The organism is Acinetobacter sp. DL27 (assembly GCF_055810995.1).
Map to the genome: position 1 here is coordinate 3,056,590 of NZ_CM147947.1, position 444,058 is coordinate 3,500,647.

Consider the following 444,058-nt stretch of genomic DNA (forward strand, 5'->3'; position numbering starts at 1 on the left):
TAAAATCAAACGAGCTTGATTCGGCATGGCAGCAAAGAGCATCTGTGCCAAATTTAAATCCAGCATGGATGCTTCATCAACGACAATCACATCATAAGGTAAAGGTTGTCTGCTATGAAAACGCGGCTGCTGCGTATTCCCTAAACCCAAAAGTCGATGTAGCGTCACAGGGTTTAAGTTTTTCAAATCTGGGCTAACTAAGTCTTGTAACTTTTCATCCTGAAAAGAGTTCTGAAGCGCTTCTTTCATCCGCTGCGCTGCCTTACCCGTCGGTGCAGCCATCGCAATACGAATATCAGGTAAACTTTGCTTGAGCACCGCAATAATCCGTGCCAAGGTATAGGTTTTCCCTGTGCCCGGACCACCTGTAATGATCGCGAGCGACTGCTCAGCCACCATCGTCAAGGCTTGCTTTTGATAGGGGTCTTCAAGCAAATGTGCATAAACTGAAATATCCACTTGCGTTAAATTTTGCAGTTTTAACCGCGCCACTTGCTCAGCCAAAGACTGCTCTAAAGCCCAATAACGATACAAATATAAATGGCCCTGATCATAGACAAACGGCGCTTTTTGCTGCTGTACCTGCTGTTCATCCATCACCAAATCATTTAAGACAGTAACAGCTTCAGTTGAAACTGAAATACAACTCTCACCGCGCTGCATGGCTTCAAGGACCTGTTGAATCACTTCACTACGTGCTTCGGTGAGCCCTGTTTGACTCAGCGGTGACTGCTGAATAAACTGACTCCAACGCGTTAACCATGTATCTATCTCGACAGCCTGATCAATAGTGGCTTTACACATATTTTCCACACGGTTATCCTCAAAGTTATCCACAGCTTAATTGTTTGTTTATGGGTGACTAATTTCACTTAATTTAGAAGTTTTGCCTACATGATTTTCAGTAGAAGTATCCTCAGCAAAATAACCCAAAATCGCATCTAGTCTTAAAATAAACTCTGGGCTAGCACGCCAACTTAATACGCCTTGATTGGGCTGCCCATTCATCCCTCTCAAATAAAGATAACTCGCCTGTCCAAGATGTTTTTCAATGTCATAGTCCAACAAATTCACTGTTAAATAACGATGCAAAGCCACCAAATACAAGCCCGCCTGCAACCAATAACTGGCATGTGACATATTCAATTGGATTGCGTCATGATTGTAGCTCTGCTGATCCGCCCCTAAGAAGTTACTTTTATAATCGGCAATGTGATAACGCTGACCATCAAAATAAACCAAGTCAATCGAACCGGTCAGATAACGAGCAGAATTAGCTTCATTTAAGTCGAGCAGATCAATGCCGTATTCTTGAAATAATGCCTGTATGCGTTTAATCGCCAGCACATGATCGGACAATGACAAATAAAAAGGAAACTCAGCCAAGTGTTCATCGGCTTTAAGTTTCTTCAATTGAAAGCTGTCATGTAAAGGTGTTTCTAGTACATCTGCTAACCACGCTTGCATCCACTGCACCAATTGAGTTTCATCATCCTGTCCAAACTCGTTTTGATATTTGCCCAATAACTCTTGCCACAGTAAGGGACTATCATTTTTAAAACGACGATGAATTTCCAGTCCCCAGTCACCCGAGTCCTGAAAGTCAATATGCTCGAAAATTTCGTGCAGAAAGGTTCCCGCAGTCGTCCCCATTGGGAACTGCCGTTTAATCCAAGCCAAAGGCTGACTCAGCTCCACATCCTCAAGCACAGGATGATTCATCTCGTCATCCGCACTGCCCACTGTCTCACTCAAAACTGCTAAGGCATCCATTGCCTCTTTACGACTCAAATGCTGTGCCAATGCACTAAAACTGGTTTTAGAACGTGGATAAAAACGCTGTTCAGGAAAAGCCAAAGCTTGCAGTTGAATGATCTCTTGCTGCTTGGCTGGTTGTAAACGGATCGGCTTTTCAGTCAGCAGCTCCTCATTACCACTGGCAGGATGTTCAAACAGATTACCTGCTTGGCCACGCCAAAATGCCAATGCCGTATTTGATTTATATTCCTGATCTTGCAGTAAGGCATACACGCGGTGGCTGGCGCGGGTCAGTGCGACGTACCATAAGCGATGCTGTTCTGCTTCGGCTCGCTCATTGTGTTGATCAATCGCGGCTGGGTCTAACAGGTTGGCATCATTTACCGCTACGATGCGCTGTAACTCGCTCTGCCCTGTCGTCGGATTGATCTGCTCCAGCGTTGAAAAGTTTAAGGTTTTATTCATTTCCTTAAAGTCTTTGTCGGCACCCAGCAAGAACACAATTTTAAACTCTAGACCTTTGGACTGATGAATGGTCATCAGCTGTACGCCTGTGGCATTGGAGAGTTTACGTTCCAACTCCCACTCACGTTCCGCAGGCAAATGTAACTGTTTGAGATACCAATGATACAGTTTCTGCGCACCTTGGAACTGCTCACTATGTTGGCTCAACAACTCAGTCAAATGCCGTAGATTGACCACAGTCCGTTCGTTGTCTCGGCTTTGGTAAGCCACCAAGTTTTTCCACACTTTAAAGAGGTTTAAAGCGTACTGCCATGCACTTAAAAAGCCTTTATTGATCCACATGTCGCGGATGTCATCAAAATCTGCCATAAACTGGCTTAAACCGTTGGCTTGCTTTTCCAGTTCTAGTAACTGTTTTAAATCAATCGCCAACAGCCGGCTCAAAAGCGCACGGCGAACTTTGGCTTCATCAAAAGGATGCATCATTGCGGTCAATAACGCACCGACATCTTTCGCGACCTGACTTTCAAACACACTGCGTTTAGACGGACGGTTGACCAAAATTCCCAAACGCTCTAGTTCAAACTGAACTTTGTCCAAGCCATCATGGTTTTTCGACAACACCGCGATATCATCTGCCCCTATAAACTGTAGCGGATCATCTGCCACATAGAGTTGCTGTTGAATGCCTTGGTTGATTAAATCACGAATTTTCCATGCCACTTGTTGAGCTTCATTTTTTTTATCTTCAAGTAGCAGCCAGCGCAGCGGTACATGGTTTTCACCCTGTGCATCGACCAAAGCAGGATGTGGTCGAGTCCCTGCTTCTACAGGTTGGTAATAGACCTGCTCACCAAAGTCCTGTTGGCGTTGAAATAAAGCATCCACCACCTGTACCAACTTTTGCACAGAACGATGATTATATTTCAAACTATACTGCCGACCTTGCTTTGCCAAAACATCTAAACGTGCCTTGTTATACGTTAGCATGTCCCCCCCACGAAAGCCATAAATGGCTTGTTTCGGGTCACCGACCATAATCATACAGCCTTGATGATAACGCTGTGCATCACGCCAAATCCGCGCCAACATATCATCTTGGTCTTGGTTGGTGTCTTGAAACTCATCCACTAGAATGAGTGGATAGCGTGCTTGTACAAACTGGGCAAAGCGCCGGCCTTGTTCGCCCTGTAAGGCTTCTGACAAGGTACGGATTTGCTGGGCAAAAGTCGTTTCACTCTTTTGCTGCAAGACTTGTGGTAATCGCTTTTTCACCTCAGAACTTAAGTGATATTTTAAATACGCATCTAGCACATCCAAATTGAGCTCTAGCTCTGCCAACGCATCTAAGAAACTGCGGACCTGCCGCCACACAGGATGCTGCTCAAACTGTTCCAATACATCTACAGCACATTTGTTTAAGACTTTTTTCGTTGCGAGGTCAGTCAGGTATTTTAAGGTTTTTTCAAAATGTGGCGCGAATAAAGCATAAGCCCGTTGCTCTTTCAGTGCCATCAAAAAAGCAGGTAAGTCCTGACATAGAATGCGTTGCATCAAGGCATCAGTGCGCCATTTTTTCCCCAGCACTGCATGGTACTGCCCCTCAGGGGCATAATAGTCTTTCAAGCTTTCAATCTGCGCCACATCCAGCGCGGTAAATTGATCAATGGCCTGCTCAAATTGCGTCAAATCAAGTACAGGTTTTTCTACCTGTTGAAACTGTGCCGATGCAAAGTTCAAACTATTTTCGACAATCGGCACATAAGCCTGTTCGGTTTTTAATTTTTGTTTTAACAGTAAATAATTCACCACAGGCTGTGGCTGCGCCTGAATCCACTCACGTAATACATCATGAATGAGCTGCTGAGTATAACTCTGCGCATCATCGGTAATATCTGCACGCTCAATTTTGCCACTTTCAAAAGAAAACTCACGCAGTAACTTTTGACTAAAACTGTCAAGTGTGCCGACGAACAGCTCATCTAACTGATCAATCACCAACTTCAAACGCTCTTGGGCAAAACCGACTCGCTGGGCATAGTCTGTGAGCACCTTGATAAAAAGCGGATCTTGTTCGACAGCTATTTTGGCCTGTATTTCTCGCTCAGTCAGACTTTGACAACCTTCAAAATAACGTAAAGTTTCAATCAAACGTGCCCGAACGCGACTTTTCAGTTCAGCAGCAGCAGCACGGGTGAAGGTGGTTGCAATAACCTGATTCGGCAAATAGGCTCCAAGAAAAATGCGTACCATCAAACTGGATAAAGTAAAAGTCTTACCTGTGCCTGCTGAAGCTTCAATCCAATGCAAGCCCTGAAAGCTCATATCGGCAATGGGTTGATAAGACATGTTCGATGTAGAGACCTGAGACTGGGCTGTCATGACTTAGTCCTCAAGGCTTTGCTGATGCAAAAAAATCGGATGATATAGTTCATAGGAAAACTGCTCACAGGCATGGGCAAGTAATGCTTTGGCATCCTGCTCTTGTAGAATAAACTGCCAGTCGCGGTGTGCTTTATTGGCTTCATTTTCAGTCATTGAAAAACCACTAAAGCGACCATCTTCTTCCCACACTTTATAAATAGCGTCCATGTCCGCAATCACCATCTGTTCCTGATCATTCAGTTGCCATTCATGGGTTTTATCTTTCTCTGCAATTTTTAGTAACAAGGCCGCAGGTAAAACTAAGGGCTGAGTTTGTGCATACTCCCATGCTTTCAACCAAGGTTTAAGCCATTCACGCGCCTGATTTGAACTCACGCCAGTACATAAAATGGTTCGGTCACTAAATACCACGATACGTTGATATTGCTGTCCGCCCTCACCCAAATTGACATAAGCCAGCCACAGTAAATACTCCAACCAAACTTTGGCACGACGCTTTGCTCTGGCACTGGATGCTTCTACACTAACCCATTTTTCAGCACTGAATTTGGCTAAAGTAACATTGATCTGTAAATGCTCACTCACCTTCCAGACTTGTTGGGTCGTGGCTGTGGCCTCAGGTGCATAACGTTGTAAACGTGCCAGCAAGCGCTGCTGTTCAAGCACGCTCATTTGCCAGACCCCATCCTGGACTTTACCAATCGGCAGTTGATCCATCAAAAGATTGGCATCTGCTTCCGCTTCATGCTGTTGTAAAAAATGACGAATGGCATAACGTCCTAAACCATCGAGCAGTAACGGTTCTTGCGTTGCAGGAATCTCTTCTGGTTTTAAGTTTTCCACGCCTAAAGTCTTGAGGTACAGCCTTGCAGGGAAAGTGATGTCCTGAATCCACTGCTGACTGTCAAGAACTTGAATGTCTTGCTCTAATTTTGGATAAGGCGTGTTAACCCAACTGCTCCGTTGCCCCGATGCATGTTGCAATTGTTTCGCGACTTGAAACCATTGGTCTTGAAAACGAATACTGTGCTCAGACTCAAAACCGCGCGGATCAAAAGGCAATAAAGGATGGACATGATACAACGATGCCAACTGTGCAGGGACAGCCACACCATGCTGATCAACCGTTGCATTGGCACTCTTGGTCTGTGTGTCAGGTTGAACAATAAAGTCCATATGCTGAATCAATTCTTGCAACACTGTAGACGGATCACGGACTTCACCATCGCTGATATCAAAGCCATTATAAAATAACCATAAGTTCTCTTGTGCCAACAACAATGCATCTAGAAAAGCCCCTTGATCATCTTCCAAACGGGAACGATCCCCCAGTTGTGGCTTCAGTAAATCCATCAGGTCAAAAGGCAAATGCGCACTGCGGTTGGGAAACTTGCCACTGTCCAAGCCCAACATCACGATCAACTTATACGGCACAGGTCGAATCTGACCAATTTGACTAAATGTGATCTGCCCTGTCGGTTCTGCATAATCCAGTTGCGCTTCTAAGGTCTTTTGGATTTCTTCTAATATATAAGGCAAAGGTAAACTTAAACTGCGCAGTGCATGATGATCGTGTTCATCATAGAAACTCGCCAAGGTCAGCATACGTTCTTGTTTTTTGACCATCTTATACACTGCAATCAAAGACTCAACACCCGCAGCTTCAAACTCGCGAATATCCTCCATCAAACGATTCAGCCAAGTTTCCGCAGTCGTCCGTTGTCCAATTTCATGCGCGATCATCCACTCGGAGCGGTGTTTGAAATCCTGATAAATTTCAATCAAAACACCAATCAGCTCAAAATCACTCGACTGGACTTGGGCATAGCTCAAGGTCTCATGAAACAGCACATGTTCTGGTACAGCGACGCCTAAAGCCAAACGATCTAAGGCAAACTTCAGACTATAACGATAGTCATCATCCCCTTCGGCCAAACTGCGTTTTAAATGTTCAGCATCCAATCCTCGCTTAAAGCCCGCGTTGATCAAAAGCTCCGTCATGCGCTCGATCATATTCATGTCTAAGCCATAACGTTGCTGCGTTGCATTTAAACTGAGCCAATCGGCAAAGTCCTCAATACTGAAACGCCCCCGCACCAAGACCATCCGTCCCAACACAGCACGCCATGCATTTAAGGCATCGAGTTGATTCACGCCAGCTAGCTTAATCGGCAGATAAATACTGTCTTTACTCAGTTGGTGGCCCTTTTGCAAGGCCTCACGCTCATGCGGAGGAGGTGCAAAAACACTGCGAATAAAAGGTTCTAACTCAGTCAAACTGGGCGTCAACACCAAAATATCACTTGGACGTCGTGGTGCTTCAGCCGTGCCCTGAGCCAACCAATGCGTCAGTTGATCTTTGAGGACTTCAAGCTGTCTGAGGCTGGAATGACAAACATGAATCTGTATTGAATCATCCTGTTCAGCCAAGGCATACTGATGCTGCGTAGGTTCTACCAAATACAGGACATCAGACTGAATTTTACCAAGTAAAGTTTCTGGATATTCATCAACAAAGACATCGGCCCATACGCCATCCTCACCTGAAGAAAGGCTGGAAAGTAAAGAGAAATGATCGCGTGCCTGTTTACCAAATCGGGTCAGTAAAGGATGGCGAGACTCTCGGGTTTCTGCATTAAAATTGAGGGTAAACTCATCAAAAAACTGCTGAATCTCTGCATCATTGGCATTGGGATTTTTTTCAATAAAACGCTGCTTTACCCGTGCGTCATAACGCGCTTTCCAGTTGGGATCGACACTGTCTGCCCAGTATTCTTGTGAAGGGTTATAGTGAAAAATAAAGATATCGAGGTATTGCCCCAATCGATGTAAAAACTCCAATTGCTTTGGCGGTAAATCTAAAACCGTAAATACCACCAACTGCGCAGGCAACTTTTTAAGTGCAGCATCTCGGGTCTCAGCTTGATCGAGTAAGTTCCAAAATGCAGTATCAATACGCTGAATTTGTTCAAAGTCAGCATGGAATACCACTTGCCAGAGCCAACGCTGCCATGCTTCCAATTCATGCGCTTGATTAAGCTGAAAAGTACTGATTTCTTGATGGGTTTTAAAGAACATCTGCTCCAAATCGAGCGACTGGTTTTTACCCCACGCTTGTAACCAATTCGTCTGGCAACGGCAATTTTGCGCTGGACAGCCTTTGGTGCAATGCCCACGATAGTCCATATAAAAACTAAACAACCGTGAAACCTGCTCCGCGACCCAGTACAGCATGCTTTGTTTTTTGAGCTGTTTATCGATGCCTTGTTGCAAACGGTCGGCACTGGCATAGATCCGCTGAATAATCGAAAAAAGCGGATGAGCAACCTCTAAAGGATTCAGCTCGGCTTGTATAAATTCTTTTAAGGCTTGAAAGACACGCCATTTAATAATCAATCGCGGAATATTGGCTTTACGAACCTCATCTTTTTGATCGACCAAAACCCACTGATAAGCCGACCATTGAAAACCACGAATACGATGATGAAACTGCGTGTTGGCACTGATGCCCTGCTGTTCCGCCAACTTTTGTGTTAGCCACGCCTCAACCGCAGGTGAAGGTACAATAAAGTGCTGTGCTCGCAGCACTTGAAAGGCATTTTTGGCCGGTTTAAAGACGGTTTTTTGCATGGCTTGCAATAGAACATCAATACGCTGACTTTGTATTACGTGTATTGCCATGTTTCCCCTCAAATGACCGTCTTATGAAAAATCTACAAAAGCACACAGATTATTGACTATACTTCTGGTTCTGTCTATGTCACTTTGATGACATATTTCTATTTAAAATTTGCTTTAAAATACGCACTTTAAGCAAAACTAGAATCAATGTGAATCAGGATATTTTAGGGTTTAGAAGATGAAATTAGAGCATATTCCAGAAAAAATTGATCCCTCTTTAAATTTAGAACAAATCCGCGAAGAATGTTTGGACTTAGTCAAAAAGCGCGCCTATTTTTCCGCAGGTGCTGCGGTTATTCCAGTCCCCTTCCTCGATGTGGTGATTGATGTGGGCATATTGTCGCAGTTGATTCCCGAAATTAACGCCCGCTTTGGTTTAACCCCTGAGCAAGTCAGTGTCTACGACCCAGAAACCAAGCAAATCCATTGGTCAGAACTGCGTAAACGTGGCGTGGAGTTCTCTGGACTGGTGGTGGCACGTACAGCCGTGAAGAAATCCCTCAATAACATGGCAGCCAAATACATCACCAAACAAGTCACCAAATTCATTCCTCTTGGTGGACAGATGATTGCGGCTAGCTTGGGGTATGTCGTGATGAAAAAAATTGCGGAAACCCATGTGGAAGAGTCGTATAAGCTCGCCAAAGGCATTCAACTAAAACAAGCCGCTGAACAAGGTGTTCCTGTTGCAGCGCCAGTGACCCAAATTCCCTTAAGTTAAAGAACTAAATCTGTCTCTATAAAAAACGGTCAAATGACCGTTTTTTTTAAGTTTTTTAATCTGTGTCGCGATCCGCTTTGAGCTGTTTTAAAATTGCCCTTAAGACTTCAATTCGGGCCTGTTGTTTATCATTGGTGGAAATAATATACCAAGGCGCATAGCCTGTATCGGTATGTGCAAACATATCCGCGGCTGCCTTTAAATAGTCATCCCATTTGTCGCGATTGCGCCAATCTTCTTCGGTAATTTTAAAGCGTTTATGCGGAGTACTTTCGCGGGCTTTAAAACGCGCTGCTTGTTCATCTTTATCAATCGCCAGCCAAAACTTAATCAATACGGTTTGACTGTTGCTGAGATTTTTTTCAAAACGATTGATTTCCGCATAAGCGCGTTGCCACTCCACCTCGGTTGCGAAGCCTTCTACCCGTTCTACCAAAACGCGTCCATACCACGTCCGATCAAAAATAGTGATGTCATCCGACTGCAACTTACTCCAAAAACGCCACTGGTAAGGACGGCGTAACTCATACTTTTCAGGTGCGGCAATGGTATGAATTTCATATTCTCGCGGGTCGAGCTTTTTCACAATGCGCTTAATCGCCCCCCCTTTACCCGCAGCATCCATACCTTCAAAAGCGATCACCACTTTACGGTCATCACAGCGGATGGCATCGGCCACTTGTTTGGTGAGTTTTTTTAACTCTGCTTTATAGTTTGCATCCTCAGCTTGAGGGGCTTCAAACTGAATCAGAATATCTGGTATCGGCGCTTGCTGCCACTTTAATGCGGCCTTTTTTTCATGCTCTGGACAGTGTCGTAGTGCCGTTAAAATCGCTTGTGCAAAATTATGATTACGTAAATCTTCATCTTCACCATCAATGATTTGCCAATCGTCGGTAAAACGCGTACGTAGTTTTTGCAAAGTGTCATATTGTTTTTTATTGCGCCAGTCTAGCCCATGCAACTTATGCCAATGCACTTCGCTCGGGTCCATATCATCCAGACGCTTTTGCAAAGACTTCCACGACAAATCGAACCAAACTTTTAAGACATCTACGTTGTTATTTTTTAAGTCCTGCTCAAAGGCCCGCATATTGCTGATGTATTCATCAAACAAAGTGTCATCTAAAGGTTTAGAAGCATGCATAGCCGTTGCCAACAAGTCCCCATACCAATTACCAAACCACACCATAATTTGCCCTTCGGCAGGAACAAATCGGGTATAGGGCTGCCAAAACGGTTCTTTTAGATTAAACAGGTGCGGTGGATCGGCTTTGACATATAAAAAACGCGGATCGACCCATTCGCGCAGCTGCTTCACCGCTTCGCCTTTACCCGCAAGTTCAATTCCACTGACCAAAATCACCAAACTTTTTGCATTGCTCTGATCACGGGTATTCATCAACGCATATTGCGCTTCAATTAAGTCCAGTGAAAGCTGTTCTTCGTTCAGCACTGCACTGGCGATCGTTTCTGTATCCATTGCCCCCTCCTTTTTTCTATTTAATCAGATCACTAGATCCTAAAAAATGATGATCTAGATGATTTTCACATGCATCTTTTGACTACTTCTACATCAAACTGACCACAAATAAATAGTTTTTTTGTCACTTTGTCATAGCGAGTTCCGTCATCACGCACTAAGATTTAGCTATCTTTAAATAGAACTGAGACAGCAAATGTCCAAACTCGCCGCCCTCGATGAGCTTTTAGAACAGTATTACCAATTGCATTATCATCAAGATTCGGTGCTCTTCCAACGTTTACAAGATGTGCAAGTCTGGCAAAAACAACGGATGCAGCGCACACATAACCGTGCTTTCGCAGAAAAACAAAACCTCTTGATGGCCGAGTATTTTATCAACCGTTTATATGGTGGCCCAGATTTTGACGCTTTGGCAGGACAAATTGCGCGCTTGAGCAAATATGCGCATAAAGCGGAGAAATTAATTCCTGAAAATGCTATTAAAACGGGTACCTCTGGGGTTGAATTGGCGATTTTGGCGGTGCGACTGGATGAACAAGTGGCAATGCAATTACTGAAAGATCACCATCCTTATGAAACCTTAACCGATGATTTGATGCGCCAAGCCTACTTAAAACTAGAACAAGGCGAAGAACGCTTGAAACAACTGTATTTACTCGATCAATTGGGTAAAAACCTCGATAAATACATGCGCTCTTTTATGGTCTATACCGCTTTTAAGATGTGTAAAGGAACGGCTAACAAATATAACTTCAATGTCATGTATGAATTTATGCAGGATGGCTTTTTAGCCATGAAACCGCTAAAGTCAGCAGAGAAATTTGTGAAAGACTTTACTGCGGTGGAACGTCAAATTATTGATAAAGTCCATGCGGGACATTTGTATCCTTTTCAGTAAATTTCAACGAATGACTTGATAAAAATAAGCCAACAGCAGCTTTGCTCTGCTGTTTTTCTGTATATTATTCAGCACAATTGCATGATGGTTACTGTACAACGTCCTAGAATCTGTCATCATGCATGCACTGCAACATTTACCCTATTGCTATGTTAGGAGTGACTCCCATGTCGAATGAAAATCAAACGCCTACCGCTACTCAAGAGTCGGCACAAAACACAGACAAAGTGAGTCCATTTTTAACTGAACCATTACCCCAAGGCACAGCGCAAGGTCAGCAAAAATCATTACAACAACAGTTGACTGATACCCCAGTGACGGGTTCTGTACCCAAATACAATCTCCCTCGCGGTGCTAACACAGGCAACGTCGGCAATACCACACACTTTGGTTACCAGACGGTGAGCAGTGAAGATAAAGCTCAAAAAGTGGCGGAAGTTTTCCACTCGGTTGCCAGCAAATACGACATTATGAATGACTTGATGTCTTTTGGTATTCACCGTCTATGGAAACGCTTTGCGATCAATATGTCAGGGGTACGTCGTGGTCAACGCGTGCTAGATATTGCTGGCGGGACAGGCGACTTGGCTAAAGTGTTTAGTCGTGAAGTCGGCCCTACTGGTCATGTGGTACTTTCAGACATTAATGAATCGATGTTGAATGTGGGGCGTGATCGTTTAATTGATGCAGGCTGTACCAATGTTGACTTCGTATTAGCCAATGCTGAAACCCTAGAGCCATTTGAAGACAACAGCTTCGACCTACTCACGATCTCGTTTGGTCTACGTAATGTGACCGATAAAGATGCTGCACTCGCAGCGATGTACCGCGTGCTTAAGCCAGGTGGTCGCCTACTGGTATTAGAGTTCTCTAAACCTGTGTTTGAACCATTTTCAAAACTATACGACCTATACTCGTTCACTGCACTGCCGATCATGGGCAAAATCATTGCCAATGACTCAGAAAGCTACAAATATTTAGCCGAGTCCATTCGTATGCACCCAGACCAACGCACGCTAAAAGGCATGATGGAAAATGCAGGCTTCCAAAACTGTGACTATCACAACCTGACAGGTGGTATCGTTGCTGTACATCGTGGTTTTAAACTTTAAAATTAAACGTTTAAGGGCAAATTATGTGGTCGATTCTGGCACTCGGTGCAGTTGAACGATTAATTCATCATGTGATTAATTTGGATGCGATCACTCGCATCCAACTCAATGAACTACAAGGCAAGATGTTACGTGTCGTGATCGCATCCCCGCAACTGTCTGTAGATGTGTTCTTTGACCAAGCTAAAGTGCGCTTAGAACCTACCGTTACAGGGCATAGTGAAACAGCGTCCATTTTTGAACAACGCCCGTTTGATCAAGCTCAGTCTCACACTCCAGCAACCGCAACTTTAACGGTGGCCAATGTGGTTGAGCTGCTCAAGCTATTACTGGCGGATGATGTTGGCAATATCCCGCTCCAAGGCGATTATCACCTTCTGCAAGATATTCAACGGATTATGCAACAAGCTGAGCCTGACTTGGCTGCGCATTTAAGCCCATGGATTGGCCCAAGTTTGGCGCATGAATTGGCTAAAATTCAAATGACACCAAAGCACATCAAACAGGCCTTACAAAGTCATTTGTTCTTTGCTGAAGATGCCTTGAAAGAAGACAGTGGTCTATTTGCCCCGCGTTGGCAAATGGATGATCTGCATCAAGATACCCGTATTTTTAATCAAAACTTAGATCGTGCCGAAGCCAAAATTCAACAGCTTCAAGCACAGATTGACACTCAAGACTCAACTCAGAACTAGGTATTTACATATATGATTCCGCACGTTTCACGTTTACTCGAACTTTGGCGCATTGCCGCGCACTATAGACTCGACACGTTGTTTCCTGCGGAAGAATTGCCTGAAAAAGCACGCCATGCATTGGGTGTAATTCGTATGCACCCTGCGGCATGGTCCAGTCGTGAACGAAAAAATCCACTGAAGCTCAAACAAGCTTTAGAGGAAATGGGACCACTAGCGATTAAAATGGGACAACTACTGTCTACTCGTCGTGACCTAATTCCACCTGAAGTGCTACAGCAACTGGTTTTACTCCAAGACCGTGTCAAACCGTTTGGTTCTGATGTGGCGAAAATGCGCATTCAAGACTCACTGAAAGCCGATGTAAACACGCTGTTTGCTCGCTTCGACGAACAACCCTTGGCAGCAGCCTCGATTGCTCAAGTACATACGGCCGCTTTACATGATGGTCGCGAAGTGGTGGTGAAAGTCACCCGTCCCGCTATTCGTAGTCAAATTTTACAAGACTTTGAAATTTTAGAATGGCTAGGTGATTTTCTAGAAAAACGCCTAGAAGCCGCGCGTGCACTGCACTTATCTGAAATTATTCAGGACTATCGTCAAGTCATTTTAAATGAACTGGATTTGACTTTAGAGGCCGACAATACCCGTCGTATGCGCCATTACTTTACAGGCTCAAGCATGATGTATGTGCCTGAAGTCTATATGGACAGCAAAGACGTGATGGTGGCCGAACGCATTACCGGCGTTCCCATTTCAGACATTGAAACCTTTGAAAAACTAGGCATGGATCGTAAAGATCTGGCGGAAAAAGGCTTAACTATTTTCTTTACCCAAGTCTTCCGTGACAACTTTTTCCATGCCGACATGCATCCGGGCAATGTCTTCGTTGAAACCCTAAACCCAAGCCAACCACGCTATATTGCGCTGGACTGTGCCATTATGGGTGAGTTGTCGAAGCACGACCAAATGACCGTGGCGCGTATGCTGCTTGCGGTCATGAACAGCGACTTTATGCAACTGATTCAAATCGTGCATCAAGCTGGTTGGATTCCACCGGGTACAGACCAAGATGCACTAGCACGTGAAATGCGTCGCACGGTCGGGCCAATGGTGTCCAAACCCATGCATGAATTGGACTTCGCGGGCATTTTGATTCAGGTAATGGATATTGCACGACGCTTCCATTTAGAAATTCCGCCACAGCTGATGCTGCTGCTTAAGACCCTCGTGCATGTTGAGGGTTTAGGGACAGACCTTTACCCAGAGCTGGACATCTGGAGTTTGGCAAAGCCAATCCTGACCGATTGGATCAAAGCGCAAATGAATCCACAAAAGAACCTAAAAGAGCTGGGACAAAAAATTCCAGATTTACTTTTAGGGGCACAAGACTTCCCAACGCTGTTGGTCGATAGCTTAAATGGTCTCAAAAACCAATCAGCTTGGCATGCTAAACAGCTCAATGAACTGCAAAGTATGCGCCTACAAATGGAGCATCAGCAAAAACGCAGTTGGATTTTTGGTAGTCTCATGGCCATTTTGCTGTCGATTGCGATTATCTCGCCTTGGTTTATTTCAGTGATTTTAATTGTCCTCACCAGCTTACTGGCGGTGTGGCGCGTGTTTAAATAGATACTTTCTGCTGTATTAAAAGCCTGAGTCTCTCAGGCTTTTTTATGTTTCTGTTTTATGTAGGAAGTGACTCCCAAGTCATTCTTGGATCACTTTTGCCAATGCACTCGTTCTCTCGCCAGTTAAAATGACAATACATATTGTCTCTTTTGAATGATAACGATGACTCAAATCCTGCATAAACACCTTCCAGCTTTAAGCATTCGTGCAGGTAAATTAGCACGTCAACTCATTCAAAGCGAAGGCTTACAAGCTGAACAGGTCGATATTGTGCCTGGCGCCGCAGGTGGGCCCAAAGGGATCGGGATTCAAGGTTTAGACCAAGCCATTTTTGGTGAATTCTTTGCCCGTGCACCACAAAGACGGACTTTGATTGGTTCTTCCATTGGCAGTTGGCGCTTTGCCAGCATCTTAGCGCACGGTGCAAAAGCAGGTACCGAACGCTTAGGCGAACTCTATACCAACCTGTATTTTGACAAAAAAATGCAGCGCCAAGAAGTCAGTGATATTTGCCGTGGTATGCTGCTCGACTTGGTGCAAGGCCAAGAAGCGGAATTGGTCAATCATCCCAATTATCACCTCACAGTCCTGTCGATTAAGGCTCAACACATTTTCCAAAGTGACCAAGTTCTCCCGCTCTTGGCCTCTGTCGCAGGTATCATCGGCACAACCGCTGTTGCGCGAAAGCATAGCCGCCACTTTATGCAACGGGTGATTAGTCAGCCCAGCAATGGTAAACAATTTAAAGTGGAAGATGATTTTCTCACTCATTATCACAGTCTCACCGCTGCAAACGTTCTGCCTTGGCTGATTGCTTCAGCCTCTATTCCAGGCGTGATGGCCGCGATTCGCGATATTCCAGATGCGCCACAAGGCAGTTATCGCGATGGGGGTCTGATTGACTATCACATCGATCTGCCTTTTGAGAGTCAAGGCATTGTGCTTTATCCGCACTTTACGGACAGCATTACGCCCGGTTGGTTTGATAAACTGTTTAAACGTCGCGCCAATCCTGAAAATCAAGCCCGTACGCTACTATTGTCTCCGTCCCAAGACTATTTACAGAGCTTACCTTTAGGACGCCTGCCCGATCGTAAAGATTTCACCCTCAAAGGACTCGACCAAAAACAGCGCATTCAAATGTGGAACCAATGTATTTCTGAAAGTCAGCGCTTAGGCGATGAGTTCTTGGAAATGGTGGAAAAACAGCATTTTGCACAGGTCATACAAGATTTATAAACAAAATTTGCGCATGAATGTAATCTTGTTTAATCTGACCAAATAAAGAAAAATCGAGATTACATTTTTTCTATGCTAACAATAATTTTAAGTGAACAAGAAAAGTATGGTCAAACCATTGAATTACAAAATGAATCTTGGGAACGAAATGTGATTTCAAGCTCTTTAGAGGATTTCATTCAAATCAACATCGACCAATTAAAAAAACCTGATGATATTCGTTATGCATTCATTTTAGACAATGGTTAAATCATTCGATCTATGATTTCTAATCACCCACCCCACTTCGCCATTATTGGTGCAGGAACCGCAGGATTAGCCACTGCGATTTTACTGGCTCGACAAAATATTCAAGTCAGTATTTTAGAGAAAGCCTCAGAACTTGAACCTGTCGGAGCAGGACTGTTACTACAGCCCTCTGGTTTAGCTGTTTTTGAGCATTTAGGCCTTTTAGATGAGGTTTTAAGACTCGGTGCAAAAGTCACTGGGCTCAAAGGCCAGTTGCCGAGTGGAAATTTACTGGTCAATAGCCATTATCAACAAGCGCATCCTGATTTTTATGGTGTAGGGATTCATCGAGCAACGTTATGTCATGTTTTAGAAAATAAATGCCGTGAATATCCAGAACTCATTACGTGGTATATGAATACCGACATTCAGAAATTAGAAGAAACATCCAATCAAGTTCGGGTTTTGGGTAGTAAAGATGGTGAATCATTTGATCAAGCTTTTGATGCTGTGATCATTGCCAATAGCGCACGCAGCCTTTTAAGACCGAAAGAATGGGTAAAGGTTGATCAAGCTTATCCTTGGGGAGCCAAATGGACAATTGTTCCCGAATGTCTTGAATTAGATAAAGAAATTTTACATCAGTTTCATGATCGCTCTAAAATGATGATGGGAATCTTACCAACCGGTACAGTACCACATGAACCCAAGCAAAGACTGTCGAGTGTGTTTTGGAGTCTTCCAAGCCATCAGCTAAATAACTTTTTACACAATTCACAAGCACATTCAGACTGGTTAAACCAAGTGTCTAAACGTTGGAAACCTGCTGCGGATTGGTTAGAACAAGTCATTGCCCAGCCTGAACAAAAATCACAATGGTTGACTGCAAATTATCGTGATGTGGTGCTGTCTAAGTTTGGTGAGGGTCGTATTGGTGTGATTGGTGATGCAGCACATGCCATGAGCCCGCAACTGGGGCAAGGTGCAAATATGGCCCTTTTAGATGCATGGGCTTTGGGGCAAGCGGTTCAAAGCGCAAGAAAAAATGAGAACATTGATTATGTTCAACTCTGGCAAACTTACCATCAACACCGTCAAAGTTCGACGGCGTTCTATCAATTTTTAAGTCGTTTACTCACACCACTTTACCAATCTGACCTATGGTGGGCAGGTGGGTTGCGTGATTTAAGTTTTGCTTGGATGTATCGAATTCCCTATTTCCGTAAAGAAATGGCGGTGACGATTTCAGGTTTAAAATTAGGCATGTTCAGTCAAATGCACTATCAGGATATTGCAAAACAAAACAATCATTCTGTGTAGAATGCGACGACAATCATCTTCATCCGCTTTGGATGGGTGACTGATAGTTGAATTTCTAAAATACATCAATTAAGCCACTGTGAGATAACAGTAGAAAGTTTCTCCTCTATTCTGTTTAAATCACGTAGACTATAGCGCGCTACGTTAACATCGTAACACTCTCAATATTTATTCGCTTGGTGAAATCTTATGAACAATTTGCAATGGCTCGATGAAGTAAAATTTAACGAACAAGGTTTAGTCCCTGCCATTGCACAGCATCATCAAACGGGGCGTGTCTTGATGGTTGCATGGATGAACCGTGAAGCTTTGGCTTTGACGGCTGAGAAAAACCAAGCCGTGTATTTCTCTCGTTCACGCAACAAGTTATGGCACAAAGGCGAAGAATCTGGGCATTTTCAAACCGTACATGAAATTCGTCTCGACTGCGATGCCGATGTAATTGTGCTGCAAATTGAACAACACGGCGGGATTGCCTGTCACACAGGTCGCGAATCATGCTTCTACCGTAAACTCACGCCAAATGGCTGGGAAATTGTGGATGCACAGCTCAAAGACCCGAACGCGATTTATGGTGGAAAATCAATCAACTCACATACATTGGCAATGAATGCCTCAACGGCGCAGTCTGAGCAAGTTGAAGTTTTGTCCTACCTCGGTCAAATGATGGCTGAGCGTAAAGCAGCGGATCCAGACTCGTCTTATGTTGCAAAGCTGTACCACAAAGGTCTCAACAAAGTTTTAGAAAAAGTCGGTGAAGAAGCGGTTGAAACCATTATTGCGGCTAAGGATTTTAAATCTGAAGCCAACGAAGACCATAAAAATGACTTGATCTATGAAGTGGCAGATCTTTGGTTCCATACGATTGTGGTTTTAGGCTATTTCGACTTAGACCCTCAAGTGGTTCTTAATGAATTGGCACGTCGTCAAGGGCTTTCTGGTTTGCTTGAAAAAGCCAACCGCAGCCACTAAGTTTATTGCCTGTGTCGAATATCATCAAACCGAGCGCGACTTATGAGCAAGCCATTGCCATTGATAACGCGCGTCTGGGCAAATCGTTTAAAGTGATTGCTTATGCAGGCACGGGTAAAACCACTACCCTGCAAATGATTAGCGATGCCATGCCGCAAAGACGAGGCATGTATTTAGCGTTCAACAAAGCCATTGCCAGCGAAGCGCAAACGAAGTTTCATGGCAATGTCGACTGCCGAACCTTCCACTCGCTTGCTTTTCGCAGTGTTCCACGTGGAGTGACGGACAAACTTCGTCTGCCTCGTTTAAGTCCGAGTTTTATCGCCAAAGAATACCGCCTTGAACCCATCACCTTAAGACGGATGATGGGCGGACGTTATGAAAAATATGTGTTGATGCCCTCACGCTTGGCCAGCCTTGTGGCGAATGCCGTGAGTCACTTCTGTTCAACCAGTTCTCAGTACCCAGCACCGCGACATTTACAAGCACCGAGCTGGTTACATCCCGATGATATCGATTCACTACAAAAGCACCTCTACCCTGCCATTGAACGACGTTGGCTAGAGTCCATCGATCCCAACCATCAGGCTGGGATTGGTCACGATATTTATTTAAAACTATGGGCGCTGTCTGAACCCAATATCCCAAGTGACTATGTGTTGTTTGATGAGGCACAAGACGCTGATCCGCTGATGTTGGGCATCTTACTGAAGCAGCGTAATACACAAGTGATCTATGTCGGAGATGCACACCAACAAATTTATGCATGGCGCGGCGCAGTCAATGCTATGCAACAACTGCCTTTGCCTGAGTCCCGTCTCACCACCTCGTTCCGTTTTGGTGAAGAGATTGCATTGCATGCCAATGCCATTTTAGGCGCCTTGAATGAAACCGTACCACTCATGGGTAACCCTCTGCTCAACTCCAAAGTGGTCAACAAACCCCATACCAAAATGCGCGATGCGATCTTATGTCGCACCAATGCCCGCGCTATGGAACTGTTGCTCTCAGGATTGGTCCATGGCGACAAAGTCAGCCTACAAGCCGACCATGTCAAACTGAACCGCTTTGTCGATGCCGCCGCGATGCTTAAACAAGGCAAACGCGTCACCGATGTGCCTGAACTGGCCTGGTTTAATTCTTGGCATGATGTACATGAATACTGCGAAACCAATGACGGCAGTGACATCAAGCCTTTAGTAAAATTGGTGGATGATCATGGCACCGATCCACTCAAAAAAGCCCTCGCGAAGATTACGCCGATTGAACAAGCGGATTATATTATTTCCACCGCACACAAAGCCAAAGGCTTAGAGTGGAACCGCGTTCACATCGAAGATGATTATCAGTTTAAGGTCAACGACAAAGACCATAAAATTAGTGATGAAGAGTTAAGACTGCTTTACGTGGCCTGTACACGTGCTAAAGTAAGTTTAAATATCCATCACATTTACGACCTGATGCAACAGCTGAAAAAACAAATGCCAAGCTCATTACGTAAAGTTGTTGGATAGTCGAATGTAAAAATAGTCACAACCGCTGCGGGTGTTCTATGAAAATTCAATCGATTCACCTGAAACACATCCTGCATTTTGCTGACCTTAAAGTCGATTTTTCTTATCACGATAAACCCGTCACTTTAATTTTAGGCGATCAAGCCTCAGGCAAGACCTCGATCTTACGTTTTAGCTATCAGGCTCTGACTTGGTTTGCGGCCCGTTATAAAGATTTACGCTCTGCAGGTGTGGTGATGTTAGATCACGACATTATGCTGAACCGCCTACAGTCCAAAATTGATATTCAAGTTGCTGTGCCCGCTGAGCTGTATGCTCTCAAACCTACGGCAGCCGATACTGGGCCCGAACCCTATACATGGCAACTCTACAAAACCTTAAACCAACAAGGCATTGGCATCAGTCGAGTTGAAACATTAGAACTCGAACAACTGGTGAATTTATATCAGCAGGCAACGCTACAAGATCCGCTGCAAGGTTTGCCGTTGATTGCGTATTATCCTGCGGAACGTTTTGTCAATGAGATGAATATTCTCAGCAAGAACAATCCTCTGATTTTCCAACATGCACATGCCTATGAAATTTCAGCTATTCCCTATACCACCTTTGCACGCTTCTTTGAGTGGTTCCGTGAAATCAGCGATATTGAAAATGCGCAAACTGCACAGTTTTTACAAACGATATTGCATCAGCCCAAAAGCATGCCACCCGATATTCCCTTAAGCTATAAATTGGCTCAGGCTCAAGCACACATCCAGTCGCCTAGCCTACAAGCGCTTAAGCAAGCGTTAGCAACCGTTCTGCCCGAAATAGAAGATCTTTATCTGCAATATCATCCCAAGTTACAACTGATGGTGCGCTACCATGGCAACAGCATGCTCTATCAACAGCTGTCTAATAGTATCCGCAACTGGGTGGCGCTCGTTGGCGATATTGTGCGACGTTTATGCCTACTCAATCCTGAAAGCCTGTTCCCCTGTTTAGAAGGTGACGGCGTACTGTTGATTGACGCGATTGATCATCAATTGGATCAAAATATGGCGCAAGTCATGTTAAAACGTTTAAATCAGGCTTTTCCTCGACTACAAATTATCGCCTCAGGCAACCGAAGTGAATTGCTGGAACAAGCCAGTGAGTTTCAATGCCTCAAACTGGAAAATAAGCAATTAAGTCCGATCCAACTCGAACCACTGCAACATCAGTTCGATGTGATTTACCAAAACCTTGCCAATCACGAAGCGACGAGTGGAAGCACCGAACCGATTGCGGCTGAACCCCAAGATTTAAGTGTGGCTGAATTATTCACACAGATTCAACAGCAACTCTCTCCCGAACAGCAACAGCATTTGGTCACTTTACTCAGTGCTGAGGATGATGCCTCATCGGCAAATCCATTAACTTAGCCAGCTTCATCAGCATCACTATTTCAACCCTCAAAAACAGGCGACCAATGGTCGCTTTTTTACATTTCTTGCACTGAGAAAGCACCTGCCATCCACCAAGAAACGACCATCACGCGTATAATGTTTTGCGTCAGCGCAAAAAAGATTGATGTTGTTTTAGTCATGTTATATGATCGGTTTTACTTGCAAATTTCTAACTGAAATCGGATTTTGCTATAACGCTTCATGAGTTGCGCAACACAACTTCATTATTTTTAAATTTCACATTGGCTTTCAAGATTGAGACTCTTGGGCTGCTCTTTGCAGTCCTGTAATCCTTGAAAGATGAGATTCACCAATAGGTTTTGACCTATTCACGACAATGGAAACGAGTGTGCTACCGATTATTATATTGTTACCGTTAATACTTGGCACAACCCTTGTCTCATTACTGAAGCAGAGCTCACGCAGGCTAACCGCCTTCGCAGCTGTTGGGGTCAGTATGACAAGTTTAGGCTTATTACTGACCCAAGCACGAGAGGTGTTTAATGGCGCTGTCATTATGCAGTCGTGGTCATGGTTGCCGCAGCTTGGAATTGACTTCAGCTTCCGTCTAGACGCATTAGGCCTTCTCTTTGCCTTACTCATTAGTGGCATCGGGACGCTCATTTATATTTATGCCTATTTTTATTTAGGCCCAAAAAATTCTCTCAACAAACTCTATCTACTGCTCATGTTGTTCATGGCAGCCATGCTCGGAATTTCACTCTCCAATAATTTAATATTACTCCTCGTTTTTTGGGAGTTGACCAGTATCTCCTCATTTCTGTTGGTCGGTTATTGGAGCAATTACGACGCGGCGCAACGTGGCTCACGCATGGCATTGACCATTACGGGTATGGGCGGATTAGCCATGCTAGGTGGTTTCATCTTGCTCGGCCAAATCACAGGCACCTACGAGATTGATCAAATCTTGACGATGACAGCACAAATTCAAAGTCATGCTTTATTTGTTCCTACGTTGCTGCTGATTTTACTCGGTGCTTTTACTAAAAGTGCGCAATTTCCATTCCATTTTTGGTTGCCCAACGCGATGGCAGCCCCGACCCCCGTGTCTGCTTATTTACACTCAGCAACCATGGTAAAAGCGGGTATTTTCTTGGTAGCACGACTGTTACCCATTTTTGCGGGTGCTGCACTGTTCCATAATTTGGTCACCTTTATTGGCCTATTTACCCTGTGTATGGCTGCGTTTTTTGCCATCTTTAAAGAAGACCTGAAAGGCTTATTGGCCTATTCAACCATCAGTCATCTCGGCTTGATTATGTGTCTCTTGGGGATCGGATCACCATTGGCTGTGGCTGCGGCTATTTTCCATATTATTAACCATGCCACCTTTAAAGCAGCACTGTTCATGATCGCAGGTATTATCGATCATGAGTCAGGCACACGTGATTTACGTAAGCTTAGTGGGTTATGGCAACTGTTGCCTTATACAGCCACTTTGACGATGGTCACTGCAGCATCGATGGCCGGCGTACCCTTGACCAACGGTTTCTTATCTAAAGAAATGTTCTTTACTGAACTGCTCAGTAATCTGTCTGGTCCTGTGCTCATCTGCTCGGCAATTGTCGCGACACTGGCGGGGATTTTTGCAGTGGCTTACTCCGTGCGTTTGGTGCATGGGGTTTTCTTCGATGGCCCAGTGGGCAAACAAGTTCCGAATAAGGATGCACATGAGCCACCGTTTGGCATGCGTGCACCAGCTACTTTACTGGCGATTCTGTGTATTTTAGTCGGTTTATTCCCTGCCCTATTGGTTGAAAACATCGTCAACAGTACAGCACGCGCCAGCACCCAAATGATGGATTTTGAAGGCGCACATCTTGCCCTATGGCATGGTTTTAACATGCCATTATTGATGAGCGTGATTGCATCGATTGGCGGTCTGATTTTCTATTTCAGTCTGGCGAAGGGTGGCAAAATTCGAGAAATTGATCTCGATCCATACCTAGGTCGTCTACAAGGTCGAGTTGCCTTTGACTTATTCCTGAAGTCACTCCTGCTCAACTCGCGCAAATTTAAACGCTGGACTGAAAACGGCAAATTACAAAGCTATATTCTTTGGATTGTGATCTTCAGTATTGCCGTAGTCTCACTTCCATTTTTAGGACAAGGGCTGACCACAGGTAGCCGTGAACTCACCCATGCCCCTGCTTTAGCGATTGTATTGTGGCTACTGTTATTCTCTTCGTGCTGGATGATGTTGTGGTTCCACCACGAACGGATTAAAGCGGTATTGATCAGTGGAGCGATTGGTTTAGTCGTAACTATGGTCTTTATCTGCTTCTCTGCACCTGATTTGGCCTTGACACAAATCACCGTCGATGTAGTCACCACCGTACTGTTATTAATGAGTTTATCGCTCTTACCGCAACTCACTCCCTATGAGTCAAGTGTCTCACGTCGTTGGCGAGATGCCCTCATTGCGATTGGCGGCGGGCTCGGTATCGCATGGATCACATGGCTCATCTTGACCCGTGATCACAACTCCATTTCATGGTTCTTCATGCAGCAGTCGATTCCATTAGGCGGCGGAACCAACGTAGTCAACGTGATTTTGGTCGACTTCCGTGGTTTCGATACCTTCGGTGAAATTACCGTCCTTGGTATCGCAGGCATTGGTGCACTGTGCTTAATGGATGGTATGCGTACTCACGGCACGACTATGACCCAAGGTCTCAGTTACCGTTTCAACCCCTCTCCGTTGATGCTTCGCATTACTGCGTCTTGGATTTTACCGATTGCCTTGGTGGTCAGTCTGTACATCTTCCTGCGTGGACACAATCTTCCTGGAGGCGGGTTTATCGCGGGTTTGATTACCGCTTTGGCCTTGATTATTCAATACATGGCACTCGGTCAAGATCATGCAGAACAGCTGCTCAAAGCCAAGTCAGGTCGTTTGTATGAAATCTGGATTGGAACCGGTCTGGTCATTGCAGGATTAACAGGCTTAGGCGCATGGTTCTGGGGACGTCCCTTCCTCACCAGTGCACACTTTTATGTGTCGCCACCGATCTTAGGCGAAATGCACCTAGCGACAGCTGCACTGTTCGATGTCGGGGTCTATATCACGGTCGTGGGTGCGACCATGTTGCTTATTTCCGTACTCGGGGACTCGCGTCACTCTAGTATGTCTGGTCCAGTACCAAAGGGGGATTAATATGATTAGTTTAGAACTGTTACTTGCCTCCGCTATTGGTCTGTTGACTGCCACAGGCATCTATCTGATTTTACGTGCCCGTACCTTCCCTGTGGTACTTGGCTTGGCCATGATTGGTTATGCCGTCAATTTATTTTTATTTGCCATGGGGCGACTTCAACTTAATGCACCCGCGGTACTCACGGAAGCCAGCAAAGCCACTGACCCTTTACCACAAGCTTTGGTGTTAACCGCGATTGTGATTGGCTTTGCTACCACAGCGTTTATTGTACAACTGGCTTTACGCAGTCGTTATGAAACAGGAACCGACCACGTTGACTCTAAAGAAGAAATACCACAAATTGACCCACGTGAGGATGAGCCATAATGAATGACTTCATCCAATTTTGGACCGAACACACCCCAATTTTTAGTATTTTAATTCCTGCCATTACTGCCTTTATTTTGGTGTTATTGGGTAATCCAGGATCAGGTTCTTTAGCTCAAGACTGGCGACAACCGTGGCGTCGAGGCATCAGTTATACCTCTGGCCTGTTGGGCTTATTTACAGCGGTCAACTATCTGATCTTTGCCAGCTCTGGGCAAATCAGTGTTTATAACCTGAGTGAATGGGCTGCACCATTTGGTATTGTTTTGGTCCTCGACCAACTGTCTGCCCTGATGCTGGTTTTAACCTACGGCTTAGCTGTTCCAGTGATGTGGTTCGCCAGTAAAGAATGGGATGAACGTGGCCGTTATTTCCATGCCATGTGCCATTTCCTACTGATGGGGCTAACCGGTGCCTTCCTGACAGGCGACTTATTTAACCTGTTCGTATTCTTTGAAATTTTGTTGATGGCCTCTTATGTTTTGTTACTGCATGGCCAAGGCAAAGCGCGTTTTCAACTCGGCATTCACTATGTCACCATTAACTTGTTGGCATCAGCCCTATTTCTGATTGGCCTTGGCATGATTTACGGCAGCGTCGGCAGCCTCAATATGGCGGATGTTGCACGTCTGATGCCTCTATTAGAAGGCGATCAACATCGTATCGCGGTTGCTGGCGGGCTGTTGTTGTTTACAGTCTTTGGCATTAAAGCAGCCATGCTACCTGTCGGTTTTTGGCTACCGAAAACCTATGCGGTTGCAACCACTCCTGTAGCAGCCCTGTTCACCATCATGACAAAAGTCGGTATTTATGCCATTTTACGTGTTAATGGCACCGTATTTGACGATGCAATTAGCCGTGAAATCCTGCAATACATTTTATTGCCGATTGGCTTAATTACCTCAGTCTATGGTGTGATTGGTGCAATGGGTGCGGAACGCTTACGTCGTTTCATTGGCTTTATGATTTTGTCTTCTGTGGGCACGATTTTAATCGCCATTTCCCTGTTCAATACCTTGGCATGGGCAGCGGCACTGTATTATTTGGTGCACAGTACCATTATTGCGGCAGCTTTCTATATTTTAAGTGGTTGGATTACCTCTCAACGTGGTGAGTTTAAAGACCACTTTAAAATTGCACCGCAAATGAAACAGCATAAGGTGGTGGCGTTAACCTATTTCACCATTGCCTTGATGATGGCAGGTTTACCACCCTTTAGTGGCTTCTTAGGCAAAGTGTTTATTCTTCAAGCCACCGCACACTCACCGTATCAATTGCTGATTATTGTGACCGTTTTAGTGGTGAGCTTATTGAGTATTATTGCGTTTACACGTGTGGGTTTCGTGATTTTTTGGCGCGCAACTAAACCAGAAGACAACCCGGATGAAGCTGCTTATGCCGCTTACCAAGCTTTGCCTGAACAAGCACCTAAGCGCAATGACAAAACCATTTATCTATTGTTGGTCGGTTTAATGGCTTATATGGTGTTTGCAGGTCCGATTCAAAAGTACACTTACCAAACGGCTGAGCAAATCCAAAATAATGTGCTCTATGAACAGACTTTGCTCAAAACTGATGAGCATGGGCAAACCATTAGCGTACAACCTTTCGACAGTGAAAATTTACCCGAGACCAAATATGGTGGCGAACGCGTAGATCCGAATGCACATTTGATTCCATATTTAATTTCAGAGGAAACACTGGAAGGCGAACATATTTCCGAATACAAAAAACGCCAAATGCAACAGCAACAACAGGCTGAAGTGAATCCCGATGCTGAAAGCCTACAACCAATGGTGGAGCCTTAAACATGAAAAAAACGTCGTTTTTGGAGCGTTGGTTACCCCACCCTTTTGTCTCGGTGATTGTTGCGCTGAGCTGGGTGATGTTGGCACATAGTGTCGACGCAGCCAGCTTAGTGATGGCATTTTTACTGGCCGTTTTTATTCCTCGTCTGATCAGACCATTCATTACTTACACCCCAAATATTGAATGGAAAGTGGCGGTGAAACTATTTTTTGTGGTGTTATACGACATTGTGGTGTCGAATATTCAAGTGGCTAAATTGGTCCTCGGCCCAATTGATCATCTACAACCCAAGTGGTTTCGCGTTCCGCTGGAAACACAACATGAGGAAGTAAACACCTTACTGGCGATGATTATTACCACCACACCAGGCACTGTTTCAGCAGGCATCGATCAAGATCGTGGGGACATTTTAGTTCACGCCCTCAGCACCGATGATGAAAATGCCGAGATTAAAAATATCAAAGCGCGTTATGAAAAACCGTTGATGCAAATTTTTGGTGTCGAAGCAGGAGACAAAGCATGACCATTTTGCCTTATGCCCTCGGGATTTGTTTAATCGCTGTCACCATTTCAATGTTGCTGTGCTTAATTCGCTTAATCATCGGCCCATCGATTGTAGACCGACTCTTAGCACTCGATACACTCTTTTTAAATGCAATCTGCCTCATTATTATATTAGGCATTTACTGGGCCAGCACTTCATTATTTGAAGGTGCTCTTTTGGTTGCGATGCTCGGCTTTGTCTCTACAGCCGCTTTAGCACGCTACTTCACCTCAGGTCATGTGATTGACTAGGAGCGAGATCGATGCAACTTACGATGGAAATTTTAGTCTCCATTTTTCTCATGATCGGCACTTTCTTCATGCTGGTTGGAGGGATTGGAATGGTGCGCCTGCCCGATTTATTCATGCGCCTGCATGCCCCAACCAAATCAAGCACCTTAGGCTTAGGGAGCTTCTTGATCGCGGCAATGATCTATTCTGCATTCCAAGGACGCTTTGGTTTTGCTGAGCTGTTATTAACATTGTTTGCCTTCTTAACCGCACCCGTATCGGCGAATTTGATGGCTCAAGCGGCGCTACATTTGCGCTTACGCTCGCTCAGTGGTGACGTTCCAGAAGCACTCAACCGTCCACTGCCTTGGCAACGTACCCGCCGCAGAGCTTTTAGCAATAAGCATGAAGACACTGAACATCGTCTTTAAATGCTTGTGGTGTAAAGGCAATAAAATAAATACATTCTAGCGCTTCAGCATTGATATGGTGCTGTTGCGCTAATTTGAACATTGTACTGATGATAAGGCTCAAACTTATTAGATCGTGTCGCATCCATTACACTGACCAACACAGGTAGACTGATCAAGCTAATTGATACTCAATCCACTCAAAAATTAAAATGATCAAAGTGTCCCGCTAGTAAATCATTGCCCATATCAATCCAGTCCACAGCAACTTGATAGTCAAAATAATCCCTAAAAGCTCAACCTCTATTCTCCCCTATCATAATCCTATGCAATATCTCTCAAGTCTTAATCTAGCTCCAGCCATTACTCCGCATAAAAAAAGCCACCCGAAGGTGGCTTTTTGATTCAGTTAGACTGAATTATTCATCATCTTTGTTTGCTTCGTCAGCGGGTAAATCCTTTACTGCTTCAGCAATCAGGCCAAACATATAGTTACCATATGCATTGGTTTTATCGTAATGGAAACGCAAACGCGGTGTAATACGTGTCTTAATACGACGGCCGAGTTCGTGACGCAAGAAACCAGATGCTTTGTTCAGCACATCTAGCGTTTCTTTATTGGCTGCTTCACTTTGCTCATCGCCAAGCTCACGGCCCATCACAGTCACATATACTTCAGCATAACCTAAGTCTGGACTAACCTTCACCGCAGAGATGGTCACGAGACCACCTAAGCGTGGATCTTTCAACTCTTGACGAATCAGTTCAGACAACTCACGTTGTACTGTATCCGCCATGCGCTTAAGACGTTGACTACCCGCCATTAAAGACTCCGTTTGATCAATTGAACATCATAGACTTCGATCTTGTCTTTTTCTTTGATGTCTTTATAACCTTTAACCGCAAGACCACATTCCATACCTGCACGAACTTCTTCAACCACTTCTTTATAGCGACGAAGTGACTCAAGCTCACCTTGGAACACCACCACGTCATCACGAAGGACACGAATTGGTTTATTACGGTGTAACATACCTTCAAGTACCATACAGCCTGCTGCTGCACCAAACTTACTTGAGTGGAACACTTCACGTACTTCAGCCACACCCAGAATTGTTTCACGGTGTTCAGGTGCAAGCTTACCGCTCATCGCTGCTTTCACATCATCAATCAATTGATAGATGATTGAGTAGTAACGAATATCGATACCGTCAGCATCCGCTTTTTGACGCGCTGCGTTATCCGCACGTACGTTAAAGCCAAGAAGTACCGCTTCAGAAGATTCAGCTAGTGTCACGTCAGATTCAGTGATCGCACCAACACCTGAGCCAATAACACGAACTTTAACTTCGTCTGTTGCAAGGTCAGCAAGAGCAACGTGTAATGCTTCCAATGTACCACGTACATCAGTTTTCAATACCACATTGACGATAGGCACATCTTTCTTGCCCATAGACGCCATGATATTTTCAAGACGCATTGCGCTTTGACGCTCAAGACGTTTTTGACGTTCACGATCCATACGCGCATCGGCAACTTCACGTGCTTTTTTCTCGTCATTCACAACAAGAACTTCATCACCCGCCATTGGCGCTTCAGGTAGACCTAAAATTTCAACTGGAATTGAAGGACCTGCAGATTGAATACGTTTACCGTTTTCATCTGTCATGGCACGTACGCGACCGTAAGATGCGCCGGCAAGAACAAGGTCACCTACTTTCAATGTACCGTTTTGAACAAGGATAGACGTTACCGCACCACGGCTGTTGTCTACACGTGCTTCAATCACGACACCTTGAGCAGCACCTTCTTCAGATGCTTTCAACTCAAGTAATTCAGCTTGAATTGAAATAATATCTAGAAGCTCATCAATACCTTGACCTGTATGTGCTGAAACCATTGCAACAGGAACATCACCGCCCCATTGTTCAGGCACGATTTCTTTCACAGTCAATTCATTCAATACGCGATCTGGATCAGCAGATTCTTTATCCATCTTGTTGATTGCAACAATAATTGGCGTACCTGCAGCACGTGCGTGATCAATCGCTTCAGCTGTTTGTGGCATTACACCATCATCCGCTGCAACAACCAATACCACGATGTCTGTCGATTTCGCACCACGTGAACGCATTGCAGTAAATGCTGCGTGTCCCGGAGTATCTAAGAATGTGATAATGCCTTTATCCGTCGTAACATGGTACGCACCGATGTGCTGAGTGATACCACCCGCTTCACCAGCTGCCACTTTTGAACGACGAATGCGGTCAAGTAACGATGTCTTACCATGGTCAACGTGACCCATGATGGTCACAACAGGAGGACGAGTCGTTTGAGCGCCACGTGCTTCTTCTGCTGCTTCAAGTAAGTTATCTTCAGCTTGCGTATCCGATACAAGAACTGGGTTATGGCCCATTTCTTCTACGATTAATGCTGCAATTTCTTGGTCAATCGCTTGGTTCTGAGTCACAAGCTCACCCATTTTCATGAGTGACTTAATTACTTCACGTACCTTAACTGCCATTTTCGCAGCCAAGTCAGCAACCACAATGGTTGAACCAATTTCAACATCATAAACTTGCTTTTTAACCGGTTTTTCAAAACCATGCTTGTTTGCAGAGCTTGTTTTTAAACCACGTTTATGCGAGTTATCACGGAAAGATTGCTCTTCACCACGACGACCACCTTTCTTCGGTGCGCGTGTAGCTGGTGTATTGGTACCACGTTTGATATCGCGGTCTTCTTTCGCAAATGAGTCTTCATATGCTTGACCAACCAGACCCGCAGCAAGCGGAGAATCATCCACTACACGAATGGTCGCAGTTGCATCTTCGTTTGAATACTTAGATGCCATTTGACGCATTTGTTCAAGTGTACGTTGCTGCGCTTCTTCAGCTGCCTTACGACGTGCTGCTTCTTCAGTCGCTTTTAATTGAGCGGCTTGAGCTTCACGTGCTTTTTTCTGTTCAGGTGTTTCAACAACTTTAACTTGTGCTTTAACCACAGGCTTATTGTTTGATTTACGCTTCACAACTACCGCAGCTTTTGCTACTTCTTGCTTCGTCGTTTCTTGCTTTGCAGCAGCACGCATCGCTTCAAAGTTTGCAGCCGCTTTATTTACTACTGGAGTTTCAGCTTTTGGTTCAACCATAGCTTGAACGTTCGCACGAGCTTGTTGCTCAGCTTGCGCTTTTGCCAAAGCTTCCGCTTTAATTTGTTCTGGATCTGGCTTGGTAAATGTATGTTTCTTGCGAACTTCTACATTAATCGTTTTTGCCTTACCTGAGGTACTCGCTACTTTAGCGGTACTGGTCGTTTTACGTTTCAACGTGATTTTTCCTGCCTGACCATCGTCTTGACCATGAATTTTCTTCAAATGGTGCACGAGGGCATCTTGTTGTTCAGTAGAGATTATATCGTCCGATTTACGCTGTGGTAAACCAGCATCACGAACCTGCTCTAGGAGCTTCTCAACAGGGCGGTTCACACTGAGAGCTAACTCTTGTATCGTCTTATCCGTCATGTAGATCTCCTAGTTAAACCATGATTCGCGCGCTTTCATAATAAGTTGACCCGCTTTCTCTGTACCCAGACCTTCAATATCAGCAATATCGTCAGTCGCTTGGTCAGCCAAGTCATCAATTGTGATGACACCACGTGCTGCAAGTGCATAAGCAATCTCTTGCGTCATCCCTTCCATTGCAACGAGTTCCGCGCTTGGATCTTGGATGTTTTCTTGCTGCTGTAATGCATCAGCCAATGCAACTTCTTTGGCACGACTTTGAAGTAATTCAACCACTTCAGCATCTAGCTCGATTTCGTCAAATGTTTCAGCTGGAACATAAGCAATCTCTTCTAAAGAAGTAAAGCCCATTTCAACCAATGCCATTGCCAAATCTTCTTCAATATCTAGACGCGATACAAATAGGTCTAAGTATTGTTGTGCTTCATTTTGCTGACGAGCATGATACTCATCTTCAAGCATCATGTTGAGTTTGTAGCCTGTCAGTTCAGAAGCTAAACGTACGTTTTGACCTTGTGAACCAATCGCACGCGCTAATTGATCGCTAGTTGCGAAAATAATGTCCGCTGTACGTTCTTCTTCATCAATCACAATACCCGATACATCTGCTGGCTCTAAAGCACTTGCAATGTACTGTGCAGGATCATCAGACCATACAACAACATCAATACGCTCACCGTTCAATTCTTGCTGAACTGCTTGGATACGTGTACCACGCATACCAATACATGCACCCACTGGATCAATACGATGATCATTGGTTTTCACAGCAATTTTAGCACGAACACCAGGTTGACGCGCTGCCGCTTTAATCTCAATGATTTCTTCAGAAATTTCAGGAATTTCTTTCTTCATCAAAGCGATGAGCATTTCAGGCTTGGCACGTGACAATTGTAATTGTGCACCACGACCTTCACGGTTCACATTAAACAAAATCGCATTTACACGTTGCTTCGGACGCAAAATTTCTTTTGCAATCATTTCTTCACGTGCAAGATACGCTTCTGCGTTATCGCCAAGGTCAATGATAAAGCCATCTTTGGTTTGCTTTTTCACTTCACCGTAGATCAACTCACCCACTTTAGACTCGTAGGCATCTGCAATCAGCGCACGTTCAGCTTCGCGAATCTTTTGAACAATGACTTGTTTTGCAATTTGCGCCGCAATACGACCAAAGTCAATTGAAGGCACTTCAAGCTCACGAATATCACCAATCGACCATTGTGCAGGATCAACATCTGAAATCGCATCTTGACATGCTGGCATTTCATGATCTTCATCCGCAACCACTTCCCATTGGCGGAAAGTGCTGTATTCGCCCGTTTTACGATCAATCTCTACACGAAGCTGAGCTTCTTCGGAGTTTGTTCCTTCGTAAAATTTCTTTTTAGTCGCAGCAACAAGCGCTTGTTCTAAGGCTTCGAAAATCGCTTCACGAGGTACACCTTTTTCATTACTAACCGTTTCAACTACGGTAAGAATTTCACGTGCCATAAGCCACCTATTCGTTCAGATTCTTATTTATTAAATGAATTAATCTTGATAGACCAAATTGGCTTTATCAATATTATTACTATCGATTTCAAGCACCTGTTGCTTTTCCACTTCGACTTGAATCATTTCAGCTTCAAGATCTACAGCAACCAATTTAGCTTGGAATTTACGACGGTTATCGACCGCACTGATCAAACGGAAAGCGATCTGTTGACCAATATATGCAGGCAATTGTTCAAGTTGGAAAAATGGACGATCCCAACCCGGAGATGACACTTCAAGTGCATATTCACCTGAAATTGGATCATGGACATCCATCATTGCGCCGACTTGCTGGGTCACGCGTACACAGTCTTGTACGCCGATGCCACGGCCCTGCTCTTCTTCACCATCTTCATTGATGATGGGTTCTGCATTCTCGTCGACAGCTTTGTCGATATAAATGCGCAATAAAGAACGTTTTCCTTGAGGAAGGAATTCAATCCCCCAAAGATCAACACCACAGGCTTGCACTGCAGGAGCAATTAAGTCTTGGAGTGCTTGAGTTTTATTTGATAGCTTCATTTACTCTCGTCATTTTTGTGCGATTCAATGGCCGAAACAGACCACTACAAGCCAATATAAACTATAGTAGTAGTGGAACATGACACTTTGACTTTCACCGTATCCGGCTCACATCGACACTACACGATAGCCAATAAAAAAGGGCGTAATCGCCCCAATTATTGCACAGAAAATTAATATCCACTGTGCAAAAAGGCCCACCTTGTTGTGAGCCTCTTTTTAGAAACTTGGTAGCGGGAGCTGGATTTGAACCAACGACCTTCGGGTTATGAGCCCGACGAGCTACCAGACTGCTCCATCCCGCATCAACGTGCAAAAATTATATACAAATATGAACTATTTTTCAATCTAAATACTTCGTACTTGCTCTGATTTAGTTGCACCTAAATCAAATTGGTAGCGGGAGCTGGATTTGAACCAACGACCTTCGGGTTATGAGCCCGACGAGCTACCAGACTGCTCCATCCCGCAACAAAACGCAAAAATTATTCAATTTAATCACTTAAACTGCTTATTTTAGTTTGCATCTAAAATAAGATTGGTAGCGGGAGCTGGATTTGAACCAACGACCTTCGGGTTATGAGCCCGACGAGCTACCAGACTGCTCCATCCCGCATCAAAACGCAAAAAATATTCTTAACTTAATGACTTAAGCTACTCACTTTAGTTTGCTTCTAAAATAAGATTGATTGGTAGCGGGAGCTGGATTTGAACCAACGACCTTCGGGTTATGAGCCCGACGAGCTACCAGACTGCTCCATCCCGCATCAACAGAATTTGCTGCATACACCAACTTAATCTTCTGGATTCATAAGTTGGTGCGGAAGGGGGGACTTGAACCCCCACGCCCGAAAGCACTACCACCTCAAGGTAGCGTGTCTACCAATTCCACCACCACCGCAGCTGTGACGCATTCTAGTAGCATCGTCACAAAAAAGAAAGGACTAATTCCAATTATTCGCTTGTTTTAGGTGCAGCTGGCGAAGTTTCAGTCGATTGTGCAGGTACAGAACTTGTCGTTTGTACTGACTTTAAGCTATAGGCATCTGTGGTTTGCTTTTTGGCAAACACAGCAAGTGACAAACTGGTGATAAAAAATAAGGCCGTCAAAACCGCAGTCAATCGGGTCAAGAAATTACCTGAACCTGATGCACCAAATACAGTTGCAGCACCGCCACCACCAAACGAAGCACCAGCATCTGCACCTTTACCATGCTGGACCAAAATCAGCACGATCATCAACACAGCTAAGATAATATGTACTACCAGCACAAAAGTTTGCATGCTGAACTCCTAATTATTTTGTATTTGCAAATGCTTCGACAATTTTATAAAACGACGTTGCATTTAAAGATGCCCCACCGACGAGTGCACCATTGATATCTGGACAGGCCGCTAACTCTACTGCATTTTCAGCTTTTACACTACCACCATATAAAATGGCCATGTTCGCGCCATGACTGGTAATTTGCGTGAGGCCTTCACGGATTTTCGCATGCATGGCTTGTGCATCTTCTGGTGAAGCAGTTTTTCCTGTACCAATGGCCCAAATTGGCTCGTAGGCAATCACAATATGAGGCCACTGCTCTGCCGTTACCACACTAGCCAAGTCGCAAATTTGTTGTAAAACGACTACTTCTGCCTGACCAGATTCGCGCTGTTCTAAGCTTTCACCGACACAGTAAATGACTTTTAAACCCGCATTTAAGGCATTTTGGGCTTTCGCATTTAAAATTGCTGCGCTTTCAGCAAAATATTCTCGACGTTCTGAGTGACCAATCAAAACATATTCAATTTGACTATCTTTAAGCAGCTCTGCGCTCACCTCACCCGTATATGCACCCATGTTGCCAAAACGCGAAACATCTTGCGCCACAGTAAAAACTGAACGTGCAGCATTCGCCAATTCAGCCTGCATTGAAGTCAAAGCCAGCGTCACAGGCGCAAGCCCAATATTACATTTTTCTTCTGCTATTTCATTCTCTTGCAAGAGCTGTTTAAATTCTTGAAGCAATTGCTTGGCATCTGCCTGCATTGGGTTCATCTTCCAATTGCCGACAACCCATGGCTTAATCGTCGAACCCGACATACAGCACCCTATTCAAAACAGTTCATTAAAACGGCCTCATTCTACACGGTATTTATTTTTCAAAGATAGTTTTCTTCTAGAATTTCTTCGGCAATCAAAATAATACGAGTGAAAATAAAGACATCTTTTTGTAAAAAAACCGTCTGCTATCACGACCAGTTCATGCTTTTAATCGATATTAAGGTGGTGACAACACTTTCAGATATGGTATTTTTGTGCAACAAAAGTATAATTTTACGATACCAATTATAAACAATTGAGAAGTTAAGGATCTGGGGAATGTCAGTATCAAATGGTTTGCCTAAGTTCACAGGCTTCATTCGACGCTTAGTCGAAGACGGACGCATGACTGCTGAAAATATGCAGCAGGCAATGCTCTCTGCAAAAAAAGCTCAGCAAGACATCGTTCCTTATCTAATTGAAAATCATAAACTCTCCCCACAAATGATCGCTGAAACGATTTCTTTAGAGTTTGGAGAGCCTGTTTTTGACTTAAGTGTCTATGATTCTGTACAAATTCTACGGGATCTGGTCGAAGACAAACTTATCACCAAGCATCGTGTGTTGCCGATTTACCGTCGTGGCAATATCCTCTATATCGCCACCAGCAATCCAACCAACATGGATGCGATGGACGCGATTCGTTTCAATTCTAAAATGAATATTGAAGCGATTATTGTTGAACATCCTCAGCTTGAAAAACTGATCGAACAAAATTTCGCGCAAGCTGATAGCTTTGAATTTTCTGATGAAGATATTGATTTAGACTTAGAGCAAGACCCTCAGAACTCCAATGACGAACAAGATGACTCACCTCAAGGCGATGAAGCGCCGATCGTCAAATACATCAATAAATTACTGATCGATGCGATTCGTATGGGCGCATCAGACTTGCACTTTGAACCGTATGAAAAATCTTACCGTGTCCGTTATCGTGTGGATGGGGTTCTGCGCCATATTGCCAGTCCACCACTACAACTGGCGACTCGTCTTGCCTCACGTTTAAAAGTTATGTCACAAATGGACATCTCTGAAAAGCGCGTGCCACAAGATGGCCGGATTAAATTAAAGCTGTCGAAAAGTAAAGCCATTGATTTCCGTGTCAACTCACTTCCAACCTTGTTTGGCGAAAAGCTGGTTTTACGTATTCTCGATCCATCCAGTGCTATGCTGGGGATCGATGCTTTAGGTTATGAACCAGATCAAAAAGACCTATTTATGCAGGCTTTAGACAAACCCCAAGGCATGTTGTTAATTACTGGCCCGACAGGTTCGGGTAAAACGGTATCGCTGTATACAGGTCTGAATATTCTAAATAAAGAAGACACCAATATCTCAACCGCAGAAGACCCCGTTGAGATTAACTTAGAAGGCATTAATCAGGTTAACGTAAACAATAAAGTCGGCCTGACCTTTTCTGCAGCACTAAAGTCATTCTTACGTCAAGATCCAGATATTGTGATGGTGGGTGAGATCCGTGACCTAGAAACGGCTGAAATTGCAATTAAAGCCGCACAGACAGGTCACATGGTCATGTCGACTCTCCACACCAATAGCGCACCTGAAACCCTGACACGCCTCCGTAATATGGGGGTTCAGTCTTTTAACATTGCAACATCGGTCAATTTGGTGATTGCGCAACGTTTGGCACGCCGTTTATGTAGCCAATGCAAAGTCGCTGCCGACATTCCCGAGCAAAGTTTGCTCGAAATGGGTTTTACTTCAACAGATATCAAAGACCCAAACTTCAAAATTTATCAACCAGTGGGATGTGCTGAGTGCCGTGAAGGCTATAAAGGACGTGTTGGTATTTATGAAGTCATGAAAGTCACGCCAGAAATTTCAAAAATTATTATGGAAGATGGCAATGCCTTGCAGATTGCGGAAGCATCTGCAAAATTAGGATTTAACAATTTACGTCGCTCAGGTTTACTCAAGGTTATGCAGGGGGTCACTTCCTTACAAGAAATGAATCGTGTAACCAGTGAATAGTTGAAATATTGAAAGAATAAGGATAAATGCATGGCTGTCAAAAAAGCACAGATGATGCCAACCTTCAATTATGAAGGGATTGATCGCAAAGGGGCAAAAATTAAAGGGGAATTGCCTGCACGTAATCTTGCCCTAGCCAAAGTTACTTTGCGCAAACAAGGGATTACCATCAAAAGTATTCGAGAAAAGAAAAAGAATATTCTTGAAGGTATCATGAAGAAAAAAGTGACGACACTGGACATCACGATTTTCACCCGACAGCTCGCAACCATGATGAAAGCGGGGGTACCGCTGGTTCAAGGCTTTGAAATTGTGGCTGAAGGCTTGGAAAACCCATCTATGCGTGAAGTCGTACTGGGTATTAAAAGCGAAGTTGAAGGTGGTAATACCTTTGCAGGAGCACTCAGAAAATATCCGCAATATTTCGATAACTTATTCTGTTCATTGGTTGAATCAGGCGAACAGTCGGGTGCACTTGAGACCATGCTAGATCGTGTCGCGGTCTATAAAGAAAAAAGTGAACTGCTCAAACAAAAAATTAAAAAGGCCATGAAGTACCCAGCAACCGTGGTTGTGGTTGCGGTGATCGTAACCATTATTTTGATGGTCAAAGTTGTCCCTGTTTTCCAAGATTTATTCAGCTCTTTTGGCGCAGACTTGCCCGCATTCACCAAAATGGTGGTGAATATGTCTGAATGGATGCAGAAATACTGGTTCATTTTAATTATTGTGATTGGTATTGGCATTACAGCATTACTCGAAACTAAAAAACGCAGTAAAAAGTTTCGTGACATGCTGGATAAAGCCGCGCTGAAAGCCCCTATTTTTGGTGATTTAGTCTATAAAGCGATTATCGCACGCTATAGCCGTACCCTATCTACCACCTTTGCGGCGGGTGTACCCTTAATTGATGCACTCGAGTCTACTGCAGGTGCAACCAACAATGTGGTCTATGAAGAAGCCGTGATGAAAATCCGTGAAGATGTCGCAACAGGACAACAACTTCAATTCGCGATGCGTGCTACCAATAAATTTCCATCGATGGCAGTACAAATGGTGGCGATTGGTGAGGAATCTGGTGCGCTCGATGCCATGCTGGATAAAGTTGCCACTCACTATGAAAATGAAGTCGATAATGCGGTGGATGGCTTAACTGCAATGATGGAACCTCTGATCATGGCAGTCTTGGGTGTACTTGTGGGTGGCCTAGTAATTGCCATGTATCTACCAATCTTCCAAATGGGTTCTGTGGTTTAATGCAAGAAATAATTTCCTATCTGATCAATACTCCAATGGCGCTGTATTTCGCCGTTGGAGTTTTTAGTTTGTGCATCGGTAGTTTTCTGAATGTGGTGATCTATCGCACTCCAAAAATGATGGAACAAGAATGGCGTACCGACTGCCAACTTCTGCTTCATCCTGAGCAGCCAATTATTGATGAAACGAAGCTCACATTGAGTAAGCCTGCCTCAACCTGTCCAAAATGCAAAAGTGCCATACACTGGTATCAAAATGTTCCTGTGATTAGTTGGTTCCTGCTACGAGGAAAGTGTGGTAGCTGCCATAACCTGATCAGCATTCGCTACCCTGCGATTGAACTCCTGACCGCCATTTGTGCATTGATCGTGGTTGCAGTCTTTGGTCCAACAGTCCAAATGCTGTTCGGTCTCGTACTCACGTACATTTTAATCGCCTTAACCTTTATTGATTTTGACACTCAACTTTTACCTGATCGCTATACCCTCACCCTTGCAGGTCTAGGTTTAGGGGTCAATAGTTATGCGATTTACACCACATCAACGATGGCTATTTGGGGCTATATCATTGGCTTCTTATGCTTATGGATCGTCTACTATCTGTTTAAGCTCATCACAGGCAAGGAAGGTATGGGATATGGCGACTTTAAGTTACTTGCTGCTTTAGGCGCATGGATGGGCCCTTTGCTGCTGCCGCTGATTGTGCTACTTTCCTCTTTCGTAGGTGCCATTATCGGCATCATCCTGCTCAAAGTGCGTAAAGAAAATCAGCCTTTTGCTTTTGGCCCATATATTGCCATCGCAGGATGGATTGCCTTTTTGTGGGGCGAACAAATTATGAAAATTTACTTAGGCAATTAAAATAATATGTCATTTATTTTAGGTCTGACGGGCGGGATTGGCAGTGGAAAATCTGCGGCAAGTCACTGGTTTGAACAACAAGGCATTCAAGTGGTCGATGCCGATGTCGTTGCTCGAGAGATTGTTGCTGTAGGTCAGCCTGCACTTCAGCAAATTCGAAGCAGCTTCGGCGAGTGGGCCTTACTGGACAACGGCGAACTGAATCGACGCGCTTTACGTGAACACATTTTTCAAGACCCGTCTGCCCGTAAACAATTGGAAAAGATCACCCACCCTGCAATTCGTCAGTCCATCATGCAACAATTACAAGCTGCGACCAGCCCTTATGCGATTTTAGTTTCACCGCTACTTTTTGAAACCAATCAGCATGAGCTAACGCAGCATACGCTTCTGATCGATGCTTCAATTGATATCCAGATTCTTCGTGCTTCGCAGCGCGACCATCAAACCATTGAGCAAATTCAAACCATCATTAAAGCGCAAATGTCCCGTGAACAAAAACAAGCGTTAGCTGATGATATTGTGGTAAATGATGGACACTTGGAACACTTATACGCACAGCTCAGACCGTTGCATTTAAAATATTTAGCCCATTCAGAAATCTAAAAAAATGCAGTCGACTATGACTGCTTTTTTTGTTGTTCAAGTTGGGCTTTCAAACTGTCCTGCCGTATCCAACGCCACGGTTGTAAGGCCCCGATCCCCATTCCCACAAGACCACATAAAATCGCAACACTCAAAGGTTCATTGAGCAAAGGAACCGCAATAATCGCAGCAATAAAAGGCGCCAAAGTCACAATACTGCCTGTTTTAAATGCCCCCAAACGCTTAATGGCTTCCACATAAGTGAGGGTCGCCACGATGACCACAAACACGCCATGAAATACCACCTGAGCAATCAATTGCACAGGTTGCACATGCGCTATGGTTTTGGGTAGGAATAAAACATAAATCGGCACAAAAATAATCGCAGACCAAATCGCAACACCTGCCATGGAGTGCCATGCCGACAGTTTCCACTGTCTCAATAAAACGGTAAATGTTCCCCACAGCACAGCACTGAGGAAAAACAAGCCATCACCTAAACCAAAAGCAACACCTGTTTCTTGATACATCAGCCCACTCATGGCCGTCAGTGCGAGCAACATAATACTGAGGCTAAGCCAAGTATGCCGGTCAAATGGTTGTCGAAATAGCAGATAAGCTGCAACAGCTGTACAAAGTGGAATGCAGCCATTGAGAAAGATCGCAGCATGTGCCGCAGGCACATAATGAAAAGCGCTATAAGCGGTGATGCAGTAACACACCCCTCCAATCATCGCCAAAATAAAAGGCTCTTTCTTCCACAAAAAGGCGGTATCTTTTTTATAGATCAAGATCGGCATTAAGATGCAAAACGCCAACAGAAAACGTAAGGCGGTAATATCCCACGCACCAATGCCCCAATTGGCACTGAGCCGCGCCGTTAAGGTAAATCCCCCCCAAATACACATGGTGATGGCAATAAAGATATAGCCTTGTTTTTGAGGGGTCATCATTGGGCTTACATTGAATCAGAAATTAAAAATCTTAGACATTACGTTGACGGCATGCTTCATACAAAGCCATACCTGTTGCCACACTGACATTCAGACTTTGTAGATTGCCCGCCATCGGAATATAAACGGTTTGATCGCATTGAGACTGGGTAATTGGACGAAGACCAGTATCTTCAGCACCCATCACCACACATACAGCCGTTCCAGTAAAATCGAACTCTTGTAGCGGCAAGGCTTTTTCATCCAACATAGTACCGACCACACGCACATTAAACTCATCTTTAATTTGCGCTAAAGTCCGAGCCAAATTGGTCACTTGGATAAATTTGACTTTTTCAGCACCACCTGCCGCAACTTTGCGCGCGGTCGGGGTCAAACTTGCAGAACGATCACGAGGTACAATCACAGCTTCAACGCCCATTGCAGCCGCGGTACGGATACATGCGCCGAGGTTATGCGGATCGGTGACTTGATCTAAACCCAGTAATAAACAATTTGGCGATTGTTTAAGTAAAGCTTCTAGATCTTTTTCATTGAAAACTGGATTAGGTCGAACTGCAGCCACGACCCCTTGATGGAACGGTAAGCCAGCCATTTTTTCTAATCGATCACGACCGGTTTGTTGTACGCTAATACCAAACGGTTCAGCCAACTCAAGTACGCGCTTTAAACGCTGGTCATCACGCCCTTTTAAGGTAAAAAGCGTCAGTACACGTTCAGGTTCAAGTTCCAACAATGACTCCACCGAATGAACGCCATAGAAATATTCAGGTTTAGCCATGTAGGACCTCTAAAAGATAAATGACCATCGACACGATGTGCCAAAAATAAAAATCCTGTAAAGCTGACTTTACAGGATTGCTGTGCAACGGATAGTTTAACCGATTTCGCTTGAAATTACTTGGCGAGTATCAGTTGAAAGCTTAGCCTTCTAAATGGCACACGTAGTCCAACACTTCGTCGGTTTCAATTTTAAAACGACTATTGCCAGGCACATAAAAAGACTGACCTGCGCGGAACAATTCGCTCTCTTCGCTGTCTGCAATTTGTACACGACATTCGCCTGAAATAATTTCCATACGCTCTGCCACATGTGTTTCAAACGTCAAAGCTTGCTCTGTCGGAAGAATGACCCCTAACGTTTTTTTGGTGCCATCTTCAAATTGCACAGTATGACTGATGCATAAACCGCCAAAATAAACATTGGATTTTTTAATGACAGAGACATGATCGAACTGAGTTGACATGCGTACACTCCAGATAATGCGCATTTATATTCGTATTGATTCGCTAGTTTAAAGATGTGCGATTAACTAATCAATCGATGTTTTATTCCCCTCAATCAATATTTTGTTAAAGTCCGACCATCGTACAATTGCCTCACTTTCTAGCCTATTTTGGCGTGTTTTTTGCCGATGCGATCCGTTCGCTGAGTCGTACTCTTTCTGTATACACCGCATACCCACTTGTTTGTGCTGTGTTTGCTATAACAGTCGGATTTAAAAAATCTGCTAGGTCGACTTTCAGATTCACGCTAAAATAAGCCGACTTTGCACAAAACGAATAGCGTTGCCGTCTTGTCGGCTGAATAAAACTTCACTATCTTAAACTAAAACTTTTCGCAGCTCGGATGCGTTTATGCTGACACATTTAACTTTAATTAATTTTGCTTTAGCCGATCACTTAGCACTTGATATCGATCAAGGTTTTAATGTCCTGACTGGGGAAACAGGTGCAGGCAAATCATTATTGCTAGATGCACTGTCCGCCTGTCTGGGAGAACGTACCGATACCAACTATGTCCGTTTCGGTTCAGATAAAGCCGATGTCACGGCTATTTTCAGCTATCAAGAGCACAGCCCTGAAGCCGCCTGGTTAAAGGCACATGAGTTAGATGATGAGTCAGGAGAGATTCATCTAAGACGGGTTATTTTTGCCACTGGCCGTAGCAAGGCATGGATTAATGGTCGTCCAAGCAGCTTAGCTGAATTGAAAGAAATCGGGCGCTTGCTGGTACAGCTGTATAGCCAACACAGTCAGCAACAGCTATTAGAACCGCCTTATCCAAGACGCTGGTTAGATCTCTATCATAACTTCTACCCAGAAGCACAAGCTGTGCGTGAAGCCTATAGCACATGGCAAAAAGACATTCGTCAGCACCAAGCAGCCTTGGATGCTCAAGCCACGCGTAAACAGCGTATGGATACCTTAAGTTTACAATTAGAAGAACTCGAAGATGTGGTGCAAATCGACTATAAAGAGATTGAACAAGAGTTCGACCGCTTGTCGCATCATGAAAATATCATGCAGGACTGTAGTTATGCCGTTACGGCCTTAGATGATGCTGAACAAAATATTAATCAAGAAATTTCCAGTATTATTCGTCGCTTAGAATCACATGCAGGACGCAGTGAACAATTGGCCGAGATTCATACGTCTTTGCTGAATGCACAAAGTGAGCTTGACGATGCCACGGCCAATCTACGTCAGTTTATTGACCGTCAAAGTTATGACCCAGAACGCATGGAAGAGTTGAACACCCAGCTTGAGATGTTCCACCGTTTTGCCCGTAAGTACCGCACGCAGCCAGAACACTTAAAACAAGAGCATGAACAATGGCAATCTGAACTGGCACAACTCCATTTATTAGAAGATCCAGAAACACTTGCTGAGCAAGTTGAAGTCTCGCATCAGGACCTGTTAAATAAAGCCCAGCACCTCGACCAAATTCGTCGCGATGCAGCCGCACCATTGGCAAAACATTTAACCGAACAGGTCAAACAATTGGCTCTGCCTGAAGCGCACTTTGAGTTTAAGTTTGAGCCGATGGAGCAGGTCTCTAGTGAAGGCCTGAGTTTTATCCAATTACTGTTCACCGCCAACAAAGGCATCCCACCGCAACCTTTGGCCAAAGTTGCCTCAGGGGGTGAGTTATCACGTATCGCGTTGGTGATGCAAGTCATGAATGCTGAAAAAACTGAAGCTGAAGTTTTAGTCTTCGATGAAATTGACGTCGGGATCAGTGGTGGCACAGCCGAAATTGTCGGTCGTCTCTTGGCCGACTTGGGTTCGCATGTGCAAATTCTGTGTATTACCCACCAAGCTCAAGTTGCTGCACAGTCTGACCAGCACTTGTTGGTGAAAAAACGTCAGACCGACCCTGCCAGTAGCACCATTCTAGACTTAGAAGAAGATGAGCGTATCGATGAGCTCGCACGCATGACAGGTGGCGTTGAAATCAATGACACTACGCTACAACATGCCAAGCAATTACGTCAATTGAAGTTTCAATCTGCCTAATTTATGTAGACTGGATCACAAAAAAAGATTTGGAGAAAGAGCATTAGTCTAGTAACGTGGTAGATAACAACATTTGACTAGAAGCATTTTAATTTCAAGGAGAAGCCTTTAGGTGAGCAAACAATATCTGACGCATCGCTGTCTCATTGCCCCACCCGATATGGCAGATGAAGTCTTTGCCCATACCGTGATTTATTTGGCCCGACACGATGAGGAAGGTGCTCAAGGCATCATCATCAACCGCCCTTCAGGACTTTCAGTCAAAGAACTGCTCAATGATCTTGAAATTGAAGCCGATCACGTACGACCACACGATGTTCTCCAAGGTGGGCCTTTGCGTCCAGAAGCTGGCTTTGTCTTACATACGGGCCAGCCGACATGGCACTCTTCCATTGCAGTCGGCGAAAATATCTGTATCACCACGTCTAAAGATATTTTAGATGCGATTGCGCATAACGAAGGCGTGGGTCGCTATCAAATTGCTTTGGGCTATACCAGTTGGACCAAAAACCAATTAGAAGATGAGCTGTCTCGTGGTGATTGGCTAGTCTGCGATGCTGATATGGATTTGATTTTTAATATTCCTTATGACGACCGTTGGGATGCTGCCTATAAAAAGCTCGGGCTGGATCGAACATGGTTGTCTTCTGAGATTGGACATGCCTGATTTAAACACGCCCCAAATGATTATGGCATTTGACTTCGGTACACAAAAAATGGGCATGGCAGTCGGTCAAGCATTGATTGAAAGTGCAACACCTTTGGCTTTGTTTCCGATGAAAGATGGCATCCCCAACTGGGATGAACTGCATAAAATTATTGAGCAATATCAACCCAATGTATTTTTAGTCGGTTTACCACTCAATATGGATGATAGCGAGTCGGAATTATCTGCTCGAGCACGTAAGTTCGCACGTCGTTTACGTCATCAAACCAATATTGAAACATGGATGGTGGATGAACGCTTAAGTACACGTGCAGCCCGTGATGAGCTGAGCCATTACCATGCGCAAGGCCGAGGTAAAAAACTTTCTGCTGATAGCCTTGCCGCAACCTTGTTTATTGAAAGCTGGTATCGCGATCCTGAAGGTCTTACACCTTAAGTAAGACTTTCTTAAAACAGATGACATGGGTTTTATGACTGGAGTCGGATCTCAACACATCAAATAGCGTTCAAAAAAAAGCATCCTCATCGGATGCTTTTTTTTGAAATGAACAGAGGTCAATTTAGTGCTGTGACTCAGTAATATGTACCGTCACGGTTCGCCCCGCGACAAAGGCCAATTCATTTTTCGGAATATCATCCAGTGCAATTTTCACAGGAACGCGCTGCGCTAAACGTACCCAACTAAAGGTTGGATTTACATTGGCCAATAAACCTGTACTTGTAGTTCGTTCACGATCTTCAATGCCTGAAGCAATCCCCTGCACATGCCCTTTTAAGATGTTTGAGTCCCCCATCAACTGTACAGTCGCGGGCGCACCCAAATAAATTTTATTTAACTTGGTTTCTTCAAAATAACCGACCACATAAAGCTGTGAGCGATCTAATAAAGCCGCTACCGCCTGCCCCACTTTGACATAACTCCCTGCTTTCATCTCAAAATTAGACAGTGTGCCATCGGCTGGTGCTAGGACTTCGGAACGGTTCAAGTTTAATTCAGCCAAATGTAAATTACTGGTGGCTACATCGATTAACGCCTGTTGCTGCGCAATATTGGCTTTGGCATGCTGAATCGCCGCTTGCATTTGTTCATGTTCGGCATGCGATTGATCTCGTACAGCAAACATCTGATCTTGTTCTTGCTTTGAAATAGCACCATCCATCAAATTGGCATAGCGTTCCGCATTTTTATCGGCCAAGTGGCTATTGGCTTGTGATTTGGTCAAATTGGCTTTGCTTTGAAACAGCTCCGCTTCGGCGGCGGCCAAACTGGCTTTGGCTTTAGCCAAGTCTGATTTGGCTTGTTCCACATCAAGCGCCTGACGTGCCACATCAATTTTAAACAGCACCTGCCCTTGTTTGACGCTTTGATTATCATGCACTAAAACTTCTGTGACTAAGCCTGAAACATCGGAAGACACTTGAATCACATCGCCACGAACCCGCCCATCACGTGTCCACGGTTCAGCATTATAATAATGCCAAAGATGCACGAGCACCGCGATCGCGATACCCGCAATCAGCACTAAAGTGATGGGACGGCTCAGTTTACGCCAATCAAAGGATGCCATTTCTTTTACCTCATTCATTTCAATCAGATGTGCGCTTAGGCAAAGCTCACGATAAAACCCCAATGGACTACGCCAAGCACAGTAATGTAGAGGCATAAATAAAAAATACTGGGTAAAAAAATCCAGCCTTTGTCGACCCAAGGATCGGTCACCCGCATGAGTAACCGTAATACGATGTAGGCCAATACCGCCTGAATGACCAAAACTGGCACATACACACCATAGATATTAAGTTCGCCCATCGTTATGCTCCCAACAAACGGACTTGAAACATTTCATCCCATGTCGCATGACAAAGACTGCTTTGAATATTATTCAGTGAAACTTGCAAACGCCGAGCAATGCTTAGGTCTTGCAGCTGTATAAGCTCGGCCTGAATGATCTGAATTTTGTCCAAAATGTGTTGTCTGACCTGTAGGTCGCTATGGTCTAATTCTTTAGCGTGAAAATAAGCATCCATTTGGCTTTGTAGTTCTTGTAGATGCAGCGTGATAGAGGCCTGCATAGGCATTTTTTCAATCAGTTCTTGCACCCGAGTTAAATCAATCACAGCACTGGATTCAATCAGGGCCAAATTGATTTTTTGCTTCAAGCGATCGGACTGTACCAATTTGGTATTCAGTACGCCTATCCGATCCAACATACTGCGCAAATGCACTCTAAATTCCACCCCATAAGGTAAATAAAGCGCTTGTCGTATCGCTTTATAATGTAAAGACAGGATTCGCTTGGCGGTAATGTCCGGCGACATCGCACGCACCAAGTGAATCACATAGACAGAAATGATGGGGCCAAGCACCGTCCCAATCGATGCATCAAAAAACATCACTTGGTCAAGGTGATAACGGTTTTTCAGGTTTAAGCCCATGACCACACCCATTATCAAAGGCAGCGCCAAACCTGTGAGTGGAGGATGTAAAAACAGCATCAGACAGTACATACAAAAAGGGGCTAACACCACAGCCAACATCCAAAAAGCGCTGATGTGTGGAAAGATGCCATAAGCATAAATAAAGACAATAATCGCCGCATACACACTGGCACGGATAAAGATTTTTAAGGCAGGAACGGGGTTGTCCATACTGGTCAAAATACAGGCACAAATAGCGGCCATCTCTGCCATCATAAAACCGGCTTTCCAACCACTGACAATCCAAAAGCCAGTCGCCACAAGCACCACAATAAAAGCTGAAATGCCGCCACGCACGGCTACGCCATGATCTCGATGTAAGTTGGGATAGTTTGTACTAATCGGAGTCACGATTGCGGGTAAGCTATCATCCCCCTGTTGGATACGCTGCCAAATCAACTTAATGGCGCGTATATTTTGGGTGAAATGACGCACATCCATTTTTAAACTGACCAACATGACTTGCTGCTGTGGCAAGGCACTGTCAAACACGGCTTGAAAACTCGACTCAAACTGCTCAGGTAGCTGGTTTAAGTCCTGCTCTAAAATGACCTGATCACTTTGTAAAAATTTTACAATCTGTACATGCGCCTTTTCTAAAGCTGGTCGGTAGCGTGAGTCAATGTGATCTAACTGCTGAATTCGCTCGGCCATGGCCACCAAGTTTGTCACCAACATACTGAGTTGATGCAGCATTTCTTGGAGCGGTTTGGTCATGCCCTGCAAGGTCGATTTTTCATAGCTCAAGTGCACGGCCATCACATGAATATCGGCAATATCCCGCGTGATATGACTAAGCGTAGTGCTGTAATTAATGGCCTTAACATCATCTGTCAGGATCTGATCAAAAACCGCTCGAGTGTCTTGAAAAGTCTGTGAAACACGGGTTTTGACTACGGGACCAATATGCATGGGAAACAGTACCGCATTCACCACTGCACTACACAGTACTCCCACCGTGATTTCAATGGAGCGACCAATCGCCATATCAAACATGGAAGTGGTTTCAATGTTATACACAATGTTGTAGCAAATAATGACCGTGGTATAGCCCGCCAACATAAAAATATAGCTACGCGGCGTCCGATCCAACAATGAAAAATATAGACAAAACCCGACCCATGTGGCTAAAAATAACGTGAACAATTCTGGAGTGTTGATCAGGTTTGGCGTGACTGCAATCGAAACAATCGCTCCCAACAACGTTCCCAATACCCGATAAAGACTTTTTGAGGAGGTCATACCCGCATAGGGGTTTGCGATGACGAAGACCGTTCCAATCGCCCAAATGGGATAAGCCAAATCTAATGAAAATGCGACATAAAGTGAAAGCATGCCTGCCAAAAAGGTTTTCGTCGCAAAAATCCAGTCCAATTTATTTGGACGGAATGCGAGTAACTGTTTGGTGAGGAACATAAATTCATCTCTAAATGCGCTGAATGACAACATTTAAACAATTCTTCCACACAGCATTGCTCAGACAAACAGCATCACTTCGTCCTCACCTCATGCGAAGACGGATGAAAAAATGATTCAAATAAATGAAGTCTTTTACTGACATGGTCAAAGACAGCGCCATGTTGAAAGGAAAGAAAATAGCTCAATAAATAACAAAAGCATTATTCATTAAAAGACATTTGTAATGATAATTTTTCCAAAAATATGGATTTTTGTCAATTAAAATATCTTAATATGATAATTTACATATTTTTAAGATCATATTTCACCCTTTTTATTGCATTACAAATGCTGATAAAAGTCCACGAAAGCCATGCGCCCAGAACGAAAGCCATGTCGAGTCTAGGGTTTTTGTTATATAGTAACTGTCGTTCAAATGGCATTTATTTTGACTAAGTAGGTTCTTATGGCACTTTCAAGTTTCGGTAAAATTCTCACTGTCTTAGACCTCTTTTCTGTGTCACGCCCGATTATCAATGTCGATATCATCAGTGCCGAACTGGGACTATCACAGCCCACCAGTTACCGTTACTTAAAGGAATTGGTATCCGCAGGACTTTTACAGCGCTTAAGTGGTACCAGTGGTGACTATACTTTAGGCTCTCAGATTGCTGTTTTGGACTATATCTCTCGAACCACAGACCCACTCTTACAAATCAGCATTCCTTTTATGCAAGACATCGTTGAGCGAACGGAGTTTTGCTGTATTCTCACCCAGCTTAACGCAGAGCACTGTATTGACCTATATGGTGAAGTCTTTAAAGACCTTGAGTTATTTTCTTATGGGCGCGGTTGCCCACGTCCCGTGTATTTGGGTTCATCGCCTAAAGTGGTGATTTCACAGCTCAGCAAAGCTAAAATTATTGAATATTATCAAAAATTTTCGGCTCAGCTGGCCGAGGTCAATTTTGCCGCGAGCCAAGATGAATTCTTACAGAAAATGAAAGCCATTAAGAAACAGGGCTATTATTTTTCCAATGGCGAGTTTGACCCCAACCTTGCCAGTCTGTCTGTACCTGTCAAATTTTCACCCAAAGATACACCGTTGGCACTGACCTTATTGGCTTCGAAAAACCGGTTTGAATTTGTCGATCTGAAAAAAATGGTCGAAATATTAAGACATAGCGCCTTACAGATCGAACAGAAATGCCATCTATTGCATAATATTGAGGCTTAATTATACTTAGCGTTGAAGCCTTGGATAGAAATAGCGAAAGGTTAAATTCAGACGCGGCTCACTGATTTTACTGGATTTCATCAAAGCATGTTTCCAGTAGCGCTGGGTCTGTCCACGCATCACGATCAATTGCCCACTATGCAACATCAGCTCGATTTTTTCCTGTTTAAACTTGTGCTTAAAGCAAAACTTACGGGTTGCACCAAAACTGAGTGAGGCAATCACCACATTTTCTTGCTTCGGTGAACGTAGTGAAGGCTCATCATCACTATGCCAGCCCACGGCTTGGCTGCCATTTTCATATAAATTGGCTAGGCACGAGTTAAATGGATGTCCCACCAGTTGCTCAATATGGTGTTTTAAACGAAACAAAGCGGGATGCCATAACAGTGCTTGCTTGGCACTCCCCGAATAGTGATATTGATAGTCGGCATCACCATACCACACCACTTTTCGTTCCGTGACATAATGTTTGCCATACAGTACGACTTCGTCAGGTTGCCATGCCAAATGTGCTAAAAAATAATCCAAATATTTCGCACTTTGCTCCGCAGTTAAAATCAAGCCCAAGTCCTGCACCTGCCCATCGAATGGCAGCAAGTTTTCTTGCGGTTCAGGACTAAACAGATCTAAGGTCATGACTTTTCCTCCTCTGCAAACAGTTTAACTGAATTCAGAACGACACAAATCAAAACAAAGTCACAGCTTGTCGCCTAGCCTCCTTATGCATACACTCATGTGAACTTTCACAATAAAAAGAAGCATGTATGAACCTTTGGCAGTTGTTTCAAAAGCTTCGCCCCTTTGTCCGTCCCTATCGGATATTGGTGATTGCGACCTTGATCCTGACGCTGATTGGCTCCTTCACCGCGCAGGTCAATGCTCTAACTTTGCAATACGCCGTCGACAGTATCAACCGTCTGGTCGAACAAGGCCAAGGACTGACCGAAGGCCTCCATATTTTGATCACCATTTCTATGATTTTACTCAGTAAAGAAATCATCAGTGCCTTGGTGCAGTTTGGTCAAAAGTTTTATGGGGAAAAGCTCCGCATTCTGGTATCGCAAGACTTGGCGCAAAGCATTATCGAAAAATTCCTTAGCTACCGTTTGGCTTTTTTTAATGCCGATCAAAACCAAGCGGGTAAGCTACAAACGCGAATTGACCGTGGCATTGGTTCACTGACCCGTCTGGTACAAATCTTTTTTATCGATATTTTGCCACTTTTTAGCAGCGCCATTGTGGCACTGGGGCTGATGTACTATGCCAACGTTTATGTCGGTTTGGTGGCGACCAGTATTGTGCCCATTTATTTTTGGTTGACCTTTCAACAGGCTAAAAAACTTGGCGGATGGCGACGCAACTTGCGGGATGACCGCGAGAAAAAGAGCCAAGGCATTCTCAGTATTATCCAATCGATTAGCGTGATTAAGTCCTTTAACCGCGAGTCGATTGAATCGACCAAACAACTTAAACTGCAAAAAGCACTGACCGATAATCAGATGCAAACGCGTCAACTCAGCTTTTTATTTGATGGCTTAAAGACCTTTATTGAACAAATCGGGATTGTGCTGATCATCATCCTCACGGCGTACTTTGTGCTCGATGGACAAATGAGCATTGGCATGATCATGTTTCATATTTTGCTGTTTAATAATGTCTCTGCGCCAATTCGTTCATTACACCGCATTTATGATGAAGTGAATGATGCAATGATTTACGCGGAAAGCTTTTTTAAAATTTTAGAAGCCGATGACGAAATCGAGCAAAGTGGTGCGCTCAAACCCACAATTCAGGGAAAATTCAGCCTAAAGAATGTCGATTTTTTCTACCCCAATGGTCATCACGCATTAAAAAAAATCAACATGGAAATTCGACCCAACAAAATCACGGCTTTGGTGGGCTTATCTGGTGCAGGAAAATCCACTTTAATTAGCCTATTAGATAAATTTTATCAGCCCGAAGCAGGAAAAATTGAACTCGATGGAATTGATTTACAAGACATCGACACCGCCTATTTACGCGATCACATTGGTCTCGTCTTACAGAAAAATCACATTTTCCAAGGCAGTATTTTAGACAATATTCGCTATGGAAAAATCAATGCCAGTGATGAAGAGGTCTATGCTGCTGCAGAAAAAGCCTCTATTCATGAACAAATTTTGCAGTTACCCGCAGCTTACCAATCCGACGCACTGATGCTTTCAGGTGGGCAACAACAGCGCATTGCACTGGCACGCATGTTCCTCAAGAACCCACCGATTATTTTTCTCGATGAACCAACCGCCAGCCTCGATGCCATTGCCAGCGAGCAGATTAAACAGAGCCTCGATGAGATCAAACAAGGGCGAACGGTGATTATTATTTCGCATAGCTTGTCACAAATTATCGATGCCGATTATACCTATGTTATGAAGGAAGGCTGTATTGCTGAACATGGGGAACATGAAGTGCTGTACCGTCAGGATGGAGTCTATAAAGAAATTTTTGATGCGATGGCCAAGAGCCTCAATATTGAAAAAATTGCCAAGACTTTTGAAGATGATACTGAGGAAGAAACGCATAGTTAATCTTTTCAGACACAAAAAAAGCTCCCTCAGGAGCTTCTTAAAAATCTAACAATCAAGGCTGTTTTAAATACGGCCAAGCTGCTTTGAGGTAAATAAACATCGACCACAAAGTCAAAATTACTGCGGTATACAACAATGCATAAGCCAACATTTCAAGCGGCTGCCAATTCAGTAAGAACACGGTAATCGCAATCATTTGAAAAGCGGTTTTATATTTCCCGACCGTAGACACGGCTACATTGGTACGTGCACCTAATTCTGCCATCCATTCACGCAGTGCTGATACGGTAATTTCACGGGAAATAATTACAATCGCCGCAAATGCCATCGAAATTTCAGGTTTCCACTGTACCAACACGATCAGCGCCGCTGCCACCATCAATTTATCCGCAACAGGGTCTAAGAAACGCCCAAATGCAGAGGTCTGATTTAAAGTACGCGCCAAATAACCATCGAACCAATCTGTCACCGCTGCAACGACAAAAATAGACGTCAACAAAATATGACGAGACATACTTACCGCTTGTTCAGCGATACCCATTACAGGAGGCCAATAGGCCACCAACAAAAAGACCGGAATTAAGGCAATACGCGCCAAGGTCAAGATATTAGGAATATTCAGGATGCGACCTGTAGTCATAAACACCGCCAGTTGTTTCCCTCATGTACGATGAAAATGCACACTTTTTTGAGGTTTAATCCATCGTTAATAGCGCCCACTTTATACGAATTGACCTAAGGTGTCACTAGGCAAACACGGTAACTGTTTGACGCGAAATTGCAATTAAACGATTCTGATCATCCCACAAATAGGCGGCTTCGGTGGAATATCCATCCGCAGCATATTGCGTTTCAACGCGGTATTTCATCCAATCGTGTAACTGATTTTTCAGCGGATGCACATAGGTCAAATGCCATGTCAGCGAACTGGCGGGTGCCATGCTTTTAAACATCGGTAGCACCCCTGGTGGCCAAATATCCATCGACACCATGAGGTCGGCTACGGTCATGTCTCTATTTTCATGTAAGTCTGGATTAAAGCGATACCAGCCAGAAAAGTCAGGCTTTGGGCTGGCTGTACACGGATACTGCCCTGTCACCCAAACCATATCTAGCTGCTTAAAGCACTCAGGCGCAAGCGGATGATGCGGTACTGCTGTGAGACCATCAACCGATGGAAACGCTGGCGCTACAGGTTCTTGATGCACATGGATACTTGATTCACGCTGTGTCCCGAAGCTTGCCACTAAAATGCTTTGAACTGCATCATCTTGCCATAAACGTACTTCCAAGGTCGTAACCGACTTACCTTGACGTAGAATCTCGCTGGTTAAACGAACTTTAGCCTGTTTTACTGGGCCAACAAAAGTCACGCTACAACTGAGTAAATGCTTCGTATCATCGGCAAGAGCCAACAATGCTTTTTGCATCATTAAACCTGCGACCAGTCCCCCATAAATCGTGCGTCCTTGTAACCAACCTGTAGGAATATCAATCGATTCTTGTTCTACTAAGGCTTGATAACTGTGTTGAAGTGACATGTGGCATCCTTGTTTTAAATTCCGTCCATATCTTTACAACACAATTCAACCAATGTGAATGATCAATGACCCATGCGTCAATGAGCACTTTTGCCATCGCAGTAGATGCGGTTCTATTCATGCAAGACTTTATAAATAGTACGCGCCATCACTTCGCCCAAACCGGGGACTAGGGTTAAGTCTTTCTCGGAGGCCTTCAACACCCCTTGAATCCCGCCAAAGTGCGTCAACAAATCGCGGCGGCGTTTCGGCCCCAAACCCGGAATCACTTCCAAAATCGATGAACCACGTTTTTTATCGCGTTTGGCTCGGTGCTTGGTTATCGCAAAGCGATGCGCCTCATCACGCACCTGTTGAATCAAATGCAACGCTTTATGATCTTCAGGCAACTGAATTTTAGTTCCATCGGTAAAGTGTAGGGTTTCAAGGCCCGGTTTACGCCCCTCGCCTTTTGACACCCCGACCATAAAGGCCTCTAAACCCAGCTCTTGCATGACTTCCATCGCCATATGCAATTGCCCTTTACCACCATCAATCAGTAGTAAATCAGGCAGCATGGCTTTTTTATAACGACGAGTCAGCGCTTGGCGCATTGCGGCATAGTCATCACCCGCGGTAATGTCTTGAATTGAAAACTGACGATAATCGCGCTTACGAATGCCGCCACTGTCGAATACCACACACGAAGCCACGGTTTCTTCACCCATGGTATGTGAGATGTCAAAACATTCGATCCGATCAATCGGACGCCCCACCACTTGTTCAAGTTGATGGAAACGCTCATTCAGTTCAAAGTGATTGGCCAATTGCCCTTTGATCGCATGCTGCACATTCATCTGTGCCAGCTCTAACCATTCTGCACGTGTCTCACGCACGCTATGTTTAATCTGTACTTTCTTATCAAACTGTTGTTGTAACGCCTGTTCCAGCTCTTTTCGATCGGGCAATTCGACATTTACAATCAACTCACTGGGTACTTCATCCGCCACTTGGAAATAAAAGTTTGCTATGAAGTCGGCCAGCATTTGCCCCAAATCATCTCCGAGCATATCTGGGAAGTAGCTTTTACCTCCGAGCATTTTCCCGTTGCGCACATGCATGATCTGCACACAGGTTACCCCCGCCTGATAAGCGATCGCTAAAATATCGGCCTCACCTTTGAGCTTATAAATAGCTTGTTGTGACTGGACATCCCGCAGTAATGCCATACGATCACGGTAAAACACCGCTTTTTCAAATTCTAGGGCTTCGGCCGCTTGCTCCATTTTCGCAATCAGTTCTTGATTCAGCTCTTTGGTGTCCCCTTGTAAAAAACGAATCGAGTTATCGACATCATTTTTATATTCTTCAGGGCTAATGAGCCCCACACACGGCGCTGAACAACGTTTGATTTGATACTGCAAACAAGGACGCTTACGCTGTGAAAAATAGCTATTTTCACACTGGCGAACATTAAACAGTTTTTGTAAAACCAACAAAGTATCCCGTGCATTATAAGCACTCGGATACGGCCCAAAGAACTTCCCAACTTGGTGTTTGCCTTTGCCCCGACCCGATGCAATCCGTGGATACGGTTTGTCGGCAGAGACAAAGATATACACATAGGACTTATCGTCCCTGAGCATAATGTTATAGGGTGGACGGTGCAGCTTAATCAGGTTTTGTTCAAGCAGCAGTGCTTCAGTTTCGGAACGAACGACTAAGGTTTCGATATCATAAATACGCGCCACCAAAGCTTGGGTCTTCGGGTGCTCAATGGTTTTGACAAAATAACTCGAAACACGATTTTTTAAATTTTTCGCTTTGCCCACATACAGCAGTTCACCGTCTTTGCCGAGCATGCGATAAACGCCCGGCAGTGTGGTCATATTGGCTAAAATTTTTTCGATATGTTCTCGTGCGTTTTCGTTCACAGGGTTCCCTAATTTTCTCGGCTCGCCGTCAACTGTTCTGCTTAGGCTTAGCCTTTGATCTGTCTTTTAGATTGGGCAGGTCTGACGCATTTCAAGCACATGAAAGTACATTTCAAAACCAGTCTGCTGGTAAAAGACATTGATGCTGAGGTTGAAGGCTTACTCCAGATCCATCGCTTCAAAATCGATCCGTTCAAACACACCTTGTTCATTGCGGGCAAAGTGACTTCCCGCAGGCGCATTTAAGTGAGCAATGATGTCCGCATCATAATTGGCAATCACATTGACCTCATAAAGACCTAAGTTTTCAGGGTCTTCAATATAGTCATCTCCTTCTTCACCCGATAAAAACACCCAACCACTTTCATCGCTAGATTGTGCTTCTTCACGGTACATATAAGCCACTTTTAGGCCTTGCACCGTAATCATATCTGATGCGATACAACTCCCCATATGCGGCACTAAAGTTTGAATTTGTGTCGGACTCAATTGATACGACTTCATAAGAATATCCTTCAACGGCAAGTAGACGTTTTGCATGTGGAGGTTTGTGGGATGAACAGAACTCAAGTTTATTTTACTTTAGTCTTCACGGCATATTTGAGCAAGGCTTTCACTCGCTTAGGCCCGTAAAGCATACAACTTACCTAAGATTATATTTATGACACTTTCAGCGCAGCTTTAAACGCTACTTTGTCTTTCGGTGACACCAAAATGGTTTTGGTTTGGCCCTGTTTCAGATATTCAATCTTTAGACGATCTAAGGACAAGGCTGGTGAACTGATGGAATTATCTGTTTCAGAAACCGACTGTATCGCGCTTAAGGGAATGATCCATTTAAAACAGAGACTGCGAATTGTCAGTTGCTCCTGATCGACCATATAGCGTGTACTCCACAGCGGCCACCACAGCAAAACAATAGTCAAAGCATAGACCACAACGAACAAAAGATTTTGCATCAAAATACCTTTGCCATAGGTGGTCAAAATCAATTGGGCCAACAGGCCTGACATGGCAATAATAAACCCCAAAAACCACCAGTCCATCTTCGAACGAAACTTTTGCACCTTGAAACCTCATGCTTTATCTAAGTTATAAGTTGCGATCTTAAAAATGACACAGATACGCGCTCATGTTGTTTTTAGTTTTAACTGAATAAAGCATAAAGCCATGCGTGGTTCGAATCCACTGTAAGCCTTGAAATAAATAGAAAATCAAAAGGGCAGATAGGCTTCCTCTTTTCTGCCCAAATAAAAAACGCCCCTCAGGGCGTTTAATGTGCTTTAAAAAACATAAGGTCGAACAAAGATCAGGAAGAAAATTCCGAGCATCAGGAACCACTTTAAGAAGTAGTACAATTGACGGTTGGTTTTCTTCAAGGCTTTGGCTTTGATCCGCACTTGATAGACATAACCAAAGACTTTATTCAGCCCACCCGTTTGATCCCCTGCTTCATTTGGAGAGCTGGCAGCGGTCATAACTTTTTTACCGAACCAATGGTTAAACTTTTGCATAAAGCGTGTTTTTAAAGGACGCTCGACATCGGCAAAGAAAATAATGCGGTTTTGGTCGGTCTTATTTTCTGCATAGTGAATATAAGTTTCATCAAAGACCACACTTTCACCATCACGCCATGAATAGCGCTGACCATCCACATCAATAAAGCAGCGGTCATCATTCGGTGTGATCAGCCCCAAGTGATAACGCAATGAACCCGCATAAGGGTCACGATGACGAACCAAACGGCTGTCTGGTGCCAGTTCAGTAAACATCGCGGCTTTAATGGTCGGCAAGGTTTTCAGCAACGCCGTCGTTTTTGGACAAAGTTCAGCAGCTGACGGATGCGCAGAGTCATACCATTTCAGATAAAAACGCTTCCAACCCGTTTTGAAAAAGGAATTAAACCCTAAGTCATCATAACTGCTCGATGCTTTAATTCCGCCTTTTTCATATAAAGCTTTGGCTTCATCACGAATCATTTCCCAGTTTTCATCCAACACTTTTAAGTCTTGAAAATGCTGGGTATCGATATAGGGCTGATTCGGCACCTTTGAAAACATGTACATGAGGTAGTTAATCGGTGCAAGAATCGTTGAATGATCGAAAAATTGACGATAAAACGAGTGACGAACCTTCCCACGTTGCTGAATATAAAGTGCAGAAAGAATAAAAATCGCCAGAATGATCCACTTAATCATATGAAAACCTGGAAACCAAAGAAAACGAAATAAAAGAAAAAGACCGGTATTCGGTCTAGACTGCGAATTGTAACATAGGCTGCAAAGTACGTCCTATTTCCAGCTTTTCATCACAAGTTTTCATTCTGTTTGAGTTTACCTGCAAGTGCAGCATTGACTAAATTGCCAAAATCGGCACAAAGATTGACTTGAAATATAAGGACGCCGTCTAATCATTTTTTGAACACTCATCCATAAAAAATCTTAAATGAAACAAAAACTTCACTCTATTTAAGCCGCATCATTCAAAAATACATCATGCAAGCACACGAAATAATTGAATAAAAATAGATGACCCTTGCGTCACGGCTTGATACAACTTGTTATGTTCTTTTTCGATATAGTTATCGTAAGATTGGCGGAGCATAGATGTACGTAGGAATGACGTACTCGCTTCACAACATCAACTTAGAAGTCCTCCAAAATAAAGGAGATCAGGCATGATCCACGCTGGCAATGCCATTACCGTCCAAATGCTTTCGGACGGAATTGCAGAATTCCGCTTTGACTTACAAGGTGAGTCGGTCAACAAATTTAACCGTGCAACGATTGAAGATTTTAAAGCTGCAATTGACGCTGTTAAAGCAAACGGTGACATCAAAGGCTTAATCGTTACTTCGGCTAAATCTACATTTATCGTTGGCGCAGATATTACTGAATTTGGTGCAAACTTCGCTCAAGGCGAACAAGCGATTGTGGATTGGGCATTGCCTGTTCACGACATCTTCAACGCGTTTGAAGATTTAGAAATTCCTAAAGTTGCAGCGATCAATGGCATGGCATTGGGCGGTGGCTTTGAAATGTGTCTCGTGTGTGACTATCGTGTGATGTCAGACGCGGCTCAAGTCGGTCTTCCTGAAATCAAACTGGGCATCTTCCCTGGTTTCGGTGGTACGGTTCGTTTAAGCCGTCTAATTGGTATCGACAATGCAGTTGAATGGATGGCCATGGCTAATCCTAAAAAACCTGCTGCGGCACTGAAAGATGGTGCAGTTGATGCAGTGGTTGCTGCTGACAAACTACAAGACGCTGCAATTGACTTGGTTAAACAAGCCCTTGCTGGCCGTGTAGACTGGAAAGCAAAACGCCAAGAAAAACTTGACCCAGTTAAATTGAACCCAATCGAACAAATGATGGCGTTCAACTCGGCAAAAGGTGCGGTACTTGCAAAAGCAAATCCTGCTCAATACCCTGCGCCTAAACTTCTTCTTGACTCATTACAAGCAGGTGCAAGCCTTCCACGTAATGAAGCACTTCAAGCTGAAGCGGCTGGTTTTGCAAAAGCAGCGATTACACCACAAGCAAATGCGTTAATTGGTCTATTCATCAATGACCAAGTGGTGAAGAAAACTTCGAAGAAATATGAAAAAGGTGCGCACCCTGTAAACCAAGCGGCTGTATTGGGCGCGGGTATCATGGGTGGCGGTATTGCTTACCAAGCGGCAAGCAAAGGCACACCAATCATCATGAAAGACATTGGTAATCCGCAACTTGCTTTGGGTATGAAAGAAGCCAATGGCTTACTGACCAAACAAGTTGAACGTAAGAAGATGAAACCTGCTCAAATGGGTGAAACTCTTGCGCGCATCCGCCCTACTTTAAGCTATGACGAGTTTAAAGAAGTGGACATCGTCATCGAAGCGGTGACTGAAAATCCAAAAGTAAAAGGCATTGTACTGGCTGAAACTGAGAAAAATGTTCGTGACAACACGATCATTGCTTCAAATACTTCAACAATTTCAATCACACGTTTGGCTGAAAACCTACAACGTCCTGAAAACTTTGTCGGTATGCACTTCTTTAACCCAGTACACATGATGCCATTGGTAGAAGTGATCCGTGGTGAGAAGACTTCGGCTGAGGCGATTGCGACCACTGTAGTTCTTGCTCAGAAAATGGGTAAAACACCAATCGTTGTGAACGACTGCCCGGGCTTCCTTGTAAACCGCGTATTGTTCCCTTACTTCGGTGCATTTGACCTTCTATTGAAAGACGGTGCTGACTTCCAACAAGTCGACAAAGTCATGGAAAAATTCGGCTGGCCTATGGGTCCTGCTTACTTGATCGACGTTGTTGGTATCGACACTGGCGTTCATGGTGCAGAAGTCATGGCTGAAGGTTTCCCTGACCGTATGAAGCCAGACTTCAAAGGTTCAATCGAAATCATGTACGAAAACAAACGTTTGGGTCAAAAGAACGACGTTGGTTTCTACAAATACGAACTTGACCGTAAAGGCAAAAAAGCCAAAGTGGTTGATCCAACTGCGTATGAGCTTGTTGCTACTGTGGCAACTGCAGAAAAACGCGAGTTTGATGCTCAAGAAATCATTGACCGTATGATGCTTGCTTTCTGTAACGAAACTGTTCGTTGCTTAGAAGACAACATCGTAGCGACTGCTTCTGAAGCAGACATGGCGATGATTATGGGTGTCGGTTTCCCTCCATTCCGTGGTGGTCCATGCCGTTACATCGACCAAACAGGTGTTGCTGAATACGTTGCACTTTGCGACAAATACGCACACTTAGGTAAGGCTTATGAAGCGCCACAGATGTTGCGTGACATGGCTGCTAACAACAAAAAATTCTACGGTTAAGGAGCAACGTGAATGGCTACTTTAAATCCACGTGACGTTGTCATCGTTGATGGCGTACGTTCAGCAATGGGTAAAACCAAAAACGGTATGTTCCGCAATGTACGTGCTGACAGCTTATCGGCTGAATTGGTTCGTGCTTTAGTTGCTCGTAACCAGTTTGACACCAATGAAGTTGAAGACCTGATCTGGGGCTGTGTAAACCAGACTTTAGAGCAAGGGATGAACATTGGCCGTAACATTGGTTTATTGGCTGACCTTCCAAAAACTGTGGCAGGTCAAACGGTTAACCGTCTTTGTGGTTCTTCTATGCAAGCGCTTCACACCGCTGCTGCACAGATCGCTACCAACCAAGGTGATGTATTCATCATCGGTGGTGTAGAGCACATGGGTCACGTCGGCATGATGCACGGCATCGACCTGAACCCAGAAGCGTCTAAGCACTATGCAAAAGCGTCTAACATGATGGGCTTAACGGCTGAAATGTTAGGTCGTATGAACGGCATTACGCGTGAAGAACAAGATGCGTTCGGTGTTGAATCTCACCGCCGCGCTTGGGCTGCAACGCAAGAAGGTCGTTTCAAAAACGAAATCGTGGGTGTTGAAGGTCATGATGCAAATGGCTTCAAAATCCTTTGCGACATCGACGAAGTGATTCGTCCAGATGCAAACCTTGAAGCATTCAAAGGTTTACGTCCTGTATTTGACCCGAAAGGCGGTACAGTAACAGCTGCGACTTCTTCGGCTTTGTCTGATGGTGCATCTGCAATGCTACTCATGTCTGCTGAACGCGCTCAAGCTTTAGGTCTTAAGCCTCGTGCTGTGATTCGCTCTATGGCGGTTGCAGGCTGTGACGCTGCGATCATGGGTTATGGTCCTGTACCTGCAACTCAAAAAGCGCTTAAACGTGCTGGCTTAACGATGGCAGATATCCAAACCATCGAGTTAAACGAAGCGTTTGCTGCTCAAGGCTTATCAGTGATGAAAGGCTTAGGCGTGTATGAGAAGCAAGACATCATTAACTTAAATGGTGGCGCGATTGCACTGGGTCATCCATTGGGTTGTTCTGGTTCACGTATTACAACGACGTTGTTAAATGTGATGGAACAACAAGATACGCAAATTGGTCTTGCGACTATGTGTATCGGTCTTGGCCAAGGTATCGCGACGATTATCGAACGTGTTTAATATTTAGTTAAATACTGAGATAAAAAGAAACCCCGCTTATTGCGGGGTTTCTTTTATTTAGATCAAATTAAAATCAGGATATTCTCTTTGGTAAATTTTAGCAAAATCAGTCAGCTCCATCGTTTCTTTATCCCAATCAAAGTCATATGCCAAAAAATATTTACAAAAATTGATATTTAAATATGCAACGATTTTTTTGTAGTTGAAAGCACTACTTTCATCTGAAATATTTTTATTTGAAACTAATATCCATTTTTCATCAATTTCTTCTTTATATAATGAATCCCAATATGTTGGAGGATAATTACCCTTACCAACATAATCTTTAACTTCATTTTTCCTCATAATTAAAGTTATTTTTTTTGATTTAGTAGAAATTCTACTAAAACTCATATCATAATAAGACCTATCATCATTGAGAAATACACTTCTTAAAAATGCCACATTAGCTGACTTAGTTGAATCAATATAATAACTTGTGTACAAAAAATCACTATCACATATATTTTTAAGCGTTAGATCAAATTTTTCAAAAACATTCTTATGTGAAATAAAATAAATAAGTTTTTGCATTCCCACAGATTTTAAAATAGAGGGGTCAAATATATACTTTTTATTTTCACCATACAAATAAACATTATCATTTACACATTGAATTTTTTCTATTATTTCAGAATTTTCAAGTTTTAAATTATTCACAATGTTTCTGTAAATTTTATTTCTTAAATCATCACTAAAATCTGGATTACCCAGGAGATTGTCTCTTTGCAAATCCAATGGAAATACCCCTTCTTTATCATCAACCAAAATAGAAGGTTTATTCAATAATAAAAAATCTGAGTCTTTATTTATTTCAAGATTCCTTTCATAAGAACTATAGTTTTCGATCCTTATACCATTACATAACAAAATTGGTTCTTTATGATCTGAATAAAAATTATAATTTGGAAATCTTAAAAAAGCGAACTTAACATTAATTGAGCTATTGGATTTTAATAATTCAAATTTAGATTCATCTATATGTATTGTTTTTTTTAAAAATTTTTTTTCACCATTGATCACATGATTTTTTTCAACAATGATATCTTGCAATAAATACCAGTCCCATTTTTTATAGTTTTTTAGGGCTTTGTTGCACAAACCTACCGATAAAGTCTTATTCGGCAATATAATTCGCAAATGAATAAGCCCACACCTAAAATCTATCGTACAACCAATTGGTCTTCTTATAACAGTGCATTAATAAATCGAGGAAATCTCTCAATTTGGTTCGATCCCAAGACTCAATGGTACGCTCAACCCAAAGGTAAACATGGTCGAAATCAAACTTATTCAGATACAGCCATCCAATGCTGTCTGATGATCAAATCCCTATTTCGATTGTCTTTACGCATGGTCACTGGCTTTGTGCAAAGTCTCATTCATCTTTGTAGATTAGATTGGACAGCACCAGACTATTCCACCATCTGCAGAAGACAAAAGCATATTGATATTGCAATTAACTATCAAAAAAGCAGTAATGGTCTCCAGCTACTCGTCGATTCTACTGGCTTAAAGTTTCTAGGCGAAGGTGAATGGAAGCGTAAGAAACACCAACCTGAATATCGTCGCCAATGGCGTAAACTTCATATTGGTATAGATGCTGAAACCCTTCAAATACGCGCTATTCAACTCACTACAAATAATGTGAGTGATTCACAAGTGCTTGGTGATTTACTCGATCAGATTCCACAAGATGATCAGATTGACTCTGTTTATACCGATGGAGCTTATGACACCAAGCAATGCCGTCAGGTCATTGCAGATCGGCAAGCGCATGCGGTGATTCCGCCAAGAAAAAATGCGAAACCTTGGAAAGATACAAAGATCAGCTCGCTAGAGCGAAATGAATTACTTCGAACAGTTAAACGTTTAGGCAGGACACTATGGAAAAAATGGTCAGGCTATCATCGGCGAAGTTTGGTCGAAACTAAGATGCATTGCATCAAATTATTGGGGGATAAACTCAGTTCGAGAAACTTTCAAAGCCAAGTCAATGAGATGCATGCACGTGTAGCAGTATTAAATAAATTCACAGAGTTAGGCCGACCTCACACCCAAGTTGCCACTTAAATTTGAGTAGATATGGGAAATCTTAATTTTTAAATCTTTGTGCAACAAAGCCGTTTTTTAGTAAGTAATTGTATACACTTTGATCAATTTCAACCTTTACAACTGTACCAACATCCATATTAATTTTATGTATTTGTATCGGCGCATGCACATTTTCACATTTAAAACTTAAACCTTGATCTTCAAAAATACTTCTCGTTTTAACAGTAATCTTATTACCTAAAAGATATGCAGCTAGAACCCCCACACCAAAGCGACCTATTCGAGAAACTCTTGTTTTGCCACTTTGCATGTATTGGTCTTTCCAAATATCACTATGCCTAAATGATGCTCCAACATTTAAGAAATAATCCCTGATTATTTCTTTTGACATTCCTATGCCATCATCTCTAACAATAAAAAAATATTGATCATTATCTTTTTCTAAAGTTAGAGTAACTTTTATCTGTTCATTTTCCTTAGGTATAATTCCTTTATCAACTAAACACATTCTTTCTTTAACGGCATCAACAGAATTTTGCAGTAATTCTCGAACACCAATTTCTGGACGATTACCATATAGGGGTTTAATCAACAATTCCATTAATTGAGTATGTGCCGTCCTAAATCTAAAGACCTCTGGTATATAGTTTATTTTCTTTTCTTTAATAAAATCATTTTTATTATCCAAACTCGAACGTATTCTTCTTATATTCAATCCGAAGTTTAAGTTTCTATATCGCCCATATATTTCTCCTAAAATTGACCAACTAACATCCAATTCCTTTTGAATATCTGTAAATAAATTTATTAGACTTTCATAAGTAACCGCATCTAAAGGCTCAGCATCTATAAAAATTGCTTCTGGATCATCATGATTATTATGAATCTGATCTATAGAATGATGCTTATTCCATTCACCACGTGATATTGGACTAATTAATTTTTTAACTTTTAATAGATCTGATGGAGCTCGATCACTATGTATCTGGATATAATCTGCTATCCTTAAAACAGCCATTACAAATGGTACATGGATACCCTGATCCGATTGCTTACTATTTTTACTCAGCCGATCAACAGCATTTCTTAAAGATAAATTATGACTTTTTGCAATGAAACCAACAAGATCATAAAACCTATAGTTTAAAGTTGAAGCTAATTTTATCTTTTCACCATGGCTTATGCCATTTGGGATTCCATTAAAAGCAATCTCATGTGCTAATCGGGCATGATGCCTTCTAAGAAATTCACCTATCAATAAGCGATGATTTAAAGTCAATTCACCTTTATCATTTGGCACTTCATTAACAATTACTTTTTTTCCAAATAATGAAATTAAACGGTCATCATCAAAGCGTTTTGCTTCTTCTAAAAATTTATTCCAAATAATCCTCCATGACTCCTGATCATCTACATAACGAGATGATATTTTAGGATATTCATCATTTATTAGTTCATAGAATCCATCTTCAGATAAATGTAAGGCACAGTCATGTAAAAGAATTGATAATACAATTGCTGCAATGTCTTCAGCGGAAATAGCATCCCAACTAGATTCTGAAATTAATCCCTGTGCAGAATCCAATACTTCTTGTAAGTGGTTCATTCCATGATCTGTATATTCAGGGAAAAAAACTAACTTATTATCATTAATCCAAGACTGAAAATTTGAAATACTCATTTCAACAGCTGATTTTAACTTAGAATTTTGAGCTAATTTTTCCGAAAATCTATCTGGTATAACTAAATTCACTACTTAACATCCCATTTTTCATTTCCCTTAAGACATCATTATTAAAAAATCCTAAAGGTTTTCTTTATACTACTTTCAATTATCATTTTATTGATATCTTTGATTATTTTATCTTACATCAACCCGCTGCGCCAACAACGTCGCAAAATGCTGTTTAATCCGTTTCCCATCTGCATCTACCCGATGCAATTCACCGATATCTTCATTGTATTTCACAATGTTCCAGCCATCGTATAGCGCACTTAACTCTCCTGCTTTAAACGCAAAAGGAAAGTCAGCCTGCGCAGGAATATCATCGGTATCCATCGCACAGACAATCAAATTCAACCCATTTACATTTGTGGCTTGCTGCATCTGCGCAATCAATGGTTTCACCGTTGGCGCTTGCAAGAACATCATCACCACCGTACAGCAGATAAAGTCGTATGTACCTGTAATGCTTGGGTCAGTATTTAAATCCCGCTGTTGCAGATGAATCTTTTGAATACCTTCGACATCTATTACCTGCTGTAATTTTTGCAAACTTTGTGGATTCACATCCCAAGCATCCACCTCAAAGCCTTGCTGGCTTAAATACAGCGAATTTCGCCCCTGCCCACAGCCGACATCCAAAGCCCGACCACCGTGTAAATATGGCGTAGCCGCCAAAATTTCTGAGTGGGTAGGTGAAAGCTGATATTTCTTATAAAAATAATCTTGCGGAGTGCAGTAAAACTGTAGTTGACACTCTATATCGTCACTCGCCGAAACAATCTTGTGCCATGCTTGAGGCTGAATAAATGGTGGCTGTTGCTCAGCTGTAAACAGATGTTCAGATTGCACTTGACCTGCCTCATCTAGAAAAGCAAAACTCAGCTCACCTTGATAAATCTTTAGCTTTGCCCACGTGCCCGCTTTGGTATTGTGTTGATTTTTAAACCCTTGCGGAATGGTCTTCGCAGTCCACACAGGCAGTTCTTTATAACAAATCAAGTTTTGCATCAGCCTATTTCCCACCTTGTTATGACGTATTCGCCAGTCCATAATTTTTTATCAAGCGCCTGCATGATCATAGCCAGTTCCTACTCAAATGAACATTCATTCGTTATCTAGAAACAGCAGATGGATAAAAAATAAAATCTGTTGCCACGGCATTGAGCGACTCCTAGAACGTTCATGACTTTAAAATTTTGAGCTTTGGCGACTTTTTGAACATTTTAATGATAGGCTTAAAGACAATAAAAATTCAGCTTAACTATATTTCAAATGAGTCGGAGTCTATCGATGTTTGCATCACCTTTAAAAACCATCATTTGCTTAGGCGTCATGGGAACATTATTCACAGGCTGTGCCACCAAAACCCTGATGACCAAAGACAATAAAACCTATACCCGTACCAACAAAGTGACCTTGATTGAAGACCAAGTGGTGGCTTTTGGCAAGCCTGCTCAGCCTCTGCCGAATTTACCTGCGCATAGTTTAGTGATTGCGGGGCAACAAAAAAGTTATATCCTTACCCAAGGTGGGCCTCAATTTGTCAGCTTGATTGGGAAACTAGACCCGAAAAATATTCAAGTGACCCGAGAACTAAGTTTCTATTCAGAAAAGAATGATGGTCATTTTACGGGAACACTGCCACTGTCTTATGTGAAGCTCAAAGAAGACATCAGCAAGAAAGATCTGGAATTTTTTATTGAAAATGGCGCGAAGGAATGTTCAAGTTCCAGCGATGAACGCATGTTTGCGCAGCGTTTCTGTTTCGAGATAAAACTGGCAGGTGTGGTTTACCCTGCGGCGAACAATTTAGCGTCTTTAAAAGCTTTGAGTAAGCCTTATCAGGTGAGCATTTATACCCACCAAGAGGAAAGTTATAAATCGAAGTCAGGCATGAATCCTTTTGAAAAATTAGTGCTGCTGCCTTTTGCCGTCGCAATTGATGTGGTCAGCCTACCCTTCCAAGCAGCCGATAAAATTTTTGATTAATTCAATACAAGCACAGCGCCTAGAACGGATCAGGCGCTGTGCTGTTTTGTGAAAGATTTAAATTAAGAGTTCGCCCATCAACCAAGCCATATACTTTTCTTTGTCCATAAAGTCAGGCGCGCTGCCCGTATCTAGACTGAAGTACTGTTGGTTAAACTGAATCACGATTTGTTCGGTGTGGTGCCAGTCTTCGATCATTTTGAAATATTGGTTGAAGAAAAAACGATTCTTCCCCCAGTTGCTTAAACGTTCTAATTTTGGATAGTTTTTATTTTCTACAAACTCACTATACACATGCTGAATATCATCAAAAACGTGTATGGTTCTCATGACTCACCTGCCTGCACTGAAAAGTCGTCATCGTTGTGATGCTTTTACTCTAGCAGCCAATTTTGAACAACAGATGACAGTCCGCTTACACAACTGTCATCTTTGCACGGTGTTATAACTTCTGTTCTACCTCTTTTTGGGTCTGTTTTTCGACCTGCTTCATCTGGCTATTCAGTGCCAAAATCTCTTTATACAGCGCATTAAACTGCTGTAGTGGGGCATCTTCATAAAACATAAAGGTATTATTTTTCTTTTCCCATTGGTTATTTTTCAGCACCAAGAAAATTTGATCCGCCTTGGCTAAATTCTGTTGTTCAAGACTAAACAGGCGGGTGGCTTCATGGCTTTTTTCACTGGCTTTCATGCTGTCGGTCAGTTGATGGCGGAACCGCGAAGATATTGCTAAATCTTTGGCCTGAGCAATGGCCTCTTTTTGACGTTGTTCAACCTGCTGTGCATAGCTCTCAACAACAGCATGTACGTCTTTCAGCATTTGCTCCGTTTCAGCATAATTGTTCTTTTTGTCTTTGCTTAATCGGTCAATATTTAGAAACTGATCCCAATTTAAGGCTTTTAAATCTCGCAGATATTGATTACGCGCTTCGGCATTTTGCAGCATATGACTGAGCACAAACTCCGCCATAATTTGATAGTCACCTGTCAGACGTGGGTCTTTTACATCGACTTGAATTGGTGTGGTCCAATCTTGAGCTTGTTTGTAAATTTGTTCGGTCTTTTCATACAGCACCGTTTCATAGCTTTGTAGCTGCTGCTGCTCTTTTTGTTGTTGAGAATACTGATAAAACATCCAACCAAAAACGGCACTGGTCGCAAGAACTAAAATCAACACGATACGTCGCATGTTCAGCTTCCTCTTCATTTCTTTTCATCATAGCAAATAAAGGCACATGATCAATATTTCAACATGTTATCGATCTTTTAAGACCCTAAGACCATACCCTCCCCAAGTGGATGAGGAATGCACTGGCGATAAACCAATAAGGAAGTGTTACTTCGTTGGAGCTGTTCTCGGCTGCTGACTATTCTGTTGAATCCCTTGCATAAAATTCCGATCAATCTGGCCAATCGAAATTTGTTCACGGGCAATTTGTACATTGGTCGCATTACGGTCAATGCCAAACGGCTGCAACATGATATACAAACCTTCAGTTGGATTAGACGACTGCAAACCAGCGGCGATGTTTAAGACATGTTCACGTAACAAAGGTGGCACAGAATTTAGATCTGCAGTGACTGCAGGTGGCAAAATATCGATGTTTTGGGTGATGGTCGGATCGACCACAAAAGACTGTGCATCATCCTGTAACTGAACGATACGGTGCTGCAAGGCTTTACGAATATTTTCATCCTGTTGATAAGGAATCACACCCGTTTCAGCACGTAGCTCTGATTCCGCCATGGTTTTAAAAGTCGGTAGACTCACAACCTCACCATTGGCTTGCAGCAAAGTCGGCATAAAAAGAAGAGCGTAACAAAAAACGGGAAGAGAATTTAAAAATTTCATAAAACAATCCCAAACGATAAGAGATATAAAAAGGCATGCTCACACTGAGTGCCTTAACCCTATTGTATATTTTTCGATCTTTGTGCTGCGTAGTTGTCAGATAAACGGTCAAGCCCAGAGGGTTCAACTGATTGAATCCATAGCGAAACCGCTTTTTTTAATGGCCCTGCTTTAAATTTTATAACTCATCCCCATCATTTCCTTAATTGCTCTTTTTACTATTTTTGAGAAATCCCATGCGTGTAGATATTTGGTCAGATGTTGTTTGTCCTTTTTGTTATATTGGCAAAAAACGTTTAGAAGCGGCGGCTGAACAAGCTGGTGTTGAATTGGAAGTGCACTGGCACAGTTTTGAACTGGATCCAGATGCACCAGTACGCCAAGAAATTTCGAACTCAGAACGTCTCGCACTAAAATATGGTCGCACAGTGGCTGAAGTTGAAGAAATGCAACGTAATATTGCCAAAATGGCTGCGGAAGAAGGCATTGAGTTTAACTGGGAAAATGCCAACTCAGGCAACAGTTTCAATGCACACCGTATTATTCACCTTGCTCAAAGCCATGGTTTAGGCAATGAAGCTGAAGAAGCCTTTTTCTTTAGCTATATGACACAAGGCTTACCGATTGGTGAACGTGAAACCATTGAAGACGTGGCCTCTCGTATTGGTTTAAACCCAGTTGAAGTAGATGATGTGCTGGATTCTGACGAATATGCAGATTTCGTGAAGTTTGACCAAGAAGTAGCGCGTGAACAACTGAAAGTAACGGGTGTACCTTTCTTTGTTTTCGATCAGCGTGTGGCTTTAGCAGGTGCGCAGCCGCGTGAAGTATTCTTACAAGTCCTTGAAAAAGCACAAATGCCAACAGAAGAAAATAATGCGGCACAGTGTTCCGATGAGTCTTGTGAAACACCCAAATAATCATAAGGATACTGGTTTCAGACCTTAACTGAGCCCTATCTATAGATGAGAAAATCCCCGGCCTGCGGGGATTTTTTTATAGGTTAAAAAAAATGGATTTATGTTTAATCGACCAAGAAACTAATTTTAAGATTGACCCGATATTCTACAATTTGGTTGTCCTTAATCACCACTTTTTGTTCATTGATCCAAGCACCTTGAACATTCTTCACCGTCTCAGTGACTTTTGCGATCCCTGTCTGAATCGCATCTTCAAAACTTTTCGCACTGCTTGAATTGACTTCTACCACTTTTGCAATGGCCATCTGTTTGTCCTCAGCTATTGTTGTTTTTGCCTGTTCATCTTAGGTGAATTTTTAATCAAAAATAGATAACTTAAACATTCCACAGCAAAAACTTACACAGTATGCACAATCAAAAGACTTCAAAATGATGAATATTTAAACAATTAATCATGTAACTCCAAGTCCTTTTTCAGGTCTCATTTCAGACAAAAAAGTCCTACTTTCAAGCTTCATTTCAAACTTGAAAATCTAAATTTTCACTTTAAATTTAAACAGCTTAGCACTGGAGTAAAAACTCTATACCAGACTAGAGTGTTTATTCTAATTAATTGTTTTTTAACAATAAATGAACTCGCCATTCATCTTTTAATGGCCTAAACCAGCGCTTAAATCTATCATTTTTTGATATTATTCATGCGAAATTTATCTTTTTAAAACTCCCAGTCTCCTTAGTGAGACCTCCTTTTTAGAGGAAATATCATGAACGCTGTTAAATATGCTTTGGCTGTCGCTGTAATGGCTCTTTCTGCAACTGTTTCTGCACAAGTTGTTTTTGTTCCAGATTTTCCTGTAAAAAAACCAACAGACACTCAAACGGCAACGGCTGATGCTCCTGCGGCTGCACCACATCAAGAAGCGTAATTTGTGCTGACTTGGTCAAAAATAGGCAATGTTGATTGCCTATTTTTTTGCCCAAAATTGCAAAGAACTGACAAAAAATTTCAGCTATGAACCCTCTAGGGCAAAATATTTAATTCAATCTGTGCTGAAATCGAAATTATCTACATTTTTCACTACCCTTTTCTCGTATCGAGAGCAGAATAATTTTTGCCTATTTATTCTTTTCTAATTATGATCAAACAAGAAGACCCAATTCCAAAACCAATAAATTAAATGCACTCAATAGCACATGCCTATGCAAAATTTACAAGCCCTTATCCAAGGTCATATTACGCCCCAAGCCATTGACCTTGATCAATTGATTGCGTTTGCACAGCAGTATACGCAGCCAACTTCAGCCGAATATAAATTACTTGAACTGGCCATCAATATGGTTTTGGCAAGCTACTTGGAACAAGCACAAAAACAACTTTAGAGTTCAGCGCATGAAAGCAATCGAAAAAGCACTGCTGATCAAAGAACTGCATCAATTGATTGATGGTTTGGAACATCAACCTCTGTCTTTTTTTGAAATTGCGCGCTCGAAAAAACGCATCCGCGAAATCTTTGCACTCTGTGATGAACCTATTTTCCAAAAACAACTCGAAGCCTATAAGGCGCTGACTCAGCCTCAAGTGGCGGCTGAACGCTGGATACAACAAAGCCCCTACCAGCATGCCTATATTGGACTATTTCAATACGAGTCTGCTTTAACCGATGCCTTAAAACAGCAGGCGGCTTTCGCATGGGGTGTTTTGTATAAATCAGGTTTAGGTTGGCAAATTGTTTTTCAAAACACCCCAACTACACTGTATAGCAGCCCATGGCACATAAAGTTTGAACACGCTTACCAATGGTTTTTGAGCCATGCACAAAGTGCTCAACAACCCGAGAACGTACCTTTTCTCACAACACCTGAAACATCCATAGAAGTTGCAGAAGTTGCAGAAGTTGCAGAAGTTGCAGAAGTTGCAGAAGTTGCAGAAGTTGCAGAAGTTGCAGAAGTTGCAGAAGTTGCAGAAGTTGCAGAAGTTGCAGAAGTTGCAGAAGTTGCAGAAGTTGCAGAAGTTGCACGAGACCAGTTTTTTCTGCCCGTTACAACCACATTCGATGAAGAAACTAGCCTAGGGCATGCACAGGACAATGTGATTACTGACGCTTTTGTTTTCACGGGTATTGAGCTTTTAAGCATTGCTACAGATGATACATCGGCCGAACATCCCCAAGATTCTAAATCATTGCTCCCCAAAGTCAGTCCTGAGTCTAGTCTGCTTTTATCTAAGGCTGAAGCAGCGCTTCATTTCAATACGGAAATACAACCTACATTCGACAGCAACCTAAATGCAACTCAAATTGAAGAATCCAAACTCAGGTCTTTTAAACAAGACGCTGTAGAAGATGTCGTCTCAATCAATCCTATTAAACTAAGTATCAAACAAGATAAGGAACCTGAAAATCAGGTCGATATCGTACAAAAAGATTTAGATCTTCAACCTGAAGTATTAGCAGAAAATCATTTGATTCTCAGCAATCAGCCTCTTTTAAGTGATGGGCTATGTCCGCCTCAGGAAGAATTTATCATTGAGGCCGCTGCAGCCATTCGATTTGACCTTAAGCCAAGTGCATCTATTTCAACGCTCGCCATTCAGGACTTTATCCAAAGGCGATCAATCTTGACTGAACAACCAGATACAGACATTTCATCTGAATCTCAACAGCAAGATCGACTTGAAAGCGAAGTGACAGCACGATACCCTGCTGTGCAGGATAGCCATACGGACAACTCGGAAACATCGGCCACTGCTGCGCAACCCATACTGCCCACACAGATTAATCTGGGGCAATATGAAGCGCAATTACGCACACTGCATCAACCAAATTTAGATCCTAAGCTGTATGGCCTCGACATTTCAGGGCACACCGAGATCGGCCAAAATATCGATTTTCTGATCCACAGCGACCGACTCGATCACTGGTTGGACTCTCCCATCTATGTGGCAGAACAGACCCATCAACACGGAGGGTTTATTAAGTATTTGGCTCTATTCGGTGCTGATAGTCCCACGGAAGCCATTCGCCTAAGTCAACAATTTGCCCAGAGTTGTCAGCATCAAGTCGCAGCCATTCGCGAAATTGAATGGGACCAGCTACAGGGTCACATGCATGATGTATTTTCAATTTTTCAGCTGTATACCCAACAGGCCAAACTGGTATGGCATATTGAAGACTACCATCCATTTATTCTGGCCGATCTACTCAATAGCCGTAAATTCATCCAGTTTGAAGAAAGCTCCGCAGACGTAAATACCCCCATTTTAGTGTTAAAAGAGCGACAAAAAATTCGAGTGATTCATGGCCAAAAGCGGGTTGAACTCTCACGTACTGAGATCGCCTATCCATGCTTGGTCTTAGACCGACAGCACGGCGTCAGCTGGCAGCTGATTCAAAATACCATTTCTACTTTGCCTGAACCTATTACTGTGTTTCAATTATTTGATTCTATTCAAAAACAACTGAGTAGCGAGTTGTAGAGTTTTGTATTTTCTACTTGTGTTCTTATGTGAAATTTACAACACTAAAACATCGAAGAACAATAAAGTACGAAAGCATGCTAAGAACTCAACATGTGGGATCTATCTCTTTATTTTTCTGCCTAAGTTTAGGTGCATACGTCAACGTGGCTTGGGCGGAAAGCAATACCAACAGCACACAACATTTTGTGCCACCTCACGACGTGGCTGAAATTGACAAAATCGCATCGCCCCCCAAAGGTAATGGACTTTTATACCAAATTCCGCAGTGGATCGACTCACTTCCAACCGTTCTACCTGAAGAATCGAACGAGCTGATTGTGCCCACGACAGACCTCACTGAAGAACGCACGTGGGTCGACCGCCAGCAAAAAGAAGTTCGAAACTGGGCAGACCGAACAGCCGCCAAAATGGATAATTGGTTTGGTGAAACCGATCCTAAAAAACCGGCCACAGCCACCTTACGGGTCTTGGTCGATAACCGTTGGAATAAACATGATGAATACGATGTAAAACCGCGGATTCGGGGTCGGGTTAAGCTTCCAACCCTAGAACATAAACTCAGCGTGGTGTTTGGGGATGACTCTTTAGATAACGAGCTGCAAAACAATGTTGCGATTACCAATGAAAACCCACCTAGCCCAGACAACGACAAATCCTTCGACCGTCGCCAAACCCGTGATGCGAATAGTTCAATAGCATTAAGGTGGTCACAACTGTCAGATCGTCTGCCTTTTGAAACTGATTTCGACCTAGGGGTCCGTTCAGGGGATGATATTTACGCGCGTATCAAATTATCGAGAGAGTGGAAACTCGACAATGATTTTCGCGCTTATGCTGAACAGATTTACCGTTATGGTATCGACAGTGAAAATTATTTACGTACCAACCTAGAGCTGACCCATGCACGCCCCAATCAAGCCTTTTTATCCAATCAGTTCAGCCTGACCTATGCAGACGATCAAGATGATGATCTGCTCTGGGATAACTATAGCTTTAGACAACACCAATTCTTTCATGGCAATCGTTTTAACTACGGCATTTACACTGGTGGTTTCTACAACGACGACGACCTGCGTTTGAACCGTTGGGGGCCTTTTGTCTCGTGGCGTCAACCGTTCTTAAGAGAGTGGTTTTATATCCAAGGTGATTTAAATTATTTTAACGATCACCGTGAAGACCGCAGCCATTACGTCAGTGCCTTGGTGCGTTTTGAAGCTTTATTTTAATGGCATGGCGGATATTTAGCCTGAACTGTGGATAAGTTCTCACTTATCCACGGATATCCCCATCAGGTTCTTTTTCGCCTATTTAATCGATGCGTTCAACAGATATTAAGGCGCTTGATCCAACTCATTGACATAAAAAAAGCCTATCTTAGCGATAGGCTTTTTTTAAACATTTAATAGCTTATTGAAGCAATAAGCTGTTAATGCGTTTGATATATTCGGCAGGATCATCAGGTAAGCCGCCTTCAGCAATCACCGCTTGGTCAAAAATTACATTGGCCAAGTCATCAAACTGTGCCGAATTTTCTAATTTTCTCACCAATGGATGCTCTGGGTTAATTTCCAAAATTGGCTTGCTTTCAGGTACAGCCTGACCCGCTTGTTGGAGCATACGAATCAATTGTGGTGAAAGCTCTCCCTCACCTGTCACCAAGCATGCAGGTGAATCGACCAAACGTGTGGTCACCCGTACTTCTTTGGTCTTGGCTTTCAATGAGTCAGACAGTTTTTCAACCACAGGTTTAAACTGCTCTGCAGCTGCCTCAAGTGCCTTCTTCTCTTCGGCATCTTGTAAATCACCTAAATCGACTGCACCTTTCGCCACGTTTTGCATTGGTGTGCCATCAAACTCATGGACAAATTCCATTGCCCATTCATCGACACGGTCTGCCATGAGTAAGACTTCAATGCCTTTTTTCTTAAATAACTCAAGTTGTGGCGAGTTCTTCGCAGCATTGAGACTGTCTGCAGTCACATAGTAAATCGCTTTTTGCCCCTCAGGCATACGCGCTTTATAGTCCTGCAAAGAAGTGCTCACCGCATCATTGTTTGAAGTTGAGAAGCGTAAAAGTTTTAAAATACGCTCACGGTTACCCAAGTCTTCGCCCAAACCTTCTTTCAATACTGAACCAAATTCACGGTAGAAGGTTGTGAACTTCTCTTGATCTTTTTCATCTTCCGATTTGGCTAAAGCATCCAGCATGGTCAATACACGGCGTGCATTCCCTTCACGAATGGTTTTCACATCACGGCTTTCTTGTAACAACTCACGACTAACGTTCAGTGGTAAATCGGCACTGTCGACCACCCCTTGAACAAAGCGTAAATAGTTTGGAATCAAGTTATCCGCATCATCCATAATGAAGACACGTTTTACATAGAGCTTAATCCCCGCTTTGGCTTCACGGGTAAAGATATTCGCTGCAGCTTTGCTCGGTACATACAACAGCTGTGTATATTCGGTACTGCCTTCGACGCGGTTATGCGCCCATGCCAGTGGCGCTTCAAAATCATGGCTGAGATTCTTATAAAACTCGACGTACTGCTCTTCAGTCACTTCATTTTTATTACGTGTCCACAGGGCGCTGGCTGAGTTAATCGCTTCCCACTCACCCGTTTTCACATACTGACCCGGTTTTGGTTCTTCACCTTCGACCGCTTCTTCTTGCTGCCAAACCTCTTTTTGCATCTCAATCGGCAGGCTAATGTGATCCGAGTATTTATTGATAATTTGCTTCACTTTATGCGACTGTAAATAGTCCAACGCATCTTCACGCAAATGTAAAATAATATCAGTACCGCGACTGTCTTTGTGGATCTGCTCGACTTCGAACTCACCCGTGCCCGCACTGACCCAACGTACCGCCTGATCAGCACCCATACCTGCACGGCGTGATTCTACAGTAATTTTGTCAGCTACAATAAAGCCCGAGTAGAAACCGACACCAAACTGACCAATCAGTTGTGCATCTGATTTTTGGTCACCTGTGAGCTTAGACATAAAGTCCTTGGTTCCAGACTTAGCAATCGTACCTAAGTGGTCAATCGCTTCTTGTTCAGTTAAACCAATCCCATTGTCTGAAATGGTCAGTGTTTGATTGGCTTCATCAAAGCTGACGCGCACATGTAGGTCTGGGTCATTTTCATAATATTCAGGATGATTAATGCCTTCAAAACGCAATTTATCGCAGGCATCGGACGCATTTGAGATCAATTCACGTAGGAAAATGTCAGGATTTGAATACAGTGAGTGCGTCACTAAATGTAATAGCTGAGCCACTTCAGCTTGGAAACTATGTTTATGTGCGTTTTGCTCGCTCATCAATCGCTCCTTAATGTATTAAGTCTTATAGAGAATGCTTAATGAATTGGAGTGAGCGGTACGTTTTTCAATAGCAATCGCAAGTTTTTTTGTCCTTTTTTTAAAATGGGCCCTGACGGTAAATACGATCTAGATGTAGTTCTAACTGCTGCTGGCGCATTTTATACACATCCATGAGGCAACTTTGTGAAGCACCACAGCGGTCACGGAGACTCAACCATTTCACTTGGTCATCCTGAATCATGCCACGTGTCCCCATCGGAACAAGACGTTTTAAAATGGTATAAGTGGTGGCCATTTTCACATCGGCGTCATTGATTTGGCGATGTTCACAGATCGCGTGCTCCGTCGTCGTTTTTGCTTTATCACAATTAAAACTGGCTGCTTGAGCATGTATGCTCCAAGCCAAAGCACAAACTAAACCGATTCCGAACATAGATTTCATTTTTATAACTCTCTTATTCTGTTTCTATCCATTTTATAGATGATTTTCTTTTAATACTGAATCATCGTGATTTATTTCAGCATTGATCACTATTCAACTTTAGTCTTTGCATAAAAAAACCCCATCATCGATGAGGTTCTTAAAAAGCTACTTTTAATTATTAAAATTTGTAGCTATAACCGAGTGTATAAATTACTGGATCGATATCTAATTTAAACTTCGTTGTGCCATCTACATTTACTTCTGGGTTCAGATCTGCATAACGGACATCGGCAAACACACCCCAGTTTTTTGCATCAGCAGGTTGGAAGTGAAAACCAATTTGCGCAGCATAACCGAAATCTTCTTTTACGCTTTTCACACCTTCTTCATCCCATGCAATAAATGCGGTTGCACCGACACCGATATAAGGCGTGAAACCTGTTGAGTTTTTAAAGTTATACTTTGCCGTTAAGGTAGGTGGTAAATGTTTAATTTTTACTGCTTCTGCACCATTAATGAGTACATCGTGGCTAATTGGCGTTGCTAGCAGTAACTCGGCAGAAATATTGTCATTAAAGAAATATTCAACCGATGGCGTAAACGCAAGTTCGCTATCAGCTTCAACTTTTGCATTCCCCAATGCAGCAACTGTTGTATCTTGCGTTGGTGCAACTGCAGATCCACCGACTTTGATTTGCCATTGACCTGCCATTGCAGCAGATGCAGAAAGACCCATTAATGTAATTAGAGCAATTTGCTTCAACATTTCAAACAACCTCTGTTTGTAAAATAATTAATATAAAAATTAACATTAATTCATCATAAACAAGAGTGTAATTAATATGCAATTATAATAATAATGTATTTTAAATACCATTTTTAAGTTATTGTTTTAAATTAATTTAAATATTAAATATACCATTTTAGTTGGTTTTAAATTAATAACATTAAATCAAAATAAATATATTTTAATTCCAACCTTTTTAATCCGAATTAACATTATAAACCCGATTATTTTAATCTGAATAAATAATAAAAAAGGCGATTTAAAATCGCCTTTTTATAATAATTGGAGGGTAAATTACAAAACCATGGCCGCAATCCAACCAAAAATCATGAGTGGAATATTAAAGTGAATAAAGGTCGGGATCACACTGTCTTTCATGTGATCATGCTGACCATCCATATTCAAACCCGAAGTCGGTCCCAAAGTGGAGTCAGAAGCAGGAGAACCCGCATCACCGAGTGCCGCAGCCGTACCAATAATCGCAATGGTTGCCGCTGGACTGAAACCAAACTGGATACACAAAGGCACATAAATAATTGCTAAAATTGGAATGGTAGAGAACGAAGAACCGATTCCTAAAGTAATCAGTAAGCCAATCAATAGCATCCAAAATGCAGCGAGTCCTTGGCTAGAACCAATCCATTGCACTGATGCTTCTACCAATGCTGGCACTTGATTGGTCGCAGAAATAACAGATGCAAAACCCTGTGCTGCAATCATAATGAAACCAACTAATGCCATCATTCGCATACCGCTAATAATCACATCATCTGCTTCTTTCCATTTAAAAATGCCCGCACAGCTCAAAATCGCAACACCAACCAGACCAGCTAAAATCATGGAATCTGATGCAATTTGTACCCAAAGCGTAGCAACTACCGCAATGAGAGCCATAGATAACGTAAACTTTGAAATTTCGGGCTTAGACTTCTCACCCGTGATATCAAGTTCAGAAGAAATACTTTGCTGCACTGGTTCCACATGTACTTCTTCGTATACACGTTTCTTACGGTAACTAAAGAATACAGCAACCAATAAACCAACAAACATGCCAAAAACAGGAATGGCCATTGCTGAAGGGATATCGGCATAATTGATTTTAAAGCCGTAGGGTTGCCCGAAAGTATTAATATTTTGACCTAAGATGTCATTCAGGAAAATCGCACCAAATCCAAATGGTACCAACATATAAGTGGCAACCAAACCAAAGGTTAGAACACAAGCAATTAGTCGACGATCTAACTGAAGATGGTTAAACACACTTAATAAAGGAGGAATCAGGACTGGAATAAACGCAATATGTACAGGAATGACGTTTTGTGAACAAATTGCTGCTAACGCGACGGTTATAAAAATCAGATATTTAACCCGATTTTGTGCCTTTTCATTGCTCGAACCTTTCAATGTTTTAATAAGCTTATAGGCCAACAAGTCAGGTAAACCTGAGCGTGCCAAAGCCAAAGCAAATGCACCTAAGACCCCGTAAGCCAACGCAATTTTTGCGCCGCCCCCAAGCCCATTATTAAATGCTTCGAGGGTACCGTGTAGCCCTAAACCAGCCAATAAACCGCCTGTGACAGCACCAATAATTAATGCAAATACTACAGGCACACGAGCTAATGAAAGTCCAAACATGACCCCAATAGCGGCAAGAATTGCGAACATAGTGAAAAGAGTGACTTGGAAGAAAGGCGCATTTTATCAGAAAATAACCAAAAAATTCTGCCCTTACAGGTCGCTAGCGCCTTTCTCTTTCACAGATCATTTCAGCTGGCTTCAACACAACGCTAGTTTTGAACAAACCTTTTGATTTCTTTAGCAATTACCTCTGGCTGGCTCAAGATTGCCCAATGGTTGGCATTCACATTCACCCGTTGAAAATCCTCGACCCACTTCGGCATTTCATCGATTAACGCTGGACTCACAAACTGATCTTGCTCCAACACAATCGCTAGTACGGGACAAATTGCAAAGCGTTCCCGAGGTTTCGTCAGGCGTGGGATAAAGTTCGCGCGGTAGAGCGCAACCCCGTGCTTACCATCGGCAGCAATGTGATGATTCAGCGGTAAGTCTGAGCGTCCTTCTAAACGCGATAAAACTTTGCCCCAATGCTCAGGACTAAAAAACTGCCATACGGTTGGTGCTAAAAAAGGCAACTGAAAGGCCGCAATGTACCAAGACTTCGTTAACTGCTTAAAAAATTGAGGCTTATGTTGTGCGAACTGTTCACGCATCCAAAATGCGGCATGGTCTAAGCATGGGCCTGAAATGGTGGTAAATGACAGCATACGCTCTCTAAATTTTGGCTCAGTCGCGGACTCCCATGACTGAATCGACCCCCAGTCATGCGCAACCAGATGAAAGCTACGCTGTGGGATCACACTATTCACCACACTTTCCAAATCTAGCGATAGCTGAGGCAAGGCATAGGCTCTTATATGACGCGGTATACTCGACATACCTGCGCCACGTACGTCATAAGTCACAATATAATAATCTTGTACCAGATGCCCAATCACAGGCTCCCAGACCTCTTGATTATCTGGATAGCCATGCACCAAGACCAGTACAGGATTGTTCGCATTGCCCCATGTTTTCACATAGAGTCTTTGCTGATCTGTGGTTTGTACCCAGTAACTTTGCTGCTCCATATTCAGCTCCTTATTGTTATTGACTGTTTTTTATACTTTAGTGGCAAAACGATCAATGCCAATTGATTTGATCTTCTCTAGTATGGATAGAAGTTCATCAGATACCATTGACCGAAATGAGCATTTTAAAAAAACTTGTGACACAGCCGATTGTCGCGAAATACTTTCTCAACCATTTTGCCCCCTTTAAAGGTGCAGGGATTCAAATTGAAAAATTTGACCTTAAACACTACCACATTCGCGTTAAAATGCCCCTCACTCGACAAAACCGAAATATTGTTGGCGTACATTTTGGCGGGAGTTTATATGCAATGGTCGACCCTTTTTATATGACCCTACTGATGCACCACTTAGGCAATAAGTATATTGTCTGGGACAAAGCAGCCTCTATCCAATTTCTCAGCCCAGGTCGCAGTACAGTCTATGCAGACTTTCACCTTGATGCCCAAGAAATCGCGACCGTGAAACAGCTGGCCGACAACTATGCCCCCGTACATCGTATTTATACCTTAAATATTTATGATGAAGCTGGCATTCGAATTGCCGAAGTGGAAAAGACTTTATATATCCGTCGTAAAAAACCTAAACCGGCACAGCTATAAAAAAAGCACTTCCATGAAGTGCTTTTTTTGAAATTTGAACTTAAAACATTATTTACGTTCTTCAATTGCAGCGCCTGCACCACCGCCGATGGCACCACCAATGGCAGCACCGGTATTACCACCAAACACGCTTTTACCCACTGCTGAACCAATCGCACCGCCAACACCACTGTAGGTTGCATTACGGTTTGAGCCACCTTGAGCTTTACTGCCCACAGCCGCACCAGCACCACCACCAACGGCTGCACCTACACCGCCACCGAGGCTATTCCCCGCAGCACCACCTACTGCACCGCCTAAAGCCGCTGTCCCAATACGTTGCTCAGAAGCGCTCATATTTTCACAACCTGCCAATAGCATCGTCGAAAAAGATGCCACTGCAATAATGCTCATATACTTTTTCATGAGATTTGTCCTTATTGGCTATTTCTTACAGCATAAAAGATCAGTATGAACTTAAAACCCGTGAAATGTTACGGTTACAGGTGCTATTGCTGAAAATTTGTAAATAAGAAGCCCTCCTGAGAGGGCTTCTTACCGTATTCAACTCAAGCTTATTCAGGCTCTTTCACCACAACCACATCTTTGGTGGTGGTGCCATTTTCTTGGAGCACCGCACGCGTCACACTTTCTTGACTATTCGGATCTTTCACTTGATCCAGTTTCAGCTCCTTACGTACAGGTTGCTGCCCTTTCTTAAACTCAACCCCTTGTGCATCAACTTGCTTACCTTCTGCAAGGACAACACCACCTTGACTCAAGGTCGATTTCACTTCAACTTTGGATGTCGGAACAATCACGCTACCCTTTTGCACAATCGGTGCCGACATTTTTTTATCTGAAAATTGGCTGGCATTTTCTTCGAGAACCACTTCACGCGCCACAATATCTTTACCGCCATTTTTCACTTCAAAAATAGTCGCTTCGGTCGTCCGCACAGGGTCTTGACCCGCGACACTGCGAATAATCTGTGTTTTGACAATCGGTACAACCGCCTTATCCTCCACGGTGATGGTATTCGGCATCGGCGCTGCCATCGTTTGGCTCACAAATGCGAAGATGCTTAAGCCCAATAGTTTTGATGGGCTTTGTTGCACAAAGATTTCATAACTATATGATTTTAAAAGTTTTGATTATTTTTTGATCCAAAATTAAATCTATTTAAATCAGATGCTTACATATTTATGCAACAAAGCCCTTTCGATCTCTAAATCTTCTAGTTCTTTTTCTAAATTCACTATATCCCCCAAAAAAATTAAATATTATTTTTCAAGTATATAAAAAAAGCCACCCGAAGGTGGCTTTTTCATGCATTTAAAGGGCTAATTATAGACCGTTAAACTCATCGCTAAATGCTTGGCTTAATGCTTGATCAACATCAGAGAAGTCATTTACAAGCTCATGCTCTGCAGCTTCAGCTTCTTGACGACGACGCTCTAAATGATACGCAAGACCAGTACCTGCAGGAATCAAACGACCTACAACTACGTTCTCTTTCAAGCCACGTAAATCATCTTCTTTACCTGTTACAGCCGCTTCAGTCAACACACGAGTGGTTTCCTGGAACGATGCAGCAGAGATGAACGAGTCAGTAGAAAGCGACGCTTTGGTAATACCCATCAATTGACGTTCAAACTTCGCTGGGAACTTGTTTTGCGCAAGAACAGCTTGGTTCTCTTGCATCACACGGATGTAATCCACTTGCTCGCCTTTAATGAAGCTTGTATCACCACCATCAGTGATATCAACTTTACGCAACATTTGACGTACGATCACTTCAATGTGCTTGTCGTTGATTTTTACACCTTGCAGACGGTATACGTCTTGAACTTCGTTCACGATGTAGTTGGTCAGCGCAACTTCGCCTTTCAAGCGTAGGATGTCATGTGGATTCTGTGGACCATCAGAAACAGTCTCACCACGGTTCACATGTTCGCCTTCGAACACGTTCATGGTACGCCATTTTGGAATCAGTTCTTCGTAAATCTCAGAACCATCATCTGGAGTAATCACTAAACGGTTCTTACCTTTGGTCTCTTTACCAAAGCTCACAACACCTGAAATTTCAGCAAGAATTGCATGCTCTTTCGGTTTACGCGCTTCGAACAAGTCAGCTACACGCGGTAGACCACCGGTAATGTCACGCGTACGTGAAGTTTCTTGAGGTACACGACCAATAACGTCACCCACACCAATTGTTTCGCCATCACGGACAGAAAGAATCGTGTTTTGTGGTAGGAAGTAGAACTGCTCACCACCATCCGTCGTATCAAGAACAACCGCAGGACGTAAATCTTTACCAGACGCAGGACGTGCAGTCACAGGTAAGATTTCAATCGTCGTCATACCTGTTGCATCATCAGTTTTAGAGGTAACAGTTACGCCATCAGCAATTTGGCTGAAACGTACTTTACCTGCAACTTCTGTTACAAGTGGGTGTGTGTGCGGATCCCAAGTCGCCACAATACCGCCTGCTTCTACAGCTTCGCCATCTTTCAACAAGATAGACGCACCGTATGGCAGTTTATAACGCTCACGCTCACGACCTAAATCATCCGCAATACCGATTTCGCCTGAACGAGAAGTCGATACCAAGTGACCTTTAGCATGTTGTACTGTTTTCACATTGTGGAAACGTACGGTACCTTTGTTACGTACTTGTACGCTGTTTGCAGCAGACGTTCGGCTTGCAGCACCACCTACGTGGAAGGTACGCATTGTTAACTGTGTACCCGGCTCACCAATCGATTGTGCAGCCATAACACCCACAGACTCACCAGGGTTCACCTGATGACCACGCGCAAGGTCACGACCATAACATTTCGCACATACGCCGAATGTAGATTCACACGCAACCACTGAACGTACTTTAACTTCATCGACACCTTGCTCTTCTAGGAAGTTTGCAAGTTTCTCATCAATCAAAGTGTTACGAGGCAGGATAACGTCGTCAGAACCTGCTTTCTTCACATCTTCAGCAACAACACGGCCCAGTACTCGAGTACCTAAGTTCTCGATCACGTCACCGCCTTGAATGAACGGAGTCATTACAAGACCGCCCAAAGTACCACAGTCAGGCTCAGTAATGACCAAGTCTTGCGCTACGTCTACAAGACGACGTGTCAAGTAACCAGAGTTTGCTGTTTTCAGTGCTGTATCGGCCAAACCTTTACGCGCACCGTGTGTTGAAATGAAGTACTGAAGTACGGTCAAACCTTCACGGAAGTTCGCTTTAATTGGAGTTTCAATGATCGAACCATCTGGTTTCGCCATCAAACCACGCATACCCGCTAACTGACGAATCTGAGCTGCCGAACCACGGGCACCTGAGTCAGACATCATATAGATCGAATTGAATGATTTTTGCTTCTCATCTTCACCCTGTTTGTTTTTAACAGTGGTAAAAGACAAGTTGTCCATCATCGCTTTCGCTACTTGGTCGTTCGTACGTGCCCAAATATCGACAACTTTGTTGTAACGTTCGCCCGCAGTTACGAAACCTTGTTCGAACTGTTGCTCAATTTCACGAACTTCAACTTCCGCTTTTTCAATAATTGAGTACTTCGCAGGTGGAATCACCATGTCTTCCATACCGACCGATACGCCTGAACGTGTCGCTTGACGGAAACCTAAGTACATCAATTGGTCAGCAAAGATCACGGTATCTTTAAGACCTAATTTACGGTAGCAAGAGTTAATCAACTTAGAGATGTTTTTCTTGGTCATCTCAACGTTGATTTGTTGGAAATCCATACCTTCTGGCACAACTTCCCAAAGTAAGCAGCGACCTGGTGTGGTATCCACAACAATGGTTTGCTGTTCACGGTTACCATTTTCATCAATCACAGTCTGGTGTACACGTGCTTTTACGCGAGCGTGTAAATTTACCTGACCTGTTGCAAGTGCACGGTTAACTTCGTGAGTATCTGCAAACACCATGCCTTCACCTTTGGCATTGATCGCATCACGAGTGATGTAATACAAGCCTAAGACAACGTCCTGAGACGGTACGATGATTGGCTCACCGTTCGCTGGAGACAAAATGTTGTTGGTCGACATCATTAACGCACGCGCTTCTAACTGCGCTTCAAGTGTTAATGGTACGTGTACCGCCATTTGGTCACCGTCGAAGTCGGCGTTAAACGCAGCACAAACGAGTGGGTGAAGACGGATCGCTTTACCTTCAATCAGGATCGGTTCAAATGCTTGAAGACCCAAACGGTGAAGTGTAGGCGCACGGTTCAACATCACTGGGTGTTGACGAATCACGTGAGCAAGAACGTCCCAAACTTCTGGAGTTTCGCGCTCAACCATTTTCTTCGCAGCTTTAATGGTTGTTGCTTGGCCAGATGCTTGTAGTTTCGCGAAAATGAATGGCTTGAATAATTCAAGTGCCATTTTCTTCGGAAGACCACATTGGTGCAGACGTAAAGTAGGACCTACAGTAATTACCGAACGACCCGAATAGTCAACACGCTTACCAAGTAAGTTTTGACGGAAACGACCTTGCTTACCTTTGATCATGTCAGCCAAAGATTTCAATGGACGCTTGTTCGAACCCGTGATTGCACGACCACGACGACCGTTGTCTAACAATGCATCTACAGACTCTTGTAACATACGTTTTTCGTTACGTACGATAATGTCTGGCGCTGCAAGGTCAAGAAGACGCTTTAAACGGTTGTTACGGTTGATCACACGACGGTAAAGGTCGTTCAAATCAGAAGTCGCGAAACGACCACCTTCAAGTGGTACTAACGGACGAAGATCTGGTGGAAGTACTGGAAGTACATTCATCACCATCCATTCTGGCTTGTTGTTCGACTCTTTAAACGCTTCCATCAACTTCAAACGCTTAGACGCTTTTTTAAGCTTAGTCTCAGACGTTGTATTTGGAATTTCTTCACGTAAACGTGAAATTTCGTTTTCAAGATCGATGTCTTTTAACAAGTCTTGAACAGCTTCTGCACCCATTTTCGCAGTGAATTCATCACCGTGTTCTTCTAAAGCGTTGAAGTATTCTTCATCATTAAGAAGTTGGTATTTCTCAAATGGAGTCATACCTGGGTCAGTTACTACGTAAGATTCGAAATACAATACACGTTCGATATCACGTAAAGTCATGTCTAATAATAGACCGATACGGCTCGGAAGTGATTTTAAGAACCAAATATGTGCAACTGGAGACGCCAGCTCGATGTGACCCATACGCTCACGACGAACTTTCGCAGTTGTTACTTCAACGCCACATTTTTCACAAATGACGCCTTTGTATTTCATACGCTTGTATTTACCACACAAGCATTCGTAATCTTTGACTGGACCAAAAATTTTGGCACAGAATAAACCATCACGTTCTGGTTTGAACGTACGATAGTTAATGGTTTCAGGCTTTTTAACTTCACCATGAGACCATGACTTAATCATTTCTGGTGACGCAAGACCAATACGGATGCGATCAAACTCAACTGGAGCATGACCGTCTGAATCCGTCTTTTTGCGCATGATATCGAGCAAGTCTTTCAATTTTTTTCTCCGTGTGTTGTGGAGACTTTCACTACACAACTGGGTCACAAATATTGTTTTTTAACTGAGAAATCTCCCCGCTTCCCTTTCGAGGAAGCCTCTCTTTGAACAAGAGAGGCTGGGGAGATTCAATGGAGAAACTTAGTCACCATTTTTCAGTTCAATGTTGATACCTAAAGAACGGATCTCTTTGGTCAATACGTTGAACGATTCAGGCATACCTGGGTCCATATAATGGTTACCATCTACAATGTTCTTATAGATACGGGTACGACCTTCAACGTCATCCGACTTAACAGTAAGCATTTCTTGAAGCGTGTAAGCTGCGCCATATGCTTCAAGCGCCCAGACTTCCATCTCACCGAAACGCTGACCACCGAATTGTGCTTTACCACCAAGCGGCTGTTGAGTTACTAATGAGTAAGAACCAGTAGAACGCGCGTGCATCTTGTCGTCTACCAAGTGGTTCAGTTTCAACATGTACATGTAACCTACAGTTACAGGACGGTCAAACTGCTCACCTGTACGACCATCATACAATACTGTTTGACCAGTACGTGAAATGTTCGCAAGCTCTAACAAGTCTTTAATTTGTGATTCTTCAGCACCATCGAATACTGGCGTTGCAAGTGGAACACCCGCACGTAAGTTACCCGAAAGCACCAAAATTTCATCATCAGTTAAGCTATCAAGATCTTCTTGCTCGCCACCAACTTTGTTATAAATCTTGTCTAAGAAGCCACGAAGCTCAAGTACAGTACGTTGCGCTTTTAACATCTTGTCGATTTCTTCGCCAAGACCTTTCGCTGCCATACCTAAGTGAGTCTCTAGAATCTGGCCCACGTTCATACGTGACGGTACACCCAGTGGGTTCAATACGATGTCGACTGGAACACCATTGGCATCGTGTGGCATGTCTTCAACAGGTAAGATGTTAGAAACAACACCCTTGTTACCGTGACGACCCGCCATCTTATCACCCGGTTGGATGCGACGTTTAACAGCCAAGTAAACCTTAACAACTTTCAATACACCTGTTGTTAATTCATCACCTGTAGAAAGTTTGCGTTTTTTCTCTGCAAATTTCTCATCAATTTCAAAGCTCTTCTCTTTCAAGAACACTTGAATTTGAGTTAAACGCTCTGCAATAGCTTCATCAGTCGGTTGGATTTCAAGTAAATCAACCAACTCTAAACCAGACAATACGTCTGCAGAAAGCTTATCGCCACGCTTAGTTGTACCACCACCGTTAGACTCTTGACCTGTCAACAAACGAACAATACGTTCACGTGCTGCTTCTTCGAAGATTTTGTATTCTTCTTTCAAGTCTTTACGGTATGAATCAAGCTGAGCTTTTTCAATTGCTTGCGCACGTTCGTCTTTTTCAAGACCATCGCGTGTAAACACTTGAACGTCAATCACTGTACCTTTGGTACCTGATGGAACACGTAAAGATGAGTCTTTTACGTCAGCTGCTTTTTCACCAAAGATTGCACGAAGCAATTTTTCTTCTGGTGTTAACTGCGTTTCACCTTTAGGCGTTACTTTACCTACAAGGATATCGCCCGCAGTCACTTCAGCACCGATATATACGATACCTGATTCATCAAGCTTAGACAGTGCAGCTTCACCTACGTTAGGAATATCCGCAGTAATTTCTTCTGCGCCTAACTTCGTATCACGAGCAACACACGACAATTCTTGAATGTGAATTGACGTTAAACGGTCTTCTTGAAGTACGCGCTCTGAAAGTAAGATCGAGTCTTCATAGTTGTAACCATTCCACGTCATGAACGCAACGCGCATGTTTTGACCGAGTGCAAGCTCACCGCCATCTGTTGATGGACCGTCAGCCAATACATCACCACGACCGACTTTATCACCAAGTTTCACAAGAACTTTTTGGTTAATACAAGTGTTTTGGTTCGAACGTGTATATTTGATTAGGTTATAGATATCTACACCTGCCTCGCCTGCAACCATTTCGTCTTCGTTGACACGAATCACGACACGTGAAGCATCGACAAACTCGATACGACCACCACGACCCGCAATCACACACACACCAGAGTCATGCGCTACATTTGCTTCCATGCCTGTACCTACAAGCGGTTTGTCAGCAATCAATGTAGGCACAGCTTGACGCTGCATGTTTGAACCCATCAATGCACGGTTGGCGTCATCGTGTTCAAGGAATGGAATGAGTGATGCAGCAACAGAAACAACCTGCTGTGCAGAAACGTCCATATGCGTCACTTTTTCAGGCGGCATACGTACGAAATCACCTTGGTGACGTACAGAAACAAATTCTTCTGTTAAGTTACCGTCTTTATCTACGCCAGAATCGGCCTGTGCAATCACAGTACCTACTTCTTCAATGGCAGATAAATACTCCACTTCATCCGTTACACGACCATCAACCACTTTACGGTATGGAGTTTCTAAGAAACCGAAATTGTTACATTTCGCATAAACAGAAAGCGAGTTGATCAAACCAATGTTTGGACCTTCAGGCGTTTCAATTGGACATACACGGCCATAGTGAGTTTGGTGTACGTCACGTACCTCAAAGCCCGCACGCTCACGTGTCAAACCACCAGGACCAAGCGCCGATACACGACGTTTGTGCGTAATCTCAGACAATGGGTTGTTTTGGTCCATGAACTGAGATAATTGGCTTGAACCAAAGAACTCTTTGATTGCAGCAGCCACTGGTTTCGCATTGATCAAATCTTGCGGAGACAAGTTATCTGTTTCAGCTTGGCTTAAACGTTCTTTAACAGCACGTTCTACACGAACTAGACCAACACGGAATTGGTTTTCAGTCATTTCACCTACTGAACGCACGCGACGGTTACCCAAGTGGTCGATATCATCGACTTCACCTTTACCGTTACGGATTTCAACCAATGTTTTGAGTACATCAGTGATATCTTCGTTCGACAAAATGCCTTCAACTTCACGAGACTTCTGATCGGTACCCACTTCGTAAGGACGACCCAAACGACGGTTGAACTTCATACGACCCACTGGAGAGAGGTCATAACGCTCTGAAGAGAAGAATAAGTTATTGAATAAGTTTTCAGCCGCTTCTTTCGTTGGTGGCTCGCCTGGACGCATTACTTTGTAGATTTCTACCAATGCTTCTTCACGACCTGTCGTGGTGTCGGCACGTAAAGTATCTGCAACGAATGAACCACGGTCGATGTCATTGGTGAATAGAATGTTAAACTGTTTAACACCACCTTCAGCCAATTTCACCATAATTTCATGACTTAACAAGGTATTAGCTGCAATCACATCACCATCTTTAAGTGGAATGTCTTCTGCAGTAATACGCTCGTATAAGTACTCATCAGGCACAGAAAGCTTTTCTAGGCCAGCAGCCTCCATTTGACGCACATGACGCGCGTTGATACGCTTGCCTTGCTCAACAATGGTTTTGCCATCATTGTCTACGATGTCAAATTGTGCCATTTCGCCACGCAAGCGTTCTGGAACAAGGTCAATCTGGTAGCTACCCATGTCTAGGTATACAGGCACTTTTTCATAGAACAAGTCTAAGATTTGCGCATTGTTATAACCCAAAGCACGAAGAACCACAGTCGCAAGTAATTTACGACGACGGTCAATACGCACAAATACAAGGTCTTTTGCGTCAAATTCGAAGTCTAACCATGAACCACGGTAAGGAATAATACGCGCAGAATAAAGCACTTTACCACTAGAGTGGGTTTTGCCTTTATCGTGGTCAAAGAACACGCCTGGTGAACGGTGTAATTGAGATACGATTACACGCTCAGTACCATTAATAACGAATGTACCGTTATCGGTCATGAGTGGCATTTCACCCATGTACACTTCTTGCTCGCGCACGTCTTTAATTGATTTAGTTTCGCGATCTTTTAAGATCAAACGAATTTTTACGCGCATTGGTGCTGCATAAGTTGAGCCACGAAGAATACATTCGCGTACATCAAACTCAGGCTTACCAAGACTATACTCAACAAATTCTAAAGCAGCATTGCCAGAATAACTTTCTATAGGAAAAACTGAACGAAACGCGGCTTGCAGACCGATATCTTCGCGGTTTTTTGGTGATTTGCCATCTTGTAAAAATGTTCTGTACGAGTCGACTTGAATCGCGAGCAAGTACGGAGCATCCATAACACTAGGCAATTTACCAAAATTCTTACGGATCCGTTTCTTTTCGGTATATGAGTATGCCATCTGGAGTCCTCGGAAAGTAAACCGAGCCCGCCTGCAGAACGGGCTCAGAAGGAATTACGCAGGCCGATATGGCCACCACTTTTTACAAATGCTGCAATTTTCAGTGGTATTGAAACGCTTACCAATATTTTTAAATTTGAAAAATATTGGTAAGCGTTTGATTCTTTTCTTTATTTTAATTTGATGGATTTTCCACCAAGCAAACAAAAATCGAGCCGATTATTGTAACGCAAAAAGGCTGATGACCCAAGAGCCATCAGCCAATTTTTGGGGTGAAATTAATATTCCCCCCCTGGTAACATTACTTAATAGTAATAGTAGCACCAGTTTCTTCAAGTTTTTTCTTAAGTTCTTCAGCTTCTTCTTTAGAAACTGCTTCTTTAAGAACTGAAGGAGCGCCTTCAACCATGTCTTTAGCTTCTTTCAAGCCAAGACCAGTGATTTCACGAACTGCTTTAATCACAGCTACTTTGTTCGCGCCGAAAGAAGTCAACTCAACGTTGAATTCTGATTGCTCTTCAGCAGCAGCAGCAGCAGGACCTGCAGCTACAGCTACAGCAGCAGCAGATACGTTGAATTTTTCTTCGAAAGCAGAAATAAGTTCAACAAGTTCAAGAACAGTTTTTTCAGCAACTGCGTTTAAGATTTCTTCGTTTGTTAAAGCCATGAGAGTAACTCCAAATGGGTATTGAATGATGTGTGTTTAAGTTTGAGCTTATGCAGCTTCTGACTCGTTTTTCTCTTGAAGCGCTGTAAGTAAGCGACCCAATTTCGAAATAGGAGCTTGAAGAACGTTTGCAAGCATAGTAAGCGCTTTCTCTTGGTTTGGAAGATTCGCGATAACACTAACTTCTGCGCCTTGATAAAGTTTGCCTTCAAATGCAGCAGCTTTAAGTTCAAATGCTTTGTTAGTTTTCGCAAATTCTTCGAATAAGCGTGCCGCAGCACCCATATCATCTGCAGAAGTTGAGAAAGCTAAAATTGTTGGGCCAACAAGGTTGTCGTTCAAGATAGCAAATTGCGTATCTTGAAGAGCGCGTTTAGCCAAAGTATTACGTACAACACGTGTAGCAACACCTAACTTACGAGCTTCAACACGAAGAGCAGTTAATTGCTCAACAGTCAAACCTTGGTAGTCAGCAACAACAGCAGCAAACGCAGTAGAAGCAACTTCAGTTACTTCAGCAACGATCTGTTTTTTGCCTTCGATAAGAAGAGCCATTGTAAAACCTCCTAACGGTGATTTATGTACTTACGCGAAGTACACTCCCAATTCGCAAGTTCATCACTGAACTTACACGCGGAGGATGAACAAATCACACCACCGCGTCTACTCAGGCTGGGAAATTAAGAAAGTAATCGAAATTACTCTCGCCTGAGGTCTTTGACGCTGATAAATCTACATTTACCAATTCAAAGTTTGCCTAAGTTTGCAAGTAGTCCGAAACCGGTTTCTCTTGCGTAATATTTGAGGCAGTGCTTCAAATATTACTCAGGGCTTTAAAATTCTGTCTAAGTAAAACTTAGTTAGAAACGTTGTTTACATCAACAACAAGACCAGGACCCATAGTTGAGCTCAAAGTGATCTTTTTGATGTATACACCTTTAGATGTCGCAGGCTTTAACTTTTTCAAGTCTGCAATCAAAGTTTCAACGTTTTGACGAACAGCTTCAGCAGAGAAATCTACTTGACCGATCGCAGCGTGGATAATACCCGCTTTGTCTACACGGTAACGTGCTTGACCAGCTTTTGCATTTTTAACTGCACCAGCTACGTCAGGAGTTACAGTACCCACTTTAGGGTTTGGCATTAAGCCACGTGGACCAAGAATCGTACCCAACTTACCAACAACGCGCATTGCATCAGGAGCAGCAATTACTACGTCAAAGTCAAGGTTACCCGCTTGAATGCTTTCAGCAAGGTCATCAAAACCAACGATGTCCGCGCCTTCAGCTTTAGCAGCTTCAGCAGCAGCGCCTTGAGCAAACACAGCTACACGTACAGTTTTACCAGTACCTGCAGGAAGTGTAGTCGCGCCACGAACAACTTGGTCAGATTTACGAGGGTCAACACCTAGGTTTACCGCAACATCCAAAGATTCTTTGAATTTCGCAGCAGGAAGACCAGCAAGAACAGCTACTGCTTCTTCTAAAGTGTAAACTTTGTTTGCTTCAATAGCAGCAGCAATGGCTTTTTGACGTTTAGTTAATTTAGCCATGTCTTATAGCTCCACTTCCAAGCCCATAGAACGTGCAGAACCAGCGATGGTACGAACACGTGCGTCTAAATCAGCACCAGTTAAATCTGGTTCTTTAGTAGTCGCGATTTCTTCCAATTGAGCACGAGTCAACTTACCAACTTTAGTTTTGTTAGGTACAGCAGAACCCTTTTGGATACCAGCAGCTTTCTTAAGAAGAATAGATGCAGGAGGAGTTTTCATGATGAATGTGAACGACTTGTCGTTGTACACAGTGATCACGACTGGAATTGGTAAACCAACTTCAAGTTTTTGTGTCGCAGCATTGAATTCTTTACAGAATGCCATGATGTTAACACCACGTTGACCCAATGCAGGACCAATCGGTGGAGATGGATTCGCTTTACCAGCTGGAACTTGCAGCTTGATATAGCCGTCAATCTTCTTAGCCATTTCAAATTACCTCTGGGTACAAACGCCGATGAAGGCTCCCCAATTTCTAAGTAACGATACCGTTACAACAACAATGCCTGACTTATAAATAAGCCAGGCGTTTTTCAACCACTTCGAATTAAACTGATTTTTCGACTTGGCGAAATTCCAGCTCAACCTGAGTTGGTCGATTAAATACATTAATGGTCAACGTTAAACGTGACTTTTCGTATAGAACTTCTTCCACCACACCTTTAAAGTCTGTGAATGGACCGTCAATTACGAGTAATTCTTCGCCTGGTTCAAACATCGTCTTCGGACGTGGTGCTTCACCAGTATTGCGTACACGAGCAAGAATCGCATCTGCTTCACGTTGGGTAATTGGCGCAGGTTTCTCAGCCGTACCACCAATAAAACCTAAAACTTTTGGACATTCTTTAACAATGTGCCAAGTTTCATCATTCATTTCCATTTCGACCAATACATAGCCTGGAAAGAACTTACGTTCAGATTTACGTTTCTTACCATCCTTCATTTCTACCACTTCTTCGGTAGGAACAAGGACTTCACCAAAGCTATCGGCTACAGCGCTACGCTGGATTCGATCATTAAGTGAACGCATCACTTGTTTTTCATAACCTGAATAGGCATGAATAATGTACCAACGTTTCATAGCTCTCTTACCCGATAATAAACTTCATTAACCAGCCCAAAATGTAGTCAAAACACCATAATAAAATGGATGCAACAACCACAACCGCAAGCACCTGCCAAGATGTGGTCATGGTCTCTTGCTTCGTTGGCCAAGTCACTCGACGCAGCTCAATTCGTGAGTCTTTCAACAAACGAGCAAAGCCTTTGCCTTGATGGGTGGCGTATAATAAACCGAATGCCACGATGATACAAGCCAAAATTACCCCAACGCGCACCCAGATATCGTTGGCTGGTGCCCAATACGCTGGTAGGTGTTGATTCACCATGGTCGCACCAATTAATAAAATCAATGCGATAATCCATAAGACGACGTCTAGGGGAGAACCAGATTTAACTACTTCAGCAGAATTATTTCTTTGAGGGATTGCCGCGTCGCTTTGTGCGTCGCGTAATTTTTCATTCGACATTTTTGTACTCGTCGTAGGTTTCGCGACTTATTATATGACCAGTTTTGCCGACATCAAGCGTCTTTTATAAAAAAGTTGGCAGGCCAGGAGGGACTCGAACCCCCAACATTCGGTTTTGGAGACCGACGCTCTACCAATTGAACTACTGACCTGCAAAACAAATTGGAGCCGAAACCCCAATTTGTAATTTTATTTTATAATTATGCAGTTACTTTAGCAACTACACCAGCACCAACTGTACGACCACCTTCACGGATCGCAAAACGTAGACCTGGGTCCATTGCGATTGGGTGGATTAATTCTACTGACATTTCTACGTTGTCACCAGGCATAACCATTTCAACGCCATCTTGTAATTTGATCGCGCCAGTTACGTCAGTTGTACGGAAGTAGAACTGTGGACGGTAACCGTTAAGGAATGGAGTGTGACGACCACCTTCTTCTTTAGAAAGTACGTATACTTCTGCATCGAATTTAGTGTGCGGCTTGATTGCACCTGGTTTAGCAAGTACTTGACCACGTTGTACGTCTTCACGCTTAGTACCACGTAGAAGAACACCACAGTTCTCGCCCGCACGGCCTTCGTCTAGAAGTTTACGGAACATTTCTACGCCAGTTACAGTTGTTTTAACTGTATCTTTGATACCAACGATTTCAACTTCTTCGCCTACTTTCACGATACCAGTTTCTACACGGCCAGTTACTACTGTACCACGACCAGAAATAGAGAATACGTCTTCGATTGGCATTAAGAATGCTTGGTCGATTGCACGTACTGGCTCTGGAATGTAAGTGTCAAGCGCATCAACAAGCGCAACAACTGCTTCTTCGCCATACTGACCAGCGTCACCGTTAAGTGCAAGAAGAGCTGAACCACGGATAACTGGAGTGTCATCACCTGGGAAGTCATAAGTAGAAAGAAGTTCACGAACTTCCATTTCTACTAATTCAAGAAGTTCTTCATCATCAACAAGGTCACACTTGTTAAGGAATACAAGAATGTAAGGTACACCAACCTGACGAGAAAGAAGGATGTGTTCACGAGTCTGTGGCATTGGACCATCAGTCGCAGCACATACAAGGATCGCGCCGTCCATCTGAGCAGCACCAGTAATCATGTTTTTAACATAATCGGCGTGGCCCGGGCAGTCTACGTGTGCGTAGTGACGAGTTGGAGAATCGTATTCTACGTGTGAAGTATTAATTGTAATACCACGTGCTTTTTCTTCTGGTGCAGAGTCAATTGCAGCGTAGTCTTTCGCTTCGCCACCGAATTTCTTCGCACATACAGTTGCAATTGCAGCTGTTAAAGTTGTTTTACCATGGTCAACGTGACCGATTGTGCCCACGTTAACGTGTGGCTTATTACGTTCAAACTTAGCCTTAGCCATGTTCATCTTCCTCGTTTACGTCGAACACAGGTATAAACAACTCAGTATCGACACATCGCCTAAAAAATCAAACACCAAATACTTGAAAAGCAGACTAATAAGCCTGCTTCTTTAAAAAATTTGTAGAAATTCTACTAAACTGTAATCTGGAGCTCTTATCGAGATTTGAACTCGAGACCTCTCCCTTACCAAGGGAGTGCTCTACCACTGAGCTATAAGAGCAAATATAAAACTTCAAATGGAGCGGGAGACGAGGGTCGAACTCGCGACATGTAGCTTGGAAGGCTACCGCTCTACCAACTGAGCTACTCCCGCACGATGTTGGTACAAAGACCACTTTCTTGAAGTCTTAAAATTGGTGGTGAGGGAAGGATTCGAACCTTCGAAACTTTCGTAGCGGAGTTACAGTCCGCCCCCTTTGACCGCTCGGGAACCTCACCATTTTACACTTACTTCAGTGTCGCTCTTTACTCAACCTACTCAACCCCCTAAGATGGTGCCGGCACACGGATTCGAACTGTGGACCTACTGATTACAAGTCAGTTGCTCTACCAACTGAGCTATGCCGGCGTTTCTTAGTGTTTCGTACGTTTCGTATCGGAACGGTGTGCAGTTTAGCAAAACTCAAAATCCTTGCAAGTGTTTTTTTCAAAAAAAACGTCAAAAACTCACAAAATCAATCCGTTTGATGATAATTCAACCGCTTTGATCACTGCGCGAGCTTTTATTTGGGTTTCATTCCACTCAGATTCAGGATTTGAGTCATAAACAAGCCCCGCTCCTGCCTGAACATAGACCTTATTTTCACGAATAACGCAGGTACGAATCGCAATCGACATGTCCATTTCGCCATGCCAGCCTAAATAACCAACAGCACCACCAAAAATTCCACGTTTTACGGGCTCAACTTGGTCAATAATTTCCATCGCACGAATTTTTGGTGCGCCCGAAAGCGTTCCCGCAGGGAATGTTGCTTTAAAAACATCCAAAGCATCGACATCATCACGAACTTCGCCTTGCACATTGGAAACAATATGCATGACATGCGAATAACGTTCGATCACCATTTGATCAGTCACTTGCACTTTGCCAATTTTCGAGACGCGACCGACATCATTTCGACCTAAGTCAATCAGCATTAAATGTTCAGCAATCTCTTTTTCATCCGACAGTAAGTCTTGTTCAAGCGCTAAATCTTCTTCTTTGGTTTTACCACGCGGTCGCGTACCTGCCAGCGGACGCACGGTTGCAATCCCATTTTCAAGGCGAGATAAAATTTCAGGGGAAGAACCGACAATATGAAAAGGTTGATTATTTTCTAAAGTTTGCCCTTGCACCAAGAACAAATAAGGCGATGGGTTCAAATGACGTAGCGCGCGATAGACTTGTAAAGGTTCACCATCAAAGTCAGAGACCATACGATGCCCTGGCACCACCTGCATCACATCGCCCGCACGAATATACTCTTTCACCGTTTCAATCGATTCTAAGAATTTTGCTTTGCCCGTGAGTGACTCAAAATGCGGTGCAGTATGCGGCGTGGCTTTTAGACTAATGGGCGTTGCGAGTAAATCTTCCAATGCATCCAGTTGCTGCTGAGCTTGGTTATACGCATCCGCATCTACTACATCGGCATGCACGATCAGGAATAGCGTATCTTTTAAGTTATCAAACACAATCACTGTTTTAGACAACATCATCCAAATATCAGGCAAACCCACTGGATCTGCTTCTGGAGCGTTATTTAAACGCGGTTCAATATAACGTACCGCATCATAACCAAAGTAGCCCACCAAACCACCGGTAAAGCTTGGCAGAGCAGGTAAATCAGCTTGAGTAGGTACTTTATACTGCGACTGAAAATCTCGGATGAATTGAAACGGATCTGTACAGGGTTGCTTTTCTATGGTGCCGTTGGCTTGTTGAATGGTTAGCTCACCCGCGTTGCATGAGAAAACGGTAGATTCACCTAAACCAATAATCGAGTAGCGTGCCCAGTTCTCCCCACCTTCCACAGATTCAAACAAATAGGCCTGTTTATGCTCTTTCAGGCGTGCAAAGACCGACAATGGTGTCTCGGTATCGGCTAAGCGCTGACGATAGACTGGAATCAGGTTATAACCCGCTGTTTTGAGTTGATCGAATTGAGTTTGCGTTGTCATGAGTGTTCTCTATTTTTTCAATATGGCGTGATCAGTTTTTAAAATTAGTGGTTTGAGTTTCGCCATCGAAAAGTCATATGTTTACTCATGTTCATTCCTTCGTTTACAAAGTTACCCGATCAGTTCACACAGATTATCCACCACTTGCTGTGGCTGACAGTCTAAAATATTTTCACCATGATTATAGCCATAGCTGACCACAACACAATCAATACCCGCACGGCGTGCAGCCTCAACATCATTGGATGAGTCCCCAAACATTAAGACCTGATCTTTGCTTTGCGCATATTGCTCAAAACAGTGTAACAATTGGCGCGGATGAGGTTTGCGCTCTTCGAAACGATCGCCGCCGATGACATCAGCAAAATAATGATTCATGCCTAAATGATCGACAATAGCACGTGCAGGTAATTCAGGTTTATTGGTCACGCAAATCATGGTTTTCTTTTGTGCCAAGCCCCATTCTAAAAACTCAAGAATGCCATCGAAAGGCTGAGTTTCCACACATGGGTCGGCATTATAAATTTTTAAAAACGTCTCCAACAATTGTTGTTGCTGGGCAGGATCGACTTTACCTGTTAAATGCTGCAAGGTGCTTTGACAAAACAGCGCCGTTCCCTTACCAACCCAGACCCGCACCTGCTCCTCAGTAACGGTAGGCAGTTGCAAAGCATTCAGGCTCATATTCATGGCACGATGCAAATCTGTTGCTGAATCCACCAAGGTTCCATCTAGATCGAAAAGTAAAACCTCTCGCTGTGCCACATTTTCAATATTCATTCACCCTCACCCATTTTTATCGTGTACTGCCCAAAAACAATCAAGGCATGCTTGTGCATGCCTTGATTGTAGTGTGATCTGCGTTTTATTTGAACATCAGCCAAGCAATAATCGCTAAAATAATCAAGACAATAATCGAGATTAGCCCTAGCGAGGCATTTTTCTGAGTTTCTGCCTCTTGCTCAACCTGTACTTTTGGAGCCTCGTTGTTCTCAACCTGAGGCACGTTAGGCGCAGTCAAATCCACCCCTGCTGGAATAGGAGCAGGTTTCGGAATACCGACATTTTGCGGCATCCCGTCACGCGTTAAACTCACATTACCATCGCGTTCTTTTAGCTCAGGCATACCCTGATCGCTCATATGTTGTGCTGCCGTTTTCGGCTGTTCTGGCTCAACAACAGGTGCATCAGCACTGACTTCCGCTTGGGCCGTTTCTGAAGCAGCTACCGCTTCTGATGGCTGGCTAATCGGCGCTTCAACCACAGCTGCGCCCAAAGTTGCCGCCTCTACCGATTCCACTACGTCTTCTAGCGCTTTAGCAGGCTCAAAGACCGAAAACTTTAAGCTTGCAAACTGGACGATATCACCTTGCTTCAACAACGTTTCTGCCGCAATTTGCACATCATTCACATACGTGCCATTGGAAGAACCCAAGTCCTGTAGCCACAAAGCCTGTTCTTTCAGTAAAAAGGCCGCATGTTTACGCGAAATTTCAGATTGTTGTAATAAAATATCCGCTGCTTGATGACGACCGACCAACATATCACGGTCAATGCTAATTTCCTGACCCGTTAATTCGCCAGTAATTGCTTGTATTTTCCAAGTCATGACTTATCTCTCTATGTGCTGATTTATGATAACACAGAGAATATTCTTTACCATTTCACCTTCCCTCACAGACGAATGGCAGGACAGCTAGGCTGAACCTATCGAGATATTCTCAGTATATCGCTCAGGGATGGAATAGCTTGTCGATACCACCTGTGCCATGTGTGCCACACGAGCACCTTGAACATTTTGCATCATCAAGTTCAAGCCAATCTGGGGATGAACCACTGGGTATAGCTGACGCGAGGTGGTATTATTAGGAACACTAGCAATCGGCTGTTTACGAATCGCAGGTTCAATGGCCACAGGCGTTGTTTCAACCATCGGTTGTGTTGTGGTTGGGCTGCTTGGCACCTGTTGATACGATTGTGGCAAGGTCGGTTTGGTTGATGTCACAGGCAAACGCTGTTGGAAGACATCATCGACATTTTCAGGCAACTTGGCAAAGCTACCATCTTTATCCATGGCCAACTGCAAACTATAAAGCTGACTATAGCGCTGCTGAGAAAGGCGACGTGCAGACTCCCCATCCCCCACAATCGTCGGATGAATGAAAACCAGCAAATTGCGTTTCTGATCCGACTTACCATCTGAGCGGAACAAACGTCCCAATCCCGGTATTGCACCAAGGCCTGGGATCGATTGGCGTGAATAAGACGTATTATCCGAAATCAAGCCACCTAAAACGATGGTATTGCCATGTTCCGCCAAGACCGAGGTTTTAATCGCACGTTTACTGGTGACCAAATCCTGCGCTTGACCTTTATTGGCTTTGACATCTGAAACTTCTTGTTCAATCTCTAAGCGGATGGTTCCACCTTCACCAATATGCGGCACCACCTTAAGCGTTACACCCACATCTTTACGTTCAATGGTGGTGTAAGGGTTAGCTGTACCTGAAGAAGTGGTAGAAACCGAACCTGTTACAAAGGGCACATTTTCCCCCACGACAATATAGGCCTCTTCATTGTCCATGGTGACAATCGATGGTGTAGACAGCAAATTCGACTTGGTATTACTTTTTAATGCTTGGATCATCGCGCCATATAACTGACGCGAGCCATCACTGCCTTCTTTATAATCCCCAAGGATTAACGAACCACCCGCGCCAATTGCACTTGCCGCCCCCGCACCGCCACCCGTTAAATAATTTGCAGCAATACTTTTGAGACTCGAACCAATATTGTCAAAATTGATAATCCCAACACCACTACTTAAATCACCCATCGCCCATTGCACGCCCAACTGATCAGCATCGTTACCTTCCACTTCGAGAATAGTCGCCTCAATCAGGACTTGCTGACGACGGGTATCCAACTGCTGAATGGCAGACTCGATTTCACGCATCAACTGAGGGTCTGCTTTGACCACCAATGCATTTTGCGAACTATCGGCAATAATACTGACCCCATTACTGTTAAAGCTGGTGATGTTATTCTGATTGCGATTGGACTGGCTATTTAAGTTAATACTTGGCGTGGAAATCTGTGAAGATGAACCTTCACTCGAGCTATTACTTTGGTTATAGCTGGAACTACTATTGTTATTACTGTCGTTAGACTGACTAGAATTAACAGCCTGCCCTGAGACCAAACCTTGTAAAATTTCGGATAAGCTTTTAGCGCTGGCATATTTTAAACGGAACACTTTCAATCCGCCTAGACGCTCCGCAGCAGGTACATCCAGCATCTCGATCATTTGGCGAATACGTTTACGTGTCGCGGTATCTCCTTTTAAAATAATCCGATTGGTCCGGTTATCTGCAATAATCCGTATTCTGGAACCTTTTAAATCTTTGATCGAGCCCGTTCCGCTCATACTTTCTAGTAATCCAATCATTTCTTCAGCCTGACTCGATTGCAACGATACCGCTTCGATGTCATTTTGTCCCGTCCCATCCAAGTTACGAATAATCGTCTCAAGCTGATAAATATTGCTGGCGCGATCTGACACAATCAGTGCATTGGTGCCATTCACCGCAGATAAATGTGCAAACTGCGGCATCAATGGACGCAGTGCAGGAATCAAGTCATTGGCATTGGTGTTTTCCAACCAAATCACCCGCGTCACAACCTGATCGCCTGTGGCGCGGTGACGAACATCATAGGGAATGCCAGAACTTTTGACATTACTGTCAGGCACAATTTTAATGGTCCGACCAGAAGGAATCGCGACCACACCATTGACATTCAAGACTCCTAAGAACAAGTCGTAGACTTCTTGCTTATTCAACGCTTTGTTTGAAATCACCGTGACATTGCCGCGTACCCGTGGATCAACTGCAAAGTTTTTCCCAGTGATATCCGCAACTTCATTAATAAATGCAGTTAAGTCCGCATCGCGCAGATTAATTTTCCATGTTTGTGCATAGCTGGCTGTACTCACCATGGCAAGCAAAGGCGCTGCGATTGTCAGTGCCCAAACAGGGCGGTGATTCAATAAAGCCATAAATCCAAGTCATTCCTAACTAATATTGGTGATGTTCGATCACTGAAAATTCTGTTGTACCGTAATGATACGATCACCACGTTTCACTTCTATTTTTACTTGTCCTTCACGGCGCGCACGTTCTAACAACTGCGCGTCGTTTTGCCCCTGTCCGATCGTTTGACCATTTAAAGACATAATTTGATCCCCAGCCTGTAAGCCTAAACGGCTTCGCAGTGCAGCTGGTGTTTGCTCAGTGACTTGATAACCCTGCCCTGTGTTATTGGTATTTACACCCAAATCTTTTAAATATTGCTCACGATCTTGTTGTAAGTTCTGTACTGCTTGGCCTAATGCTTGCTGCTCTTGACTCACAGCAGGCGCTGCAACGGGTGCTGTTGCTGGGGGCACAATTTGCTGATCTAAATTATCAATCCCTTGAAAGAACAATTCTCGGGTTTGCCCACTGTTATTTTTAAGAATCGCGCGATCCCAATACACCTCTGCCAAATAATAATCGCTGCCTTCGATGTTTTCCCCCACTCGATAACGCTCTGCCACATTATTTGCCTTAATCACAGCAGATGAGAACTGACTGGGTTGTCCAACCACCACCCCTTGTAGCTGTAAATTGAGCTGATCATCTGCGGGATTCTTACTTTGCTCTGCAAATAACGCAAAATTGGTAATATTCGGAACTTGAGGTTGCTGCGAACCCAATTCAACGCGTGGCATTTGCATGACTTGTGGTGGCGCCACCCAAAGCCAAAATAAGCCAGCCAACTTCCAGCATAGTGCCAAGATCAAAAGCATTAAGCACAGTGGTGCTATACGTTCAAACTGTTTGAGATTCAGCTCTGGTAGTTTTTGCAGATCGAAACCCATTAAAAGCCCCCACTAAGTAAAGGCTGACGTGAACTCACCACATAACTATCTAGGCCTGCTTTGCCTTGATATGACGGGACATTCAACATGAGTCGCTGGGTTAATTGCACATCTAACATCAGACTTGGGTCGATGGTCAGGTTCATCAGTTTTTGTTGTCGTTGATCGCGTAAATCGACCATCAGCTTATTTTGCTCCTGCGACAAACGACCTGCCAACGATGGAATCTGCATTTGTTGTGGGCGCTGCGCAAAGATATACATGAGTTCGCCGCCTGCCCATTGTATTCCTCCATCCACTTGGTCAAATCCCTGCTCTTTTTTATAATTAAAATCAATTTCTTGTAACTGAATCGCATTAGTCGGCCATTGCCAATTGGCCAACGACTTTAACGTTTCGGGTGCAATTTGTCCGTTTAAATCACGCACCATTATTTTTCTTCCAAACCCATAGGCCAAAACGCCTTCAAGCTTGGTATTGGCACTATAAATTTCGAGATTGGCCCCTGCACGAAGGAGCAGTAAATCTAAAGGTCGGGTGGTCCACAGCACAGTTCCACGCAATTTTCCAGTTTGCCAATCGGCCTGTCCATGCCAAATATTACCGCTGACGTTATGTAAAACTTGGTTGTTTTTATAAAATTTTGCAATGAGCCATGCCGCAGGAATTTGCAGCAAAACAAAAATTAAAAAGGCAACGACTGCAAACATCCACCACGTGATGTATTTAGGTTTTGTGATTCTCCCACCACGAACTTTCAATTATTCTTCCTTGCTTCATTTCTTGTCTTTCTTTGATAGACATTATGCATAATTTTACAACAACACCAAACTTTAACTATAAAAAAAACCAAGCAGATGATGCTTGGTTTTTTGAGCTTATGTCACATCTGTGACAAGGTGATGACTTAGATTAGAAAATCTTCAAGCTTCGCACCTTTTTCTAACTGAGCCACTAACCAACGTGGTTGCTTACCACGGCCAGTCCATGTCTCAGCAGCATTGCCTTTGTTACGGTAACGCGGTTCAACCGACTTACGTGTGCCTTTTTTACGCTTAGTCGCGCCAAACTCTAAAATTTGTTCAATGCTTAAGCCTACATTTTCCGCAATCGCGTTAATTTGGGTATAAGCATCTTCAATTGCTTGATCTTTTTTAGATGCAATTAAAGCTTCCGCTTCGATTTGTAGACGCTTTAACTCTTCTACGGATAAATTACTAATATCTGGCATTACATTAACTCCATTAACCAACATTTTATTTACTGAGTCTATTTAATAATATTTTGATTAGACCAAAGACTCAACTCATCCATGACTTAAACAACAATACTTAGACAGTATTTATATAGTCTAGCGACTTTTAAAATAAATAAAAAGATATTTATATTTGATGACCAACCGTTAACTCAAATTCTTTGAGTTTTTGACGCACCAGTTCAGGAATTAATGTTTTCTGCATATTGGTTTTATCCACACAAACAATGACCGCTTCTGCTTCTGCAACGAACGCTTGTTGCTGTTCACTCCATAATAAATAGTGCATACGAAATGCACTATTTCTGAGTTCTTCAATACGTGCACTAATTTTTAATTGGTCTGGATAAAATACTGGTTTTAAATATTTGCACTGATTTGATGCAACAACAGTTAGTACATCCGCAGATAAAATACCCGTATGTTCAATATAAGCCAAACGCGCACTTTCAACATAACGATAATACATGACATTATTAACATGACCAAAGGCATCCATATCTCCCCAAGCCACGTGTTGAGTATAAACCAATGGGTAATCTAAAACGCTCTGCATTATGCACCTATATTTTCATTTCTACAAAATTTGCATTATTTTCAAAAATTAAATTTAACTGTTTAATTAAATCTTCATCACCATTTAAGGTCGATTTGATTCTTAAATAGTTCATTAATACATTATCTGGATATAAACTTAATAACGCATCTGCCTGCTCTTGCATGCCTAAAGCGGTATAAATATGCCACTTGGCAAAACTCAAAACCGGCACACTCGTATACTTCGCTTCCCATGCTTCAATGTGTTGCCGCAAGTCCACATAATCGGGTTGCTGTTTCAAAAGTTGCTGCTGGAACCACAAATAAAATACTTCCGAATTAAACTGCTGATTGAGTAAATAAATCGACAAGTGTTCGTGCTGTTCACTCATGTCTGGCATACGTGCTAATAACTTAAGCCACAGCAGTTGAACATCATAACTACGGCTGAAAATCTGATCAGACAAGTCCAAATAACGTTGTTTTAAATCCTCTAAATTTTCATAATTAGCTTGATCAAATTTCATCAACAAACGCTTCAGCCATGCTTTTTTCACATCTTGATCTAAATGACCATATTGGGTTGAGCGTAAATAAAGCCATGGAAACTGAATCGCAAAACGTCCCCATAGCTCTTTTAAACACGCTTCATAAGCGGTTTGCACGTCTTTAAGCCAAGGTGACAGTTCATGTTGATTGAGAAATTCAAGATGGGTTAAAGCCTGTTCTGCATCTTCTTGTGCCAAGAAAAGCTCAATGCGCTGCAGTTCAGCCAACTCAAAAGCCATCGCATTGCTTTGGCTCAAGGCGCTTAAGGCTTCAGGGAACTGCTCCTGCATCAAATATAAACGCGCATCAATAATACTTTTGAGCAAGCCCGACTGCGCGAAGGCATTTTGAATAAAGGCTTGTTGATCTCGGCCTGCATCCAATAACCAAATCACAGCCAGTTGTTCATAAGGATGCAAACTTTTAAAATCAAAAACGGTTTCCGCTTTGCGTTTTTCTCGACTGAGATACCGTTTTAGCCCCAACCAAACCAAATGCAAGCTAAAACTGAGCAGCGCTAGCGCAATAAATACGATCCAGAGATTGGTTTGTAACTGCCAGTCATGCCAAAACACGTAGACATAACCCGCACCATGTCCATAACTCAAGACACTCAACGCGGCAATTGCAATTAAACTCACCAGACTATAAGCAATCAGTATTTGTTTCATTCCATTACCCCAACAACGCACGCGTACTTAAAATAGGCGTTGGGACAACCACCAATGTTTTTAGCTTATTCAGCTGTTTCAGCAGCTCTTTGGCTTTAGGGTCGGGAAGTTGTTGGATCAATAGCATCACTTCGGTTAAATCTTTTTGATATTCAGAATATTGCCCTGAAGCTAAGGCTTGGCGTGCCAACAGTAAACGTAACTGGGCTTCTTTAAGCACAATTTGTCGTTGCATTAACGCTGTTGCAGGTGCTTGCGCAGGTTCGAGCCTCAACCATTGCTTCCAAAAGGGTTCGGACGTATCGCGCGTGGTGTTTAACTGAGGTTGTTGTATTTCTCGATTTAAGGCCTGATCAATCTGTTGCAGCTGATGGTTAATCAGCGCTTGCTGCTCATTGCGCTCAGTCACAAACTTCTGAATGGTTTGCATATCTCGCGCTATGACCTGATGCAAACTTTGCTTCAACGCCACAGCCAAGTTATATTTTTCCAGCTGCATATCTAAATAGGCCAGCTTATCGGTGGCTACCACATACTGCTGTTGCTTTAAGGCAAACTCAACCAAGTCCAGCTGTTGCTTGATAAACAAAATTGGATCAATGCCCTCAACCACCAATTCGGCGGGTTGGCTACTCGTCACCTTCGCTGCTGTTGGGTCTTGTTTCAAAGTTTCTTTTTGACGCTGCATAGCCACGACTTGATCGTTCAAGTTGGCGCTGCGCTGTTCGATTTGGTGCATTTCATTGAGCAAAGTGGCTTGCTGCGTACTCAGCCCCCACACGTCATAACTTAGCTTCGCAATCCACGCCAATGCAGCCATCAATACAATGATAAGAATCTTCTTCATGCGTTCCCTTGCTCACTTTGTAACAACTGTACAATCGTGGCTGTCTTTAAATCTTTCAGTACACTCATTTTAAACGACACATGCATTTGCTGTTGATACTGCTTCAAGATCTGTGCCAAACGCTCACCCAACACCAAAAAGTGTCCCTTTTGCAGGAGCTGAATATTTGTGTCCAGCAGAGCTAACCAATTCAGCCAACTGGCCTCACTGCTGATCAGTGCAACATAATCATTATGTTCTGATAAACATTGAATTAATTCAGCCTGTTGCTGCATCGTTTCATTTGGACAGCGACGCTCATACAAAACAAAGTTCAGTATAAGACACCCGTGTTGCATTAAAGTGTCCATCATAAACTGACGCCCACCTTCTCCACGCCAAAACGCAATGCTCGCATCGCTGGCCAAGTTCTGCAAAACAGGCAGTTGTAACATCCCTTCAGAGGTTTCCACCTCAGGCACCACACTGTCCAAACCATATTCAGCCAAAGCCTGCGCTGTTTTTTGCCCAACCGCAATCCATTGAATATGCTGTAAATCGGACATGGTTAAACCGCTTTGCAGCAAATGTGCCATACCAAACTGCACAGCACTGGGGCTAACCACTACAATCACTTGGGTGTGCACCAACTGCTGATACAAGCACTCTAGGTCATGACTCCATGCTCTAGGCAACAACTCCAGTAACGGCAATGGGTAGACTTCAACAGCCTGTTGCTCTAGCGCCATAGAGAGGCTTGCCGCGCGATCAACAGGGCGCGTATTAATAAACAGCATCGTTAAGACATATTAGTGATAAAAGGCTTTGAGTAAATCACCTGCACCTTGAGCCAATAACTCTTGTGCAAGGACAATACCCAAATGCTCGGCTTCAGCGGCATCACCCGCCACTTGTGCTTTGAGGAGCGTTTGCCCATCGACACTCCCCACACGCCCTTCGAGCTGAATGCGGTTGTCTGCTAAAGTGGCATAGCCTGCAATGGGTACCTGACATCCACCTTCAAGATAAGCATTGAAAGCACGTTCAGCGCGAACACAGGTATCGGTTTCTACATGTAATAAAGGATGAATCAAATCCAATACCACTTGATCATTTGCACGGCACTCTAGCCCTAAAGCGCCCTGACCCACGGCAGGTAAACTCAACTCTGGGCGAATGGTATGACGGATACGTTCTGCCAAACCCAAGCGCTTTAATCCAGCACTGGCCAAAATAATGGCATCATACTGACCTTCATCCAATTTAGATAAACGCGTTCCCACGTTCCCTCGTAAGTCGATAATCTCTAGGTCAGGTCGTTGTTTTAAAATTTGGCATTTACGGCGTAAACTCGAAGTGCCGACCTTTGCTCCTTGTGGCAATGCATCAAAACTCGCATAACTATTCGACACAAAAGCATCTAAAGGATCTTCACGCTCACAAATGACGGCCAGCGACAAGCCTTCAGGCAAAGCCATTGGAACATCTTTCATCGAATGCACCGCCAAATCGGCACGACCATCCAATAACGCTGCTTCAAGCTCTTTGACAAATAAACCTTTGCCACCAATTTTTGCCAATGGCGTATCTAAAATTTTGTCCCCTTGGGTAACAAAAGTCACCAACTCTACTGTGAGCCCCGCATGCAGTGCTTCTAAACGAGCACGAATATGTTCAGCCTGCCAAAGAGCAAGCGGGCTTTGTCGAGTAGCGATCTTTAGGGTTTTCATAAATTTTAGTATGTGCCAATAAGAATGAAACTATCTTAAACTGAATTTCCCCCATTGGAAATGTATTCAGCCCAAAGCGCCCCGTCTCATCAGCAGCAGAGTCATTAAATTGGCGTGCTAAAGCTTATGTAAGCGCTCGCGCAAGCCCGGTAAATGCCGTCGACTCACCGCTAGACGCTCATCTAACTCACGGCAACGCACTTGATACTGCCCAGAGTTGACCACTTCAAGCCCTTCTAAAAAGTGAACAGAAACCAAGGCATTACGGTGGATACGAATAAAGGCCTCCCCAAACTCATGTTCTAAGTCTTTTAAGGTCTCATCAATTAAGACACTGCCGTTTTTGTGGCGTACCGTGACATATTTTTGATCCGCCAAAAAATAATAAATATTTTCAATGGGCACCAACTCCACACCACGATAGGTTTTCGCTGCGATTTGATGTCGCTTTACGTTAAATTCGTCCATATTTTCTTTTTGTTTTATCTCGCTCATTTGAGCTTGGGTTAATTTAGTGAGGTGACCAAGCACCTGTTGCAATTCCTGTTGCATCACTGGTTTTAATAAATAACCTTCAGCATGTGACTTAAATGCATCGAGCGCATGTTCATCATAAGCTGTACAAAACACCAAAGCAGGCATCGGTTCAAGTTGGCGCAAATAATGCGCACAGGTCAAACCATCCATTTCTGGCATTTGAATATCTAAAAGTACCACATCTGGTTCATATTGTTGAGTTAATTCAATTGCTTGTTGACCATATGAGGCTGTTGCCACCACTTGATGTCCGAGCTGACTCACCAATCTAGACAAACGTTCGATTGCTAAAGGCTCATCATCACAAATTAGGATGTCCATTTATCTCCTCCCCAACAGTCACCTTGTTTATTTTTATAGGTTCACTGCGGCTTATTTATATTGATACTGCACAACAGTGGTATACATTCCCTCCCCTGCATAGGTTTGAAAGCTCACAGTTCGCCCAAAATATGCCTCTAGACGCTGCTTCACATTTTCAATGGCAATACCATGTCCTTGTCGTTTATGAATTGTTTCCTTTGTAAATGGGTTGGTTATGACGATATTAACTTGATTTTGCAATATTTCAATCAGTACACTTATCGTACTCTTAGTTAAAAATTTTTCAACACCATGAAAAATACTATTTTCAAGTAAAGGTTGTAAAGTTAAGAGTGGAATTTGTACCTGCTTACACAATTCGGCATGCTCGATTTTCCATTCAATCTGTAAACGATCTCCCAAACGAATTTGCTCAATCGCCAAATAACGCTGACACAACTCAATTTCATCACTGAGCTTGACCAGTTTTAATTCTTGGAAACTGGCTCTAAACAGACGCGATAGATTGAGCAACATCTGTTCGGCTTTATCTGGGTCAATCGCAATTAGGCAAATCACATTGTTTAAACTATTAAACAAAAAATGCGGGTGGATACGGGCTTGCATGGCCTGTACCCGTGCATTCAGCTCACTGTTTTGCTGTCGAAACCATTGTTCTCTTAGGTATAAATAACGAAAACAAAAGCTACCTAACAGCAAGCCATAACCCAAATTTAAAGTCACATCATTCCATAAGATGGCTGAAGTCAAACCATTGAAACTAAAATTAGCTCCAAAGAAGATCAGTATATTAAGGCTGAGCGTGGTCACCAACACAATGATCTGCAATAGAAAAAAGCCTGACAATAAAGTCATACCGAGACTCAAATCTTGCAACTTTTTTTGTCCATATTGCATTAGCGCAGCAAAAGACAGTAAAACCCAATTAATGTACAGCATATAGCCCAGCACATGCTCAAACACCAAGTTTGACCAAGACTGTACCTCAGCCAAAGCCAACAGCATGGCCAACAAATTTCCACCAACAAATAATTCCAATAAATGCGGCCATTGCACGATTTTGCTAAATAAATAAGAGATATTTGGCTTAGCCATCCTGGAAGTTAAACTTTGCGCATCTTGAACTTCGGCAAGTTGTCTTGAATTTGTTATACTCATGCGAGTTCTACCGCTTTTTATCTTATTGAGCCGACATGACCACATCTTCTAATTCCTCAAATCCGTCACAAGCCCAAACTTCGGGTATGTGGGGCGGTCGTTTCTCTGAAGCTACTGATGCCTTTGTTGCTGAATTTACAGCATCTGTACAATTTGACCAACGCTTTTATAAACAAGATATTGCAGGTTCCATTGCTCACGCGACCATGCTTGCTAAAGTTGGCGTTCTAACAGAACAAGAACGTGATGACATCATTAATGGCTTAAACACCATTCAAGCTGAAATCGAAGCGGGTCAGTTCGAATGGCGTATTGACCTAGAAGATGTGCACATGAACATTGAGTCGCGTTTGACTCAACGGATTGGCATCACAGGTAAAAAGCTCCACACAGGTCGTAGCCGTAATGACCAAGTGGCAACCGATATTCGTCTCTATGTTCGCGATGAGATCGATGCCATTTTAGAATTACTGAAAAAATTACAAAAAGGTATTTTGAGTATTGCTGCACAAAACACGCATACCATTATGCCGGGCTTCACTCACTTACAAACGGCACAGCCTGTGACTTTTGGTCACCACCTGTTGGCATGGTTTGAAATGTTAGTGCGTGACTCCGAGCGTCTCATTGACTGTCGTAAACGTACTAACCGTATGCCTTTAGGTTCAGCAGCACTTGCGGGTACCACTTACCCAATCGACCGCGCATTTACAGCAGAGTTACTCGGTTTTGAAGCCGTTTCTGAAAACTCGCTCGATGCAGTATCTGATCGCGACTTCGGTATTGAATTCAATGCTGCGGCTTCTCTGATCATGATGCACTTATCACGCATGTCAGAAGAACTGATTCTGTGGACGTCTGCACAGTTTAAATTTGTAAATATTCCAGACCGTTTCTGTACTGGCTCTTCAATCATGCCACAAAAGAAAAATCCAGATGTTCCAGAGTTAGTTCGCGGTAAAACAGGCCGTGTCTATGGCGACCTGATGAGCTTGTTAACACTGATGAAAGGTCAACCGTTGGCGTATAACAAGGACAACCAAGAAGACAAAGAACCGTTGTTTGATGCAATTGATACCGTGCGTGGCTCGCTCATGGCTTTTGCAGACATGATTCCTGCTTTGGTTCCAAACATTGAAATCATGCGTGAAGCAGCCCTGCGTGGTTTCTCAACCGCAACGGACTTGGCTGATTACCTTGTAAAAAATGGCGTAGCTTTCCGTGATGCACATGAAATTGTGGGTAAAGCCGTTGCTTTAGGTGTACAAGAATCAAAAGATCTTTCTGAATTAACTTTAGAACAACTTCAACAGTTCTCTGACTTAATTCAAGCGGATGTATTTGAAAAAGCACTAACCCTTGAAGCGTCAGTCAATGCACGTAACCACATTGGTGGAACTGCACCTGCGCAAGTAGAAGCTGCCATTGAACGTGCCCATGCGCGTTTAGAAAAACTTTATGCTCAATAAGGACGTCTAGATATGACTCGACAAGTTTTTTGCCGTAAATATCAAACAGAAATGGAAGGTTTAGACTTTGCACCTTTCCCTGGCGCAAAAGGCCAAGAACTTTTTGAAAGCATCTCCAAGCAGGCTTGGGGAGAATGGTTAAAGCACCAAACCACTTTAATCAATGAAAAACGCCTAAATGTGTTTGAACCTGATGCGAAAAAGTTTCTTGAAGAACAACGTGAGAAGTTCTTTAACAATGATGAAAGCTTAGAAAAAGCAGAAGGCTTAAAGCCTGAGGCGTGATAAAGCGGAGCACTGCTCCGCCACGCCGCAAGACAAGCGAAGCACGTAGTTTCAAATATCATGAAAGAGTCTGTAAAAGGACTCTTTTTTATTTCCACGCCGGTTTACCAAATCAATTTCTAAAATAAAAAAAGAAGATAGATGACATGTTGATGACTCAATTACGCTATAAAGCAGTTATTTGTATCCAAATAATTAAGTGTAAACATAGCGCTACACAACCATTGCAAAACTCAACATTACACTACAAGAACCTACATGACGCAGAAAAACATCTTTCCTATAATGGCATTCAAGCATAGAGGGAAACCTCTTATCGATAACGATAAATATCCCCAATTTTAGTCTCAGATTTCCCCCAAAGTCTGAGATTTTTTTTATCTAAAAATTAAGCAACCATTAAAAAGCACAACCGAAGTTGTGCTTGAAAAATAAGATACGCTTTTTTATTTTTGGATATGTTTTTCAACTTCTTCAAAACTGGTATGACGCACATCCAAACCTTTCACCATGTAAATCACTTGCTCAGAAATGTTACGCGCATGATCGCCAATACGCTCTAATGAACGTAATACCCACATCACATTAATCACACGCGCAATATGACGCGGGTCTTCAATCATATAAGTCATCAAAGTACGCGTTGCAGATTGATATTCACGGTCAATATCAGCATCAGCCATCATCACACGTAGCGCTTGTTCTGCATCTAAACGTGCAAAAGCGTCTAGGGCATCATGAATCATGACACGGACTTGGTTACCAATATGACGCGTTTCCATATAACCGCGAGGGGATTCACCGTCTTCACATAAGCTTTGCGCAATACGAGCAATTTTCGCCGCTTCATCACCAATACGCTCTAGGTCGGTATTAGCTTTCGACATCGCAATCACCATACGCAAATCAATTGCAGCAGGATGACGACGCGCCAGAATCAACGTCAAAGCTTCATCAATTTCACGTTCGAGCTGATTCACCGCATTATCTTTAAACTGAACATCGACCGCTAAGTTGGCATCGGTGTCGAGTAGCGCATGAATTGCATTTGCCACTTGTTGCTCTACCAAACCACCCATGGTCATAAATTTGGTGTTCACATCCTGCAAATCTTCGTTGAATTGCGAAGAAATGTGATGGTTTAAAACAGGACTATTTGGCAAAGGACGTACTCCACAGCAACATCATGAGGGACTAAAGATTGAGCGATATTAAAGCATATCAATTATGAAGATTTGATGACAACGCCCATTTTATAAGCGTGCTTTGTCCACCAACCATGCATTCATTTCTTGAATATCTTGTTCAGTCAACTTACCCACAGATGCCTTTAAATGCAAGACATTGATCAGGTAGTCATACTTGGCATTGACATAGTCTTGCTTGGCCGAAAAGGCATTGCGCTGTGCCAGTAAAACATCGACCATGGTTTTTAAGCCTTCTTGATACTGCGCTTGTGAGGCACGAGAGACGAGGCTGGATGACTCCATGGCAGCTTTACGTGCTTGCAACTTGGCTTGGTCTGTTTCCACTTGTAAATAAGACTTTTTCACCTCTGTATTGGCTTTACGGATAGCTGCATCCAGTTCGGCTTCAGATTTTTTAACGTTGACAGCGGCTTTTTGAATCGACTTCTTGGTTCGTCCACCGGTATAGACATTCCAATTCATCTCAATACCAATCTGATCAAAGTTGCCTTTGGTCGACATAATATTCTCAGGAGTTTGCTCACTATAACCATAGCTTCCCACAGCTTCAATTTGCGGATAGAAAGCAGCTTGTTCAACCCGTTTTTGATCTTCAGCATAGCGCTGCTGTAAGCGTGCCTGCTGAATGCCTAAGTTCTGTGCGAGAGCCAAATTAGTCCATGCCGAAAGCTCTCCTGGATAAGGCTTTTGAAACTGAAAGTCTTCTCGCAACACTGCCAAGTTTTCTTGATAAGGCCCAATCATTTGCGCCAGTTGTTCCTGCGCCAAGACCAGTTGTACATGCGTCGCAATGCGGTTTGCTTTTGCGCTTTGGTACTGTGCATTGGCTTCACTCACATCACTTTTTGCCACCAAGCCCTCTCTGAGTTTGGCATTCATCATATTCAGTTGCTCAAGTAGAGCCTGTTCTTCTTGTAAATTGGCTGCGGTTAAACTTTGTTGGCGCAGTACATTAAAATAGGCTTCCGTCACGTCTAAAATGTGTTGCTGCCGCTGTAGCTGTAAATTGACTTCACTTAAACTGAGGGAGGTCTTGACTTGTTTCAATCCTTCCCACGCATCCCAACGAAAAAGGGGTTGGCGCGCCGTAATCGCCACTTGTTTGGTGGTGGTCGTATCGGGCATGGAAAGAACCGAACTCACCTGCCCAATGGGTTGATTTTTTCGAGTCACATTACCAGACAGACTAATGGTAGGTAGTAAGTTACCTTGAGCAATGCCTAAATTGAGTTGATCGGCTTCATATTGGAGTAAATTGGCTTGCCAGTTAGGATCATTGACTTTGGCGCGTTGTAACGCGTCGACCAAATCCAAGGCATGACTCCACGGCGCGAAAAACAACACACAGCTGGCAAGGACACATTTAATCTTCATTGTTTTCAGTCCACCTTTTCGCCTCACTGGCCTCGTTCTGAGCAACGCTATACTAAAACGAGTTGTCATTATTTTCGTATATTTTTTATTGCACTGGTTACAATAGCGCGCACTAATCTGTTCATTATGAAGTAAATATTAAATAGTGTCATAGCCCGTTCAACAAACTCATTCACAATACTACACATTAAAAATTCCATTCCCCCTATAAAATGAAGCACGGAGAAAAGGAGTTTCTCTACTGTGTTGTCGCTGAACTGAGTTTTTTGATCGAGTCGCTGTGAATCATTCTTCTTTATTTTCGCTTAAACCTTACGCACTGATTTTTATGTGCGCGCTGTTGGCTGCCTGTCAGAAACCTGAACCTGTCAGCTTTCAAGAGCCTGCACAAATAGAAGCGTCTTCGACTCAAACCTTGGACTTAACCGACTTGTGCCAAAAAATTGACAAAAACATGTCGGAAATAGATGCACAGCGTACTACTTTTGCTTTAGAGCAAATCAATCAAGATCTTAAGTTGTGTTTACCTTTGCTCGGTTTTCAACAACAAAAGCATTTATTGAGCTTATCCAATAAAATGTACTATGACTTTTTGTCGGTTGAACGTACGCCACAACAGCAGCGCGCTTTTGAAAGCTATGCCCTAGAAATGGCGCAACATCCGACCATTCAACAAAGTCTTTTTGAGCAACTCACCATTCGCGACCAATACCTCATCAAACACCAAGGGCAGTCTTATGTCGAGCTGTTTGATGCAGGCGAAGGACAAGTGCATTACCGCCGTAGCCCTGAATATTTAGCCAAAATTTTTGCGCCTTATCTACCTGTCGCAGAGCAAGAGTTTATTGAACATCTGGCAACACAGAATCAATATCCTGCTGTGATTGGAGGTCAGGTGAAAATTGATGCCAAAGAAATTGCGGATCGTGCGCTGTACTGGGAAAGCTATTTACAGCAATATCCAAAAAGTAGCTACCACCAAGATGCACGTCATCTGTTGAACCTATACAGCACCCTCTTGTTTATCGGACTGGATACTCAACGCGTTTACGACGGCTATACCGTGCAAAGCAACTATTTGGAAGAAATTGAGCGTCTTGCCGCATTAAAAAATTCAATTGTGACGGATCAAGCGCGCTTATTTTTAAAGTTTGTGGCACTCAGCCCTGAACAAAGAGCAGCGCAAATCATCTTGCCTGCTTCCGCTCATGTGCAGCGCCTCGGTGCAGATCAACTATTACAAAGACAATTGGCGCACTTTATTCAACTGCGTATGGTCCAACCCGATCAAGGCAAAGACTGCTTAAGCGATGCCATTTGCTTAGAACGTTGAACAGATCTCCTTTCACACTTTGAATAAAAAGGTCGCTGTTTTTAACAACAGTGCATGTTAAGATGATGCATCGCTTGACGGAGCGCGAGTAATTGCTCGCTGAGATCAGCTAAGACTTTTCAATAAAGTTTTGAAGCTGAGTACCGTTGAACCTGATCAGGTTAAGACCTGCGTAGGAATCAAGCCATCTAAAAACTGAACGCCTTTCATTGAACTGTTTCCAGTAGAAATACATCCGTTGCATTTGTACCCGCAAATCAACAACACACAGAAATAGCTTCAATTGCCATCGTTTTTGGTCGTGCTTGATTCGTTGATGTCATTCATAAGGATCATTGCAATGAACCAGTTAACGAATCTTTCCGCTGAAATTTCAGCACAACATGAACAAGATGCCAAAGATCTCACCCGTACCTTGCCTGCCTCTAAAAAAGTCTATATCCAAGGTTCGCGCCCAGACATTCAAGTTCCCATGCGTGAGATTGAACTAACCGAAACCCCAACAGGCTTAGGCGGTGAGTACAATCCACCAGTGATGGTGTATGACACCTCGGGCGTGTATACCGATACCAATGTCAGTATTGATCTGAACAAAGGTCTACCGAATGTCCGTGAAAGCTGGATTGAAGAGCGCAACGATACCGAAATGTTAGACAGCCTCAGTTCAAGCTTTGGCCAAGAACGTTTACGCGATATTCGTACCGCTGATATTCGCTTTGCGCATATTCAGAAACCACGTCGTGCCAAAGCAGGCCTCAATGTCACGCAGATGCATTATGCCAAACAAGGCATCATTACTCCTGAAATGGAATACATCGCCATTCGTGAAAATCAGCGTCAACGTGAAGGAGTCGATGCACGTCAGCACGCGGGGCAAAACTTTGGTGCGCATAACTTGATGGAAATCACGCCTGAGTTTGTACGTAAAGAAGTGGCTGAAGGGCGTGCGATTATCCCTGCCAATATTAACCACCCTGAAATTGAACCCATGATCATTGGCCGAAACTTCTTGGTGAAAATCAATGCCAATATTGGTAACTCGGCTCTCGGCTCTTCAATCGATGAAGAAGTCGCAAAAATGACGTGGGCAACTCGTTGGGGTGCAGACACCATCATGGACCTCTCCACAGGGAAGAACATCCATGAAACCCGAGAATGGATTATCCGTAACTCACCTGTTCCGATTGGTACCGTACCGATCTATCAAGCTTTAGAAAAAGTTGATGGGGTGGCGGAAGACCTGACATGGGAAATCTTCAAAGACACGCTGATTGAACAAGCGGAGCAAGGCGTAGATTATTTCACCATCCATGCAGGCGTCTTATTACGTTATGTTCCAATGACGGCGAATCGCCTCACTGGTATTGTGTCTCGTGGTGGTTCGATCATGGCGCAGTGGTGTTTGGCCCATCATCAAGAAAACTTCCTCTATACACATTTCGATGAAATCTGCGAAATCATGAAAGCCTATGATGTGTCATTCAGCCTCGGCGATGGCCTGCGTCCGGGATGTATCCAAGATGCCAATGACGAAGCACAGTTCTCTGAATTACGCACTTTAGGCGAACTCACCCATCGCGCATGGAAACATGATGTGCAAGTGATGATTGAAGGTCCGGGGCATGTGCCTATGCATATGATCAAAGAAAATATGGATCTACAACTTGAAGTCTGCCAAGAAGCACCCTTCTACACGTTAGGACCATTGACCACCGATATTGCCCCAGGTTATGACCATATTACTTCTGCGATTGGTGCGGCGATGATTGGTTGGTATGGGACTGCCATGCTGTGTTATGTCACGCCTAAAGAGCATTTGGGTCTGCCGAACAAGAAAGACGTCAAAGATGGCATCATCACCTATAAAATTGCAGCGCATGCGGCAGATTTGGCCAAAGGTCATCCGGGTGCGCAAGTCCGTGACAATGCCCTGTCTAAAGCACGTTTTGAATTCCGCTGGGAAGATCAGTTTAATCTCAGTCTTGATCCAGACACAGCGCGTAGCATGCATGATGAAACCATGCCGAAGGAAGCGCACAAGTCTGCGCACTTCTGTTCAATGTGTGGTCCCAAGTTTTGCTCGATGAAAATCACCCAAAACGTGCGTGATTATGCACAAAACCAGCAAAACGCTACGCTGAATAAAATTCAGCAAGAAGAGGTCGAAAACGGTCTCGATAGCATGAAAAAACAATTCCATGCAACCGGACAAAACTTGTACCAAAAAGTGTAAGTTGATAAAAAACCTTTTGTAATCATGTGATTCTCAGTTAGGATGAAATGATAAATTTCATCCTGATTGCGCTTTATGAACATAATTAAGCAAGCTACATATCACCGTGAAGATGTCCAAATTGTAGACAGAGCCTTTGTTTTTCAGGGTTTTGTTCAAGTAGAAAAAGTAAATTTACGTCATCGCCTGTTTAATCAAACTGAGTACACCGCTGTGATTTCACGTGAGCTCATTCAGCGCCCTGAAGCTGCTGGTGTGTTAATTTATGATGATGCACAACAAAAATTTGCTTTGATTGAACAATTTCGTATTGGTGCTATGGATGATCAAGATTCAGCTTGGCAGCTGGAGATTATTGCAGGAGTACTCGATGGTGATGAATCACCAGAAAGCTGTATTCGCCGTGAAGCATTAGAAGAATCAGGCTGTCAGATTGAAGACTTACAACACCTGTTTAGCTTTTATCCTTCTGCAGGTGCCTGTGCGGAACTGTTTCATCTGTATAGTGCTGCGGCCGATTTACCCGAACAAGGTGGTGTATTTGGTATGCCTGATGAAGGTGAAAATATTTTATTACACCTGATTGATTATGCGCAGATCGAGACATTACTTTCCAATGGTCGGCTCAGAAATGCGCCTGTCATAATGGCCTTGCAATGGCTACAACAACAGATTAAAACGACAAGGAATGTCTAAGGGGTCAGGCATGACTTTAAATAATGAGAAAAATTGGACCATTATCCAAATTTCAGATACGCACTTGATGGATCAAGATCATCTGGAGTTTGTACGTATGAATCCAGAGCAAAGCTTTCATCATGTGATGCAACATATTGTTGAGCGTCACCCACAGCTGAATGCCATCGTCCATACAGGTGACTTGGCACAAGTACCTGTGCCTCGAACCTATCAACGCTATTTAGACTTTATGCAGAGTTTAAAGACGCCGTTTTATCAGGTTCCGGGCAATCATGACAATGCCGAACACTTCCCTTTTCATCAGCAGCAAAACAAAGTTCATGTGATTCACTTTGGTCCTTGGAGCGTGGTTTTACTCAATAGTGCCGTCAAAGGTAAAATCGATGGCTGGGTCGATGAAGCACAATTGAACCAACTAGAACAGATCCTACAAGAATTTGCCCAGCAACACATTGTGATTGCCTGTCATCATCATCCTTTTGAAATGCAGTCAAAATGGATTGATCAACATAAACTCAAGAACACCCAAGACCTCACTGCGGTTCTTGCCAAATACCACAATGTCAAAATTGTGCTGTCGGGACATGTCCATCAAGAATCATGGCGTGAGTGGCATGGTATTCAGTTTTACTCGACGCCGTCTACCAGTATCCAATTTAAACCTTTAAGTGATCATTTCGCCTTAGATGAGCAGGCACCAGGCTATCGTATTTTACAATTAAACGCAGATGGCAGCCATGAAACCCACGTAGAACGTGTCTTACACGCACAGCAAAAAATAAATGTTGAAATTTCAGGTTATTAACTTTTCATTTTTATCGTTTTCAATTACCTTAGTTGCTCTTACGAAAAAGTGATCAATTTAATCCAAACATCAAAGACTATCAAAATACTTAAAAAGTCTATATGATGACGACCCCCGAGGGTTAATCTCCTCGAGGGTGGATAAAAACACTTGCATATCACCATATTTTTTGCGTATTAAAGATACGTATATGATGAGGATTGCCCTAAATGGCGAATGACAACCAAAATACTGTCTTAGACGAACAAACTGATGTTGTAGATGAAAAATCTACAAAACGTGTGCGCAAAACTAAGCCTAAAGCGACTGACGGTGGTTCTACTGCAAGCTTATTTGGTATTGAACCTTATCAGCCGAAAAAAAATGAAGAATACATGTCTGAAGGTCAGCTTGAGCACTTCCGCCAAATTTTGTTGGCATGGAAAGCAGAGTTGATGTCAGAAGTTGACCGCACACTCAACACCATGCAAGACGAAAACACCGCTTTGCCTGATGTGAATGACCGCGCGACACAAGAAGAAGAGTTTGCAATTGAATTACGTACACGCGACCGTGAACGTAAGCTCATCCGCAAAATCGAACAATCAATTGAAGCGATTAAAAACGATGACTATGGTTTCTGTGAAACCTGTGGCATCGAAATTGGTCTGCGCCGTTTAGAGGCTCGTCCAACTGCGACTTTATGTATTGACTGCAAAACACTGGCAGAAATCAAAGAGAAGCAAAATAACGGTTAATCATGTTATTCAATAACCCTCCCCCAACCCCTCCTTTACATAAGGAGGGGGACAACAGGATGGCTTATGTGGGCCGGTTTGCGCCATCGCCAACCGGCCCTTTGCATTTTGGTTCACTCATCACAGCCGTTGCCAGTTATTGCGAAGCTAAAGCACATCAAGGCACATGGTTGATTCGTATCGAAGATACCGATATCCCGCGTATTTACCCTGGCAGTGAAAGCCACATCTTACGTTGTATCGAGGCTTTCGGCTTTCAGCCCGATGCGGAGATCATTTTCCAAAAAGATCGTCTCGACCTATATGAAGACGTGATTCAACAACTGCATCAACTCAAACTTGTCTATGCCTGTCAGTGCACCCGCAAAATGCTCGGTTCTAACCACATTTATGCAGGTACCTGCCGTGACCTTGCTCTGCCTTTTGAGCAACAAGCCATTCGCGTCAAAGTGGAAGATGTCGAGATTTGTTTTGATGATGCTCTGCAAGGCAGACACTGCTCACAACTGGCACATGAGCTCGGTGACTTTGTACTGAAACGCCGCGATGGCATTATCAACTATCAATTAGCTGTAGTGGTAGATGACTATCTACAGGGCATCACCCATGTGGTCCGTGGTGCAGATCTATTGGATAATACCGAGCGACAAATTTATTTAGGTCAGCTGCTAGATTACCCACGTCTTAGCTATATGCACCTGCCTTTAGCCATGAATGATCAAGGGCAAAAATTGTCTAAACAAAATATGGCACAAGCGCTGGATCTTAACCAAGCACCAGCTCTACTCGCTCAAGCAATACGCGCTCTAAATCAGCCAGTTGTCGAACTAGACCATCCTAAACGAATGTTGCAACAAGCCATTGCACAATGGGATGTTTCACTGATTCCGCACCTTACTACCCTGCACGGTATCTATTTATAGCAAAACCATCGCGGCAGAAACTCAACACTACGCATAGCGCGCAACGTTTCAATTGAAGAAAATTCAAAAATTAGATTATTACAGTCACATTCATCATGAAAGAATGATGCATAAATACGCAGATGAGAAACACAATTTAGGAAGGGCTCAAACGCTATCCGCATAACGAAAAGTGAGTTTCGTCTGCAGATAGCGTGATGAAAGAACAACCGGCTTAGAAGCTGGATTCTTCTTTGGTTGGATTGGCACTTTGTGTTGTTGCATCAATTTTCAAAATCAAACTGATCATCACTGCGCACATAATCAGTGATGAACCACCATAACTAATGAAAGGTAGGGTCAAACCTTTGGTTGGCAGCATGCCCATATTCATACCTGCGTTTACTAAAATTTGCAGTAAGAAAATAATCGATACCCCATATGCCAAATAACCCGCACGCAGGTACTGATTCTTCAAGGCACGATGACCCACTTTGATACAGCACAGCAACATGGTAAAGGACAGAATTAAGACAGTAGTGATCCCGAAAAAGCCAAACTCTTCGCCTAAAATGGCCAACATGAAGTCGGTATGCGCTTCAGGCAAGTAGGCCATTTTCTGTACACTGTGGCCAAGCCCTACACCAAACCATTCACCACGCCCAAAAGCCATTAAGGCATTGGAAAGCTGGTAACCAGTACCTAGCGGATCTTCCCAAGGGTTTGAGAAAGACATTAGACGTTCAAAACGGTAAGGCTCAAATACAATCAGAAAGACAAAGGCCGCAAAGATTGCACCAAAAGCCATACCAAACTGAATCAGCGGCGCGCCAGCAAGGAAGAAGATACCGAGCATCATCAAACTAATCACTACGGTTGCACCCAAGTCGGGCTCCGCGATAATCAAACCCACCGTCAAAAGCATAATAATACCGAGACGGATCAAACCTTTGATATTGTTTCGTACTTCTTCGGCACGGCGTACCACATAGTCCGCTGTGAAAATGGCCATCATCACTTTGGCAACCTCAGAAGCCTGCAAGGTAAAGCCCGCAACACGAATCCAGCGGGTTGAACCATTGACCTCCGTACCGACAACCAATACGGCAGCCAGCAGTAAGATGGTCAAGATCCACAGTGGGAAGGTGTTATTGAACCAAACATTGAGCGGAACTCGGTATACCGCATAGGCCAAAACGCCCGCCACCGCGATTGAAATCCCGTGACGAAGGACATAGTGAAATGAATTCTCATGAAGGCGTTCAGCATAAGGCATCGACGCAGATGCGACCATGATCGACCCTAAACACAACAACGCAACGACGCAGAAGATTAACACATTACGTGGTGTCACTTCGCTAGGTATACGCGGCGCCCAACGGCTATAAAACTGATTCATTTTATTGATCGTTGTCTGAGCAAACTCAGCCATCTCAATTTCCTTATTATTTTTAGTGGAGTTTTTGCACACAAGCGACAAACTGATGTCCACGCTGTGGGTAACCACTGAACATATCAAAACTTGCACATGCAGGTGACAATAACACGACATCATGGGCTTGGGTATGGGCTTGGCAAAGTGCAACCGCCTGCTCTAAAGTCTCAGCATGCAGTAAAGTCGTCGTTCCATCCACGGCTTTTTCAATCAACGCCGCATCTTCACCAATCAATACCGCCACTTTCACGTATTTGCTCAAAGCCTCACGTAAAGCGCTAAAGTCTTGCCCTTTGCCTTGACCACCTAAAATGATCGCGACTTTGCCGCCTTTGGCCGCAATTGCTGCACCTAAGCCATCAATTGCAGCTAAAGTTGCGCCGACATTGGTTCCTTTAGAGTCATTATAGTAACGGACACCCTCAACGTCTTTCACAAACTCACAGCGATGCTCTAAGCCTTTAAAGCTTTTCAGCGTTTCCAACATCGACTCAAGCGGAAGATTAATCGCTTCACCCAAAGCTAAACAGGCTAAAGCATTGGCAACATTGTGTGTACCTTGAATATACATCTCTGCACTATTCAATAACCGTGTGCGGCCACGAGCCAACCAAATCGTACCATCATCATCTCTTAACACACCGTACTGATTCATATCAGGAGCATTTAAACCAAAGCTTTGCATTGGTGTAGCATCAGGTACCAAAGGACGAGTGAGCGAGTCATCACGGTTATGAACAACTTTTTTCACACCTTGGAAAATACGATGCTTCGCGGTGTGATAACCCATCATATCGCCATGACGGTCAAGATGGTCTTCACTCATATTCAGCACCACCGCAACCTCAGCCTGTAAATTTGATGTGGTTTCTAACTGGAAGCTGGATAACTCCAAAATATATAGGTCTGGATCATCCTTGGTTAAGTCTAAAGCTGGACGGCCAAGATTGCCTCCCACCGCGACTTTCACACCTGCATGTTCAGCCATCAGACCAATTAAGGTCGTCACGGTACTTTTTGCATTCGACCCAGTAATGGCCATAATTGGCTTATCTGTTGCACGGCGTAGGATTTGAATTTCACTCACCACGGGAATGCCTTTGGCAATCGCAGCTTGAATTTCAGGTAGTTTCGGATCGAGCCCAGGGCTAATAACGATTTCTTCAGCAGACAACAACAGTTCCGCGTCAAACTGACCAAAACTGGTTTGTACCTCTGCTGGAATTTGGTCATGACCAGGCGGGGTCGATCGGGAGTCCGTTACTGCAACGCGGTAGCCTTGGTTATGTAAAAAATTGACCGCTGCAACACCAGAAATGCCGAGCCCTGCAACGACCTTAAGTCCACCACGTTGTATTAACATTTTTGCCCCATGCTTGGTCTGAGATTTATCTGCGGAAATGTTAGCACTTTGCTGTTTTGAATGCTTTTTCTGTTTTGACTTTCCTGCACTTTTTTTGTGTCAGTGCGTAAAAAAGCCGTCCCTCTTGGACGGCTTTTTTATTTGTGAGCAAAAATCGTTTTATTTCCACTTCACCGCCTGAACTTCAGGCTTTTTCGCATTGCTGTCTTCTGTTGCTGGGCAGGCACAGTTTCCGCCACACCCGCCAACCATTGACGGCTTTAACCACGTTGCTAAACGTGTCCAACCACGAGCCTCACACAGTGCGGACAAGGACATGAAAACTGAACCCGATGTCTTAGGAAATACTTTCTTAAATACCACCACTGCACTCCAGATCACTAGAGCAGCAACAATTAGAATTTCAATCATCTCAATCTCCTCGCCTATTTACGCCGATTAGCCCAAATAGTGCGTTGCAATTTGATAGGTCAGGAATGACATGAAATAAGCCAAACCAAACAAGTAAATGGTCATAAAACTCACGGTTTTCCATGAACCTGTTTCACGTTTGACCGTCGCTAAAGTCGCCAAACAGTGCGGTGCATAAATAAACCACACCAATAAAGACAGACCAGTCGCTACCGACCAGCCGAGCTCACCGCCACTACTGATGAGTGAAGCCAAACCTTGTGACATGGCATCTTCATCAACAGCGGATAAGGCATATACCGTACCTAAAGCTGCCACCACGACTTCACGAGCAGCCATGGCTGGAATCAAGGCAATACAAATCTGCCAGTTGAAGCCCAGCGGTGCAAAAATTGGTTGCAGTAAATGACCGAGCATACCGGCAAATGAATAATCAATTTCAGGTAAAGTCGCGCCTTCAGGGGCTTGCGGGAAGGTACACAAGAACCACAGCAAAATAGACAAGGCGAAAATGATACCACCTACACGACGTAAGAAGATCTTGGCACGGTCAAGTAAACCAATCCAAATATTCTTCAAGTCAGGGAAACGATAGCTTGGTAACTCCATCATCAACATATGTTGTGACTTGTCTTTCTGGAAGAATTTCAGAACGAAAGATACACACAGTGCACTGACAATCCCGGCCATATATAAAGCAAACAACACTAAACCTTGCAGATTAAAAATCCCCCAAACAGTTTGTTCAGGAATAAAAGCAGCAATTAACAAGGCATATACAGGTAAACGTGCAGAACACGTCATTAACGGTGCTACAAAAATCGTAGTCAAACGGTCACGCGGATCACTAATGGTACGCGATGCCATGATGCCCGGAATTGCGCAGGCAAAGCTAGACAAGAGCGGAATAAAGGCACGCCCAGAAAGACCTGCTTTAAACATCAGCTTATCTAGCAAAAACGCGGCACGCGGTAAATAACCCGACTCTTCCAATACCAAGATAAAGAAGAACAAAATTAAAATCTGCGGCAAGAACACTACGACACCGCCCGCACCCGCAATAATCCCGTCTACCACCAAACTGTTAAGTAAAGGATGGCTAATAGACCCACCGATGGTTTCACCCAGCCAGCCAAAGAAGGTTTCAATCCCATCCATAAACGGCGCTGCCCAAGAAAAAACGGCTTGGAAGACAATAAACATCATTACCGCAAGGCTAACTAGACCCAAAACTGGATGTAGAAAAATTTTATCCAGAAAATCAGTTCGCTTGTCTTCTTCATCGACGTACTGCACGGCGTCATGTAATAAATTTTCTACTTTCTCATGTGCAGTGTCGCCTTTTAAGCCCGTCAACTCGGTATAAGGCACGGCATATTTGCCCTGCTCTAAAGCACTGAGCAAGCTTTCAATACCCGAATTACGCACCGCAACGGTTTCAACGATCGGTACACCCAAGCGCTCAGAAAGCTTTTGGGTATTGATTTGCATGCCACGGCGACGTGCTTCATCCATCATGTTTAAAACGATTAACATTGGACGGCCCAATGCAATCAGTTCAATCACTAAACCGAGGTGAAGTTTGAGGTTAGTTGCATCAACGATACATAAGAAAGCATCTTGCTGACCTTCTTCTGCAATTTTCCCCATCACCACGTCACGGGTAATCATTTCATCAGGGCTAGTCGCATCTAAGCTATACGTCCCTGGCAAATCCAGAACGCGAACTGCTTGACCGGAAGGAAGAGTAAATTGACCAACTTTACGCTCAACCGTAACACCCGCATAGTTACCTACTTTTTGGCGGGTTCCAGTGAGATGGTTAAATAACGAAGTTTTACCGCAGTTTGGATTACCTACAAGGGCAACACGCAAGGCATCACTCATCTAGGTGCTCCTTCGACTTGAATTTCAATTTTTTCAGCTTCAACTTTTCTTAAGGCGAAACGTGTAAAACCCACTTGGATTAAAATTGGATCGCCACCAAAAACACCTTTGGTAATCACCTGTACTTTTGTACCTGCGACAAAGCCTAATGTTTCAAGACGACTAGCCACCAAATCAGTCTGAGCTTCGCCATCCAAAGTATGATTCACTTTGTTAATGATGGCAGTTTGTTTGACTTTTAAATCAGATAAACGCACCGCATCCAACCCTTTAATATTTTGAACAGTATACAAACAAATGAGAATAATTACCAAATCAGATTCGATAATGATTCGCATCTGTTATAACACATCGACAAGCGAGAATGATTACACTACATTGAATAAAACCCCTATTCCTTGTTTTGTCTTTCCGTGATGATGTGCTTGAGAGCTTTATGTTAAATAAAAAACCGCGTGTGCCTGCGCCTGTTCAAATTCCAACTCAGCTCAGTTTTTTACACGGCTTTAAAGATTATCTCATTGCACAAACCGTCAGCCCACACACCCGGAATGCTTATCTCTCTGACTTATTGCAATGCAGCGAGTGTAGTCGGGTGAGCATGCCTGAATGGAGCAGTGACGATGTCGCCGATGTTCTGCTGACCCTCACCAAGCAAGGCAAAAGCCCGCGCTCCATTGCGCGCTGTCTGTCTGCTCTGCGTTCTTTTTTTAAGTTTCTACGGGAACAAAAACTGCGTTCAGACAACCCTGTCGCACTACATAAAACACCCAAAATTGGCCGTGCACTGCCTAAAGATTTGTCTGAGCAAGACGTGGATGCCTTAATTCAAGCTCCAGATATTGAAACTGCTCTCGGACTTCGTGATCGTGCCATGTTTGAAGTCTTATATGCCTGTGGATTGCGTGTATCTGAGCTCCTGAATCTACGCCTGGACTTAATCAATTTAAAACAAGGCTATTTAAGGATTACGGGTAAGGGCAATAAAGAACGCTTGGTACCTTTGGGACAAATCGCAGTGGAATGGGTCGAAAAATACTTAATTGAATCCCGTCCGCAATTATATAAATCTGCAACCGACTATCTGTTTTTAACTCAACATGGCGGCATTATGAGTCGGCAAAACTTTTGGTACGCCATTAAACGCTATGCCTTACAAGCAGGGATTCAGGCTGAACTGTCTCCACACACCTTAAGACATGCTTTTGCAACGCATTTACTCAATCACGGTGCCGACTTGCGTGTAGTACAAATGCTATTGGGACATAGTGATCTGTCCACGACACAAATTTACACCCATGTCGCACAAGTGCGTATGCAACAACTGCATGCCAGCCATCACCCAAGGGCTTAAGGTCTTGATCCTTCATAACTTAAAGCTGTTTTTAGCACGAAGACTACGAAGTATTACCGAGTCCTGGACTTTTTTTGCTATGCTTGGCGCTCTGTTTTTATAAAGTCAAAAGAAAAAGGGTTATCTATGTTATTTACCCGTAAACCATTGTTCATTGCCTGTGCCATTGCTTCAAGTGTTCTATTTACAGCATGTTCAAATAACACTGAAGAAAAAAAACAAGACTCTTTAACAGCAAGCGCGCCAGCCACAGGTGAAGCGTCGACTTTGACGGAACGCAATGCAAAGCAACGTTTAATTGACACTCTTCAAAAACATTTCAAAACAGCCAATATCAATGCCAAAATCATCGATATCAAAACCACTGAAGTGCCAAATTTATTTTGGGTCAATCTTGAAGGGATGAGCTCGGTTTATACCACGGCAGATGGTAAATATATTATCCAAGGTGATGTGATTCGCTTGGGCGATAAAACCCTCCACAACGTCAGCGACAACCTGCAAGCTGAAGCCAACAAAAAGCTTCTAGCTGGACTCAAAACTGAAGATCTGCTGGTTTATAAAGCCAAAGGTAAGACCAAACATGTGGTTTATGTCTTTACCGATGCCAGCTGCCCTTACTGCCATAAACTGCACGAACACATCCCTGAAATCACAGCTCAAGGCATTGAGGTGCGTTACATTGCATGGCCACGTGGCGAACAGTTCATGCCAGCCATGGAAAGTGTGTGGTGTAGCGCAGACCGTCAAACTGCCTTTGATCAAGCGATTTCAGGTGCTCAACTTCCACCGGCGACCTGTAAAAATCCAGTGCGAGATCAATACCAGTTGGGTCTGAACATGGGCGTAAATGGGACACCTGCGATCTACAATGAAGATGGTGAATATCTCGGTGGTTATTTGGCCCCAAGTGAATTATTAAATCGCCTTAAATAACTAATTTTTATTTGTTATTTAACTAATATTTATAGTTGAACATAAAATGATTTCTTTCCTAGAGTCTCACAGTTTTTTTAGCTATGATCTAGGCTTGGTTCAATATATATAAGTAAATTGGAGTGTGACGTGAAACCAGTTCGTCTGGCAATCCTCGGTCTTGGTACTGTGGGTGGTGGTGCCCTTAAACTACTAAATGAAAATGCTGCTGAGATTAAACGTCGCACCGGTCGTGAAATTCAAATTACCTATGTCGGCACACGCCGCCCTCGTCCAGACTTAAACTTAGGCGATGAGGTCAAGCAAAGTGCTGACTTACTCGACATTGTGCGTCAGCCTGATGTCGATGTTGTGGTTGAAGTCATGGGTGGCATCCACCCTGCATATGAAGTGATTAAAGAAGCCATTTTACATGGTAAACAAGTGGTCACCGCGAACAAAGCTTTACTTGCTGAACATGGTAATGAGCTGTTCAAACTGGCGGATGACAATGCCGTGCAAATCGCCTATGAAGCTGCGGTTGCAGGAGGCATTCCCATCATTAAAGTGATGCGCGAAGGCCTAGCAGCAAACAAGATTAATTGGTTAGCAGGTATCATCAATGGTACAGGTAACTTTATTCTGACTGAAATGCGTGAAAAAGGTCGTGCCTTTGCCGATGTGCTCAAAGAAGCACAAGAGCTGGGTTATGCCGAAGCTGATCCAACTTTTGATGTCGAAGGCATTGATGCTGCACATAAACTCACGATTTTAGCATCGTGTGCTTTTGGTATTCCGCTACAGTTTGACAAAGTCTATACCGAAGGCATCAGTAAAATCACAGCACAAGATGTGAAATATGCTGAAGAGCTGGGTTTCCGTATTAAGCACTTGGGAATTGCGCGACGCGCAGCGAATGGCATCGAACTTCGAGTTCACCCAACCTTGATCCCTGCGGAAGAACTGATTGCCAATGTCAACGGTGTTAAAAATGCTGTCTTGGTACAAGCCCATGCTGTCGGCCCAACCTTATACTATGGCGCAGGCGCAGGCGCAGGCCCAACGGCTTCTGCGGTTGTTGCAGATGTCATTGATATCGTCCGTGATATCTCGTATACCGAAGATGGTGCTGGAACGATTCCACAATTGGCCTTCGAAGCACTGACCAATGTGCCCATTTTAAGCCGTGAAGAAATGACTACAGGTTATTACATTCGGATTAATGCAGAAGATCAAACTGGCGTCTTGGCCGATGTAACCACGATTCTGAGCCGTGCAGGCATCAGTATCGATGCCATCATGCAACAACCACGCTTAAAAGACCTTATTCCAATCGTGATTTTGACTGATCCAGTCGTTGAATCAAAAATGGACGAGGCACTTGCTCAAATTCAAGCCTTACCCGTCATTCATGGCGAAATCGTGCGAATTCGTTTAGAATCGCTTGATAATTAATCGGGTTGAGGAAAAGAACGCTCTTCTCTTCCTCTCCAAGCTCTACACACAATTGGAACATCATCATGTCGAATGCCAATCGTTATACTGGTTTAGTTGACCGTTATCGCGACCGTTTACCAGTGTCTGCAACTACTCGCGCTATTTCTTTGGGTGAAGGTAATACGCCACTGATTAAACTCGAGAACATTCCACGTTTAATTGGCAAAAATGTTGAAATTTATGTGAAGTACGAGGGCTTAAACCCGACTGGTTCATTTAAAGACCGTGGTATGACCATGGCGGTTACTAAAGCCGTTGAAGAAGGCTCAAAAGCGATTATTTGTGCCTCTACAGGTAATACATCAGCTGCTGCTGCGGCTTATGCAGCGCGTGCTGGCATCAAAGCATTCGTTTTAATCCCAGAAGGCAAAATTGCCATGGGTAAAATGGCGCAAGCAATGATGTATGGTGCCATCACCATGCAAATCCGCGGTAACTTTGATGACGGCATGCGTCTGGTTAAAGAAATTGCCGACAAAGCCCCAGTGACCATCGTAAACTCAATCAACCCATACCGTTTGCAAGGTCAAAAAACCATTGCTTATGAAATCGTCGATGAGTTAGGTCGTGCACCAGATTACCACTGCCTACCAGTAGGTAACGCAGGAAACATTACTGCACACTGGATGGGTTATACCGAAGCAGTTGCCAATCAACCTGCAGATCAATTTGAGCAAGTGATTTACAATGCTGAAACAGATCAATTCACAGGTCCAAAACCTGAAGGCTTACCAACTATGGTTGGTTACCAAGCAGCAGGTGCTGCACCTTTCTTACGTGGTGCACCCGTTGAAAACCCTGAAACAGTTGCAACAGCAATTCGTATTGGTAACCCACAAAGCTGGAACCATGCGAAAGCAGTGGTTCGTGACTCTCAAGGTTGGTTTGATGAACTGACTGATGCAGAAATTTTAGAAGCACAGCGTTTACTTTCAATGTATGAAGGTGTCTTTGTAGAACCTGCTTCTGCAGCATCTATTGGCGGCGCAATCCGTGACATCAAAGCCGGTAAAATTGCAGAAGGTTCTGTGATTGTCTGTACCGTGACAGGTAATGGTCTAAAAGACCCAGATACTGCGATCAAACAGTGTTCTGATGCGGTCATGCTGTCAATCGATGCAACTTTAGAACAAGTTCGCGATTCAATTCTTTCAAACATGTAATTGAGAGAAGACAAAAAAGCCCTGCATATGCAGGGCTTTTTTATGACTCAATTTTTGTTGTTGAGTGAACAAAAACAAAGTCGGGTTAAATACGTTTTGGTAATTGGCTTGCCCAGTTCATTAGGCGCGTTGCATCATTGGTACGTGCTGCAGAGGAGTCCGCGCCCAATAATACCACTACTGCTGGACGGTTATTTAAAGTGGTATGCATCACCACACAACGACCGGCTTCATTAATGAAACCTGTTTTTGAAATATTAATATTCCAGCCACCGTTACGAACTAAGGCATTGGTATTATTTGATTTTAAGACGCGGTAACCCAAGTTAAAATCATAGCTTGCTGTGGTTGAGAACTGACGAATCAGACCATATTGTGATGCGGCATTGACTAAAATACCCAAGTCACGTGCTGAAGCGACATTACCTGGATGTAAACCTGTAGATTCCATATAATGGGTTGAAGTCATACCCAAGGATTTTGCTTTGGCATTCATCGCCGAAACAAAGGCTGAGCGACCACCCGGATACGTCCGTGCAAGCGCTGATGCTGCTGGGTTTTCTGACTTCATTAATGCAAATAACAATGCTTCTGCACGGTTCATACTGTCCCCTGCACGCAGTGACGAGCTTGAACTTTTACAACCCGAACAGGAAAAGTCCGCTTGCTGTAAAGTAATGTTTTCAGACATATTTAAACGCGCATCTGAAATCACCACCGCCGTCATCAGCTTAGTAATCGAAGCAATTGGCAGCGCGGTATTACTGTTTTTACTGTACAGCACTTCACCTGTATTGCCATCCATCACCAGTGCTGCACGAGCATTCACACTGGGTTGGTTGGAATATTTCGAGGTATCGAAAATTTGTACCGTTTTTGAGGTACTGTTGTTCGTCACCACACCATTGGAACTGCGAATACTAGTGGTGACTTTTGTTGAACCCTGAGGAGCGTACTCTTCAGGATCTTCCATGAGATCATCATTCAGAAACTGTTCTGCATCTGCTGCAGACCAGCTCATGCTTGCTTGGCTAGGGCCCGAGCCCGGGTTCATCACCAAGTCTGCAAAGCTATGGGTACTGACCGTCGTTGCAATCGACCATCCCAATAGATGCATTAAAAATTTATTTGATTTTTTCACTTTTCTTCACTCAACTTCATAACCCATAAGATACATTTGCGTATTCACGCCAATATGCCTTACATTTGTACACAATGCGAACAGCATTGACGTCGACAGCGTGCATATCTTTTCAAATAAGCCTAAGAATAGGATTGCTAATTTTGTCGTTTCATTGCAAGCTTATTTTGCTTTATGTAACAAAAAATATGGTTTTTATAGTGAGGAAGAGCTAGGTGATCACAGTTTTAGTGGTAGATGACCATGAGTTAGTACGTACAGGGATTTGTCGAATGCTCGAGGACCATGCCGATGTTCAAGTTATTGGCCAAGCTGAATCTGGTGAAGAAGCAATTAACCTCGTCCGTCAACATCACCCAAATGTGGTTCTATTAGATGTCAACATGCCAGGTATTGGTGGAGTTGAAACCACACGCCGCTTACTACAAACCGCACCCGAAACCAAAGTACTGGCGGTCAGTGGTCTAGCTGAAGAACCTTATCCTTCCCTGTTACTCAAAGCTGGCGCCAAAGGCTACATTACCAAAGGTGCACCTGTGACCGAAATGGTACGCGCCATTAATAAAGTGATGCAAGGCGGCAAATATTTCAGCGCTGATATTGCTGAACAACTGGCTAGTTCTTATCTATCGGATACACAAACCTCGCCTTTTGATGCTCTGTCTGAACGTGAAATGCAGGTGGCGATGATGGTCGTGAATTGCATTAGTGCACAGGAAATTTCTGACAAGCTTTTTGTGAGCGTAAAAACGGTCAATACTTACCGTTACCGAATTTTTGAAAAGCTCAACATTGACAGTGATGTTAAGCTGACTCACCTTGCTATTCGTTATGGCTTAATCAAACCCTGATGCAAGCTGACTAACACCCGCATGCTGCAATACTCAACCAATATTCAGTTAAATCAATACCGTTTAGGTGTTTGGTATGCGTCTTATCGACTGTTTATTGGTTGTTGTTTGTTGTTGGTTTATCTGCTGACCTATGAGCAGTTGTTTTCGAATTATCAATATCCAGTATTGTATCGTTCTGTCCTGATTGGCTTTATTTTTATCAGTGCCTTTCAGCTATTGAGCCTCAAGCATGTGCGCAAGCGCATATCACTTCAGCTCACCTTGTTGTTTATTGTCGATGTCATTAGCCTCAGTTTACTCACTTTCGCAACCGATGGTCCGAACTTACAGTTAAGTTTATTGTTTGTGATCACGATCTTTGCCTCTTGTGTATTGGTCGATAAACAAAAAGCGCTCATCATTACCTTGATTGCTGTAATTACACTGGTTTATCAACATTTTATTGGAACGCTATTTTCAATTAGTTCACTGAATACCATTGGCAACAGCGCCGTGCTCGCCTTTTTGTTCTTTGTAGTTTATGGGTCTGGACAAATTGCAGTCCGACGTTTTCAAGTGCTTGAAAATTTGAACTTCTATCAATCCCAAGAACTGGACCAACTACAAAACATTAACCGTTATATTTTAGAGCAAACCGAGCTCGGCTATTTGGTGCTCGATGAAAACTGCCATATGGTACTCATTAATCCTGCCGCATGTACATTATTGGGCATCTCCCCAATTTATGCCTATGACAAATATCCTTTATATAAGGCACAGCCTGATTTATTTGAACTCCTCAAATTCGACCAGCTGAAGAATGGAGAAAAATTCCAATTTACATCTCAACTGAGCCGCTTTCAAATTCAGATCGAAATTCAAAAACTACAAGTCCCGAATCAGACACTGACTTTATTAGTCCTGCAAGATGCACAAAAAATTAATCAACGTGTACAACAACTCAAGCTGGCTGCACTGGGTCAACTTTCTGCGAGCATTGCACATGAAATTCGCAACCCACTAGCAGCCATCACGCAAGCCAATGAATTAATGCAAGTCAATGACCCACAACAAGAACTGTTGCATAACATGATTGCCAAACAAGCCTCAAGGATTGATAAAATTATTGGCGATACACTGAGCATGGCACGCAGTAAAGAAACCTATCCGACCTTAATTGATGTCGCCGCTTTTTTAGAAGATTTTATCGTTGAAGATTTGCCCGATGTCAAAGATCAAATTGATTACCGCATTTCCGATCAAACTCAGATTCAGTTTGATGAACAACAACTGAGACAAGTGCTGATCAACCTGATTCGAAATGCCATCCGGCATAATGCAACGGAAGCTGAACATATTCAAATTCGCGTCTATAGCTATAAAAACCTTGTTCACATTGAGGTTTGCGATTTTGGAGACGGGGTCACCAAACAGGATCAAAGTACCCTGTTTGAACCGTTTTTTAGTACCTCCATCAATGGAACTGGGTTAGGATTATATTTATCCCATAGTTTCTGCGAAGCCAACCAAGCTAAGCTATACTATGTAGAACAAAAAATAGGGGCATGCTTTCGGATTGAATGCCCCCGTATAAACAATGACGTGTAATTTTTGGGGTTAACCGTGGAAAAAAAACCACTTGTTTTATTGGTGGATGACGAACAAGACTTATGTACACTAATGCAAATGTCTTTAAGTCGGATGGGGATTGATACTCATATTGCCTATCGTTTACAAGAGGCGGTTCAAGCCCTGAAAACGCATCAATACGATGCCTGTCTAACCGATCTTAATTTACCCGATGGTAATGGACTGAGCTTGGTCGATTTTATTGCTCAAAATCATCCTAATTTGCCTGTTGCAGTACTGACTGCTTACGGCAATATGGATATTGCGATTGCAGCACTGAAAGCTGGTGCTTTTGATTTTGTCAGCAAACCGATCAACCAAAAACATTTAGAGCAACTTTTACAAAAAGCTTTTAATCAACCCATCAGTCAGCTGCATATCCAAGAAGATACGCTTGAACATCGTCTGCTGATTGGTCAGTCCCTTCCTATTCAGCAGCTACGCATCACCTTAAAGAAAATTGCACGCTCGCAAGCCCCTGTCTTTATTACTGGTGAATCGGGGACCGGCAAAGAAGTGGTGGCTAATCTGGTACATCGCCTGAGCAACCGTAATGAAGGGCCATTTATTGCCATTAACTGCGGTGCCATACCGACTGAACTGATGGAAAGTGAATTGTTTGGGCACCGTAAAGGTAGCTTTACAGGGGCGACTCAAGACAAACAAGGGCTGATTCTATCTGCACATGGCGGCAGTTTATTTTTAGATGAAATTGCCGAGTTACCGCTCACTATGCAGGTGAAACTACTACGTGCGGTACAAGAAAAACGCATTCGCCCAATTGGGAGTGACACCGAAATTGATGTCGATTTCCGTGTGATTAGTGCCAGTCATCAAGACTTAGAAGCACTGGTGCAACAAGGCAAGTTCCGTCAGGATTTATACTTCCGCATCCATGTCATGGACATTGTACTGCCAGCTCTACGTGAGCGTGGCAGTGACATTATTCTTTTGGCGCAACATTTCATTCACAAAATTTGCCAAGAATGGGACATCCCAGTCAAACCACTGAGTGAACGTGCACGTGAGTTTTTATTGGCCCAATATTATCCAGGTAATGTGCGTGAACTACGCAATATGATGGAACGTGCTATCACCTTAAGTGATGAAAGCAGTATCGACTTACCACACTTGCAAACAGCCCCACTGCGACCGATTGCTCAGACCAACTATACCAATGCCACGCAACAAGGTACTGTTGGCAATGATCAACTCAGTCATGTGCCTTCGTGTAAATTGCCCGAAGAGGGGTTAGAGCTGTATTTAGAAAAAATTGAAAAAGAAATTTTGATGAATGCGCTCAATCTCACTCATTGGAACAGAACACTAGCAGCTAAAAAGCTCGGTATGTCTTTCCGTTCTTTACGTTATCGCTTGAAGAAATTCGGGCTAGATGGCGAAGACGATTCCGTTTAAAGGCTTAACGACGGTTAATTAGAATCTCTGCCACATGTTCAACATAGCTTTCGTCTTTGAGTTCATGTGGCATCGGATACACTTGATTCGGTGCAATCCCCACCCCCTCAATCATTTGTCCACTTGGGGTGTAATAGTGTGACACGGTCATTTGTAAGGCGGCACCATTGGAAAGCGGAAACAGTTTTTGCACCACGCCTTTACCATAACTTTTTTCACCCATCACCCACGCCCGTCCATGCTCCTTCAACGCAGCGGTAAACACTTCAGCGGCCGATGCAGAACGGTCATTAATCAAAATGCCCACTTTTAAATTTTGAAACTCGAGGCTAGGTAAGGCCTGAAACTGCTGATCGCCCTCGGAACGACTTTTAGTCGAAACAATCACGCCTTGGTTTAAAAATAAATCGGCAGATTCAACTGCAGCAGACAACAGTCCTCCGGGATTATTTCTAAGGTCAATCAAGACCGCTTTTAAACGCGAAGACTGATGCTCTTCTATCAATTGCTGAATTTCATTGGCCGTGTCCTGCTGAAACACACGCACCTTAAGCACCAAAACTTGGTTATTCAACAATTGCGCCTGAATATCGGTTTCAACTTTTCGAGTTCTGACCACATTGATTGGTGTGGCGTTGGTTTTTAATTGTAGACTGACGGTACTGCCAATCGCCCCACTGAGTAAATCATTGACCTGTGACTGATTGAGCTTACGTAATTCTTGATCATCTATTTTAAAAACGGCATCAGCATTTCTTAAGCCCAGTTTGCTAGAATCTGAGTCAGGTTTTAATCCACGAATTTGCCATTGCTGTAAACGAGTATCAAAGCTTAAACCGAAATCGACTGAAGCCAAATCCCCTTCAGTATATTGCACCAGTTGCTTATATTCTTGAGGAGATAAATAGCGCGAATAGCGGTCTAAACCACTAACCAAGCCTTTAATGGCTTGTTGGAACAATGCCTCATCACTGCGTTCAGCCACATAATTGTCTTTGACTAAACCGTAGATTTGCACAAATTGTTGAATGGATTCAATCGGAACCTCAACATAACCTTGTTCCAATTCATCATCAAAAGCGGGTGCTGCCGCTGTTTTTGCAACAGCCCCCATCGGGTGGATCAGACTCAGACCTAAAGCAATCACTACACCTATTGAAGTCCACGATGCTTTTGCCATTTACCCACCCAAATTGATTTATACGTCTAATGTAATTAAGTTACGACCTTGCATGTCTGCTGGAACAGGAAGATGCATCAAGCTTAACAAGGTTGGTGCGACATCGGCCAGTACGCCACCCTCAGCAATGGTTGCTTGAGTTGGGCCAACATAGATAAAAGGCACCAATTCTGTCGTATGCTGGGTATGCACCTGACCACTGTGATAATCCTGCATTTGTTCAACATTACCATGGTCAGCCGTAATTAACATATGGCCTTTTTGTGCCATCACCGCTTCATAGACACGGCCTAAGCATAAATCAACAGCTTCCACTGCTTTCACTGCAGCATTAAACACGCCCGTATGACCCACCATATCGCCATTGGCATAGTTCACCACCAATAGATCAAACTCACCTGAGTTAATCGCAGCCACCAATTCATCGGTTACTTCATAGGCGCTCATTTCTGGCTTGAGGTCATAAGTAGCCACATTCGGTGATGGAATCAAAATACGTTTTTCACCTGGGTATTCATCTTCACGACCACCACTGAAGAAGAATGTCACATGTGCATATTTCTCAGTTTCAGCAATACGTAATTGGGTTTTACCAAGGCCTGAAAGATATTCACCAATCGAGTTTTTTAATGCTTCAGGCATATACGCCACAGGTGCATCAATACTGGCTTGGTAGCGTGTCAACATCACAAACTTAGATAAGTTTGGTACAACTTTACGCTCAAAGCCTGCAAAATCTTTTTCAACAAACGCTTTGGTAATTTCACGCGCACGATCCGCACGGAAATTCATAAAGACGATGCTGTCACCATCTTGAACTTTCACGGCATCGCCAATGCGTGTTGCTTTGACAAATTCATCAGATTCGTCTGCGGCATAAGCCAATGCTAAACCTTCAACTGCTGTAGCTGCAGTACGTGTTGCTTCAGACTCTGTGAGTAAACGATAGGCTTGTTCCACACGGTCCCAACGGTTATCTCGATCCATCGCAAAATAACGACCAATCAGACTCACAATACGACCTTGATTTGGATATTGAGCAAACAATGCATCTAATTTTTCTAAAGAAGGCTGTGCACTGCGTGGCGGGGTATCACGACCATCTAAGAAAGCATGGAGATACACGGTTGCACCGCGTTTTAACGCAAGTTCAGCCATGGCAACAATATGATCTTCGTGTGAATGCACCCCACCTTCAGACAATAGCCCCATGATGTGCAACGCACCACCCGCTGCTTTGGCTTTTTCAACGGCATCAACCAAAACTTCATGTTCGAAAAAAGCACCCGTACGAATGTCTTTGGTGATTCGGGTAAAGTCTTGATAGAGCACACGCCCTGCACCCAAGTTCATGTGGCCCACTTCAGAGTTGCCCATTTGGCCATCTGGCAGACCCACGTCTTCACCAGAACCTGAAATTAAGCTATGCGGATGCTTTGCTTCAATCGCTGTTAAATTCGGTCGATTTGCTGCTAAAAAAGCATTGTCTTCAATCGCTTCACGGTGTCCCACACCATCCATAATGACCAGTACGTGAGGGATTTTGCCAGCAGTTGCATCCGCCATAATAAGCACTCTTTTTTGTCTACAAATTCATCGCTCTATCTTACCGAATTTTCGGTCAAGACTCTATGCAGGCATGATGGTTTAACACCATCATCCGCATTGTTTTCTTCAATATCGTACAGTTATCGTGCACGTTGTAACAAATAACCACCTGCGACAAACATCAGTAAAATCGGCACAAAAACAAACCATGCGGGTGAAGGCGAATACACCAAACTTGCATAACCCAAGAAGTCTTGTAGGTAAAAGAAACCTAGGCCTGTAAACAGTGCAATCACCAAACGAAAGCCCATCGATTGTTGGCGCAGTGGGCCAAAAATAAAGGAACAAGCAATCAACACTAAAGCAATCAAGGCAAATGGAGACGCCACTTTCTGCCAAAAAGCCAACTGATAAGTTTTTGGTACTTGGCTGTATTCATGCATATAGCTCATGAAACTGACCAATTGACTCGGTGAAAGGTCTTCAGGATCAATCGTCACCATGTGCACATATTTCGGTTGCAGTGCCAGTGCCAAAGGCGTTTTAGCGGCCTTTTGTGCCGTAGCGTTGCCTGTCGGCAGCAAATCAACTTGGGCCGTATTTTCTAAAATCCAATGACCATCTTGCACAAACTGACCTTGCTCAGCATTTAAAACGCCTTTCAAACGAGCATTATTGTCAAAGTCGACCACTTGCACATTTTTCAGCTGACCTTGAGAGTTGGCATAATCGACATAAATAAAACGCTGCCCTTCTCGTGTCCAGTAACCACGTACTTCACCAAGTTCAGCCGCAGTTCGATGGCTTTTCACACCTTTGGCTTGCTCATTGGTATAAGGAATCACCCATTCACTTAAAGCGAATGACAGTACCACCAAAATTAAAGCCGAACGAATCACCCAACCAACAATCCGCCAAAGACTCACCCCCACCGAGCGCATCACAATCAGCTCACTGTTTGAAGCCAAAGTGCCGAGGCCCAATACCGAGCCAATTAACGCGGCAATCGGTAGAATCTCATAGAGATATTGCGGTGCTCCCCACAGTACATAACGTAAAGCATCCCAAGCACCATAACCTTCTTTAAGGGAGCCTAGCTCACCCAAATAGGTAAACAGAATTTGCAAGACCGATAAAATAGCGGTAGCACCCAGCATCGCCATCGCGGTGGTTTTGGTCACATGTTTTGCGACTATACGACGTGCGAACATGATTAAGACCCCGCTCGTTGTAATGTTTTCTTAATTTTCGGGGCCAGCTTTTGTTTACGCGAAAACAAAGCCGCTGCTATCGCATAGATCACCAAGATCATTGGATAAGCCCAAATCCCCATTTCTTCTTTACTGACTCGGGTTTTAATGGCCATCAGCGCCACGATTAAACTGGCAAAAATAAGCAATGCAGGGAACAGCTTTAAGTAACGGCCTTGGCGCGGACTCACTTCAGATAAAGCCACAGCGAGAAGCAACGCCACTACAATGGCAAACGGTACAAAAATACGCCAGCCCAACTCACTCGCCACGACAGGATCATGACGATTATCCCAAAGTTTCATGGTGGACAGTGCTTCAACATCGGCACTTTCAAACTTCGCTTCTTTATCATTTTCTAAACGTAGGCGATAAGACTGAAACTCGGCTTGGCTATAACGCGGCTGTCCCGGATAAATTTCATAACGGCGACCTTGCACCAAATCCACCACATTGGCGGGATCATTTTCAATTTCAACCCGCGTGGCTTCTTTGGCCAAAATCATCACATCAGGCTTACCTTCTGCTTCAGCGCGTTGATAGAAGAAGATATCTTTGAGGTTCTTACGGTCTTCGGATAAGTCACCCGCATAAATGGTATAAGGCCCCGATGAAATAAACTCTTTGGGTCGAACCAAATCAAAACCAGTACGCACCGCCTGACTGGTGGTGAGCTGCTCAAACTGACGCACACCCCACGGCGCCATCCAAAGCATCAGCACGGCTTGAACAGCAAGAAACACCACGGTCATAGGAATCAGCAGTCGCCCCAATTGGTTACGACTGACGCCACTGCCATTGAGTACTGCCATTTCATGATCGACATACAGACGACCAAAAACCAGCATCAGTCCAATAAAAAAGCCTAGAGGAAGAATCAGCGTTAAAAATTCAGGCAAACGATAGCCAATAATGCTAAATAAAATACCTGCATCTAAGCGACCCTGCGCGGCTACGCCAAAATACTTGATCAAACGACCGCCCATCATGATCAAGGTCAATAAGGCGATCACAACCAAGGATGTCGACACCACTTGTTTGACCAGATAACGCCGAATAATCAAATTAATTCTTCCAAAAATAGGTGAATAAAAACTAGCGCTAGTTTACCCGAATAGTGAAAATATAAAACCTGTACTCTTGTTGCACTTTGCAACTCTATTCATGTTAATGTTTCAGTGGTTTAATCATTTTCAAACTTTATAAGGCTTAAATAAAACTTATGAAACTCTCTATTAATACGTCATTCACAGAGAATACGTCTAGCCAATTTTTGTTGATATTAGTAGATTCTGAAAACACGCAACACCTTGCAAATGCTTATCAAATTAATGATTTAAACAACTTAATTGAAGCGACTCAGTTTAAAGCCGCATTTAATGAAACTTTGAGCCTCATTGGTCAAATTCCAGCAAGCCCCAATGCAGCCTTGATCGGGGTGGGTAAAGCCGCTGAATTACAAGCAGCAAAGCTGGTGAAAATTGCTCAAACCATTATCAAAGCTTCACAAAAAAAATTCAAACACATCAGTCTTGACCTTTCAGCTCTTCCAGCTGAACTCCATTATTTATTTGCCCTCAGTTTGACGCAAGCGGCATATGCTTTTGATGAATTCAAATCGAAAAAAGCCGACAACGCGCTTGAACAGATCAGCCTGATTGCCGCTGAGTCGCCGCTGAATGCTGCACAACTTAAACTGATTGAAGCTGTGCAGTCAGGTCAAAGCTTTGCACGTGACTTAGGCAACCGTCCGGGCAATATCTGCTTCCCTGAATATTTGGCAGAGCAAGCCTTAGAACTGGCAGCCCAATATCCTGACCTACTCCGTGTTAATGTCCTTGATGAGCAGCAAATGGCTGATCTGGGCATGCATTCCTTCCTTGCGGTGAGCAAAGGTTCAGACCGCCCAGGCCGTATTATTACCCTTGAGTATCAAGCTGAACGTACTGAAGCCCCAGTGGTCTTGGTCGGTAAAGGAATCACCTTTGATACAGGTGGCATTTCATTGAAGCCGGGTGCTGGTATGGATGAAATGAAATACGACATGTGTGGTGCAGCATCGGTTCTAGGGACGCTCCGTGCCCTGTGTGAATCACGTTTAGCCATTCATGTCGTAGGTACGATTGCGGCAGCTGAAAATATGCCGTCAGGTAAGGCTACGCGTCCAGGTGACATCGTGAGCACCATGAGCGGTCAAACCGTTGAAATTTTAAATACCGATGCAGAAGGTCGTTTGGTGCTGTGCGACACATTGACCTATGTAAAACGCTTTAACCCTGAACTGGTCATTGATATTGCAACCTTAACGGGCGCCTGTGTCGTGGCACTCGGTTCAGTCTTAACAGGTATGTTTACCCCAGATGACAAACTTGCGGCCGAACTATCTGAAGCAGGTCAAAATAGCTTTGACCGCGTCTGGCGCATGCCTGTGATTGATGACTATCAAGAACAGTTAGACTCTCCATTTGCCGATATTGCCAACATTGGCGGGCCTAAAGCTGGTGCCGTAACTGCAGCGTGCTTCTTACAACGTTTCACCCGTGATTACCGCTGGGCGCATTTGGACATCGCAGGTACAGCATGGAACTCGGGTGCCAATAAAGGGGCAACCGGTCGCCCAGTACCCCTATTGATGCAATTCTTAGCTCATCGTGCGCAGTCTAATGGCTAATATTAGCTTTTATCTATTTGAACAAAGTCCTGAACGACAAGTCGAAAGTGCTTGTCGTTTATGTCGTAAAATCTTGCGTCAGCCAGAGCGAATCTGGCTGTATGCAAGCGACCCTGAACTACAACAGCAATTGGATGAACGTTTGTGGAGTTTTGATGACACGAGCTTTATTCCGCATGGCATTGATCAAATCGATGCGCGCATTTGTATCTCAGACCAACTGCCTGAGCAATCCGACTGGATTGTGTTCAATTTTAACGATCAAGCTCTTGAACAGTTCGAAAAATTTAGCCACATTATAGAAATTATTGAAAATAACGAATCGGCCAAACAACAAGGTCGTGAAAAATTTAAACAATATAGACGTCTCGGGGTTGAAGCTCGAACCTTCAAGCTTTAATTGATTCCCCCGTCTAAATAAGGAGATGCGTAGTGGCATTGAATGTTGGTCCAGATTTTAAACAGCGCTGGTTAAATGTACCTGATGCTGTTCGTCAGGCCTTTATTGATGACCTGAGTCGCGTCTGCGATGTACTCAAACCTGAAACAGGTTTGCACAGTTGGATTGAACAAGACCAACGCGCTCAAGCTGTCTCGACCCAACGAATTGAACAAGCGTATGCTGATCTGAAAGCACAGCTGATTGAAGAAGCGCGGATTCGTAAACAACAAGCGTTAGAAAAATCACTGGCAGACAAACGCGCAGCACAGGAAGCTTATGCGGAGAGCCTCAAAAAAGATGAAATCCGTCAGTTCAATGAGCAAACCCAAGCTTTAAATGTGATGCGTCAAAGTGTCGATCAAGAAATTTTGAGCTACACCGCACGCTATGAGAAAACGCCTGAACAAGCTCTGGACTATGCCAAAGGTAAATTTGGCATTGATGACTCAAAAATTTTGTCAGAGTTAGAAAGTGTCCGTTTACGTTTAGAGCTTGAAGCGGAAACCTTAATTGAAGAGTCCATAGCCAGCTACCGCAGTAAGCTGCAAGCCGCGGCTCAAGAAGAAATTGACTATATTTTAAAAAATTCAAACTTTTCTGATGAAGTGGTGTCCAATTCTGCTTAACAGGCCTAGGCTTCCACTCAAACTCACTTCGGTGAGTTTTTTTATGCACCCTTGTTTTGCTCGGCTGATGTGGTCTGTCTCGATTTCAAACCAACACATCAACCATAAACGATAAGGTATTGCCCACACCATAACCAATCGCCAACAAACTACCAATCCAAATCAGGCCACCGGTCACGTTATACCACATAAAAGTCCCCAAGCTCATATGCCCTGCGCCCGCAGCAAAAGGCGCGAAAGAACGCACAAAAGGAATAAAACGTGCCACTAAAATGGTTTTACCACCATGCTTTAAGAAATATTGATTGGTCTTCATCATATATTCGGGTTTCAGCCAACGCGAATGCTGATGGGCAAATTTAAAGCCCAGCTTCTGACCGGTATAATAATTGACGATATAACCCAATACCGCAGCAATCATCATCAAAATACCCATGGTGTGGATATGGATTAAATCCGAGCTAGAACATAGGGCACCAATGGCAATCAGTAAACTGTCACCCGGCAAAAAGAACATAAAAACGAAACCGGTTTCTGCAAAAATAATCAGAAAAAGAATCGCATAAATCCAAAGGCCGTATTCTGCAAGCAGTACGGGCAATAATTGTTCTAGATGGAGAAAAAAATCAATCATTGTCACCGATCCGTGCAATGAACTGCGTACTATCTTTCATCATACTCAATTGCTTACCTATTCATTTCAAAAGAAAAACTCCCTCATTTTGGGCAAATAGGGAGCTCATCTTTTGTCTATTCTTGCTGCAATCTAAACGATTTTTCTATTTCAAGAAACCATTTTGTGCCAAAAAGTCTAAACTAATTTTAGATTGTGGGGGAGTTTCCGCAGCTTTGTCACCCATCATCAGACGTTCAATGTAGCGTGCTAACACATCCACTTCAAGGTTCACTTGACTGCCTGCCTTCCACGTTCCAATGTTGGTTCGTTCAGCCGTATGCGGAATTAAATTGAGGCTTAAAATACGCCCACGCAAATGATTAATGGTCAAACTGATCCCATCGACCGTAATCGAGCCTTTTTCTGCCAAGTAACGTGCAATCTCAGCTGGCGCAGTCACTTCAAAATAAAGCGAACGTGCATCTTCACGCACAACGGTGATTTCACCCACAGCATCGACATGACCTGACACAATGTGTCCACCAAAACGTGTGGTGGGCAACATCGCCTTTTCCACATTAACACGTTGTCCAACTTTCCAGTGGGCTAATGTGGTTCGGTTCAAACTTTCACGTGAGACATCGGCCGCATACCAGTGCTCACCCCAGTCAATCACCGTGAGGCAAATGCCATTGGTGGCAATCGAGTCACCCAAATGTACATCTGACATATCAAGATCCGTACCAATGCGCAACCGCACATCACCACCGACATTTTGTACGCTTTCAACTGTGCCTAGACTTTCAATGATCCCTGTAAACATTTCTGATTTCTACCTCTATATTTTTACCACAGCGCCAACTGTGTCGTGACCCCAGATGTATCGACCCCGCCCAATTCAGCATAATGGTATAACTGCCCCAGTAGCTGACGAATTGGCGGACCTGACTTGGCATGGGTATCGGTAATCACAATAAACTCTAACACACGCGCACGCTCAGACTGACGCTGTTTACTCACGCGATAACGCGGTACATCCTGCGTTAATAAAGTCACGCGACCTCGCTCCAAATTGGCTTTGAGCAAGTCCCCCGCTTCAATATTACCATCGGTTGAATAACTGGTCAGAATGTAACGTGCATTGATGGTGGACAGTAATTTCTCGTATGCTTCTTTAGCATACTTTGACGAGTTATAAGGACTCGGACGCTCTTTGCGCCACGCACGGTCAATTCCGCTTTTAAAACCTTTGGTGTCTGGTGTCGGCAAATCCACCTGATCCCATAGCGTTAATGCATTTAAGACATGATAGTTACTGCTGTAAGCATGCTGGTTATAGGGTGGATCTAGATAGGCTACATCGACCTCAAAACTACTCATTTGGTTGGCCAAATGCTGCGCATCGACACACCACATTTCAGCCATCGGGTTCTTTTGCTTATTATCACCCACTTCACTAAAGCGACTTGGGGTCAACCACAGCAAGGATTCAATCCGCTCTAGCGCTGTTTGGGTTTTACCGCCCCAACCGTGGTGGAAGCTTTTAAAGACGCCGGAAGTATTGCTGACAAAACTTGCAGAATACAGCAGCGGTGCCAATAAAGCAGACATCTCCACATCATCGATTGCACCTTGTGCCTGCCATGTGGCAATTTGCTGACGAATCGCATCGATACGCATGCCGTTGCGACGTTTGAAGAACAAACGATCTCGGCTTGGATCATAGATCTCATCATTTCGCGGACACAGATTATGCGTTACCCAGCCCTTAACTTCAGGCAAGCGGTTTAAATAATCAATGGCTTTTTGATAACCACCCAACTCTTTAAATGCAGGCGCTTCGGTACAAGCCAAAATGGCATGGTTCAGCGCATGGCTATACGGTTCCCAGTCGTTGGCAATCACGCGATAACCATTTTGACGCGCCAAACGCGAGACCACGCCCGAACCCGCAAAGAAGTCGGCAAAAATAGGCGCACGACCATCTGCACGGTTTAAAGTCCCTGTACTCTCAAGCGCCTCTAAAATCAGATGCAACAGACGGCGCTTATTCCCCAAATAAGGAACAAGTTGATGAAAGAGATATTCATCGGTGGTACGTGCCGCGTGACGACGTTTATGATAAACCGTAGACTCTGAACTCATAATGACTCTTGAGAAGGGATAAGCGTTAAGCGCACATCATCACCCAATTGTGTGACATCCATGAGCTTAAAGCGGAGTTGCTCTGCCATCTGAGAAAACTCAGCATTGAACATTGCACGTGCAGACTGACCCAATAAGGTCGGTGCCACATAACTAATCATTTCATCGACCAACTTTTCTTGTAAAAAAGCCGTCGATAACGTTGCACCCGCTTCAACCATGACATCGTAAATTTGATGTGATTGAACCAACTGCTTTAATAACTGATCTAAAGGTTGTACAGCAAACTGTAGCACACCTAAATCGGCCAATGCTTGACGATAAGGCCCCATTACCATCACGGTATCTGGTTGCTGTAAAATTTGGGCCGTCAAAGGCAAGCGGCCTTGACGGTCTAACACCAGACGTTTCGGTTGTACAACCGTTGTCAGATCCGCAACACCCTGCAGCTGTCTAACATTGAGCTGAGGATCATCGGCCAATACGGTTTCAATGCCCGTGATCACGACACCAGAAATGGCACGAAAATGCTGAACATCCAACCGTGCAGCTGGGCCTGTAATCCATTTTGACTCACCTGAAGCCATCGCCGTTCGACCATCTAAACTAGAGGCAACTTTTAAACGCACATAAGGTCTACCTGTAGCCATGGCTTTTAAAAAGCCCGCATTCAACTGATGCGCTTCGGTTTGGCAAATACCGACAACGACCTCAATGCCTGCTTCTTTTAAAATTTGTACCCCTTTACCGGCCACCAAGGGGTTGGGATCTGGACAGGCAATCACAACACGCGCCACACCTGCCTCGACCAAACCTTTGGCACACGGCGGTGTACGCCCATAATGTGCACAAGGTTCTAAAGTGACATAAGCCGTTGCGCCTTGGGTCTGTTCGCCCGCTTCGCGCATCGCAAAAACTTCTGCATGTGGCTGACCCGCTTGAGGGTGATAACCCATCCCCAGCAACTGCCCATCTTTGACAATGACACAGCCTACATTTGGATTTGGCTTGGTGCTGTATTGACCTTGCAGTGCTAAAGCAATCGCTTGTTTCATCCAAGCTTGGTCGGCGTGTAAAGCACTGGACTGTAATTCAGACATGGATGCCAACTCGCTTAATGTTCACGTTGTTGCATTTGTTCAATTTGGTGGCGAAAGGCGTCGACATCTTGAAAGTCTTGATAGACCGATGCAAAACGCACATACGCAACATGATCTAACGAAAATAAAGATTGCATAACAATTTCACCAATGGTGCGTGATTTCACATCTCGCTCACCTAAACGGCGGATTTGCAGCTGAATATCACTCAAGACGGTTTCAATTTGCTCTTGCGTCACGGGACGTTTTTGTAAAGCATGCATCAAGGAACGACGCAATTTTGCTTCATCAAAAGGTTCACTTTTGCCATCCGACTTGATCACACGAGGCATGACCACTTCATAACTTTCAAAGGTTGTGAATCGTTCACCACAACTAATACATTCACGACGACGACGAATTTGACAACCTTCAGCGGCCAAACGTGAGTCAATCACTTTACTGTCTTCAGCGTTGCAAAATGGACAATGCATAGTGGTTAAATTGAACAAATTTGAATGGTTTTAGAGTGTAGCAAAAATTCGGTGTTTTGTAGAGTTTTACGCTAGATATAGAAAAAAAACAGCCCTTTCGGGCTGTTTCACACAATATATTGATTATACTGTTTATTTATTATTCTATTGATTAGTCCACACGTTCGCCATGTTGGCTCAAGTCTAGGCCCATACGTTCATCATCAGATTCAACGCGAATTCCAATCACTAGATCAATCACTTTTAAGATAATGAAGGTTAATATTGCTGAGTATGCGATCGTTGCCAATACCCCTTCAACTTGAACCCAAAGTTGATGCATCACATCACTTGGTGCTTTGTCGCCCATGATGAAGTCGCTTGCAAAGAATGCTGTTAAGATTGCACCGACAATACCACCAACACCGTGTAAACCAAACGCATCTAAAGAGTCATCGGCTTTTAAAGCACGTTTCAAGACACTGATACCCCAGAAGCACACCACACCACCGATTAAACCCATCGCCAGCGCACCGCCGACAGTCACAAACCCTGCTGCTGGTGTAATCACTACCAGACCAGCAACCGCACCAGATGCAGCACCAAGTACTGAACCTTTACCACGTGCAACTTTTTCAGTAATTAACCAAGAGATTGCCGCTGCTGCTGCTGCTACTTGAGTCACAAGTAATGCATAACCTGCTGAGCCGTTTGCGCCCAATGCAGAACCACCATTGAAACCAAACCAGCCGACCCACAGTAAGCTTGCACCCACAACGGTTAATGCCAAGTTGTGTGGAGCCATTGATTCACGGCCTAAGCCCATACGTTTGCCGAGCATATATGCAGCAACCAAACCCGCCACACCTGAGTTGATGTGTACAACGGTACCGCCAGCAAAGTCGAGTGCGCCATCATTTGCTAACCAACCACCGCCCCATACCCAGTGAGTAATTGGTGCATAGACCACGACTACCCAAATCGAGATGAAAGCGATAAATGCGCCGAATTTCATCCGTTCTGCAATTGAACCACTAATAATGGCAACTGTAATGATGGCAAAGGTCATTTGGAAAATAACGAATAGAACTTCAGGAATCGTCCCTGTGAGTGCATCTGTGGTGATCCCAGTCAGCATGAACTTATCTAAGCCACCGATAAAGGCATTGCCCTCACCAAAGGCCAATGTATAACCAATGATGACCCATGCAATACTCACCACTGCCGCAGCAACAAAGCTATGTGCCATAGTGCTTAAGACGTTTTTCTTACGAACCATACCGCCGTAGAATAACGCTAAACCTGGAATGGTCATTAATAAAACCAGTGCTGTGGAGACTAAAATCCACGCCGTATCACCTGTATCTAATGTTGGTTCTTCTTCTGCAGGTGCGGGTGCTTCTACTGGAGCAGCAACGGCTTCAACTGCTTGTACCGCTGGAGCAGCCACATCCGTTGTTTCAACCACTGTGACTTGTTCTGATGGAGTTGGCGCTGTTGCTGCTTCTTCAGCCCAAGCAACAGAACCACCTAAAAGTGCGCCAGATAAGCTCAGCGCGAATAGCATCTTTTTCATTCGTATCCCCCAACCTAATTTGTGCGAGTTATGTGTTACTCAGCAAACTTCATGCCAAATTAAACGGCATCGGCACCTGTTTCACCTGTACGGATACGGATGACTTGCTCTAAATTTGTGACGAAAATTTTACCGTCGCCAATTTTTCCTGTACTAGCCACACGTGTGATTGACTCAATCACCGCGTCGACCATTTCATCACTGATCGCGATTTCGATTTTTACTTTTGGTAAGAAATCAACAACATATTCAGCGCCACGATAAAGTTCAGTATGACCTTTTTGACGACCAAAGCCTTTGACTTCAGTTACCGTGATCCCTTGAACACCAATTTCAGACAGTGCTTCACGCACATCATCCAATTTAAACGGTTTTACAATTGCAGTTACGAGCTTCATGTTTGTTTTCCTTCGGCTTATTTCACCAGTAAGGTTTTATGTTCAAATTTCATGCCAAAAATTCTTAGGTTGGGGGGAAAAGAAAGTCTGACATGAGTTTTCTTTATACCCTATTCTATACATTTAAATGCGTTTTGAGCTTCAAAATTCAGGTTTTTTAGTCGAAGATTTATGATTTTTTTACAATCGATGAAATCATATTTCATCTGAAAGGCTATAGAGTCAGAAGCAGCAATGGTACACTGCTGTCACTTCTCCAACTGTTGGATATAGAAATGATTGAAACTTTATTACAAGCCATACTGGAACAAGTCGAACAACCTAGACAAGACTTAGAACATAATTTACGCGCACTGCTGAATGAAGCGGTGACCAAGATGGATTTGGTTTCCAAAGATGAAATTGAGCGTCAACGTACTGCACTGAATAATGCCAATTTGCGTTTAAATGACTTATTAAAACAAGTAGAAGCTTTAGAGTTACGCATTCAGAACAAAAAATGAGCACTTGTTTGGTGCAACAAAAGACGCATAACGAATTAAAATAATGCACTATAATGGAACAAAAGATGTCTTTTGCCAAAATTTACACTCGAGCTTTGCTCGGTTTACACGCACCTTCGGTTGAAGTTGAAGTTCATCTGAGCCAAGGACTACCCTCTTTAACCATTGTGGGGCTTCCTGAAGCAGCCGTTCGGGAAAGTAAAGATCGGGTACGCTCCGCCATTATCAATAGTGGCTTTCAGTTTCCGACTAAACGCCTCACTATCAACCTTGCGCCCGCAGATCTGCCCAAAGACAGCTCACGACTGGATTTGCCTATTGCACTGGGTATTTTAATTGCCTCTGGTCAGCTCCCTGAGCAAGGGACTGACAATTTTGAATTTATAGGTGAGTTGGCACTTGATGGGCAACTGCGACCAATTTCAGGTACTTTAAGTATTGCGATTGCCTGCCAGCAAGCTGGACATCAACTGATTTTACCTGAGGCCAATGCGCAAGAAGCCTCTCAACTGCCCAATTTTCAAGTATTTGCAGCGCAACATTTAAAACAAGTCTGTGAGCATCTGTCGCAAAACCATCTCATCCAACAGTTTCAACCCACGGCGCTAAAAGCCTCACAGCACTACAAATTTGATTTGGCCGATGTTAAAGGTCAACTGCGTCCAAGACGCGCCTTAGAGATTGCGGCAGCAGGTGGTCATTCTTTACTGTTTAAAGGACCGCCAGGGACAGGGAAAACCCTATTGGCTTCACGTTTAGCCAGTATTCTCCCACCCTTGAACACGCAAGAGAATTTGGAAGTGGCGAGTATTTACTCGGTGGCCAATCATCAACATCCTTTTGGACAGCGGCCATTTCGTGCACCGCACCATACAGCTTCTGCGGTTGCCTTAGTCGGTGGCGGGTGTCATTTACAAACAACTATGCGACATTCCAAACAACTATGCGACTTAGAAAATGGAAGCGATAGTATATTGAGAGAAAAACAGTTTTGCACTGTTGTTCTCTCATTTCCTATTTAGTTCACCAAGAGGTTAAATTAGAATAATAGTCTGGTTGGCCTATACCATGATTAAGAAAAGTTTCTTCAGTTTTAAGCATTCTATCAAGCAATCTTTTTTTCAATGCCTCATTAGCATTCATATGTAGAAATTGCATTGCAAACACCTGTAACATGCCATTAAGGGTCAGCAATATACTTTCAATATCCTCATAGGCACAGACAGGTTGTTTACCTTTAAATAGCACATTCAGTAGCTCACCACGACCATGTGTGAAAGTTGAATACTTCTCGTACAAAGCTTTACCTTGCTTTGTGAATTGCTTGAAGTGTTTATGAAAATCTCCATTGTCTGGGTCTTCAAAATTATCTAAAGCTGTACTCATCTGAAAAAAACTAGCAAAGTCTTTTGGTTGAGTAATTAACATTTCAACATCTGTCCCTTTAGGCTGTTCTATAAACTCTAAATAAAAACACCTAACATATATTTCTAGCATCGTACGAGCTACGACGACAGCGGAGGAAAAATGATCTTCTTTCATAAGTAATTTAAAGGAAAGATAATGCGTTTGGAACAACTGAAAATATGCTCTATTAATACGCTGATATTGATCATCCTCGTCTATCTGAACTGAAGCTGAAATTTTATTTACTTCATTCTGAGTCTTATCAAGCTCTCTAATTATAAAGTGAATACGTTTTTTTCCATCCTTATTCAAGTTCATTTTCATTTTAAATCCTTTATTTAATTACACTCTGGGAGAAAAGGAAACAATCGTCCTTAAACCTAATTTTAGCAAGAATAAATCACTTTAGAATTCCCTCCAAATGGTCAAATATTTAATAAAAATACATTTTCTAAATAATCGAAAGTCAAACTGCCCCTTATAAGAACACTGATCATCCTCTATCTTTACCCAAATATTTTAATGCTCAAATTTTGACATAAAATTCTATAGTGAAATTAAAATCTTTCAAATAGAAGATAAAATCAAAAACACTATATGTTGTGCTAAAAACCAAAATGACCACTACATAAAGCAATGTAAGGTAAAAAAGAAACAATTTAGGAATAATTTGAAGAAAAATTTGCATAAGGTTTTTTGTTCAGTTATCATTCGATTAACTTGATCTGTAAGTCAATGATCTTGGAGGTGAATATGACTCATTTCAATCCTGACATGCTTAGTATTGCACGAAACTTTCGTGGTCTTAGTCAAACTGAACTAATTGCTGAAATGGGACAGTCTATTACTCAGGCTTCATTATCTAAAATTGAAAGTGGGGACTTAAAACCCTCCGATGAAGTTATCCATAATCTATCCAATGCCCTACATTTCCCTATACGATTTTTCGAACATATTGAAAAGCTAAATGCACTGCCAATTAGTTTGCATGCATACAGAAAAAAAAGCTCTACCACAGCTAAAGCATTGAGCCGCATGAATGCTGAAATGATGTTAAAAATGGGCCATGTACAAACATTAGAATTATTCACAAATGTGCCAAAAAGAAAAAACTCCTTACCAACTTTTAAAATTGGCCTAGATGTAAACACTCCTCAAGAAGCGGCTAAAAAGCTTAGATCATTGTGGGCGTTAGGAAATGAACCTCTTGAAAACCTAACTGCCACTGTGGAAGATGCCGGGGTTTTAGTCTTTTTATGCGACTTTAAAGATAATAATGTTGATGGCGTATCCTTAAAAATGCATGGTGTGTCTCCATGCGTATTTCTAAATGCAAACCAGCCAAATGATAGAATACGCTTCACATTAGCACATGAGCTTGGGCATTTGGTCCTCCATGAAGAGCCATCTGAGTTTATGGAAAAAGAAGCAAATGACTTTGCTGCCGAATTCTTAATGCCAGAAGAAAAAATTATTGATCAATTAGTTTCAACCAATTTAGCTCATTATCTAAGACTTAAAAAGGAATGGAAAACCTCAATGGCGGCCTTAATCTATAGGGCGTCAGAGTTAGGAACTATAACTTCAAGTCAAAGTGCCAATTTATGGCGGCAAATGGCTATGCGTGGTTATCGTAAAGTTGAACCAAATGAATTGGATCGAGAAGCGACATATAGAGTAGCTTCAATGCTTTTTGACTACGCAATAGATGCAAAAAAAACATCAGCATCTGTCATTAGTGAGTTATCTCAATTATTTGACTTATATGAAGATGACTTTAAAAAACTATATTATTTTGACCTAGATTCAATGGAGACTATTGAGATGGTTTCGTAAATTAAAAAGCCGACTCTATTGGGTAGAGTCGGCTTGATAGATTTTCACACAGGAAAGGCATATGGCTCTAAGCCCTACGCATACCTCATGTTAGATCTGGCTGTCAGAACCCCATTCTAACATTTAGGCCCGTAAATCTCAAGATTTACCCGCTTATTTTGGTATGCGCCCTGAAAAACGAGCCGCCAAAATAGGAGGGCTAACAATGCCTACCGAAAATCAAGACTTCGTGTTTTGTAAATCTTATCGCCATAAATCTGGAAAAATTATTGTCCATCCAACTGGATATTTTAAATTTCCCAGAACTCGGCCATTGAAAGAAGAAAAGGATACTATCCGTAATAAAAAATCGGATGATCCTGATAACTCAAACTCAATATCGTAAACAAGGTTAAATAACCTACTGCTATGCAACAAAGTTCACAGTAGTAGGTTACTTAATTTTTCTGATCGCACTTAATTTTATGCCCCATTTTAGTACATGGGCTCAGAGAGAATTATGACAACTCAACAGCAGTTTCTTGACCTACTTTCCGATATTGAACCATCTACAACAACAGTTAATGATTGTTCAAGCGCACATAATACGCTTCGTAATGCTTTAAAAGTGCATAATGAATTCAGCAAAGTACATGTGCATACGTTCTTATCAGGTTCTTATAAAAGAAATACGGCAGTACGTCCGACTACTATAGGCGGTATCACACAAAGACCAGATGTAGATATTATTGCCCTTACAAATCACACAATTAACGATAATCCTCAAATTGTCCTTGATGCAGTACATACAGCATTAAAGGATATTGGATATACCGATCTCACCGTTAACCGTCGTTCAGTAAATGTTAAGTTGAAAAAAGTTGATATGGATGTTGTCCCTATCATTTCAGATGGATATGGTGGCTATCTGATTCCAGACATTCATCTTGAAGAATGGCTAGTTACCAACCCTCCAGCCCATACCGAGTGGACTGTTGAGGTGAATAAAAATGCAAATGGGCGATTTAAGCCTCTTGTGAAGCTATTTAAATGGTGGCGTCGTGAGAACTTGTCTGATTTAAAACGACCAAAAGGATTCATTTTAGAATGCCTGGTTGCCAAGCATATGAATTACTACGAATCCAACTATGAAAAGTTGTTTGTTTATCTTTTAGAAACAATCAGGGATTCTTATGGGATTTATGCGTCACTAGGCATAATTCCACATTTAGAAGATCCTGGTGTTGCAGGCAATAATGTTTTTTCTGCGGTCACAGCAGATGAGTTCAAAACCTTTTATGAAAAGGTAAAAGAACAAGCTGCTATTGCACGAAATGCCTTAAATGAAACAGATGATGATAAAGCATTAGCTCTATGGCGGCAGGTCTTGGGTAATCGTTTTCCACGTTCGGCATCACACAAAAGTGCAAATTCTGCTGATATGGCCAGCTCTTTAATCCGTTCAGCTTTAGGTGCAGGATTAACATTTCCATCAACCCCTGTTTATCCAAATAAACCAGGAGGCTTTGCGTAATGGAACTGCTAAAAACACCATTAGAACGCTTAATTCAAGAACGGCAGTTATTGACCGATCTTGAAAATGAGGAAAACAGTTTTAAGATTCAGGAGTGGAACTCAACAAACACTAATGAACTGCATTTAAACTTCTCTCTCAAGATAGGAACTATAGATTTTAATGGTGTTTTAGTATATCCAGAGCTTTTCCCAGAGCTACCAGCATATATACGTCCACAAAAATCTGGTGAAAGATGGAGTATCTTGCACCAGTACGGTGGTTCAGGAGTGCTGTGTCTAGAATACGGTCCAGATAATTGGAATACAAATATCAGTGGAGTGGAACTAATTAGAAGTGCCCGGATTCTTTTATTAACAGACGCAATGACTGTATTGGAGATGGATGTAGAACCTGTGCCATCTAGGCATTCTGAAACAATAGGTCAAAAATTAAGAGGTATTTCAGAAAGGTTCATTGAAACACCAATGTTACGTCACATACTCTTGGGTAGTGACCCTGAAAAAATGGACTTTAAGGTTGCCATCTCAAGCATTCGGGACAAGACCGTTATTGTTCCAACAAATATTCAAAACAAACCTCTACCTGACATCGTCCCATCATTTTCTAATGAAAGATTTGAATTGTCTGGATGGGCAATAAGAGTTGATTCTGTTCCTTTATTAAAGGAATCTGTAAATGATCGACTTTCGTTAGAATCCTCTTTAGGCAATTTATGGCCTACTCAGGAGGAATTCACAAGTTCCATAAAGCCTCTATTGTTATATGACTTAAATGGTAACTTGGAACTATTCTTAATTAATAATACAGCACCACTTTTCGTAAGTTATCCAGCTATTAATCTACATGATGATCAGAATCAAAGATTGCCAGCACAATTTAGCAATATCAATGATGCAAAGATAGTAATCGTTGGTCTTGGATCGTTAGGAAGTAAAATTGCAATTTCACTGGCGCGGTCTGGCTGTAAAAACTTTCTACTTATTGATGATGATATTCTGGCACCCCAGAATCTTGTCCGTAATGAACTCAACTGGTTAGATGTTGGCTTTGCTAAAACCCATGCTGTTGAAAGAGCATTAAAACGAACTGCATTAGACATGCAGATTGAAACGTATGAAATGCAAATTGGTGGCCAGGAAAATCCTCATTTAAATTCCAATATCGCTAATGCCATTGGTACATGTAATCTGATTATTGATGCGACAGCAAACTCACATACATTTCTAACCTTAGCTGCAATTGCTAAAAGAAAACATATACCAATGGTATGGGGTGAAATCTTTGGTGGCGGTGGTGGAGCAATGATGGCCCGTAGTCGCCCAACGTTAGATGCCTCACCTTTAGAGCTTCGCAATCATATTTATGGTGTCTTACAAACGTTGGAACCAATCCCAGAAGGCAAAGTTAATAATTACGGCTTTCAAACACAAAACCAAACATATATTGCATCAGATGCAGATGTAACGGCTCTTGCAGCGTCTATGACTCAGTTCACATTAGATACTTTATGTACAGTTGATGAGCAATCCTCTTATCCATATTCAGCATATTTAATAGGGTTCCGTAAATATTGGATATTTCAATGTCCTTTTGATACTCATCCTATCGATTGTTCAGGTGCGTTAGTAACAGAATCTCCTACGGATAAACAGATATCTGAAAGTGAAAATGGCAATTCTATTGAAGAGCCTGAACCGATGAAAGGTTAATACTAATGCTGAAAATATCCATTCCTACTGATATACAAATTTTACTGATAAAAGCCCTGTTGAAGTCTGGAACCCACGAATGTGGCGGTGTTTTAATGGGTGAGCATATAGGTACAAATCATTTTAGAGTTAGCTCATTAACTGTTCAAAAGAGTGGAACGATCGCATCCTTTGTACGTGGAATTACGGATGCTATTAAAGCAATTCGCCTTTTTCATAAATCAACAAACAATAATTATCAAAAATTTAACTATTTAGGTGAATGGCATAGCCATCCTCTCTTTAGTGTACAACCCAGCAGTAAAGACCATCACACCATGAGGGAATTGGTGTCCGATCCAAAAGTTGGGGCAAATTTTGTAGTCTTACTGATTTTTCATTTAAAAAACAATCATCTTGAGGGCAGTGCCCACACCTACCTACCAGATGGTTCCTGTTACCCATCCACCCTGGATTTAGAGAGATAATAATGAGTGCAAGTCTGTTAGAAAAACAATCAACTGGTGGTGCAATTGCACGAGTAGGGTTTGATTATCAGGATGCCTTTGTATTAAAGAACCTGCCACTATGGCTATCTGAAAGTGCTTTTAGTCACATTGTGAGTGAATCAATAGGTGATGTTGAGGTTTGCTACTTCTCTTCAGAGAAAGATTTCCAGCGTGTCATGTATGAAGCTAAAAATCATTCGCTGACTTCTACAGACTTCTGGAAAGAAATTAAGCGCTTCAAGGAGGCGTTTGATATTCCATCAAGTGAATATACTCGCTTTAGTTTAGTATGCCCACTCTATACCTCTACACTTCACCCATTTCTTGCCCAGATTGAGAGAATTAGAGGCGTTGGCTCTTCATACAGTGCCGATTCTGTGATTTTACAAAAAAGTCGTCAGGATATTATTCAGTGGTGTAGCGATAAGGGATTCGAAACCTCACTTGCTGAGTTTGCACTTGACCATGTTGATTTCCTGTCTTTCAATGCTGAAGATAGCGACTCTGTATTTATAGGCGAAATAGAAGAGAAATTATCCAATATCGAACTCACTACACGTAAAGCCAAACAGTTAAGAGATCAGTTTAAAAAATTGATTTCTCGTTCTTCTTTTGGTCCAATACATCGCAAAGACTTTGAAAATTTTATTTGCCATGCTCTTGAAGAAGATAGAAGCCAATGGCTATCAGATCCTATCAAAATTAACCTTTCTACTTCAACCAGTCAGTACCAAGACTTAAACTTAGATATTCGTGATTTCAATGGTCCTGATCGTGCCCAAAAAACCTCCAGCGACTGGAACAACCTAATCAAAAAAGCGGTATCGATTGGGGATTTCATTCATAGCAGTGGTGACCGTAGAACCCTCCTTATAGACGGTAAACAAAGAATGTCCACCGCATGTATGCTTGGCTATGTATTTAGTGCCACACGTAATTTCCTACTTGAAATAGAACATAATGGCCTCGCTTATCGCACTGATGACCATAAACAGAAAGAGGGACAATTTTTTAATAAAATCGCCCCTGTTGAGCTACAGGGAGAAACTGAAGCCATAGTTACTATCGGATTTCCTACAGCTATAGGTAAAGACATTGACTCTACAATAAATGAAGTAAAGAGCTTACCTAGACTGAATCTAGAAAGCTCTTATGCGATTGATAATATGGAAACTCTAAATCTTGCTGTGAGAGAGGCAAAATCCGCTTTAGTTTCATTCAAATCTGAAAATAAGTTATCTAAATTACACCTCTTTATTAAAGCACCCTCAGTTTTTGCAATGGTCTTGGGACATCGTTTGAATGGTGTTTGTGATATTCAGCTTTACGATTGGGTAGATGGGCAATATATCCCTACGGCCGAGCTGAGCATATAAGAAGAATTGACTAGTCGATAATATTACTAATAGAGAGGTTGACCATGAACAATCATTCTAATGAAAAAAATACTGATAACTCTCCAGATAAAACAAAATCACCGGCATTCAAAGTTCTTGAATCCAATGCTGAAAAGTTCTTAATGGTGTGGTGGTATGGAGCGTTAGCAAAAGCTGATCGTAGAAATGCTCAACCTAAAGTTCATGTGGCTTTTAGGGAACTTCTGGAAGATTACACACCCACAGATAATTTTATTTTTATTGATGCAAATATAACAGATTTGGTGTCTTGGCCTATTGGAACAGTTTGGCACCATGAACGATTAGTTGACTATCTTCCCTTTGAAATAAGGGAGTTTGATATTGACCATACGGATTTTACACATACCTATGTTCAAGCATATAAGCGAGACGAAAAGACAGGGAGAATAGATCATTTCTTCTCAGACAAGAATAAATTTTATATTAATCCAAGCCAACGTGAGAATTGCATTTCTTTCTCCTTAACGGATCAGGAATATAAGGAACTACTCGTACCTTGTTTTGAGTTTCTGGTGAGAGGATATGGTCTCTCTACAGAACTTCCTAGAATTCTGACAACATATGATGAGACCGAAAGACATGAACGGCTCTACACCCCTCATCCAGAAGAAGAAAACACCTGGACGATCCTTATAGGTGATAGCCTCACAACAGATGATCATGTATTTATTGCCTACTATAAATATAGCAAATATACCCAAGATGCCGTAAGAATCTTATTTAGCAGTATTGCAAAACATGATGATTTTATCCAAAGAAACCATATATACCCTAAAGTAATGCCATGGCATAAGGAAACGAGAAAAATTAGGGTTTCAGGTTTTTGTATTCCTGACACCAATGCTTTTTTAGCCTTGACAATCCTTGGAATAGAACTACCTGATCAAACACTTATCAGACGTGTTCCAAAGGTAATTCACCGCATTAAGAAACCTGTAGATGTCAACTCACCTAATCCTCCTCAGTTGCAACTAGGTCCTGGCCAGATTAACGTATCTGAAGATCAAGGAGGGCGCAAACCATTATTACAATCGGTTATTTTAGGTCATGAATTTACATGGTTAGGTTCAGGCCCTATCGGGGAAAAAAGTAAAACAAAGTATGAAAGAACCATCACCCAGCCACAGAGAAAGAAAAATACTAAAGAAACCAATACAGTTGGTACAGGAGAACCTGATAGCTCTAAGGAAGTTCTAAATGTCCAAATTAACCCGACCACTAATGGAGATACAGAGTTTGAAGCTCCAGATCATGGAAGAATCATGGGCCTATGGAATGCATGTTTAAAGGCTCGCTCGTTAAATCCCAGTATTGTCAATGCAGTCCACTATTATACTTTTGAGGAAGAGTTTGATTACCGCGATAAACCCACTCTCATGGCCTTTTTCGTTAATTCAGAAACATTAAATAATAAAGATATTACAGATGGAGAAAAACAAACTTATAAAAATTGGTGTTATGCAAACTCAAATAAAACAGCACTTCGTGGAGCATTGGTCATCCGATTATCTCTTGTAAATTGCCCTCCAGTTTATCTTTTCGATATACAACCAGCGACTTACGTTTCAACTGTAGATGGGGAAAGTGTTCTCAAGGAGCGTGGGCATGCTGGTCTAATATTTAGGTCAAGAACCGCAGAACAATTTGAGCAGTATATTTCTGGGCTCATGGAGAGCCTGCCTTTGTCAGAGGGCTCTTATACGACAACTCTCCTAGGCTCCAATTTGGTTACTCAATTATTTGTTTTTAGACATTCAAAATCTGCTGGCTTGTCAGAGGGTGAATCAACGTTATTGAATGCTCTAAGAAAAATTGGAATCACGAATATCAAGTTAAAGGAGGAAAAGGAGGAAAAGGAGGAAAAGGAGGAAAAATAATATTCGAATCTTACAATTGTGACCATCTTCTTTTAGCCTAGTCCATAATTCTTTCCTATGGGTAATTTTATTACATATCAAATTGAATTATATATAGTTTAATGGCACTTTTAAGTGCCATTAAACTTGGGTACCACTTGTGATTAGATAAGCACCTATATTAGGAATATTTAACCTTTTTAAACTCAGTGTTCTGAATCCTTTGGTATATTTTCAATAATGCAATGATGAATATCATCGTGATTGTTGAGTGATGTTTCAGCCTGAATAGTGACATGCTCAATACCTAGATTTTGTATGACATTCTCCAGATCATGTAAGAGTATCTGCACTTCCTGCATACTCATTTCTTCACTCACAACAATATGGCAGGATAAAATATAACGTTTACTTGTCAGACTCCATATATGTAAATCATGTACACCCTGAATTCGCTGGCCTTGAAGAATGGTTTCTTTGATTTCTGCCAAGTCAAATTTTTCTGGTGTACCCTGCATTAAAACATGCGAAGCCTTTACTACAACTGAATATCCACTGCGAAGAACAAGTATTGCAACTAGAACACTGGCTAAAGTATCTGCCCAGGCCCATCCAAAGAAGTAGATACATAGCGCAGCAGCAATTGCGCCAATAGAACCTAACAAATCACTGAGTACATGCAGGTAAGCACCTCGCATATTCAAGTCGTGTTCGGTATCACTACCTTTAAAAATCATTACTGCAACAATGATATTAATCAGCAATCCAATACTAGCAACGATCAACATCCCTTGTACTTCAATATGTTGTGGTTGCTGAAACCGTAGAATTGCCTCAATAAAGATATACAGTGCGATACCAACCAGTGTAATACCATTCAATGCAGCAGCCAGTATTTCAAAGCGTTGATAGCCGTATGTTTTATTTTTGGTAATCTGTTTTTGACCGATGAAGACTGCTGCAAGTGCAATACCAAGTGCAACAGAGTCACTCAGCATGTGACCGGCATCTGAAATCAAGGCCAAACTATTGGTAATAAAACCACCTATAAATTCCACTACCATAAAAATGGTAATCAGTAAAAAGCTTATGGTCAGAATTTTTTTATTACTTGGGATATGGCTGTGGTCATGATCGTGGTCGTGATCATGACCACCATGACCATGATGGTGTCCTGAGTGATCATGGTTGTGCTTATGGGTGTTACCATGACTATGCTTATGCCCAGAATGATCATGGTTATGATCATGTTCAGAGTGGTTATGTTTGTGATCTTGTGTATGGTTGTGCGAAGACATTTTATAGCACTCCTGATTATGGCTCTAACTGACTACGCAATGGATGATTGTTGTAGTAATCACCGATGTATATAATTTTATTATTTTTAACCTCAAAAAATGAAGCACCTTTAAAAGTGATTACTTTTGCGTCTTTTTTACCAGACTGGTCTTTTTTATTGAGGGTTCCCTGAAGCTGCCATTCGACAGCAACCTTATCACCAACAATGAGTGGCGGGGATGTAAGCGTCATCTTCCGATCAGGAATGACTGTTAATAAAAACTTGGGTACCTCAATTACAGATGCTGTACCTTTACGGTTTTCTTCATTACTTGTATTGAAATACTCAACATTCGTGTCAAGAACTTTAGTCAGGTCATCTGGCTGCGTACCATTCCAGATATTAAGATAGCTCTCCACGGTTTCCAAAGCTGTATTGATCGGTGCTTTTGCATGCGAAATTGAAGCTAATCCTAACGTCATAAGAATGAGTAAGAATGTCATGAAAAAAGGCTTTGATTTTTTCCCTTGACCATCAACATCTTGCTTCAATTGATTGATATAAATAGTGTTCATCATATTCACCTTAGACTTGAATAAGTTCATCCACAATCCGTTCGGCGTCTTCCCTGGTATTGACGATTTCATAAGGAATGCCAAATGCCTTTACAGCCATTTCCGTCATCTTTCTGATGGCAACTCTTTTTTCCTGATCAGGTTCAATGCAGATAATTGCCTTACATAACTGATTAAGTTCATCTTTATGGTTTTTAAGCCAAAGACCACGTTGTTTAAAGTCTTCAGGTGTTTCTTGCATTGATAATTGATCATAAACAATCACAAACGGACTGCTCATTTCCAAGAATTCCTGCATTTCCAACTGCCATTGAGGTGAATAACCTGGAACTGCCTGATCTTGCTTAAACTCAACAAATGGGAAGTTTTCTATATCATGGATAATAAATTTCATTTATATGACCTCATATTCTGTTTCATCTTGTCAGGAATTCATCTCTTTCCATCAAAAGATGAATTCCATCGATGTGCTATTTCAAAGATTTACGTTCAATCTGTACGGTATGTTCATTCCAGCCTCCACCTAATGCCTTGTAGAGGTTGACCTGATTATTCAGGCGTTCCAGGCGGGTCTGTATAAGTGCCTGCTGAGATGCATACAGAGTTCGTTGTGAGTCGAGGACTGCGAGATAATTATCTTCACCAGCATCAAAACGTAAGGTTGCCAACTTATGGGCATCCTGGCTGGCCGCAATCATTTGCTGCTGCGATTTGATCTGTTCATCTAGTGTGGACTTGCCAGCCAGCCCATCAGCAACTTCACGAAAAGCTGTTTGAATAGATTTGTCATAGTTGATGACTTCAATCTGCTTCATGATGTGTGAGCGATCCAGATTTGCCTGATTTAAACCTGCATTAAATATGGGCAAGTTAATCTTGGGCATAAAACTCCATGCACCTGTACCTGCATTAAATAGATTATCCAGACTGGAACTTGCCGTACCCGCCGAACCCGTTAGGGTAATGGATGGAAAAAATGCTGCACGGGCTGCTCCAATGTTTGCATTCGCAGCCTGAAGCTTATGTTCTGCGGCACGAATGTCTGGACGACGTTGAAGTAGATCCGATGGCAAACCAACTGGTATATCCTGCATAACAACCTGATCAGGAATTTTGGGGGACTGGTCCAATTGGGCCGCCAATTCCTGTGTTAATGGTGAACCCAGAAGTAACACCAGAGCATTACGATCCTGTGCAGTAATACGCAAGAATTTTGCATAATTGGTTTGTGCGGTGCGCAGTCCTATTTCAGCTTGACGTAAATCAAATCGGGTTGCATTACCAACATCAACAAGTTTCCTGGTCAAGTCATAGGATTTCTGCTGTGTCGCCAAAGTCGCCTTGGTTAAACCTAACGTTTCCTGATCGGCCTTATAGACCAGATAAGCATTAGCAACTGCGGATACCAGACTTAACTGTGATGCTGTCTGGACCTCTTTAGAAGCCAAATAGTTCTGTAAAGCCTGATCACTCAGACTGCGTACTCGGCCCCATAAATCGACTTCCCATGCGACCGAAGTAACACCAACCTGATACATGCGGGGGTTATAAGCAAGATCAGACGGTAAACGCTGACTGGCTGACTCTGCGGTAACACCCACATGCGGTAAACGGTCAGCACGACGAATACGATACTGTGCTTCTATCGCCTCAACATTTAAAGCTGTCACCTTAAAATCATGATTGTTTTTCAATGCATGATCGATGAGTTGGAGTAAGACAGGATCGGTATAAAAGTCACGCCAGCCAATATCGGCTGCGACTGTTTGCTTTCCATTGTTCACTTGCAGCCCTGGATAAGCCTCTCCTGTTGGATAGTGTTCCGACACAGGAGAGACAGGTCGCTCATATATGGGTGCCATTGAACATCCTGCAAGAATAGTGGCAGTGGTTAGTACACTCATTTTCTTGAGGAAGGTGTATCGGTTTAAATGAAGTGTTAAATTTTTCATTTTGAACCCTCCTGTACCAGTGCTTTGGCCTGTTCTCTACGCAGAATAAAATTACGAATGACGACATAGAAAATGGGTGTAAACAGCAAACCAAAGATTGTCACGCCCAGCATTCCAGAGAAAACAGCGATACCCATGGCATGACGCATTTCTGCACCAGCACCTGTGGCTAATACCAGTGGTATCACACCAGCAATAAATGCAATTGAGGTCATTAGAATCGGGCGTAATCTTAATCGGGCTGCTTCAAGTACTGCATCAAAAGGATTCAAACCCTCATCCTCTTTGGCTCGGGCAAACTCCACAATTAAGATGGCATTTTTTGCAGCAAGTCCCACCAGAACAACAAAGCCAATCTGGGTAAAGATGTTGTTATCACTACCAGTTACCCAAACACCTACAATCGCAGATAACAAGGCCATTGGTGCAATAAGTAATACTGCAAAAGGCATTGACCAACTGTTGTATTGAGCTGCAAGGAAAAGGAACGCCAAAATAATTGCTAGAGCAAAAACCATGACCGCAGTATTGCCTGTATTCTTTTCCTGATAGACCAGATCGGTCCATTCATAGGTCATACCTTGTGGCAATGTTTCCTGCACAATTTTTTCAATTGCGGCAGTTGCCTGACCAGATGAATAACCTGATGCAGCGTTACCACTAATATCGGCTGATGGGAAACTGTTATAGTGCATAACACGATCAGGGCCAGAACTACGCTTAATCGTGACAAAGGTCGAAAGCGGAATCATGTCTCCCGCTGCATTTCTCACCTTTAACAGATTAATGTTCTCTGGTTGCATACGGAATGGGGAATCTGCCTGAGCAATTACACGATAAGTACGACCAAACCGATTAAAGTCATTGATATAGATTGACCCCAGATTGATTTGTAGTGTTTCAAAAATATCGGTCAGTGGTACACCTTGTGACTTCGCTTTTACACGGTCAATATCAACTTCAATCTGTGGAGCATTTGCCTGGAAACTCGCAAGCATACCGACAAGTTCAGGCGTCTGAGAGGCTTTCGCCATAATCTCGCCCTGTACACGTGCCAGTGTTTCAAAGCCTAAACCAGCCCGATCTTCAATTTGTAGCTTGAATCCGCCCATAGAACCTAAGCCAGGTACTGGTGGTGGTGGAAAGATGCCCGCAAATCCGTCAGGAATCTGACTGAATTTACCCATTAATTTTCCAGCAATTGCTCCTGCTGATAATGAGGGGTCCTGACGAGCCTCAAATGGATCAAGCATGGCAAACATCAAGGCAGAGTTTGGTACATTGACTGGACCACTTGGTGTAAAGCCTGGGAATGCCATGACGCTTTCCACACCAGGTTCATTCAGTGCAATTTCCGTCATCTGTTTAACTACAGCTTCTGTGCGGTCTAAAGATGCGCCTGTAGGTAACTGGGCGATACCAACTAGATAATACTTGTCCTGTGCAGGAACAAAGCCTTGCGGCACTTTGTTAAAACCTAACCAAGTTAGGCCAAGAAAACCTACATACAAAATCAGCATGATGGCACTTAAACGTACCCCCTTGCGGACTGCACCTACATATTTGTCCGATGCCTTATCAAAGAACCGATTGAATCCTCTAAAGAACCAACCAAATAAGCGTTCGGTTAAATCACGTTTTTTATTTCCAGCTTGATGTGGTTTAAGCAAGATACCTGCTAAAGCTGGTGAAAGTGTTAAAGAGTTGATTGCAGATAAGATGGTTGAAATCGCAATGGTCAAGGCAAATTGGCGATAGAACTCACCCTGCAATCCTGTAAGAAATGCCGATGGAATAAATACAGCAGATAAAACCGCAGTAATCGCGATAATTGGCCCTGTCACCTCAGACATTGCCTTACGGGCAGCTTCTTTTGGTGATTCGCCTAATGCAATATGCCGTTCTACGTTCTCCACCACCACAATTGCATCATCGACCACAATACCAATCGACAGTACCAGTCCAAATAAGGTCAATGTATTTAGGGAGAAGCCGAAATAATACATAATTGCAAACGTACCAATCAGTGAAACGGGAACGGCAATTAAAGGAATAATGGATGCACGCCATGTTTGCAGGAACAGGATGACAACAAGCACAACCAGTGCAATGGCTTCTAACAGAGTGGTAATGACTGATTTCAAAGAAGCTTTTACGAAAATATTTGGATCATAAGGAATTTTATAATCCACACCGTCAGGGAAGCTTTTCTTCAATTCTGCCATCGTTTCACGGACTTCACTTGAAACATCGAGTGCATTGGCACCTGGTGTCATAAAGATTTGTAAGGCAGATGTTGGCTTACCATCCAGTAAAGCTCGCATGGTATAAGCATCAGAACCCAGTTCAATTCGTGCAACATCTTTCAGGCGTGTGATTTGTCCAGTGTCACCAGCTTTAACCACGATTTCACTGAATTGCTCTTCAGTGGTTAAACGTCCCAGCGTATTAACAGTAACTTGATAGGCCGATGTTGTATTTGGTTGTTGACCAACAGAACCCGCAGCAACCTGCATGTTTTGTTCACGAATGGCTGCAACCACATCATTGGCGGTTAAACCACGGGCAGCCACTTTTTCAGGATCAATCCAGACACGCATCGAATATTCACCAGCACCACCAATCTCGATATTTCCAACACCTGGTAAACGTGCAAGCTCATCACGCACATTTAACAGTGCATAGTTGGACAAATATAGTGGATCATGATTCTTGTTGGATGACACCAAATTGATGACCATGAGAATATCGGGTGAGGTTTTTTCAGTGACCACACCAATGCGTTGAACTTCTTCAGGTAAGCGTGGCAATGCACGAGAAACCCTGTTTTGTACCTGTATCTGTGCTTTATCAGGGTCTGTACCCTGTTTAAAGGTGACGGTCAGTACCATCTTGCCATCGGCTGCGGTTTGAGAACTCATATACAACATGTTCTCAACACCGTTCACGGCTTGTTCCAGAGGGGAGGAAACCGTCTCGGCAATGATTTTGGGGTTGGCACCAGGATAACTTGCCATGACCTGTACAGTCGGTGGTGTAATGGCTGGATATTCACTCAATGGCAGTTTAAACAGTGATAAAGCACCGAGAATGACGATCAGCACAGAGATCACGACCGCAAATATTGGCCGATTAACAAAGAAATGAGGGAAATTCTTCATGGCTTATTTCCCCTGTGCGGCACTTTCAGTCGGAGTAGGCGTTTGCATTGGAACGATATTTGGCTTGACCTGCATTCCTGGGCGAACCAGCCCTTTAATAATGACTTTATCGCCAGTTTGCAGACCACTGCTAATAATCCGCAATCCATCAACGACCGAGCCAAGTGTTACAGGCCTAAATTCAACCGTATTATTCGAACCAAGAACCAGAACAAAATTATTGCCCTGATCTGTACCCACCGCCTGATCATCTATCAGAATGGTGGACTGTTTATTTCCAGTGGTCAGCTTAACTCTGGCAAACATACCTGGTGCTAATTCACCTGAATCATTGGTAATAGATGCCCTAACCCGTAGCGTCCCTGTACGCTGGTCAATTTGAGTACTTACAAAGTTTAATTTCCCTGTATAAGGATAAGTTTCTGTATTTGCCAATCCCATTTCGATTGGCAAGTTGAATTGTCCAGATTTATTTTGTCCCTTTAGATTGAGAAAGGTTTTTTCATCAAGGTCAAAATAAACATACAGCGGATTGACTGAAACGATGGTGGTTAAGGCTGTGGCATTGCCTGTATTTCCACCTGCAATCAAGTTACCACTGGTGACAAGAACACGGTCAATACGTCCTGAAATCGGTGCTGTAATATTGGTATAAGATAAATCCAGCTTCGCTGCACTGACGGCTGCCTGAGCCTCCTGTACTTGAGCCTGACGGTTATTTTTGGTTGCCAGTGCATCGTCATAAACCTTATTGGAGACGGCACCACTTTCGACCAGTTTATTTGCCCGGTTAAAATCCAGAACAGCCTGGCTATACTGAACCTCTGCTGCTTTCAGTCGTGCCTGGGCTGTCTTCAGAGCAACCTGAAAAGGTGCAGGATCAATTTTAAATAATACCTGTCCCTTACGAACATAACTGCCCTCAGGAACACTAACACTATTAATGACACCACCGACTCGGGACTTGATTTCAACGCTTTGTGGTGCCGATAAGTAGCCTGTATATTCGGCAGTTGGATTAAGTTCTTGTGTAATTACTTCCGCAACTGGAACCTGAGGAATAGGCATTTGAGCTGAACTAGCTTGTTGCTTGGGTTGATCCGATATATTTTTTGCTGTGTACAGCAGACCACCTGAGATAGCAATCACTACTGCTACAGCAACCGCTGTCATTCGTTTTTTCATGATATTCACCTTTTATGCAAAGCTACATCACTCTGGATAGGTTTCTGTAGCAGTTGCACACATGCTAATGTTTCCAATAATTGGAAGGTCAATAGGGTGATCTGAATAGATTATACAAATGAACATATATTTATATGAATTATTAAAAAGTGAATTTCTATAAGTTTAATAGTCCGTTTTTTCAGCTTTATAAAACATACCTCCGTCTATGGAAATTAAATTCATGCAATATCCCTCCAGTATTAGACTGTCAAATTATTCATTTTATCCTAAGTAGAAATTTCTCTTAGAATAAGTAAAAACAGTATTACTTTAGAAAATTTGATTCCCTATTAGCTCAAAAATGGCACATGCCATTGATTATATTAAAATTAATAAATTAAATTTGACAATTTTTACATATGAACATATATTCATATGTAAAAATATATACATGTTAGGTTTTTATACATGAGTAATCAACGCGATCACAATCATAAATGTCATGATCATTCGCATGAAGGTCATGATCATTCGCATGAAGGTCATGATCATTCACATGTTCCTGATGTGAGTAACGGAAACGAAAGAAAAATTCTGATTTCGTTTTTTATCATTTTCGGGTTCATGCTTGTAGAAGCCACTGGAGGAATCATCTCTGGTTCACTCGCACTTCTGGCTGATGCAGGGCATATGCTTACAGATGCCGTTGCCTTAGGTTTAGCTTATGCTGCCTTTCGTTTCGGTCGCCGCATTGCAGATAATTCAAAAACATTTGGATACATGCGATTCGAAGTTATTGCTGGCTTAATGAATTCTCTTACATTATTCGCAATCGTTGGATGGATTATTTATGAGGCTATTGAACGCTTTCAATCACCTCAACCTGTCATGGCAGGACCGATGTTTATCGTTGCTATTATAGGTATGCTCGTTAACTTATTTGTTTTATGGTACTTAACAAGAGGCGATACAGAACATGTCAATGTTAAAGGAGCTATTCTCCATGTAATGGGCGATTTACTCGGCTCTGTTGGAGCAATTATTGCTGCCATAGTGATTTGGTACACAGGCTGGACTCCTATCGATCCAATTTTATCTGTTCTAGTTTCTTTACTTGTACTACGCAGCGCATGGTCTTTATTTAAACGTACTCTTCATATTTTACTTGAGGGTGCTCCTGAGAATGCTAATGCCCAAGAGATCACTGAATATCTTTTGAAAAATGTAAGTGGTATTGAAAAAATTACCCATATACATATTTGGATGATTACATCAGGTAGATCTATGGCAACGTTGCATGTCAAACCCAAAGATGGAGTTGACCTCGCGACATTAACTCTCAACATTGAGAATGAGCTAAAATCCAAATTTTCTATTGAACATCCAACTATAGCCATTGATTGGCAAGGCAATAGTACTTGTAGCTTAGAAAACCCAACTCAAATTGATCCACACGCTGGACATAATCACTAACCTTAAATCTTTATTGTTATTCACTGATGAGGAGACTTTAATGTCTGATAAATACTACAATTTAGGAGATTACCAGCGTCAAATAACTACGTCATCTCCTGATACTCAACTTTGGTTTGATCGTGGCTTATTATGGACATATTGTTTCAATCCGAGTGAAGCCATAAATTGTTTTAAGAAAGCTCTAGAACATGATGCAAAATGCGCAATGGCTTATTGGGGCATCGCCTTTGCATCTGGTCCAAATTACAATAAAGCTTGGCATTTATTTGATCCTTCAGACTTACAGAATACCATTCCATATATTAATGAAATTATGGAACAAGCAAAGTTAGCAGCGACTCATAATGCGACACAATTTGAGAAAGATTTAATTGATGCCCTTGCTCCACGCTTTCCAAAACACGTGACTATAGATGAACAAGACTTTCATGAGCTGAATTTTGCATATGCTCAAGCTATGAGATCATTTTATGAAAAATATTCTAATGATCTTGATGCAGCTGCAATGTTTGCAGATGCACTCATGTGCTTGAGCCCTCGTAAATTGTGGGATTTAGATACCGGTGAAGCCATAGGTTTAGGTACAGTTGAAGCTAGAAACGTGCTTGAAGTTGCTTTCACTAAACCTGGGGCAAATCGTCATCCTGTAATTAATCATCTCTATATACATTTAATGGAAATGTCACCTTATCCTGAAGTTGCATTGCCAGCTGCTGATAACCTTCGTAATTTATCACCTGATGGGTCACATTTAGCCCATATGTCCACACATATTGATAATGCATGCGGAGATTGGCGTCGAGTGGTTTATTCTAATCTTGATGCAATCGCAGCCGATGAAAGATATTTTTCTAGAGAAAAGAATCCAGGTGGTTGGAATATCTTGTATCGCGTTCATAATTTAATGGTAGGTGCTTATGGTGCAATGATGGCAGGTAAATCACAGGAAGCGTTATTTATGGCTCATCGTATCAATGACATTTTAACACCCGAAGTACTACATATCACTACACCGCCAATGGCTAATTTAACTGAAAGCCATTGCACAACACTACCACATGTTATGATTAGATTTGGCATGTGGGAAGATATTCTGAAACTTGAGCTACCTAAAGATAAAGGTCTATATAGTTCCACAACCGCAATGATTCACTACGCAAAAGGCATAGCATTTGCTTCATTAAGAAGAGTTAAAGAGGCCGAAAAAGAAAGAGAGTCTTTTATAAAAGCAGTAGCTAATGTATCAGAAGAGCGCTTTAACTCTATACCTGTTAAAGAGGTCGAAGCTTTAAAAATTGCTGCCAAAATGATTCATGGCGAAATTGAGTATCGTAAAGGTAATACGAAAGAAGCATTCGCAATCTTGCGAGAAGGCATTAAATTAGAAGATGCTCTTCCTTATTGTGATCCTCCAGCTTGGTTACAACCAGTTCGGCATGCATTCTGCGCACTTAATATGGAACAAGGAAACTTTGAAGTAGCAGCCCAAGAATATCGGATTGAACTGGGGCTAGAAGGTGACCTTGGACGTCGCCGAATTCGCCCTAACAATGTATGGAGTCTTCATGGACTTTATGAGTGTTTAGCAAAACTAGGTCTAGAGAAAGAAGCTCGAGATATTTCGCTGCAACGTGATATAGCACTTGCCTCGGCTGATATTAATATTGAAGCATCCTGTTTCTGCCGATTAAGTGCATTTGAAGATAACACTACAAGTTGCTGTTAAAAACAGATAGCACTTTCCTCAAATAGATATCAAGGCATATAGCTAGACATTTCTTAATTATATGCCCTTGATCTTAACTTTTTGTAGATGATACTGATAACTTAAATAAATGCATGATATATTTCTTGTTTAGAGTAATAAAAATAAAGAATTCCTATAACCCTCTTTCCCCTTAAAGTTATTTAATTTAGATATTTTTGCAATACATTACGTACTACTATAAATTAGTGCTCCTCACTAATATGACTTGCCATATCTAATAAAACCTGACTAACATGTAAATCATCAATCTCATAAAATACTTGTTTAGATTGTCTTTCGCCTTTGACTAAACGAGCTGAACGCAATAAACGAAGATTATGACTGACTAAAGATTGGGATAAATCAAGAGCATCACTGATTTCACCTACTGAACTAGGCCCCCGCATACAAAAAAGTAGAATTTTAAGTCGTGAAGCATCACCTAATAGCCGAAATGTTTCAGCTAAAGACATAATCTCATCTTGAGATAATGGTATCGGGTGATTATTAAAATTCATACTAATACTTAAATTCCTATTATTTAGAAAATATATATGTTTACATATTCTACCCTTGACCTTCCCATAATGGCAAGGTTTATGCTCTTAATAATTGGGTAAGCACTATAGGTATATCTTATGGGAAAGGCAACAGATAAGCTTTCTAATAATATGAAAGTTACATTAAAAATTGAAGGGATGACATGTGCCAGCTGTGTTGGGCGTGTTGAAACAGCACTCAAAAAAGTTGATGGTGTACAGTCTGCCTCGGTCAATCTAGCGACAGAACGTGCAGATATTGTACTTGATCAGCCTGTGGATCGTCAGGTACTGGTTCATGCCATTGAACAATCAGGTTATGACGTGCCCGCAAATAATATTGAATTATCAATTAAAGGCATGACCTGTGCTAGTTGTGTAGGTCGTGTCGAAAAAGCCCTTAAAGCCGTTGCAGGTGTAAAAGAGGCCAATGTCAATCTTGCGACTGAGCGTGCAACGGTCAGTGGTTCAGCAAATGTCGATGACTTGATTACCGCAATTGATAAAGCTGGTTACGATGCCACAGAAATTCAAGCTTCTATTCCTGACCAGACAGAGCTGCTTGAGAAAAAAGATCAAGAACGTGCTGAACTTAAGCGTGATTTGATTCTTGCAACCCTATTGGCTTTGCCTGTATTTATTTTGGAAATGGGATCTCACCTTATCCCTGGTGTTCATCAACTGATTGATCAAACTATTGGGATGCAGAATAGCTGGTATTTACAATTCATCCTGACCACGTTGGTTTTAGTTATTCCAGGACGAAGATTCTATCTAAAAGGTTTGCCTGCATTACTCCGTTTAGCACCTGATATGAACTCGCTGGTTGCGGTTGGTACATTAGCAGCTTACCTATTTTCTATTGTTGCCACATTCATACCCAACATCCTTCCCACAGGAACGGTAAATGTATATTACGAAGCTGCTGCGGTGATTGTGGCATTAATCTTACTGGGTCGTTTTCTTGAAGCAAAAGCCAAAGGGCGAACATCTGAAGCAATCCAGCGTTTAGTCAGCTTACAGGCCAAAACTGCCCATGTTTTACGCGATGGCCAAATGGTAGATATTGCACTAGACCAAGTGGTTGCAGATGACATTATCATTGTGAAACCAGGTGAAAGAATCCCTGTCGATGGTCAAGTCACTGATGGAAAAAGTTTTGTTGATGAATCCATGATTACGGGTGAACCAATCCCTGTTGAGAAAGGCATCGGCAGTGATGTGGTAGGCGGCACCATTAACCAGAATGGCACGTTGACCTTTACCGCTGTGGCGGTGGGTGGCGAAACTATGCTGGCTCAAATCATTCGTTTGGTTGAGCAAGCACAGGGTTCTAAAATGCCGATTCAAGCTGTGGTGGATAAAGTTACCTTATGGTTTGTCCCTGCGGTGATGATTGCCGCAGTACTTACATTCCTAGTCTGGCTTATTTTTGGTCCATCACCAGCCTTAACCTTTGCGTTGGTTAATGCTGTGGCAGTGCTGATCATTGCCTGCCCGTGTGCAATGGGATTAGCGACACCAACCTCAATTATGGTGGGTACAGGTCGTGGTGCAGAGTTAGGAGTGTTGTTCCGTAAAGGTGAAGCCTTACAACTATTAAAAGATGCTAAAGTTGTTGCAGTTGATAAAACAGGGACGTTGACAGAGGGTCATCCTGTGCTGACTGACTTTGAAGTAACCCAATTGTTTGAGCGTGATTATGTTCTAGGCATGGTTGCGGCTGTCGAATCCCGTTCTGAACATCCGATTGCTAAAGCAATTGTTGATGCGGCAAAAAGTGAAAACCTAGCTCTACCTAAAGTCGATACCTTTGATTCAGTCACTGGTATGGGTGTCTATGCAACCATCAATGGTAATGAAAAAATCAATATTGGTGCAGACCGTTATATGGTTCAACTTGGTATTGATGTTGCTCCATTTGCTGTTACAGCTCAGCGTCTTGGTGATGAGGGTAAATCCCCTCTTTATGTTGCTGTCGATGGCGAACTAGCAGGAATTATTGCAGTTGCCGACCCAATCAAATCCACAACGCCAGCAGCGATTAAGGCTCTACACCAATTAGGGCTTAAGGTGGCAATGGTTACTGGTGACAATGTTCGTACTGCTCAAGCGATTGCCAAACAATTGGGTATTGATGAAGTGATTGCTGAAGTTTTACCAGAGGGTAAAGTTAGTGCGGTTAAAGAGCTGAAAGCAAAATATGGCCATATCGCTTTTGTGGGTGATGGTATTAACGATGCGCCAGCTTTGGCTGAAGCTGATGTGGGACTTGCGATTGGTACAGGTACAGATGTTGCAATTGAATCTGCCGATGTCGTGTTAATGTCAGGGAACTTACAAGGTGTTGCCAATGCGATTGCCTTGTCCAAAGCAACGATTGGTAATATTCATCAGAACTTATTCTGGGCATTTGCCTATAACACCATGTTGATTCCTGTTGCTGCTGGTATATTGTACCCAGCCTATGGAATACTGATGTCCCCAATCTTTGCAGCAGGTGCAATGGCTTTGTCCAGTGTATTTGTACTCGGTAATGCATTACGTTTACGTCGATTCCAGTCACCATCCGTCAGTCAAGGCTAAGGAGGATATGATGAACATTGGTAAAGTCTCTAAAGCTTCAGGAGTTACCGCCAAGATGATTCGTTATTACGAGCAGATTGGCCTGATTCCCGCTGCTGGACGTAATAATGCAGGATATCGCTCTTACTCAGTAAATGATGTTGAACGTTTAAAGTTTATCAAACGAAGTCGTGAACTCGGTTTTTCAGTAGCGGAAATATCAGACCTACTCGATTTATGGAATAACCGCAGTAGACAGAGTGCTGATGTCAAACGCCTGGCTCAGGGTCATATTGAAAAGCTGGAAGAACGTATCAATGACCTACAGCAAATGGCGAATACTCTCAAGGACTTAATCGACTGCTGTGCTGGTGATAATAGACCTGATTGTCCGATTCTTGAAGGTTTGCAAGAGCCCCACAATGATATAAAGGACGTTCACCATCATAATGACCTGCTTTCCGTTTCACCTTTAACCCGAAAGAAATGACAAATAATGGGAGGTTATATCAATATAACCTCCTATGCCATACCTATAAAAATTCTTATAAATCAATATAGCTTATTGACTTCTAATATCAGTTCTTCAAAATCTAATTAATTAACTACATTTATGAATATATATGTCAAAAAGAACAAGAGATAATTTCACCCAAAGAACAATTGATGCACTACGTCGCAGAGTATCAAACTGTTGTTCAAACCCTGAATGCTATGTTCTAACAGTGGAGCCTCAAGCGACTGATCCAACAAAAGTAATTGATACAGGTGTAGCAGCACATATTTGTGCTGCATCTATCGGTGGTCCTCGCTATAAGGCAGAGATGACAACTGAAGAAAGAAAAGACATCAATAATGCAATTTGGCTTTGTGCACATTGCTCTATAAAAATAGATAGGGAACCAGAGGCTTATCCAGCCCCTTTATTGCACCATTGGAAGAAAGAAGCAGAACATAGAATAAAAATTAATTCAAACTCAAGGCTTTATACGCAGAATGAGGCAGACTACAAAGTTCATCGTACCTTATTACAAGGTATAGGAGTAAACCTATCTGATCGAATGCAGACTTCCATCTCAGAAGTAGCAAGAGCTGTAAAATCATATATTCATAAATTAGACCCACGGCTAGATGTGGAATACTCTTTTATCAATGGTTCTAACCACTTTGAGATCAATGTTAAAGAAGATACAGATGATCCTGTTATCATCAACTTTATTCCTATTGATCCATCTGAATATAATGAAAAATTTTCGGACTTAATAGATCATGGCCAAACTCTCTCATGTGATATTGCCAAGGTAACCACCAACTCATTAGGGCTAGACTCAATATTTCCCCAGAACCTAAAGGATGGCATCCTGATTATTGAGCCCAATAATAAAAGAACTGCCATTGTTGAGATACAGGATGAAGAGGGTGAAACGCTTATGAGTTTTGAAGATGAATTGATATTAGGAAAAGAAACCTTTTCCTTTTCCTCCATGAAATATAATCATCTTCTAAGTTTTAAAATCAATAAAATTCCATATTCTGGACAACCTATAAAGGATGGTTTTAATCTGGATTTAAACTTCCAGTTATGGGATAACAAAAACTTATCTAAATTACCTTACTTTGATCAAATTTTTAAATTTTATAAATCATTGTCAAATAGTAAAGAATTCAAAGCAATCATATATATAGATGGTTTAGAAGTATTCTCTTCAAGCACCTCAATTGGAAAAACTTATTTTTCCAGACTATTACCTTTACTATCATATACTTATTATTGCAGACTCATTTGTAATGTTCTTCATATCGAATTACCATTCAAAAGTGACATTACGTTTAGTATTGAAGAATACCGCGATGTTTTTGAAACTGCCAAGGCAATAAAAGCAGTTCAGATCAATAATAAATTTTCTTGTACTTTTACCTTGATTAGGGACTCTCTACTATCTATCAGCACCTTTATGGGAAGTAGTGAGATTATTATCCAACAGAATATAATTATAGAGCTCGACAATGTATTCAAAGAGAATATAAAGAAAGATGTTTTTATAAGACATACATTCACTAATCCAAATTTATCTGTAATTAATAATACTAAATCCAAGAAAAATTATACTTACAAAATCAAAGCAGATAACAAACACCATCTTGGTCGATATAAAAGGATGACCACATTAACTCCAATAACACCTGCAAATGAAAAAGAGGTTATGTCTATATGACCACATATATAACCAATAAAGTAAGAATATATAAGTCAATTACTTAAAGAGTTTTTTAATTAGTACCAAGATATTCTATACACCACTGCCAAATCTTGTTCACAGTAGTATTAGAGTGTGAGGATTTTTTCCGTACAAGATAATAACTTGGTTCAATGGTCATTATTTCCGAAACAACCTGTACCAGTTTTCCTGATTTAATCTCTTCATCTACAAAGGCTCGGCATGCTAACGCAATGCCTTGCCCTGACAAAGCAGCGTCTAATGCCAGAGTGGTTTGACTAAAAACAAGTCCAGATAACTTAACATTTGTATTTAGGAACTTGGGCCAGTTATCGTGAGCATCATGTAGAAGTGGCATTGATATTAATTGTTCAGGCTTTAAAGGAAGAGTTAAATCTTGGACAAGAAAAGGACTTGCCACAACAATCAGTTCCTGACGGAACAATAACTGCGCTTCCAAATTCTCTGGAAATGACTTTTTAGTAAGGCGTACAGCAATATCAACCTGATCCCGATCAAAATCTGATACAGCTTCAGTAGCTAATGTATGCAGCTTGATATCAGGCAATGATGTATGTAGTTTACCTAAAAGAGGGATCAACAACTTGGCAGCAATCGTCGGAGTTACACTAATGGTTACGCTATCAGGTTGATCCAAAATCGATTCCGTTTATTCTGTAAGAATATCAAAGGCATGAGTCATATTGACCAAGTAATTAGCTCCCTCTGGAGTCAAAGCCAGTCCTCTTGGAAGACGCTGAAATAGTGTAACCCCCAGATGTTCCTCCAATGCCCGGACCTGCTGAGCAATCGCACCTTGGGTAACTCCCAGTTCATCCGCAGCAGCACGGAAACTCAACTTCCGTCCTGCCGATTCAAAAGCACGCAAAGCATTTAAAGATGGGAGTTTCCGACGAGATAACATAGAACCAAATAGACAGTAGTTTTTCTACACTCTAATGCGTTTATTAATCGTGTGCAAGTCATTCAACTAGTTGAAATAATGTCCTAATAAAAGCAATTTTTATGCTGAGTCTTCCTTTAGAAAATAAAGTATAGGACTGGAAAATTATCCTGACTGAGGTGTCTGTTATGGCAAATGATCTTATTCAAATTAATACTTTGGCCTGGAAAGAACTTGAATTGGCAACTATCACCCCTGAATCAGGTTTCCGCTATATCAATCTATGCTCGGTAGATAAAGAGGATACGCCACAGGCCAGAATGGTCGTGCTAAGACATGTAAATCAATTAAAACGTATTCTTGAGATCCATACCGATATTCGCAGTCCAAAATGGAATGAACTCTTGGCAAACCCATCTACGACCATTCTGGGGTTTTGCTCAAAGACGCGTTTGCAGCTTCGCCTAAAAGGTATTGCCACACTTCATGCTTCTGGTACTGAAGTTGCTCAACAGGCATGGCAATCATTGAGTATATGGACACAGAGAACCTATACGGGTGGACCACCAGGAGATGAGTGTGCTTTTACCACTGGTTGCCACTCACTTCTAGAAACAGACAGTGATGAAAGACAAGATGGATATTCATGTTTTGGTGTTATTTCTGTCCAGATTGAGATTTTAGACTGGTTTCAATTGCAGCACCAAAACAACCAGCGTGCATATTTCACTTATGACAACGATGGAAATTTGATGAATAGCCATTGGATTAACCCCTAAACTGACTCAATAGGATACAGATAAGATGCTTCGCGCTTATGTCGCACTAGTTCTACTTGGAATCATTTGGGGAACAAATTTTATCTATATGAAATGGGCCACTATCCTTATTTCCCCCTCACAAACCGTATTCCTGCGAGTCCTATTTGGATTTCTTCCTCTTTTAGTGATTGCTATTTATACAAGGGCAATCAATCGCCAGCAATTACGTTATCTCCCTCATTTCACCGTGATGTCAGTATTGGCAACGACACTCTATTATTATGGGTTTGTCGCTGGAACAGCTCTTCTTCCCACCAGTATCGCTGGACTGCTTAGTGGCTCTATTCCCATTTTTACGTTCTTGGCTTCCATCATATTTCTTCGTGAGGAACAACCTACAAAGCGGATGACCCTTGGAATTATACTAGGATTCCTAGGCATCATCTTAAGTGCCAGACCATGGGAAAGCACACAGGAGATCCCTTTGATGGGTATCGTATGGATGATTGTTGGAACACTCAGTGTTGGATGTTCTTTTGTTTATGCCCGATATTTTCTTTCTCCCTTAAACTTACCTCCAGTGGCATTAGCAACATGGCAGTCAGGCATCGCAACACTTACATTGTTGCTTCTAACAGACTTTGACCATATTACTGCGATTACATCGGACATCCATACACTATGGGGGGTGATTATTGGCCTAGGGATGTTGGGAACGGGAGGTGCTTTCTTCATTTATTACTACATCATTCAAAAGCTTGGACCAGTAAAAGCTGCTGGGGCTACATATATTGCCCCAATTGTGGCTGTTATCATTGGCGCTATGATTGGAGAAAGTATAGGAGTAATTGAATTATTGGCATTAGTTTTGATTCTTGGAGGGGTGGTGTTAATTCAACTTCCCAAAAATACTTAAGTTTTAGCTTTTTATTGGAAATAAAAAGCGACTACTTTGAGTCGCTTTATTATTTTGTTCACTCTTAGCGAGGAGGAAAACCAGCCTCTGTTAAAGCCTCAACCACTTGTTGCTGAGTTGCAGTTGTTTCAACTTTCACACTGCGATTTGGAGGATCAGTAATTACCTTTGCATTAGCATCAACTGCTTGAATTGCTCTGGTGACACCACGGGCACAACCGCCACAGGTCATACCTTCAACATGAAATTCCATATTTATCTCCACTATTATTCAAGATTTATTTAATATAAACCTTGCCATAATTGTAAGGTCAAGTCTTACTAAAATTTAATTAAGTAAAAAGTAGTTATTTTGGCCATTTCTGGTGGTAATCATCAATTACATATTCATGAATATGGATTCCATTGACCAGATGTTGTTGCAAATGCTCATGTTCTGGTGGTAAATCATCATGATTATGAGCCAAATACATTTCGTCCTGAGCTGACCATACACGCATCGCAAGTATGAGTGAAATAACGGCAATTACTGCCATAGGTATAAAAGTCTGTAATGTTCCCACATTGGTACTCAACCACCCAACTAATGGATAAGTAATCAACCAGCACGCATGAGAAAACGCAAATTGTGCTGCAAATAAAGCTGTTCTATTTTCACTGGATGCTGATTTACGAATTAATCGCCCTGTTGGTGTTTGAGCCACTGAATAGCCCACACCTAAAATAAACCACAATGCCAATAACCAAGCATAGGAATGAATAAAATAGCCAGAGAACAAGCCAATGGTCAGTATGGTTGTACCTGTTAACATCACGGTTCTATCATTAAATTTATCAAGAACTTTAGGCAATATAAATGCTGAAAGCATAGAACCAAGACCAAATAGACCAAACGCCCAAGTTGTTGCATGTTCTGTCAGTTTAAAGGTTGATTGAACCAGTACCACTGTATTGACAATAACTACAGCACTTGCCGAAGCAATGGCTAGATTTAATGCAAGTAAGGCTTTCAATCGTGGAGTATTAAAATATATTTTTGCCCCCTGTTTGATTCGACTATATATACCTTTAAATTCAGGAATTTTTGCTACAGGTAGTTTTGCACTGACAACAAATAATGCTGAACCAATGAAGCCAATGACTGTACCTAAGAATAAATTGTTATAACTAATAACTGTCAATAACAGCCCTGCTAACATCGGGCTAATTATATTTTCTAAATCATAAGCTAGACGGGACAATGATAAGGCGTTGGTATAATCTTTTTCATCAGGCAATACATCTGGAATCGTTGCCTGAAATGTAGGGGTAAATGCTGCTGATGCGGATTGTAAAATAAAAATTAACAGGTAAATCTGCCAGATTTGGGTTACAAATGGTAAGCAAAGTGCTGTTAATGCCCGAATAATATCTAATCCAACCAAAACCTTTTTTCGGGGTAAACGTTCTGCAAAAGCTGAGGCAACAGGTGCGACGGCAATATAAGCAATCATTTTAATTGCCAGTGCAATACCGAGAACCTGTGCCGCTTTTTCGCCAGCCATATCATACGCAAGTAAAGCCAATGCAATCGTAATTAAGCCAGTACCAATTAATGCAATCACTTGTGCAAGAAATAGATGTCTATATGTTGTGTTTTTTAATACTGTAAACATTTTATCGGCTCTCCTAGTTCACCTGCTTTATCCATAGGACACTTAAGAGCATTGCCCTTAAATGTCCTTAAATAGATTAAAAAATCCGTTTTATTTCACTAAACTGTCCTTCAACTGTTAAAGTTACTGTGACAGATTCTTTGTTACGGTTTCGCCAGAACCAACCATGTTTACCGTCAAATGCAGCCGTTAAAGTCCCTGATTGCTGAGTTTCATTTCGACCTTTGCCATAACCATGATAAAAATCTTTCGGGGCATTCACTGGGTCTCCATGTGTATCAAAATTCAAACCACCACCTGATGTTTTCCAGTCGAAATTAACACTTGCACCTTTAGGCATTGCCAGTTTCACTTCTGTTGCCTGACCAGCCTTGAGGTCAATCGAAATAGATTCTTTGGTCACAGCAGGTATCATTTTGGCTGGTTCACTTTCATTTGAAACCTTTGTATTTGCTTCTGTTTGTCCTAGAGCTTGGGTTGCCTCTGAAACACTAGTATCTTGTCCAGAAATATCAAACTCTTCTGCAAAACCGCCAGTGTTTTCGCCCAATCCCTGTTCAGCTTCTTTGGCTAAAGACTGTTTAATTTCTCCCATCTCAACCAAACCAATGGCTTTTCCTATACCTGTTGGGTCGATACCATATTCAGCGGGCATCACACATGTCACTAATACAACTACCGCACTTATGGCTGCAATTACTGTTGATTTAATCAACTTTTTGGAAGATGGAAGTTGAATATTTTTTGGAATTTCAGTGTTGTACATAATTCAATCCTTATTGTGTGATAAAGCCAGTAAGCTGATAGCCGACCAATAAAAAACCAAGAAACATCAAAAAGACATTACTTTGATAAGCTGTTTTAAAGAAGTAAGGGGTTTTTCGCCACATGGTCATAAATAGCAAAATGATGCACAGTGCCATGAGCTGACCGAGTTCAACACCGACATTAAATGAAATTAAATTTGCCAATAGGCCATCTTTAGGGACTTCATATTCCTGAATTTTGACGGCTAAACCAAAACCATGTATCAGACCAAAAATTAAGGTTGCAATTTTGGTATTGGGTTGATACCCAAACCATCTTTGATAAGCACCCAAATTATCTAAGGCTTTATAAACAATAGAGAAACCAATGATTGCATCAATAATGTAGGCATTCATTGAGATGTTGTAGTACACACCAATCAGCATGGTGATTGAGTGACCAATGGCAAAAAGGCTGACATATAAGCCTATATCTTTTATTCGATATAGGAAGAAAATAATGCCAACGAGAAACAATAGGTGGTCGTATCCCGTGAGCATATGTTTCGCTCCCAAATAGATAAATGGGATGATATGGACACCGTAGATTTCCTGAATGTAACCTTTGTCACCTTCCGAAACACCATGCGCAAATAACATTGGGCTAAACAAGAATAGGCTTAATACTACTATCAGTTTTAAGCGGCTTCTTGATTTCACCCACTGCAAGAAAGAACTTGTCATATAAATTAAACTCCAAAAAATTAAATGATGAATTGATAATTCATTCATTTTTTGGCGGTTTAAAAATGCGACTCATCACTAAAAGGGTATAGTGTTTGATTCTGTCAATAATTTGAGAATTGAAAATCAGTACAATAAAACTAATATTTTGACCAACATCATAACCAACAAAATGTTCATGATAAGTATCTTGGTGGCTATGTATATGCGGTTGATTCACTTCATGTGGATGTGTTTCTGCATAAGGTGCGTTCTGAAATGAACTGATTTCAGTTACATGTGTATTAGAATGCAGGCACAATGCAAGACTAAGGATGCAGACAAGCCACATCATTGTTCCTTTAAACTTTTTATCTTGCACCATGCCTATCATTTCATTTCTTCCCTAAACCTGTTGCTCAGAGAAATTTTCTACTTCTGCTTTACGCTTGGCTCTTTGATTGAACCAGACATACAAGGTAGGCAGAATAATCAATGTAAGTAATGTGGAAGAAATAATCCCGCCAATAACTACAGTTGCGATTGGGCGTTGAACCTCTGAACCAATGCCGACATTTAACGCCATTGGAATAAATCCCAGAGAAGCAACCAGAGCCGTAATTAATACAGGTCTTAATCTTTCTAAAGCACCATGCTTTACCGCATCAACCAAACTTTGACCTTGAGCTTGCAAGCGTTGAATTGCGGTGACTAAGACCAATCCATTTAATACCGCCACACCTGAGAGGGCAATAAAGCCCACAGCAGCAGAGATTGAAAGTGGAATATCCCTTAATGCTAAAGCGATGACACCACCAGTTAATGCAAATGGCACACCAGTAAAGACCAATAAACTATTACGAATATTCCCTAATGCCATGTAAATCATGGTAAAGATTAATAATAGTGCTACAGGTACAATAATCATCAAACGATTAGTAGCAGACTGCATCTGCTCAAATGTACCGCCCCAAGACATCCAGTAACCTTCTGGTAATTTGAATTGGGAATCTACTTTGGCTTGAGCTTCAGCAATATAACTACCCATATCTGTTCCACGTACATTGGCAGTGATGACTATTCGGCGTTTACCATTTTCACGAGAAATCTGGTTTGGACCTTGAATGGTTTTTAACTCAATCAAATCGGACAACAGTACACTTGACCCATCTGGCAAACGCATTGGAATTTGATAGAGTTTTTCCAGATTACTGACCGCACTTTCTTCCATTCTAACGACAATATCGAACTTTCTATCACCCTCAAACATTCTGCCTGCGGTTTGCCCAGTAATCAGACTAGATACTTTATTTTGAACATCTTCAGCATCTAAACCATAATTGGCAATCATGTCCCGCTTAAGTTCAATAGAAACCATTTGTAGACCAGACATTTGTTCAACTTTTAAATCGGCAGTTCCATTAACAGTTTCAAGGATATCTGCGACTTCATTGCCAAGTTCCAACAGTTGTTCCAAATCATCACCTGAAATTTTTACAGCAACATCCGTACGTACACCAGAAATCAACTCATTAAAACGCATCTGAATGGGTTGGGTGAACTCGTAGTTATTGCCATAAACACCTTTTGAAACTCGTTCGATTTCTGCCACGACATCAGCTTTCTCCTTGTTAGGATTCGGCCACTCCCTACGGAGCTTTAACACGACATAGTTATCTGCCACATTAGGTGGCATAGGATCTGTTGCAATTTCGGCTGTTCCAATTTTGGCAAAAATCGATTTCACCTCTGGTATCTTTTGGATTTCTCGTTCAAGTGCATATTGCATTTCGATTGCCTGGCTTAGTGATGTTCCAGGAATACGTAATGCGTGTAATGCCACATCACCCTCATCCAACGATGGAATAAACTCTGAACCAAGACGAGTAGACAAACTGGCAGTAAATACAAAGAAACCTGCTACACAAGCAACCAGTATCAGTCGATGGTTAAGTGACCAGTCCAGAACAGGGTGATAAAACTTTTTAATGCCATGAACAATTTTGGACTCTTCATCTTTTACTTTGCCTGTGGTAACTAATGCAATCATGGCAGGGACAAAAGTAATCGAGAGAATCATCGCTGCAAGTAATGCCATCACCACTGTTGCTGCCATTGGCGTGAACATTTTTCCTTCAACACCTGTCAGCGTCATCACAGGTAGATAAACCAGAATAATGATAAGCTGACCATAAAGAATGGCTTTTCTAGATTCTTTGGTGGCATCAAATACTGTGGCAAATCGTTCCTGTCGAGTTAGTACTCTCCCTAACTCTTTCTGTTTTAAAGCAAGTTTTGCCAGAGATGCTTCGACAATAACCACAGCACCATCAACGATAATCCCGAAGTCCAATGCCCCAAGACTCATTAGATTGGCACTGATTTTCTGATTGACCATGCCTGTAATGGTCATCAACATGGATAATGGAATGACCATTGCTGTAATAAGTGCGGCACGGAAATGCCCAAGAAAGATAAATAGAACCACAATCACAAGGATTGCACCTTCTAACAGATTCTTTTTAACGGTTTCAATTGTTGCATCAACCAGTGTAGTACGGTTATAAACAGCTTTCGCTTCCACACCTTCTGGTAGTGACTTCTGGACTTCCTGTAATTTTTGATCTACAGCATGGGCGACACTACGAGAGTTCTCTCCAATGAGCATGAATGCTGTACCCAATACAATTTCCTGACCATTCTTGGTCGCTGCACCTGTACGCAATTCACTTCCGATAGATACTTCTGCAACATCATTTAAACGCAGGATATAGCCATTACTTGTCGTAATTGGAATACTCTTGATTTGCTCAATTGATGTGATTTGTGAATCTGAACGCAGTAGATATTGCTCACCATTTTTTTCAATATAACCAGAACCTTTGTTCATGCTATTTTTTGAAATAGCTTCAACAATTACCTGTTGGTCTAAGCCGATACTCCGCAAATAAGGATAATTAGGACGTACCACAAATTGTTTTACATAGCCACCAATGGTATTGATTTCATTGACACCCTCAACATTTCGCAGTTGTGGCTTAATCACCCAATCCTGCAATGTCCTTAAATCCGTAGCTGACATTGGATTTGGATTATTGGGTGTATTCTCAACGGTATACATAAAGATTTCGCCAAGTCCTGTAGACACAGGTCCCATTGAAGTGGAAATACTACTTGGCAGACTTGGTACAATACCCTGAAGCCTTTCATTCACCAATTGGCGGGCAAAATAAATATCTGTACCTTCTTTAAAGATAACAGTGACTTGTGATAGTCCATATCTTGACACCGAACGGGTATAGTTAAGATTGGGGATACCTGCTAGGGCTGTTTCAATTGGAAAGGTCACCTGAGTTTCCATTTCCAGTGGTGAGAGTCCCTGAGCCTCGCTGTTAATTTGTACCTGAACATTTGTAATATCAGGGACTGCATCAATCGGCAGTTTGAAATAGTTATAGACACCAAATGCCCCAATAAACAAAAATACAATCAATACGAACCAACGGTTCTTGATTGACAGTTTTACAATCTGGTCAAACATGTTCGCTACTCCTGCTTTTAATGGTCATGAGAAGCGCCAGATTTACCCAGCTCTGCTTTTATGAGATAAGAATTACCTGCTGCATATTTTTGTCCAACTTTTAAACCCGATTTGACCTCAACAAATCCATTGAATTTCTCACCCAACTCAAGTGGACGAACTTCAAAGTCATCACCAACACGAAGAAAAACCACGTCCCAGTCACGATAGGTTTGTAGTGCATCTTCACGCACCACCATCGGTTTCATGGATTGACTTTCAAAGATTTGTGCTGAAATCAACTGACCTGAACGCCAGTTAAACTGATTCGGAATTTCAACAAAGGCTTGAGCAGTACGAGTTTTAGGGTCAATCACATCACTGATATATTTGATGCGCCCCAATGCTTCTTCCGAAGCTGTTGTCTGTGATTGGATGGTGACTTTATTACTTGTTTTCACCACATTCAATTTATCAGCAGGAATATTCACTACTGCTAAAAGTTGTGAAGTGTTGGCAATTTTAAACATCGGAGTAGATGGGTTAACATTTGTGCCAATGGCACTTAGAATTTCCAGCACTGTGCCTGACATCGCGGCACGTACTTCAATCATTCCATTGCCAGAACCACCATAAGAGTTAATGATGTTACTTAACTCATTGACACGAACATGGGCATTATCAAATTCACGTTCGGCATTAATATAGTCAATTTCAGGGGAAACACGTTTCTGCCATAAAGCCCGTTCTTGCTCCATTTTTTTACGTGTAAACTGCAAGGTATCCTGAGCGATAGTACGTTCAGCATTTAGACGAATCACATCCTGACTTTGTACGGTTGCCAATAAGTCACCCTTACTGACCTTATCACCAATCGTACGATAGGTTTTAACCAGTGTGCCACTTGCTTTAGGGGTAATAAAACTCTCAAAATTGTCTGGAAATTTAAGTTCACCTTTAAGCTGTAAGCTATTTTCAAACATCATAGGCTGAACAGTTAATACTTCGAGTCCACTACTTTTTAGACTGGCATCAGGAATATTGGTACGACCCTCTTTGGTGTCCCACCTCCATGTATGCTTTTTACCTTGATATTCCACATTGATCATCATCAAAAATGAATGTGGTTCATAAATCACTTCATTTCCAATCAGATAGTCACTTTCAGGTACAAAGCTAATATTTTGTTCCGCATCAAGACGCTTGATGAAAATATTTGCAGTCAGTTCTTGAGGCTTTAAGGGCTTATCCTTGAAATAGCCATATACACGTAAATGAGGTTCAACACCTTCCTCAAAAATCTTAACTTCCGTAGAGAAATCGCCATCTCGATATAAACGTCCACCATGTTGGTAATGCCAGTCAGTTAAGCAAATATTAGAAAAATGTAGTAAAAATGAGTGTATGTAAATACGCTCATTTTTTTTATGTCTTTATCTGAACATTTAGAATCCACTCTTGAACATGCTCTCCCATCACTTAGCCATTTTTGTGAACTTATTGACTTAAATTGGATTGAAACATCTCTGCATCAAACAGGTAAGGCATCGATCAGAAGGAGAAAATTACCTGCTGAGCACGTGGTTTGGCTTGTTCTTGGGCTTGCCTTGTTTCGCAATCAACCCATCAGCTATGTGGTAGAACAATTAAAACTCGTGTTTGGTACAACAGATTATTGTGTTCCTAGTGCAGCTGTCCAAGCTCGACAACGTTTAGGTCGAGAACCCTTAGCTGCCTTATTCTCCTTAATCAGCCAAGCATGGTTTGATGAATCACAACAACAATATTCAACCTTTCAAGGTCTTAGTGTATGTGCTGTTGACGGGGTGGTTTGGTCTATGCCACTGACCAAGGAGAATTTTAATCATTTTGGCTCATCTAAAGGTAAAACTGCTGTAGCACCTTACCCACAAGTTAGAGCCACGTGTCTAGTGAATACCAATACTCATGAAATCATAGATGCCCAAATAGGCAGTATGGATCAAGGTGAACTCACATTAGCAAATCAATTATCTCCTCCAGCACAAAGTATTACTTTGTTTGATCGAGCTTATTTCTCTGCTGATTTTTTAATAGGCTGGCAAACACGTGGAGAATCAAGCCATTGGCTTATGCGAGCTAAAGATAATTTACGTTATGACATAATTAAACGGAATTCCCCACATGATTTTCATATCAGGATGCCAATATCAGCAAGAGCCAAAAAACTTAATCCAGCATTAGGAGATTACTGGGAAGCACGTTTAATTGAAGTTGAGCAGGCAGGAAAAATCAGACGTTACATTACTTCATTATTAGATTCAAAGACATACCCACTTATAGCCTTGGCAAAGTTATATGCTCAGCGTTGGGAAATTGAAATGTGTTACCGAGAAATTAAAAGCAATTTACAGGAAGGTAAGCACTTAAGGAGCAAACAGCCAGACTTAATTTATCAAGAATTATGGGGTGTCTTGATTGCTTATAATGTTCTAAGAAGACAAATGAAATATATGGCTCAACGTGCCAAAGTAAGCCCGTTGAGGATCAGTTTTCATATTGCATCTATTGCCCTTCTTAATTTACTCAGATTCGACTCTTTGGCTTCTGCAGGTAATCTACCCAAACATCTGGAAAGTTTAATGGAGAAATCTGATAGATATGTTTTACCTGAGAGACGGATGAGGAGTTACCCAAGAGTTGTAAAAGGAAAACCTCAAAAATACCCAAGAAAAAGCCAGTCAATCTCTTAACTGACTGGCATTACACCATGTTGGCCTTTTTCATCACCTGCAACTGCAACGCTTTCCTCTACCGTTTCACCTGAATTCGCCTTTGGTTTATTACCTGTCTTATACCAAGCAATCGCACACAGGATAATCAGTAATGCAACAACACCTGTTGCAATTAAAGTATTGGTGGTTTTATTCATGTTTGTGTTCCCCCTATTCCTGTTCTAAATTGGTGACGTAGTTTTTCTCAATCTCTGCAATTTGATTTTGCAAAGCCAACCACAGGTCATAACGGGCTAACTGTTTATCCAACCAAATTTGCTTATTACTATTAAATTCCAATAGGGAAGTCTTGCCTGCCTGATAGCCCAGTTCAGCAATACGTAAACTTTCATTGGCTGCGGGTAATACCGTGCTGTCATATTGCTTGATTGCATCAATCAGGTTTGAAATCTCAACCGATTTATTTTCCAATTCAATTTTAGCGTTACGATTTGCCCAGACAGATTGGGTTTCTGCATTGGCTTGGGTAGCTTGAGCAATGGCAATATTGCCTTTATTACGATTGAAGACAGCGAGGGGAATTGAGGTGGAAACTAAAAATACCTTGTCACTGGTTTCCTGATAATTTCGGACACCAACACCCAATGTAATATCAGGTACGGCCTCTCTTTTTGCCAATTCAAGTTGTGTTTTTGCCAACTGTGTTTTTAAGACACTTTCCTGTTCCAATAAACTGACACGATTGGAAAAGTTAATATCTAGAGGCACTTCAATGGCTTGATTTGGCAAATCAGGAAGATACTTAGAGCAGAGGTTTCTCTGATATTGAATCCTCTTTAACTCATTTTGATGACGTAAAGCTGATTCTGCTGACAATGCCGAACTTAACTGGACATCAGAGGGAATCACTCGACCGAATTTTAACTTTTCAGTGAGTACATTGACTTGTCGCTTATACAAACTACTTTCAGTTGAAAAAATTTCAGCACGCTGGGTTGCAACATACCAGTTTGACAGACAAGTCCTTAATTCTGATTTAAGTTCTGCCTGACGTTTTACAATCTCAAACTGATTATTGTTGCCCTGAAATCCTGCCAGTTGTTTACGTAACTGTAACTTATTATTTAAGGGAATATCTTGAGAAAGCCCAATCATGGTAGTAGGGCCATCAAGTTCTTTAAGCTTGGAATTTCCTAAATTATCCAGCTCCATATTAAAAGTTGGATTGTTCAATCGCCCAGCATATTGTTGATTGATATCATACGCAGACTGAGATTGTTGCAAACTCTTGAGAATTACATCATTTGCTAATACCTGTTGTTGTAGTCGGGCATAATCTTGCTCTGCAAAAGCAGGTGCTGCCATGACTACCAAACCACAGGTAAGAAATATCTGATAAATTTTAGACATGACTTTACCTATACAAAAAAAATGAAAAATTATTTTTTGTATAGAAAAATCAATTACGTAAAACGATTAAAGCTTTTGTATAAGTATAAGAGTTACTAATAAAAGATTGCCTTTTCCTAAATCCAAAAGACCTAATAGGTATTTCAAAAAAACTAAGAAAAAGTAGTATAAGAGGTAGGGCAAAGCTCAAGAAGAATACAGGATCAAGAGCAAAATGTTCTTGAATCGTAATAGGCTTAACTGAATGTTGTAAAGCAGATTGATCATAACTTTTCCAATTATGATTTTTTGTATCTTCCTGAGAAATTTGATTATCATGATGAACTAGAGTCCAGTGACTTATATCTCCAGACACAATAGAAATATTTAGATCATGGTGATGGTCTAAATTTTTAGCAATTACAGGCGCCCATGTATAAACACCCGTAGTTGTTATTGAAAACAAAAACAGGACAAATACAAGAATAAGTTTTATGAACTTATTATTTGACATACTGACCAGATTCACCTTTTATCTGTACCAAGAATACTTAATCAAGTTTCAAAAGTAAATGTCTTAAAAACAAACTAGAAACACTTATTCATGATGATCTGAAATATAGTTTACCGTGTATTTGGGGATTTCTACTTCCAAGTTTTCATCTTGGACTTTAACCTGACAAGATAGTCTTGATTCAGCCGTAAGCCCCCAAGCACGATCCAGTAAGTCAGCCTCTACATCATCCATTTCTTCCAGACTATCAAACCCTTTTTTCACGACAACATGACATGTTGTACATGCACCTGATAAATCGCAGGCATGTTCTATGGGAATGCCATGATCCAATAAACTTCGACATAAATTACTTCCACTTTCAATTTCAAGTTCCGCACCCTGTGGACAAATCTTTTCATGCGGAAGAACTATAATTTTTGGCATATAACATAATCCTCAATTCATCAAATTTATAGATAAAACAAGGGGCTTTAAAAAGCCCCTCATTTAAAAGAACATCGAATAGAGAAGTATCTACTTATGTTTACTTAACCATTCATTCATCATCTTGATTTCTGATTCCTGGGCAGAGATAACATCTTCAGCAAGCTGACGCACTTCTGGATCAGAACCGTATTGAAGAACTACTTTAGCCATATCAATTGCACCTTGATGATGGGGAATCATGCCTCTCATGAAATCAACATCAGCATTTCCTGTAAATGGAACCATCATATCTGCGTGCATTTCATCATTGACCTTAATGTATGCTTGAGTTGATGGGCTATCTTCATTTTTGCTGTCAGAATGATTTTTATTTTTTGCCAACCATTCATTCATCATCTTGATTTCTGACTCCTGGGCAGAGATAACATCTTCAGCAAGCTGACGCACTTTTGGATCAGAGCCGTATTGAAGAACTACTTTTGCCATATCAACCGCACCCTGATGGTGAGGAATCATACCCAACATAAAGTCAGTATCTGCATTTCCCGTGAAATCAATACCCATTCCGCTGTGCATACGAGTATTTACTTCCATATAGGCATTTGTAGATGGATTATCTGTTTTAGCTGAACCATTCATATCATGGTGCATTGAATGGCTTTCATGTTTATTCTCACTCATTGAATTATCCTTTGGAGCGTCAGAAGAGGAACACCCCGCACTAAATACAATCGCACCGATCATTAACATTGGAACAAAGCGTTTCATGGAGTTATCCTCTTACTACAATTATGAAAAAATAATGGGTAATAAGCTCGGAAGTTATTCTTTCCTATCAGGTACATCATTACCCTTGATGTAGTAACTCTATTCTTTCCAATTATGGTAAGGTCAACACCTAATCAAATAAAAATAATTAAAAAATAAAACAATTAAAAACAAATACTTAAATACAATTAACTCCGTAGTGAGTCACAATAATCAATAGAATTAAAAAAATCACCTCCAATCACAAATAATATTTTTATATAAATATAAATGTGATATGTGTTTTCATGGTTTCACAATTATTTATTTGATTATTGGATGCACTACAAAAGACTACAAACATTCTCAAACTTTATACTTAAAAATTATCTTACTTCTCATCTTAAATTTGAGCATTTATGACAATAAAACCTTATTTATTAAAACCTTAAAATAATTATTAAGGTATAATTATTTTAACCATAACTACTATTTTTTGAGTTTCACAATGTCTGAAATTGATTTTTATAAAAGATTGAACAGATTAGAGAAAAGACGAAAAGGTACTGACCTTACATACAATGCTTTTGATAGTGTAACAGCAGGCGTAACTTCATTTAATGAGTTTGATGAATTAAAACGTACAATAGAAAAATGGCAGATTGTATCAGACAAACCATCTATCCGTTATGCAGTAGGAGCAATGCAAGAAGTTAGTAAACGTTACACAGAAATCAGTATTGAAACTGCTAAAAGAATTGAAAAACAATTAGAGCCTAGGCTGCTAAATAATCATAACATTGTCACAGAATACAGATTACAAGGGTCAGTTCCCCTAAATATTCATATCAAAGGTGTAAGTGATGTTGATTTACTTGTACTTAACAAATCACATTATCGTACAGAGGGTTATTTAGGTACTTTACGCCATGATGATATAAAAATATTAAGAGAACTCAGGAACGCGTGCACTTATGAATTAAGACAAGCATATCCTGCCGTAACAATTGATACTACTGGTGCTAAATCTATAACTTTAACAGGTGGATCACTTCCTCGGGATGTAGATGTTGTACCCTCTCATTGGGTAGAAACATATGAGTACCAACAACAAAAGCACCTTTATTTAAGAGGAGTCAATATTCTAGATAATAAAACTCCTACTACATTGATGAACTTACCTTTCAAGCATATTTTTTATATAGATTACAAATGTAAATACTATGCTGATGGAGGATTGAAAAAATCTATCCGCCTTTGTAAAACAATAAAAGCCGATTTAGTTGAAGAGGGCAAAGTAATTTACTTAAGTAGTTTTGATCTAGCCTCTATTATGTATCATTCCAATCTAGAAAATTTAAAGAAAGGTAGAACAAATGCTTTAGCAATAGTTCTTGAAACAAAAAGATTTTTTTGATTATCTGTATCATAATCCAAACTATAGAAATAGCTTATATACACCTGATATGACCAGAAAAATATTTGATAGTTATCAGAAAGAAACCTCTCTCACAACAATGAGCATTGCCTTAGATAAACTCGTTACGGAAATACGTAAAGATTTGGGTTACCTATATGACGAAACCATTGGCTCTTATCCATTAGTTATCTAATTTTTCCCATAGCATTGTACCCATCGTTCTTCGACCAGTAACATTATAATATTTAGCACTGGCACTTTTATTGTCTTTATGAAGTGTCAGCTCTACAAATCCTCGATGGATACGTAACTCTTCATGATCTAAATCTTTTGGTTTATTTTCATAACTATAAAGAACTTTGTATTCTTCAATTTCGTCATAAATAATTGCAGCAGAAATACTGTCAGATGTGGAAAATTCTGTTTCTAATCTGATTCTTACTTTATCCCAACTTTGTAAAATTGTTACTTTTCCAATCCACTCTCTATTGTGCTTAATCATTTCAGAATTTTCTTCTTGGTAATCAGAGATACCTTTACATGACCATTCTCCCGAAATATCAGGATATTTCAGAATCTTGAAAAATAAACCTGTTTTCCATATCCATTTATCAAATAGAAAATAAAAAGTAAGAAATAATAAAGCAGTGATAGCACTAGAAATGATGACATTCCAATAAGGAGACAATCCACCCAAGAACTTCAGTAAAAAGTAAATCAATATCCAAGATATAAACGTAGCAAGTGAATAAACATATTTCCCTGCATGAGACCTATTGAATCCATTATGAACACAATATTCATGACCTAACTGCCCCATAAATACCCTCTGGAAGCCCAAAATTCAGTTTTAACTTTATGTAGCTACATTAGCGTTATATGGTCCAGTTACACAAGCAATTTAGGTATCCAATATTGCTGATCACCAAACCTCACTTCAAAACCATCATTCAGCCCCCTATAATTAATACTATCCATTTGATTAAAAAAAGATTTATCTAAATTATGAAAATACATCAATCCTAACTTTATCCACTCTAGTTCATTAAAATTTTCCTCTGGGGCTTTCATGATGGCCAACAATTGTTTTTCCAGTTTCTTCATATTACTTTTTTCTGTTATTTTTTCATCTAGTACCCATGACGTATCAAGGTTCGTATCATAATTCTTGTTTAAAAAATTAAGAAAGCCAACAATAGCGGAAGCTTGCCCAGGAGACTTAAATAAGTAATATTTTACATGCCACATTGTTGGTAAATCTAATCGTGATTGACTTACCAACAGCATTAAAGCTGATGCTGGTTTCATGGCTAAACGGGCAGAACGTATACTCGTTTTCCCTAAATCTATTTTATTTATTAAAACCTGATAGTAGTTCTGAAGAATTTGGGCTGAAAGCGATGAACCAGGACATGAGTTCGCCAGTTTTCTCAGTTGGTCAAATTCAGAACAGTGGCCTTTAGATTGGGTATCTATATGCAGGTGATGTACTGCAACCAACCACCGGATGGGCAGCTCATATTTGCGTAAACCACTTGTTCTTAGTCTATGTAATAAAGAGTCATTGTCTGGGATCTGATCTCTCCAAAGATCACTGGTCTTTTCAAAAAAATGAATATGTTTACGAATTAGTAATGCAGCCTTATGCGGTCCAACCTCATGATCAAGCCAACTCATATAATCTTTAAAGTAACCTTTGAGGCTTGGGTTTATTAATGTATTAACCAGTTCCTTAATCCTATTCCCCAATATTCTTCGCCATGTACATAATTCACAGTATTTCCCATATCCAGCAGGAATCTGTTGCTGGCAAGTTAGACATTGAAGTGGTGGACAGGTCAAACATTTCTTACAAAGCATTTTGCCTGACACAACATCCTGTTCAATCAACCTATATCTTCTACAACTTTGGCATGTCTGGTAATCACGGGTTGCACACTTTGGGCAAACTCTTAAATTATCTCCAAAACGGCTGATACGAGATAAGCGTTGTGATGTCACACCACACCGTTCACAAGCTTGAAACTCTCTAAAATAAACTGAACAACTATTACAAACAGGGCCTTGCTCCGTTATTTTTCCTATAGGGTAATCAATACGCTGACATCTAATGCAAGGTCTATTGGTTTCACATTGTTGGCAAACGGCCAAGTTATCAGCTTTATATAATCTGGAACTTTTACCACACGATGGACAATCCTGTTTTTTAAAAACTCGTACATAGCACTTATGGCAATAGTTACGCTGTTTATAAAGTCGGTGTATCTTTTCAACCGCATCACCACATTCATCACACTGAGGCATGGTGTTGTCCCCCAAAAGTTACCCTAGTTTTCTTTTTAATCTTAAAAACTTTCGTATTACAGTCTCCTTACTTTTAGGTTTAAGGGTATCTACCAATGCTCTATTTGGAGGGTAGTTCCGATAAATCGAGCCTAATTGTTCTTCAACAGGCCTTAATATGGCTGGCAACTGGTTTCTCTTATCCCAAAATGAAGACCTGTTCATATTTAAAGATTTTGCTGTTTCAATAAACTTTTCCTGAGGAATAATGAGTAATTGATAAATACAGGAAAATAGTCGTTCTCTCTCGGTAACTGGAAGTTGGTTAACAGCCAATCCATTCGATATAAGCTCAGGATGGGGCACCTGAATTCTGAGTTGTTCAAGAAATGCCCATCCTTTTCCATTTACTGAGCCAGCTAAAGCTTTTCTAATAAATTGTGAAAATAACTTAATCACCGTTAACCAATCAGTTACTGAAATCAACTTGTCTTGATAGGTTGCACAGCCTTGTTTCAAGAATTGATCAAAGATTTTTTGGAATGCCAAGGCATGACAATCCACAAGGCTTTTATTAACTTCCAATAGACTTTTTTTACATATTGAACAGCAAGTCATAACCTGATCAGGGGCTTCAAGACGTCTAGGCTGAATAGCATTATGGCAATGAGGACATTGATCATGTAAACGCTGATCATGTTTTATACAACCTGTATGCCAGGCAAAACGCCAAGGCAGACGGAAATAGGCAACATTATCCTCAGATAGACACTCAGGACAATATTGCCAGCCACCTCGATGCTTACGATTTCTTGTACCTAATACCAAGTACCATGCATCAAAAGTTTGATTATCCAGATTATATTTAATTAAAAAATTGCGAAGCGTAGCAGAATTAAATTGGCTTTCATCAATTTTTGTCTTATTGATCAATACCTGTACTTGCTCTGCACTTAAACCACGATCTACATCTACAGACCAGATTCGCCATTTGGGCCAAAGTACTCCAGTTAAACTTAATGGGTCACAACCACTGTCAAGTGCGGCACGTATCAACCAAGAAGATAATGCCTCATCTTGCTTTAAGTCCGTGGGAATAAACCATGAATGGATTTCTGTTGCACTTATCATACCTAGTCCTCCACATTGCTTATTTCACACTTTCTAGCAAGCTACGGTCGATAAACTCCTGACCAGAAACAACAGCTTTCTTTGCGGCTTCCCGTAAAATCGTTCGCAGATTACCTAAGTTTCCATCTGTAATATCATGCAGATATTTTACTGTTGCTGGTTCAGCCAGTTTTGAAGCCTGTTTGAGGGGAAGAACTTTCTCAAATTTATTTACCATAGCTTGAAAGTCTTTATCTAGTTTCCATAAGGGCAAATTAACCACACGAAAACGGCTGACATGCTGTGGATCAGTACGCAGAACACTAATTGCTTCTTCTGTACCAAACCCAACAATGGGTATCTGTGTTTCATTACACAAATACTTAATCGCATTCATTACTGTTCTTTGCTTAATCGGACTGCCACATAATAGAGAATTCATTTCGTCGATAATGAGGAGCTTTACCTCATAAAGTTTAAGGCAATGGACCACTTGGTAACGTAGCTTCGCAACGGGATCTCTTTCTCGAAAAGGAACCCAGAACTTATCAAGAATAGCCATATACAGAGCTTTTTCATCAGGGGAAACAGGTGCCTGTACAATGATTACAGGTTTTACTGCATTATTTTCTGCATTGACATAACCCTCCCCATACAGCTTAAAGAACTGGTTAATAATTGAGGTTTTACCATTATTTGGCTTACTCAATACCAGTAAGTTGGGCATACGGCTCCGCTTAGGAAGTGTCAGGAATCCTTTCAATTGGTCTAACAAGTCATTGGCTGCTGGATACCCAATCCATCGGTCCTCTTCCAGGAAGTAGAGTCTGTCCTCATTAGACTGTTCCACAATAGGGCGAAACTCTTGAAAAACATGTGAATAGTTACTCATGAAATATCCTCATCATTTTCCAGCTCATCGAGAGGCAATAAACCATATACGTTTTCAAGCTGTTGCTCCAAAATCGTACTCTCTTGTTGAGGTTTTTTGCCCTGAATTGAAGCAGGGTTAACACTCTGTTGATGTTGGGTACTGCGCTGATGTGATCTGCGAGCCCGTCGAGTTTTAGTACTTGCCTCCTGAACACGCTCCCGAAGTTTAGCTAGAGCCTGTCCAAGTTCATGATCTTTTAGATATTCGCCAGTTTCCTTTTTCAGTTCCTGAATCTTTTTGTGTTCCCAAATACTAAATGGTGGAATACTTTGATCCGCTAAAGGAACCTTAAAATAATTTTTGATTTCGGGATCAAAGAACCATATCTCACTAATATTTCTTGGATCACGCCTAAAGATAAATTTACGTTTTTCCTTTTGATTATCAGGGTCTACAGCATTAATCCAACCTCTTAGTACATCAGCATAATAAGCAAGACCATCAATTGTTACACCTGTTGTTTGAATCGTCCTTTCAAAACTTGGTAGAAAATCAAGAAAGAAATTATGATCATTTGCAGGCAATCTAGCAGCTCCAGAACCTAACGTGTTTTTATCACCAAAGATACCTAACTCAAAAGCATGTAGTGGAGAAGTACCTAAAGCAGAGTGTTTCCTTTTGTGGTAAACATTACAGATAAAATCAATCAGCCAGTCCTCAAATTCGGAGAATGTGAAAACTGCTTCCGCATCTGAGTTATAACCTTTTCTTTCAAAAATATTTGAAAAAGTTGTTCCTGGAACTGCGTGAATATCGGTTGCAAATGTTCCCATCAAACGTTCAATGTGCCCGCCAAAACGTGGTTTTTTAACTGGTCGGTATTCCAGACGAATATCATGTGCCATACAAGCATTTCTGAAAGTTTCTGAGTGAAACTCAGGTCCATTATCGACATGAATGGTGTTCATAATTCCCCAGACAGGCCATTCAGCTTGAATCTTGCGAGAAGCTAGCCATTTCTCTTTGGGCAGTACAGCTTGAGAAACGCTCATTGCAATAGACATAACAGAGGGAGCATCTAATGATAAGTAATATCCCACAACTACCCTTGAACGCACATCAATTGCCAACGTAAGAAAAGGTCGTCCTATAGGACACCTGCTAAAATCATCAACCAGAATAAGATCAACAGGCGTATGGTCAATCTGTACGACGGCAAGTGGATAATCAGCATGAGGGAATTTCCCTGCGGCAGGTGTAAATTTGTTATCGGCCTTTTCCTTATGTCCCCTCTTACGAAGAGAGTCTCTCTGGCTAATCGCTGCAATACGATTTCTTACTGTATTGGCATGAGGCACCTCTAGGATATGGTATTCATGACATAAGCGTTTCACTTCAAGTACAACTTTTTGAACACTTATTCTTTGATTAGTTAGGTATAAATCCTTGATGGCTTTTTCAATGATTGCTTCAGCATGTTTATTAATTATCTTCTTGCCTTGTGGCAATCCCTCTTTTCTGGGCCGCAATCCATCAATAGTTCCATATGCCTTATAGATTTTTAACCATCTATAGATAGTGGCTGGATTAATATCATGTTCTTGGGCTCGTAACTCTACTTCCTTACGACCACTCACGCCTCCCTCAATGAAAGGTCGGATGATGTTGAAACGTCTTTCAGCCTCAATCCAGTCTTTATCAGCGATGAGTTCTAGATCTTCATACTGTTCCACAGCTATTGATGGCCTTAATTCACTGATAGCCGCGATACTTTTCCTGCCAGTATTATTGTTTTCAACAAAAACCGATTTTAGGTCAATGACTTCAATAATCGTATGGGGAATCCCTTTTATCTGAACCGGTTCCCCAGCAGCTATTTTGATATTCACACGTCTATCATTCATGACAACTCCCATTTACCCAAAGTTCAGTAGATGGCTGTAAAGGCATACTTAAATCGCAAACCAGATAACCATGAGCAACTAAATACCAGATTTGACTAATTCCATTGGCTCTGTCCCATTTTCCAAGAAAATGTCTGGCTAATAGAGTCTCAAAAGTTACTGCTCCTCGATCTCTCACATAATCCAATAAGTGCTTTGAATCAGCAGGGGGAAATTCCATCTTTCGGTACTTTTGTAAAAACATGGCATTCGACCATAACTGGTCCCGAATACGCCCCTCATGTGCAATATGAAATTTCCAACCCTCTTCTTTGCATACCCTCATTGCAGCACGATATCTAGCTTTCCATAGATGCAAATTAAGTTGCAATTCATCTGTAGGTTTTACTTCAACCAGTTTAGGTGCAATAAATGGAAGAAAATCATCATGCTTATAAGTTACCAGGTAGTCAGGGGTGTAAACTCGTTTCTGTCCATTATCAAAATACTCAATGGTAAATGGTTGAGACTCAACAGCAAGAACATTGGGATCAACCTCTAATCGAATAAGGAAATCCCGTTCAAGAGTTGATTCAAAGGCAACTGCGGAATCTTTTTTAAAAGGATATAAACCAGATACACTGATACGTGTATTACCAATTTTTCTTCGAGCTGGTACGATGTTAACGGTGTCGCATGATTGATTGTTCATTCTGGGTTCCGTTGCATAGTTCTTTATAAAATTTGTCGCATAGTTCTTTATAAAAGGTGGTCTAAGTCTTTGACCCTAGCTTATATTGTCGCATAGTTCTTTGTAAATGACAGCGGGTCACAACCCAAACCCGGTGAAATTACTTTGGCACATAAAGGCGTGCTGTTTTTAGATGAACTACCAGAGTTTGACCGCAAGGTTTTAGAGGTTTTAAGACAGCCGATTGAAGCCAAAGAGATTGTGATTTCGCGTGCTTCACGGCAGATCACCTTTCCAGCCAATTTCCAACTGATTGCTGCAATGAATCCGTGTCCCTGTGGTTATGCGTTTAATCAAGATAGCCGTTGTCAGTGCTCAGCCGAGGCGATTAAACGCTACCAAAACCGCATTTCAGGGCCGTTACTGGATCGGATTGATTTACATATTGATGTACCACCCTTGCATGCGTCTGAATTACAAGACACACAAGTCGTAGAAGACTCGGCAACTGTACGTGAGCGCGTGATTCAAGCTTATAAACGGCAAATGCAGCGCCAAGCTTGTCTCAATATGGCTTTATCACCCAAACAACTCGAACAATTCGCACCGCTAGATGGACAAGCGACTTTAATCTTTGAAAAAGCACAACAGCGTTTAAATTTGTCTGCTCGGGGTTATCACCGTATTTTAAGAGTGGCCAGAACCATTGCGGATTTGGACCAGTCAGAGCACATTCAAACAGGACATTTGACTGAAGCTCTCTCCTACCGACAGCAAAATGCCTAAAAATCGCTACATTCCATATAGAAAAACCCCTCTAGTCCTATGGACTAGAGGGGTTTTTGAAGATGCTAAAACTTAGAAAGTTTTAGTTAAGGTAAACACGGCACCTGTTTCTACACCACGTGCTGTCACATGATCCAGATTATCAGTATCAATATTGGTTCCTACTGCTGCCAATTCTGCTGTTGCACCAGGAATAGACTGGAATGCATAGGTCACACCCACTTTCCAATCGACATAATTGTCATCATCACCAAATGAATATTTATCTTCATCACTGACCACGGTATAACCCACATTCGCGACACCACCAAAGCCCGTTGAACCAAATGGAATTGCATAACCAGCATTGATGTTCCAACTGTCTGTATCTTCTGCAATATAGTCATTGGTATAGTTTACATTGGTCAGTAAGCTATCACCTTCAGTAAAGACACTCGCAAAGGTTAATTTGCCATAAAATTCTAACCAGTTCAGATCATCTGCACTTGGATAGTTGTAGTACACCATACCCACATCAAGTACTGGTTTGCTGGCAAAGCTTTCTAATGTTGTTGCAAAACCAATCGATGGATCGAGCTCTAAGCTCGGTGAACCTTCACCAAAATCAACATTTGAACCCCAAAGACCCAAATACAAGCCTGAGTCATGTGCCAAAGTAAAGCCCGCTTGTACCGCTGGATCATTTTGGGTTTGAGTTAAACCACGGAAACGATAGTCAGTTGTTACAGCAGCACTTCCACTAAAAGAGAAACCAAACGGTAATGCTGGCTCGTCATCTGCGAAAGTGAATGTAGAAGCTGAAGCCACCACAGCTAAAGATAATGCTTTAAGTGCAAATTTCATTGTTTGATTCCCCCACATCGTATCCGACGTTTTTTGGTTATTTCGATAAACTCATGTAGGTAGTAGCAATAGCTATGCCACATTCAATTCAACATCAGATACACCTTTTACAAAATCATTATAAATAATTGTTTTTATTGAAATTATTTAAAATATAAAAAATTGAGCTCGCCCTCAGCTTGATCGTTAAACATCTTCGCGGTGAATTGAAGCCAAGCCCATCAAGCAAACGTAATTGTTTACAATATGCGCTATTTTGAGACTCATCTTTGGAAGGTACGTTTTTAAGTGCATAAAAAAAGTGCATCCCCAACCGATCTGGATGCACTTTTCATATCTACAACATTTAAAAGTTGTAAGTTAAACCCAGCACCAGATGGTCCTCTAAATCCTCGCCCATACGATTATGCACACCATAAATATAATCCGCAGACATCTCGATCCCTGTCTCTGCAAAGGGTCTACTCAAGCCTAAGCGAACTTCATTAATAGTAAAGTTCTTCTCTGTAGTGAGTATGGCATCATCATGCTGACGATAAATCGATGCACCAATCGAACTATTGAGTTGAAAATTTTGAGGAAGTGCATAATGATGTGCAAGGCTTAAATAAGTATCACCTGCATTGGCATAGCTCACATCCACTAAAGCCACTGTGACGCCTACATCAAAGTCTTTATAGCTCAAACTATTTACAAATTCCGCTCCAGTTGTACTTCGGTGTTCTGTTCGATCTTCATTATAGACCGAGCCGCCATCATTATATAAATAAGTCACAATATGTGAGCGATAGCTTAAATCTGGACTGAGTGTGCCTGCATACCCCATATAAAAATCATGCTCTACACCGTGATCTTTGCTGACATCTGCTGCATCATAATTCAGTGTTGAAGCCCAATAACCAGCATATAGACCAGATGCATGTTCATATTCAAGCCCTGCTTGTAGGGTAGGCTGATCATTTTCAATACCCCCACGATAAATATACTGACTGAGCACAGCAAGGCTTCCGCTAAGTCCGCCTTCTGAGCTTTGTTGCTGGGGCTCACTTGCGTTGACCAACACACTGCCAGTGGAAAAAATTAAAAATAGTGCAATTTTATGTGAATTTTTATGCATTTAAGCTCTCAAAATTTCTTTAGACATGAATCATTTACTGATTCCATACCCATAAATTTTAAAGCTATTTTTTAACAATGGGTCAATTTTCCCTAGGTAACTGCTGTGTAATTCATCGTTTGCCAATCTGGCTATGGATGATTTTGAGCCGATTCCAAAAGCCCAGAAATATCTGAACACTTTGATTCATAAGCTAAAATAACCTCACAATCTATATATTATATTCTGCAATACATAGCAAAAAACAGAATTAAGAAGAGAAAAATAATTCAATGTTTTATAAAGATTTATTTTAGTAAACCGAATATTTTAACTAAAATTAAAATATTTCAAACATATCGCTTACAAAAAAATGCATTACTTTAGTTGAATATGTTAAATAAAAATGACAATTTTTCAGCGATTACTTATACAATTGCTGTTCTCTTTCCATCCAATTTGTATAAGGTTCGCTCCCCAATGCAAAACACAAAAAAATTAACATTAGCAGTTTTAGTACAAACTGCACTTATATCAACAGCTTTTGCTAGCGAACAAAGTGAATCTAAAGGCTTTGTAGAAGACGCAAACGGTTCGGTTTTATTCCGTACAGGTTTTTTACATCGTGATAAAAAAGATGGTCTCACTAATGACACCAGTTCTGCTGCCCAAACAGCAATTGTCAATTTAGATTCAGGCTTTACTAAAGGTGTAATTGGTTTTGGTGCAGGGATTATTGGGGATGCTTCATTTAAACTCGGTAAAAATGGGCATACTGGTAACCAAATGATCCCAACTCATAGTCAAGATAATGCCGATGGAACTAAAGATGCCTATGATCATTGGGCACGTGGCGGCGCTTATGTAAAAGCACGTGTATCGAATACCACAGCTAAATATGGTACACAAGTATCTGAAATTCCAGTAATTGCAAGCAATACTGCTCGTTTAACCCCTGAGTACTACACTGGTCTTTATATTGAAAGTAATGAAATTAAAGACTTGACCTTAATTGGCGGTAAATTTACTAAAAACCAATGGTCTAATGATATCAGCTCAGACCAACAAAATTTGGACAGTGCTATTTTCTGGGGCGCAAAATACAAGTTTAACGACCAAGTTAATGCCTCTTATTATGGGGTAGACGTTAAAGATAAATTGGAACGCCACTATGCCAATGCAAATTACAACTTTGCTGTACCGAACGATGCAAATGTAACCTTAGATGCTGTCGCTTATAACACACAGTGGGAAGTTGGCGCAGCCACAGGTTCACATACTACAGATAACCTTGCAGACCGTGAAAACACTATTTGGGGAGTTTCGGCAACCTACAATAAAGATGTTCACAATGTAATGCTGGCTTATCAGGATAATGCTGGCAATACAGGTTATGACTATGCATACAATGCAGATGGTCTACAAAGTATTTATGTGCCAAATTCATACTTATCTGATTTCAACGGTAATGATGAAAAATCAGTAGGTTTGCAATACAACTATAACTTTAAAAACCACGGCTTACCTGGCTTGAACTGGACAAGTGCATTTGTTTACGGTTGGGATATTGATGTTGCAGAGCGCAACAACCAAACTAAAATTATTGATCAAGCTGAAGAACATGAGTTTTTCAACCAAGTGAAATACACGGTTCAATCGGGTGCATTCAAAGATGCTAGCTTACGCTTACGCTACTCGTACTTGCGTTCAAGTAGCAGCTACAATAACCAAAAAGTGAATAACAGCGAAGGTATTGGCTCAACCAATGAATGGCGTATCTGGTTAGATATTCCTGTGAAATTATTCTAATTTCTCAGAATAGAAGCCCAATAAAAAACCTGCACATTGTGCAGGTTTTTTTATTGAAGCCTACAATCAAACACAGTTCAATCGAGGCTTAACAGACAGGCTTATTTTGCTGCCTCGATTGCTTTAAGCACTTCTTGCTTAGCAACTTCAGAACCTTCCCAACCTGTTAATTTAACCCACTTTCCTGGCTCTAAGTCTTTATAGTGCGCGAAGAAGTGTTCAACTTGTTGAATCAATAAAGGTGGAAGATCGGTATATTCTTTCACGTCTTTATAAATTGGCGTTAACTTGTCATGTGGAACTGCGATCAATTTCGCATCGATACCACCGTCATCTTCCATGTTCAATTTACCCACAGGACGGCAACGAATTACTGAGCCTGGTTCAACTGGATGTGGCGTTACAACAAGTACATCTAATGGATCACCATCTTCAGACAAGGTGTTTGGTACATAACCATAGTTCGCTGGGTAGAACATTGCTGTACCCATGAAACGATCTACAAAAAGCGCATCCGAATCTTTATCAATTTCATATTTGATTGGTGCTGCATTTGCAGGAATTTCGATGATCACGTAGATATCGTTCGGTGCATCTTTACCCGCAGGGATATTGCTGTAGCTCATAACATCACTCTTTAACAAGTTAAATCTTTTAAAAAACCGCATCGATTATAACGGTTTTTGAGAAAAAAATATTTCTGCGATTATACATCCACTGGGTGAAAATATGTATGTTTCGCACTTAGCCCATCGTCAGTCGAATGACCAACAATAATAAACAAATAGGACACAATAGTGACAAGAGCCAAACAATCGTACGGAGTGTCGACCAGTTGGCCAAATAGCAAATCCCATACACCACACGAAAGACCAGATAGGCAATACCAAAGGTCATGGTGACCACTTGCGGAATCACCATATATTCAGCCATTAAGATGGCTGCAATAAATAACGGTAAACTCTCAAAGCTATTTTGCTGTGCCGCATTGGCACGTGCTGCCAGACCAGTCGTCTTGGCGAGAAATTCACGCGGATGTTGATTATCTTTGGCGCGAAATCCTGCTGTTTTTTTAGCAATGATTGTAAATACGTAAGGCAGTAAACAAGCAATTAAAATGAGATAAATAATCCCGCTAATGCTTTGCATTGGTTTTTTCTCATCAAGATCATTTCGAAGGCTATCATAGCATGGCATTCCGAGGATAAATTTGGTTAAATTATAGTGTTTTTATAATTTCCCGATTAGACTCCTGCATGGCTAGCCCTGATCAAAAAGAAATGTTCGACGTGCTCGAAATTCAGCGTCAACATCAACGCCAAGTGGATCGTGTTTTAAAGATTGTGCTTCCCGTTACTGCATTTTTATTGGCGGTCATTTGTGCCAATATGAATATTGGCTCAACCCTTGGCACACTGGTCATGCTGATCATTGCATTTTGGATGGTGGGGATTAAACGTCAAAATCTATGGACTTGGTTGCTTGCAGTAGCGGTCTATTGTCTGATCGACAATGTCCTGAGTTTTGGTAGTTTTGCTTTCCCAGCCTTTAGTCGTCAGTGCGGGACGATGCTGACCTTTGTTGGCATCTTGGGCATTGGCCGTCCCTATATTGATCGCTGGTTAATGAAAAATTAAATACGAACATGAAAAAAAAGCGCCTGACGGCGCTTTTTTATTTGAACTTAAGCTGTTTTACGTAAATCTTTACGTAGGATTTTACCTACGTTTGATTTCGGTAACTCATCCAAGAATTCAACATAACGCGGACGTTTGTAACCCGTTAAGTTTTCTTTCGCAAATGCCAATACTTCTTCTGTGGTTAAAGATGGATCTTTCTTCACCACAAACAGTTTTGGTACTTCACCTGATTTTTCATCAGGTACACCAATGGCAGCCACTTCCAATACTTTAGGATGCTTTGAAACCACTTCTTCAATTTCTGAAGGGTAAACGTTAAAGCCTGACACCAAAATCATGTCTTTCTTACGGTCTACAATTTTGACATAGCCGCGAGGGTCCATGACACCAATGTCACCCGTACGGAAGAAACCATCTTCAGTCATCACTTTAGCCGTTTCATCTGGACGGTTCCAATAGCCACGCATCACTTGTGGACCACGGATTGAAATCTCACCTTGTTCACCCAGTGCAACTTCCTTACCGTCATCATCCAAAATTGCAACTTCAGTTAATGGCAATGGAATACCAATCGTGCCACTGAACTCTTCTGACGCTGGCGGATTTGCCGTTGCCACAGGTGAAGTTTCAGATAGGCCGTAACCTTCAATGATGTTGGTTCCAGTAATTCGCTTCCACGCTTCTGCTGTAGAAGGAAGCACAGCCATACCACCACCCATCGCCATTTTCAATTTGCTGTGGTCGAGTTGCTTAAACTCTTCATTGTTCACTAAAGCATTGAATAGTGTATTCACTGCTGGGAAGAATGACGGTTGATATTTACGTAATTCTTTCATCACCGCAGGTAAGTCTCGCGGGTTTGGAATCAAAACGTTGGCTTGGCCTTTGTACATGCCGTACATCGCACAAACCATGAAAGCAAAAATATGATATAGCGGTAATGCACAGAAAATGCGGTCATCAGGCTGACCGTCTTGCGCACCAAATTTACTTTGGAAAATACCGTCACACTGCAACATGTTCGCCACAAGGTTGCGATGCGTCAGTTCTGCACCTTTAGATACCCCTGTAGTGCCACCCGTGTACTGAAGCACTGCTGTGTCACTTAACGTTAAGTTCGGACGCTTATAATTGCTCGCGCTGACTTTCGACATCGCTGCGTTAAAGCGAATATGGCCAGGAATATTCCATGCTGGAATTTGCTTACGTACTGAACGTAATACAAAGTTCACCAGTGTGCCTTTTAATGCACCTAACATGTCACCTACAGAGGCAATCACGACATGTTTAACTGGCGTTTTACCATTAATCGCTTGATAAACAGAGGCAAAGTTTTCAATGATCACCAAAACTTCTGAACCTGAGTCATTTAACTGATGTTCAAGTTCGCGCGCGGTATACAATGGATTGACGTTAACCAGTACTAAACCTGCACGGAATACACCCAAAGCAACGATAGGATACTGAAGAACGTTCGGCATCATCACAGCGACACGTGAGCCTTTTGCTAGGCCCAGACTTTGTAAATATGTTGCAAATTTACGGCTTGCTTCCTCTAACTCACTAAAAGTAAGCACTTTATCCATAAAGATAAAAGCATCACGAGAGCCAAATTTTTGGAAATTTCGTTCAAAAACATCTACTAATGACGTGTTTTCTGGTGGCAATTCTACAGTCTCTGGAATCCCCGTTTTTTGGTATTCTGCGAACCAAATTTTTTCCATATCGCCCGATTCTCCTATCAGTAATCCTTAAATTTCAACTATTGTTCTCAATATTAAGCGCTCTTTATTTAACTTCTGTTGCTTAATACTGCATCCATTTCCCGCATACATACCATATATAACGTATTTTGATCAATGGATGCTAGTTTTATCTCTGAACTAACAGTTTATTTGCTTTTTGATAACCACGTGGTAATAACTGCCCTTTTGATGCTCTTTTGCCTATGTATTTTTGCAAGTCATCACCCTTCAATTTTAATTGCTGCTGTCCTGCAACGACTTGCAGTATTTCATCTAGCGTTAATCTTGTCATGAATACAATTTGATCTTTCTCTTCAAGTTGTATCAATTTATTACCTTTACCTTTATTCAAAATAGGTAACTCTGACAACTCTAAAATCAACAAACGACCCGTTGAGGTCAGTAACGCCAAATGGGTGGCTTGATCAACACTGGTTAACGGCATGACTGTGGCTTTTTCAGGTAAAGTTAAGAAGGCTTTCCCTGCTTTTGCATTGGTATCTAACTGTTTTGCCTGTGTTTTAAAACCATACCCTTTGCTACTCAGCGCCACGACTTCGGTTTCATCATCAGCAATGAAGACTTGTTTAAAACCGACACCACTGGCTGGAGACAATTTTGAACTCAACGGTTCTCCCAGACCACGCGCGGACGGTAGGCTGTTAATGGCTAGGGCATAACTACGTCCTGACTCATCCAATACATACACGCGCTGATTCGATTTGCCTTGCGCATGACTAAGATATTGATCGCCCGCACGGAAGTTCAGGTTTTCAGCATCAACTTCATGACCTTTGGCTGAACGAATCCACCCCGCTTCAGACAACACCACAGTCACAGGATCAGCAGGCATGAAGTCTTGCTCACTCATCGCCGTCGCTTCCGCACGATGCACGATTGGTGAACGACGGTCATCGCCGTATTTTTTCGCATCATCTTTGAGTTCATTGATGATCAACGCTTTTAAAGACTCAGGATTGGCCAACTGTTCACGAATCAGTGCAGCTTTAGCTTCTAACTCTTCTTGCTCACGGCGCATTTCCATTTCTTCAAGTCGGGCCAAATGACGCAACTTGAGTTCTAAAATGGCTTCGGCCTGAATATCATCAATATTAAAACGTGACATCAACTCCGCTTTGGGCTGTTCTTCTTCACGAATAATACGAATCACTTCATCAATATTTAAATAGGCAATAATCAAACCGCCCAAAATATGTAAGCGTTTTTCAATTTTATTCAGGTGATATTGCAGACGACGGGTGACGGTTTCCTTTCGAATTTCAATCCACTCCAGCAAAATACGACGAATCGATTTCACTTGTGGACGGCCATCCGCACCAATCATGTTCATATTGACCCGATAGCTCGACTCAAGATCAGTGGTGGCAAAAAGGTGACTCATTACCGCTTCAGCATCAATCCGATTTGAACGCAGTACGATTACCAAACGGGTTGGGTTTTGATGATCCGATTCATCTCGTACATCGCTCACCAAAGGCAGTTTTTTCGCCTGCATTTGATCTGCAATTTGCGAAATAACTTTCGAGCCTGACACTTGATAAGGCAAGTCCGTGATCACAATTTCATTTTTTTCGATGCGATACACCGAACGCATACGGTAACTACCCCGACCTGTGCTTTGTATTTTTAACAGTTCTTCAGGCGGCGTAATAATTTCTGCTTTGGTCGGCAAATCAGGTGCAGGAATGTATTCTGCAACTTTTTCATCGCCTAGATTTGGATTACGAATTAAGGCAATGGTGCCTTTCACGACTTCACGCAGGTTGTGTGGTGGAATGTCCGTAGCCATACCAACCGCAATGCCCGTGGTACCATTTAACAAAATATTCGGAATACGTGCAGGTAAAGTCACAGGCTCTTTCATCGAACCATCAAAGTTGTCCTGCCAGTCACAAGTCCCCTGTCCCAGTTCAGACAAAAGCACTTCACTATACTGAGATAATTTGGCTTCGGTATAACGCATCGCCGCGAACGATTTTGGATCATCTGGAGAGCCCCAGTTACCTTGACCTTCAATAAACGGATAACGATAACTAAAAGGCTGCGCCATCAGCACCATCGCTTCATAGCAGGCCGAATCACCATGCGGGTGATACTTACCGAGCACATCGCCGACGGTACGCGCAGATTTTTTGGGTTTACCGCTGTGTTTCAGTCCCAACTCACTCATGGCATACACAATACGGCGTTGTACAGGTTTTAAGCCATCGCTGATATGCGGTAAGGCACGATCCATGATCACGTACATGGCGTAATTGAGATATGCTTGTTCAGTAAATTCTGCTACGGAACGGTTTTCTGTCGCTTGATGCGCAAGGTTCGTCATAACAACCTGTCATCCTAATTAATCGTTTTTTGTTTAAGTTCTTATGCTATGTCGCAGGCTCTGCCTATACAAGTGAAAGCGTACACCACTACGACAAATTGCGTCTTTAGATGTTCCTAGTGTCGTAAAATTATCCATTTTTTTTAAAATGAGCAACTAATTATTTTGAAGTTCAGTTCCTGTGTCCATCTCTGCTCGTCAATGAAAACAATGAAGCAACTTCAGCCCACTCAACTTGATCGATACGATCGACAAAAAATCGGGTCATCCTCGCCCAAAATGCGACACAACCAATTGGGTAGATCACATCAATCAAGCAGTGATTATTTAAAAGGTCTCATCATTAGCAAGATCCGCATTTATCAAAATGCAGCTTTGAGAGGCCACGTTTTGGCCGAGCAGATTGAATTCTTATTGCTGAGTTGGATCTGGTTATCCGTTATTTTCAGATCCATCATCTAAATTTTATCTAGATGTTTACTGAAGACTGAGAGTCTCAGCACATCTGACTCTCAATCTTCAGCAGGGACTAAATTACAGTCCAATTTCTTCCAATGTTTTGCCTTTGGTCTCTTCACCCAAAATCAAAATCACCGCTGCAACCGCAAGCAATACTGCGGTAAACATCATAAAGATCGCACTAAATCCATTGCTCTGTACCATCATATGTGTCACCACCATCGGAGCGACAATGCCGCCCATACGACCAATGGCCGATGCCCAGCCCGAACCAAAAGCTCGGATATTGGTTGGATATTGTTCTGGGGTATAGGTATACAACACGCCCCATGCACCGAGGTTAAAGAATGACATCAGACAGCCCCAGAACATGATCATGCTCACAGTGTTAGCTTGACCAAAGAAATACGCGGAAACTGCACACATGCCAATAAAGCCAGCCAAGGTCGCTTTACGCCCCAGCTTTTCGACCAGCCATGCTGCGGCCACATAGCCTGGAAGCTGTGCCAAAATCATCACCAAGACATATTCAAAAGACTGAACAATGCTATACCCCTGCTTCACCAGCAAACTGGGTAACCATGTAAAAATGCCATAATACGAGTAGACAATACCAAACCAAATCAGCCATAACATCAAGGTTCTACGTGCAAATGCCCCCGACCAGAGCTGAGTAAAAGACACGGTCTTTTTTTCTGCCACTGGTTTAACAACGATATGCTCGATCACTTCCACACCGCATTGACGTTCAATCTGCTGCACCAAAGCATGCGCTTCCACAATGCGGCCACGGTTGATGAGATAAGGAATTGACTCAGGCACTTTGAACCAAATCACAATGGCATACAGTGCAGGAATCCCACCGATTAAAAAGGCCATATGCCAGTCAAATTTTGGAATCACAAAATACGCCACCAATGCAGCGCAAAGCCAACCTAGACCCCAAAAACTTTCTAGCAGCACGATAAAACGCCCACGCACCTGCGCAGGAATGTATTCACTGACCAAGGTCACCGCTACTGGCAACTGTCCACCCAAACCGAGACCCACAATAAAACGAAATACCAACAACCACGTTAAGTTAGGGGCAAAGGCACAGGCCGCCGTCGCTAAACTGTAAATCACTAGGGTCGCGGCAAAAACTGTTTTACGTCCGATGCGGTCGGCCAGACCACCTGAGCACACCGCACCAATCGCCATTCCGACAAAGCCAATGGAGACCACCCAACCTTTCTCGGTTGGGCTCATGTGCCAGTCTTCGGCCATTTTTGCCAAAATAAAAGAAATCAGCCCCGTGTCCATGGCATCGAACATCCAGCCCAAGCCAATGACCCACAACAAGGTGTAGTGAAATTTACCGATCGGTAAGCGTTGTATGCGAGAAACTAAATCCATAGCTCGGCCTCTAAAGCGGGAAAAGATAGCAGGCTGCTTTCTCAACAGGCTTTATCATTATGTGCTTTTTTTATACAAATAAGGCAGTCAAATCACTGCTATTTTAGCTCGCATCTTTCGAGGAAGCAGATTGCTCATCATCATCTTGATAAATGAATTTTGGCATTTCTAAGCCGAAGTAAATTGCGATTAGACGTAAGCTAAAACCAAAGATCAAAGTCGAAATCACGGTCAGCTCAAGTGATAAACCGAGCTGAATACAGCCCCAATAGAAAATCACTGCGACAAAAGAAATACTGGCATATAGCTCACGGCGGAACACCAAAGGGACGTCATTACACAAAATATCACGTAAGATACCGCCTGATACCCCTGTAAGAACCCCTGCAACCGCAGACACCACAAAACCATGTCCCATTTCTAAGGCAATTTGACAGCCGATGATGGTAAAACCAATCAGGCCCAGAGCATCGAGCACCAAGAAAATGTTGCGTAAATGGCGCATCCACTTGGCAATCAAAATCGTCATAAAAGCGGCAAAACACGTCAGCATCAAATATTCAGGATGTTTGACCCAAGTCAGCGGATAATGTCCCAACAACACATCGCGGACAGAACCGCCACCCAGTGCTGTGACACAGGCAATAATCACCACACCAAACCAATCCATACTACGCCGACCCGCCGATAGTGCACCTGTCATTGCCTCTGCTGTGATCGCTATAATATAAATAATAGTGAGTAACATCGCCTGGATTCCATATAGGCTAATTGATGCGCGCTATTCTAAGCCAAATTTGCTTAAAATTATAAAAATTGTGCACAACATTGTTTAAATTTTTTCCCTGAACCGCAGATACACGCTTGTTTCATGGTGATTTGCATTTCAGTGGTTGGATCTAAAAAATACCATGCCTCGGCATGTTTCACAAAATGTGAAATTTCATGATGTATCTGTGGCGATTTGCCATCATGATAATGGGCTTTGAACTCGACCATGGCATGGTTTTTATCGAGTTTTTCATTGGCCTGCACGACGTCTAACTTCACCCATTGGTTGCGTCGACTCCACTCAGCAATTGCTGCAACATCTAGAGCCTGTTGCTGCCCCAACGCTGTGGTTTGCACAATATAATCAATTTGCTGTTTGGCAAAAGCACTATAACGTGAGCGCATAAGTTGAGCAGCACTCTGCGCACGGCTTTGTCCCAAGTGCAAAGGCTGACAGCACTGCTTATATTCACCCTGTCCACATGGACACTCAACATTACTCATGATTTTTCCATAAAAAATAGCTCGACATTGCGAGCTATTTTAACCTGTTCAAACCAGATTAAGGTTTGTTTTAAGATGATTCCTTGTGCAGATCTGACTTTGGAATCACATGCACTTTTTCAATTTTATGCCCATCCATCGTCACCACTTCAAAAATACAGCCATCTGCTTCAAGGCTAGAGCCATTCTCGGGTAAACGGCCTAAATGAAAGAGGATATAGCCTGACAAGGTTGAGTACTGATCGGACTCGTCGACCAAATCACGATCCAACAATAACGACACATGGCGAATATCGGTTGAACCATCGAGCATCAAGCTGCCATCTTCTAAACTTTCAGCCACATTGTCTTCAGCATCTTCATCGGGGAACTCCCCTGCAATCGCCTCTAATACGTCAATCGGCGTGGCAATCCCTTCAATCGAGCCGTATTCATTCAAGACCAAAGCCATTTGCAACGGCGCTTGACGCAATTGTTCCATCACCATCAGGACTTGCGCATTTTCATGCACAATCACAGGCTCACGTAAATGTTTATCAAAATCGAGGACACCCGTTTCAATATATTCATTCAAAACTTTATGGGTCAACACCACACCTGCGATGTTGTCTAACTCGCCCCGTGCCACGATTAAACGTGAATGCGTAATGCTGAGTAGTTGTGATTTGATTGAAGCTTCTTCATCCTCTAAATCAATCCACTCCAACTCTGGACGTGGGGTCATCACGGACTTCACAGGACGCTCGGACAAACCCAGCACCCCTTGCACCAAGACACTATGATAGACCCCATTTTCAGGATCAAACACTTCATCCGCATAAGCGCGAGTTGCCAGTACATCCTCAGGCTCAGAGGCATGATCACTACTTTTACCGCCCAACATTCGCAGTACCGCAGACGCAGTTTTATAGCGAAGGTCTGTGGTGGTGACCATTTTTTCTTGATTACGGCGCATGGTTTGGTTGATGAATTCAACAATCACCGAGAAACCAATCGCGGCATATAAGTAACCTTTTGGAATATGGAAACCAAAGCCTTCTACAATCAATGAGAAACCGATCATCATCAAGAAGCCGAGACACAAAATCACCACGGTCGGATGTTTGTTGACAAATTCCATCAAGGCTTTCGATGCCCACAGCATAATGCCCACAGCGATAATCACCGCAATCATCATTACAGACAGGTGTTTAACCATACCAACTGCGGTAATCACCGAGTCTAAGGAAAACACAGCATCCAAAACTACAATCTGAACGATCACCATCCAAAACACAGCATTGGCTGGACTTTCTTCTTTCTGAACCACTTTGGCGTCAATACGTTCATGCAGTTCCATGGTGCCTTTAAACAGTAAGAACACCCCACCAAACAGAAGAATCAAATCCCGTCCTGAGAAAGGATGATCGAAGATATGGAACAGCGGCTCGGTCAGTGTCACCACCCAAGCGATTGAGGCCAACAGCACCAAACGCATTAAGAGTGCAAGGATCAAACCAACAACTCGAGCCGTATTGCGTTGTTCTGGTGGGAGCTTCTCCGCCAAAATCGCAATAAAAACCAAGTTATCAATCCCCAGCACAATTTCCAGCACCACTAAGGTGAGTAATCCTACCCACGCAGAAGGATCAGACATCCATTCAAATATCATGTGATCTGCTCCTGTCGAGGGGAAATATATGGTGCATAACGCAACTTAAGCGGATGAAAAGGAAGATTCAGCACCAATGGCTGTAATTTTTTTTCGGAAAACTGAAGATGTCTTGAGCGACAACTACCACTACCCATGTTCGTTCTTGTGTTGTAAAACAGGAAATAAGTATAGGCAAGATCTACATGAAATTCATCTTTTTTTCAAAAGCGCACTGTTTTAAAAGATTTAACAAATTATTACCCGATTGTTAGATTAAATACAGCTTGCCGTCACATTTCTTGCTTAAACTAAGAGAGAAAAAGTAGATAAAGCAAAAGGTAAAAACATACGCCATGAATAGTGAATTAAAAATATCCTCTCTCAACACTGAAGTAAATGTTCAAACCACTCAACCTCTGATCGCACTTTATTGCGGTTCTCGTTCAGGCAATAAACCGATTTATCAAGAAAAAGCGATTGCACTGGCACAAGGTTTAGCTAAACAGGGTTTTGGTCTGGTTTATGGGGGGGCCAGCATTGGCCTCATGGGACAAGTGGCCGATGCCATGATTAGCCACGGCGGTGAAGCAGTCGGCGTCATTCCAGAATTTATGCTGGATTATGAAATTGCGCATCACCAACTGACCGAATTACATGTTGTACAAACCATGCATGAGCGCAAAGCCTTAATGGCCGAACGTGCAAGCGCCTTTGTCGCACTACCCGGTGGTTTAGGCACTTTTGAAGAAATTTTAGAAGTGGCAACCTGGGGACAACTCAACCAACACCAAAAGCCGATGATGATTTATAACGTCAATGGTTTCTATGACGCACTGATTGCCCAGTTGGATCATGCAGTAGAAGAAGGTTTTCTACCGCCACAGCACCGCGCAAAAGTAATTGTATGCAACCATGCTGAACAGATTTATTCAGCCATTGCCAACCTCGGCAGTCCAGCACACTTTGCCATTTAAACCCTGTTCTTAATGCCATAAAAAAGCGAGCCTAGAGCTCGCTTTTTTAACATGTGCGTTTATTGCCCATAATGGGTGACAAAGTTATAGAACCACGGCAGTGTGGTCGCCAGAATCACGGACATGGCTAAACCAAACATCAATTTCATCGCATCTTTACTGACGTTACGCGAAGTGCGATGTTTGTTCACTTCATCAAAAATCATCGACATTGCAAACTCACGACCTGCAAGTAAACCTAAGAATACCCATGTGGTACTCATTGGAATATTGCTCCACTCTTTGAAGACCAACAAAATGAGGGCATACATAAAGTCAATAATAGTCGCTGCACGAATATCAGTAACACCTGTTTTGGTATCAACAATCTTCTGAATCGCACCACCACGTTGGTACAAAATCACCGCCAACAACACCACAAAGACCGTGATGGCAAACAGTAAAAATGAAAACGGCACTTGACGGGGTACATAGACAAATATATTGGCCAAATCTTGAATCAGCCACTGACTCCACAGAAAAGCCGTAGAGACCCACTGTAGCCCAATCCAAATATGCGATGGTTCTTGATTACGGGTTTTTGCAAAATACTTCGCGACTTGGCGCATCACAAAACGATAGACAATAATCGCAACTACAAAGGCCACCGCATAGCCCATCATCGATTTCACCATCATCGAGCCTAAACTTGCAGGCGAGAAAATGGTTAAAACCAAGAAAGTGGTACTGACGGGAATTCCGTATTTGGTTAAAAATAACAGCAAAATCGGTGGCACAATATAGAGCCACGTGACCCCACCCTCAGGAAAAGGGATCGTTTCTAAACGACCATATGATGCATCCCCCACACCGGATGCATACCAACCATAAATCAACACCACCACCAAAATGGTGCTGATAAAGAGCCAAAGCACCCACCATGGACGATGTGCATTGGATGAAATAAACGTACCTAATGTCTGTGGCACATCATTTCCGACGATAGAATAAGCGGCTAAACAGAAGCCTATCACCATCAAAATTTCGATTGTCATAAAACCAACCTTTTGAATAATTTATTCCAAGACAGTGCCCTTGGATGTTTGCCAAAGATTATGACGGTTTTATTTCATTTTCATGACATCCCTGTCATATATTTTTTGTAGCGCCATAAAAAAAGAGCACCGTAGTGCTCTTTTTTCAAATTCAAAACTCAGTTTTTTAATTGAGTTTGACTTCATAAACCGCTGTACTACCACTGACTTCATTTCCCACCACCAACAGCGGGTGACCATTGGGTGAATTCTTCGCCGCGATGAAAATCAAACCTTCTGGGCCTAAGTCACCTTGCTTCGTGACTTCTGTTTCATTGGTATTGCGATGGTTCAGATACTGAACAAATTTAGCCTGATTCGGGTTGCTAATGTCATACACCATGATGCCACTGGCACGCTCAAGTCCAATAAAGGCAAAGGTCTTTTCACCAATTTTACCCAATGTCACGCCTTCAGGTTCAGGGCCTTTATTGTCACTACGGTCATCAAATTTAAATGCTTCATGATTGCTATTAAATTGATTGGGAAACAACTCCGCAATTTTTCGCTCAAACTCACTCCCCGAGTCCCATACAATCTGCTTGGTTTCAGGGTCGACAATACTTACCGAACGGCCACCATAGGCATATAATTTGTCATAAGTCAGACGACCATTTTCATCTAGCTTTGGCAGACCTGTTAGTGGATCTTTTTGATAACCTTGCGTCCAACTAATGGTCAAACGTCCAATTTGTGAATCTTTAATTAAATTATCCGCGCAGACTTCTGTTGCGTCAGCCGTTTGACAAGGTTTAAACACCTCTGGGTTTAATTTTGCCCCTTTCACGCTCGGTGCAAGCTGACGTAAATGCGCGGCATAATCGCCTTTGGCATCAAAACCTGCTTTTTTAAACAAATGTTTAATGCGTATCTCTTCAGCATAACCAGCATTTAAGTCCCCGCCTTCAAAGTATTTGGTTGCATCCCTTAGCCATTCACGGGCATCCCCCTCATTGGCCGTGACCAAATAGGTTTTACCGTTGGCTTGATATTGTGCAATGGCATCGGGCATATACATGCCATATAGCCCCGGCCAAGAGCGAATATTAATCATGCCTGCATCTTTTGCACATTCTGTAATACTACGTCCCAAAGAGTCTTGACCAATAGCACAGTCACGGTCACTTCCATCCAAGGCATTTTCAGGCAAGCTATGGTCCTTATAGCCCATCGGAAAAAGATCAACAAATTGATTTTTTTCTAGGTCTAAAACCCCAATCGCATTATTTTCCTGCAAACTGACCCATGCTTTTTTACCATCAGCACTGACTGCGATGTACTCAGGCTCTAGGTCTTGTGCAACTGTGGTCGTTTGAATACCTGCGGTCGCTACATTTGGGTATTGACTGATGTCTGGGCCAAAAATACGAATGCCTGCATCTAATAAGTCTTGTTTACGGTCATTCCATGTGTGGAAGCCCGCAATGATTGCTGTTGGTTTTTGAATATCTGAAATATCAATAATACTGACCGAACCTTCGGGATCGACTTGATACCCTTCATTCGGTTCCGCTTCATTCGCTACCAGTACTTTTCGACCATCAGGCGTGAAGGTCAACATATCTGGCAAAGCTCCCACGTTGACTTGACTGATAAAAGAGAGATCCTGTGCTTTAAAAAAAGCCACAATACCGGTTTGGGTTTTATCCTCAGCCTGAACAGCAAGCGCCACGATGCCATTATGCACCGCGACACTATTCACCTCGGAATTGGCTAAATAAGTTTTGGCATCCAAAGATTGGATATATGTCGGTTGCGCTGGTTGGGAAAAATCTAAAACATCGACCATGCCTTTTTGTGCATTCACCACGAACAGACGCTTACTCGCAGCATCATAGGCAGGGATTTCAGCTGCACTCTGTCCAAATATCCCCGACTCATAACTTGCAAGATGAACCAGTTCAATACTATTCGGCGTGGCTTCCTCTACCACAGGCGGTGATGTGATGGTTTGCGCATCATCGCTGTCATTACACCCCGCTAAGCCCAACCCCATGCATGCTAAAAAGACAGCACTATATGTTTTATTCATCATGATCTAAATATAGGTTCAAATTTAACCAAAGTATGACGTACGCGTTGCAAACACATGACGTAGAGATGTCAATTTGATGGCATGTGATAAATGCACATTCGCAACAACAGTCCAACTTAAATTAAGCTAAACTGTTTAAAAATTTCACTTTGTTGTATCTATGAACCAAACGCCGACCCATCAAGCACTCGCTCCTGAGTACCGTCTTTTGGTACTTCTGGTTTCGATTGGCTTTTTTATGCAAGGCTTAGATACCACCATTGTGAATACCGCTCTACCGGCTATGGCAGCCAGTTTGAATGAAGACCCGCTGCAAATGCATAGCGTGGTGGTGGCCTATGTGCTTGCCGTTGCTGCCTGTATTCCCTTGAGTGGCTGGCTCGCCGACCGTTTTGGGGTGCGCAATACCTATTTCAGTGCCATTATCATTTTTACCCTTGCCTCGCTGGGCTGTGGCTTTTCTGAAAGCTTAAATGAGTTATTGTTCTATCGCGTATTACAAGGCATAGGTGGTGCATTATTGCTCCCTGTTGGCCGTTTAGCCATGCTCAAAGTCATTCCGCGGACGCAGTTCTTATCGGCCATGAGTTTAATGAGTCTCGCGGGACTGATTGGTCCACTGATTGGTCCGACACTCGGGGGCTGGTTAGTCGAAGTCAGTACATGGCATTGGATTTTCCTGATTAACCTCCCCATGGGGCTGTTAGGTGTCCTGATTAGCTTTAAAGCCATGCCGAATGTCACCGAGCAGAATGTACCGCGTTTTGACTTTTGGGGTTTTATCCTGCTGGTGATCACCATGGCAGGACTATCTCTAGGGATTGAAAATTTTGCCAGTCCGCACCTGACTTTATGGTGGAGTATGGGGCTGATTGTGCTGAGCTTAGTAACTGCGCTTTGGTATGCCTATCATGCACATACGCATCAAAATGCGCTATTTCGCAGTAAACTGTTTCGTAACCGCATTTATGCCGTGGGTATTTTAGGTAACTTCTTTGCTCGCCTCGGTGGCAATGCTATGCCCTTTTTGATGCCACTCATGCTGCAAGTGGCTTTCGGCTTTGAACCTTTTGTGACAGGGCTTTTGATGATTCCGACCGTGCTGGGTTCACTGGCATCTAAACCCATCATTCGTCACTTGATTCAGCGCTTCGGTTATCGCCACGTGCTTTTGGTTAACACCTTATTGGTCGGCGCATGTATCGCCAGTTTTGCCCTCAATACCGCAGACACCCCAACCTGGCTGCGGGCACTGCATTTCTTTGTTTTTGGCATGCTGAACTCCCTGCAATTTGTGTCTATGAATACCCTCACGCTGAAAGATTTACCGCAACAAGATGCCAGCAGTGGCAACAGTTTCTTGTCAATGATCATGATGGTGTCGATGAGTATTGGCGTGGCTCTGGCAGGTACTTTGGTCAATGTCTTTACGGCATATTTGGGCACAGATCATATCGTCATGGCATTCCATAACACCTTAATTGTTTTGGGCTGTATTAACCTGATTACCGCAGCCATTTTCTGGCACATCCCTAAAGATACCGTGGATGAATAACAGATACAAAGTGCTGCCATTCACTGACCATAATCATCATGGTCAGTTCCGCAAATTCGAGCTATGATGATGAGCTAAAAACCAATACCTGCAAAAGCATGTCCGCAAGAAAGAAAGTTTCCACGCCGTCAAAAACCTCATACCCCTATTACATACTTGCCTGTGTAGTGATGCTATGTGTCGGACTGGGAATCACCTATTTTTTCTTGCAGAACAATGTCGCATCTGCCCAAGAGTATCCGGTAAAAGGCTTTGATGTGTCTCATCATCAGGGTGACATCCAATGGCAATCCATTTCTCCCCAAGAGTTTAAATTCGTCTATTTAAAAGCCACTGAAGGGGGTGATTTCAAAGACCGTAAATTTCAGGACAATTGGCTCAAAGCCCGTGAACAAGGCTTTTTGGTCGGAGCCTATCATTTTTATCGTTTATGCCGTGATGGCCAGATTCAGGCCCAGAACTTTATCGAAACTGTACCGAAGAAAACCGATAGTTTGCCACCTGTGATTGATTTGGAATATGACAGCACCTGTATCAACACCTACACCAGAGAACAGCTACTCAAAGAAATTCAGGTCATGCACGACCAACTCTATCAACACTATGGTTTGCAACCCATTTTTTATACCTCTAAAGCATTTTATAATATTGTTTTGGTCGATGAATTTAAACAAACTCCCCTTTGGATTCGTGAATATCAAGGCCAGCCTGAGCTCAAAGGCAATCCGAAATGGACCTTTTGGCAACACACCAGCCAAGGTCAAATTAAAGGCATACCAACCTTGGTAGATCTCAATGTATTTCAAGGCTCAGAGCAAGATTGGATCAGCTTTTTAGAGCGCCAAGGGCTTTATCAACTGCCACAAAACTTACCAATCAAGTAAGCAGTTCCAAGCTCAGCATTGAAATTCAAATACTAAAATACCAAGTCAAACTATGTCGCTTATGCCGCATGTAGAACTACGCAATCGATCTGAATAGTGCAATACTGGCTTAGGTTTCAATATTAAAATTCAGCATGCGAAAAATCATTCACATCGACATGGATGCCTTCTATGCCTCGGTGGAGTTACTTGATCGTCCCGACTTAAAGCATTTACCTGTGGTGATTTCTTCACACCACCCTCGTGCCGTCATTGCAGCTGCATCCTACCCTGCACGTCGCTATGGACTCCGCTCTGCAATGTCGATGACTCAAGCCAAAAAACGCTGTCCTCAAGTGGTGGTGATTGAACCTAATTTCTCTAAATATCGTGCGGTCTCAGCGCAAATTCATACAATTTTTCAGCGTTATACCACACTCATTGAACCGCTTTCCTTAGATGAAGCTTATTTAGATGTGACGGGAAATTTACAACAACTGGCCAGCGCCACAGAAGTTGCTGAACGCATCCGCGCTGATATTTTTCAGAGCACAGGACTGACCGCCTCTGCGGGTGTTGCACCGAATAAGTTTCTAGCCAAAGTTGCTTCGGACTGGAATAAACCCAATGGTATCTGCGTGATTAAACCCTCACAAGTTCAGCAGTTTATTCAGCACTTGCCGCTTAAAAAAATCCCCGGAGTGGGTAAAGTCATGCAAGAAAAATTACATGCGCTCAAACTTGAAACTTTAGGTGATTTACAGCATGTGGATGAAAATATCCTGATTCATCATTTTGGCAAGTATGGAAAACAGCTCTATCTATATGCACAAGGGATTGATGAGCGTCCTGTACAAGCGGAACGAGAACGTCAGCAAATTTCAAAAGAAACCACTTTTGATGATGATTTAACTATTGAACAGTGTCTCCCATTTTGGCCCAAGTTGATTGCACAAGTCTGGCAAAGCTTAGAGAAAAAGCAACTGTATGCCCGCGGTGTCACCGTCAAACTGAAACTGAAAAACTTTCAAACCCTACAGCACAGTAAAAGCTTCAAAACGCCATTAAAGCATCAAACTGAACTGCAAATGACCTTAGATATCTTACTCAAAGAAATGCAAATCACACAGGATCAACAATTTCGTCTTATCGGTGTTGGGGTCTATGCACTTTCGACTCAAGAGCCTTTACCCCAGCTCTCTTTGTGGTCGGACTGATTGCTCAATCAGTCATTTTTTAACCAAAAGAACAAAAATAATGCAATTTAGCATTCACAAACTGTGTTTTTAGAGTACTCTAATGACGCGCTGCATTTATCCATGTAACCGCTGAGATGCTAAAACTTACCTTTACTTTTAGCATACGTCCTGTGATTGGCGTGACGATCAAATCCGAAGATTACAGGACATCTCTGATATTTATATGGTATTCCTCCCTATATTGCAGAACAGTGCTCTACCATCAAAACAATTTACTCCTCCAAAAAATACTTTTATAAAGCCTGTAAAAGATTTCCCTATTGATCCTGTTCCTTCATCTTTTGTAATTCCCACGTCGATATATTGATATCAACTATCCATTTATCTCCCTCTGTTCACTTTACCTACAGAAATAGATTTGATCCTTCACGCTGTAAAATTCTGCATCTGATTGAAAGCCAACATCGTAGCCATCTGTCATACATGAGTTTGTGGTAGGCTATTGAACTACTTTTTATGTTCTATTTTTATACTCATCACACAGGATGCATACATTATGACGGTTCAACGTTTGCATGTCTCAAATCGTTTTTCTGAAGTTGCGATTGCTGGCAACCTCGTTCATTTGGCAGGTCAACTGGCGTCTGACTTTGATCTCGATATTAAAGGTCAAACCCAACAAACATTCGACATGATTGACCAATTTTTAGCTGATGCAGGCACAGATAAAAGTCATATTTTATCGGTGACGATTTATTTAAAAGACATTGAAAATGACTATGCAGCGTTCAATGAAGTTTGGGATGCTTGGGTTGCAGACATTGATGCCTTACCCCGTACCTGTGTTGAAGCTAAACTTTATGATCCACGAGTATTGGTAGAGTTAACCGTTGTTGCAGTGAAACCTGCATAAAAATACACGCATCATAAAAACATGAGTTTTCATGTTTTTATGATGCGTGCTGAGATTCAATTAGCCAATCAGACGTAATTTTCGAGTTTGTGCAGCATTATAGTAATCATATTTTTTGGCCACACGCGTATCTTTAGTCAAACGCGATGAGGCATAGAGATCGCCATAAAAATCTTCACGTAACTGATGATAGTCAGGCACTTCTTCATAACGAATCACTTTATAGCCAGCCATATCGAGGATCGCATCCTGAAACTGTGCCTTTTGTGGACGTTTCAGTGAAAGCGGATCTTCTAAAGCAACCACTGCCAAAACTTGTTGTGCACTATCCACAATGACAAAATCGGCCACCAAATTGCGGTATTTGTTTCGTGTACGCGAAAACTTTGTCGTGAGTAAGGCATCATAAGATACATGTGCCAGCACAGTATGATGCGGTAAAATTTCTTTCAAACGAGTATAAGTCAGTTGCTCATGCATACTAAAAATAGCACGTTGTCTTAATGCACTATCTTGCTGCTTGGTCTTAGGAATCAACGCTTTACTCGCTAAAACCATGACCAGTATCAACAACACACTAGCAATTACCATATAAGTTGTCATATTTGCATCCTTTTCATCTTTATTATAATTTTCGGTATCACACCGATTTTTATCCGGTCAGTATAACCTGCTGACCATTTCCCCAAACCACGCAATAAAAAAACTCAAGCTAAAATCAAACAAACGCTGATAAAACTAAACAATTTTTTGCAATGTCATCCGTTGTAACACGTTTTGTTTTAATCCGAATGAAATTTTGGCTCTTTAGCCTATCTACACTGTAATAGAGTGATTCATTCACGTGCAATATGATTCTTCGGATTGACCCAATTTTCCCGACGGATGGCAGAAAAGCCAACCTCTGAGCTAATTTTCTGACGCAATAAAGAAAGATTGATCACAAAAAAAAGGATGCCGTAGCATCCTTTTTATATTCAATTGCGATTAAGCACGTGACTTAGACTTCGGTTTTGATTTTGAATGTCCAAATGGCTTCTTGGCATCACCTGTTTCACGCGGCGGCAAACCTGTATGTTGCGTTAAAATCTGACCACGTTCAGGACGCTTCTTGGTATTCGATGGACGAGATTGATTTTTCGCTTGTTGGTTACGGCTATCACCATTACGTTTTTGCGAATCACCATCCACGGTTGAGTTTTTCTTCCGCGCAGACTGATACTGACCTTCTGTCCCTTGCGGTTGATAGGTTGGAATCAAATGCTGTTTCGAGTTACCAATCAAGTCTTGGCGGCCCATTTCTTTTAAAGCTTCACGTAATAATGGCCAATTGTTTGGATCATGATAACGCAAGAATGCTTTGTGCAAACGACGACGCTTCTCACCTTTCACAATATCCACATCTTCAGTATATCGCGCCACTTTAGCTAATGGGTTTTTACCCGTGTGATACATGGTGGTCGCGGTTGCCATTGGCGATGGATAGAAAGTCTGTACCTGATCGGCACGGAAACCATTCTTTTTCAACCAAATTGCCAAATTCATCATGTCATATTCGGTCGTACCTGGATGCGCTGCGATAAAGTACGGAATTAAATATTGCTCTTTACCTGCTTCCTTACTGAAACGATCAAACATTTGCTTGAAACGATCATAGGTCCCGATGCCCGGTTTCATCATCTTAGACAATGGGCCTTTTTCGGTATGTTCAGGCGCAATTTTTAAATAACCACCAACATGATGCTGTACCAATTCTTTGACATATTCAGGGTTTAACACCGCCAAGTCATAGCGCAAGCCTGAACCAATCAGAATCTTTTTAATGCCTTTAATGGCACGTGCTTTACGATATAGCTGCGTTAAAGGTGCATGATCGGTATGTAGGTTTTGACACACACCCGGATAAACACAGGATGGTTTACGACAGTTCTTTTCAATTTCAGGGTCTTTACAGTGCAAACGATACATGTTTGCAGTTGGGCCACCTAAGTCAGAAATGATGCCGGTAAAACCCGGTGCAGTATCACGAATCTTTTCAACTTCACGTAAAATTGATTCTTCTGAACGGTTTTGAATGATGCGCCCTTCATGTTCTGTAATCGAACAGAAAGTACAACCACCAAAACAACCACGCATGATGTTCACAGAGAACTTAATCATGTCAAATGCAGGGAAACGGGCATCGCCATAGACAGGATGCGGTAGACGTGCATAAGGTAAATCAAATACATAATCCATTTCTTCCGTCGTTAACGGAATCGGTGGAGCATTTAACCAAACATCACGCTCGCCATGCTTTTGTACCAAAGCACGCGCATTTCCCGGATTGGTTTCAAGGTGCAAAATACGGTTGGCATGTGCATATAAAACAGGATCATCTGCCACTGCTTCAAATGCTGGCAAACGAATCACAGCCAGCTCACGTGGCGGTAATTTATGTTTAATTGCCTTTGAAGATGGCTGTAACTGCACAATGTGTGTATCAGGATCGAGTTTATCCCCTTCACGAACAATTTGATTCGTCACAATTTCTTTTTGGAAATTTTGGTATTGGGTTAAAGAATTACCCTTATCTTTTTCAATTTCACAGCCATCTAAATCTTCAGTCATCACATAAGGATTGATGATCGGATCAACACGGCCAATGGCATCCACATCATTCGATGCGATTTCAACAAACTTGGCTTTAGATGGACGGTTTAATTTATTCACGATAAATGCCGTGCCACGAACATCGGTAATTTCGTGAATTTTTTCGCCTTTGGCTAAGCGATGCATCACTTCAGTAATTGAACGCTCACCATTACCATACATCAAAAGATCGGCTTTTGAGTCCATCAACACTGAACGACGGACTTTGTCTGACCAATAGTCATAATGTGCAATACGACGTAAAGACGCTTCTATTCCACCTAACAATACAGGTACATCTGGAAATGCTTCACGCACACGTTGGCAATATACGGTTGCTGCACGGTCTGGACGTTTATTGGGTAAATTATCTGGCGAATAGGCATCATCAGAACGGATTTTACGATCAGCCGTATAACGGTTGATCATCGAATCCATATTCCCAGCAGTCACACCCCAAGCGATATTTGGCTTACCCAAAACGCGGAATGCTTCAACATTCGTCCAATCAGGTTGGGCAATGATCCCGACACGGAAGCCTTGTGCTTCTAACGTACGGCCAATAATACCCGAACAAAATGATGGATGGTCGATATACGCATCACCACAGACCAAAATAAAGTCACAACTATCCCAACCGAGTTGGTCCATTTCCTCGCGCGACATCGGCAAAAATGGCGCAGGTTCAAAACATGACGCCCAATATTTGTCGTAATCAAACAACGCTTTAGGCGCGGTCTGCATAGTATAAGCAGTAGACATGGCTAGCAATTCTCGGCTGGCAGATGAAAGATCTCAAATAAAGATCAAAGATGAAAGCCGATCATTTTACCATGAATTACATTCAGCTTGCTTGGTTAAAAAAGCATCATATACAGTACGTTATCATTTATTTTTTTGTGCAAACGTAATTTCGAAGTTTTCATTTAAAAAGAAACAATTTGACAGCTAAGAGCCAAAAAGCTGGCCCTTCATTCCTTAAAGAATAAAGACCAATGTCCAGTCACTTAGGACATTAGAGACTGGACTGAAACTCAACAGATTTAGCTGAATTATGCAGCAAAGAATGAAAAAAGTACATCAACTATAGCTATGTCGATCTCTCAAAATATCCCTCACTTTATGGCATTTTTATTTAATATCTTAGCCATTTTCTTATAAGATTCTAATAGTTAGATTAATGAAAGATGCTGCTAAAAATAAACACCATCTTTCATCATGTAAAAACTCAAATCAGTTCAGTTCTTTCATACCAACTTTATTATTTTTGAGCAGTCGATAAATCCATAATCAACTTTGTCGCTAAATATAAACGCGGCACAATACTTTCGACTAAAATATATTCAGCATTATTCGAATGTGCACCATCACCAGATAAGCCCATGCCTTCTAAAATCGCTGCTTTCGAATTTAAGCCAGCAAATGCAGCATCCGTACCACCACCTGTTGCTTCAGCTAAGACCTTCATTGGTAAATTAAAATCAGTTTTATAAATAAGCTGCGCTTGTTCAGCCAATTTTTTTGCCTGCGGATTTGCCATTAAAGGTGGGCGACGCATTTCAAACTTTAACTTAACTTCACTGTCAGCTAACTTTTTACGTTTAATCCTTTCCTGTAATACACGTTCCACTTGCTGAAAATCTTTAACTTGCAAGGCACGAACATCTGCTTGTGCAGTTGCAAGGTCTGGAATCACGTTACGCACTTTACCTGCACTCGCCACAGTCCAGTTTAATTTCAACCCCGTTTTAGGATTCGATAAATCTTGTAACTGTAAGATTTGATGTGATAATTCTGTTAGTGCATTTATGCCTGCTTCAGGCTTAACCCCTGCATGTGCAGATTTCCCTTGAACCTCTAAATACGCTGCACCAATCCCACTGGTGGCTAAACGTAAACTGCCGTCTTTACCACCACCCTCAAATGACAAAATCACATCTTGGTCTTGTGCAGTTTCAGTAATCAGTTTGCGTGAACCTGGTGAACTGATTTCCTCATCGGAGTTGAGTAAGACTGTGATCGTGCCATAATCTTGATAATTCAACTTTTTCAAAAGATCAAGCGTATGAATAATCGCAGCAACCCCCTGTTTATCATCTAAAATTCCAAGACCAAAAACTTTATCCCCTTCCATTTTAAAAGGTTGGTCTTTCAACATTCCTGTTAAATACACCGTATCCATATGAGCAATTAGCATAATTTTACTGCTGCCTTTCCCCTTCAAAACAGCTTTTACCATTGGACCAGTCTGTTGGGGCGTATCATCCATACGATATATATCTTTAGCTTCTACAATACTGACCTCAGCACCTGTCATTTTTAATTGTTCGGCGACATATTTAGCGATCTTATTCACGCCGACAAAATCTTTACTCCCCGACTCAATATTGACTAAAGCCTCTAGAGTATTTAAATAATTCTTTTTTTCTGATTCAACCAGTTGTTTGACCTGATCATTAGATACAGCATGTACTTGCCCAAAAGCCAAACAGCTCAACAACGCACATGAAATTAAAGGAAGTTTTTTCAGTTGATATTGAATTTTATTAGGCATACTCATTATTCCATTTAAAGATATTGCTAACAAACTATGAACATTTGATCGACTATCCAATATTTTTAAAAATCTAAAAATAAAAATGTTAGATAGATTAAATGTCATGATCGATAAATAAGTAAATCAGTATGTAGAAACCAATCCTAAACCTCAATTAGACGATTGATTCGTTTATTTTTTAATCTTCCTTGCATAAAAAAATCCCCCTCTGCATTAAGCGGAGGGGGATTTGAATTAATGAGCTGGCGATGACTTACTCTCACATGGATAACTCCACACTACCATCAGCGCTAAGAGGTTTCACTTCTGAGTTCGGGAAGGGATCAGGTGGTTCACTCTTGCTATTGTCGCCAGCACAACTGTTTATGACTATTCGTTTGGTCTTATTTACACATTGTGTATGCCTAACTTTCATCAAATGAGTTATTAACAGAATATCTGAGTTAATTTAATTTGCACATTGTACTTAGCTTTATAACTAAATCAAGTTGTTTGCAGTGATTTGAACCACAACACCAACTGTTTGGGTGTTGTATAGTCAAGCCTCACGAGCAATTAGTATTGGTCAGCTTCACATATCACTATGCTTCCACATCCAACCTATCAACGTCGTAGTCTTCAACGGCTCTTTAGAGGACATAAAGTCCTAGGGAAATCTTATCTTGAGGTAGGCTTCCCGCTTAGATGCTTTCAGCGGTTATCCCTTCCGAACATAGCTACCCGGCGATGCGACTGGCGTCACAACCGGTACACCAGAGGTTCGTCCACTCTGGTCCTCTCGTACTAGGAGCAGATCCTCTCAAATTTCCAACGCCCACGGTAGATAGGGACCGAACTGTCTCACGACGTTCTAAACCCAGCTCGCGTACCTCTTTAAATGGCGAACAGCCATACCCTTGGGACCTGCTTCAGCCCCAGGATGAGATGAGCCGACATCGAGGTGCCAAACACCGCCGTCGATATGAACTCTTGGGCGGTATCAGCCTGTTATCCCCAGAGTACCTTTTATCCGTTGAGCGATGGCCCTTCCATACAGAACCACCGGATCACTAAGACCTACTTTCGTACCTGCTCGACTTGTGGGTCTCGCAGTTAAGCGCGCTTTTGCCTTTATACTCTACGCGTGATTTCCGACCACGCTGAGCGCACCTTCGTACTCCTCCGTTACTCTTTAGGAGGAGACCGCCCCAGTCAAACTACCCACCAGACATGGTCCTCGTCCCGGATAACGGGACAGAGTTAGAACCTCAATATTACCAGGGTGGTATTTCAAGATTGGCTCCACCGAAACTAGCGTCTCGGTTTCAAAGCCTCCCACCTATCCTACACAAGTAAGATCAAAGTTCAATGTCAAGCTGCAGTAAAGGTTCACGGGGTCTTTCCGTCTAGCCGCGGGTACACCGCATCTTCACGGCGAATTCGATTTCACTGAGTCTCTGCTGGAGACAGCGCCCCCATCATTATGCCATTCGTGCAGGTCGGAACTTACCCGACAAGGAATTTCGCTACCTTAGGACCGTTATAGTTACGGCCGCCGTTTACTGGGGCTTCGATCAAGAGCTTCGCTTACGCTAACCCCATCAATTAACCTTCCAGCACCGGGCAGGCATCACACCCTATACGTCCACTTTCGTGTTTGCAGAGTGCTATGTTTTTAATAAACAGTTGCAGGGGCCTGGTTTCTGTGGCTGCCAATAGCTCAAGGAGTAAATCCTATCACCGTCGGCAGCGTACCTTCTCCCGAAGTTACGGTACCATTTTGCCTAGTTCCTTCAGCAGAGTTCTCTCAAGCGCTTTGGTCTACTCGACCTGACCACCTGTGTCGGTTTCGGGTACGATTCCTATGTAACTGAAGCTTAGAGACTTTTCCTGGAAGCATGGTATCAGCCACTTCACTGTACAAGTACAGCTTGCTATCAGTTCTCAGCATAGAGTACCCCGGATTTGCCTAAGATACATGCCTACAACCTTCCACCTGGACAACCAACGCCAGGCTGACTTAACCTTCTCCGTCCTCTCATCGCATTACATAGAAGTATTGGAATATTAACCAATTTCCCATCGACTACGCCTCTCGGCCTCGCCTTAGGGGTCGACTCACCCAGCCCCGATTAACGTTGGACTGGAACCCTTGGTCTTTCAGCGTGCGAGTTTTTCACTCGCATTGTCGTTACTCACGTCAGCATTCGCACTTCTGATACCTCCAGCATACTTCTCAATACACCTTCATCGGCTTACAGAACGCTCCCCTACCACTTGCAATAAATTGCAAATCCGCAGCTTCGGCATATAGTTTTAGCCCCGTTACATCTTCCGCGCAGGCCGACTCGACTAGTGAGCTATTACGCTTTCTTTAAAGGGTGGCTGCTTCTAAGCCAACCTCCTAGCTGTCTATGCCTTCCCACATCGTTTCCCACTTAACTATAATTTTGGGGCCTTAGCTGGCGGTCTGGATTGTTTTCCTCTTGACTACGGACGTTAGCACCCGCAGTCTGTCTCCCGGATAGTACTCATTGGTATTCGGAGTTTGCATCGGTTTGGTAAGTCGGGATGACCCCCTAGCCGAAACAGTGCTCTACCCCCAATGGTATTCGTCCGAGGCGCTACCTAAATAGCTTTCGGGGAGAACCAGCTATCACCGAGTTTGATTAGCCTTTCACCCCTATCCACAAGTCATCCCCTGGCTTTTCAACGACAGTGGGTTCGGTCCTCCAGTTAGTGTTACCCAACCTTCAACCTGCTCATGGATAGATCACCCGGTTTCGGGTCTACACCCAGCAACTAAACGCCCTATTAAGACTCGATTTCTCTACGGCTCCCCTATGCGGTTAACCTCGCTACTGAATGTAAGTCGCTGACCCATTATACAAAAGGTACGCAGTCACCGAACAAGTCGGCTCCCACTGCTTGTATGCATGCGGTTTCAGGATCTATTTCACTCCCCTCACAGGGGTTCTTTTCGCCTTTCCCTCACGGTACTGGTTCACTATCGGTCAGTCAGGAGTATTTAGCCTTGGAGGATGGTCCCCCCATATTCAGACAAGGTTTCACGTGCCCCGCCCTACTCGACATCATCATATAAGCCCTTTCGTGTACAGGACTATCACCCACTATGGTTGCACTTCCCAGAGCATTCCACTAGAACTTATATGACTTAATGGGCTTTTCCCCGTTCGCTCGCCGCTACTGAGGGAATCTCAATTGATTTCTTTTCCTAAGGGTACTGAGATGTTTCACTTCCCCTCGTTCGCCTCGTATGACTATGTATTCATCATACGATACCTGCCTTATGACAGGTGGGTTTCCCCATTCAGAAATCTCCGGATCACAGGATATTTGCCGCCTCCCCGGAGCTTATCGCAGGCTATTACGTCTTTCATCGCCTCTGACTGCCAAGGCATCCACCACATGCACTTAATTACTTGACTATACAACCCCAAACAGTCGTAGCACCTACAAGTAGTACTAGGACAGATCGATTGCTCGATCATACAGTTTGTTGTTCTGTGTACTTAAACACTGTACAGCTTCAATTCAATTCACATACCAAAACGCTTGATTCAGTTAATTTCGCTAGTAACTCATTTCTTCAACCTTCATCAATCAGTAATAAATCACTGTTAATGTCGATCTTAAAAACGAGTATGAACAAATTATTTCAACTCAAATATATTCTGTTAATGATTTTTCCAGCCTTCGTCAGGTCAGGAAACTGTGATAAATCACAGAAGTTAATAAGCTTTAACTTACTAAGTTCTGTAATCCAACTTCTTAGATTAAGCTTCGTTCCATGTGTGCCTGCGCACAGCATAGCTGTTTGCTTAAATTCTCGGACAAAGCGCTGCTTTGTTTTTCCTCGAATTTGGTGGAGACTAGGAGAGTCGAACTCCTGACCTCCTGCGTGCAAAGCAGGCGCTCTACCAACTAAGCTAAGTCCCCAGCTTATCAATAAGTCAATGTCTCTGTTTTTCTGTATTCAGCATTGAACAATGCTTGTTAGTCAGATTTGGTGGGTCTGACAAGACTTGAACTTGTGACCCCACGCTTATCAAGCGTGTGCTCTAACCAACTGAGCTACAGACCCTCAGATACATCGTCATGAAGAACAACTTGTTGTGGATTCTTACCAATCGTCAATCTTTCGTTAAGGAGGTGATCCAGCCGCAGGTTCCCCTACGGCTACCTTGTTACGACTTCACCCCAGTCATCGGCCACACCGTGGTAAGCGTCCTCCTTGCGGTTAGACTACCTACTTCTGGTGCAACAAATTCCCATGGTGTGACGGGCGGTGTGTACAAGGCCCGGGAACGTATTCACCGCGGCATTCTGATCCGCGATTACTAGCGATTCCGACTTCATGGAGTCGAGTTGCAGACTCCAATCCGGACTACGATCGGCTTTTTGAGATTAGCATCCTATCGCTAGGTAGCAACCCTTTGTACCGACCATTGTAGCACGTGTGTAGCCCTGGTCGTAAGGGCCATGATGACTTGACGTCGTCCCCGCCTTCCTCCAGTTTGTCACTGGCAGTATCCTTAAAGTTCCCGGCTTAACCCGCTGGCAAATAAGGAAAAGGGTTGCGCTCGTTGCGGGACTTAACCCAACATCTCACGACACGAGCTGACGACAGCCATGCAGCACCTGTATGTAAGTTCCCGAAGGCACCAATCCATCTCTGGAAAGTTCTTACTATGTCAAGACCAGGTAAGGTTCTTCGCGTTGCATCGAATTAAACCACATGCTCCACCGCTTGTGCGGGCCCCCGTCAATTCATTTGAGTTTTAGTCTTGCGACCGTACTCCCCAGGCGGTCTACTTATCGCGTTAGCTGCGCCACTAAAGCCTCAAAGGCCCCAACGGCTAGTAGACATCGTTTACGGCATGGACTACCAGGGTATCTAATCCTGTTTGCTCCCCATGCTTTCGTACCTCAGCGTCAGTATTAGGCCAGATGGCTGCCTTCGCCATCGGTATTCCTCCAGATCTCTACGCATTTCACCGCTACACCTGGAATTCTACCATCCTCTCCCATACTCTAGCTTCCCAGTATCGAATGCAATTCCTAAGTTAAGCTCAGGGATTTCACATCCGACTTAAAAAGCCGCCTACGCACGCTTTACGCCCAGTAAATCCGATTAACGCTCGCACCCTCTGTATTACCGCGGCTGCTGGCACAGAGTTAGCCGGTGCTTATTCTGCGAGTAACGTCCACTATCCAAGAGTATTAATCTCAGTAGCCTCCTCCTCGCTTAAAGTGCTTTACAACCAAAAGGCCTTCTTCACACACGCGGCATGGCTGGATCAGGCTTGCGCCCATTGTCCAATATTCCCCACTGCTGCCTCCCGTAGGAGTCTGGGCCGTGTCTCAGTCCCAGTGTGGCGGATCATCCTCTCAGACCCGCTACAGATCGTCGCCTTGGTAGGCCTTTACCCCACCAACTAGCTAATCTGACTTAGGCTCATCTATTAGCGCAAGGTCCGAAGATCCCCTGCTTTCCCCCGTAGGGCGTATGCGGTATTAGCATTCCTTTCGGAATGTTGTCCCCCACTAATAGGCAGATTCCTAAGCATTACTCACCCGTCCGCCGCTAGGTCAGGTAGCAAGCTACCCTTCCCCGCTCGACTTGCATGTGTTAAGCCTGCCGCCAGCGTTCAATCTGAGCCATGATCAAACTCTTCAGTTAAAATCATTAGTAGCTTATGGCTACAAATCTTGGCTCATCAATTTTCTGACAAATATTTCTCAAATAAACTTCGAGTAATTTTTACCATTCAATCAATGAAATATTTTCGATCGATCAATCAGTAAAAATCCACACAAGTTGTTCTTCATAATCTCTTAATGATCTTCTTGCTGATTCGTCATCAGCAAGCTAGGTCGGCTATACTACTCTCTTTCAAGAAGAAGTCAACTGGTTTTGTTAATTATTTTTAAACCTATTCAAGACTTCCAGATTCTACCGCTTGGGCTAAATCCTTGTTTCTCAACAAGTTTTAATCAACATCACCGCCGATGGATGTGCATTCTACAGCATTTCTAACCCCTTGCAACACCTTTTCTCAATAAATATTTCTGCATGTTTATTTTTCAAACTCATAAAAATATAAGTTACTGTTATTTATGCAAAATATTTTTTAATAAATTTATCTACTTCCTAGCTAGCGCCTTAAACCGCCCATCACATTCGCACAAATTAAACTTAATATATTGTTTTAATTAATTTAAATAGAAATATATCAAAGTAATATTTAAATATTTTATTTAAATCGCTTTTTCTTTCTACTTTTTATGGTGAATATCCGCTCACAATGCTGTTTTCTCACTCAATTTCTACCTTAAAACCAAAACAGCCATTCTATTTCTAGAATGGCTGTTTCCGATCATCTCAACATGTTTAGAACTTCATACTGATACGCGCCCAATAATTACGTCCAATATTATTGAATTGTTCGGTTGCAGCATAATCAAAACCTGAACTTCCAAGTTTATTCAAATGCTCGGCATAGTTTTGATTCAGCACATTATCTATTCCGACTGAAAGGTCTAAATCTTTTTGGATATTATAAGTCCCATTTAAAGACAAAGTTCCAAAACTTTTACTGTCTTCTAAATCGTATCCAATGATATTGCCTTCTCGATAACTGGTACGATCTTGTGCTGCCACCACACGCCATAACAAACCAAGATTATATTTCTCTTGCACATAACGTAGATTGAAACGCCCTTCTAATGGTGCAATTTGCGGTAAAGCGGTGTGATCCGTTGTATTTTCACCCCACGCATACATGGCACTGATATCCGCTTGAATTTGATCCGTCAACTGGTAAGCCACACCTACTTCAGCACCGGCAATGGTTGCATCGACATTTCGGCTACGAGCTTCATATTTCGTTTTACCCATAGAAATCACGGGTACATATTTAACTAATATATAGTCTTGAATTAAGCCTGCATAAACTGAAGCCCATGATTTAAATGCACCCTGTTCATATTGATAACCTGCATCAAACTGCGCGGTTTTTTCATTCTCTAAATCGGCAAAGGTCGTACCTGTACTTTGATGGTATTTGGTACTAAACAATTCCCAATAATCAGGCACACGCTCCACATAACCCAAACCTGCGTAAGTTTTAACATGTTCCGCAAGTTCACTTTCAATTCGAATAAAACCACTTGGCAGGGTTTCTTTACGCTCTGTATCAGTGGCTAAGTTATCGATCTTCGCTTGATCGACACGTGCACCTGTCACCAGTTTATGCTGATCATTGAATGCATAACTCAGTTCACCGAAAGCCCCATAAGACTCAAAATCCATATCTCCGATACGAGCTTTATTTTGATAAGGAGACATTAAACTACCACTACGTTTAGTGTGCTCATTTTTTTGACTATCAATACCTGAAATAAGTTGCAATTGTCCCCAGTCCTGCGTCATAGCAACCCGTGCATTTAAAGTCCTACGAGCAACATTTGAAGCCATCGGCATTGACATACCATCTGCGGGATTAAATTTTCGCAAACTAAAATTATCCATGACATGATCGTTATAGCTATAGTCAACTTGCGCTTCGACTTTCTTGATCACCTCGCCAATGTTTTTCTTTTCAACATGTAAACCTAGACTTTCACGAGCAAACTTAGAGCCATCCATGCTACGTCCAGCATAGACTGCCTCACCATCACTCTTCCCACCTTTCAGCTCTACCCATGTGTCCTCATTTGGAGTCCAGCCCAGCGCGAGATCTGTATTCCACTTTTCCCAATCGGACGGAACTGTATTGCCAGCGCCATCTTGATAGCTATCTGCAATCGAACGATTGGCATTTAAACGTGCGTATTTCGTTTCATCACCAACAGCGGCTTCAACATTCTGATCCAAACGACCATAAGAGCCAAGCATGACACTGGCTTGCCCGCGATAAGGTTTCGCCGAAGTGAGCTGCTCCGGATCACGTTCAAAAATAACGGTTGCGGCTGAGCCAGTATGCGCATACTGAACGGTTTGTGGCCCTTTTACGACTGTGATTTTGTCGTAGCTTTCAGGGGAGACATAAGAAGCTGGATTATCCATACGGCTTGGGCATGCACCTAAATTTTCCGTACCATCTGTGAGGATTTTAATACGTGAGCCAAACATACCGCGGAAGGTGACGTCACCATTCGCCCCGCCATTTTTGATTTGGTTAAAACCCACAATACTTTGTAGGTAGGCTGCACCATCAACCGCAGGAATTGGCTGAGTTGGTTGTTTAGGGTCAGCATGTACAATCAGACCATGGGCATCATTACCCTGCTGAGCCGTCACCACGATAGGCGCTAAAATGTGTGCGCTGTCTGCTTCAGCGGCAAATACTACGCTTGAAAAACAAGCAAGAGAAATCGCAGCCGCAAGAGGCTGTAAAAAGAATGTAGGCTGAGCCATTTTTATTCTCACTGAATCTATAAATATAACTAGGCTAGAGTCCGTTAAGACCCGAAAAATATATGTCTAGGTTTATACAAACAGTGGCGGTGCTCGCCCTTGAGGCAGTAAAAAGAGTTGTTGCAGTGCAAACCAAACATGCGCAAAGGCTTTTTGGAATGCAATTAAACGGACTTGAATACGGTCAAGTACCGCTTTTAACTCTAAATCAGGCGGCAACACGAGATTGCCATATACCGTACAGTATTGGCATTGATGACTTGCATCATGATGATTGTGTTCGGCAGGTTGTGAACTGAGTTCATGCTGAGCCTGCATTTCATGATGATGTGTGGAATGCTTTTCAGCATGAGAACTGAGATGTTCAACTGGTTTGAGTAAAAGCGCACGCGAAATGGTTTCACAAACCGGCGCAATTTGATATTGCGTCGGTAGCAAAGGCTGTAAAAAAACAGCAATCTGTAAAAACACGGCTACACAAGACAGTAGCAATGCAGCTCTAAAAAACAATCCATTCCACCCGAATTGAGAACGCGGCCAGTATAACAAAGCCCAATCGAAATTGGGCTTTGTTTATGAAATTTAGGAAAAATTAACGTTTTACAGCTACTTTGTCTTTTTGGCGTTGACGCGTGATTTTTTCTACTTTTTCACGTGCACGTTGACGCTTCAGTGGTGACAAATAGTCGACGAACAATTTGCCATTTAAGTGATCCATTTCATGTTGAATGCAAACAGCGAGAAGTTCGTCAGCTTCGATCTCAAATGCTTGACCTTCAAGGTTAATTGCTTCGATCTTTACGCGTGACGGGCGCTCAACTTTGTCGTATATTTGGGGAACTGATAGGCAGCCTTCTTCATAGGGCTGCGTTTCTTCAGTCAATGGGGTGACTTTGGGGTTAATGAATACCAAAGGTTGATCTTTATGTTCAGATAAGTCCATGACAATCAACTGAATATGACGATCAACTTGTGTCGCGGCAAGTCCAATGCCTGGCGCTTCATACATGGTTTCAAACATATCTGCAGCCAGCTGACGAATTTCATCAGTAACTTCTTCGACGGGTTCTGCAATGGTACGAAGACGGGGATCAGGAAAACTTAAAATAGGTAATAAGGCCATACTGCGTCCTCAATTATGCCATTGATCAAAAAACCAAATGAAGGGAATGCTTGATCAAAAAAATGTGTGTAATATCGTTATTATAACGCAACTACATACATAATTTTAGGAATTATGATAATGAAAAAGGTTTTTATGGGCATGCCATCTTTTAGTGCCTTGGGGTTTAAACAACACATGTTAGCACTTGCAGTTTGCGTAAGTGTTGGCGCAGGCATCATTTCAACAGCTCAAGCTGCGCCTACACGAAATTACAATCCGCCTGCTTTAAAAGCCAATGCACCAAATGTTTATGTGGTGAAAAAAGGCGATACCCTGTGGGATATTTCTAAACGTTTTCTAAATAATCCTGTGCGTTGGCCTGAAATTTGGGCCAGCAATAGACACGTCAAAAATCCGCATTGGATTTTCCCGGGTGACCGCTTACTGATGTGTACTCATGAAGGCCGTCCAATTATTGGTAAAGATGAAGGTGATGGCTGTGAAGGGATCATTCGTCGTTATACAGGCGGCACTAAACTTCAACCTCAAGCACGTGTTGAATCTTTAAACAATGCCATTCCTGTCATTCCACTGGAATACATTAAAAACTGGCTTGAACACAGTACCATTCTTTCCGAGGAATCTTTGGAAGGTACACCGTATATTGTGGGTGCTGCCGATCAGCGTGTGATTGCAGGTAAAGGTCAAACCGTTTATGCACGTGGCCAAGGCATTGAAGTCGGTCAACGCTACGCGATTTACCGTGAAGGCGAACCATACATTGTGACGGATACAGAGGGCAAAAAACAAAATCTAGGTCTAGAATTGACTCAGGTTGGTTCAGCCATTGCCATTCGTGGTGAAAATGACATGTCCACTTTAGAAATTACAGACTCGTATAATTCTGAAGTACGTCGTGGTTATCGCGTACTGCCTGAATACGATGCCATGCTTCCAACCTTGTTCTACCCAACGCATGCACAAGATGTGACTGGTGGTGGACAAGTGATTCGCGTTCAAGGTTCGATTGGGCTAGCTGCGAAGCATTCAGTTGTAACCATTGACCGTGGCACAGTGGATGGCGTTCAATCGGGTTATGTGTTCTCGGTTAGTCAAAAGGGTCAAGAAATTCGTGATCCGAAAACCAATGAAAAACTTACCCTTCCAACGGAACGTATCGGCAACATCATGGTATTTAAAACCTTTGACCGTGTCAGCTATGCTTATGTGCTCGACAGCGAACTACCAATGAACTTGGGTGCGAAACTTTCTCCCTCTGTAGTGGATGAATAATCCGTTGCCTTAAGGTGTATATATGCTGAACTCTTTATCACATGAACAGATTGCAACAATCACCCTGTGGTATTTAGTTCAGCATTCTTTATCGAGCTTTCAAAAACTACAGCAGCATTTTGGCACAAGCACAAAAGCTGTTGCTGCCTCCAATCTTCAGATCTGGCCAAATCTTGGCTTACACAAAAGCCATCTACAACGTGTCGCAGAAATCCAAACACCTGCTGGCCAAATCAAATTACAAACTTTACTGCAGGACGTCCAAGCCAGCTGTGATTTTATTTTGCTTGATAGTGAAAGTCATTATCCCTCGCAGCTGCTGCCCTATGCTGACCGGCCACCGATTTTATTTGGTCAGGGTAATCCACAAAGCCTATTACAACCTCAAGTTGCTATCGTCGGTAGTCGAAAACCCAGTCCGCACGGCAAACAAGTGGCTTATGACTTTGCTTATTACCTCGCCGAAAAAGGCTTTTATATTTGCAGTGGTTTGGCTGAAGGCATTGATGCAGCGGCGCATCAGGGCGGCTTAAAACATCAACGTACCATTGCAGTGATGGGCACGGGCTTAGATCTCACCTACCCTTCCCAACATCAAACACTGCGTACGCAAATATTAGAAAATAATGGCTGTATTATTACTGAGTTTTTACCTCAAACCCCGCCTTTAAAACGTAATTTCCCACGGCGAAACCGCATCGTCAGTGCGCTGAGTTTAGGAGTTGTGGTTGCAGAAGCAGCACTCGAAAGTGGCTCTCTTGGCACAGCCAAGTCTGCTGCTGAACAAGGCAAGACGATTTTTGCGATCCCCGGTCATATTTACAGTGAACACCATCAAGGCTGCCATCAACTGATCCGAGAAGGGGCGATTTTGGTCGATCATCCTGAGCAAATCATTGAAGATTTGGCACTCCCCACTCAATGGCATAGCCAATCCCAGTCGCAAGAAACCATCCCAAGCGCTAGTATTGAGATCCCATCTGATTTACTCGAACTTTATAATCAACTGGATTGGGTGGGACAAAATATGGATCAACTTAATTTCAAACTTAACACCGATATTGCCACACTCACTAGCCAGTTAATGGAACTGGAGATTTTGGGGCTCGCACAACAACAGGCTGGTAATTATCTGCGTTGCCGTTCCAGCCAATAAGGTTCACAATAACCCTTTATGAATCAATAAAAGGTACAAAGTGTAATGATTACCACCTCTGTGACTGAAGCGGCGCAATGTTTAAAACAAGGTCAAGTTTTAGCATATCCAACAGAAGCAGTATGGGGTTTAGGCTGTGATCCGTATAACGAACAGGCCTTTCTAGATATTTTGCAGATTAAGCAACGCCCGATTGAAAAAGGGGTAATTTTACTGGCTGGGCAAATTGCTCAAGTTGAACCGCTTTTAGAACATTTAGATCCCCACATCCGTCAACAAGTGATCGACAGCTGGAGTGATCGTAGTCCATCAGAACGCGCAACCACGTGGTTGTTACCTGCAAATGAACATATTCCAACATGGATTAAAGGCAATCACCCTAAAGTTGCTGTACGGGTAACCACGCATCCGATTTGTGTGGCACTTTGCAATGCCTTTCAAGGCTTTATTGTCTCCACCAGTGCCAACCCCGCTGGATTATCACCTGCCCGTTCACTACAAGATGCTAACCAATACTTTGCGCAACAGGTCAATTATCTGAATGGCGATCTAGGCTTGAGCCAAGAACCGAGTCGCATACTCGATGCCGAAACTGGAGCAGTGGTTCGTGCCTAAAAGCATGCTCTTTCTCAGGATTTTTACTGAAAAATAGACAAAAAAAAGCTCAGCCATATAGGGATGGCTGAGCATAAAAAAGGATGTGTAATCACATCCAGAGGGTCTGAAAACTGATGAGCAAACACTTAATGCCCGTTTTGACATTGGCCTAAGTTTGCAGTGCGCGTATTATGTAGCAAATTGCTTTTCTAAACAAATAGATTTTTTATATTAAAAACAGCGTTAAAACGCTGATTAATGGAGATAATTAAATTATAATTCAAATTATCTACCTATTTTTAATCAGCTTTTGCATACATTAAATACATTCATCATCTAAAATAGCATTAATAAATTAACTTATTAATGAATTATTCTATTAAAAAAATAATTTAAATGGTTATTTTTCAATCAATATCAATCCATCGAGTTTGCTAAAGGTGGCGTTTTTAATGCTGTTTTACGCTGTGCCAGTAAAATACCACAGATAATGACCACTCCACCGACCGTATGATAAACCGTCCACGCCTCTTTCAACCAGACATAGGCAATCACTGCGGTAAAGACTGGCATCAAGTTCATGAAAATACTGGTTCGATTCGGCCCTAAATGGGTAATGGCCAACATCCACAGTAAAGGGGCAACTAAGGAAGGAAAAATGCTGGCATACATAACACTTGCCGCATTTTGACTATTGATTGAATCGAGACCGAAATAGGCAATAAAAGGTAAATGGTAAAGCAGTGCAAAAAAGATCTGCACATAGAGGCTCAACATCAAGGGAATTTGCAATTGCCACTTTTTCAAAAACACCCCATAAAAGGCATAAAAGAATACCGCAACCACCATCAGGACATCACCCAAATGCCCACCCGATTGAACTAAGCCTGCAAGATTGCCCTGCCCAATGATATAAACCAAACCTGCAAAAGATAAAATACTACCGATCATCGCAAAACGATTTGGAATATCTTTTAAGATCAGCAGTGAAACAAAAATGGTAAAGATCGGAATAAAGGCATTAATCAGTCCCATATTGGTCGCGGTCGTATAGTGCGCAGCGGTATAGGCTAAGCCCTGATACAACACTAGACCAAATGCACTTAGCACTGCCAACTGACCCAAATGCGCTCGGATTAATGCCCACTGCCGACATAAAGGTCGCACGACAAAAGGCGTTAACAGAATGAAGGCAAAGAACCAACGATAAAAACTAATACTGACTGGCGAAATAAAATCAGCTACATAACGCGTAACGACAATATTGATCGACCAAATGAGTACGGCAATGATAGGCAGACTCAAAGCCCAATACATACGTTGTGGTGTGGTACTCATTCTTTTTCCCGTTTAGCTTTTGTTTGCAAAATTTAAATGAATGGTAAAACATTTTTATGATTTATTCGAATATCATTTGGGTATCACACATAATTGATACATTTATCTTAAAATATAAAATTGATAAAAAACAGAATATTAAGATAACATAAAACTATACATTTCAATAAATTGATGCATTTCAGCAGCTTCACTCTACAAAAACACCATAGAACAATGTCAACGATCTCTGCATCGTATTGATGCTGTTCTAGCGAACGTATTTTTTAATTGATTGGTCATTGCTCTTAGGCTCTGGCCTACAAAAACATATTTCCCGATAGAAGGATGTCGTTATGAAAAAGTTACTTTTAACCACAGTTTGTATGGCCACACTCACGTTGGCTGCGTGCGAAAAAAAAGGAACTGAGCCAGCCGTTGAACAAACGACGTCTGCATCTGAAGCGACCTCAACCGAAGCAACCACTATCGTTGCTAATCACAGCAATAACAATATTGCCGATATTCAAGCCGATTTGTTAGCCGTACAAACGCTATCGAATGCCAAAGCTCAAGAAGCCGTTGCGTTTCAAAAAGAAGTAAGTGCGGCCTTAGAGAAAAAGGATCCCGCTCAAATTAAAACCATGGTTGAAAAAACAGAAACCTATGTGAAGCAATTTAATGATGAATTAGATGCCTTAACCTTAAAAAGTGCTGAAGTAGATGCTTTACGTGAAAAAATGCAGGACGCCAATGATCTGGGTGTAGAACTCACCAAAGAAAGTACAGATGCAACGCCAGATAGCGCGAAAATCACCGAACTCCAAAACAAAGCGACTGAATTGCAGAAATCGATCATTGCTGACGTAACAGCTTTGGAAGCGAAAGTCAAAGCTTCTCCAGCGTCTTAATGACCTCCCTGCCCTTTAAAGCAAGCCTCGGCTTGCTTTTTTGTTGCGATCAATCCGCAAATGGGCGTGACTTTGTCGAACGCTTCCAACACAATAAAATGCACATCGTATAAGGACACGCAAATGAGCACTTCGATTTATAATATTCCAGTCAAATCCATTCAGGGCGAAGAGATCAACTTAAACCAATACCAAGGTAAAGTTCTCTTGGTGGTGAATGTGGCATCTAAATGTGGCCTCACACCGCAGTACGAAGGTTTAGAAAAACTCTATCAAGACAAAAAATCACAGGGTTTAGAGATTCTAGGTTTTCCTGCCAACAATTTCTTGGCACAAGAACCAGGTTCAGATGCTGAAATTCAAGAATTCTGCTCTTTAAACTATCAAGTGGATTTCCCGCTTTTTTCAAAAATCTCGGTTGCTGGGGATGATAAGCATCCGTTATATGAAACGCTCACCCACGCGGTGCCTGAACGTATCGGTGAAGGCCCTTGGTGGAAAGACTTGGTGGACTATGGTTTAACACCGAACGAACCACCTGAAGTGCTGTGGAACTTTGAGAAATTCTTAATCAATAAAAATGGCGAAGTGGTTGCGCGTTTTGCACCGGACATTACGGCCAATGATCCGCGTATTGTCGATGCCATCAATGCCGAATTGGCCAAATAAGCCTGAAGCTGTTTATAAGCAGTCGAATTTAACGGCTGCTTATATTTTTATTTTTTTAAATGAGTAATGACACTCGAATCGGTTCGATCTTCATAATTTTTTCTTTATTTTTATAATTTTACAACACTTCATTCACGATCAATCAAACACTTCACTCTATGATACATCTATCCGCTCAAGACAACCCGAAGTGAAGCTCATGAATACCTTTATAAAAGCAGCAGTTTTATCTATCTCAACCGCATTGATTGCCCTGCCTGCACTAGCAGCACCACAAGAACAACATCAGCAACATCAAACCGCTCAGTCACATGGACAAGCGCAAAAGCATACTTCAAATGGCCATCAACAACCAACCCAAGCCACTGTCAAAAAAGCCAAGCGTCCATCTCAAGACTGGAAAGCAGGTCAAAAACTCCCAAGCGCTTACCATAGCAATGCCTATAAAGTAGATCACCAAAAATACAAAAAACTCAGTAAACCAGGTAAAAACCAACAGTGGATTAAAGTGAATGGCGACTATGTACTGACAGACATTCGCAATCATTCCATTATTAAAATCATTGCTGGCTAAACTGCTGTAAATGAAGAGTGCTCAGGCACTCTTTTTATTTTAAAAAGTTTTGTTATGACTTTGAAACCCAGCATTTTATCTACACATTTTGCCCTTATATTAAAAAACACATAGCCCAATATTGATTTGATGATGAAAAAGCTTTTACAAAACTTGGTTCTTCCTTTTGCACTGTTTAGTTCAGGCATCCTACTCATTGGCTGTGAGCAAGCAACAGAGCCGAATCAGCAAGACATCCAGACTGAGTCATCTGAGCAACACCAATCAGCGAATACACAAAGTCCTGAAAAAGCTGAACTGAAAAGTGGCAACATGCTCTATATCGTGCGTGATGTGGCAGATATGCAATTAAAAGCAGGCGAATATGTCACTCAGCTGCAAGAAACCCAAAGTGATTTGCAGTCCGCAATTGAACAGCACGATCAACAACAGTTGCAACACGCCGCGACAGCTTTACAACAACAGCTCACAGGTTTCAATAATGCCTTGAATGGTCTGAATCTTAAAACCCAAGAAATCAATGATATCCGTGAAAAATTACTGTCTGCCAACCAACAAGTGTTAGATTCACCTTTTTTAAATGGACAGGTGGATTTTAGCCAAGTCGACTTTAAAAAGATGCAACAGCAAATGGGCACTATTCAATCTGAAATGTTGAAATTGGCTTCAATGATGATTCCTCAGCAAGCTGAGAATGATAGCTCAAACACAAACCAATCTTAAAACATTTAAATAGTGGTGCTTTCAACAATAGAGTAGGAGAAAATGACTACAACCGTTTTTTCCTACTTTGATTGAGGCACGATTTCACACATGCAGCTGATTATTTTTATGGGCATCCAAGCTTCGGGAAAATCGAGCTATTATCTGTTGAATTTGGCACATAGCCATTTGCGCATCAACCTCGATATGCTGAAAACACGGCATCGTGAAAAAATCATTTTTGAAGCAGGACTGGCCTCAAAAACCAAAATGGTGATTGATAATACCAACCCTACGCTAGCCGATCGGGCGCGTTATATTGCCAATGCTCAGGCCGCAGGCTTTGAAATTGTTGGCTATTTCTTTGAGACTGAGCTTAAAGGTGCACTGGAACGCAACCACTTACGTGAAGGCAAAGCCTGCATTCCCGAAGTCGGGATCAGAGCCACCGCTCAAAAATTTGAACCACCACACTATGCTGAAGGCTTTGATGCACTGTATAAAGTTCGTATTCTTGGGCAAGGTGAATTTTCAATTTTACCCATACAGATTTGAAGCTTTAATGAAAAAACATTAACTATTTCTCATTTTTAAGCTACCATGTACAAATAAGAAACACAGAAAAACATTTTTATAATGAAAAAAGTCATTCTTGTGATCGCCTGTTTAGCAATCATCGTCTTTGGCGGGATGCACTTTTTAATGCCTGAAAAAACCACGCCACACTTAACCCAGTTTTTTTCTAAAGAGCATAAAGAAGTTCAACGTATTCAGGACTGGCTCAAATACAAACAACAGCAGCAGTTACTTTTGGTCGATGTTGTAAGCCCTGTCAGCCCCAAACAACAAAGCGCTTATACTGAATACATCAAACAAAAAATTGAGTTCAACCAGCAAAATATTCAGCGCCTGCAGCTCAGCCGCTATCAAAGCAAAGCGTTTAAAGAGCTACAACAGCTCGAAATTCATGCGCTAGAACAATGGAATAACTTATTTCAAACGCATATTGTAGATGCCTTCATTGAACAGCAACATTTCACTGAAATTCCAGCCGAAGAATACCAACAATTTGATGCTGAAGCGCGCTATGCCTTACAAAAGCAAGAAGTTTTGGTTCTCGAACACTTACAACAATTGCTGCAACACAACAGCCCATATCTGTCTGACATCGATCATAGCCTACTCAGCGATTGGCTTTATTACCAACTAATGCAACATGAAATTCATCCAGTTATCTCTGAATGGTTGGAAGTCGAAACAGATATGCCTGATCGAAGCCGTCAAGATGCAATGCAAGACCTGAGACTATATAAGCGGTTTAACCCCAATACCGATGAATATAAGTACATCATGTCACTCGAAACACAGCTTTGGCATGCCGAACACCCATCTTCAAATTTGCTTGCACAGCCGTCCAATACCATGTCCAATTCGGATATCGAAATCGATCCAGAGATTGTGATTCCTGAAGATGAACCTCAAGTTGAGCAAATCAAAAAATTGATTGAGACTCAACACGATACCGTTAGCCGCATGATGTTCAGCCAATTGCGTCAAAGCTTTTTGAAATAAATTTAAAATAATGCTTTGAGCTCACACCTCATCAAAACGAAGACTGTTCCTGAGTTTTGCTCTGCGCTAACCAATCTTTAAAGGCCTTTTGCATAGCGTGACGCTCATATGGCTTGGCTAAACGTGATTCCATCATTGAGAAATCACCTTTATAAGCTGCTTCAATCATGGCTTTGGTCAGCTCCTGAATGCTCGCGCGACCCCGATGTTCATATTGCAATATTTCTTCTGAAGTCAGTACCAAGTCCCAACACGACACCACTGAACTCATATCGACTGCGATACTCAGATAATAATGCTCAAAATCTTGGTAAAGTTCCCAAAAGTGGGATTCATGTGCAATCAGGTTCATCTTCATCTTCGCTTACAGAGAAGCTTTCAAAATATAACGTCTATTGAATAAAAGATATGCAACTTTAGATAGCTATGTCCTTGCTTAACGAAATATATCAATCATAGGAGCATTGATTCAGATGAATTTTAAAAATTGTGTATTCAAAATATTCTACAAGCCAGCATACAGTTAAAAGACGAAGCACTATCATGCAAAACAAAGATTACGCGTATATAACAGACCGATCTAATCCATTTGAACAATGGTAACCCAAAAACCAAAAATTCATAATGAAATAAGCAATTGACGCATTTTTATCAACAGACATAAAAAAAGCCACCTTTCGGTGGCTTTTTTTAATCTCAAACCGTCTCTTATTGAGCGCGGTTTTTGATTTTGCGGATGGTTTCCAACTGAGCAGCAGTTTCTGCAAGAGCAGCCAAAGCAGCAGCCGAGTCCAAATCGCTCTTTTGATTTGCAAGCAATTGTTCAGCGTGTTTACGCGCTTCAAGAATTGCTGCTTCATCTAAGTTTTCTGCACGGACTGCAGTATCTGCAAGAACCGTAACAACATGCGGTTGAACTTCTAAAACACCACCAGATACATAGATTAACTCTTCTGTACCGTTTTCAAGCAGAACACGGATTGTACCCGGCTTGAGTAAAGTTACTAGTGGCGCGTGACCAGGCATAATACCTAATTCACCACCAGCACCTTTAGCAATTAGCATCGTTACAGCGCCAGAGTACAAAGACTCTTGAACACTTACAACATCACACTGCATAGTCGACATGAGAATCTCCTAAATTAGGTAACTAATTAAAGTTTCTCAGCTTTAGCAATTACTTCGTCAATACCACCAACCATATAGAACGCTTGTTCTGGAATGTGGTCATATTCACCAGCTAAAAGACCTTTAAAGCCACGAATCGTTTCTTTAAGCGGTACAAGTTTACCAGGAGCACCAGTAAACACTTCAGCTACGTGGAACGGTTGAGAGAAGAAACGTTGGATTTTACGCGCGCGGTAAACAGTCAACTTATCTTCTTCTGCAAGTTCGTCCATACCAAGAATCGCGATGATGTCTTTCAATTCTTTATAACGTTGAAGAACGTTTTGAACTGAACGAGCGATCTCGTAATGCTCAGCACCCACTACTAGTGGATCTAACTGACGTGAAGTTGAGTCAAGTGGATCGATCGCTGGGTAAATACCAGAAGATGCGATGTCACGGCTCAATACTACAGTTGCATCTAAGTGAGCAAAGGTAGTTGCAGGCGATGGATCTGTTAAGTCATCGGCAGGTACGTATACCGCTTGGATTGACGTAATCGAACCAGACTTAGTCGATGTAATACGTTCTTGAAGAACACCCATCTCTTCTGCAAGTGTCGGTTGGTAACCTACTGCAGATGGCATACGACCTAGAAGTGCTGATACTTCAGTACCTGCTAGTGTATAACGGTAGATGTTGTCTACGAACAATAGTACGTCACGGCCTTTGCCGTTTTCGTCTTTCTCGTCACGGAAGTACTCAGCCATCGTCAAACCAGTCAACGCTACGCGTAAACGGTTACCCGGTGGCTCGTTCATCTGACCGTAGACCATTGCTACTTTGTCTAGAACGTTTGAGTCTTTCATCTCGTGATAGAAGTCATTACCTTCACGAGTACGCTCACCAACACCAGCAAACACAGATAAACCTGAGTGCGCTTTAGCGATGTTGTTGATCAACTCCATCATGTTTACAGTTTTACCAACACCGGCACCACCGAACAGACCAACTTTACCACCTTTAGCAAACGGGCATAGCAAGTCGATGACTTTAATACCAGTTTCTAAAAGGTCAGTAGAAGCTGCTTGTTCAGCATAAGAAGGTGCTTGACGGTGAATCGGCAAACGCGCTTCAGTCGCAACTGGACCAGCTTCGTCGATTGGGCGACCAAGAACGTCCATGATACGACCCAAAGTCGCTGTACCCACTGGTACAGAGATTGGAGCGTTAGTATTCGTTACGTTCAAACCACGCTTAAGGCCTTCAGTAGAACCCATTGCAATAGTACGAACTACGCCATCACCAAGTTGTTGCTGAACTTCTAATGTAGTTTCAGTGCCATCAACGTGGAGAGCGTCATAGATCTTAGGAACGCTGTTACGTTCAAACTCGACGTCGATAACCGCGCCGATGATCTGAATGATACGACCGCTACTCATTGCTGTCTCCTCAATTCAAAATAATGTTAAACGGCAGCGGCACCACCAACGATCTCAGAAATTTCCTGAGTAATCGCGGCTTGACGCAGCTTGTTATAAATAAGTTGTAGGCTCTTGATCAAATCACCTGCGTTGTCCGTTGCAGCTTTCATTGCAACCATACGAGCTGACTGCTCACACGCGATGTTTTCGATCACGCCTTGATATACCACAGACTCGATATAACGAACCAATAAGCCATTTAAAAGCTCTTCAGCTTCAGGCTCATAGATATAATCCCAACCGTATTGACGGTTAAGGGTCTTGTTTTCTTCAGCAGTTGCTAAAGGAACAAGTTGTTCGATTTTTTGATTTTGAGTCATGGCATTGACAAAGCCGTTTGACACAAGATAAATACGATCTAACTCGCCTTTATCAAATGCGTCTAACATCACCTGTACAGAACCAGATAACTGTTCAAGGCTTGGTGTATCACCGACATTTGTCGTAGCACCCAGCACTTTACCGCCGTAGTTTTTAAAAAACGAAACCGCTTTTTGACCAATTAAAGCAAATTGAACTTCAATTGACTGCTCTTGTTGCTGTTGTACGTGTTTAACCACTTTTTTGAACAAGTTAATGTTCAAACCACCAGCAAGGCCGCGATCTGAAGACACAATGATATAGCCAACGCGCTTAACCGGGCGTTCAACCATATAACGGTGTTTGTATTCAGGATTCGCTTGAACCAAGTGAGCAATTACACGGTGCATATTTTCGGCATACGGACGGCCTTGAGCCATGCGCTCTTGCGCACGACGCATCTTAGAAGCTGCTACCATCTGCATCGCGCGAGTAATTTTCTGCGTGCTTTTGATACTAGCTACTTTGGCGCGAATTTCTTTTAAATTTGCCATACGCTTAACCTAGTATTCGAAGGCCCTTTCGAGCCCTCGAAGGTTGATCCGTGAACCAAACCAAAACTAAATCCAACTGAAGTTGAAATTAGTAAGTTTGAGTCGCTTTAAAGCTTTCAATACCTGCTTTGATTGCAGCTTCGATGTCTTTGTTGTAATCACCAGTTTCATCGATGTTTTGCATTAACGCAGCATTTTCTGAACGGAAGTAAGAGATTAACGCAGCATCAAAGTCTACGATTTTCTTCACTTCAACGTCAGCCATGTAGCCTTCGTTAGATGCATAAATTGAAACAGCTTGGTCAGCAATTGAATATGGAGCATATTGTTTTTGCTTCATTAATTCAGTTACACGTTGACCATGTTCAAGTTGCTTACGCGTTGCTTCATCAAGGTCAGAAGCGAACTGAGCAAACGCTGCCAATTCACGGTATTGCGCCAAAGCAGTACGGATACCACCAGACAATTTTTTGATGATCTTAGTCTGCGCTGAACCACCAACACGAGATACAGAGATACCCGCGTTCACAGCAGGACGAATACCTGCGTTGAATAATGATGTTTCAAGGAAGATCTGACCGTCAGTGATCGAAATTACGTTCGTTGGTACGAATGCAGATACGTCACCCGCTTGAGTTTCAATGATTGGCAATGCAGTTAATGAACCAGTTTGGCCTTTAACTTCACCATTCGTGAATTTCTCAACATAGTCAGCAGAAACGCGCGAAGCACGCTCAAGAAGACGAGAGTGAAGATAGAATACGTCACCTGGATACGCTTCACGACCTGGTGGACGACGTAATAACAATGAAATTTGACGGTAAGCAACAGCTTGCTTAGACAAATCATCATAAATGATTAGTGCATCTTCACCGCGGTCACGGAAGTATTCACCCATTGTACAGCCAGAGTATGGAGCCAAGTACAACATTGCTGCTGGATCGGCTGCAGCTGCTGCTACAACAGTGGTATACGCCATAGCGCCAGTTTCTTCTAGCTTGCGCACAACGTTAGCAATAGTCGATTGTTTTTGACCAATAGCTACGTATACACATTTAATGCCAGAGTTTTTCTGAGCGATGATCGCATCGATCGCCATCGCTGTTTTACCAGTTTGACGGTCACCAATGATCAACTCACGCTGACCACGGCCTACAGGGATCATTGTATCTACTGATTTATAACCAGTTTGTACAGGTTGATCCACTGATTGACGCCAAATTACACCTGGTGCTACTTTTTCAACAGCATCAGTTAATTTTGCATCAATTGGGCCTTTACCATCAATTGGGTTACCCAAAGCATCTACTACACGGCCTAAAAGTTCTGGACCAACCGGAACTTCTAATACACGACCTGTGCAACGCGCTTTTTGACCTTCTTGAAGGCTTAAGTAGTTACCTAAAACAACGACGCCCACTGAATCCTGTTCTAGGTTCAGTGCCATACCGTATAAGCCGCCGTCGAATTCGATCATTTCACCGTACATTGCATCAGCAAGGCCGTGAATACGCACAATACCGTCGGAAACCATAACAATGGTCCCTTCGTTTTTAGCGGTCGCGCTGGTGTCCAGATCGCCGATACGCTGTTTAATGAGCGCACTGATCTCGGATGGATTCAGTTGTTGCATTGCGCTATACCTCAATCTTTTTAAAGTTCAGTCTTCATATGCAATTAAGCAAGAAGACGAGTCCGCATTTTTTCTAGCTTGTTAAGCGCAGAATCATCTATCACTTGGTCGCCTGCACGAATAACAACACCAGCAATAAGCTCTGGTTTAACTTCTACAGAAACATTTACCGCAGCTTCGAATTTTTTCTCTAAAGCATGTGCAAGTAGTTGTTCTTGTACAGAAGTCAATGGGAATGCAGATTCAATCACTACATCCACAGTATTGTTATTCTGTGATTTGAGCTGCTCGTATTCAGCAGAAATTTCAGGAAGAAGCGCCAAACGGTTGTTTTCAGCAAGCAATGTCAAAAAGTTTGACACTGCTGCAGTTTGGTCTTCGCCTAATACTTTTGCAAAAAGACTTACCTGCTCAGCAGGAGTAAGCTCAGGGCGAGTTAAGAAAGCTGAAAATGCTTCGTCTTGCACCGCAGCACTGAGCAAGTTCAATGCAGATGACCAAGAGTCAGTTGCATTTTGCTCAGAAGCGTAAGCAAATGCTGCTTTAGCGTACGGGCGTGCCAACGTCAAGAGTTCAGCCATAATCCGCCTCTCTTAAAGTTTAGCAGCCAGCTGAGTCAGCATGGCATTGTGAGCTTCAGCATCAACTTTTTGGCTAAGAATTTTCTCAGCACCTGTTACTGCAAGATCAGCAACTTGTTGACGTAATTCTTCACGAGCAGAATTGATTTCTGTATCAACAGCTTCTTTTGCTTGTTGACGAATACGCTCACCTTCAGCTGACGCTTGAGTACGAGCTTCTTCTACCAATTGTGCACCGCGACGGTTCGCTTGTTCGATCAATTGAGCCGCTTGCGCTTTCGCTGCATCTAATTCAGCTTTCACTTGAGCTTGCGCATCCGCAAGATCAGCTTTTGCTTTTTCAGCAGCGTTTAAGCCATCAGCGATTTTACGCTGACGCTCACTAATCGCATTGATTAGTGGTGGCCATACAAATTTCATGCAGAATGCGACAAACATCGCAAATGCAATCGCTTGGCCAATCAATGTGAGGTTGATATTCATTGCTATTCCTCAATAGTTTAATTTAGGAATTAAGCTGATTAACCTACAAATGGATTAGCAAAGATGAAGAACAAGCCAATACCAACACCGATCATAGGCACAGCATCAAGAAGACCCGCGATTAAGAACATACGAGTTTGAAGTTGTGGAGCCAATTCTGGTTGACGTGCAACAGCTTCAAGGAAGCGACCGCCTAAAAGACCAAAACCAATCGCAGTACCTAAAGCACCAAAAGCGATCAAGATAGCAGATGCAATTGCAACTAGACCTAAAGTGAGTTCCATGATAATTCCTCAGAGGTTAGGTTTATACCAAATTAAATTAAAAAATTATGCGCCCAACCATCCAGTGATAGTTGGGCATTACCATTAATGCTTTTCGCTTGCCATGCTCAAGTATACGATAGTCAGCATCATAAAGATGAATGCTTGTAGCGTGATAACAAGAATGTGGAAGATCGCCCAAGGCACAGACAACGCCCATTGGATCCAGAACGGTAATAATGCGATAAGGATGAAGATTAACTCACCTGCATACATGTTACCGAAAAGTCGCAGAGCCAATGAAACTGGACGTGCAAGGAATGTTACTAATTCAAGAATTAAGTTCACTGGAATCAATAACGCTTTTGCAACTGGGTTACTTGGGTTAAATGGGTTAAGTGCTAATTCGCCAACGAAACCACCAATCCCCTTTTCGCGAATACTGTAGAACAAGATCAGTACAAATACAGATAAAGACATACCTAGGGTAATGTTTGGATCTGTAGAAGGTACAACCTTGAAGTAAACGTGATGAGGATCCATACCAAATACACTTGCACCAATCAGTTGAGCTGTATATGGAATAAAGTCAACTGGGATTAAGTCCATTGCGTTCATGAGGAAAATCCACACGAAAATGGTCAATGCAAGTGGCGCAATTAAGCGTGATTTGCCATGGAAAGTGTCGCGAACACTTGAGTCCACAAACTCAATGATCATTTCAATTGCAGACTGGAACTTGGTTGGAACACCAGAGTTTGCAGCTTTCGCTACGCACCAGAACAACAAACAGAAAATCACACCAAGAGTGATAGACCAACCCATTGAATCCAAGTGAATAGCAGTGAACCCCATCTGTTGAGCTTCTTCAGCAGTCTCAGCCAACTTCCATGAACCGTCTGGCATTTTGCCATAAGTCATATTCGTCAAGTGATGCTTGATATACTCGGTCGAAGTAAGGGCATGTTCTTCAGCAGCCATAAATCACACCTGGTCAATGTCAAATACAAATAGAGAGAACGAACATCGCGTGCTGCTTGATATCTCGTTCATCTCCTAAAAAACTTTTCAATTTTTTGTAGTGCTTATTAAACTCGTTTTTGTTGACGCGACACCCAAAATGGAGCAACCCACGTCATGGTTTGAACGAGCATAAAACCACAAAACAACGCCACCGCTGACAACGGTTTGACATTGCTTAAAATTAAAATGAAACCAACAATCACAATTGCAAACTTACCCATCATGCCTTTATACATGTTCGCAAGAACTTGTTTAGAAGCGCGAGCTCCTGCTGCTCGAAACGACTGCCATGAAAAATAGCAAGTCGCAAGCCAACATACGAGCGCACCTAATGCTGCACTCAGGGCTGCGGTTGAGTCTTTCACGACCCAGCCGATCAAGGCTGAAACAGGAATCATACATGCTTGTAAGAGGACTAAAGCTTTCGCTAATCGTCGGTCAATCAAGCGACTAGTTCGGCTCATTATTTATTCACTCACAACAATCATGCTTGACAAGTTTAGCTGATGATTATTTTTAATCGCAGGCATTATAGAGTTACACCCCTGAACATGCAATCTTTTCCCGACCTAAGTCGAGTTTTTTTCTATGTTTAAATTGCTTTTAAACTAATCAATTATTGTTTAATTTTTGCGTTACTTTCGCGCATTTAGCACACATTTATGCACATGATCGGCCAATTGCTTCCATGCGCTGACAAAATCCCCTGCCCCAGTCATGCTTTCGTCAACAGCTTGGAAAACCAATGGGTTCAACTTTTGATATTGTGCTTGACTGGCATGCACTTCAGCCAAAAGGCACATCTTTGAATAAGGGCGGCTGTCATTTAAGTATTTGATTTGCGCAACCGTAGGCGCAATATGTGGATCATCTGTCAATGCGCCTGCAAAGCGTAAGTTTAAAGGTCGCTCCAGGTATTGATAGGCATCATGAAAAGACCAATATGGGCGAGCTTGGGTACTTTGACTATATATAGCTGAGGCTTGCAACATTTTCTGAGCAAAGATTTTGGCATTGTTCCAGTAGCGCTCCCTATACTCAGGCATCTGCTGTGAACGCAGGCCTGCAATAAAGAAACCGATGCGTACCGCATTGTTTGGGTCAAGCCAAACATGGGTATCGATGGTATTTTTTAAGGCATCACCACGGGTATTTCGTAGTGGTAAGGCATTGATAATGCCTGAATCTAAAATAGAAACCGCTTTATCATTGGGGGTCAGGAGTTTATCCAGCGGTGCTTCATGTGCTCGTCCCAACCAAATAACCAAACCTGCATCCTGAATGACTTTACGATGCATTGGGGTCAAACTTACATCATGTCCAGATTGATCTGCCAACAATAAGGTTGGTTTTTCAATGCCTTTCGTCACTTCTTGTGCAATCAAGTAAATCGGCTGTGTAGAGACAACCAAGTCTTGCGTCCAAGCAACACTATTAAACAGCGCAAACGCAAAAAAAGCCAAGAAACGGGACATGGGGAGCAATCACTAGAAATACAATTAGTGTTATAATATAACGAATCGACAAAAATACCTATGCCTAATCGAAACTCTCTGCGCTTCATGTTAAGATTTAATGTCGTTTTTCTTTTATAAATTTTGCACTTGAGGTTTGTTATGAGCGCTTGTTCTCACGAACACCACCATGCTTTACATGATGTGCATGGTCATCACAACGTTGAGACGCGTTTGGCTGAAGCAGAAGTCTTGTGCGCAGCAACTGGTGCGCGCCTAACCCCCTTAAGAAAAGAAGTCTTAGCACTGATCCTGAATGCGACAGGCCCAATGGGTGCGTATGATTTGTTGGCTAAAATTAAAAGCAATGCCGACCGCCCTGCTGCCCCACCGACGGTGTACCGCACCTTAGACTTTTTATTAGAAAAAGGCCTCATTCACCGACTCACCTCGATTAATGCCTATATTCCGTGTTGCCATCCCCGTGAAGGCCATCAAGCAGCCTTTCTCATTTGCACTGATTGCAAATCAGTGACAGAGGCCTCTGCACAAGGATTATTACAACAACTCGATGCACTTTCCGCAGCCGATGGTTTTACGGCACAACATAGCATTATCGAAATTTCAGGAATTTGTCAGCAGTGTCGCCACAAATAAGCCTCGATCCTGTTCTGGTCGAACTCTCCCAAATTAGTGTTCGTATCGATGAACGCGACATTTTAAAGCATGTCGATTTTGTCTTACATGAACGGGAAATTGTGACTCTGATTGGCCCGAATGGTGCGGGGAAATCCACACTCATTAAAGTGCTGTTGGGTATTGTTCACCCTAATGCTGGCGACATTAAAACAACAAAGCCCCTCAAGTTTTCTTATGTGCCACAAAAGTTTAATCCCTCACATAGCCTACCGCTTAGGGTGAAAGATCTATTGGCTTTGGAAAAATGCGATCCTGCAATCAAGCAAGAAATTATCCACGATACAGGGATCAGCAAACTTGCAAACTCCAAAGTACAGCAGCTTTCAGGTGGAGAACGACAACGCGTTTTACTGGCTCGTGCGCTGTTACGTCAACCCGATATTTTGGTTCTCGATGAACCGATGCAGGGCTTAGACATTCAGTCTGAGGCTGAGCTGTACGACTATGTGCGCAGTTTACCCACCAAATATGGTTGTGCTGTGCTCATGGTTTCACATGATTTACAGTGGGTCATGCAAGGAACTCATCGTGTGGTGTGTTTGAATAAACACATTTGTTGTAGCGGCCTACCTGAAAACGTGCAACAACACCCTGAGTATCAAGCTATTTTTGGTACCAACCGCGTGTTCTATCAACATCATCATGATCACTGTGCACATGGTGATAGTGCAACGCCTTGTCAGCATGACGCGCGCCCACACATTCACCCCGAACCGGAAGCTTAAGTCATGATGGAATGGTTACAACTACTGTTGCCTGCATGGATTATGGGCACGCTACTGGTCTTTTTGACTGCACCGCTGGGCTGTTTGATGCTATGGCGCCGCATGTCATTCTTTGCCGATACCATGGCGCATGGCACGTTACTGGGTGTCGCGATTGCAGGAGCAATGGCGTTGCCCCTGTGGATGGGTGTGGCTTTTATTGCAGGCTTGTTGGTGGCGATCCTTTGGGTTTTGCATGATCCACGTTTACCAAATGATGCCTTACTCGCACTCTGTTCTGCGACCTTGCTCTGCTCGGGTCTGATGTTTATTCAACATATTCCAAGTTTAAGACCTGAGTTACTCAGCTATTTATTTGGTGATTTGCTCACGATCACATGGGCAGACCTACCCGTTTTTGCCACTGTTATTGTTGTTGCATTGGCAGTGCTTTATAAAAGTTGGCAGGCTCAAATTCAAATCGCCATCGATCCTGATATGGCTGTTAGTGAAGGCGTCAGTGCGAAATGGCAACGTTTGATTTTTATGTTGCTACTGGCTTTATTTACCATTTTAGCGCTTCGTGCAGTGGGTTCTTTACTGATGGGTGCGTTGCTTGTCATTCCAGCACTTACCGCTCGACTGCTTGCCCACTCTCCAAAACAAATGGTGATTTGGGCCTTTGTGATTGCGCAAATTGGGGTGACGGTTGGTTTATGGTCCAGTGCAGGGCTAAATACTTCTACAGGACTCAGCATTGTCTTAACCATGTCGATTCTGTTTGCGCTGATTTTTATCGCGCAGAAGTTTAAAAAACTGACATAACTAAATGAGCCATAAACGTTATTTTATCAGCGCATGCCTACTCGGACAAAAAGTTCGTTATGACGGCAAAGACTCCTTAGTCTCTCAGTTAGTTGAAGCCTTGCTCGATAAAAATTATGTCAGCTTATGTCCTGAAGTCAGTGCAGGACTTCCAATCCCGCGTCCCGCAGCAGAAATTCGCCACGGGTCAGGTACTGATGTTTTATTAGGCCACGCACAGGTTTTTTCCTCAGATGGTCATCAGATTAGCGATGTCTTTATTCAAGGTGCTTACAAAGCTTTAGCACTAGCACAAGCCAATCATGTCACCCATGCCGTGCTCAAAGCCAATAGCCCATCTTGTGGCAGTGATGGCATCTATGATGGCTCATTTACTGGGCAAAAAATTGCAGGGGAAGGAATCACTGCCGCCCTATTTCGTCAGCATGGTATACATTTGGTTACCGAACAACAGTTTTTAGCAGAACTGACGCAGACTAAACTTACTGATGAACCAAACTAAGTAATCCCGCCGCACAACTAAATAACACTGCGAAAGTACGATTGAGATATTTTTGCTGTCGCGGAGATTTTAAGAGTTTTAAAACTTTCGCTGCTAAGCCCGTATACCCGGCCATCACAATCAAATCAATCGTGACCATCGTGACGGCCATCACCGCATATTGACTCCACTGCGGTTTAGACAAATCCAAAAATTGCGGTAAAACTGCCAATAAAAATACGATTGCTTTGGGATTGCTCATATTGATTAAAAATCCATACATCACCAATTTAGAGCGCGATTTAGTCGGTTGTTCTTGTTGAATTTCAATCGATTGGATGGGTGCCATCCATTGTAAATAAGCTAAATATAATAAATAAGCCACACCAAACCACTTCACGGCCCAAAATGCCCAAGGCGTTGTGGCAAAAAGCACCCCTACCCCAGCCGCCACAATACCGATTTGTACCAACAAGGCGAGTTGTAAACCCAGCGCATTCCAATAGCCATGCCTAAAACCGTAGTTAAGGCCACTCGACATTGACGCAATGGCCCCTGCCCCTGGAGAAATACTAATGATCCAACATGCGAGTACAAAGCCAAGCCAAATTTGAAATGACATAGTGGTATTGAGAAAAAAATGACCTTTAGATTATATGATCTTTCATGCTTTTAGGGTTTATTATTCATCAATGAATTTATCACTTAAGGCTATGAAGCTGAAACTGCATAAGGCACAATAAGTGCAGCCAATAGAAATAACAATTTTTTTAGGAGCCATGAATGACCGCCCAATCTGTAATTCTACCATTACCTTCAGATCATGCTCGTTTTATTGTTTTACGTTTAAAAGATTTAAGTATTGAAGAACTTAAAGAAAAATTAGAAGATTTATTTTCAACCCGTGATCGTCTTATTACCCAACATCCGCATGCTCAAATTAAAACAGCTGTTGCTTTTGGCCCTGAACTTTGGGCACAACTTTATCCTACAGCGCCTGCAGGGTTTAAACAGCTAGAGCCAATTTATGGCTCTTTCAATATGCCTGTTTCACCTGCGGATGTTTTAATTCATATTGCGGCTCAGCGTACCGATATTTGTTTTGCCCTTAGTCAATCGTTCTTTGAAGGCATCCAAGAGAAAGTTGATGTTTTAGATGAACGAGTCTGTTTCCGCAATTTTGATGGTCGAGATTTGACTGGTTTTATTGATGGTACTGAAAACCCACAGTTCCCCGATGATCGTGCTGCAACGACCTTATTAAGTGAAGATGCAGGAGTATTCGCCGATGGTTCTTTTATCTTTGCGCAGCGCTATTGCCATGATTTGGAAAAGTGGAAAAAATTAAAAGTTGATGCTCAAGAGCAAGTCTTTGGACGGACAAAACTTGAAAGTATTGAACTAGATGATGACGTTAAACCTGAAAATTCTCACGTTGCACGTGTCGTGGTTGAAGATGATGAAGGCGAGGAAATGGAAATCCTACGTCACTCTCTTCCTTATGGTGATGGCAAGGGTGAGCAAGGTTTATTTTTTATTGCCTATACGAAAGATTTAAGCATTATTGATGCGATGTTACTGCGTATGTTCGGCACCAGTGGTGATGGAATCCATGACCGTATGCTTCACTTTGTGACTCCTGTGGATGGTGCTTATTATTTTGCGCCGAGTGAGGAGCTGTTGGAAGAAGTGTTGAAAGGGTAAAAAACCAAACCAAGCTGACAGAAATCAGCTTGGTTAAATCCATAAAACAAGAATTTTCCCTGCATTGGTTTCAGATGAATACTCATCCCAATCAGATATATTAAACCCTTTTCGTTCTAAATGAATTACTTGTATTTCACCATTTACAACATCAGACAATAGAACATTATTTTTCTGATTTTTATCAATAGCAGTATAGGTTAAATCTTGTGGTGAATCACTTACCATTCTCTCAGCTTTAATAAGTTAAAATCCAAATGACTTTCATCTCCTTACTATCATTTAAATAAGTACAAGCTCCTAGTGAAACCAATTCAAAATACAAAAATATCTCATCTTCATTGGAGTCAATTACCCTTTAAAAAATAGGAATACATGCCACCCCTATCATCATTTGAAATAATATTGTTAGTTCCTTTCTTCTGTTCCACAAAGTTGTTTATCAAAAAAGGTTCTTTTTGATCAGGTATTAAGGTGAATGAGTACTCAATAGGAGATTTTTCATAGACTATTCTTCCGGTCGAGCTAAAATCTTCTGAAGCTTTTTGAAGTTCATATAGAATCTGATATTTTTTTTTGTTTTTATTATATTTCACAGACCCCAACTTACTAAACTCCATAGAAACCTCATTAAAATTTTTTAATTTAGAATTTAAAGATAAAAAAGAAGGCGAATATAAGCCTAAATTTTTTTTATTTAAAATATATACATCACTTTTAAATTTTTTTGAATTATTATTTGAAACTGGATTTACATAACTCTCAATTGAGAAAATAACTATATTACTATCATTAAATAGTACGCTAGAGCCAATAGCACTTACATCTGAAACAATAAAAGGAAACTTATATTTCCTTCCACCTAGCTGAATAAAAGGCTCATAATTTAAAAAAAAATAATCATTTCCTTTTATTTTATTGTCATTTCTTAATAAAGGTTTCAATGAAATTAAAATATCTTCATATGGAATATTAACTGTATTTTTCTTTATTTGAAAATTTTTATCATTATCAGTATATATAAACCCAGAATTCAAAACATTCCTATATCCTAGTTTTATATGAGTAGGTTGATTTACATTGTTTTCTATATTAAATTCTGCATTAGCAATTGCTGAAAAAGCCAACATACCTATCAAGCATAATTTGTATTTCATGATCTATTTACCTATTTAATTTAACACCATTCTCAGTGGTCTTACAATTATCTAACCAAGGAAACGGGTCTTGTCTATACGTCATTCCAGATTTCCCCATTGATTTCGTTATCTCTGTTCTGACCTCAAAATGCAAATGTGCACCATCCTCAATTTTTGTCATACTTCCAGCATTACCAGTATTACCAGTTTTCCCAAGAACAGTATCTAGAGTAGTTATACTAGCTCCCTCTGTTACATTTATAGAGTTTAAGTGTGCATAAACAAAGTAAATTGTGTCTATATTTTTTGCTAAAGCTTTTTTTGAAACTGGTAAATCATTTACGTCACATTCTAAAATAATCGTTTTTCCATAACCTGGATATGATGGAATTACTTTTGCAATGGTACCAACACAAACTGGATAAACATTGACACCATTATCAGCCTCAAGATCAAGACCTTGATGCATTCCACTAGATCTATAAGTTGTTCGATTAAACCCTGATGCAACCTTAGTTGCCTGCTGTAAATTACTTTGATTATAAGTTGCAGCATTCGCCTTTAAGGGTAATGATTTATAACCAAACCGCCTCACTTGACAAGTACCATTAAGTGGATTTCTCCAACCATCAAAATTGAGCTTCTGTTCGTTGTTTGTACTCACTTCTTGTGTTTTCTTCTGTATATTTTTTTCTTGAGTAATTGGAAAATTAATCCTAAATTCTTCTTTATCTTTTATCGAAGTGATTGAAGCTAAAACTTGATTATCGAAAATGATTTCAAGCTTATCTCCTTTTTTAATTTTAATAACTTCATGCCCATTTTCATTTGTCAAATGTGGTTTTAATCCATATTTAGATTTTACGGAATACTGAATACTGGGTTCAACCTTATTATTTACAATGGATGTAATAATAATACTAATATTTTCTGTTGCTTGAGTATCGGCGAATTCAAACATGAGGTGCGACAGTTTCAAAAGCCATATGATAATCAACAAGCTGAGCAAATTTCTCTAATGGTGTAAGCCAATCTAACGCCTTTCTAGGACGAGTATTCAGTGACATGGCAACTTGATTTAAATAATGCTGATCTGCCTGATTTAAATCAATCCCTTTAGGTAAATATTGCCTAATTAAACCATTCATATTTTCGCATGTGCCTTTTTGCCAAGGTGAATGTGGGTCACAGAAATATACATCTATGCCTAAATCTTCTTCGAGTATTTTATGTTCTGACATCTCGCGTCCACGGTCATAGGTCAACGTTTTACGCAGTTCTGCAGGTAAATATTTCAGAGCTTCAGTTAAAGCCTTGCGCACTGATTCTGCCTTTGCATCAGGTAATGTTGCCAAGATACAGAGCCGTGTATTTCGTTCAATAAGTGTTGCTATCGAACTTTTATTGTCTTTACCTTTAATTAAATCAGCTTCCCAATGACCCGGTATTTTTCTTTCTTGAACTTCGGCTGGGCGCTCATGAATAGTTTTAATATCCTGTAATATAGAATCTTTTTTAGGTTCACCGTTAGCTTTTCGCTTTTTATTTTCATGACGCAGACAGGATAATAAGTCTTTTTTCAACTCACCCTTTGGTAATGCTCGTATCGTTGAATAAATCGTTGTATGGCTTACATTCATTGTTTGATCCAAATCAGGAAATGTCTTTAAACGCTTTGCTATTTGCTGAGGAGACCATAAACAACGGATCGCTTCAACAATAAATTTCCAGAGGATTGAATCGATTTTGAGTTTTCTGTGACCACGTCTACGTCTAGCGAAGGTGTTATCAGAAGCATATCGAGCTTGATAAACGTCATTGATGCTATTTCTTTTAAGCTCACGATAGATCGTACTAGGATGTCTTTTAATGAGTTCAGCAAATTTTCTGGCTGAAAAGCCTTCTTTTCTTGACTCAAGCATTAATGCAGTACGATCTTCAAAGTTAAGATGATGGTATGACAATTTTATATACTCCATAAACCCTTTAAATTAATTAGGTGGTTTATGTCGCACTTCAAGTTTTACTCTGCCATCATTAGCTCCTTTCTTTTTCTCGAATTCTTTACTTGGCCGAACTAAAGCTTTACCACCTAGAAAAACAATAATTTCCTCCATTGTTCGAGCATTCTTAAATTTTTTCCCATCAGCAGGGCTAAGGGTAAAGCGATTTACATTAATTTTTGCATCTGTATATTCAGTACATAACCACCATCGATATGCATCCCTCCCATTACTAAATCTTTCCTTATAATTTTGTAATGTACTGCAATTAGGACTATCTTTGGAACACACTTGCCCTTGTAGTTTTGACCATGAAGAGTCGTTTGTTGCTTCAATTATTTTGCCAAACCCTGTTGGACCATCATGATGAGCTACATATCCAACTTTTGCGAGATCACTAGGTTCTAAACTATCGACCTTACTATATATGTTTGTAACTATATCAATATTTGCCCTAGCATATGCTGCTGCTGAATCCACCGAAAAAGTAGGATCCGTTCCAAGAGCTTTTAATTTTTCTTTATCTTTCACCGAAATTAACTTAATAGCCATATTCTCTTGAAAATTAGAGATTAATTTTTTCTTAATAACATGTTGTTGAAGTAAGGTGTCACTATAAATAGAACGCGTACATATCTCATACCAAGTTCCACTTAGAAACTGAGTTAATCCTACTGCAGATGATGTTGAAGCACGTGCTTGAGCATTCCATTCTTGGCTTCCTCTTTTTGTACCAGCTTCTGCGTTAATTTTTGCAGCTAAGGCTTGTGGCGCTAAATTATATTTTTTTGCTGCGTTAATAATTATTCTTCGATATTTTTCATTATCTGGATGTAAATATAAATTTTCTTCTGAATATACTGCAGCTACTATGACGGCAGGTAATCCACCTTCCACTCTTGTTTCAGATGTCCCAGATGTCCCAGATGTCCCAGATGTCCCAGATGTCCCAGATGTCCCAGATGTCCCAGATGTCCCAGATGTCCCAGATGTCCCAGATGTATTCTGCGCTTTCTTACCATTAACTTTCAATTCTTTTTCAATTGCTTGTGTATTTGTTCTAGCTACACCCTCAACTTGATAAGTATTACCTTTTAATATCATTGCACGAGAACTTAGTTTTAATATTTTTTTCCCCATCGGCAATGTTTTATGATGAGCTATAAGTTCAAATATATTGTTTAATGTATAGAAACTTATTTTTATACCTTTCAAAGCATCTTCAATTTGAATATCTTTTATTACCCCATTATTATCACTAGTCATTAAATGACACTGACCATCATACTCTAGTAATAATTTAGCTTGAGGAATTGATTCCCATTTTAAATCATAAATTTTTATTGTTAAAAATGTATCAATTTTTCTACTATTGTTCTTGTTCAAATATACCTTTTGCCCAATTTTCAATAAATTTTTCTTTTTACCATATAAGCCATTTATTTCAACTAACTCATTAAGACTAATATTATATTTGTTTGAGATACCCCAAAGCGTATCCCCTTTTTTTACGATATGTACATTACTCATACTGATGTCCAGACTCTTTATCATATGGATTGTGATGCTCACCTAAATCTATTTCTTCTTGTAATTCCTCTTCTTCATCATCATCAAACCACGAAACCCAATCATCGAATCCAACCAATGCTTTATACTCAAGATTTTTTTCATCATTTTCTAATCTAAAAATAGATTTATCAATTTTCGAATCTAATTTAAAAACATAGTTCTCATTTGTTTTTTCATAAATTTGTATCATTGCATTTTCCATTTTCTCACCTTCTAATGACACAAAATGGAATACTTTAGTAAATGGACCACTGCTTGGTAATTCAGGAACCTCATAAGATACTTTTGCCCCACCCACAAAACTATGCTGACCCGCCTTACTTTCAAACTTTCCACCTGTTATCGTAAAAATCCCATCCCCATTAATTTTGAGCTGTGAACCACCAGCAGTCAGTACAATTTCCTTCGGACTGGTTATTTCTATTTTATCTTCAGTTGAAATTAGCTTAATCACCTTACGCGCAATCGCCTCTATCGCATCATCTTGTGCCTGTAATTCAACTTTTCCTTTTGCAGCAAATGCCTTTAGCCCTTTTTGTGCAGCAAATAAGCTCACCTTATCCTGTGCATGCGCAATAATATTCTTTTGGGCACTTAAGTTAATGGACCCCTGTGCGCTTTCAACGATGTCTTGAGTAGCTTGTAAAACAATATCTTCAGGCGTCGTTAAGGCAATACCATTGGGGGAAGCCAATAGCATTAAAGCCTGACGAAAGATCTTCGCTTGAGCTTGATTCTGAGTATCCTGCGTTTGCTCTGCCTCTTGAGCATATGTCTCCATAAAACCTTGCATGGAGCCCAATGCCTGCATGGGATTAACATTCAGTTTGCTGCCTTTATTAAAGCTTCCACAAGCACTGGTCAGATCAAAGTCTTTCATTTCGACATTGGCAATCACTTTGCCTACATCTTTTAAAGCGGCGAATGGATCCTCATTCAATTTTTCTTTCGCACCTTGCAACTGACTTTTCAAAGCATCTGTGCCATGTTCTTCGAGGTTATCAATAAAGGCTTTTAAATTGTCTATTGATGCCTCTGCATCCCGAAAATAATCTTTAAATTCACTGATCAAATTGTCTGTGTCTTGACCAAATTTTTGAATATCCTCAATAAAGCCACCACACGTTTTTAACGCCGAAATCGGATCCTGACTAACTGCAGTTTTAAATAAACCAACGGTTGCTTGGAGTGCTTGATTGGCCCCTTTTAACTCTACAGACTGAATCAATTTAGGCAAACGATTAACCACATTCAGTGCATCAGTCTGTTGTTTAACAGCCAAAGTACTCAGCATGTGCATACTGTCATAACCTTGCTGCAAGATGGACTGGGCTTCGGATACAGCCAAATGATCTGCGACCGCTTGATCCTGTGCATAGGTACTAATCAAGAGACCTTTGCCTGCACGCATGGCTCCCCATTGATCCGTTCTTAACTCAAAACCCTCACCACGCCCATCACTGTTTTCAGTTGCTTTCGGATGACTGAGGTTACCGAGGTTGAGCTGACTCGCTCCATGACTGCTGTGTAGCTGCACACTAATTTGTCCTGTCGTATCATCAAAACGCAGTTGGTTAAAGCCTTGCCCTGCAACCTCTTGTGAACGGATCCCACTGAGTTTCTTCGTCGCAGGCAATGTCCCTTTCACATCAAACATGGTTTGATGGCGATCCGCTTCATGAATGCGTCCTACGACAAAAGGTCGATCAACATCCCCTTCAAAGAAATCGATGACCACAATTTCTCCGACACGTGGATGAAAACGTGCTCCATATCCCTCACCCGCCCATGGAGTCAATACATCGACCCATGCCGAGTCCGTGTCATTGTCATTTGCACCTGCACCACCATCATGAGCATGGTCATCACTACGCGTAAACATAAAGCGAACTTTAATCCGTCCCCATGCATCCACATAAATTTCTTCCCCTTCAGGCCCAACGACTTTGGCACGTAAAGGATAGGCTGCTGGACGATGTATCCACGCTTGATATTCAGGAACAATTTTGACCTCACGGCGTACGACAAAGAGTTCATTGGCTTGTCGTTCCTCACTCAGACCTTGCCAGCGACTTCCTTTTAGTAACAGATTGATTTGCTGTAGCAACTCTTTGGGTAAATTATTTTGGTTATAAAAGACTTTGCCTAAAATAAGAAATTCACGCTCTACGGACACATGCTGGTCTATTTCAGGATGATCGACCATTTCAAACCAATAGCCCACTTGCGCATCTCGAACGCTACTTTTTGCTGTGAAATATTTGGCCTGAAGCTCATGATATTGGTTCAGTTGTTGGTTGAGACGATCTAGTTGACTGCTATTGGCAGACGTGGCCTGATCCTCACCTTGTAGATCACCCGTCCATGCTGGACTAACACACCAGACTTGTTCCAGACCCAAGCTTTCATTGTCTTGTTGATCACTGTGCTGATGCGCACTCAATACAGCCTGACTCTGATCTTGAGCTAAATGTTGCGCTTGCCAACGCTGCGTCTGTACCGTGGTGGACTGTAAGTGACGTTCAGCAATCAAACTGGTGATGCTATCAAAAGGTTCGGTGGCATGGCTGCGATGGAAACGAATCTTTCGGCGGCCCAGCGCTGTAAAAGCTTGATTGTCATCAATCAAACGAAGTTGCTGTGCCTGAATCGGTTCCGACGAACTGAGCACCATCGGAGCTTGTTCATCGATCAACCAATTAATCCCTTCACTCCGCCATAATCGAGTGAGAAACTCAGCGTCGGTTTCATTGGACTGCATGACAAAGGGGCGTACATCATAATCACGGCTCAAGCCGTCTAAGTTCAGGCTTAAGCTGGCTTCAAATAATGTACTGTGACTTTGCCATTCGCTAAACAGAGTTTCAGTGATTTCACGAACACTTTTACTCATAAACACGCGACTGTTTCTGCGCTTATGCCACAGCGCAGTTGCATCTTCAACGGTAAGTTTATAAACAGTTAGCGCGCCATCACTTTGCCCCTGACTGGCACTGGTAATCACCCCCGTCAGACGAGAAAGCTGTCCCACATCCGTGACCTGATCAACCGCGACTCGCCCACCAATGAACTGTTTCAAAGGCAAATAAGCATTGGTCGATAGACATAGAATTTCAGCTTTTAAGCCTTGATTGATTCGGTGCTCGCCCTCAATCCGCTGAATAAACACCTGTGTGTTCAAAGCCGAATTGGAAAAATGAATATGCAAAGCACGTTTTTGTGAGCCGAATCCAAAGGATTCCAGCATTTTATAAATAGAATTGAACATGATCATTATGAAGTTATTGGTTTTTATACTTGTGCGCGGAGTGTACAAAATGTCTTTTTTTTAATCTAGTAAAATAATGTTAATAAAGATGCAGCTCTCAAAAAAACAAAAAGGAGCAGCATGCTCCTTTTTGTTCGATCTTATTTCAGCTTTAGAAGGCGACACGTTTATAGTGACGATACTCTGGCTTCCAGAAGTTTTTCTCAATCGCGTGTTGCAATTGCTCATCACTAATAATCGGAGCTACACCTGCATCCATTGCTGCTTTGGCCACTTTAAAGGCTATCAGCTTAGAGACTTTCTGAATTTCATCAATCTCAGGCAATAAATCTGCTGTAGGGTTGGTCAACATCGGTGAGCAATCTGCCAAAGCATTACTCGATGCGATCAGCATAGAGTCTGTGACACGGGTTGCATTGGCCGCAATCACGCCCAGCCCAATCCCCGGAAAGATATACGAGTTATTGCACTGCGAAATATTATAAATTTTGCCTTGATAGTTAACTGGAGCAAAAGGACTGCCTGTCGCAATTAAAGCCTTGCCGTCTGTCCAGTGAATAATATCCGCTGGTACTGCTTCGACACGCGACGTTGGGTTAGACAGTGGCAATACAATTGGACGATCACAGTTCGAAGCCAAAGTGCGAATCACTTCTTCAGTGAATAAGCCCGGCTGACCCGATACTCCAATCAACACGGTAGGTTTGGCATTTTTCACGACATCGAGCAGTGAAATCACTTCTTCAGCCTTGCCCCATTCCGCTATCACGTCTGGCTTTTGTGCCAATTTACGTTGGAAATCGAGTAGATTCGGCTGATTTTCAGTGATTAAACCAAAACGATCAACCATATACACGCGTGCACGCGCTTCGGCATCAGTTAAACCTTCAACTTTCATCTGCGCAACAATTTGCTCAGCAATCCCACAGCCTGCTGAACCCGCACCTAAGAAGGCAACGGTTTGATCTTTGAGCTGTTTACCTGCCGCACGTGATGCAGCAATCAAACTGCCCACAGAAACGGCTGCGGTACCTTGAATATCATCATTAAAACAACAGATTTCATCACGGTATTTATTCAATAACGGCATGGCATTATTTTGCGCGAAGTCTTCAAATTGAATCAACGCTTTCGGCCAACGACGCTTGATCGCAGCAATGACTTCATCGACAAAAGCATAGTACTCATCACCACTGATACGCGGTTGATTCCAACCCATATAAATCGGGTCATTCAGTAACTGCTGATTATTGGTCCCAACATCGAGGGTAATTGGTAAAGTGTAAGCTGGGCTAATACCACCACACGCGGTATACAGCGACAATTTTCCAATCGGAATACCCATCCCGCCAATGCCTTGATCACCCAAGCCTAAAATACGCTCGCCATCGGTAATCACAATGACTTTGACATTTTTCTTGTTGATGTTATGCAAGATGTCATCAATATGCGCACGGTCTGGATAAGAAATAAATGTGCCACGATGGCGGCGATAAATATCCGAGAAACGCTGACAGGCCTCACCCACCGTTGGAGTATAGATGATCGGCATCATCTCACTTAAATGGTTTTCAATGAGGTGATAGAACAAGGTTTCGTTGGTGTCTTGAATGTTACGCAAATAAATGTGCTTATTGATCGCATCATTAAAAGCACAGTACTGTTGATAAGAACGCTGACTTTGCTCTTCAATGCTTTCTTCAACATGTGGAATTAAACCATGTAAGTTGAAGCGAGTGCGCTCTTCTTCCGTAAACGCCGATCCTTTATTTAACAGCGGCAACTCAAGTAAGGTATTGCCCGCATAAGGGATGTATAAGGGTTGTTTTGTCTTTAAATATTCTGTCGTCATTACCTATCTCGTTATACATAGATTTAGATGAACCTATGGGGAGAATCTATGCATCTAATTCGGCTACTAGCTTAGCGCCATTTGCTCGTCTTTTGATATTTATAAGCGTGATGCAATTATCAAAGCGATTTAGTCTGAAAATAAAAATCAAACCGACTCAACGTAAAAATGACGTTTACGGCAGTTTTTCAATCAAATAGCGCATGGATAAAATTTGAACTTGAATAAAGCTCAAGCTAAGCTAGCGCTTTTATTTCTTCTTTATATTAAAAATGATCATCAAAAAACTGATGTTGTTGAGTCTTACGTGTCTTTGCCTCACACAAATGACAGCATGCCAATCCATTTCTACGGCGCAAACTACTGTGAGCGATAAAATTACAGGACTATTTGGTCATAACGAAAAACTGCCTGAAATCGATCCCAAAGGCATTGTCGATATCAGTGAAGCCACCATCGAGCAATATGAGCAACTCAGTGCAAATTTACCCTTGAACCAATGGGTCTATTTGGAGAATGAAAAACAAGGGATTTATCAGCTACAAAACAAATCGACCGAAGGCTTTGTGCTCTCGCTACGTCTGAATTGTAAAATCAGCAGTCATCCGCCTACATTTGAGCTTCAAGATGCACAAGGCAAACGTATCTTATATGGCTATGATAAAGAAGAAGGACAGATTCAGTTTTTACTCGATAACAAAAACTACGGCAATCCCTTTGATCCATTTCAACGCCAAACCCTGAGTCGTTTTCAACAACAGCTTGCCAGTGCCAAAGTGATTAAGCTCTTTCATGCAAGCAAACTGTATCGTTTTCAAAACCAAAATGCGGAACTCCTCAGTAAACCTGTCTCATGCCGTGAAAATAGCTAAAAGGGGGCTTATTTGGGTGGGTTCAAATGTGACATATCGACAAACACACCAGTCAAACGGCGCACAATCGGCAGTACAATGAGCACTACAGGATAAGCCACCACCCAAGACATCATCCATGCGGACAGCCAAACCTGTAGGAAATTGTCCACCCAGCCCAAATTGCGCCAAAGATTGATCATCGAGATAATGCCACTCATAAAAAATGAGATAAAAAATGGCAAAATAAACATGGCATATTTTGCTGGTAACTTGGGAATATTCCCAATGATCATGGGCCGCTGTTCAGACACGTTTTATCCTTAAAAGTATGCGTTTTAGTTTTCATCATACTGCGCTTTTCATGTTTATTGCAGCGCAATCGTTAGCAGTTTTCGAACATTTTTTATTCTATGAAAATGGATTCACCTAAAGACGTGGAAATTTGCTATATTTAGCGTTTTTCTGCGACATCAAATTTTCGACTGAATATGAACACGGCAATCCAAGCAGCTCTCGAGCACGCAGTACAAAACCTTCAAGCTAAAGGTATCCTTCCAGCAGACTGGAACAACAGCAGTACTTTGACGCGTACCAAAGACCGAAGCCACGGGGATTTCGCGTCCAATATCGCGATGATTGCCTCTAAAGCTGCGGGTATGAAGCCTCGTGATTTAGCCGAAAAAATTCTTGCTGCGCTGCCAGAAGTGGCGGACATCAGCAAAGCAGAAATCGCAGGCCCTGGCTTTATTAACTTCTTTTTAAATGCTGACCAACGTTTTGCTGTACTTAACCAAATTCAAGCGCAAGGCAAGCAATTTGGTCGCACTCAAGCCAATGCTGCAAAAAAAATCCAAGTAGAATTCGTTTCTGCCAACCCGACGTCTAGCTTACACGTTGGTCATGGCCGTGGCGCAGCATATGGAATGACCGTTGCAACCTTGCTTGAAGCAACAGGTGCAACGGTAGACCGTGAATATTATGTGAATGATGCAGGCCGTCAAATGGACATCCTTGCAACATCTACCTATTTACGCTACCTCGAACTAACAGGTCAGGAACTGGTTTTCCCTAAAAATGCCTATCAAGGCGATTATGTTAAAGAAATCGCGCAAAGCATTATTGATGCTGATGGCGATGCCTACGTTCGCCCTGTAGCCGACGTCTATAACGATGTCCCTGAAGATGTACAATATGCAGAAGAACTCGATGCTGAAGGCAATAAAGTTGTACTTTCAGGCGACAAAGAAAAACATATTGATGGTTTAATTGCTAATTCACAGCAACTCATTGGTGCTGGCTACCGTGTATTCCACCAAGCAGCACTCCATGCCATCTTAGATGACATTAAAGATGACTTAGGCGAGTTTGGCGTAACCTTTAACCAATGGTTCAGCGAAGCATCACTCACTGATAAAATTGATGAAGCCTTAGCCACTTTAGAACAACGTGGTTTCTTGTACGAAAAAGACGGCAATATTTGGTTCAAATCAACTGAATTTGGCGATGAAAAAGACCGTGTTGTGAAGCGTCGTAATGGGCAAACCACTTATTTTGCTTCTGACATCGCTTATCACCTCAACAAATTACAACGTGGCTATACCGACCTGATTGATATTTGGGGTTCAGATCACCACGGCTATATTTCACGGGTTAAAGCCGCGATTGATGCAATGGGCTATGACTCGAAAAAACTGACTGTACTTCTGGTTCAGTTCGTGAGCTTATGGCGTGGTGGTGAGATGGTGCAAATGTCATCTCGTTCAGGCCAGTTCGTGACTTTACGTGACCTGCGCAAAGAAGTGGGCAACGATGCTGCGCGTTTCTACTACGTGATGCGTAAGTCTGAGCAACACATTGACTTTGACTTAGACCTTGCGGTTTCACAAAGCAAAGACAATGCGGTGTACTACATCCAATATGCGCACGCACGTGTCAATCGTATGGTCGATGTGAAAGCCCCTGAAAAAGGCATTAGTTTTGATCGTAGCAAAGCAGCTGATTACGATGCGACCTTATTAACTCTTGACGCTGAAACTGAAATTCTTGCCAAACTTGCAGCCTATCCTGAAATTGTGCTTCGTGCAGCAAATAGCTATGAACCACACCAAGTGGGTAACTATTTGAAAGAACTCGCGGCGTTATTTCATGGTTGGTATAACTTGGATAATACAAGAATTATCGACGAACAGAATATTGCCCTTTCGCAAGCCCGTTTATTACTTTCAATAAACGTACAACAAGTTTTGCGTAATGGTTTAGAGTTACTAGGTGTGTCTGCACCTGAGACGATGTAACCAGCAAAGCAAAGCTTCAAGCATGGCTGCAAGACCGAAAGCTATGCTTGAGGTACCGATGTAAAAAGCAACGCTTTGCACATCGTCGCAAGATGAAGGGCTTTGCCCGAAGTAGCCATATAAACCCTAATGTATTGCTCGCTTTGTGAAACTTGAATTTTGCAAAGCGATTCTTTATTTTACAATGACGCCTCTTTTAATTGCTTGAGGCCAAGTACTAAAATAAAGCAAAGAATGGGCCAGTCCCTCATATTGATTAGAAGAAAAGAGGTTTCCACGTGTTTGGAAAAACGCAGCGCGGTGTATCTGAAAGACCGAACAAACCCAAAAAGCCACTGATTCCAGCTTGGCTCGGTACACTTGTGGTCATTTTAATCGTGCTCTGTTTTGCTGTAGCACTGTTACTGTGGAAACCTTGGGCACCAGTGAAGCCGAAAGGGCAAATCACTTCGGAACATTATCAAGAAGAAACCAATAAAGACTACCGTTTCTACGACTTACTTCCACAGCAGCAAGTGACGCCAATTCCTGATCAAGCCATTCCTGAAACCAAAGATAATCCAAGCACCGTGGTGATTGTTGAAGCACCTGCTGCCGAAGAAAGTACTCCTGCTGAACCGGGTTTAACCGAAGCAGCACCGACACCGCAAGCGCCAAGCTTTATATTACAAGTCCGCAGTTACCCTGACCCAGACAGTGCCGATGCACGTCGTGCAGAAATTATCTTAAATGGTCTCTCTGCCGATGTAGTCAAAACCGTTGAAGGCGGCCAAACATGGTATCGCGTGATTTCAGGGCCATACGACTCGCAAGAAGCCGCAGTGATTGCGCAACAAACCCTACAACATAGTGGCATTGACTCAATTGTGGTCAAACGCTAAAACAAAAAAAGGATGCCTCGGCATCCTTTTTTATACCCTGAGTTTGGTGAGAAAACGCTGAATCAATTGCGCAACATGCTCCGCATGTACATAAGCCAAATCATGTTGCCCCTGAGACACGATGTACAATTCAGCATGTGGTATTTGACAGTGTAAGGCCTGCCCCACTACAACAGGGCTAATCGGATCTGCATCGCCCCAAATCAGCAAAACAGGACAACAGATACGCTCCAGACTGCCCGTTAAATCAGACTGATGTCGAACAAACCAATCGGGAACCGTAAAGGTCTGTTGATAATCCTTTCTCCAATCCGCCACCTCAAAAGGACTTAAATCAATACCGCCTGAGGTTGCCACGAGCACCAAAGCCTGCACCTGCTCAGGTTTTTGTAAGGCAGCTTGCACTGCAAAAATGCCGCCCATGGATTGTGCAATGACTACAGAAGGCTGTTGGATTTGATTCAATACATCGTCTTGTAAGCCCTCAAAACTCTGCACATTCACATCATCAGGATAGCCACCAAAGCTCGGATAAGCGACGACCATGCTTGAATTGTCCTGTGGGAGGCGCTGTATGACAGGTTGCCAAAATGCCGTATTGCCCGATGCACCGGGCAAAAAAATCAGGTTCAAACCATCACCATCCACTAGAATCCACTGAGCTCTTTGGCTTTTTTAAATGCCGGGCGCTGCTGAATACGCTGTGCATAAGCAACCATTTGAGGATTATGGGCTTTGACTCGCTCTTGCATCGCCACCACAGGAAAGCTCATTTGAATATCGGCAAAGGAAAAATCACCTGCAAAATATTCATGTTGAGATAAATAATTTTCCAAATATGCACTGTGCTCTTTCAAGCGTGGATTAATAAAACCGCCTTTCACCCCATCACAAATTTTATTGGCAATCGGCTTAATTAGAAAGGGAACATGTTTCGGTACATTGGTCATCACCAAGGTCATGACCAAATAGGGCATCAACGACCCTTCGGCATAATGCATCCAGTAGTTGTATTGCATTAAATCTTTTGGATTTTGCGGTTTAAACTTATGCGCCGTATCGTAAGTGGCTTGTAGGTATTCTAAAATCACCGCAGATTCTGCTATGACCAAATCACCATCAGTCAAAACGGGGGCTTTACCTAAGGGATGAATGTCTTTTAACTCAGGTGGCGCAGCATAGGTCGGTAGGCGTTTATAAAACTTCACCTCATACTCAAGCCCTAATTCTTCCAAAGCCCATAAAATGCGTAAAGAACGTGAATGTTCCAAATGGTGCAGAGTGATCATTGTTTTGCCTTTTGTTCTAATTAAAATCTAGCACCCACTTTACGCTAAAATTTGGATTTTGCACCTCTCGATACACATGAATACCCAGTCGCGCAAAATCCTTTACCACCTATAAAAAACCGTCAAGCGAGTTAAACAATTGAGGTTTCAATCTCGACGGAACGTAATAGGGTTTTAGTGACCGGTGTTTTTTGACAGATGTCTAAGATTTTTTGGCGTGCTTCTTCTGTCAATGTTTGCTCAAACGACAAACGACGGCTAATCCATTCTCGGCCCTCTTTATTGGCATTAAAATCTGCTTCCACACTAAAAGCCCCCCACTCAATGCCTTTGTGATGCGCATACATACGTAGGGTAATCATGGTACAGGAAATCAAACCTGTACAAATAAAGTCATAAGGTGCGGGGCCTTTGTCCTGACCGCCAAAAGACGCTGGTTTATCGGTAATGAATTGATGTCGCCCACTGCTTACTTTACCAGACCATGCTTCGACGCATGTTTTGACTTCCGCATTCGCAATGATTGCCATTTTTTTATTATCCTATTTTTCATTGATATTATTTTGAATAGATTTCAAGTATTGAAACTATCCACCTATTCTGTTGTTGAACGACGTGTCGCAGTATTCCCTTTATTTTGAAGCGCGCATTTGGTCTGGAAATGCTGGAGCTTCTAAGCGCGGACCTTCATAGTCAGGAATCGAACCAAAACGTTCATCTTGTGCAATCCACTGATCACGTGCAATTTTCAATTCTTCTTGAGTACGACCAACAAAATTCCACCACAGTAGAATTGGACTTTCAAACGGTTCGCCACCTAACAGTAACAAGCGGCTGCCAGCATGAATTTCAATTTCAATCGCACTTACACCTTGCTCGAGCACAACCATATTGTCTTCAGTCAGTTCGTGCCCATTGACCGTAGCCGTTCCTTCTAAAGCCATAAATCCATACTCAAAGTTTGGATTGAGTGTTAAACGGGTTTTGGTGCTTTCTGCTGCGCTTAAGTCCACCCCTAATAGCTCGGTATAAACACTCACAGGTGAAGTTGTATTTAAAAACGCTCCGACCAAAACGGTAAATTCCACACCATCTTTTTCCACCACTGGCAGTTCTGGATAATGATCGAAACGCGGTTCAGCAGCAATTTGTGCATCGGGCAATGCGATCCACAATTGTGCCGCATGCATTTTGGTTTCTGTATCTGGTGCGACTTCCGTATGGGAAATCCCATGTCCTGCGGTCATTAGGTTGACCTGTTTTGGACGAATCAACTGTTTGCTGCCCAAACTGTCGGTATGCATCATGGTGCCTTCAATCATCCATGTAAAAGTTTGCAAACCAATATGTGGATGTGGACCAACATCTAAACCATCCCCTTGAGGGAAGGTTACAGGGCCTGCATGATCTAAGAAACACCATGCGCCAATCATTCGTTTATGGCGACTTGGCAGCGCACGCTTGATGACCGTCCCTTGGCCTATTTCAGCACTTCTCAGTGGAAACTCTTGAATGAATTGATTTACGTATTTTTCACAGTCATCCGAATGTGAAAGTTCAGTATAGTTATTATTCGTCATGTGCTTACTCATTACAGATCCATATGTTCTAGATCATAACAAGCAGATTCCCAACTGCACATCCCTAAAAATAGAATGCTGATTCTTAAACTTGAGACAATATCTTGTGTTTTCAAAACCTAACTACAAGGCAATGAGTGAATGTAAAAATGTTGTTACATCTTTCTAAGGAATGTTTTAGCTCTGCAAAAGTATTTTAGAAGTGATGGAAAGCCATCGCTTAGGAAGAATCAAAAGTTTTCTTCATCGCAAGCGATGTAGTAAAACTCCACTTTAACTAAAAACTATAACTTGTAATTTTCATCGTATAGTTGCTGCTTTTTTTTTACTTCTCCTTTACAATTTAAGGTTGTGAATTTGAACTAAACCGAGCCTCCCTCAAATGCAATCTGAACTTTTCAAAATTCCTGCTTTCCCTGAGCAAGCCAATGCGACATTTAAGTTCATTGACTTGTTCGCAGGTGTAGGCGGTTTCAGGATGGCTTTGCAAAACTTACAAGGCAATTGTGTCTTCAGTAGTGAGTGGAACAAAGGTGCTCAAGAAACTTATGAAAAAAATTATGGTGAAAAGCCAGCAGGTGACATTACATTAAAAGAAACAAAAGCCCAAATTCCTCAACATTTCGACATCCTTTGTGGTGGCTTTCCATGCCAAGCTTTCTCTATTGCAGGCTATCAAAAAGGCTTTCAAGAAACACGTGGAACTTTATTTTTTGACATCGCGGAAATCGCAAAAAAACATCAACCTCGAGCAATCTTTTTAGAGAATGTAAAAAATCTACTCACACATGATAAAGGCAATACCTTTCAAGTTATTAAGAATACGTTGGAAGAACTTGGCTATGCCGTATATTTTCAAGTCTTAAATAGTATGACGCATGCCAATGTGCCTCAAAATCGTGAGCGTATTTTTATTGTAGCCTTTAATGAAGCACTTGTTCCTAATCATGCCGAGTTTCAATTTCCTGAAGCGATCCCACTGACAAAAACAATTCATGATTTCTTAGAAAAAGGTAAAGTTGATCAAAAGTACTATTACAAACAAGATCACATGTATTATCCAACCCTTGCAGAAAGCATGACTTCTCGTAATACTTTATATCAGTGGCGTCGTGTCTATGTACGTGAAAACAAAAGTAATGTTTGTCCAACTCTAACCGCAAATATGGGTGCAGGTGGTCATAATGTACCTTTACTTTTAGATGAATACGGTATTCGCAAGTTAACACCTAAAGAATGCTTTGCCTTTCAAGGTTACCCTGTAGATAAAATGGTTTTACCTGAAAATATGGCGGATAGTGCTTTGTATATGCAGGCGGGTAACTCTGTCACGATGCCATTGATTCAACGGATCGGAGAGCAAATTCTAAAAATTATTAATAAATAAATTATCAATTCAAATGGATTAAAATAATTTAATCCATTTGAATTACTCATTTTCAATTACCGCATCATTATTCATATATGCTTCAAATGCGCCTATAGGAGCAAAATCAATATTGATTGTCGAGAAATCATCTTTCTTTCGCCACAATCTAATCGAATCGGTTCCTTTCTTTTGCAACCACTCTCTAGTGACTTTTTTTCGAGCATCTAATCCAAGAACATCTACTAAAAGCCACTGCCCTAAAGCATCTTGTCCATATAGTTTTCCATTTTCATCTCGCTCACTATTACTTCCTGATTGAAAATTTTTCATCCCATCTCCAGTAATAAGTGCAGGGATAATCTTCCCATTTGGTAAGTTTAATTGGAAACGTACTTCAGGTTTATACTGACCTTTTTCCTTCCTATCCTCAATAATCTGTAGCATATTATTGACAAAGAAGTTAGGAAATTTTCGATGAAATTCTATTGGTATTGGTATATAAACTTCATTTAGTGGCCTTAATTTTGTACTTTCTTTATTCTTTGGAGCACCATTCCATGCATTTAAACCTGATTTTTCTTCAACCTCCTTTGTTCTATACGAATATAAGGGTAAATAAGCCTCTTCAATTTCTATATTTGTTTGAATGGCTTCTCCTATTAACTCGGTATATGACCGTAGCAAAAACTCAAATGGATCATCGATAATATTTACATCAAATCTATGTAATATATAACTACCTGAAGCAGATGAATCAAATTTTTGCCAAATTTGGGAATCGGCAAACGTAAATTTATATTCTTTAATACCATCCGTCCATGAAAATGATGTCTTCGCATCCTCTAATATTTTGATTTTATCTAAAGCAACTAAAGGATATGCGCACTCATTAACCTGAAACATTCCTTCATCTCGAGTAACATAGTGATATATATTATTATTCTCTATTAACCCTAATCTTTTATAATCAGATTGCATTTTTTCATTTTTAATCTTAGAAATTAAAATTGCTAATGAGGATAAGTCTGAGCGATAACCACTTATCTCTTCTTGGTATCGCTTTAACTGCATTACTTTTTGATAAGATGGCTTACTATTCATCCAAGTCTTAATACCTACACCTATTCGATCTCCCCCGAATACTGATAAAACATCGTGTGGTGTATTTCCTATATCAACATTTTCCCCCTTAAATACTTTCGCATAAATTGTCTCTTGAAATTTTGAATCAAGATATGGGATAAAATCCCCTTGTTTTTGCCTAAATAGGTTTGAAAGTGCACCATAAACTTGTAGAAATTTTATGTATTTTTGTCTTTCTTCTTCATTATATCGTTGCCAAACACTCATCATTTCTACACCATTTACACAAATTAGCATTTCCTTTATACAACAAAAAAGAGCGCCTAAGCGCTCTTTTTTTAAAGATAATTTTCGTCAACTGCCGCGCGCAGAGCGCTTGGCGTAAAACTGGCAAGCAGCGTTGCTGCTTAAAACCCCAGTTTTACTCCCATTCAATCGTTGCGGGTGGCTTAGATGACACGTCATAAACAACACGAGAAACATCTTTAATTTCGTTCATGATGCGTGTCGAAATTTTATCAACCAGATCATAAGGAAGATGTGCGAAACGCGCTGTCATAAAGTCAACCGTTTCAACGGCACGAAGTGCAATCACCCACGCATAACGACGACCATCACCGACAACACCAACAGATTTCACCGGTTGGAATACAGCAAATGCTTGCGCAGTTTTATCATACCAACCACTTGCACGAAGCTCTTGCATGAAGATGTCATCTGCAAGACGTAAAATGTCTGCATATTCTTTCTTCACTTCACCCAAAATACGCACGCCCAAACCTGGACCTGGGAATGGATGACGATATAGCATTTCAAACGGTAAACCTAAAGTTGTACCTAAACGACGCACTTCATCTTTAAACAAATCACGGATTGGCTCAACCAATTCAAAAGCCAAGTCATCTGGTAAACCGCCCACATTATGGTGTGATTTAATCACATGCGCTTTACCATTTTTAGTTGCAGCAGATTCAATCACGTCTGGGTAAATCGTACCTTGAGCAAGGAAGTTTACGCCATCAAGCTTACGCGCTTCTTCAGCAAAAACTTCGATGAACTCACGACCAATGATTTTACGTTTTTTCTCAGGATCAACTTCACCAGCAAGTGCAGTCAAGAAACGCTCTTCCGCATCGGCACGAATTACACGGATACCCATGTTTTTCGCAAACATGTCCATCACTTGCTCGCCTTCGTTCAAACGAAGCAGACCATTATCAACGAATACACAAGTCAATTGATCGCCAATCGCACGGTGTAAAAGCGCAGCAACCACTGATGAATCAACACCACCCGACAGACCTAAAAGAACTTTTTGATCGCCAATTTGCTGACGTAATTGTTCAACACGTAAGTCAATAATGTTTTCAGAGTTCCACAGGCTACGACAGCCACAAATGCTGTGTACAAAGTTCGATAATAACTCTGCACCTTTTGCAGTGTGCGTTACTTCTGGGTGGAACTGAATACCATAAAAACGACGCGTTTCATCAGAAACCATCGCAACTGGACAGCTTGGTGTGCTTGCAGTGATTTGGAAACCTTCAGGAATCGCTGTCACTTTGTCACCATGACTCATCCAGACTTTAAGTTGGTCTTTGGTGTCTTCAAGATCACCAATCAACTTGTCACGAACTTGGATGTTTACTTCGGCATAACCGAACTCATGTACAGTACCCGGCTCAACTTTACCGCCAAGCTGTGCAGACATGGTTTGTAAGCCATAGCAAATACCCAAAACTGGTACACCTAAGTTGAACACAACTTCTGGCGCACGTGGGCTGCCTTCTTCGTGTACGCTCTCAGGACCACCTGATAAGATGATACCATTTGGATTAAATGCACGAATGTCTTCTTCAGACATGTCATAGGCATACATTTCAGAATATACACCAGCTTCACGTACGCGGCGTGCAATAAGCTGGCTATATTGAGAACCGAAATCCAAAATAAGGATACGATCTTCAGTAATTTGAGTATTGGTAGTCATGACAAACAACTATGAAAGGCAAACGAATATAAGCGCCGTATTCTAGCATTTTTCCGCGCATAACGCACATAATTCGGACAAGCTTTATACAACACTTAAAACCCAATGGTTTTTATATCAAAAAGCACGCTTTCGCGTGCCTGATGTTTATTTCAAAACTTTTTCTATTTTAACGACTTCAATATCGGTCGGTTTATAACGATGTGTATCCACCTCACCGACCACTTGTACTTTATCGCCTGCTTTAATATTGGATGCTTTCCATAAATCGTCATCAATATCCAACAAAATAACTCCCGTACCATCGCTGAACTCGTAGTGGTCTTCATTGAGATGTTTCAGCAGCGTGCCTTTTAAGGTGACCGCAGTTTCATCTTTGAGCTTTGCAATGCCTGACACAGAGACATGGTTCTTTGCAACTTCTTGTAAAATGATATGATCATCTTTGGCCCATGCGCCAGCGGCAAGACTTAAACTTGTAATACATAACCCTATTTTAAAAAGATTTTTTCATCTTATTTTCCTCATGTTTTATTGATCTTGATCAAAAAAACAGAACGTCCACACCGTACTTTTTTATTTTGAATTATTTTTCAATCAGATGATCTAGACTCATTTTTCCTGCACCATGCAGCATTAGAAAAAATAGACCACCTGCCATGGGCTTTGTTGCACAAACCTATCTGTAAAGGGTTTTTCAGCGATATAATTTTCAAATGAAGAAGCCTACACACAAAATCTACCGCACAACCAATTGGCCCGCATATAACCGAGCACTCATGAGTCGCGGAAATATTGCCATTTGGTTTGATCCTGCTACGCAATGGTATGCGCCATCAAAAGGCAAACAAGGGCGAAATCAAACCTACTCCGACGCAGCCATCCAATGCTGCTTAATGATTAAATCCTTATTCCGTCTGTCTTTACGTATGGTCACTGGCTTTGTGCAAAGTCTGATTAAACTTTGCGGATTAAATTGGATAGCTCCAGATTACACCACGCTTTGTAGAAGACAAAAGCATATTGATATTGTAATCAGCTACCAAAAAAGTAGCGATGGGCTGCATCTACTCATGGACTCTACAGGCATGAAGTTTCTAGGTGAGGGCGAATGGAAACGCAAGAAACATGGACCTGAATATCGTCGCCAATGGCGTAAACTTCATATTGGTATAGATGCTAAAACCCTACAAATACGAGCAGTTCAGCTTACAACCAATAATGTCAGTGATTCACAGGTGCTTGGTGATTTACTTAATCAGATTCCACAAGATGAGCAGATTAACTGTGTTTATACCGATGGAGCTTATGACACCAAGCAATGCCGTCAGGTCATTGCAGATCGGCAAGCGCATGCGGTGATTCCACCTAGAAAAAATGCGAAACCATGGAAAGATACAAAGAGTAGCTCGCTAGAGCGAAATGAATTACTTCGAACAATTAAACGTTTAGGCAGGACACTATGGAAAAAATGGTCAGGCTATCATCGTCGAAGTTTGGTTGAAACTAAGATGCATTGCATCAAATTATTAGGAGATAAACTCAGTGCAAGGAGTTTTGATAGCCAAGTGAATGAGATCCATGCACGTGTAGCAGTCCTTAACAGATTTACGGAATTAGGTCGACCACTTACCCAAGTTACGCCTTAAATTTGGCTCAATTAGGGGCGCTTTGCATTTCAAATCTTTGTGCAACAAAGCCGATAAGAACACTGATAGCTAAATTTATTTACGTTTTAATACTGACTTCTGATAACGAGACTGCTAGGATTTCCGCACTCTTTTGCTTATTTGTGCCCCATGGAACTGATTGATTTTATATTACATGTCGATGACCATCTGCTTGAGTTTATCACCAACTATGGGGTTTGGATTTATGCAATTTTGTTTCTCATCATCTTTGTGGAAACAGGTTTGGTGGTCATGCCGTTCCTACCCGGCGACAGTTTATTGTTTGCCGCAGGTGCCTTAGCAGCATCCACAGGTGCAATGAATCCGTGGACTCTTGGTGTTTTACTTTTTATCGCGGCCGTACTGGGCGATACGCTGAATTATCACATTGGTCGTTATATTGGACCGCGCGTTTTTGAAATCGAATCCCGTTTCATCAATAAACAACATCTGATTAATACACAAAAATTCTTTGAAAAACATGGTGGTAAAACTATTATTTTTGCGCGTTTTATTCCTTTTGCGCGGACTTTTGCACCTTTTGTAGCAGGTGCAGGAAAAATGGATTACAAATTTTTCCTGTCTTATAACCTGATTGGTGCATTCTGCTGGATTGGTTCATTTATTACTTTAGGCTATATTTTTGGTAATGTGCCTGTAGTCAAAGACAATTTCACGCATCTGATTTTCGGCATTATTATTATTAGTGTCTTGCCTGGGATCATTGGTTTTATTCGTGCCAAATTAAAGAAAAAATCAACCACTGAAGCTTAAGCAAAAAAGCGTAGAATCACGGGAAACATACACACCACCAACAACATGGCCGATCCTTTATATAAGAGATCGGCTTTTATTTGTTTGGACTCACCCGATAAAATGGCACGGCCAAAAGACATCCAGAACAGTGCCGTTGGCAATAACACCAGACTAAACACCGCAAACACCAAAAAGAAATTGGTGGGATTATCCCAAGCTTCATAGGGAAAAATACCTGCAGCAAATAAGACCGCTTTCGGATTTTTCAAAGTAGAAAAAAATAATTGTTTAGGTCGAATCGAGGTAAAACGTTGATTATGTTTTTCTAAGTGCGAGCTTTTCCACAAATGAAAAGCTAACCAAAATACATAAACTGCACTGAGTGCATGTAAAAGATCAATCAGATAAGGCCAAGTCGGTGTACTGAGGTGAATCAGGAGTGCCCATAAATTGATGGCATAGAAATACCCAAACAGTTCTGCGGGTACAAGTAAGCTGGTCTTCGCCAGACCTTGCTGATGTGCAGAGCTTGCGAGTAAAGCATTGGTCGGTCCCGGAATCATCAAGACAGCAATCATTGCCAATACAAACAGCCAACTCTCAATCATAGACATCCAACAACAGCATTAAAGATGCGCAATTTAGCCGAAAAAGAGTGGCTTCCTCAAGTCAAAGCGGAAAAAACACAGAACCCATGAGGTAAAAAAGTGCGTGTTAAAACGATAACTCATTGTTTTATGGAAATTATTTTCGAAACATTTTGCTAAGATTTTAATGACTGCTGAAAGATTAAACCCTTCAGCAGGATGAATAAATGCGACATTAATTCGTCTTATTTTGCACGGTAATCGCACAACCTTTAAATTTTGCAGCTTGTACAATTGCCTCTTGCTGACCCAAAAGTCGTGAAATTTCAGTTTTTTTGGTATTCGATGATTGTCCCATATTCACTGAAACGCTTGGACCAAAGCCCCAACCGCCACCATGACTCCATCCACCACCCAGACCTAGACCTACGCCAACACCCGTACGTTTCGCAGTAGGTACACCTGCATCTAAATGTTGCTGAATCCGATTATATTCTGCTTGTAACTGGTGGCAGTTCAAAGCTTGATACTGTGTAGAAGAGACATAAGTCGGTTTAACCGTTGTGGCGCAGGCGCTCAATAACAGCGTACTGCCCACTAAAAAAGCAACTGTGATGTTTTTCATGCTGAATCTCGCAATTTATTATTCTCAATTTCATTGAACAATGATTGATAGGCCTGCGTCAATTTATGATCGTGTTCCAAATGAATCAAGGGTAAATTTTTGTGATGCGATTCTTTCATCAGCACTGATGGAGGCAACATACTTTCTAATACAGGAAGACCTTCATCCTTCAGCTGTTGCACCACTTCACGCGGAAGTTTGGCCTGCGCTTGGAACTGATTCACCACAATGCCTTCAATTTCTAAATGATCATTATGATCGTCTTGAGTTTCGAGCACATTTTCGATCAAAGTTTGCAGTGCGCGTTTAGAAAAGACATCACAATCAAACGGAATCAGGACTTTATTGGCTGCAATCAGTGCCGACAAAGTAAAGAAGTTAAAGGCTGGCGGTGTATCGATATAGACACGATCATATTTTCCAGCAAGCTGTTGTAGTGCATCACGCAGTTTATAAATTTTATGTTTTGACTCTAAAGCATAAGCCAACGCCCCGAGGCTTGGGCTGGCTGGAATCACATCCAAATTTTTAAAAGGGGATTGGTGTACATAACTTTCTAAACCTTTAGCTCGCCCTTTGAGGATCGAACCAATGGCACTTCCCAATAGACTTTTATTTTGAGTCGTTCCAAGCACTTCTTCAAAATAGTTTTCAATATTGGGTTCTAAGGCTGGTTTGTCTGCCGAATACGTTGCGTCATCGCCCAGCACATACTGACTCGAATTCGCTTGCGGATCGAGATCAATCAGTAAGGTTTTTAAGCCTTGATATGCACTAATTGCCGCCAAATTCACTGCAATACTGGATTTTCCGACACCACCTTTTTGATTAAATACCACACGTGTATGCATGAAATCCCCTCCCTCTTGTTATTTTTCCGCTATAGATAGCAGTGTAGCGCAGAACAATCGCTGTGCCGATGATTATGTCTAACAATTAGCCAAAGTTTGGTTTAATCATGACTAAACCTAAAATGGATATCATCGCAACCACCGCTAAGAATAACCCCGCTCGGCGCTGTGTAAGTAAAATGCTGTCTTCTTTTTTATACGCTTTCGACAAAGAGGATAACATCACTAAAAATAAAACCACTTTGGCATAAAACCATGTTTGCACATCAAAGTTTTTCATGACCAAAAGTGCAATTCCAGTCAGTACAATCACCAGCATACTTAAGTGCTGAAGGGCTACAAAAGCTGTTCGACCCGCTGGATTGGGCTGATTGCCTTGAACGCCTTTAAATAGCGTCATGGCACGCGCCAAAATCACGACACATGCCAAGCTGACCGCACTCATATGCACGATCTTAATCAATAATTGTGTTTCCATAACTGAATCTCTGCTTAGCTTTTCGGGGCATGTGCGCAATTTGGACTAGAAGTGTCTTGTCCTTGCCATTCTGCGGGTAAAAAGGCATGAATAGCTAAAGCATGAATTTTACCTGGACTGAGTAAGTCTCCTGCTACCGCATAAATTTTTTGATGGCGCTGAACTAAACGTAATCCCTCAAAAATATCACTCACCACAATTACTTTAAAATGTGACTCTTTCCCTGGAAAATAACCGCCATGACCAGAAGATTCATTCACAACTTCTAAATATGATGGGGAAAGCTGTTGTAAACGTTCAATCAATTGCTGCTCCAAGCTCATACCTGTCTCCAAAAATAATGATTCGTTCAGAGTATACCTGTTCCTTCGAGATGTTGAATGCGTAAAACTCTTTTCACTAACATGAGGCACAACGTTTCGTGAACAAAAGTTAAAAAAGCTCAATACGCAGTCTAAAACTGGCTTTATTTTATGCAATTAAACTCAGCTTTTTCATAAAGCTATTGACCCTGAACTTGCTTGCTGTATCATACAGCGCTATGCGGGAATAGCTCAGTTGGTAGAGCACAACCTTGCCAAGGTTGGGGTCGCGAGTTCGAGTCTCGTTTCCCGCTCCAAATTTTTTTCAGTGTAAGTTTTAGCAAAAACTGCTCAATACGCGGGAATAGCTCAGTTGGTAGAGCACAACCTTGCCAAGGTTGGGGTCGCGAGTTCGAGTCTCGTTTCCCGCTCCATTTTTTAGTGTAAGTTTTAGCAAAAACTGCTCAATACGCGGGAATAGCTCAGTTGGTAGAGCACAACCTTGCCAAGGTTGGGGTCGCGAGTTCGAGTCTCGTTTCCCGCTCCAAATTCAAAAAAGCCCTCATCGAAAGATGAGGGCTTTTTTATTTGACAATATCTCAAATACATCTCCATTCAAATAGCAACAAGGTACTGTGCACATATCGTCACACAGTACCTTTTCTGATGAATTACATACTGATTACTTAGTAAACAATTTGGTTGTTATTTAACAGATTATTTAACAGTTGTTCATTTGTTAAGTTTAAATCTGCTGGAGAAATATTATCCAAAACCAATAGATCTGATTTCAATGCAATACCTGCACCATCACGGTCAATACTAATCACTGCTTTACCATCAGCATTGGTTTCTACTGAAATATAATCCCCAATATTAGCTGATGTTTGCAGACCATCCAGTAATGCCGAAATATCTATCTTGTCTGCATCAGCACCAAGCTCGAAGTCGCTCCAAGTATCTGTACCATTGCCACCCGTTGCATCCGCATTATCTAACAAGTAATAGATGGCAGTATCTGCACCATCCCCACCAGTCAGAATGTCATCACCCGCACCACCCTGCAAAATATCATCGCTGGCTGTACCAGAGAAATCGATGGTCTCATTTACTGGATCTGTTGTGATGGTTAAAACGGCATCTTCAATATTGTTATACTCGTCTTGAACGGTATACGTGAAATTATCAACTACTGAAGTAGCATTTCCTGATGTTACTGTGGACGTATAGATATAATGCCCATCTTCGTAAAGATGTAATGTACCGTGAGTACCTGTGATGATAGCGTAATTGCCATTTACATCTGTTTGGTTGAAGGTAATAGGAACTCCGTTGACTTCAATGATTGCACCGTTTACTACGTCATCGTTCGCAAGCACATTCCCTTCGGCAACATATGTTTTTTCATCAACGCCGTAAACTGCGGCATTCACTTCATTAAACAACTGTGCCGGATTACTTAGAATTTCTTGAGCCACTAGCTGTAACACATCATCCAATGCAGGGAGTAAGTCACCTGCACCAATGCTAGTTAATAGGTCATTGATATGATCTAACAACCCTTTCGTATCACTCGTACCATCCAAAACCTCAGTTAAACTTAAATTATCAATCAAACCTGCCAGTAGTACATCTTCAATTAATGGCTCGATCACAAGATTAAATAAATCTTCACCAATTGAATCAAGATTGTTCAATACAAGATCATTCACAACAGCATCAAGCGCATCACCCAAGCCCAGTATTCCTAGTACAGTGCCTAGTAAACCACCTGTCTCACCTGCAATAACATCTCCAACATTGGCGTCAAGCAAATCTCCCATTAACGGTTCTAATAAAGGACTACCCAGTAATCCTTGTAATACTGTAATGAGTGGACCAGTGATATTGTTATCACCAATTAACGTTAGTATTTCATTTACTGAAATTTGCTTTAACAGTCCAGCAGCAATATTTTCATTGCCAATCAATGCATCTTTAAGCAAGCCAGTAACTGTATTCAGAATTAGAGTTTCAACCGTATTACTACCTAGATCTTCTAAACTCACAGTGGATAAGATATCAGCCAGTTTACTTTGATCGCCCTGAACCACGACTTCATAATCGCCTGGCGGCAAGTCATGAATATCTAGTCTTAGGCCATTGCCATCATCACCGATAACACCCAGTGCTTCCAATCCTAAAGCACCTGCGACTAAACCGCCTTGAGCCGTGCTTGATGCAGCCACTGTATATTCTTGACCTGTTTCCTTATTTATAACAGTAAATGAATATGCATCTGCCACAGTTACCAATGATTCGCTTTTGACTGTGATGACAACATCTTGAGCTCCATTTGCTATACTAAACTCTAGCTTGTCTGTAGCGCTACTACCAGCCAGTAGCTTAATTGCTGTGTCAGAAGTTAATTCACCGATTGGATTTGGATTAACCTGACTTTCTTGATAAACAGCATTAGCACTATCATTTTCAAGCACCAGCGGATCATTTGTAAAGATTAAGTCGCCAGCCGTTGCTGTATCTGTACCTGTATTCCCTGCCTTATCCGTCACTTCTACTGTGACATCATCGCCTGCTTGAACCGCAGCTGTGTCTACTGTTGCACTGAATGCACCCGTACCATCGGTCTCGCCTTCCCAGATCGTGTTGCCATCTTTGTCTTTGATCACCACCGGTGCATTCGGTTCATCCGATGTTCCTGTGATCAGTACTTGATCTGCAACGCCATCCGCTGGGTTATCACTGTCGATCGGGCTAACCTCGTCTATCTCAACAACAGGGTCAGTGCTATCTGTACTGAAGGTGAGGTCGCCAGCCGTTGCTGTATCTGTACCTGTATTCCCTGCCTTATCCGTCACTTCTACTGTGACATCATCACCTGCTTGAACCGCTGCCGTGTCTACTGTCGCGCTGAATGCACCCGTACCATCGGTCTCGCCTTCCCAGATCGTGTTGCCATCTTTGTCTTTGATCACCACCGGTGCATTCGGTTCATCCGATGTTCCTGTGATCAGTACTTGATCCGCAACCCCATCCGCTGGGTTATCACTGTCGATCGGGCTAACCTCGTCTATCTCAACAACAGGGTCAGTGCTATCTGTACTGAAGGTGAGGTCGCCAGCCGTTGCTGTATCTGTACCTGTATTCCCTGCCTTATCCGTCACTTCTACTGTGACATCATCGCCTGCTTGAACCGCAGCTGTGTCTACTGTTGCACTGAATGCACCCGTACCATCGGTCATCCCTTCCCAGATCGTGTTGCCAGCTTTGTCTTTGATCTCCACTGGTGCATTCGGTTCATCCGATGTTCCTGTGATCAGTACTTGATCTGCAACACCATCCGCTGGGTTATCACTGTCGATCGGGCTAACCTCGTCTATCTCAACAACAGGTTCTGTTGTATCTGTACTGAAGGTGAGGTCGCCAGCCGTTGCTGTATCTGTGCCTGTATTCCCTGCCTTATCCGTCACTTCTACTGTGACATCATCGCCTGCCTGAACCGCAGCTGTGTCTACTGTCGCGCTGAATGCACCCGTACCATCGGTCATCCCTTCCCAGATCGTGTTGCCATCTTTGTCTTTGATCTCCACTGGTGCATTCGGTTCATCCGATGTTCCTGTGATCAGCACTTGATCTGCAACACCATCCGCTGGGTTATCATTGTCGATCGGAGTAACCTCGTCTATCTCAACAACAGGTTCTGTTGTATCTGTACTGAAGGTGAGGTCGCCAGCCGTTGCTGTATCTGTGCCTGTATTCCCTGCCTTATCCGTCACTTCTACTGTGACATCATCGCCTGCCTGAACCGCAGCTGTGTCTACTGTCGCGCTGAATGCACCCGTACCATCGGTCATCCCTTCCCAGATCGTGTTGCCAGCTTTGTCTTTGATCTCCACTGGTGCATTCGGTTCATCCGATGTTCCTGTAATCAGCACTTGATCTGCAACACCATCCGCTGGGTTATCACTGTCGATCGGAGTAACCTCGTCTATCTCAACGACGGGTAGTACACTATCCACCGCAGCTTCCGCCGAAACCTCACCCGATTCGTTACCCGCTGCATCTTTAATCGTAGCAACAACTTCTAAGGTTTCACCTTCATTCGGCGCATCTACTTTTACGATGATGTTACCTGCAAGAATGTCATCAGTCGTCAATACTGTTTCTTCACCGTTGACGATAACACTGTCACCAGCTACCGCATCTGCAGGTAAATCAATCTTAACGTCGACTTTGCCATCTGCATCAATTTCATCTGCGGAGATCCACTCATCGCCATTACCAATGATGACCGAATCTGGAGCTGAGGGGGCTGTAGTATCCACAGTTGCTTCTGCTTGAGTCGGATCTGACTCATTTCCATCTTTATCCTTGATGATCACATCAACTTCTAATGTTTCGCCTTCATTCGGTGCATCCACTTTAACAATGATTTCACCTGCAGTAATGTCGTCAGCCGTCAATACTGTTTCTTCACCATTAACGATAACACTGTCACCAGCGACTGCATCTGCGGGTAAGTCAATCGTAACGTCAACTTTGCCGTCTGCGTCAATTTCATCTGCTGTAATCCATTCGTCACCATTCCCAATCACCACTGATTCTGGGGCACTTGGTCCTTCGTTCGTTTCGCCTATAGCCTTATCAGAATCATTTCCTGAATCATGCCCTGCCCAAGCTAAAATGCCGCCTGCAGTCAATGGAACTGCGGCCCAAGCCCATGGAGAAGCAGCATCACTCTCACCATATAATAAAGGCCCTACATCATTGAGTTCTGCATAGGTCGCACTTAATGATTCACCATTAGAGCTGAACTCAACCCAAAGCAATTTATGATTAACATCATCTTGCAAGACAAGGCTGTTATCTGCATCAAAAAAGCCCATTATTGTTATTAATTCACCACTTTTTAAGACAACAACGAGATTGTTACCTTCCTTTTTGTATTCTTTAATATCTTCTGAAGATATTTTAAGTTGAACGACCGAGGGGTTCTGCGCTGACAATTGTATTTTGTCTGATGCATTTACCTCGATGCCTTGGTGAGACTTTTTATCAATTAACGTGACTTTCTGATCCATGTGTACATCCTTTTTCGAGTTTCATTTTTAAGTATTTTGAAGCTTTAAACCGAGTCACTAAATGAAAGGTGTCATGTACTAGAAAGTTCTTTAACTGGTCAGTTTCGGATATCAATTGACGATTCAACTTAGCTTCTAAGTTTTCCATTGTGAATTATCTTAGCACTGAATTTTTGCAATAAAATACACTTGTCCTAAATATAAAAATCGTAAAATAGACAGACAAATATTGTTTAAAATTTCTACACAACCTAACCTAATTGCAACTTTTAAAGATCTATAGAGCACCTGCATACACTGATTCAAAGTGGAAACCATTCGCATTAAAAATCACATTAAAAGCTTTCTTATTGTTCATTTTTTTTGGCGTTTAACAGAAGGTTTTATATTTTAAAAATCACATTATTTAAGTTTTTATTTACAATCGTATTTTTAGATTTTTGTTACTTTATGTAAAGCCAACCAAAAAGGTTGGTTTTCTACTTCAATAAATACCTTCCTCACCAAAAATAGTGATAAAAATTTAATTTTCACCCACAAATTATGCCCTCGTTACAGAGGAAAAAACGATCTTTTTGGAAATTCCATACTTTAGTTCATCTCCATAATTTTCATCTATTTTACATAGCAGAAAATTTAATGGGTGAACCAGTTTTTACGAGGGATAAATCAAGAGCGATAAAATATTTCAGGCCCGCAAATGACTTTGCGAGCCTGAAATATTCCAGTATCTATTATTCGTTAATATTAGATTTAGATACGGATCGAATGCTAAAAATGGCTCGTGTTGAATTTCGCATTGAATCAAACCATTTAAATCATTCAAAATTAAAACTTCACCAAATCCCCTTTCAATGCTACACCTGCGAGTGCCGTACCTTTGGCGCACTGGTAAGTCGTCGTACTACGTGTTTCGTTCGACTTATAGAAACTCACCAAATTGGTCACAGCATTTGCGCCATTGGCTTTGGCGGTATTTTGAAATTGAATCAGTGCTGAACGAAGTACGTGATCACATGAAGTTTCCGCAGATTTGGCAAAACCATTGGTCTTTTTATTGGTCACTAAGCCCTTTTCAATCACCTTGCCGCCCGACTTGGTTCCCGCCAAATAAAACTTTACTGAGCCATCCAGTGCGCCATCTGCAACAGCATGGTTTACAGCTTCTTGAAACTTAAAATCATACATTTTGTCAGCCGCTTGAGCTGATGCAACCGCACCTAAAGACAACACAGTAACTGCACAAATATTTTTGAATAACATGGTTCTACCCTTATTTTATTAAACACGTTTAAAAATCAGGGAGGTATTAATCCCCCCAAAAGCAAAATTGTTGCTCATCATCATTTGCGTTTCTGCTGAACGCATACCTGAAACAATATAATCCAGATCACCACAAGCACTGTCAATCTGATCTAAATTCAGCGTAGGCACCAACTGATTACGTCGCATCATTTCAATGCTCAGCCATGCCTCAATGGCGCCGCACGCCCCGAGCGTATGGCCAAAATAACTTTTTAATGAGCTGATCGGTTTTTTACCCAAGATCCGCGCGGTGGCTTGTGATTCAGCAATATCCCCTTGATCGGTCGAGGTACCATGCGCATTGACATAATCAATATCCGCAGCAGTAAGCTGTGCGTCTGTCAGTGCCAGCTGCATGCAGCGCCCCATCATTTCAGAATCAGGTCGAGTAACATGCTGACCATCGGTATTGCTGCCATAACCAACGATCTCGGCATAAATGGTCGCCCCGCGCACTTGAGCATGTTCATATTCTTCTAAAATCAAACAACCTGCGCCCTCACCCACCACCAAACCATCCCGATTTGCATCAAACGGACGCGGGGTTGTCTCTGGATGGTCATTTTGCACACTGGTTGCTAACAACACATCAAACACGGCTGAACCGGCAGCACTGAGCTCTTCTGCCCCACCTGCAATCATCACAGTTTGTTTGCCATATTTGATCGCTTCATAAGCCTGACCAATCGCCATGGAACCTGAAGTACAAGCACTTGAGGTCGGCAGCGTTAAACCTTTTAGGCCAAAATACACCGTCATATTGACCGCACTGGTATGCGACATCATACGAATATAGGTTGTAGCATTCAGTTGACTCATATTGTGTTCAATCAACATAGAGCCAAACTCACGCACCGCATCCACACTGCCCGCAGAGGAACCAAAAGCCACGCCTGCATCGCCACTTTTTAAGATATCCGCATGCAGTAAACCTGCATCTTCCAGTGCTTTTTCAGCACATACAGCTGACATTAAAGCAACACGTCCCATGCCACGGGTCACTTTACGGTTAAAATGCTTCGGTACAGTAAAGGACTCAACGGGACCAGCCAATTTACTGCGTAAATCGGAATAAATTTCCCAGTCGGGCATATAGCGAATGCCGCTTTTACCTAGTGCAAATTGCTCAAAAATTTGCTCTGCGGTTTCACCCAAAGAGGTAATCCCAGACATGCCTGTCACAACAACACGTTTCATTAGATCAAGCCTCCATTGACTGAAATCACTTGACGGGTGATATAACTGGCATCATCACTACATAAAAACTTCACCGCTTTTGCGACTTCTTCCACCTGCCCCATGCGCTGCATCGGGATCATTTTCAAGGCGTGTTCTTTAACTTCTTCCGTGACCATTTCGGTTTCAATCAAGCCCGGAGCCACACAGTTCACCGTGATTTTACGTTTTGCCAATTCCAGTGCCAATGCTTTGGTCGCACCAATCAAGCCTGCTTTGGCAGCACTATAGTTCACCTGACCACGATTCCCCATGATTCCGGACACTGAAGACAAGGTCACAATACGTCCGCCCTTTTTCAAGCGGATCATCGGCATCATTAAAGGTTTCAGTACATTATAAAAACCGTTCAGAGAGGTCGAAACCACGTCATCCCAGTCGTCATCGGTCAGTGTGGGGAAAGCACCATCACGGGTCAGTCCTGCATTCAACACCACACCGTAAAAAGCGCCATGCTGTACCATATCTTGCTCTAAAATGGCGGCAATATTTTCACGCTCATTCACATCGAACATCAGCACATGGCTGGCCTGCCCAAGCGCTTGAATTTCCTTCGCTACTGCTTCGGCCTCAGACTGTCTTGAACGGGCATGGACCGTGACATCAAAGCCTGCCTTTGCTAACTCTAAAGCGATCGCTTTACCTATTCCACGACTCGAACCCGTGACTAAAACTCTTCTGTTCACACTAATTTTCCAATGATTTCATTCATATTTTCAGGCTCAAATACGCTCAACATGGCGCTGAACCGATGTTCTTGATATTCAATTTCACAATTAAACTGTCCCAAACCTTCATGCAGATAACTTTGTTCTACTCGAATCTGCACGGTTGTGCCCAAACTAAAATAGGCACAAGGTAACTGCATTTTACGCGTTCCCAATAAAAAGCCAATTTTCGGTGGTAAGCCCTGAGTTTGTCCTTTATAACCAGCATAGGCACTGATGGTCTGCGCCATCAACTCAATGCTGCTCCATGTGGGCAAGCCTTCTGGCTCACAAAACATCAAATCTGGCGTGATGTGAAGTTCTGCAATAGCAAATTCATCATTGGCTTCAATCAAATGGCTCACGAAAACCATCGGTTTCGCATGTGGAATAAACTGTACTGCATCCATCATGGCAAAGCCGTCCCGAAAATTAAACTGATATTGCTGCCGCCAAAAGCAAAAGAATTACTCATCGCATAGCGAATCGGTGTAGTCAAATTCGGAGCAAGCACATAATTCTGCTTAGCCAAAGTTTCATCCAATTCACCCGCATGATGCAGCGGCAACCATGATTGATCTAATAAAACCTGCTGGCAAATAAAGGCTTCGATTGCACCCGCTGCCCCCAGACAATGTCCCGTTTTATGTTTGGTGCTGCTCAATGCCACAGTTGCATCTGAGAAAACGGTCTGTACCGCCTTAATCTCCATCGCATCATTTTGCGGTGTAGAAGTCCCATGCAAATTTAAATAGCCAATATCGCTTGATCCAAGCTGCGCAGCATCTAACGCTTTTTGCATCGCCTCCGCAGCCCCTTTCCCTTCTGGATGTGGTGCTGAAATATGCCATGCATCCATTGACTCGCCGCTCGACAGTAACATCACAGGGGCAGGCGCTTTAGAGAGTAAAAACAGTCCTGCGGCTTCACCAATATTAATACCGTCACGGTTGGCACCACAGGGCTGGCAAATTCCGCTCGATAAGCTTTCTAAACTATCAAAACCATTTAAGGTCAGCTTGCATAGGGTGTCGACTCCTCCGACTAAGACCGCATCGGCCAAATTAGCATTCAGCAAACGTTGCCCCGCAGCCATCGCTTTAGCCGCAGAGGAACAAGCGGTAGAAATGGTATAGGCAGGCCCTTCCCAACCCAAGTACTGTTGTAAGGCTTTCGCTAAACTGCCCATTTCTTGTTTTTGGTGCTGTACGGACTGTGGTGCTGGCTGTTGAAACTGAGCTTTCAATACAGGCTCATTATCCGCGATGCCTGAGGTTGACGTGCCGATAATCACTGCGAGACGTTGTCTAGGAAACTGTGCAGTATAAGCATGAATCTCGGTTTCAATTTGTGCCAGAGCCGTCAGGGCAAAGCGTAAATTCCGTGAGTCTGCACCGCTCAAGCTTGCAGGAACTGCTTGAAGCAAGGCTTGGTCAGATGCACCTACCCATACTGTACGCCCCGCGATCAGATCCTCTCGTTGGGATAAGGTATTTTCGGTGCTTGTTAAGGCATGTTGAAGCTCAGCGGCATTGTGTCCCAAAGCCGACAGCGCAGCACTGAACTGAATGCCAACAGCTGGAACAGGCTGTAGATTTTTAGTCATGATGGTCACCTTGATCATCTTCTAAAGTATTGCTCACCGCGCTGATGACCATCTGATAAGGCACTTGCAGATTATCCAGCTCAATTACCCCATCATTTTGCTGAATTTTCAACACAGGCTGCTGCTGTATATAAATGGTATCGTCTTTCTGCACGACAGCATTTTGAGCAGCATGTAACCTAGCAAAATTGGGATAGGTCGCATACAGAATATCGCGCACCACATAATCAAAAGGCAACAATTTCATCGGCTCAATCCGCTGTTCAACGTCTACCTTTCGACCATCAAAACTGAGCTTGAATAACTGCTGTCCTGTGAGGCTCAGTGCTAGCATATCAAGCGACTGTCCACGTTGCTGCTGGTACAGTAAAAAACTGAAACTCTGGCTTTTCCACTGCACTTCAATTTGATCTTGGCGCTGGTAATTTTGCGCAGCCCACTCTGGGGTCGCGAGTCCTTGCGCTTTAGGGATCCAACTTTGGCAGGCACTACAGAGCAAAGCACTGGCTAAAACCCAACTGGCAGTTTTCAAACGCAGCTTAAGTTTCATCGATCAGTGACGCTTTTTTTGGTTGTTCTTCTCGGCAATATTCGGCCAACGTCTTTAAACGTTGCTTGGCATTGCGATGAATCGGGTTATTCGTATCCCATGCATAACCCGCCAGTAAAGATGCAATCATGCGGCGGATCTTCTCATCTTGATTCTTTGAAAACACCACATCCTGAAACTCTCCTGAATACCATGATTCAACATAGGCACGGAACACTTGAATACCTTTACGTAAAGGCTTTTCATATTGCTCCATCCAATCGACCACCTGACCTTGTAGCACTTGCTCGACCAAAGGCACGGCTAGACTAGACGATTTTAAGGCAATCGTTACACCTGAAGAAAAGACAGGATCGAGGAACTCACCTGCATTGCCCAGCAGTGCGTAGTTTTCAGATGCCAAATGTTTCACATCGGCAGAGTAGCCCACCAAAGTACGCACAGGAGTATCATGTTTGGCATGGCGCAGCACATGCGACAAGCTAACATCATCGGCCAAAATACGTTTCTGCAAGGCTTCTAAGTCATAATCTGCACTGCCGTCATAACCGTATTTTTCAAAGAAATCTTGCTCCGCCACGATGCCAAATGAAGAGCGCCCATCAGCAAAAGGAATCAGCCAGTACCACGCACGATGGTCTTTTTCATGTACGGTAATTAAAATTTTCTCACGGTCAAACTCAGGGTCATTCAATAGACCGTCTTCAATGTGGGTAAAGACCGCACGGCGCACGGGAAAGTCCGATGGGCTTTCTAAGTCAAGAAACTTCGGCAGAATGCGGCCAAAGCCGCTGGCATCTAAGAGGAACTTGCCTTGAATTTGATAGCTGTCACCTTGCGCATCTTTGACCGTCAAAATCGGCTGTGTGGATGCCACATCGACCGCCAATACTTCATGGCCAAAACGGATATCTGCCCCCATTTTTTCAGCTTGCTGTGCCAACAGTTGGTCAAAGTTGGCACGTCTTACCTGCCATGTAGTGCCCGGGCCTTCACTAAACTTTTGAGTAAAATCATAAAAACTACGCTGTGTGCCTCTTAAAAAAGCCGCGCCATTTTTAAACTGAAAGGCATATTCGTCAGCATGGGCACGCACTGTCTCCAACAAACCCGCTTCTTCTAAAAACACCATACACTGTGGCAATAAAGACTCACCGATGGAAAAACGCGGAAAATATTGCTTTTCGATGACTGTGACTTGATGGCCTTTTTGACGTAGCAAAGCCGCGGCTGAACTACCTGATGGTCCCGCCCCAATAATTAAAACATCTGTCTGTTGCATGGTGCTCATTGCACTGTACCCTTTAACTCAGCTCTTTGGCTGATATTGTTGAACCACTACATGTTTTGCATCGGAGGATGTAAAAAGTGTGGCATAAATAAATGAAAAAATAACGCCCAGCAACACCGTTAAGCCGAAACTGTGAATGGCATAGGTATGACTAAAAGACAGCAAGCCAAAACCAAAGAACGTCGACATCATGCACAGGAACAGAGCCATACCCACCACCTGTGGATGATCATGTCCGTGGCGGTAGAAAATCGCATAATCCACCCCAATTCCAATGATCAGGAAAGTACCCATAATGCTGAATAAATTAATCTCGACACCCAGCCATGCTTGAATCGCAAACGTGGTCATTAAGGCCATACTGACAGGCAACACCAAAGGCAGAATGGATTTTTTGCCATACAGTACGCCTAAGCCAATGGCTAACATCAGCAAAGCGCTGAGTAATAGCCACTGTGCCTGCACTCGATGCTGTTTAAACAATTCAGACAGTTGATGAACGGGGCGTAACAGTTGTACATCCGCATTTTCAAGCTGTTGCACGGCTTTGACGTCATGCACATTTTGCAGCATCACTAAACGTTGCGTCGGACTCATCTGCAAAAAATGCAGGGGATGATCTTTAAAGACTGCTTCGGTCAGCAACGGTTGGTCTTTTAAATGCGCTTGCCAGTTTGAAACATCGGCTGCGTTGAGCTGTAGTGCTTGCGCATATTTCACCAAAGCGGATTGAGGAATCGCCTGTAACATCGCGATATTGTGTTTTTGCTGCTCAAGCGAGGGAATCCACTGCCCTAAAGCTTGTACAGCATCTAGCTTTCCAGCCTGTTGCAAAGGCGCAAGCTCTGCCAGCAATTGCTGTTCATGCTGCTCTAACTCTGCTGGGGTTCTGCCCTGTACCACAAAATATTCACTGCTTTGCTGTTGCATAAAACGCGAACGAATATATTGATCTTCCTGCTTTAAGGTGGCATCCATACTTTGCAAATTGCGGATGTCATCATTGCTTTTCAGGAAGACGAGACTGCTGCCTGTAAGCAGTAGAATTAGTGCAATCATGCCATAATGCAGTGTATTTCGACTCTGCACATAACTGCGTGCTTTGCCAATAAAGCCCAAAGCACGTATCGCAGGTTCCGCATTCAGCGCAGGCAAACGTGGTAGCAGTAAAATACTGGTCACCCATGCGGCACTCAGGCCAACCATGGAAAAGACCGCAATCTGTTTAAAGCCCGGAAATGGAGTAAAACTCAGCACCACATAGGCCAACAGCGTGGTCATTAGCCCCACAAATAAACTCGGCAATAATGGTTTTAAAACAGCAAATCCATCCACCTGTCGGTGCTGAGACTGCATGGCCATAAAGTAAAATGAAAAATCGACACAGACCCCAATCAGACTGGCGCCAAAGACCAGTGTCATCAGGTGAATGTCACCGAAAACCCAATAGGTCACAGCAAAGGCCACTAAGCTGCCTGTGCCGACTGCAACCATTTCCGTCAGCATCGGTCGTATCGAACGGAAGCCAAACCAGACCAGGAGCAAAATCCCGATGGTCGAACCCACGCCAATGGTGGAAATTTCCTCTTTGGCAGAGTTAGTGCCGAACTGTGCAAACAGCAGCGTACCTGTCCAGTGCGGTTTAACTTGCAACTGGTTGAGCTGCTGATTGATATTTTGGATAAACGCAGCGGTCTGCTCTTGGTAGGCAATGTTATAGGGACTGTTTTTAAGCTGAAGTACCATCAGGCGCGAGATGCCCTGCTCATCACGAATCGTGGCAAAGCCCTGCTCTAAATTGATATCGGCATTACTTTGTAGGGCGCTTAAACCCACTGCATAGCGTGGAAACAGCAACAAAGGGTCTTGCTTGAGCATTTCAGCCGTGATTGGCATGCCCGGACTCATCAGTTGTAATAAGCCCTGCTCTGTCAGTGCGGCGTCATCCTGCTCCTGCACAATCTGCTGATCGGTCTTGGATAATAACCCTGCCTTGTGCTGATACAGCGCTTGGGCAAATTGATCAGGATCAAGCTGTGGACGAACAGGTAAAAACAGCTGACTTTGGTCGGCTTGAGTTTTGAGTGCTTGCGTTGCCTGTTCGAGTTGCTGATCCGTTTTGGCATCCAGCACCACAAAAACTTTGTCATTTAACTGCTGACTGACATATTGCTGTGCTTGTTCCAGATGCGCATCTTGATGGGCCTCAGGCAGCAAAGCAAAAATATTGGTCTCAATCTTAATGCCTTTATTCAGCCAAGCCACACCCAGTGCCAAAGTAATGACACACAGCACCAACAGCCACAGGGTGCTAAATTTATTTTGCCAATTGGAAAAGCGCATTTTCCGCAGCCGTTAAAGTTTGAGGTTGAGCCGTTTGCTGGCTAAAACGAATGATGGTGCGGTTATTGGCTTGTTCCAAAATCGTAATACGATCCACATAACGCTGCCCTTGCGCATCGACTTGGACAAAAAGCTTTTTAAATAGACTGCTTTTCGGCGTTAAGCTGACATTCCACTGCATCGGACTGTAATTGGCAGACACCACATTAAAGTTTTTAGCGAGTGCCGCTTCATTGCCCGACATCAACTGTAAAAACATCGTCGCTACAGAACCATACGGAGTCTTATCGACTTCAATTTGACTGCTAGTCCGCTGTGTCTTTTGTACCAGCTTACGCGGTGTCACCACCAAATCGGCTTTGACTGGACTTTGAATCTGCCACAGCACACCTTGATTTTTGCTGAACAGCACCGTGCCTTTGGACACATAGGTTTTATTTAAAGAGGCCAATTTTTTCTGCTGCTCAAATTGGGCACGCACCACAGGCGTTGCACCAAGCTGAGTAAACACCTGCTTCAATTCAGTACTTTGTGCATTCACTGCGGGAGCAAGCACAGTCATCATACCGGCTGTACACGCAACCACAATCGGCTTTGGTAATTTATATCGAATCATGCTTGCATTACTCCGCCTTAAACTCAGGCCATGCATTTAAACAGTCCAGCAACACCTGTGGCGACTGGAAGCACATTTCACGTTTTTCAATGTGTACCGCCACTTGCGAGGTATAGCCCTTGGTCAGCTTTCTGCCCGAAACCGCATCGAAAATCAGATATTCAATTTTTAGGCGGTTTTCCCATTCTTTTAAAATGGCACGCACGCGAATTTTTTGCTCAAACTCAATGCCGTGTACATAGCGGACATGACTTTCAATCACAGGCCATGCATAGCCCGAGTCACGCATTTGGTTATAGTTATAGTGAAATTGATCTAGCAGTTTGCAACGCGCAATTTCAAAATATTTTAAATAATGCCCGTGCCACACCACGTTCATGGTATCGACATCATGAAAGGGCACTTCAATGATTACATCAGCATGCATGCTCATTTCCTATGGATATTGAACAGCAATGCTGTCTAATAGTTCTAACTGCTCAAAGCGATTAACCAATGCTTGAAGCTCTTGTTGCAAAGGACGATCTTCCGCTACATAGGTGAAGCTTTGAAGCACCCAGTGTTGAAATGCTGTTAAAACAGGGCTAAGTTCTGTATCTACACTTTTGAGTTTGACCGCCTGAACTGCTGCACAGCTGAGTGCCGCAATTACTTGTTCGGTCAGGGTAATCACACGGCTGGCATCACGCGCAGCAATGGTGCCCATACTGACTTTGTCTTGATTATGACATTCGGTTGAGCGTGAAAAAATCGACGCTGCGAGTGTTTGTTTCAACGCTTCTGCCGTCCATGCCGAAACCCCGATTTGTACGGCTTTAAAGCCATGATTCAGTGGCAAGCGCTCAGGACTTGAACCGGTTAAATTGCGCGGCAAGCCATTGTTCATTTTATAGTCCACCAACTGCGCCAACTGACGATCCATCAAGTCAGCAATATTCGCGATCATAATTTTCAGGCTATCCATGGCTTGGGCAATATGTCCGCCATAGAAATGTCCGCCATGCAGTACCCGCAGGTTCACAGGGTCAATCAATGGATTGTCATTGCTTGAGTTCAGCTCATTTTCAATAAACTGACGCAGCCACAGCTTAGAATCTTCAAACACCCCAATTACATGCGGTGCACAGCGCAGTGAATAACGGTCTTGCAGGCGTGAACTTTGGTGTTCGGTTTGTACTTCACTGTTTAACCAGTCACGTAATTGGGCTGCAATATGCTGCTGTCCCCGATGTGGTTTTTGCGCAAACAGGACTTCATCAAAATGGCTTGGATTCCCCTCTAGAGCCAAAACATTCAGGGCGGTAATCAAGGTACTGGCAAAAGAAATCTGTTCGGCTTTTTTATAATTCAGGCAGGCAATGGCGGTCATGACCGCTGTACCATTCATCAGGGCCAAGCCTTCTTTGGGACGCATCACCAAAGGCTGCACACCTTTTTCGCCATACACTTGTGCAATCGGCACGATCTGGCCTTGATAGTACACATCGCGCTCTCCGACCAATGCCCCAGCGATATAAGACAAAGGCGTCAAATCCCCACTGGCACCCACCGAACCTTCTGAGGGAATCACAGGAATCACATCTTCATTCAGCATCCAGACCAAACGCTGCAACAAGGCATGCGAAACACCCGAATAGCCGCGCGCCAAAGAACATAAACGCACCACCACCACAGCACGTGCGGTAATTAAGTCTAAGTTTTGCCCCATGCCGCAGCCATGAAAACGCGACAAATGCAGCGGCAGCTCATGCACTTGGTGGGCTGGAATTTCGACTAAGCATGAGTCGCCATAACCCGTGGTTACGCCATAAATGACGCCTTCGTCTTGCAACAGCTGATCGAGGAAATCTGCGCCACGTTGAATCAATGCTGTCCATTCAGCAGAGGTAGGCAATGCCACCTGTTTTTCTTTACGCGCTACAGCCACAACATCTTCAATACTGAGCGGAGTTTCCCCAACAATTAACACAAGACTTATCCTTTATTCCAAAAATTATAAAAATTAAACCATTGATAGGGCGCGCGTATGCAATGCTGTTCCAACAGTTGCACATACTGTCTTGTGGTCTGTTGCATGGCCTGTAAGCGCTCTTTACGCGGCCAGTTCAACTGCTCCGCCACTGGGTGAATATGCACTTCAAAATGTGTATCAACTCGATAGCAAAACACTGCCAATACAGGAGCTTTCAATAAGCTGGCCAAGATCCAAGCGCCTTGCGGCCACAGCGCTTGCTCGCCTAAAAAAGCAACCGATTGTACCCGATCTGACTGCACGGGTACGCGGTCTGCTGCCACAATCACCCATTCACCTTGATCGAGCTTCTCCTGCAAAATCAGTGCTGTTTCGATTCCTAGCTCATCCACCGAAACCAAATTAACATCGGCATGTTCATTCAGTTTTTTTAAAAATGCATTGAACTTGGTGGCATGTTTTTGATAAACCAACACATTAATTTTCTGCGGATGCTCTGCTTTGATGGCGCGAAGCAATTCAATATTGCCAAAATGCGACACCACAATCACCGCACCTTTTTGATAATGCGAACGAAAGTGCGCATGACCATGCAGCTTTAAGTTCTGCTCAGGAATATGCCCGAGCCAGCCCTCAATTTTATCTAAAATACATTCGCCAAATTGCATCAAATGCGTATAGCTGTGCCACAGCTGTGGCTCAGCCTGAAACGGCGACTGTGCACCTGCAAAATGATGCAATTTCTTTAAGTACAGCAGAGAAGCTTGACGCGCGGTATTGGAAAAGAGCCAGTACCATAAAATCACAAAGTATAAGATGGCGCGGCACAGCCAGCGCCCACCCAAACGGTAGAAACCCAGCATCAGCATCAGCGGTAACATCCCGCCCCGCTCTTTCACGGCGCTCCATTTCTGCATATGCTTCTCTGACCGCCTTAGCCTTTGACTTTCTGATAAATCAGTTTGGGGAACCGCAGCAGCATGCCACCCAATAAGCGACTGTGCGCGCGCGCCATGCCCAGATTGTCACGCCAAACATCAAAATGTGAAATGCCGCCTTCAGGGTAAATCACATGCGTGGGCAGATTGATAAACGGCACATTGTCCCATTTCAAACGCACCAAAATTTCCGAGTCAAAGCCCATCCGTGGTTGAAACTTGGCTGTATTTAAAATGTTCACCGTCTGTGTCAAAGGATAAACACGAAAGCCACACATGCTGTCTTTAATGTCAAAAGACAGACTGTTAATCCACACCCAAATATGCGTTGCATAACGGCCATAGAGACGTTTTTTCGGAACAGTCGCATCAAAGATCGGCTGACCAATAATCATGGCTTCGGGGTGCTGGATAGAGGTGTCTAAAAAGCGTTGCACATCCTGCCAGTCATGTTGTCCATCGGCATCCAATTGCAAGGCATGACTATAACCACATTGAAAAGCATGCTTGAGACCTGTGATCACCGCCTGCCCTTTACCCTGATTATAAGTATGTTCAACCAAATCGACCCTTGGGTAGTCATGCGCGAGCTGATGTAACACTGCCGTACAAGCAGCATCACTGCCATCGTTCACCATAATAATCGGTAACTCAAAAGAGCTTAAATGTGACAATAACGCAGCCAAATAATGCGGATGGTTATACACAGGAATCACAAAGCAGTGTTTCATTTTAGTCTCTCGGCTTAAACGTCTGACGGGACAGCAAACAGCAAACGTCCGGATGCCAATATTTTGTCATGATTTTTCAGCTCAAAACTGACCTTATTTGCTTTTCGGCTGAGCACCAGTTCCACCGCTTGATAGGGCTGGATCAGTCCCTGAAATTTTAACTGTTCAAAACCGTTACACCACAGTAAATCTGCCCAGTTTTGTTTGGCAAAATGTTGAATAAATCCAATTTGCCCTACGCCTGGATAAATCGGGAAGTTCGGGAAATGCCCTTTAAAACACTCCAGCTCAGGCACAAACTCCAAAGCATAACTGATCTGCATATCGTGAGACTGCTGCGTCAATACCACAGGCAAGGTCATCGGTTGAAAGAGTGATTTTAAATACTGTTTATTCAGCTTCGATTGTGCATTTTGTGGCATTTGCGTTAAGAACCGCCACTGCCGCGGAATCGCGATATTTTCCAGTTTCTGTTGTAATTGTTTTTTCAACTGTGCGGTAAAGGCAGCTTTGCCCTTTTCGGTGAGCAGCGCCCTTGCATTCTCAGTCAACACAGCCACCACTGCCAAAATTTGACGCTGTTCTTTTTCATGAATTAAAACATGGCACTGCTGTATTTCAGCCAACTCAGCGATTTTTGCTTCAATCGCATCGAGGCTTAACCGCTTTTCTTCAAGTTTAACAATGCGGTCCAAACGTCCCAATAACTGAAACGAACTTTTGGGATTCTGTGCATCCACGACCTGCACTTTATCCCCAGTTAAAATCCAATCCGCGCTAAAGGCATGGTTGGTTTTAACGGCTAACTCTTGCTGCTCAGCGCACTTAATTTCGACATTGGCAAAGGGTGTCCATAGCGCATCATCTGCCTGACGGTGGGCGATCCCGCCTGTTTCAGAACTGCCAAACACTTCAGTAATCGGACGGTTTAGCAAAGGACGCACACCTGCATCCAACTTTCCACCAGAGGAATAGACCCCATGGCAGTCTTGCAATACCACATCTGTGGTCCAGCGCTTCAACAAAGCGGGGCTGGAAATCAGATAATTGGGCAGCTGCACATGGACAATTTTCTTTTGAAGATCGACCACATCTTCAGGAAAAGCCAGTTGTTTTTGATAGAAACTGCGTCCACTGGCTAAGGGCCACAACAACTTAAACAACAAACCATAAATATGTTGATGGCTCACCGTAGCAATCGCGACTGCCTGCTCAGGCAAATCAAAACTGGCCTCTAAGCCACAGACTTCATTGAACAACTGTTGCAAGCTGCGCGGAATCTTTTTCGGCTGCCCAGTTGAGCCCGAAGTATAAAAATACAGCTGGGCCTGATTGAAAAAGGCAGCATCAAATTGAAGTTCGAAGGTTGACACTGCTGTCGACGGCAAACGTTTTAAAAAATAAATCTGCTGTTCAGCCAGTTCTTTTTCTAAGTCGCTGACCCGATGTGGCGGCAACAGCACTTGCTTGCCTGCTTGCAAGGCCGCAAACAACAACACTAAAAATTCATAACTGTCTTCTTGCCAAAGTGCCCATACAGGCTGTTCCAACGGCTGAATTTGCGCAGCCTGTTCAGCCACATCCAACCAAAAAGTGTGAAAGGGAATGAAACTTGAGTCCGCCTGAATACACAAGGGACGCGATGAATGGAGATGGTGTTGAAAATGACAAGACATAAAATTTGTTTTTAAAACCGTATTTCTAATCGCTATAGTTCGAGGCCGCTGTTTCAGCTACCCTGACGGAGATGCTGTTATTTCTGTGCCTGATGCAATCGCTGCTGGCGTTTGCGCAAGATGAACTCACCCAGTAACAGTCCACCCATCAAGACATAAGAGATCAAGCCGTTATACAGCACCCAAATCTTCATTGGTGCGAAAAAAACGGTGATCAAAGCAAGGACCGCATTGATGCAGAAAAACCCACACCAAACTTTGGTGACTTGACGGGTCCATTCTACCCCTTCTTCGGGCAAATTAGGTTCTGCCAAACGTGCAAAACGTTCAATCATTGAAGGCGGCCGAATCAAAGTGCTGGCAAAAATAAATAGCGCCCCGAGACTCATAAAGACAGGATAGAGTTTAAGCCACGCATGATCTTTTAAAATCAAACTCAGCCCGCCACATAAAATGGCAAAACCCGTCAATGGCCACAGCAAAGCATTGCCCTTACTCAATAGACGCAGGATGCCTAGTGCAATCAATACCGCACTGACCCAGACATACTGTCCATGCGCCAAAGCATAAGCCACAAAAAAAGGATAGAGGATCAATCCGACCCCTGCTATCCCTTTTAAAATGTTGTTCATGCAGCCGACATATTCTGAATCACGACCACCACATCTTGCACGGTACGCACATTTTTAAAGTCTTCAGGATTAACTTGTTTACCTGTCAGCTCTTTAATTTTTACAACCAAATCAATGGCATCAATACTGTCGACATCGAGGTCTGAAGCTAGGTTTGATTCTAACTGCACATCTTCAGGCGCAATTTCAAACAACTCTTCCATCCACTCACGTAATTTTTCTAACACGGTTTCTTGTGCAAGCATAGCAACCTCTTATGCTGTTTTCTGTGCTTCAACCAAAGCCACTAAGCTTTGAATTGATTTAAAATGTTCTTTGGTTTCTGCAGACTCTGCATTTAGATGAATGCCATAACGCTTTTTCAATGCCAAACCCAATTCTAAAGCATCAATCGAGTCCAAACCCAGACCATCACCAAACAAAGGTGCGTCTGTATCAATATCTTCAATACGGATGTCTTCAAGGGCGAGGACATCAATAATCATTTGCTTTAATTCATCAGCAAGATTGCTCATTTAGGGATAACTCTTGGTTAAAAAACCACTGTAATTGTTGATTTAATTGACGCACATTTTTGGGATTGACCGTTACATCATCCAATACGTCTTCCACTCGGATCGCATCCAACACTTTCACATGGATATGAAAAGGCTGTTCTGGAATGTGATACCACTTTTCATTTTTGGTCAGGGTCGATGGCGTGCAGCTAATCAGTACAGGGCGAATCGGCACACCGGCACGCAGGGCAATATTGGCCGCACCACGCTGAAAGTCGTTTAGCTGCTCACCTTTTGCTGTTCGCGTCCCTTCAGGAAAGATCAATAAGGACGCCGCATGATCTTGCTGTAATTTTTGTACGCAGTCCTGAATAAATTGTTCGGAACCTGCATTTAAAATATAACCCGCACTTTGCACAGGACCTTTGGTAAATGGATTCGACCACAGCGCCTGCTTAACCACGCAGTTTGCTTGTTCCATTAAACCAATTAAAACCACCACGTCAATCAGTGTCGGATGATTGGCAATCACCAACTCCTGCTGGCTATGCTGTAGTTTGTCTAAGCCTTCAACTGTATAGGTCATGATGCCCAGTTTCACCATCATTTCGGTGAAACCTTTAAAACTGTGCTTAATCACCTTTTGAGTGCGCTGCTTTCGAAGCTCAAGGTCGGCTGAACTCAGCTTGACCAGTGGTGCAATCAAACCACCAATCGCCACGCCACCTAAACCAAAGCTGGCAAAGCTAAACCCTGTCGCCCCAACGCGCCATGCATAATTGGCTTTTTGCTTAATCCGATTTAATTTCAGCATTTCGTCCACGCTTCAGATTCAGTTTGCTCAGGATTAGTCCAAAACGTGTTAAATGCTAAAGCCTGCTGATAGGCTGGCGTTGAATTCGTATGCTTTGGCGTCAACATCAAATTGGCAGGCGTTAATGAAATCATCGCGGCCATCGCAAAAGCAGCAAATGGTTGATGCTCGATATAAATATCTGGCAAGGCTTCATCATAATACACCAGCAAAACCTGACGGGCTTCTGGCCTTGTTTTTAACCACGCATAGGCTTCAATCAACCCATCATTCCACGAACCCGCCAAACTGGTCGCAGCTGTCGCATCCTGACATAAAATGGAATATAAGCCTGAAATTGCATTATGTACCGAGGTTGAAAATTGAGTCGGTGAAGGAGTTTGCTCGCTTAACACATCTTCTAAAATATTCAGTGTTTTTGCTTCATCGCCATATTGCGACACCCAAACAATATAATCGACCGTATGGGCGTCTAAAGTCTGCATTGCGCTATTCAAAGCCAGCTTTGCCAGACGCGATAAGCGTCGGCGTTGCATCGCAGGAATTTTTTCTATAGCTGATAATTCTTGATCAACCAAGCTCATATTCAAGCGGGATACGTGGAGTTGCATCATCATGATCAGTGTTTAAAAGTTGACAAATTATCAGGCGCGCAATTATAGCACTGAGCCACATTTTTCACAAAAAATAACAAGCGCTGACGGGTTCAAAAAAGGAGGATACAGCAACACTGATCCTCCTCCATAAAACAAGAGCAACTAGATGTAATATTGCGTTCTTTTCTTGGCAAATTTATCCAATTGTTTTAAAAAGCCTTCGAAATAATCCTTCTCTTTTTCCTCAGTACGATAGCCTGCATAGAGAGTCCGACGTAAACCTTCAGGCGCTACGCAGTCCAAACGACGCGAAGTCACCCAACCCTTTTGTTCATATTCGTTCACCACCCAATCGGGTAATGCCCCTATACCACGCCCACTGGCCACCAGCTGAATCAGCATTTGGGTGAGGTCGGTGGTACGGATCTGTTTCGGCAGAATATTGGCAGGAATAAAGAGACGCGACATAATATCTAAACGGTGCTTATCTACTGGATAGGTCACCAAGGTTTCTTCTGCAAGTTCTTGCACGGTAATATCTTTGGCACGAACCAAAGGATGGGTGTTGGATAAAACCAAACGCGATTCGTACTCAAAAATCGGGAAATATTCCACCCCTTTTAACGCAATCGGGTCGGCCGTAATCAATAAATCAAATTCACCTGTCTGCAATAACTCATGCGGATTGGCCTCAAAACCTGAAGCAAAGTCCAGATCAACATCGGGATACTGTTGGCGATATTGATTTAACAACGGCATTAACCAATCGAAACAGCTATGACACTCTGAGGAAAAAGTAATGCGTCCAGTTTGACCATGCACAATACGAGTGATATCGCTTTGTGCAATTTGTACCTGCGGCAATACTTCATCAGCCAGTTTTAATAAACGCTGGCCAACATTAGAAAAGCTAACGGGGCGGCTACGACGGTTCACCACTTCAACCCCAAACCACTGGTCTAACTCACGCAACTGGTGCGACAAAGCTGAAGGCGTTAAGCATAGGTCTCCCGCAGCAGCTACCAATGAGCCATGCTCTCTTAAAGCGGTTAAGGTTTTTAAATGGCGGAGTTCTAACATCTGGCGCGGCCCAATTTTTTAATCTTGATGAATACGGTATAGCTTAACCTATAAAAGTGAGATTCACTTATTTTTTTTCACCTTAATATATTTTTAATTAGTTTATTTCATTTTAATATTTATGATCTGCAACAAAAATACTCGCCCCATTTACAGAGAGTGAAAAAATTTAAGCATTCAAATTCACAATCTTCATGATCCGTGCATGAGCGCCAATCGAGAAGTAAGGCTTTCTTTTATAACTGTGGATGACTTTTAAGCCCATCTCTTAATCATGCCTAGATTGAAGCATAATTCCTTCAGTTTTTGAGAGGTACAACGACCGAATCCAGCCCACCAACTGTCCTATTTAACTCGTGGCTATGCATCGAACTCTTGTGATATCTCTACTTTGATATAGCGAAATCATTTGATAGCAAGCAGCATGCTCTTGTACTTGAGTTAAATTCAGTTCAAATATTGAGAACTGATGATTCTGATCTTCTATCCAAATTGAGCAGGCTAAAGCGCTGAAAAAACATAAAGCACTAGCGAGTAAAACTTCGTATAGCCCTAGTCTTGGGGCTTTTTTATGTTCCACGTGAAGCATTATGTAAATATCAAATAGAAAGTCGAATGTCTCTCAAACTGGTGAGATGCAAAACAGAACATGTAAAAACAAAAAAGCTTCCGACTAGGAAGCTTTTTTTAAATCTTAGATTTAACCATCAATCGTGAGCTTTAAAATCTCAGCTTTGGTATAACCCCGTTCTTTTAAAAGATGTTGTATGGCTTTTTTCTCATCTTGATCTTCAAGGAATTTACAGCGTTGGATCAAACGCATATCGGTCTCATACTGAAAGTTATGACGACACTCTAATTCCTTATTGGAAGGCGTAGTAAAAAAATGAAGCACAGCTAGATACTCTCTTTCATGCTGTTGAAGTGGCCCGCCTTCAACGAATACCTATCTAACACAACTGTTAAACACCCTTTTGTAAATGATGACGAATCTCGCTCCATTATGCAAGTTTGGGCCTCTCAAATGTTCTCTCTCTACTCATCTACAGCGCTCAAAGCAGGTCTTAACCATCGACCAAAGTCGATTTTAATCATGAAAATTCATCAGCTCATCCTGAGAATTCTTCATCCAATCGCCGTTGATCCGCTCGTTAGACGTTTTAAACTGTCTGGTTTAAATAGATAAAAACCATTCAGTATGTCGAAGCTCGAACGTCAGAAACTTACCCTCCCCACAGGTCATGACAAACTGCTCTTGCATTCCTGCTGTGCGCCTTGTTCAGGTGAAGTCATGGAAACCCTGATTGAATCGGGTATCAATTTTTCTATCTTTTTCTATAACCCCAACATTCATCCTGTAAAGGAGTACTTGATTCGTAAAGAAGAAAATATTCGCTTCGCAGAAAAACATCACATTCCATTTATTGACTGTGATTACGACACAGATAACTGGTTTGCACGTGCTAAAGGTATGGAAAATGAGCCAGAGAAAGGCATTCGTTGCACCATATGTTTTGATATGCGCTTTGAACGTACAGCATTATATGCAGCAGAACATGGCTTTAGCCTGATCAGCAGCTCTCTCGGCATTTCGCGCTGGAAGAATATGCAACAGATCAATGAGTGTGGGCACCGCTCTGCTTCACATTATGCAGGCATTCACTACTGGGACTACAACTGGCGCAAACATGGCGGTGCGGTACGCATGCTGGACATCAGCAAACGTGAAGAATTTTATCAACAAGAATACTGTGGTTGCGTGTATTCACTGCGGGATAGCAACCGCTGGCGCATAAGCCAAGGCCGTGAACGCATTAAACTCGGACAAAAGTTCTATTCCAATGCCATGGATCAGGATGACTAATTCAGCCAGCAGCCTCCACATACCAATTTTTCCAAGAGCTGGTTCCACGCACCGCAATCGACACGGTCGGAATTAGCTTTTCCTTTAAAATTTTTGTTTGTCCAACGGCTTTGGCTAAGCGCGCTTTGACTGAATGAATGCATTCTCGGTCACCAAATTCACAGCGATCCAAACTGGTTCCGCCACAGGGCCCATTGGCCAAGCCTTTGGGACAGGTTTCGGGACAAATATACAGAGTCTCGCCTAAACGGCATTGACCACAACTCTCACAGCCCACCACCGCATGTTTACTCAAATGTTCTGTTTTCAGTAACGCTTTGTTGGCTTTGGTTCGGTCCCATACATTGAAATTAAAAATAAACCGCCCTACTCCTTTGGCCAGTTTAGATTCAAATAAAGCATCATGCATCAGATGCAGATGTTGGTATTTAATAATCTGACTTGAGGTCGCAGGCCGTGAATAATAAGCCAGCTTCGGATGAAACTCTGTACCGGTTTGCACCTGCCAAAGCGTATTCCAAAGTCGTTCACACTCAGCAAAACTCAAGTGCCTATATTCTTCAATATAGCTTTCCAACAATATTTGCTCTTCTGGCTGATGGCAAGCCGATAAATGCACCCCCGCAAAACCCAAATGTCGACACATTAGAATCTGTAATGCGCAGCGCACATAAACGCGATCACTTAAACTTTGTTCTTTTTCCTGTTGCAACACCTGCAACATATGCGGGGTGATCACAATGCCGGCCACTTTATGTTTCAGCATAAACTTGGCCCGTGCCAAGGTCAGTGGCATGACGCAGGCTAACATTTTCTCAGCATACTGATGCTGTGCTAAAAATGCATGCGCATCTTGTAAAGCAGTCATGTCATAGCCCAATTGGGTAATCACATAATCGGCCCCTGCTTTCATCTTTTTATGCAGTTTCAGATATTGCGCCTCTTTTTCCGCTTCCGCATATTTAAACGGATTAAACGCTACACCGATATGAAAACCGCCTTGTCGTTTGGCTTCCATGACAGCATTCACGGACTCCAAATAACGGGTCCGCGGCTCTAGGTCATGGCTATGGTGGTGCTGTTTTAATTTATCGCCTGTTAAGAGCAACAAGTTCTTTTGACCCTGTGTTTTTGCATCTTGCAAAAACTGCTCAAAGTCTTGTATATCGCGTGCCTTCCCCGAAAAGTGAATGATTTTTTCAATCTCTTGCGGATACTGTTTGGCGACCAGTAAAGGCGCTTCATCGTCATCTGCATGCACCCGATCAGCCAGCGTCATAGCCGCAGGAAAACCTGCAAATTGAGTTTTCACAGGCCACTGGGCTTGGTGCGAGCTTAAGTATTCAACCAATACGCAAAATTGTTGCTGTGCAAAATGTTGAGCAAGTAGGGACATCACAGAAGAAATAATCCAGAGGATTAAAAAAGAAGAATTATAGTACAAATCAAAAATAGATGACGAATCGTCTGGTTGTTCGCTACGGCATATTCAATATTTTTTTGACTCATCCTCTACCCGATGAGTGAACGCAAATATCCACCTTGATCTGATTGATCAGTTGCAGCCCCCCCGCTAAAACTGAACCTGAGGGTCAAATTCAAAAAAGAACGACTTGAGCGCTCAACCACACGCCGCCTATAGCACAACATTTGTCTAGACCCCTTATTTACTGCGCTGATTGATTTATTTTCGATAAGATTGTTCTTTTTTATGCTTTTCAATCGCTTAAAGACTAGGCACATTTCTGCTTTTTAAAATAAAGGCATCTTTTCAAGCTGGGACTGACTGTGTATAACAATGGTCGACTCAAGGAAATGATTCGCACATAGGCAAAAGCCTGAAAAAAGCTTAAACTATGTGCCAATGAAAACAAATGATATGTCGTCCATGGCGACAACGATGAAGGTGAAGGTTGATGCCGCTCAATACCGTTGAAGAGCTAGTTGCAGATATCCGTGCAGGTAAAATGGTTATCCTGATGGATGACGAAGATCGTGAAAATGAAGGTGATTTAGTTATCGCAGCGACCCATGTTCGCGCAGAAGACATCAACTTTATGATCACCCACGCACGTGGTTTGGTGTGCTTAACGCTCAGCCGTGATCGCTGTAAACAATTGAATCTTCCTTTGATGGTCGATGCTAATGGCGCACAACATGGCACCAACTTCACGCTTTCAATTGAAGCGGCGGAAGGTATTTCTACAGGGATTTCACCTGCAGAACGTGCGCATACCATTCAAACGGCTGTAGCAGCACATGCCAAACCATCAGACATCGTTCAACCTGGGCATATTTTCCCCTTGATGGCGCAGCCTGGTGGCGTTCTACACCGCGCAGGTCATACCGAAGCAGGTTGTGATTTATCTCGCCTAGCGGGTCTAGAGCCTGCATCGGTCATCTGTGAAATCATCAATGAAGATGGCACGATGGCGCGCCGTGCCGATCTTGAAATTTTTGCTGAAAAGCATGGTTTAAAAATTGGCACCATCGCGGATCTGATTCACTACCGTATGACCAATGAACAAACCGTTGAACGTATTGATCAGCAAAGCATTGATACCGAATATGGCACGTTTGACTTATATCGTTACCGCGAATTAGGCAATCCAGATATTCACTTGGCTTTGGTGAAAGGCGAACCAAAAGAAGGGGTAACCACCGTTCGTGTCCATGGTTTCAACCCTGTTCGCGACCTGCTCAAGCTCAACAAAAAAGACGGTGAGCCAGCATGGAATCTCGACAAGGCCCTGCAAGAAATCGCAAGCAGCGATCGTGGGGTTTTGGTTTGGATTGGGCAGCGTCATTTACAAGACTTAGGCCCAGCCCTAGACAGCCTTACAGCACCAAAACCAACCAAATCCAATGCTGCTTTATCTCAGCAGTACCAAACCATTGGGGTGGGCGCACAAATTTTACGTGATTTAGGCGTAGAAAAGATGAAGCTTTTGAGTTCACCTTTACGCTTTAATGCACTCTCTGGGTTTAATTTAGAAGTGGTGGAATATATCACCGCACATCACACAACTTAAAAAATCATCGAGGTTGCTATGGCAATTCGCCGTATTGAAGGTATGTTACATCTCGCTAGCGAAGGCCGTTATGCGATTTTAGTGGGTCGTTTTAATAGTTTTGTTGTCGAACATCTATTAGAAGGTGCAATTGATACATTGAAACGTCATGGTGTATCAGAGGATAATATCACTGTTGTTCATGCACCAGGCGCGTGGGAACTTCCTGTCGTGGCTAAGAAATTAGTGGCGTCTGAACGCTTCGATGCCATCATTGCACTGGGTGCTGTGATTCGTGGTAGCACACCGCACTTCGACTTTGTTGCAGGTGAATGTGCCAAAGGTTTAGGCGTGGTTGGCCTAGAATCTGGTCTTCCAGTGATTAATGGTGTATTGACTACGGATAGTATTGAACAAGCGATTGAACGCTCGGGTACAAAAGCAGGTAATAAAGGCGGCGAAGCTGCTCTTACTGCAATTGAAATGGTTAACTTGTTAAAGGCTATTTAACGCTATGTCGCAAACATTGCAAGCAACTTATGCAGCAAAACGTAAAGCACGTCGCTTTGCTGTACAAGGAATTTACGAATGGCAAATGAGCCACAATCCAGTCCATGAGATCGAAGCACGTACACGTGTGGAAAATGCCATGCACAAAGTGGATCTGAGCTATTATCATGAATTGTTAACCCAAGTGGTTGCCAATCATGAAGCATTGGATGCGCTCTTAATCCCTGTGCTTGATCGCGACGTTTCTGCGCTTGACGGCGTTGAACTTGCGACCCTTCGTTTAGGCGCATATGAACTCAAGGAACACCTTGAAATTCCATATCGCGTGGTTTTAGACGAAGCGATCGAGCTTGCTAAACATTTTGGCGGTGCAGACAGCCATAAATACATCAATGGTGTATTAGATCGTTTAGCAACAACTTTACGTGCAGCAGAAAAGCAACAAGCGAACTCACAGTAGTAGATTTGTTGTATGGCTGAGTTTTCGATCATTGATACCTATTTTAATCGTAAGAGTCCTCATTCTGTCGATTTAGGCGTCGGTGACGACTCAGCCTTGCTCACCCCTCCTCCACAGCAACAATTGGTCATTTGTGCCGATACCTTGGTTGCTGGACGTCACTTCCCGCTTGATACCAGCCCACATGCGATTGGCTGGAAATCTGTCGCGGTCAATTTATCTGATATCGCCGCAATGGGTGCGAAACCTCAGAGTATTTTACTGGCCTTGAGCTTACCCCAAATTGATCATGACTGGCTCAAAGGCTTTAGTCAGGGTTTATATGATTGCTGTGATCAATTTGGAGTGAGTTTAATTGGTGGAGACACCACCCAAAGTCCACATCTCACTATTTCCGTGACTGCACTGGGTTGGGTCGATATCGGTCAAGCCGTTACTCGCTCTGCCGCTCAAGTGGGTGATTTGATTTGTGTCAGTGGCACTGTCGGCGATGCTGCTTTTGCCTTGCAACACTTAGGTCACCCTCTCCAGCAACGTTTAGACTACCCCACCCCACGCTGTGAACTGGGTCAAGCACTCAAAGGCTTAGCGCACAGTATGATTGATGTGTCCGATGGCTTAGCACAAGATCTCGGCCATATTTTAAAAGCATCCCATGTAGGCGCGACCCTACAACTTGATCAATTGCCAATCAACACTGCTCTACAAGATGTAACACGAGAACAACAATGGCAATATGCTTTGGCGGGTGGCGATGACTATGAATTATGCTTTACAATAAGCTCGCAGAATTATGAAAAACTTTTGCAACAACAAAACCATAGCAGCATCAGTGTGATTGGAAAAATTGATGCCGAAAGTGGTCTGCGTTTTCAACAAAATGGCTTAGACCATTCCTTGCAATTTACTGGATATCAACACTTTGCATAAGCCCCCTATCCTCTTTCGTCAGATGTCTTGGTATGACCGTTTCATCGTGTTTTGCGGTGTAGGGTTTGGCTCAGGGTTAGCACCCAAAGCACCGGGTACCTTTGGTTCTGCCTTCGCGCTGCTGTTTGTCCCGATTTGGCTTGCAATTGGCTTATCCAACACCATTATTGCCATATTCCTCATGTCTCTCATGGGTATTTATATCTGTGGACATACTGCTAAAGTGATGGGCGTACATGATGATGGGCGTATTGTATGGGATGAGTTTGCTGGCCAGTCCATCACCTTTTTACCTGTTCTATATTTAGGGCAAATGAATTGGCTCTGGCTACTGCTGGGTTTTGTTTTATTTCGTATTTTTGATGTGTGGAAACCTTGGCCAATCCGTGTCATTGACCAAAAAGTCGAGGGTGGTTTTGGCATTATGCTCGACGACCTAATTGCAGGACTATGGGCTGCACTTTGTATTTGGATTTATTTTTATTTCACTGTGGCTTAGGCCATTTTTAGGATTAGAACATGTCAACGACTGTTATTATTCTTGCTGCAGGTAAAGGAACACGTATGCGTTCTTCTTTACCCAAAGTACTACAACCACTTGCAGGACGTCCTTTACTTGGTCATGTCATCGACACTGCAAAAAAATTAAATGCAGCCAATATTATTACAATTTATGGCCACGGCGGTGCACGAGTTCAAGAAACGTTTACTCATGAAAAGATTGAATGGGTAGAACAAGCTGAGCAACTCGGAACAGGTCATGCAGTGCAAATGACACTCCCAGTCCTTCCGCAGGAAGGCAGCTCACTGATTTTATCAGGCGATGTACCTTGCATCTCTCAAAACACGCTACAAAAATTACTCAATGCAACTGCCGAGACAGGCATTGGTCTAGTAACTTTAACTTTAGCCGATGCAACAGGTTATGGGCGTATAGTTCGTGAGAATGGTCAGATTCAGGCGATTGTTGAACATAAGGATGCGACCACAGCGCAGCACCAGATTAAAGAAATTAATACAGGTATTTACTGTGTCAGCAATGCCAAATTGCACGAATGGTTACCTAAACTCAGCAATAACAATGCGCAAGGTGAATATTACCTGACTGATATTGTAGCAATGGCCTTAGCTGATGGGATGCAAGTCGCATCGGTTGAGCCTGAACAAGCCTTCGAAGTTGAAGGAGTGAATGATCGTATTCAGCTCGCCGCATTAGAACGTCAATTTCAAACAGATCAAGCCAAAAAGCTCATGCAGCAGGGTGTCCATCTGATTGACCCAAGTCGCTTTGACCTTCGTGGAAATTTAATCGTTGGGCAAGACGTACGCATCGACATCAATGTGATTATTGAAGGCGAATGTGAATTCGGCGACCATGTAGAAATTGGTGCAGGTTGTATCATCAAAAACACCAAGATCGCAGCAGGTACAAAAGTTCAGCCGTATAGCATCTTTGATAATGCTATGGTTGGTGAAGATGCGCAGATTGGTCCTTTTGCTCGTTTACGTCCAGGTGCAAAATTGGCGGCTGAAGTGCATATTGGTAACTTCGTTGAAGTCAAAAACACCAGCATTGGCTTCGGTTCAAAAGCCAACCACTTTACCTATTTAGGTGATGCTGAAATTGGTGCAGGCTCGAACATTGGTGCTGGGACCATTACCTGTAATTATGATGGTGCAAATAAATTTAAAACCATCATTGGTGATGCTGCATTTATTGGTTCCAACAGCTCATTGGTTGCACCTGTCACGATTGGCAATGGGGCAACCGTCGGCGCAGGTTCAACCATTACCCGTGATGTTGCAGAGAATAGTTTAGCGGTAGAACGCTCTAAGCAAGTTGAAAAAGAAAACTATCAACGTCCACAAAAGATGAAGAAATAAGAGGATTAGATTATGTGCGGTATTGTCGGTGGCGTTGCAGAACGTAGTATTACCAATATTTTAATTGAAGGTTTAAAGCGCCTTGAATATCGCGGCTATGACTCTGCAGGTTTAGCGCTAGTCAATCAAGGCCAAGTTTTACGCGAAAGACGTGTCGGTAAAGTTTCCAATCTAGAAGAAGCCGTTAATCAATCGGGTATTCTAGGTTCTCTGGGTATTGCGCATACACGTTGGGCAACCCATGGTAAACCAACTGAAGATAATGCACATCCGCACATTTCAGGCGATGTTGCTGTAGTCCATAACGGTATTATTGAAAACTATCAAGAGCTTAAAGATGATCTTGAAGCTTTAGGCTATGTATTTACCTCACAGACCGATACCGAAGTGGTCGCTCACTTGGTGAAGGATGCCTTAAAGTCAACTCCAAGCTTGCTGGAAGCTGTGCAACAAGTCGTGCCTCAGCTTAAAGGGGCTTATGCACTGGGTATCGTACATACAGACCATCCAGATGAACTGATTACCGTGCGTGAAGGCTCACCTTTGGTCATTGGGGTCGGTATTGGCGAAAACTTTATCAGTTCAGATCAATTGGCTTTACTGCCTATTACCAATCGTTTTATTTACCTTGAAGAAGGTGATATTGCTCGTTTAACCCGCAATAGCATTGAGGTTTTTGTCGCTGGTCAACTGGTCGAGCGCCCAATCAAAGAATTAGATGCTGCCGTCAGTAATGCATCTAAAGGTGAATATAAGCACTACATGCTCAAAGAAATTTATGAGCAACCTGAAGCAATTCAACAAACCATTTCTCAAGCCCTTGATGGCAATGCACTGCGTGAAGACTTTCTTGCCAAAGCAGTCGCTGATTTCCAAAAAATTCAGCAAATCCAAATTATTGCCTGCGGGACCAGCTACCATGCAGGGATGATTGCCAAATATTGGTTTGAACAACTGATTGATCTACCGTGCCAAGTAGAAATTGCGAGCGAATTCCGCTATCGCAGTCCTGTCATTGTCAACCATACGCTTTATGTCTGCATTTCACAGTCTGGTGAAACCGCTGATACTTTAGCCGCACTGCGTGATACCCAGAAGCGTGCTGCAGCAAAAGGTACTGACATCACCACCATGACCATTTGTAATGTCGCAACATCGTCTATGGTGCGTGAGACTAATCATAACTTGCTTACACTGGCAGGTCCTGAGATTGGTGTAGCATCAACCAAGGCTTTTACCACACAGCTTGCAGCACTCATGTTATTGGTCCTAAAAATCGGTACGATCAAAAATAGTATTTCCGTGCAGCATGTGGCTGAGATTACGGCTGAACTTTGGCATACCCCTAAAGTGATTTTAGATACCTTACGTAATGACCCTGAAATTTTACGTTTATCTGAACTTTTCGTAGAGAAGCAGCACTGCTTATTCTTAGGTCGTGGCACGAATTTCCCGATCGCACTCGAAGGGGCGTTGAAACTCAAAGAGATTTCATATATCCATGCTGAAGGCTATGCCGCAGGTGAACTTAAACATGGTCCGCTCGCTTTAGTCGACAATGACATGCCTGTGGTAATTCTCGCACCGAAAGATGACATGCTCGATAAACTCAAATCGAATATGGAAGAGGTTCAAGCCCGTGGTGGTGAACTCTTTGTCTTTGCCGATGAAAATAGCGGCATTAAAGCCAAAGACCGTCAGCATGTGGTTTATGTACCAAGCATTAGCCCAATACTGGCGCCAATTGTTTATAGCGTGCCTGTACAACTGCTGTCTTATCATGTTGCAGTCCTTCGCGGTACAGATGTCGACCAACCTCGAAACCTCGCTAAATCGGTCACTGTAGAATAATTATTTAAATAAAGGCTGGGTATCTGTTTTTGAGTAATAAAGTTACATACTAGGTAATAAACAATAATACTTGGTAATAAAGTTTCATACCAATTTTCAGAAAAAGAAAATATATTTATTATTTTCAGTATCTTGAAATATTGGTATGAAACTTTTTTATTTTAATAGAATTATAATTGGATTATTTTTTGACCATAGTATGATACTTTAATAAATATCATTTAAATTTAATATCAACAAAATAAAACACTTACATATAACACAGTATGGTACTTTATTGCTTTTATATAATAATAAAATAAGATAATAAAAAATTTGGGCGGTGTTTCAAAAAGTATGCTGAAAAAAACAATATGGCTTTTGATAAAATAGAGGTATGAAAATAACGCTACAAATCAAATGTCCTACCTGTCTAAGTAACAATATAAAGAGAAATGGCATCAAAGTAGATGGGAAACAAAACCATCAGTGCAAAGATTGCAAACGTCAGTTTATTGGTGATCATGCATTAAGCTATCAAGGGTGTAACTCAGGTATTACCGGCAAGATATTACATTTAATGGTCAGAGGAAGCGGTGTAAGAGATATTGCTGAAGTCGAGCGTATCAGCATTGGCAAGGTATTACGAACCTTAAGTGAATCGATCTATCAGATTCAGCCTAAACAAAGCCACTACGAATGTCTTGAAGTCGATGAACTTTGGACTTTTGTAGGGAATAAGCAAAATAAACAATGGCTTATTTATGCCTACCATCGAGAATCTGGAGAAATTATTGCTTATGTTTGGGGTAAGCGGGATTTAGCAACGGTTCAACGTCTTAAAGCTAGACTTAAAAAGCTTGGGGTTCAATATGCTCGAATTGCGAGTGATCACTGGGATAGTTTTATCACAGCATTTCAATGTTGCAAGCAAGTGATCGGTAAGTTTTTTACCGTCGGTATTGAAGGTAACAATTGTAGAATTCGTCATCGAATTAGGCGTGGATTTAGGAGAAGTTGCAACTTTTCTAAAAAGCTCGAAAATCATTTTAAAGCCTTTGATTTGACTTTCTTTTACCTTAATAACGGATTTGTTTAACGCCAGCATACTTTTTGAAACACCACCGGATTTTAATCAATCCTGAAATCAGAAGAAGCTATGAAAGCATTGCTACTCATTTTTTTAATGAAAAAATACAAGGCAAAAATAAAGAATGGTGGTATTTCAATTTCGATCCCCCTTCTTTAGAAAATGTAGAAATAACTGTTAAAGCCTATTATTCTAAAAAATTGGATCAAATTTATATCAATGAAATTGTAGAGATTAAAGGATTAGAATCGAACTTACCAAAGCGGATTGATTTTTCTAGTCCGCGATTTACTCAAAATAAAAGCACGTCGTCTACAGGAAAATCTGGCACTTACTCAAACCTACAAGAGCCCGAATCTCCAGAAATTGATGATAGTCAAGAAGCTAATAGTGATCGTAAAATCCTTACTTTGCCTAGCTCTCCTGTATTGCTCAGCTTTTCCGATCCAGTTCTCACCCGTAAAATTTATAATAAAAAAAGAGCCAAGAACACATCCTTGCCTTCGCAGGAAGAGGAAATCCAAGACTATGATGCTGTAGGGACCGATGAAGCGACTAGAGTTGGAACAATTGGTCGTGGTGAATTTGAGGGTTTAGAAGATGAGAGTAATAATTTAGATTTGCTTATGGATCGTTTTGAAGCCTTCAGATTCATGATAGAAAGGTTTATTGAGCAAAATAATATTAAGGCGGCAACCTCAAAAATCTATAAACTTCCTAGATTGCAGCGATCTAAACTCCACATGACTTTGGATGGAAATAAGCGCTCTCTAATGATTTATAGGTTGGATAAGCTATTCGATCACAATTTCATAATCTTTGAAATTGATGTCACAGATAATGTGAAAAAACTTTCAACCCTAGTTCTCTGCTTAAAGGATATGAAAGAATTTGATGAGACATCAATTGAAACAATGATGAAAAAAATTATGCAGCGTTCACTCAGATGGCCGACCTTAAAATATTTTGCAGACTATGGTTTGGCAAAAACCTTACATCATCCTAAAAATCTAAATGAACTTAATGAATCAAGTCATGAGTTCGAACTATGGGTTGAACGATTCGATAAAATAATAAAGGGATTACTTCAGAAATTAGAAAAGAATGAGAAAGTGTAAGGATTACCATTAGAGAATTATATTGCTGAAGAAGCCTTCAATAGTAGGTTTGTGCAGCAAAGCCCTGGAGATGAAAAAAGAATATTTCTATCTTGGCGATCAAAGCTGACGAGCAAGCCGAATTATTACTAGGGCTTGTTGAGAATTAACAAAGGCTACTGATTAATTTATAATAGTACTATGGATAGATACATACTTACTGATGCCCAATGGGCAAAAATGGAACCTTTTTGCCTAGGTAAAGTGACCGATCGAGGTCGTAGTGGAAAAGATAATCGATTATTTTTAGAAGCAGTCCTATGGATTGCCCGTACAGGCAGTCCATGGCGTGATCTACCTGCTCATTTTGGTAAATGGAATACCGTCTTTAAAAGATACCGTGATTGGGTGAAAGCTGGTGTATTTGAAACTATTTTTGCATCTGTAAATGAAGATGTTGATTTGGAATACGCCATGATTGATGGAACGATTGTTAAAGTTCATCGACATGGCCAAGGTGCAAAAGGGGGACTTTCAAACAGTCTATAGGTAAATCTCGAGGTGGAATGACCTGTAAAATTCTTGCCTTAGTGCATAGTCTAGGCAACCTCATTAAGTTTCGATTAATGCCTGGTCAATATCACGATTTAGTAGAAACCAAACCTTTAATTGAGGATGTTGATTTTCAAGCATTACTAGCGGATAAAGCATTTGATGCAGATTGGCTCATCCAAGAACTCAATGAACGTAAAGTGAAAGTGGTGATCCCACCCAAATCTAATCGAAAAGTAATGAGAGCCTTTGATACGATTATGTATAAATGGCGTCATCTCATTGAAAACTATTTCTGTAAGTTAAAAGAATTTAAACGTATAGCGATGCGTAGTTGTAAAACAGATACGAGTTTTGAAGCCATGATTCAATTGTGCGCGAGTTTAATTAACTCTCGGTAATTCTCAACAGACCCTAGAAAAAGAATTAACTCAATTCAATAAAGTAATTCTTGCTCAGTCTCTCAGTTGGCTTAAAAAGTTTCTATCTCAAGTGAGAGGTATTACGATGTTTACCACAGCCAATAATTGGTCAAAAAAGGAATAGACGGAAAAATTTAATTATTATACTGACTGGGCTCAACGTATTTTAGAAAAGGGAAAATCAATGATACAAACTAAATACATCGTTACATATTGAATAGACAAAAATGAGTTAATTTTACTCAATTTTCTTTATAATCTTTTAGCATAATCAATGTTTTAGTCATTCGCTTATTATACATTTTCATTTAAAATTCGTACTATTTACAACGTAACAAAACTAGAAACTCACTTTCTTTCGAGGCAAAATATGTTAAAACATTCTCTTAAACTTACAGCGCTTGCGGCTGCAACTTCTTTACTTCTGAGTGCGTGTGGGGGAAGCAGTAGTGGTGGTGGTTCTAATTCACCGGCACCGACGATCAAAGGTCTTGCAGTTGATGGACCTCTAGCAGGCGCAACAGTTACTTTTGTAGACTGTAATAATGCTCAAGTAGAAACTGATAACGAGGGTAACTTCACTTTCCCACAAGACTGTACATCAAGTGAATTAACCGTAACTGGCGGTATTGACACAGCGACTGATTTACCCTTTACTGGCGAAATTAAAGCGCCACAACGTGCTCCAAATGAACAAAATCTGATTGTAGTTTCACCAATTACTACACTCATTCAGGCAAGTATTGATGCAGGTGCTAGCCCTGCTGAAGCAACTCAGCAAATTGCTGCCGCTTTGAATTTATCAGGCGTAGATTTATTATCCGTTGATCCGATGAAGAATCAGGAAGTCTATGCCAAAACAGTTGCAGTACAGCAAATGGTCGAACAGATTCAAGCAGTTGTTGCTTCTCTAGGCGGTAGCACTACTCAAGCAGAGTTAAATAGAGCAGCATTTACTGCATTACAAGAAGCACTTTCCGATTCAGACGAAGACTTGACTAGCACAGCTACAATCACAGCTGCAATTTCTGCAACTGTAGAAGCCGTAAAAGATGATTTGTCATTAGATATTCAAAACAATTTAGCAAATGTACAGACTAACTTGGCAGCTTTAAGTGCGGAGGTTATTTCAAGTAATGTTCAATCTGTAGAAATAGCGATTCTAGATGTACCTGCTGAGACCTTCAATGCAGGTACCGAAAGTATTAAAAATGAAACTCAAGCTGCAGTTACTGAAGCGAAAGAGTCTGTTGCTGCAGAAAAAATTGTCACTATCTTGGCACCTGTCCTTACTCAAGCACCGACTCAAGTTGAAGAATCATTGAAGGCAATCAGTACAGCAGTTGCTAATCCAAGTGCTCCAACATCTAATGAAGACATTGCGAGTGCAATTACGCAGATTCAAACTAACGTTCCAACAGTTATTCTTCCACCTACAACAACTGAAGCTGTTCAAAACGCCAATGAGTTCTATGCAGACTATTTAGAATTAAATGGCTTTAATGTACAAGGTGATGACCAAACGATTACAGTACTCAATGGTTCACTCACCAACCCGATTCAAGTACAAAGTTTAAATAACCTTTTGGTGGGTATTACTTCTAACGGTACATATGCAACAACGGCTAACCCAATTGTTGCTGCTGCGGCATTACACATTAGCACTGGCACTAAAACATTAACGATCTCTGCAAATCAGTTAAATCTTAACTTTACTGGAGGTACATTAACTGCAGCTAGCATTCCAGCAGGCACAGTGATTAAGGTTGATTCCACAATCAATAGCCTAAAAACCACTTTCACTGTAAATGCTGCGCAAAATGTACTGAATAACGGTAAAATTGCACTCAATACAACCACCTTAGGTTCATTATCAGCATCTTTAGCAACTCAGCTCAACAGCTTTAGCTTAAAAGGTGATACTGTCACTGTAACTGCAGTTATCAAAGCCTCACCAGTGATCGCTATTAATAATGGTAAGCCTGCTCTTGCATCTAAATACACTTTAGGTACAACTGATGGATCAGGTGTATCTGCTAAATTTAAAGTAACCCAATAAGCAAGAAAAATGAGCTGCTGAGAAGCAGCTCTTTTTTATCATCTGGAAAAAACATGAAAAAAATATCCACTATTCTGGGATTATTTTTAGGCAGTGCCTCTGTAAGCTATGCTGCCCCAAATGACCTGTATCTAAGTGCGAAAAACTTCAATTCACCTCATAATTCTGCTCTTGATCTCGATCTTGCCATCGATGCTGTGAATGACAGAATTGATATCTTTGATATGCGTGAAAGTGAAGGCATTAGCGATAAATCAGCGGGTGATTATCAGGGTTTTCATCTATCTGGCCAATATGAGCTCAATCCTCAATGGTCCATTGAAGGAACTTACTGGCACCGTGAAATTGAATACAGTCAGGATACGAATGAAATTGAGAGTGCGTTATTGGCTGTTCGCTATAGCCCAGCACTCCCATTGAAAAAGAATGATGCTCTCAGTTTCCGTGCTAGCGTCTGGGGTAACACGGCTGATACGCTATCGAAATCCACCCCGACACAGGTCAATCAGCAAGTATTTAATCAAGTTCAGGTGCATAATCCGGAAGACTTACAGCTACAACTTGATGCCATCTTCTCGCGTAAACTGGATCCGATGAATCAGCTGAATGCTTTTGCCAGTGTGGGTTATAGTAAAGTTAAAGTCAGTAATATTGATATCCAGGCCACACTCGCAGGCTGTTTAATGGATATTTCAGTTAATGGTAATAATCAATATTCAGGCCAGTTAGCTGCTCCTTGTTCCAATGAAAATATTACGGTCAATGATTTGTATAAACAGGGCAATGCCAATGAATTTGGTTTTGATATCGAGAAAGACCTAAGTTACGATGCCTATTATGCCAATCTCGGGGGTTCATGGAACTGGCGCTATCGTCAGTTCGAAAGCCAGCTGGCTTATCAATACCAGCGCTTGTGGCGTAACGATATCGATGATCGTGTGAGTAATTTTGGCAACTCCCCGATCAAGGATAATCATACTTTGGGTGCCAAATTCAGCTATGACTTTAGCCCGCACGTAACCGGGTTTATCGAAGGTCAGGTGTTCCAGCGCAATTTTGTTGGTGATATTCCCTTCCTCTATAATGGTGTTACCGCTTCACGTTTAGACAAACGTTATGGTTTAGCCTCAGTGGGGATCACCCTACACAGTTTCTAAACTGCCTTTAGTGATAGGGTTATAGCCAGCCTGATTTTAAACCCAAAAGCCTCTGTAATTTTTTTATGGGGGTTTTTGTTTTTTAATCTTGCCACATTATCTTTATACTATTTCAATAACTTAAAATTTACCTTATTTGAGGAATTCCGAGAGATCATATGAATAAACTGACCTGTTTCAAAGCCTATGATATTCGTGGCAAACTCGGCACTGAACTGAATGAAGAGATTGCCTATAAAATTGGTCGTGCTTACGGACAGATCTACCAACCGAAAACCGTGGTGATTGGCTGTGACATCCGCCTCAGCAGTGAAGCCTTAAAGCAGGCCACGATCCGCGGCTTAAATGATGCCGGTGTCAATGTACTCGACTTAGGTATGACCGGAACTGAAGAAATCTATTTCGCGGCTTTCCACTTGGATGTCCAGGGTGGTATTGAAGTTACTGCCAGCCATAATCCGATGGATTATAATGGCATGAAACTGGTGCGTGAAAATTCCCGCCCGATCAGTGCAGATACCGGTCTGAAAGACATTCAGGCCTTGGCAGAATCGGGTCAGTTCATTGAAGTTAGCCAAAAAGGTCATACGGAAAAATATAATATCCTGCCAGAATTTATCGATCACCTGATGACCTATATCGATCCGGCAAAAATCCGCCCAATGAAACTGGTGATGAATGCTGGTAATGGGGCCGCAGGTCATGTGGTGGATGCGCTTGAACACAAGTTTCAACAGCTACAGATCCCGGTTGAATTTGTCAAAATTCACAATGAGGCCGATGGTAACTTCCCAAATGGGATCCCGAATCCAATTCTGGTTGAAAATCGTGATAGCACCCGTAATGCTGTCATTCAGTATAGTGCGGATATGGGCATTGCCTGGGATGGCGACTTTGACCGCTGCTTCCTGTTCGATGAAAAAGGGCAGTTCATTGAAGGCTATTATATTGTCGGCCTTCTGGCGCAGGCATTCCTACTGAAGCAGCCTGGTGAAAAAATTGTCCATGACCCGCGTCTGGTCTGGAATACGCTGGATGTGGTGGAGCAGTATCAGGGAATTACCGTCCAATCAAAATCAGGGCATGCCTTCATTAAAGATGTCATGCGTGAACATAATGCGGCTTATGGCGGGGAAATGAGTGCCCATCACTATTTCCGTGATTTTGCTTACTGTGATAGCGGCATGATTCCATGGTTATTGGCTATGGCGGTACTGTCTGAAACAGGAAAATCCTTATCTTCTCTTGTGGAAGAAATGATCGCCAAGTTCCCATGTTCAGGTGAAATTAATTTTAAAGTGGCCGATACCCAAGCAACCATCCAAAAACTTTTCGATCATTATGCCGATCAAAAACCAGACATTGACCAGACGGATGGAGTCAGTTTGGATTTTGGTGCATGGCGTTTTAATGTGCGTGCATCCAATACTGAACCTTTACTGCGTTTGAATATTGAAAGCCGTCGTGACCAGAATCCACGACCAATGCAGGACTATGTGGATGAGCTGACAAAGCTGATCCAGGGCGAAGCTTAAATACTCAAAAAAAACTTGAAACCAGTGCCCTTTAAACCAGAGAAAAGACTCCAGTTTTTAGGGTACTGTTCCGGCCTGAAATTCTTATAGAAAATGTTTTTCGAGTATATCCACTGTGATATCTGTATTCATTTTCCGCGCAAACAGCATGCCTGACTGCTTCATTTTATCAAAATCAGATTCATCTAAAGTTCTGGGATAATCTGGCCCGGAATCCCAGTCAATATATCTTAGTCCTGTTTCACAATCCTTTATTCTATGCTGGGTACGATAGATGCGTTGCTGAAAATGGGAATTATATAGTCAAATCATTATAAAACCAATACAATGGTGCAATGAGTTATTCAGAACATTTTAGACGTAAAATTTTAGCTAAGCTTGAGGAAGGTTATTCTATTCGAGAGGTAGCTGCACAATTTGAAATTAATAAAAATACCATTGTTGAATGGAAGAAACGTATAGAGATTAAAAAAACTCGTGTACGTAAACCTTCTAAAATTAACGATGATGCTTTACGTGAAGATGTTGAAAAGTATCCTGATGCTTATCAATATGAACGCGCTGCACGTTTTAATTGTGGTGTTTCATCTATTAGTGCTGCATTAAAGCGCTTAAATATTACAGTTAAAAAAAGACGTTAAGCCATCCTAAAGCAGATACGAAGCTTAGGGATAAATTTATTCAGCAAGTGAATGAATTAGAAAAAAACCACCCGATTATTTATCTGGATGAAAGTGGTTTTAAGTCACATGATTACAGACCTCATGGCTACTCACGAAAAGGAGTACCCTGTCTAGGGCAATATAATTGGCAAGGCTCTAGACTAGCAGATTTACATTTAATTTTACCTAATGAGGTTCCACAACTCTGTTGCTAACTCATTAGGCTCCCTCATCCAACGCCATTCTGTTTCTTTAAGATGATAATCAAAGTACTCTTTTGATATACCGTTGAACTTTGCTAGCCTTCTTTTACAAAAGCTCCAGAATGATTCTATTCCATTTATATGACATTGTCCTCTGGCAAATTCATTCGCTCCATGATTTACTCTAAAATGCTTTGAGTAACCAACATCTACCAAACCATTGTATCCACGCCAACCATCACTATAAATTACACTTTCAAGTGCAACTTTACCTAAGATAACTTGTTGTAATGTAGTCTTTTTACAATCAGGGACTATTTCTGTATAAACTCGACCATTCCTTTCAAATATTCCAAATACAGGTTGTTTTAAAGTACCTCGACCTCGCTTCAACTTCCCATGAAAACCACGTTGTCTTTTTGCTCCAAAATAGCTCTCATCAATTTCAATAGAACCTACAAACTTTGCTCTTAAATCTGTTTGATGATCGTAGATTGCTTCTCTAAAAAGCATGTACCAATAAGTTGATGGTATTACAGTTCAAGTTAAGCAATAAGGCCGTTTTAGAAGCAGGAATATCAATGCAAAAGCACTGAATAATTTTTTTAATCTTATAGTGACTTAATTTACTGTTTTCTATCATGATTCTAGACTAACATATCTATTCTGATAGTCTAGAGCCTAACATAACCTCGATTTGGCTATAGCTGCCCCATCGTACATCTGTCCGGTCTGCTAAAAAATATACCTGATCATGCTGTCCGAATTGAGTATGAAATGGGCAAGGTCGGCTTTCTGATCGACATGAATGAGAATAATACTATGAGGACTTTTCAGCAGCTCATTCACCAGAAAAACCAGTGAATGGGTAAGTTGATGACAAATGACCCCATAAATAAAATTCATATCTATGATCCATATCCTTTAGGATTCTGCTTCTGCCATTTCCAGCTATCGGCGAGCATATCCTCCAAGCCATATTTAGCTGCCCAGCCTAGTTCCTTTACAGCGCGTGTATTGTCTGAAAAACAGGTCGCCACATCGCCTTCACGACGTGGTACAAACTCAAATGGAATAGCAACCCCATTCACCTGCTCAAAGGTATTCTTGACTTGCAGGACTGAAATGCCATTGCCAGTACCAATATTCCAGGCCCGGCAACCTTGGGAGGCCAGACGGTTATTCAAGGCACATAAATGTGCATTGGCTAGATCCACCACATGAATATAGTCCCGCACTCCGGTACCATCGACCGTATCGTAATCATGACCAAAAATAGATAGTTTTTCACGACGTCCCACAGCCACCTGAGTCACATAAGGCATCAAGTTGTTGGGAATCCCTTGTGGATCTTCCCCAATCTGGCCACTTTTATGCGCACCGACCGGATTAAAATAACGCAATAATGCAATCGACCAGCGTTCATCAGACACAGCCAGCTTTTCCAGTAGCTGCTCTACGACCAGTTTGGTATAGCCATAGTTATTGGTCGGCATTCCGGTAGGCATCTCTTCATTTAAAGGTGAAGTATTATTTTCACCATAAACAGTAGCCGAAGAGCTGAAGACCAATTTGAATACCTGTGCGCGCTGCATCGCCTGCACCAGACTGAGGGAGCCAGCAATATTATTGTCAAAATAGGCCAAAGGAATCTGCTGGCTTTCTCCCACCGCTTTCAGCCCGGCAAAATGAATCACCGCATCAATCGAATTTTCTTGAAAGACCTGATCCAGTAACTGGCTATCGCGGATATCGCCTTCGACAAAGCTCAGGCTTTTCTGGGTCAGCTGCTGCACACGATTTAAAGATTCAGCCGAGCTATTGCACAGATTATCCAGCACGATGACTTCATGTCCGGCATTCAGCAATTCTACACAGGTATGTGAACCAATATAGCCTGCCCCGCCTGTGACCAGAATTTTCGCCATTTTACTTTCCTAATAGAACTTTAATTAAACCTTGGGTTGAACTATCCAGACCCTGCAGATCGGTCTGTTCGCCATTCAGGATTGGCAATAGCTGGTTGGCAATTTCCTTGCCTTTTTCCACGCCCCACTGGTCGAACGGGTTGATATTCCACAGCACAGACTGGACAAATACCTTATGCTCATAGAGTGCAATAAGCATACCTAAACTGTATGGATTGAGCTCTTGTAGCAACAGTGTACTGCTTGGCTGATTGCCTTCATACTGCTTATAGGCCAGCAAGCTCGCCAATTCAGTTTGATCCAGCGCTTCATTACCAAAAGCCAGTAAACGAGATTGCGCCAGACAGTTGGACAGGGCCAAATGATGCTGTTCCACCAGCGCCTCGGCACTGTCTGCATATGTATATTGCTGGCTGTTATAGCGCTTTACCGGTGCAATAAAGTCACAGCTGACCGACTGGGTACCCTGATGCAAGAGCTGGTAGAAGGCATGCTGGGCATTCGGCCCCACTTCGCCCCAGATGATCGGACAGGTATCTAGCTGGACTTTCTCGCCATTGCGCTGGATCGACTTGCCGTTGGATTCCATTTCCAGCTGTTGCAAGTAGGAAGCAAAATATTTCAGCCGGCCATCATAAGGCAGAATTGCATGGGTCTGAATATCCAGAAAATTGGTATTCCAGGCTCCCAACAATCCCATCAATACCGGAATATTGCGTTCAAAAGGCTGGTACTGAAAATGCTGGTCAACGGCATAGGCGCCAGCCAGCAACTGCTTGAAGCCTTCAATCCCGATACTCAAGGCAATTGGCAGTCCGATACAGGACCAAAGTGAATAACGCCCGCCAACCCAGTCCCAGAGCAGCAACTGGTTTTCCGGTGCAATTCCCCATATGGTCATTTTTTGCGCTTTGGTCGATACCCCAATAAAATGATGCTTAAGAATATAAGGATGTTGACCTAAGGCCTTTTCCAGCCACAAGCGTACCGTCTGGGCATTGGTCAGGGTATCAATGGTGCCGAAGGATTTGGAGGAAATAATAAACAGTGTCGTTTCCGGACGCAGCTGATGCAACAGCTCGGACAGCTGACTGCCATCCATGGTCGAAACAAAATGTACGTTGAGTCGCTGGGCAGACTGGTATTTAAAATCAGATAAAGCATGTGTGACCATCAAGGGGCCAAGGTCTGATCCCCCTACCCCGATATTGACCACATCCTGAATCACTTCACCTGTGGCACCGCGACGCTGCCCGGCATGAATTTGTTCCACTAGCGCATACATCCGTTCCAGCTGGGCATGCACATCAGCTGCCAGATCAGCATGCTGTTGATCCTGTTTGGGCAAGCGCAGTGCCCAGTGCATAGCAGCACGCTGCTCGGTATAGTTAATTTCCTGATTAGAAAATAGGGAGCTAATCCAGGATCTTAGGTTCTGTGCATCAGCCCATTCAATCAGTCCTTGCAGCACATGTTTATTGATTCTATGTTTGCTATAGTCAAAGAGCAGCTGCTCAAACTGAATGGAATACTGGTTAAAGCGCTCCGGGTCCGCAGCAAACAGTTCCCGTAGATGCTCCGATTGCAGTTGTTCTTTGTTCGAGGCGAGTTTCTGACACACAGTTTCAGTATCGAGATTTGGATTAATCTGGCTCAACATTAACGTCCCACCCCAATATAATTAAAACCACGTGTCTTGATATAAGTCGGATCATACAGATTACGTCCGTCCAGAATCAGGGGATGCTGCATCAGCTTGATTAAATATGGATAATCAGGACTGCCATACTGTTTCCAGGCCGTGATCAGACACAAGGCATGCGCGCCTTCCACCGCCTGATACTGGTCTGTACACAGGATCAAATCTTGCCGTTGTCCATAGACTTTTTCAACATTCGCCATTGCCTGAGGATCATGCAGTTTAACCATCACCCCTTGCGCCCATAAGGCGGTCAGCATGGCATGTACCGGAGACTGCTGGATACTCGGGGTGTTTTCTTTAAAGGCTGCACCCCAGATCGCAATGACCTTGCCTTTTAAGTCCCCGCGGAAATAGTTCCAAAGTTTACGGAACAGCAATTCCTTTTGTTGTTCGTTAATGTCCCAGACCTGTTCCAGCAGCTGGTTTTTTACCCCTGAATCTGCCACAGCATGCGTGAGAGTACGGATATCATGGGAGAAATTCTCTCCACCAAAACCGACACCGGGAAACAAATAGGCGGAACCAATCCGGTTATCTGCAGCCATACCTTGGCGTACCTGCTCGATATCGATGCCGAGTTTTTCTGCCACACTGGCCAGATCGTTCATATAACTGATTCGAGTGGCCAGCATGCCGGAAATACTCAGTTTGGTAAATTCGGCATCCAGAACCGGCATAAACAGATACTGCTGCGCGCGTGGAAAAAGAGGACGTAAGAGTTCTTTGATTTTTGGCTGTATATCTGCATGATCACAGCCCACAATCAGCTGGTTGGCCTGAACAAAACTCCGCAATGCATTGCCTTCCTGAATAATATCCGGCAGATAGATCCAGTCGTCATTTGGTAACAGTTGCTGAAAGCGCTGCGTGCCATGCAAGCCAAAGGTCGAGGCATTAATCATTAGTTTGGGATGGGCAAAACAGGCATGCCGGATGGCCTCTAGCATCTGGAACGCCTGCGGTTCTTCAGTCGCATTAAAACTGAAGAAAAACACATCCTGATTGAAATCCAGATGCTGAAAATCACAGCAGTTTAAAAAACCAGATTTTTCCTGTTTTTGCAGTAACTGTTGTAGAGATTCATCCTGGAAATAGCTCCGAGCAGACTCCTCTGTACTAAAGCTATTACACCAGACCACCTGATGACCGCATTCAGATAACAGGGCCGACATCACCCCAGAAAATAAGGTTTTTCCTAAAACTGCGACTTTCATAATATTCCTTTCTTATTATTTTTTGATTATAAAGCAAGTTCCTGAATCAAGGCTTTAAACTCGGCACCAAGTTTAGGATGATCAACACCATAATGTAAAACTGCTTTTAAATAACCGAGCTTGCTGCCACAGTCAAAGGTCTGGCCTTTCATGCGATAGGCTTCCACAGCTTCGGTTTGCTGCAACATGGCAATGGCATCGGTGAGCTGGATTTCATTACCGGCGCCAAGTGGTGTCTTTTCCAGCAACTGCATGATTTTGGCAGGCAGAATATAACGACCTACCACAGACAGATTCGAAGGTGCAGTGCCGACTGCCGGTTTCTCGACAATGCCTTGCATCACAATGCTGTTACCCTCTAAAGGTGATTCCGCCACATCAACAATGCCGTACTGATCGACCATGGCATCATGCACCGCTTCCACCATGATTTGTGAGGCTTTGGATGCGTTAAAACGCTGAATCATACGTGCCAGGTCATTTTCCGGATCCTGATCCTTGACCAGCACATCCGGCAATAACACCGCAAAATCATCCTCGCCAATCACCGCTTTGGCACACAGTACCGCATGCCCCAGACCTAAAGGCTGTGGCTGACGTACACTAATCACGCTGACACCGGCAGGCAGAATTTCAGTAATTTCTTTCAGCAAGTCAATTTTGTTTTTTTGTGCAAGGGTGGTTTCCAGCTCAAAGTTACGATCAAAATAATTTTCAATGGATGCCTTAGAAGAATGGGTCACCAGAATAATCTGCTCAATCCCGGCAGCGACTGCTTCACGCACCACATATTCAATCGCCGGGCGATCCACCACGGTGACCATTTCTTTGGGAATGGCTTTACTGGCCGGTAAAAAACGAGTGCCCAGACCAGCCACAGGGAGAATTGCTTTTTTGATCATATTAAATCACACCATTATTGTTTCAAATTTAGCACACTGCATGATATTAAGGCTCTCTCAATAAAGCCATTATCATAATACAACATAAGCTTAAACTATTTAGTATGCAGCTTTATGAATAAACCCATGAAAAATTGTGAGAAAAATAATTCTTAAGTCCAACCAAAGACTCCATTTACGAATATATTCCAAATCACATTCAATCCGTTTTTCCATTTTATTTAAAGTATCCGTTTCACCGCGCCAGCCTTTAATTTGGGCTAAACCAGTAATACCTGGTTTGACTTTATGTCGGAGCATATAGCCTGAAATCAATGGTCGATATTCTTCATTATGTGCGATTGCATGCGGTCTAGGTCCGACAACAGACATATTGCCAATCATCACATTAAAAAACTGCGGCAATTCGTCTAAAGATGTTCTACGCAGAAAACGACCCACCGAGGTTACACGAGGATCATTTTTGACCGCTTGTTTAACTTCCGCCCCATTTTCCATCACCGCCATTGTTCTGAACTTATACACCAAAATAGGCTTTCCATTTAAACCATAACGTAATTGTTTAAAGAATACAGGACCTTTGGAGTTCAGTTTAATGGCGACAGCGATAACAAGTAAAATAGGAGCGATGAGCACTAAAATAATAGATGCGACACAAATATCTTCAACTCGTTTTAAAAAGTTGTTGATACCATGAATCCTAGAGTCAAATAACGGAATGATGGGCGTACCATTGATCTCCTCAATTCGAGTGTATAATAAATTAATATCAAAAAAGTCGGGTACAACAACGGTAGAACATGTGGTATCTGCTAAAATATTTAATAAATCATCAACTTGCTGCAAGTTATCTTTATCCATTACGATATAGACTTTTTGGATATCACTTTTTCTAATTTTATTTTTAATATCTATTGTATTACCATTGAATACTGTTGTGTCATATGCCGTTTTAAATGAGTATAAACCTACAGGACTATAACCTGTCCATTTTGAAGCCGTTAAATCATCGAATAATTTTTTGGCCTTAAATGAGTCACCTATGACTATAAGCTTCTTGCTTATACTAAATAACTGAAAAAACAAAGAATAAGCAAGTCGAATAAAAATTCGAAACATCGACATTAAAATAACAAGGCTAACAAAAAACTGTATTACCAAGCTCCAAGTTAAATTAATAAAGAATAGTGCAATACATGCCACTAGAATCACACTTAAAGCCGTATTTTTTAAACAAGAAATAAGCTCATACTTAAGCTCTATCCCACGCCAGGATCGATAAAAGTCTGTTAAACCAGCAATTAACTGGAATATACAAATCATCCCCAACAATGTGTGAAGTGTATAGTTATTGAGCGCAATGTTATTGAAAATACAAACAATAGATAAAGCAAGATAAATTGCAATTACATCACAAAATCTTTGGAAAATTGAGACATAAGATGCATGTAATCTGGAAGCCATCTTCGACCTTTTTTAAGTTATAAAGATAGATTTTCAAAGTAAAACTTAATCGTATTATTTTAAAGTGGGCCAACCTGGACGGATTAAATATCCAGCAAAAATTACTAAGAGGCCACCCTTAAAATAGTGCCAATTATTACACAAAATTTACTTTTTTATTTCAAAATAAATTTTTAATTTTTAACATAAAAATAATGATTTTTTTGACTTGAGGCCGGGAAATTAAGCTATTGAATAAATTTATTATACTATTTAAATCACATACAATACCAACCTAAGTTTAAAAAAGTAATTCGAGATCTCACATGATTCCTATAATTTTATCCGGTGGTTCAGGCACCCGACTTTGGCCTCTTTCGCGCTCTAGCTATCCCAAGCAGTTTTTACCGATCACGCAAGAACAAACTTTATTTCAACTGACCTTAGAACGCGTTTCGAATCTAAATCAGTCCTTGGTCAATTTTCAAAATCCAATCATTGTTACCAATGAAAATCATCGCTTTATTGTCGCGGAACAACTTAGACAACAAAAAGTCACTGCTAAAATTTTACTAGAACCTGTTGCTAAAAATACGGCTCCGGCCATAGCCGCTGCTGCAGAATTGGCTCTTTCTTATGGTGAAGATCCTGTTTTGCTTATCTTGGCTGCCGATCACGTGATTCAACAGCAAGAGGCTTTTAACCAATCCATTGAAATCGGTCTGGCAGCAGCAGAAGCCGGGCAACTGGTCACCTTTGGTGTAGTTCCTAGCTCACCAGAAACAGGTTATGGATATATCAAAGCAGCAGGCATGGTTCAAAAGGATCAAGCCATTCAAGCTTATCCGGTGGAAAAATTTGTTGAAAAACCAGATGTAAAAACGGCTCAAAGCTATTTAGATGCAGGATCGTATCTATGGAATAGTGGCATGTTTATGTTTAAAGCTTCTGTCTATTTACAAGAACTGGAAAAATATAACCCTGCTATTGTTAAAAGTGCCAAAGATTCGGTCAGTAACAGTAAAAACGACCTCGATTTTGTACGTTTAGATAAAGAGAGTTTTGAACAATCGCCAGAAGACTCGATTGACTATGCAGTTATGGAAAAAACCGACAAAGCTGTGGTTGTACCATTAAATGCCAACTGGAGTGATGTCGGGGCATGGAAAAGCGTTTGGGAAGTCAGTGCCAAAGATGAAAACGGCAATGTATTGCGTGGCGATACAATTGTTGAGAGCACAACCAATACATTGGTTCATGCCGAACACCGTTTAGTCAGCGTACTTGGGCTAGATGACGTGGTTGTCATTGAAACCTCGGATGCCGTTTTGGTTGCCAACAAAAATAAAGTACAAGACATTAAAAAGATTGTGGAACAATTGAAAAAGACGCATCGTTCTGAGGTGGATCAGCATCGTAAGGTATATCGCCCTTGGGGCAGCTACGACTCTATTAACAATGGCAGCCGCTATCAGGTGAAGTGCATTGTAGTGAATCCAGGTCAGAAGCTGTCTTTGCAGATGCATCATCACCGTGCGGAGCACTGGATTGTGGTCAATGGGACAGCCAAAGTTCGTAAAGGCGATGAAACGGTATTGCTGACTGAAAACCAGTCGATTTATATTCCGCTGGGAGAAACCCATGCTCTGGAAAACCCTGGCAAAGTTCCATTAGAACTCATTGAGGTTCAATCTGGTTCTTATTTGGGAGAGGATGATATTGTGCGTTTTGAAGATGTGTATGGACGTGTCTAAAAAATAAGAAATAAGCGGCTGATATAGCCGCTTATTTTTTTATGTAAATATAAGATTTTTTAAATCCTGTTCAAATTTCCTCAATATTTGGTCTTTACTTAATTTATTCTCAGCATATTGTCTACCGTTTTTCCCGTAGCGTTGTCGGTTTTCTGAATCCTGCGATAACTGCATAATGGCTTCTGCCAAAGCTAAAGCATTTTCAGGTGGAACAATTAAGCCACATTTTACATCTTCTGTAATCACATAACCCAGTTCAGTATCAGCCGTTGCTGTGGCAATCACACTTTTCCCACTGGCTAACATACCAGTAAGTTTAGAAGGCATCACCAAATCAGCAGCATCAGCACGTTGTGGTAATAGATGAATATCTGCCAAACCTAAAAGCTCGCTTAAACGCTCTAAAGGTTGTAAGTCTAAAAACATGACATTAGGTAAATCTAAACATGCAGCTTCTAGTTCAGCACGACCCGCCCCATTCCCACAAAAGACAAATTGAATATTTTGAATCTGCTTTTGTTGAATGATTGTGGCTGTTTCAGCCAAAATTTCTAAGCCCTGTTTACCCCCCATATTTCCAGAGTAAAGTGCGATAATTTTTTCGTTGGAAATACCTAATTCTGCGCGATAAGGACTTATGTGTTCTAAGGGTTGAATAGCTGAAATATCAACCCAATTGGGGAAAGATACAATTTTTGCTTCATCTATGCCTTTATGTTTAGCTAACTTCAGCATCTGACCTGAAATAGTTGATACTCGGTCAAAGCATCGCATTAACCAACGCTCACATGCTTCCACAAAACCACGTAGCCATTTTGCTTTAATCAAGCCCATATCAAAGGCAGCATTCACTTCATAATCTTGTACATGTAACCAAGATTTTGCCCCTTTCAGTTTGGCAAAAGCAACTGCAGCAGGCGCACACATCAATGGGGGTTCCACTACCCAGACAACATCGGGCTTCCATGACCATTGCTTGAATAATATTGGCAAACTGCTCAGAGCAAAAGAAGCTAAATGAATGAGTCGTTTTACACCGCTTGGTTGTGCTGGCACCCATAGCGGTGTACGAAATACAGTGACACCCTGCCATTGTTCTGTGACATATTCATTTTTATAGTCTGCACTGACTTTCCAAGCAGGATAATAGGGTGGTGCTGTAATCACTCGTACATCATGACCTTGTTCGGCAAACCACTGTGCCATTTCCCCTGTGTATTTACCAATACCAGTTAGCTCAGGAGAAAAGTTGATACCATAAAATAATATTTTCATTTATTTGTCTGTCAGTTTATGTCCAGTTAAACGTGATATTTCTTCTAAAATCTGTTGTTTATCTGTCATTCCTTCAATCGCTTTTTCAAGCTCCATGATTTTTGCGCCTACTAGAAATCGATACCAATAACCTTGTAAAAAGTGATATACCAATCCAGAGCGACCATCCAAAAAGCCTAGTTGGAAAATATAGCGATAGAGAAAGTAAGCCAATGCAGCTAAGGTAAATGGAATTTTGTTATATACTTTTTCCTTTGCAATACGTTTAATAGATGCTTGAAATGATGCACTCTCAGTATTCAAAGATTCATCCCTAGGAAAAAGATTAAGTTTCTGATTCAACACATCTATTGCTTCACGCGTTGCATATTTATTATGTTTATCTGTAAAAAATGTTAGATCGTTTAAATTATGGTCTGCAAAGCCACCATTAAAAGTTACTGTTTCACCGCCTGAAATAACCATATGTTCATCCATCCAACGGTCTTCAATTCGGCCATGACCAGTTCGCCAAATACGTAGTAATACTAATGGAAAACGCCCGCCATGCTTAATCCAACGATCCATAAATATATGCTTTCTTTTTAGATTCACCCCAACTATATTTTCAGGTAAAAGATATAATTTTTCCTGGATTTCTTGTTGCAAGTCTTCTTCTATAATTTCGTCAGCATCCAATCTCATTATCCATCTGGATTTGATGGGTAAATTATCTAGTGCCCATTGAAACTGCTTAGCTTGATTAACAAATTTATTATAAAAAACCTGAACACCATGTTTTTCTACCAACTCAACTGTTCTATCCGTTGAACCTGAGTCAACCACATATATTTCAGATGCTATGCTTTTTATAGAGTTTAAGGCTCTTTCAATATGAATTTCTTCATTGTAAGTGAGCAGTACTACCGCTAAATCACTTTGATGCATCTTTAACAACTCGCATTTTGATTAAGGTTGCAGGATTTCCTGCATACACTCCACTCTTAACGGTATCTTTAAACACAACACCACATGCTCCAATCACAGAGTATTCAGCAATTTTTACACCAGGTCCTACAAATGTATTTGCAGCAATCCATGCCCCTTCCCCGATAAAAATAGGTTTAGTAATTAATTGAAATCTTGGATCACTAATATCATGGGTGCCGCCACAAAGCGTACTATACTGACTCACAATTGCGTTCTTAGCGATATGTACAGTATTCATATTGTAGCAATTCACATAAGGCGCCAAACAAGCATGCTCCTCCATGATTAAATTTGCGGGATACCAAACTGTGACTGAACCATAAATATGAGCTGTTGGATGTACTTTCGCACCAAATAGATTTAATAAAAATACACGCCAACGATGCAACGGTGCAGGAGTCCAGGAAGCAAATAATGCCCATACAATTCCCCATACTAAACGTATCAATCTATGGCTTAACGAAAAAGATGCAGCGCCCTTAAATGGATCTTCAGTCTCTGATGCTTTTAAAGGTGAAGTATTCATCACTTTCTAACTCCTGATTTAATCGCTTTTTTTAGAGCATCTGTTAAATCTTCAGCAGCCGCCTTAACTGTAAAATTTTCAATATAAACTTTACGAGCAGAAAGTGACATTTGACGTCTATGTTCAATACTCATATTTTCCCATTTCGCAATGACTGAAGTAGCACCATCAACAGTATCCGAATCGACAATACCAGCACCGCCTTTTTCAATTTCACGCCAAATATTAATTTGATTTGATATAAGCACAGCCTTTCCATAAGCCAAAGCTTCCGCGACAGCAATTCCAAAATTTTCTTGGTGGGATGTTAAAACAAAGGCTTCTGCCTCCCTAAAAGCTCCTGACTTTGCAGCACCTTTTAACATTCCAACCCAATGTACACGATTTGAAATACCTAATTTTTTTGCTAAATTCTTTAAACGATCAATTAAATCATCATGGCAAGGGCCTGCCATAACCAATTGTAATTCAGGACGCTTCACTGCTTTAGCAAAGCCTTCTAATAACAAATCACAACCTTTTTTCTCATGAATACGACTTAAATACAAAAAATACGGCTGACCATTTAAATTTGGAACACACTTAAGAAATACAACTTTATCTTCTACATTTGCAGCAGGAACATCTGCTGCCGCATACGCAACAACTCTAGGATTATATCGGTATCCCCAAAACACACCATGAGCTAGTCTTTTTTCTTCTTCACTAGTGAATAAAACCTCTGAGGCATCTCTGAGAGCTCTGCCTTGCACTAGCCAAAATAGCTGTTTTAACCAGTGCTTGAGTGGATATGTTTTTTTAAACCAAGGATCCATCATGCCATGTGTAAATAAAACATAAGGTAAACCTGACTTTACGCAACCTTGCCAGCCGCCAACAGCCCCATGATTCCATAAGCCATGAATTACTGCTGCATCAAAACGATGTGCGTTCTCTACTATCCATTGCGCCAGTTTAGGTGTATAGCCATATTTTTTAGGTGTAGGACCGACACCATGTACTTTACATGGAAATTCATTTAGAAAAGATGCATTCACATCATCTAAAGTAACAACTTCAATATGCTGCCCTTGCGTCAAACGATATTGTACCGATTGCGTCAAACCTTCAACAGGTCCGCCAGTTTCTTTAGCAACAGAAGCAATAATATGCAAAACCCGCAGGTTAGGCCAATCCATAAGATTATTTCCCATTCTTCACATCATTTAACAGGTGATCTAAATTATCGATAAAATTTGTCATCAAATAGGTTTGTATTACTTTTTCTCGACCTGCTTTACCCATTTTTTCTGCTTTATCTGGGTGCTGTAGAATATCAATGATTTTATCTGCTAATTGATCTATATTTGCATGATGAATGGCAAAACCATCTACTCCATCAGCAATTACTTCATGTGAAGCATCTTCTGTACCACATATCACAGGAATACTACGCAACCATGCTTCTAAAAATACGATACCGAACCCTTCTTTCTCAGATGGCATCACAAATACAGATGCTTCAGCATAAGATTGAGCTAACACTTCATCACTTACACGTCCTGTAAACTCTACCGCATGATTGACGTCTAATGATTTTGCTAATTCTTCCAAGTTAGTTCTTAAAACACCATCCCCAACGATCCGATATTTTGCATTTGGAATTTTTTCTAAAACCTGCGGTAAGGCTTTTAAAACGCTATCATGATGTTTACCAGTTTCATTCGCAGATAATCTTGAAACAGTAAGTAATAACGGATTTTTTTCTTTTTTCTCAATTTGTGAATAATCGACTAAAGAATCTACTGCATTCGGAAATACGATAAATTTTTCAAGTGGAACATGAAAGGTAGCAGACATTTTTTTCGCAGTAAAATTAGAAACGGAAGCTATCCGATTAACAAAACGAATTAAAAATGGATCCCATTTTTTCACTTTACGTGAATTAACACCCCATACATCTACACCATGTACAAATAGTATGACTTTAATTTTAGGATTGATAAGCTTGGAAAGAAAAGCCATGGGTAATAAATTGACATGACCTAATAACAGTAGGTCAGTATTTCGACATTCTTTTACTAATGCTCTTAAAAATTCCGACTTGCTCTGACCACAAGCTTTAAAAATAACACGCTCTTGACGATCTTTTACATGTTCAGGCTCATCTCCTTTTAAGATAACAATAGGCTGAGTCCAATTGTACTTTTGGGATAATTCAGATAAGGCACTGACCACACGACGATTAAACTGTTGTAAACCACCAACCAATGAATAGCTCTCTAAGGCCACAAAAGTGATTTTTTTCTGTTTTTGTGAAACTATATTATTCATCATTAAAATCACTAAGAATAACGTTTAAAATTTTTTGAAGAGTTTCTTTATTTGAATAACCAGCGATCAAGCATTTATTATAACCTGCCAATCTGATACTTTCTCTAATAACATCGTTATTTAAATAAAAAATACATTTTTGATATAATTCTTCATTAGAAGAAAAAAACTCTGCTTCGACACCTTCTTCAAATAAATTTTGATGTTCACTTGTTCGTTCAGCCAACATAAATCCACCTGATGCAGGTATTTCAATAGAACGAGTAGTTTGCTGATCAAAATTCATCTTTCTTAAAAAACATAAATTGATTTTGAATGCACCTAATGCTTTTGAGTATTCTTCAGAAAATAATCCTTTATCTTCAATACACAAATTTGGAAATTTATTTTTATACTGTAACCATTTCCCTGCACCCCAAACACGAATATCTAGACCTTTTTCTGCTAAATAAAGTATGGCATTTGCACGATCCGCTTCCCACATCCCAATAAAACCAATTTCACCACCAAGATTAACTCTATCATTATAAGAGATACTTCTAGGAAAATGAAAACTAGGTTCAAAAGCATTATTCACAAAATAAACTCTTTTTGCGCCTAATTTCTTTAAGTCATTTATTGCATAAGATTTAGTCGTAATATAAGCATCATAAAAAGGTAAAGAGGCTAAAAAATCTGCACTTTGATTATGTTTTTGAGTCATTTCATCAGGTGAGTAACCAATAATGATAGTATTAGAACTATATGATTTAATAAATTTTAATGTTTCAGATTTAATAGCAATACCTTTATCAATCCAAATAACATCATAATATTTTTGCTTTATTTTTTTAATAATTTTTTGATTTATTTCATCGACACCAAAAAATGGTAAATTAATACCATAATTAAATAATTTATTAACAACTCGATTTAGAACAGTAAATTCAAAATAACTATCAACCGTATCTACTTGATTGTTAAAAATTTCACATAACGCTTTATGACGATGTAAGGCTGTATTTGCTTCGCCATAGTTTGAAATATTTGCAATAGATAATAATCGGATCACTTTAAAACCTTATCTGTAACTTTATTTCAAAAAACATTTAATTTTTTTCTTAAAATAAATGGGCATCAACTGCTTTAAAAAAGCAAAAAAATAATTCAAAAGAATTGCTAATTTTATATAAAAATTAAATAAAAAAAATTTTATTTTATTTTTTGGAAAAATTACAATTTCTTTTATTTTAGAGTAATGATTTAAAATTTTTGTATGACATTGAGAATTATCCAATGCATTGTAAACAAGGTAAAAATCTTTATCAAACCTTGAAAATCTATACTGATACTGGTTTAATAATGGATGAATTGCTAAAGTATAAGCAATAGGCCCTGTAACATTTAGCACCCCCATTTTACCATATCCAGACAAGCCATATTTCCACGGAGCATAATTCTCAATATTATTCAAAACATTATCAATAACCTTTTTCAAAAAAGGAGATTTAGGCTCTGCAATTAAATACCATTGCTGGTACTCACCACCTTGGATAAACTTCAATTCTTTGTAGTTCAAACCAAAACCTTCATGTGGTTGCCCATGTAAATTTTGCCATTGAGAAATAAAATATCGGTCATCATCAGAAATCAACTGATCAAATGGAACACTACATGAGCTTTTTATATCTAAATAAATACCCCCTTCATTATATACAACTAAGTATCTAAAAAAATCGGCTTTAGCTGCACCATATAAAGGATTAATACTTAGAAATGCTTCGAGAAACCTTCTTGAAAAGTTCCTTTCGATGTAATTGATTATATCATTATCATCATAAAACCTATATTCATATTCTGGATTAGTGTTTTTCAATTTTTCAACTACTCTACCTATCTCTACAGGAAGTTTCCTTGTGAAATAGGTTTGATGTATGATTTTTGGTATCTTCCGAATCATCACTATTATCCTATATTGTTAATAAAATCAGCATATCTTTTTCCATAATCGTCCCAAGTAAAGCCTTTTTCTACGCGTTTCTGAACATCCTGTGACATTTTCACTAATTTCTCAGGGCTCTTATACAATTCTAAAAGTACTTCTTTTAACTTTTCAACATCACGAATTGGAATAACGTAGCCTTCTTTACCTTGCTCAGAAATTAAATCTGAACCTCCAGTATTAGTGGAAATAATTAATGGTAACCCACATGCCATTGCTTGCGGCTGTACCATAGCAAGCCCTTCCTGAACGGACATTAATACAAATACTGAACCTTGTGAATAATACCGGTAAAGCTCATTTTGAGGCTTATGTCCTAAAAAATGTACATTTGGATTTTTATACTGACTCAACCATTCTTTCATATCATCATTTATGCTACCTAAATGCCAGATTTCTGCATTATCTAAGTTGAGTTGATCAAAAGCTTCTAATAAATATTTTGTTCCTTTTTGGATACTTAAATTACCAGAAGTAATAATTCTAAAAACTTGATCTTTTTTATCTATTCTTTTAAAGTTAGTTAAATCAACTCCATAAGGATTAACTATTAATTTTTCTTCCGGCACACCTTGTTCAATAAATGTATTTTTTACAAAAGTTGATGGAATAGAAATATAATCTGCAAGATCATATTCCTGCAATTCACGCTGCCAGGTCTGAAAATTTGGCTCAAACTTTTTTCCATATAATGCATACTCTTCTTTTAATATATTCACTTGATAATTATAATGAGTACTACCACGCTCTAAAATAGTCAACTTACCCATTTTTTTAGCTTCTAGTAAAGCTTCCAAGCTACTCCCACTCCAACCAATAAAAACATCCGATTGATTTATAAATCTTTTATTAGATATAGCTTGCATAGACCCAATAAAATTTTCAGCAGTCTTTTTAAATTTTTTAGGTATTAGTCGATTAATTAACTCAATATACAAATTACTGTGAATTTTTCCTTTAGAAATACCCCACTCTTGGACTTTGAAAGCAGGATAGGTAGTATTTATTTTATATAATAAGTTATATCGATCAAGTTGTTTTGCTAAATCAAATGCATGAAAACGACCTGATACAGAAATTAGAACTTGATAGGGTTTATTTTTCATTACTAATTAACCTTTTCTTAAAACTTTTGAAATATTTTTCAATATAAAAAAATAATCTTTCAAATTTACTCGAATAAAATTATTACTCAGTTTCTTTAAAATAAGGAACATCAAAATATCAAAACATAATATCCCAATTGCCCCACCTACAATACCCCATAAGCTCGCACAAACCCATGTTATACCCACACTAATAATAGCAACAATAACACCAGTAATTGTTAAAGGGTACGGCATATTATTAGCTTCGAAAACAAAAGAATAACTATACCACAATGCATAAAAAATAATACGTATGATCATCAAAACCCAAACAACTGTTGGCACATTTATTTGATGATGGGTCCACCAACCGTATACATAATCACCAAAAAGAATTAAAAACATTGATGCACCTAAAGCTATGACAACATTTATAGCTAACAAATAAATATACAGTTTTTTTGCCTTATTAAGATCTCTTTCAGCTACTGCTAGTTGAAACTCTGGATAAATTGCATTTACAATTACATTAAAAGCTTGTGATGAAGAGTTTACAAGTGTTCTTAAAGTATTAAATAATACCACTGCACTCGGACCTAGAACTATACGAATTATAAAAGTTGTGCCCTGAAAATAAAGAGCTTGCCATAAAGGGCTTAAAAAATAACCAAAACCTTTTTTAAACAAAAATAGAGCTTCATTTTTGTCAAAGTTAGCTTTTTCATACTCTTTAAATTTCAAGAATTTTACTGCTAAGTAAATATAAATAATATTAGTAATGAGTGTAATAATAAAAATTAGTAATGAAAATTCTAAAGCATGAGCGCCAGCAAACAAAATAACAATTGCAAAGCCAACTTTAATAAAAGTAGCAATCGCTTTTAGAAATATTCCTAAATGTGCCTGATGTGCGACACGATAAAAACATTCAAAGATAGCCAAATAAAAGGTAGATACCGCCGAAGAAAACATAAAAAATATTGACCATTTAGCATCATATGCACTTATTTTAAGATCTGAGAACACATCAAAGTAACTTAATATTTCTAATATGATAATACTAAACAGTACAATAAAAAATATACCAATATGCATTACATATAGGCCAGTTTTTACAGTATTTGCTGCTCCTTTCTTATCTTCTGCTCCATATTTTAAAACAAAGGTATTTCCAGTAGCAGTTCCAAATCCTAAATTAGCAAGTGCAAAAAAAGTAGGTAAAATTGTTAAAGTAATCCAGTCACCATAATAATCCACCCCCCAATATAAAATAAAAAAAGGCACGAGCAATAATTGTTCAGTAATCTTTGAAATTTTATCGAGCAAAGAGGCTACACTATTTTTTAAAACCCTTTTTTTAATAGACATATACTACTATCTCATTCTTCTTAAAAAGATAATACTATAAAAAAATAACATCGCAGAAAAAATAAGAGCATTTTGCCAAAACCCTCTTAGAAAAAAACTAAAAGAGTTCATTAAACTATCAATATTAAATAAGTTATAAAATGAAAAAAAACAGAGGATCGAAATTGCACTTAACTGAGATTGATAAATCACTTTTTCTTTTCTTTTATCAATCACTATACTTTTAGAACGTATTGCTAGTGATTCTAATATAATATAAATTAATGGAGATGTAAAAATTACAACAATATAAAAAAAGAAACCAAATAAATTCAATCCAGAACCAGTAATAGAACCCAACTTAAACCCTCCTACTGCAGATCCTGTAGAAAGATAATAAACCCAGTCCCCATAAGAATACAAATAATTATCTTTGTTAAAGTCAGAGTAAAACAAATTAATAATATTTTGAGGAACCAATGAAATTAACTTATCAATAAAATAACTATTCAAATCAAAATATCGATCTTCTGAAATAGATTTTGAATAAAAAAGCACATTGTCATCATACTTGATAGTTAGTAAACGACCAATATAGCTATTTTCGGTATAAAATTCATTGTAACTATAGAAATTTAAATTTTCACTTTGTATATTATGCTGAGAAATATTATTTAAAGGTGTGCGAATATAATTCATAGTTTCATTAAAAAGCTCAACTCCCTTTGTATCATTACGAATACCACGAGTAGCCAACATTGCATCTGAAACTTTATTTAAATAATGAAGCACAAACAAAAAAGGACCACTTAACAGAATAATTAACGCTATTTTTTTAGCTGTTATAGTTATTTTTTTTGTATATATTAAATAAAATATTATAAGAAAAGAGCATAAAAAAACATTTGCATATAAACCACGTGAATTTTTAATTATCCCTAGAATCACCAAAACAACAAAATATAATATTAAAACTTTGAAATACCATATTTGGGTTTTATTTCCATTTATTATACCTTGATAAAAATACACCAATGGCAGCATATACAAAAATTGAAACATTAACAATGATTTACCCCCAACATCCCCTGTTTCAATATCATTAGTAGCACCAAAATAAATTGATAAAAATGCAATAAAACTACCAAAAAAAATGAAACCACCGGGAATATCATCTAAAATATTAGTTTTATTTTTTAATATGTTGCTAGTCATAAATTCTAATTTATGCATATTATTTGAGTTTGAATAAATAAAATGACCAACAATTAAACTCATTAACAGCAATGCAGTATATAAAAAAGTTAAGTATGATAGTTTCAGATTAAAACTTACCGGAGTTAAATACAATGTTTGTATAAATAGTGGACCTAATTGAGTTGCCACTAGAACACTAATAATTGGAATTAATGATAAAAAATATCCTTTTTTTAATTTTTTATTTATATAAGTAATACTTACAACTGTACAAATAAAGCAAATAAGAGCACTTAACTGATTAGCAAAACTAAGCTCTATGAAAGATTGGAGTATGACAAAAACACCAATAATTAAAAAAAATATTAAATTAGTTTTTGTCATACAAACCACTCAAAATATCAAAAGACATAAAACATTATTTGGATCGTATCTGCTTTAAATTTTCCAAATACCATTGGCAAGCATCACGCAAGCCATCTTCTAAACTGATAGAAGCTTTCCAACCAAGATCAGCCAACCGGCTCACATCCATTAATTTACGTGGTGTACCATCAGGCTTGGTGGCATCAAACTCTAAACGACCTTGGAAACCTGTCACCTTTGCAACGGTTTCTGCCAATTCACGAATGGTGCAGTCAATCCCTGTGCCAACATTAATATGACTCAGCATCGGTTGTGTGTTGGCTTTAAAGGTTTCTATGTCCAATTCCATCACATGAATGCTGGCCGCTGCCATATCATCGACATGCAAAAATTCACGCATGGGTGTACCGCTACCCCAAATCGTCACGACTTCAGCATTATCTTTCACAGCTTCATGAAAACGGCGTAACAATGCAGGAATCACATGGCTATTTTCAGGGTGGAAGTTATCATGCGGACCATAAAGATTGGTTGGCATTACACTGCGGTAGTCACGGCCAAACTGGCGGTTATAACTTTCACAGAGTTTAATTCCGGCAATTTTGGCAATTGCATAAGGCTCATTGGTCGCTTCCAGTTCACCTTTTAACAGTTCAGATTCAGCCATAGGTTGCTGTGCAAATTTAGGGTAAATGCATGAAGACCCCAAGAACATCAACTTTTGTACGTCATGACTATGTGCTGCATGAATCACATTGGCTTCAATCATCAGGTTTTGGTAAATAAAGTCAGCCGGATAGGTATTATTGGCGTGAATACCCCCTACTTTTGCGGCTGCCAAATAGACCTGATCAATGTCATGTTCTTTAAAAAACTGCTGAACATCGGCCTGATTACATAAGTCAAGCTCTGCATGTGTAGCCGTAATGATATTTGTATAGCCTTTGGCTTGAAGCTGTCTAACAATTGCAGAACCGACCATGCCACGATGTCCCGCTACAAAAATCGTTTGATTTAAATCAATCGACATGGATTAGTGCTCCAAAGATACCGATATGTTGTGACCGTGTGCTTTGAGCAATGCAATACGTTGCGCTTCTTTTAAATCTTCTGCGACCATTTCTGCACACATTTCCTGAACCGTAATTTCTGGCTCCCACCCTAAGACTTCTTTTGCTTTCGTTGGGTCACCCAAAAGTGTTTCTACTTCAGCAGGACGGAAATAACGCGGGTCTACAGCAACCAATACATCACCCACTTGAACAGCTGGCGCTTTGTCACCTTCAACTTTGGTGACAATGCCTTTCTCATCGACACCTTGACCCTGGAACTCAAGCGTAATGCCCAACTCTAATGCTGACCATTGAATAAACTGGCGAACACTATACTGAACGCCTGTCGCAATCACGAAATCTTCAGGTTGCTCTTGTTGCAGCATCATCCATTGCATACGCACGTAATCTTTGGCATGACCCCAGTCACGCAGCGAATCCAGATTACCCATATACAGGCATTGATCTAGACCTTGCGCAATATTGGCAAGGCCACGGGTAATTTTACGGGTGACGAAGGTTTCACCACGGCGCGGAGACTCATGGTTAAACAGAATGCCGTTGCAGGCAAACATGCCATAAGCTTCACGGTAGTTCACTGCAATCCAGTAGGCATACAGTTTAGCCACTGCATAGGGTGAACGCGGGTGGAATGGTGTGGTTTCTTTTTGAGGAGTTTCTTGGACTAAACCATAAAGCTCAGAAGTTGAAGCCTGATAAAACTTGGTTTTTTTCTCTAATCCCAAGAAACGAATCGCCTCAAGTAAACGTAAAGTACCAATGGCATCGACATCGGCCGTATATTCTGGCGATTCAAAAGATACTGCAACGTGAGACTGTGCACCCAAGTTATAGACTTCATCCGGCTGTACTTCTGCCAAAATACGGGTCAGGTTAGAGGTATCAGTTAAATCACCATAATGCAAGTGCAGGCGAGCATGTGACTCATGCGGGTCTTGATAGATATGATCAATACGCTGTGTATTAAATAAAGAAGAACGACGTTTAATACCGTGAACTTCATAACCTTTTTCTAATAAAAATTCTGCAAGGTACGAACCGTCCTGACCCGTAATACCTGTAATTAATGCTTTTTTCATACCTTTATATTTCCAACAAGAAGTACTTATAAAATAATAAATAGAAGAATAAAATTAATTATCCCCAAACAAATCCCGAGTGAATACTTTCTCAATCACATCTTCAAGATCAGCAACAACCCTATTCGCGACAATTACATCAGATATTTTTTTAAACTCGTTCAGATCATCAATCACCACTGAATTAAAGAATGTTTTATCCTGTAAAACGGGCTCATAAATGACAACTTCTATACCTTTGGCTTTAAGGCGTTTCATGATTCCCTGAATAGCAGACTGCCTGAAGTTATCACTTCCTGCTTTCATTACCAGACGATAAATTCCCACCCTTTTAGGCTGCTTTACGAGTATTTGCTCTGCGATAAAATCTTTACGGGTAGCATTCGACTGAATAATTGCAGAGATCAAGCTTTGAGGGACATCTTGATAATTTGCCAAGAGTTGCTTGGTATCTTTGGGTAAACAATAGCCCCCATAACCAAAGGATGGGTTGTTATAATGCGAACCAATCCGGGGATCTAATCCTACCGCCTGTATAATATCTTTGGTATTGAGATTTCGAAGCGCACAGTAGCTATCTAACTCATTAAAATAAGCAACGCGCATTGCCAGATAAGTATTGGAAAATAACTTCACCGCTTCTGCTTCCGTGGAATCCATCAGAAGCACTTCAACATCCTCTTTTAAACAGGCAGTTTTGAATAAATTACCAATTTTTTGACCGGTCTCACTTTTATCCCCCACCACAATTCGTGAAGGATACAAATTATCAAATAAAGCCTTACCTTCACGTAAAAATTCAGGGGAAAATACAATTTTTAATGATGGGTAAAGGTTCTGCATTTTTGCAGTAAAACCGACTGGAATTGTTGATTTAATAATAATAATGGCGTTGCTTCGACATTTGTTTAGGTCAGCTAAAACCTGTTCTATCGAACTGGTATCAAAATAGTTGGTGGCTTCATCATAATTGGTAGGTGTTGCAATAATGATATATTCAGCCTCTTCATAGGCGGTGTCTTTATCTAATGTTGCCAATAAATGAATTTTCTTTTTTAAATACTTTTCAATATAATCATCAACAATCGGTGATTTTTTATTATTAATTAGCTGTATACGCGATTCATCAATATCTAGACAGGTCACCTGATGGGATTGTGCAAATAGCATTGCATTTGATAACCCTACATAACCAGAACCGACCACGGTAATTTTATACATCTTCAATAAACTCTACAAAATCTATATTTATGCTGATTATTCACTTAAAATAATAAATCTTTCATCTCAATAAAATTCAAGATTATAAGAAGAATAGTGTAGCAAAAAAATCGATAGATCCGCTACCCAGATAACAATAGAGCTCAACAATATAAATCATATTTTTAAAATGCGTCGTTAGGTCCGATTTTTCAAAAGAAATAATCAGCTTACTGTTTGATAACCATCAACATATTGAATTAATATCTGTTTAAGCTGGATATTATCATTGGAATGTATATTTTCTTCTAATTGCATAAATACAGCCTGCATAACCATAAAATGATGAAAATTTTCAAATGACTTTAAAATCCGCTCATGATCGGTCTTTTCTACATTTTCCTGATCAATCAACAATTCTTCATACAACTTCTCGCCCGGACGCAGTCCGGTAAACTGAATTTCAATATCACCCAGACCATTTTCATCGATGGGACGGAAACCGCTTAAGCGAATCATTTGCTTGGCCAAATCGACAATTTTTACCGGCTCACCCATATCCAATAAAAATACGTCACCACCCGTACCCATGGCCCCTGCCTGAATCACCAGCTGTGCCGCCTCAGGAATGGTCATAAAGTAACGTGTCACTTCCGGATGCGTCACCGTGACCGGTCCGCCTTGTGCAATCTGCTTTTTAAACAAGGGAACCACGGAACCCGATGAGCCCAATACATTGCCAAAACGCACTATACTGATTTGTGTTTGCGGTTTTGTTGCAGCCAAACCCTGACAGTACAGTTCTGCCATCCGTTTAGACGCCCCCATGACATTGGTCGGGCGCACGGCTTTATCGGTGGAAATTAAAACAAAGGTTTCCACCCCTTGCTTCACCGCTGCATCGACACTGCGTGCAGTACCAATCGAAGTGTTATAAATGCCTTCAAACGGATTGGCTTCCACCAATGGCACATGTTTGTAGGCTGCGGCATGATAGACCGTTTGTACCTGATACTCGGCAATAATGCGTTCTAATTTGGCCTGATTGGTGACAGAACCCAGAACCGGAACAACCTGAATACCCGAATTTTGCAGCTCACGGTCAATCGAATACAGCGCAAACTCTGACATTTCAAACAGCACAAGAAGCTTGGGCTGATGTTTGACAATCTGGCGGCACAGTTCCGAACCAATCGAGCCGCCTGCTCCGGTCACCATCACCACTTTATTTTTAATGTTTTTTTCTAAAAGCTCAGGCTTTGGCGGTACAGGGTCACGGCCCAGCAAGTCAATAATATCTACTTCACGGATATCGGAAACCTGCACCTGCCCCCCGACCAGTTGGGTCACGCCCGGCAATTCCATGATTTTGACATCAGCCAGCTCAAAGAATTCAATCATCTCTTTTTTACGCGCCCGGCTGACCGAAGGCATGGCCAGCAAGATTTCTTCAATATAAAATTTGCCTAATTTACCCAAGGCTTTTTTCGGCGCATAAATTTTTAAACCGCTGAGGGACTGACCATGCAGCGAGGCTTTATCATCAATAAAACAAATCGGCAGATAATCATCCGATCGATGCAGGGCGGCCGCAATCTGTTGACCTGCAAGCCCTGCGCCATAAATAGCGACCCGCTTACGGTTCTGTTTTTTGGCAAAAGTGCGCAGCGTGGCATAACGAATCACCGCGCGGCTCCACCACATGTAAGAGAACAGCACAAAGCCGTACATGAGTGGAATACTCATGGGAATAAATGCCAGATTGAGTTTTTTTATGGCATATAAACCCACAATCTGGATAAAGGTCGCAATGGATAGACGCAGTAAATAGTCTTCGTTAAATGAACGGACAATGGCGCTATAAATACCCAATAAGGTAAAAATCAGAATGCCAAAAACACCGACATAGACATACCAGAAATCAAGCCCCTGCATGACTGCAACGTTTGGTGTTGCCAAACGGATGGCATAGACCAGCCACATGATCACAGGCAAAACACAGATATCCATCGCCACCAACACGATTTGTTTTTGGCGACGCGGCAAAGATGCTAAATATCGGATGATGTCTTTCACTAAGGGCTCTAAATTGGTAAAAGTCAGAAAACTGAATGGCGCATATTATACGCCCATTCCGCTTTAAATATCTGCCATCACCGTCTGAATTGCAGTTATGGTTTTTTGCATGCTCTGTTCAGACAAGGTTGGATGGACCAGAAACATCAGGCTGCTTTCACCCAAAGCTTGCGCATTGTGCAAACGCTGTTCAGGACGCCAAGGTGTATGCTCAAATGCCTTTTCCAGATACACTTCCGAACATGAACCGCTAAAACACGGCACACCCAAGGCATTGATTTCCGCCATGATGTGGTCTCGTGACCAGCCTTCAGGCAATGCATCGGTATTGACTTGCACATAACATTTATAAGCCGCATGCACATAGTCACTTGACGGTTGAGCAACGGTGAAATAGGGACTATTGGCAAATGCACTTTGAATTTTATGCATATTTTCAAGGCGTTTAGCTGTCCATTCCGGCATCTGTTTCAGCTGGAGTCGTCCAATCACCGCCTGCATTTCCATCATGCGCCAGTTGGTGCCAAAGGAGTCATGCAGCCAGCGGAATCCTGGAGGATGCTGCGTGTTGTAGACGCTGTCAAAGTTCTTGCCGTGGTCTTTATAGGACCACATTTTTTTCCACAGTGCTTCATCATTGGTGGTGACCATGCCGCCTTCACCGCCCGTGGTCATGATCTTGTCCTGACAGAAGGACCATGCACCAATATGACCGATGGAACCGGCAGATTTGCCTTTGTACATCGCGCCATGCGCCTGGGCACAGTCTTCAATCACATAGAGGCCTTTTTCCTCGGCCAATTGCATGATCGGGTCCATATCGCACATCCAGCCGGCCAGATGTACGCAGATAATCGCTTTGGTCTTTGGGGTAAGGACCGCTTCAATGCTACGGCGTGAAATGTTTTGTGAATCCAGTTCAACATCGGCAAAAACCGGATTGGCCCCGGCTGTCACAATTGAACTTGCCGAAGCCAAAAAGGTACGTGAGGTGACAATCACATCATCACCCTGACCAATGCCCAGTGCTTTTAAAGCCAGATCCAGCGCTACGGTGCCATTCGCCACAGCCACGGCATAATCCGTTCCGGCAAATTGTGCAAATTCCTTTTCAAATTCACGACATTCCTGACCGGTCCAGTAATTCACTTTATTGGATAAAAGGACTTTTGAAACCGCATCTGCCTCTGCTTGCGTGAAACTTGGCCACGGCTCAAATGCACTGTTTAACATGGAATTTTCCTAGCTTTAAATTCTATCTGGATTCAACGATACGCGCCGGATTGCCCACCACGGTAGCGCCAGCCGGCACGCTTTTGGTCACCACGGCGCCCATACCGACAATCGCACCACGACCAATAACCAGAGGTTGTTCAGATGTGCCCTGCTTAATCATGGCACCAGCCCCAATGTAGGCATGGTCTTGAATATGAATATTGCCGTTGCATTTTACCCCTGGCGCAAAGGTAACGAAATCCCCAATCACGCAATCATGCTCGACATAGCTGTATAAATTGGCATGGAAGCATTTTCCAATTTTAATATTCGAAGTAATAGTCACAAATGGACTCAAGGCTGCACCAGCTGCAATCTGGGCATCATCCATCAGCACCACATTATCTGCCATAACCGACCAGAGCTGAATACCATCCGCTTCTAGACGATTGGCGATTTGTTCACGGACCTGGCTATTAGCAATTGCAATCAGCACCTGTTTTTGCGCAGCGGGTTCAGCCAGAAAGCTGGCATAGTTCATGGCACGATGAGCATTGACCGTGGTGATGGCAGTCTGTGCATCATCAATAAAGACAATTTCAGAACTGTCTTGTTCACGGGCCAGTTGCTGCCGCGCCACCGGCATCAGGCTACGCCCACAGCCTGAAGCCCCATAAATCGCAAACAGTTTAGTCATTTTTATGTTCCGCAGAGCCGGTAAATTTTGTCATGGTTGCCTCGCCTTCCGCGCTGATATCATCCTTGGCCAGCACTTTTTTCACGGTTTTCAGCATAATTTTAAAGTCCAGCCACAGCGACTGATTTTCGACGTACCAGGTATCCAGCTCAAACTTTTTTTCCCATGAAATGGCATTACGGCCATTCACTTGTGCATAGCCCGTGATCCCCGGACGGACATTGTGGCGTTTGGCCTGTTCAGCATTATATAAAGGCAGATATTCCATCAACAATGGACGTGGCCCGACAATACTCATCTCACCTTTAATCACATTCCACAGTTCCGGCATTTCATCCAGACTGGTGGCACGCAGCATTTGACCAAAGGGCGTTAAACGTTCACTGTCGGGTAATGGATTTCCGTTTTCATCCACTGCATCTTTCATGCTGCGAAACTTGATCATTTCAAAGGGTTTGCCATGCAGCCCCGGACGCACCTGGCGGAACAGCACCGGTGAGCCTAAATTTTTACGCACCTTATAGGCCACAAACAGATATAACGGAGACAGCAGCAGCAAGGCCGTCGAGGCAATCACCACATCCAGAACACGCTTTAACATTCATTTCACCCGTTTGATCTATTCAAGATCGGTCCAACGTCTATTCACCAAGCCACCCGGATTGTTCATATGCAACACTTTTGCATAATTGCCCGCAGCGGTGGCACCTTCTGGAATATCCTTGGTGACGACACTGCCCGCGCCAATCGTTGCATTGGAGCCAATTTTAACCTGGTTCACAATACAGACCTGAGGACCGATATAAACATTATCACCAATTTCGGCAGCCTGACGCCCCCCATTCGCACCAATGGTGCTAAATTGCGACAAATTTACATTATTCCCAATGACTGTTGAAGGATTGACTACCAATGGCCCACCATGACCGATATACAAGCCATAGCCAATCTTTGTGGTGATATGAATATCAATGCCGTATTGCTTTTTCTTGTAATAATAAATGGGATAGGCAAATTTTGCCCAAATGGATTTTGCGCTGGCGAGTCGCAACCAGACTGAAAAGTTAAAACCACGATTAAACAAATAGTTTTTTAAAAAGAGTTTAAAGCTGATCTTTCCGGTATAGCGATACAAGTCACTTTTAATGTATTTCACGATCATAAGACCATCTCTGAATTATTTATCCTGTCCAGCCGATTCATCTCGGTCATGGCTTAGCAATGATCTGCATTTCTGTCAGCATATGTCGGTTTACTTGATGCACATCATATTTATTGAGTGCCATTTCACGGGAACGCTGTCCCATATAGCTAATCAGCTGGGGATCTTCAATAAAATACTGCATGCTTTGCACCAGATCTTCGACCGATTTAACCGCCACCAGATAGCCATTCACGCCATTGCTCACCGTTTCACGGCAGCCCGGGGCATCGGTGGTAATAATGGCTCGACCCATCGCCATGGCCTCCAGCACGGTACGTGGGGTTCCTTCCCGGTAAGAAGGCAATACATAGACCGAACTTGCTGCAATGGCTGGACGTACATCACTCAGTTTACCCCAAAACTTGAGGGTATGATCCGCTACCCAGCGATCCAGCTCGGCTTGTGAAATTGCAGAAGGATTGTCATCAATCCAGCCGACTAGATGAAATTCCGTTTCAGGATATTGGGCCTTGATGATGTGCGCCGCTTCGGCATATTCGCGTACACCTTTATCACCGAGCAAACGGGCAATCAATAGAAATGAGGCTTTCACCTGTCCGTCTTCATTGAGCGGTAAAGGCATGAGCTCAAAATCCTGCACATTCACCCCTGAACCATTGACCACCACAGTCGGCTTGCTTGAATCAAGCAAATGCATCTGCTGGAACAGCTTTAGATCGTCCGGATTCTGGAAAAACACTTTATGGGCATGTTTCAGTGCCTGGGCATACAAGCCATGTACCAGTTTTTGGAACAGGCTGCGTTTACCCGATTCTATATTTTGAAAGGCGTAACCCAGTCCGGTAATCAAGGCAAAACGCTGCGGCACCCGTGCCAGCCATGCCGCCAGTGTCCCGTAAATCACCGGTTTAATGGTATAGCTCAGCACCATATCCGGCTGAATCTGGCGGATCATCTGATACAGAGTGTGAAGTAGCTTGAGATCAGCCAGTGGATTGGTGCCTGCGCGTTGCATGGGGATGCAATGAACCTGATAGCCCAACTGCTGCAACTGCTTTAATTCATCGGGAAAATCCGTCAGGTCAGGGGCAAACACATGAATTTCATAACCTTGAGCATGAATCGCTTCTAACAGTTTGCCCCTAAAGTTCAAGGCTGAAGGCAGATAGCTACAAATCATCAAAAACTTCATGCACCTTGTCTCCACATGTCCAGATACTGCTGACTCACGCTCTCAATACTAAAATGTTGTTCCACCCGTGTACGGCTGGCTTGTTTCAACTGTAATTTTTCCGTCTGGCTCGAATGGACATAATCCAAAATGGCATTGGCCAGCGCCTCCGGATCACGTGGCGGCACAATGGCACCCAGCTCATCGACTATATATTTGGCATCGCCGACATCGGTACTGATACAGGGCAGACCGGATGCCATCGCTTCGACCAGCACATTGGGAAAGCCTTCGGTAATCGAGGTCATCAAAAAGGCATCCACCGACTGATAAAATGCCGGCATGTCGGCAACCTGATCGAGCAGATGCACTTTGTTTTTATCTAGCCCGAATTGTTCAAACAGGGCTTTGACTTCGGGATTCTCTAAGCTTGCCCCACTGCCGGCAATTTTGAAAATAATCGGCTGATCTTTCAGTTTTGCCAGAGTCGCAAATAAATACGGATAGCCTTTTGCGGTATGATAACGTCCGGCAAAACCAATGCTGATCGGTTGATGCAGTTCTGGATTGGGCTGAAATTTATCTAAAAACACGCCATTGGCAATCACCTGAGCATTGCTATTTTTCAGGCCAAAGCATTGATGCTGTTGCAAGGATGAATGCGCACAATAAATCACACCTTTTGGCTGCTGTGCCAGCACTTTACTCATCGCTAATGCAATTTTGGTACTCAGCGATTCTTCTTTGGGAGAGGCCAAAGAATGGTGAATGCCCCAAAAGATATCGGGTTTTGGGCTTAGACCGATGCAACTCAGACTGGTCAATACATTGGCATGGTACATCCAGCATTGTACTGTTGCAGGCTTTAACGCTTTAAGCAAAACACGCAGTTTTTTGATGGTGCTGAGTGTATTGATACCATTCCAGCCCAATGCATGACAGGACTGGCACTGTGCCAGGGTTTCGGCATAAACTTCCGAAGTTTTCATCAGCGCGATAATCACATGCGCATACTGGTTCTGGGTCTGCTGAATCAGGCGTGCTAACATCATTTCTGCCCCACCCACTCCGGCAAAGTTGGTAATTACATGCACAATGGTCTGTTTTGGCTGATTCATGCGCAGGGCTCCATCAGCTCCAGATAAAGCTGTTGCACCGTATGTTTATGAAATTGTAGGCAATGTGCAGCCAGTTCAGTGTCATCATACCTGACATATTCACCGAAAATCGCCTGCTGCATTGCCACAGTCATGCCCGCCTGATCATTACATTCCACCAGCAAGCCAAATTTAGCATCCGCCAAAATTTCCTTTGGACCGCTGGGGCAATTGGTGCTCACCACTTTAATTTTCGAGGCCAAAGCCTGAATCAGCACCCCGGGCAAGCCTTCCCAGTTGGAACTCAAGACAAACAGTTCCGCATATTTAAAATAGGCATAAGGATTGGGATCAAAGCCGGGCAGGTCGACCACCTCAGCCAGCCCCAGTTCCAGGATGAGGGATTCAAACTCGGCACGCAGCTCCCCTTCACCCAGAATAATCAAGCGGGTTTCCGGGTGCTGTTGATACAAGGCATGAAAAGAACGAATCAGGAAGCCGAAATTTTTCGCTTCGGTTAAACGCCCGACTGCCAGAATGACTTTATGTGCAGGCTGGAAGAAACGATGCTCAACCGCGACCTGCAATTTTTCAGCATAGGTCTCGTCAATCACTGGGTTATAAATGGTGACTAAATTATTCTTGGAATAAGCATAATATTCACGAAAATCATCCAGTACGCCATTGGACACACAGACCACCTGACTGGCAGCTGGATAGGTCATTTTGACCAGAGTTTTCAGCAGCCACTTTGCCATGCCCTGCAATTTCAAATTTTTTGAAGGGGTGGAAACCTCGCGTAAAATCAACCGGACCTGATTTTTGGCTAAACGTCTGGTCAGGGCAGCAATGATATTGCTATGGGTCTGGGTCGCCACCAGCACATCATAATCCACCGCCTGCAACAGTTTTTTCAGTGGGAAAATGGCATTGGCAACACGGCCACAGTTTAGATCGATTAATTTAATCTGCGGATCAACTTCAGGCAGGAGTTTACCTTTTACCCCGCTGATGTCACAGACCACCACATCCACTTTGCGTCCCTGCTGGACCAGGCTATTGGCCAATTGAATCACGGTACGTTCTGCCCCCCCCCCCCCTAAGCTCGGCAAAAAAAACATGATTTTATTGAGCATAACAATACCTAAAAATGGAGGAAATTAATCGGTGCTTTTAGAAGCTTGCAGAGCCATTGCACGTTGCACACGCTGCTGATAATCATGGATGCCGGCCAGTTCTGAATCGCTGGCACAGCTGGCTTGAATCTTGGCAGCATAGTCCGCAAAACTTGAAACCACCTTGGCGGGCACACCTATCGCCACACTGTTATCCGGAATATCTTTGGTTACCACCGAACCGGCACCAATCACGACATTGGAACCAATCTTCACTCCCGGCATAACAATCGTATTGACCCCGATAAACACATGCGAACCAACTTGAATCGGGGCAAAGCGCTGATAGCGTTTGCCCTGCTCATCTTTGACCAAACAGGTACTGCCATCATGGGTAATAAATTTCACCCCTGAAGTCACGGTAACATCATCACCAATGCTCACCAAAAATGGTTCAGAACCCCAACTGCGGATATAGATTCTGCAATTATTGCCAATGGTCACGCCTTTTTTTCGCGCGTATGCCACACTGCCTTTGACCATAAAATAGACTAGGTCAAAGATTGTATTGAAGACGGATTTTATCAATGCCATGCGCATGACCTTTAGAGCAGCAAAACAAAAAATGCGAGAAGTGGGCTATTTTACGCCTAAATTGGCTTCAGGCATATGATTGCATTGCCAGGCTTATTTGATTTTTCTGGCAGGAATGCCGACATATATTCCTGGCTCGGCAAGCGTTTTGGAAACCAGGCTGCACGCTCCAATTACACTGTTGTCCGGAATATTGGCACCATCAAGAACCGTCACCCGGGCACCCAGCCAGATATTTCCCCCCAGGCTAACCCCCTGCTTGGTAATCTGGTCTTTCACCAAGATATCCGGATCATCAAATTTATGGTTACTGGCAATAATGATACTTTGCGTGCCAATGCGGGTATTGTCGCCAATGCTGACTCCACCACAGCCATTGATAAATGACTTGGAATTGATGCTGACATCCTGACCAATACTGATATTGCCACCAAAACATTTGATATAACAACTTTCACCAATAAAGCTGTTGTCGGCAATGCTGAGCGTTGCGCCTTGTTCCACAATCAGGCTGACCTGATCGCCGATATAGACATTTTTACCCATACGCACCTGACCTGCAATTTCAAGCGTAGTGCCTTTGCCAAAATATTTAAACCGGGTAGCAAAGGCCTGATTATAAACAACCTTGCGGCATTGTGCAGTGAACCAGTTCATGAGTTTTAAAGCTTTAAAAAACATCACTTTTTGCTACTCCACACAGAGAATAAAATGGCAAAGTTATAAAAAATCAGGGCAACCGGCACGGCAAGCAGCATATAGACTTTATCTTCTACCAGTAGATACAGGCCGAAAAATAAAACGAATTTAATCAATAACTCAATAATCTGCAATCTAAACAGCACATGGCTACTACGCTGTGCAATCAGGAAGGCCGAACTGGGCGGATTACAAAAAATGGCCCAATAGCCCAAGGCCAAAATCTGGAAATAGGTAGAGATGCCGACCCAGTCTTTGCCAAATACCCATAAATACAGGGATTCTGGCAGCACAAAAAACACGGCAAACAGCGGCAGAGACAGCAGACTCAGCAGTACACTGCTTTTCAGGGCTTCCTGACTATTTTCCAGATGTTTAAATTTGCGGATAAAAAACTGGCGAATGGTTTGCGATATCAAATTGATCGGCACACGCAAAGTCCTTTCGACAATGGAATAAAAACCCACTGCTTGAAAGCCAACAAAATGCGCCACCACATAATAAGGCAAATTATGTGAAAAACTGTTCAGCAAAGCATGTGGTGTATTACTAAAAATAAAATCCTTATAATTTTTAAAGGCATTCCAACTGACTTGATAGAGACGCTGATTCAGCACATACATCAACAGCACCATGATCATTGCCAATGAACTGACGCTATAACTATTGAGTAAATTAATATTCAACATCAACGGCAGACTCAGCTGTACCGTCACCACAATCAGACTGCGGAAAATATTTAAGCCTGCACAAAACCATTCCGCTTCGTGGGCAAATTTATAGTTATAGACACTTTGAATCAAGGTATTGGCAAAGACACCGAATGCAATCGCAATCGCCATTTCTGCATCGTAAATCAAGCCAATCACCACCGCAGTTAAAACTGAAAAAAGCAGTGAAAAAACACTGCTTTCGAAGATTAAGCTTTTTTGATGTTCGGGCTTGGCAACTAATAGAGCTTGATCTAAACGTAAATTAGCCACCGTAGATAACACGCTTACGAAGGCCAACGCCACACCATACTGACCAAAATCATTTACAGAATAGAGGCGCGTTAAAAAAGGAAGTGCGATAAATGTCATTATCGCACCCACCAATAAACTCAAAGTAATCAGCCCGATGGATTGATATTTTCGGGCCAAATGCATCAGTCTCATTTCAGATTTTGCACATACCATTGCATCGCCAATCGAATACCGGCATCAATTTTAAACTCAGGGGCATAACCCAAAGCCTTTTCAATTTTGGCAATACTGGCTTGTGAATGACGCACATCACCGGCACGGAAGTCACGATACACCGCATCTTTGCTGTAGTTCACACCATTTTCAGCCAACGCTACTTTAATCGCATTGAACAGATCATTCAGTGTGGTACGGTCACCCACTGCCACGTTATAAACTTGGTTTTTAGCTTCATCATTTTGCGTGGTGGCTGCCAAAATATTGGCTTGTACCGTGTTGTCGATAAAGCAGAAATCACGGCTGGTTTCGCCATCACCATTGATAAATACATCTTCGCCGGCAATCATCGCTGCTGTCCATTTTGGAATCACTGCAGCATAGGCACCGTTTGGATCTTGACGTTGACCGAACACATTAAAGTAACGTAGACCAATCGCCTTAAAGCCATAGGTTTTGGCAAATACATCAGCATACAGCTCATTCACATATTTAGTCACTGCATAAGGTGATAATGGCTTACCAATGTTTTCTTCGACTTTTGGCAAGGCTGGATGATCGCCATAAGTTGAACTGCTCGCTGCATAAGTAAAACTGGCTACTTGAGCATCACGCGCTGCAGTTAGCATATTTAAGAAACCGCTAATATTCGTATCATTGGTGGTGATCGGGTCTGCAATAGAACGGGGTACAGAGCCAAGCGCTGCTTCATGAAAGACATAATCCACACCGGCACAGGCTTTTTGACAATCTTCCAATTTACGGATATCACCTTCAATAAACTTGAATTTAGCCCATTGCTCAGGACTCACCAAAGCTTGTACTTGATCCAGATTATATTGATGACCTGTGGCAAAGTTATCCAAACCCACAACCGTTTGATCTAACGTTAATAAAGTTTCTAATAAATTAGAGCCGATAAAGCCAGCCACACCTGTCACTAACCATATCTTTGGTGCTGTTTTTAGGTTGGCACATACCTGTTGATATTGATTCATGAGGGCATGTCCTATTATAAGCGAAGGTCAGATTCGGCTTGAGACAGTACGTATTTCAAGTCATATAGTACATGTGTAGGCTTGCCGAGTGCGCGAATCGCTGCAACGCCCATGTTTTTAAATTGCTCATGTGCAACTGCCAAGATCACCGCATCATAAGTACCTTTTTCCACAGACTGCACAGGACTGATACCATACTCATGCTCTGCTTCCGCAACATCTACCCAAGGATCATAAACATCAACATTGACATGATATTCTTGTAATTCATGCACAATATCGATGATTTTGGTGTTACGGATATCAGGACAATTTTCTTTAAAGCTCAAACCGAGGACTAGAACTTTAGCACCTTCCACCTGAATCTTTTTCTTGATCATGCCTTTGACCAGCTGAGTCACCACATACGCACCCATACCATCATTCAGACGACGGCCTGCTAAAATAATTTCTGGGTTATAGCCAATCGCCTGAGCTTTATGGGTTAAATAGTACGGATCGACACCAATACAGTGACCGCCCACCAAACCCGGACGAAATGACAGGAAGTTCCACTTCGTACCCGCAGCTTGCAGCACTGCTTCAGTATCAATACCCATTTTATTGAAAATCAGCGCCAACTCATTGATCAAAGCAATATTGACATCTCGCTGGGTATTTTCAATCACTTTAGCTGCTTCTGCGACTTTAATACTGGCTGCTTTATGCGTACCCGCCTCAATCACTAGGTTATAAACTTGATCAACAAAGTCTGCAATTTCTGGAGTCGAACCTGATGTGATTTTCATAATATTGGTGACACGGTGCAACTTATCACCTGGATTAATACGCTCAGGGCTATAGCCTGCGTAAAAATCTTGGTTGAATGTTAAACCTGAAAATTTTTCAAGTTCAGGAATACACACTTCTTCGGTTGCACCAGGATAAACTGTTGATTCGTAAACCACAATATCGCCTTTTTTCAGCACCTTACCAATGCTTTGCGATGCTTTTACCAATGGTGTTAAATCAGGTTGTTTAAATTCATCAATTGGGGTTGGCACAGTCACCACATAAAAATTACAATCTTGTAAATCTTCTAAATTTGCACTGTAACTAAGCTGTGCTGATTGCAACAATTCTTCAGAAGAGACTTCTAAAGTGTGATCTTTACCAGATTTAAGTTCATCAATACGTTTTTGATGAATATCAAAGCCCACGACCGGAACTTTTTTACCAAATTCAACAGCTAGCGGTAGACCGACATAACCTAATCCGATAATGGCAACCTTAACTTCCGAGAGCTTTAGCATCAATCTAAACCTTATATTTTGATGAATATAACAATATAAACTAAAGTGACAAATTAGGGTCACTTTGCTAAATATTTTACTATACTCTGATGTTACGCAGACATTAAAAAACTTGTTAATCTGAATTCGATATAAAAAGTAGAAAAAAACCTGTATTTGCAACATATCGGTTATCAAAAAAATTATAAAACAATGCTTTTCAATCGATCATATTGCCGAATTATTTTGTATTTTGGACGATTACAGCAAAAAATTAATGAATCTTTAGAGAAAGTTTTAATTTTTGATCAAAAATCCAGGCTGAAAAAGTCAGTCTGGAGCGATGAATATTGTCATTTTATTTCATCAATCCTAGTTTGGATTATTCAAATATTTTTACTGCCAAATGATCCTTCTATTCTGGAAATCCACTTTTCCTCAACTTCTTAGCTACAACCGCTTTATTGAAATCATGCTCCGTTGTTTGCAAGATTTGAGTAGCTTTTTCTATCAAGTTAAAGAAAAAGATACGGGGATCGGCATTATTGATTCCACTAAATTGGTTGTTTGCCATAATCTTCGAATTAAAAGGCATCGTATATTTAAAGGCTTAGCGGATTTCGTCGGACTTAGGTTAAAAATTTAGCAATTAGTATGCTAAATTTATTTTAAAATGTTTTTCCTAAGAATTTCATAAGATTCAGATCACCTCTCTATTTCGCATACACTGTTCAATTAAAATCAGATACATTTTGTTATAATAAAATCAAAGTTCTCAGGTAGAATATCGCAGATTTAACGAATTAAATATTAAAAACGGGATTTCATGTGCGACAAATTCAACTGGCTTTTTTACTGACTTGCGGTCTGACTTTGACCGGCTGCGCAGTGACCTCTGGTCTGCAAACTTATGACCTACCAGCAGAAGGTGTTTATCAAACCGAACTCGGCACTTCAGTCAATGTGATCAAACTCACTCAAGACTCTATGCTGGCCGTTCAGCCTGCTGTACAAAATATTCAACAAGACTACGCCCATTTGTTTAGCACCCCCCATCGTAGCTACAGTCTGAGTCCGGGCGACATCCTGTCCATCTATTTATGGGCCTATCCGGAAATGACCCCGCCAAGTAGCACCATTAGCAGTGACCAGTCTGCCCGGGCTAACGGTTATCAGATTGACTCACAGGGCTATATCCAGTTTCCAATTATTGGCCGCTATAAGGCTGCGGGCAAATCCCTGACCCAAGTCAATCGTGAGTTACGCAGTCAACTGTCCCGTTATTTAAAAACTCCGGATGTCATTGTGCGGGTTCTGTCCTATCAGGGTCAGCGCTACTCCGTTCAGGGCAATGTCATAAAAGGTGGTCAGTTTTATTTAAGCGATCAGCCGGTAAGCGTCTATACGGCCTTGGGCATGGCTGGTGGTGTAAATGCCCAGCAGGGCGACAATGCCTCCATGACTTTGGTCCGTCAAGGACGTTCCTACAACCTGAATACCGTAGAACTGGAAAAGGCTGGACTTTCACTGCATAACTTGCTGATCCAGCCAAATGACACTTTATATGTGAACAATCGCGAAAATCAAAAAATCTATGTCATGGGTGAATCAGGCAAAAACCAGTCCTTGCCACTGCGCGATCAGGGGATGAGTTTAAGTGATGTATTAGGTGAAAGTTTGGGCCTAAATCCACTCTCTGCCAGCCGCAGCAAAATTTATATCGTACGCAGCCAGCCAAATGCTGTGCACACCGAAGTTTATCACATGGACCTGAGCAGTATTGCGGACTTCGGTCTGGCTAACCAGTTCAAGATGCGCAGCAATGACATTGTCTATGTCGATGCTTCAGGTCTGGCACGCTGGCAACGTGTCGTGAACCAGGTAATTCCGTTCTCGAATGCACTTTATAACCTGGATCGTTTGGGGCAATAATGCAGATTAAACGTATTTTGGTCGTCTGTATTGGTAATATCTGCCGTAGTCCTATGGCTGAATACTTTTTAAAACAACAGTATCCGCATTTACAGATTGAATCTGCCGGTATTGCGGGCATGGTAGGACATGCAGCAGATGAAAAAGCCAGTCTGTGCATGCAAAGTTTGGGCATTGATATGAGCCCGCATGTCGCTCGAAAGCTGAATGCCGAGATGATTAAACAGGCCGACCTGGTTCTGGTGATGAGTCAAAACCAACAAAAACATCTGGAACAGACCTGGCCTTTTGCCAAAGGCAAAACCTTCCGTTTGGGGCACTGGCAAGCCAGGAATATCGCTGACCCTTATCAGCATGACCAAGCTGTATTTGATGATACCTGCCAGTTAATACAGAGCTGTATTGCTGACTGGAAAAAATATATTTAAATTTGAAATCAAGATTATGAGCCAAAATAGCAATACTGAAGATACGATAGACTTAAAAGAATTATTTTTTTCACTCATTGCCCAGTGGAAGCTGATTGCACTGTGTGTCATCTTAAGCGTGATCTGCGCGTTGCTGTATTTAAGAGTCACCCCCGATACCTATTCAGTTGATGCGCTGGTACAGGTCGAAGAAAACAAAGGGACGTCTGCTGCCTTATTGGGTGATTTGTCCAGTATGATCGAGCAAAAGCAACCCGCTCAGGCAGAAATAGAACTATTAAAATCGCGTCTGGTGCTGGGTTCTGCCATTCAGGCTTTAAATCTGGATCTCCGCATTGCTGGAACTGAAAATAGCTTTACGAACCGTTTATTGTCACCGCATGACTATCAAAGCGAATACAATAAAACATCTGTTCTTTTTAAAGACAATGCTAAATCCTTTGATATCCGTCAGTTTGAAGTGCCTGCTTATTTCAATGACAAGAATTTACGTCTTGACTTTCAGCAGGGTAAATACACTTTAACCGATCCGGCCACAGAACAAGTGGTCTTCTCTGCCCCATTAAATCAGCCTAGTGAATTGCAGTCTGAACATGGTCAGTGGAAAGTTGCCATTTATACCCAGGACCAGTTCAATGCACCCTATCTTGTTCGCAAGCAATCTCTGCCCGCTGCAGTCCAATCGATTCTTGCCAATTACTCGGTGGCAGAAAAAGGCAAAATGACCGGGGTATTAGGCCTGAATTATCAGGGGACTGACAAACAGCATATCACTGAAGTCCTGAATGCCATTCTGGCGGCCTATAGCCAGCAAAATATTGAACGTCGTTCTGCAGAAACAGCCCAAACACTTAAATTCTTAGATGAACAACTACCAGAGCTGAAACAACAACTTGATGTAGCAGAGCGTGAATTCAATAAATTTCGCCAACAATACAACACCGTAGATGTCACGAAAGAATCTGAGTTATTTTTAACCCAAAGCGTAACCTTAGAGACACAAAAAGCACAACTTGAACAACAAGTGGCTGAAGCTGGTGCCAAATATACTGCTGAGCATCCAGTCATGCAGCAAATGAATGCACAATTGGGGGCGATCAATAAAAAAATTGCGGAATTAAATGGGACATTAAAAGGGCTACCTGACTTACAACGTCGTTATTTACAACTTTATCGTGAAGTTGAAGTTAAACAACAACTTTACACAGCGTTATTAAACTCATATCAGCAACTACGAATTGCAAAAGCGGGCGAGATTGGAAATGTTCGTATTGTTGATACAGCTGTGGAACCGATTGCACCGATTGCACCAAAGAAACTACAAATTTTAATTCTATCTATTTTCTTAGGTGGTTTCCTCGGCACTCTTTTGGCATTATTGCGCAACATGCTACGCTCAGGAATCAAAGATTCTTCAGAAATTGAAAATAATCTGGATCTGCCCGTTTATGCCACTGTACCACGTTCGCTAGTGCAAGAAAGCCGAAATAAAATTCTGAAAAAGAAAAAGACCATTCCTATACTTGCAGTTAAAAATAGCGATGATATCGCTATTGAGAGCTTAAGAAGTATGCGCACAGCTATTCATTTCGCTCTAAGCTCTGCCCGGAATAATCTGATTACGATTTCAGGTCCAGCACCTGAAGTTGGTAAATCCTTTATCTCAGCCAACTTAGCCACAATTTTGGCGCAAAGCGATAAACGTGTATTAATTATAGACGCAGACTTACGTCGGGGTTATTTACACAAGTATTTTAATCTCGAAACACAACCTGGCTTAACAGAGTTACTCAATGGTCAACAAAGTTTAGACACGGTTATTCGTCCTACAGAAGTGCCAGGTTTAAGTATGATTTCTCGCGGGAAAAGTCCTGCGAATCCTTCTGAACTATTAAGCTCTAACCAGTTCAAAAATCTATTAGAACAAATTTCAGAGAAATTTGATCATGTCATTATCGATACTCCACCAGTCTTAGCAGTGACGGATGGCATCATTATTTCTCAATACACAGGTGTTAACTTAGTGATTGCCCGTTATGCGAAAACGCAGATGAAGGAGCTTGAATTGACCCTGAATCGTTTCGAACAAGCTGGTGTAAAAGTCAATGGATTCATTCTAAACGATATTCAACGTTCAAGTGCAGGCTATGGCTATGGCTATGGCTATGGCTATAACTATGCTTATGCCTATAAAGCCAATAAAGAATCAGACTAAATACATCCTCTAACCGATAAAAAGCCAGAACTTGATTTCTGGCTTTTTTATTTTGTATGACAAACGTTTATATATTCAAATCCTTATAGTTTTTTTAAGGACTTCGGCATATATTAATTTGAAAATGTACTGGTGGTACAAAACACGTCATTCATGAAGTCTGCTAAGATGCTAAAAAACTTTTTGAATGTAATAGAATTAGGAAAAATTTCACATGAGTAAAGCCTTACCCATTGCTGTAGCTGTTATTCTAGGCGGTGCTGCACTGGTTCCCGTTTATTATGCATCTCAACACCCAGCTTCAGCCGAAGCCCAAGTTTCACAAAATGCATCTGCCGTAGAAAAAATTAGCTATGCACTGGGTTATGAGGTTGCTCATCAAACTCCACCAGAACTCGATATTAACAGTTTTGTAACGGGTGTCCGTGCCGGTCATGCTCGTAGCCAACCTGCCTATAGCGAAGAAGAATTAAAACAAGCCTATGAGCAGTTCCAACAAGAAATGCAGCAAAAACAGGCCAATGATGCAAAGCAAGCACAGACAACCAGTGACAGCTTCTTAACTGAAAATGCGAAAAAACCTGGGGTGAAAACCACAGCGTCGGGTTTACAGTACAAAATTACGCAAGAAGGCTCAGGCAAGCAACCCACTGCCAGCTCTGTCGTGACCGTGCATTACAAAGGCCAACTGGTCGACGGTAAAGTCTTCGATAGTTCGCTTGAACGTGGCGAACCGATTGAGTTTCCTTTAAACCAAGTGATTCCGGGTTGGACTGAAGGTCTACAACTCATGAAAGAAGGTGGGAAAGCGACACTTTACATCCCTTCTAACTTAGGCTACGGCCCACAAGGTGTACCTGGCATGATCCCAGCCAACAGCACGCTTATTTTTGATGTTGAACTGATCAAAGTAAAATAAGACAAGTCAATCAGAGGAGAGCTTTTGCTCTCCTATTTTTATTGAGAATACAATATGAAGATTCAAACAACATTACTCTGTGGCTTGTTACTTTCTACACCTGTTTTTGCTGCACCGATTAATAATAAAAGCAGCATCAACCAACAAGTCGGTTATAGTTTTGGCTATCTCATGGGTCGTAGCAATGCTGAATCAATTCAAGATTTAGATCTCGATGCTTTTGTGCAAGGGTTACGTGAAGCATCTAAAGGCCAAGCTGCTTCATTAAGTGATGAAGACATGGCCCGTGTATTGACTCAATATAAACGCCAAGCCGAGGCAAAACAGTTATTAGAAGTTAAACAACTGGCAGATAAAAATGCCAAAATTGGTGCAGCCTTTTTAGCTGAAAATGCGAAAAAAGCAGATGTAAAAACTACGTCTTCAGGCTTGCAGTATATGGTTTTACAACAAGGCCAAGGCAAGTCACCTAAGGCCAATAGCAAAGTCAAAGTCCATTATGAAGGACGTTTGATTGATCAGACCGTTTTTGACAGCTCGATTGCACGTCAACAGCCTGCGGAGTTTCAAGTCAGCCAAGTGATTCAAGGTTGGACTGAAGGCTTACAGTTGATGAAAGAAGGCGCAAAATATCGTTTCTTTATTCCCGCTAAACTGGGCTATGGCCAAATTGGTTCAGGCGATGTGATTGAACCGAATAGCACCTTGATTTTTGATGTGGAACTGATTGAAGTGTTGCCAAAATAAGGTAGCAATGCAAACGCAATGCTATATATAAAATAAAAAGCCTGATCTTCGTGATCAGGCTTTTTATTAATTTCAATCTATTTTCAAATCAAGCACTGCTTATTTTTAAGTTAAGTGCTTCGCTTGTCTTTTGAAGCATAAAACAAAGAAGTACCTTGTTTTAGGCTTCATGTTTGAGGTGACGTGGTCTAAAGCCTGTTAGGAGCAAACCAACCGCATATGCCACAACGCCGACCACGCACAACCCGATCACTTCGGCAACGCGTATCCACTGTGACACGTCACCATTATACCAAGTCAATGCATACCACAAAGCCACAATCATCACGGCGTTAGCAATACCAAACTGGATAAACAGTTTTTTCCAGTGTGCGCCAAAACGGAAAATATCGCGCTTGTGTAGATAGAAATACAACATCCCCGCATTCACTAGAGCAGAGCCCGAAGAGGCTAATGCCAAAGCCATATGCTCTGCCTGCCAGTCAATCAATTTAAAGAAGCCAATAAACACCACGTTTAAAATCGCATTTGCGGCAACGGCCATTAAACCGACACGGACTGGCGTTTTGGTGTCTTGCTGCGCATAAAACCCAGGGGCAAAGACTTTAATCAACATAAATGAAATCACCCCAGCACTCATACATTGCAGTGCTAAAGCCGTCATTTGTGTATCTTCAAGGGTAAATTGTCCGCGTTGGAATAGGGCCTGAATAATGGGGGTCGATAACATAAACAGCGCAATACTCGCAGGCACCCCCACCAGAACAATCACCTTTGCAGCCCAATCCATCATGCCGCGGAACTTCGACATATCTTGCTCTGCATGACGGGTCGACAATGCGGGTAAAATCACCGTACCAATCGCCACCCCAATCAACCCTAAAGGTAACTCGGTCATGCGTTCCGCACTGTACAACCATGATACTGAACCGTCTTGCATAAACGAAGCCCAAATGGTGTTCAGGAGTAAGTTGATTTGCGTGACAGAAACACCAAATAGCGCAGGCAGCATCAATTTCATGATGCGATCCACACCTTCATGTTTAAAATCAACTTTCGGTGGAATCAGTAACTTTTTATGCCAAAGTTCAGGAATTTGGATCGCCAGTTGCAATACACCCGCAGCAACTACCGCCCAACCCAGTGCCATAATCGGTTCTGCCATATACGGCGTCAGCCACCATGCTCCTGCAATCATCGCAACATTCAGCAATACCGGTGAAAAGGCGGGTGAAGCAAAGGAACCATAACTATTTAGAATACTGCTGGCAAATGCCGTCAACGACATAAACAATAAATAAGGAATGGTGAGGCGAAACATTGAAACCGCGAGGTCGAACTTCTCTGGATCGGCATGGAAACCCGGTGCATAGATGTATAGCACTGCTGGAGCTGCGACCATAGCAATGAAGGTTAAAGCCGTCATAACGGTCATCAAACAACCAAAGACACGGCTAATCAGAATCTGAACTTCCGCATGGGTACGCCCAGTTTTATATTCGGTCAGTACTGGAATAAACGCCTGTGAGAATGCTCCCTCAGCAAATAGCCGACGGAAGAAGTTCGGGATACGAAAGGCCACCACAAAGGTATCAAAATCTTTCCCCGCACCAAAGACATTTAGTAAGACAATGTCTCGTACCAAACCCAAGACCCGAGAAAGCATGGTCATTGCACTTACAATTACGGTTGACCGCCACAGCGCCATCGTATCCACCTAGTTTTTCATTTGCCGCTATTGTAATGAAACTTCAGCGAATATTTGATTGTTTAATGTTGTTGTCGACTCTCAATTCATTGACTTTTTAACTGCTGCAAACGATTTCGATAGTCTAACCAATCAAAAAATGGGCCTGGATCGGTCTTACGTCCTGGTGCAATATCAGAATGTCCTGCCAAATGCTGCTGAATTTGAGGATAGGCCTGTTGTAAACAGGCCGTCACGTGTACCAATGTTTCATATTGGGCATCTTCAAAAGGCAAGTCATCACTGCCCTCAAGCTCAATGCCAATCGAATAATCATTGCACTCTTTCTTGGCCAGATAGCTTGAGCGTCCTGCATGCCATGCACGGTCGTTAAAATTGACAAATTGTAAGACTTCGCCACTTCTTAAAATCAGTAAATGCGCTGAGACTTGCATGCCTTGAATGGTTTGAAAATATGGATGTACTGACCAATCCAATTGATTTTGAAAAAATTGTTCAATATAACCGCCACCAAACTGTGAGGGAGGCAAACTGATATTATGGATGACAATCAGTTGAATCTCAGTATCAGCAGGACGTGCGTTAAAATTAGGCGATGGAATTTGTCTCGCTCCCAGCAGTTGCCCTGCTTGCACTTGAAACGACGGAATGACCTGCATATTTTTATTCCTCAAACCCATTGCGCCCTTTGGGCAATCTTTTTTAATGTCTCTCATGCTAAATCTTTCCCCGTCATTTCTCAAATTGGTCAGCGTTTGATTTTGAAATTTTCACGCCTTTTTCAGGAAAAATGCTAATATATTGCGCAATTTTCATGGCTTCTATAAAGATACGGACAATCGGATGAGCATATCGCAGCAACTGCTTGAACAATCTATTCAACTGAATATTCAACAAGCATTACAAGAAGACATCGGTGATGGTGACATTACGGCGCTTTTGACGCCAGAAGATGAACAAGCGACTGCGACCATTATTAGCCGTGAAGACATGATTCTTGCTGGTCAACCTTGGGTCAATGCATTAATTGCGGCTTTTGATTCCAGTGTGCAAATCACGTGGCTCAAAAACGATGGCGATCTGGTTTTTGCCAATGAAACCATTTTTAAACTGGCAGGTTCAGCGCGCAGCTTACTTACGGTTGAACGCCCTGCACTCAACTTTGTACAAACACTATCTGCTGTAGCAACCAAAACTGCGGAATATGTCAAACAACTGGATGGCTTAAACACCAAGTTACTCGATACCCGTAAAACCCTACCGGGTCTGCGTATTGCCCAGAAATATGCTGTCGCGGTCGGCGGCGGTCAAAACCATCGCTTAGGCTTATTCGATGCTTTTTTAATTAAAGAAAATCACATCATGGCAGCAGGCGGCATCGCACAAGCCATTGCCAAAGCGCATCAAATTGCCCCAGGCAAACCAGTCGAAGTCGAAGTCGAAACCTGGGCGGAATTAGAGCAAGCATTGGAAGCCCAAGCTGATATCGTGATGTTAGACAACTTTAGCCAGCAACAAATGATTGATGCGGTCAAGCATGTTTCAGGACGTTGTAAATTGGAAGCGTCAGGGAATATCACCATTGCCAACTTGCGCGAAGTCGCAACCACAGGCGTGGATTATATTTCGATGGGTGTATTGACCAAAGATGTCAAAGCAGTCGACCTTTCTATGCGTTTTAATTCTTAATTTCAACAGTTTGCATCAATTGACATGCAATAAAAAACGCACTCTCAAGTGCGTTTTTTATTGCGTTAAAATTTACCAGCCCAGTGCTTGCTGTTGTTTTTTCACCAACTCTTGAATGCCCTTTTCTGCCATTTCTAACATGGCATTGCACTGTACACGGGTAAACGGTTTATCTTCTGCCGTACCTTGAATTTCAATAAACTCGCCAGCTTGGGTCATCACCACGTTTAAATCCGTTTGGCAGTTTGAGTCTTCTTCATAGCACAAGTCTAAAAGCACTTCATCTTGGAAAATACCGACTGAAATGGCAGCCACTAAGCCTTTTAATGGATCTTGCTTAATTTTCTTTTTCTCAAGCAACGTATTCATCGCATCAATGAGAGCCACCGCAGCACCGGTGATCGCAGCAGTACGTGTACCGCCATCTGCCTGAATCACATCACAGTCGATGGTGATGGTGTTTTCACCGAGTTTTTTTAAATCCACCATGGCGCGTAGACTACGGCCAATCAAACGTTGAATTTCTTGAGTACGACCACTTTGCTTACCACGCGCAGCCTCACGGTCACTACGGGTATGCGTCGAACGTGGCAACATGCCATATTCAGCGGTTACCCAACCCTGCCCCTTGCCTTTTAAAAAGCGTGGTACTGAGTTATCAATACTTGCCGTACAAAGAACTTTGGTATGACCAAACTCAACCAATACCGAACCTTCCGCATAACGTGTGTAGTTACGAGTAATGGTGACATCACGTAATTGATCTAATGTTCGTTGGTCGATACGCATAATACGCCCTTCATCTGGCTAAATAGGTTGGCGCATAGTATAGCAGAAGCAGACCCAAAGCATTTGTCTGGCTGCATTGCATTTGTAATTGATCGCCTGTTTCCCTACCCATCCATATTCTTTGTTAAACTGAAGCTTAAAAGAGGCTGAGGCAATCATCTATGTCGATTCGAGAAGAACGTAAACAACAAAGCCGCCAAGCTTTGCTGAATGCTGCATTACAACTCAGCACCTCTGGACGTTCCTTTGCTCGCATTAGTCTCCGTGAAGTCACTCGCCAAGTGGGGTTAGTACCGACCGCTTTTTATCGCCACTTTAATGATTTGGATGAGTTAGGACTTGAACTGGTCGATCAAGCGGCGCTCCACATCAAAAGTATGTTAACCCAATTGGGACAAAGCTATGTTTATGGGCCACATGCCACGATTGAGCATAGTCTAGACTTATTTTTTCATGCTGTAGAGCAACATCCTGAACAGTGGATTTTCTTGATTGGAGAACGCTGGGGTGGGTCAGCCTTGATCCGTGCAGCCGTTGAGCGAGAAATTGCCTTTTTAATCGATGACTTCGCCCATGAATTAACCCGTATTGAAAGCATGCAACATATTCATGACAGCGAAGACCTCAAAGTTTTGGCCAATATTTTAATGGATGCCTCCTTTAACTGGGCCATGCGCTGGATTGGTTTGAGTCGAGATGTAGCTCTCGATAAACTCCAACAGCAGCAGGCTGCATTTAAACTGCAAACCATCGTGCAGATTCAACTCATGTTCCGTGGAATCTCCAATTGGCAACGACCATCTGCTCAAACCAAACACGCCAATCCGACTTTGCATTAAGCCGCTCGCAGACGTAATTTTTGCTGTATTACAAAATTTTTAATGCGCTTTACTCAAACTTGGATGCTTTTTCACTATCATAGAGCCAGTTTTTTCATCTGTAGCTCCTATGCGTTTTTTTCTTTTTTTAGCGGCGAGTGTCTGTATTGCCTTGGCATGGCTATTGCCCATTCATTATCGACCTTGGGTCACCTATACAGGTGAATTGTTTGCATTTTTATCTTTACTTGCACTCTCTGCCTTATTTTTAAAAGAAAAACTCTTGCTCCCGAAAGTGAGTCTGCCACTATTGCTGTTGAGTCTGGTGCCCTTTATTCAGTACGGTTTTGGCGAGCTGTTCTTTTTCAGCAAAGCACTGATGTGTGGCTTATATATCTTTGCATTCTGGCTGAGTATGGTTTTAGGTTTTAACCTGAGCCAAAAACCCTTAGAACGTGAGCAATTATTTAGTGGTCTGTGTAGTGTATTTTGGTCGGTCGGTCTGGTGACAGCGCTCATCGCCACTTGCCAATGGCTCAATATTGAACAGTACATTCCTGGCATGACTGCCTTAAAAGGTGATCGTCCTTATGCCAACTTTGCTCAGCCGAACAATATGGCGAGCTTTCTCATTCTGTCCTTACTCGGCACACTCTACCTATTTGAAAAGAAAAAACTCAACTCGCTTCTGCTATGCGTCAGTGCTGCATTGATGCTATTTGCAGTAGCACTGAGTCAGTCACGCACATCATGGGTCGCAAGTATCTGCGTACTACTCTATTTGCTCTATCAACAGTACAAAGGTGTGGTTCAATTGAAGTGGTATAGTGCCCTCGCATGGTTTGCGTTGTTCATTGCATTTACTGCCTTTATTCCGCAGCTCAATCATCTATTGGCTCAACTGTCTAATGTCGAAGTGACCCAAACCCGTGATGCAGTTGCGCGAGCAACGGGCGATATGTCGCGTCTTGCCATTTGGCAACAGATGCTCCATGCCATTGCTGAGCGACCTTGGTTTGGCTATGGTTGGCATCAAACCAGTGTGGCTTACACCCTAATCAGTGATCAGTTCCAAGGCCCCGTTTGGGTGAAAAGTGCGCACAACTTCATTCTCGACTTTATTGTGTGGAATGGATTGGTGATTGCGATTCCATTTTTTGCCTATCTCAGCTATTGGGGCTATCAACTGCAAAAGCATGCGACATCGCTCGAATCTGTGATTGGACTTCTGATGGTCGGCGCTTTACTGATTCACGGTATGCTCGAATTTCCGTTGTTCTACGCTTATTTCTTGCTGCCGCTCGGATTGATTCTAGGCATTATTCAATCTCAGCAAAAAGTGAAAACGTGGACTTTACCGAGCTTTGCCATGCCGATCACATTTACTGTCTGTGTGGTCTTGGTCGCACTGATTATTCGTGACTATGAGTTGATGGTACCAAAGCTGAATCAAGCTTCTCGTTATGAACACACCCCTGAAAAGTTCACCAATCAAGATCACATTTTACTGCTGTCGGAGTTTAACCGCCGCATTGCATGGATTCAGTTAAATCCATACAGCAAAGTCAGCCCTGAGCAAATTCGTGACTATGAGGAAATGGTACTGAACTACCCGATCCCCTATGATTTGACCAAATTTGCCAAACTCTTGGCCTTTAACGGCTATGAAGCCGAAGCCCGTCATCAACTTTGGCGCTTAAAAACCTTAAGAAAAATTGAGCTGCGTTATGAGGATTTATTACAACCTGCATCAAGTGCGCAATAAACATCGTTAATCCATAAAAAAGCCTGCATCAGCAGGCTTTTTAACTTAATAAGGACTTAAAACAGATTCAGCTTATTTTGCAGCACGTTCTTTTTCAATCAAGTAATCCACGACTTGAGTCACTTTAGCATCTTCACCTTGCACAATATATTTACCATTCACCGTCACCGCAGGTACGCCACTGAGTTGATAACGCTTAGCTAAGTCTTGTGCTTGTGCAATTTTTGAAGTGATCGCAAATGATTTATACGTGCTGTTAAATTTCGCTTCTGGAATACCAAACTGAGTATAGAACTTGGCTAAAGCAGGTTGCTCTAGAATCGGTTGATTTTGATCATGAATGGCATGGAATAACGTCAAGTGGGTCTTTTTACGTACACCTAAAGCCTCAGACACATAATAAGCTCGCGCCGCTTGTTCCCACACTGGATTCATGGCTGCTGGCGTACGCACAAAACGCACATCTTTAGGGAGTTTTTTCAACCAAGTCTGCATATGGGGTTCAAGTTTAAAACAGTGACCGCAGCCATACCAAAAGAATTCGCGGACTTCAATTTTTCCTGGCACTTCCACCTGTACAGGTGTTGGTACGACGATATAGTCCTGACCTGCCACAAAATTTGCAGCCAATGCGCTACCAGAAATAGCGAAAACAGCGGTTGCTAAGCCACTCAAAAGGAGTTTTTTCATTGAACTTATTGTCCTCAAAATCATTATGATAAGTTTATGCAAATACTATAAATCAAATCTGCCAAATTCGTTTTCATTCTGTGAACTTTTTTCAGGCTTTTATCGCTTTTTCTAGAATAAACGCTACACTAAGCCCTATTGAACGTTTTAAATATCATGACTTAAATTGAGGTGCCGACGATGTCGCAACTGAATGTTGATCCACAAGAAATTGCCAAATTTGAAGCATTTGCTGCCATATGGTGGGATCAGCACTCGGAGTTTCGCCCTTTACATATGATCAACCCACTACGCTTAAACTGGATTGATGAACATGCAGGTGGACTCAATGGGAAAAAAGTTCTTGATGTCGGCTGTGGTGGCGGAATTCTAGCTGAAAGTATGGCACGTCGTGGTGCAAATGTGCTCGGCATTGATATGGGCGAAGCCCCCCTGAATGTGGCACGTTTACATGCAGAACAAGAAGGTGTTGAGCATATCGAATATCGCCAAATTCCAGTTGAGCAGCTCGCAGAAGAACAAGCTGGACAATACGATATTGTGACCTGCATGGAAATGTTGGAACACGTACCCAATCCAGCCTCAATCATTGAAGCCTGCCATAAACTGGTGAAACCAGGTGGTCATGTATTCTTCTCCACCATTAACCGTAATCCCAAAGCCTACCTGTTTGCTATTATTGGCGCTGAATATGTACTGCGCATGTTAGCCAAAGGCACCCACGATTATCAAAAATTCATTAAGCCATCAGAACTGGCACATGATATTCGAGGCGCAGGACTCAAACTGAAAGACATGACGGGTTTACATTACAATCCATTGACCAAACGCTATTGGTTAGCGCCAAATGTCGATGTCAATTACATGGTCTATACCGTCAAAGAAGGTGCTGTATGAAAGCCGTCTTATTTGACCTTGACGGCACACTGATCGACACTGCCGCCGACTTTATTCGCATTATTCAAGACATGTGCCGTGAAAAAGGCGTCGCTGTGGTCGATACAGACCTGATCCGTAGCCAAGTCTCTGAAGGTGCACGGGCTATGGTGAAATTGGTTTATCCAGAACTTGCCGTCGAAGACCCAATTTTTCTGGCACATCGTCAGCGTTTTTTAGATACCTACGGTGCCGATATTGCAGTAGATACTGACCTGTTTTCGGGCATGTATCCGCTTATTGAAAAACTTGAAAGCCAAGAGATTCCATGGGGCATCGTCACCAATAAACCGCGTTGGCTCAGTGAAGCATTATTAGACGCGCTGAATTTGACAGAGCGCTGTGCGGTTTTGGTCTGCCCAGAGGATGTCTCACAGACCAAGCCTGATCCTGAGCCGATGTATTTGGCCGCCAAGCACATCGCGATTGCGCCTGAAGACTGTATCTATGTCGGCGATCATCCACGTGACATCGATGCGGGTCGTAACGCGCAGATGTATACCATTTTGGCGGCTTATGGTTATTTACCATTCGCGCACAAAGATGACTTAACAGCGTGGCAGGCAGATTGTATAGTGAAGACTGTGGCTGAATTGGACGATGTTATTCAATCTCTTGTGAGTCAAACTACACCGTCCAATTCACTGACTTGATCACAATTAAAAAATCAAAATAACGAGGAGGTAATGATGAAATATTCAGAATATCAACCTCGCCCCGATCTGCTCAAAGATCGCATCATCTTAATTACAGGTGCGGGCGATGGTATTGGTCGTGCTGCTGCATTAAGTTATGCCCTACACGGCGCAACTGTGGTGCTGCATGGACGTACCTTAAATAAGCTCGAAGTCATTTATGATGAAATTGAAGGCTTAGGTGCGCCGCAACCTGCAATTTTACCCTTGCAGCTGTCGAGCGCCTCTCCTCGTGATTATGAATTATTGGTCGACACTTTAGAGCGCCAATTTGGGCGCCTAGATGGCATTTTGCATAATGCGGGCATCTTGGGTGAGCGCACCGAACTGGAAAATTATCCTGTCGATGTCTGGGATGATGTCATGGCCGTCAACTTGCGTGCGCCATTCGTTATGACTCAAGAGTTAATGCCACTCCTGAAAAAATCTGAGCATGCCTCCGTGGTTTTTGCCAGCTCAGGTGTCGGACGTGAAACGCGTGAACGTTGGGGCGCATATTCTGTGTCTAAGATCGCAATTGAAGCGGTCAGCCAACTGTTTGCCAAAGAAAATACCTCACCGAATATCCGCTTTAACTGTATCAATCCGGGGGCGACCCGCACTGCAATGCGTGCAAAAGCCTATCCCGATGAAGATCCAAAAACATTACCAACGCCTGAAAATATCATGCCTGCCTATCTGTACTTGATGGGCGATGACAGTTTGCATATGAATGGTCAAAGTATTGATGCACAAGACTAAAATCATTCACTCAAAAGGAAGCTTCGGCTTCCTTTTTTTATGTATCAAACTGAAGCTTAGTCATCTATAACATGATCTCAAGTTCAGAAAAGGTTGTCTTTTTTCAATTTTTGCGGATACTGATGCCCAACTCCATTTTTGAAGCATATGCCATGACGGACTTGAGCAATATCACTGTACAACCCACTGAAGATGGTATGGTTAGCCTGTTGATTGACCAACAGCCGATTTCAGAAAAATATGGAATGAAGTTTGAAGCCAGTATTGTGGAGGAACTTCAAGCACTGGAAAATGGCGACACACTGAAACTTTTCGACCAGTTTGTTTTTGCCCATACCGACTTGAACTTTGAACATAGCTATCACTACGTCACGGTCATTGCTAAGAATGATGAACAATACAAAGCCAAGAAAAGCTTTGTTTATCGCATCAAAATTGAAGGTCAGCCCGACATTGAGCATGCCATCAGCAAAAATGGTGAACCGATGACCACAGCAGATGTACGTGAATTTATCCAAGCGCATGTGCAGAAGTCATTGAGTGATTATACCGACCTCAACTACGCTTATTAAGCCGAATCAGCCAAGTTGAAAACTCAGCTTGGCTAGCTCGATATTTTAGATCGTATTTTTAAATTATTTTAATAAAAATATTCGGTTTTTCAGCTTAAAATTTCCTATTTATCATCCTAATTCATCAAAAGTTGAAAATAAGGATGCAGCATGGCTGATTTACAACGTAAACATGACACCATTCGTGATATCCATCATTTACAACTCCCCGAAAGCCTGATTTGTGCTTTGGAAGATGCCAGCCAAGCTGAAGCAGTGGTTCATTCAATCCGTTCATTGCAACATCTGGCGCAGCAATGGAATTAAAGAATGCACTATGCGTTCTTTGACAAAGGGGAATCTGAGCCCTCAAAATGAGTCAAAAATCAGAAGATACAGACTGTTTGCTTTGGACTTTGGCGCAATTGATGATTTAATTCAGGCTTAGAATTGGGCATAATCTTCTTAATATCTCTGCATTTGTTAATAAATACCCAATTCATCTTCACAGTTTCTCTGCATTTTTTTCGTACATTATAGGAAAGAATGAAATTACCTTAATGAGGATTCAACATGAAAAAGATTTTGACAGTATTGGCAATCTCTTTCAGTGCTTTGATGGCAAGCAGTCTCAGTACTGCTGCCCCTCAGTTTGACCACGATCATCCACGCTATGGCAATGAGCCACGCGGACGTGACTTTCGCGATTCAGGTAATGACGATCAGCAAGATCGTCGACGGATGCGCGAAGAGCGCGGTGTCAAACGTTTACAACAGCATAAATGGCAACAAGGTTATGTCATGCCACAGCATTACCGTGGTAACGGCTATAAAGTCGAATATAAAGACCATAATCTTCCAAAGCCAAACCGAAACCAGCAGTGGTACAAAATCAATAACGACTACATCTTAGTCGATGCAGACAGCAACAATATTCTGCGGATTATGGGGCTTTAATCTGCGCTTCATCTTGTATAACGCAGCGACATTATTGAAACCTGAATCAACACCTTTTCACCCGCACTAGCGTGACTGCATACATTCCTCAAGAGACCGCAGTCAGGCACAGCATGGAAGGCGCTGTTTCAGGTTTTTTTATGTGCCAAAGCTTTTGTTTGCAAGCATTGCAGAAAAACAACAATCTCCTCAGTCTCTTCATACATTTCACAATTCACCTAAATAGCCCTCACGCTTTCTCTAGAGTTATTCGCTAATTTTGAATAATCGAAACAAGACAAATACTGGACGAAAGCAATGAAAAAAATTCTGACTGCAATCACACTCTCTTTAGGCGCGCTCATGGCAACATCTGCAATGGCAGCACCACAGTACTATGACCGCTCGCATGATCATGACTCGCGTTGGGATCATCGCGATGACCGCCGTTGGGACAATGACAACCGCTACCAAAACAAACGTGTTAACCCAAGCCGAGACTGGCGCTCAGGTCAAACTTTGCCACGCGGCTATGACTCATCGCGTTATCATGTCAGTGACCGAGAAGCACGTCGCCTACCCAACACTGGACGCTATCAACAGTGGTATAAGGTCAATGGTGACTATGTTTTAGTCAATGAACGCAATAACCGTATCCTGCGTATTATCGGTTAATTCTGGCTGGTGGCGCAAAACCGATGAAACACCTGAACGTTGCTTCAGGTGTTTTTCTATTTAAGACTTCCTCTTCTGCATTTTTTGATTAAAATCATGCTAAGTAGTTCATTTTGAGACAGGCATGCAAACGAATTCGATCGAAACACATCACAGTACAACTTTGCAATATGTGCATTGGTTTCGACATTCTGCGCCTTATATCAATGCTCACCGTAATAAAACTTTTGTGATTATGTTCGATGGTGAAGCCGTTCAGCATGATAACTTTCAACATATTATTCACGACATTGCCCTGCTGCATTCACTCGGGATTCGCCTGATCTTGGTGCATGGAGCGCGTCCGCAAATCAACCACAACTTAAAACAAAGCCAACTACAAACGCCATTTCATCAGTATCGTCGCGTCACCACCCGAGAATCGTTGGGCTGTGTGATGAATGCGGTGGGGTCAATTCGTTTGCAAATTGAAGCCTTACTCTCAATGGGGCTGGCCAACTCACCGATGTATGGCGCACGCATTGATGTGGTTTCAGGGAATTTTGTTACAGCCAAGCCCTATGGCATTCGCGATGGGGTCGATTTTCAGTTAACCGGCGAAGTTCGTACGGTCGATACCGACGCCATTCAACGCCATTTGGATAATCACAATATTGTGCTGCTCGGGCCAACTGGCTATTCCACCACAGGCGAAGTGTTCAACCTACTGGCAGAAGAAGTAGCGACCCGCACGGCGATTCATCTTAAAGCAGACAAACTGATTTTCTTGGGCAAACAACATGGTCTGCTCAATGAACATGGGCAGTTGCAACGCGAAATTTCACCACACAAGCTCGATGCACAAATTGAGAAGTACCAAGATTCGAATCCAGACATTGCGGTACATTTACGCGGTGCCAAAAAAGCCTCGACGCACGGCGTACATCGCGTACATCTAATTTCCTATGCTTATGATGGTGCCTTGGTTGAGGAGCTCTTCACTCGTGATGGTTCGGGCACTATGATTACCGATGCCCATTATGAAGAAGTCCGTATGGCCAACATTCAAGATGTCGGCGGGCTGATTAACCTATTACGCCCACTTGAAGAAGAAGGCATTTTGGTTTATCGCTCACGTGAACGTCTCGAAAACGAAATTGGCCAATTTGCGGTGATTGAACGTGATGGCATGATCTTGGCCTGCGCCGCACTCTACCCACTGCCAGCAGCAGAGGGTGAAATCCGCAGCGCTGAAATTGCCTGTGTCGCAGTCGATCCTGGCTATCGCAAATCTAATCGCGGCAGCCAAATTTTGCATTATCTCGAAGGTAAAGCCCGCAGTATGGGCATTCAACAGTTGTTTGTACTGACCACACGGACTGCACATTGGTTCTTAGAACATGGCTTTGAAACAGCCAATGTCGATGAACTTCCCAATGCACGCCAAGCCTTATACAACTATCAGCGCAACTCACTCGTCTTTAAAAAGCCACTTTAAGTGGCTTTTGCAGGATTATGGATATCTTTATTTTTCATATCTTTATCTAAAAAACACCGCAAAAATCGCTCAAATCTATATTGCGTTAAATACTAAGCTTATTCCAGAAATAAAAATACCTTTTAAATAATAAATATCAATCAGTTAATCTCAATAAATTTTATATTTTATGTTTTTTATATTGCTGTTTTTTGCATAAGTTTTGCACTTTTGTTTTTATCTTTTTTTTTCATGTCTAAAGCCCGATTTCTTATTTTTTCTGAAAAGAAATGCCCATTAGCGTATGTGTTCACCAACTCACTCACCTTATTTATTTGGAGTTATGAAACACATGAGCACTTCTCGAGCACAGTTCTGGATCAAAACAAGCGTTCTTTCTGCAGCGGTCGTGGGTGCCATGATGTTATCTGGATGTGGGAAAAAAGAAGCTGAAACCGTCACACTGAATATTGGCTTTCAAAAATATGGCATTTTGCCCATCGTCAAAGAGCGTGGCACTTTAGAAACGGTGCTTAAAGCACAAAATGTCCAAGTCAAATGGGTCGAGTTTCCTGCAGGTCCACAGCTCCTCGAAGGTTTAAATGTCGGCAGTGTGGTCTTTGGTGAAGCAGGTGAAGCGCCTCCAATTTTCGCACAAGCTGCAAATTCGAACTTGGTTTACATTGCCAACCAACCTGCTGCACCTAAAGCAGAAGCACTGATCGTACAAAAAGACTCAAAGATTCAAAGCATTCAAGATTTAAAAGGCAAACGGATTGCACTCAACAAAGGTTCAAATGTGCATTACCTGCTACTCAAAGTGTTAGAAGCGAACAATCTGAAACTTTCTGATATTGAAACGGTGTATCTTCCACCATCGGATGCACGTGCCGCATTTGAACGTGGTGCAGTTGACGCTTGGGTCATTTGGGATCCCTTCTTTGCTGCCGCTGAACACCAAATCTCAGCACGTGTGATTGCTACGGGAGAAAACTTAGTCAGTAATCATCAGTTCTATTTGGCCGATCGTAAGTTTGCCGAAGCGCATCCAGAAATCTTAAAAACGGTCGTCAATGAACTCAATACCACCACACAATGGGTCGAACAAAATCAACAACAAGCAGCCCAGTTGTTAGAAAAACCGACAGGCTTGTCTTTAGACATTTTACAAAGCTCGATTGGTCGTATGGGCTTTGGCGTTCAATCCATTTCAGCCGAAGTCGCAAAAAAACAGCAGTACGTTGCGGATGCTTTCTATCAACAAAAACTGATTCCAAACCAGCTGAATATTGACGCAGCCATTATTAAACAAAAATAACGAGATCATCATGAAAACACTTAAAACAGTTTCCAGTATTGGTATCGTCACCTTGAGTCTGGGACTCGGGGCATGCCAAAAGCAAGACACGGCAGTAACAAATACTTCTGAAAAGCAGGCAGCAGCTCCAGTTAAAACCCTGTCGATTGGCTACCAAAAGTCGTCTTTGAACCTGTTGGTTGCACGTGAGCAAAAATTATTTGAGCAGCAATTTCCTCAAGCCAAAATTGAATGGAAAGAGTTCCCCGCTGGCCCACAAATGCTAGAAGCCTTGGCCGTCGGTGCAGTTGATTTTGGCTCAGTGGGCAATACCCCACCGATCTTTGCCCAAGCTGCTGACAAAGAGCTCAGTTATGTCGGTTATGAACAAGTTCCAGCCAATGCTCAAGCGCTGTTGATTGCTAAAAATAGTTCCATTGATTCAATTCAAGACCTAAAAGGCAAGCGGATTGCGGTACAACGCGGCTCAAGCGCGCATGAGTTACTGGCGAAAGTTCTACAAAAAGCAGGACTCAGCTGGCAGGACATTCAACCAATTTGGCTGCCCCCTGCGGATGCACGTGCCGCGTTTGATAAACAGTCCATCGATGCATGGGCCATTTGGGAACCCTACCTCAGTGCAGCAGAGCAGGATGCACAGGCCAAAGTCTTGATTGATGGCACAGCATTTCCGCAAACCTATTCTTTTTATATTGGTAACCCCAAGTTCATTCAGACCTACCCTGAGGCCACGGCTCAGTTCATTCACGGGCTGAATCAGGCCGATCAATGGGTACTGAAAAACCAACCACAGGCACTTTCAGTCTATACCCAAAGTACGGGTTTACAGCCCTCTATTGCCCAACGGGTCATCGACAAACGTCTGAAGCCTTCACCGATTCAAACCCTGACGCCTGAAGTAGTGCAAGCACAACAACAAATTGCGGACTTGTTCCAACAAGTCCAGCTCATTCCGAAACACATTCAAGTTCAAAGTACCGTTTGGGTTGCACCGAGCAAACCTTAAACGACTCTATCTAAGGATTTTTAAAAATGAAAATTTTCTGGTTTATCCCAACTCACGGTGACAGTCGCTACTTAGGTACCAGTAAAGGTGCTCGTCAAGTGGACCATGCCTATATGAAACAGATTGCGGTTGCCGTGGATAATTTGGGTTATGAAGGTGTACTGATTCCAACAGGTCGTTCATGTGAAGACCCATGGTTAACCGCAGCCAGCCTGATTGATGCCACAAAAAAATTAAAATTCCTAGTTGCACTACGTCCAGGCGTGACCACGCCTGCATTGGCTGCACGGATGGCAGCCACCTTTGACCGTCTCTCGAATGGTCGGGTTTTATTGAACTTGGTGACAGGTGGCGATGAAAAAGAACTGCAAGGCGATGGCGTTTATGAAGACCACTCGACTCGCTATAAAACTGCCAATGAATACGTCAAAATTTGGCGTGAGATTTTAACCCGCTCCCATACAGGTGAAAGCTTTACCTTTCACGGCGAACGCCTAAACGTAGATGATGCCAAACTGCTATATCCACCTGTGCAACAACCCTACCCTCCACTTTGGTTTGGCGGCTCATCGGATGATGCCATCGAATTAGCCACTGATCAGGTCGATACTTATCTCACATGGGGCGAACCCCCTACTGCTGTTAAAGACAAAATTGACACTGTCCGTGCCAAAGCCGAAGCCAAAGGCCGTACGCTCAACTATGGCATACGTCTGCATGTGATTGTGCGTGAAACCAATGAGCAAGCATGGCAAGCGGCGGAAGAGCTCATTCAATATGTCGATGATGCCACCATTGCTGCGGCACAGGCCAAATTTAAGAGCATGGACTCGGTCGGTCAACGTCGCATGGCTGAACTACATAATGGTGACCGCAGCAAACTTGAAGTGTCCCCAAACCTTTGGGCAGGCGTAGGTTTGGTTCGTGGGGGTGCAGGTACGGCATTGGTCGGTGACCCTGAAACGGTTGCAGCCCGTATTCAAGAATATGCTGACTTGGGCATCAGCACCTTTATTTTCTCAGGCTATCCACATCTTGAAGAGTCGATTCGTTTTGCCGAGTTGGTGTTCCCACTCCTGCCGCTTGAAACTCAAACAAAGTTAGCACAACCAAATTTAACAGGCCCCTTTGGTGAGATTGTGGCAAACAACTACACACCCGATGAAAACAAAAAAACAAAAGTGATTCAGGAGCCTGCCTAATGTCCAAAATCGTTTCAGTGCAAACCCTCCAGCAGGAAAAGGTTTCACGTGGAACTCAGTTAGGGCAGCTATTGCTGCCTTGGCTCTTTCCTATCGGCTTGATTGTGCTTTGGCAAATTGCCTCCAGCACAGGACTTTTAGAAAGTCGGATTTTACCTGCACCAACGGCAGTGGTTACTGCTTTTTGGCACCTGCTACTGAGTGGTGAACTATGGAAGCATGTGCAAGTTAGTGCAGGCCGTGCCTTACTCGGCCTATTGGTGGGTGGGGGTTTAGGGCTCTTTCTGGGTTTGTTAAATGGTTCATCGAAAACGGCGTCAACCCTGCTCGACACCACCCTACAGATGATCCGAAATATTCCTGCACTGGCACTTATTCCGTTGGTGATCTTATGGTTCGGGATTGATGAAACCGCCAAGCTGTTTTTGGTTGCGGTCGGGGTCTTTTTTCCCATTTATATCAACACCTATCACGGCATACGTTCGGTAGATCCACAACTGATTGAAATGGGGAAAAGCTATGGTTTGACCCGTTGGCAATTGTACAAAGAAATTATTTTACCGGGTGCGATGCCGTCTATTTTAGTCGGACTGCGCTTTTCACTGGGTTTGGTGTGGGTCCTGCTGATCGTTGCCGAAACCATTTCAGCCCAAGCCGGCATCGGTTATATGACTATGAATGCACGTGAATTTTTACAGACTGACATCGTTTTGGTGGGGATTTTACTGTATGCCCTACTTGGAAAATTGGCTGATGTACTGGCCGTCACATTAGAAAAATACCTGCTGCGCTGGCATGCAGGATACCAAAAATAAGGAGCCTGAGATGACTGATTTAAGCCTTGGTCGCCATGCCAATATTCCGTCGCCGCCAAATCACAATCAAGACATTAACCCTCAAGCAGTGCTTGGGGCCGAAATTATTATCGAACAACTGCATAAGTTTTATGGTTCAGTGAAAGTCCTTGAAGACTTAGATCTGCATATTCAGCCGGGTGAGTTTTTAGCCATTGTCGGACGCAGTGGTTGTGGTAAAAGTACCCTGCTGCGCCTGATTGCCAACTTAGAACAACAAAGCTACGGCGAAATTAAGTTTAAGTCCGCGCGACACCTCCGCGAAGGGATTACCGCAGACGATATACGGGTCATGTTCCAAGATCCACGACTGCTGCCATGGCGCTCCATTGAACAAAACGTACAACTGGGGTTGCCGAAACAACAACATGCCACTGCCTCGGGTTTGCTAGAAAAAGTCGGACTCAAAGAAAAAGCGGGACTTTGGCCTTCGCAGCTCTCTGGGGGACAGCGTCAACGGACCGCTTTGGCACGCGCTTTATCGCATAAACCTCGGATTTTATTACTCGATGAACCTTTGGGTGCACTTGATGCCTTAACCCGCTTAGACATGCAGAATTTGATTGAAAAATTATGGACGGAACAAGGCTTTACCGCCATTTTAGTCACACATGATGTCAGTGAGGCCGTTCAACTGGCCGATCGGATTATTTTGCTAGACCGTGGCCATATTGCTAAAGAGTTTCAAGTCGACCTGCCCCGCCCTCGCGTCAAAGATATGCAGTTCAATACCCTTGAGCAGCAGGTGTTAAATGCAGTTTTAGCCACATAAGTAGACTAAAAAATCCTTAGCTTGGGGTGCTAAGGATTTTTTATGCTGAATTTCAGTAAAAAAAGCAGAAGACTGTCATATGACTTAAGCGTACTTTATTTTAAATAATGTAATAAATTTCACGTTATTTTTATCAAAACATACCACTTCACATTGAATCATTTCATATAGTTTAGACAAAATAGTTTTTATATAATTATATTTATTGGACAACTTTTAGAATTTATCACAATTTAAGAGCCAATCTACAGAATAAATGATCATTATTCAAAAAATTAAATTTCCACTTTGTGCACAAATCTGATGATTTGCCGTACAATTTGTCCTTCCCCCTTTTTATTGTTTTTTAAATTAGAGAATGGAACAGAAAAAGAGTACTCAAAAACGCCACCAGCTGCTGAATGCTGCACTAGACGTCTTCTCGCTCTATGGATTTAATGGAGCAAGCTTAGATGAAATCGCACAGATTGCTGAAATGCACAAATCGAATATTTTCTATTACTATGAAAATAAAGAAGCTTTGTACGTTGAAGTTTTAACGACGGTTTTACAAAAATGGTTAGCCCCACTACAGATGTTAGAAGCTGACTTAGAGCCGGAAGAAGCGATCACCAACTACTTATTGCAAAAGATTGAGGTTTCTCGGACTCAACCGAAAGCATCTCGCTTGTTTGCGTTAGAAGTGATCCAAGGGGCTCCGCATATTTTGGAAATCCTCAAAGGGCCTTTAAAGAAGTTGGTCAAACGTAAAGCCAAAGTCATTAGCAATTGGCAAGAGCAAGGTAAAATTTCAACTGAAATAGACCCTGAGCTGTTAATCCTCAACATTTGGGCATTAACACAAAACTATGCTGATTTTGCCACGCAAATGGAAATGGTAACAGGTAAAACCCTACGTAACCGCAGTATGCAACAACGAGTCATTCAACATACCGTGCATATGATGCTGTATGGCGTGATCCCGCGAACACCGTCTGAATTATTCAAAGCTGAGTAATTTTGGCATACGACCATAGCACTCTATGGTCGCCGAATTGAAAAAGACAGAATCAAAGCCTCAGATACTTTCAAATAATGCTAATAATTTCTGAGCTCCCAATAACAAATTGTCTTCCCAGTCCAAATGCGCGGTGTCGTTGGCACCATCTGAAATATATTTGACCGAAATCAGACGGACACCCTGTTTTTTACAGACCTTTGCCAGCGCATATCCTTCCATATCAACCAAATGACACGGTACTTTGGGTTCACCCGTTTCAAAGCTATCCCCTGTTCCGCAGATACCAGTGCGGAGTTGTTGGAAAAACGGTTCTAAATGAATTTCCGCAGGGTGCATGGTATCAAATGGGGTAAAACCGACAGCGAAACCGAGTGGAGAGACATCCATGTCACGTTGTACAAATTGAGAGACTTCAACCAATTCGTGCTTATCAAAATACGTACTGCCTGCTGTACCTAAATTAATCAGGGTTTTACAGCCTGTTTTTTGAATGACTTCAAATGCTTTATAGGCCGCGTTGACTTTACCAATACCGCTGTAGTGAACTTCAATCCCTGCCTGCTCAAACAATCCTTTAGACTCATTCGGCAAAGCCATGATCAATGCGACATCCGACATAAAATACTCAATTAACAGACTTCATGCGTGCCATTAGAAAACAAATTGATCCGAAAGAAAAGCGCCTCTGGTCTCTGCTCAAACAACCTACATAAGATCAGGTGGCACTTTAAACTGAAAGGATTTCAGAGCTCATTTATACTGCTGTTCTAAATAGGTTTTTAAGCACGGTGAAAAGAACAAATGACCTTGATAAAAACCCTGTGCCGTCTTGGTTGCGACCAAACTCCATAACAACATCAGTATGGCTGCAAAAGCATAGCCAACGGCATACAGGAAGGCCAAATTGAGTTGCTGGGCTAAGGTTAAGATTGCCAGTGTATATACGCCCAATGGGAAGGTCAGTCCCCACCAGCCCAAATTAAACGGCAAGTCCTGTTTGGCATGGTGCAAAGTCGTCAGTACCGCAATCCCCAACCACCACAGGCCAAAACCCAGCAGAATTAAACTGGCCAAAATCCCCGCCTGCTGAAATAACTGCCCCAGTTGTGCTAAGCCCAAACTTGCCATCAGCGTCGGTGCCTGATTCCCCAGAACCAATAACGCCAAAGCAGCAGTGCCTATCGGACCCAAAGCCAACCAACTGCTGACCGCCAACTCTTTTTCAGGCAGTTTATGTAAGACCAAACGCAACATTAAAATCGTTAAAATAGCAAAGGCGGGTAATACTGAAACACCCCACAACACATAACTGCCCAATAGAATCGCAACTGCATGAGTATCAGTTGCCAAATGCCCCAGCAATAAACCACCACTGCTAGCGGCAACTTCACAGGCCACGATCGGCAACAACCACACCGCAGTCATCTGCTGTAAAGCATGCTCCTGATGCCGATACATGGCAAAAGGAACTGCCCACGCCACCAAGAGCGCCAAGACTACATCTGCATACCAGAGCGTTTGCGCAATCTGTACAGCTGTGTCGCCATAAATAGGCTGACCATACTTTAAAAAGCCATTGAGGATGGTGGCCAGCGCCATCGGGATCGTCCCTAAAAATAGGCTCATACTTGGATGTTGAAAAATCTGTTTGGCTTCGTGCGGATAAAATGCCCAACGTAATCCATATAGCACACTAAAAAGTACAAACAGTAAAATATTGAAATACCACAGCCCTGTGCCGAGTTGCCATGTGAGTGCCTTTAATATCGGAAACTCTGATACAATTAACGCCACAACACCTGTTCCCATACTGACAGTGAACCAGTTGGGGGTGAACTGACGAATGATATTGTGGCGCTGTCCAAGTTGTGTAAATGGTTTTTGCATGAGTTCGGCCTCATTTAAAATCTACATTTATACTAATCAAATTCATAAATAAGAAAAATTGATTAATTTATATTAAATAAATCAATAAAATTGATATAAGTATGCTTTGCGCTAAATTTTGCGTTGTCAAAAAACAACCACAAGACGAATGCCCAAGAATATGGCAATATATAAGCCGTTCTTAATTCCAAGCACTTGATTTGCCCATGAAGCTGCTCCGTCTAAATGCTTTGCCTTCACATACCCAATTAGAAAAAACCGCTGTCACCATCGGTAATTTTGACGGGGTGCATTTGGGTCATCAAGCCATGATTCATCAGCTCAAAGCCGTTGCAAAACAACAAAATCTAAAAACAGTGGTGATGATTTTTGAGCCTCAACCACTTGAATTCTTTAAAGGTTATGATGCTCCACCGCGTATTTCATCATTGCGTGAGAAAGTCGAATATTTAACTGAGCTGGGTGTGGACTATATTGCGGTCGCGAAATTTGACAACAGCTTCCGAAGTTTAAGTGCAGAACAATTTGCCGATATTTTAAAAGAAAAACTCAATGCCCAAAGTTTGGTTTTAGGCGATGACTTTCACTTTGGTAAAAACCGCCAAGGCAACAGTGAATTTCTAGAAAACTATGGTTTTCAAGTCCGCAATCTAGAAACCATCCTCTCAGAAGGTGAACGCGTCAGTTCAACTCGGATTCGCCAAACACTGGCCGCAGGGGACTTGGCGCTGGCTGCTCAGTTATTAGGGCGCCCTTATAGCATTACAGGTCGCGTACAATATGGCGACCAAATTGGCCGAACCCTTGATTTTCCAACCATTAATGTACGTTTAAACCGACATAAACCCTGTTTAAACGGCATTTATGGTGTAGATGTGATGTGTGAAACCACGTCTTTACGCGACAAAGTGAAAGCAGACCACCCTGATCGATTAGGGGTTGCAGGATATGACCATTCAGCGCTTTTTGGTGCGGGTCATGTCGGAACACGTCCAGCCATTCAACAAGCACAGCCAGAATGGCGATTAGAAGTACATTTCCCTGATGTTTCTGCTAATCTGTATGGCTTGTTAATGCGGGTCACTTTCTTAAACTATTTACATGGTGAAAAGAACTACCCTTCGCTGGAAGCACTAAAAGCGGGAATTGATGATGATGTGGTGAAACTGCTTGAGTTCCGCCAAAACACCCCCACATTTCCCTTTTAAATACCAATCAATTTTATGTAAAACGCGTCAGCCGAGCCGCTGATTAAATTGGAAGACATCTTGCATGAGCGATAAGCAAACTACTGAAAATGCAGTGGATTATAAAGCCACACTCAACCTCCCAGGTACCGAATTTGCCATGAAAGCAAACCTTGCGGTGCGTGAAGCAAAATGGTTAGAAGAGTGGTATGCCGACAACATTTATCAGCAGATTCGTGCGTCGCGTATTGGCAAGAAAAAATATGTCCTGCATGACGGCCCTCCTTATGCAAATGGCCAAATTCACTTGGGTCATGCGGTCAATAAAGTTTTAAAAGATATCATTATTAAAAGTCGTATTCTCGACGGCTTCGATGCCCCTTATGTACCGGGTTGGGATTGTCACGGCCTTCCGATTGAACTGAAAGTAGAAGAGAAAGTCGGTAAAGTGGGTGTGAAGGTGGATGCTTCTACTTTCCGTAAAGCCTGCCGTGAATATGCTTACACCCAAGTTGAACTGCAAAAGAAAGACTTTGTACGTATGGGCGTGTTTGGTGACTGGGACAATCCTTACCTGACCATGAACTTCAAGCAGGAAGCGGACATTGTGCGCTCTGTTGGCGCGATTGCAAAAGCAGGCCATATCGAACCAGGTCTTAAACCTGTGAATTGGTGTTTAGACTGTGGTTCAGCTTTGGCTGAAGCCGAAGTGGAATATGAAGATAAAAAATCTGACGCGATTGACGTTGGCTTTACGGTTGTCGACTTAAAAGACTTAAGCGCACGTTTAAATCTCAACGTAGACGCTGCAACAGATATCGTAATTTGGACCACCACGCCTTGGACTTTGCCTGCAAACCAAGCGGTTGCCGTCCATGCTGAAATTGACTATCAACTTGTTCAAGTTAGCACCGACCGTGGCGTGCAAAACTTTATTTTAGCCAAAGACTTGGTTGAATCAGCAGTTGAGCGTTATAAGCTTGAAAACCCTGTGGTTCTAGCTGATTTTAACGGCTCAGCAATCGAAAACCTATTATTACAACACCCGTTACTGACCGATCGCCAAGTGCCTGTGATTTTAGGTGAACACGTGATTGCAACCAGCGGTACAGGGGCGGTACATACGGCACCGGGCCATGGTGTGGACGACTATAAAGTTGGCTTACAGTACAACTTAAAAGTTGAAAACCCAGTGGGCGGTAATGGTGTGTATTTACCAACTTCACCGATTTTTGCAGGCGAGCACATCTACAAAGCCAATCCAAAAATCATTGAAGCTTTGGGTGCCGTCGGTCGCTTATGGGCACATCAACCGATCAAACACAGCTACCCACACTGCTGGCGCCATAAAACACCGATTATCTTCCGTGCGACCCCACAGTGGTTTATCAGCATGGATGCACAAGGTCTGCGTCAAAATGCGTTAAATGCGATTGAAAACGAGATCAGCTTTGTGCCTGATTGGGGTAAAAACCGTATTCAAGCCATGATTGAAGGTCGTCCGGACTGGTGTATTTCACGTCAACGTACTTGGGGTGTGCCAATCCCATTCTTCGTGCATAAAGACACCAACGAACTCCATCCGCGCACAGCAGAGTTGATCGAAGAAGTCGCGAAGTTGATCGAACAAGAAGGGATTGACGCTTGGTATAACCGCGAAGCCAAAGACTTTATTGGTGATGAAGCAGAACAGTACAACTGTGTTCGTGACACTTTAGACGTGTGGTTCGACTCAGGCACAACGCACTATGCCGTGTTGCGTGAACGCGAAGAACTCACCGATCCTGCTGATTTATACCTTGAAGGTTCAGACCAACACCGTGGTTGGTTCCAGTCTTCATTGCTCACCTCAATTGCCATCAATGAACGTGCACCGTACAAAGGCTTACTGACTCATGGCTTCGTGGTGGATGAAAAAGGCCGTAAGATGTCAAAATCTTTGGGCAACATCATCACCCCACAAGACATCATTAAAGATATGGGTGCAGACGGCTTACGTTTTTGGATTGCATCGGCCGATTACCGTTATGAAATGACTGCTGGTAAAGAAATCTTTAACCGTGCATCAGATGGCTACCGCCGTATTCGTAATACCTTACGTTTCTTATTGGCAAACCTCAATGGTTTCAAACCATCGACGGATGCACTGCCTGTAGATCAATTGATCGCACTTGATCAATACGTCTTGCAACGTGCAGCGGACGTACAGAAAACTATTCAGCAAGCCTATGAAGATATGAACTTCCATATCGTGGCAAATGCACTGACCAACTTCTGTATCAATGACTTGGGTGGTTTCTACCTCGACATCATCAAAGACCGTCAATACACCACCAAAGCCGATTCACAAGCGCGCCATTCAGCTCAAACTGCGCTGTATCATTTAGTGCAAGCCTTTGTACGTTGGATGTCACCAATCTTAAGCTTTACCGCTCAAGAAGCATGGCCACTCATTCCAGAACAAACTGAGAAATATGTGTTCACTGCGGAATGGTATGACATTCCTGTGGCTTCAAAAGCAAACTTGTTGTCTGAAGCCGATTGGCAAACCCTGATTGCAGTGAAGTCTGCGGTGAACAAGTTCATCGAAACTGCGCGTACCGCGAAAATCGTGGGTTCAAATCTCTCTGCCAAAGTTGAACTGTGGGCAGATGCAGAACTCAAGGACGTACTGGATCGTTTAGATGATGAACTTCGTTTTGTTATGATCACTTCACAAGTCTTGGTCAATGCATTCGATGCAACTCAGGGTGAAGCCTCTGATCTGGCAGGTCTGAATGTTCAAGTCTCGGCGGCTGATGGTGAAAAATGTGTACGCTGCTGGCATGTTCTGCCAGATGTGAATACACATGTTACACATCCAGGTCTATGTGGTCGTTGTATTATCAACCTTCCTACAGGCCAAGGCGAAGAGAGAAAGTATGCCTAACCCACAACATAAAAAGGGCTTATTCCAATTCTATCCGCACAATTTAGTGTGGGTAGGTTTGGCTATTCTAGCGATTGTCTTAGATCAATGGACCAAATGGATTGCCAGTACCCATCTGAATTATGCAGATCCAGTACCAGTCCTGCCCTTTTTAAATTGGACCTTATTGCATAACTATGGCGCAGCCTTTAGTTTCTTGTCCGATGCGGGCGGCTGGCAACGTTATTTCTTTACCTCTCTTGCAGGTATTGTATCTGTCATTTTCCTGTTTTGGCTGATGCGTATGCCCAAAACCGTAAAAGTGCTGCCCATCGCGATTGCCCTAATTTTAGGTGGTGCTATAGGGAATTTAATTGACCGTGTAACATTAGGCTACGTGGTTGATTTTATTCATGTGTACTATCAAAACAGCCACTTCCCTGCGTTTAATATTGCAGATAGTGCGATTACGCTAGGAACGATCCTTTTGTTGATCGATACCTTTTTTCTCGAAAAAAACCGTATCCAACGTGCCAAAGTAAACCATGACTGATTTTATTAATCCCAATGAAGAAACTCGCGTAAGCGAAGGTTCAAAAGTAGAGTTACATTTTTCTGTGTGCATTGAAAATGGCGTAGAAATTGATAACACACGTAGCCGTGAAGAGCCTGTAAGCCTTGTAATGGGTGATGGCAGCTTACTGCCTGGTTTTGAAAAAGCCCTGTTCGGTTTACGTGCTGGCGACCGTCGTACAGTGAGCCTACCACCAGAAGATGCTTTTGGCCCGTGGAACCCTGAAAACGTACAACAGTTTGATACGGTCAAGTTTGAACAGCGTCCTATTGAAGGGCACATGATTGAATTTGAAGACAAAGCCAAACAAAGCCTGTATGGCGTAGTGAAAACTGTAGGTGATGACATCACCGAAGTCGACTTTAACCATCCATTGGCAGGTAAAGATATTACTTTTGAAGTTGAAATCTTCAAAGTGACGCCTGCTGGCCAACAAGGCATCAAAATTATGTAAAGCCACAGATCGACTGTCTGTGTGTCAGCCAAAGCCCCTTCGGGGGCTTTTTTAATGCCTCAAACATTGGTCAATCAGATACATATTCAATCTATGCAAAGCCTAATTTTCATACTACCGTAGCGTAATCACATTTATTTTCCCAAGGGTTTTTGATGAAAATTCAGGTCATTATAGGCAGTGTGCGCGAAGGTCGGACAGCCATTAAAGTTGCACGATGGGTACAAAAAGGCTTTGAACAACTTGGGCTCAATACGGTCCAACTCGAATTGGTCGACTTAAAAGAGTGGGATTTACCGATTTTTTCAGGTGCAAATCCCCCAATGACAGGGATTTATGATCAACCCAAACAACAAGCATGGGCTGACCACATTGCGCAAGGCGATGCCTTTATTTTCATTAGCCCCGAATACAATCATGGTTATAGCCCTGCACTTAAAAATGCCTTAGATTACTTAGGCAAAGAATGGCAAGGTAAGCCTGCGGCCTATATCAGTTATGGTGGTACCAATGGCTCACGCTCCATCGACCAAATTCGCCAAGTCGGTACTCAGCTCGGCCTGGTTGATACCAATGCGGTGATTGAAATTCGAGATATTTTTTCACGCAATAAAACCGCAGATTTTGAACCAAATCCTTTTGATGAGAAAAATTTAAAAGCAGCAATTGATAAACTTATTAAATATGTCAGTGCATAAGCATGAGATTCTTCTGTACGCTATTGCTTACAGTAACTTGAGTATTTGTCGGCTTTTCAATAAACAGCATCGACGCTATAGTTAAATCATACGAGACAGGATGTCTCAGATGAAAAACAAAAATAACAACATACACAGCAGGATGCTGATCGGTAGGACAGGAGTTATACCGCTTGAAAGAATTTAAAAAGCCCTCGACAGGATGTCGGGGGCTTTTTAATTGTATTGATTTTTAGCTCAATATTTCTCTAAAAGCCCAAATCTAGATCAGATATTAACGAACCTCTTATATGCTTCAATACTTTAGAAGAAGCTCGTGAATACAAATCAAATTGGTCTGTCAGGATGACTATCCCAACTTAAATTTTATAAAATAATGATATAAAACAAATATATAAAAACATAGGAAATTTAAAAAACATCACTTCCATCCATCGTACATATTTAAGCGCTAATCCATAAAATAGATCCATCAAATATTAAGACTTTCACCATTTGTCAGTATGTTTTTCTGCACAACGAAATATTACATCTGCTGCTCGAACTACACTTTATACTCTCGCCTACTGAACATCTGCTGCTTCAGCCAAAAGACTTCAGTCCAATACAATGAATTAAAAAAACAAAAATAGAGACCATTCACATGCAACTAAACACCACACTTTTAAATGATTATTGCAAAATTTATGTCGCTGATCCCGAATATACAGATGTAGATGCTCTAACCGCTTACGTTAGAGTCCATCGCACAGAACTTATGCAAGAGTTGCATCAGTACGGCATCTTATTATTTCGCGGCTTTAAATTACAACGTCACTATGAATTTCATGAGTTGATCGAACATCATTTTCAGCTTGAACCTTGGCATACATTTACGCCTAAAAAATCAGGTTGGTTTGCCTCTTTCATTCGTAAATATAGCGAAAATCGTGCAGGTAATGATAGACCTTATCTCAACCACAATACGGTGCAATTAGGCTCTGTTGAAAACTCAATTCAAGGTCCACATGTCGAAGGTGGCCTACATTCGACTCGCTCGCGTTATATTGCCATGTTTTACCAAGAACCCGCGAACCATGTGCTCGAAACAGGGTTTAATAACCTCGAAAAAATTTGAACCTATTTTCCAGTCAGCTTACAACAAAAATACTTAGGTGCATGGAACCATTTTTCTTATATTTCAACACGTAAACTCAATCTATTTGATCGCTTGCTATTAAACAAAAGGCCCTTTCGTTTCAACAAACAACCAAATAAAGAAAGCAAACTTACCTTAAAACGCTCACCTTTCGTTGTCATACACCCGAGCACGCAAAAGTTGATGATCCAGCCGTGGGCTTTTGCAAACAATACCAACGCTTTTGCCCACCAAGCTGCACAAAAAAGCTTTAAGCATAGAGGTAGACTTCTACCAGACCCCACGGCTAACTGCATGCAACTGTCATGGGAACTTTTCACCCATGAAGGTGAAAAAATTGAATGGACCGATCAGGAAAAACAACACTTATTTGAAGCCTTATATCACGATGTACTCTTGCTCCAGTGGCAAAAAGGGGATGTCGCCTTGATCGATAATATTAAAATTGCCCATTGGCGGATGAATGGCAAACAAGGACAACGAAAACTCATGCAGATCCAAGCCAATGTCTTCAATGCCGATCAACATGCTGCGCTTTAAAACCGTCTTTCCTAGCAACACTCTGTTTGGGTGATTAATGTGAAAGCAGCTGAATTAAATCAGCATGTTTCCCATCCTCAATCACCCAAATACTGCCATCTTTCGCTTGTTGTAAACCACGGATACGTTCTTTCATATCTATCCGTTGGATTTCTTTTACTGGCTGTGCTGTGGTGTCAACAATAATTAACGCTTTAGATGAAAGCCCACCAATGATGGCTTTATCCTGCCACTTTGGAAACATCTGTCCCGTATAAAAAATCAAACTCGATGGAGAAATGACAGGTGTCCAGTCTAATTTTGGCGCTTCAAACTCAGACCGCGTGGCGTGGTCAGGGATATTCAAACCACTATAATGATCACCATTCGAAACGATTGGATAACCATAGTTTTTAGCCTTTTGAATTAAATTGAGCTCATCGCCACCTTTGGGGCCCATCTCCACCACCCAAAGTTGTTTTTTGGCATCCAAAGCCATGCCTAAAGGATTACGATGCCCCAAACTCCATATTTGTTTTGAGACATCCCCTTGCATCTGAAATGGATTATCTGAAGCAACCGAACCATCATCATTCAAGCGAATCATTTTTCCAAGGTTCGATGTTAACTCTTGTGCGGGATCAAACTTTTGCCGTTCTCCCGAACTAATCCATAATTTCCCTGCACCATCAAATAATATCCGATGAGCATAGTGTCCCTGTCCACGTACCTTCGGTGCTTGTTTCCATATCGTTTTAATGTTATCTAATTTTGGCTGCAGCTGATCTAAATTCAAATCAGCACAAATCACAACCGCACCATAACCACCTTGCCCTGCTTCTGCATAACTAAGATAAATTTGATGGTTTTGTGCAAACTCAGGATGTAAAACAATATCACCTAACCCGCCTTGGCCACCATAAGCCACTTTAGGTATATTCCTAATGAGAGTCTTTGTCTGATCTATAGGATTAAATAAAATCAACTGTCCCGATCTTTCTGTAATTAATAATCGCCCATCGGGCAATACCGCTAATGCCCATGGCTCATTAAATTCAGCGATACGCTTTAGCTGCATAGATGTGCCTAAAGAAGCAGAACCGTCCTGTTGTTCCTGTGCTGCTGACTCCGCTGGTCTTTGTGCATGACATGCCATTAATCCAAAAAATGCACTCACTGTCATCAACAAACAAAACGCTTTTTTGCTCAGCATTGCCTTATCCATTCAAACGCACGATTACCATTCATTGTAGAGAAATCATAAGTACAACGTTATCCACTTTGGTAACAAGATGAATCTGTGTAAGTCAAAGCTTACAAATACTGAGGAAAGTGACCACTAGCCTTAAAACAGCTTACCGCATATATTAAATACATCAGGAGACAGGACATTTCCCAAACTTAAAACAACAACAATCAGTTTGAGCATTAGGATGTGAGATATGACAGGAGTTGTATCTAAGCACTGAAATACAAAGAAACCTCGACAAGATGTCGGGGGTTCTTTTTTATTGAGCACATTAAAATCTAAATCAAAACCTGTTTTGGCATATTTTGCATGATCACGAGTTAACTATAGCCATTCTTTTCCAACGGATATAGATGAAATAGCTGCCCAATTGCTCAAAATGCATTCATATTGTTAGTTAAAATTTCTTTTACTGAAGAAGAAACCATCAAATTCAAGTGAAAAACTAAATCTATTAAATTTTAAAGGCTATGTTTTATCTAATATTTTTAATCTTCCGTGCATAAAAAAATCCCCCTATCTCATTTGAGTTAGGGGGATTTGAATTAATGAGCTGGCGATGACTTACTCTCACATGGATAACTCCACACTACCATCAGCGCTAAGAGGTTTCACTTCTGAGTTCGGGAAGGGATCAGGTGGTTCACTCTTGCTATTGTCGCCAGCACAACTGTTTATGACTATTCGTTTGGTCTTATTTACACATTGTGTATGCCTAACTTTCATCAAATGAGTTATTAACAGAATATCTGAGTTAATTTAATTTGCACATTGTACTTAGCTTTATAACTAAATCAAGTTGTTTGCAGTGATTTGAACCACAACACCAACTGTTTGGGTGTTGTATAGTCAAGCCTCACGAGCAATTAGTATTGGTCAGCTTCACATATCACTATGCTTCCACATCCAACCTATCAACGTCGTAGTCTTCAACGGCTCTTTAGAGGACATAAAGTCCTAGGGAAATCTTATCTTGAGGTAGGCTTCCCGCTTAGATGCTTTCAGCGGTTATCCCTTCCGAACATAGCTACCCGGCGATGCGACTGGCGTCACAACCGGTACACCAGAGGTTCGTCCACTCTGGTCCTCTCGTACTAGGAGCAGATCCTCTCAAATTTCCAACGCCCACGGTAGATAGGGACCGAACTGTCTCACGACGTTCTAAACCCAGCTCGCGTACCTCTTTAAATGGCGAACAGCCATACCCTTGGGACCTGCTTCAGCCCCAGGATGAGATGAGCCGACATCGAGGTGCCAAACACCGCCGTCGATATGAACTCTTGGGCGGTATCAGCCTGTTATCCCCAGAGTACCTTTTATCCGTTGAGCGATGGCCCTTCCATACAGAACCACCGGATCACTAAGACCTACTTTCGTACCTGCTCGACTTGTGGGTCTCGCAGTTAAGCGCGCTTTTGCCTTTATACTCTACGCGTGATTTCCGACCACGCTGAGCGCACCTTCGTACTCCTCCGTTACTCTTTAGGAGGAGACCGCCCCAGTCAAACTACCCACCAGACATGGTCCTCGTCCCGGATAACGGGACAGAGTTAGAACCTCAATATTACCAGGGTGGTATTTCAAGATTGGCTCCACCGAAACTAGCGTCTCGGTTTCAAAGCCTCCCACCTATCCTACACAAGTAAGATCAAAGTTCAATGTCAAGCTGCAGTAAAGGTTCACGGGGTCTTTCCGTCTAGCCGCGGGTACACCGCATCTTCACGGCGAATTCGATTTCACTGAGTCTCTGCTGGAGACAGCGCCCCCATCATTATGCCATTCGTGCAGGTCGGAACTTACCCGACAAGGAATTTCGCTACCTTAGGACCGTTATAGTTACGGCCGCCGTTTACTGGGGCTTCGATCAAGAGCTTCGCTTACGCTAACCCCATCAATTAACCTTCCAGCACCGGGCAGGCATCACACCCTATACGTCCACTTTCGTGTTTGCAGAGTGCTATGTTTTTAATAAACAGTTGCAGGGGCCTGGTTTCTGTGGCTGCCAATAGCTCAAGGAGTAAATCCTATCACCGTCGGCAGCGTACCTTCTCCCGAAGTTACGGTACCATTTTGCCTAGTTCCTTCAGCAGAGTTCTCTCAAGCGCTTTGGTCTACTCGACCTGACCACCTGTGTCGGTTTCGGGTACGATTCCTATGTAACTGAAGCTTAGAGACTTTTCCTGGAAGCATGGTATCAGCCACTTCACTGTACAAGTACAGCTTGCTATCAGTTCTCAGCATAGAGTACCCCGGATTTGCCTAAGATACATGCCTACAACCTTCCACCTGGACAACCAACGCCAGGCTGACTTAACCTTCTCCGTCCTCTCATCGCATTACATAGAAGTATTGGAATATTAACCAATTTCCCATCGACTACGCCTCTCGGCCTCGCCTTAGGGGTCGACTCACCCAGCCCCGATTAACGTTGGACTGGAACCCTTGGTCTTTCAGCGTGCGAGTTTTTCACTCGCATTGTCGTTACTCACGTCAGCATTCGCACTTCTGATACCTCCAGCATACTTCTCAATACACCTTCATCGGCTTACAGAACGCTCCCCTACCACTTGCAATAAATTGCAAATCCGCAGCTTCGGCATATAGTTTTAGCCCCGTTACATCTTCCGCGCAGGCCGACTCGACTAGTGAGCTATTACGCTTTCTTTAAAGGGTGGCTGCTTCTAAGCCAACCTCCTAGCTGTCTATGCCTTCCCACATCGTTTCCCACTTAACTATAATTTTGGGGCCTTAGCTGGCGGTCTGGATTGTTTTCCTCTTGACTACGGACGTTAGCACCCGCAGTCTGTCTCCCGGATAGTACTCATTGGTATTCGGAGTTTGCATCGGTTTGGTAAGTCGGGATGACCCCCTAGCCGAAACAGTGCTCTACCCCCAATGGTATTCGTCCGAGGCGCTACCTAAATAGCTTTCGGGGAGAACCAGCTATCACCGAGTTTGATTAGCCTTTCACCCCTATCCACAAGTCATCCCCTGGCTTTTCAACGACAGTGGGTTCGGTCCTCCAGTTAGTGTTACCCAACCTTCAACCTGCTCATGGATAGATCACCCGGTTTCGGGTCTACACCCAGCAACTAAACGCCCTATTAAGACTCGATTTCTCTACGGCTCCCCTATGCGGTTAACCTCGCTACTGAATGTAAGTCGCTGACCCATTATACAAAAGGTACGCAGTCACCGAACAAGTCGGCTCCCACTGCTTGTATGCATGCGGTTTCAGGATCTATTTCACTCCCCTCACAGGGGTTCTTTTCGCCTTTCCCTCACGGTACTGGTTCACTATCGGTCAGTCAGGAGTATTTAGCCTTGGAGGATGGTCCCCCCATATTCAGACAAGGTTTCACGTGCCCCGCCCTACTCGACATCATCATATAAGCCCTTTCGTGTACAGGACTATCACCCACTATGGTTGCACTTCCCAGAGCATTCCACTAGAACTTATATGACTTAATGGGCTTTTCCCCGTTCGCTCGCCGCTACTGAGGGAATCTCAATTGATTTCTTTTCCTAAGGGTACTGAGATGTTTCACTTCCCCTCGTTCGCCTCGTATGACTATGTATTCATCATACGATACCTGCCTTATGACAGGTGGGTTTCCCCATTCAGAAATCTCCGGATCACAGGATATTTGCCGCCTCCCCGGAGCTTATCGCAGGCTATTACGTCTTTCATCGCCTCTGACTGCCAAGGCATCCACCACATGCACTTAATTACTTGACTATACAACCCCAAACAGTCGTAGTACCTACAAGTAGTACTAGGACAGATCGATTGCTCGATCATACAGTTTGTTGTTCTGTGTACTTAAACACTGTACAGCTTCAATTCAATTCACATACCAAAACGCTTGATTCAGTTAATTTCGCTAGTAACTCATTTCTTCAATCTTCATCAATCAGTAATAAATCACTGTTAATGTCGATCTTAAAAACGAGTATGAACAAATTATTTCAACTCAAATATATTCTGTTAATGATTTTTCCAGCCTTCGTCAGGTCAGGAAACTGCGATAAATCACAGAAGTTAATAAGCTTTAACTTACTAAGTTCTATAATCTATGGTGGAGACTAGGAGAGTCGAACTCCTGACCTCCTGCGTGCAAAGCAGGCGCTCTACCAACTAAGCTAAGTCCCCAGCTTATCAATAAGTCAATGTTTCTGGTTTTCTGTATTCAGCATTTAACAATGCTTGTTAGTCAGATTTGGTGGGTCTGACAAGACTTGAACTTGTGACCCCACGCTTATCAAGCGTGTGCTCTAACCAACTGAGCTACAGACCCTCAGATACATCGTCATGAAGAACAACTTGTTGTGGATTCTTACCAATCGTCAATCTTTCGTTAAGGAGGTGATCCAGCCGCAGGTTCCCCTACGGCTACCTTGTTACGACTTCACCCCAGTCATCGGCCACACCGTGGTAAGCGTCCTCCTTGCGGTTAGACTACCTACTTCTGGTGCAACAAATTCCCATGGTGTGACGGGCGGTGTGTACAAGGCCCGGGAACGTATTCACCGCGGCATTCTGATCCGCGATTACTAGCGATTCCGACTTCATGGAGTCGAGTTGCAGACTCCAATCCGGACTACGATCGGCTTTTTGAGATTAGCATCCTATCGCTAGGTAGCAACCCTTTGTACCGACCATTGTAGCACGTGTGTAGCCCTGGTCGTAAGGGCCATGATGACTTGACGTCGTCCCCGCCTTCCTCCAGTTTGTCACTGGCAGTATCCTTAAAGTTCCCGGCTTAACCCGCTGGCAAATAAGGAAAAGGGTTGCGCTCGTTGCGGGACTTAACCCAACATCTCACGACACGAGCTGACGACAGCCATGCAGCACCTGTATGTAAGTTCCCGAAGGCACCAATCCATCTCTGGAAAGTTCTTACTATGTCAAGACCAGGTAAGGTTCTTCGCGTTGCATCGAATTAAACCACATGCTCCACCGCTTGTGCGGGCCCCCGTCAATTCATTTGAGTTTTAGTCTTGCGACCGTACTCCCCAGGCGGTCTACTTATCGCGTTAGCTGCGCCACTAAAGCCTCAAAGGCCCCAACGGCTAGTAGACATCGTTTACGGCATGGACTACCAGGGTATCTAATCCTGTTTGCTCCCCATGCTTTCGTACCTCAGCGTCAGTATTAGGCCAGATGGCTGCCTTCGCCATCGGTATTCCTCCAGATCTCTACGCATTTCACCGCTACACCTGGAATTCTACCATCCTCTCCCATACTCTAGCTTCCCAGTATCGAATGCAATTCCTAAGTTAAGCTCAGGGATTTCACATCCGACTTAAAAAGCCGCCTACGCACGCTTTACGCCCAGTAAATCCGATTAACGCTCGCACCCTCTGTATTACCGCGGCTGCTGGCACAGAGTTAGCCGGTGCTTATTCTGCGAGTAACGTCCACTATCCAAGAGTATTAATCTCAGTAGCCTCCTCCTCGCTTAAAGTGCTTTACAACCAAAAGGCCTTCTTCACACACGCGGCATGGCTGGATCAGGCTTGCGCCCATTGTCCAATATTCCCCACTGCTGCCTCCCGTAGGAGTCTGGGCCGTGTCTCAGTCCCAGTGTGGCGGATCATCCTCTCAGACCCGCTACAGATCGTCGCCTTGGTAGGCCTTTACCCCACCAACTAGCTAATCTGACTTAGGCTCATCTATTAGCGCAAGGTCCGAAGATCCCCTGCTTTCCCCCGTAGGGCGTATGCGGTATTAGCATTCCTTTCGGAATGTTGTCCCCCACTAATAGGCAGATTCCTAAGCATTACTCACCCGTCCGCCGCTAGGTCAGGTAGCAAGCTACCCTTCCCCGCTCGACTTGCATGTGTTAAGCCTGCCGCCAGCGTTCAATCTGAGCCATGATCAAACTCTTCAGTTAAAATCATTAGTAGCTTATGGCTACAAATCTTGGCTCATCAATTTTCTGACAAATATTTCTCAAATAAACTTCGAGTAATTCTTACCATCAATCAATGAAATATTTTCGATCGATCAATCAGTAAAAATCCACACAAGTTGTTCTTCATAATCTCTTAATGATCTTTCTAACACCTCGTCAGTGCTAGAAGCTGGACTCAATATACTCAACAACTCAGCACTTCGTGCTTCGTTCGTTTCCGTCTATCTCGTCGGTATGGGGTGCATTCTAGACCATTACGAAATCTTTGCAACCCCCAAATTCATTTATTTGAAACGGGCGTTGGTTTTTTCTACAAAACTTAAGAAAAACCGTATTTTTCATCTATTTTTTGATCATATTTATCATTTTTTCTCTTATTTCTTTCAACATGAGCCTTTCATTTCCACTCTTTAAAAGTCTTTTTAAGCTTAAAGTTCAACCATTAGCATTTATTTTTTCTTTCAGCTGAGTCTTAGAGATCTTTTAGCAAAATTTTCAGACTTAAAATCGCCCAGTATTTATTCCGTCTTTGTATTTTTGATAAAGCATCTTTCTAAAGATGTAGTTTTTTTATATTTAATACACGCCTAAGCTGAAAAACTGCCGCATCGCTATAAAAACACCTAAGATTTAGTAAGAATGGAATGCTTAGTCTGTTTTTATTTCATTCGCGTAATAGCAAAGCCCTTTTCTATCTATACCAGGGTCAAGATAATTCAAGACAGAGCTGAAATAACAGCCACGATAAAGCTTGATGATAAGAAGCATCTGAATATAAGTAGAAAACGCTGTGCTATATACCTGTAAGGTAATGACCATCTTTATTGAAAAGTCTGTTGCACCTAACTTTTATGACAACTCGTTATTTGTCTGCGAGAAACTGATTTTAAAAACTAAATTTTTGCCAATAAAAAAGGAAGAGATCTCTCCCAAAACCTCTTCCTCGGAGTTAGATCGTTATCTGATCCATAGATGTCATTATTATAGTTATCTTAAAAAAAGTCCCTTGGGGAAGAGACTTGAAAACTGTGGAGAGTTATTCTTATTGGCCCTTCTAGCGATGTTAAAAACATCAACTAGACGTTGAAATCTTATACACACTCATTTTAAATTGCAATATTTTTGGAAAAAATTAAGCATTGTTTTTATAAGGTTTTTTTTGAATTTACTTATTTGATTTTTTTATAAAGATTAAAAAATAAAAAGCAGGCCGAAGCCTGCTTTTATATCAATAACTTAAAGCATATATATGCACTGACTTAGTCTGTAAAAGTGACTTTCGCAATGGCTTTTTTACCCGACTGGATAATTAAAGTGGCATTTTCTTTAACAGAGAAGCTCATATCAACCACGTTCCAATCGACTTTTACCGCACCACGACCCACGGCATCTTTTGCCGCTGCAGCATTTGGGTTTAAGCCCGCTACGCGAAGAATTGTTGCAATAAACAACTCGCCACCAAATTCTGCACGTGAAATTGTCACTTCAGGTGTTCCTTCGGGTAGTTCACCCTCAGTAATCAGGTTGCCTGCACCTTTATGTGCATTTTCTGCCGCTTCTGCACCATGGAAACGCTCTACCAACTCAAGGGCTAGAATTTTCTTCACTTCTTGTGGATTACGCCCTTCAGCAATTTCTTTTAGCAGGACTTTAATGTCTTCAACAGATTTAAAGCTGAGTAAATCGAAATAGCGTTCAATTAATGCATCTGGCATCGAAAGGACTTTTTGATACATTGCCCCTGGTGCATCAAATACCCCAATATAGTTACCCAAAGACTTAGACATTTTGTTCACACCGTCTAAACCTTCAAGGATTGGCACTGTAATGCAGACTTGCGCTTCTTGGTCATAACGACCCTGAAGTGTACGCCCCATCAATAAGTTAAAGGTTTGGTCTGTGCCACCCAACTCAACATCCGCCTCAAGGGCAATCGAGTCATAACCTTGAACCAATGGATATAAAAATTCATGAATTGCGATTGGTTGATGGTTGTTATAACGCTTGGTGAAATCATCACGCTCAAGCATACGTGCAACCGTTTGCTGTGATGCCAACTGAATCAGGTCAGCAGCCGTTTTTTCGGCAAACCATTCTGAGTTAAAACGCACTTTAGTTTTGTTCGGATCAAGAATTTTAAACACCTGTTCTTGATAAGTTTTTGCATTTTCAAGCACTTGCTCACGCGACAATGGTGGGCGTGTTGCACTTTTTCCAGTCGGGTCACCGATCATCGCGGTATAGTCCCCAATCAAGAAGGTCACGTCATGACCCAAGTCTTGGAAAGTTTTCAGTTTATTAATTAAAACCGTATGCCCCAAGTGCAAGTCAGGCGCAGTCGGGTCAAAGCCCGCTTTAATTTTTAAAGGACGATTTTCTTTTAATTTCTTCAGAAGATCTTCTTCAGAAATAATTTCATGCGTGCCTCGTTGAATGAGAGCAAGTTGTTCTTCAGCCGGCAGGAAATTTGACATCACAAAACCCAAACACATCAGTTATTCAATTTGTGCGATATACTAACACTTTTTCAGCACATTGCAGGCTTTAGAATAATCATGACAGCGATCTATATTGGGGTAATGACTGGCACCAGCATGGATGGTGTTGATATTGTTGCTGCTTCTTTTGATCCATTGCAGCTTCACGCCACCCTCACTCTTTCTTTCGACCCAGATTTACGCGATGAACTGATGGCACTCACTTTGCCCGGTGACAACGAAATCGACCGTATGGGTAAGGCAGATGTGGCTTTAGCAAAGATGATTGGCGAAGGCATCAATCAACTGATTGAACAAAGTCATTTAGATCGTAGTCAAATCAAAGCGATTGGCTCACATGGACAAACCATTCGCCATCGCCCAGAGCACGGTTTTACCCTGCAAATTGGTGACCCAAACATCATCACTGAAATCACCCAAATTCCTGTGATTTCAGATTTTCGACGTCGTGATATGGCCGCAGGTGGCCAAGGTGCCCCGCTGGTTCCTGCTTTTCACCAAGATATGTTCCAACATGAGAGTATTCATCGCGTCATCTTAAACCTAGGCGGCATTGCCAATGTCAGTATGTTACCCGCAGGCCAACCTGATCAGGTCTACGGTTTTGATACAGGCCCAGCCAACATTTTAATGGACGCTTGGTGTGAACGCTTTACTGGACAGCCCTACGATGAAAATGGCAATTGGGCAGCTTATGGCCATCCAATTCGTAGCTTGCTTGATCGGCTCCAATCCCATGAGTATTTTTCTAAAGAACCACCGAAAAGCACTGGCCGTGAAGACTTTAACCTCGAATGGTTAGATGAACAAATTGCCGACTGGCGCAATGACCTTGAATATGACGAGCTTGAAGATAGTCCAGAAAATGTTCAAGCCACATTAATGAAGCTCACCACGCGCGCCATTAAAAAAGCCATTTATCGCTCCGATATGGATACTGGTGAAGTCTACGTCTGCGGCGGTGGTGCGTATAACTCGCATCTTTTAGAACAATTACGCTGGCGCTTACGTAAACATAATTGGTCTGTACAAACCACCTCCGCCATTGGCTTAGCCCCAACGTGGGTAGAAGCAACCGCCTTTGCTTGGTTGGCTATGCGCTTTATCCAGCAACTCAGTGGCAACTTACCGACAGTGACAGGGGCACAAGGTAACCGTATTCTCGGAACGATTACCGCGGTTTAAACATCACAGTGCTTCTGACCTTTTAGTCGCAACCAGTGCAAATCAAAAAAGCCAGTCAGGTGAATAACCGACTGGCTTTTTATCTATCTCAGCGATTTTTTGCTGTTAATGTTAACGCATCATCAACTTGGCATTTTCCTGACGAAAGGCTTTTAAAATTTGCTGTCCCGCTCGTCCCGTCGAACTTAAACCTAAACGGATTTGCTCCTGTCGAATGGCTTGACGAGTTTTATCACCAATCAAACCATCTACCGCGCCAATATCATAGCCACGATTCAGTAAAAACTGCTGAATTTCACGACGTTCAGAACGTGAAGTGCCTGCATCATCGGTTGGCCAAGTTGTACTAAACCCGCCTTGCCCTTGTAAGCGGTCTGACAAATGCGCAATCGCCAATGCATAACTTTCTGCTGCGTTATAACTATAGATTGCATCAAAGTTTTTAAACACTAAAAACAGTGGACCATTTTCACCAGCGGGTGCCATCAGCCCCGCTTGCGAGCTAGAGGATAAATTACCTTGAATTAACGCTGAGCCATCTGCGCGTACCACACCATTTTGCATCCAGTAAGATAAGGACTTCTTATTGCGACGACTTTCACCACTCAGAGAGATCGCTTGCGGATTTTTCACTTCAAATCCCCAAGGTTGCCCAGTTTGCCAACCGCGTTTTTTGAGGAAATTGGCTGTTGATGCCAAAGCATCTGTGGTACTCGACACCAAATCACGGCGTCCATCGCCATCAAAATCAACGGCTAACTCTTCATACGTCGATGGCATAAACTGGGTATGGCCAAACGCACCTGCCCACGAGCCTTTCAGTTGTGATTCAGTTAAATCGCCACGCTGTAAAATGCGCATCGCGGCAAAAAACTCTCCACGGAAATAGCTTTGACGGCGCCCTTCACAGCTCAATGTGCCTAGCGCTTGTAATAATGGATATTTACCTGAAATATCGCCAAAATTACTTTCCACGCCCCACACGGCAACCACGGTCTCCGCAGGCACACCATACACTGCCGCAACACGATTCAACACTTCACGATGCTTCGCCAATTTTTGCTGACCCACAGCAACACGCTCATCATCCACCAATCCTGACAAATAATCCCAAATCGGCGTGGAAAATTCAGGTTGGTAATTTAATTTTTCAATCACAGAATAATCAGGCGCTAAATTTTGCGTGTAGCGATCATAAGTGGACGCAGACACACCATTCGCCATCGCTTGGCTTTTTAAATTGGCAATACAGCTTTGAAATGAATTCTGAGGACTATAATCGGAAGTTGCGACATTTGAACTGCCTGTAACTTTTTGACCATTAATAATGAGCTCAGCATTCGCCTGAGTCGCCGCTAAAAAAAATGAACCTAAAAGAAAAGCAAAACGGTGCATAAAATCCCTAATCATTCTTTATCTCTAAATTATGCTTTTTACCTTAACACTTTCGATTTCACTTTTCTGAATCAAAACGTAAATGAATATTCATTCTGGTTTAAATTCAAAACCATCTTTTAAATTTAAAACCACTTATCCACAGCACTCTATATCTCAACTTTTGAATTCAAAAACAATCTCTGACTCAGCATATACTTTAAATTCAATCATCTTGTTTTAAATTCATTTATCCATAAATTTTATTTAACATTACTAATCAACAATTTAAAGGAAATAAACCATCAAAACTAAAGCTCAATACTTTTAAATTCAAAACTTTAAATTCATCTTACAGACTTTAAATTTATTGTTTTGAATTTAAATTCAAACAACATTAAAATTTTTAAATTCACTTTAAATTTAAACACTCGATTTAAATTTAAAACCCACTTCTGAATTCAAAATTTTACTTCTATTTTTAAATTCAAAACACGCTTACAAAGATATCCACAAACTCAAGTTAACCGAGATTTCTGCTGTTTCAGCTTTTTTAGGTGAAAATCAGTGTCACATTCAATTGTGGGCTCTGTTTTAAAACGTGCATCTCTGTACAAAACTCGCTTTATTTTGCTTTCAGTTTATTTTTCTATGCGCTAATTTTATTTAAACGGATAAAAAACATGCAATTTATTTTAAATTTGATCCGATTAACGGTCACTTTTTTCAAAGAGGCGCAATCATGCCTGAATGAATCCAAATAAAAAAGCGACCACACTTGTGATCGCCTTTTTTACCAACAACTGAAGCTTTAGATGGTCATATCTTCGCTCAGTGCCAATGGATTCGGTAAAATTTTAGCCAACTGGCGACATAGCATCGTGAGTTGAGCGGTATCATTCGGCATTAAAGTCAGGTGACCAATCTTACGACCTTCACGTTCTTCCTTATTATAAAGATGTAGATGTACACCCTCTAAGGCCAAGACTTGTTCAGACTGTGGATACTGACCAATAATATTGATCATGACCGTAGGGCGAACCACTTCAGTTGAACCCAAGGGTAAGCCTGCAACTGCACGAATATGGTTTTCAAACTGAGAGCATACTGCGCCTTCAATCGACCAGTGTCCTGAATTATGCACACGTGGCGCCATTTCATTGGCATACAAACCTTTGTCTGTGACAAACAGTTCTAAGGTCAACACGCCAACATAATTCAAATGATTCAATAGGCGAGTGATGTAGTCTTGTGCAACGGGTTGTAAGTCCGCACTATTCGGTGCAGGAACAATCGAGTGCGACAAAATACCATGATGGTGATGGTTTTCAGCCAAAGGCCAGGTTTTTACATCGCCATTTTGACCACGTACCGCAATGATCGAAACTTCACGCGAGAAGGTCACAAAGCTTTCTGCAATTAAACTACCAGCAGGGCCTAATTCAGCCCATGCTTGTTCAATTTGCTGCTCAGAACGCAATACGAACTGACCTTTACCATCATAGCCACCTGTGGCTGTCTTCAGTACAATCGGTAAACCCAGCTCAGCAACCGCAGCGCTTAAACTTTCTAGGGAATCTACCGCTTTATAAGGCGCAACAGGAATCTCAAGCTCATCAAATAACGCTTTTTCAGACAAGCGATGCTGTGCAATGGCTAAAGCCTGACGCGGCGGATGCATATCTTTTTGCTTGGTCAAAACATCAACATCGGACAAAGGTGTATTTTCAAACTCAAGGCTGAAGACATCTGCACTGGCAATAAAGTCTTGTAAACCATTTTCAGTTTTGCTTGAAATCACTGTTCCTAAAGCCGCTGAAGGGCAGTCTGTACTCACATCAAAGAACGTACATTGAATATTCAGTGGCAAAGCCGCTTGCGCCATCATGCGACCCAGCTGCCCACCACCAAAAATACCGATGGTTTTATTCATGAGGAATGCCCCGTATTAAGCTTGGCCTGGAATATTGTTGCTTGCGACTTTGTCGGTTTGTGCAGCACGGAAATCGGCCACATTTTTTGCAATTTCAGGACGTGTTAGACCTAAAATTTGTGCTGCCATAATCGCGGCATTGGTTGCGCCTGCTGGACCAATCGCCAAAGTACCCACTGCAATACCTGCTGGCATTTGCACAATCGATAACAGTGAATCGACACCGTTTAAAATCGAAGACTTCACTGGCACACCCAGTACAGGCAAATCAGTTTTCGCCGCACACATTCCTGGTAAATGCGCCGCACCGCCTGCACCCGCAATAATCACTTGGATACCACGGTCACGTGCTTGTTCAGCATATTCAAAAAGACGATCTGGCGTACGGTGCGCAGACACAACTTCCGCTTCAAATGGGACACCAAATTGCTTAAGCATATTGGCAGTGTGTTCGAGAGTGGCCCAATCTGATTGAGAACCCATGATAATTCCAACGAGAGGAGTGTCTTGTGAAGCGGCCGCATTCATTGCAATGTTTCCAGAGATAGTTAAGAGAGATAAATCTCGACTAGCGCCAAGCTTTAATAAGAGCCCCGTATTATAGACTGAAAATTCATCTCAATAAAATTTAACGGTTGTCTTTAAAGAGAAAACTCCATAATATTTTTATGAAAATATTTTTATTTTTTTCAATTTTATAAAAACTTTTATTAAATCAATATTCATCAGAGCCTTTAAACATGAAACAGATCTTCATCCTGCTCGCTTTAGCCATAAGTTCACAGAGTTTTGCCCAACTAATTCAACTCAATACTAGCCAATTTGAAAAAGACTTTAGCCTATTACAGAAACAAAAAGGCTATAACGGCCAAATTAAGAGTAATGGCTACATCCAAGAAAAGTTTTTAGTGACCGGAAAGTCGGTCATTGATGAACGTGAACCGGTCATGATGACAGGCTATTACAAAGCAGATGATGGCAAAGATAAAATGTATTCTATTTCAGAATATCGTGTGTTTTGTGATGACCAAACCTATGGTTATGCACTCATCAACTTTGAAGCAGACGGTCAAATGAGTGTACTGACCAGTGATAGTGATTATGCCTTTGACTATGAGGATCCCACTGCACGAGACCGTGAGTTTAGTAAAGTCCTAAAAAACGCCTGCAAACACGCATCTCTTAAATGATGAGACCTGTGCTGTATTAAATCAATTAAGCACTGCGAAATACGAAATAAACACAACCAAAAAGGCATAAACCTGCCCACAAATAATCCAATTTAAAGGGTTGTTTAAAAAGAAAAATCATAAATGGGACAAAGACCAATAGAGTCACGACTTCTTGTGTGATTTTCATTTGACCCAAAGACCACCCGTGTTTGGCCAACAATCGCGTTGCTGGAATCATAAAACTGTATTCGAGTAACGCAATGGCCCACCCAAATAAAATGGCTTGCCAAAGCGGCGCACCATGCAAAAATTTAAGATGACCATACCAAGCCAAGGTCATAAAGCAATTGGAAATAATCAATAAAATAAAGGGCAGGGACATGAAGCAAGATCGCCAAATTTAGGAGCATTTTATTCTACGTTTTTTGCGAGGAAATTCAGCAAATATTGCACTTTTCAGCCAGCTTTTTTACAAAATAAAAGCGTTGTTCAAGCCGCAGAATAATTAAACGATTAGATACAAGAATCACTATCTTTTCGCTAAGCGCCTTGCTATGGTTGCTTTCACATCGAATTAATCACGACAACAGCACCAACAATACGTGATGTGTCTATAAAAGCAGTGGAGTGAGGCGGAATGCATCTGCATATTTTGGGTATTTGTGGCACCTTTATGGGGTCTTTAGCGCTTTTAGCACGTGATCTTGGCCACACAGTGACGGGTTCGGATCTAAACGTTTATCCTCCCATGTCGACCCAACTCGAAAATGCAGGCATTACCTTAATGCAAGGTTATGACCACAGTCATTTACAACCTCATCCTGATTTGGTCATCGTCGGCAATGCGATGAAACGTGGGATTGATGCCGTTGAATACATGCTCAATGAAGGCTTACCGTATATTTCAGGCCCACAATTTTTGGCCGATCATGTGCTCCAAGGCAAACACGTACTTGGTGTAGCAGGGACCCACGGTAAAACCACCACCACCACCATGTTGGCTTGGGTCTTGGATCAGGCAGGTTTAGAGCCAGGTTTCCTGATAGGCGGTGTACCTTTAGGTTTTTCTGAAAGTGCACGTTTAGGTGCTGGCAAATACTTCTGTGTCGAAGCCGATGAATATGATTCTGCCTTTTTCGACAAACGTTCGAAGTTCGTGCATTACCACCCAAAAACAGCCATTTTAAATAACCTCGAATTTGACCATGCCGACATTTTTGATGATCTAGCAGCGATTCAAAAACAATTCCACCACTTGGTTCGTACCATTCCAAGTGAGGGTCGTATCATTGCTCCGATTACTGAAAGCAATATTGATGAAGTTTTAGAGCAGGGCTGTTGGACACCCGTGGTTCGTACCTCTTTAGAGGCCCACGACAAGTCTGAATTGTATGCCGAACAACTAAGTGCTGATGGTTCACACTTTAAAGTGCTCCAACACGGCGTGGTGAAAGGCACGGTGCAATGGAACATGACAGGGCAGCACAGCGTAGCCAATGCTTTGGCGACTATCGCTGCGGCTGAACACGTCGGCGTGAGCATTGAAACAGCGTGCGAAGCACTGTCTAACTTTGGCGGCGTGAAGCGCCGTATGGAGCTTTTAGGCACAGTACGTGGCGTTGAAGTGTATGATGACTTTGCCCATCACCCAACCGCAATAGATACGACGCTGGAAGGCGCACGTAAGCGTTTAGGCGAGCGTAAGTTGTGGGCGATTATTGAACCTCGTTCAAATACCATGCGCATGGGAAGCCATAAAGATGGACTTGCGCACTCTGCGCGTTTGGCGGATGAAGTGATTTGGTATCAACCAGAAGGTTTAGACTGGGACTTACAACCTGTCATTGCGGCTGCACCCAACAAGGCCGTAGTTGCACGTACATTAGATGACATTATCCATACCATCGTCAGTGAAGCAGGCGAGGGCGATGCGGTTGTGATCATGTCCAATGGTGGCTTTGGTGGCTTACACCAAAAATTGATCAGTGCCTTAAACGCAGAATAAGTTGTTCTCACTTAGACGAAAAAACCCGCATATGGCGGGTTTTTTTACAAGCGTATCCAATTAAAAACCAGACATCGTACCCGTATATTCAAAGTCTTTTAGTTTTGACCAACCTTGAACCGTGTCTCCCAAGCGTTTACTAAAATACATGATCGAAACCCACTGTTCTTGGCCATCATCATAGGTGCTATAAGCAGTGATATGATCATTTTTAATCATAAACAGATCTTTGATTTTACAAGCATTGCTCGGTGCTGAATAAAAATACACTCTGGTTGGAGCAATCACTTTCATGCCCCAACGTGGAATGATCTGAACTTCTTTTTGTTCTGCCTTTTCCTCAAGTTTTGCACAATCTTCAGCATGCAATAAAGGGGAAACTGAACAGAATAGGGCAATAGATAAAAGCGTCTTCATATACTTTAATTCCATCATGTTCAGCATTGCAAAATCCAAATTAGAACTGCAATGGCAGCTATATCGATCTCATTTTAGCTTAACATTTAGAATTGCGATGAATGGCGAACAATTAAGCCGCAACATCCTCAAAACTTTTCTCACGGCGAAACATCACATCGACATAAGAGCAGGTCGGGATAATCTTCAGGTTTTTCTCACGTGAAAAATCAACCAGAGTATCCAACAGCAAACGCGCCACACCTTGACCCCGCAGTGAATCATCGACCCAAGTATGGTTGGCATCAATGGTTGTCTCGTCCCGCCAAAGATAGCTAATTTCAGCAATGCGCCGACCTTCTGTATTATTTAAAAAAAACTCACCTTTTTGATCACGATCTACATGTTGAAATTGCATAGCATACTCGTTGAATGGATTGATTTATCGTTCTCTATCTTAGTGGAATAAAACGTCATGAATAGATGGATCTTTGTCGAATACCGATTTGGAAAAAGGGCACAAGGGTAAAATTTTCACGCCCTTATCACGGGCAAAGTTAACCAAAACATCCAATAACTGACGCCCCACATGTTGCCCACGGAGCAACTCACTGACCCAAGTGTGATCAATAATAAATTTATCATCCCCAGCCCAACTATAAGTCATTTCCGCCACACGCTCGTTTTCTTGCTCAACAAAAACTTCGCCTTTACTACCTGTTTCTTGATGTTGAATTTTCATTATTATTCCTCTTTGATTTACTGTTTTTTTTAGCTTGCCACAAATTGAAGCAAAACTTTGTCTCATTTATATTTCATCTACAATTTTCTTTAATATTTGCTCAAACCATAAAAATATGCGATGCTTAGCTCACTTTTGGATCAAATCCAAAACCCAATTTATGTTGAACAAGGGGAGTAGCCTCCTCCAAACGTGAAAAATCAATACCATGCATAACTTTCACGTGTCAGATTATCGTCATTACACTTTGCAAAAAGTCGGTATCTGAGCATTTTAGCGCACAAAATACATACGCTAAAATGTAGGCAAGACCTTGATCATGTTGTCACAGATGTTTTATTTCATCTGGCAGCAGGTCAAGGTTTTTTTGTGGCCGATTGCTGGATGTGGAGGATTTCATGGAATCTATCGGCAATTTATGGCTATACCTTGCTTTTTTCGGCATTGTTACCGTGATGCTACTGATCGACTTTTTAGGCTTTAAACAAAAAGAAGGCCAAGAAGTTAAAATCAAAACAGCCGCGTTATGGAGTGTTGCGTGGGTTTCCGTCGCATCACTCTTTGGTGCAGGTCTTTGGCTTTATTTACAACAAACTGCAGGTGTCACTGTGGCCAACACCAAGGTCATGGAGTATTTCGCAGGTTATTTACTTGAAAAATCTTTAGCCGTCGACAACGTCTTTGTCTGGCTAATGATCTTTGCTGCTTTTGCCATTCCACCAGCACTACAACGCCAATTACTGCTGTATGGTGTATTGGGCGCGATTATTCTACGTACCATCTTTATTTTTATTGGCGCGTGGTTCGTGCAAGAGTTCTCATGGATTCTATATATCTTCGGTGCGTTCTTGGTGTATACGGGTTTCAAATTCTTCAAAGGGCAAAACGAAGAAGAAACCAATATCGAAGATATGGCGATCTTAAAATGGCTGCGTAAACATATGCGGATTACCCCGCAAATGCATGGCAACAAGTTCTTTGTCCGTCAAAACGGGATGCTATGGGCAACGCCGCTATTCTTGGTGTTAATTCTAGTTGAAGCGTCGGATGTGATTTTCGCGGTGGATTCCATTCCTGCAATTTTCGCGGTGACCTCTGATCCGTTTATTGTGTTAACAGCAAACTTAATGGCGATTTTGGGTCTACGTGCGATGTTCTTCTTGTTGTCTGGTACAGCAACCAAGATGCATTACCTCCCGTATGGTTTAGGTATTATCTTGGTATTCATCGGCTTTAAGATGCTCATGCTGGATGTGTTCCACATGCCAATTTGGATTTCACTGGGCTTTATTGTGTTGGTGCTGACCATTACTGCGATCTTGTCGATTCGATACAGTAAGAAACATCATCAAACCACCCTCTAATGTTTTAAAAAAGCCTTCCTCTGTGAAGGCTTTTTTGATGGCTAAATCTTAAATTGTACAAGACTTAATCCTATGATTTTCTGTGCAAATGTACTGTACTTTATGCAAACAGCTCCCTATGATAAGCGGGCTTAAAACCCTTGGTTTTACCTGTAAAAATAAAAGAACCTGAAGGTTGCTCATCCATGCGTACCAAAAAATTAACTCTTGTTGTAGTGCCCGTTTTACTCACGGCATGTAGCGGTTCTAAAACCCTACAACAGGATGTTTACAATAACCAATACAACTGCTACCAAGACTGGCATTTTGAACTGTGCGAACCTGCTAACGAAAATAGTGAATCGAGCTATAGTGGCTCTACTGGGGTTTATATCGGCCCACAATATTATAAAAACAACCGTAAAGTCCGTTACATGGGCAAAGTCTTGAAAGCTCGCGGACGTCATTCGATGGGCACCCCCAGAATCTCGACTCACGTTTTTAGCCATGCCAAATCCCAACCCATTCGTGGAGGCTTCGGCCGTGGCGGGGGCTCATTCGGAGGTTAATACATGAAACGAGTTCTATTCCCTGAGCGTGCAAACTGGCAACAGGCGCATCAAGAGATTGGTTTTGACTACTACAACTTGCCGTCGCGGGATGGTTCAATGTATTGGTCAGAAGGGGTGGCTTATGAGTTTAGCCTCAAGCAAATTGAACAGCTTGAAGATGCCTCTAACGAATTACACCAGATGTGCCTTGAAGTGGCAGGGGATATGATTCAACGCGGTCATTATCCCGAATATTTTCAAATTCCCCCAGCAGCGATTCCTTTGATTGAGCACTCATGGAAAAACCAAGCGCCGATGCTGTATGGCCGTTTCGATTTTGCCTATGATGGTCAAGCCATCAAAATGCTGGAATACAATGCCGATACGCCAACGGGTTTACTCGAAGCCTCAGTTGCACAGTGGCATTGGATTGAACAGGTCGAAAATATTGAAAACCGTGATCAGTTCAACAGCATTCATGAAAAGTTGATTGAGCGTTGGAAACAGCTCTATCCTACACGTAGCCGTGTCCATTTCGCAGCCTGCCAAGAAGCAGGGCGTGAAGATTGGGGTAATTTAGAATACCTCATGGATACCGCTTTTCAGGCAGGCTTAAATGTCAGCGAACTGTCGATGGAAAACATTGGTTGGAATGGCACCGCCTTTGTCGATTTGCATCAGCAACAGATTCAGCATTTATTTAAGCTGTATCCGTGGGAATGGATTTGGGAAGAAAATTTTTCACAGTTTCTCAAACCTGAAACCGAATGGATTGAACCGTGTTGGAAAATGCTGCTCTCCAATAAAGCCCTATTGATCGAGCTATGGAAACGCTTTCCGAATCATCCATTGTTGTTAGAAACCCATGCTTATGATGCGCACGCCCACTATGCAGGGAAATGGGTGCGTAAGCCCATCTTAGCGCGCGAAGGCGCAAATATTCATATCTTACAAAACAATGTCGATTGCGGCGCAGCCTCAGGGAGTTTTTACTTCGATGACTACGACAAATATGGCTATGTCATGCAACGCTGGGTAAAAACTCCGTTGCATGAAGGCATGCTGCCCACCTTGGGACTTTGGATGGTCGGGGATGAATGTGCGGGGATGTCACTGCGTGAAGATGTCTTTGATGTGATTGGCAATGATGCACATTTTGCTGCGCATTATTTTGTGGAATAAAGTGGCGCTCTAAATCACCTATTTAAAATAGGTGTCCAAAAAGTAATACGGCTCTGTTCAGGCATTTTAGTAAAAGCACTATCACTTTTAGGTTATTCACGGCGGAGTCTTATCTTTTTCAAGTTCAATATTGGGGGCTCAATTATTCTTTTGGTTCGCCAAATGAGAAGCGAAATTTCGTAAAGAAAGCATTTGTCCTCCGCAAAACCTGCTCACGTTCTATAATTAAAAAGTTTGTGTTGCAAAAACAATCTATCCCAAACTCTACGCAGGTTGCGGATGACGCTTGCGTCTATCCAATAAAGTTTAAATTGAAAAAGAAAATGCCTGTCAAATCTAAAACTGACAGGCATATATTCAAAGACAATATTTTTTTCAAGCTTAAATGGTATGCGCTTTAACCCGCTTCATATAAGACACCAAACGCGTGAAAAACAAGATTTGCAGGAAGATGGTAAATAGCGAAATAGTCCATTCATACCAATCATCAAACGCTGTGCCTTCTAGATTAAAAGCAAAATAAAGGCCTAATAACACTGCACCAAACACAACACCAGCCACGGTGGTTTGTACCAAAATGGGAAAAGACAACGCTGTGATTCGACCTAAGAAATGCTCACCCTCATCGCCACCATTGGCTTTGTAAGCGCTTTGAATCCCGATAAACATAATCAATAAAGTCAGAAGTCCCTCAACACCAATCACACGGACATCACCATAGGGCGAATACATGCCGTAGTAATACACCACTGAAACCAGTAAGGCGGTGACTAAGTAATAATTTTTATAATGCTTTTTATCGAGGGTGTTGCTAGATAATTCATGTGCTAATGCTTTGGTATTCCAAAAATACATGCCGATCATTGTCTCTTATTTTATCAATGCCGACACTGTACTAACTCAGCATTTAAAGATAAAGACTTTCTCAACAAAATTTTGCGAATAGATTGAATCATTTAAGCTCAAAGCTTGTGCTTATGTATGACATAAAAAATCATGATCTTATCGATGGCATAGATACATGTCTGGCCTTAAAACAGTTCAATTTTTAAGAAAATACTGCTCCAGTCTTTCATTTAAAATGTAGTGTTCACAACACACATAAAAACTTCAGTAAATAGCCGTGAAAAAAATCCAGTTTACGGTACAATCAATCGAAAAAAAGTCAAAACGCAGGTTTAAAATGTCTTCTGTAGTTGCAACGACGGCGGTTCGCGGTCGCTTCCTAGATATTCAGAATACGGTTGCCCAAGCGCGTGAAATTCACGACCAAGTGCGTTACGTAGAAGATGGTTTACTAATTAGCCAAAATGGCAAAATCCAATGGTTTGGATCTTGGCAGGAGGGGCAACAGCACCTTCCTGTTGGCATCGAGGTTCAGCACTATCCTGAACAATTGATTGTGCCGGGCTTTATCGATACCCACATTCATTTTCCACAAACAGAAATGGTGGGGGCCTATGGTGAACAGCTACTCGAATGGCTCAATACCTATACCTTCCCAACTGAATTACAATTTTCCGATAAAGCCTATGCCGACCAGATTGCCCAATTCTTTGTGCAAGAACTGCTAAAAAATGGCACCACCACAGCCTTAGTCTTCTGTACTGTGCATACCGAATCAGTCGATGCACTATTTGAAGCGGCAGGGCAGCACCAGATGCGTCTGATCGCAGGTAAAGTTATGATGGACCGTCATGCACCTGAAGGTCTGTGTGACACACCTGACAGTGCTTATGCAGATTCTAAGGCACTGATTGAGAAATGGCATGGCAAAGGCCGTAACCTGTATGCGATTACGCCACGTTTTGCCCCAACATCAACACCAGAGCAATTGGCTAAAGCAGGGCAGCTCAAAGCTGAATACCCAGATGTGTATGTGCATACGCATTTAAGTGAAAATAAAAATGAAATCGCTTGGGTAAAAGACTTATTCCCTGAACAGCAAGGTTATCTCGATGTCTATCATCACTTTGGTTTAACCGGTTCACATTCGGTCTTTGCCCACTGCGTACACTTAGAAGAAGCTGAGTGGGACTGCATGCATCAGACTGACTCTGCCATTGCTTTCTGTCCGACCTCCAACCTATTTTTAGGCAGTGGTTTATTTCCATTGAACAAGACTTGGGACAAGCAGGTAAAAGTTGGGCTGGGTACAGACATTGGTGCGGGGACCTCTTTTAACCAACTACAAACCCTCAATGAAGCCTATAAAGTGCAGCAGCTTCAGGGCGATAAACTGTCTGCGTTTGAATCGCTCTATCACGCTACGCTGGGCGGTGCCAAAGCTCTGAGCTTGGATGATAAACTCGGTAACTTTAATTTGGGCAAAGAAGCCGACTTTGTGGTGCTCGACCTTAAAGCAACTGCGCTGCAAGCATTACGTCAGCAACGTTCAAAAGGGATTGAAGATGCGTTATTTGCCCTAATGACCATGGGTGATGACCGTAATATTCATGCGACTTATATTTTTGGTCAGAAAGCCTATGTGCAAAACTAAGTAGCAAATAGCGAAAATTTAAGCAGCTAATCGAGTTTTGAAACAACTTTGATTTCCGCCTCTAAACCAAGCTGCATCCCGCCTGCAATGAAATGATTACATTTCCAGCGGGCAAAAGGGGGTGCATCTCGTTTAGAGATATATTAAAATTAATGCATATATAGAGGTGTTGCAGGTCAACGCCTTTTTTATTTTTGATTTTTTTAATTTTTAGGTATCTACCCATGACCGTTCAAATGAGCGTAATGATTTCTACTGAAGAGATTCAAGCGAAAGTAAAAGAGCTTGGTGCACAAATCGATGCGCATTATGCAAACAGTGATAAGGAACTCGTACTGATTGGTTTATTACGTGGTTCAGTCATTTTCATGGCAGACTTATGTCGTACCATTTCAAAACCACATGAACTCGATTTCATGACGGTTTCGAGCTACGGCGGCGGTACGGTATCTTCACGTGATGTAAAAATTTTAAAAGATTTAGACGGTGAAATTCGCGGTAAAGATGTTTTGGTCATTGAAGACATCATCGACTCAGGCAACACCTTGAGCAAAGTATTAGAAATTTTAGAAACACGCTCTCCCAACTCAATTGAACTTTGCACCTTAGTCAGCAAACCTTCACGCCGTGAAATTGAACTCGATGTGAAGTTTTTAGGCTTTAATGTCGAAGATCGATTCATTGTGGGTTATGGCTTAGACTACGACCAAAAGTACCGTCATTTGCCATTTATTGGTGAAATTGGTCTTTAAGATCAATCGAGAAAAGAGTGGCCGAAGGCCACTTTTTTTTATTTTCACTATTACCTAAGTACATAAAACATACAGTTTTTAGCAGATTCGCTCTACTGCACAGTCGCATTATGCCCGATGATATTTTTGCACATGATGTAAAAACAAAGACATGATAAAAAAGGAGCTGGCTCATGTGGTCACTTATTGTTGCAATCGTGATTGGTTTTATTGCAGGTCTCATCGCACGTGCTATCCATCCTGGCGATGACAAAGCGGGATTTATTGTCACCACTTTACTGGGGATTGCAGGTTCTCTAGTAGCCACTTATGGTGGTCGTTTACTCGGTCTCTATAGTGAAGGCTCTGCCGCAGGCTTTATTGCTTCAGTTATTGGAGCCATCGTTATTTTATTCATCTACAACATGGTCACCAAAAAAACCTAAACGCAGCCATTAAAAAAAGCACCGTTTCAGGTGCTTTTTATCTGTATATTTGAACTCTTATAAGCCCAGTTCACGCCACATATTTTCAATGGTGGTTGAAGGTACAGCACCATTCACTTTAAAGCCGTTTGAGAAAATAACCACGGGCGTCCCTTGTAAACCCAGACTACGACCGAGTTCAATGTTGCGCTCAATTGGATTGGCACACGGTTTTTTCGACGTTGGCTGAATCCCTTTCGCAATCAAATTTTTCCATGCGAGGGCAGGGTCTGCTTCACAAAACACTTGTTTCGACGGTGCAATCGATTGCGCCTTAATGGCATAAATAAATGTATAGATGGTCACATCATTTAGTTTATTCAGTTCAGCCTCTAACTGCTTACAGTAAGGGCAGTTTGGGTCTGAAAAAACCGCCAATTGGCGTTTGCCGTTGCCTTTAACGCTTTTAATGGCATCTTTTAGCGGCAGCTTTTTCCAATCAAGCGAGTTTTGTTGCACATATAAAGCAGCACTTAAATTTTTTTGATCTTTTAAGCGCACCATCGAACCAGCAATCACATGCTCAGCCGCTTCGCCTAAATACACAATTTCGCCATCTAAAGATCCGCTATAAATGCCCGACATTTCTGTTTTTTGAATATTTTGAACATTAATATTTGGATAATTCTTTTTTAAGTTGGCTTGAACACTTTCTACGCTGGCCATACTCATGCTTGCAATTGCACTTGTGAGTAGTGCCAAACCCAGTTTTTTTATCATCACTTTTTGCTCTTTCAATCGGAGAACCACGGCGCTAGTGTAGAGCGTATTATTCAAGCATTGAATCATTTTTTCCACGGCTTTACCGAAACCCAACACGCCGTGCTTATGAACTGGCCAAAGTTTCACGTGGAACAGTTAGAGTCGTGCTATTAATTTCCACCGAGACATGAACAATTTCCTCATGAATCGAGAGCATTGCCCGCACGCGATCCGCAGTTAGGTCTACCGTCGTTTCTAAAGCCAAAATACAGGAAAACTTACCTTTGCCTACTTTCCACACATGTAAATCGGTCAAGGTCGTCTGCGGTAGTTCTGCCACCACCTCTCGAATTTCATCCACCACATGATGATCCATTTCAGCATCTAACAAGGTTCTTCCCGTTTCTTGCATTAAGCTCAGTGCCCATTTAGCCACCAGTATTGAACCTACGATCCCAAGAGCAGCATCGAGAAAATCCCAACCCAAATATTTACCAAAAATCAGTGCGATAATCGCGAAAATAGAAGTCACTGCATCTGCCACCACATGCATAAATGCAGCTTTCTGATTTAAATCATGATGATGGCTATGTACTTCTGATGCATGATCATGATGGTGATGGTGATGGTGATGGTGATGGTGATGGTGATGGTGATGGTGACCATCATGCAGCAACCATGCACAGATTAAATTCACCAATAAGCCTAAAATCGCAATTGGAATCGCTTCGTTATAATGAATTTGTACAGGCGAGAATAGACGCTGAATCGAGTGAAAAGCCATAAAACCCGCCACCACCATCAACAAAATAGCGCTGCTGTAACCTGCAAGAATTTCAATTTTCCATGTACCGAAACTAAAGCGCTGATCATGGGCATAATGCCGCGCAGCACGATAGGCAAAATAAGCCAAACCCAGTGCTAACATATGCGAACTCATATGCCAACCATCCGCCAACAAAGCCATTGATTGGAAAATCCATCCACCAATCACTTCTAATAACATCATGACTGCCGTTAAAATGGTTGCCATTAAAATCCGTTTTTGTGCCAGTGGATTACCGTCATCAAAATGATGCGTATGCTGACGTGATGGGGTATTTTGCATTTAAAATCATTCACCAATATACTCCCCCTTAGTATATTTATTTTTGGAGCAATGTGTTGAGTCATTTGCATGAAGATAAAAAAATTTTAAACCGTGTGAAACGCTTACAAGGACAGGTCAACGCCGTTGAACTCTCGATCACACATCCCGATGCCAGTTGTATCGACGTTTTACAGCAAGTCGCTGCTATTAAAGGCGCGGTCAATGGGCTGATGAATGAACTGGTTGAAGCACACTTACGCCATCATGTATTAGCACAAGCTGAACAGGTCAATGAAGAGGAGTTGGCTGAGTTCTTAAAACTGCTGAAACGCTATAGCTAAGTTTTATTGCGTTCTTTTTCAAGTTTTTAGTTGACCATTTTTTCCACAAACCGATACACTGTTGCACTCTATCCTTTTTCTCTTGGGCATCAAAATATTCTTGTTTTGACCGAGAGAGCCGCATGGCATTTGCATGACAACAAGCACTTCTTGGCGTCCATTTTGTATGGTCAGCCTCGCCTTAATGATGGGAACCATGGGGACTGCCTTAGCCAGTCCACTTTACCCGCTGTATCAAGCCTTATGGCATCTGGTGCCGAGTCAGATCACCTATATTTTTGTGGCTTATATGTTTGGTTGTCTCGCTACTTTACTGTTTCTTGGCCGGACCAGTAATAGCATTGGCTATTTACGCACCTTACAAGTAGGGTTGGTGTTTATTAGCATCGGGTTGGTGATTTCCGCTTATGCTTCTGATGCTCTCATTTTATCTTTGGGGCGCTTTATTATTGGTATTGCATCTGGTTTGATGAGCACTTCGGCCTTACTGGGACTGATGTATACCGTGCCCAAAAGCCATCAACAGATTGCACCACAACTCAGTTCGATTATTACCGCAGTAGGCTTTGGCTTAGGCCCGCTGATTGGTGGCCTGATAGCTCAATTTTCAGAATATCCGTTGGTTAGTCCTTATCTACCCGTTATTCTTGGCGCTGTACTGTGTTTCTTTGGTTTATTTTGGGTTGAGTCTCCTACATTTACCTCACAGCCCTTTAGTATTGCCCCCAAGCTAATCCGACCAGAAGGGCAATATCATCAGTTGTTTTTGATTGTTGGATTTACCGCATTTAGTGCCTTTGCCGCATTTAGCTTATTTGCATCCTTATCTCCTTCATTTGTGCGGGATATTTTGCCGTGGCACGGCCCCCTCATTAGCGGTTCAGCCATTACCAGTATTCTCATTGTCTCTGCCGTGGTGCAGTATTTTGCTAGAAGCATTCCCGCTTATAAGTGTCTCAACTATGGCTTAATCACCTTGATTGCAAGCTTAGGCATTTTGGCGCTGTGTATGCTATTTCAACTGAGTGCTTTTTTCTTTATCAGTGATTTTCTCGTTGGTGTCGGACATGGCCTGACCTTGATTGGTTCCTTTGGTCTCATTCATGCCATGACCACCTTAGAGAATCGTGCTGCAGTGATGTCGACTTATCTTTTTATTGGTTATTTGGGTACGATTGTGCCCATTGTAGCTGTGGGTTATTTGGCAGATCACTTTGGATTAAGTTTCGGAGTCATTAGCTTTTGCATTGCCATCGCTTTATTGTGTTTTTATCTGTGGTTTGCACATAAGCGCAGTATACGTCTAACTTCTGCATAGAAAGAGCGAAGTCAAAATCATTTGGATTTAGATCGTTCTTCAGATGCCATTTTTCAGTCGATCCTTGCTATAACTTAGGTTCTTTTCTTGTTGGCATGGGCTAAGTCCGTATGTTCATTTAAATACTGGCTTAGATGTTCTAAAAAATAGGACACTCTTGGTGAGTGCTCGAGCCGATCCATATAAATCGCATAGATATCGGCAGGGGGCGTCTCATAGTCCTGCAAGACTTGAACTAAACGACCACTTTTTAAATACTTGGCCACGTCCCATTCAGCTCGCATTAAAATACCATGACCATCGAGTGCCCAACCAATGGTGACTTGGCCATCATTGCTACTCAATTTTCCATGCACTTTAACTGTCTCTTCCTTATCCCCTTGAGTTAAACGCCAGTTGGCATATGCCGCATCGTTTTGTCTTAACACAATGCATTGGTGCAGGGTCAGTTCGCGTGGCGTAAGTGGTGCCCCAGCGTGTGCCAAATAACGCGGAGAAGCACATAGAAGCCGTCGATTGGCCGCAATTTTTTTCGCAATTAGTCGTGAGTCCGGTACCTGTCCAAAGTGAATCGAGACATCAATCGCATCATTCGGCAGATGAATCGGGCGATCAGTCAGATGTAACTGGACTTCGATATCTGGAAATTTTCGCGCAAAGTCTGAAATCGCAGGAGCAATGTAGGTTCGACCAAAACCAAATGGGGCATTGACCCGCAGCAAGCCCTTCGGGGTGGTGCGACTGCGTGCTACTTGCTGTTCCATTTCTTCAATTTCTTTCAAAATTCGCGAAGCATTCTCAAAATAAATTTCGCCTTCATTGGTCAAACTGATGCGTCTGGTGGTCCGATTCAACAACCGAACCCCTAAACGTTCTTCCATTTGTGTCAGACGTCGGGACACAGCAGGGGGTGTTAAATTCAACTCACGCGCTGTTGCAACCAGACTGCCCTGTTTTATTAGTAAACAAAAAAATGCTAATTCGGTATCTGAGCTCATGATTATTCAGTTTTTTGCAAGAGTGATTTAACTTTATATCGATTCATCGGTTTTGCAAAGTCTCTAATATTCCTATCACGTTACCCCCCAAACAACATATCTCACCCAAGCAAGGAAACTTGAGTGAGTCATAAAGTCCACCGTGTAAGGACAACGGTGCACAAACGGGGAGCTTTTTCGCCAAACTCGATTGCGGTGTGACTTCGACCGAATCGGGAGGTAATCGCTACTGATATGGAGATAAGCCATGGACATGGATATCGAGAAACGGACGCTACGCAAAATCACTTGGCGTATTGTGCCGTTTATCATGATTTTATATTTAATTGCCTATATTGATCGGGTCAATATTGGTTTTGCTGCCATTACCATGAAAGAAGATTTGGGCTTTACCGCTTCGATTCTCGGTTTTGGCGCAGGAATTTTCTTTTTGGGCTATTTCCTCTTTGAAGTTCCCTCCAACATTATTTTGCACAAAGTTGGCGCTCGCATTTGGATTGCACGGGTCATGGTGACTTGGGGCATTATTGCTGGCGGGATGGCCTTTGTCGAAAGCTCAACCAGCTTTTATGTTATGCGATTTTTACTCGGTGTCGCCGAAGCAGGCTTTTTCCCCGGCATTATTTTGTATTTAAGCTACTGGTTCCCTGCACGAAACCGAGCAGGGGTAATTGCCTTATTTATGGCCGCCGCCCCTATAGCCACGGCGATTGGTTCTCCTATTTCAGCAGCATTACTGGAAATGCACGGCATCATGGGCTTAGCAGGTTGGCAATGGATGTTCCTGATTGAAGCCATTCCTGCGGTGATCCTAGGCGTCGTAGTGTTTTTCTACATGACAGATCGACCTGAAAAAGCCACATGGTTAAAACCCGATGAGCGTGAATGGTTGGTTAAAACCATGCAAGCAGAAGATGCCAATAAGGGGGGGCAACAGCATCACAGTATTTTACGCGGACTCGCCAATCCACGTGTGCTTGCTCTGGCACTCATTTATTTCGGTACCTCAGCGGGGCTGTATACCCTTGGCATTTGGGCGCCTCAAATCATTAAAGAACTGGGTGTCAGCTCAATGACCGTCGGTCTATTGAACGCCATTCCTCCTATTATCTCTGTGGTTGCCATGATTTTGTGGTCACGTCACTCCGACAAAACCAATGAACGCACATGGCATGTAGCCTTGGCTTGTTTAACCGCAGCTGTGGGGCTCGCGATTGCAGCCAGTACTGGCAGTATGTTTGGCCTGATTGCCGCATTAACCATTGTCAACGTCGGCATCAGTTGCTCTAAACCGCCACTGTGGAGCATGCCAACCATGTTTTTATCGGGTGCCGCAGCAGCGACAGGCATCGCAACCATTAACTCGATTGGAAACTTAGGCGGCTTTGCGGGTCCAGCCATGATCGGTTGGGTTAAAGACCAAACTGGAAGCTTTGCAGGCGGTTTGTATTTCGTCGCAGGTTTGCTGATTTTATCTACCGTCCTGACCCTCGTTTTAAGTTTTACTCAAAAAAACAAAGCCAATTCGGCTGAATTGAGTAATTCATGATCTTCATTTTTACCTTATTCAATATTCGAGCGAATTGAACGCTTAACAAGGAGCCTCCCATGGACAAAGAACTTGCCGTACAGTCCCTCACGGACACCATGGCCAAATTTACAGCCTATATTGGCAAACGTTTACCCAAAGATGTCAAAAGCAAACTGATTGAGCTGAAAACCTTGGAAACCAACCCGTTGGCCAAATCAATTTATGATTCGATGGATGAAAACCAAGAAGCAGCAGATCGATTGAACCGTCCCAGCTGCCAAGACACGGGCGTGATTCAATATTTTGTTGAAGCAGGTGCACATTTCCCACTGTTGGGTGAGTTACAAGAAATTTTACGTGAAGCGACCGAAGAAGCGACCCGTACAGGACCTTTGCGCCACAATGCAGTTGAAACCTTTGATGAGAAAAACACGGGCACCAATACGGGCACCCAAATTCCGTGGCTAGACTGGCGCATCGTCCCGGAACAGGATACCTGTACCATCGATGTCTATATGGCAGGCGGCGGGTGTACCTTGCCAGGTGCAGCTAAAGTTTTGATGCCAGGTCAAGGCTATGAAGGTGTAGCCGAGTTCGTGATGGATGTGATTACCGAGCGTGGTGTGAATGCTTGCCCGCCGTTACTGGTCGGTGTCGGGGTGTCCACTTCAGTTGAAACCGCTGCACGCTTGTCCAAACTGGCCATTATGCGCCCTGTAGACTCAAGAAGTGATAACCCCCGTGCTGCACTGATGGAAGACTTGCTGGAACAAGGCTTGAATGAAATTGGCATTGGCCCACAGGGCTTAACAGGCAATAACAGCGTCATGGGCGTCAATATTGAGTCTTCGGCTCGTCACCCATCCACCATTGGCGTGGCAGTCAACACTGGTTGCTGGGCACACCGCCGTGGCAAAATTAAAATTAACCCTGATATGTCTTATGAAATTCTGTCACACGAAGGAGTTGTGCTATGAAAAAAGTACTGACCACCCCATTACGTGATGAAGACTTAGCCGATCTTAAAATTGGTGACGTGGTATATCTAACTGGACGTTTGGTTACTTGTCGTGATGTGGCACATCGCCGCTTAATTGAACAAGGTCGACAACTTCCCGTGAATTTAGAAGGCGGTGCGATTTTCCATGCCGGTCCAATCGTGCGTAAAAAGGATGATGGCCGTTTTGAAATGGTCTCCATTGGGCCCACCACCAGTATGCGTATGGAAAAATTCGAACGCGAATTTATCAAACAAACTGGGGTGAAACTGATTGTGGGTAAAGGTGGCATGGGCCCTGAGACTGTCGCAGGCTGTCAGGAGCACAAAGCAGTCCATGCTATTTTCCCTGGAGGATGTGCTGTACTGGCAGCCACTCAAGTCGAGGAAATTGAAGGCGCTGAATGGCAAGACCTCGGGATGCCTGAAACCTTATGGATTAACCGCGTCAAGGTATTTGGCCCGCTGATCATCTCGATTGATACCCATGGCAATAATCTTATTCAGCAAAATAAAACCCAGTTCCAAGCTAAAAAGAAACCTGTGCTAGATCGGATCAGTAAAGAACTGAGTTTTATTAAATAGTGCTTTACAGACAGCACCTCAAACGATCCTGTTTGGTGTTGTCTGTCTCTCTTTATTTTAACTCTAAGCCTGCATTTGGTCAGACACATCACAGCCAAATCAGGCATTTCTCTTCACTTGTGTCCCTATTCACCACAACGTCTCGACGTTTAATCCATACTTCTTTCAGCAGAATACGGACATTGCAATCGATGTAACGAGATCAAGCTCATGATGGATCATGTAACCATAAAAAAACCGCTCTATATTCCCTATGCAGCTCATTCACTTTTAGAACTGCCGTTGTTGAATAAAGGAGCTGCATTTTCAATACAAGAACGCAATACCTTCAATTTACACGGCCTAATTCCACACGTGATCGAAACCATTGAGGAACAAAGTCGCCGCTCCTATCAGCAGTATTTATCTTTTAATGATGACATCAACAAACATATCTATTTACGCAATATCCAAGATACCAACGAAACTCTGTTTTACTATCTGCTCAAACATCACTTAAGTGAAATGATGCCGATCATTTACACCCCAACTGTGGGTGAGGCCTGCCAACGTTTTTCCGATATTTATCGCCGACATCGTGGCATTTTTATTTCCTACCCAGATCGCGCGCATATTGATGAAATTCTACACAACGTGAACCGTAAAAATGTCAAAGTTATCGTGATGACTGATGGAGAGCGAATCTTAGGTCTAGGTGATCAAGGCATTGGCGGCATGGGGATTCCCATTGGTAAACTGTCGCTCTATACCGCCTGTGGCGGCATCAGTCCAGCCTATACTTTGCCTATTACGCTGGATGTTGGGACCAATAACCAACAGTTACGCAACGATCCGCTGTATTTGGGTTGGAACCACCACCGTATTAGTGGCGATGAATACAATCAATTTATCGATGATGTGATTCGTGCCATTCAACGACGCTGGCCGAAGGCCCTGATTCAGTTTGAAGATTTTGCTCAGCAAAATGCCATGCCTTTACTAACCACCTACCGTGAACAAATCTGTTGTTTTAATGATGATATTCAAGGTACGGCGGCTGTAGCGTTAGCTAGCCTTATTGCAGCATCTCATGTGGTGAAAAAGCAGGTCAAAGATCAAACGATTGTTATTTTAGGTGCAGGTTCAGCAGGCTGTGGTATTGCAGAACAAATTATTGCACAAATGAAAATTGAAGGGCTCAGCGACCTTGAAGCACGCTCACGTCTTTATTTGGTAGATCGCTTTGGTTTAATGACTGAACAGCAACCCAACTTACTCGATTTTCAAAGCAAGTTGGCGCAGACTTTGCGTGCCATTGAGACATGGGCAAATGTAGCGCCAGAGATTTCTCTGCTCGAAGTCATTCAGCATGCCAAACCCACAGTATTAATCGGAGTTTCAGGACAAACTGGCTTATTTAGCGAAGAGATTATTCGCGCACTGGCTGAAAACTGTGAACGCCCGATCGTCTTTCCCTTGTCCAACCCCACCTCTCAGGTCGAAGCGCTCCCCACAGATATTATTCAATGGACAGAGGGTAAAGCCTTAATCGCAACAGGCAGCCCATTTGCACCAGTACATCATCAAGGCCATATTTACCCCATTGCTCAGTGCAATAATGCTTATATTTTTCCTGGGGTTGGTCTAGGTGTCATTGCCGCAGGTGCGCAAAGCGTGACCGACCTGATGTTAATGGCCGCGAGTAATGCTTTAGCCAGATGTTCACCCATGCTGAAAAACCCAGAGCATGATTTACTGCCAAGTATTGGCGCCATTCAGGACATCTCTAAAATTATCGCCTTGCAGGTGGGTCTTGCCGCGATACGGGAAGGGGTTGCCCCATTAATGGATGAAGCTAGCTTGCAAAAAGCCATTGAGGCGCATGTGTGGAAACCCGAATATCGAGATTACCGCCGAATTACCTTTTGATTAGCTTCTTACAGCATAAGAATCTCATAAACTTTTGTGCCAAAGAGAAGCTGAATAGCAGCACTAGCCATCCTATGTATAAAAAAGCACCCTGTGTTTAAAACTGAGTGCTTTTTATATCCATCTACCTAAATAGGCACGATGCTAAATATTGGCATTATTTTCCAATACAGAACGATCCAAAAATTTTCCCAAGCAAATCATCCGCACTAAAATCCCCTGTAATTTCGCCAAGGGCATTTTGCGCCAAACGGAGCGACTCTGCGACCAACTCACCTGCGTTATACACCACCAATTGTTCACGAGCTTCAGCAAGGTAAAGCTGAGTGCGTTTCATTGCGTCTAAATGGCGTGTACGCGCAATAAAGGTATCTTCTTCAGGCTGGAAGCCTGCATGCGCTGTAATCGCTTCTATGAGCGCTTGAACGCCAGTTTCTTGCTTTGCCGAAACCATAATATGACGGAAGCCGTTAAAGTCTTCGATATGCGATGTCGTTTCCATCAAATCACACTTATTACCAATCAGCATTAAACGTTTCGGTTCAATATGCTCAGCAAAATATGCTTGCGCTAACTGAAGTGGGTCTTCGCCTTGGCTTAAGTCATAAACCAAGAGCAAGAGATCAGCTTGCTCAATTTCTTTAATAGCACGACGAATCCCTTCTTTTTCTACAATATCACCAGTTTCACGTAAACCCGCGGTATCGGTTAAGGTAATGGGTAAGCCATTGAGGGTAATTTTTTCATGCAAGACATCCCGCGTCGTACCTGCAATATCCGTCACAATAGCGCGTTCAATGCCTGCTAATGCATTGAGCAGTGATGACTTACCCGCATTCGGTTTTCCTGCAATTACCACTTGTAAACCTTCACGCAGCAACTGTCCTTGACGAGCCGATTGTTGCACTTGGTTCACAGCAGCCGTAACGCCATCTAAAAGATTTAAAATTTTCCCGTCCGCAAGAAAATCAATTTCTTCTTCAGGAAAATCAATCGCAGCTTCCACATGCAAACGTAGATGAATCAATTGCTCCAACACATGATTCACTTTAGTTGAAAATGCACCTTGTAATGAACGTACCGCAGAACGTGCAGCCGCTTGAGACGTCGCATCAATCAAGTCAGCGATTGCTTCAGCCTGTACCAAATCCAGTTTGCCATTTTCAAAAGCACGCATGGAAAACTCACCGGCTTTTGCTGCAATCGCACCGAGCTCCAACAAACGCCCCAGTAAAGCATTTTGAATGACAGGGCCACCATGACCTTGCAACTCAACCACATCTTCACCAGTAAACGAGTTCGGGTTCGGAAAACAAATCGCTAAGCCCTCATCCATCACCTCGCCAGACGCATCATAAAACTGGCGAAAACCTGCAAAACGGGCTTTCGGTAAATCTTTTTGGGTCAAGGCCTGTGCAATCTCATAAGACTTGGGACCAGATAGGCGAATGACCCCCACACCACCACGCCCAGGTGGTGTTGCAATGGCAGCAATCGTGGTTCGGTTGTACATAACATTCACCTAAAAAATCTTAAAAGTCACACAATGAAAAATCCGCCTAAGATTACCATCTTAAGCGGATTTATTCAGCTTTTCGCGAAAAGTTACCTCGATTAACTCGACGCACTTTCCTTATTCAAACGGTCTTTTTCAACAGATTTGTTGATCAAGGTCTGCTGAATAATCGTGATACTGTTGTTGACAATCCAGTACAACACGAGACCCGCAGGGAAGAACAACATAAAGACTGTGAAAACAATCGGCATGATTTTGAAAACTTTCGCTTGCATTGGATCAGCCGGTTGTGGATTTAAAGACTGCTGAATGAACATCGTTGCGCCCATTAACAGCGGTAAAATAAACCACGGATCCATCGCTGACAAATCTTGAATCCAAAGTAACCATGGCGCATGACGAAGCTCAACAGACTCCATCAACACCCAGTACAGCGCAAGGAAGATTGGCATTTGTAATAACAATGGCAAACAACCCGCAAGCGGATTGACTTGTTCACGTTTATACAGTGCCATCATTTCTTGAGAGAAGCGCATACGGTCTTCACCGAACTCTTCTTTCATACGCTGCATTTCAGGTGCAATGACACGCATTTTCGCCATTGAGCGATAGCTCTTAGACGACAATGGCCAAAGAATCAATTTCACCAAGACCGTTAACAAAATAATTGCCCAGCCCCAGTTACCCACTAAACCGTGGAAGAACTCAAGACCCAAGAACAATAATTTCGCAATTGGCCATAACCAACCATAATCAACAGTTTGGTTTAACCCTGTTGCAAGCTCTTTTAACTCAGATTGAACTTTAGGACCTGAATAGAAGGTCGCGTCAATCTCAGCCACTGTACCAGCAGGCACAGTAATCGTCGGCGAAGTAAAACCAATGATATTCATATCATCCGTTGACTTACGCGACTCTAATTTCGCGACATAAGGTTGACCATTGGCTTGCGTCAATTTTAAGTCACCAGGAATCCAAGCACTCACAAAGTAGTGCTGAACCATAGCAACCCAGCCGCCTTTCGCCTCAACATTCAATTTTTCTTCATTGAAGTTAGCAAATTTAAGCTTGTTATAATGTTCTTCAGGCGAACCCCAAGCACCACCTAAGAAAGTGCCCAGCGTGAAAATACCTTGATCCGATTTGCCTGGATCATCAGAGTTGTCACGTTTGAGTTGACCAAACATTTGACCCTGCCAGTTTTGACCACTGCGGTTCACCACTTTATGGTTCACAACAACAGGATATTCACCTTGCTTAAAGGTAAAGGTTTTAATGATTTCCACACCATCAGCTGTTTTCAGTACCATCGGTACGGTTAACACTTTGATGCTTTTTCCATCTTCAGTTTGAACCGCTTTGGCATCATTCAATGTATAAGCAGATTTTTCAATCTCATACATTGGACGACCGCTACGGTTACTGTCTGGACCATTAAGACCAATTAAACCAGACTGCGCCACATAAGTACGTTTTGCATCACTTTCAAGCATGACAAATGCTTCGTTACTGTCTTTGCTCTTGTCATGGTTTAACAATTCAATACGAACAATATCACCACCTTTAGGATTAATCCAAAGATGATAAAGGTCAGTTTGTACTGAAATAAGCTGTTGATTTACAGATGCTTTTGCTTCTGTAGCTGGTTGCTGAGTCGCGATATTTGCTTGTGGCATATCAGACGCTGCTGAAGCCGTTTGAGCATTTGGCAAATCTGCAGATACTTCATGTGAAACTGCTGCAGCCTGTTGTGGCTGTGGCTGAGTCTCAGCATGTCCATAATCTTTTTGCCAAGCCAAAATGAGCAAATAAGCGACAACAAACATGGCCCCGAGAATGGCAAACCTGGCCCATTGTTGCATATCGATTACCCCAAGTGGTTAGAGTGATTTTGGTTCAAGAAACAATCACGAAAGGGTACAGCAACCAGATGCTTTTGAGAATCTATTTGCTGAAAAGAGATAAAACGAATCCTTTTGTTTGGAACAGGGTCATACCCCGATCCACCCCAAGGATGACAACGGCAAATACGTTTAGTAGCCAACCACACACCACGCACAGCACCATGTGTATGGACTGCTTCCAATGAATATTGAGAACATGTAGGGATATAACGACAACGCGGCCCAAGTAAAGGACTAATCGCAATTTGATAAAATCGAATTAACCAATGCAGTAACCGGACCATTGGCCATCTCTACTTTTGCAGGGAGGGAGCTATTTTTTGATGCTTTTTGGCAAGACGTTGTAATTTTTGCCAAGCAAATTGTAATTGCTGGTGCAACTCTGCATTAGGCACTGTTTCTATCCCCATTTTAGGCATAACCACAATATCTAAAGTTAATTGCTGTTGATGCAAGCGAAAACTTTCGCGAGCCAAACGTTTTACTCTATTTCTTTCGTGTGCACGACGCACTTTCTTTTTAGCAACAACAATACCCAAACGACTTTGAGGTTGTTCGGTCAGTTTTGCTAGAAATAAGAAATGGGGCTGATGCACTTTAAAAAGCGCACCATCGAAGACACTTTTATAATCGGCAGCACAGCGAATACGAACCTCTGTGCTGAAGCCATAAAGTGTAGTCATAACACCCAAAATCGTTTAAGCGTTAACTATTAATTAAACAGTTAAGCTGTGACGACCTTTTGCACGACGACGAGCTAATACTTGGCGACCAGCTTTAGTAGCCATACGAGCACGGAAACCATGAACGCGCTTACGCTTTAATTCAGATGGTTGGAATGTACGTTTCATATCGAAACTCCAAAAATGATCATTCAATGAAGGTTCGCGAGTTTAGTGTTCATTGCTTGAGCTGTCAATGGAAAACCGATTTTCTTGTGAAATTAAGCCTTTTTATTTGTAACAGCAGCTTGAGCTTGCTCTTTTCTCGATAACATTTAAACAACTGCACTTTTTTCTTATACACAACCTAGATTATTGTTTATTAAAGTGATATAAGTTACCAACAAGATTACCCACATAATTATCCACAAGTCTTTAAATTCACTTGCTGTGCATGTTTTTAAATTTAAATTCATTTTGGATCTCCAGTTATCCCCAGAAAACAAGTCTCTTATAAATAAATTCAAATTTATAAATTTAAATTTATTACTATTAGGGTGGCCTTTTTCTGTGGAAATGACACTTTTTTGATTATAAAACAATAAAATATGGTGTGGATAAGATTGTTTTTATAAAATTAATAGTTTGTGGATAACTTTGTGCTATATTCTATCCACAGTTTGCGGATAAACTTATCCACACCAGTATTTGAATTTAAATTTATTTTCATAAGCAGGCTTTTTGAGCAATATCTGCAGAATTTTCCATGACAGATGTGGATAACTTGGTTAGAATGGCGACCCGCTTCGGTGGGTACATAGTGTTTTTATTAATTATTGATGGAATGAATAGGGGTTTCAC

At 42.3% G+C, this 444,058-nt stretch carries 390 protein-coding genes, 17 tRNA genes, 6 rRNA genes, 8 pseudogenes and 1 riboswitch (1 of these 422 cut by a window edge); of the genes and pseudogenes, 164 read left to right on the forward strand and 257 right to left on the reverse strand.

Features of this window, described 5'->3' with window-relative positions:
- The 3 genes in view from recD to AC0KVP_RS14745 are tightly spaced (at most 48 nt apart) and all read right to left on the reverse strand, a layout consistent with a single transcriptional unit that may run on beyond the window.
- Positions 1-804, reverse strand: the 5' portion of a protein-coding gene (gene recD / locus AC0KVP_RS14735; protein WP_473340548.1) for an exodeoxyribonuclease V subunit alpha. 972 nt of this gene lie to the left of the window's left edge; the window shows 804 of its 1,776 coding nt (coding positions 1-804); it begins with the start codon at positions 802-804; the stop codon falls past the left edge of the window.
- A 48-nt stretch (positions 805-852) separates the two neighbouring features.
- On the reverse strand, positions 853-4,605 hold the full coding sequence (locus tag AC0KVP_RS14740; RefSeq protein WP_473337599.1) for a UvrD-helicase domain-containing protein: 3,753 nt from the start codon (positions 4,603-4,605) through the stop codon (positions 853-855).
- Between the two features lie 3 nt (positions 4,606-4,608).
- On the reverse strand, positions 4,609-8,289 hold the full coding sequence (locus AC0KVP_RS14745) for an exodeoxyribonuclease V subunit gamma (RefSeq protein ID WP_473337602.1): 3,681 nt from the start codon (positions 8,287-8,289) through the stop codon (positions 4,609-4,611).
- A 178-nt stretch (positions 8,290-8,467) separates the two neighbouring features.
- Between AC0KVP_RS14745 and AC0KVP_RS14750 the strand changes: the two genes are divergently transcribed.
- Positions 8,468-9,010, forward strand: a complete 543-nt coding sequence (locus AC0KVP_RS14750; RefSeq protein WP_004692676.1) for a hypothetical protein — start codon at positions 8,468-8,470, stop codon at positions 9,008-9,010.
- Between the two features lie 55 nt (positions 9,011-9,065).
- Here AC0KVP_RS14750 and pap read toward each other — a convergent pair whose 3' ends face one another.
- Positions 9,066-10,493, reverse strand: coding sequence for a polyphosphate:AMP phosphotransferase (pap, locus tag AC0KVP_RS14755; RefSeq protein ID WP_473337605.1), 1,428 nt, complete (start codon positions 10,491-10,493; stop codon positions 9,066-9,068).
- Positions 10,494-10,689: 196 nt separating this feature from the next.
- Between pap and AC0KVP_RS14760 the strand changes: the two genes are divergently transcribed.
- The 16 genes from AC0KVP_RS14760 (at position 10,690) to AC0KVP_RS14835 (ending at position 28,092) form a co-directional block, all read left to right on the forward strand.
- Positions 10,690-11,394, forward strand: a complete 705-nt coding sequence (locus AC0KVP_RS14760) for a DUF8198 family protein (RefSeq protein ID WP_473337608.1) — start codon at positions 10,690-10,692, stop codon at positions 11,392-11,394.
- Positions 11,395-11,561: 167 nt separating this feature from the next.
- Complete coding sequence (gene ubiE, locus AC0KVP_RS14765; protein WP_039890287.1) at positions 11,562-12,506, forward strand: bifunctional demethylmenaquinone methyltransferase/2-methoxy-6-polyprenyl-1,4-benzoquinol methylase UbiE; 945 nt, start codon at positions 11,562-11,564, stop codon at positions 12,504-12,506.
- 23 nt (positions 12,507-12,529) lie between these two features.
- Entirely contained in the window at positions 12,530-13,201 is a 672-nt protein-coding gene (locus tag AC0KVP_RS14770; protein ID WP_473337611.1) for a ubiquinone biosynthesis accessory factor UbiJ, read from the forward strand.
- Positions 13,202-13,213: 12 nt separating this feature from the next.
- On the forward strand, positions 13,214-14,833 hold the full coding sequence (locus tag AC0KVP_RS14775; protein ID WP_004692684.1) for an ABC1 kinase family protein: 1,620 nt from the start codon (positions 13,214-13,216) through the stop codon (positions 14,831-14,833).
- Between the two features lie 162 nt (positions 14,834-14,995).
- Positions 14,996-16,072 (forward strand): patatin-like phospholipase domain-containing protein, encoded by a 1,077-nt coding sequence (locus AC0KVP_RS14780; RefSeq protein ID WP_473337616.1) that lies wholly within the window; start codon positions 14,996-14,998, stop codon positions 16,070-16,072.
- A 72-nt stretch (positions 16,073-16,144) separates the two neighbouring features.
- Positions 16,145-16,321 (forward strand): hypothetical protein, encoded by a 177-nt coding sequence (locus AC0KVP_RS14785; protein WP_473337618.1) that lies wholly within the window; start codon positions 16,145-16,147, stop codon positions 16,319-16,321.
- 12 nt (positions 16,322-16,333) lie between these two features.
- A complete protein-coding gene (locus tag AC0KVP_RS14790; protein WP_473337621.1) occupies positions 16,334-17,620 on the forward strand; it encodes an FAD-dependent oxidoreductase in 1,287 nt (428 codons plus the stop codon).
- A 189-nt stretch (positions 17,621-17,809) separates the two neighbouring features.
- Positions 17,810-18,592 (forward strand): bifunctional phosphoribosyl-AMP cyclohydrolase/phosphoribosyl-ATP diphosphatase HisIE, encoded by a 783-nt coding sequence (gene hisIE, locus AC0KVP_RS14795; RefSeq protein ID WP_473337624.1) that lies wholly within the window; start codon positions 17,810-17,812, stop codon positions 18,590-18,592.
- Between the two features lie 11 nt (positions 18,593-18,603).
- Positions 18,604-20,106: an AAA family ATPase gene (locus AC0KVP_RS14800; RefSeq protein WP_004692691.1), complete on the forward strand. Its 1,503-nt coding sequence runs from the start codon at positions 18,604-18,606 to the stop codon at positions 20,104-20,106.
- A 38-nt stretch (positions 20,107-20,144) separates the two neighbouring features.
- Positions 20,145-21,509 carry an ATP-binding protein gene (locus AC0KVP_RS14805; RefSeq protein ID WP_473337627.1) on the forward strand — a complete coding sequence of 455 codons (1,365 nt, stop codon included), beginning with the start codon at positions 20,145-20,147 and terminating at the stop codon, positions 21,507-21,509.
- A 361-nt stretch (positions 21,510-21,870) separates the two neighbouring features.
- Positions 21,871-24,711, forward strand: a complete 2,841-nt coding sequence (locus tag AC0KVP_RS14810) for a monovalent cation/H+ antiporter subunit A (RefSeq protein WP_473337630.1) — start codon at positions 21,871-21,873, stop codon at positions 24,709-24,711.
- Between the two features lies 1 nt (position 24,712).
- On the forward strand, positions 24,713-25,078 hold the full coding sequence (locus tag AC0KVP_RS14815; RefSeq protein ID WP_004692695.1) for a Na+/H+ antiporter subunit C: 366 nt from the start codon (positions 24,713-24,715) through the stop codon (positions 25,076-25,078).
- The gene (locus tag AC0KVP_RS14820) at positions 25,078-26,886 is read left to right on the forward strand and encodes a monovalent cation/H+ antiporter subunit D (protein WP_224467626.1); all 1,809 of its coding nucleotides are present in this window, start codon (positions 25,078-25,080) and stop codon (positions 26,884-26,886) included. Before AC0KVP_RS14815 ends, AC0KVP_RS14820 begins: the two co-directional genes overlap by 1 nt.
- A gap of 2 nt (positions 26,887-26,888) precedes the next feature.
- Positions 26,889-27,410 carry a Na+/H+ antiporter subunit E gene (locus AC0KVP_RS14825; RefSeq protein WP_159152949.1) on the forward strand — a complete coding sequence of 174 codons (522 nt, stop codon included), beginning with the start codon at positions 26,889-26,891 and terminating at the stop codon, positions 27,408-27,410.
- Positions 27,407-27,682, forward strand: coding sequence for a monovalent cation/H+ antiporter subunit F (locus AC0KVP_RS14830; protein ID WP_004692700.1), 276 nt, complete (start codon positions 27,407-27,409; stop codon positions 27,680-27,682). The genes AC0KVP_RS14825 and AC0KVP_RS14830 overlap by 4 nt, the downstream gene beginning before the upstream one ends.
- An 11-nt stretch (positions 27,683-27,693) precedes the next feature.
- Positions 27,694-28,092, forward strand: coding sequence for a Na+/H+ antiporter subunit G (locus AC0KVP_RS14835; protein WP_004692702.1), 399 nt, complete (start codon positions 27,694-27,696; stop codon positions 28,090-28,092).
- A gap of 398 nt (positions 28,093-28,490) precedes the next feature.
- Here the strand turns inward: AC0KVP_RS14835 and AC0KVP_RS14840 are convergent, their stop codons facing one another.
- The 11 genes from AC0KVP_RS14840 to tpiA form a co-directional block, all read right to left on the reverse strand.
- Positions 28,491-28,895, reverse strand: a complete 405-nt coding sequence (locus AC0KVP_RS14840; protein ID WP_004978763.1) for a ribosome-binding factor A — start codon at positions 28,893-28,895, stop codon at positions 28,491-28,493.
- A complete protein-coding gene (infB, locus tag AC0KVP_RS14845) occupies positions 28,895-31,594 on the reverse strand; it encodes a translation initiation factor IF-2 (protein WP_159127069.1) in 2,700 nt (899 codons plus the stop codon). Before infB ends, AC0KVP_RS14840 begins: the two co-directional genes overlap by 1 nt.
- 9 nt (positions 31,595-31,603) lie before the next feature.
- The gene (gene nusA / locus AC0KVP_RS14850) at positions 31,604-33,088 is read right to left on the reverse strand and encodes a transcription termination factor NusA (protein ID WP_004692706.1); all 1,485 of its coding nucleotides are present in this window, start codon (positions 33,086-33,088) and stop codon (positions 31,604-31,606) included.
- A gap of 39 nt (positions 33,089-33,127) precedes the next feature.
- The gene (rimP, locus tag AC0KVP_RS14855; protein ID WP_004692708.1) at positions 33,128-33,652 is read right to left on the reverse strand and encodes a ribosome maturation factor RimP; all 525 of its coding nucleotides are present in this window, start codon (positions 33,650-33,652) and stop codon (positions 33,128-33,130) included.
- Positions 33,653-33,880: 228 nt separating this feature from the next.
- A tRNA-Met gene (locus AC0KVP_RS14860) sits at positions 33,881-33,957 on the reverse strand.
- Positions 33,958-34,046: 89 nt separating this feature from the next.
- A tRNA-Met gene (locus AC0KVP_RS14865) sits at positions 34,047-34,123 on the reverse strand.
- Positions 34,124-34,191: 68 nt separating this feature from the next.
- Positions 34,192-34,268: transfer RNA gene (locus AC0KVP_RS14870), tRNA-Met, on the reverse strand.
- 74 nt (positions 34,269-34,342) lie between these two features.
- A tRNA-Met gene (locus AC0KVP_RS14875) sits at positions 34,343-34,419 on the reverse strand.
- Between the two features lie 49 nt (positions 34,420-34,468).
- Positions 34,469-34,553 (reverse strand) — tRNA-Leu (locus tag AC0KVP_RS14880).
- Between the two features lie 53 nt (positions 34,554-34,606).
- Positions 34,607-34,936, reverse strand: a complete 330-nt coding sequence (gene secG, locus AC0KVP_RS14885) for a preprotein translocase subunit SecG (RefSeq protein WP_168159357.1) — start codon at positions 34,934-34,936, stop codon at positions 34,607-34,609.
- 13 nt (positions 34,937-34,949) lie between these two features.
- On the reverse strand, positions 34,950-35,741 hold the full coding sequence (gene tpiA / locus AC0KVP_RS14890; protein WP_473337639.1) for a triose-phosphate isomerase: 792 nt from the start codon (positions 35,739-35,741) through the stop codon (positions 34,950-34,952).
- 279 nt (positions 35,742-36,020) lie between these two features.
- Here tpiA and pilB point away from each other — a divergent pair, with 279 nt between their 5' ends.
- Genes pilB through coaE form a run of 4 tightly spaced genes read left to right on the forward strand, consistent with a single transcriptional unit; the run spans position 36,021 to position 40,456 of the window.
- Positions 36,021-37,733, forward strand: a complete 1,713-nt coding sequence (gene pilB / locus AC0KVP_RS14895; protein ID WP_473337640.1) for a type IV-A pilus assembly ATPase PilB — start codon at positions 36,021-36,023, stop codon at positions 37,731-37,733.
- Positions 37,734-37,763: 30 nt separating this feature from the next.
- On the forward strand, positions 37,764-38,990 hold the full coding sequence (locus tag AC0KVP_RS14900; RefSeq protein ID WP_473337642.1) for a type II secretion system F family protein: 1,227 nt from the start codon (positions 37,764-37,766) through the stop codon (positions 38,988-38,990).
- Entirely contained in the window at positions 38,990-39,850 is an 861-nt protein-coding gene (locus AC0KVP_RS14905; protein ID WP_473337645.1) for a prepilin peptidase, read from the forward strand. Before AC0KVP_RS14900 ends, AC0KVP_RS14905 begins: the two co-directional genes overlap by 1 nt.
- A gap of 6 nt (positions 39,851-39,856) precedes the next feature.
- A complete protein-coding gene (coaE, locus tag AC0KVP_RS14910; protein WP_004978749.1) occupies positions 39,857-40,456 on the forward strand; it encodes a dephospho-CoA kinase in 600 nt (199 codons plus the stop codon).
- A 14-nt stretch (positions 40,457-40,470) separates the two neighbouring features.
- Here coaE and AC0KVP_RS14915 read toward each other — a convergent pair whose 3' ends face one another.
- The 3 genes from AC0KVP_RS14915 to ppnP all read right to left on the reverse strand — a co-directional run bounded on the left by AC0KVP_RS14915 (position 40,471) and on the right by ppnP (position 42,635).
- Entirely contained in the window at positions 40,471-41,388 is a 918-nt protein-coding gene (locus AC0KVP_RS14915; protein WP_473337648.1) for a DMT family transporter, read from the reverse strand.
- A gap of 31 nt (positions 41,389-41,419) precedes the next feature.
- Entirely contained in the window at positions 41,420-42,169 is a 750-nt protein-coding gene (gene rlmB / locus AC0KVP_RS14920; RefSeq protein ID WP_004978746.1) for a 23S rRNA (guanosine(2251)-2'-O)-methyltransferase RlmB, read from the reverse strand.
- 142 nt (positions 42,170-42,311) lie between these two features.
- Positions 42,312-42,635 (reverse strand): pyrimidine/purine nucleoside phosphorylase, encoded by a 324-nt coding sequence (gene ppnP / locus AC0KVP_RS14925; RefSeq protein WP_004692718.1) that lies wholly within the window; start codon positions 42,633-42,635, stop codon positions 42,312-42,314.
- A 391-nt stretch (positions 42,636-43,026) separates the two neighbouring features.
- On the opposite strand from ppnP, the gene recN reads away from it, so the two are divergent.
- From recN to ruvX, 3 genes are all read left to right on the forward strand, one after another.
- Positions 43,027-44,688: a DNA repair protein RecN gene (gene recN / locus AC0KVP_RS14930; RefSeq protein ID WP_473337650.1), complete on the forward strand. Its 1,662-nt coding sequence runs from the start codon at positions 43,027-43,029 to the stop codon at positions 44,686-44,688.
- A gap of 112 nt (positions 44,689-44,800) precedes the next feature.
- Positions 44,801-45,355 (forward strand): YqgE/AlgH family protein, encoded by a 555-nt coding sequence (locus AC0KVP_RS14935; protein ID WP_004692720.1) that lies wholly within the window; start codon positions 44,801-44,803, stop codon positions 45,353-45,355.
- Positions 45,348-45,791 (forward strand): Holliday junction resolvase RuvX, encoded by a 444-nt coding sequence (ruvX, locus tag AC0KVP_RS14940; protein ID WP_234955110.1) that lies wholly within the window; start codon positions 45,348-45,350, stop codon positions 45,789-45,791. The genes AC0KVP_RS14935 and ruvX overlap by 8 nt, the downstream gene beginning before the upstream one ends.
- A gap of 124 nt (positions 45,792-45,915) precedes the next feature.
- Here the strand turns inward: ruvX and AC0KVP_RS14945 are convergent, their stop codons facing one another.
- Genes AC0KVP_RS14945 through AC0KVP_RS14955 form a run of 3 tightly spaced genes read right to left on the reverse strand, consistent with a single transcriptional unit; the run spans position 45,916 to position 49,249 of the window.
- Entirely contained in the window at positions 45,916-46,923 is a 1,008-nt protein-coding gene (locus tag AC0KVP_RS14945) for an HlyD family secretion protein (RefSeq protein WP_473337651.1), read from the reverse strand.
- Between the two features lie 35 nt (positions 46,924-46,958).
- Entirely contained in the window at positions 46,959-47,165 is a 207-nt protein-coding gene (locus tag AC0KVP_RS14950) for a DUF1656 domain-containing protein (RefSeq protein ID WP_004692723.1), read from the reverse strand.
- Positions 47,166-47,167: 2 nt separating this feature from the next.
- Positions 47,168-49,249, reverse strand: a complete 2,082-nt coding sequence (locus tag AC0KVP_RS14955; RefSeq protein WP_010325760.1) for an FUSC family protein — start codon at positions 49,247-49,249, stop codon at positions 47,168-47,170.
- A 448-nt stretch (positions 49,250-49,697) separates the two neighbouring features.
- On the opposite strand from AC0KVP_RS14955, the gene AC0KVP_RS14960 reads away from it, so the two are divergent.
- Positions 49,698-50,468: an IclR family transcriptional regulator gene (locus AC0KVP_RS14960; protein ID WP_004692725.1), complete on the forward strand. Its 771-nt coding sequence runs from the start codon at positions 49,698-49,700 to the stop codon at positions 50,466-50,468.
- Between the two features lie 6 nt (positions 50,469-50,474).
- Here AC0KVP_RS14960 and AC0KVP_RS14965 read toward each other — a convergent pair whose 3' ends face one another.
- Complete coding sequence (locus AC0KVP_RS14965) at positions 50,475-51,107, reverse strand: alpha-ketoglutarate-dependent dioxygenase AlkB family protein (protein WP_473337653.1); 633 nt, start codon at positions 51,105-51,107, stop codon at positions 50,475-50,477.
- 128 nt (positions 51,108-51,235) lie between these two features.
- On the opposite strand from AC0KVP_RS14965, the gene AC0KVP_RS14970 reads away from it, so the two are divergent.
- Positions 51,236-53,038, forward strand: a complete 1,803-nt coding sequence (locus AC0KVP_RS14970; RefSeq protein WP_473337655.1) for an ABC transporter ATP-binding protein — start codon at positions 51,236-51,238, stop codon at positions 53,036-53,038.
- A 52-nt stretch (positions 53,039-53,090) separates the two neighbouring features.
- Here AC0KVP_RS14970 and pgsA read toward each other — a convergent pair whose 3' ends face one another.
- From pgsA to lpxO, 6 genes are all read right to left on the reverse strand, one after another.
- On the reverse strand, positions 53,091-53,678 hold the full coding sequence (pgsA, locus tag AC0KVP_RS14975) for a CDP-diacylglycerol--glycerol-3-phosphate 3-phosphatidyltransferase (RefSeq protein WP_004692729.1): 588 nt from the start codon (positions 53,676-53,678) through the stop codon (positions 53,091-53,093).
- A 106-nt stretch (positions 53,679-53,784) separates the two neighbouring features.
- A complete protein-coding gene (locus AC0KVP_RS14980; protein ID WP_473337658.1) occupies positions 53,785-54,579 on the reverse strand; it encodes a thioesterase family protein in 795 nt (264 codons plus the stop codon).
- Positions 54,580-54,692: 113 nt separating this feature from the next.
- On the reverse strand, positions 54,693-56,492 hold the full coding sequence (gene uvrC / locus AC0KVP_RS14985) for an excinuclease ABC subunit UvrC (RefSeq protein WP_005400952.1): 1,800 nt from the start codon (positions 56,490-56,492) through the stop codon (positions 54,693-54,695).
- A 159-nt stretch (positions 56,493-56,651) separates the two neighbouring features.
- Complete coding sequence (locus AC0KVP_RS14990; protein WP_078390040.1) at positions 56,652-56,996, reverse strand: DUF2185 domain-containing protein; 345 nt, start codon at positions 56,994-56,996, stop codon at positions 56,652-56,654.
- A 155-nt stretch (positions 56,997-57,151) separates the two neighbouring features.
- A complete protein-coding gene (locus tag AC0KVP_RS14995; RefSeq protein WP_473337662.1) occupies positions 57,152-57,559 on the reverse strand; it encodes a PH domain-containing protein in 408 nt (135 codons plus the stop codon).
- Between the two features lie 216 nt (positions 57,560-57,775).
- Positions 57,776-58,690: a lipid A hydroxylase LpxO gene (gene lpxO / locus AC0KVP_RS15000; protein WP_473337664.1), complete on the reverse strand. Its 915-nt coding sequence runs from the start codon at positions 58,688-58,690 to the stop codon at positions 57,776-57,778.
- Between the two features lie 479 nt (positions 58,691-59,169).
- Here lpxO and fadB point away from each other — a divergent pair, with 479 nt between their 5' ends.
- Both fadB and fadA read left to right on the forward strand, forming a co-directional pair.
- Positions 59,170-61,323, forward strand: a complete 2,154-nt coding sequence (gene fadB, locus AC0KVP_RS15005) for a fatty acid oxidation complex subunit alpha FadB (protein WP_148826874.1) — start codon at positions 59,170-59,172, stop codon at positions 61,321-61,323.
- Between the two features lie 12 nt (positions 61,324-61,335).
- On the forward strand, positions 61,336-62,508 hold the full coding sequence (fadA, locus tag AC0KVP_RS15010; protein WP_126038537.1) for an acetyl-CoA C-acyltransferase FadA: 1,173 nt from the start codon (positions 61,336-61,338) through the stop codon (positions 62,506-62,508).
- Positions 62,509-62,565: 57 nt separating this feature from the next.
- Here fadA and AC0KVP_RS15015 read toward each other — a convergent pair whose 3' ends face one another.
- Positions 62,566-63,675 carry a hypothetical protein gene (locus AC0KVP_RS15015; RefSeq protein WP_473337667.1) on the reverse strand — a complete coding sequence of 370 codons (1,110 nt, stop codon included), beginning with the start codon at positions 63,673-63,675 and terminating at the stop codon, positions 62,566-62,568.
- Between the two features lie 12 nt (positions 63,676-63,687).
- On the opposite strand from AC0KVP_RS15015, the gene AC0KVP_RS15020 reads away from it, so the two are divergent.
- A complete protein-coding gene (locus AC0KVP_RS15020; protein ID WP_473336427.1) occupies positions 63,688-64,620 on the forward strand; it encodes an IS5 family transposase in 933 nt (310 codons plus the stop codon).
- Between the two features lie 22 nt (positions 64,621-64,642).
- On the opposite strand, the gene AC0KVP_RS15025 is transcribed toward AC0KVP_RS15020, so the two are convergent.
- The gene (locus AC0KVP_RS15025) at positions 64,643-66,355 is read right to left on the reverse strand and encodes an HD domain-containing protein (RefSeq protein ID WP_473337669.1); all 1,713 of its coding nucleotides are present in this window, start codon (positions 66,353-66,355) and stop codon (positions 64,643-64,645) included.
- Between the two features lie 108 nt (positions 66,356-66,463).
- Positions 66,464-67,336: an SAM-dependent methyltransferase TehB gene (tehB, locus tag AC0KVP_RS15030; protein WP_473337670.1), complete on the reverse strand. Its 873-nt coding sequence runs from the start codon at positions 67,334-67,336 to the stop codon at positions 66,464-66,466.
- Between the two features lie 282 nt (positions 67,337-67,618).
- Between tehB and AC0KVP_RS15035 the strand changes: the two genes are divergently transcribed.
- A complete protein-coding gene (locus AC0KVP_RS15035; protein WP_234304155.1) occupies positions 67,619-68,317 on the forward strand; it encodes a YidX family protein in 699 nt (232 codons plus the stop codon).
- A 57-nt stretch (positions 68,318-68,374) separates the two neighbouring features.
- Here the strand turns inward: AC0KVP_RS15035 and AC0KVP_RS15040 are convergent, their stop codons facing one another.
- The 3 genes from AC0KVP_RS15040 to AC0KVP_RS15050 all read right to left on the reverse strand — a co-directional run bounded on the left by AC0KVP_RS15040 (position 68,375) and on the right by AC0KVP_RS15050 (position 70,172).
- Positions 68,375-68,647: a hypothetical protein gene (locus AC0KVP_RS15040; RefSeq protein WP_005400961.1), complete on the reverse strand. Its 273-nt coding sequence runs from the start codon at positions 68,645-68,647 to the stop codon at positions 68,375-68,377.
- Positions 68,648-68,759: 112 nt separating this feature from the next.
- Positions 68,760-69,509, reverse strand: a complete 750-nt coding sequence (locus AC0KVP_RS15045; protein WP_473337673.1) for a hypothetical protein — start codon at positions 69,507-69,509, stop codon at positions 68,760-68,762.
- Between the two features lie 147 nt (positions 69,510-69,656).
- Complete coding sequence (locus AC0KVP_RS15050; RefSeq protein ID WP_473337675.1) at positions 69,657-70,172, reverse strand: hypothetical protein; 516 nt, start codon at positions 70,170-70,172, stop codon at positions 69,657-69,659.
- A gap of 236 nt (positions 70,173-70,408) precedes the next feature.
- Between AC0KVP_RS15050 and AC0KVP_RS15055 the strand changes: the two genes are divergently transcribed.
- On the forward strand, positions 70,409-71,092 hold the full coding sequence (locus tag AC0KVP_RS15055) for a DsbA family oxidoreductase (RefSeq protein WP_004978697.1): 684 nt from the start codon (positions 70,409-70,411) through the stop codon (positions 71,090-71,092).
- 104 nt (positions 71,093-71,196) lie between these two features.
- Here the strand turns inward: AC0KVP_RS15055 and AC0KVP_RS15060 are convergent, their stop codons facing one another.
- Positions 71,197-71,397 carry a dodecin family protein gene (locus AC0KVP_RS15060; RefSeq protein WP_004978694.1) on the reverse strand — a complete coding sequence of 67 codons (201 nt, stop codon included), beginning with the start codon at positions 71,395-71,397 and terminating at the stop codon, positions 71,197-71,199.
- Between the two features lie 459 nt (positions 71,398-71,856).
- Here AC0KVP_RS15060 and AC0KVP_RS15065 point away from each other — a divergent pair, with 459 nt between their 5' ends.
- The 4 genes from AC0KVP_RS15065 (at position 71,857) to AC0KVP_RS15080 (ending at position 75,796) form a co-directional block, all read left to right on the forward strand.
- On the forward strand, positions 71,857-72,018 hold the full coding sequence (locus AC0KVP_RS15065; RefSeq protein WP_473337678.1) for a hypothetical protein: 162 nt from the start codon (positions 71,857-71,859) through the stop codon (positions 72,016-72,018).
- Between the two features lie 274 nt (positions 72,019-72,292).
- Entirely contained in the window at positions 72,293-72,472 is a 180-nt protein-coding gene (locus AC0KVP_RS15070; RefSeq protein WP_165801771.1) for a hypothetical protein, read from the forward strand.
- Between the two features lie 10 nt (positions 72,473-72,482).
- The gene (locus AC0KVP_RS15075; protein WP_473337680.1) at positions 72,483-74,567 is read left to right on the forward strand and encodes a hypothetical protein; all 2,085 of its coding nucleotides are present in this window, start codon (positions 72,483-72,485) and stop codon (positions 74,565-74,567) included.
- 77 nt (positions 74,568-74,644) lie between these two features.
- Entirely contained in the window at positions 74,645-75,796 is a 1,152-nt protein-coding gene (locus tag AC0KVP_RS15080) for a hypothetical protein (RefSeq protein ID WP_473337682.1), read from the forward strand.
- Positions 75,797-75,977: 181 nt separating this feature from the next.
- Here the strand turns inward: AC0KVP_RS15080 and htpG are convergent, their stop codons facing one another.
- The 5 genes from htpG to AC0KVP_RS15105 all read right to left on the reverse strand — a co-directional run bounded on the left by htpG (position 75,978) and on the right by AC0KVP_RS15105 (position 81,762).
- The gene (htpG, locus tag AC0KVP_RS15085; RefSeq protein WP_473337685.1) at positions 75,978-77,897 is read right to left on the reverse strand and encodes a molecular chaperone HtpG; all 1,920 of its coding nucleotides are present in this window, start codon (positions 77,895-77,897) and stop codon (positions 75,978-75,980) included.
- A gap of 100 nt (positions 77,898-77,997) precedes the next feature.
- Positions 77,998-78,342, reverse strand: a complete 345-nt coding sequence (locus AC0KVP_RS15090; RefSeq protein ID WP_062035226.1) for a lysozyme inhibitor LprI family protein — start codon at positions 78,340-78,342, stop codon at positions 77,998-78,000.
- A 160-nt stretch (positions 78,343-78,502) separates the two neighbouring features.
- On the reverse strand, positions 78,503-79,090 hold the full coding sequence (locus tag AC0KVP_RS15095; protein WP_473337687.1) for an OmpW/AlkL family protein: 588 nt from the start codon (positions 79,088-79,090) through the stop codon (positions 78,503-78,505).
- Between the two features lie 315 nt (positions 79,091-79,405).
- Positions 79,406-80,776 carry a Na+/H+ antiporter family protein gene (locus AC0KVP_RS15100; RefSeq protein WP_004978663.1) on the reverse strand — a complete coding sequence of 457 codons (1,371 nt, stop codon included), beginning with the start codon at positions 80,774-80,776 and terminating at the stop codon, positions 79,406-79,408.
- 122 nt (positions 80,777-80,898) lie between these two features.
- Positions 80,899-81,762: an alpha/beta fold hydrolase gene (locus AC0KVP_RS15105; protein WP_473337689.1), complete on the reverse strand. Its 864-nt coding sequence runs from the start codon at positions 81,760-81,762 to the stop codon at positions 80,899-80,901.
- Between the two features lie 116 nt (positions 81,763-81,878).
- On the opposite strand from AC0KVP_RS15105, the gene AC0KVP_RS15110 reads away from it, so the two are divergent.
- Complete coding sequence (locus AC0KVP_RS15110; protein WP_004978660.1) at positions 81,879-82,364, forward strand: DUF4442 domain-containing protein; 486 nt, start codon at positions 81,879-81,881, stop codon at positions 82,362-82,364.
- A gap of 48 nt (positions 82,365-82,412) precedes the next feature.
- On the opposite strand, the gene AC0KVP_RS15115 is transcribed toward AC0KVP_RS15110, so the two are convergent.
- The 30 genes from AC0KVP_RS15115 to AC0KVP_RS15260 form a co-directional block, all read right to left on the reverse strand.
- The gene (locus AC0KVP_RS15115) at positions 82,413-82,769 is read right to left on the reverse strand and encodes a hypothetical protein (RefSeq protein ID WP_005400974.1); all 357 of its coding nucleotides are present in this window, start codon (positions 82,767-82,769) and stop codon (positions 82,413-82,415) included.
- Positions 82,770-82,918: 149 nt separating this feature from the next.
- The gene (locus AC0KVP_RS15120) at positions 82,919-83,401 is read right to left on the reverse strand and encodes a hypothetical protein (RefSeq protein ID WP_473340551.1); all 483 of its coding nucleotides are present in this window, start codon (positions 83,399-83,401) and stop codon (positions 82,919-82,921) included.
- A gap of 289 nt (positions 83,402-83,690) precedes the next feature.
- Positions 83,691-87,890, reverse strand: a complete 4,200-nt coding sequence (rpoC, locus tag AC0KVP_RS15125; protein ID WP_010325734.1) for a DNA-directed RNA polymerase subunit beta' — start codon at positions 87,888-87,890, stop codon at positions 83,691-83,693.
- Between the two features lie 141 nt (positions 87,891-88,031).
- Positions 88,032-92,120 (reverse strand): DNA-directed RNA polymerase subunit beta, encoded by a 4,089-nt coding sequence (gene rpoB, locus AC0KVP_RS15130; RefSeq protein WP_062035236.1) that lies wholly within the window; start codon positions 92,118-92,120, stop codon positions 88,032-88,034.
- A 301-nt stretch (positions 92,121-92,421) separates the two neighbouring features.
- Positions 92,422-92,787 (reverse strand): 50S ribosomal protein L7/L12, encoded by a 366-nt coding sequence (rplL, locus tag AC0KVP_RS15135; RefSeq protein ID WP_004692767.1) that lies wholly within the window; start codon positions 92,785-92,787, stop codon positions 92,422-92,424.
- A gap of 48 nt (positions 92,788-92,835) precedes the next feature.
- Positions 92,836-93,342, reverse strand: coding sequence for a 50S ribosomal protein L10 (gene rplJ / locus AC0KVP_RS15140; protein ID WP_087528632.1), 507 nt, complete (start codon positions 93,340-93,342; stop codon positions 92,836-92,838).
- Positions 93,343-93,643: 301 nt separating this feature from the next.
- Positions 93,644-94,339 (reverse strand): 50S ribosomal protein L1, encoded by a 696-nt coding sequence (gene rplA / locus AC0KVP_RS15145; RefSeq protein ID WP_336956560.1) that lies wholly within the window; start codon positions 94,337-94,339, stop codon positions 93,644-93,646.
- A gap of 3 nt (positions 94,340-94,342) precedes the next feature.
- Complete coding sequence (gene rplK, locus AC0KVP_RS15150; RefSeq protein WP_004668262.1) at positions 94,343-94,771, reverse strand: 50S ribosomal protein L11; 429 nt, start codon at positions 94,769-94,771, stop codon at positions 94,343-94,345.
- Positions 94,772-94,889: 118 nt separating this feature from the next.
- Positions 94,890-95,423: a transcription termination/antitermination protein NusG gene (nusG, locus tag AC0KVP_RS15155; protein WP_004692772.1), complete on the reverse strand. Its 534-nt coding sequence runs from the start codon at positions 95,421-95,423 to the stop codon at positions 94,890-94,892.
- Positions 95,424-95,430: 7 nt separating this feature from the next.
- Positions 95,431-95,871, reverse strand: a complete 441-nt coding sequence (gene secE, locus AC0KVP_RS15160; RefSeq protein WP_004692774.1) for a preprotein translocase subunit SecE — start codon at positions 95,869-95,871, stop codon at positions 95,431-95,433.
- 76 nt (positions 95,872-95,947) lie between these two features.
- Positions 95,948-96,023 (reverse strand) — tRNA-Trp (locus tag AC0KVP_RS15165).
- Positions 96,024-96,071: 48 nt separating this feature from the next.
- The gene (gene tuf / locus AC0KVP_RS15170) at positions 96,072-97,262 is read right to left on the reverse strand and encodes an elongation factor Tu (RefSeq protein ID WP_010325730.1); all 1,191 of its coding nucleotides are present in this window, start codon (positions 97,260-97,262) and stop codon (positions 96,072-96,074) included.
- A 147-nt stretch (positions 97,263-97,409) separates the two neighbouring features.
- A tRNA-Thr gene (locus tag AC0KVP_RS15175) sits at positions 97,410-97,484 on the reverse strand.
- 17 nt (positions 97,485-97,501) lie between these two features.
- Positions 97,502-97,577, reverse strand: a tRNA-Gly gene (locus AC0KVP_RS15180).
- 41 nt (positions 97,578-97,618) lie between these two features.
- Positions 97,619-97,702: transfer RNA gene (locus AC0KVP_RS15185), tRNA-Tyr, on the reverse strand.
- A gap of 54 nt (positions 97,703-97,756) precedes the next feature.
- A tRNA-Thr gene (locus tag AC0KVP_RS15190) sits at positions 97,757-97,832 on the reverse strand.
- Between the two features lie 98 nt (positions 97,833-97,930).
- Positions 97,931-99,424 carry an anthranilate synthase component I gene (trpE, locus tag AC0KVP_RS15195; RefSeq protein WP_473337695.1) on the reverse strand — a complete coding sequence of 498 codons (1,494 nt, stop codon included), beginning with the start codon at positions 99,422-99,424 and terminating at the stop codon, positions 97,931-97,933.
- A gap of 111 nt (positions 99,425-99,535) precedes the next feature.
- Positions 99,536-100,204 carry an HAD-IA family hydrolase gene (locus tag AC0KVP_RS15200; protein WP_473337697.1) on the reverse strand — a complete coding sequence of 223 codons (669 nt, stop codon included), beginning with the start codon at positions 100,202-100,204 and terminating at the stop codon, positions 99,536-99,538.
- An 85-nt stretch (positions 100,205-100,289) separates the two neighbouring features.
- Positions 100,290-101,033, reverse strand: a complete 744-nt coding sequence (locus tag AC0KVP_RS15205; RefSeq protein ID WP_473337699.1) for an FHA domain-containing protein — start codon at positions 101,031-101,033, stop codon at positions 100,290-100,292.
- Between the two features lie 87 nt (positions 101,034-101,120).
- Complete coding sequence (gspD, locus tag AC0KVP_RS15210; RefSeq protein ID WP_473337700.1) at positions 101,121-103,481, reverse strand: type II secretion system secretin GspD; 2,361 nt, start codon at positions 103,479-103,481, stop codon at positions 101,121-101,123.
- A 39-nt stretch (positions 103,482-103,520) separates the two neighbouring features.
- Entirely contained in the window at positions 103,521-104,345 is an 825-nt protein-coding gene (locus AC0KVP_RS15215; protein WP_473337701.1) for a type II secretion system protein N, read from the reverse strand.
- Positions 104,345-105,055 (reverse strand): type II secretion system protein N, encoded by a 711-nt coding sequence (gene gspN / locus AC0KVP_RS15220; protein ID WP_473340556.1) that lies wholly within the window; start codon positions 105,053-105,055, stop codon positions 104,345-104,347. Before gspN ends, AC0KVP_RS15215 begins: the two co-directional genes overlap by 1 nt.
- 197 nt (positions 105,056-105,252) lie before the next feature.
- Positions 105,253-105,576 carry an H-NS histone family protein gene (locus AC0KVP_RS15225; protein ID WP_004692786.1) on the reverse strand — a complete coding sequence of 108 codons (324 nt, stop codon included), beginning with the start codon at positions 105,574-105,576 and terminating at the stop codon, positions 105,253-105,255.
- Positions 105,577-105,727: 151 nt separating this feature from the next.
- On the reverse strand, positions 105,728-106,156 hold the full coding sequence (locus AC0KVP_RS15230) for an acyl-CoA thioesterase (RefSeq protein WP_004978627.1): 429 nt from the start codon (positions 106,154-106,156) through the stop codon (positions 105,728-105,730).
- Between the two features lie 7 nt (positions 106,157-106,163).
- The gene (locus AC0KVP_RS15235) at positions 106,164-107,357 is read right to left on the reverse strand and encodes a heme biosynthesis protein HemY (RefSeq protein ID WP_473337705.1); all 1,194 of its coding nucleotides are present in this window, start codon (positions 107,355-107,357) and stop codon (positions 106,164-106,166) included.
- Positions 107,358-107,361: 4 nt separating this feature from the next.
- Positions 107,362-108,204 carry a hypothetical protein gene (locus AC0KVP_RS15240; RefSeq protein ID WP_473337707.1) on the reverse strand — a complete coding sequence of 281 codons (843 nt, stop codon included), beginning with the start codon at positions 108,202-108,204 and terminating at the stop codon, positions 107,362-107,364.
- Positions 108,201-108,980 carry a uroporphyrinogen-III synthase gene (locus AC0KVP_RS15245; protein ID WP_473337710.1) on the reverse strand — a complete coding sequence of 260 codons (780 nt, stop codon included), beginning with the start codon at positions 108,978-108,980 and terminating at the stop codon, positions 108,201-108,203. The genes AC0KVP_RS15240 and AC0KVP_RS15245 overlap by 4 nt, the downstream gene beginning before the upstream one ends.
- 12 nt (positions 108,981-108,992) lie before the next feature.
- Complete coding sequence (gene hemC, locus AC0KVP_RS15250; protein ID WP_473337712.1) at positions 108,993-109,913, reverse strand: hydroxymethylbilane synthase; 921 nt, start codon at positions 109,911-109,913, stop codon at positions 108,993-108,995.
- Positions 109,914-110,030: 117 nt separating this feature from the next.
- Entirely contained in the window at positions 110,031-110,771 is a 741-nt protein-coding gene (locus tag AC0KVP_RS15255; RefSeq protein WP_473337715.1) for a LytR/AlgR family response regulator transcription factor, read from the reverse strand.
- Between the two features lie 51 nt (positions 110,772-110,822).
- Positions 110,823-111,977: a sensor histidine kinase gene (locus AC0KVP_RS15260; protein WP_473337717.1), complete on the reverse strand. Its 1,155-nt coding sequence runs from the start codon at positions 111,975-111,977 to the stop codon at positions 110,823-110,825.
- On the opposite strand from AC0KVP_RS15260, the gene argH reads away from it, so the two are divergent.
- Both argH and AC0KVP_RS15270 read left to right on the forward strand, forming a co-directional pair.
- Positions 111,968-113,401, forward strand: coding sequence for an argininosuccinate lyase (argH, locus tag AC0KVP_RS15265; RefSeq protein WP_058868743.1), 1,434 nt, complete (start codon positions 111,968-111,970; stop codon positions 113,399-113,401). The genes AC0KVP_RS15260 and argH overlap by 10 nt on opposite strands.
- A gap of 12 nt (positions 113,402-113,413) precedes the next feature.
- Positions 113,414-113,686 (forward strand): oxidative damage protection protein, encoded by a 273-nt coding sequence (locus AC0KVP_RS15270; RefSeq protein ID WP_004978611.1) that lies wholly within the window; start codon positions 113,414-113,416, stop codon positions 113,684-113,686.
- A 446-nt stretch (positions 113,687-114,132) separates the two neighbouring features.
- Here AC0KVP_RS15270 and phoU read toward each other — a convergent pair whose 3' ends face one another.
- Both phoU and abuO read right to left on the reverse strand, forming a co-directional pair.
- Entirely contained in the window at positions 114,133-114,849 is a 717-nt protein-coding gene (gene phoU, locus AC0KVP_RS15275) for a phosphate signaling complex protein PhoU (RefSeq protein ID WP_004692799.1), read from the reverse strand.
- A 90-nt stretch (positions 114,850-114,939) separates the two neighbouring features.
- Positions 114,940-116,268, reverse strand: a complete 1,329-nt coding sequence (abuO, locus tag AC0KVP_RS15280; RefSeq protein ID WP_473337720.1) for a multidrug efflux outer membrane protein AbuO — start codon at positions 116,266-116,268, stop codon at positions 114,940-114,942.
- Between the two features lie 280 nt (positions 116,269-116,548).
- Here abuO and AC0KVP_RS15285 point away from each other — a divergent pair, with 280 nt between their 5' ends.
- The 6 genes from AC0KVP_RS15285 to gluQRS all read left to right on the forward strand — a co-directional run bounded on the left by AC0KVP_RS15285 (position 116,549) and on the right by gluQRS (position 122,998).
- Positions 116,549-117,601, forward strand: coding sequence for a hypothetical protein (locus tag AC0KVP_RS15285; RefSeq protein ID WP_473337722.1), 1,053 nt, complete (start codon positions 116,549-116,551; stop codon positions 117,599-117,601).
- A gap of 68 nt (positions 117,602-117,669) precedes the next feature.
- Positions 117,670-117,797: riboswitch (TPP riboswitch) on the forward strand.
- A 144-nt stretch (positions 117,798-117,941) separates the two neighbouring features.
- The gene (thiC, locus tag AC0KVP_RS15290; RefSeq protein ID WP_473337724.1) at positions 117,942-119,834 is read left to right on the forward strand and encodes a phosphomethylpyrimidine synthase ThiC; all 1,893 of its coding nucleotides are present in this window, start codon (positions 117,942-117,944) and stop codon (positions 119,832-119,834) included.
- Between the two features lie 75 nt (positions 119,835-119,909).
- Positions 119,910-120,530 (forward strand): NUDIX domain-containing protein, encoded by a 621-nt coding sequence (locus AC0KVP_RS15295; protein WP_473337726.1) that lies wholly within the window; start codon positions 119,910-119,912, stop codon positions 120,528-120,530.
- Positions 120,531-120,540: 10 nt separating this feature from the next.
- Positions 120,541-121,338: a 3',5'-cyclic-AMP phosphodiesterase gene (gene cpdA / locus AC0KVP_RS15300; protein ID WP_473337728.1), complete on the forward strand. Its 798-nt coding sequence runs from the start codon at positions 120,541-120,543 to the stop codon at positions 121,336-121,338.
- 209 nt (positions 121,339-121,547) lie between these two features.
- On the forward strand, positions 121,548-122,075 hold the full coding sequence (dksA, locus tag AC0KVP_RS15305; protein WP_004692816.1) for an RNA polymerase-binding protein DksA: 528 nt from the start codon (positions 121,548-121,550) through the stop codon (positions 122,073-122,075).
- A gap of 2 nt (positions 122,076-122,077) precedes the next feature.
- Entirely contained in the window at positions 122,078-122,998 is a 921-nt protein-coding gene (gene gluQRS, locus AC0KVP_RS15310; protein WP_473337730.1) for a tRNA glutamyl-Q(34) synthetase GluQRS, read from the forward strand.
- 214 nt (positions 122,999-123,212) lie between these two features.
- Here gluQRS and ftsW read toward each other — a convergent pair whose 3' ends face one another.
- The 5 genes from ftsW to AC0KVP_RS15335 all read right to left on the reverse strand — a co-directional run bounded on the left by ftsW (position 123,213) and on the right by AC0KVP_RS15335 (position 128,330).
- On the reverse strand, positions 123,213-124,409 hold the full coding sequence (ftsW, locus tag AC0KVP_RS15315; RefSeq protein WP_184118822.1) for a putative lipid II flippase FtsW: 1,197 nt from the start codon (positions 124,407-124,409) through the stop codon (positions 123,213-123,215).
- A gap of 19 nt (positions 124,410-124,428) precedes the next feature.
- Positions 124,429-125,775 carry a UDP-N-acetylmuramoyl-L-alanine--D-glutamate ligase gene (murD, locus tag AC0KVP_RS15320; protein ID WP_473337734.1) on the reverse strand — a complete coding sequence of 449 codons (1,347 nt, stop codon included), beginning with the start codon at positions 125,773-125,775 and terminating at the stop codon, positions 124,429-124,431.
- Positions 125,776-125,934: 159 nt separating this feature from the next.
- Complete coding sequence (locus AC0KVP_RS15325; protein WP_473337737.1) at positions 125,935-126,186, reverse strand: DUF6587 family protein; 252 nt, start codon at positions 126,184-126,186, stop codon at positions 125,935-125,937.
- A gap of 27 nt (positions 126,187-126,213) precedes the next feature.
- Positions 126,214-128,073: a ferrous iron transporter B gene (gene feoB / locus AC0KVP_RS15330; RefSeq protein WP_473337740.1), complete on the reverse strand. Its 1,860-nt coding sequence runs from the start codon at positions 128,071-128,073 to the stop codon at positions 126,214-126,216.
- Positions 128,070-128,330: a FeoA family protein gene (locus AC0KVP_RS15335; protein ID WP_010325703.1), complete on the reverse strand. Its 261-nt coding sequence runs from the start codon at positions 128,328-128,330 to the stop codon at positions 128,070-128,072. Before AC0KVP_RS15335 ends, feoB begins: the two co-directional genes overlap by 4 nt.
- A 179-nt stretch (positions 128,331-128,509) precedes the next feature.
- On the opposite strand from AC0KVP_RS15335, the gene xerD reads away from it, so the two are divergent.
- From xerD to thrC, 4 genes are all read left to right on the forward strand, one after another.
- Complete coding sequence (gene xerD / locus AC0KVP_RS15340) at positions 128,510-129,427, forward strand: site-specific tyrosine recombinase XerD (protein WP_010325702.1); 918 nt, start codon at positions 128,510-128,512, stop codon at positions 129,425-129,427.
- Between the two features lie 126 nt (positions 129,428-129,553).
- Positions 129,554-130,363 carry a DsbC family protein gene (locus AC0KVP_RS15345; RefSeq protein ID WP_473337743.1) on the forward strand — a complete coding sequence of 270 codons (810 nt, stop codon included), beginning with the start codon at positions 129,554-129,556 and terminating at the stop codon, positions 130,361-130,363.
- A 129-nt stretch (positions 130,364-130,492) separates the two neighbouring features.
- Positions 130,493-131,797, forward strand: a complete 1,305-nt coding sequence (locus AC0KVP_RS15350) for a homoserine dehydrogenase (RefSeq protein ID WP_178928112.1) — start codon at positions 130,493-130,495, stop codon at positions 131,795-131,797.
- Between the two features lie 65 nt (positions 131,798-131,862).
- A complete protein-coding gene (gene thrC, locus AC0KVP_RS15355) occupies positions 131,863-133,002 on the forward strand; it encodes a threonine synthase (RefSeq protein ID WP_058868731.1) in 1,140 nt (379 codons plus the stop codon).
- Between the two features lie 85 nt (positions 133,003-133,087).
- Here the strand turns inward: thrC and AC0KVP_RS15360 are convergent, their stop codons facing one another.
- Positions 133,088-134,143 (reverse strand): serine hydrolase, encoded by a 1,056-nt coding sequence (locus AC0KVP_RS15360; protein WP_473337745.1) that lies wholly within the window; start codon positions 134,141-134,143, stop codon positions 133,088-133,090.
- 215 nt (positions 134,144-134,358) lie between these two features.
- Between AC0KVP_RS15360 and gacA the strand changes: the two genes are divergently transcribed.
- The 3 genes from gacA (at position 134,359) to AC0KVP_RS15375 (ending at position 138,021) form a co-directional block, all read left to right on the forward strand.
- Positions 134,359-134,994, forward strand: coding sequence for a response regulator transcription factor GacA (gacA, locus tag AC0KVP_RS15365; protein ID WP_004692836.1), 636 nt, complete (start codon positions 134,359-134,361; stop codon positions 134,992-134,994).
- Positions 134,995-135,015: 21 nt separating this feature from the next.
- The gene (locus tag AC0KVP_RS15370) at positions 135,016-136,584 is read left to right on the forward strand and encodes a sensor histidine kinase (RefSeq protein ID WP_473337746.1); all 1,569 of its coding nucleotides are present in this window, start codon (positions 135,016-135,018) and stop codon (positions 136,582-136,584) included.
- A 72-nt stretch (positions 136,585-136,656) separates the two neighbouring features.
- Positions 136,657-138,021 (forward strand): sigma-54-dependent transcriptional regulator, encoded by a 1,365-nt coding sequence (locus tag AC0KVP_RS15375; RefSeq protein ID WP_473340560.1) that lies wholly within the window; start codon positions 136,657-136,659, stop codon positions 138,019-138,021.
- Between the two features lie 4 nt (positions 138,022-138,025).
- On the opposite strand, the gene AC0KVP_RS15380 is transcribed toward AC0KVP_RS15375, so the two are convergent.
- The 4 genes from AC0KVP_RS15380 to lptF all read right to left on the reverse strand — a co-directional run bounded on the left by AC0KVP_RS15380 (position 138,026) and on the right by lptF (position 143,063).
- Positions 138,026-139,201, reverse strand: a complete 1,176-nt coding sequence (locus AC0KVP_RS15380) for a S41 family peptidase (RefSeq protein ID WP_473337748.1) — start codon at positions 139,199-139,201, stop codon at positions 138,026-138,028.
- Positions 139,202-139,219: 18 nt separating this feature from the next.
- On the reverse strand, positions 139,220-140,767 hold the full coding sequence (gene gpmI, locus AC0KVP_RS15385; RefSeq protein WP_218289287.1) for a 2,3-bisphosphoglycerate-independent phosphoglycerate mutase: 1,548 nt from the start codon (positions 140,765-140,767) through the stop codon (positions 139,220-139,222).
- A 122-nt stretch (positions 140,768-140,889) separates the two neighbouring features.
- Positions 140,890-141,960 carry an LPS export ABC transporter permease LptG gene (gene lptG / locus AC0KVP_RS15390; RefSeq protein WP_218289288.1) on the reverse strand — a complete coding sequence of 357 codons (1,071 nt, stop codon included), beginning with the start codon at positions 141,958-141,960 and terminating at the stop codon, positions 140,890-140,892.
- A 2-nt stretch (positions 141,961-141,962) separates the two neighbouring features.
- Positions 141,963-143,063 (reverse strand): LPS export ABC transporter permease LptF, encoded by a 1,101-nt coding sequence (lptF, locus tag AC0KVP_RS15395; RefSeq protein WP_004978580.1) that lies wholly within the window; start codon positions 143,061-143,063, stop codon positions 141,963-141,965.
- 158 nt (positions 143,064-143,221) lie between these two features.
- On the opposite strand from lptF, the gene AC0KVP_RS15400 reads away from it, so the two are divergent.
- Genes AC0KVP_RS15400 through blhA form a run of 3 tightly spaced genes read left to right on the forward strand, consistent with a single transcriptional unit; the run spans position 143,222 to position 145,738 of the window.
- Positions 143,222-144,670 carry a leucyl aminopeptidase gene (locus tag AC0KVP_RS15400; RefSeq protein ID WP_224467701.1) on the forward strand — a complete coding sequence of 483 codons (1,449 nt, stop codon included), beginning with the start codon at positions 143,222-143,224 and terminating at the stop codon, positions 144,668-144,670.
- The gene (locus AC0KVP_RS15405) at positions 144,663-145,070 is read left to right on the forward strand and encodes a DNA polymerase III subunit chi (protein WP_183174695.1); all 408 of its coding nucleotides are present in this window, start codon (positions 144,663-144,665) and stop codon (positions 145,068-145,070) included. The genes AC0KVP_RS15400 and AC0KVP_RS15405 overlap by 8 nt, the downstream gene beginning before the upstream one ends.
- 32 nt (positions 145,071-145,102) lie before the next feature.
- Entirely contained in the window at positions 145,103-145,738 is a 636-nt protein-coding gene (blhA, locus tag AC0KVP_RS15410; protein ID WP_473337754.1) for a cell division protein BlhA, read from the forward strand.
- An 85-nt stretch (positions 145,739-145,823) separates the two neighbouring features.
- Here the strand turns inward: blhA and AC0KVP_RS15415 are convergent, their stop codons facing one another.
- From AC0KVP_RS15415 to glnK, 7 genes are all read right to left on the reverse strand, one after another.
- Entirely contained in the window at positions 145,824-146,372 is a 549-nt protein-coding gene (locus AC0KVP_RS15415; RefSeq protein ID WP_473337757.1) for a VTT domain-containing protein, read from the reverse strand.
- Positions 146,373-146,517: 145 nt separating this feature from the next.
- Positions 146,518-147,177 (reverse strand): riboflavin synthase, encoded by a 660-nt coding sequence (locus AC0KVP_RS15420; RefSeq protein WP_010325687.1) that lies wholly within the window; start codon positions 147,175-147,177, stop codon positions 146,518-146,520.
- Positions 147,178-147,200: 23 nt separating this feature from the next.
- The gene (locus tag AC0KVP_RS15425; RefSeq protein WP_004692850.1) at positions 147,201-148,499 is read right to left on the reverse strand and encodes a DNA adenine methylase; all 1,299 of its coding nucleotides are present in this window, start codon (positions 148,497-148,499) and stop codon (positions 147,201-147,203) included.
- On the reverse strand, positions 148,496-149,599 hold the full coding sequence (gene ribD / locus AC0KVP_RS15430) for a bifunctional diaminohydroxyphosphoribosylaminopyrimidine deaminase/5-amino-6-(5-phosphoribosylamino)uracil reductase RibD (RefSeq protein WP_473337760.1): 1,104 nt from the start codon (positions 149,597-149,599) through the stop codon (positions 148,496-148,498). Before ribD ends, AC0KVP_RS15425 begins: the two co-directional genes overlap by 4 nt.
- A 14-nt stretch (positions 149,600-149,613) precedes the next feature.
- Positions 149,614-150,072: a transcriptional regulator NrdR gene (nrdR, locus tag AC0KVP_RS15435; RefSeq protein ID WP_004692852.1), complete on the reverse strand. Its 459-nt coding sequence runs from the start codon at positions 150,070-150,072 to the stop codon at positions 149,614-149,616.
- A 151-nt stretch (positions 150,073-150,223) separates the two neighbouring features.
- The gene (locus tag AC0KVP_RS15440; protein ID WP_473337762.1) at positions 150,224-151,627 is read right to left on the reverse strand and encodes an ammonium transporter; all 1,404 of its coding nucleotides are present in this window, start codon (positions 151,625-151,627) and stop codon (positions 150,224-150,226) included.
- A gap of 59 nt (positions 151,628-151,686) precedes the next feature.
- The gene (gene glnK, locus AC0KVP_RS15445; RefSeq protein ID WP_004281042.1) at positions 151,687-152,025 is read right to left on the reverse strand and encodes a P-II family nitrogen regulator; all 339 of its coding nucleotides are present in this window, start codon (positions 152,023-152,025) and stop codon (positions 151,687-151,689) included.
- A gap of 275 nt (positions 152,026-152,300) precedes the next feature.
- Between glnK and AC0KVP_RS15450 the strand changes: the two genes are divergently transcribed.
- Both AC0KVP_RS15450 and AC0KVP_RS15455 read left to right on the forward strand, forming a co-directional pair.
- The gene (locus AC0KVP_RS15450) at positions 152,301-152,528 is read left to right on the forward strand and encodes an accessory factor UbiK family protein (RefSeq protein ID WP_419271762.1); all 228 of its coding nucleotides are present in this window, start codon (positions 152,301-152,303) and stop codon (positions 152,526-152,528) included.
- Positions 152,529-152,593: 65 nt separating this feature from the next.
- Positions 152,594-153,439, forward strand: a pseudogene (locus AC0KVP_RS15455) (YifB family Mg chelatase-like AAA ATPase); the annotation flags it as partial.
- Positions 153,440-153,551: 112 nt separating this feature from the next.
- Here the strand turns inward: AC0KVP_RS15455 and AC0KVP_RS15460 are convergent.
- Entirely contained in the window at positions 153,552-154,259 is a 708-nt protein-coding gene (locus tag AC0KVP_RS15460; protein WP_023187978.1) for a hypothetical protein, read from the reverse strand.
- Positions 154,260-154,688: 429 nt separating this feature from the next.
- On the opposite strand from AC0KVP_RS15460, the gene AC0KVP_RS15465 reads away from it, so the two are divergent.
- From AC0KVP_RS15465 to AC0KVP_RS15495, 7 genes are all read left to right on the forward strand, one after another.
- Complete coding sequence (locus AC0KVP_RS15465) at positions 154,689-155,771, forward strand: helix-turn-helix domain-containing protein (protein ID WP_023187979.1); 1,083 nt, start codon at positions 154,689-154,691, stop codon at positions 155,769-155,771.
- Positions 155,772-155,976: 205 nt separating this feature from the next.
- Entirely contained in the window at positions 155,977-156,156 is a 180-nt protein-coding gene (locus tag AC0KVP_RS15470; protein ID WP_001141891.1) for a hypothetical protein, read from the forward strand.
- Positions 156,157-156,270: 114 nt separating this feature from the next.
- Positions 156,271-157,284, forward strand: a complete 1,014-nt coding sequence (locus AC0KVP_RS15475; RefSeq protein ID WP_023187980.1) for an SMODS domain-containing nucleotidyltransferase — start codon at positions 156,271-156,273, stop codon at positions 157,282-157,284.
- Positions 157,284-158,996, forward strand: coding sequence for a ThiF family adenylyltransferase (locus AC0KVP_RS15480; protein ID WP_023187981.1), 1,713 nt, complete (start codon positions 157,284-157,286; stop codon positions 158,994-158,996). Before AC0KVP_RS15475 ends, AC0KVP_RS15480 begins: the two co-directional genes overlap by 1 nt.
- Positions 158,997-159,001: 5 nt before the next feature.
- A complete protein-coding gene (locus tag AC0KVP_RS15485) occupies positions 159,002-159,463 on the forward strand; it encodes a Mov34/MPN/PAD-1 family protein (RefSeq protein WP_005314752.1) in 462 nt (153 codons plus the stop codon).
- 2 nt (positions 159,464-159,465) lie between these two features.
- A complete protein-coding gene (cap4, locus tag AC0KVP_RS15490) occupies positions 159,466-160,860 on the forward strand; it encodes a CD-NTase-associated endodeoxyribonuclease Cap4 (RefSeq protein ID WP_023187982.1) in 1,395 nt (464 codons plus the stop codon).
- A gap of 44 nt (positions 160,861-160,904) precedes the next feature.
- Positions 160,905-162,779: a hypothetical protein gene (locus AC0KVP_RS15495; RefSeq protein ID WP_043971761.1), complete on the forward strand. Its 1,875-nt coding sequence runs from the start codon at positions 160,905-160,907 to the stop codon at positions 162,777-162,779.
- 185 nt (positions 162,780-162,964) lie between these two features.
- Here AC0KVP_RS15495 and AC0KVP_RS15500 read toward each other — a convergent pair whose 3' ends face one another.
- The 6 genes from AC0KVP_RS15500 to AC0KVP_RS15525 all read right to left on the reverse strand — a co-directional run bounded on the left by AC0KVP_RS15500 (position 162,965) and on the right by AC0KVP_RS15525 (position 170,910).
- Entirely contained in the window at positions 162,965-164,056 is a 1,092-nt protein-coding gene (locus AC0KVP_RS15500) for a cation diffusion facilitator family transporter (RefSeq protein ID WP_023187984.1), read from the reverse strand.
- Between the two features lie 16 nt (positions 164,057-164,072).
- A complete protein-coding gene (locus AC0KVP_RS15505) occupies positions 164,073-164,615 on the reverse strand; it encodes a nuclear transport factor 2 family protein (protein WP_023270948.1) in 543 nt (180 codons plus the stop codon).
- 7 nt (positions 164,616-164,622) lie between these two features.
- The gene (locus AC0KVP_RS15510) at positions 164,623-165,006 is read right to left on the reverse strand and encodes a hypothetical protein (RefSeq protein ID WP_008942232.1); all 384 of its coding nucleotides are present in this window, start codon (positions 165,004-165,006) and stop codon (positions 164,623-164,625) included.
- Between the two features lie 76 nt (positions 165,007-165,082).
- Positions 165,083-166,564, reverse strand: coding sequence for an efflux transporter outer membrane subunit (locus tag AC0KVP_RS15515; protein ID WP_008942231.1), 1,482 nt, complete (start codon positions 166,562-166,564; stop codon positions 165,083-165,085).
- Positions 166,561-169,725 carry an efflux RND transporter permease subunit gene (locus AC0KVP_RS15520; RefSeq protein WP_008942230.1) on the reverse strand — a complete coding sequence of 1,055 codons (3,165 nt, stop codon included), beginning with the start codon at positions 169,723-169,725 and terminating at the stop codon, positions 166,561-166,563. The genes AC0KVP_RS15515 and AC0KVP_RS15520 overlap by 4 nt, the downstream gene beginning before the upstream one ends.
- A 3-nt stretch (positions 169,726-169,728) precedes the next feature.
- Complete coding sequence (locus tag AC0KVP_RS15525; protein WP_023187985.1) at positions 169,729-170,910, reverse strand: efflux RND transporter periplasmic adaptor subunit; 1,182 nt, start codon at positions 170,908-170,910, stop codon at positions 169,729-169,731.
- A gap of 450 nt (positions 170,911-171,360) precedes the next feature.
- Between AC0KVP_RS15525 and AC0KVP_RS15530 the strand changes: the two genes are divergently transcribed.
- Entirely contained in the window at positions 171,361-172,365 is a 1,005-nt protein-coding gene (locus tag AC0KVP_RS15530) for a cation diffusion facilitator family transporter (RefSeq protein ID WP_023187986.1), read from the forward strand.
- 40 nt (positions 172,366-172,405) lie between these two features.
- On the forward strand, positions 172,406-174,094 hold the full coding sequence (locus AC0KVP_RS15535; RefSeq protein WP_023187987.1) for a hypothetical protein: 1,689 nt from the start codon (positions 172,406-172,408) through the stop codon (positions 174,092-174,094).
- 224 nt (positions 174,095-174,318) lie between these two features.
- Here AC0KVP_RS15535 and AC0KVP_RS15540 read toward each other — a convergent pair whose 3' ends face one another.
- Complete coding sequence (locus tag AC0KVP_RS15540) at positions 174,319-174,588, reverse strand: ArsR/SmtB family transcription factor (RefSeq protein WP_086222489.1); 270 nt, start codon at positions 174,586-174,588, stop codon at positions 174,319-174,321.
- Between the two features lie 165 nt (positions 174,589-174,753).
- On the opposite strand from AC0KVP_RS15540, the gene AC0KVP_RS15545 reads away from it, so the two are divergent.
- From AC0KVP_RS15545 to AC0KVP_RS15555, 3 genes are all read left to right on the forward strand, one after another.
- On the forward strand, positions 174,754-177,240 hold the full coding sequence (locus AC0KVP_RS15545; protein ID WP_023187989.1) for a heavy metal translocating P-type ATPase: 2,487 nt from the start codon (positions 174,754-174,756) through the stop codon (positions 177,238-177,240).
- A 10-nt stretch (positions 177,241-177,250) separates the two neighbouring features.
- Positions 177,251-177,709 (forward strand): Cu(I)-responsive transcriptional regulator, encoded by a 459-nt coding sequence (cueR, locus tag AC0KVP_RS15550; RefSeq protein ID WP_023187990.1) that lies wholly within the window; start codon positions 177,251-177,253, stop codon positions 177,707-177,709.
- A 133-nt stretch (positions 177,710-177,842) separates the two neighbouring features.
- The gene (locus AC0KVP_RS15555) at positions 177,843-179,435 is read left to right on the forward strand and encodes a hypothetical protein (RefSeq protein ID WP_023187991.1); all 1,593 of its coding nucleotides are present in this window, start codon (positions 177,843-177,845) and stop codon (positions 179,433-179,435) included.
- Positions 179,436-179,490: 55 nt separating this feature from the next.
- Here AC0KVP_RS15555 and AC0KVP_RS15560 read toward each other — a convergent pair.
- Positions 179,491-180,363, reverse strand: a pseudogene (locus tag AC0KVP_RS15560) (LysR substrate-binding domain-containing protein).
- 167 nt (positions 180,364-180,530) lie between these two features.
- On the opposite strand from AC0KVP_RS15560, the gene AC0KVP_RS15565 reads away from it, so the two are divergent.
- Positions 180,531-181,121 carry a PNPOx family protein gene (locus AC0KVP_RS15565; RefSeq protein WP_023187992.1) on the forward strand — a complete coding sequence of 197 codons (591 nt, stop codon included), beginning with the start codon at positions 180,531-180,533 and terminating at the stop codon, positions 181,119-181,121.
- A gap of 25 nt (positions 181,122-181,146) precedes the next feature.
- Positions 181,147-182,019 carry a DMT family transporter gene (locus AC0KVP_RS15570; protein WP_023187993.1) on the forward strand — a complete coding sequence of 291 codons (873 nt, stop codon included), beginning with the start codon at positions 181,147-181,149 and terminating at the stop codon, positions 182,017-182,019.
- Positions 182,020-182,083: 64 nt separating this feature from the next.
- Here the strand turns inward: AC0KVP_RS15570 and AC0KVP_RS15575 are convergent, their stop codons facing one another.
- The 7 genes and pseudogenes from AC0KVP_RS15575 to AC0KVP_RS15605 all read right to left on the reverse strand — a co-directional run.
- Positions 182,084-182,272 (reverse strand): heavy-metal-associated domain-containing protein, encoded by a 189-nt coding sequence (locus AC0KVP_RS15575; protein ID WP_023187994.1) that lies wholly within the window; start codon positions 182,270-182,272, stop codon positions 182,084-182,086.
- A gap of 94 nt (positions 182,273-182,366) precedes the next feature.
- Entirely contained in the window at positions 182,367-183,674 is a 1,308-nt protein-coding gene (locus AC0KVP_RS15580) for an MFS transporter (protein WP_023187995.1), read from the reverse strand.
- A 76-nt stretch (positions 183,675-183,750) separates the two neighbouring features.
- Positions 183,751-184,440 (reverse strand): hypothetical protein, encoded by a 690-nt coding sequence (locus tag AC0KVP_RS15585; protein ID WP_023187996.1) that lies wholly within the window; start codon positions 184,438-184,440, stop codon positions 183,751-183,753.
- Positions 184,441-184,450: 10 nt separating this feature from the next.
- Positions 184,451-185,164 carry a HupE/UreJ family protein gene (locus AC0KVP_RS15590; protein WP_023270952.1) on the reverse strand — a complete coding sequence of 238 codons (714 nt, stop codon included), beginning with the start codon at positions 185,162-185,164 and terminating at the stop codon, positions 184,451-184,453.
- A gap of 40 nt (positions 185,165-185,204) precedes the next feature.
- Positions 185,205-185,537: a hypothetical protein gene (locus tag AC0KVP_RS15595; RefSeq protein ID WP_023187998.1), complete on the reverse strand. Its 333-nt coding sequence runs from the start codon at positions 185,535-185,537 to the stop codon at positions 185,205-185,207.
- Between the two features lie 12 nt (positions 185,538-185,549).
- Entirely contained in the window at positions 185,550-188,684 is a 3,135-nt protein-coding gene (locus tag AC0KVP_RS15600; protein ID WP_023187999.1) for an efflux RND transporter permease subunit, read from the reverse strand.
- Between the two features lie 17 nt (positions 188,685-188,701).
- Positions 188,702-190,012: pseudogene (locus AC0KVP_RS15605) on the reverse strand (efflux RND transporter periplasmic adaptor subunit); the annotation flags it as partial.
- 78 nt (positions 190,013-190,090) lie between these two features.
- Here AC0KVP_RS15605 and AC0KVP_RS15610 point away from each other — a divergent pair.
- Positions 190,091-191,395 (forward strand): IS4 family transposase, encoded by a 1,305-nt coding sequence (locus tag AC0KVP_RS15610; RefSeq protein WP_032048861.1) that lies wholly within the window; start codon positions 190,091-190,093, stop codon positions 191,393-191,395.
- A 14-nt stretch (positions 191,396-191,409) separates the two neighbouring features.
- Here AC0KVP_RS15610 and AC0KVP_RS15615 read toward each other — a convergent pair.
- The 5 genes and pseudogenes from AC0KVP_RS15615 to copM all read right to left on the reverse strand — a co-directional run.
- Positions 191,410-191,574 (reverse strand): annotated as a pseudogene (locus tag AC0KVP_RS15615) (efflux RND transporter periplasmic adaptor subunit); the annotation flags it as partial.
- A gap of 13 nt (positions 191,575-191,587) precedes the next feature.
- Positions 191,588-192,787, reverse strand: coding sequence for a TolC family protein (locus AC0KVP_RS15620; RefSeq protein WP_023270954.1), 1,200 nt, complete (start codon positions 192,785-192,787; stop codon positions 191,588-191,590).
- A 49-nt stretch (positions 192,788-192,836) separates the two neighbouring features.
- Positions 192,837-193,280, reverse strand: coding sequence for a hypothetical protein (locus AC0KVP_RS15625; protein ID WP_023188002.1), 444 nt, complete (start codon positions 193,278-193,280; stop codon positions 192,837-192,839).
- A gap of 84 nt (positions 193,281-193,364) precedes the next feature.
- Positions 193,365-193,706 carry an ISC system 2Fe-2S type ferredoxin gene (gene fdx, locus AC0KVP_RS15630; RefSeq protein ID WP_023188003.1) on the reverse strand — a complete coding sequence of 114 codons (342 nt, stop codon included), beginning with the start codon at positions 193,704-193,706 and terminating at the stop codon, positions 193,365-193,367.
- Positions 193,707-193,796: 90 nt separating this feature from the next.
- Positions 193,797-194,477, reverse strand: coding sequence for a CopM family metallochaperone (gene copM / locus AC0KVP_RS15635; RefSeq protein ID WP_023188004.1), 681 nt, complete (start codon positions 194,475-194,477; stop codon positions 193,797-193,799).
- A 487-nt stretch (positions 194,478-194,964) separates the two neighbouring features.
- Here copM and AC0KVP_RS15640 point away from each other — a divergent pair, with 487 nt between their 5' ends.
- Positions 194,965-195,873 (forward strand): nucleotidyltransferase family protein, encoded by a 909-nt coding sequence (locus AC0KVP_RS15640; protein ID WP_228132079.1) that lies wholly within the window; start codon positions 194,965-194,967, stop codon positions 195,871-195,873.
- A 184-nt stretch (positions 195,874-196,057) separates the two neighbouring features.
- Here AC0KVP_RS15640 and AC0KVP_RS15645 read toward each other — a convergent pair whose 3' ends face one another.
- From AC0KVP_RS15645 to AC0KVP_RS15670, 6 genes are all read right to left on the reverse strand, one after another.
- On the reverse strand, positions 196,058-196,696 hold the full coding sequence (locus AC0KVP_RS15645) for a Cap15 family cyclic dinucleotide receptor domain-containing protein (RefSeq protein ID WP_000530048.1): 639 nt from the start codon (positions 196,694-196,696) through the stop codon (positions 196,058-196,060).
- A 68-nt stretch (positions 196,697-196,764) separates the two neighbouring features.
- Complete coding sequence (locus AC0KVP_RS15650) at positions 196,765-198,180, reverse strand: hypothetical protein (RefSeq protein ID WP_023270956.1); 1,416 nt, start codon at positions 198,178-198,180, stop codon at positions 196,765-196,767.
- Positions 198,181-198,198: 18 nt separating this feature from the next.
- Entirely contained in the window at positions 198,199-199,290 is a 1,092-nt protein-coding gene (locus AC0KVP_RS15655; protein ID WP_023188008.1) for a TniQ family protein, read from the reverse strand.
- Positions 199,291-199,309: 19 nt separating this feature from the next.
- Positions 199,310-200,161, reverse strand: coding sequence for a TniB family NTP-binding protein (locus AC0KVP_RS15660; protein WP_023188009.1), 852 nt, complete (start codon positions 200,159-200,161; stop codon positions 199,310-199,312).
- A complete protein-coding gene (locus AC0KVP_RS15665; RefSeq protein ID WP_000999878.1) occupies positions 200,158-202,047 on the reverse strand; it encodes a Mu transposase C-terminal domain-containing protein in 1,890 nt (629 codons plus the stop codon). The genes AC0KVP_RS15660 and AC0KVP_RS15665 overlap by 4 nt, the downstream gene beginning before the upstream one ends.
- A complete protein-coding gene (locus AC0KVP_RS15670) occupies positions 202,040-202,738 on the reverse strand; it encodes a heteromeric transposase endonuclease subunit TnsA (protein WP_023188010.1) in 699 nt (232 codons plus the stop codon). The genes AC0KVP_RS15665 and AC0KVP_RS15670 overlap by 8 nt, the downstream gene beginning before the upstream one ends.
- Before the next feature lie 114 nt (positions 202,739-202,852).
- Here AC0KVP_RS15670 and AC0KVP_RS15675 point away from each other — a divergent pair.
- Positions 202,853-203,503: pseudogene (locus AC0KVP_RS15675) on the forward strand (ATP-binding protein); the annotation flags it as partial.
- Positions 203,504-203,575: 72 nt separating this feature from the next.
- Here the strand turns inward: AC0KVP_RS15675 and AC0KVP_RS15680 are convergent.
- Positions 203,576-204,346, reverse strand: a complete 771-nt coding sequence (locus AC0KVP_RS15680; protein WP_039890363.1) for a TorF family putative porin — start codon at positions 204,344-204,346, stop codon at positions 203,576-203,578.
- A gap of 346 nt (positions 204,347-204,692) precedes the next feature.
- Complete coding sequence (locus AC0KVP_RS15685; RefSeq protein ID WP_473337785.1) at positions 204,693-205,463, reverse strand: TorF family putative porin; 771 nt, start codon at positions 205,461-205,463, stop codon at positions 204,693-204,695.
- A 459-nt stretch (positions 205,464-205,922) separates the two neighbouring features.
- On the opposite strand from AC0KVP_RS15685, the gene AC0KVP_RS15690 reads away from it, so the two are divergent.
- Entirely contained in the window at positions 205,923-207,251 is a 1,329-nt protein-coding gene (locus AC0KVP_RS15690; protein WP_078425964.1) for an OprD family outer membrane porin, read from the forward strand.
- Positions 207,252-207,352: 101 nt separating this feature from the next.
- On the opposite strand, the gene ppa is transcribed toward AC0KVP_RS15690, so the two are convergent.
- Both ppa and AC0KVP_RS15700 read right to left on the reverse strand, forming a co-directional pair.
- On the reverse strand, positions 207,353-207,877 hold the full coding sequence (gene ppa / locus AC0KVP_RS15695) for an inorganic diphosphatase (protein ID WP_004692877.1): 525 nt from the start codon (positions 207,875-207,877) through the stop codon (positions 207,353-207,355).
- Between the two features lie 118 nt (positions 207,878-207,995).
- Positions 207,996-208,400, reverse strand: a complete 405-nt coding sequence (locus tag AC0KVP_RS15700; RefSeq protein ID WP_087014506.1) for an MAPEG family protein — start codon at positions 208,398-208,400, stop codon at positions 207,996-207,998.
- Between the two features lie 107 nt (positions 208,401-208,507).
- Between AC0KVP_RS15700 and AC0KVP_RS15705 the strand changes: the two genes are divergently transcribed.
- Positions 208,508-208,888 carry a hypothetical protein gene (locus AC0KVP_RS15705; protein WP_087014508.1) on the forward strand — a complete coding sequence of 127 codons (381 nt, stop codon included), beginning with the start codon at positions 208,508-208,510 and terminating at the stop codon, positions 208,886-208,888.
- A 47-nt stretch (positions 208,889-208,935) separates the two neighbouring features.
- Here the strand turns inward: AC0KVP_RS15705 and AC0KVP_RS15710 are convergent, their stop codons facing one another.
- From AC0KVP_RS15710 to AC0KVP_RS15735, 6 genes are all read right to left on the reverse strand, one after another.
- Complete coding sequence (locus tag AC0KVP_RS15710; protein ID WP_004692881.1) at positions 208,936-210,615, reverse strand: AMP-binding protein; 1,680 nt, start codon at positions 210,613-210,615, stop codon at positions 208,936-208,938.
- A gap of 148 nt (positions 210,616-210,763) precedes the next feature.
- Positions 210,764-212,983 carry a DNA topoisomerase IV subunit A gene (parC, locus tag AC0KVP_RS15715; protein ID WP_348922917.1) on the reverse strand — a complete coding sequence of 740 codons (2,220 nt, stop codon included), beginning with the start codon at positions 212,981-212,983 and terminating at the stop codon, positions 210,764-210,766.
- 534 nt (positions 212,984-213,517) lie between these two features.
- Entirely contained in the window at positions 213,518-214,837 is a 1,320-nt protein-coding gene (gene niaP, locus AC0KVP_RS15720) for a niacin transporter NiaP (protein WP_473337791.1), read from the reverse strand.
- Positions 214,838-214,940: 103 nt separating this feature from the next.
- Positions 214,941-215,585 (reverse strand): trimeric intracellular cation channel family protein, encoded by a 645-nt coding sequence (locus tag AC0KVP_RS15725; RefSeq protein WP_004692884.1) that lies wholly within the window; start codon positions 215,583-215,585, stop codon positions 214,941-214,943.
- Positions 215,586-215,644: 59 nt separating this feature from the next.
- Positions 215,645-216,112: a YchJ family protein gene (locus AC0KVP_RS15730; RefSeq protein ID WP_348924678.1), complete on the reverse strand. Its 468-nt coding sequence runs from the start codon at positions 216,110-216,112 to the stop codon at positions 215,645-215,647.
- A gap of 70 nt (positions 216,113-216,182) precedes the next feature.
- Positions 216,183-217,763 (reverse strand): TerC family protein, encoded by a 1,581-nt coding sequence (locus AC0KVP_RS15735; RefSeq protein WP_004978531.1) that lies wholly within the window; start codon positions 217,761-217,763, stop codon positions 216,183-216,185.
- Between the two features lie 335 nt (positions 217,764-218,098).
- On the opposite strand from AC0KVP_RS15735, the gene AC0KVP_RS15740 reads away from it, so the two are divergent.
- Complete coding sequence (locus AC0KVP_RS15740) at positions 218,099-218,719, forward strand: LOG family protein (protein ID WP_279044809.1); 621 nt, start codon at positions 218,099-218,101, stop codon at positions 218,717-218,719.
- Between the two features lie 59 nt (positions 218,720-218,778).
- Here AC0KVP_RS15740 and AC0KVP_RS15745 read toward each other — a convergent pair whose 3' ends face one another.
- Together AC0KVP_RS15745 and AC0KVP_RS15750 are read right to left on the reverse strand one after the other, a co-directional pair.
- Positions 218,779-219,753, reverse strand: coding sequence for a hypothetical protein (locus AC0KVP_RS15745; protein WP_004692891.1), 975 nt, complete (start codon positions 219,751-219,753; stop codon positions 218,779-218,781).
- Positions 219,754-219,919: 166 nt separating this feature from the next.
- Positions 219,920-221,827 carry a choice-of-anchor I family protein gene (locus AC0KVP_RS15750; RefSeq protein WP_183174244.1) on the reverse strand — a complete coding sequence of 636 codons (1,908 nt, stop codon included), beginning with the start codon at positions 221,825-221,827 and terminating at the stop codon, positions 219,920-219,922.
- A 160-nt stretch (positions 221,828-221,987) separates the two neighbouring features.
- Between AC0KVP_RS15750 and mdtD the strand changes: the two genes are divergently transcribed.
- The 4 genes from mdtD (at position 221,988) to AC0KVP_RS15770 (ending at position 226,357) form a co-directional block, all read left to right on the forward strand.
- Positions 221,988-223,382 carry a multidrug transporter subunit MdtD gene (gene mdtD / locus AC0KVP_RS15755; protein WP_159127013.1) on the forward strand — a complete coding sequence of 465 codons (1,395 nt, stop codon included), beginning with the start codon at positions 221,988-221,990 and terminating at the stop codon, positions 223,380-223,382.
- A 98-nt stretch (positions 223,383-223,480) separates the two neighbouring features.
- Entirely contained in the window at positions 223,481-224,266 is a 786-nt protein-coding gene (locus tag AC0KVP_RS15760) for a glycoside hydrolase family 25 protein (RefSeq protein ID WP_373863446.1), read from the forward strand.
- A gap of 134 nt (positions 224,267-224,400) precedes the next feature.
- Positions 224,401-225,462 carry a DNA polymerase IV gene (dinB, locus tag AC0KVP_RS15765; protein WP_473337802.1) on the forward strand — a complete coding sequence of 354 codons (1,062 nt, stop codon included), beginning with the start codon at positions 224,401-224,403 and terminating at the stop codon, positions 225,460-225,462.
- 538 nt (positions 225,463-226,000) lie between these two features.
- Positions 226,001-226,357 (forward strand): RidA family protein, encoded by a 357-nt coding sequence (locus tag AC0KVP_RS15770; RefSeq protein ID WP_004692897.1) that lies wholly within the window; start codon positions 226,001-226,003, stop codon positions 226,355-226,357.
- A gap of 60 nt (positions 226,358-226,417) precedes the next feature.
- Here AC0KVP_RS15770 and AC0KVP_RS15775 read toward each other — a convergent pair whose 3' ends face one another.
- The 11 genes from AC0KVP_RS15775 to def form a co-directional block, all read right to left on the reverse strand.
- Positions 226,418-226,960, reverse strand: a complete 543-nt coding sequence (locus AC0KVP_RS15775) for a DUF2726 domain-containing protein (RefSeq protein ID WP_473337807.1) — start codon at positions 226,958-226,960, stop codon at positions 226,418-226,420.
- Between the two features lie 384 nt (positions 226,961-227,344).
- On the reverse strand, positions 227,345-229,750 hold the full coding sequence (locus tag AC0KVP_RS15780) for a YgiQ family radical SAM protein (protein ID WP_183174247.1): 2,406 nt from the start codon (positions 229,748-229,750) through the stop codon (positions 227,345-227,347).
- 499 nt (positions 229,751-230,249) lie between these two features.
- Positions 230,250-231,542, reverse strand: a complete 1,293-nt coding sequence (locus AC0KVP_RS15785) for a M20/M25/M40 family metallo-hydrolase (RefSeq protein ID WP_473337810.1) — start codon at positions 231,540-231,542, stop codon at positions 230,250-230,252.
- 243 nt (positions 231,543-231,785) lie between these two features.
- Positions 231,786-231,900: ribosomal RNA gene (gene rrf, locus AC0KVP_RS15790) — 5S ribosomal RNA — on the reverse strand.
- A gap of 179 nt (positions 231,901-232,079) precedes the next feature.
- Positions 232,080-234,973 (reverse strand): 23S ribosomal RNA (locus tag AC0KVP_RS15795).
- Positions 234,974-235,408: 435 nt separating this feature from the next.
- Positions 235,409-235,484, reverse strand: a tRNA-Ala gene (locus AC0KVP_RS15800).
- Between the two features lie 68 nt (positions 235,485-235,552).
- Positions 235,553-235,629, reverse strand: a tRNA-Ile gene (locus AC0KVP_RS15805).
- 61 nt (positions 235,630-235,690) lie between these two features.
- Positions 235,691-237,228 (reverse strand): 16S ribosomal RNA (locus AC0KVP_RS15810).
- Together the 16S, 23S and 5S rRNA genes with 2 tRNA genes alongside form the textbook arrangement of a ribosomal RNA operon.
- Before the next feature lie 711 nt (positions 237,229-237,939).
- Positions 237,940-239,967 (reverse strand): TonB-dependent copper receptor, encoded by a 2,028-nt coding sequence (locus AC0KVP_RS15815; RefSeq protein ID WP_473337812.1) that lies wholly within the window; start codon positions 239,965-239,967, stop codon positions 237,940-237,942.
- A gap of 72 nt (positions 239,968-240,039) precedes the next feature.
- Positions 240,040-240,477: a DUF2946 family protein gene (locus AC0KVP_RS15820; protein WP_078389804.1), complete on the reverse strand. Its 438-nt coding sequence runs from the start codon at positions 240,475-240,477 to the stop codon at positions 240,040-240,042.
- An 82-nt stretch (positions 240,478-240,559) separates the two neighbouring features.
- Positions 240,560-241,090 carry a peptide deformylase gene (def, locus tag AC0KVP_RS15825; RefSeq protein WP_473337815.1) on the reverse strand — a complete coding sequence of 177 codons (531 nt, stop codon included), beginning with the start codon at positions 241,088-241,090 and terminating at the stop codon, positions 240,560-240,562.
- A 120-nt stretch (positions 241,091-241,210) separates the two neighbouring features.
- Between def and AC0KVP_RS15830 the strand changes: the two genes are divergently transcribed.
- The 3 genes from AC0KVP_RS15830 to tsaC are packed head-to-tail and all read left to right on the forward strand — an operon-like array spanning position 241,211 to position 244,136.
- Positions 241,211-242,365 carry a LysM peptidoglycan-binding domain-containing protein gene (locus AC0KVP_RS15830; protein ID WP_473337817.1) on the forward strand — a complete coding sequence of 385 codons (1,155 nt, stop codon included), beginning with the start codon at positions 241,211-241,213 and terminating at the stop codon, positions 242,363-242,365.
- A 22-nt stretch (positions 242,366-242,387) separates the two neighbouring features.
- Complete coding sequence (gene dprA / locus AC0KVP_RS15835; protein WP_473337819.1) at positions 242,388-243,521, forward strand: DNA-processing protein DprA; 1,134 nt, start codon at positions 242,388-242,390, stop codon at positions 243,519-243,521.
- Positions 243,522-243,566: 45 nt separating this feature from the next.
- Positions 243,567-244,136, forward strand: a complete 570-nt coding sequence (gene tsaC / locus AC0KVP_RS15840) for an L-threonylcarbamoyladenylate synthase type 1 TsaC (protein ID WP_004684448.1) — start codon at positions 243,567-243,569, stop codon at positions 244,134-244,136.
- Positions 244,137-244,535: 399 nt separating this feature from the next.
- Here tsaC and AC0KVP_RS15845 read toward each other — a convergent pair whose 3' ends face one another.
- Positions 244,536-245,456, reverse strand: a complete 921-nt coding sequence (locus AC0KVP_RS15845; RefSeq protein WP_087013942.1) for a DMT family transporter — start codon at positions 245,454-245,456, stop codon at positions 244,536-244,538.
- 335 nt (positions 245,457-245,791) lie between these two features.
- Between AC0KVP_RS15845 and AC0KVP_RS15850 the strand changes: the two genes are divergently transcribed.
- The 6 genes from AC0KVP_RS15850 (at position 245,792) to AC0KVP_RS15875 (ending at position 249,863) form a co-directional block, all read left to right on the forward strand.
- The gene (locus tag AC0KVP_RS15850) at positions 245,792-246,346 is read left to right on the forward strand and encodes a hypothetical protein (RefSeq protein ID WP_473337822.1); all 555 of its coding nucleotides are present in this window, start codon (positions 245,792-245,794) and stop codon (positions 246,344-246,346) included.
- A gap of 123 nt (positions 246,347-246,469) precedes the next feature.
- Positions 246,470-247,015 (forward strand): glutathione peroxidase, encoded by a 546-nt coding sequence (locus AC0KVP_RS15855; RefSeq protein WP_473337824.1) that lies wholly within the window; start codon positions 246,470-246,472, stop codon positions 247,013-247,015.
- A gap of 199 nt (positions 247,016-247,214) precedes the next feature.
- Entirely contained in the window at positions 247,215-247,589 is a 375-nt protein-coding gene (locus AC0KVP_RS15860) for an RcnB family protein (RefSeq protein WP_058868684.1), read from the forward strand.
- A gap of 132 nt (positions 247,590-247,721) precedes the next feature.
- On the forward strand, positions 247,722-248,312 hold the full coding sequence (locus AC0KVP_RS15865; protein WP_346312644.1) for a hypothetical protein: 591 nt from the start codon (positions 247,722-247,724) through the stop codon (positions 248,310-248,312).
- A 90-nt stretch (positions 248,313-248,402) separates the two neighbouring features.
- Complete coding sequence (locus AC0KVP_RS15870) at positions 248,403-248,846, forward strand: AAA family ATPase (protein ID WP_010325655.1); 444 nt, start codon at positions 248,403-248,405, stop codon at positions 248,844-248,846.
- Positions 248,847-248,927: 81 nt separating this feature from the next.
- On the forward strand, positions 248,928-249,863 hold the full coding sequence (locus AC0KVP_RS15875; RefSeq protein WP_473337827.1) for a hypothetical protein: 936 nt from the start codon (positions 248,928-248,930) through the stop codon (positions 249,861-249,863).
- A gap of 31 nt (positions 249,864-249,894) precedes the next feature.
- On the opposite strand, the gene AC0KVP_RS15880 is transcribed toward AC0KVP_RS15875, so the two are convergent.
- The 11 genes from AC0KVP_RS15880 to AC0KVP_RS15930 form a co-directional block, all read right to left on the reverse strand.
- Complete coding sequence (locus AC0KVP_RS15880; protein ID WP_087013932.1) at positions 249,895-250,215, reverse strand: hypothetical protein; 321 nt, start codon at positions 250,213-250,215, stop codon at positions 249,895-249,897.
- A 356-nt stretch (positions 250,216-250,571) separates the two neighbouring features.
- The gene (locus AC0KVP_RS15885; protein WP_004684427.1) at positions 250,572-250,991 is read right to left on the reverse strand and encodes a F0F1 ATP synthase subunit epsilon; all 420 of its coding nucleotides are present in this window, start codon (positions 250,989-250,991) and stop codon (positions 250,572-250,574) included.
- Between the two features lie 26 nt (positions 250,992-251,017).
- Positions 251,018-252,412 carry a F0F1 ATP synthase subunit beta gene (gene atpD, locus AC0KVP_RS15890; RefSeq protein ID WP_004684425.1) on the reverse strand — a complete coding sequence of 465 codons (1,395 nt, stop codon included), beginning with the start codon at positions 252,410-252,412 and terminating at the stop codon, positions 251,018-251,020.
- A 26-nt stretch (positions 252,413-252,438) separates the two neighbouring features.
- Positions 252,439-253,308: a F0F1 ATP synthase subunit gamma gene (gene atpG / locus AC0KVP_RS15895; protein ID WP_004984038.1), complete on the reverse strand. Its 870-nt coding sequence runs from the start codon at positions 253,306-253,308 to the stop codon at positions 252,439-252,441.
- An 88-nt stretch (positions 253,309-253,396) separates the two neighbouring features.
- Positions 253,397-254,941 (reverse strand): F0F1 ATP synthase subunit alpha, encoded by a 1,545-nt coding sequence (gene atpA / locus AC0KVP_RS15900; protein WP_004684423.1) that lies wholly within the window; start codon positions 254,939-254,941, stop codon positions 253,397-253,399.
- A 44-nt stretch (positions 254,942-254,985) separates the two neighbouring features.
- Entirely contained in the window at positions 254,986-255,522 is a 537-nt protein-coding gene (locus AC0KVP_RS15905; protein ID WP_004984037.1) for a F0F1 ATP synthase subunit delta, read from the reverse strand.
- Between the two features lie 12 nt (positions 255,523-255,534).
- Positions 255,535-256,005, reverse strand: coding sequence for a F0F1 ATP synthase subunit B (locus AC0KVP_RS15910; RefSeq protein ID WP_004684420.1), 471 nt, complete (start codon positions 256,003-256,005; stop codon positions 255,535-255,537).
- A 38-nt stretch (positions 256,006-256,043) separates the two neighbouring features.
- Positions 256,044-256,289, reverse strand: a complete 246-nt coding sequence (gene atpE, locus AC0KVP_RS15915; RefSeq protein WP_000424060.1) for a F0F1 ATP synthase subunit C — start codon at positions 256,287-256,289, stop codon at positions 256,044-256,046.
- A gap of 84 nt (positions 256,290-256,373) precedes the next feature.
- Entirely contained in the window at positions 256,374-257,249 is an 876-nt protein-coding gene (atpB, locus tag AC0KVP_RS15920; protein WP_004684418.1) for a F0F1 ATP synthase subunit A, read from the reverse strand.
- Positions 257,250-257,356: 107 nt separating this feature from the next.
- Positions 257,357-257,755, reverse strand: coding sequence for an ATP synthase subunit I (locus AC0KVP_RS15925; protein WP_004684416.1), 399 nt, complete (start codon positions 257,753-257,755; stop codon positions 257,357-257,359).
- A 171-nt stretch (positions 257,756-257,926) separates the two neighbouring features.
- Complete coding sequence (locus AC0KVP_RS15930; RefSeq protein WP_473337832.1) at positions 257,927-258,766, reverse strand: metal ABC transporter solute-binding protein, Zn/Mn family; 840 nt, start codon at positions 258,764-258,766, stop codon at positions 257,927-257,929.
- A 141-nt stretch (positions 258,767-258,907) separates the two neighbouring features.
- Between AC0KVP_RS15930 and AC0KVP_RS15935 the strand changes: the two genes are divergently transcribed.
- Genes AC0KVP_RS15935 through AC0KVP_RS15950 form a run of 4 tightly spaced genes read left to right on the forward strand, consistent with a single transcriptional unit; the run spans position 258,908 to position 261,475 of the window.
- Positions 258,908-259,402: a transcriptional repressor gene (locus AC0KVP_RS15935; protein ID WP_058868677.1), complete on the forward strand. Its 495-nt coding sequence runs from the start codon at positions 258,908-258,910 to the stop codon at positions 259,400-259,402.
- Positions 259,387-260,169 carry a zinc ABC transporter ATP-binding protein ZnuC gene (gene znuC, locus AC0KVP_RS15940; RefSeq protein ID WP_473337834.1) on the forward strand — a complete coding sequence of 261 codons (783 nt, stop codon included), beginning with the start codon at positions 259,387-259,389 and terminating at the stop codon, positions 260,167-260,169. The genes AC0KVP_RS15935 and znuC overlap by 16 nt, the downstream gene beginning before the upstream one ends.
- 3 nt (positions 260,170-260,172) lie before the next feature.
- A complete protein-coding gene (gene znuB, locus AC0KVP_RS15945; protein ID WP_004984031.1) occupies positions 260,173-260,973 on the forward strand; it encodes a zinc ABC transporter permease subunit ZnuB in 801 nt (266 codons plus the stop codon).
- 4 nt (positions 260,974-260,977) lie between these two features.
- On the forward strand, positions 260,978-261,475 hold the full coding sequence (locus AC0KVP_RS15950) for a 2-thiouracil desulfurase family protein (RefSeq protein WP_473337836.1): 498 nt from the start codon (positions 260,978-260,980) through the stop codon (positions 261,473-261,475).
- Here AC0KVP_RS15950 and AC0KVP_RS15955 read toward each other — a convergent pair.
- On the reverse strand, positions 261,456-262,076 hold the full coding sequence (locus AC0KVP_RS15955; RefSeq protein ID WP_183175634.1) for a LysE family transporter: 621 nt from the start codon (positions 262,074-262,076) through the stop codon (positions 261,456-261,458). The two genes, AC0KVP_RS15950 and AC0KVP_RS15955, sit on opposite strands and share 20 nt — an antisense overlap.
- 161 nt (positions 262,077-262,237) lie before the next feature.
- On the opposite strand from AC0KVP_RS15955, the gene AC0KVP_RS15960 reads away from it, so the two are divergent.
- On the forward strand, positions 262,238-263,158 hold the full coding sequence (locus tag AC0KVP_RS15960) for a Dyp-type peroxidase (protein WP_473337839.1): 921 nt from the start codon (positions 262,238-262,240) through the stop codon (positions 263,156-263,158).
- 33 nt (positions 263,159-263,191) lie between these two features.
- Here the strand turns inward: AC0KVP_RS15960 and AC0KVP_RS15965 are convergent, their stop codons facing one another.
- From AC0KVP_RS15965 to AC0KVP_RS15995, 7 genes are all read right to left on the reverse strand, one after another.
- Entirely contained in the window at positions 263,192-263,386 is a 195-nt protein-coding gene (locus AC0KVP_RS15965; RefSeq protein WP_473337841.1) for a hypothetical protein, read from the reverse strand.
- Between the two features lie 119 nt (positions 263,387-263,505).
- Positions 263,506-264,315: a hypothetical protein gene (locus AC0KVP_RS15970; RefSeq protein WP_473337843.1), complete on the reverse strand. Its 810-nt coding sequence runs from the start codon at positions 264,313-264,315 to the stop codon at positions 263,506-263,508.
- Between the two features lie 7 nt (positions 264,316-264,322).
- Entirely contained in the window at positions 264,323-265,258 is a 936-nt protein-coding gene (locus AC0KVP_RS15975; protein ID WP_473337845.1) for a M23 family metallopeptidase, read from the reverse strand.
- Entirely contained in the window at positions 265,251-266,276 is a 1,026-nt protein-coding gene (locus AC0KVP_RS15980) for an IS30-like element ISAba125 family transposase (RefSeq protein WP_004994718.1), read from the reverse strand. The genes AC0KVP_RS15975 and AC0KVP_RS15980 overlap by 8 nt, the downstream gene beginning before the upstream one ends.
- A gap of 12 nt (positions 266,277-266,288) precedes the next feature.
- On the reverse strand, positions 266,289-267,830 hold the full coding sequence (locus tag AC0KVP_RS15985; protein WP_473337848.1) for a LysM peptidoglycan-binding domain-containing protein: 1,542 nt from the start codon (positions 267,828-267,830) through the stop codon (positions 266,289-266,291).
- On the reverse strand, positions 267,823-271,140 hold the full coding sequence (locus AC0KVP_RS15990; RefSeq protein ID WP_473337850.1) for a type VI secretion system Vgr family protein: 3,318 nt from the start codon (positions 271,138-271,140) through the stop codon (positions 267,823-267,825). The genes AC0KVP_RS15985 and AC0KVP_RS15990 overlap by 8 nt, the downstream gene beginning before the upstream one ends.
- Before the next feature lie 151 nt (positions 271,141-271,291).
- Positions 271,292-272,992 (reverse strand): NAD-dependent malic enzyme, encoded by a 1,701-nt coding sequence (locus tag AC0KVP_RS15995; protein WP_473337852.1) that lies wholly within the window; start codon positions 272,990-272,992, stop codon positions 271,292-271,294.
- 272 nt (positions 272,993-273,264) lie between these two features.
- Here AC0KVP_RS15995 and AC0KVP_RS16000 point away from each other — a divergent pair, with 272 nt between their 5' ends.
- Positions 273,265-273,864, forward strand: a complete 600-nt coding sequence (locus tag AC0KVP_RS16000; protein WP_473337854.1) for a hypothetical protein — start codon at positions 273,265-273,267, stop codon at positions 273,862-273,864.
- An 8-nt stretch (positions 273,865-273,872) separates the two neighbouring features.
- Here the strand turns inward: AC0KVP_RS16000 and AC0KVP_RS16005 are convergent, their stop codons facing one another.
- Positions 273,873-274,157 carry a DUF2798 domain-containing protein gene (locus AC0KVP_RS16005; protein ID WP_004684392.1) on the reverse strand — a complete coding sequence of 95 codons (285 nt, stop codon included), beginning with the start codon at positions 274,155-274,157 and terminating at the stop codon, positions 273,873-273,875.
- 177 nt (positions 274,158-274,334) lie between these two features.
- On the opposite strand from AC0KVP_RS16005, the gene argS reads away from it, so the two are divergent.
- Together argS and AC0KVP_RS16015 are read left to right on the forward strand one after the other, a co-directional pair.
- Positions 274,335-276,140, forward strand: a complete 1,806-nt coding sequence (argS, locus tag AC0KVP_RS16010) for an arginine--tRNA ligase (RefSeq protein WP_473337857.1) — start codon at positions 274,335-274,337, stop codon at positions 276,138-276,140.
- A 278-nt stretch (positions 276,141-276,418) separates the two neighbouring features.
- Positions 276,419-277,021, forward strand: coding sequence for an SPOR domain-containing protein (locus tag AC0KVP_RS16015; RefSeq protein WP_004684390.1), 603 nt, complete (start codon positions 276,419-276,421; stop codon positions 277,019-277,021).
- A gap of 30 nt (positions 277,022-277,051) precedes the next feature.
- On the opposite strand, the gene AC0KVP_RS16020 is transcribed toward AC0KVP_RS16015, so the two are convergent.
- The 4 genes from AC0KVP_RS16020 to AC0KVP_RS16035 form a co-directional block, all read right to left on the reverse strand.
- On the reverse strand, positions 277,052-277,654 hold the full coding sequence (locus AC0KVP_RS16020) for an alpha/beta fold hydrolase (protein ID WP_473337859.1): 603 nt from the start codon (positions 277,652-277,654) through the stop codon (positions 277,052-277,054).
- Positions 277,655-277,668: 14 nt separating this feature from the next.
- Positions 277,669-278,310, reverse strand: coding sequence for a glutathione S-transferase family protein (locus tag AC0KVP_RS16025; protein ID WP_473337861.1), 642 nt, complete (start codon positions 278,308-278,310; stop codon positions 277,669-277,671).
- Positions 278,311-278,441: 131 nt separating this feature from the next.
- Positions 278,442-278,840, reverse strand: coding sequence for an OsmC family protein (locus AC0KVP_RS16030; RefSeq protein WP_473337863.1), 399 nt, complete (start codon positions 278,838-278,840; stop codon positions 278,442-278,444).
- 102 nt (positions 278,841-278,942) lie between these two features.
- Positions 278,943-279,890, reverse strand: coding sequence for a pirin family protein (locus AC0KVP_RS16035; protein WP_473337866.1), 948 nt, complete (start codon positions 279,888-279,890; stop codon positions 278,943-278,945).
- Between the two features lie 382 nt (positions 279,891-280,272).
- On the opposite strand from AC0KVP_RS16035, the gene AC0KVP_RS16040 reads away from it, so the two are divergent.
- Entirely contained in the window at positions 280,273-281,277 is a 1,005-nt protein-coding gene (locus AC0KVP_RS16040; protein ID WP_473337868.1) for a DNA cytosine methyltransferase, read from the forward strand.
- Positions 281,278-281,319: 42 nt separating this feature from the next.
- Here AC0KVP_RS16040 and AC0KVP_RS16045 read toward each other — a convergent pair whose 3' ends face one another.
- The 4 genes and pseudogenes from AC0KVP_RS16045 to AC0KVP_RS16060 all read right to left on the reverse strand — a co-directional run.
- The gene (locus AC0KVP_RS16045) at positions 281,320-282,612 is read right to left on the reverse strand and encodes a hypothetical protein (RefSeq protein ID WP_473337870.1); all 1,293 of its coding nucleotides are present in this window, start codon (positions 282,610-282,612) and stop codon (positions 281,320-281,322) included.
- 151 nt (positions 282,613-282,763) lie between these two features.
- Positions 282,764-284,332: a glutamine-hydrolyzing GMP synthase gene (gene guaA / locus AC0KVP_RS16050; protein WP_004684379.1), complete on the reverse strand. Its 1,569-nt coding sequence runs from the start codon at positions 284,330-284,332 to the stop codon at positions 282,764-282,766.
- A gap of 147 nt (positions 284,333-284,479) precedes the next feature.
- On the reverse strand, positions 284,480-284,827 hold the full coding sequence (locus AC0KVP_RS16055) for a NirD/YgiW/YdeI family stress tolerance protein (protein WP_335998103.1): 348 nt from the start codon (positions 284,825-284,827) through the stop codon (positions 284,480-284,482).
- A gap of 91 nt (positions 284,828-284,918) precedes the next feature.
- Positions 284,919-284,993: pseudogene (locus AC0KVP_RS16060) on the reverse strand (DoxX family protein); the annotation flags it as partial.
- A gap of 55 nt (positions 284,994-285,048) precedes the next feature.
- Here AC0KVP_RS16060 and AC0KVP_RS16065 point away from each other — a divergent pair.
- Both AC0KVP_RS16065 and AC0KVP_RS16070 read left to right on the forward strand, forming a co-directional pair.
- Entirely contained in the window at positions 285,049-285,981 is a 933-nt protein-coding gene (locus AC0KVP_RS16065; protein ID WP_031953526.1) for an IS5-like element ISAba12 family transposase, read from the forward strand.
- Between the two features lie 150 nt (positions 285,982-286,131).
- Entirely contained in the window at positions 286,132-286,776 is a 645-nt protein-coding gene (locus AC0KVP_RS16070) for a DedA family protein (protein ID WP_004684377.1), read from the forward strand.
- Here the strand turns inward: AC0KVP_RS16070 and AC0KVP_RS16075 are convergent.
- The 5 genes from AC0KVP_RS16075 to AC0KVP_RS16095 all read right to left on the reverse strand — a co-directional run bounded on the left by AC0KVP_RS16075 (position 286,773) and on the right by AC0KVP_RS16095 (position 289,622).
- Complete coding sequence (locus AC0KVP_RS16075) at positions 286,773-287,366, reverse strand: LysE family translocator (protein WP_005401909.1); 594 nt, start codon at positions 287,364-287,366, stop codon at positions 286,773-286,775. The genes AC0KVP_RS16070 and AC0KVP_RS16075 overlap by 4 nt on opposite strands.
- 214 nt (positions 287,367-287,580) lie before the next feature.
- Positions 287,581-287,970 carry a hypothetical protein gene (locus tag AC0KVP_RS16080; RefSeq protein ID WP_279737755.1) on the reverse strand — a complete coding sequence of 130 codons (390 nt, stop codon included), beginning with the start codon at positions 287,968-287,970 and terminating at the stop codon, positions 287,581-287,583.
- Positions 287,967-288,821, reverse strand: a complete 855-nt coding sequence (locus tag AC0KVP_RS16085; RefSeq protein ID WP_279737754.1) for a ParA family protein — start codon at positions 288,819-288,821, stop codon at positions 287,967-287,969. Before AC0KVP_RS16085 ends, AC0KVP_RS16080 begins: the two co-directional genes overlap by 4 nt.
- Positions 288,822-288,906: 85 nt before the next feature.
- The gene (locus AC0KVP_RS16090; protein WP_005401912.1) at positions 288,907-289,299 is read right to left on the reverse strand and encodes a SirB2 family protein; all 393 of its coding nucleotides are present in this window, start codon (positions 289,297-289,299) and stop codon (positions 288,907-288,909) included.
- A 14-nt stretch (positions 289,300-289,313) separates the two neighbouring features.
- Complete coding sequence (locus AC0KVP_RS16095; RefSeq protein ID WP_279737753.1) at positions 289,314-289,622, reverse strand: BolA family protein; 309 nt, start codon at positions 289,620-289,622, stop codon at positions 289,314-289,316.
- Positions 289,623-289,842: 220 nt separating this feature from the next.
- On the opposite strand from AC0KVP_RS16095, the gene AC0KVP_RS16100 reads away from it, so the two are divergent.
- The 3 genes from AC0KVP_RS16100 (at position 289,843) to AC0KVP_RS16110 (ending at position 290,148) form a co-directional block, all read left to right on the forward strand.
- Positions 289,843-289,918: transfer RNA gene (locus tag AC0KVP_RS16100), tRNA-Gly, on the forward strand.
- A gap of 41 nt (positions 289,919-289,959) precedes the next feature.
- Positions 289,960-290,035 (forward strand) — tRNA-Gly (locus AC0KVP_RS16105).
- A 37-nt stretch (positions 290,036-290,072) separates the two neighbouring features.
- Positions 290,073-290,148: transfer RNA gene (locus AC0KVP_RS16110), tRNA-Gly, on the forward strand.
- Between the two features lie 139 nt (positions 290,149-290,287).
- Here the strand turns inward: AC0KVP_RS16110 and AC0KVP_RS16115 are convergent.
- The 22 genes from AC0KVP_RS16115 to AC0KVP_RS16220 all read right to left on the reverse strand — a co-directional run bounded on the left by AC0KVP_RS16115 (position 290,288) and on the right by AC0KVP_RS16220 (position 314,095).
- A complete protein-coding gene (locus AC0KVP_RS16115; RefSeq protein ID WP_473337873.1) occupies positions 290,288-294,682 on the reverse strand; it encodes an Ig-like domain-containing protein in 4,395 nt (1,464 codons plus the stop codon).
- A gap of 828 nt (positions 294,683-295,510) precedes the next feature.
- Entirely contained in the window at positions 295,511-295,945 is a 435-nt protein-coding gene (locus tag AC0KVP_RS16120; protein WP_473337875.1) for an excinuclease, read from the reverse strand.
- Positions 295,946-295,963: 18 nt separating this feature from the next.
- Complete coding sequence (locus AC0KVP_RS16125; RefSeq protein WP_473337877.1) at positions 295,964-297,184, reverse strand: beta-ketoacyl-ACP synthase; 1,221 nt, start codon at positions 297,182-297,184, stop codon at positions 295,964-295,966.
- Positions 297,184-297,909, reverse strand: a complete 726-nt coding sequence (locus AC0KVP_RS16130; protein WP_473337879.1) for a 3-ketoacyl-ACP reductase FabG2 — start codon at positions 297,907-297,909, stop codon at positions 297,184-297,186. Before AC0KVP_RS16130 ends, AC0KVP_RS16125 begins: the two co-directional genes overlap by 1 nt.
- Positions 297,906-298,343, reverse strand: coding sequence for a hotdog family protein (locus AC0KVP_RS16135; RefSeq protein ID WP_473337881.1), 438 nt, complete (start codon positions 298,341-298,343; stop codon positions 297,906-297,908). The genes AC0KVP_RS16130 and AC0KVP_RS16135 overlap by 4 nt, the downstream gene beginning before the upstream one ends.
- The gene (locus AC0KVP_RS16140) at positions 298,340-299,536 is read right to left on the reverse strand and encodes a beta-ketoacyl-[acyl-carrier-protein] synthase family protein (RefSeq protein WP_473337883.1); all 1,197 of its coding nucleotides are present in this window, start codon (positions 299,534-299,536) and stop codon (positions 298,340-298,342) included. Before AC0KVP_RS16140 ends, AC0KVP_RS16135 begins: the two co-directional genes overlap by 4 nt.
- The gene (locus tag AC0KVP_RS16145) at positions 299,529-300,086 is read right to left on the reverse strand and encodes a DUF3261 domain-containing protein (protein ID WP_062031679.1); all 558 of its coding nucleotides are present in this window, start codon (positions 300,084-300,086) and stop codon (positions 299,529-299,531) included. The genes AC0KVP_RS16140 and AC0KVP_RS16145 overlap by 8 nt, the downstream gene beginning before the upstream one ends.
- Complete coding sequence (locus AC0KVP_RS16150) at positions 300,076-301,377, reverse strand: NAD(P)/FAD-dependent oxidoreductase (protein WP_473337886.1); 1,302 nt, start codon at positions 301,375-301,377, stop codon at positions 300,076-300,078. The genes AC0KVP_RS16145 and AC0KVP_RS16150 overlap by 11 nt, the downstream gene beginning before the upstream one ends.
- An 18-nt stretch (positions 301,378-301,395) precedes the next feature.
- The gene (locus tag AC0KVP_RS16155; protein ID WP_473337888.1) at positions 301,396-303,720 is read right to left on the reverse strand and encodes an MMPL family transporter; all 2,325 of its coding nucleotides are present in this window, start codon (positions 303,718-303,720) and stop codon (positions 301,396-301,398) included.
- Entirely contained in the window at positions 303,695-304,285 is a 591-nt protein-coding gene (locus AC0KVP_RS16160) for an outer membrane lipoprotein carrier protein LolA (RefSeq protein ID WP_473340567.1), read from the reverse strand. Before AC0KVP_RS16160 ends, AC0KVP_RS16155 begins: the two co-directional genes overlap by 26 nt.
- A 58-nt stretch (positions 304,286-304,343) precedes the next feature.
- Positions 304,344-304,763, reverse strand: coding sequence for an acyl-CoA thioesterase (locus AC0KVP_RS16165; RefSeq protein WP_473337889.1), 420 nt, complete (start codon positions 304,761-304,763; stop codon positions 304,344-304,346).
- Positions 304,764-304,772: 9 nt separating this feature from the next.
- Positions 304,773-306,305: an HAL/PAL/TAL family ammonia-lyase gene (locus tag AC0KVP_RS16170; RefSeq protein ID WP_473337890.1), complete on the reverse strand. Its 1,533-nt coding sequence runs from the start codon at positions 306,303-306,305 to the stop codon at positions 304,773-304,775.
- 5 nt (positions 306,306-306,310) lie between these two features.
- The gene (locus AC0KVP_RS16175; RefSeq protein ID WP_473337892.1) at positions 306,311-307,225 is read right to left on the reverse strand and encodes an LpxL/LpxP family acyltransferase; all 915 of its coding nucleotides are present in this window, start codon (positions 307,223-307,225) and stop codon (positions 306,311-306,313) included.
- A gap of 17 nt (positions 307,226-307,242) precedes the next feature.
- Positions 307,243-307,977, reverse strand: a complete 735-nt coding sequence (locus AC0KVP_RS16180) for a glycosyltransferase family 2 protein (protein ID WP_473337894.1) — start codon at positions 307,975-307,977, stop codon at positions 307,243-307,245.
- A 14-nt stretch (positions 307,978-307,991) separates the two neighbouring features.
- Positions 307,992-309,653 (reverse strand): ApeI family dehydratase, encoded by a 1,662-nt coding sequence (locus tag AC0KVP_RS16185; protein ID WP_473337896.1) that lies wholly within the window; start codon positions 309,651-309,653, stop codon positions 307,992-307,994.
- Positions 309,654-309,730: 77 nt separating this feature from the next.
- The gene (locus AC0KVP_RS16190) at positions 309,731-310,285 is read right to left on the reverse strand and encodes a COG4648 family protein (protein ID WP_473337898.1); all 555 of its coding nucleotides are present in this window, start codon (positions 310,283-310,285) and stop codon (positions 309,731-309,733) included.
- The gene (locus AC0KVP_RS16195; RefSeq protein ID WP_005012586.1) at positions 310,282-310,530 is read right to left on the reverse strand and encodes an acyl carrier protein; all 249 of its coding nucleotides are present in this window, start codon (positions 310,528-310,530) and stop codon (positions 310,282-310,284) included. Before AC0KVP_RS16195 ends, AC0KVP_RS16190 begins: the two co-directional genes overlap by 4 nt.
- Positions 310,531-310,539: 9 nt before the next feature.
- Complete coding sequence (locus AC0KVP_RS16200; RefSeq protein ID WP_005012584.1) at positions 310,540-310,800, reverse strand: phosphopantetheine-binding protein; 261 nt, start codon at positions 310,798-310,800, stop codon at positions 310,540-310,542.
- Complete coding sequence (locus tag AC0KVP_RS16205) at positions 310,784-311,596, reverse strand: lysophospholipid acyltransferase family protein (protein ID WP_005012583.1); 813 nt, start codon at positions 311,594-311,596, stop codon at positions 310,784-310,786. Before AC0KVP_RS16205 ends, AC0KVP_RS16200 begins: the two co-directional genes overlap by 17 nt.
- Positions 311,590-312,210: a beta-ketoacyl synthase chain length factor gene (locus tag AC0KVP_RS16210; protein ID WP_473340570.1), complete on the reverse strand. Its 621-nt coding sequence runs from the start codon at positions 312,208-312,210 to the stop codon at positions 311,590-311,592. The genes AC0KVP_RS16205 and AC0KVP_RS16210 overlap by 7 nt, the downstream gene beginning before the upstream one ends.
- Positions 312,211-312,354: 144 nt before the next feature.
- Positions 312,355-313,272: a LysR family transcriptional regulator gene (locus AC0KVP_RS16215; RefSeq protein WP_004684302.1), complete on the reverse strand. Its 918-nt coding sequence runs from the start codon at positions 313,270-313,272 to the stop codon at positions 312,355-312,357.
- 700 nt (positions 313,273-313,972) lie between these two features.
- Positions 313,973-314,095: a hypothetical protein gene (locus AC0KVP_RS16220; protein WP_004684300.1), complete on the reverse strand. Its 123-nt coding sequence runs from the start codon at positions 314,093-314,095 to the stop codon at positions 313,973-313,975.
- Between the two features lie 375 nt (positions 314,096-314,470).
- On the opposite strand from AC0KVP_RS16220, the gene AC0KVP_RS16225 reads away from it, so the two are divergent.
- Positions 314,471-315,136: an epoxyqueuosine reductase QueH gene (locus tag AC0KVP_RS16225; RefSeq protein ID WP_473337903.1), complete on the forward strand. Its 666-nt coding sequence runs from the start codon at positions 314,471-314,473 to the stop codon at positions 315,134-315,136.
- A gap of 1 nt (position 315,137) precedes the next feature.
- On the opposite strand, the gene AC0KVP_RS16230 is transcribed toward AC0KVP_RS16225, so the two are convergent.
- Positions 315,138-316,532, reverse strand: coding sequence for a methylenetetrahydrofolate reductase C-terminal domain-containing protein (locus AC0KVP_RS16230; RefSeq protein WP_473337905.1), 1,395 nt, complete (start codon positions 316,530-316,532; stop codon positions 315,138-315,140).
- A 520-nt stretch (positions 316,533-317,052) separates the two neighbouring features.
- Between AC0KVP_RS16230 and ribBA the strand changes: the two genes are divergently transcribed.
- From ribBA to AC0KVP_RS16300, 14 genes are all read left to right on the forward strand, one after another.
- The gene (gene ribBA, locus AC0KVP_RS16235; RefSeq protein ID WP_473337907.1) at positions 317,053-318,168 is read left to right on the forward strand and encodes a bifunctional 3,4-dihydroxy-2-butanone-4-phosphate synthase/GTP cyclohydrolase II; all 1,116 of its coding nucleotides are present in this window, start codon (positions 317,053-317,055) and stop codon (positions 318,166-318,168) included.
- 18 nt (positions 318,169-318,186) lie between these two features.
- Positions 318,187-318,657 (forward strand): 6,7-dimethyl-8-ribityllumazine synthase, encoded by a 471-nt coding sequence (gene ribH, locus AC0KVP_RS16240; protein WP_004684294.1) that lies wholly within the window; start codon positions 318,187-318,189, stop codon positions 318,655-318,657.
- Between the two features lie 4 nt (positions 318,658-318,661).
- Positions 318,662-319,117: a transcription antitermination factor NusB gene (gene nusB / locus AC0KVP_RS16245; RefSeq protein ID WP_058952409.1), complete on the forward strand. Its 456-nt coding sequence runs from the start codon at positions 318,662-318,664 to the stop codon at positions 319,115-319,117.
- A gap of 12 nt (positions 319,118-319,129) precedes the next feature.
- Positions 319,130-320,047 (forward strand): thiamine-phosphate kinase, encoded by a 918-nt coding sequence (thiL, locus tag AC0KVP_RS16250; RefSeq protein WP_473337910.1) that lies wholly within the window; start codon positions 319,130-319,132, stop codon positions 320,045-320,047.
- Positions 320,025-320,546, forward strand: coding sequence for a phosphatidylglycerophosphatase A family protein (locus AC0KVP_RS16255; protein WP_473340573.1), 522 nt, complete (start codon positions 320,025-320,027; stop codon positions 320,544-320,546). The genes thiL and AC0KVP_RS16255 overlap by 23 nt, the downstream gene beginning before the upstream one ends.
- Positions 320,547-320,566: 20 nt before the next feature.
- Entirely contained in the window at positions 320,567-321,931 is a 1,365-nt protein-coding gene (gene glmU, locus AC0KVP_RS16260) for a bifunctional UDP-N-acetylglucosamine diphosphorylase/glucosamine-1-phosphate N-acetyltransferase GlmU (RefSeq protein WP_473337911.1), read from the forward strand.
- Positions 321,932-321,943: 12 nt separating this feature from the next.
- Complete coding sequence (glmS, locus tag AC0KVP_RS16265) at positions 321,944-323,782, forward strand: glutamine--fructose-6-phosphate transaminase (isomerizing) (RefSeq protein WP_473337913.1); 1,839 nt, start codon at positions 321,944-321,946, stop codon at positions 323,780-323,782.
- 376 nt (positions 323,783-324,158) lie between these two features.
- On the forward strand, positions 324,159-324,860 hold the full coding sequence (locus AC0KVP_RS16270; RefSeq protein WP_058951837.1) for an IS1 family transposase: 702 nt from the start codon (positions 324,159-324,161) through the stop codon (positions 324,858-324,860).
- 14 nt (positions 324,861-324,874) lie between these two features.
- The gene (locus AC0KVP_RS16275) at positions 324,875-325,969 is read left to right on the forward strand and encodes a Tn7-like element transposition protein TnsE (protein WP_473337915.1); all 1,095 of its coding nucleotides are present in this window, start codon (positions 324,875-324,877) and stop codon (positions 325,967-325,969) included.
- A gap of 180 nt (positions 325,970-326,149) precedes the next feature.
- A protein-coding gene (locus AC0KVP_RS16280; RefSeq protein ID WP_473337918.1) for an IS5 family transposase occupies positions 326,150-326,901 on the forward strand; the annotation gives its coding sequence in 2 pieces (ribosomal slippage) (positions 326,150-326,486 and positions 326,486-326,901; 753 coding nt in all).
- 391 nt (positions 326,902-327,292) lie between these two features.
- Positions 327,293-328,981, forward strand: coding sequence for a hypothetical protein (locus tag AC0KVP_RS16285; RefSeq protein ID WP_473337920.1), 1,689 nt, complete (start codon positions 327,293-327,295; stop codon positions 328,979-328,981).
- Between the two features lie 53 nt (positions 328,982-329,034).
- Positions 329,035-330,138 (forward strand): hypothetical protein, encoded by a 1,104-nt coding sequence (locus tag AC0KVP_RS16290; protein ID WP_473337923.1) that lies wholly within the window; start codon positions 329,035-329,037, stop codon positions 330,136-330,138.
- Positions 330,139-330,296: 158 nt separating this feature from the next.
- Positions 330,297-331,673: a phosphohexomutase domain-containing protein gene (locus AC0KVP_RS16295; protein ID WP_473337925.1), complete on the forward strand. Its 1,377-nt coding sequence runs from the start codon at positions 330,297-330,299 to the stop codon at positions 331,671-331,673.
- A gap of 335 nt (positions 331,674-332,008) precedes the next feature.
- Positions 332,009-332,314, forward strand: a complete 306-nt coding sequence (locus tag AC0KVP_RS16300; RefSeq protein WP_473337928.1) for an IS630 transposase-related protein — start codon at positions 332,009-332,011, stop codon at positions 332,312-332,314.
- A 203-nt stretch (positions 332,315-332,517) separates the two neighbouring features.
- Here AC0KVP_RS16300 and AC0KVP_RS16305 read toward each other — a convergent pair.
- The 6 genes and pseudogenes from AC0KVP_RS16305 to AC0KVP_RS16330 form a co-directional block, all read right to left on the reverse strand.
- Positions 332,518-333,181, reverse strand: a pseudogene (locus AC0KVP_RS16305) (IS1595 family transposase).
- Positions 333,182-333,446: 265 nt separating this feature from the next.
- A complete protein-coding gene (gene galE, locus AC0KVP_RS16310; protein WP_473337931.1) occupies positions 333,447-334,466 on the reverse strand; it encodes a UDP-glucose 4-epimerase GalE in 1,020 nt (339 codons plus the stop codon).
- A 1-nt stretch (position 334,467) separates the two neighbouring features.
- Positions 334,468-336,126 (reverse strand): glucose-6-phosphate isomerase, encoded by a 1,659-nt coding sequence (gene pgi, locus AC0KVP_RS16315; protein ID WP_473337934.1) that lies wholly within the window; start codon positions 336,124-336,126, stop codon positions 334,468-334,470.
- Complete coding sequence (locus AC0KVP_RS16320; protein WP_473337938.1) at positions 336,126-337,382, reverse strand: nucleotide sugar dehydrogenase; 1,257 nt, start codon at positions 337,380-337,382, stop codon at positions 336,126-336,128. The genes pgi and AC0KVP_RS16320 overlap by 1 nt, the downstream gene beginning before the upstream one ends.
- A gap of 26 nt (positions 337,383-337,408) precedes the next feature.
- Entirely contained in the window at positions 337,409-338,284 is an 876-nt protein-coding gene (gene galU, locus AC0KVP_RS16325) for a UTP--glucose-1-phosphate uridylyltransferase GalU (RefSeq protein ID WP_473337940.1), read from the reverse strand.
- A 99-nt stretch (positions 338,285-338,383) separates the two neighbouring features.
- Positions 338,384-339,748 carry an undecaprenyl-phosphate glucose phosphotransferase gene (locus tag AC0KVP_RS16330; RefSeq protein WP_473337943.1) on the reverse strand — a complete coding sequence of 455 codons (1,365 nt, stop codon included), beginning with the start codon at positions 339,746-339,748 and terminating at the stop codon, positions 338,384-338,386.
- 305 nt (positions 339,749-340,053) lie between these two features.
- On the opposite strand from AC0KVP_RS16330, the gene AC0KVP_RS16335 reads away from it, so the two are divergent.
- Positions 340,054-341,481 carry a mannose-1-phosphate guanylyltransferase/mannose-6-phosphate isomerase gene (locus AC0KVP_RS16335; RefSeq protein ID WP_473337947.1) on the forward strand — a complete coding sequence of 476 codons (1,428 nt, stop codon included), beginning with the start codon at positions 340,054-340,056 and terminating at the stop codon, positions 341,479-341,481.
- 39 nt (positions 341,482-341,520) lie between these two features.
- On the opposite strand, the gene AC0KVP_RS16340 is transcribed toward AC0KVP_RS16335, so the two are convergent.
- The 26 genes from AC0KVP_RS16340 to tviB all read right to left on the reverse strand — a co-directional run bounded on the left by AC0KVP_RS16340 (position 341,521) and on the right by tviB (position 369,195).
- Positions 341,521-342,756: a WcaI family glycosyltransferase gene (locus AC0KVP_RS16340; RefSeq protein ID WP_473337951.1), complete on the reverse strand. Its 1,236-nt coding sequence runs from the start codon at positions 342,754-342,756 to the stop codon at positions 341,521-341,523.
- Positions 342,757-343,683: a glycosyltransferase family 2 protein gene (locus AC0KVP_RS16345; RefSeq protein WP_473337955.1), complete on the reverse strand. Its 927-nt coding sequence runs from the start codon at positions 343,681-343,683 to the stop codon at positions 342,757-342,759.
- Positions 343,670-344,251, reverse strand: coding sequence for an LbetaH domain-containing protein (locus AC0KVP_RS16350; RefSeq protein ID WP_473337957.1), 582 nt, complete (start codon positions 344,249-344,251; stop codon positions 343,670-343,672). The genes AC0KVP_RS16345 and AC0KVP_RS16350 overlap by 14 nt, the downstream gene beginning before the upstream one ends.
- Positions 344,251-345,429 (reverse strand): glycosyltransferase, encoded by a 1,179-nt coding sequence (locus tag AC0KVP_RS16355; protein ID WP_473337959.1) that lies wholly within the window; start codon positions 345,427-345,429, stop codon positions 344,251-344,253. Before AC0KVP_RS16355 ends, AC0KVP_RS16350 begins: the two co-directional genes overlap by 1 nt.
- 4 nt (positions 345,430-345,433) lie before the next feature.
- The gene (locus AC0KVP_RS16360; RefSeq protein WP_473337961.1) at positions 345,434-346,567 is read right to left on the reverse strand and encodes a glycosyltransferase family 4 protein; all 1,134 of its coding nucleotides are present in this window, start codon (positions 346,565-346,567) and stop codon (positions 345,434-345,436) included.
- Entirely contained in the window at positions 346,557-347,615 is a 1,059-nt protein-coding gene (locus tag AC0KVP_RS16365) for a CgeB family protein (protein WP_473337963.1), read from the reverse strand. The genes AC0KVP_RS16360 and AC0KVP_RS16365 overlap by 11 nt, the downstream gene beginning before the upstream one ends.
- A gap of 21 nt (positions 347,616-347,636) precedes the next feature.
- Positions 347,637-348,503: a glycosyltransferase family 32 protein gene (locus tag AC0KVP_RS16370; RefSeq protein WP_473337965.1), complete on the reverse strand. Its 867-nt coding sequence runs from the start codon at positions 348,501-348,503 to the stop codon at positions 347,637-347,639.
- 5 nt (positions 348,504-348,508) lie between these two features.
- Positions 348,509-349,651 carry a glycosyltransferase family 4 protein gene (locus AC0KVP_RS16375; protein WP_473337967.1) on the reverse strand — a complete coding sequence of 381 codons (1,143 nt, stop codon included), beginning with the start codon at positions 349,649-349,651 and terminating at the stop codon, positions 348,509-348,511.
- A 6-nt stretch (positions 349,652-349,657) separates the two neighbouring features.
- The gene (locus AC0KVP_RS16380; protein WP_473337969.1) at positions 349,658-351,001 is read right to left on the reverse strand and encodes a lipopolysaccharide biosynthesis protein; all 1,344 of its coding nucleotides are present in this window, start codon (positions 350,999-351,001) and stop codon (positions 349,658-349,660) included.
- A gap of 6 nt (positions 351,002-351,007) precedes the next feature.
- The gene (locus AC0KVP_RS16385; RefSeq protein ID WP_473337971.1) at positions 351,008-352,561 is read right to left on the reverse strand and encodes a hypothetical protein; all 1,554 of its coding nucleotides are present in this window, start codon (positions 352,559-352,561) and stop codon (positions 351,008-351,010) included.
- A gap of 34 nt (positions 352,562-352,595) precedes the next feature.
- Positions 352,596-353,573 carry a GDP-L-fucose synthase gene (gene fcl / locus AC0KVP_RS16390; protein ID WP_473337973.1) on the reverse strand — a complete coding sequence of 326 codons (978 nt, stop codon included), beginning with the start codon at positions 353,571-353,573 and terminating at the stop codon, positions 352,596-352,598.
- Positions 353,574-353,576: 3 nt separating this feature from the next.
- Positions 353,577-354,695, reverse strand: a complete 1,119-nt coding sequence (gene gmd, locus AC0KVP_RS16395; RefSeq protein WP_473337975.1) for a GDP-mannose 4,6-dehydratase — start codon at positions 354,693-354,695, stop codon at positions 353,577-353,579.
- A gap of 54 nt (positions 354,696-354,749) precedes the next feature.
- Positions 354,750-355,916, reverse strand: a complete 1,167-nt coding sequence (locus tag AC0KVP_RS16400) for a nucleotide sugar dehydrogenase (protein ID WP_473337977.1) — start codon at positions 355,914-355,916, stop codon at positions 354,750-354,752.
- 204 nt (positions 355,917-356,120) lie between these two features.
- Positions 356,121-357,971: a polysaccharide biosynthesis protein gene (locus tag AC0KVP_RS16405; RefSeq protein WP_473337979.1), complete on the reverse strand. Its 1,851-nt coding sequence runs from the start codon at positions 357,969-357,971 to the stop codon at positions 356,121-356,123.
- A 63-nt stretch (positions 357,972-358,034) separates the two neighbouring features.
- Positions 358,035-359,204, reverse strand: coding sequence for a DegT/DnrJ/EryC1/StrS family aminotransferase (locus AC0KVP_RS16410; protein ID WP_473337981.1), 1,170 nt, complete (start codon positions 359,202-359,204; stop codon positions 358,035-358,037).
- A 22-nt stretch (positions 359,205-359,226) separates the two neighbouring features.
- Positions 359,227-359,883 carry an acetyltransferase gene (locus AC0KVP_RS16415; protein ID WP_473337983.1) on the reverse strand — a complete coding sequence of 219 codons (657 nt, stop codon included), beginning with the start codon at positions 359,881-359,883 and terminating at the stop codon, positions 359,227-359,229.
- Entirely contained in the window at positions 359,876-360,484 is a 609-nt protein-coding gene (locus tag AC0KVP_RS16420; protein ID WP_473337985.1) for a sugar transferase, read from the reverse strand. Before AC0KVP_RS16420 ends, AC0KVP_RS16415 begins: the two co-directional genes overlap by 8 nt.
- A gap of 18 nt (positions 360,485-360,502) precedes the next feature.
- The gene (locus AC0KVP_RS16425; RefSeq protein ID WP_454495172.1) at positions 360,503-361,045 is read right to left on the reverse strand and encodes a serine O-acetyltransferase; all 543 of its coding nucleotides are present in this window, start codon (positions 361,043-361,045) and stop codon (positions 360,503-360,505) included.
- Positions 361,046-361,091: 46 nt separating this feature from the next.
- Complete coding sequence (locus AC0KVP_RS16430; RefSeq protein WP_473337988.1) at positions 361,092-362,240, reverse strand: glycosyltransferase family 4 protein; 1,149 nt, start codon at positions 362,238-362,240, stop codon at positions 361,092-361,094.
- On the reverse strand, positions 362,237-363,337 hold the full coding sequence (locus tag AC0KVP_RS16435; RefSeq protein WP_473337991.1) for a glycosyltransferase: 1,101 nt from the start codon (positions 363,335-363,337) through the stop codon (positions 362,237-362,239). Before AC0KVP_RS16435 ends, AC0KVP_RS16430 begins: the two co-directional genes overlap by 4 nt.
- The gene (locus AC0KVP_RS16440; protein ID WP_473337993.1) at positions 363,334-364,452 is read right to left on the reverse strand and encodes a glycosyltransferase; all 1,119 of its coding nucleotides are present in this window, start codon (positions 364,450-364,452) and stop codon (positions 363,334-363,336) included. Before AC0KVP_RS16440 ends, AC0KVP_RS16435 begins: the two co-directional genes overlap by 4 nt.
- 24 nt (positions 364,453-364,476) lie before the next feature.
- A complete protein-coding gene (locus AC0KVP_RS16445) occupies positions 364,477-365,025 on the reverse strand; it encodes an acyltransferase (protein WP_473337995.1) in 549 nt (182 codons plus the stop codon).
- A 93-nt stretch (positions 365,026-365,118) separates the two neighbouring features.
- Positions 365,119-365,706, reverse strand: a complete 588-nt coding sequence (locus tag AC0KVP_RS16450; RefSeq protein ID WP_473340577.1) for an acyltransferase — start codon at positions 365,704-365,706, stop codon at positions 365,119-365,121.
- Positions 365,706-366,806 carry a lipopolysaccharide biosynthesis protein gene (locus tag AC0KVP_RS16455; RefSeq protein ID WP_473337997.1) on the reverse strand — a complete coding sequence of 367 codons (1,101 nt, stop codon included), beginning with the start codon at positions 366,804-366,806 and terminating at the stop codon, positions 365,706-365,708. The genes AC0KVP_RS16450 and AC0KVP_RS16455 overlap by 1 nt, the downstream gene beginning before the upstream one ends.
- A gap of 71 nt (positions 366,807-366,877) precedes the next feature.
- Positions 366,878-367,903, reverse strand: coding sequence for an NAD-dependent epimerase/dehydratase family protein (locus tag AC0KVP_RS16460; RefSeq protein ID WP_473337999.1), 1,026 nt, complete (start codon positions 367,901-367,903; stop codon positions 366,878-366,880).
- A 14-nt stretch (positions 367,904-367,917) separates the two neighbouring features.
- Entirely contained in the window at positions 367,918-369,195 is a 1,278-nt protein-coding gene (tviB, locus tag AC0KVP_RS16465) for a Vi polysaccharide biosynthesis UDP-N-acetylglucosamine C-6 dehydrogenase TviB (RefSeq protein WP_473338002.1), read from the reverse strand.
- A 202-nt stretch (positions 369,196-369,397) separates the two neighbouring features.
- Between tviB and AC0KVP_RS16470 the strand changes: the two are divergent.
- The 6 genes and pseudogenes from AC0KVP_RS16470 to AC0KVP_RS16495 form a co-directional block, all read left to right on the forward strand.
- Positions 369,398-369,793, forward strand: a pseudogene (locus AC0KVP_RS16470) (transposase); the annotation flags it as partial.
- A gap of 209 nt (positions 369,794-370,002) precedes the next feature.
- Positions 370,003-371,106, forward strand: a complete 1,104-nt coding sequence (locus AC0KVP_RS16475) for a polysaccharide biosynthesis/export family protein (RefSeq protein WP_473338004.1) — start codon at positions 370,003-370,005, stop codon at positions 371,104-371,106.
- Positions 371,106-371,534: a low molecular weight protein-tyrosine-phosphatase gene (locus AC0KVP_RS16480; RefSeq protein ID WP_473338006.1), complete on the forward strand. Its 429-nt coding sequence runs from the start codon at positions 371,106-371,108 to the stop codon at positions 371,532-371,534. Before AC0KVP_RS16475 ends, AC0KVP_RS16480 begins: the two co-directional genes overlap by 1 nt.
- 16 nt (positions 371,535-371,550) lie before the next feature.
- Positions 371,551-373,749 carry a polysaccharide biosynthesis tyrosine autokinase gene (locus AC0KVP_RS16485; RefSeq protein WP_473338008.1) on the forward strand — a complete coding sequence of 733 codons (2,199 nt, stop codon included), beginning with the start codon at positions 371,551-371,553 and terminating at the stop codon, positions 373,747-373,749.
- Positions 373,750-373,963: 214 nt separating this feature from the next.
- Positions 373,964-374,668: an FKBP-type peptidyl-prolyl cis-trans isomerase gene (locus AC0KVP_RS16490; RefSeq protein WP_473338011.1), complete on the forward strand. Its 705-nt coding sequence runs from the start codon at positions 373,964-373,966 to the stop codon at positions 374,666-374,668.
- Positions 374,669-374,722: 54 nt separating this feature from the next.
- Entirely contained in the window at positions 374,723-375,415 is a 693-nt protein-coding gene (locus AC0KVP_RS16495) for an FKBP-type peptidyl-prolyl cis-trans isomerase (RefSeq protein ID WP_126038994.1), read from the forward strand.
- Between the two features lie 160 nt (positions 375,416-375,575).
- On the opposite strand, the gene murJ is transcribed toward AC0KVP_RS16495, so the two are convergent.
- Together murJ and ampD are read right to left on the reverse strand one after the other, a co-directional pair.
- Positions 375,576-377,132 (reverse strand): murein biosynthesis integral membrane protein MurJ, encoded by a 1,557-nt coding sequence (gene murJ / locus AC0KVP_RS16500; protein WP_473338016.1) that lies wholly within the window; start codon positions 377,130-377,132, stop codon positions 375,576-375,578.
- A gap of 77 nt (positions 377,133-377,209) precedes the next feature.
- Positions 377,210-377,782, reverse strand: a complete 573-nt coding sequence (ampD, locus tag AC0KVP_RS16505) for a 1,6-anhydro-N-acetylmuramyl-L-alanine amidase AmpD (RefSeq protein ID WP_087014896.1) — start codon at positions 377,780-377,782, stop codon at positions 377,210-377,212.
- Positions 377,783-377,966: 184 nt separating this feature from the next.
- On the opposite strand from ampD, the gene nadC reads away from it, so the two are divergent.
- On the forward strand, positions 377,967-378,812 hold the full coding sequence (nadC, locus tag AC0KVP_RS16510) for a carboxylating nicotinate-nucleotide diphosphorylase (RefSeq protein WP_473338018.1): 846 nt from the start codon (positions 377,967-377,969) through the stop codon (positions 378,810-378,812).
- Between the two features lie 72 nt (positions 378,813-378,884).
- On the opposite strand, the gene rph is transcribed toward nadC, so the two are convergent.
- Positions 378,885-379,601 (reverse strand): ribonuclease PH, encoded by a 717-nt coding sequence (gene rph / locus AC0KVP_RS16515; protein ID WP_004684198.1) that lies wholly within the window; start codon positions 379,599-379,601, stop codon positions 378,885-378,887.
- A gap of 161 nt (positions 379,602-379,762) precedes the next feature.
- Between rph and AC0KVP_RS16520 the strand changes: the two genes are divergently transcribed.
- Together AC0KVP_RS16520 and AC0KVP_RS16525 are read left to right on the forward strand one after the other, a co-directional pair.
- On the forward strand, positions 379,763-380,440 hold the full coding sequence (locus AC0KVP_RS16520; RefSeq protein ID WP_004684197.1) for a TetR family transcriptional regulator: 678 nt from the start codon (positions 379,763-379,765) through the stop codon (positions 380,438-380,440).
- Between the two features lie 109 nt (positions 380,441-380,549).
- Positions 380,550-382,184, forward strand: coding sequence for an O-antigen ligase family protein (locus AC0KVP_RS16525; RefSeq protein WP_473338022.1), 1,635 nt, complete (start codon positions 380,550-380,552; stop codon positions 382,182-382,184).
- A 72-nt stretch (positions 382,185-382,256) separates the two neighbouring features.
- Here the strand turns inward: AC0KVP_RS16525 and AC0KVP_RS16530 are convergent, their stop codons facing one another.
- Entirely contained in the window at positions 382,257-382,874 is a 618-nt protein-coding gene (locus tag AC0KVP_RS16530) for a thiol:disulfide interchange protein DsbA/DsbL (protein ID WP_004684194.1), read from the reverse strand.
- Between the two features lie 180 nt (positions 382,875-383,054).
- Here AC0KVP_RS16530 and ubiG point away from each other — a divergent pair, with 180 nt between their 5' ends.
- The 14 genes from ubiG (at position 383,055) to AC0KVP_RS16600 (ending at position 395,013) form a co-directional block, all read left to right on the forward strand.
- The gene (gene ubiG, locus AC0KVP_RS16535) at positions 383,055-383,771 is read left to right on the forward strand and encodes a bifunctional 2-polyprenyl-6-hydroxyphenol methylase/3-demethylubiquinol 3-O-methyltransferase UbiG (RefSeq protein WP_473338024.1); all 717 of its coding nucleotides are present in this window, start codon (positions 383,055-383,057) and stop codon (positions 383,769-383,771) included.
- Positions 383,768-384,463 carry an HAD family hydrolase gene (locus AC0KVP_RS16540; protein ID WP_473338026.1) on the forward strand — a complete coding sequence of 232 codons (696 nt, stop codon included), beginning with the start codon at positions 383,768-383,770 and terminating at the stop codon, positions 384,461-384,463. Before ubiG ends, AC0KVP_RS16540 begins: the two co-directional genes overlap by 4 nt.
- 36 nt (positions 384,464-384,499) lie before the next feature.
- Complete coding sequence (locus tag AC0KVP_RS16545) at positions 384,500-385,246, forward strand: YciK family oxidoreductase (protein ID WP_005401600.1); 747 nt, start codon at positions 384,500-384,502, stop codon at positions 385,244-385,246.
- A gap of 152 nt (positions 385,247-385,398) precedes the next feature.
- Positions 385,399-385,818 (forward strand): hypothetical protein, encoded by a 420-nt coding sequence (locus tag AC0KVP_RS16550; protein WP_473340581.1) that lies wholly within the window; start codon positions 385,399-385,401, stop codon positions 385,816-385,818.
- A gap of 150 nt (positions 385,819-385,968) precedes the next feature.
- Positions 385,969-386,124 (forward strand): hypothetical protein, encoded by a 156-nt coding sequence (locus AC0KVP_RS16555; RefSeq protein WP_279690488.1) that lies wholly within the window; start codon positions 385,969-385,971, stop codon positions 386,122-386,124.
- 246 nt (positions 386,125-386,370) lie between these two features.
- The gene (locus AC0KVP_RS16560) at positions 386,371-386,754 is read left to right on the forward strand and encodes an RcnB family protein (RefSeq protein WP_004684183.1); all 384 of its coding nucleotides are present in this window, start codon (positions 386,371-386,373) and stop codon (positions 386,752-386,754) included.
- A gap of 297 nt (positions 386,755-387,051) precedes the next feature.
- Positions 387,052-387,408, forward strand: coding sequence for an RcnB family protein (locus AC0KVP_RS16565; protein WP_058952456.1), 357 nt, complete (start codon positions 387,052-387,054; stop codon positions 387,406-387,408).
- Positions 387,409-387,532: 124 nt separating this feature from the next.
- A complete protein-coding gene (argA, locus tag AC0KVP_RS16570) occupies positions 387,533-388,885 on the forward strand; it encodes an amino-acid N-acetyltransferase (protein WP_224467879.1) in 1,353 nt (450 codons plus the stop codon).
- Between the two features lie 331 nt (positions 388,886-389,216).
- Positions 389,217-390,182: a sulfonate ABC transporter substrate-binding protein gene (locus tag AC0KVP_RS16575; protein ID WP_473338030.1), complete on the forward strand. Its 966-nt coding sequence runs from the start codon at positions 389,217-389,219 to the stop codon at positions 390,180-390,182.
- A gap of 10 nt (positions 390,183-390,192) precedes the next feature.
- Positions 390,193-391,188 carry an aliphatic sulfonate ABC transporter substrate-binding protein gene (locus AC0KVP_RS16580; protein ID WP_473338032.1) on the forward strand — a complete coding sequence of 332 codons (996 nt, stop codon included), beginning with the start codon at positions 390,193-390,195 and terminating at the stop codon, positions 391,186-391,188.
- A gap of 26 nt (positions 391,189-391,214) precedes the next feature.
- A complete protein-coding gene (gene ssuD, locus AC0KVP_RS16585) occupies positions 391,215-392,390 on the forward strand; it encodes an FMNH2-dependent alkanesulfonate monooxygenase (RefSeq protein ID WP_473338033.1) in 1,176 nt (391 codons plus the stop codon).
- A complete protein-coding gene (ssuC, locus tag AC0KVP_RS16590; RefSeq protein ID WP_063454421.1) occupies positions 392,390-393,205 on the forward strand; it encodes an aliphatic sulfonate ABC transporter permease SsuC in 816 nt (271 codons plus the stop codon). The genes ssuD and ssuC overlap by 1 nt, the downstream gene beginning before the upstream one ends.
- 10 nt (positions 393,206-393,215) lie before the next feature.
- Positions 393,216-394,016: an ABC transporter ATP-binding protein gene (locus AC0KVP_RS16595; protein WP_004684173.1), complete on the forward strand. Its 801-nt coding sequence runs from the start codon at positions 393,216-393,218 to the stop codon at positions 394,014-394,016.
- A 358-nt stretch (positions 394,017-394,374) separates the two neighbouring features.
- A complete protein-coding gene (locus tag AC0KVP_RS16600) occupies positions 394,375-395,013 on the forward strand; it encodes a TetR/AcrR family transcriptional regulator (protein ID WP_004684172.1) in 639 nt (212 codons plus the stop codon).
- Positions 395,014-395,073: 60 nt separating this feature from the next.
- Here the strand turns inward: AC0KVP_RS16600 and AC0KVP_RS16605 are convergent, their stop codons facing one another.
- Entirely contained in the window at positions 395,074-395,634 is a 561-nt protein-coding gene (locus AC0KVP_RS16605) for a phosphorylase family protein (protein WP_004684171.1), read from the reverse strand.
- A gap of 132 nt (positions 395,635-395,766) precedes the next feature.
- Complete coding sequence (locus tag AC0KVP_RS16610) at positions 395,767-396,903, reverse strand: TDT family transporter (RefSeq protein WP_473338035.1); 1,137 nt, start codon at positions 396,901-396,903, stop codon at positions 395,767-395,769.
- 206 nt (positions 396,904-397,109) lie between these two features.
- On the opposite strand from AC0KVP_RS16610, the gene ribF reads away from it, so the two are divergent.
- From ribF to AC0KVP_RS16645, 7 genes are all read left to right on the forward strand, one after another.
- Positions 397,110-398,111: a bifunctional riboflavin kinase/FAD synthetase gene (gene ribF, locus AC0KVP_RS16615; RefSeq protein WP_473338037.1), complete on the forward strand. Its 1,002-nt coding sequence runs from the start codon at positions 397,110-397,112 to the stop codon at positions 398,109-398,111.
- Between the two features lie 64 nt (positions 398,112-398,175).
- Positions 398,176-401,019, forward strand: a complete 2,844-nt coding sequence (gene ileS / locus AC0KVP_RS16620; protein WP_473338039.1) for an isoleucine--tRNA ligase — start codon at positions 398,176-398,178, stop codon at positions 401,017-401,019.
- Positions 401,012-401,551, forward strand: coding sequence for a signal peptidase II (gene lspA / locus AC0KVP_RS16625; protein WP_178904546.1), 540 nt, complete (start codon positions 401,012-401,014; stop codon positions 401,549-401,551). Before ileS ends, lspA begins: the two co-directional genes overlap by 8 nt.
- Positions 401,544-402,026 (forward strand): FKBP-type peptidyl-prolyl cis-trans isomerase, encoded by a 483-nt coding sequence (locus tag AC0KVP_RS16630; RefSeq protein WP_004684162.1) that lies wholly within the window; start codon positions 401,544-401,546, stop codon positions 402,024-402,026. The genes lspA and AC0KVP_RS16630 overlap by 8 nt, the downstream gene beginning before the upstream one ends.
- Positions 402,027-402,181: 155 nt before the next feature.
- Positions 402,182-402,724, forward strand: coding sequence for an NADPH-dependent FMN reductase (locus AC0KVP_RS16635; RefSeq protein ID WP_473338042.1), 543 nt, complete (start codon positions 402,182-402,184; stop codon positions 402,722-402,724).
- A 643-nt stretch (positions 402,725-403,367) separates the two neighbouring features.
- On the forward strand, positions 403,368-403,841 hold the full coding sequence (locus tag AC0KVP_RS16640) for a hypothetical protein (protein ID WP_473338045.1): 474 nt from the start codon (positions 403,368-403,370) through the stop codon (positions 403,839-403,841).
- A 315-nt stretch (positions 403,842-404,156) separates the two neighbouring features.
- Positions 404,157-404,402, forward strand: coding sequence for a hypothetical protein (locus AC0KVP_RS16645; protein ID WP_473338047.1), 246 nt, complete (start codon positions 404,157-404,159; stop codon positions 404,400-404,402).
- 34 nt (positions 404,403-404,436) lie between these two features.
- Here the strand turns inward: AC0KVP_RS16645 and AC0KVP_RS16650 are convergent, their stop codons facing one another.
- From AC0KVP_RS16650 to tyrS, 7 genes are all read right to left on the reverse strand, one after another.
- Positions 404,437-405,594 (reverse strand): PQQ-dependent sugar dehydrogenase, encoded by a 1,158-nt coding sequence (locus AC0KVP_RS16650; RefSeq protein WP_473338049.1) that lies wholly within the window; start codon positions 405,592-405,594, stop codon positions 404,437-404,439.
- Between the two features lie 587 nt (positions 405,595-406,181).
- Positions 406,182-406,296 (reverse strand): 5S ribosomal RNA (gene rrf / locus AC0KVP_RS16655).
- Positions 406,297-406,475: 179 nt separating this feature from the next.
- Positions 406,476-409,369: ribosomal RNA gene (locus AC0KVP_RS16660) — 23S ribosomal RNA — on the reverse strand.
- A gap of 338 nt (positions 409,370-409,707) precedes the next feature.
- Positions 409,708-409,783 (reverse strand) — tRNA-Ala (locus AC0KVP_RS16665).
- A 68-nt stretch (positions 409,784-409,851) separates the two neighbouring features.
- A tRNA-Ile gene (locus AC0KVP_RS16670) sits at positions 409,852-409,928 on the reverse strand.
- A gap of 61 nt (positions 409,929-409,989) precedes the next feature.
- Positions 409,990-411,527: ribosomal RNA gene (locus tag AC0KVP_RS16675) — 16S ribosomal RNA — on the reverse strand.
- 1,280 nt (positions 411,528-412,807) lie between these two features.
- Positions 412,808-414,040, reverse strand: coding sequence for a tyrosine--tRNA ligase (gene tyrS, locus AC0KVP_RS16680; RefSeq protein WP_473338051.1), 1,233 nt, complete (start codon positions 414,038-414,040; stop codon positions 412,808-412,810).
- 63 nt (positions 414,041-414,103) lie between these two features.
- Here tyrS and AC0KVP_RS16685 point away from each other — a divergent pair, with 63 nt between their 5' ends.
- Entirely contained in the window at positions 414,104-415,231 is a 1,128-nt protein-coding gene (locus tag AC0KVP_RS16685; protein WP_126039055.1) for an anhydro-N-acetylmuramic acid kinase, read from the forward strand.
- A gap of 111 nt (positions 415,232-415,342) precedes the next feature.
- Here the strand turns inward: AC0KVP_RS16685 and AC0KVP_RS16690 are convergent, their stop codons facing one another.
- The 3 genes from AC0KVP_RS16690 to purE form a co-directional block, all read right to left on the reverse strand.
- Positions 415,343-416,626 carry a lytic murein transglycosylase gene (locus AC0KVP_RS16690; protein ID WP_473338052.1) on the reverse strand — a complete coding sequence of 428 codons (1,284 nt, stop codon included), beginning with the start codon at positions 416,624-416,626 and terminating at the stop codon, positions 415,343-415,345.
- A gap of 790 nt (positions 416,627-417,416) precedes the next feature.
- Positions 417,417-418,538, reverse strand: coding sequence for a 5-(carboxyamino)imidazole ribonucleotide synthase (locus AC0KVP_RS16695; protein ID WP_005401789.1), 1,122 nt, complete (start codon positions 418,536-418,538; stop codon positions 417,417-417,419).
- Positions 418,539-418,553: 15 nt separating this feature from the next.
- Entirely contained in the window at positions 418,554-419,066 is a 513-nt protein-coding gene (purE, locus tag AC0KVP_RS16700) for a 5-(carboxyamino)imidazole ribonucleotide mutase (protein ID WP_473338054.1), read from the reverse strand.
- Positions 419,067-419,278: 212 nt separating this feature from the next.
- Here purE and AC0KVP_RS16705 point away from each other — a divergent pair, with 212 nt between their 5' ends.
- Positions 419,279-419,728, forward strand: coding sequence for a hypothetical protein (locus AC0KVP_RS16705; protein WP_062031194.1), 450 nt, complete (start codon positions 419,279-419,281; stop codon positions 419,726-419,728).
- Between the two features lie 25 nt (positions 419,729-419,753).
- On the opposite strand, the gene AC0KVP_RS16710 is transcribed toward AC0KVP_RS16705, so the two are convergent.
- Positions 419,754-420,092: a DMT family protein gene (locus tag AC0KVP_RS16710; protein ID WP_234963278.1), complete on the reverse strand. Its 339-nt coding sequence runs from the start codon at positions 420,090-420,092 to the stop codon at positions 419,754-419,756.
- A 255-nt stretch (positions 420,093-420,347) separates the two neighbouring features.
- Between AC0KVP_RS16710 and mpl the strand changes: the two genes are divergently transcribed.
- Positions 420,348-421,715, forward strand: a complete 1,368-nt coding sequence (gene mpl, locus AC0KVP_RS16715; RefSeq protein ID WP_473338057.1) for a UDP-N-acetylmuramate:L-alanyl-gamma-D-glutamyl-meso-diaminopimelate ligase — start codon at positions 420,348-420,350, stop codon at positions 421,713-421,715.
- Between the two features lie 60 nt (positions 421,716-421,775).
- On the opposite strand, the gene AC0KVP_RS16720 is transcribed toward mpl, so the two are convergent.
- The 3 genes from AC0KVP_RS16720 to AC0KVP_RS16730 all read right to left on the reverse strand — a co-directional run bounded on the left by AC0KVP_RS16720 (position 421,776) and on the right by AC0KVP_RS16730 (position 422,853).
- Positions 421,776-422,159: a hypothetical protein gene (locus AC0KVP_RS16720; RefSeq protein ID WP_473338059.1), complete on the reverse strand. Its 384-nt coding sequence runs from the start codon at positions 422,157-422,159 to the stop codon at positions 421,776-421,778.
- Positions 422,160-422,244: 85 nt separating this feature from the next.
- On the reverse strand, positions 422,245-422,529 hold the full coding sequence (locus AC0KVP_RS16725) for a GNAT family N-acetyltransferase (RefSeq protein ID WP_473338060.1): 285 nt from the start codon (positions 422,527-422,529) through the stop codon (positions 422,245-422,247).
- A 39-nt stretch (positions 422,530-422,568) separates the two neighbouring features.
- Positions 422,569-422,853 (reverse strand): GNAT family N-acetyltransferase, encoded by a 285-nt coding sequence (locus tag AC0KVP_RS16730; protein ID WP_062031177.1) that lies wholly within the window; start codon positions 422,851-422,853, stop codon positions 422,569-422,571.
- Positions 422,854-423,251: 398 nt separating this feature from the next.
- Between AC0KVP_RS16730 and AC0KVP_RS16735 the strand changes: the two genes are divergently transcribed.
- From AC0KVP_RS16735 to AC0KVP_RS16745, 3 genes are all read left to right on the forward strand, one after another.
- Complete coding sequence (locus tag AC0KVP_RS16735; protein ID WP_473338062.1) at positions 423,252-424,217, forward strand: TerC family protein; 966 nt, start codon at positions 423,252-423,254, stop codon at positions 424,215-424,217.
- Between the two features lie 185 nt (positions 424,218-424,402).
- Positions 424,403-424,765 (forward strand): hypothetical protein, encoded by a 363-nt coding sequence (locus tag AC0KVP_RS16740; RefSeq protein ID WP_176536851.1) that lies wholly within the window; start codon positions 424,403-424,405, stop codon positions 424,763-424,765.
- Positions 424,766-424,768: 3 nt separating this feature from the next.
- On the forward strand, positions 424,769-425,929 hold the full coding sequence (locus tag AC0KVP_RS16745; protein WP_183174403.1) for a glutathionylspermidine synthase family protein: 1,161 nt from the start codon (positions 424,769-424,771) through the stop codon (positions 425,927-425,929).
- A gap of 381 nt (positions 425,930-426,310) precedes the next feature.
- Here the strand turns inward: AC0KVP_RS16745 and AC0KVP_RS16750 are convergent, their stop codons facing one another.
- A complete protein-coding gene (locus tag AC0KVP_RS16750) occupies positions 426,311-426,784 on the reverse strand; it encodes a hypothetical protein (protein WP_004697483.1) in 474 nt (157 codons plus the stop codon).
- A 328-nt stretch (positions 426,785-427,112) separates the two neighbouring features.
- Between AC0KVP_RS16750 and guaD the strand changes: the two genes are divergently transcribed.
- The 3 genes from guaD to AC0KVP_RS16765 all read left to right on the forward strand — a co-directional run bounded on the left by guaD (position 427,113) and on the right by AC0KVP_RS16765 (position 429,606).
- Positions 427,113-428,429: a guanine deaminase gene (guaD, locus tag AC0KVP_RS16755; protein WP_473338068.1), complete on the forward strand. Its 1,317-nt coding sequence runs from the start codon at positions 427,113-427,115 to the stop codon at positions 428,427-428,429.
- 224 nt (positions 428,430-428,653) lie between these two features.
- A complete protein-coding gene (gene hpt, locus AC0KVP_RS16760) occupies positions 428,654-429,181 on the forward strand; it encodes a hypoxanthine phosphoribosyltransferase (RefSeq protein WP_004697480.1) in 528 nt (175 codons plus the stop codon).
- A gap of 173 nt (positions 429,182-429,354) precedes the next feature.
- Positions 429,355-429,606, forward strand: coding sequence for a GlsB/YeaQ/YmgE family stress response membrane protein (locus tag AC0KVP_RS16765; protein WP_004977734.1), 252 nt, complete (start codon positions 429,355-429,357; stop codon positions 429,604-429,606).
- A gap of 57 nt (positions 429,607-429,663) precedes the next feature.
- Here the strand turns inward: AC0KVP_RS16765 and AC0KVP_RS16770 are convergent, their stop codons facing one another.
- Positions 429,664-430,365 carry a DsbC family protein gene (locus AC0KVP_RS16770; RefSeq protein ID WP_473338074.1) on the reverse strand — a complete coding sequence of 234 codons (702 nt, stop codon included), beginning with the start codon at positions 430,363-430,365 and terminating at the stop codon, positions 429,664-429,666.
- A gap of 106 nt (positions 430,366-430,471) precedes the next feature.
- Entirely contained in the window at positions 430,472-431,455 is a 984-nt protein-coding gene (dmeF, locus tag AC0KVP_RS16775) for a CDF family Co(II)/Ni(II) efflux transporter DmeF (RefSeq protein WP_473338076.1), read from the reverse strand.
- Positions 431,456-431,511: 56 nt separating this feature from the next.
- Here dmeF and AC0KVP_RS16780 point away from each other — a divergent pair, with 56 nt between their 5' ends.
- Together AC0KVP_RS16780 and AC0KVP_RS16785 are read left to right on the forward strand one after the other, a co-directional pair.
- Positions 431,512-431,778: a metal/formaldehyde-sensitive transcriptional repressor gene (locus AC0KVP_RS16780; protein WP_168159913.1), complete on the forward strand. Its 267-nt coding sequence runs from the start codon at positions 431,512-431,514 to the stop codon at positions 431,776-431,778.
- Positions 431,779-431,911: 133 nt separating this feature from the next.
- Positions 431,912-433,096, forward strand: coding sequence for an MFS transporter (locus AC0KVP_RS16785; protein WP_473338078.1), 1,185 nt, complete (start codon positions 431,912-431,914; stop codon positions 433,094-433,096).
- 74 nt (positions 433,097-433,170) lie between these two features.
- On the opposite strand, the gene AC0KVP_RS16790 is transcribed toward AC0KVP_RS16785, so the two are convergent.
- Positions 433,171-434,094, reverse strand: coding sequence for a LysR substrate-binding domain-containing protein (locus AC0KVP_RS16790; protein ID WP_159126916.1), 924 nt, complete (start codon positions 434,092-434,094; stop codon positions 433,171-433,173).
- A gap of 247 nt (positions 434,095-434,341) precedes the next feature.
- On the opposite strand from AC0KVP_RS16790, the gene AC0KVP_RS16795 reads away from it, so the two are divergent.
- The 4 genes from AC0KVP_RS16795 to AC0KVP_RS16810 all read left to right on the forward strand — a co-directional run bounded on the left by AC0KVP_RS16795 (position 434,342) and on the right by AC0KVP_RS16810 (position 439,115).
- Positions 434,342-435,643: an MFS transporter gene (locus AC0KVP_RS16795; protein ID WP_473338081.1), complete on the forward strand. Its 1,302-nt coding sequence runs from the start codon at positions 434,342-434,344 to the stop codon at positions 435,641-435,643.
- A 59-nt stretch (positions 435,644-435,702) separates the two neighbouring features.
- The gene (gene ttdA / locus AC0KVP_RS16800; protein WP_062031161.1) at positions 435,703-436,602 is read left to right on the forward strand and encodes a L(+)-tartrate dehydratase subunit alpha; all 900 of its coding nucleotides are present in this window, start codon (positions 435,703-435,705) and stop codon (positions 436,600-436,602) included.
- Positions 436,599-437,207 carry a L(+)-tartrate dehydratase subunit beta gene (ttdB, locus tag AC0KVP_RS16805; protein WP_159126915.1) on the forward strand — a complete coding sequence of 203 codons (609 nt, stop codon included), beginning with the start codon at positions 436,599-436,601 and terminating at the stop codon, positions 437,205-437,207. The genes ttdA and ttdB overlap by 4 nt, the downstream gene beginning before the upstream one ends.
- Positions 437,208-437,417: 210 nt before the next feature.
- Positions 437,418-439,115 (forward strand): NAD-dependent malic enzyme, encoded by a 1,698-nt coding sequence (locus AC0KVP_RS16810; RefSeq protein ID WP_473338083.1) that lies wholly within the window; start codon positions 437,418-437,420, stop codon positions 439,113-439,115.
- 157 nt (positions 439,116-439,272) lie between these two features.
- Here the strand turns inward: AC0KVP_RS16810 and mnmE are convergent, their stop codons facing one another.
- The 5 genes from mnmE to rpmH form a co-directional block, all read right to left on the reverse strand.
- Entirely contained in the window at positions 439,273-440,628 is a 1,356-nt protein-coding gene (gene mnmE, locus AC0KVP_RS16815; RefSeq protein ID WP_473338086.1) for a tRNA uridine-5-carboxymethylaminomethyl(34) synthesis GTPase MnmE, read from the reverse strand.
- Between the two features lie 101 nt (positions 440,629-440,729).
- Complete coding sequence (yidC, locus tag AC0KVP_RS16820; RefSeq protein ID WP_004697434.1) at positions 440,730-442,493, reverse strand: membrane protein insertase YidC; 1,764 nt, start codon at positions 442,491-442,493, stop codon at positions 440,730-440,732.
- Between the two features lie 5 nt (positions 442,494-442,498).
- Positions 442,499-442,819 (reverse strand): membrane protein insertion efficiency factor YidD, encoded by a 321-nt coding sequence (yidD, locus tag AC0KVP_RS16825; protein ID WP_004977726.1) that lies wholly within the window; start codon positions 442,817-442,819, stop codon positions 442,499-442,501.
- Positions 442,820-442,828: 9 nt separating this feature from the next.
- Positions 442,829-443,218: a ribonuclease P protein component gene (gene rnpA / locus AC0KVP_RS16830; RefSeq protein WP_039890852.1), complete on the reverse strand. Its 390-nt coding sequence runs from the start codon at positions 443,216-443,218 to the stop codon at positions 442,829-442,831.
- A 33-nt stretch (positions 443,219-443,251) separates the two neighbouring features.
- Entirely contained in the window at positions 443,252-443,386 is a 135-nt protein-coding gene (gene rpmH / locus AC0KVP_RS16835; RefSeq protein ID WP_000831329.1) for a 50S ribosomal protein L34, read from the reverse strand.
- Between the last annotated feature and the right edge of the window lie 672 nt (positions 443,387-444,058).

Bases quoted from the DNA above. Each gene is read 5' to 3' on its own strand.
- ribBA (WP_473337907.1), top strand. From the start codon at position 317,053: ATGCCGCTCAATACCGTTGAAGAGCTAGTTGCAGATATCCGTGCAGGT.
- AC0KVP_RS16425 (WP_454495172.1), bottom strand. From the start codon at position 361,045: ATGATCGTGAAATACATTAAAAGTGACTTGTATCGCTATACCGGAAAG.
- AC0KVP_RS15970 (WP_473337843.1), bottom strand. From the start codon at position 264,315: ATGAAATACAAATTATGCTTGATAGGTATGTTGGCTTTTTCAGCAATT.
- AC0KVP_RS16300 (WP_473337928.1), top strand. From the start codon at position 332,009: ATGAGTTATTCAGAACATTTTAGACGTAAAATTTTAGCTAAGCTTGAG.
- def (WP_473337815.1), bottom strand. From the start codon at position 241,090: ATGGCCTTATTACCTATTTTAAGTTTTCCTGATCCCCGTCTTCGTACC.
- AC0KVP_RS15345 (WP_473337743.1), top strand. From the start codon at position 129,554: ATGTTATTTACCCGTAAACCATTGTTCATTGCCTGTGCCATTGCTTCA.
- AC0KVP_RS15400 (WP_224467701.1), top strand. From the start codon at position 143,222: ATGAAACTCTCTATTAATACGTCATTCACAGAGAATACGTCTAGCCAA.
- AC0KVP_RS15845 (WP_087013942.1), bottom strand. From the start codon at position 245,456: ATGAGTACCACACCACAACGTATGTATTGGGCTTTGAGTCTGCCTATC.
- nusB (WP_058952409.1), top strand. From the start codon at position 318,662: ATGTCGCAAACATTGCAAGCAACTTATGCAGCAAAACGTAAAGCACGT.
- AC0KVP_RS14770 (WP_473337611.1), top strand. From the start codon at position 12,530: ATGTGGTCGATTCTGGCACTCGGTGCAGTTGAACGATTAATTCATCAT.
- atpA (WP_004684423.1), bottom strand. From the start codon at position 254,941: ATGCAACAACTGAATCCATCCGAGATCAGTGCGCTCATTAAACAGCGT.
- AC0KVP_RS15540 (WP_086222489.1), bottom strand. From the start codon at position 174,588: ATGTCTTTAGCTGAAACATTTCGGCTATTAGGTGATGCTTCACGACTT.
- AC0KVP_RS15035 (WP_234304155.1), top strand. From the start codon at position 67,619: ATGTTTGCATCACCTTTAAAAACCATCATTTGCTTAGGCGTCATGGGA.
- AC0KVP_RS14965 (WP_473337653.1), bottom strand. From the start codon at position 51,107: ATGACCTTAGATCTGTTTAGTCCTGAACCGCAAGAAAACTTGCTGCCA.
- AC0KVP_RS16460 (WP_473337999.1), bottom strand. From the start codon at position 367,903: ATGAATCAATATCAACAGGTATGTGCCAACCTAAAAACAGCACCAAAG.
- AC0KVP_RS15380 (WP_473337748.1), bottom strand. From the start codon at position 139,201: ATGGCAAAAGCATCGTGGACTTCAATAGGTGTAGTGATTGCTTTAGGT.
- AC0KVP_RS16360 (WP_473337961.1), bottom strand. From the start codon at position 346,567: ATGATGAATAATATAGTTTCACAAAAACAGAAAAAAATCACTTTTGTG.
- ftsW (WP_184118822.1), bottom strand. From the start codon at position 124,409: ATGGCTGAGTTTGCTCAGACAACGATCAATAAAATGAATCAGTTTTAT.
- AC0KVP_RS16285 (WP_473337920.1), top strand. From the start codon at position 327,293: ATGTTAAAACATTCTCTTAAACTTACAGCGCTTGCGGCTGCAACTTCT.
- AC0KVP_RS15650 (WP_023270956.1), bottom strand. From the start codon at position 198,180: ATGCCTCAGTGTGATGAATGTGGTGATGCGGTTGAAAAGATACACCGA.
- AC0KVP_RS14950 (WP_004692723.1), bottom strand. From the start codon at position 47,165: ATGGGCGAACTTAATATCTATGGTGTGTATGTGCCAGTTTTGGTCATT.
- rph (WP_004684198.1), bottom strand. From the start codon at position 379,601: ATGCGTATCGACCAACGAACATTAGATCAATTACGTGATGTCACCATT.
- AC0KVP_RS15050 (WP_473337675.1), bottom strand. From the start codon at position 70,172: ATGAAATTTTTAAATTCTCTTCCCGTTTTTTGTTACGCTCTTCTTTTT.
- AC0KVP_RS15950 (WP_473337836.1), top strand. From the start codon at position 260,978: ATGAGCCATAAACGTTATTTTATCAGCGCATGCCTACTCGGACAAAAA.
- AC0KVP_RS16185 (WP_473337896.1), bottom strand. From the start codon at position 309,653: ATGTCTTGTCATTTTCAACACCATCTCCATTCATCGCGTCCCTTGTGT.
- tuf (WP_010325730.1), bottom strand. From the start codon at position 97,262: ATGGCTAAGGCTAAGTTTGAACGTAATAAGCCACACGTTAACGTGGGC.
- AC0KVP_RS16685 (WP_126039055.1), top strand. From the start codon at position 414,104: ATGACAGCGATCTATATTGGGGTAATGACTGGCACCAGCATGGATGGT.
- AC0KVP_RS14835 (WP_004692702.1), top strand. From the start codon at position 27,694: ATGCAACTTACGATGGAAATTTTAGTCTCCATTTTTCTCATGATCGGC.
- AC0KVP_RS16520 (WP_004684197.1), top strand. From the start codon at position 379,763: ATGTCGATTCGAGAAGAACGTAAACAACAAAGCCGCCAAGCTTTGCTG.
- cpdA (WP_473337728.1), top strand. From the start codon at position 120,541: ATGACTTTAAATAATGAGAAAAATTGGACCATTATCCAAATTTCAGAT.
- AC0KVP_RS15115 (WP_005400974.1), bottom strand. From the start codon at position 82,769: ATGAAAAAGTATATGAGCATTATTGCAGTGGCATCTTTTTCGACGATG.
- AC0KVP_RS15960 (WP_473337839.1), top strand. From the start codon at position 262,238: ATGACCGCCCAATCTGTAATTCTACCATTACCTTCAGATCATGCTCGT.
- gmd (WP_473337975.1), bottom strand. From the start codon at position 354,695: ATGAAAAAAGCATTAATTACAGGTATTACGGGTCAGGACGGTTCGTAC.
- AC0KVP_RS15680 (WP_039890363.1), bottom strand. From the start codon at position 204,346: ATGAAATTTGCACTTAAAGCATTATCTTTAGCTGTGGTGGCTTCAGCT.
- AC0KVP_RS15495 (WP_043971761.1), top strand. From the start codon at position 160,905: ATGAACAATCATTCTAATGAAAAAAATACTGATAACTCTCCAGATAAA.
- ppnP (WP_004692718.1), bottom strand. From the start codon at position 42,635: ATGTCAACTCAGTTCGATCATGTCTCTGTCATTAAAAAATCCAATGTT.
- gspD (WP_473337700.1), bottom strand. From the start codon at position 103,481: ATGGCTTTATTGAATCACCGCCCTGTTTGGGCACTGACAATCGCAGCG.
- galU (WP_473337940.1), bottom strand. From the start codon at position 338,284: ATGATCAAAAAAGCAATTCTCCCTGTGGCTGGTCTGGGCACTCGTTTT.
- AC0KVP_RS16420 (WP_473337985.1), bottom strand. From the start codon at position 360,484: ATGTTAAAGCGTGTTCTGGATGTGGTGATTGCCTCGACGGCCTTGCTG.
- AC0KVP_RS15480 (WP_023187981.1), top strand. From the start codon at position 157,284: ATGGAACTGCTAAAAACACCATTAGAACGCTTAATTCAAGAACGGCAG.
- secE (WP_004692774.1), bottom strand. From the start codon at position 95,871: ATGTCGAATGAAAAATTACGCGACGCACAAAGCGACGCGGCAATCCCT.
- AC0KVP_RS15570 (WP_023187993.1), top strand. From the start codon at position 181,147: ATGCTTCGCGCTTATGTCGCACTAGTTCTACTTGGAATCATTTGGGGA.
- yidD (WP_004977726.1), bottom strand. From the start codon at position 442,819: ATGGTCCGGTTACTGCATTGGTTAATTCGATTTTATCAAATTGCGATT.
- AC0KVP_RS15525 (WP_023187985.1), bottom strand. From the start codon at position 170,910: ATGAAAAAACGAATGACAGCGGTTGCTGTAGCAGTAGTGATTGCTATC.
- mpl (WP_473338057.1), top strand. From the start codon at position 420,348: ATGCATCTGCATATTTTGGGTATTTGTGGCACCTTTATGGGGTCTTTA.
- AC0KVP_RS16695 (WP_005401789.1), bottom strand. From the start codon at position 418,538: ATGAATAAAACCATCGGTATTTTTGGTGGTGGGCAGCTGGGTCGCATG.
- AC0KVP_RS16195 (WP_005012586.1), bottom strand. From the start codon at position 310,530: ATGCTTGCACAAGAAACCGTGTTAGAAAAATTACGTGAGTGGATGGAA.
- AC0KVP_RS15595 (WP_023187998.1), bottom strand. From the start codon at position 185,537: ATGATAGGCATGGTGCAAGATAAAAAGTTTAAAGGAACAATGATGTGG.
- AC0KVP_RS15090 (WP_062035226.1), bottom strand. From the start codon at position 78,342: ATGAAATCTATGTTCGGAATCGGTTTAGTTTGTGCTTTGGCTTGGAGC.
- AC0KVP_RS16795 (WP_473338081.1), top strand. From the start codon at position 434,342: ATGGACATGGATATCGAGAAACGGACGCTACGCAAAATCACTTGGCGT.
- AC0KVP_RS14970 (WP_473337655.1), top strand. From the start codon at position 51,236: ATGAACCTTTGGCAGTTGTTTCAAAAGCTTCGCCCCTTTGTCCGTCCC.
- AC0KVP_RS16540 (WP_473338026.1), top strand. From the start codon at position 383,768: ATGAAAGCCGTCTTATTTGACCTTGACGGCACACTGATCGACACTGCC.
- AC0KVP_RS16335 (WP_473337947.1), top strand. From the start codon at position 340,054: ATGATTCCTATAATTTTATCCGGTGGTTCAGGCACCCGACTTTGGCCT.
- tyrS (WP_473338051.1), bottom strand. From the start codon at position 414,040: ATGTGTTTGGGTTTTGTGATGTCAAATTTCCTGCCGGCTGAAGAACAA.
- AC0KVP_RS16205 (WP_005012583.1), bottom strand. From the start codon at position 311,596: ATGCTGAAATTAAATCGGATTAAGCAAAAAGCCAATTATGCATGGCGC.
- AC0KVP_RS16690 (WP_473338052.1), bottom strand. From the start codon at position 416,626: ATGCACCGTTTTGCTTTTCTTTTAGGTTCATTTTTTTTAGCGGCGACT.
- AC0KVP_RS14915 (WP_473337648.1), bottom strand. From the start codon at position 41,388: ATGATGACCCCTCAAAAACAAGGCTATATCTTTATTGCCATCACCATG.
- gspN (WP_473340556.1), bottom strand. From the start codon at position 105,055: ATGTTTGCAGTCGTTGCCTTTTTAATTTTTGTTTTGCTGCAAATTCCT.
- niaP (WP_473337791.1), bottom strand. From the start codon at position 214,837: ATGGATTTAGTTTCTCGCATACAACGCTTACCGATCGGTAAATTTCAC.
- AC0KVP_RS15625 (WP_023188002.1), bottom strand. From the start codon at position 193,280: ATGTCAAATAATAAGTTCATAAAACTTATTCTTGTATTTGTCCTGTTT.
- AC0KVP_RS15450 (WP_419271762.1), top strand. From the start codon at position 152,301: ATGATTGAAACTTTATTACAAGCCATACTGGAACAAGTCGAACAACCT.
- AC0KVP_RS16640 (WP_473338045.1), top strand. From the start codon at position 403,368: ATGCAACTAAACACCACACTTTTAAATGATTATTGCAAAATTTATGTC.
- AC0KVP_RS16725 (WP_473338060.1), bottom strand. From the start codon at position 422,529: ATGCAATTTCAACATGTAGATCGTGATCAAAAAGGTGAGTTTTTTTTA.
- cap4 (WP_023187982.1), top strand. From the start codon at position 159,466: ATGAGTGCAAGTCTGTTAGAAAAACAATCAACTGGTGGTGCAATTGCA.
- AC0KVP_RS15120 (WP_473340551.1), bottom strand. From the start codon at position 83,401: ATGGCAGCGCCGATGCCGAATACCATCACCGTGGAGGATAAGGCGGTT.
- AC0KVP_RS14810 (WP_473337630.1), top strand. From the start codon at position 21,871: ATGGAAACGAGTGTGCTACCGATTATTATATTGTTACCGTTAATACTT.
- AC0KVP_RS14790 (WP_473337621.1), top strand. From the start codon at position 16,334: ATGATTTCTAATCACCCACCCCACTTCGCCATTATTGGTGCAGGAACC.
- AC0KVP_RS16320 (WP_473337938.1), bottom strand. From the start codon at position 337,382: ATGAAAGTCGCAGTTTTAGGAAAAACCTTATTTTCTGGGGTGATGTCG.
- ruvX (WP_234955110.1), top strand. From the start codon at position 45,348: ATGCCTGATTTAAACACGCCCCAAATGATTATGGCATTTGACTTCGGT.
- fadB (WP_148826874.1), top strand. From the start codon at position 59,170: ATGATCCACGCTGGCAATGCCATTACCGTCCAAATGCTTTCGGACGGA.
- AC0KVP_RS15705 (WP_087014508.1), top strand. From the start codon at position 208,508: ATGGCTAGCCCTGATCAAAAAGAAATGTTCGACGTGCTCGAAATTCAG.
- AC0KVP_RS14760 (WP_473337608.1), top strand. From the start codon at position 10,690: ATGTCCAAACTCGCCGCCCTCGATGAGCTTTTAGAACAGTATTACCAA.
- AC0KVP_RS15725 (WP_004692884.1), bottom strand. From the start codon at position 215,585: ATGTTACTCACTATTATTTATATTATAGCGATCACAGCAGAGGCAATG.
- AC0KVP_RS16175 (WP_473337892.1), bottom strand. From the start codon at position 307,225: ATGCAGAAATGGAGCGCCGTGAAAGAGCGGGGCGGGATGTTACCGCTG.
- AC0KVP_RS15505 (WP_023270948.1), bottom strand. From the start codon at position 164,615: ATGATGAACACTATTTATATCAATCAATTGAAGCAAGATGTTGATGGT.
- AC0KVP_RS14740 (WP_473337599.1), bottom strand. From the start codon at position 4,605: ATGACAGCCCAGTCTCAGGTCTCTACATCGAACATGTCTTATCAACCC.
- guaD (WP_473338068.1), top strand. From the start codon at position 427,113: ATGTCTTCTGTAGTTGCAACGACGGCGGTTCGCGGTCGCTTCCTAGAT.
- AC0KVP_RS15260 (WP_473337717.1), bottom strand. From the start codon at position 111,977: ATGTGGTCATGTCGGCTCAATAAGATAAAAAGCGGTAGAACTCGCATG.
- nusA (WP_004692706.1), bottom strand. From the start codon at position 33,088: ATGGCACGTGAAATTCTTACCGTAGTTGAAACGGTTAGTAATGAAAAA.
- pgsA (WP_004692729.1), bottom strand. From the start codon at position 53,678: ATGACTACAGGTCGCATCCTGAATATTCCTAATATCTTGACCTTGGCG.
- AC0KVP_RS15745 (WP_004692891.1), bottom strand. From the start codon at position 219,753: ATGACAATCGAAATTTTGATGGTGATAGGCTTCTGTTTAGCCGCTTAT.
- AC0KVP_RS16000 (WP_473337854.1), top strand. From the start codon at position 273,265: ATGATCATCAAAAAACTGATGTTGTTGAGTCTTACGTGTCTTTGCCTC.
- AC0KVP_RS16565 (WP_058952456.1), top strand. From the start codon at position 387,052: ATGAAAAAAATTCTGACTGCAATCACACTCTCTTTAGGCGCGCTCATG.
- AC0KVP_RS14905 (WP_473337645.1), top strand. From the start codon at position 38,990: ATGCAAGAAATAATTTCCTATCTGATCAATACTCCAATGGCGCTGTAT.
- AC0KVP_RS15270 (WP_004978611.1), top strand. From the start codon at position 113,414: ATGACTCGACAAGTTTTTTGCCGTAAATATCAAACAGAAATGGAAGGT.
- AC0KVP_RS16370 (WP_473337965.1), bottom strand. From the start codon at position 348,503: ATGATTCGGAAGATACCAAAAATCATACATCAAACCTATTTCACAAGG.
- AC0KVP_RS14825 (WP_159152949.1), top strand. From the start codon at position 26,889: ATGAAAAAAACGTCGTTTTTGGAGCGTTGGTTACCCCACCCTTTTGTC.
- AC0KVP_RS16030 (WP_473337863.1), bottom strand. From the start codon at position 278,840: ATGGCAATCATTGCGAATGCGGAAGTCAAAACATGCGTCGAAGCATGG.
- AC0KVP_RS15370 (WP_473337746.1), top strand. From the start codon at position 135,016: ATGCTGCAATACTCAACCAATATTCAGTTAAATCAATACCGTTTAGGT.
- AC0KVP_RS15510 (WP_008942232.1), bottom strand. From the start codon at position 165,006: ATGAAATTTATTATCCATGATATAGAAAACTTCCCATTTGTTGAGTTT.
- ubiG (WP_473338024.1), top strand. From the start codon at position 383,055: ATGTCGCAACTGAATGTTGATCCACAAGAAATTGCCAAATTTGAAGCA.
- htpG (WP_473337685.1), bottom strand. From the start codon at position 77,897: ATGAGCGAGCAAAACGCACATAAACATAGTTTCCAAGCTGAAGTGGCT.
- AC0KVP_RS15245 (WP_473337710.1), bottom strand. From the start codon at position 108,980: ATGCTGTTTATTAATACGCGCCCTGTTGATCGCGCGGCAAGCCTCTCT.
- AC0KVP_RS15875 (WP_473337827.1), top strand. From the start codon at position 248,928: ATGAAAAAAGTCATTCTTGTGATCGCCTGTTTAGCAATCATCGTCTTT.
- AC0KVP_RS16735 (WP_473338062.1), top strand. From the start codon at position 423,252: ATGGAATCTATCGGCAATTTATGGCTATACCTTGCTTTTTTCGGCATT.
- hemC (WP_473337712.1), bottom strand. From the start codon at position 109,913: ATGAAAACCCTAAAGATCGCTACTCGACAAAGCCCGCTTGCTCTTTGG.
- AC0KVP_RS16375 (WP_473337967.1), bottom strand. From the start codon at position 349,651: ATGAAAAATAAACCCTATCAAGTTCTAATTTCTGTATCAGGTCGTTTT.
- AC0KVP_RS15750 (WP_183174244.1), bottom strand. From the start codon at position 221,827: ATGATGAATAAAACATATAGTGCTGTCTTTTTAGCATGCATGGGGTTG.
- xerD (WP_010325702.1), top strand. From the start codon at position 128,510: ATGTTAAATAAAAAACCGCGTGTGCCTGCGCCTGTTCAAATTCCAACT.
- pap (WP_473337605.1), bottom strand. From the start codon at position 10,493: ATGGATACAGAAACGATCGCCAGTGCAGTGCTGAACGAAGAACAGCTT.
- AC0KVP_RS16350 (WP_473337957.1), bottom strand. From the start codon at position 344,251: ATGAATACTTCACCTTTAAAAGCATCAGAGACTGAAGATCCATTTAAG.
- AC0KVP_RS16495 (WP_126038994.1), top strand. From the start codon at position 374,723: ATGAAGATTCAAACAACATTACTCTGTGGCTTGTTACTTTCTACACCT.
- guaA (WP_004684379.1), bottom strand. From the start codon at position 284,332: ATGACTACCAATACTCAAATTACTGAAGATCGTATCCTTATTTTGGAT.
- fadA (WP_126038537.1), top strand. From the start codon at position 61,336: ATGGCTACTTTAAATCCACGTGACGTTGTCATCGTTGATGGCGTACGT.
- AC0KVP_RS16040 (WP_473337868.1), top strand. From the start codon at position 280,273: ATGCAATCTGAACTTTTCAAAATTCCTGCTTTCCCTGAGCAAGCCAAT.
- AC0KVP_RS15660 (WP_023188009.1), bottom strand. From the start codon at position 200,161: ATGAGTAACTATTCACATGTTTTTCAAGAGTTTCGCCCTATTGTGGAA.
- AC0KVP_RS16605 (WP_004684171.1), bottom strand. From the start codon at position 395,634: ATGTCGGATGTCGCATTGATCATGGCTTTGCCGAATGAGTCTAAAGGA.
- AC0KVP_RS15965 (WP_473337841.1), bottom strand. From the start codon at position 263,386: ATGGTAAGTGATTCACCACAAGATTTAACCTATACTGCTATTGATAAA.
- rplL (WP_004692767.1), bottom strand. From the start codon at position 92,787: ATGGCTTTAACAAACGAAGAAATCTTAAACGCAGTTGCTGAAAAAACT.
- AC0KVP_RS16635 (WP_473338042.1), top strand. From the start codon at position 402,182: ATGAAAATTCAGGTCATTATAGGCAGTGTGCGCGAAGGTCGGACAGCC.
- AC0KVP_RS15545 (WP_023187989.1), top strand. From the start codon at position 174,754: ATGGGAAAGGCAACAGATAAGCTTTCTAATAATATGAAAGTTACATTA.
- tpiA (WP_473337639.1), bottom strand. From the start codon at position 35,741: ATGTCGGGTTCGACGATTAAGCCATGGGTTGTCGGCAATTGGAAGATG.
- mnmE (WP_473338086.1), bottom strand. From the start codon at position 440,628: ATGTACAACCGAACCACGATTGCTGCCATTGCAACACCACCTGGGCGT.
- AC0KVP_RS15075 (WP_473337680.1), top strand. From the start codon at position 72,483: ATGAAAGCAATCGAAAAAGCACTGCTGATCAAAGAACTGCATCAATTG.
- AC0KVP_RS15070 (WP_165801771.1), top strand. From the start codon at position 72,293: ATGCAAAATTTACAAGCCCTTATCCAAGGTCATATTACGCCCCAAGCC.
- AC0KVP_RS16785 (WP_473338078.1), top strand. From the start codon at position 431,912: ATGACAACAAGCACTTCTTGGCGTCCATTTTGTATGGTCAGCCTCGCC.
- AC0KVP_RS16380 (WP_473337969.1), bottom strand. From the start codon at position 351,001: ATGTCTATTAAAAAAAGGGTTTTAAAAAATAGTGTAGCCTCTTTGCTC.
- AC0KVP_RS15205 (WP_473337699.1), bottom strand. From the start codon at position 101,033: ATGACTTGGAAAATACAAGCAATTACTGGCGAATTAACGGGTCAGGAA.
- AC0KVP_RS16025 (WP_473337861.1), bottom strand. From the start codon at position 278,310: ATGATCACTCTGCACCATTTGGAACATTCACGTTCTTTACGCATTTTA.
- AC0KVP_RS15515 (WP_008942231.1), bottom strand. From the start codon at position 166,564: ATGAAAAATTTAACACTTCATTTAAACCGATACACCTTCCTCAAGAAA.
- AC0KVP_RS14805 (WP_473337627.1), top strand. From the start codon at position 20,145: ATGAAAATTCAATCGATTCACCTGAAACACATCCTGCATTTTGCTGAC.
- rnpA (WP_039890852.1), bottom strand. From the start codon at position 443,218: ATGACTACACTTTATGGCTTCAGCACAGAGGTTCGTATTCGCTGTGCT.
- ribF (WP_473338037.1), top strand. From the start codon at position 397,110: ATGAAGCTGCTCCGTCTAAATGCTTTGCCTTCACATACCCAATTAGAA.
- AC0KVP_RS16400 (WP_473337977.1), bottom strand. From the start codon at position 355,916: ATGTATAAAATTACCGTGGTCGGTTCTGGTTATGTAGGGTTATCAAAT.
- AC0KVP_RS15955 (WP_183175634.1), bottom strand. From the start codon at position 262,076: ATGTCATTTCAAATTTGGCTTGGCTTTGTACTCGCATGTTGGATCATT.
- AC0KVP_RS15740 (WP_279044809.1), top strand. From the start codon at position 218,099: ATGAATAGTGAATTAAAAATATCCTCTCTCAACACTGAAGTAAATGTT.
- AC0KVP_RS16070 (WP_004684377.1), top strand. From the start codon at position 286,132: ATGGAACTGATTGATTTTATATTACATGTCGATGACCATCTGCTTGAG.
- rimP (WP_004692708.1), bottom strand. From the start codon at position 33,652: ATGAAGCTATCAAATAAAACTCAAGCACTCCAAGACTTAATTGCTCCT.
- nadC (WP_473338018.1), top strand. From the start codon at position 377,967: ATGAGCATATCGCAGCAACTGCTTGAACAATCTATTCAACTGAATATT.
- purE (WP_473338054.1), bottom strand. From the start codon at position 419,066: ATGAATGCGGCCGCTTCACAAGACACTCCTCTCGTTGGAATTATCATG.
- AC0KVP_RS15985 (WP_473337848.1), bottom strand. From the start codon at position 267,830: ATGAGTAATGTACATATCGTAAAAAAAGGGGATACGCTTTGGGGTATC.
- AC0KVP_RS16440 (WP_473337993.1), bottom strand. From the start codon at position 364,452: ATGCTCAATAAAATCATGTTTTTTTTGCCGAGCTTAGGGGGGGGGGGG.
- AC0KVP_RS15710 (WP_004692881.1), bottom strand. From the start codon at position 210,615: ATGGAAAAAATTTGGTTCGCAGAATACCAAAAAACGGGGATTCCAGAG.
- AC0KVP_RS15670 (WP_023188010.1), bottom strand. From the start codon at position 202,738: ATGAACAATCAATCATGCGACACCGTTAACATCGTACCAGCTCGAAGA.
- AC0KVP_RS15060 (WP_004978694.1), bottom strand. From the start codon at position 71,397: ATGGCCATTGCAAAAGTGGTAGAAGTCAATTCAAGCAGTGCGAAAAGT.
- AC0KVP_RS15640 (WP_228132079.1), top strand. From the start codon at position 194,965: ATGTCTGAAATTGATTTTTATAAAAGATTGAACAGATTAGAGAAAAGA.
- AC0KVP_RS16415 (WP_473337983.1), bottom strand. From the start codon at position 359,883: ATGACTAAACTGTTTGCGATTTATGGGGCTTCAGGCTGTGGGCGTAGC.
- AC0KVP_RS15475 (WP_023187980.1), top strand. From the start codon at position 156,271: ATGACAACTCAACAGCAGTTTCTTGACCTACTTTCCGATATTGAACCA.
- AC0KVP_RS15645 (WP_000530048.1), bottom strand. From the start codon at position 196,696: ATGGGGCAGTTAGGTCATGAATATTGTGTTCATAATGGATTCAATAGG.
- AC0KVP_RS15240 (WP_473337707.1), bottom strand. From the start codon at position 108,204: ATGAAGAAGATTCTTATCATTGTATTGATGGCTGCATTGGCGTGGATT.
- AC0KVP_RS14980 (WP_473337658.1), bottom strand. From the start codon at position 54,579: ATGTCACTTCAACACAGTTATCAAGCCTTAGTAGAACAAGAATCGATT.
- AC0KVP_RS15685 (WP_473337785.1), bottom strand. From the start codon at position 205,463: ATGCATAAAAATTCACATAAAATTGCACTATTTTTAATTTTTTCCACT.
- atpB (WP_004684418.1), bottom strand. From the start codon at position 257,249: ATGGCTGCTGAAGAACATGCCCTTACTTCGACCGAGTATATCAAGCAT.
- ssuD (WP_473338033.1), top strand. From the start codon at position 391,215: ATGAAAATTTTCTGGTTTATCCCAACTCACGGTGACAGTCGCTACTTA.
- ribH (WP_004684294.1), top strand. From the start codon at position 318,187: ATGGCAATTCGCCGTATTGAAGGTATGTTACATCTCGCTAGCGAAGGC.
- AC0KVP_RS16330 (WP_473337943.1), bottom strand. From the start codon at position 339,748: ATGGCTTCCAGATTACATGCATCTTATGTCTCAATTTTCCAAAGATTT.
- AC0KVP_RS16750 (WP_004697483.1), bottom strand. From the start codon at position 426,784: ATGTATTTTTGGAATACCAAAGCATTAGCACATGAATTATCTAGCAAC.
- AC0KVP_RS15500 (WP_023187984.1), bottom strand. From the start codon at position 164,056: ATGTCTTCGCACAACCATACACAAGATCACAAACATAACCACTCTGAA.
- AC0KVP_RS15325 (WP_473337737.1), bottom strand. From the start codon at position 126,186: ATGATTGAAATTCTAATTGTTGCTGCTCTAGTGATCTGGAGTGCAGTG.
- ubiE (WP_039890287.1), top strand. From the start codon at position 11,562: ATGTCGAATGAAAATCAAACGCCTACCGCTACTCAAGAGTCGGCACAA.
- AC0KVP_RS15910 (WP_004684420.1), bottom strand. From the start codon at position 256,005: ATGAATATCAACCTCACATTGATTGGCCAAGCGATTGCATTTGCGATG.
- AC0KVP_RS15235 (WP_473337705.1), bottom strand. From the start codon at position 107,357: ATGAAACAAATACTGATTGCTTATAGTCTGGTGAGTTTAATTGCAATT.
- AC0KVP_RS15485 (WP_005314752.1), top strand. From the start codon at position 159,002: ATGCTGAAAATATCCATTCCTACTGATATACAAATTTTACTGATAAAA.
- AC0KVP_RS15880 (WP_087013932.1), bottom strand. From the start codon at position 250,215: ATGAACCTGATTGCACATGAATCCCACTTTTGGGAACTTTACCAAGAT.
- lptG (WP_218289288.1), bottom strand. From the start codon at position 141,960: ATGTTCGCACGTCGTATAGTCGCAAAACATGTGACCAAAACCACCGCG.
- AC0KVP_RS15255 (WP_473337715.1), bottom strand. From the start codon at position 110,771: ATGGACATCCTAATTTGTGATGATGAGCCTTTAGCAATCGAACGTTTG.
- atpD (WP_004684425.1), bottom strand. From the start codon at position 252,412: ATGAGTAGCGGTCGTATCATTCAGATCATCGGCGCGGTTATCGACGTC.
- AC0KVP_RS15520 (WP_008942230.1), bottom strand. From the start codon at position 169,725: ATGAAGAATTTCCCTCATTTCTTTGTTAATCGGCCAATATTTGCGGTC.
- AC0KVP_RS15415 (WP_473337757.1), bottom strand. From the start codon at position 146,372: ATGATTGATTTTTTTCTCCATCTAGAACAATTATTGCCCGTACTGCTT.
- ribD (WP_473337760.1), bottom strand. From the start codon at position 149,599: ATGTCTGAATTACAGTCCAGTGCTTTACACGCCGACCAAGCTTGGATG.
- AC0KVP_RS15855 (WP_473337824.1), top strand. From the start codon at position 246,470: ATGAGCACTTCGATTTATAATATTCCAGTCAAATCCATTCAGGGCGAA.
- AC0KVP_RS16645 (WP_473338047.1), top strand. From the start codon at position 404,157: ATGCAACTGTCATGGGAACTTTTCACCCATGAAGGTGAAAAAATTGAA.
- AC0KVP_RS16035 (WP_473337866.1), bottom strand. From the start codon at position 279,890: ATGACGAATAATAACTATACTGAACTTTCACATTCGGATGACTGTGAA.
- AC0KVP_RS15780 (WP_183174247.1), bottom strand. From the start codon at position 229,750: ATGTCTACTGCTTATACTATGCAGACCGCGCCTAAAGCGTTGTTTGAT.
- AC0KVP_RS15860 (WP_058868684.1), top strand. From the start codon at position 247,215: ATGAATACCTTTATAAAAGCAGCAGTTTTATCTATCTCAACCGCATTG.
- AC0KVP_RS15665 (WP_000999878.1), bottom strand. From the start codon at position 202,047: ATGAATGATAGACGTGTGAATATCAAAATAGCTGCTGGGGAACCGGTT.
- AC0KVP_RS16115 (WP_473337873.1), bottom strand. From the start codon at position 294,682: ATGGATCAGAAAGTCACGTTAATTGATAAAAAGTCTCACCAAGGCATC.
- AC0KVP_RS16525 (WP_473338022.1), top strand. From the start codon at position 380,550: ATGCGTTTTTTTCTTTTTTTAGCGGCGAGTGTCTGTATTGCCTTGGCA.
- cueR (WP_023187990.1), top strand. From the start codon at position 177,251: ATGAACATTGGTAAAGTCTCTAAAGCTTCAGGAGTTACCGCCAAGATG.
- rplK (WP_004668262.1), bottom strand. From the start codon at position 94,771: ATGGCTAAGAAGATTGACGGCTATATCAAGCTGCAAGTTCCAGCTGGT.
- AC0KVP_RS14780 (WP_473337616.1), top strand. From the start codon at position 14,996: ATGACTCAAATCCTGCATAAACACCTTCCAGCTTTAAGCATTCGTGCA.
- atpE (WP_000424060.1), bottom strand. From the start codon at position 256,289: ATGGAACTCACTTTAGGTCTAGTTGCAATTGCATCTGCTATCTTGATC.
- glmS (WP_473337913.1), top strand. From the start codon at position 321,944: ATGTGCGGTATTGTCGGTGGCGTTGCAGAACGTAGTATTACCAATATT.
- AC0KVP_RS15110 (WP_004978660.1), top strand. From the start codon at position 81,879: ATGAGCATTTTAAAAAAACTTGTGACACAGCCGATTGTCGCGAAATAC.
- AC0KVP_RS16210 (WP_473340570.1), bottom strand. From the start codon at position 312,210: ATGATGCAACTCCACGTATCCCGCTTGAATATGAGCTTGGTTGATCAA.
- AC0KVP_RS16455 (WP_473337997.1), bottom strand. From the start codon at position 366,806: ATGACATTTATCGCACTTCCTTTTTTAACGCGCCTCTATTCTGTAAAT.
- rplJ (WP_087528632.1), bottom strand. From the start codon at position 93,342: ATGGCTCTTCTTATCGAAGGCAAAAAACAGATCGTTGCTGAAGTAACT.
- AC0KVP_RS16600 (WP_004684172.1), top strand. From the start codon at position 394,375: ATGGAACAGAAAAAGAGTACTCAAAAACGCCACCAGCTGCTGAATGCT.
- fcl (WP_473337973.1), bottom strand. From the start codon at position 353,573: ATGTCGATTGATTTAAATCAAACGATTTTTGTAGCGGGACATCGTGGC.
- AC0KVP_RS16765 (WP_004977734.1), top strand. From the start codon at position 429,355: ATGTGGTCACTTATTGTTGCAATCGTGATTGGTTTTATTGCAGGTCTC.
- AC0KVP_RS16160 (WP_473340567.1), bottom strand. From the start codon at position 304,285: ATGATGACTGTGCTTGCTCCCGCAGTGAATGCACAAAGTACTGAATTG.
- tviB (WP_473338002.1), bottom strand. From the start codon at position 369,195: ATGCTAAAGCTCTCGGAAGTTAAGGTTGCCATTATCGGATTAGGTTAT.
- atpG (WP_004984038.1), bottom strand. From the start codon at position 253,308: ATGGCAAATTTAAAAGAAATTCGCGCCAAAGTAGCTAGTATCAAAAGC.
- AC0KVP_RS16165 (WP_473337889.1), bottom strand. From the start codon at position 304,763: ATGCATGCTGATGTAATCATTGAAGTGCCCTTTCATGATGTCGATACC.
- ttdA (WP_062031161.1), top strand. From the start codon at position 435,703: ATGGACAAAGAACTTGCCGTACAGTCCCTCACGGACACCATGGCCAAA.
- AC0KVP_RS14990 (WP_078390040.1), bottom strand. From the start codon at position 56,996: ATGAAGTCGTATCAATTGAGTCCGACACAAATTCAAACTTTAGTGCCG.
- parC (WP_348922917.1), bottom strand. From the start codon at position 212,983: ATGACGAACCTTGCGCATCAAGCGACAGAAAACCGTTCCGTAGCAGAA.
- AC0KVP_RS15980 (WP_004994718.1), bottom strand. From the start codon at position 266,276: ATGGAGTATATAAAATTGTCATACCATCATCTTAACTTTGAAGATCGT.
- AC0KVP_RS15730 (WP_348924678.1), bottom strand. From the start codon at position 216,112: ATGAGTAATGTTGAGTGTCCATGTGGACAGGGTGAATATAAGCAGTGC.
- glmU (WP_473337911.1), top strand. From the start codon at position 320,567: ATGTCAACGACTGTTATTATTCTTGCTGCAGGTAAAGGAACACGTATG.
- AC0KVP_RS16200 (WP_005012584.1), bottom strand. From the start codon at position 310,800: ATGAGCAATCTTGCTGATGAATTAAAGCAAATGATTATTGATGTCCTC.
- argH (WP_058868743.1), top strand. From the start codon at position 111,968: ATGACCACATCTTCTAATTCCTCAAATCCGTCACAAGCCCAAACTTCG.
- AC0KVP_RS16155 (WP_473337888.1), bottom strand. From the start codon at position 303,720: ATGCGCTTTTCCAATTGGCAAAATAAATTTAGCACCCTGTGGCTGTTG.
- AC0KVP_RS15600 (WP_023187999.1), bottom strand. From the start codon at position 188,684: ATGTTTGACCAGATTGTAAAACTGTCAATCAAGAACCGTTGGTTCGTA.
- AC0KVP_RS16075 (WP_005401909.1), bottom strand. From the start codon at position 287,366: ATGATTGAGAGTTGGCTGTTTGTATTGGCAATGATTGCTGTCTTGATG.
- AC0KVP_RS15420 (WP_010325687.1), bottom strand. From the start codon at position 147,177: ATGTTTACAGGGATCATTGAAAGTCTAGGCACAGTTGAAAGCGTACAA.
- trpE (WP_473337695.1), bottom strand. From the start codon at position 99,424: ATGACAACGCAAACTCAATTCGATCAACTCAAAACAGCGGGTTATAAC.
- hisIE (WP_473337624.1), top strand. From the start codon at position 17,810: ATGAACAATTTGCAATGGCTCGATGAAGTAAAATTTAACGAACAAGGT.
- yidC (WP_004697434.1), bottom strand. From the start codon at position 442,493: ATGCAACAATGGGCCAGGTTTGCCATTCTCGGGGCCATGTTTGTTGTC.
- secG (WP_168159357.1), bottom strand. From the start codon at position 34,936: ATGCAAACTTTTGTGCTGGTAGTACATATTATCTTAGCTGTGTTGATG.
- AC0KVP_RS15585 (WP_023187996.1), bottom strand. From the start codon at position 184,440: ATGTACAACACTGAAATTCCAAAAAATATTCAACTTCCATCTTCCAAA.
- ppa (WP_004692877.1), bottom strand. From the start codon at position 207,877: ATGAGCTACAGCAATATCCCTGCGGGTAAAGATGCACCGAACGATATC.
- AC0KVP_RS15870 (WP_010325655.1), top strand. From the start codon at position 248,403: ATGCAGCTGATTATTTTTATGGGCATCCAAGCTTCGGGAAAATCGAGC.
- AC0KVP_RS16490 (WP_473338011.1), top strand. From the start codon at position 373,964: ATGAGTAAAGCCTTACCCATTGCTGTAGCTGTTATTCTAGGCGGTGCT.
- AC0KVP_RS15575 (WP_023187994.1), bottom strand. From the start codon at position 182,272: ATGGAATTTCATGTTGAAGGTATGACCTGTGGCGGTTGTGCCCGTGGT.
- AC0KVP_RS15995 (WP_473337852.1), bottom strand. From the start codon at position 272,992: ATGACGACAGAATATTTAAAGACAAAACAACCCTTATACATCCCTTAT.
- AC0KVP_RS15590 (WP_023270952.1), bottom strand. From the start codon at position 185,164: ATGACAAGTTCTTTCTTGCAGTGGGTGAAATCAAGAAGCCGCTTAAAA.
- AC0KVP_RS14785 (WP_473337618.1), top strand. From the start codon at position 16,145: ATGCTAACAATAATTTTAAGTGAACAAGAAAAGTATGGTCAAACCATT.
- AC0KVP_RS15045 (WP_473337673.1), bottom strand. From the start codon at position 69,509: ATGCGACGTATCGTGTTGATTTTAGTTCTTGCGACCAGTGCCGTTTTT.
- AC0KVP_RS16270 (WP_058951837.1), top strand. From the start codon at position 324,159: ATGAAAATAACGCTACAAATCAAATGTCCTACCTGTCTAAGTAACAAT.
- AC0KVP_RS16710 (WP_234963278.1), bottom strand. From the start codon at position 420,092: ATGTCCCTGCCCTTTATTTTATTGATTATTTCCAATTGCTTTATGACC.
- AC0KVP_RS16575 (WP_473338030.1), top strand. From the start codon at position 389,217: ATGAGCACTTCTCGAGCACAGTTCTGGATCAAAACAAGCGTTCTTTCT.
- AC0KVP_RS14945 (WP_473337651.1), bottom strand. From the start codon at position 46,923: ATGGCATCCTTTGATTGGCGTAAACTGAGCCGTCCCATCACTTTAGTG.
- AC0KVP_RS16225 (WP_473337903.1), top strand. From the start codon at position 314,471: ATGTCGAAGCTCGAACGTCAGAAACTTACCCTCCCCACAGGTCATGAC.
- AC0KVP_RS14830 (WP_004692700.1), top strand. From the start codon at position 27,407: ATGACCATTTTGCCTTATGCCCTCGGGATTTGTTTAATCGCTGTCACC.
- tsaC (WP_004684448.1), top strand. From the start codon at position 243,567: ATGATTACCACCTCTGTGACTGAAGCGGCGCAATGTTTAAAACAAGGT.
- AC0KVP_RS16125 (WP_473337877.1), bottom strand. From the start codon at position 297,184: ATGAAACGTGTTGTTGTGACAGGCATGTCTGGGATTACCTCTTTGGGT.
- AC0KVP_RS16595 (WP_004684173.1), top strand. From the start codon at position 393,216: ATGACTGATTTAAGCCTTGGTCGCCATGCCAATATTCCGTCGCCGCCA.
- AC0KVP_RS16290 (WP_473337923.1), top strand. From the start codon at position 329,035: ATGAAAAAAATATCCACTATTCTGGGATTATTTTTAGGCAGTGCCTCT.
- AC0KVP_RS15375 (WP_473340560.1), top strand. From the start codon at position 136,657: ATGCAAATGTCTTTAAGTCGGATGGGGATTGATACTCATATTGCCTAT.
- gluQRS (WP_473337730.1), top strand. From the start codon at position 122,078: ATGTTATTCAATAACCCTCCCCCAACCCCTCCTTTACATAAGGAGGGG.
- dksA (WP_004692816.1), top strand. From the start codon at position 121,548: ATGGCGAATGACAACCAAAATACTGTCTTAGACGAACAAACTGATGTT.
- galE (WP_473337931.1), bottom strand. From the start codon at position 334,466: ATGGCGAAAATTCTGGTCACAGGCGGGGCAGGCTATATTGGTTCACAT.
- fdx (WP_023188003.1), bottom strand. From the start codon at position 193,706: ATGCCAAAAATTATAGTTCTTCCGCATGAAAAGATTTGTCCACAGGGT.
- AC0KVP_RS15690 (WP_078425964.1), top strand. From the start codon at position 205,923: ATGCAAAACACAAAAAAATTAACATTAGCAGTTTTAGTACAAACTGCA.
- znuB (WP_004984031.1), top strand. From the start codon at position 260,173: ATGATGGAATGGTTACAACTACTGTTGCCTGCATGGATTATGGGCACG.
- AC0KVP_RS16560 (WP_004684183.1), top strand. From the start codon at position 386,371: ATGAAAAAGATTTTGACAGTATTGGCAATCTCTTTCAGTGCTTTGATG.
- AC0KVP_RS15850 (WP_473337822.1), top strand. From the start codon at position 245,792: ATGAAAAAGTTACTTTTAACCACAGTTTGTATGGCCACACTCACGTTG.
- AC0KVP_RS16450 (WP_473340577.1), bottom strand. From the start codon at position 365,706: ATGTTTTTTAAAGCTTTAAAACTCATGAACTGGTTCACTGCACAATGC.
- lspA (WP_178904546.1), top strand. From the start codon at position 401,012: ATGCCTAACCCACAACATAAAAAGGGCTTATTCCAATTCTATCCGCAC.
- pgi (WP_473337934.1), bottom strand. From the start codon at position 336,126: ATGTTGAGCCAGATTAATCCAAATCTCGATACTGAAACTGTGTGTCAG.
- AC0KVP_RS16145 (WP_062031679.1), bottom strand. From the start codon at position 300,086: ATGAAACTTAAGCTGCGTTTGAAAACTGCCAGTTGGGTTTTAGCCAGT.
- AC0KVP_RS16190 (WP_473337898.1), bottom strand. From the start codon at position 310,285: ATGAACAACATTTTAAAAGGGATAGCAGGGGTCGGATTGATCCTCTAT.
- AC0KVP_RS16745 (WP_183174403.1), top strand. From the start codon at position 424,769: ATGAAACGAGTTCTATTCCCTGAGCGTGCAAACTGGCAACAGGCGCAT.
- AC0KVP_RS16410 (WP_473337981.1), bottom strand. From the start codon at position 359,204: ATGTTAAACAGTGCATTTGAGCCGTGGCCAAGTTTCACGCAAGCAGAG.
- AC0KVP_RS15440 (WP_473337762.1), bottom strand. From the start codon at position 151,627: ATGAAAAAGATGCTATTCGCGCTGAGCTTATCTGGCGCACTTTTAGGT.
- AC0KVP_RS15865 (WP_346312644.1), top strand. From the start codon at position 247,722: ATGAAAAAGCTTTTACAAAACTTGGTTCTTCCTTTTGCACTGTTTAGT.
- AC0KVP_RS16135 (WP_473337881.1), bottom strand. From the start codon at position 298,343: ATGATGGATGCAGTACAGTTTATTCCACATGCGAAACCGATGGTTTTC.
- AC0KVP_RS16340 (WP_473337951.1), bottom strand. From the start codon at position 342,756: ATGAAAATATTATTTTATGGTATCAACTTTTCTCCTGAGCTAACTGGT.
- AC0KVP_RS16730 (WP_062031177.1), bottom strand. From the start codon at position 422,853: ATGAAAATTCAACATCAAGAAACAGGTAGTAAAGGCGAAGTTTTTGTT.
- AC0KVP_RS16430 (WP_473337988.1), bottom strand. From the start codon at position 362,240: ATGAAGTTTTTGATGATTTGTAGCTATCTGCCTTCAGCCTTGAACTTT.
- AC0KVP_RS16140 (WP_473337883.1), bottom strand. From the start codon at position 299,536: ATGACTAAAAATCTACAGCCTGTTCCAGCTGTTGGCATTCAGTTCAGT.
- AC0KVP_RS15055 (WP_004978697.1), top strand. From the start codon at position 70,409: ATGCGTGTAGATATTTGGTCAGATGTTGTTTGTCCTTTTTGTTATATT.
- AC0KVP_RS14900 (WP_473337642.1), top strand. From the start codon at position 37,764: ATGGCTGTCAAAAAAGCACAGATGATGCCAACCTTCAATTATGAAGGG.
- AC0KVP_RS15470 (WP_001141891.1), top strand. From the start codon at position 155,977: ATGCCTACCGAAAATCAAGACTTCGTGTTTTGTAAATCTTATCGCCAT.
- AC0KVP_RS14955 (WP_010325760.1), bottom strand. From the start codon at position 49,249: ATGTTCCTCACCAAACAGTTACTCGCATTCCGTCCAAATAAATTGGAC.
- AC0KVP_RS16045 (WP_473337870.1), bottom strand. From the start codon at position 282,612: ATGATGAGTGTTTGGCAACGATATAATGAAGAAGAAAGACAAAAATAC.
- AC0KVP_RS15295 (WP_473337726.1), top strand. From the start codon at position 119,910: ATGAACATAATTAAGCAAGCTACATATCACCGTGAAGATGTCCAAATT.
- AC0KVP_RS16610 (WP_473338035.1), bottom strand. From the start codon at position 396,903: ATGCAAAAACCATTTACACAACTTGGACAGCGCCACAATATCATTCGT.
- AC0KVP_RS14960 (WP_004692725.1), top strand. From the start codon at position 49,698: ATGGCACTTTCAAGTTTCGGTAAAATTCTCACTGTCTTAGACCTCTTT.
- AC0KVP_RS16485 (WP_473338008.1), top strand. From the start codon at position 371,551: ATGAGCCAAAATAGCAATACTGAAGATACGATAGACTTAAAAGAATTA.
- AC0KVP_RS15460 (WP_023187978.1), bottom strand. From the start codon at position 154,259: ATGAAAATGAACTTGAATAAGGATGGAAAAAAACGTATTCACTTTATA.
- AC0KVP_RS15925 (WP_004684416.1), bottom strand. From the start codon at position 257,755: ATGAGCCGAACTAGTCGCTTGATTGACCGACGATTAGCGAAAGCTTTA.
- mdtD (WP_159127013.1), top strand. From the start codon at position 221,988: ATGAACCAAACGCCGACCCATCAAGCACTCGCTCCTGAGTACCGTCTT.
- AC0KVP_RS16740 (WP_176536851.1), top strand. From the start codon at position 424,403: ATGCGTACCAAAAAATTAACTCTTGTTGTAGTGCCCGTTTTACTCACG.
- AC0KVP_RS15700 (WP_087014506.1), bottom strand. From the start codon at position 208,400: ATGCAAAGCATTAGCGGGATTATTTATCTCATTTTAATTGCTTGTTTA.
- dinB (WP_473337802.1), top strand. From the start codon at position 224,401: ATGCGAAAAATCATTCACATCGACATGGATGCCTTCTATGCCTCGGTG.
- ttdB (WP_159126915.1), top strand. From the start codon at position 436,599: ATGAAAAAAGTACTGACCACCCCATTACGTGATGAAGACTTAGCCGAT.
- AC0KVP_RS15735 (WP_004978531.1), bottom strand. From the start codon at position 217,763: ATGATATTTGAATGGATGTCTGATCCTTCTGCGTGGGTAGGATTACTC.
- AC0KVP_RS14775 (WP_004692684.1), top strand. From the start codon at position 13,214: ATGATTCCGCACGTTTCACGTTTACTCGAACTTTGGCGCATTGCCGCG.
- AC0KVP_RS15785 (WP_473337810.1), bottom strand. From the start codon at position 231,542: ATGCCTAATAAAATTCAATATCAACTGAAAAAACTTCCTTTAATTTCA.
- AC0KVP_RS16555 (WP_279690488.1), top strand. From the start codon at position 385,969: ATGGCTGATTTACAACGTAAACATGACACCATTCGTGATATCCATCAT.
- rplA (WP_336956560.1), bottom strand. From the start codon at position 94,339: ATGGCTAAATTAACTAAACGTCAAAAAGCCATTGCTGCTGCTATTGAA.
- AC0KVP_RS16790 (WP_159126916.1), bottom strand. From the start codon at position 434,094: ATGAGCTCAGATACCGAATTAGCATTTTTTTGTTTACTAATAAAACAG.
- ssuC (WP_063454421.1), top strand. From the start codon at position 392,390: ATGTCCAAAATCGTTTCAGTGCAAACCCTCCAGCAGGAAAAGGTTTCA.
- AC0KVP_RS15935 (WP_058868677.1), top strand. From the start codon at position 258,908: ATGAGCGCTTGTTCTCACGAACACCACCATGCTTTACATGATGTGCAT.
- nrdR (WP_004692852.1), bottom strand. From the start codon at position 150,072: ATGCATTGTCCATTTTGCAACGCTGAAGACAGTAAAGTGATTGACTCA.
- AC0KVP_RS15225 (WP_004692786.1), bottom strand. From the start codon at position 105,576: ATGCCAGATATTAGTAATTTATCCGTAGAAGAGTTAAAGCGTCTACAA.
- AC0KVP_RS15065 (WP_473337678.1), top strand. From the start codon at position 71,857: ATGAACGCTGTTAAATATGCTTTGGCTGTCGCTGTAATGGCTCTTTCT.
- AC0KVP_RS16345 (WP_473337955.1), bottom strand. From the start codon at position 343,683: ATGCATCAAAGTGATTTAGCGGTAGTACTGCTCACTTACAATGAAGAA.
- AC0KVP_RS15580 (WP_023187995.1), bottom strand. From the start codon at position 183,674: ATGTTTACAGTATTAAAAAACACAACATATAGACATCTATTTCTTGCA.
- rpoB (WP_062035236.1), bottom strand. From the start codon at position 92,120: ATGGCATACTCATATACCGAAAAGAAACGGATCCGTAAGAATTTTGGT.
- AC0KVP_RS14820 (WP_224467626.1), top strand. From the start codon at position 25,078: ATGAATGACTTCATCCAATTTTGGACCGAACACACCCCAATTTTTAGT.
- thrC (WP_058868731.1), top strand. From the start codon at position 131,863: ATGTCGAATGCCAATCGTTATACTGGTTTAGTTGACCGTTATCGCGAC.
- AC0KVP_RS15215 (WP_473337701.1), bottom strand. From the start codon at position 104,345: ATGGGTTTCGATCTGCAAAAACTACCAGAGCTGAATCTCAAACAGTTT.
- pilB (WP_473337640.1), top strand. From the start codon at position 36,021: ATGTCAGTATCAAATGGTTTGCCTAAGTTCACAGGCTTCATTCGACGC.
- AC0KVP_RS15610 (WP_032048861.1), top strand. From the start codon at position 190,091: ATGTCTTTATCTGAACATTTAGAATCCACTCTTGAACATGCTCTCCCA.
- AC0KVP_RS15885 (WP_004684427.1), bottom strand. From the start codon at position 250,991: ATGTCGACTATGCAGTGTGATGTTGTAAGTGTTCAAGAGTCTTTGTAC.
- AC0KVP_RS16770 (WP_473338074.1), bottom strand. From the start codon at position 430,365: ATGATAAAAAAACTGGGTTTGGCACTACTCACAAGTGCAATTGCAAGC.
- AC0KVP_RS16445 (WP_473337995.1), bottom strand. From the start codon at position 365,025: ATGGCATTGATAAAATCCGTCTTCAATACAATCTTTGACCTAGTCTAT.
- AC0KVP_RS16705 (WP_062031194.1), top strand. From the start codon at position 419,279: ATGAAACAGATCTTCATCCTGCTCGCTTTAGCCATAAGTTCACAGAGT.
- AC0KVP_RS15080 (WP_473337682.1), top strand. From the start codon at position 74,645: ATGCTAAGAACTCAACATGTGGGATCTATCTCTTTATTTTTCTGCCTA.
- AC0KVP_RS15095 (WP_473337687.1), bottom strand. From the start codon at position 79,090: ATGTTGAAGCAAATTGCTCTAATTACATTAATGGGTCTTTCTGCATCT.
- AC0KVP_RS16090 (WP_005401912.1), bottom strand. From the start codon at position 289,299: ATGGAAACACAATTATTGATTAAGATCGTGCATATGAGTGCGGTCAGC.
- rpmH (WP_000831329.1), bottom strand. From the start codon at position 443,386: ATGAAACGTACATTCCAACCATCTGAATTAAAGCGTAAGCGCGTTCAT.
- AC0KVP_RS15830 (WP_473337817.1), top strand. From the start codon at position 241,211: ATGAAAAAGGTTTTTATGGGCATGCCATCTTTTAGTGCCTTGGGGTTT.
- AC0KVP_RS16810 (WP_473338083.1), top strand. From the start codon at position 437,418: ATGATGGATCATGTAACCATAAAAAAACCGCTCTATATTCCCTATGCA.
- AC0KVP_RS16230 (WP_473337905.1), bottom strand. From the start codon at position 316,532: ATGTCCCTACTTGCTCAACATTTTGCACAGCAACAATTTTGCGTATTG.
- AC0KVP_RS15815 (WP_473337812.1), bottom strand. From the start codon at position 239,967: ATGGCTCAGCCTACATTCTTTTTACAGCCTCTTGCGGCTGCGATTTCT.
- AC0KVP_RS15565 (WP_023187992.1), top strand. From the start codon at position 180,531: ATGGCAAATGATCTTATTCAAATTAATACTTTGGCCTGGAAAGAACTT.
- argS (WP_473337857.1), top strand. From the start codon at position 274,335: ATGAACACGGCAATCCAAGCAGCTCTCGAGCACGCAGTACAAAACCTT.
- AC0KVP_RS15100 (WP_004978663.1), bottom strand. From the start codon at position 80,776: ATGTTCGCAATTCTTGCCGCTATTGGGGTCATGTTTGGACTTTCATTA.
- AC0KVP_RS14750 (WP_004692676.1), top strand. From the start codon at position 8,468: ATGAAATTAGAGCATATTCCAGAAAAAATTGATCCCTCTTTAAATTTA.
- AC0KVP_RS15990 (WP_473337850.1), bottom strand. From the start codon at position 271,140: ATGTTCAATTCTATTTATAAAATGCTGGAATCCTTTGGATTCGGCTCA.
- murD (WP_473337734.1), bottom strand. From the start codon at position 125,775: ATGTTAATACAACGTGGTGGACTTAAGGTCGTTGCAGGGCTCGGCATT.
- AC0KVP_RS15200 (WP_473337697.1), bottom strand. From the start codon at position 100,204: ATGAATATTGAAAATGTGGCACAGCGAGAGGTTTTACTTTTCGATCTA.
- AC0KVP_RS15020 (WP_473336427.1), top strand. From the start codon at position 63,688: ATGAATAAGCCCACACCTAAAATCTATCGTACAACCAATTGGTCTTCT.
- AC0KVP_RS16065 (WP_031953526.1), top strand. From the start codon at position 285,049: ATGAAGAAGCCTACACACAAAATCTACCGCACAACCAATTGGCCCGCA.
- ileS (WP_473338039.1), top strand. From the start codon at position 398,176: ATGAGCGATAAGCAAACTACTGAAAATGCAGTGGATTATAAAGCCACA.
- thiL (WP_473337910.1), top strand. From the start codon at position 319,130: ATGGCTGAGTTTTCGATCATTGATACCTATTTTAATCGTAAGAGTCCT.
- AC0KVP_RS15905 (WP_004984037.1), bottom strand. From the start codon at position 255,522: ATGGCTGAACTCTTGACGTTGGCACGCCCGTACGCTAAAGCAGCATTT.
- copM (WP_023188004.1), bottom strand. From the start codon at position 194,477: ATGAAACGCTTTGTTCCAATGTTAATGATCGGTGCGATTGTATTTAGT.
- AC0KVP_RS16120 (WP_473337875.1), bottom strand. From the start codon at position 295,945: ATGTTATTCAAAAATATTTGTGCAGTTACTGTGTTGTCTTTAGGTGCG.
- AC0KVP_RS15620 (WP_023270954.1), bottom strand. From the start codon at position 192,787: ATGTCTAAAATTTATCAGATATTTCTTACCTGTGGTTTGGTAGTCATG.
- AC0KVP_RS15530 (WP_023187986.1), top strand. From the start codon at position 171,361: ATGAGTAATCAACGCGATCACAATCATAAATGTCATGATCATTCGCAT.
- argA (WP_224467879.1), top strand. From the start codon at position 387,533: ATGCAAACGAATTCGATCGAAACACATCACAGTACAACTTTGCAATAT.
- thiC (WP_473337724.1), top strand. From the start codon at position 117,942: ATGAACCAGTTAACGAATCTTTCCGCTGAAATTTCAGCACAACATGAA.
- AC0KVP_RS16150 (WP_473337886.1), bottom strand. From the start codon at position 301,377: ATGAGCACCATGCAACAGACAGATGTTTTAATTATTGGGGCGGGACCA.
- AC0KVP_RS15425 (WP_004692850.1), bottom strand. From the start codon at position 148,499: ATGAGTTCAGAGTCTACGGTTTATCATAAACGTCGTCACGCGGCACGT.
- AC0KVP_RS15655 (WP_023188008.1), bottom strand. From the start codon at position 199,290: ATGATAAGTGCAACAGAAATCCATTCATGGTTTATTCCCACGGACTTA.
- AC0KVP_RS16080 (WP_279737755.1), bottom strand. From the start codon at position 287,970: ATGAAAAACATCACAGTTGCTTTTTTAGTGGGCAGTACGCTGTTATTG.
- AC0KVP_RS15230 (WP_004978627.1), bottom strand. From the start codon at position 106,156: ATGCAGAGCGTTTTAGATTACCCATTGGTTTATACTCAACACGTGGCT.
- AC0KVP_RS16435 (WP_473337991.1), bottom strand. From the start codon at position 363,337: ATGAATCAGCCAAAACAGACCATTGTGCATGTAATTACCAACTTTGCC.
- AC0KVP_RS15760 (WP_373863446.1), top strand. From the start codon at position 223,481: ATGTCCGCAAGAAAGAAAGTTTCCACGCCGTCAAAAACCTCATACCCC.
- AC0KVP_RS16220 (WP_004684300.1), bottom strand. From the start codon at position 314,095: ATGCGTTTGATCCAACGCTGTAAATTCCTTGAAGATCAAGATGAGAAA.
- hpt (WP_004697480.1), top strand. From the start codon at position 428,654: ATGACCGTTCAAATGAGCGTAATGATTTCTACTGAAGAGATTCAAGCG.
- AC0KVP_RS16480 (WP_473338006.1), top strand. From the start codon at position 371,106: ATGCAGATTAAACGTATTTTGGTCGTCTGTATTGGTAATATCTGCCGT.
- AC0KVP_RS16720 (WP_473338059.1), bottom strand. From the start codon at position 422,159: ATGCTGAACATGATGGAATTAAAGTATATGAAGACGCTTTTATCTATT.
- dprA (WP_473337819.1), top strand. From the start codon at position 242,388: ATGCTGAACTCTTTATCACATGAACAGATTGCAACAATCACCCTGTGG.
- AC0KVP_RS16355 (WP_473337959.1), bottom strand. From the start codon at position 345,429: ATGGATTGGCCTAACCTGCGGGTTTTGCATATTATTGCTTCTGTTGCT.
- AC0KVP_RS16545 (WP_005401600.1), top strand. From the start codon at position 384,500: ATGAAATATTCAGAATATCAACCTCGCCCCGATCTGCTCAAAGATCGC.
- recN (WP_473337650.1), top strand. From the start codon at position 43,027: ATGCTGACACATTTAACTTTAATTAATTTTGCTTTAGCCGATCACTTA.
- lpxO (WP_473337664.1), bottom strand. From the start codon at position 58,690: ATGATTAAGTGGATCATTCTGGCGATTTTTATTCTTTCTGCACTTTAT.
- AC0KVP_RS15535 (WP_023187987.1), top strand. From the start codon at position 172,406: ATGTCTGATAAATACTACAATTTAGGAGATTACCAGCGTCAAATAACT.
- AC0KVP_RS15105 (WP_473337689.1), bottom strand. From the start codon at position 81,762: ATGGAGCAGCAAAGTTACTGGGTACAAACCACAGATCAGCAAAGACTC.
- AC0KVP_RS15405 (WP_183174695.1), top strand. From the start codon at position 144,663: ATGGCTAATATTAGCTTTTATCTATTTGAACAAAGTCCTGAACGACAA.
- feoB (WP_473337740.1), bottom strand. From the start codon at position 128,073: ATGAGTGATGCCTTGCGTGTTGCCCTTGTAGGTAATCCAAACTGCGGT.
- AC0KVP_RS15465 (WP_023187979.1), top strand. From the start codon at position 154,689: ATGACTCATTTCAATCCTGACATGCTTAGTATTGCACGAAACTTTCGT.
- AC0KVP_RS15930 (WP_473337832.1), bottom strand. From the start codon at position 258,766: ATGTCCCGTTTCTTGGCTTTTTTTGCGTTTGCGCTGTTTAATAGTGTT.
- AC0KVP_RS15555 (WP_023187991.1), top strand. From the start codon at position 177,843: ATGTCAAAAAGAACAAGAGATAATTTCACCCAAAGAACAATTGATGCA.
- dmeF (WP_473338076.1), bottom strand. From the start codon at position 431,455: ATGCAAAATACCCCATCACGTCAGCATACGCATCATTTTGATGACGGT.
- AC0KVP_RS16095 (WP_279737753.1), bottom strand. From the start codon at position 289,622: ATGAGCTTGGAGCAGCAATTGATTGAACGTTTACAACAGCTTTCCCCA.
- coaE (WP_004978749.1), top strand. From the start codon at position 39,857: ATGTCATTTATTTTAGGTCTGACGGGCGGGATTGGCAGTGGAAAATCT.
- AC0KVP_RS14840 (WP_004978763.1), bottom strand. From the start codon at position 28,895: ATGGCGGGTAGTCAACGTCTTAAGCGCATGGCGGATACAGTACAACGT.
- AC0KVP_RS16650 (WP_473338049.1), bottom strand. From the start codon at position 405,594: ATGCTGAGCAAAAAAGCGTTTTGTTTGTTGATGACAGTGAGTGCATTT.
- AC0KVP_RS15770 (WP_004692897.1), top strand. From the start codon at position 226,001: ATGACGGTTCAACGTTTGCATGTCTCAAATCGTTTTTCTGAAGTTGCG.
- rlmB (WP_004978746.1), bottom strand. From the start codon at position 42,169: ATGGCTAAACCTGAATATTTCTATGGCGTTCATTCGGTGGAGTCATTG.
- AC0KVP_RS16085 (WP_279737754.1), bottom strand. From the start codon at position 288,821: ATGCATACACGTGTGGTATTTAATCAAAAAGGTGGTGTCGGAAAATCC.
- tehB (WP_473337670.1), bottom strand. From the start codon at position 67,336: ATGCAAAACTTGATTTGTTATAAAGAACTGCCTGTGTGGACTGCGAAG.
- ampD (WP_087014896.1), bottom strand. From the start codon at position 377,782: ATGCAGGTCATTCCGTCGTTTCAAGTGCAAGCAGGGCAACTGCTGGGA.
- AC0KVP_RS16295 (WP_473337925.1), top strand. From the start codon at position 330,297: ATGAATAAACTGACCTGTTTCAAAGCCTATGATATTCGTGGCAAACTC.
- AC0KVP_RS15975 (WP_473337845.1), bottom strand. From the start codon at position 265,258: ATGTTTGAATTCGCCGATACTCAAGCAACAGAAAATATTAGTATTATT.
- AC0KVP_RS16180 (WP_473337894.1), bottom strand. From the start codon at position 307,977: ATGAAACACTGCTTTGTGATTCCTGTGTATAACCATCCGCATTATTTG.
- AC0KVP_RS15040 (WP_005400961.1), bottom strand. From the start codon at position 68,647: ATGAGAACCATACACGTTTTTGATGATATTCAGCATGTGTATAGTGAG.
- AC0KVP_RS16215 (WP_004684302.1), bottom strand. From the start codon at position 313,272: ATGTTAGAACTCCGCCATTTAAAAACCTTAACCGCTTTAAGAGAGCAT.
- infB (WP_159127069.1), bottom strand. From the start codon at position 31,594: ATGACGGATAAGACGATACAAGAGTTAGCTCTCAGTGTGAACCGCCCT.
- abuO (WP_473337720.1), bottom strand. From the start codon at position 116,268: ATGAAGATTAAATGTGTCCTTGCCAGCTGTGTGTTGTTTTTCGCGCCG.
- AC0KVP_RS14745 (WP_473337602.1), bottom strand. From the start codon at position 8,289: ATGGCAATACACGTAATACAAAGTCAGCGTATTGATGTTCTATTGCAA.
- AC0KVP_RS16530 (WP_004684194.1), bottom strand. From the start codon at position 382,874: ATGAAAAAACTCCTTTTGAGTGGCTTAGCAACCGCTGTTTTCGCTATT.
- glnK (WP_004281042.1), bottom strand. From the start codon at position 152,025: ATGAAGCTCGTAACTGCAATTGTAAAACCGTTTAAATTGGATGATGTG.
- nusG (WP_004692772.1), bottom strand. From the start codon at position 95,423: ATGAAACGTTGGTACATTATTCATGCCTATTCAGGTTATGAAAAACAA.
- gpmI (WP_218289287.1), bottom strand. From the start codon at position 140,767: ATGGCGGATGCAACTGCTGGCAAAATCCCTCACGTACTGGTCATTATG.
- AC0KVP_RS14815 (WP_004692695.1), top strand. From the start codon at position 24,713: ATGATTAGTTTAGAACTGTTACTTGCCTCCGCTATTGGTCTGTTGACT.
- AC0KVP_RS16550 (WP_473340581.1), top strand. From the start codon at position 385,399: ATGACGGACTTGAGCAATATCACTGTACAACCCACTGAAGATGGTATG.
- AC0KVP_RS16385 (WP_473337971.1), bottom strand. From the start codon at position 352,561: ATGACAAAAACTAATTTAATATTTTTTTTAATTATTGGTGTTTTTGTC.
- AC0KVP_RS16630 (WP_004684162.1), top strand. From the start codon at position 401,544: ATGACTGATTTTATTAATCCCAATGAAGAAACTCGCGTAAGCGAAGGT.
- AC0KVP_RS15775 (WP_473337807.1), bottom strand. From the start codon at position 226,960: ATGACAACTTATATGGTAATTGCTAGTGTGTTGTTGATACTGGTCATG.
- AC0KVP_RS16580 (WP_473338032.1), top strand. From the start codon at position 390,193: ATGAAAACACTTAAAACAGTTTCCAGTATTGGTATCGTCACCTTGAGT.